Here is a 329,294-nt window from a genome sequence, read left to right as displayed (position 1 = left end):
CCCCACCCGGCCACCAATAGTACCACTATGTTATGGTGGCCGGGTGGGGAGGCGGGGCGGGAGGTCTGCGCCACCGATAGGTGGCCGCCAAACAATACGCGCATCAACCCCGCAGCAGTTCCGGCAGATCGCCCGAAACCCCGCGCGCCTCGTCCATGAAGAACTGCTTGAGCATCGGCGTGCGCTGCACCGCTGCCATGCCCAGCCGCCGCACCGCGCTCGCCGTCTTGCCGGGGACGCCGAACAGGCGGGTGAGGCCGTCGGTCGCCAGCGCCACCATGAAACTGTCGAGCCCGCGCCAGTTCTCGTAACGCTTGAGCAATTCGGGATCACCCGGATCAAGCCCCAGCCGCGCGCCTTCCGCCAGCACTTCGACCAGCGCGCCGACATCGCGCAGCCCGAGGTTCAGCCCCTGTCCGGCAATCGGGTGGATGCCATGCCCGGCATCGCCGATCAGCGCGAGGCGTTCGGCGGTGATCTTGGCGGTGTGGTGGAAGCCCAGCGGATAGGACGAACGGTGCCCGACGGTGAGCACGCGGCCCAGCACCCCGCCCATGCGCTTTTCGACTTCGGCGAGGAACGCGCGGTCGCCCAGCTTGGTAACGCCCGCCGCATCGCTTTCCGACACGGTCCAGACCAGCGATGACCGATGGGTGCCATCGGCATCGTCGTTCAGCGGCAGCAGCGCAAACGGCCCGGCGGGGTAGAAGATTTCCCAGGCGACATTGCCGTGCGGCTTTTCATGGGTGAGGCCGCAGATGATCGCGCGGTGCTGGTAGTCCCACTTGGCAATGGTGATCCCGGCGGAATCGCGCGTCGGCGACTGGCGGCCCTCGGCGGCGACCATCAAGCGGCCCTTGAACTTGCGCCCATCGGCAGTGATCGCGGCCACCCCATATTCGGAGCGCTGGCGTCCCACCACCGTCGCGAGCGACGTCCATTCGATCAACGGCTCCTTCGCCGCCGCCTCGAACAGGGCGAGGCGCAACCGGCGGTTGGGGAACATCCGGCCCAGTGTGCCGTCGCCCTCGCCGGGGACGAAATCGAGGCGGCCGGGCTTGTTCTGGTCGGTCACCGCGATGGCAGCGATGTCGCAGGCGAATTGTTCGAGCCCCTCGGCGATCCCGATATTCTCGAACAGGTGCCAGCTCGCGGTCGAGATCGCGGTGGCGCGGTCGTCAAAGCCCTCGGCGGTGAGTTCGGCGGGATCGGCGCGGTCGATCACGTGGCTCGACAGGCCCTTCTTCGCCGCCGCCAGCGCCAGGGTCATGCCGACGAGGCCACCCCCAAGGATCACCAGATCGCGGGGATTGTCTGTTGTTGCTGTCACCTTGCGCGCTCCGATTGCGAACCTGTCGTGCCAAGCCTAGAGGGTAGCCGGTGCACCGCGCAAGAATCTTCCCCCAGTTGACCCGACAATTCGCTGCATGGGTGCTTGCGCTCGTCGCAAGTGTGCTGCTGGCGCTGCCCGCCGCCGCGCAGCCACGGCCTTTGCCGCCGACGCCGCTGTTCGGATCGGACAAGATCCCGGTCGAGCTTTACGCGGCGGGCGCTCCGGTCGAGGGCAAGGCGTGGCTGTTGGCGCTGCACTTCACCCCCAGCGCGCCCGAATGGCACGGATACTGGTCGAACCCCGGCGATGCCGGGGCGGGGATGAAGCTGAAGCTCGACCTGCCGCCCGACTGGGAAGTGGGCGAGCCGCTCTACCCTGTCCCGCACAAGCTGGTGCTGGCCGGGCTGATGAACCACATCTACGAAGGCCCCTACACTATCCTCGTGCCGGTGACCCCGGGGCCGAGCGTGAATCTGATGGATATGGGGCCGGTCAAGGCGAGCGTCGATTATCTCGCCTGCTCGGATGTCTGCGTGCCGCAGCACGCCGATCTGGTCGCGCGCAGCGGCGGGGATTTTGCGCGGTGGAGGGCCGAGATTGCGCCGCTGCTCGATGCGCGGGCGAGTTTTGCGATCGAGCGGCAGACCCTGCGCATTGCCATTCCGCTGCCGCAAGGCATGGCGCTGGCCGATCCGCACGTGTTTGTCGCCAACGAACGGCTGGTCGCCCACGCTGCGCCGCAGGTGTTCCGCCGGGTGGGCGACTGGCTGGTGGCCGAAATTCCGCTCGACAAATATGGCACGCGCGAGGCGGCCGGGCTGGCGGGCATCCTGTCCTTCGGCGAAGGCGCGGGCGGGGTGCGGTTCGTCGCCGATCTCGGCACGGTGCCGGTCGGGGGCGAGCTGGTTGCCGGAACAGGCGCGGCCCCGGCTGCGGGCGCGCCGCTATGGACGCTGATCCTCGGCGCGCTGGCGGGCGGGCTCTTGCTCAACATCATGCCCTGCGTCTTCCCCATCCTCAGCCTCAAGGCCATCGCGCTCGCCCGCGCCGGCGAGAGCGAGGCGCAGGCGCGGGCCGAGGGGGTCGCCTATACCGCAGGCGTGGTGATCGCCTGCCTCGGCCTTGGCGCGGTTCTGCTGGCGCTGCGCGCGGCGGGGGAGCAGGTCGGCTGGGCGTTCCAGTTGCAGGAGCCGGGCGTGGTGGTCGCGCTGCTGGTGCTCGCCGCTGTCATCACCGCCAACTTTGCCGGGCTGTTCGAACTCCCGGCGATTTCGGTGAATATGGGGGGCGAGAAGACCGGCGCCTTTGCCACGGGGCTGCTCGCGGCCTTTGTGGCGACACCGTGCACCGGGCCGTTCATGGCGGCGGCGCTGGGCGCGGCGTTGCTGCTGCCCGTGCCGCAAGCGCTGCTGCTGTTCGGGATGCTCGGGCTGGGGCTGGCGCTGCCGTTTCTGCTGCTCGGCTTCGTGCCCCCCTTGCGGCGGATGCTGCCCAAGCCCGGCGCGTGGATGGAGCGGTTCCGCCGGATCATGGCGCTGCCGATGGCGCTCACCGCGCTGGCGCTGCTGTGGCTGACGGTGCAGCTGGGCGGCAAGCCTTTCGGCCTCATCGCGCTGGTGCTGGTGTTCGGCGTGGTGGCGGCGCTGTTTGTGGTGGGCAGGCTGCAACGCGCCGGCAAGATGGCCTGGCCCGCCTTCGGCCTCGTCGCCGCGCCTTTCCTCGCCTTTGCGCTGATCGGCCTGCCCTCGGTCTATGAGGCCAAGGCCGCGCGCGCGCATCAGAGCATCCTCGCCAGCAAGCCCTTCAGCGCCGACGCGCTGGCCGCAGCGCGGGCATCGGGCAAGCCGGTGTTCCTCTATTTCACCGCCGACTGGTGCATCACCTGCAAGGCCAACGAAGCCGCCGCGATCGAGCGCGAGAGCACCCGCGCCGCCTTCGAGGCAGCGGGTGTGCAGGTGCTTGTGGGCGACTGGACGGTGAAGGATGAAGCGATCACCGCTTTCCTGACGCAGCAGGGCGCAGCGGGCGTGCCGCTCTATCTGTGGTATGCGCCGGGCGCGGCCAGCCCCGAGCAATTGCCGCAGGTGCTCGCCCCCGGACTGCTGGAGCAGCGCGCCTCAGGGGATCGGTGACAGGACCGGCTCCGGCATCGGTTCCGGAATCACCACCGGCGGCGGGATAGGCGCGCCCCGGCACGCCGTCACCAGTTCCATCGGCAGCGGGCTGGGGTTGAGCCTGACCAGCCCCGCACCCGGCACGGTCACCGTCGCCTCGCGTTCGGGCTTCAGCGCGTCCCACTCGGGCCGCAGGGCAGGGGCCTCGCCCTGCCACAGCACCCGCCCGGCAACCTCTCTCGCATCGACCGGGAAGCGCCCGATATAGCCATTGCCGATCAGCGCCAGCAGCGCCGCCGCGCCGCTATCGGCCGGAGCGTGGCGGGTGATCCGCAGGCTAGCATCAGGCGCGGCGGGCCGCTGGCACTCGATCGAGACCATCACCGGCTGCCCCGGCACGCCATAGACCAGCCGCTGCGGGTTGTCGGTCGCCGCCCATATCGCGCCGCGCGTATCGGGCGAGGGCAGGGGCGCAGACGCGCCGCCCGCCGGGGCCAGCAGCGAGACCCGCGCCATCGCCGCATCGGTCGGCGGCGGCTTGCACCCCGCCAGCGCCCCGATCAACGCACCTGCCATCACCAACCGCGTGCGCATCACCGGGCGCGGATGAATTCGCGGATGTCGGCGGAAAGCTTCGCGCGGTCCTCGTCGCGGATATACATCATGTGGCCCGCGTCATAATATTTCCACGTGATCCGGTCCTGCGGGATGCCGTAGCGCTTCAAAGAGTATTCGGCGCCGAAGAAGGGCGTGGCGAAATCGAACCAGCCTTGCGCGTTGAACAGCCGCAGCTGGCTGTTCTGGCGCAGCGCCTGCCCGACCAGCGGGGCGACGTTGAGATAGGACGAACGGCCCGATCCATCGAGGCTCCAGTCCCAGTTGCGCCCCGGCTCGCGCCCGATCGACTGGTATTCGCGGTCGGTCTTGTAGCCCAGCGTCTCGCGCGCCCAGCTGTTGATCGCGGCGGTATAGCCCGCGTCGATGCCGTAGAAGCTCGGGTCGTTATCGGGATATTCGCCGGCATTGTCGTAATCCGTGCCGGTGTAGCGCGAATCGAGCCGGCCCACGGTCAGCCCGCGATCACGCAGCAGTTCCTTGTAGAACCGCTGGTCGGTGACGCGCAGATTGGCCTGATCGAGATAGGTCTCGGAAAGGCCGGTCAGGCGCGACAATTCCTTGCGCACGGCGGCCCGCTCGGCCTCGGGCAAGTCCTGCCCCTTGAGCAGCGCGGTGGCGAAAGGCCCGATGGCAAACCGCCGCGCTTCTTCGGCCACGGCCGCAGCCGAGGCGCCTTGCACCTTGCCGTGATACCACGCCGCCGTCGCCATGTTGGGGAGCATCACGACATAGGCCATCTCGTTGCCCGGCGTCGTATCCTCGGCGCCGAAATCGAGGATGGTCGAAATCAGGATCAGCCCGTTGAGGCCGACGTCGTTGAAGGTGCTGCCCTCCAGCTCGTCGGCGAGCATCGCGGTGCGGGTGGTGCCGTAGCTTTCGCCGCCGATGATCTTGGGGCTGTTCCAGCGGCCATTGTCGTTGATCCAGCGCCGGATCACCTTGGCAACCGCGCGGGCATCCTGCCTGAGGCCGTAGTATTTCTTGGGATCGGTGCCCTGCGTCAGATGGCTGAAGCCGGTGCCCGGCGGGTCGATGAACACCAGATCGGCGACATCGAGCAGGCTGTCGGGGTTGTCGAGCAGCGGATAGGGCGGCGCGCCGTCATCTTTCGCGTCCGAGGGGATCGCCACGCGCTTGGGCCCGAAAGCCCCCATCTGCAACCACACCGAGCCCGAACCCGGCCCGCCATTATAGATGAAGAACACCGGGCGGGTCGGATCGGCGGGGGTCTTCACATAGGAGGTGGTGACGATCACCGCCTCGGCCTTGCCTGCATCATCGGTGAGGATGGTGTCGGCAATGGTCGCCTTGAAGGCAATGCGCTGCCCCCCGAAGGTGCCGACAAGATCGCGGCTGCGGGTCTGCGCTTCGGGCGAGGGCGCGGTCTTGGCCGCCGCCTCCTTGGGCGCATCCTGCGCGGTGGTGGGTGCGGTGAGGGCGAGGGCGCTGGCAGCGGCCAGCAGCGCGATGAATCGGGGGCTCATGGGGGTAGGGGAGTGGCAGGGTTGCGGGGCGGGTTCAAGGGGCGGGACTAAGGCTTCCCACCCATCTTCTTGTACCGCGTCTTGCCATAGCGGGTCTTCCTCGTCCCCGGCTTGCCTTCGTTGCTCCGCCCCACGATCGGCGCGCGTTTCTGGTCGTCCGGCAATCCGAGTTCGTCCGCTTCCAACCGCCGGATTTCGTCGCGCAGGCGACCGGCTTCCTCGAACTCCAGATTCGCCGCCGCGTCGCGCATCCGCTTTTCAAGGTCTTCGATGTAGCTTCTGAGGTTGTGCCCGACGAGGTTGTTGCGCTCGTCATCGCCCGTGTCGACCAACACGCTATCCTGCGCCGCCGTGTGGGCGACGATGTCGTGGATGTTGCGCTTGATCGTCTGGGGCGTGATCCCGTGCTCTTCGTTATAGGCCTGCTGCTTGGCGCGGCGGCGGTCGGTTTCGGCGAGGGCGCGCTCCATCGATCCGGTGATGCGGTCGGCGTAGAGGATCACGCGGCCATCGACGTTGCGCGCGGCGCGGCCGATGGTCTGGATCAGCGAGGTTTCGGAGCGCAGGAAGCCTTCCTTGTCGGCGTCGAGGATGCACACGAGGCCGCATTCGGGGATGTCGAGGCCCTCGCGCAGCAGGTTGATGCCGACCAGCACGTCATAGACCCCGAGGCGCAAATCGCGGATCAGTTCGATGCGCTCCAATGTCTCGACGTCGGAGTGCATATAGCGCACGCGCACGCCCGCCTCGTGCATGAATTCGGTGAGGTCTTCGGCCATGCGCTTGGTGAGCGTCGTCACCAGCGTGCGGTAGCCCAAGGCAGCGGTCGCCTTGCACTCGGCGATGCAGTCCTGCACCTGATCCTCGACCGGGCGGATGGTGACGGGCGGGTCGATCAGGCCCGTGGGGCGGATCACCTGTTCGGCGAAGACCCCGCCGGTCTGCTCCATCTCCCAGCCGCCGGGGGTGGCCGAGACCGCGAAGGTCTGCGGGCGCATCGCGTCCCATTCGTTGAACCTCAAGGGCCGGTTGTCGATGCAGCTTGGCAGGCGGAAGCCGTACTCGGCGAGCGTCAGCTTGCGCCGATGGTCCCCGCGCGCCATCGCGCCGATCTGCGGCACGGTCTGGTGGCTTTCATCGACGAACAGGAGCGCGTTTTCGGGGAGGTATTCGAACAGGGTCGGCGGGGGTTCGCCCGGCAGGCGGCCGGTGAGGAAGCGGCTGTAGTTCTCGATCCCCGCGCAAGAACCGGTGGCCGCGATCATTTCCAGATCGAAATTGGTGCGCTGTTCCAGCCGCTGGCGTTCGAGCAGCTTGCCCTCGGCTTCCAGTTCCTTGAGCCGTTCCTCCAGCTCGAATTTGATCGCGGCGGCCGCCTGCTTCATCGTCGGGCCGGGCGTCACATAGTGCGAATTGGCATAGACGCGCACCTTCTCCAGCGCAGCGCCCTTGGTGCCGGTCAGTGGATCGAATTCGCTGATCGCCTCGATCTCGTCGCCGAAGAAACTGACACGCCAGGCCATGTCCTCGTAGTGCGAGGGGAAAATCTCGAGGCTGTCGCCGCGCACCCGGAAACACCCCCGCGTGAAGGCGGCATCGTTGCGCTTGTATTGCAGCGCCACCAGCTTGCGGATCAGCTCGCGCTGGTCGACGCTTTCCCCCACCTTGATGTCGAAGATCATCGCCGAATAGGTCTCGACCGAGCCGATCCCGTAGAGGCACGACACGGAGGCGACGATAATCACGTCGTCGCGTTCGAGCAGCGCCCGGGTGGCCGAGTGGCGCATCCGGTCGATCGCCTCGTTCACGCTCGATTCCTTCTCGATATAGGTATCCGAGCGGGGCACGTAGGCTTCGGGCTGGTAGTAGTCGTAGTAGCTGACGAAATACTCGACCGCGTTCTCGGGGAAGAAGCTCTTGAACTCCCCATACAACTGCGCAGCGAGGATCTTGTTGGGCGCAAGGATCAGCGCGGGGCGCTGCAAGGTCTCGATCACCTTGGCCATGGTGAAGGTCTTGCCCGAGCCGGTGACGCCCAGCAGCACCTGAGTCTTCTCGCCCGCCAGCGCGCTCTCGCACAATTCGGCAATCGCGGTCGGCTGGTCGCCTGCCGGTTCATAGTCCGACATCAGCTTGAACGGGATGCCGCCCATCGACTTGTCGGGGCGGGCGGGGCGGTGGGGGACGAAATCGGCGCCCGTTTCGGGCTCGTCCAGTCCGCGGCGGATCACGAGTTCGGCCATCGCGCTTCTATGGGGAACAAAGCGGGCACGCGCAAGGCGGGCGCGCTTTTGGGTGGCACGTTTCGGCGCGAATGCTGCTATGCTCGCGGCAACACGAGGAGAGATCGTCATGAAGCATATCACCATCATCGCCGCCGCCGGAGCCATGCTGCTTGCGGGATGTTCGGGCGGGACGGCCGATGCCGACGGGGACGGTGAAATCACCGCCAAGGAAGTGGCCGACAAGTCCAAGGCGGAAGGCATCAAGCCGGAGCCGGGCCTCTACAAGTCGACCATCACCATGACCGAACTCGATGTCCCGGGAATGCCCGCCGAGATGAAGGGGCATGGCGCCGGGCAGGTCATCACCACCGAGGACTGTCTCACGCAGGAAGAGGTCGACAAGGGCTTCGAAGAGCTGATGAAGCAGGGCCAGAACGGCGAGTGCAGCTATGAGACCTTCAATCTCAACGGCGGCAAGTTGGACGCGGTGATGGTCTGCAAGTCGCCCGAGGGCAGCGCGCGCATGACCATGAGCGGCACCACCTCTGCTACCTCAAGCGAGTTCACGGCCGAATCGAAGATGAACTTCGAAGGCATGGGCGAGGCGACGCTGAAGTTCACCGGCAAGCATGAACGGATCGGCGACTGCAAGGCGAAGTAACCGCCAGCGCGAATATGTCGGATTTGTTACGCGTGTGACATTTCATGGAACATTCATCCGGATTGTGGCTTCAGTCCGGATATGGCCCAACTGCGATTCATCCCGGAACGTTCCCCTGAACGTCGGCGCCTGCCCGCCCCGCTGATCGCAGCGGGCGCGCAGGCGCAGCAGGCCTATGCCGCGAGCCAGCTGGCGCGGCGGCTGGCGCTGGCGCGTGAGGTGATCCCGCAGGAGCACGAGGCGGGCAAGCCCCGGCTGGTTCGCCTTCTGGGTGAGGCCGACATTTTCCTTGAACCCCTGCGCCGCCCGCGCCGCAAGGTGGCGGTCGCGCCGAGCGACAACCGGCAGGTGGTGATGATCATCCCCGGCTTCGGCACGCGCCCATCGCGGATGCGCTATCTGGCGCGCCACATGGAGGCCGCCGGCCACATCGCCAAGCGCTGGGGGCAGGGCCGCAACTGGGGGCCGAACCCCGAACGCTTCGAGCAGATCGAGGCGCGCCTTGCCGAGCTGTATGCCCGCCACGGTCGCAAGGTGGTGCTGGTCGGCTGGAGCCTCGGTGGTCTCTATGCGCGCGAGTTGGCCAAGCGCCAGCCGGAGATGGTCGCCAAGGTCATCACCATGGGTTCGCCCTTCAGCGGCTCCCCGCGCGCCAACAATGTCTGGCGCGCCTACCAGTTCATCACCGGGCACTCCGTGGACGCCCCGCCGGTCGAGGCCGAGCTTGCGGTCAAGCCTCCGGTGGAAACTGTCGCGCTGTGGAGCGCCAATGACGGAGTCATCGCCCCGCGCTGCGCTGCGGGCCGCGCCGGCGAGCGCGACCGCGCGATCCCGCTGCGCTGCACCCACATGGGCTTCACCTATGATCCGCAGGTGATCAGCACGCTTCTGGCCGAGCTGGAAACGACGCGGGTGTGAGCCTGCTGCGCCTCAGCCTTGCGGGTTCGCCTGCGCGAGGATGAAAGCGACCTTCGAACGAACCCCGGCCGAGCGATCCTCGCGGAACGCTTCCGCCAGACGCGCCAGATCTGCGTCCCCCGAGCCATGTTCGATGATTGCCGCAAGTGCCACCTTGCGCACCGCGGTTGCGCCATCGGCAAGGCCGGTGCGAATGGCGGCGGCGCGATCAGCTTCGATGGTCAGCGCCCTTCGCTGCACCGTTGGCCGCCGCCCCATGATCCCCATCGGCTTATCGATCCAATAGCGTTCGTGCGGGCCATCGCCCCAGCTGACATAGCCGTTGGCGAGGGCCTGCACGGCAATTGCGCGCACGCCGGGGACCTTCGCCTGCGCAGCCAGTAGCGCCAAGTGCTGGTCGATCCATGGCGACCTCAGAATAGTTCTCAGCCAGGAGGGGAGAGGGCCGCTGCGCTGCGCGGAGAGCTGCGCCACAATCCGCTTGGCCACCGAGGGGCGGGCGGCGACAGCCTCGAGCGCCATGCGCTCGGCATCGGACCATCGCCGCCACGTCGCGCGCGCCCGCGTTGTTTCGAGCAGGAAAGCGGCAAGAATGTCGGGATTGGTGCGCGGCAGGCAGCGCGCCATGGCCGCCTGCGCGCTGCGCCGCACTTCATCCACCCAGTCATTCCCGCGCCACGCCAGCGCGGCGGCGAGAAAGGGGTTGGGGGCGGGGCCCGACAGCCGATCAAGCGCTGCCTGGCGCACGAAGCCGTCGCGGTGGAACAGGAACAGGACGGCAAGGCCGGGGACCCTGCCCAGCAGTTCCGCATCCTCTTTGTGTCCGAGCACGAGCCGCTCGAACCGGCTCAACGGCTTGTGCCGCGGCCACAGGTTCGCGGCCCATGCAATCGCCCCGTCGGCATCGGCGATCGAGCCCGGAGCCTGACCAGCCGTCGCGGCGATGAAGTCAGCCACCGGCCCGGCCAGATCGCTCCCTGCCGCGCGGGCGGCGGCGTAACGCTGGGCGGCAGCAAGCAGCGGCGGTGTAAGTGCCTTGGACATTCCTTAGCTTAGACACGGGGCACGGGGGCAGCTAGAGCGGCGCAATCAATTGGCAGAAATCATCGTTGGCCGCCTGCGCGCGCGCCTCGCGCATGAACAGGCCCTGATACCAGCCGTATGCCTGCGGATCATTGCCAAGGGCTTCGTAATTCGCCTCGAACCAGGCCCTCGGTTCCTGCCCTTCAGGCACCGGATTGGGTAGTGCATCGAGGAAGGCGTTGTAGTTGTCCAGTCGCGCCATCAGCGCCGCTTCGCCGCCCGGCTCGCCCTTCCAGAACGCGATCGCCACGCGGTTTGCGTAAACCTCGCCATCCCAGAACGCCTGATCTTTCTCCCGGCCATTGGCCGATGCAGCAAAATGGCCGAGTTCGTGCGGAACCAGCAGCGAGTTGAATACCTCGGCGAATTGCCCCTCCGGGGTCAGGCCGAGCGTGCCCTGCGCCGCCCAGGCGGCCATCATGCCCTGAATCGGAGGCGGCATCTCGCTCCAGCGGGAAGCGTGGATCGAACGGTCGTCGAAATAGAACGCGATCAGCGTCGGACGGCTGTCGACCACAACGCCGGGCGTGTAGGGCAGCGTCTGGCCGCAGTCCTTCGCGCGGGCCATGAAGCGCGCCGTGATCGCCTCCGCACCGGCGCGAACCGGATCGGTATCAGCGGCCTGCACCGGCGCCGCCGTCAGCACAACCGGCAAGGCTGCAAGGGCGGTGAAGAGATGAAAAACGCCTGATTTGAAGAGCTTTCCCATAAAACCGACGATACCCCCTGATGTAGCGGCTGAGCGCTTTGCCTTGGCTAGGCGATGACAGCCTGCCACACAATCCCATTGCCGAGCGGATCAACTCGGCCCCGATCTACGTCAAATACCCCACCCGCTTTCCTTTTGCGAAAGCGCGGCTAAGGTGGCGCGACTAAGTCATTCTGCGGGGGTTGATGCAGGGTCGGGGCAGCAATTTCGACGAGATGTTCGACGAGGCAGGCAATACGCGCCCTGCCTATGCCGAATATTGCAAATGGTATGGCGAACAGCCGCCCGAGTTCCTGCGCCGCAAGAACCGTGAGGCCGATGATGCGTTCCGCCGCACGGGCATCACCTTCAACGTCTATGGCGAGGATGCGGCAGAAGAACGGCTGATCCCCTTCGACATGGTGCCGCGCATCATCACCGCTGCCGAGTGGCGCAAGCTGTCGCGCGGGATCGAGCAGCGGGTGCGGGCGCTCAATTCCTTCCTCTATGATCTCTATCACCGGCAGGAGATCGTGCGCGCTGGCCGCCTGCCCGAACGCCTGCTGCGCGGGAACGATGCGTGGCTTGCCAATATGGTGGGCTTCACCCCGCCCGGCGGCATCTACACCCATATCGTCGGGATCGATCTGGTGCGCACCGGGCCGGACGAGTTCTTCGTGCTCGAGGACAACGCGCGCACGCCTTCGGGCGTGTCTTATATGCTTGAAAACCGCGAGACGATGATGGGGATGTTCCCCGATCTGTTCAGCCGGGTGGCGGTGGAGAGCGTCTCGAACTACCCGCGCCGCCTTGCGCGCAGCCTCGCCGCCTGCGTTCCGCCCGCCTTCACCGGAGGCAAGCCGACGGTCGCGGTGCTGACGCCGGGGATCTTCAATTCGGCCTATTTCGAACACGCCTTTCTTGCCGACCAGATGGGCGCAGAGCTGGTCGAGGGCAGCGATCTGCGCGTCACCGATGGCCGGGTGCAGATGCGCACCACCAGCGGCTACAAGCCGATCGACGTGCTCTATCGCCGGGTCGATGATGAATTTCTCGATCCGCTCACCTTCAACCCGGATAGCGTGCTGGGCGTGCCGGGGATCATGGATGTGTACCGTTCGGGCGGGATCACGATTGCCAATGCGCCGGGCACGGGCATTTCCGATGACAAGGCCATCTACAGCTTCATGCCCGAGATCGTCGAGTTCTACACCGGCGAGCGGCCCCTCTTGCCCAATGTCCAGACCTGGCGCTGTGCGGACAAGGACTCTCTGGCCTATGTGCTCGACAATCTCGCCGATCTGGTGGTCAAGGAAGTCCACGGGTCTGGCGGATACGGGATGCTGATCGGGCCGACGTCATCCCGGCGCGAGATCGCGGCGTTCCGCGAAAAGCTGATGGCAAAGCCTGAGAACTACATCGCTCAGCCCACGCTGTCGCTGTCGACCTGCCCGATCTACACCGCCAAGGGTCTTGCGCCCCGGCACCTCGACCTCAGGCCTTTCGTGCTGGTCAGCCCGGAAGGCATCGACATCACGCCCGGCGGCCTCACGCGGGTGGCGCTGAAGAAGGGATCGCTGGTGGTCAACTCTTCGCAGGGGGGCGGCACCAAGGATACCTGGGTGCTGAAGGACTGATGGTGGGGGACGCACAATGCTAGGCCGCACCGCCAACAGCCTGTTCTGGATGTTCCGCTATCTCGAGCGGGCCGAGAACACCGCCCGCTTGCTTGAGGCCGCCTTGCGCATGGCGCTCACCCGCGATCTGGTGACCGCCGAGGCTGAATGGCGCTCGGTGATCGCGACGCTCGGCCTCCAGCACGCCTATGAGGCGGCGCATGAGGCCTATGATGGCGCCTCGGTCTGGAACTTCGTGCTGCGCGGGCCTGCGAACCCCGGCAATGTCCGCAATATGTTCGGCGCGGTGCGATCCAACGCCCGCGCGGCCCGCATCAATATTTCCTCGGACGTGTGGGAGGCGGTCAACGAGAACTGGATGAAGCTCGACGCGATGCTCGCCCGGCCTGTGGGGCAGACGTCGGTGGGCGATGTGCTGGGCGCGATCCGGCGCGCGGGCACGCAGGTGCACGGCGCTTTCGACGGGTCGATGCTGCGCGACGAGGGCTATCACTTCAGCCGCGCGGGCACCTTCATCGAACGCGCCGACAGCACGGCGCGCATTCTCGACATGAAGTATTTCCTGCTGCTGCCCTCGCTGTCCTATGTCGGGTCGAGCCTTGATACCGGGCAGTGGGAGCAGGTGCTGCGCTCGGTCGCGGGGGCGCGGGTCTATAGCTGGCTCAATGCCGGGCAGATCGAGGCGCGCGGGATCGTGGAGTTTCTGGTGCTCGACGACCGCTTCCCGCGCAGCCTCGCCTTCTGCCGCAACGCTCTGCGTGACAATCTCGCCGCGCTCGCCCGGATGCATCGCGAGGAAGGCCGTGCGGTTGCGCTGATGCGTGACGCCGACACCCGCATCAGCCACCTCACCGTCGATCAGATCTTCGAGGCCGGGCTGCACGAATTTCTGGTCGATTTCCTCGCCCGCAACGCCGCCATCGCGCAGGCGATTGCCGGGGATTACCGGTTCCACGCATGAGCAAGCTTACTCTCTCGATCCGCCACACCACCCACTACGCCTTTGCCGAGCCGGTGGTGCACGCGCTCCAGCGGCTGCGGCTGACGCCCAAGGAGACCCAGGGCCAGCGCATCGGCCAGTGGTCGATGGTGCTCGACAATGCGCGGGCCGAACTCGAATATGACGATCAGCATTTCAACCACGTCACCCTGATCAGCCTCACCCCCGGCGCGCGCGAGGTGACGGTGACCTGCGAGGGCGTGGTTGAGACCGAGGACAATGCCGGGGTGATCGGCCGCCATTCGGGCCACCTGCCGCTGTGGAGCTTCCTGCGCCAGACTCCGCTGACCCGGCCGGGGGCCAAGCTGCGCGCCCTGCTGCGCGAGGCGGCCGGGCCAGCCGACAGCGCACCGCTCGACTTCCTCCATTCACTCTCGGCGTTGATCCGGGAGAGGATCACCTACGAAACCGGCCGCACCCATGCCGCGACCACTGCCGAGGAGGCCGTGGGTCACGGCTTTGGCGTGTGCCAGGATCACGCCCACATCTTCATCGGCGCGGCGCGGGCGAGCGGAATTCCGGCGCGCTATGTCAGCGGCTATCTGCTGATGCACGACCGGATCGATCAGGAAGCCACCCACGCCTGGGCCGAAGCCCATGTCGAAGGGCTGGGCTGGGTCGGGTTCGATGTCTCCAACGGGATCTGCCCCGACCCCGGCTACGTCCGTGTCGCGACCGGCAGCGACTATCGCGATGCCGCCCCGGTGACAGGCATCAGCATCGGCGCGTTCGAGGAAGCGCTGACGGTCGGCGTTGCGGTCGCAGTGCAGAACCCGGCAAGCCAGACCCAGAGCCAGCAGCAGCAATCCTCGCAATAGCCGGCAGGGCTTTGCGCTGCCGCTCGCATCGCGCTAGGGCGCGCAGCACGGCTGGGACGGGGAAGAGGATTTCGGCATGACCTATTGCGTTGGCATGGTGCTCGAGCGTGGTCTCGTTCTGATGAGCGACACCCGCACCAATTCGGGCGTCGACAACATCTCGACCTTCCGCAAGCTGTTCCACTGGCAGGTGCCGGGCGAGCGGATGATCGCGGTGATGACCGCGGGCAATCTGGCCACGACGCAGGCGGTGATCAGCCAGCTTGAGGAACGCACCAAGGCGCCGGCCGAGCGTGACAACACGCTGCTCAAGGGGCCGACGATGTTTCAGGTCGCCACCGAAATCGGGCGGCTGCTGCGCTCCACCATCGAGGAAGTGCAGCGCGAAAACGGTGACACCGGCAAGGGACGTTTCACCGCGACCATGATCGTCGCCGGTCAGATCAAGGGGATGCAGCCGCGCCTCTTCATGATCTATCCCGAAGGCAATTTCATCGAAGCGAGCTGGGACACCCCCTTCTTCCAGATCGGCGAGACCAAGTATGGCCGCCCGATCCTGATCCGCGGCTATGAGCGGGGCATGAGCTTCGAGGATGCAGTCAAGCTGATGATGGTTAGCTTCGATTCGACCCTGAAGGCTAACCTGTCAGTCGGATTGCCGCTCGATCTGCTGGTGATCGGCAAGGACGACTTTGCCCCGACGCATGAACATCGCGTGACCGCCGAGGATGAGTATTTCGACACGATTTCATCGGGTTGGGGCGATGCTCTGCGGGCGGCGTTCCATTCGCTGCCGCCCTATCGGTTCAGCGATGACGCGTAGCCGCTTTCCCTGATCTGGCTCCAATCCGGATCAAAATAGCCGTTTTAAAATATACACTTAGATGCGTCTGGATATGGTAAATCCTCCGGATTGGGGGCGCTCTTGCGTGAATCCCGCAAGGGGTTGGCGCAGACACCTCACATGACACGCAAAGCCTCACTCCACTTCATCGATTCGTGCAGCCGCCAACGCGCCGAACTGGCCCGGGTAGGCTTTGCACTGGGCCACCACTGCGAGGTCTATGGCGACCTCTCCGAACTGGCGGTCCACCCGCCGCGAGAGGGGATCATCATCGCCCGCGACACGGCGGAAGAAGGCGGGGTCGGCATGATTCTCGACCGACTGGGCCGGCTCGGCATCTGGCTGCCGCTGATCGCGGTTGATGTGCAGCCCCGCCCGGGCCGCATAGTCGAGGCGATCAAGGCCGGTGCTCTGGACTATCTTGCCCTGCCGCTCGATCCGGAACGCTTCACCCGCTGCCTGATGCGGATCGAAAAGGAAGCCGAACAATTCGGCGCCGCCCGGCGTCGCATGATCGAAGCGCGCGACCGAATCTCGACCCTGTCGGCGCGCGAACGCGAAGTGCTCGACTGGCTGGCCGAAGGCAGCAGCAACAAGGCGATCGCCCGCGAACTCGACATCAGCCCGCGCACGGTCGAAATCCACCGTGCGAACATGATGACCAAGCTCGGCGCGCGCCACGCGGCTGAAGCGGTGCGATTGAAACTGGAGGCGAAGCTCGAACCGAAATTGCGGGCCTGAGCGCCAAGCGCGATTGTCCGGCACATCCTGTCCCCCTGGGATGCCAGACAGCCCGCAAACAAGGTTCCCACCGGCTTTGCTTATGAGCGGCTCCGGCGCTGATTATGCAGCAGGTCGGGGCCGCTTTTTTCGTAATGACGACGGTGCCCGCAGTCAGCGGCAGAACTTGGCGCCGGTGCCTTCGAGGTGAAAGTGATCCTCGTGCGCGGCGTTGTATTCCGGGCCAAGCACCGTGCCGAACCGCTTGCACGCGCTCTTGTGCACCACCCGCAGGAACTCGCGCGTGGCCGCATCGCCGCCGTCCCAATCGCGCTTGAGCACGATCCGGCGGCCATCGGCGAGGATAAAGGCCGACACGTCGATCGCCTCGGCGCGGGCGTGGGCTGAACGCACATCGGTGCCGGCAACGTTTCGGCAGCTATAAGACCCCATCGTCTCGATCCGTGCCACCGGGCTGCCGAGGATCTGGCGCGCGGCGCGATCCACGCCAAAGCGCGCCCAGTCGCCAAAGGCCTTGGCGACACCGCAGCGAACCGGGCCGAGATTGCTGATGCTCATCGGTGCGCTATCGCTGGCCAGCGCCATCAATTGCACGGTGCCCAGCTTGTTGCATCCGGGTGCGGCATAGGTATCGGGCAGGGGGTCAAAACGCGCTCCAGTGGCACCAAGGTCGGCAAGGCACCCCGCCTCCTCGCCCCGCGGCACGCGGCTTTGCGGGGCGGAGGCAACCGGAACGGCTGGGCGGGCCGGGGCGCGGGCGCTGAGACTGGCGCTGCCGGGCGCAGCGCTGCTGCCGCCACCGCCGGGGATCAGCGATCCGCACGCCCCCAGCATCAGCGAGGCTGCCATCAGCGTAACCCTGCGAATCTGATCCTTGGCCGTCATGGCTAAGGATTATCCCGCAGGAATGGTTAACGCTCCGACAACGTCATGGGGTAATCGTCCATGAACAACGACCTAGGTGAATGTCCGAGGGTCAGGGCAGGCTGTCTTCGACCTGCTCCCACAGTTCGATCTTTACCCCGTCGGGGTCGAGCAGCCAGGCGAACTTGCCATAGCCCTCGTCCGCCTCGTCCAGCACCTCAACCCCTTTGGCGCGCAACATGGCGACGAAACCGGCGAGATTGTCGACCCGCAGATTGATCATGAAGCCGCCCTTGCCGGGCTTGATGTAGGCATCGTCGGCAAAGTGGCTGATCAGCGAGTAGGGGTGCTGACGCGGCTCGTCCGCCCAGGCGAGCTGCGGGCCGTATTCGCCGTCGATCCCCAGCACCTCGCGATACCACGCACGGGTCGCCTCCGGGTCTTTGACCACATAGAAGATGCCGCCAAGGCCTGTAACCCTCGGCCCCTGTCCCGCTTGTATCGTCATGCCCTGTCCTCCCCGCGGGGATCATGCCCCAAGGTGCGACCGGAGGAAAGGGCGCAAGGCCCGCCGCGCGCCCGAGTTTGGAGGGGGTGGGGGAAGGTGCGGCGGAAGGCCTTGCGCAGCGATCTTCGCTGCCGCCCGCTGGCCGGTTACACCGCTGCGCGCGATTTTGCCGTGGCGAGGCTCACGACAATGATCGCCAGCATCGACGCGGCAAACCCCGGCACGATCTCGTAGAGGCCGGGGCCGCCGAGGAATGTCTTGTTCCACCCCAGCACGATCCACCCGGCGACCACGCCCGCGCCCGTCACCAGCCCAGCGACCGCGCCCGCGCCGGTCATGCGCTCCCATGTCAGCGCCAGCAGGATCAGCGGTCCGAAGGCAGCGCCAAAGCCAGCCCAGGCGTTGGAGACAAGGCCCAGAACCTCGCTGTCGGGGTCGGCAGCGATCACCAGCGCCGCAGCTGCGACCAGCGCGACCGACAGGCGGCCGATATTGACCGCCTCGCGCTCGCTCGCATTGCGGCGCAGGAACAGGCGGTAGAAATCCTCGGTCAAAGACGACGAGGAGACCAGCAGCTGCGAGGCGATGGTGCTCATGATCGCGGCCAGCAGCGCGGCATAGAGGAACCCCGTCACGGCCGGATGGAACAGCAGTTGGCTGAGGATAATGAAGATCGTCTCCGGATCCTCGACCACAAGCCCGTTGCCCTCGGCATAGGCGCGCCCGGCAAGGCCCACAGCGACCGCGCCGATCAGCGAGATGATCATCCATCCCATCCCGATCATCCCGGCGCGCGGCACGTTCTCCACCCGGTCGATCGCCATGAAGCGCACGATGATGTGCGGCTGGCCGAAATAGCCCAAGCCCCACGTCACCGCGCTGATCACGCCAATCAGCGTCGCGCCTTCGGTCAGGCTCAGGAACCCGGCCTGCGGGACAGCGGAAAGAGCGATGGAGTTGCCACTGTCCGACAGGATCACCAGCGGCATCACCACCAGCGCCACCATCATGATCATGCCTTGCACGAAATCGGTGAGGCTGACGGCAAGGAAGCCGCCGATCGTGGTGTAGACCAGCACGATCCCGGCGGTCAGCACGATGCCGAACATATAGTCCGACAGCCCCCCGGTCGGCAGCGCTCCGGCGAAAGCGGTCGCAAACAGCTTGCCGCCGCCGACCATGCCCGAGGCGGTGTAAACGGTGAAAAAGCCCACGATCACCACCGCGGAGGTGACGCGCAGCAGCGTGCCGCTTTCGGGAAAGCGGTTGGCGAGGAATTGCGGAATCGTCAGCGCATCGCCGAGCCGCTCGGTCTGTTCGCGCAGGCGCGGGGCGACGATGATCCAGTTGAGCGCCGCGCCGATGGTAAGGCCAATCGCGATCCACGCCTCCACCAGCCCGGCCGCGAACAGCGCCCCCGGCAGCCCCAGCAACAGCCACCCCGACATATCCGAAGCGCCGGCACTGAGCGCGGTCACCGCAGGGCCAAGGTCACGCCCCGCGAGCAGATAGCCCTCGGACGTGTTGCGGGTCTTGGCCCAGGCATAGATGCCGATGGCGATCATCAGCAGGAAATAGGCGGCAAGGCTGGCGAGCGTGTAGCTGTTCATGGGGCGGGGGTAACAAGCGTTTTTCGCGATTGCCACCCGTCCAGCCAAGTTTCCCCCTTTAGCCGCTCTTGGCAGTCACGCAGCGAAAGCTGTTTCACCGCATTCGAGGCACGGTTGCGGGATGGTGCGATGTGATCGCAAGACCAACCGAGCAACTTTCAAATCAAAAGTTTGATGGTCAGGCAAAGTCAGGCCAATGCCGATAAAACTTGCTGCAAGTTATGCAGCTTGTTCGAGAAAAATGGAGTCGAAATATGGCATTGATCAAGCACGTTTCACCGGCAATTGGTGTAACCGCATTGCTCATTTCATCGAGCGCTTTTGCTCAGGAAGATGAACCGTACTTTAACGGGCCTTATATCTCGGGCGCGATTGGTCTCGAGTCTGCGGCGGATAGTCGTAATGACTCGATCCTGTTCGATACGGATCAGGACGGCACATTTGGCGACACCGTGACCACCGCAGCCGGGGCCGATGCCTTTTCGCCGGGCTTCTGCGACGGGTCACCGGTTGCGGTGGGAGCAGCCGGATGCCGCGGCAATCGCCAGAACGAAGGCTATGCCTTGCGCATCGGTTATGACCGGCAACTCGGCAAGGGGCCGCTTGTGGCGGGGATTCTGGTGGAAGGCGCAAGGCCCGGACTTGAGGAATTCACCACCGGTTTCAGCACCACGCCTGCAACCTACACCTTCGGCCGCGAGATCGATTGGGCGGTGAACGGGCGCGCCCGGCTTGGCATTGCGCCGGGCGACGGACGCGGGCTGTTCTATGCCACCGGCGGGGTCGGCTATGCCCGCATCGATCACAGCTTTTCGACCAGCAATGGCGCAAATTCCTTCACGCCGGACAACGTGCGCGACTGGCAGTTCGGCTGGCAAGCGGGTGGCGGTGCGGAGCTGATGCTCACCCGCAATCTCGGCGTCGGCCTCGAATATCTCTATTCGAGCTACAACGACGACGATTACAATGTCGCAGTCGGGCCGGGCACTGCGCCGGCGACCAATCCGTTCCTGCTCGAATCGGGCGGCACGGATATGCGGCTATCGAATGACCGGTTCGATTACCATGCGCTGCGCGCCACGGTGAACCTGCGGTTCTGATCGCCATTTCAGGCGGTTCTAGGCACCTGCCTTGAAATGCCTGACCCCGCGCGGCTGTGGCTGCGCGGGGTCAGTTGCTTTGGGGATGGGCGAGCGGCGCCGATGGCGCTGCGCCAGATCAATCCTCCTTCTTGCGCTTGGCCTTCTTGCGTTCGTGCGGGCACAGCAGGGCCTTGCGCAGGCGGATCGACTGCGGGGTCACTTCGACCATTTCATCATCGTCGATATAGGCGATGGCTTGCTCGAGGCTCATGCGGCGCGGGGGGGTGAGGCGGATTGCGTCGTCCTTGCCGCTCGAGCGGATGTTGGTGAGCTGCTTGGCCTTCAAGGGATTGACTTCAAGGTCATCGGGCTTGGCGTTCTCGCCGATCACCATGCCTTCGTAGACCTTCATCTGCGGGCCGATGAACAGGGTGCCGCGCTCTTCCAGCGAGTTGAGCGCATAGGCCACCGCCTCGCCATCGCCGTTGGAGATCAACACGCCGTTGAGGCGACCTTCGATCGGGCCCTTGTAGGGGCCATACTTCTCGAACAGGCGGTTCATGATCCCGGTGCCGCGCGTGTCGGACAGGAATTCGCCGTGGTAGCCGATCAGCCCGCGCGAGGGGGCCGAGAAGGTGATGCGGGTCTTGCCCACGCCCGAGGGGCGCATTTCGGCCAAGTCGGCCTTGCGGCGCTGCATCTTCTCGACGACCGTGCCCGAGTGCTCGTCATCGACGTCGATCACGACGGTCTCGTAGGGCTCCATGCGCTTGCCGTCTTCCTCGCGGAACAGCACGCGCGGGCGGCTGATGCCGAGCTCGAAGCCTTCGCGGCGCATGGTTTCGATGAGGACGCCGAGCTGGAGTTCACCGCGGCCGGCGACTTCGAAGCTGTCCTTGTCCTCGGATTCCGTGACGCGGATCGCGACGTTGGTTTCGGCCTCGCGCAGCAGGCGGTCGCGGATCATGCGGCTGGTGACCTTGCTGCCCTCGCGGCCCGCAAGCGGGCTGTCGTTGACCGAGAAACGCATGGCGAGCGTCGGCGGGTCGATCGGCTGGGCGGCAATCGGTTCGGTGACGCTGGGGTCGCAGATGGTGTTGGCGACGGTCGCCTTCTCCAGACCCGCCAACGCAATGATGTCGCCTGCGCGGGCGATTTCGACCGGCACGCGCTCCAGACCGTCAAAGCTCATCAGCTTGGTCGCGCGGCCGGTTTCGATCACCTTGCCGTCCATGTCGATGGCGTGGATCGGATCGTTCACCCGGATCGTGCCCGACTGGACGCGACCGGTCAGCACGCGGCCCATGAAGTTGTCGCGATCCAGCAGGGTCGCCAGGAAGGCGAACTTGGCATCCGGATCGAGGCCGGGGGCCGGGACGTGCTCGATCACCTTGTTGAACAGCGGGGCCAGCGTGCCCGAACGCGCTTCGGCGTCCTCGCTGGCGTAGCCTTCGCGGCCCGAGGCGTAGAGCACCGGGAAATCAAGCTGTTCGTCATTGGCATCGAGGCTGACGAAGAGGTCGAACACCTCGTCGAGCACTTCCTGCGGACGGCCGTCGGGGCGGTCGATCTTGTTGACCACGACGATGGGCCGGAGGCCCAGCGCCAGCGCCTTGCCGGTCACGAACTTGGTCTGCGGCATCGCGCCTTCCGCGCTATCGACCAGCAGAATCACGCCGTCGACCATGCTGAGGATGCGCTCGACTTCGGCGCCGAAGTCAGCGTGGCCGGGAGTGTCGACGATGTTGATGCGGGTGGTTGCGCCGCCCTGTTCCCACTCGACGCTGGTGCACTTGGCGAGAATGGTGATCCCGCGTTCCTTTTCGAGATCGCCCGAATCCATCGCGCGTTCCTCGACCCGCTGGTTCTCGCGGAAAGTGCCCGATTGGCGGAACAGCTGGTCGACCAGCGTGGTCTTGCCGTGGTCAACGTGGGCGATGATCGCGATATTTCTGAGGGCGGACGACATTTTTGCGAAAACTTCCGGTGAAAGGCCGGGTGCGGGGCGCATCCGGGTGAAAAACATGGCGGGCGCTAGGGGCGGACCGCGTTAGGCAAGGTTTGTGGCGGGTTAGCGACAGCAACCGGACGCTACGGCAAGCGCCGCGCAAGGCTCCATGTGCTGCGATGCAACATCGCCGGCGCGCCTAGCAGGGGTGCGTCCAAGGGGCAAGCGTTGGGGCAACACCGAGGCCTTTGCCGAGGGCAAGCAGTGTGACTCTTGCGCAACAATTCGGCGATTTGCCCCTCAAAACTGCCAGCCTGCGGCTTGTGGCAGGGGCGCGGCTGGCTTATCACTCCGCGACACGACCACGGGAGAGAGCGCACTGGGACGGTGCGTGCCCGCAAAAGGGCACCGGGGTCGGGGGATTTTTGGAGAGGAGCTTCCATGCGTTCGACCTTCACCGGCTCTGCCGGCGCCTATCGATTCACCCTGCTTGCAGGGGCCGCCTGCCTGGCCATGCCCGGCGCGGCGCTGGCCCAGGACGGCGAGCCTGAAGTCGAGGCGCCCGAAAGCACCAACGTCATCATCGTCACCGCGTCCAAGCGCGAGCAGACCCTGCAGGAAACCCCGATCTCGGTGTCGGTGACCAGCGGCGAAGTGCTCGAACAGGCTCAGATCCGCGACGTGCTCGACCTTCAGACCGTCACGCCGTCGCTGCGCGTCAGCCAGCTGCAGAGCGCATCGGCGACCACCTTCATCATCCGCGGCTTCGGCAACGGCGACAACAACTTCGGGATCGAGCCCTCGGTCGGCGTGTTCATCGACGGCGTCTTCCGCTCGCGCTCGGCAGCTGCCCTGTCCGACCTTAACATGGTCCAGCGCATCGAAGTGCTGAACGGGCCGCAATCGACCCTGTTCGGCAAGAACGCGTCCGCGGGCGTGATCTCGGTCGTCACCAAGGAGCCGCAGTACGAATTCGGCGGCCAGGTCGAAGCCAGCTACGGCAACTATGATGCCATCGTGCTGCGCGGCGAAGTGACCGGGCCGATTGCCGAAAACGTCGCCTTTTCGCTCGATGGTTCTTACAACCGCCGTGACGGCTATGCCCGCATCCAGAACCTCAACACCGATGTGTCGGACCGCAACCGCTGGTCGGCACGCGGCCAGCTGCTGATCGAGCCGACCCCGGACTTCAAGATCCGCGCGATTGCCGATTATGCCGCGATCGACGAGACCTGCTGCCTCGTCTCGACCCTCGTTGCCGGGCCGACCGCGCCCGCGATCGTCGCGGTGGGCGGTGCGCTGGACACCAACTTCTTCAGCTACAACACCTTCCTCAGCCAGGAACCGCGCAACACCGTCGACAACTACGGCGGCTCGATCCAGGCCGACTGGAACACCGGCCCGCTGACCTTCACCTCGATCACCGCCTATCGCGAACTGAAGAACTTCCTCGATCAGGACGTCGACTTCACCAGCGCCGACGTGGTGACCGAAACCCGCGATCAGGAAGTCAAGACCTTCACGCAGGAACTGCGTCTGACCTCGGACTTCGACGGCCCGATCAACTTCCTGCTCGGCGGCTTCTACTTCGACGAGTCGATCCGGCAGGACAGCGCGCTGACCACGGGTGCCGACGCGCGCACCTTCTTCGCGCTGCTGGGCGGCAGCCCGACGCTGTTCAACGGCGTCGAGGCCGGTCTCGGCCTGCCCCAGGGCTCGATCTTCAGCCCCGGCCCGCTGACGGCGGAACAGTATTCGATGGACAACACCGCCTGGTCGGTGTTCGGCACCGTGGACTTCGAGCCGGCTGACGGCCTCGTCTTCACCGCCGGCTTCAACTACACCGACGACAAGAAGGACTTCTCGCTTGCGCAGCAGTCCTTTGACGAGCTGTCGAACACCAACCTCGTCGATGCCTTCATCACCGGCGCGACGCTGGCCAATCCGGCGCTGCCGGATGTGTTCACCCGTGCGCAGTTCCAGGCCCTGCCGACGGCCGTGCAGCAGCAGCTGCTTGCGGCAGCCACCAACCCGGCTACGAACCCGCTGCTTGGCCTGACCCCGTTCCAGTTCCAGCCGCCGTTCCTGACCATCCCGAACTCGGTCGAGCCGGGCCAGACCCGCGACGACAAGTTCACCTACCTGCTGCGCGCCGCCTATCAGGTGTCGAACGAGGTCAACATCTACGCGAGCTATGCGACCGGCTTCAAGGCAAGCTCGGTCAACCTGTCGCGGGATAGCCGTCCGGCGTTCGGCGATTTCATTCCGGGGCCGGGCCGTTCGGCCTTTGCCGCGCCTGCTTCGCCGATCACCAATGCCGGGCTGAACGTCGCCAACCTCACCACCGGTTCGCGTTTCGCCGGGCCGGAAAATGCCGAAGTCTACGAACTGGGCATGAAGGCGCAGTGGGATGGCTTCGGCTTCAACCTTGCGGTGTTCGACCAGACCATCAAGGGCTTCCAGAGCTTCCTGTTCACCGGCACCGGCTTCCAGCTGAACAATGCCGGTCAGCAGTCGGTGCGCGGCTTTGAAGTCGATGCGACGATCCGTCCGAGCGACAGCCTGGTGTTCACCTTCGCGGCGACCCACCTTGATCCGAACTTCGACAGCTTCACCGCCAGCCCGGTCGGCAACCTCACCGGCTTCCGCCCCGGCGGCATCCCCGGCTGGAGCATTGCGACCTCGGCAACCCACACGCTCGAAATCGGCAGCAACAAGCTGGTCACGCGTGTCGACTACGCCCATGAAAGCAATGTCGACATCAACAACGGCCTGCCGACCTTCAACGGCCCGGTGAACGCCCGCCGCGATCCGCGGATCTTCCAGCGTGAGACCAACCTGGTGAACGCCTCGATGATCTTCCAGCTCGAAAACGGTCTGGAAATCGGTGCCTGGGCGCGCAACCTGCTCAACGACGAGTTCATCATCACGGTGTTCGACGGCGTGGCGCAGGCCGGCACGGTTTCGGGTTACCCGAACCAGCCGCGCACCTATGGCGGCCTCGTGCGCTTCAAGTTCTGATGGCCTGACACGGGTCTGAAACGAACCTGAAAGTGAGGGCTTCGCACCAGTGGTGCGGAGCCCTCTGCATTTGAAGAGACCGGCTTCGTCCGGCTTGCCTGCGCGCCGCTGACGAGAGATGAAGCTCCCATGCTGGACAGCCTGATTGATCCTTTCCGCCGGATGTTCGATTTCCGTGGCCGCGCACGGCGGCGCGATTACTGGCTGTTCGTTGCCTGGCAGGTGCCGGTGCTCATCGTGGTGTTTCTCGTCACCAATCTTGTGCTGGGGACGGCCGGCACACTGATCCTTGCGCCCGAACTGATGATCTACGGCACGCTCGCCTATACGGCGGTATTCGGCCTGCCGGTGCTGGCCCTGCAAGTGCGGCGGCTGCACGATTCCGACAAGCGCGGTTGGTGGGTGCTGGTGGGTTTCATCCCCTATCTCGGCCTTGGCTGGCTGTTGTTCCTGATGGCGCAGCAGGGCACCTGGGGGCCGAACCGTTATGGGCCCGATCCCCGTCAACTGTGGGAAGGCGACCTGTTCGAATAGGTTTGCGTTTGCCACGCGCGGACAGCGTGTGCATTCTGGCACCTGCGGCGCGGGATGGCCGCTGGGGGACACAGATGTTTGATATTGGGCGCGTGTTTTCGACCAGCTTTGCGATGCTGCGTGAGCGGCTATGGCCGCTGGCCGGGATGTGGGCGGTGTTTCTCGCGATCCAGATGGCGGCCTATACGGTGCTCTCGGTGGTCATCGCGGTGGTCGGCATTGCCGGGATCGCCGGTCTTGGCTTTGCCATCGACGATCCTGCCAGCGCCAGCGCCTTGAGCGGGATCGGGATCGGCGTGTTTGTCATGATGGCGCTTTTCTTTGCCGCCTATCTGATGCTGGCCTTTGCGCAGCAGGCGGCGATGGTGACACTCGCCTCGCCGCTGGAGCGTGCGGCGTTTGGCGATGCGATGCTGCGCGGCTTTCGCACCTGCCTGCCGTTTCTGGCGATTTCGGTGTTGCTGACGATTGGCTATATCGCGTTTACGTTGGTGATAATGGCGATAATGAGCGCGCTTGCGCTGACAGGAAGCGCCGGCGCGGGGGTATTCGGCGGCCTCGTCGGGTTGGCCAGCCTGCCGCTCATGCTGTTTCTGGCTTGCCGCTTTGCGGTGCTGGTGCCGGTTGTCGCGGTGGATCAGGTGTTCAGTCCGATCGCCGCGCTGCGCCGCAGCTGGTCGGTGACGCGGGGCAAGGCCTTGCGTATTTTCCTGGCGCTGCTCGGCTTCTTCGGGATCGCGATGGTGGCGGTGCTGCTGCCCTTCGCGCTGATCTTCGTGGCGGCCGATATGGCCCAGGACAACACCGGACTTGGCCTGCTGCTGATGGGGCTGGGCTTTCTCGTGTTTGTGCCGGTGGGGATTGGCTTCATGCTCTACACCGCAACCTTTACCGCCGCGCTGCATTGCGAAGTGACTGGCGGCGGGGCGGAGCGGCTGGAGGAGGTCTTCGCCTAGAGCTCTCTCAGCGCCCGCGCCGGTTTCGCCCGCAGCAGGGGCAGCGATCCGGCGAGCGCAAAGCCCAGCACCAGCGCGATGCCAAGGGCGAGCACGCCCAGCACCTCGCCCCAGTCGGGCAGCCAGTCGAATTCGAACAGCTGGGTGATCACCACCCAGGCGAGCCCTCCGCCAAGCCCCAGCGCGACCAGCGCCAGCACGCCCGCCAGCAGGCCATATTCGGCGAGTTGCAGCAGCAGGATCTGCCGCCGGCTCGCGCCCAGCACGCGCAGCATCACCGTGTCATAGGTGCGCGCCGCCCGCGCCGCCGCAATCGCGCCCATCAGCACCGCAAGCCCTGCCAGCACCGTTACCGCTGCTGCCGCCAGGGTCGCAAGGCTGACCTGTTCGAGCAGCTTTCGTGCCTCGACCAGAATGCCGCCGACCTCGATCACCGAGGAGGACGGCATCTCCTTCACCAGAGCGCGCAGCAGACGCCCGCGTGCGGCGGTATCGGCGCCGTCCGGCAGGTCGATCGTGGCCGACAGGTTGTGCGGCGCATCGGCAATCGCATTGCGGCTGAACACCAGCGCGAAGTTGAAGCCCATGCTCTCCCAGTCGATCTCGCGGATATTGGCGATGCGCGCGGTGCGCTCGACGCCGAGGATCGCGATGGTGAGATAGTCGCCCACCTCCAGCCCCACGGCGCGGGCGAAATCGGCATCGATCGAGACCAGCGGTTCGCCCTTGTGGAACGGGCTCCACCATTCGCCCGCGACCACGCGGTTGCCCTGCGGGATGGTGTCGGCATAGGTCAGCCCGCGCTCGCCGCGCAGCGCCCATGCGCCCTCCGGGATTTCCTCAAGGTCGGCGACGCGGGTCATGGCGTCCTTCGCCCCATAAGCGATCACCGCGCCGCGCATGGTGGGCACGGTGCGGATCCCGGCCTTGGGGAACTCGGCCTGGATCAGCGCGAAGAAGCGCGGCTCCTGCGCGGGCGGCACGTCGAGCACGAAGTAGTCAGGTGCCTCGCGCGGCACGCGCTGCGCGATATTGCCGTCGATCGCGCTCTGCACCGCGGCCAGCAGCACGAAGGCGGCAAGGCCAAAGCCCAATGCGGTGACCAGCGCTCCGGTCGGCGCGCCGGGGCGATGGATATTGGCAATGGCGCTCCGCAGAAGCGGGTTCTTCGGGCGCGGCAGGCCGCGGGCGAGGCGCTGGATGCCCCATCCGAGCCCGGCGAGCAGCAGCAGCGCTCCGCCCGCGCCGAGCAGGAACCCGCCCGACAGCATCGGCTGCGCGGTGGTCAGCAGCGCCAGCGCGCAGATCGCCGCAAGGCCCGCACCCGTCGCCAGCAGCGCGCGCTTGTCTCGCGCCAGGGGCACGATGCCTGACCGCATCAACGCCATCGCCGGGAAGGTGCGCGCGCGCAGGAGGGGCGCGGCGGCGAAGGCGAAAGCCACCAGCAGGCCGTAACCCGCCGCCAGCAGCAGCGCGCCCGGCGCGATAATGAACCCGCTCTCGACCGGGAGCAGGCCTTGCAAGGCGCTCGCCAGCAGCGGTGTCACCAGCACGCCTGCGGCCAGCCCCGCCGCGCTTCCCGCCAGCGCCGCAACGCCGATCTGCATCGCATAGATCCGCACGATATCGCCGGAGGTGGCCCCCAGCACCTTCAATGTCGCGATCCCCGCACGGCGCTGGTCGAGATAGGACGAAACGCCGCCCGCAATCCCGATCCCTGCAATCACCAGCGCGGCGAGGCCCACCAGCGTCAGGAAATCGCTCATCTGCCGCACAAAGCGGTCAGCGCCGGGGGAGGCGCGGTCGCGGGTGCGGATGTCGAAGCCGGCGGTGGGATAGGCCTTGGTCAGCGCCTCCTCGATCGCCTCGGGGTCGCGCCCCGGATCGGCAAAGGCGATGCGGTGCTTGCTCTGGTAGAGCGCGCCCGGTGCCAGCAATCCGGCTTCGGTAGGCACGCTGTCGGCCACGATGACCGTCGGGCCGAGCTGGAAGCCTTCGGACAGGCGATCCGGCTCGTCCTTGATGATCCCCGCCGCGCGCAGGGTGACGGTACCGACCTTGAAGCTTTCGCCCAGCCTGATCCCCAGCCGTTCGAGCGCGGTTTGCGCGATCCACGCATCCGTGCCGGTGGGCGCGCCGACGGTGCGGCCGTCCTCCAGCAGCAGCGAGCCGAACATCGGCCATTTCGCGTCGACCGCCTTCAGCTCGATCGGCGCGGCCGCATCAGGCGTGCTCGCCATCGCCTGCATCCGATAGCCGCTGGAAATGGTGCCATAGGCCGACAGCGCCTTGCGTTCTTCGGGGCTGAGCGTGCGTTGCCAGACCTCGACCTCGAGATCGCCGCCCAGCAGTTCCTGCCCGCTGGATTCCAGCTCGCGCTCGATCGCGGTGGTCAGCGTGCCGATGGCGGCGAGCGCTGCGGTGCCGAGGAAGATGCACACCAGCAGCAGCCGGAGGCCGCGGAAGCGCGCGTTGAGATCGCGCCGGGCAATCGCCCATGCCGTGCCGAGGGGAAGGCTCATGCGGGCATGGTGTCCGAGACGATCACCCCGTCCGCCATGGTCAACACCCGCTCGCACTTGGCGGCAAGGCTGGCGTCATGGGTGATGATGAGGAGGGTCGCCCCGGTCTCGGCGCGGCGGGCGAACAGCAGCTTGATGATCTCCTCGCCGGTCGCGGCATCGAGGTTGCCGGTCGGCTCGTCGGCGAAGATCAGGCCGGGGCGCGGCGCGGTGGCCCGGGCGATGGCGACGCGCTGCTGTTCGCCGCCCGAAAGCTGGGTGGGATAATGCCCGGTGCGATGCGCCAGGCCGACCGCCTCCAGCTCCGCCAGCGCGCGCGGGTGCGCGTCCGCCATGGCGGCAAGCTCCATCGGGGTCGCGACATTCTCCGCCGCGGTCATAGTGGGCAGCAGGTGGAAGGCCTGAAGCACGATCCCGATCCGGCCCCGGCGTGCGGCGGCCAGCCCGTCTTCATCCAGCATCGCGAAATCCGCCCCCGCCACATTGAGGCTCCCCCCGCTCGCGCGTTCCAGCCCTGAAAGCACCGCCATCAGCGAGCTCTTGCCCGACCCCGAGGGGCCAAGCAGCGCCACGACCTGGCCTTGCGGCACATCGAGGTCGATCCCGCGCAGGATCGTTACCGGCGCGGCGCTATCGCCGAGGGTGAGGGTCAGATTGCGAGCGCTGATTGCGAGAGAGGGACTTGTCACGCGGTTCCGATGGCATAGGTGAGGGGGAGCAACAAGCTACAGGTATGGAAGGCTCGCGGATGCACAAGCGCTCTTGGTCGAAAATTGCCGTGTTGGGCGCCGCGCTGCTGGCGCTGGCGGGTTGCGGCGACAGTGCCGAGGAGGCAGCGCCGCAGGGCGAGATCGCGGCGGATGGCAAACCAGCGCTCCCCGCTATTCCCGTGATGGGGCCGGAACGGCGGATCATCGCCTTCGGTGACAGCCTGTTTGCCGGCTACGGGGTCGATCCGCGCGATGCCTATCCCGAAAAGCTCGAAAACGCCCTGCGCGCCAAGGGGATCAATGCCGATGTCATCAATGCGGGCGTTTCGGGGGATACCACGGCGGCGGGGCTGAACCGGCTGGAATTCACGCTCGCCGCGCAGAAGGACACGCCGCCCGCGCTGTTCATCCTCGAACTGGGCGGCAATGATATGCTGCGCGGCCTGCCGCCCGAAGAGGCGCGCGCGAACCTTGAAAAGATGCTCACCATCCTCAAGGCGCAAAAGGTGCCGGTGCTGCTGATGGGGATGCGCGCGCCGCCCAATTACGGGCCGGACTATCAGGCGGCGTTCGACGCGATGTATCGCGATCTCGCCAAGCAATATGGCGCAAGCCTGATCCCGTTCTGGCTGGAGGACATCTATCAGGATCCCTCGCTGTTCCAGGCCGACAAGATCCACCCGACCGCGCAGGGGATCGAGCGGCTGGTGGCATCGACGATTGGCGAGGTCGAAGGCGCGCTGCCGCCGGCAAAAGCGCCCTAGAGCCGCTCCACCCCGCCGCCCGAGACCCGCCAGATCGCCGCTTCGCTGCGGATCGCGTCAAACGGGGCGAGTTCGGTGCCGGTCATCCACACTTGCGCGCGGCCCGTACGCAGGCGGTTGAACAACTCGGTGCGGCGCACGGGATCAAGATGCGCGGCCACCTCGTCGAGCAGCAGCACGCTGGGCCGCCCGGATGCGGCGAGGATGCCGTGGGCGAGCGTGATGGCGATCAGCATCGCCTTCTGCTCGCCGGTGGAACAGGCCGCAGCCGAGTGCCCGGTAGAGGCCATGCGCACCTGCAATTCATCGCGCTGCGGGCCGGTGAGCGCGCGGCCCGCGGCGCGGTCTCGCGGGCGGGCGCGGGCGAGTTCGGCGCGCAGCGCGGTCTCGTCGGTCGGGCCGCCGGGGACATAGGCGAGGGCGGGGCGCGCAAAGGGTTCGGGTGGGAGGGCTGACAGCTCATCGGCAAGGCGCAGGACAAGTTCGGCGCGGGTCCGCGCCACGGCAGCGCCATGATCGGCCGCCTGGGCCTCGACCGCATCGAGCCAGCGCGGATCGGCGCGGGTTTCGAGCAGCTTGCCGCGTTCGCGCAGCGCCGTCTCCAGCGCATTCACCCGCCGCGCATGATCGGGGGCGAGCGCCAGCGCCATGCGATCCATGAACCGCCGCCGCGCGCCTGCGCTGTCGGTGAACAGCCCGTCCATCGCCGGGGTCAGCCAGCTGAGCGCCAGCCATTCTGCAAGGCTGGCAGAGGTGGCGGGCGCACCGTTCACGCGCACCAGTCGCCGCCCCGGCTGACCGGGTTCGGTATAGGTGCCAAGCCGCGCCGAGATCGTCCCGGCTTCCGAAAGGCTCGCGCCAATCACGAAAGGCAAGGGCGGATCGCCCGCCACCGCCCGGCGCGGCAGGTCGCCGAGGTTCGCACGCCTGAGCCCGCGTCCCGGGCCGAGCAGCGAGAGCGCTTCGAGGATATTGGTCTTCCCCGCCCCATTCTCGCCCACCAGCAGGTTGAAATGCGCCGGCTCGCCAAGCTGGGTGGCCGCATGGTTGCGGAAGTTTTCGAGGGTGATCCGGCTGAGGCCCATGGCCCCAAGCGGGTAGCCGGAGGGGGGTGCTTTGGCCAGTGCGCGTGCTGGCGAAATCACCGATCCCAACCCTTGGTGAAATTTCCCAAGCTTTCGTTTCGCTGAACGTGCTGTTTGCGGCGCGAAAGGATCGAAACCGCAGAAATCCGCCATTTTTCGAGTTTGGCACGGCTCCTGCAATGTATTTGGCATCCCCGGGATGGTCCCGGAAACAACGCAAGACACACCAAAGGAGACCTCACATGACCACCATCGAAACCGGCAACCGCCTCTTCGCCGCCGCCTTCTCGGTCGTGCTTTCGGCAGCTTTCTTCGCCTACGCGATCATCCCCGCCAGCCCGACCCTCGTCGCCTGATCCGCCAACGCAACCCCATTCGAAGGAACCCACACCATGTTCGGCTCTGACAATTCTTCCCGCTTCGCTTCCGCCGCCTTCGCCGTCGTGCTGACGGTCGCCAGCTTCGCCTATGCGATCGTGCCCGCCAGCCCCGGCCTGATGGCCTGATCCGACCACCGCTTTTTCAAGGAGTTTGCCTCACATGAACAACATTACCGGCCAATCGGGCGGCACCCCGCCGAGCCGCAGCTTCCGCCTCGACAAGGGCAATGCCAAGGTGTTCGGCGTCTGCGCCGGGATCGGCAACTACTTCGGCATCGACACCATGCTGGTGCGCATCGGCTTTGTCGCCGCAACGCTGCTCGGCTTTGGCAGCCCGGTGCTGATCTACCTCGCGGTCGCGCTGATCGCCGACTGAGTGCAGCGACCACACAAAGCGGTTCCCGGTTTATCGGGCCGCTGCACCTGATGGAAAGAAACCGGGAGGGGCCTTTGCGGGCCCCTCTTTCTTTTACATGGCGCTGATGCCGCCATCCAGTTTCAGCTCGGCCCCGGTCATGAAGCGGCTTTCATCGCTCGCCAGATAGAGCACCGCGTTGGCGATATCATTGGGCTCGCCGACAAACTTCAGCGGGATCTGCCGCGCCAGCTTTTCCATCAGCACATCCTTGTCGAGCGCGTGCGCCTTGGCCGTGCCATCAAGGATCGGCGTGTCGACAAAGGTCGGGTGGACCGAATTGCAGCGGATCTGCATCCCCTTCTTCGCGCAATGCAGCGCGATCGACTTCGACAGCATCCACACCGCCGCCTTGCTGGCGTTGTAGGCCGGCATGGTGTCGCTCGCGATCAGGCCGGCGATGCTGGAGATGTTGATGATCGAGCCCGGTGCGTGCTCGCGCATCAGGGGGAGCGCCTTCTGGCAGCCGTGGAAGATCGAATTGACGTTGATGTCGAAGCAGCGCTGCCAGTCACCGAAATCGCAGGCCTCGATGTTGCCCGGAACGCCGATCCCGGCATTGTTGACGAGGACATTCAGCCCGCCGAGCTTCTCGCGCGCGGCATCGACAGCGGCTTCCCACTGGTCGGGCTTGGTCACGTCATGCGCGATGCCGTAGGCCGTGCCTTCGCCGAGTTCGGCGTTGATGATCGCGGCGGTTTCTTCTGCGCCCGCACCGTTGATGTCGGTCGCCAGCACCCGCGCGCCTTCCTGCGCCAAGCGGATGCAGTGCGCGCGGCCCAAGCCCTGCGCGCCGCCCGTCACCAGGGCCATCTTGCCCGCTACACGTCCTGCCATTTTACTTGTCCTCTCCCAGAAATTCCGGCGTCAAAAGCATCGCGATCCTCACGTCGACCGCGTGCCCGGCGCGCCGCCACTCGGCCACAAAGCGCGAAAGATCGTGCAGCGCAACCCGGTGGGTGATGATGTTCTCGTCCGATACCCCGCCACCTTCGCCCACGCGGGTAAGGCCGGTTGCCTTCAAGAGCGTGAAGCTTTCCGAGACCATGCCGGGCGATGAATAGAATTCGCCCAGCACCTCCATGTGGGCAGCATGGTAGCCGGTTTCCTCCTCCAGCTCGCGCGCGGCGGCGGCGGTGGCATCCTCATTCTCGGCCCCGGCATCGTCGCCGACGAGCCCTGCGGGAATCTCGAGGCTGAAGCGCCCCAGCGGCACGCGGTACTGGCTGACGAGGATCGCGTGACGCGTGCCATCCGCGTCTTCATCCAGCGCGATAATGGCCGCTGCCCGGATACCGCGCGCGCGGCCGACATATTCCCACCGGCCCCGCGTCTTGGCGGTGATGAACTTGCCCTCCCACTGCACGACTTCGGGAAGGTCAGCGTCGCGGTCTCTGATCAAGATATTAACTCCGTTCGTCCTGAGCCTGTCGGAAGCGAAGCTGACCCGCAGGGTCTACGACCGCACTTCACTTCATTGCGGGTGCAAAGGAAGGACGGCCCTTCGACAAGCTCAGGGCGAACGGGTCAAGGGGCTAATTGGTCAAACCTCGATCAGCCGATCAGGCAGTTCGTTCACGTCCTCGCTGCCGCGCGGGAAATGTTCGGCAAGGACATGGCCGACGTCGCGGATGCCCACTGCCAGCCCTTCGGCGATGCGCCCGTGGCGGATGTGGGCCAGCATATCGCCCATCGCCTCGCCCCATACCTCGGCCGGCACCTTGGCAGCGATGCTCTCATCCGCGACGATCTCGGCGCGGCGCTCGTGCATCGAGAGATAGATCAGAACCCCGGTGCGCCCGGTGGTGCGCCGTTCCGCGCCGACCTTGAACTGGCGCACCGCCTGATTGTGGACGCGCATGGTCTTGGTCGGGCCGGGTATCAGGGCGAATTTGAGCGGCTGCCATTGCTGCACCAGCATGACGCCGAGGAACTTGATGAGGCCCAGCGCGATCACCATGCTGGCGATTTCGCCGGTGCTCCATTCGTGGTCCCATCCGCCGAACATCGCGTCCCACGCATCGAGGAAGGGGCGGGGGAAGGCGGCGAAGACACTCATCGCGGTGAAGGCTGCGCCTGCCGCCCACAGCAGCGCGACATCGGTGTAACCGTCCGACGCTTCGGCCAGCACGGTGACGATCTCGCCCGAGGTCGCGCCTTCGGCCTCGGTCACGGCTTCGCTGACGAGCTGGCGTCCTGCATCATTGAGATAGGCCATGATCTACCAGCTCCCCGAAGCGCCGCCGCCGCCGGACGAGCCACCGCCAAAGCCGCCGAACCCGCCGCCGCCACCAAATCCGCCGCCGCCGAAGCCGCCACCGCCTCCGCCGCGGCCGCTATTGTTGATGATCCCCCGCGCGATCGCGCTGCCTACTTCCCACAGGATGACATCGCGCGCCGTATCGCCCAGCCCGCGGCTGCCCCACGGGCCATCGCCCTTCGAGGAATATTTGCGCTTGCGCCCGCGCCCGGCAAACAGCGGCAGGACGAAGAAGAAGAACAGGAAGGCGAGCCAGATCAGCACGCCGAAGGGAAAGCCGCCGTCGCTGCGGCTGCTTTGTGCAGCGGCGGCCTGTGCGGCTTCCTCGATGGCGATGGCATCCTCGGGCGATTTGGCCAGGTGAGCGAGGATCGCGGCGACCCCGTCGGTTACGCCGGCATCGAAATTGCCTTGCTTGAAGCGCGGGGTGATGACGTCGTTGATCACGCGCCCGGCCATGATCCCGCCGAAATAGCCGTGAAGGCCATAGCCGACCTCGATCCGCACCTTGCGTTCATTGGGCGCGATCAGCAGCAGCAGGCCGGTGTCGCGCTTTTCCCCGCCGATCCCCCACTTGTCGGTGAAGAGCGTGGTCGCATAGGTCTCGATCGAAGCGCCGCCGAGGCTCGGCACAGTGGCGACGATGATCGCGCGGCCGGTCTGGGCGTTATAGGCGCGCAGCTCCCCGTCGAGCTTGGCCTCGGTCTCGGGCGAGAGGATGTTCGCGCCGTCATAGACCGGGCCATCCGGGCGGGGCGGATAGTCCTGCGCCTGAGCGCCTGCCGCAAACGTAAGCAGCAGCGCGGCAATCCAGATGCGAAGCAAGGCGAGGAACCTGTTCATGCGGCCTCTTTCATCATCTGCCGGCACCGTGGGCTGACCGGCCCGGGAGCCGTATTGGCGGTGTCGATCCGGGCGATCAGCGCATCGACCCCTGCATTCGTCCCGCCCTCGAGGTCGCCAGCACTGAAGCGCGGGCGGATCGCCTCGCGAATGATCTGTGCCGCCACTTCGGAGGGAAGAACCGTCTCGAGCCCGCAGCCGACCTCGATCCGCAATCTCCGCTCCGCAGGCGCGATCAGCAGCAGGACGCCGCGGTTGGTCTCGGCATCGCCAATGCCCCAATCGTTGAACATCCGGTTCGCGGCTGCCTCGATCGTCTCGCCCTTCAGACTTGGCACGGTTGCGACCACGATCGCGGTTTCCTTGTGATCCCAATAGCGGCGCAATCTGGTGCCGAGGGCTGTCTCCGCTTCGGGGGAGAGAACATCGGCCTGGTCGATCACCGCTGCCCCTGGCCTTGCGGGTTCTGCTTCGCGGTCGCAAGCGGCCACGAACAGCGCCAGGCCTAGGAGCACGGTGCGCGCAATCACCTCAATTGGTGGCGGCCGGCGTGGCCGCGCCGGTGATGCCGCTCATATCGACCTTGGGGTTGGCCTTGGCGCCTTCCTCAGCCTTGAAATATTCGAGCGGCTCGGCGCCGTGGATCACGTTCGCCCCGATGCTCGAAGGGAAGGTGCGGATCTCGGTGTTATAGTCCTTGGCGAGCTCGTTGTAGCGCACCCTTTCGGTGTTGATCTGGTTGTTGGCCTCGTCGATCGCGATCATCAGATCCCGAAAGCGAGGCTGGCTGGTGAGGACGGGATAGTTTTCCACCACGGTGCGCAGCTGGCCCATGGCCTGCGTGAGCTGGTTCTGCGCGTCGTTGAACTTCTTGAACTCTTCCGGGTTCGACAGGTCATCGGTGGTGATGTTGATCGCGGTCGCCCGGGCGCGCGCGTCGATCACGCCTTGCAGGATGTCCTTTTCCGAAATGGCAGCGGCCTGCACCACGGCGACGAGATTGGGGATCTTGTCCGAACGGTTCTGAAGCGCGCTTTCGACGTTGCCCCACTGCGCCTTGGCGGCTTCTTCCTTGGTGGGCACCGAGTTGATCCCGCAGGCCGCAAGGCTGAGTGCGGCAGCAGCGGCAAAGGCGCCGCGCAGCATAGTCCTGAAATTCATGGCCTTATCCCTCCTCATCGCACGGGGCAGCCCGGCGGTGTGTTCCTGTATTGCGGATATAGCACACCGCTATCCCCATTCAAGGCGCGTGGATCGGATGCCATGACTTGGCAGCCGCTGGGCCGAGTGCCAAAAGGGGACAAACGGCACACAGGAGGGATCATCATGCTGTCGGAATTCAAGGCCTTCATCGCCAAGGGCAATGTCATCGACCTCGCGGTCGGCGTCATCATCGGCGCGGCGTTCGGCGCAATCGTCAAGTCGCTGACGGACGACATCATCATGCCCTTCATCGGCTGGATCGTCGGCAGCATCGACTTTTCGGACATCTACATTGTGCTGTCGGGCAATGTCGCCCCCGGCACATCGCTGGCTGCCGCGCGCGAGGCAGGGGCCGTGGTGCTCGGCGTCGGGGCGCTGGCATCGGTCGTGATCAATTTCCTGATCCTGGCCTTCATCATCTTCCTGATGGTGCGCTATGTGAACAAGATTACCGCGCAGTTTTCCAAGACTGAGGAAGCCGCAGCCCCTGCCGGGCCGACCGAGATCGACCTGCTGATCGAAATCAGGGATGCGCTGAAGAAGTAAGGGCGGCGCTCACTTCACATTCAGGATTGCCGCGCTATATCCGCTTCCGCCGGGTTCGCCCGGCTATGGCGATAAATTGCTGCGTGCAATAGATGCAACGGACCCGGGGGCAGTACCCGGCGGCTCCACCATCTGAGCCCACGGTCGACACGCGTGGACCGCGTGCCGACCGAGCGGCTCAGCTGGAGGGGCCGAACCAGGATCGACGTGTGTTGAAAGACGTAGTTTTCGCCCGGGCTGAGTAACCCGCATAAGGCTCAAAAACCATAAGTGCCAACGACAACGAAGCACTTGCTCTCGCTGCGTAATGTGACGGCCTAACGGCCTGAATTTACTAAGCCTAGAGCACGGTTCGGACCGAACCGGGTAACAGAATCGGAAACCGGGCGTCCGGGGGGAACGTAGCAACAGAATCCCCCCACCTTCCCGAAAAGATGCCGCAAGCTGAGCGCTTCAGTCGCGCGTATCGACCCGCGCCTCGCGCAAGCTCGCCACTTCCTTTTCAAGCTTCAGGCAGTCGAGGATTTTCGCGCCCGCAAGGAACACGGCGCCGGTCGTCGCGAGGAACAGCAGCTTGCCGCCGAAGCCGGGATATTCGTGGAGATAGACCATCCCCCGCGCACTCGAACCCAAGGCGAGCGCGTAAATGATCAGGAACGCTTCAAAGCGCGTCTTGATCACGAACAGCCGTCCCAGCTTGCGCAGCATGGCGTCTCCCGAAGTGCTTTCGACTCTGCGTGGCCGCTGAGTCGCCTTTACGATGGAGTAACCTTACGCCGCGCCAGCGCTTGCTTCAAACGCGTTAACCAAGCTGTGCCAGATCGAGCGCGTCGAGCAAGGCGAGGCGTGCCGCAATCACGCTGTCCGCCAGCACCTGTGACCCAATATCGGACGGGTCGATCTGTTCGGGCCAATGCGCGGCGATGACGCGTTCGATCAGGTCGGCGCGGGCCTCGTCGAGCAGGAAGCGCGGGTCGACCGTCGCCGGATCGCAGACGACGCGCAACCGAAGGCAGGCAGGCCCGCCGCCATTCGCCATCGATTGCCGCACATCGACCGGGATCACCTGACGGATCGGGCCATTGCTGGCGAGCATCGCCTCGCACCAGCCCCAAACGCTCGGGCTCTCGCGACATTCCTCGGGGACGATCAGCGCCATCTCGCCGCTCGGCAGCGTCAGTAGCTGGGCGTTGAACAGATAGGTGCGGATCGCCTCTTGCAGCGAGACAGCCGACGCAGGCACCTCGACCACTTCGAGCGCCGGGAAGGCGGCGCGGATCGCATCATAGGCGCCCTGCTGGTCGGCAAAGGCCTCGGCATGGGTGAACAGCACACGCCCGTTGGCGACCGCAACCACATCATTGTGGAAAGCGCCTGCCGCAATGGCCTCGGGATTCTGCTCGATGAACACGGTGCGCGCGGGATCGAGCCCGTGGGCGCGGGCGACAATGCGGCTCGCCTGCTCGTGCTGGCGTGCAGGGAAGCGGCCGCCGGTCTTGCCATAGACGAACACCTCGACCCCGGGGGCATCGTGACTTTCGCACAGCCGCATATGATTGGCCGCGCCTTCATCACCGAAAGTCGGCGGGACGGCATCATGGATCGCAAAGTGCCGCGTGTCGCCGAAAGCGATCCTGAGCTGGGCCTGCGTATCCGGCCATTCCTGCGCGCGGTGGAGCATGGTGATGAGGTTTGCCGGTGTCAGGTGGCAACGCCCGTCGGCAGTGTCAGGGGCCGGGGAGACGGTGGCGGCATTGGCCGTCCACATCGAGGAGGCCGACCACGGCGCTGCGCGCAATTGCGGCGGCTCGGTGCCATCGAGTGCAAGCGCCTGCGTCAGCGCATGGTTGGGCCGGGGGAGCGGCAGAAGGAAGCCTTGCACGCCCAGCCGCGCAAGGTTCCCCCGCATCTTGGCCACGCCCTGAAGTGCCGCCGCGCGCGGGTAGGACGGATCGCCCGCATGGCTTGCACTGGCGATATTGCCGAGGCTGAGGCCTGCATAGTTGTGCGAGGGGCCGACGATCCCGTCGAAATTGATTTCGGTGAGCATTTTCTCAGTCCATTTCGTCATTGCGAGCGACCGTCAGGTCGCGCGGCAATCCATGGTCGAACCTTGCGGCGAGCGGGCGGGCCATGGATCGCCGCGTCGCTGCGCTCCTCGCGGGTGGCGAGGAAATCAAGTCTACCGCCCCACGCTCCACACCATGTCACCCTCGCACACGTCGAGCAGATCGGCGCTGGCCGAATCGATCGCGATGCCCCCGGCGCCGTCCAGCACCCGCGCGCCGAAGCAGGCGCGGAACGTGCCGAGCCTGCCGGTGGCGAGGATCGCCCGCTCGCCCTCGCTTGCATCCACTGCGGTGACGGGGTGTTCGCAGGCGTTCTTGACGCTCGTGACATTGTCGGTCCAGGCCACCATCGTCGGGCCGCCATCGAAGATGTCGACATAGCCCTCGGCGCGGAAGCCCTCGTCCTCCAGCATCCGCATCGCGGCACGGCCCGTGGGATGGGGCACCCCGATGACAGAGCGGGCATCGTCGTTCAGCATGGCGATGTAGACCGGGTGCTTGGGCATCAGGTCGGCGATGAACTGGTTTCCGTTGATCGCGTTGAAATAGTCCGCGTCCTGGAAGCTCATCCCGAAGAAGCGCCCTGCGACACCGTCCCAGAAAGGCGATCCGCCGCGCTCGTCGATGATCCCGCGCAATTCGGCAAGGATGCGGTCGGCAAAGCGCGCCCGGTGCATGGCGACGAACAGATAGCGTGAGCGGGCGAGCAGCAGGCCGAGGCCGCCGGCGCGTTCATTGGGGTGGAGGAACAGCCCGCCAACCTCGCTCGATCCCTCAAGGTCGGTGACAAGGCTGAGGAGCTCGGCGCGCACCGTGCGGTCAAGCTCCTGCGAATACTGGGTGAGGGTGTTGAGACGATAGGAATAGAACGGCCAGCGCTGGCCGACCTTGGTCATCAGCTGGCAGGTGCCGCGCACCGCCCCGGTGCGGGCGTTTTCCAGCACCAGCACGAACTGCTCGTCGGCGAGCGTTTCGTCCTCGCGGGCGAAAGCCGCCTCGGCCCGTTCGAGCTTGCCGCGCAGCGCCGCGCGATCGGGCGGCAGGTTGGTGAAGCCCCCGCCCGTCAGTTTGGCCATTTCATAAAGTGCCTCAAGATCGGCGGGGCGCGCAGCGCGCAGGCGGAAGGTCAAGATATTGCTCCCTGAGCAAGGCGCTCGATCACGCGGGCGGAAAGCGCTGCGCGTTCGGCAAGACTGGGGACGATGAGATATTCGTCCGGCGAATGGATCGCGCCGCCGCGCACCCCCATGGTGTCGACCACGGGCACGCCGCAGGCCGCGATATTGTTGCCGTCGCACACCCCGCCGGTGGATTGCCAGCGGATCGTCTGGCCAAGTTCCGCGCCGCATTCCCGCACGAGATCGAACAGGGCTTGCGCGCGCGCATCGACTTTCTTGGGCGGGCGGGTGACGCCGCCATGGCGGTGGGTGGCAACTTCGTGAGCCACCTCAATGCTGCGCAGCAAAGCGTTGAGATCGTGATCGAAGCCCTCGGCGGCCACGGTGCTCTTGGGGCGCACGTTGAAGCGCAGCACAGCATGGTCGGGCACGACATTGTTCGCGGCGCCGCCTTCGAGCTTGGCCGGATTGATGGTGATCTGATCGTTCTCCAGCGCCTTCAGCCGCAGGATCAGATCGGCCGCTGCGACAATCGCATTGCGCCCTTCGTGCGGGTTGCGCCCGGCATGGGCGCTTCTGCCTGTGAACGTGATCGAATAGTTCCCCGTCCCCCCGCGCTCGTGCGCCAGCGTGCCATCGGGGAGAGCGGCCGGCTCGTAGGTGAGCGCGGCTAGCTTGCCCGCGGCGAGTTCGGCAATCAGCGCGGCGCTGGCAAGCGAGCCGGTTTCCTCATCGGAGTTGATCAGCACATCATAGCCCAGCGATCCGGCGCTCGCGGTCTGTTCGAACGCCATCAGCGCATGGAGCATCACCGCGATGCCGCCCTTCATGTCGGCGACACCGGGGCCGTTCAGTGTTTCGCCATCCAGCCAGGTCTGGCGCTGGAAGGGGTGATCGGCGGGGAACACGGTGTCCATGTGCCCGGTCAGCAGGATCCGCCGATTCGCCTGCGGGCGCACCCGCACCACCATATGCTGGCCGTGGGGCTTTTCGAACGCGCTGCCATCTGCGGCGATGGCGGTGACGGGTGACGGATCGACCAGTTCGACGGTGCCGGGAAGCGCGGCGAAAGCCTCGGCCAGCGCGGCGGCCTGCGCCGCCAGCCCGGCCAGATTCGCCGTGCCGGTGTTGATCGCGCTCCAGGCTTGCACCTGCGTCAGCATCGCGGCGCTGTCGATTGTTGCCAATGTCCCGTCCATCCTCTCCCTCTAGCCGGGAGCGCGCGCCTGTCCAACCCGTTGCAATCGCATCGGGCCTGCGCCATAGGGCCAGCCGTCCTCTCCTCCCCGGGCTCTGACAACCCACGAGGACACTGATGACTGACATGACGACCCGCGCCGGTATTGCGATTGATGGCCGGCTGGCGAGCTTCCTTGAAGGCGAGGTTCTGGCGCCGCTTGGGCGGGATGTGGACGATTTCTGGCAGGGTTTCGCCGCGCTGCTGGCCGACTTTGCGCCGAGGAACCGTGCGCTGCTGGAAAAGCGCGAGGCGCTGCAGGCACAGATCGACGCGTGGCACTTGGAACGCGCGGGCAAGCCGCACGATGCCGCCGCCTACAAGGCCTTCCTGACCGAAATCGGCTACCTCGTCCCCGAACCCGGTGCGTTCCAGATCGGCACCCAGAACGTCGACCCCGAGATCGCCACCATGGCCGGCCCGCAGCTGGTGGTGCCGATCCTCAACGCCCGCTTCCTGCTCAATGCCGCCAACGCGCGCTGGGGGAGCCTCTACGATGCCTTCTACGGCACCGACGCGCTCGATGCGGCCCCCGCTAGGCCCGGCGGCTATGACGAGGCGCGAGGGCAAGCGGTGATCGCGCGCGGGCGGGCGTTCCTCGACGCGACCTTCCCGCTGGCGAGCGGGAGCTGGGCCGACCTTGTGGCCCGCGAGGCAATCGCGCTTGCCGATCCGTCGCAGCAGGCGGGCACCACCGACAAGGGCGTGCTGCTGAAAAACAACGGCTTGCACGTCGATGTTGTGTTCGATTCCGCCACCCCCGTCGGCGCCACCGACAAGGCCGGGATCGCCGACATCATCGTCGAGGCCGCGCTCACCACCATTGCCGATTGCGAGGACTCCGTGGCGGCCGTCGATGCCGAGGACAAGCTGCTGGCCTACACCAACTGGCTCGGCATCATCCGCGGAGACCTGTCGGAGAGCTTCGAGAAGGGCGGCAAGACCCTCACCCGCACGCTCGCGGGCGACAAGAGCTACACCGCGACCGACGGCACCGCGCAGACACTCAAGGGCCGCAGCCTGATGTTCGTGCGCAATGTCGGCCACCTGATGACCAACCCCGCGATCCGCCTCGCCGATGGCAGCGAGATTCCCGAGGGGATCATGGACGCGGTATTCACATCGGCCATTTCCACGCTCGATGTTGAAGGCCACGGCAAGTTCGGAAACTCGCGCACCGGCTCGATCTACATCGTCAAGCCCAAGATGCACGGGCCGGAGGAATGCGCCTTCACCAACGACCTGTTTGACGCGGTGGAAGACCTGCTCGGCCTGCCGCGCCACACGATCAAGGTCGGGGTGATGGATGAGGAGCGCCGCACCTCGGCGAACCTTGCTGCCTGCATCCAAGCGGTGAAGGACCGCATCGTCTTCATCAACACCGGCTTCCTCGACCGCACGGGCGACGAAATCCACACTTCGATGCGCGCTGGGCCGATGCTGCGGAAAGGTGCCATGAAGAGCAGCGCGTGGCTCAAGTCCTACGAGGCGAGGAACGTCGCCATCGGCCTTGCGCATGGCCTCTCGGGCAAGGCGCAGATCGGCAAGGGGATGTGGGCCGCGCCCGATCTGATGGGGCAGATGATGGTCGAGAAGGTCGGGCACCTCAAGGCGGGCGCGAACACCGCGTGGGTGCCGTCTCCCACCGCCGCGACGCTCCATGCGCTGCACTACCACCAGATCGACGTGTTCGAGGTGCAGAAGCACCTGCCCGAGCCCGCGGGCCTCGATGACCTGCTGGCGATTCCGCTGGCGGAGGGCGCGAACTGGTCTGCGGAGGAAGTGCGCGAAGAACTCGACAACAATTGCCAAGGCTTGCTTGGCTACGTCGTGCGCTGGATTGATCAGGGCGTGGGCTGTTCCAAGGTGCCCGACATCAACGATGTGGGCCTGATGGAAGACCGCGCGACCTTGCGCATCTCCTCGCAGCACATCGCCAACTGGCTGCTGCACGGTGTGATCACCGAGGCCCAGGTGATGGACTCGCTCACCCGCATGGCCGCCAAGGTCGACGCGCAGAACGCGGGCGACCCGCTTTATGTGCCGCTTACCGGCAACGAGGACGGTGCGGCCTTCAGTGCGGCGAAAGATCTGATCTTCAAGGGCGTGGAGCAGCCCAGCGGCTATACCGAACCGCTGCTGCACGCCTGGCGGCTCAGGAAGAAGGCGCTCTAACTCAGCGCCTTCGCCACGGCGACAAACTCTGCCACACTCACCGTCTCGGCCCGCCGCGTTTCGTCGATGCCGAGGTTTGCCAGCGCCTCCAGCGCGCCCGGCACGCCCTTCAAACTCTGGCGCAGCATCTTGCGGCGCTGGCCGAAGGCGGCCTCCGTGAGGCGTTCGAGCATCCGCGCCGAGACGCCCTCGGGCATGGCGGCGGGGGTCACGTGGACGATCGCGCTCATCACCTTGGGGGGCGGGGTGAAGGCGCTGCGGTGGACTTTCATCGCGAGCCGCGCCTGGCTGCGCCACTGGGCGAGGACGGCGAGGCGGCCATAGGCGTCGCTATCGGGCACGGCGACGATCCGGTCGGCGACCTCGCGCTGGAACATGAGGGTGAGCGACTGCCACAGGGGAGGCCACGCCTCACCCCCCAGCCAGCGCACGAACAGCGCAGTGCCGACATTATAGGGCAGGTTCGAGAGCACGTGGAACGGCTCGCCGCCCATCAGCTGCGCGTGATCGAGCTTCAGCGCGTCGCCTTCGATAACAGTGAGTTGCCCGGGAAAGCTCTCACCCAGCTCGGCCAACGCTGGCAGGCAGCGGCGATCCATTTCGATCGCCGTCACGCGCGCGCCTGCCCGCAGCAGCGCCCGCGTCAGCCCGCCGGGGCCGGGGCCGACTTCGAGCACCGGCTGGCCCGACAGGTCACCCGGCAGCGCAGCGATACGCGCGAGCAGTTGCTCGTCGAGCAGGAAATTCTGCCCCAGCGCCTTGGACGCGGCAAGGCCGTGGCGGGCGATGACCTCGCGGATGGGGGGAAGGTCAGGCACTGGCTGCTGCCCGTGCCTTCGCCATCTCAGCCGCCATCACGATCGCGGCGGCCATCGCGCCGGGATCGGCCACACCCTTGCCCGCAATATCGAAGGCGGTGCCGTGATCGGGCGAGGTGCGGATGATCGGCAGGCCGAGCGTGACGTTGACGCCCTCATCCACCTCCAGCGCCTTGATCGGGATCAGCGCCTGATCGTGGTACATCGCGAGTGCCGCGTCATACCCGGCGCGGGCGCGCGGAGTGAACAGCGCATCGCCGGGGACAGGGCCAAAGGCCGCGATCCCTTCGGCCTGCAGCGCGGCGATGGCGGGCGCGATGATGCGCGCTTCCTCGTCACCAAATTGCCCGCCTTCGCCCGCGTGCGGATTGAGCGCTGCAATCGCGAGGCGCGGGTCAGCAATGCCGAAATCGCGCCGCAGCCCGGCTGCTACAATCCGCGCCTTGTGGACGATAAGTTCGACTGAAAGCAGCGCCGGCACTTCGGCAAGCGCGATGTGGACGGTGAGCGGCACGGTGCGCAGGGATGGCCCGGCCAGCATCATCACGGCATCGCGATAGGGCCGGGCGCAGGCATCGGCGAGATACTCAGTCTGCCCCGGATAGTGCCATCCGATGGCGGCCAGTGCTCCCTTGGCAACGGGCGCTGTAACCAAGCCGCTCGCCGCTCCTGCCAGCGCGCATTTCGTGCCCCATTGCAGCGAGGCCAGCGCGAGGCGCGCGCCGTCTTGCGACGGGTGGCCGGGGTTCCACTGCCCCTCCAGCAGCGCCAGAACCGGCAGGCCGACGGCACTGGCGAAGGTAGCCTCTTCGGGGCTGGCAATCGGCACGATCGGGCAGTCGATACCGAGCGCTTCGGCCGACTGCTGCAACAGTCCTGGCCCGCCGACCACGAAGGCGGGCGGCGCGCGGCGTTCGGCCCGCAGCCGCGCCCAGGCGCCAAGGATCACCTCAGGCCCGATCCCCGCCGGATCGCCCAGACTTATCGCAAGCGGGGTCGTCACGCCTGCCAAGGCGTCAGTTGTATTCGATGTAGGCGTCGTTGCGCAGGTCGCGCAGGTAGCTTTGCGCGCGCTTGTTGACGCGCTCTTCCTCGATCTGCTCCATCACCGCTGCAAAGGTCGGGGCGCCGGCATCGGCCGGATCGTCACGCCCGCACAGCATCAGCACGCGCACACCTTCCTGAATGCCGCCGAAGGGCGGGGTGGCCTGACCGATCTGGAGATTGAGGATGATCGCGCGCAGCTGCTCGGGCAGGTTGGCCGCCTTGATCTGGTCGTTGGTCACAACTTCGGCGCCGATCGCCTTGGCGCCGGCATCAATATCGCCGCAACCGCGCGCGCTTTCGATGAACTTGCCGAACTCGACAACCCGCGCTTCGGCCTGTTCCTGCGTCACACCGGGGGCGAAGCTGATCGAGATCTGCTTGAGGCTCAGGATCGATTCGCTCGGATCGGGCATCAGCACCTGACGCTTGTTGATGAGGTAGATGATCGAGAAACCGCCGGGAATCTCGATCGGCCCCTGCAATTGTCCGGCCTGCATGGTGCGCACCGCCGCTGCAAGCTGTGCGGGCAGCTGGCCGAGCCGGAGCCAGCCCAGATCGCCGCCGACCACGGCGCTGCTCGCCTGCGAATACTGGCGCGCATAGGCGACGAAGCTGCCGCCCTGCTGCAGCTGCTCCATGATCTTCTGCGCGTTCTGGAGCACGGCTGCGCGGTTCTCGGTGGTGGCAGGCAGATAGATTTCGCCAAGCCGGTATTCATCGGTGCCCTTGGCGTCCTTCATCCGCTGGAGCACGTCATTGACCTCTTCGGCCGAGACGTTGACGAAGGGGATGACCTTGCGGCGCATCAGGTTTTCCCACGCCACTTCGCCCTCGATCTGCCGCTTGAGCGAGGTCGCAGACGAGCCGATGGAGGCGAGGTAATCGTCCATCTTCTTGGGATCACCGCCAAAGTTCTGCGCGGCGAGCTGCTGGTAGGTCTGTTCGACCTCCTCCCGCTTGGCCTCGACCTCTTCGGCTCTTGCGGCCTGGATCTTGAGCGTTTCGTCGATCAGGTTGCGCAGCACCTGAACGCGCAGGCGGAGCATTTCCTCTGGCGGGATCGGGGCTTCGGAAGAGGCGGTCACCAGCGCAACGCGCTGGTCGATATCGGTGCCGGTGATGACGAACCCGTTGACCATCGCAGTCACGGTGCGGCGGTCGGGATCGGCCCTGCCGAACAGGGTGATGTCTTCAGGCAAGCCAAACGGATTGTCGGCCGTGGGCACTGCCACGGTCTGCGCGGGTGCGGCCACCGGCGCCAGCGCCAGTCCGATCATGCCGGCCACGGCCAACGCAGTTCCGGTGCGGGCAAACATCGCCTTGGTCAACAGCTTCACACTCACTCGAATAATCCCGTTTCTTGGCCCGCGGCCGAGCCGAAATGTCGCGCGACCCTTGCGCGTGGTTCAGCAATGCCGCGGCTTTGCTGAACGATAGCTGAGTCCCGCCCTGATCCCGCGCGGCGGGGACACTGCCCGTTGGGGCTGCCCTTTAACGCGATTTGCCCGCGCTGCCAATTGATGCGCGCAATTGGCCGGGGCTAACGGAAGCCGAGATTCCGCAGGGCGAAGAACACCTGAAACGCATTGCCGCGCCGCGCATCGCCCGCGTCGATGAAATCGCGCCGCCAGGTCGCGCCGAATTCGATGCAGTCATCGGCATAGGCAACGCCAAGGCGCGTGCGGATCGGCTGGAAGCCGTCCGGCTGGAACACCGGATCTTCCTCCTCGTCGGTGAGGTTGAAGACGCCCGACCCGAAGATCGACCACTTGCGCCCGATTGCCACACGCGCAGCAGCGCGCACCTCCTCGCGGTCACGCAGGTCTTCGACCGTGGCGATGTCGCGATTGAGGCGCAGATAGCCGACTTCAAGATAGGTGCGGCGCGATCCGATGGTCGCGTCGATCTCGTTGCGGCGCACTGCGAAATTGTCCTTGTCGAGCCGGAAGCGGTGCGTGAAGCTGACGAGGTTCTTGAAACGCACTTCGGTGCGGCCGACGAAATCGGTGACGCGTTCGGACAGGCCGGTGCCTTCAGGGAAGAGGCCGGGTTCGAGACTTTCGAGCCGGAAGGATTGGCCGATGGTCGACGAGATCCGCCAGCCGGGGCGCTGCAATTCCCAGTCGACGCCCCATGTCACGCGGCTGCCGTCTTCCACCCGGTCATAGCCGGGGAAGCGGTTGAGGGCGAAGAGGTTGGAATCCTCCAGATCAATCGCGCGGGCATCTTCATTGGGGACCGCGAGATTGCGGATCTTGGGGCTGGCGACCAGTTGCAGGCGCGGCTTGAACACCTGTGTGCCGCCGAAGGCCTCACCCACGAAGGGCCATTCGATGTCGATGGCCGCCGTGGCGATGCCGCGCGCGGTCCAGCCTTCGGTGCCACGATAGGCGATGGTGGTGGTCGCCCCCACATTGTTGGTGTTGTAGACATCGCCGCGCACCAGTGCGGTGAGGGTGACGACCTGCCCCATCCCGGTCAGCCGCTTCAGATCCCACTGGGCTCCGGCAAAGGCGCGCTGGGTGTCCTGCCCGTCATTGCGCAGCAGCGCGAGCGAGTTGGCCTGGAACATCAGATTCCCGCCCAGCACGGGGTCTGCAATTTTCTGGCGATAGTCGATCGCCGGCAGGGCGAGCGGCACCTGGCCCTGATCGGCGTTGAGGCGCAGGGTCTGGGTCGCCCAACCGGCGATCGAGAAATAGGAATTATCGGTGATGCGTTCGAGATTGATGGTCGAACGCAGCCGGTCATCGCGGCTGATGTCGTAGCGGCGCAGGAAAGTGCGGTCGGACGCGAGGCGGATTGATCCCGTCAGGCTCCAGTCGGGCGAAAACTGGAAACGGCCATTGGCATCGAAGTAACCGCGCGGATCGCGCTGAAAGCTGTCGGCACCGGTGAGGTCGGTGGTGCGGTCGGAAAATGTGACGTAGCCGGTCGCCTGATAGGCGCCCTTTTCGGTCAGGTGCCGCCACTTGGCGCTCGCCATCGGGGCGACGTTGGAAAAGACATAGGCGCCCAGCGTCAGATCGGCATTGTCGGCAACGCGCAGGTAGTATTCGCCGGAAAGCTCCAGTCCGTTGACCTGCGTGACGCGCAGATCGGGGACGAGAAAGCCCGAGGCGCCCTTGCCGTCCGTCCTGAGGCCAAGCCCCGGCAAGGGCAGGATGCGCGCGCCGAACAGTTCGAGCATGGCGCCGGTAAAGCGGATTTCGCCCGCCTTCTGGTCATAGGCGACGCGGGAAGCGGTGATCCGCCAGCTGGGATCCTGAGCGCAGCCCTCTGCATCGGTCACGGGGCAAGCGGTATAGGCCGCATCCGCGAGCACCGCGACGCCATCGGCCCCGCGCGTGGCGGATCGCGCAGCAAGGCGGCCGCCTGCGCGCAGCGCGATCAGCAATTCGCTCATCGCGCCGGTGTCGAATTCTTCGGTCAACTCGACCTGATCGGTGAACAGCTGGTTTCCGGCTTCATCGACCAGTCGGATATTGCCGCTGGCGATGATCTTGCCGGTATCGCGGAACCACACCACCTCGTCGGCGCGCACCGAGCGGTCTTCGGAGCGCAGGATGACGTTGCCGCGCGCGGTGACGGTTTCGGTCTCGTTGTTGTAGCTGAGCTCGCTCGCTTCGAAGTCGATCTGGCGCGGCTGATCCGCGGTCGCCGCTGCGGCGGGGGCTTCGGCCTGCGCTGGCATCTGCGCGGCGAGCGCGGCAGGGCTGGCGGCAAAGAGCAGCGTCGCAGCCACACGCATGGCGCGACCCCGCGTCCGCCCGTTCGCCGGGACGCGCTGGGCATGGCACGCGCGGGTGCGCGATCCGTCTGGCAAGCCTCCCGACATGGCCTTGCCTATTGCACCGCTCGGGCCTAATCGCAATCGCCATTGCGCCCCGGTGCGCGCGGCTCGTCGCACGCGCTCGGCATCGTGGCTGCTTGCCCCGATTTCTTGCTTTCTCCGGAGTCCCCATGCAGATCCAATTCACCGCCACGCCCCCGTCCGACGTTCGCGTTCATGCGCGGGTGATCAATCAGGGGCAGGCGTTGGCCGGGCTCGATCCGGCGCTGGTCGAAGGGGCAGCGGCTTCGGCGTTTACGGGCCGGGCAGGGACGCTGTTCGAAGGCTTCGCCAGCACCGGCGGCAGCGTCAAGCGGATCGCGCTGGTGGGCGCGGGCGATACCGGCGCAGCCGATCGCCGTGCCAATTGCGAAAAGGCGGGCGCTGCGCTGACCGCCAAGTATCTCGTTTCGGGCGAACGCGCGCTGGTGCTCGATCTCGGTCACGCCGCGCTGTCGGCTGATGAAGCCGCTGCGCTGCTGCTGGGCTTGCGTCTGCGCGGCTGGCGGCATGACAAGTATCGCACCCGCCTTGCTGCCGACAAGCGCCCCTCGCTCGATCAGATCCACGTGACCGGCGCGCCCGAGGGCACCGAGGCCGCGTGGGAACGCGAAGCCGCTCTCGCCAAGGGCGTGGAGTTCACCCGCCACCTCGTGACCGAACCCGCCAACCTGCTTTATCCCGCCACCTTTGTGGCCGCCTGCGAGGAGGCCTTTGCGGGCACGGCGGCGGAAATCACTGTGCTGGGCGAGGATGAAATGGCGGCGCTCGGCATGGGCGCGCTGGTCGGCGTCGGGCAGGGTTCGGAGCGCGAATCGAAGCTGCTGGCGATCCGCTGGAACGGCGGCAACCCCGGCGACAAGCCCACCGTCTTCGTCGGCAAGGGTGTCACCTTCGACACCGGCGGCATCTCCTTGAAGCCCGGGCCGGGCATGGAGGACATGAAGTGGGACATGGGCGGTGCAGGCGCGGTCGCGGGCGCGATGCTGGCGCTGGTCACGCGCCGCGCGAAGGCCAATGTCATCGGCGTCATGGGGCTCGTCGAGAACATGCCCGACGGCAAGGCCCAGCGCCCCGGCGATGTCGTCACCACCATGAGCGGGCAGACGGTCGAAGTTCTCAACACCGATGCCGAAGGGCGGCTGGTGCTGTGCGATGCGCTCCACTGGGCGCAGGAGCAGTATGACCCTGCGCGCATCGTCGACCTCGCCACGCTGACCGGGGCAATGATCATCAGCCTCGGCAACGAATATGGCGGGATGTTCGCCAGCGACGACACCCTCGCCGCCCAGCTGACCGCCGCCGGACAGACGAGCGGCGACAAGCTGTGGCGAATGCCGCTCGGGGCCAATTACGACAAGCTGATCGACTCGCCGATCGCCGACATGAAGAACATCGGCCCGCGCGAGGCAGGGTCGATCACCGCGGCGCAGTTCCTCAAGCGCTTCGTCAAGGATGGCCTGCCCTGGGCGCACCTCGACATCGCGGGGATGGTCTGGTCGAACAAGCCCGGCCACACCTGGGACAAGGGCGCGACCGGTTATGGCGTGCGCCTGATCGACCAGTTCGTGCGGGATGTGGTCGAGGGTTGAGCAGATTCGCGCATTTCGGCCCGCAGGGCCGCAAGCCCGACCGGGCGCCCGCAGCGATGCGGCCCTCGGGCCGCGTGAGCGAGGAAGCCAAGGGCGCGGATGCGCCCGCCGGCGTTTGAGGCAACAAACATGCCGAAAATGCGGAAAAAGAGCGACCTGCCGACCAAAACCTGCCTCGCTTGCGGACTGCCCTTTACCTGGCGCAAGAAGTGGGAGCGGGACTGGGACAATGTGAAATATTGTTCCGACCGCTGTCGCAGGGGCAAGGGGGGATGAGGATGCGCAGCGCGGTGCGGGTCGGCGTGGCGGCGGTGGTGCTGGCAAGCGCCAGCCCCGCGCTGGCGAGCGATTTTTCGGGGATCGCCCGCGTGTTCTGGTGGGCGATCGCCGCCGGGTGCGTGCTGATTGCGCTCACCGTGACATTCATTCGTCGTCTGCGCCATCCGGGCACGCCTGAAGGCGACATGGTGCTGAGCATCGCTGCTGCAGTCGTCCTCGCTCCAGCCGTGCTTGTGAATGTCGAAGGGCAATGGCTGCCCACGCCCTTTCCGGGCCTGGCTATTGCCTTGCTCGACGGAGCGGCAGACCTGCTGTTCCCGGTTCCTCTGATGGCGATGGTGCTGTGCTGGTTCGGCCTCTCGCGGCTGTTGGCCCGGCTGCGGGCGCGGCACGAGACCGGGGAGGACGCGTCCTCAAGCAGCGAAGCGGTAGGACGGCAAGAAGCGTCCTCAAGCAGCGAAGCTGTAAGGCGGCACGACCCATGAAGCTCGATTTCTGGCAGGTCACCGATGATCCGGTCGAAAAGGTCGTGGCCCTGATCGCCAAGCGCGCGCTGGGGCAGGGCGAGCGGGTGCTGGTGGTGGCCGCCGATCCCGCCCAGCGCGCCGCCATTTCGGGCGCCTTGTGGCAGGGTGGGGCAGAGACCTTCCTCGCCAATGGCGAAGCCGGTGCCCCCGGCGCAGATCGCCAGCCGATTCTGCTTGGCAGCGAGCCCGTCGCCGCCAACGGCGCGAGCCATCTGATCCTGGCTGACGGCACCTTCCGCGAAACCAGCGGCTTTGCCCGCGTCTTTCTGCTGTTCCCCCCTGACCGTGCCCCAGATGCGCGGGCAGCCTGGCGCGCACAGGATGGAACCGGGGTGGAGCGTGCCTATTTCGCTCAGGAAGCCGGGCGCTGGGTCAAGAAGGGCTGAGGCTCGCCGCAAACCCTTGCTCTTGCGGACGCTTTGCGGGATGCTGGGCGCATTGTAACCCTTGGGGGGGAAACCGAATGCGCACATCTGCACTCATCGTCGCTGCGACCGCCATGCTCGGCCTTGCGGCCTGTGGCTCGGAAACCTCGGGCGAATTCACCACCGCCGACGGCAAGGATGGCGAATATACCATCGACAAGGAAACCGGCGAGACCAGCATGACCATCACGGACGAGGACGGTGAGGCCTCGTTGCGCGCAGGCACGAATGTCCCCGTCAGCTTGCCTGATGGCTTCACGCTGTTTCCGGGGTCGAAAGTGGTCAACAACGCGGTCGTCAATCAGCCTGATGGGCAGGGCACGATGATCACCTTCGAGGCCGATGCGCCCGCGGACAAGGTTGTGGCGCATTATCGGGATGCGGCCAAGGCTGCCGGGTTCGAGATCCAGATGGAGATGACCACCAACGGCACCCAGATGGTCGCCGGCGAGCGCGCGAGCGACGGGGCCACCATGTCGGTCACGGCCACCAGCGGCGAGCCGACCAGTGGTCAGATCATTCTTGCCACCAAGAAGGCTGGCTGAGCCGCCTCAGCTCTCGCCGAGCACGATGTCCCAGCGGTAGCGGTCGGCCGCGTCCGCCTGCTGCTGCGCCATCGCGGTCACGGCATCTTCGCCCAGCATATTGTAGAGGCTGTCCTTGCTGTTGGTGGCGTAGTCTTCGGTGAAATACATCTGCGTGATCAGGCGCGCCTGCCGGCCCTTGATGTCGAAATGGATATGCGGCGTGCGCCAACCGATCGGGCTGTCATAGCCTGACGGCTTGATGGTGCGGATGCGCCACTCGCCGCTCGGCCCTGTCATCAGCCGCGCGAAGCCCTGGAAATTGGGATCGAGCGGCGCGGTGGCGACATCGCCGGGATGGGCGTAGCGGCCTGCGGCATTGCACTGCCACAGTTCGAGTTCGGCGCCGGTGACGGGATTGCCCTTGCGGTCGAGCACGCGTCCGGTCACTTCGATCACCCGCCCCAAGGCACGGCCGGACTGGCCCTTGATCTGGGTCATGTCGAAATCGTCGTCACCCGGCCGGATGATCGGATAGAACGGGCCGAGCGGCCCCCCTGCCGTTTGCGCCGGCTCTGCCGCCCGCGCGATCCCGCCCCCGAAGACAAGCCCAGCCGCCCCCAGCGCAGCGCTGCCGAAGTGACGGCGCGACAATCCGTGATTCTGTCCCATGCTGTTCCCCCCAACACCAGCAACCCCGTCCGCGATGGTATCATGTCCGCTGCGCGATAGAAACAGCGCCCTCAGCGCCCATGCCAGCGGGAGACTTGCCATTTTGCACCGCACCATCTACGGGCCGCGCCAAATCTTCCCCCACAACAAAAGACGTTCACAGGAGCATATCATGGCGGTCACCCGCACCTTCTCGATCATCAAGCCCGACGCCACCCGCCGCAACCTCACCGGCGCGGTCACCAAGATGCTGGAAGAAGCCGGCCTGCGCGTCGTCGCTTCCAAGCGCATCCATATGACCCGCGAGCAGGCCGAAGGCTTCTACGCGGTTCACAAGGAGCGCCCCTTCTTCGGTGAACTCGTCGAATTCATGATGAGCGAGCCGGTGGTGGTCCAGGTGCTCGAAGGCGAAGACGCCGTGACCCGCAACCGCGACATCATGGGCGCGACCAACCCGGCCGACGCCGCCCCAGGCACGATCCGCAAGGAACTGGCGCTCTCGATCGGCGAGAACACCGTCCACGGTTCGGACAGCGAAGAAAACGCGGCGATCGAAATCGCGTTCTTCTTCAAGCCGGAAGAAATCGTCGGCTAAGGCTGCGCGCCTTGCGATCTTGAAAGGGCCGTCCCGCGAGGGGCGGCCTTTTTGCTGTCAGGCGCCTGCAAATCGCGCCAATTGCTCGGCATGGGCGCGGTGGTGGCCGTCCTCGCTGGCGGCCATGACCTTGCGCATCGCGGCGCGCGCTTGCGGAGTGAGGGTCAGGCCAAGATCGGCATAGATGCCCGCGATAGCCGCCTCCCAATCGGCGTTCAGCGCATCGAAACAGGCGCGTGCCTGCTGGCTGTTCCAGCCTTCGAGTGCCGCGGCCATGCGGGCTTCGCGCAAGGCAATCTTGTGCCGCCAGCGGGCCTCGATCTGATCGAGGCAGCACCCATCCGACTGCATCGCCATCTGGTTCGCCGCGAGGCTGATCGCGCTCTTGAGCACGGCCTCATGCTCGCGCTCCGCCAGAACCAGCCGCGCGTCGGGGAACAGGGCAAGCAGGGTCGACAGGTCTTCGGCAAAGGCGGGAACCTTCAGCACGCGGGGCTTGTCGGCGAGGCCGCGGTGTGCGGCGTCGGTCTGGAGGATGCGTCGGAATTCGCGGTAGATCGGCAGGGGATCGCGTGCTTCGCTCCATGCCGAATAGGTCGGGATATGCCACTGCGATTCGTAGATGGAGTGGTGCAGCGCGGCAGAGATCCACGCCAGCTCCTCCTCGACCGCGGCAGGGGCCATCGGGTGGATCGACTGCATCCACGGATTGAGCAGCCCGAGCATGGCGAGCTCCATCGCCGCCTTCACCCGGTTGACGCCGAGGCGCGAGGGCACGGGGTGATAGGCGTCGCAGTAGCGGGTGTGGGAATGCGCGGGATCGGCGGCGAGCAGCGTGTGGATGCGGGTCGTGCCGCTGCGCATGTGGCCGATGACGATGATCGGCGGGGCGAGCGGGGTGTCGAGCAGCTCGGGGCGTTCCAGCCACAGGCTGCCAAAGGCGAGCCGGTTCTTCACCGTCCGCGACAATTGCCCCCAGGCCATTGCGCGGCCCAGCGGGTTGAGATCGGCCTCGGCCTCGACGCTGGCGATCAGCCGGGCAAGCCGCTCGCGGAAATCGGCGACATCTGCCTCCGATCGCCCGCCATGTTCGACCGCCTCGGCCCGCGCACCATAGGGCTTGGCCGCCAGCGCCCACAGCTCGTCTGGATCGAGCTGCGGCGGAGGCAGCCACCCGCGTTCCCACGCCTTGCCGAGGAAGTCGTTGGCCTTCTCGGCCAGTGGGCCGCGGGCGAGCAGATGATCGCGGGTGGGGCGAGGCATCAGAATTCGATCCCGCGTGATCGCAGCCGCATGGTCAGCCCTTGTATGGAAAGAACGAAGGCCAGCAGGGCTAAGCACCAAGGGATCGGGGCGAGAAACCCTTCACGAATGATCTTGGAGCGGTTCTCGATCTGGTGCTGGATTGCTGCTTCGCATTCGCGCGTTCCGGGATCAGGGCCGTGGCCCTCGCTGTCGGCGCAACCAATAGGTGCGGAATAGGTCTGCCACCCCGACAGCGCGGACAAGCCGAGTGTCAGCACAAGGCCGAACGCCAGCGTGAGAAGCATCCTCTTCAAAACTCGTCCGCCACATCCATCAGCCGGGTCAGCCGCTTGGGTGCCGCGCCGCGCCAGCTGCGCTCCAGCCATTCGCCGACCGCGTCCCAGTCCACCCCCGGGCGGTTGAGGATGATCCCGACCCACCCGCTCGCGCCGTAATAGGCGGGCTTGAAATAGACCTCGGGCTGATCCTCGACCAGCGCGAGCAGCTCGTCCATCGATCCGGTGCGCACGAGGCAAGCGATGTGCGGCGTGCCATGGTGCTGATCGGCGAAATAGGCGAAATATTTGCCGGTCTTCTCGCCGCCGACGCGGAAGCCGGGGCTGCCGTGGCTTTCGCGCTCGTCGCTCTCGGGCAGGGCAAGGGCGAGCGCACGCACGCGGGCCAGCAGTGCGACAGGATCGCGCCAGCGGCTGACATAGTCGGCCACGGCACGCGGATAGAGCTGGTGTTCGGCGAGTTTCACCCGCTCGGCAAGGCTCTGCGCCGTCTCGCCCGGCGTGATCGGCACCGCGATCTGCGCCAGCACTTCGCCCGCGTCGAGTTCGGGCGTGACCAGATGGACGCTCGTGCCACCATGGCTGTCTCCCGCGGCAATCGCGCGGGCATGGGTGTCCAGACCCTTGTATTTGGGCAGCAGCGAGGGGTGGATATTGAGCATCCGCCCGGCCCAGCGGCGCGCGAAGCCATCCGAGAGGATGCGCATATACCCGGCGAGCACGATGGTGTCCGCGCCTGCCTCCAGCACGGCTGCTTCCATCGCGGCGTCGTGCGCCTCGCGAGTCATTCCCTTGTGGGGCAAGGCGAAGGTCGCAATGCCTTCCGCCTGCGCGAGCGCAAGACCGCCTGCTGCGGGGTCGTTGGAGGCGACCAGCACCACCTCGTAGGGGCATTCGGCCATGCGGCTGGCATAGACCAGCGCTGCCATATTGGTGCCCGCGCCGGAGATGAGGACGGCGATTTTGGCCTTATGCGTCAAGGCGTCAGCCAAGATGCGTCGCGCTCCAGTCGCTCTTGGCCGACCATGTTTCGACCGATCCGCGCACCGTGCAGCCCTTCGCGCCCGCTTCGATGCGGCCGACGGTAACGACGGTCTCGCCCGCCGCTTCGAGCTTGGCGGTGACTTCGGCGACATTTGCCTCGCTGACGGCCAGCACCATGCCGACCCCGCAGTTGAAGGTGCGCGCCATTTCTTCCGGCTCGATGTTGCCCTGCGCCTGCAGGAAGGCCATCAGCCGCGGCTGGGGCCAGAGGTCGGCATCGACATGGGCGTGCGCGCCATCGGGCAGAATACGCGGGATGTTTTCGAGCAGGCCGCCACCGGTAATGTGGGCCAGCGCATTGATCAGCCCTGCGCGGATCAGAGGCAGGAGGCTTGCGACATAGATGCGGGTGGGGGCGATCAGGGCGTCGATCAGCAGCACGTCCTGATCGAACAGGGCAGGGCGATTGAGCTTCCAGGCCTTGTCCGCTGCGAGGCGGCGCACCAGCGAATAGCCGTTGGAATGGACGCCGCTGGACGCCAGGCCCAGCAGCACATCGCCCGGCGCGACCTTGTCGCCCGTCAGCTGCTCGCCACGCTCCACCGCGCCGACGCAGAAGCCCGCAAGGTCGTAGTCGCCGGGTGCATACATCCCCGGCATCTCCGCCGTCTCACCGCCGATCAGCGCGCAGCCGGCGATCTTGCAGCCTTCCGCGATCCCCGCAATCACGCGCTCGGCGACGCCGTTCTCGAGCTTGCCGGTGGCGAAATAGTCGAGGAAGAACAGCGGCTCTGCGCCCTGGACGATCAGATCATTGACGCACATCGCGACCAGATCGATGCCGACCGTGTCGTGCTTGTCATGCTCGATCGCAAGCTTCAGCTTGGTGCCGACGCCGTCATTGGCGGCGACCAGCAGCGGATCAGAGTAGCCCGCCGCCTTGGGGTCGAAAAACCCGCCGAAGCCGCCCAGTTCGCTCGTCGCACCGGGCCGCGCGGTGGCCTTGGCCAGCGGGGCGATGGCCTTCACCAGCGCATTGCCCGCGGCGATGGAAACGCCTGCGTCGGCATAGGTGTAGCCCGAGCCTTGCGGCTTGCTCTCGTTTGTCCCCGAAGTCATGCACGCCGCTTTAGCGGTTCGCGCTTGGAATTCCACTCGCCATTGGGCAAAGGAGACGCGATTTTCCCCATGAGCGCCACGCTTTCCCTTTCCGGCCCGGCAGCGGCCCCATCCCGACCGCTGCGGCGCTGGCTGGGCAGTGCGGGCTTGGCGCTTGCCCTGCTGGGCGGCGGCTATGCGGTGATCGCGCAGGTCGCAGGCGAGCGCGGGATCGCGCCGACTGCCGCCAGCGCCGACATCGAAGTGCGCGGGATCAGCGTCGATGTTCAGGGAAAGAGCGCCGAGGACGCGCGCTCCAATGGCTGGCGCGAGGCACAGCGCAAGGCGTGGGAAAAGCTCAAGGGGCCCAAGATTTCCGACAGCCAGCTCGAAGGGCTCGTTTCGGCCATCGTGATCGAGAAGGAGCGGCTCGGGCCACGGCGCTACATCGCGACCCTTGGCGTGGTGTTCGATCGCCAGCGCGCGGGCGCCTATCTCGGAGGGGCAGCGCAGGCGGTGCGATCGGCGCCGTTGCTGGTGATCCCGGTGATGGAGAGCGGGGGCGCTTACGTTACCTTCGAACAGCGCAACCCCTGGCAGCGTGCCTGGGCCGAGTTCAACCCGGGGCAAAGCCGGATCGATTACGTGCGTCTGTCTGGCGCAGGGGGCGATTCGCTGCTGGTCAATTTCGGGCAGGCAAACCGCCGCAGCCGCGCATGGTGGCGCTCGACGCTCGACCAGTATGGCGCGACCGATGTGCTGATGGCCTTCGTCCGGCTCGACCATCAGTTCCCCGGCGGGCCTGTGACCGGCACCTTCACCGCGCGCTTCGGCCCGGACAGCCGGCCGCTCGAAAGTTTCCGCCTCAAGGTGGAAAACCCCGATGCGGTGCCAACCATGCTGGCCCAGGCGGTCGAGCGGATGGACGGGATCTTCACCACCGCGCTAGCCGAAGGCAAGCTGCGCCCCGATCCGAGCCTGCGGCTGGGGGCGGGCGGCGCCATTGATCCGGCGATCCAGCGCCTGATCGAGATCGGCCGCGCGGCGCAGGCCCGCAAGGCTGCCGAGGCGGCAGCGGCTACGGGTGCGGTGCCGCAGATCGTGCCCCAGTCCGTCACCGGGATCGAACCGGGCGAAGCGCCGGTGCGCAGCATCACCGTCCAATTCGCAACACCCGATGCCGCCGCCTTCGACAATGCGCTGGGCGCGGTGCGCGGCACGGGCGGAGTGCGCGGCGTGGGCGTGACCAGCACCGCCATCGGCGGGACTTCGGTGATGAGCGTCAGCTTTGCCGGTTCGCTCGACGATCTGGCCGCCGCGCTCGAAGCGCGCGGGTTCAATGTGCGGCGAGGGGCAAACGCGCTCGCCATCAGCCGATAAGGCCGCGCGCGTGGCCGAGCCTTCGCAAATCGCCCTGCCGCTCGCCGCGCGCGTGCCTGCGGGGGCGCAGCGGATCGTGGTGGGCGATGCCAATGCCGCGGTGATCGAGGCGTTGCAGTCCCCGGATCGCTGGCCCTTCCATGTCGCCGTCCTTACCGGCCCGGCGCGGTCGGGGAAGAGCCTGCTGGCGCGCTGGGCGGCGGGGCTGCACGGCGACACGCTCGAAGTGATCGACGATGCCGAAACGTGGGATGAGACCGCGCTGTTCCATCGCTGGAACGCCGTGCAGCAGGGCGGCACCCGTGAGGGCGGGGCGCTGCTCCTGGTGGTCAATGCCGCGGAGGAGGGCTGGCGCATCGCGCTGCCCGACCTTGCCTCGCGGATCGGCGGATCGCTCCAACTGGCCATTGGTGCGCCCGACGATGCGATGGCGGGCGAGTTGATTCTGGCCCATGCCGAGGCCCGCGGGCTGAGCCTGCCCGAGGGAGCGGCGGATTATTGCGTCCCCCGCACGGAGCGCAGCTTCGCCGCGATCGAGGCCTTGGTGGCGGCAATTGACCGTATCTCTCTTGAACGCCAGTCGCCTGCCACCATGTCTGTGTGGCGCGCCGCGCTTGAAGCCCTGCACGGGCCGGAGCAACAGCGCCTGCTCTAGCAGCCGGATTGCATCGGCTGCACTTTGGTGGGAATATGACGGGCCATGTTTGACCGGCTGATCGACTATCTGGACTCTGTCCGCGCTCGCGACCCCGCACCGCGTTCGCGCTGGGAGATCCTGCTTTATCCCGGCGTGTGGGCGCTGGGTTTCCACCGGATCGCGCATTGGCTGTTCGAAGCGCGGATGTATTTCCTCGCGCGGGTGGTGAACCACATTTCCCGCCTGCTCACGGCAATCGATATCCACCCCGGCGCAACCATCGGGAAGAACTTCTTCATCGACCATGGCTTTACCGTGATCGGCGAGACGGCGGAGATCGGCGACAATGTCACCATCTACCAATGCGTCACGCTGGGCGGCACAAACCCGGCCAACGGCAAGGGCGGCAAGCGCCACCCGACGCTGAAGGACAATGTCATCATCGGGTCTGGCGCGCAGATCATCGGCCCGATCGTGGTCGGCGAACGTGCGCGGGTCGGCGCCAATGCGGTGGTCACCGACGATGTGCCCGCAGGGGCGACGATGATCGGGTTGAAGGCCCGTTCGACCCTCGTTCCGGCCGAGGAATGGCTGCGCGAATTCATCCCCTACGGCACGCCCTGCGATGATCCCCCGTGCGATGAGCAAGGCGCCCGCACCAATCGCGATTGCGTCGAAAAGCTCGAAGCGGAGATGGCGGCCATGCGCGAGGAGATGGCGGTGATGAAGGCACTGCTCGCCGAACGCGGCGGGGCCGCACCTTCGCCCGAGCCGGTGCAGCTGCGCAAGAGCGGAACCTCGGATTGAACGGAGCGGGCGATTGAGCGGAGCCAGCGGACGACAGACCCCGCCGCCGGGGGCAGGGCAGGTGCTCGCCTTCCCGCAGGTGCGCGGGGCTGATCAGGTCGGGTTTGAACGCGCGGAGCTGATGCGTATTCTCGACCTCTATGGCCGCATGGTCGCAGCTGGCGAATGGCGCGATTACGCGATGGACTTCACCCGCCAGGCGGCAACCTTCGCGGCCTTCCGCCGCGCCGCCGAACGCCCGCAGGCGCGCGTCGAAAAGCGCCCCGCGTTGCGCGCCAAGCAGGGAATGTGGACGCTGTTTGGCGAACACGGCCAGATCCTGAAGCGCGGACACGATCTTGCCGGTGTCCTTGCGCCGGTCGAGCGACGGCTGCTCAAGGCGGTCGATGAATAGCCCCGCGCTTACTCGAACACCCCGCCTTCGGCCGATCCGCTCAGCTGGTTCTGCGTGACCTGACGGATCACCTTGACGAGGAAATAGGCCGATCCGGCGTTCAGCAGCAGGGAAAACAGACGCAGCGCCATCACCGCCTCGATCGGCGTGGTGACATAAAGGCCGGGGACGGCATCGACCAGCACTGTCGCTGCCACCATCGCACCCATCACCGATCCCACGATCAGGCAGCTCCACCAGCTGGTGACATCATCGACCGTCGATTCGGCGAATTCCGCTGGCTCGCCCGCGCTGCGATTGGCCAGTTCGCGCATCGCCACGAAGGGCACGAACAGGTTGGCGATGGGCACGAGGAAGCTGAAGGTCGCCCAAGCCGGGGAATGGCGCAGGCCTGTCACCCCCACGGCGCGCAGATTGGCGTGGGCGGTGTAGACCCATAGCAGCAAGGGGATGGCTGCCAGCATGAACATCGTATTGCCCAGGATGCTGGCAAGGCCGATGCCGATGGCAAAGGGATTGACGGGCGAAATCCGCGTCTCGCTCGAAAACCAAAAGGCGATCAGCACCACTGTCAGCAGGGCAATGGCGATCACGACCCATGCGGCAATGGTGGAAAGCAGCGCGTAAATGCGCAGGTTACTCTTCTCGATCACGTTTGCGCCCCCAATTGCTTGGCCCCAAAGAAAGAGCCCCGTCAGACCATCGCCTGACGGGGCCATTCTGTCTTGCTCGCCCTGAATTGCAAGGGCAGACGGGCACTTATGCCGGGCTGGCTCCGGCAGGCGGGGCGTAGGCGGGCTCTTCCGTTGCCGGGAGCATCGCCTGAAGGCCGGATGGCAGCAGCGTCACCACCCCGCGCCGGATCGGTTGCCAGAAGGCCGAGAGGCTGAGCAGCGCCGACCCGATCACCAGCGCCGTCAGCGCGAAGTTCAGTTCGACCGCGCCGAATTCGCGGAACAGGAAGGTCAGCGCGAACAGCACATAGGCAAGCGCCGAGACCAGCAACGCGCGCCGGTCGGTTGCCAGCGCGACCAGACCGAAGGCGATATAGGCGCCGAGCACGGCCACCGCTGCGCCGACACCCGGATTGTCGCCATCGGTCACACCGAGCAGCGCGAAGATCGGATGCGCGATCATCGGCGCGGCAAGCAGGTGGAGCCAGAACGCAACGTCAGAGCGGCGCGTGGTGCGCGCCCGGTCCGACATATCCCACCGCATCGCGAAGGCGAAGACGCACAGGCCAGCCACCAGCACAAGGGAGAGGACGAGCCGCTCGGAGAGGTTGTCGGGGCCAATCGCGGCTGCCAGCAGCGCCAGCACCGTGCCTGCGACGGCGGCAGAGCCCGCCGCAACCGTGATCGGCACCATGAACCGCCGCCAGTGCAGCCATGCCGCGCCGGCTGCCACCAGCGCCGCGCCTGCGACGAGCACGGCCACCAGGGTGTCGTTCTCGTTGGAGCCTGCCTCCGTCAGCAGCACAAGGCCCATGCCGGTCGCGAAGACCCCGCCGACAAAGGCGAGCAGCAGCAGGATCGACGGCAGGGCCATGCGGCGCTTGGCAGTGAAAAACAGCGCCAGCGGCCATGCGGCAGCGGCCACGAACAGCCCTGCCAGCAAGGCGGTGAACGCGTTGTTGCGATTGGACGCGGCATCATAGGCGTCGATTGCCGCTTCCTGCGCAGCCGACAATTCGCCGAAGGCCGGGACGCCGAGATCAGGCCACAATGGCTCGGGCGCGATTACGCCTGCCAGCGCCTGCCCGATCGCGCCGAGTGCGACCAGCAGGATCACGATCCCGATGCTGACGAAGATGTCGTTGAACGAGTTCAGCAGCCGGAAGTCTTCTTCCGATGCGTGGGGCAGGGCGCGCATTGCGCTCATGTGTGCCCGGAAATTCGCCGCCGCTTCCGCGCTCAGCGCGCCTGCTGCGACGGCGGAATTGAGATCATCATCACTATACACCGGGCATCCCTCCCCCTTGATTTGGCGGGAGAGTGCGCCCGGTGTCTTAGTTTGTCAATACAGTAAGGCGGCTCAACCCCGCGCCGAGCTCGGCCCCGTACCGGTGACCTTCTGCATCGCGCGCAGAATGTTGCCCGACTGCTCGCTGCCCGACTGCGGGGCAACGAGGTTGGTGAAGGAATTGATCTCCTCCCACCGCGCGGCGAAGCCTTCGAGGGTGCGCTCGCCTTCCGGCAGCCAGACGGCATCGTTCATCACCGTCCACGAGGAGTGATAGCCGCCCGCGCCTGCGCCGACGATGGCGTTGGTCGGCGCGTCTTCGCTGACGAGGAACAGCGCGGCCGGCACGACGTTTTCGGGCGCGAAGAGCTTGAAGGCTTCTTCAGGGAAGAGGTCTTCGGTCATGCGGGTGCCCGCAACCGGCGACAGCGTGTTGACGCGCACGTTGTACTTCGCGCCTTCCAGCGCCAGGGTCTTCGTAAGACCCGCCAGACCAAGCTTGGCCGCGCCGTAGTTCGCCTGACCGAAATTGCCGAAAAGGCCGGTCGAGGAGGCGGTCATCAGGATACGGCCATAGCCCTGCTCGCGCATGGTTTCCCAAGCGGCCTTGGTGGCGAAGGCCGAACCGGTGAGGTGCACCTTGACGACGAATTCGAAGTCGGCCGGTTCCATCTTGGCGAAGGTCTTGTCGCGCAGCACGCCCGCGTTGTTGATGAGGACATGAACGCCGCCCCACTTCTGCTTGGCGTCGGCGATCATCTTTTCCATCTGGTCGAATTCGGTGACCGACGCGCCGTTGGCGATGGCTTCGCCGCCCATCGCTTCGATTTCGGCGACGACCTGCGCGGCCGCGTCCGAGGTGCCGGTGCCATCGCGCGATCCGCCGAGATCGTTGACGACGACCTTCGCGCCGCGGCGGGCGAGTTCGAGCGCGTAAGCCTTGCCGAGCCCGCCGCCTGCACCGGTGACGATGGCGACCTTGTCCTTGAAGCTGATGGTCATGGGATTCTCTCTCCTCTTGGATGTGAGAGGGCGTGCTTTACGCCCGCGTAAACCGATATGCGGCGCGCTGCGTGGCACTTTCGCGCGAGCGTTGCAACAGCCGAACTGACAGGTGGCGATGCCGTAGGGTCAGGTCGACGGAACGAAGGTCTTCAGGGTCGGAATCAGATCCGTGAACGAATCGATCACGCCATCCGCGCCCAGATCATGCGGCGGCCTGTCGCAATAGCCGTATGCCGCCGCGATCACCGGAACGCCTGCCGCCTTGGCGGCGCGCACGTCATAGGTCGAATCGCCCAGAAACACGAAGCGCCCGCCGCCCAGAGCTTCGCGCGCGGCAAGAACGGGGGCGGGGTGGGGCTTGGCGAGGAACTGGCCGTCCGGCCCTTTGCCCATGGAATCGCCACCGATCACCGTTTCGAAGGCGTCGATCAGATCGAGCTGCGCAAGGACGGAGCGGGCGAAGGCTTCAAACTTGTTGGTCACCACCGCCATGCGCACACCCGCTGCTGCCAGCTCGCGCAGCCCCTCGCGAACGCCGGGATAGGGGGCCGTGTGGACTGCGTTGTTCGCCTCGTAGAAGCCGAGCATTGCCTTGTAGAGCCGCTTGAACTCCGCTTCCGGCAATCCGCCCTGCGCCTCAACCGCGCGCGCCAGCATGATCTTGGCCCCGCCGCCGATCAGGTCTTTCGAGGTCTCAACCGACACCGCCTCGAACCCGCCCAGCACCAGCGCATGGTTCACCGCAGCGCCCAGATCGCGGAAGGTATCGAGCAGGGTGCCGTCAAGATCGAAGCCGATCGCGTCGAAAGGGATGGTTTTCATGGGGGACGGGTGGCGGAAGGTTCTTCAAACCGCAAGCATTTGCTGGCAGGCGCGGGTGCGATTACAGGGGCAAGCATGACCGATACCACCACCTCTCCCTTCGCCGCCATCATCCTTGCTGCGGGCAAGGGCACCCGCATGAAGAGCGACACCCACAAGGTGCTGCACAAGATTGCCGGACATCCGATGCTCGATCACCTGATGGCGAGCGTGGCCGAGCTTGGGCCAGAGCGCACGGCGGTGGTGGTCGGCGCGGGCCGCGATCAGATCGAGGCCGCTGTGGGGAGCCGTGCGGTGACCTGCCTGCAGGAGCCGCAGCTCGGGACGGGCCACGCGGTGCAGCAGGCCGAGGGCGCCTTGGCGGGTTTCGCGGGCGATGTGCTGGTGCTCTATGGCGATGTGCCCTTCGTCAAGGCGGCGACAATGCGCGCCATGCTCGAACGGCTCCACGGGCCCGATGTCCCCGCAGTCGTCGTGCTCGGCTTCGAGCCCGAAGACCCGCTCGCCTATGGCCGGGTGATCGCCGATGATGCGGGCGCGATCGTCAAGATGGTCGAATACAAGGATGCGGACGAGGGCGAGCGGGCGTGCCACCTGTGCAATTCCGGCCTGCTGGCGGCGCGCGCCGGGGATCTGTTCGCACTGCTCGCCCGCGTCGGCAACGACAATGTGCAGGGCGAATATTATCTTCCCGACATCGTCAATATCGCCATCGCCGACGGCCGCCCCTGCGCGGTGATCGTGGCCGACAGTGCGGACGAAGTGGCGGGGATCAACAGCCGCGCCGAACTCGCCGCCGCTGAAGCGCGCTGGCAGGCGGCGCGCCGTCTCAAGGCGATGGATGAAGGCGCGACCCTGATCGCGCCTGACACGGTATTCTTCAGCCACGACACGGTGCTGGGCCGCGATGTCACGATTGAGCCAAACGTCTTCTTTGGCCCCGGCGTGCGCGTCGCCGACCATGTCCTGATCCGCGCCAACAGCCACATCGAGGGCGCTTCGCTGGCGAGCGGGGTCAAGGTCGGGCCGTTCGCGCGGCTAAGGCCCGGCACGGTGCTGGAGGAAGGCAGCTTCATCGGCAATTTCGTCGAAGTGAAGAACGCCACGCTTCACGCCGGGGCCAAGGCGAGCCACCTCACCTACCTGGGTGACGCGACCATCGGCGCAGGCGCCAATATCGGCGCAGGGACCATCACCTGCAATTATGACGGCTATTTCAAATACAAGACCGTGATCGGCGAGCGCGCCTTCATCGGCTCCAACTCGGCATTGGTCGCGCCCGTGACCATCGGCGCGGATGCGATCGTCGCGGCAGGCTCCACCGTCAGCCGCGATGTCGCCCCCGGCGAACTGCGCATGGTGCGCGCCGAACAGCTGGTGAAGGACGGCTGGGCCGACCGCTTCCATGATACAATGAAGAAGAAGAAGGCGGCGGAGAAGAAGGGGTGAGGGTGCGGGCGCTCGGCCTGACGGCCTTCGCGCTTCTGGCGGGGTGCCAGGGGCAACCGGCTGGTGAGGCTGGTGCGAGTGAAGCGGAGATCGCTCCGTTTTCATCTGCCACAACAGCGGACCCCACAGCGGCTCCCGCAAAGGCCAGCGCCAAACTTGCCTGCGCCGCCGACGAAACGCCCGTTTTTGCCTGCAAACTCAAGGACGGCAAGCGGGTTGCCGTGTGCGGCGTGAGCGAGTGGCATGGACGATACCGCTTTGGCCGCGACACGGCCGAGCTTGAGCTGAACGGCGGCAGCTACGCCTACACGATGTATTCCGGCGGCGGCGAGGGCCAGATCGCCTTCGACAATGGTGATACGCGTTACATTGTTTTCAGCCGTATGGTCCGCACCGGTTTCGACGAGAATGGCAACCGCCCCGCAATCAGCGACGGGATCGTGATCGAGCGGGCAGGCAAGTTCGTTGACATCAAGCTGTGCGAAGATCCTGATATGATCCCCCTCCGGAACGAGGCTGCAAACGCCATCTGGGAGGATGAGCGCGAGCTTTTCACTGAAGAAACCATCAGAGCGGACCCTCCCGGCAATGAGTGACGAACCCCAAACCCTCACCTGCTGGCTGTGCGGGCGTCCCCTGGGCGACATCGTCCAGTGGCATCACCCGACCCCCAAGTCCAAGAAGGGCAAGGTGAAGGTGCCGATCCACCCGATCTGCCACAAGACCATCCACGCCAACTTCACCAATAATGAGCTGGCGCGCATCGGCGAGGATGCGGACACGATCCGCGCAAACCCCGCGATTGCCAAATTCGTCGCCTGGATCGCCAACAAGCCCGCCGATTTCGACGCGCCCACGCGCTAGAGCGATACGACAGAGCGCCGCATCGTTCCGACGAATGCGGGAACCTTGCGGCGGCTGGCTCACTGATCAGGCAGGAACCCGATCAGGAGCACCCCGATGAAAGCTGCACGTTGGATCGCCGCCGGAGCAGGCCTCGCCGTTGTCGGCGCGGCGGCTGCCTATGCCCAGTATCGCCAGACCGAGCAGCCCGATTTCGCGCTGGTGCAGGCCGAGGGCGATTTCGAACTGCGCGATTACCCCGCGCTGGTGGTCGCCGAAGTCACCCACACCGGCAGCCGCGAAGGCGCTAGCGGTGCGAGCTTCCGCCGCCTTGCCGCCTATATCTTCGCACAGGATCGCCCCGCGGGCGGCGAGAAGATCGCCATGACCGCGCCGGTCTTGCAGGACGAGACCCAGCCCGGCGAATGGCGGATGCGGTTTGTGATGCCCGCAAAGTACACGCTCGAAACGCTACCGCCCGCGCCTTCGGACATTACGCTCACGCAGATGCCCGCGCGGCGGATGGCGGCGGTGCGGTTTGCCGGCAACGGAGCCGCGCGCGATCTCGCGCTGATGGAAGCACGGCTGCGCGACTGGATGCGTGAAGCGGGCCTGATGCCAGCGGGCGAGGCTGAATTTGCCTTCTACGACGCGCCGATGGTGCCCGGCCCACTGCGCCGCAACGAGGTGCTGATCCCCGTCGCGGCAAAGTGAGGCCAGCGCCTCACGCGTCCTGCATCCCGGCCCTTGCGCCTTCGCTGTCGCCTGCGCTTGCAAGGTAGTCAGCCTCCCACTGCTCGAACTCGCTGCGGCTCAGCAGGTAGCGTTCGCGCGCCTCGTGGAAGCTGATCGCCTTGTCGTGGACGGCGCGCACGACCTCGTCCTTGCGGGCTTTCGACCAGTGGACACGGTGGGTCTTGGGCAGGGCGTAATAGCTCTTGATCGCATCGGCGATCGACACGTTTCTGGGGTAGGCCATCGGATGTGCTCCTCGTCGCTGTTCGTCATCGCCCCCGATGGGCCGAGTGTTGACGGGGAGGCCTAACGAGACCTTGCCAGACAGGGTTAACAGAGCGTTGTTGAAACGCACCGTGCGCGGGGTGCGACGAGTTGAGGGCAAAGTGTCGGCTTGTTTTACAGGCAGTTGGATTACCCGCGACAGACTAACGCAAAAAGGGGGCGGCACCGCGCCGGCGCCGCCCCCTTTCGGATGACACGGAAGGGCGGGATTACTCGCCTGCGGCCGGGGTCGGGCCCATCAGCCGCTGCATCAGGTAGATGAATTGCAGCGCCTGAAGCTTGGCGCGCTGATCATTGTCGACCCCGCCCGAATGGCCACCGGTGGTGTCCTCGAAGTAGTAATAGGGCTGGCCGAGCTCCTTCAGCTTGGCCGCACCCTTGCGCGCGTGGGCGGGGTGGGTACGGTCGTCCGCGGTCGAGGCCCAAAGGAACGGCGCGGGGTAATCGACGCCCGCGACGATCTTCTGATAGGGCGAATAGCCTTCGATCCAGGCGCGCTGTTCGGGGATGCGCGGGTCGCCATATTCGCCGATCCACGAAGCCCCGCGCCCGATCAGGTGATAGCGCAGCATATCGAACAGCGGGATCTGCACGATCGCCGCATTGAGCAGGTCGGGCCGCTGAGTGAAGAAGGTGCCGACCAGCAACCCGCCTTGCGATCCGCCCTGGATGCCGAGATGCTCAGGCGAGGTGAAGCCGCGCTTCACCAGATCCTCGCCCACCGCGATGAAATCGTCCCAGGTGCGCTGCTTGTTCTCGCGGATCGCGGTCTGGTGCCATTGCGGGCCGAATTCGCCCCCGCCGCGCAGGTTGGCGAGCACATAGGCCCCGCCGTTCTCGACCCACAGCTTGCCGGTCGAGCCGAGATAGGCGGGCAGACGCGGCACCTGGAACCCGCCATAGCCGGTCAGCAGCGTCGCGGTGGAGCCATCGGCCTTCATCCCCTTGGGCTTGACGATGAAGTAGGGGATCTTGGTCCCGTCCTTGCTCGTCGCCTCGTGCTGTTCGACCTCCATCCCGGCGGGGTCGAAATAGGCCGGGCTGGTCTTGAGCACCGCCGGGGGCGCGGTGCCATCGGTGTAATAGAGCGTGGTCGGCTCAAGGAAACCGCTCACGGTGTACATGATCTGGTCGGTCTCGTCCGACGAGGCGGCGATCCCGAGCGTCGCATTGTCGGGCAAGGGCACGGGCTTCGATACCCACTTGCCACCCTCGAAATTGAACTGCAGCACCTTGCCCACGACATTGTCGAGCAGCGCCACGAACAGCGACGAACCGGTGACAGCGCCGCCCTGCTTGGTCTGGCGCTCACCCGGCGCCCACACCAGCGTCTTCTTCGCGCCGTTGGGGTTGGCCTTCCATTCTTCGAGATTGACCGCGATCAGGCTGTCGGCTGGGAAGGTCTGGCCATCGGTGGCCCAGTCCTCATCGGTCGAGATCAGCAGGTGGCCATCGACGATACCATAGAGCCCGGCCTTCTTGGGGATGTCGAGCTCCAGCCACTTTCCGTCCTTCCAGACGTAATTGAGGCTCTCGTGGAAGCTGATCCCGCGGAAGGCGGTGCGGGCGTGGATCGTGCCCTTATTGTCGCGCAGCAGGGTTGCGCCCGCCCATACGTCAGAAGGCTCGCCGCGGAAGATTTCCTCGGCTGCGGTGATCGGTGTCCCGCGCTTCCAGACGCGGCTGGTGAAAGGATATTCGCTTTCGGTGAGGGTGCCCTCGCCAAAGCTGCGGCCGACCAGCAGCGTGTCCGCGTCGATCCATTGCACGCCGCCCTGGCTCTTCTGGTCGAGCACGAAGCCGCCTTCGACGAAGGCCTTGGTGGCCATGTCGAACTCGCGCATGATGGTGGCATCCTCGCCCCCGTCGGACAGCGCGATCATGCACTTGTTCTGCGCCGGCGGCAGGCAGGTCGAGCCCTGATAGACCCACTCCTTGCCTTCGGCCTTGGCGAGTGCATCGACATCCAGCACCACCTCCCATTCGGGCGCATCGGTGCGGTAGCTTTCGAGGCTAGTGCGGCGCAGCACGCCCTTGGGGTTCGCCTTGTCCTGCCAGAAATTGTAGAGCCCATCGGGGCGGAAGCTGACGAAGGGGATGCGGTCGTTGCTGTCGAAGATCGCCAGCGCATCGGCCTTGAGCTTGGCATAGCGCGGATCGGCTTCGAAGGCGGCGAGGGTGCGGGCGTTCTCCTTGGCGACCCAGTCCAGGGCCTCAGGGCTGCGGGCTTCCTCAAGCCAGATATAGGGGTCCTGCGCGGGGCCGGGGACACCGTCTGCCGGGGTTTCCTGCGCGCTTGCGCCAGTGGTGCTTGCGATGCTCATTGCGAGTGCCAGTGCGAAAGTGGAGACAAGTTTCAAGCGTCCTCTCCTCGGGAAATGCTGCGGCCCGTTGTGCCGAGGGACAGGCGCAAAGTGAAGGGGATAAACGGAAAAGGGCGGACCAATCGGCCCGCCCTCTTGCGTCAGTTCCGGTGGGGCCGATCAGCTCTCGACGTGTTCGGCAAGGACGGTGAGGCCCTTCTCGTTCACCTCGGCAAAGCCGCCGCGCACCTGAATGATTTCCGGCGCGGCATTGGCGCTGGCGAAGATCTGCACCGCACCATCGCGGATCGTGCTCATGAAGGGCGCGTGGCCTTCGAGCACGCCGAATTCGCCCTCGGTGCCGGGGACGACCACCATGTGGACGTCCTCGGAACGGACGAGCTTGGCAGGGGTGACGAGTTCGAAGTGGAGGGGCATGATGCCTTACGCCTCTTCGGCCAGCTTCTTGGCCTTTTCGACCGCCTGATCAATCCCGCCGACCATGTAGAAGGCGCTTTCGGGCAGGTGGTCATATTCGCCGTCCACAACCGCCTTGAAGCTCTTCACGGTGTCTTCGATCTGGACGAACACGCCCGGGATGTTGGTGAAGACTTCTGCGACGTGGAAGGGCTGGCTGAGGAACTTCTGGATCTTGCGCGCGCGGGCGACGGTCAGCTTGTCCTCTTCCGACAGCTCGTCCATCCCGAGGATCGCGATGATGTCCTGCAGGCTCTTGTACTTCTGCAGGATTTCCTGAACGCGGCGGGCGGTTTCGTAGTGCTCGGCACCGACGACGCGGGGTTCGAGAACGCGGCTGGTCGAGTCCAGCGGGTCGACCGCCGGGTAGATGCCGAGTTCCGAAATCGCACGGCTGAGGGTGGTGGTCGCGTCAAGGTGCGCGAACGAGGTCGCAGGCGCCGGGTCGGTCAAGTCGTCCGCGGGCACGTAGATCGCCTGGACCGAGGTGATCGAGCCCTTGGTGGTCGAGGTGATGCGCTCTTGCAGCTTGCCCATGTCGGTCGCCAGCGTCGGCTGATAGCCCACCGCCGAGGGAATGCGGCCGAGCAGCGCCGACACTTCCGAACCCGCCTGGGTGAAGCGGAAGATGTTGTCGACGAAGAACAGCACGTCCTGGCCTTCGACGTCGCGGAAATATTCCGCCATGGTCAGGCCAGACAGGGCGACGCGCGCACGGGCGCCCGGGGGCTCGTTCATCTGGCCGAACACGAGCGCCACCTTGGAGCCTTCCGAGGTCGCATTGCCCTCGGCGTCCTTGGCGATAACGCCCGCGTCGAGGAATTCGTGGTAGAGGTCGTTCCCTTCGCGGGTGCGCTCACCCACGCCGGCGAACACCGACACGCCGCCGTGGCCCTTGGCGATGTTGTTGATGAGTTCCTGGATCAGCACGGTCTTGCCGACGCCCGCGCCGCCGAACAGGCCGATCTTGCCGCCCTTGGCGTAGGGGGCGAGGAGGTCGATCACCTTGATGCCGGTGACAAGGATCGCCGCTTCGGTCGACTGGTCGATGAAGGCCGGAGCCTCGGCGTGGATCGGGGCGGTGGTTTCCGCGCCGATGGGGCCGCGTTCGTCGATCGCTTCGCCGACGACGTTCATGATGCGGCCGAGCACCTTCGGACCGACCGGCACCGAGATCTGCGCGCCGGTGTTCACGACTTCGCTGCCGCGGGTCAGGCCCTCGGTCGCGTCCATCGCGATGGTGCGCACGGTGTTCTCGCCAAGGTGCTGGGCGACTTCGAGCACCAGCGTCTTGTCGCCGTTCTTGGTTTCGAGCGCGGTGAGGATCGGCGGCAGCTCGCCTTCGAACTGCACGTCGACGACGGCGCCGATGACCTGCGAGATCGTGCCGTTGGTGGTCTGGTTGAGAGCGGCGGTGGCCATTTTTCGTTCCTAGCCTTCGTTTAGAGCGCTTCAGCGCCCGCGATAATTTCGATGAGTTCGGTGGTGATCGCGGCCTGACGGCTGCGGTTGTACTGGATGGTCAGCTTCTGGATCAGCTCGCCCGCGTTGCGCGTGGCGTTGTCCATTGCGGTCATCGAGGCGCCCTGTTCCGAAGCCTCACGCTCAAGCAGCGCGCCGAACAGCTGGGTGCGCAGGTAGCGCGGCAGCAGTTCTTCGAGGATTTCCTCCTCGCTCGGCTCGTATTCGACCACGGCATCGGCGGCGACCGCTTCAGCAGGGGCAGGGACGGGGATCAGCTGACGGACGGTCGGATCCTGCGCCAGCGCCGACTTGAAGGTCGGATAGATCAGGTGCGCGACATCGAAGGCGCCGCTGTCGAACATCGCGATCAGTTCATCAGCGATGGCTCCGGCCTCGTCAAAGCCCGGGGTCTTGACGTTGCTGGTGTCAAACCCTGCGCCGATCAGCGAGGGGAATTCGCGCTTCAGCGGCGCGCGGCCCTTCTTGCCGACGAGGTAGAATTCGACGGTCTTGCCAGCGGCTTGCAGTTCCTTCGCCTTGGCCTTGGCGGCCTTGACGAGGTTCGAGTTCAGACCGCCGCACAGCCCCTTGTCGGTGTTGACCACCACGAGGAGGTGCTTCTGATCCGCGCCGGTGCCGGCCAGCAGCTTGGGCGCGGCCGAGCCGGACACCTTGCTCGCCAGCGATGCCATCACCGCACTGAGGCGCGAGGCATAGGGCCGCGCCGCCTCGGCCGCAGCCTGGGCACGGCGCAGCTTGGCCGCCGCGACCATCTGCTTGGCCTTGGTGATCTTCTGGGTCGACTTGACCGAGTTGATCCGGCCCTTGAGTTCCTTGAGTGAGGGCACTGCGGGGCGTCCTTAAGCGAACTGCTTGCCGAAGGCTTCGAGCGCGGCCTTGGTCTTGTCGGCGACTTCGCCTTCGAACTTCTTCGAGGTGCGGATCTCGGCCAGCACGTCGCCGTGTTCGCGGCGCATGAAGTCGAGCATCTGCGCTTCGTATTCGTTCACGCGGTTCACCGGGATCGAATCGAGGAAGCCGTTGGTGCCGGCGTAGATCGACACGGTCTGCTCTTCGAACGGCATCGGCGAGAACTGCTTCTGCTTCAGCAGCTCGGTCAGGCGCGCACCGCGGTTGAGCAGCTTCTGGGTCGCGGCGTCGAGGTCCGAGCCGAACTGCGCGAAGGCCGCCATTTCGCGGTACTGCGCAAGGTCGAGCTTCATCGAGCCCGAAACCTTCTTCATCGCCTTGGTCTGGGCAGCACCGCCGACGCGGCTCACCGAGAGACCGACGTTAATGGCGGGGCGGATACCCTGATAGAACAGGCCGGTTTCGAGGAAGATCTGGCCGTCGGTGATCGAGATCACGTTGGTCGGGATGTAGGCCGACACGTCGCCCGCCTGGGTTTCGATGATCGGCAGCGCGGTCAGCGAGCCGTGGCCGTTTTCCTCGTTCATCTTCGCCGCACGCTCGAGCAGGCGGCTGTGGAGGTAGAACACGTCACCCGGATAGGCTTCGCGGCCCGGAGGACGACGCAGCAGCAGCGACATCTGGCGGTAGGCGACGGCCTGCTTCGAAAGGTCGTCATAAACGATCACGGCGTGCATACCGTTGTCGCGGAAGAACTCACCCATCGCGCAGCCGGTGTAGGGCGCGAGGTACTGCAGCGGGGCGGGCTCAGAAGCGGTCGCGGCGACGACGATCGAATATTCCATCGCGCCGTTTTCTTCGAGCTGCTTGACGATCTGGGCAACGGTCGAACGCTTCTGGCCGACCGCGACATAGACGCAGTAAAGCTTCTTCTTCTCGTCGTCGCCCGCGTTGGCTTCCTTCTGGTTGATGAAGGTGTCGATCGCGACGGCGGTCTTCCCGGTCTGGCGGTCACCGATGATCAGCTCCCGCTGGCCGCGGCCGACGGGGACGAGGGCGTCAATCGCCTTGAGGCCGGTCTGGACGGGTTCCGAGACGGATTCGCGCGGGATGATGCCCGGCGCCTTCACTTCGACGCGGCTGCGCTTTTCAGCGACGATCGGGCCCTTGCCGTCGATCGGGTTGCCGAGCGCATCGACCACGCGGCCGAGCAGGCCCTTGCCGACCGGCACGTCGACGATGGTGCCGGTGCGCTTGACGACATCGCCTTCCTTGATCTCGCTGTCCGAGCCGAAGATCACGACGCCGACATTGTCAGCTTCGAGGTTCAGGGCCATGCCCTGCACCCCGTTGGCGAATTCCACCATCTCGCCGGCCTGCACCTTGTCGAGGCCGTGGATGCGGGCGATCCCGTCACCCACCGACAGCACGGTGCCGGTTTCGCTGACTTCGGCCTCGGTGCCGAAATTGGCGATCTGGTCCTTGATGACCTTCGAGATTTCTGCGGCGCGGATTTCCATTATCGTGTCCTTTAAGCCTGCATGGCCTTGGCGAGCGAGTTGAGACGGGTGCGGATCGAGGCATCAATGCGCTGCGATCCGATGGTGACGACGAGGCCGCCGAGCAGGTCGGGATCGACCGCGGCGGTGAGCATGACGGTGCGGCCTTCGCGCGCGGTCAGCTTGGTCTTGAGGGCGGCGATCTGATCGTCGCTCAGCGGATGCGCGCTGGTGACGGTCGCGGTGACTTCACCGCGCTGCGCGGCGGCAATCGCCTTGAAGGCCGAAATGATGCCCGGCATCTTTGCAAGGCGGCGGTTGGCCGCGAGCACGCCGAGGAAGTTGGTGGTGAGGGCCGAAAGCTTCAGCTTCTTCGCCACCGCCGCCATCGCTGCGCCTTGGGCGCTGCGGGCGAGTTCGGGGTTGGTGGTGAGCGCAGCCAGATCGGCCGATTCGGCCAGCGCAGCGCCCAGCGTCTCGAGATCCTTCTCGACCGCGGTCACCTTGCCATTCTCGGCAGCCAGATCGAACAGGGCCGAGGCATAGCGTCCAGCCAGGCTAGCCTTGATACCGGCGGAAATATCCACGCGCGTCTCGTCCTCTCGGAATACTCGTAAGGGGTCTTGCTTGGGCTTTGGGGTCGGAGCGCGCACAAGGGCACCCCGTCAAAGTTGGCGCGCGCCTAGCAATTGATTCCGGTTCCTGCAAGCCGTCGGGGGCAGTAATTGTGCAAGTGCGAATTGAGGGCGGGCCAGTGGCTATCCCGCGCAGCCTCCCGATGGGGCGCTGGCGGTGACTGTCTCGCCGCGTTTGATGCGCTCGAGAATGGCGTCGAAGGCGGCATTGGCCCGGTCGTTGGCGCGGCGCTGTGCGGCCTCGTCGAGGGTTTCGAAATCGCCCTCGGCCTTCCACGCCGCGCTATAGGCGGCCTCAACCGCCTGCGCCTCGCCTTCGGTGCAGATTCCGTTGCCGTAGCCGGTGACAATGCATTCCTCGCCCGCAGCAGTGGTGATGCAATCGAGTTCGGTCGAGATGGGAGCGCACATCGTTGCGACACTGCTGACGTTGTAATCTGCGATGGCCGCCTTGTAGTCCTGCCAGCAGGCGGCTTCCGCTGCCTCGCCCTTTTCGCGGGTGCAGCGGCAGGCCGAGGTGGCGAGGGTCTGCAATTGGGCAACGTCCGTCCGCGCCGCTTCGGTCCAGTGCCAGTCGAGATAGCGCAGCGCCATGCGCCCGCCCGCCAGCACAAGAATCGCCCCCGCGATCAGCGCCAGCCATGTCTTGCGGCGGCTCATTTTGCGCCGGCTGCCTTGGCGGTGCAGCTATAGACCAGCCGCTCGTTGGGCCGTTCGGGCAGCTTGGCGATCAGTGCCGACTGCTGTTCGCCCAGCGTGCGCGCCCCGTCGCTGACTCCGCAGGCAGGCGGCGTGTAGGCCGCGCGGGCCTCACGCGCGGCGGCGAGCGCCTCCTGCCCCAACAGGTAACGGTCGGTGCGCAGGGTGCGGGTATCGGGGTCATAGGTGTTGACTGCGACAGCCTCGTCTTCCTTGGCGGCGAACACGCGTTGCCATTCCCCGCCCTGACCGAGACCATATTGGGTGCGCCCGTTGACGCAGCCATCGGCCTGCCATTGGAAGGCGACATCATCGGTGCGGGCGCTGGTCACGCGGCTGCGATCAGGGACGAGGGTGCAGATCAGCGCGCCTTCGGCAGCAGCGTCGGCGGCGGCAGGGGCAGAGCCGTCCGTCTCGCCCCCTTGCGCCTTGGTGACCGCGGCGGCGACCCGGTCTTCGATTTCGGCAAGCCCCGGACGGGTGATCCACAGCAGCACCGCCCCCAGCAGCGCGGCGGCGGAGCCTGCGGCGGCGAGGCGGACGTGGGTGCGGCGCGCCTCGTCCCCGCGCCACACCAGCGCGGCATAGCCTGCGCCGATCGCAGCAAGCAGCGCGATCAGCGCGGCGGCCATGCGGTTCTCGCGCTGCCCCAGCACCTCCATCTGCGCCGCAAGCCGCGCCTTCTCGCGCACCTCGCGCAATTCCTCGGCGCGCTGCGCCATCCGCTCGCGCGCTTCGGACTGTTCCGCCTCAAGCCGCTGGCGTTCCTCGGCATTAAGCTCGTCGATCGAGCGGCAGGGCAGCGCATTGGTGACCGGCTCGACCCCGTTATTGCGCAGGAACGGGCCGAGTTCGCGCAAGGACACCGCGAAGTAGAACTCCGCATCCCCGCTCGCCGAATCCGCGCTGAACGAGTTGACCCCAATCACCCGCCCGCACGGATCGAGCAGCGGCCCGCCCGAATTGCCCCGCGCGATGGGCGCGGTGTGGAGGATCGTGTCGAACTGGCGGCTGGGCCGCTCCCCCGATAAGAATCCACGCGATTTGACCGGCGGCTGGGCGCGGAAAATATCCGCCATATCAAGCCCCTGCGCCAGATCGACATTCATCGGATAGCCGACCGCCGAAACCTCGCCGAGTTTCGAATCGATGCTGCCCGCCAGCGCCAGCGGAGGCAGGCGCAGGGAGCCTTGCGCAATCTCCAGCAGCGCCAGATCGTTCTTGGGCGAGATCGCCACCACCCGCGCAAAGGCACCGCCTGCGCCTTCGGGCGGGACGATGCCGATGCGCAAGGTATCGTCCTGCGCGGCCTCGGCGACGACATGGGCGTTCGTGACGATGCGGGTGGGCGAGACGGCAAAGCCGGTGCCGTGGCTGACGGGCGTGGGCTGGTCGTTCTCCTCGCCGATGATCACCACCCGCACCACGCCGCGCGAGGCGGCCTCAACGTCGCCCGGATCGGCGGCGAGCGGGCCTGTGCGCACAAGGCCTGCCAGCATCATGCCCGCCAACAAAAGCGCCGCGATCAGCCGGGGCAAGGGGAATGACCGGGGGCGGGAGCCATGCATCGCGAGAAAATCCTTGATCCGGCAGCAATAGCTGCAATGCCTGCCGTAAACCCATGATCTACCCAATGCACACGGGGGCAGCAATGATTGGCATTCGTTATGTGACACTGGCCTTGGCGGCGCTCGCGCTGGTGCCCGGCATGGCCGCGGCCCAAGGTGCGGCGCAGCACCGTTTCTCGGTCGGCGGCAAGGCCTTCACCGTGCCTGTCCCGCAGGGCTATTGCCTGCCTTCTGGCGCTACCGTGGCCCTGGCCGAGAGGTCGGCGGCGCTCGATTCGATGAACCTCACCCACGCCGATCTCGAACGCTGCGGCACCTTTGGCGAGGACTATGTCCACATCAAATCGCCGCGCGAGGCGATGCCTGTCGATATGCCGCGCGCAGATTTCCTCGCGCTGATCGCGCGTGAGCTCCAGACCGCCAATGGCCAGCAGCTCGTCGATGATGCGCTTGATGATGCCGCGCGCGAAGTCGCCGAAGGTACCGGAAACACCGTCAAGCTCACCAACACCGTGCCCCGCTACATCGGGCAGGATGATATGTGCGTCTACATGGCCTTGCGCGGCGACGTGGTGGGCCAGAACGGCACCATCAAGATCAGCGGCTTGATCTGCATGACCGTGATCGAAGGCCAGTTCATCAACGTCAACGCCTATGCGGTCGAAGGCATGGGCGTGACCGATGCCGAACTCAAGGCCCGGACGCGGACCATCGCCGCCTCGATCGCCCCGGCCGGCGCCTGATCGCCCGACATTGAGCGCAAACCAGAGGGGTGCGCGCATCACCGGGGTGTGGCAAATTGTTTCACGTGAAACATTTTGAGAACATCTCCGATGATGCCCGCTGGCAGGCGGTGCTGGACAAGGATCGCCGGTTCGACGGCGCCTTTGTCACCGGCGTTCATTCGACCGGGATCTATTGCCGCCCTTCGTGCCCGGCGCGGGCGCCATTGCGCAGGAATGTGCGGTTCTATCCCAGCGCACAGGCGGCGGCAAAAGCCGGTTTGCGGGCGTGCAAACGCTGCTCGCCCAACACACAAAGCGCCGAGGAGGCCTGCGTGCTCGCCGCGATGGCCGCGATCCGCGAGCAGGGGGCGATGACGCTGGACCAGCTGGCCGACCTCACCGGCTACACCCCCACGCATTTCCAGCGCCTGTTCAAACGCACCGTCGGCCTCTCGCCTGCCGCCTTTGCCAAGGCCTTGCGCGAGGATCGGGTGCGCGCGGCGCTCAGCGCGGGTCTGAACGTGACCGAAGCGCTGTCAAAGGCGGGCTTTGACGCGCCCAAAACCTTCTACACGGCAACACGAGGCAAATTGGGCATGACAGCGAGCGAGTGGCGCAAGGGCGGGGCGGGCAAGCAGGTGCATTGGACGGTGCTGGCGACCTCGCTCGGTGACATGCTGGTAGCCGCGACCGACAAGGGTGTGTGCTGTCTTGCCTTCGGGGAGGGCGAGGCCGAGTTGCAGGCACGGTTCCCGCGCGCCGAACTGGTGCCCGCCGGCGAGGACTTCCGCGCTCTGTTCGCGCAGGTTGTGGCGGCGGTCGAGCAACCGGGGCCGGGCAGCGCCGCGATCCCGCTCGACGTCCACGGCACCGCGTTCCAGCAGCGGGTGTGGGAGGAGTTGCGCCGCATCCCGGCAGGCGAGACGCGGTCTTATGGCGAACTGGCGGCGGCTTTGGGCAACCCCAAGGCCAGCCGCGCGGTCGGCGGGGCGAACGGGGCTAACCATGTCGCGGTGCTGATCCCCTGCCACCGCGTGATCGCGGCGGACGGCACGCTGGGGGGCTATGCCTATGGGCTTGAGATCAAGGCGGAGTTGCTGCGGCGCGAAGGGGTGTGAGGGGATAGTGCATTTTGCATCTTGCAGTTAACTCAAGCCTACAGCCATTCGGCTGGCTTTCCTGCCGAATGCCACTCCTGCATCGCTAGGATCATATTGATCGTGGGGTATTCGAGAATGTCATTTTCAGTCGCGCCCCTCGATAGCTCGCGCTCCCAATACCATTCCTGAAATGTCGCGTAATCAGTTTCGATTTGCGCCGCGCCAATCGGGTAAGAGCCTTCCTGCCTCACGAGCCAATTGCGAACCTTTCGGATCAATTTCAAGTAATCTCCGTCGTGGGACTCAATATCCCAACCCGCAATATCCGAAAGGCATTTCTGATAGTCATACTTAGAGTTTTCAAGGATCAGTATGCGTTTGGTGCTTAAGGGACCTACCCCAAATCGGGCGCAACTGTGATCTATTCCCAATTCGAAAGGCATATTCATCCGCGCGTACTCGCCCGCGGTCGAGGCTTTGCAGCGACTTAAGTCATGAATGCCGAATTTTGACTTGGCCACAAGTTCAATTATCCGATCTAATCGGTTTGCAGCATTGTCAGAGTTTTCTGGCGCAAGCCTTGGGATAAAGCCAATATCTACGACGCAGAACGCGAGTGCCTGTAGCATTGGGGCAAAGCTTGCATCGAACGGGCAGTTGATGAAAACTGAACGCTCGAATGCAGGTGCCTCGTTCATCCTTTTGGCGGGTGAGAGTCATTGCCAAAAGAACTTCGTTCGCGGATGCGTCCGTCGCGTCCATGAACATAGAGTTCCGTCTTTTGGTTACGTGCAATGCGCTTTGCTGCGTCAATCGCTTCTTGTTGTGTAGGATGTGTGCTTGACGCCTTTGACGACCCGGCACGCCGAACCTTCCATCCGTCCGCCGACGGTACCACGTGCTGACCAGGCTTAGCCATTTCAATAATTCTCCTAGCAAGTGGAGAATATGGCAGAGCAGGGCCCCAGCGCAATAGGCGCGGTTCGATGCATTTGGTGCTTTTTCTGCTTAAACCTATGAATGGCGGGACAATTGCCCCCTCAATCCAGCTTGGGCGGCATCCCCGGTTCGCACTTGGCCATAGCGCGCTGGTACGCTGGGCGTTCGCCGATGCGCTTCAGATAGGCCTTCAGGTTGGGCAGGTGATCGATGCTCATGCCGCTCATCGCGCGGCTGGTGGTGAGCTGGAAGCCCATCATGATGTCCGCCGTGGTCAGCTGCGATCCGCCGAAATAGTCCGCTTCGCCCAGCCGCTTCTCGACGATCGCCCAGCCTTTCTGCACCCGGTCGGCGACGAAGGGGGGCAGTTCGCTTGCACCCATGAACTGCGCCACCAGCGCCATCATGCCGTTGGTCATGAAGGTCGCGTTGGCCCAGTGGTAGTAGAACAGGTGATCGGCAAAGTCCGGATGGTCCACGCCCGGCACCAGCGCCGTATCGGGGGCATACTTGGCGATGATATAGTCCATGATCGCGCCGCTCTCGCCCAGCACCAGATCGCCGTCGGTAATGACGGGGGCAATGCCCATCGGGTGCAGCGCCTTGTATTCATCAGGCGCGAGGCGGTTGTCGGTGCGGCGGGTGTAGAGCTTGCAATCATATTCCAGCCCCAGCTCCTCGGCGAGCCAGACGATGCGTTCGGATTGCGACAGGCGCAGGTGGTGGATGGTCAGCATGGCTCTCTCCCGTGTCAGTTGCTTTCGGCGTTTCTGGCCCAGCCTTCGCGCGCGGGTTCGAGGCTGTCGAGGAATTTTTCTGCCGTATCCAGATATTCCCGCTGCTTCGCCTCGCCCATCTTGTCCCACGTCGCATAGATCCGCCCGATCCGGTGGTTGCTTTCCAGCCGCGCACGGTTCGCGTCCATGAAATGCCAGTAGAGCGGGTTGAACGGGCACGCCCTGGGCCCGGTCTTCTCGGCCACCTTGTAGCGGCAGCCTTTGCAATAGTCCGACATCTTGTTGATGTAATTGCCGCTTGCCGCATAGGGCTTGGTCGCGAGGCGGCCGCCATCGGCATAGAGCACCATGCCGGCGACGTTCGGCAGCTCGACCCATTCGAAGGCATCGGCATAGACCGCCAGATACCAGTCGGCCACTTGGCCAGGGTCGATCCCGGCAATCAGGCAGAAATTGCCGAGCACCATCAACCGCTGGATGTGGTGCGCATGGGCGTCTTCGCGGGTGGTGCGGATGCAGTCGGCGAGGCAGCGCATATCGGTCTGCCCTGTCCAGAAGAACTCCGGCAGCGGGCGGTGCGCGCCCAATTCATTGGCAGCGGCGAGCCCCGGCATCTGGTGCCAGTAGAACCCGCGCACATATTCGCGCCAGCCGATGATCTGGCGGATGAAGCCCTCTACGGAATTGAGCGGAGCCCTGCCTGATTTATAGGCAGCCTCCGCCGCGCGGCACAGCTCCAGCGGATCGAGCAGCCCGATATTGAGGCTGGTTGACAGCATCGAGTGGTAGAGATCGTCCTCCCCGTGCACCATCGCGTCCTGATAGGGGCCGAACAGGCTGAGGCGCCGGGCAAAGAAGGCTTCGGCAGCTTCGAGCGCCTCGGCACGGGTCACCGGCCACCCGAAAGGCTCGAGATCGCCGAAGTGATCGGCAAAGCGTTCTCCCACCAGCGCTATCACCGCCCGCGTGATGGCGTCGGGCGCGAATTTGGGGGCAGGGGGCGCGCGCAGGCCTTCCTTGGGCGGCTCGCGGTTTTCCGCATCGAGGTTCCAGACGCCGCCCACGGGCTTGTCGCCCTCCATCAGCAGCCCGGTCTTGCGCCGCATCTCGCGGTAGAAATACTCCATCGTCAGATGCTTGCGCCCCTCGGCAAAGGCGCGAAATTCGGCGTGGGTGGCGATGAAGCGCGTGTCGGGGAGGATGGAGACGGGGCAGGGGAAGCGGCCCTCCCATTCGAGCATGGCGTTATGGACGCGCCATTCGCCGCTTTCGGTGACGCGGATTTCGGACGGGGCGTGGCGTGCCACCGCGCGGGCGACTTCGCCGGTGAAGCTGCCGGTGTTCTCCGCGTCGTCCAGCGGCACGTAATCGACCTGCCAGCCCTCGGCCCGCAATTCCGCCGCGAAGTGGCGCATTGCCGAGAAAATGAGCACGATCTTCTGCTTGTGGTGCTTCACATAGGTCGCCTCGTCCCACACCTCCATCATCAGCACGACGGTGCTTGCGGGGGAGAGACCCTCAAGACTTGAGATATTGCGCGACAGCTGGTCGCCGAGGATCGGCACGAGAACGGGACGGGTCATGCGAAGGGATACGCGCCCGCCCCATGTTTGGTTTCGCGAAACGCTAGGGCTCCGCCTCCAGGGCCCGCAGCGCGGCGGCGGAAAAGGCGGGATCATTCAGCATCGAGATCAGCAGCCCGCGCGCCAAGCCGGTCTCGCCCCGGCGGCTCATCGCGGTGGCCTGCGCGTAGCGGAAATCGCCGACCCCGGCGTTGTGGACGAAGGCGCGTTCCAGCTGGCGGGCGGCGGACTTGGGGGCAGCGCGGCCCTGTTCGATATAGGTCTGGTGATAGAGCGCCGCGGCCAACGGATGGCGCTCGGGCGTGCGGGCGAGGGGGCGCAGCAGCTTGCGCACCTCGTCATAGGAGGGCGGATCGTCGGGATTGCCCTCGCGCACCAGCCGGGCGAGCATGATCTCGGCCTTGAGCCGCTGGGCCTCGGCCAGACCGGGATCGATCGCGAGCGCCACGTTGACCGCACGCCACGCTTCCGCATCGGAATGGGGGTTGGTCATCACGATCAGATCGCCGTTCGAAAAGCCGAAACCGCGGAACACCGGCCGCCCGCCGAAATCGCTGTGCTGGACGCGGACATATTCGGCGGCGGCATATTCGTACCACACCAGCGCGCTTTCGGGATGGCGGTTGGTCAGAGCGCGTAGATCGTCGGAGGTGGCCTTGGGGCGGGTTTCGAGCAGCCGTTCGAGCCGCAGGTCGATCAGCGCGATCTCGTCCGCGCGCATCGGGCGCACCTCCATATTGGCGGTGAAATGCGGGGACACCACCACCCGCCGCACCGGCGCGACCACCCGGCGCCGCGCCAGTTCGCGGGCGAGCGCATCCAGATCGCCCAGCTCGCGCGCCGCCTCGGCCATGCTGCGTCCGCCCGCATAGGCATCGAGATAGCGGTCGAGCACGCCGGCAAAGCGCGTTTCGAGCAGCAGCGGGCTGGCCAGCGCGCGGCTGAGTTCGAGGAAGCGGGCATAGTCCGCCTCGCTGCGGTGGCGGGTGCGCACCACCAGCGTGTCGCCGAGGCTACCGGGCGTTATGCCCTGCACCCGTTGCAGGCGGCGCGGCGTGCCGATCAGGAAGCTGCCGTCCGGGTTGCGGACGGCGGTCTCAAAGAAGTGCGAAAGCCCGGCCGACAGCCACATCGGCTTGGGCCGGAAGAAGGCGTTTTCGAGGTGGAGACTGGCGAGGCAGTAGAAGATTTCGCCCGCATCGGCCTCCTCGCCCTGCGCGCCTGGCGTGTAGAGCGCATAGGCCATCGGCAATTCGGCATGGCTTTCGCACACCGCACTCGCGCCGAAATCGACCACCCGGCGGATGCGGCGCGGATCGGCGGTCAGGTAGAATTCGGGCTTGCGCCCGTGCCAGGTCTCGCCCGGCATCAGGCCGTGAAGAACGCGGTCGAAATCCTCGATGGTCTGCACCAGCGCGCGCAGCTCTGCCTCGTCCATCCGGGCGTGGATGACATAGTGCTCGCTTTCGGCGCGCAGCCAATCGGCGGCGCTGGCGGGAATCGCGAGGCACAAGGCCCACAGGGCAAAGCCGATGCGCAGCATCATGGCCCTCTGATAACATGGGCTAAGATGCTGTAAAGTTACCTTAAAATTCTTGAAGATTGGCCCGTCAGACGAAGGAATAGGGGTCGATGTCCACCCCCACGCGCACCCCCGGAGCAAAGTTCACCGCGCCGATCCAGTTGCGCAGGACGCCTTGCACATTGGCGCTGCGCCGCGCGTTGACGAGGAAGCGGTAACGGTATCGCCCGCGCAGCAAGGCGAGTGGGGCAGGGGCGGGGCCGAGGATCTGGACGTCGGCGAGGCGCGGGCGGACATCGCCCAATCGCGCGGCGGCCTCGCGCGCTTCCTTTTCGTCCTCGGAGCTGAGGATGATCGCAGCCCAGCGCCCGAACGGCGGCGCGCCCGCATCGCGGCGGCCTTGGGTTTCGGCGGCATAGAAGGCGTCGCGGTCGCCGCCTGCCAGCGCGGCGATCACAGGCGCATCGGGGTGGCGGGTCTGGATCAGCACTTCGCCCGGCTTGGCCCCGCGGCCTGCGCGGCCCGCGACTTGCGCGATCTGGCTATAGGTGCGCTCGCCCGCGCGCAGGTCTCCGCCTTCAAGGCCGAGGTCGGCATCGACCACGCCCACCAGCGTGAGATCAGGAAAATGGAAGCCCTTGGTCACCAGCTGTGTGCCGATGATGATGTCGATCGCCTTGCTTTCGGCCATGGCGATGAACTCGGCCGCGCGGTCGGGGGTGTTCAATGTGTCCGAGGTCGCCACCGCCACCCGCGCTTCGGGGAAGAGGTCGGCGACTTCGGCCGCGATCCGTTCCACCCCCGGCCCGCAGGCGACGAGGCAATCGCTCTCCCCGCATTCGGGGCAGGCGTCGGGCACCCGCGTCTCGAACCCGCAATGGTGGCAGGCAAGGCGGGCCGAGAGGCGGTGTTCGACCAGCCATGCGCTGCACGAGGGGCATTTGAAGCGGTGCCCGCAATTGCGGCACAGCGTCAGCGGGGCATAGCCGCGCCGGTTCAAAAACAGCAGCGATTGCTCGCCCTTGTCCAGCCGGTCGCGCAGAGCCTCGATCAACGGACCTGCCAGCCAGCGCTGGCTGCCCGGCTTTTCCTCGGTGAGATTGATAAGCCTGACCGCAGGCAGCGTCGCCCCGCCGAACCGGCTCGGCAGGTCGAGCTTGGTGTAGATGCCCTGCGCCGCCATGTGCAGGCTTTCCAAGGCCGGGGTGGCGCTGGCGAGGATCACCGGCACCCCTTCAAACCGCGCGCGCATCACCGCCACGTCACGGGCGTTGTAGCGCACGCCGTCATCCTGCTTGAAGCTGATCTCGTGCGCTTCATCCACGACGATCAGGCCGAGCTTGGCATAGGGCAGGAACAGCGCCGAACGCGCGCCGACCACGACCTGCGCGCTTCCATCGGCAATTGCCCGCCATGCGCGGCGGCGCTCGGTGGACTTGAGCGAAGAGTGCCACAGCACCGGCTTCGCCCCGAACCGCGCCGCAAACCGCGCGAGGAAGTTCTCGGTCAGCGCGATTTCGGGCAGCAGCACCAGCACCTGCCGCCCCTGCCGGATGGCCTCTGCGACGGGTTCGAAATAGGTTTCGGTCTTGCCGGAACCGGTTACCCCGTCGAGCAGGAAAGGGGCAAAGGCCCGCGCCCGCACCGCTTCGACCAGCGTAGCGGCGACCTCGGCCTGCACCGGCGAAAGATCGGGCTGGTGGTGGTCGGGATCGGCGGGGGGATAGGGGCGGTCGATCTTGACCGTCACCGGCCCCAGCAAGCCTGCGCCCGCCATCCCGCGCAGCACGCCTTCCGAAACGCCCGCGATTGCGGCAAGCTCGCGCATGGTGCCTTGCGCGCCGGCGAGTTTTTCCAGCGCGGCCTTGCGCTGCGCGGTCAGCCGCCCGGCGATCTCCGCTCCGGTGAGGCGATATTCGGTCATGGTCGCAGGCCCGCCCAGCGCCCCGCCGCTCGACAGCGCCATGCGCGCGACCGCGGCGAGCGGCGCGCAGTAATAGTCCGCCGTCCACTCGATCAGCCGCCTGAGGGGTGCGGGCAGCGGGGGCACGGGCAGCACCTCAAGGATCGGGCGCAGGCGTTCAAAGGCGATCGCGTCCCCCGGCAGACGGCCTTCGTCCCATACGATGCCAGTGACCTTGCGCGGCCCCAACGGGGCGATCACCACGCTGCCTGCGGGCGCATCCACACCCTCGGGCAGCCGGTAATCCAGCGGGCCGAGCGCGGCGTTGAGGACAAGCAGGCGAACGCGGTTCATTGTGCAGTTATATGGAGACGCGCATAGGCCTAGGGCAAGATTGGAGACTGGACCAATGACCGCAATTCTCACTGCCGCCCCGACCCGCCGCACCCTGCTCGCCGGAGCCGCAAGCGGGGCTGCGCTGCTGCTGTTGCCCGGCTGCGCCAGCACCGGCGGGGGCTTCTCGCTGGTCGAGGCGGTGCGCCGTCTGCTGCTCGTCGCCTCGGAGAACGCCTTTGCCCGCCTTACCGCGCCCGGCGGGTTCTGGGACGAACAGGTCGCCCGGCTCGATCTTGCCGCGCTGCTCGGTGCACGGGGCGATGTGGTCTCGCGCATCCTGACCTCGGCGCTGGTCAAGGATCAGCTGGAGGAACGCTTCGCCACCTTCGCGATCGATGCGAGCTTCCGCGCCGCCCCGGTGGTGACCGACGCGATCCGGATCATCGGGGTCGAAAATGCCGTGGCGCTGGTACGCGGCGGTCCGGATGCGGCGAGCCTCTATCTCAGGCAGGAAGTCGGCACGGCGCTGCTCGATGCGGTGGTGCCCGAACTGGGCGAGGCGATCCGCATCAGCCGCGATCCGGTGATCGGCCAGCTGCTCGGCGCGCTCACCGGCGTGGATGCGGCGGGCATGGCGAGCCGCTTCGGCGCCGAGATCGACGATGCCATCTGGGGCGAGATTGGCCGCGAGGAAGCCGCGATCCGCGCCAACCCCGAGGCAACCCGCGATCCGCTGCTGATCGGGGTGTTCGGGCTGGGCCGGAGCATCTAGAACGCGCGATCTAGAACCGGTAGGTCAGCACCGTCTGCGGGACATGGGTATAGCGCGCCGGCAAGCCCCCGCGCGGGAACGCCAGCAGCCAGTAATTCGCGCCGATCTCCAGCTTGTCGCTGATCTTGTAGGCGATGCCGGCCTGCGCGCGCCATTGCTCGGTCGATGCGCCCTGGCCGCTGTTGCGCCCTTGCAGCAGCCCGAGCCATTCGCCCCCGACACTCGCGCGCCAGCCGTCGCCTAGCGGCTGGTTGTACTGCACCCGCTGGCGCAGCCGCAGTTCCATCCGGTCGGCCCCGTCGAAGAACCGCTCTTCCAGCCGGGTGCGGAATTCGAAGCGGCCCTCGGTGAAAATGATCTGCTGGTGCGGGCGCAGTTCGGTATTTCCGCCCGCATCGAACACCGCGCCGCCTGCGCCGATGCGCACGCCCTCTGCCACGGTCTGCTCCAGCGTCACGCGCAGGGTCTGCTGTTCGCCCCCGCGCGCATCCTCGCGCCAGCGCTGCGTGGCATCCACGGTCAGGCGTGTGTCCTTGTCGAGATCGCCCGTCAGGAACACGAACTGCCACAATTGCGTATCGTCATTGTCGGCAAGCGCTATCGACGGTTGCCAAGCGGCAACCATGGCGGCAAGCAGCGACGCAATTCGCATGGGGGTCCGAGTCATGCTCACCCCCTAAGCCCGCGCTGCCGCGCTGACTATCGCAATCTACCGGAGTGAACCCATGAAATTCTTCGTCGACACCGCCGAGATCGAGCCGATCCGCGAACTGGCTGCCACCGGCCTGCTCGATGGCGTTACGACCAACCCTTCGCTGATTGCCAAGTCGGGGCGGGATTTCATGGAGGTGACCAAGGAAATCTGCGGGATCGTCGACGGGCCGGTCAGCGCCGAGGTGGTGGCACTCGACCACGCGACGATGATGAAAGAGGCCGAAGTCCTCAGGAAGATCGCCGACAATGTCTGCATCAAGGTGCCGCTGACGGTTGACGGCCTCAAGACCTGCAAGGCGCTGTCGTCCGAGGGGACGATGGTCAATGTCACGCTGTGCTTCTCGGCCAATCAGGCGCTGCTTGCGGCCAAGGCGGGCGCGACCTTCATCTCGCCCTTCGTCGGGCGGCATGACGACAACGGGTTCGACGGGATGGACCTGATCGAGGACATCCGCCTGATCTACGACAACTACAATTTCGCCACCGAAATCCTCGTCGCATCCGTGCGCCACACCACCCACGTGTTGCAGGCCGCCAAGATCGGCGCCGACGTGATGACCGCGCCGCCTGCGGTGATCCACGCGCTGTTCAAGCACGTGCTGACCGACAAGGGCATCGAAGGCTTCATGGCTGATTGGGCCAAGACCGGGCAGTCGATCCTCTGAGGCCTCGCCTTTTTGCCACTTCCGCGCGCCAGATTAGTTGCTAAAGAAAACCGATAATGGCTGACCAGTCCCCGCTCGATCTGTTCAAGCAGGCGCTTACCGGCGCATCGCGGGCGATTGCGCGCGATGCCGAGGTTGAGGTCGCCTGGAGCGCGGATGTGCCCGGAAGCGCGGGCAACCGCTTCCGCGTGCCGCTGCCGGGGCGCGATCTGCCGCCCGATCAGGTGACCGAGGCGCGCGGCTTTGCCGACTCGTTCGCTTTGAAGCTGCGCCACCATGACGCCGCGCTCCACGCCCGCTCGGCCCCGCCCGAACCCATTGCGCGCGCCTGTTATGATGCGATCGAGCAGGTGCGGTATGAGGCGCTCGGTGCCAACCGCTTTGGCGGGATTCGCGCCAATCTTGATGCTGCCACCGAAATGCGCACCGCAGGCGACAAGATTGTGCGCGCGCAGAACTCGTCCGAAGTCCCGCTCCAGACCGCGCTCGCCCTGCTGGTGCGCGAGGCGCTGACGGGGGAGGCTGTGCCGCAGAAGGCGCAGGGCGGGATCGAGCTGGTGCGCGACTTCCTCGAGGAGAAGGTCGGCGGCGATTTCGCGGGGCTGGCCGAGAAGATCGGCGATCAGGAAGCCTTCCAGAAACTCGCGCTCGATATGCTGCGCGAACTCGATCTCACCCGCCCAACCGAAGCTCCCGACGAGAGCGACAGCGACGACGCGGATGACGATGACGCCCCGAGCGACGACGAGCAGGGCGACGACGACAATCAGGGCGAGGGCGATCCGCAGTCGGCCGAAATGGCGGGCGACATGGCCGAGGGCGATGGGGAAGGGGAGCAATCCTCCGACACCCAGACCGACAGCGACATGGCCGAGGGCGAACCGGGTGACGACAGCGACGCCGCCAACGCCCCCGTGCGCCCCAACCGCCCGCAGGCCGAAGTCCCCGCGAGCGTCGACTACAAGGCCTTCACCACCCGCTTCGACGAGGAAGTCGCCGCCCCCGACCTGTGCGATTCCGAGGAACTCGATCGCCTGCGCGCTTATCTCGACAGCCAGCTGACCGGTCTTCAGGGCGTGGTCACGCGCCTCGCCAACCGCTTGCAGCGCCGGTTAATGGCGCAGCAGAACCGCAGCTGGGATTTCGATCAGGAAGAGGGCGTGCTCGATGCCGCGCGGCTGGCCCGCGTGATCATCTCGCCGGGCACCGCGCTGTCCTACAAGGTCGAACGGGACGTCGAGTTCAAGGACACCATCGTCACGCTCTTGATCGACAATTCCGGCTCGATGCGCGGGCGGCCGATCTCGATTGCCGCGATCAGCGCCGACATTCTGGCGCGCACGCTCGAACGCTGCGGGGTCAAGACCGAGATCCTCGGCTTCACCACCCGCGCGTGGAAGGGCGGGCAGAGCCGCGAGGCATGGCTCGCCGACGGCAAGCCGCAGAACCCCGGCCGCCTCAACGATCTTCGCCACATCATCTACAAGCAGGCCGACGAGCCCTGGCGCCGCGCCCGCCGCAATCTCGGGCTGATGATGCGAGAAGGCCTGCTCAAGGAAAACATCGACGGCGAGGCGCTGATCTGGGCGCACTCCCGCCTGCTCTACCGCCCCGAGGAACGCCGCATCCTGATGGTGATCAGCGACGGCGCGCCGGTGGACGATTCGACCCTGTCGGTGAATTCTGCGGGCTATCTCGAAGCGCATTTGCGCAGCGTGATCGAGTGGATCGAGAAGGTCTCGCCCGTCCAACTGGTCGCCATCGGCATCGGCCACGATGTGACGCGCTACTATCGCCGCGCGGTGACGATCATGGACGTGGAACAGCTCGGCGGCACGATCATGGAGCAGCTTGCCGAGCTGTTCGAGGATGAGAAGGGCACAAAACGAAAATGAACGTCACCGAAGCCGTCACCACCCGCCGCTCGATCCGCGCTTTTCTCGACAAGCCCGTCGATCTCGAAACGCTCACCCGCGTGATGGACAAGGCGCGCTGGGCTGCGTCGGGGTGCAATTACCAGCCGTGGGAAGCGAGCATTGTCACCGGGCAGGCGCTCAAGGACTTGCAGGCCAAGATCATCGCCAATGGGCCGGGCGCTGCCGAATATGACTGGGCCGCGCCGGGGCAGGAAGAGGCTTACAAGAAGCGGCTCGACGGGGTTTCGGCGGGAATGTTCGGCGCGATGGGCATTGCGCGCGATGATGGTGCGGGGCGCATGGCGGCGATGGCCAAGAACACCACCAGCTTCGGCGCGCCCGCGGTGCTGTTCGTCTATTTCCCGCGCCTGATGAAGGAGCCGCAGTGGTCGGATGTGGGTATGTGGCTCCAGACCGTCGCGCTTCTGCTGCGCGAGGAGGGGCTGGATTCCTGCTGGCAGGAATTCATGGCGCTCTATGCGAACACGATCCGCGACTTCCTAGGCCTCGATCACGAGCGCTATATGTTCTTCTGCGGCATGGCGATCGGTTACCGCGATCCGGACGCGCCGGTGAACAACTTCGAGCGCGAGCGCGTGCCGCTGGAAAGCCAAGTGAAGTTCATCGGGTTCGACTGAGAGAATTGACGGACGCGCCGCCGCTGGCCAAAGCGCGCCCATGACCGACGCGCCGCTCAAGCTGTTCAACTCGCTCACCCGCTCGCTCGAGGTGTTCGAGCCCGTCCATCCCGGCGAGGCGCGCGTCTATTCCTGCGGGCCGACGGTCTATAACTACCCCCACATCGGCAATATGCGCGCCTATGTGTTTGCCGATGTGCTGGGGCGCACGCTGAGCTGGAAGGGCTACACACTCACCCACGTCATCAACATCACCGATGTCGGCCACCTCACCGACGATGCGGACGCAGGCGAGGACAAGATGGAGAAGATGGCGGCCGAGAAGGCCCAATCCATCTGGGACATCGCCGAGCATTACAAGCAGGCCTATTGGGCCGATGTGCGCGCGCTCAATATCCGCCAGCCGGCGCAGTGGACGGTGGCGACCGACTACGTCCCGCAGATGATCGAGTTCGCCAAGGGCATTGCGGACAAACACTGCTACGAGCTGGAGAGCGGGCTCTATTTCGATGTGTCGACTGTCGCCGACTACGGGCGGCTGGCGCGCGCGAACACCGAGGAGGGCGAGGGTCGGATCGAGGCTGTTGAGGGCAAGCGCAACGCCGCCGACTTCGCGATCTGGCGCAAGACCCCGCCGGGCGAGAGCCGGCAGATGGAATGGGATTCGCCCTGGGGCAAGGGCGCGCCGGGGTGGCATCTCGAATGCTCGGTGATGAGCGGCGAGGTGCTGGGCTTTCCCTTCGATATCCATACCGGAGGGATCGACCACCGCGAGATCCACCACCCCAACGAGATCGCGCAGAACCAGGCGCATTGCTGCACCAACGGGCTGGACGATCCGAGGAATTCGGGCGCGCGCATCTGGATGCACAACAACTTCCTCGTCGAGCGCAGCGGCAAGATGAGCAAGTCCTCGGGCGAGTTCCTGCGGCTGCAATTGCTGATCGACCGGGGGTATCATCCGCTCGCCTACAGGCTGATGTGCTTGCAGGCGCATTACCGCTCCGAGCTGGAGTTCTCGTGGGAGGGCTTGGGCGCGGCGCTCACGCGATTGAAGCGGATGGTGATGGCGGTGGCGCCGCTGGCGGAGGTCGAACCCCAGCGCGGCACGGCGCATCCCAAGTTCGCGCCTGCCGAAGCGAAGTTCGCCGAGGCCATGGCCGACGATCTGGGCACCCCGATCGCGCTGACGGCGCTGGAAGAGGCGTTGGCGACGAAGAAGGTCGATGCGGGGATCAAGCGCGGCGTGGTCGAAGCGATGGACGCGGTGCTCGGGCTGAACCTGTTCGGCCTCACCCGCGCCGACCTGCGCATCCGGCCCAAGGCGGCCACGATCACCGAAGCCGAAATCGAAGCCGCGCTCGCCCGCCGCAAGGAAGCGCGCGCCGCCAAGGACTTTGCCGCCTCCGATGCGATCCGCGACGAACTCGCAGCCCAAGGCGTCGAGGTGATGGACGGCGATCCGCTCGGGTGGGAGTGGAAGCTGGGCTAACCCCCACTTTTCGTCATTGCGAGCCGCAGGCGAAGCAATCCATGGACTGATCTTCCATCTTGGCGCAGCATCGGTCCTTGGATTGCCGCGTCGCCTTTGGCTCCTCGCAATGACGAATTGAGACCCTGACCATGACCATTCTCGCCATTTCCGGCCTCATCCGCCCGATGCTCGAACACCGCCTGCCCGAAGGCCTCGACGTGCGCTGGTTCATGTCGGCCGAGGAAGCACAGGTCGCCGTGGCGGACGCCGAGATCGGCTGGTTCGACATGAACGATCAGCAGGCGATGGCCGCCACCCTGCGCGCTGCCAAGAAACTGAAGTGGCTCAATTCGATCTACGCGGGCCTCGATTTCCTGCCGATGGACGTTCTGATCGAGCGCAATATCACCGTCACCAACGGGGCCGGGATCAACGCCATCACCATCGCCGAATATGTCGTGATGGGAATGCTCAACATCGCCAAGGGCTACCGCGAGGTGGTGCGCGCGCAGGAACGCCATGAATGGCTGTTCGATTCGCCCGGCAAGCGCGAGCTGGCAGGCTCGAAGGCGCTGCTGCTCGGCTATGGCGCGATCGGGAAGCTGATCCAGCCGCGGCTCGAAGCCTTCGATGTGGAGGTCAGCGTGGTGCGCCGTTCGGGCGGGGAGGGCACCTTGCGCCCCGACGAATGGCGCGCGCGGCTGGGAGAGTTCGACTGGGTGATCCTCGCCGTCCCCGCCACGCCTGAGACCGAGGGGATGATCGGCGCTGCCGAACTCGCCGCGATGAAGAGCGATGCAGTGATCGTCAACATCGCGCGCGGCAGCGTGATCGATCAGCCGGCCCTCGTCGAAGCGCTTGAAAACAAGGCAATCGGGGGCGCGTTCCTCGATGTCACCACGCCCGAACCGCTGCCCGCCGACCACCCCTTGTGGGCGCTCGACAATGCCCATGTCACCATGCACCTGTCGGGCCGGGCGCAATCCAAGATGTTCATTCGCTCGGGCGAACGCTTCCTCGACAATCTCGGCAAATACCTGCGCGGGGAGCCGGTCGCCCCGGTGTTTGACCCGAGGCTGGGCTACTGACCCAAGCGCCCGAGCGAGAATCTCGCTGGCGGTTTGGCGCTTTTCTGCAATACTTGTTGCCGGCGGCAGGTCATCACTTTGCCGTCACTTGAATGCACGTCTGCGCCTGGGGGGGATACCGGGGCTAAAGGCTTTCGGTAGCAAGGAAGGAATTGCATAGATGAGCGATACCAAGAAAGCGTCGGATGTTTTTGTCGAGTGTCTCGAGGCCGAGGGCTGCGAGTATATTTTCGGCGTTCCGGGGGAAGAGAACCTCGATTTTCTCGACTCGCTCAGCCGGTCGACCAAGATCAAGCTGATCCTGACCCGCCACGAACAGGGTGCGGGCTTCATGGCCGCCACATACGGCCGCCACACCGGCAAGACCGGGGTTTGCGTCGCCACATTGGGCCCGGGGGCGACCAATTTCGTGACGTCTGCGGCCTATGCGCAATTGGGCGGGATGCCGGTGCTGATGATCACCGGGCAGAAGCCGATCAAGAAGTCCAAGCAGGGCCGCTTCCAGATCGTCGACATTGTCTCGCTGATGAAGCCGATCACCAAATATGCGATCCAAATCGCCGCGGGCGACAACATCCCCAGCCGCGTGCGCGAGGCCTATCGTCTCGCCGAGGAGGAAAAGCCCGGCGCCACCCTGATCGAGCTGCCCGAGGATATTGCCGAGGAACCCACCACCGACTGGAAGCCGCTGCCCAAGTCCATCGCCCGCCGCCCTAGCGCCGAGCCCAAGGCGGTGCGCGCGGCGGTCAAGGCGATCGAGAAGGCCAAGAACCCGGTGCTGGTGATCGGCGCGGGTGCGAACCGCAAGCTGTGCGGGCGGATGCTCGAACAATTCGTCGAGAAGACCGGGATCCCCTTCCTCACCACCCAGATGGGCAAGGGCGTGATTGACGAGCGCCATCCCAAGTTTCTGGGCTGCGCGGCGCTGTCGGCTGGGGACTTCGTCCACCGCGCGGTCGAGGCGTCGGATTGCATCATCAATGTCGGCCATGACGTGATCGAAAAGCCGCCCTTCTTCATGAAGGACAACGGCGTCACCGTGATCCACGTCTCGACCCGCACGGCGGAAGTCGATCCGGTCTACTTCCCGCAGATCGAGGTGATCGGTGATATCGCCAACGCGATCTGGCAGATGAAGGAAGACATCAGCCCCAACCGCAGCTGGGATTTCGGCCACCTTCTGGCCTATCACAAGGCCGAGGTCGACCACACCAACGCGCTCGCCGCCGACACCCGTTTCCCGATCTTCCCGCCGCATCTCGTCCAGCAGGTGCGCGACGCGATGCCGCATGACGGGATCATCTGCCTCGACAACGGGGTCTACAAGATCTGGTTCGCGCGCGGTTATACCGCCTACCTGCCCAACACCGTGCTGCTCGATAACGCGCTGGCCACCATGGGCGCGGGGCTGCCTTCTGCCATGATGAGCGCGATGCTTTATCCCGAGCGTAAGGTGATGGCGATCTGCGGCGACGGCGGCTTCATGATGAACAGCCAAGAGATGGAGACCGCGGTGCGTCTCGGCCTCAATCTCACCGTGCTGATCCTGCGCGACGATGCCTACGGGATGATCCGCTGGAAGCAGGCCAACATGGGCTTTGTCGATTTCGGCCTGACCTATGGCAACCCGGACTATGTCAAATATGCCGAAAGCTACGGCGCGACCGGGCACCGCGTGACCTCGTCCGATCACCTGCGCGAATTGCTCGCCCACTGCCGCGACACGCCCGGCGTGCATCTGATCGATTGCCCGGTGGACTACACCGAGAACGACCAGATCCTGAACAAGGACATCAAACGGTTGTCGAAGGAGCTGTAAGGCTTCGCATCCCCCTCCCGCTTGCGGGAGGGGCTAGGGGTGGGCGCGTCAAGTGACTGCGCTTGCCCGGACAGGCCCACCCGTGATCGGAGTCACGCGCCTCCGATCACCCCCTCCCGCAGTCAGGAGGTGCGAAGGAAGTGACCATGCTCAAGGATACCTACCCCCTCTACCTCAACAACAAGGCGGTGCTGCCCAACACCGATCTTGAGGTGACCGACAAATATACCGGCGAGGTCGCCTTCCGCACCGCGCTCGCCACGCCCGATGTGATCGAGGAAGGCATCGCCGGGGCGGTGCGCGCGGCGGAGCCGATGGCGCGGCTGGCGAGCTTCGAGAAGCAGGACGTGCTGATGCACTGCGTCCGCCGCTTCAAGGAGCGCTTTGACGAACTTGCCTACGCCCTGTGCGTCGAGGCCGGCAAGCCGATCAAGGATGCCGAAGGCGAGGTCACGCGCCTGATCGACACCTTCCGCATCGCCGCCGAGGAAGCGGTGAGGAACTACGGCGAGGTCCAGCCGCTCGACATTTCCCCGCGCGCCAAGGGCTATCAGGGGATGTGGAAGCGCGTTCCCATCGGCCCGTGCAGCTTCATCTCGCCGTTCAACTTCCCGCTCAACCTCGCCGCGCACAAGATCGCGCCCGCAATCGCGGTCGGCTGCCCCTTCGTGATGAAGCCTGCCTCAAAGACGCCCTTGGGTGCGATCATCATGGGCGAGGTGCTGGCCGAGTGCGACATCCTGCCCGAGGGCGCCTTCAGCATCCTCCCCGCCAGCCGCGACGGCGCGGACCTGTTTACCGAGGACGAGCGGCTGAAGCTCCTCTCCTTCACCGGCTCGCCCGGCGTGGGCTGGGACTTGAAGGCCAAGGCGGGCAAGAAGAAGGTCGTGCTCGAACTCGGCGGCAACGCGGCGGTGATCATCGACAAGGACGCCGACCTTGCCGACGCATTGGAGCGGGTGATCTTCGGCGCCTTCTACCAGTCGGGCCAGTCCTGCATCGGGGTGCAGCGCATCCTGATCCACGCCGACGTTTACGACCGCTTCAAGGCGATGCTGGTCGAGCGCGCAGGCAAGCTCGTCGCGGGCGACCCCAAGGACCGCAACACCTTCATCGGCCCGATGATCTCGAACGGCGAGGCCAAGCGCCTCAAGGGCTGGATCGACGAGGCCGTGGCAGCCGGTGCGACCCTGCTGTGCGGCGGGGGGCTCTCGCGCGGCAATATGCTGGAAGCGACGCTGCTCGAAGGCGTGCCGGACGACGCCAAGGCCAAGAACGAGGAGGCTTTCGGGCCTTTGGCGATCCTCCAGAAGTTCACCCACTTCGATGAGGCGCTGGAGGAGGTCAACAACTCCAAATTCGGCCTGCAGGCGGGGATTTTTACCCGCGACCTGTTCCAGATGTTCGATGCGTGGGACAGGCTCGATGTCGGCGGCGTGGTGATCAACGACGTGCCGAGCTACCGGGTCGACAATATGCCCTATGGCGGGGTCAAGGATTCAGGCCTGGGCCGCGAGGGCGTGCGCTTCGCGATGGAGGACATGAGCGAGATCCGGAATTTGGTTATTCGCAGAACGTAACCCCTTCGTCTCCCCGGCCCCCGAGCCGGGGCCCCGCTTTTCTTCGTGGCAGGAAGGCAGCGGGGTCCCGGGTCAAGCCCGGGAAGGCGCGGCTATAACTAGCCCTCTTCCAGCAGCAGCAGCACCGCCGTCACCTCCAGCCGCTCCATCGCACCGAAGCGGTGGTCGACCTTGGTGATGGTCGCATCGGCGACCAGCTGGCCGGGGAGGGTGAATTCGTGATCGGGCAGGCGCTCGATGAGTTCCTCGCCCGCCGCGACCGCCTCGGCCCCGCAGAACTCCAGCACCACTTCGTGCCGGGTGCCCGAAAAGGTAATCGAGGCCCAGGCCTTCTCCTCATGGCCCAGCACCGTGCCTGCTCCGGCGGTGATCTCGAGCAGGCCGCTGCGCACCCGGTCGGCCAGCGTGCGGCGCGGGCGCTGGAAGCGGGTGAGGCCCAGCAGCGGTGCGGACTTGACCTCGATCGCGGCGAAATCGCCCAGGATATGCGCGAAGGGATCGCGCAAGGATTCGGTGAGCATCAGACGGTCTCCTTCATCTGCACGGCGGCGTGATCGGCATAGCCCTGCATCCACGCGCGGGTGCGCAGTTCGGTCTCGCGCCGGGGGCTGCGGCCCATGCGTAGGTCGAGCACGAAGCGCGGGTCGTGGGCGGCGAGGCGGCCGAATTTGGTAGGAGCGAGCCGGTGCTCGCGCAGGAAGGTTTCGATGGTCCGAAGCAGCATGGTTTTGCGTCCCTGTTGATTGCCGAGTCGAAGGTGATGCATCGGGCGAATCGCCTGATGTTCCTGAAATGTTCCATGTTTTTTCGCGCTTGTCTAGGAAAAATCCTTCGTGTAGGAAGTATCCATAAAGGAAACCCTACAAATGGCTGACCGAACCCTCTCCGACCCCCGCGCCAGGCTGCTCGAATTGTCGCAAGAGCGAGGGGTAAGCCTCGCGTCCCTGTCCGAATTGCTCGGGCGCAATCCGTCCTATCTTCAGCAATTCATTCGCAAAGGCAGCCCGCGCAAGCTGGAGGAGCAGGATCGCGCCACGCTTGCCCGCTTCCTTGGGGTGGGGGAGGAGGAGCTGCGGGAGGCGCAGGAAAATTCCTACGTAAAGCCACTCCAGCGCGAAACGGGCGAATGGGTCGTGGTGCCCCGGCTCGATCTTGGCGCCTCCGCCGGGCCGGGGCGGGTGGCGGGCGGGGAAGCCGCCTTCGACACCTTCCGCTTCTCGCGCCGCTGGCTGGAGGAGCAGGGCTTGGCGCGCGCCGAGCTCTCGGCGATCCGGGTCGAGGGGGACTCGATGGAGCCACTCCTCAACGACGGCGACGAAATCCTGATCGACCGCGCCCCGCGCGCCTTTCGCGACGGCATCCACGTGGTGCGTGTGGGCGACACGCTGATGGTCAAGCGCGTGGCGAGCGCCGGGCCGGGGCGGGTGGCGCTGCTCTCGCAGAACCTCGCCTATCCGCCGGTGGAGGTGGCGGCCGATGAGGTGGAGATCATCGGGCGGGTTGTGTGGAAGGGGGGGCGGGTCTAGCCCTGCTATATGATTGTCACCGCGATCGAATTGTTGATGGCAGGCAACCGGAGGGGACGCCTTCTCGTGCGCCCTGACGGTCTTTTCCAGTTCGCGACCGAAACGTTCAACGAGCCGGACGAGGAATGCGGCGGCTACTGGATGAACGATTATCCGCCATCAGGCCTATATTCGCGCCGGGATGATGCTGTCGCCGGATTGCAGGCCAAGCTGAAATCAAGGACTGACCTTGTTCCCACAGAGCCGCTCGCCATCGAGTTGGACGTTGGCCCCTGGGAAGAGCCGGTGCTGCGCCAATCCTGAAAAATCTCGGTTGCGTATCTCCGACAAAATGCGCAGTCCCCCGAATATGACCGACACTCCCAAGCCCCTCCCCCCCATGCGCGCCGCGATCATTCCGGTGACGCCGCTCCAGCAGAACTGCTCGCTGATCTGGTGCACCAAGACCATGAAGGGCGCGCTGGTCGACCCCGGCGGGGATCTCGACAAGCTCAAGGAGGGCGTCGCCAAGGCGGGCGTTACGCTCGAAAAGCTGCTCGTCACCCACGGGCATCTCGACCATTGCGGGCAGACCGGGATGCTGGCGGACGAACTGGGCCTGCCCATCGAAGGCCCGCACGAGGATGACCGCTTCTGGATCGACCAATTGGACGATGACGGCCCGCGCTGGGGGATGGTCGCCAAGAGCTTCACGCCGACCCGCTGGCTCAAGCACGGTGACACGGTGACGGTGGGCGAACTCAAATTGGACGTGATCCACTGCCCAGGTCACACGCCCGGCCATGTCGTGTTCTTCCACGAGCCCAGCCGCTTTGCGATCGTGGGCGATGTGCTGTTCCAGGGCTCGATCGGGCGCACCGATTTCCCGCGCGGCAATCATCAGGATCTGATCGATTCGATCACCCAGCGCCTCTGGCCCTTGGGCGAGGACGTGATGTTCATTCCCGGCCACGGCCCCACCAGCACCTTCGGGCGCGAGCGCAAGACCAATGCGTTTGTGAGCGATTATATTTTGAGCTGATTGCCACCTTGATTGCGACCCCGCCTCCGCGGGTGGTGTGCCGCCTACGGCAGCACAGCTGCGCTTCCCTCGGTGCTGTTCCTGCGCTGCGCTACGGGCACCTGCGGGCCGCCGGTCGGCCTTGCGGCCCCGTCCTTTGGCGGGCCGAGGCCAGCGCTAGGGAAAATCAGTCTGTGTTCTCGCCGCCGCCCTTGGCCGCCTCGCTCAGCGCCTTGCTCTCCTTCTTGAGCGGGCGCGAGACCGGGCAGACTTCCTGCACATAGGAATTGAGCGTGTTGGCAAGGTTCTCGCGCACCAGCCGGTAATGCACGAACTGCCCGCGCTTCTCGCTCTCCACGAGCCCTGCATTCTCGAGCACGCTGAGGTGCTGCGAGACGGCGGGCTTCGAAATCTCGAACCGCTCGGCGATTTGCCCGGCGGTCAGCTCGGATTCCGACAGGTAAGCGAGAATCTTGCGGCGCACGGTCGAGGCGAGGGCTTCAAACACTTTCTGCATCGGGCGAGCGTATAAGCGCTTGCTTAAATTCTTTCCAGCGCTATCCATTAATTAAGCGATGCATTAATTATCTACGCATCTGATAGTGAGTCTGGGGAGAGCGGCAATGGTAGCGGCAGAGGCGCGGGACCGGTGCGAGGTCAACTGGATCGTCGAGACGCCCGAGGCCGATCCGGTTGCCGGGCGGGTGCGCTGGGATCCGGGGCACAGCCTGTGGAATGGCGGGATGCTGCTGGGCGCGCTCGGCCTGACGCCGTTCTTCACCACGCCTGCTGCCGTTGCCGTAGGGGTGGGGCTGACCGGCGCCATGCTGCTGCTCGGCCATTCGGTCGGGTTCCACCGCCTGCTGATCCACGGCAGCTTTCGCACCACACCCGCCTTGCGCGCCTTCCTGATCTGGTGCGGCACCGTGGCGGGCATGAGCGGGCCGGTCTGGATCGTGCGCACGCACGATCTGCGCGACTGGGCGCAGCGCCAGCCGCATTGCCACGATTACCTCGCGCACCGCCGAGCGATGCTGATCGATGCATGGTGGCAGCTCCATTGCCGTCTCGACCTTGCCCGCCCGCCGCGCTTCGATACCGCGCGGCTGGAGGCAGATCCGCTGATCGGCTGGCTGGAGCGGACATGGATGCTCCAGCAGCTCCCCGTGGCAGGGATGCTCTATGCCCTGGGGAGCTGGCCCTTTGTGGTCTGGGGCGTTTGCGTGCGGGTCGCACTGACGGTGCACGGGCACTGGCTTGTGGGCCATCTCGCCCACCGCCGCGGGCCGCAGAGCTGGCAGGTGGCAGGGGCCGGCGTGCAGGCGCATGATGTGCCGTGGGCGGGCCTCGTCACGATGGGCGAGGCGTGGCACAACAATCACCACGCCTATCCCGGCAGCGCGCGGATCGGCCTCCATCCGGGGCAGAGCGACTGGGGTTATCGCTTCATCGCGCTGCTGGAGCGGGCGGGGCTGGCCTGGGACGTATGCCTGCCGGCCGATATGCCCGCGCGGGCGGACAAGCTGGTGAAGGTCTCCTAAAGCACGCCTGCCGCGGTCAGAGCGGCAACGACGGCCAGACCCAGCTGCACCAGCATTGTCACCACCGTGCCGATGGTGCGCCCCATGCCCCACTTGCCGCCGTCCATGCCGAATCCATGGGCGATGCGGCCGAGGAAATAGACCCCCGCGACATAGGCCAGCCACCAGCTGCCTGCGCCCGCCAGTTCGATCGCGGCGAGCAGCACCAGCACGAAGCCGGTGTTCTCGACATAGTTCAATTGCGCGCGCATCCGGCGTTGCAGGCTCTCCTTGCCGCCGTCGCCCACGCTGATCTGGAGCGCGGTGCGCAGTGCGCCGATGCGCAAGCCAAGCCAGATGTTGAGAATGGCCGCCGCCGCCGCTGCGGCGAGCGTTACAGGAAGCACGATCATGGTTGCGAGATCCCCTCGTTGATATGGCGCTTTGCTAGGGCCGCCTTGCGCGGGTTGCAACGCGCGATTTTTCCGCTATAGCGCGCGCCTTCCCGCCGCTGCTGGCCAAGGAATGCGCGCAAGTCTCGTGCTTGTGTGCGCACACTCCTTGCCGTAAGGGCGGCCTTCGAGAATCGCAGGCGCCGCCGCATCCAACAGGCGTTGCCACGTCAGTTATTTGAGGAAATGGTGCGACCATGGCTGTCCCCAAGAGAAAAGTATCGCCGTCCCGTCGTGGCATGCGTCGTTCGCACGATGCCCTGAAGGTCGAAGCCTTCCACGAATGCCCCAACTGCGGTGAACTGAAGCGCCCGCACAACATTTGCGGCCATTGCGGCCACTACAACGGGCGTCAGGTCGTCGCCGTCGGCTAAGTGCCGGTGGCTCACATCTTGAACCGGAGTAACGCAGCATGAACCTCCCGCGTATCGCCGTTGACGCGATGGGCGGCGATGAAGGCGTGCGCGTCATGGTCGAGGGCGCGGCGCTCGCCCGCCGTCAGCACGAGAAGTTCAAGTTCCTGCTGGTGGGGGATCAGGCGCGCATCGAAGCGGCGCTCGAAAACCACCCGAACCTGCGCGCGGCCTCCGAAATCCTCCATTGCGACGATGTCGTCGGCGGGGACGAGCTTCCGAGCAAGGCGATTCGCCGCGCCAAGACCACGTCGATGGGCCTTGCCGTCAATGCCGTGAAGACGGGTGACGCAGGTGCCGCCGTCAGCGCGGGCAACACCGGCGCGCTGATGGCGATGAGCAAGCTTGCCCTGCGCACCATGCCGGGGATTGATCGCCCCGCGCTCGCCGCGATCATGCCGACCTTGCAGGCGCATGACGTGGTGATGCTCGATCTCGGCGCCAATACCGAGGCGGATGCGCGCAACCTTGTGCAATACGCGGTGATGGGCGCGGCCTATTCGCGGATCGTCAACGGCTTCGACAAGCCGGTCGTCCGCCTGCTCAACATCGGCACCGAAGAGATCAAGGGCACCGAAGAACTGCGCGATGCCGCCGCGATGCTGACCGCCGCTTCGGCCGAAGGCGGGCTGGCACTGCAGTTCGATGGCTTCGTCGAAAGCGACAAGATCAACCGGGGCGAGACCCATGTGGTCGTCACGGACGGCTTTTCGGGCAATATCGCGCTGAAGGCGATCGAAGGTTCGGCGCGCTTCGTCACCGATCTGCTGCGGCAGGCCTTCACTTCGTCGCTGCGGAGCAAGATCGGCTTCCTGGTCTCGCGCCCGGCGACCGAGCTGTTGAAGCACCATCTCGATCCCAATAACCACAATGGCGCGGTGTTCCTCGGCCTCAACGGTGTGGTGGTGAAGAGCCACGGCAGCGCGACGGCCAAGGGTGTCGCCCACGCGGTCGCGGTGACGGCGCGGCTGCTCGAGAACAAGCTCACGGAACGGATCGCCCATGATCTGTCGCAGCTCGGCGAGGGAGCGCTGTCGCGCACCGGCCGCAGCAAGCCCGCGCCGACCGGCGGCGAGAACGCGGGCGGGGGCGAGGCGTGAGCGGATCGCGGATTCTCGGCACCGGTTCGGCTCTGCCGCGCCGGGTTGTGACCAATGCCGAGCTTGCCACGCGGGTCGATACGTCGGACGAATGGATCACCGCGCGCACCGGAATCCGCCAGCGCTACATCGCCGAGCCTGACGAGACCACGTCCAGCCTCGCGATTGCCGCGGCGCGTGCGGCGCTGGAAGATGCCGGGATCGAGCCGGGCAGCATCGGGCTGATCGTGCTCGCCACGGCAACGCCCGACCAGACCTTCCCCGCCACCGCCACCAAGGTGCAGGCCGCGCTCGGCTGCAATGGCGGGATCGCTTTCGACGTTGCGGCGGTGTGCTCGGGCTTTCTTTACGCGCTGAGTGTCGCCGACTCGATGCTCAAGACAGGCATGGCACGCCGTGCGCTGGTGATCGGCGCGGAAACCTTCAGCCGCATCCTCGACTGGGAAGATCGCACCACCTGCGTGCTGTTCGGCGATGGCGCGGGCGCGGTCGTGCTCGAAGCGCCCGGCGGATCTGCTGATGGTGCAGGCATCCTCGGCACGCGCCTTCATGCCGACGGGGCGCAGCACGATCTGCTCTATGTCGACGGTGGTCCCTCGACCACCCAGACCACTGGCCATGTCCGCATGAGGGGGCCGGAAGTGTTCCGCCATGCGGTCGTCAATCTCTCCGATGTCCTCAAAGAAGTGCTTGAGGAGACGGGGGTTTCTGCCGAAGACATCGATTGGGTCGTGCCGCATCAGGCCAATGCCCGGATCCTCGATGCAACCGCGCGCAAGCTCGGCATTTCGCCCGACAAGGTGGTGGTGACCGTGCAGGATCATGCCAACACCTCGGCGGCCTCGGTGCCGCTCGCGCTCGATTGCGCGCGCAAGGACGGGCGGATCAAGCCCGGCGATCTGGTGATGCTCGAAGCCATGGGCGGCGGCTTCACCTGGGGGGCCAGCCTCGTCCGGATGTAAGCTGCACCGGGCCAAGCGCCCGCTGCCTGCTAACACAATTGCTGAAAACCTCTAAAAGCGTGCAGCATCGCATTGCAAAAGCGCCGGAAAATCGTAATGTGCAGGCCTTCTTTCGGGTCGCGCCGTGAAGGGGAACTCGCATGATGCGTTCGGTTGGCACTCTAACTCGCGCCGATCTGGCGGAAACCATCAACCGCAAGATGGGTTTCAGCCGCGCCGAGTCGCTCGATCTGGTCGAGGCGATCCTCGCCAAGATGAGCGATGCGCTCGCCAAGGGTGAGAACGTCAAGATTTCGGGCTTCGGCAGCTTCGTGCTGCGCGACAAGAATGAACGGATCGGCCGCAATCCCAAGACCGGGATCGAAGTGCCGATCACGCCGCGCCGGGTGATGACCTTCCGCGCAAGCCAGCTGCTCAAGGAACGGATCGCCAAGGGTTGATCTGACACAGGTGAGGTTTGATGACCGGTTTCGATGACGGCAAGGACGAGGGCGCACTGCGCACCATCGGCGAAGTCAGCGAAGCGCTGGGCATCAAACCGCACGTGTTGCGCTATTGGGAAGCGCAATTCCCGCTCTTGAAGCCACTCAAGCGCAGCGGCGGGCGGCGCTATTACCGCCCTGCCGATGTCGCACTGGTCAAGACCATCGACCGCCTGATCAACCGCGAAGGCTATACCCTCAAGGGAGCCGAAGCGGTGCTGCGCTCCTCGGGCAAGTCCGATCTCGACCGCCGCAAGGACGAACGCCGCTCGGGCGACCGCCGCGCCGATGCGGGCGACGCCGAAGGCCCGGGCGTGCGGCTGGTGGTGAGCGAGGGGCCGGATCTGCCCGAAATCATCGCCGGGCTGAAGGCGGTGCGCGCAAGGCTCGCGGCGGCGCTGGAGGCCTGAGGCCTTATTCCGCCGCCAGCAGCGCGGCTTCTCCCAGATCGACGCTGACCAGGCGCGAGACGCCCTTTTCCGCCATTGTCACCCCGAACAAGCGGTGCATCCGGCTCATTGTCACCGCGTTGTGGGTGACGATGAGGTAGCGGGTGGTGGTGGTGGCGACCATCGATTCGAGCAGGTCGCAGAAGCGTTCGACGTTGGCATCGTCGAGCGGCGCGTCGACTTCGTCGAGGACGCAGATCGGGGCGGGGTTGGTGAGGAACAGCGCGAAGATCAGCGCGGTTGCCGTGAGCGCCTGTTCGCCGCCTGACAGCAGCGAGAGCGATTGCAGCCGCTTGCCGGGCGGCTGGGCGTAAATCTCCAGTCCTGCCTCCAGCGGATCGTCCGAATCGACCAGCGCAAGGTGCGCCTGCCCGCCCTCGAACAACCGGGTGAACAGCACCCGGAAATGGCCGTCGACTGCCTCGAACGCCGCGCGCAGCCGCTCGCGGCCCTCGCGGTTGAGGCTGCCGATCGAGCCGCGCAGCCGCGCGATGGCTTCGACCAGCTCGGCCTGTTCCTCGGCGCTGGTGCCATGTTCGGTCTCGATCCGGGCGAGTTCGTCAGCGGCCACAAGGTTGACCGGGCCAATCCGTTCGCGCGCGGCGGTGAGTTTTTCCAGCTCGGCGGATTCCTCGGCGGCGGGCGCAAGGTCGTTCTCGTCGAACCCGAAGCGGGAGCCGAGCAGGGGCGGGGGGCACTGGAAGCGTTCGCCCGAGATGCGGGCCATTTCGGCGCGGCGCAGTTCCTCGTTCTCGGCGCGCGCGGTGAGGCTGGCGCGGGCTTCGCGGGCCTGGGCCAGCACCTCGGTTGCCTGCGAGAGCGCGGTGTCGGCGGAGCGGCTGCGCGCCTCGGCCTCGCGCATTGCCGCATCGGCTTCGGCGAGCTCGGCGGCGAGGCGGGTGCGGGTCGCCTCGCCCGCTTCGATCTCGGCGGTGAGCGCGGCAGGCTTGGCGGCGTGAACCGCGTGTTCCTCGGCGATTTCGGCGAGGCGCCGGGTGGTCTCGGCCATGCGCCGCTCGGCATCGGAGGAGCGCGCCTGCCATCCGGCATGGTCGGCCTGCTGCGCCGCCAGCCGCTCGCGCGCGACGGCGAGCGCCTGATCCTGCGCGGCAAGATCAGCCAGTGCGGCCTGCACGGCGGCGCGGGCGGCGGTGTTCTTCGCCTGCGCGGCTTCCAGAGCGGCGCGTCCGGCGTCCTTGGCGGGCAGGCGAGCGCAGGCTTCGCGGGCGGTTTCGACCTCGGCGCGGGCGGCGGCGATCTGGGCGTCGATGTCGCTGGCGCTGGCGGCGAGTTCGGCGAGGCGCGCGGCGAGGCGTTCCTTGGCGGCTTCGGCCTGATCGAGCTTGCGCAGCGCCTGTCGCTCGGCCTCGATCGCGCCGGCGATGGCGCGCTCCTGCGCGATGAGGGCGGTCTGGAGGCTGGCGAGTTCGTCGCGCACCGCCTTGTCCTCGGCCTCGGCGGCGGCGGCGGCGGCGCGCAGGGGGGGGAGGGCGGCGTCCAGTTCGGCAAAGCGGTTGGCGGCTTCAAGCTGCGCGGCTTCCGCCGCGCCTTCGCCGCGCGCGACAAAGCCGTCCCAGCGGCGCAAGTGCCCGGCGCGGGTGACGAGCCATTCGCCGGGAGCGAGCGCGCGGCCATCATCCGCGTCCACGCAATGCACCAGCGCGAGGCGTGCCGCGAGTTCATCGGGGCATTGCGAGAGGCGCTTGGCAAGGCTGTCCGCCACTGGTGCGGGTGCCGCTGCTCCCGTCCAGAAGCGCCCGTCGGGCGTTCCTGCAGGTGCGCCGAGCGGCGATTTCCCGTCGCGCCCCAGCACTGCGGCGAGCGCGCGTTCATAGCCTGGGGCAACGGTCACGCGGTCGAGCGGGGTTGCCATGCCTAGCCGTCCGGCTTCACGCTTGGCACGCGCCTCGCGGTCACGGGCGAGCGCGGTATGCTCGCGCTCGACCCCGGCGAGTTCGGCGCGGGCGGCGGCGAGCTGGCTTGCCACGTCGTCGCGGCGGGATTGCAGGTCGGCCTTGCGCGCCTGATCTTGAGCCAGCTTTGTGCGCAGGCGGGCCAGATCATCCGCCGCCCCATCGGCAGCCTCGCGGGCGGCGATGACATCGGCCTCGGGATCGCCTGCGGCTTCAAGCTCGGCGCGGGTGCGGGCGATGCGTGCAGCCTCGCTTTCGATCCGGGCGAGGCGGGCCTTGGCCTGATCGAGAGCGGCTTCGGCCACCCGCCACTCCGCCTCGACCCCGGCTTGATCGGCGGTGGCCTTGGCAAGCGCGAGTTCGGCGGCGCGGCTGGCGCGTTCCTTGTCCTCGGCCTTTTCGGCGAGCAGCGGACGCGCGGCTTCGGCAGCGGCGGCGGCTTCGCGGCTGGCGGCAAGCTCTGTCGTGAGCCGCGCCAAAGCTTCGACCGCGGCATTGGTGAGGCGGTCGGCATCGGAGCGGTCTTCTTCGAGCCTTTTGCGCTGGCGCTCCAGATCGCGCAGCCGGGTTTCGGCGGCATCGAGCTTTTCCGCAAGGGCTGCCATGCGGTGCCCGTGGGCGCTGGCATCATCGCGGCGATCGGCGAGTTCGTCGCGCGCATCGGCGAGGGCCTGTGCGGCCTCGGCTTGCTGCTTTTGCGCGATTTCTACCAGCTTTTGCGCCTGTCCAACCTTGGTTTCTGCATCCTCTGCCGCCGCGCGCGCGGCCTTGGCGGCGGCGGCGGCTTCGCGCCAGCGGGCGAACAGCAGGCGCGCTTCGGCGGCCTGGATGCGGTTCGTGAGTTCGGTATAGCGCTCGGCCTGCTTAGCCTGCCGCTTGAGCGAGGCGATCTGCGCGTCAAGCCCGGCCATCAGGTCTTCGAGCCGCGCGAGGTTCGCCTCGGCCCCCCGCAGCTTGCTTTCGGCATCGCGGCGGCGCACGTGCAGCCCCGCTATCCCGGCGGCTTCTTCCAGCATCGCGCGGCGTTCGGCGGGCTTGGCGGCGATCACCTGCGCGATCTTGCCCTGACTGACCAGCGCGGGCGAATGGGCGCCGGTGGCGGCATCGGCGAAGGTGAGGGCGACGTCCTTGGCGCGCACATCGCGGCCATTGACGCGGTAGGCGCTGCCCGCGCCGCGTTCGATCCGGCGGGTGACGACCAGCTCGTCCCCGGCATCATCGCTCGCGTGCAGCACCACTTCGGCGAAATCGCGCGGGGGCCGCGTGGAGGTGCCCGCGAAGATCACGTCCTCCATCCCGCCCGATCGCATCGACTTGGCCGAGGTTTCCCCCATGACCCAGCGGATCGCTTCGAGCAGGTTGGATTTGCCGCAGCCGTTGGGGCCGACGACGCCGGTCAGCCCCGGCTCGATGCGCAGTTCCGCCGGCTCGACGAAGCTCTTGAAACCGCTGAGCTTGAGCCGGTGGATCTGCATCGTTGCGCGGTCAGCGCGCGCCGGCGCGCTTGAGCAGGGGTTCGAGCTGTGCCCAGCTGCCCGCGTTCAGCTTGTTGCCGTTGAGCACGAAGGTCGGCGTGCCGCTGATCCCGTCATTGGCATAGCCGGTGGAATGCTTGTCGAGCTTTTCGAGCGCGGCAAAGTCAGCCATGCAGGTGCGCGCCTGATCTTCGCTGATCCCGCGCGCGGCGAAGAATTCGTAGAAGCCGAGCACTTCGGCAAACTTCACGAAGCGCTGGTTTTCCGGCAGGCTGTTGATGCTGGCGAGCGCGGGCTGGGCGGCCTGCTGGCGCATCTGGATGTCGGCAAGGTTCGCCCACACCTGATCGGCCAGCGGCAGCGCGGCTTCGGGGGTGGAGCAGCCGATCAGGCGGGTCAGCGCAAGGTCGATCGGGCCGTGAATGAGGAAGCTGCGGAATTCGAAGCTGACGCGGCCCGAGTTGACGTAGTTCGCCATCAGCGGCTCCATTGCCTCGCCCGCAAAGGCGGCGCAACCCGGACAGGTGAGCGAGCCATATTCGACCAGCTTGAGCGGGGCATCGGGGTTGCCGATCAGATAGCCGCCCTCATCGGTGACGGTCACCTTCTGCGCCCAGCTTGATCCCGCAGGCGCAGCGACCACCGGCAGCGGCTCGCCATTGGCGACATCGCCGGTGACGGCTTCATCCCCGCACGCGGCCAGCAGCAGCGGAGCAAGAGCCAGCAGGGGAAGCGAGAACAGGCGCGAGACAGTCATTGTCGATGGATCCTCAGGGAGTGAAGGGACAAGGAATAGCCCCTGACGCACCCGTGCAGCAAGCGTGCGGGCAAAGGGACTGTGAACAATCGGCCAGGTCAGCCCGAAGGGGCGGATGCGGCGCTGAAGTGGGCCGAAAGCACCGGATAGAGCCCCTCCCAGGTGAACACCTCAGGCACCAGCTTGCCGTCGAGGGCGAAGCTGGGCGTGCCCGGGACGCCGAAATCGTCGTAGTCGGCCTTGCTGTTGTCCCGCAGTGCGGCGGCGGCGGCATCGTCGGCGACGCAGGCGTCGAGCTCGGCCACGGCCTGCCCGCGCTGCGCGAGCATGGCGATGAGGCCCAGCGCGTTGGCCGCATTGGTGCGCCCGGCCTTGTCACCGCGCAACCAGATCGCCTTCTGGCTTTCGGGCGCGGCGCGGGCCTTGCCGAGCCAGTCCGCCTGCGACAGCATCAGCGCCTGATGCCGCCCCTTGAACCCGGCCGGATCACCGCATTGGGCAAGCAGCGAGACCATCGTGTCGATCTCGTTGCGGATCACGGGACGCACTTCGACATTCATCTTGCCCGGCTTCAGCAGCACGATCTCGAGCGCCGGCTCGCCGCGCGCGGCAAAATCGGAGCAGTGCGGGCAGGTGTAGCTGATGAACTCGATCAGCTGCGTTTCGGCTTCGGGATTGCCGATCAGATGGCCGCGCGGCGTGCGGACGATGGTGGCGGGCCAGTTGCCGGGATTGTCCTGCGCGCCGAATGCGCTCTTGGGGCGCGACAAGTCCTGCGCGCCCGGTTGCTGTTCGGCCAGCACGGGCCCGGTCGCAAGTGCCAGAGCGGCAGCGGCGGCAGAGAGGAGAAGCGGCTTGATCATGGCTGGTCTTGGTCCGGTGGGGTGACAGGTTCGCTGTTGGAAAGGCTGCGCGCGAGCGATTCGAGCACGGTGCGAAGCTCCGGGTCGCCGATATCGCGCAAGCTGTCGCCCAATTCCAGCGGGATCGGTTTCAGCGAGGGCGGCGGCTTGGCCGGACGATTATCCGCCGGCGGCTGAACGACGCCTTGCCGCAGCTTGACCCGCGCGACGGCGCGGTAGCCGAAGAAGCGGTTCACCCGCTCGATGATTTCGGGGATCACCTGGGTGATCAGCGGCGCATGGGCCGGCACCACCACCAGATCGAGGATGCCCTCGGCCTTCTCGCCGGGGGGAAAGCGGATCGCTTCGGGGCTGCACACGCGGGCATGGCTGGGGCCGACGATCTCGGGCCAGCGGGTGACGACCGAGCTTTGCACGAAACCGAAGCGGCGAAAGGCGGTGCGGCCGATTTCGGGCATGAGATCGCCGATCGCCCTGGCACCCTGCCCACGCGGACGGGCATAGGGTTTCGTCGCGGGCTTGGGGGCCGGAGGTTTCTTGTCGCTTCCCATGATCGCCTGCCCCATGCCATAGGCGGCGCGTGACTGCCAGTATCCCGGAACAATTGCTCAGCTGGTATGACCGCAACGCCCGCGATCTGCCGTGGCGTGCGCCTCCGGGCAGCGCGGTGCCGGATGATCCGGCCTGGCCCTACCGGGTGTGGCTATCCGAGGTCATGCTCCAGCAGACCACCGTGGCGGCGGTGAAGCCCTATTTTGCGAAGTTCCTGTCCATATGGCCGACGGTCGAGGCGCTCGCTGCCGCATCCGATGATGATGTCATGGCGGCTTGGGCGGGGCTGGGCTACTATTCGCGTGCCCGCAATCTCGTGAAATGCGCGCGCGTGGTCGCGGCGCGCGGCGGGTTTCCTTCCACCGAGGCCGAACTGCGCGCGCTCCCCGGACTTGGCGATTACACCGCGGCGGCGATTGCCGCGATTGCCTTTGGCGAGCGCGCAGTGGTGGTCGATGCCAATGTCGAGCGGGTGGTGGCGCGGCTGTTTGCCATCGAAGAACCGCTCCCCAAGGCGAGGAAGGCGATCCGCGCGGCAGCGGACACGATCACGCCTGCCGCGCGCGGGGGCGATTTTGCCCAAGCGATGATGGATCTGGGCAGCCATGTCTGCACCAGCAAGGCACCGCGCTGCCTGCTGTGCCCGCTGGCCGAGGTGTGCGCGGGCCGCAAGCAGGGCGAGCCCGAGCGCCTGCCGGTCAAGCCGCCCAAGAAACAGGTGCCCGAACGGCGCGGCACGGCCTTCTGGATCACGCGGGGCGGCGGGGCGGAGGTGTGGCTCGTCACCCGCCCGGCCGACGGGATGCTCGGCGGGATGCGCGCGCTGCCGGATGATGGCTGGACCGCGCGCCAGGATGGTGCGGGCCCGCCGCCGGTCGCGGGCGAGGGGCGGTCACTGGGTGCGGTGCGGCATGGCTTTACCCATGCCAGCCTGACGCTTGAGGTGGTGGCGCTGGATGCCGCAGGCGATCCGCCCGGAGAGGGGCAGTGGTGGCCGACCGCAAGGCTGGGCGAGGCAGGGCTGGCGACGCTGTTCGCCAAAGCCGCCGCGCTCGCGCAGGCGGCTGTGGATTAGAACAGGCCGCCGCCCAGCGTCAGCCGCACGCCCGCAATCAGCAGCACCACGAGGCAGAAATTGCGCCCGCCATCCTTCGAGGACAGCGCGCCCAGAATGATGCCGGTCACGATCAGCGGCAGGGCAAACCAGTTGGCCCAGCCCAGCAGCGGAATTTGCGCCGGGATGACAATGACGAGGCTGATGAGGCCGACGATATAGGCGAGCGCGTTGAGCATGTGTCTTATATGTGCAAGACACCCTGCAAATGCAAGTCTCGGCGATTGACCCCTGCGCAGCCGTGACGCAGACAGGCGCGCAGACCCCGCAGCAACGGAGATTCTGCGCTCATGTCCGTACAGCCCCTCAACATCCCTGCCGTCTCTCGCCGTTCGCTGCTGCGCTCCAGCGCGCTGCTTGCGGGGGGCGCGGCGCTGTCCGGCCTGCCGTTCGGGCGGATGGCCTTCGCCCATGATGTCGCCGAGGACTGGCCTGCGGTCGCAGCGCTTGCGGACCGCTATGTCAGCACGCGCAAGCTTGCCAACCTGTTCCTCACCTTCGGCTGGCGGCAGGAGGATCATGCCCATACCGTCGGCGGCGGCACGCTCTCGCTCGCCAAGCCGACGCCGGTGGACGAAAACTCGCTCTACCGCATCTATTCGATGTCCAAGCCGATCACCGGCATGGCGACGATGATCCTGATTTCGGAAGGCAAGCTGGGCCTTGATCAACCGGTCGCCGACATTCTGCCGGCCTTCCGCGATATGCAGGTGCTGGTTGATCCTGAAGGCCCGCTCGACAATGTCGTGCCGGCCAACCAGCCGATCACGATCCGCCAGCTGCTGACCCACACATCGGGGCTCGGCTATCAGATCATTAGCAAGGGGCCGCTCCAGAAGGCCTATAACGAGCTTGGCCTTGTGGGTGGCCGGGTCAGCCGGATGCCGATTCCGGGGATCGAGCCGGTCACGCCCGCGCCCGGACTTGCCGAATGGGCCGACCGGCTCGCCACCCTGCCGCTGATGTATCAGCCCGCGACCAAGTGGAGCTATTCCTGCTCGATCGACCTGCTCGGCCGGGTGATCGAAGTGGCCAGCGGAATGCCGTTCGAGGCGTTCCTCAAGCAGCGCATCTTCGATCCCTGCGGCATGACCAGCACCTGGATGCAGGTGCCCCAGAGCGAGGCCTACCGTCTGACCGACAATTACGGCATCGTCGGCGGCACCCCGTTCCCGATCGATCCGGGCGTCAATTCGGTGTTCCTCGACCCGCCCGAAGTGCCTGCGGGCGGCGGCGGGTTGGTGTCGAGCCCCAAGGATTACGACCGCTTCCTGCGGATGCTGCTGGGCTATGGCCGGATCGACGGCAAGTTCGTGATGGCCGAGGAGGCCGTGCGGGTCGGCACCTCCGACCTGATCCCGCCGACGGTTGACCTCAAGGGCAGCTGGCTGGAGGGCGAAGGCCATGGGGCAGGCGGGCGGTCCAAGGGTAGCAGCTTCGGCTGGGGCGGGGCGGCGGGCACGCTGGCGGCGGTCGATTTCAGCCTCGGCCTCAGATCATGCCTGTGGACGCAGTATATGCCGTCCGAAGCCTATCCGATCCGCGATGAATTCATGGCGGCAATGGAGGCGGACCTCGGCGCGATGCGCACCAAGAAGCGGGCGGCGTGATGCACGAAAGGGTGCCGCAAGCAGGGATGGCCTTCGCAGGCTCTCCGCTCGACCGGGCGGATCATATCCGGGTGGATGATGATGCCCTCGCGGGTCTGATGAACTGGCGCGCCAGAGTGCTGCTGATGGATGGCCTTCTGCCCGGCGTGGACGAGATGGGCGGGCTTGTCTGGGGCAGCCTCGCCGATGTGCCCGAGGATGCGGAACTGGTGTTCCTCGGGATGCTGGACGGCAAGGCGCATTTCGCTCCGGTGCCGGGCGAGGGGGCGGAAGGGCCTGCCTATGCCATGCCGCGCGCGTGGCAGCTGATGACGCAGCTCTCCCCGCCCGATCTCGCGATCTATGGCGGGGCGAGGAGCCTTGCCGATTGGCACGCGCGCCACCGCTTCTGCGCGCGCTGCGGTTCGGCCACTAAGCTGGTGAAGGGCGGCTGGCAGCGGCACTGCGACAATTGCGGCGCGGATCATTTCCCGCGCACCGATCCCGTCACGATCATGCTGGTTGAGCATGAAGACCGCCTTCTGCTTGGCCGCCAGCCGCGCTTTCCGCCCAGGATGTATTCCGCGCTCGCCGGCTTCGTCGAACCGGGCGAGACCATCGAAGAGGCGGTCGCGCGCGAGATCCACGAGGAAGCGGGCGTGCGCGTGCGCGATGTGCGCTATATCGCCAGCCAGCCCTGGCCCTTCCCGAGCCAGTTGATGATCGGCTGCACATCCGTAGCCGACGACCCGACGCTCAACATCGACACCACCGAACTCGAAGACGCGCGCTGGTTCACCCGCGCCGAACTGGAGGCGGCGCGCGCGGCAGGGGAGGCGGGAACCGACCTGCTCTATTTCCCGCGTCCCTTCGCGATTGCGCATCATCTGGTGTGCTGGTGGCTCGATCGATGACCCGGCACCTCACCATCGACATCTGGTCGGACGTCATGTGCCCCTGGTGCCTGATCGGCTATGGCCAGCTGACCAAGGCGCTGCGCGAGCTGGATGGCGAGATCGCGGCGGAGATCCGCTGGCGGCCGTTCGAACTCAACCCCGATATGCCGGCCGGGGGCGAGGAGCAGGAAGCCCATCTGCAACGCAAGTATCGCCGCCCCGCCGAAGAGGGCGCGCGTATCCGGGGGCAGATGAAGACAATCGCCGAAGGGGCAGGCGTTTCGCTCTCGTGGGAGGGCGAGGGTGAGGCTCCGCCCGCGATGATGTGGAACACCCGCGATTGCCACAAGCTGCTGGCACTGGCCTTGGAAGAGGCCGGGCCGCACGTGCAGACCGCGCTGAAGCTGGCGCTGTTCCGCGCCCATTTCAACGAGCGCCGCAATCTCGGCGACAGGACGGTTCTGCTCGACATCGCTGCCGCCGTCGGCCTGCACCGCGAAGCCGCCAAGGCCGCGCTGGACGATCCCGCGCTTGAAGCCCGCGTGATCGCCGAAGAGGCTCAGGCGTGGGACATGAACATCTCGGGCGTGCCGGCGATGGTGGTGAACGGCAAGTTCCTGATCCCCGGCGCGCAAGGGCCGGAAACCTACGTCAACGTGCTGCGCCGGGTGGCCGAGAAGACCGCGGCGGCTGGCTAGATCTCGGTCAGCCCCAGCCGCGCCGCGCGCCGTGCTGCCTCGGCGCGGTTGGAGATGCCGAGCTTGGCGTAGATCGCCTTGATATAGCCTGCGACCGTGTGCTGGGTCAGCCCCAGCTTGTCGGCGACCTCCGAATTGCGCAATCCGCGCGCCACCAGCGACAGCACCTCGGCCTCGCGCGGGGTCAGCAGGCCTGCGTCTTCATCCGGCACAAAGGCGGTGGTGGCGAAATGCTGCATCATCAGCCGCGCCACTGACGGCGAGAGCGCAGGGTAACCGCTGCGCAGCTGGGTCAGTTGAGTGACGAACAGATCGGCGGGGCTGTCCTTCAGCAGATAGCCATGCGCGCCGGCGGAAATCGCGGCGATGATCGAGGCATCGTCGCCCATCACGGTTGCGACCACCACCAGCGCTTCCGGGTCGTGCCGCCGCAGCATCCGCACCACCTCGAGGCCCGATCCGTCGGGCAGGGCAAGATCGATCAGCGCCAGATCATGCCCCCCGCCGCGCGCGGCTGCCAGCCCCTCGCGCACCGCGCTCGCCTCGGTGATGGTGCAGCCCGGAAAGGCCTCGCGCACGATCCCGGCGAGCCAGCGCCGCGTCTCGGCAAGGTCTTCGAGGATGAGGACGCGCCCGATGCTCATGTGCCCACCATCCGCGGCCGCCCGCGCACGGGTGCGGCGCTGGCGCGGCCGAGCGGCAGGCGCGCGGTGATCGCGGTGCCGGCCCCGTGCGAGGCAATGGCGAATTCCCCGCCCATGCTGACAAACCGCGTGCGCATATTGGCGATGCCATGCCCGCTGCCGCCGCCGCTGGCACAGGCCGTGTCGGCAAAGCCGCAGCCATCGTCGCTGATCGCGAGCGCGATGGCGGCGCCATCGACGCTGACCGCTATCCGCATCCACCCCGCGCCCGAATGCTTGATCACATTGCTGGTCGCCTCACGGATCGCCGAGCGCAGCGAATGCACCTCGGGCTTGGAGAGGCTGAGACCTTCGGGAACCTCGCCTTCCCAATCAAGCACAATCCCGTGCGCCTCCAGCCGCTCGCCCGCTTCGGCACGCAGGTCTGCGAGCAGCGCTTCGAGCGGCAATTCGGCCCCTTGCGAATTGTTGATGATCTCGCGCAGGTCAGCGAGCGTGTTGCGGATCATCGCGTCCTTGCGGCCCGCCTCGTCCGAATGGAGCGCCTGCATCAGCTGCGCGCCGATATTGTCGTGGATGTCGCGCGCGATCCTGAGGCGTTCCTGATTGACCCCCTGATCATAGGCCGAGCGGCTGCTCTCGACCAGTTCGGCAAGGCTGACGAGCTGCTGCGCAAGCGCCTCGTCGCGGCGGGTGAACAGCGCCTGGCCCTTCTGCTTGAAGCGCAGCGCCAGCGCGGGCGCGCCGAGCGCGGGGGGCAGGTCGAGCTGCTTGCCATCCTCTCCCAGCCGCACGGCGGCAAGCTGTGCCTCGCCCTCGGCCAAGTCGAGCGGGGAGAAGATGTCCGCCACCAGCGCGCGCCATGCGGCGGCGCGGGCTTCGGGCGTGGGCATCAACACCGCCTGCGCCACGCCGGCAAAGATCGCGGCCTCGTCGACCTGACGGCGGCGCATGACCCGGCTCCACACCCAGTCGCGCAAGGGCAGCCAGCTGACCGCCACCAGCCCCAATGTCGCGGCAAAGGCGGTCGCGGGCGAGACGGCGAGCACGCTGATCAGCGCGAGGTCGAACAGCATCAGCCCCGCGCCCGCCAGCGCATAGAACAGCAGGCCGTAAGCCCAGGTGCCAAGGTCGAACAGGCGATAGCGCATCAGCCCGATGGCGATGCCGATGTAGAACAGCAGGAACGAGGCAAAGGCGAGGTTCTCGTCCATCAGCGCGTCGAAGCCGAAGGTCAGCGGGGTTGCGACCAGCCCGATGAACGGCCCCGCACCGATCAGCACCGACAGCCCCAGCCACACGGCGATGGCCCGCTTGCCCGGATCGCGCCACGGGCGCACCGCCTGGGCGAGGGCCAGCGCGAGGATCGCGACCATTTCGAAGAAGGTGATCGCCTGCACCGCGCCCAGCCCTTCGGGCGGGCCGACGAGGATCGCGAGCGTCCAGCCGCCGAACCCGAGCAGCGCGGCTGCCTGAAGGAGCCGGGCACCGGGAAGCGGCGCAGGGTAGGTCGCAAACAGCGCGATGATCGCGATGCCGAAGCCCGATGCGCCCGCGGCGTTGATCCGGGCAGCCGCGACAAGCGCAGCCTCGCCCAAGGGCAGGGCAAGCGCGGAGAAACTGCCAGCGAAGGTGAAGGCCAGCGTCATCGCGCCCGACAGCGCGAACAGCCGGATCGCGCAGTCTTGCGGGCGCAGCGCGAAGACCCAGGCTGAGACCAGCCACGCCCCAAGCCCCACTGCCCACGATACCCAGAAGCCCGCAGGCAGATCAGCCAGCGGGCGCAGATTGGCGAGCGTCCAATAGGGCGGCTGTGCCGGTTGCAGCATCGCCGCCAGCAGTCCGCCTGCCAGCACGACGCCCGCCAGCACCAGCACCACAAGGCGCGCGGCAGGCGTGGTCAGGCGGCCATTTTCGATCATGGCCTATGTGTTGCGCGATGGTGCCCCATGGCAACCGGAATTAGCATCCCGCAGCGCGGCGCGCGCCCCCCGGAACAGGGGATGGGCGCGTCAGACCAGGCCCAGCCGCTCAAGCTTCATGGCAAGCTTGCCCGGCAGCGCGTCGCCGATATCCTCGCCCTCGGCCACATCGCGTGGGGCTTTGTCCTCGGTGAGATAACGCCAGCCCTGATGCGCGCGCTTGGGCTGGGTGTGGACGCGGATCAACTTGGGCTCCAGCACAATGTCCCAGCGCCCGTCCTCGGTCTTCTCGAAGCCGAGAATGGGCGAGCGCGCCACAATCGCGTGGTTGATGATCCAGTAGAGCGATCCGCCGACGCATTCCTCGTGCCGGGTCGGGCGGTTGCGGGTGGTCAGCGCAATCGCCCCGCGCCCCCGATACCAGCTTTCGAGATGCGCATAGGACTTCGCCCCGAAGGCGATCTTGGTGAGGTGGAGAGGCATGGCACCAATGTGGGGCAATGCGCCCCGCGATCAAGCGATGGAGAGGCCGCCGTCCACAATGAAGGGCGCGCCGGTGGCAAACTTGCTCTCGTCGCTGGCGAGATAGACCACCAGATGCGCAATATCCTCGACCTCGCCCATGCGCCCGATGGGCTGGGCGATGCTGAAGGCCGCGCGGGTGGCGTCGGGATCGGGGGTGCCCGCGATGACGCTTTCGACATTGGGCGTGAGGATCGTGCCCGGCTGCACGGAATTGACCCGCACGCCGTTCTTCTCGCGCGCACAATAGAGCGCGATGGACTTGGTCAGCGTCACCACCGCGGCCTTGGCCGAGTTGTAGGCGGCAAGGTCGGGCGAAGGCTTGTTGCCCGCCGCAGACGAGAAGTTGACGATCGAACCCCCGCCGCCTTTCGCCATCAAGGGGATCGCCGCCTTGCAGCCCATGAAGATCGAATCGACATCGACGGTGTAGCAGCGGCGGAAGTCCTCCGGGCTGATGTCGGCGATGGAGCCGAAGACGGTGATCGCGGCGTTGTTCACCAGCACATCGAGCCGCCCGTGACTGGCCTCGACCTCGGCGATCACCGCCTGCCAGCGCGCCCAGTCGGTCACGTCCTGATGGATGTAGCCGCAGCCCAGTTCGGCTGCCGTGGCGCGGCCTGCGGCCTCGTCGATATCGGTGATGATGACGGTGGCTCCTTCGGCCAGCAGCGCCTTCGCCGCCGCCTTGCCCAGACCCATCGCGCCGCCCGTCAGCAGCACCACCTTGCCGCTCACCCGTCCTGCCATCACTCTCTCCCTTGTGTTTGGGAGGAGGCTAGAAGGTGGCCAGACCCAGCGCCACTGCCAAACCTAAGAAGGCAAAGAAGCCCATCGAATCGGTAATCATCGTGACGAACACCGAGGAGGCGACCGCCGGGTCCTGATCGAGCCGCTCGAAGATCACTGGCACCAGCACGCCGGCGAGGCCTGCAATCGCGATGTTGATGATCATGGCGAGCGCGATCACCACGCCCATCATCGGGGTGAACAGCAGGCCCGCCGCCAGCCCGATCAGCGCTGCAATGGTGCCGCCGTTGAGCAGCGCCACCCGAAACTCGCGCCACAGGATGCGCCGCGTGTTGGAACGGGTCAGCTGGTTGGTCGCGATCGCGCGCACCGCCACGGCCATGGTCTGCGTCCCCGCATTGCCGCCGATGCTTGCAACAATCGGCATGAGCACCGCGAGCGCCACCAGCTGCTCGATCGCCGCGCCGAAGAAGGCGATGATCGAGGAGGCGACCACCGCCGTCCCGAGATTGGCGATCAGCCAGCGCACGCGCGCGGTATAGGCCTCGCGGATCGGCTCGTTAATGTCGCCATCGCCTGCCCCTGACAGCAGCAGCGCGTCTTCGCCCGCCTCTTCGGAGATGATGTGGACGATGTCGTCGACCGTCATCTGCCCGACCAGCCGCCCGCTTTCATCCACCACCGCGGCCGAGATCAGCGCGTATTTCTGGAACATCAGTGCGGCTTCTTCCTGATCCATCGTGACGGGAATCAGGGTCTGGTCGCGCTTCATCACGTCGGTCAGCTTGACGCTGCGCGGCGTGGTGAGAATCCACGAAAGCGCGCAGGTGCCGACCGGATGGTGCCGCTCGTCGATCACGAAGACTTCGAAGAAGTCATGCTCGAGATCGCCGTCTTCGCGCAGGTAATCGATGAGGTCGCCGACGGTGAGATGTTCGGGCACCGCCACGAAGTGCCGGCTCATCAGTCGTCCGGCGGTCTCCTCGGGGTAGGCGAGCGCGGAGGAGACCGCCTCGCGCGTTTCCGGCTCGAGCTCGGCGATGACCGCGCGCTGATCGGCCTCGTCCAGATCCTCGATCAACTGCACCGCATCGTCGGTGTCGAGCTGTTCGGCGATGGTGGCGACCGCCTGCGCGGGCAGGGCTTCCATCAGGTCTTCGCGCACGTAATCGTTGAGTTCCGCGATCACGTCGCTGGTCATCAGATCGGTGATCGTGCGGGCAAGCACTGCGCGCTCGGAACGTTCGAGCAGTTCGATCAGGTCGGCGATGTCGGCCGCGTGGAGCGGCTCGACCAGATCATAGACCGCGCCCTTGTCGCCTGCTTCAAGCGCATCGTGCACGGCGCTGACGAAGCTGGGCTTGAGGCGGTTTTCCTCGTCATGGCGTTCATCGTCCACCCGGTCGTCCGGGCGCACTTCAACCTCACCGCTATCGGCGATCAGCAGATCGTCATCAGGGGTCAGATCGTCGGCCATGCAGGCGGTTTAGGCGGGGAGGGCGCAAAAGCAAGGGCAGAGGGTGACAGGGGCGGATTGGCTGCTAAAAGCGCGGGCAAATTCACGCAGGAGAACCCGAAAATGGCCGAAACCCTCACCTTCACCCTCGACACCGGCGATGGCGAACCCAAGGACGTCGTGATCAAGCTGCGCCCCGACCTTGCCCCCGGCCACGTCGCGCGCATCACCGAACTGGCGAGCGAAGGCTTCTATGACGGGGTGATCTTCCACCGCGTGATCGATCGCTTCATGGCGCAGGGCGGCGATCCGACCGGCACCGGCATGGGCGGCAGCGACAAGCCCGACCTCAAGGCCGAATTCAACGCCGAACCCCACGTCGAAGGCACCTGCTCGATGGCCCGCGCCGGCCACCCGGACAGCGCCAATTCGCAGTTCTTCATCTGCATCGACGACGCGCGCTTCCTCGACAAGCAGTACACCGTGTGGGGCAAGGTCGAGAGCGGGATGGAACACGTCCACGCGCTCCCCAAGGGCGAACCGCCGCGCAATCCGGGCAAGATCATCAAGGCGACAGTCGCCTGAGCCGAGCGGCACGGGCCATGACCATGCGCGTGGCAGCAGCGATGCTGGGAGCATTGCTGCTGTCGGGCTGCGTCACCTATCCCGATATCTCGCAGTCGCGCTCGCCCTGCCGGTTCGAGCCGGGGGGATGGTGCGGCTTCGTGCGCGAGGCGGCGCTGGAGGCGTGGCCCTATGCGGTCGCGGCGACCAATGCCTACGTTGGCGACAGCGACACCTTTGCCGATGATGGCCCGCTGCTCGAACCCATCGCCCGGCTGGATATTGCCCCGGAAGACGCCAAGAAGGGTTTCGATTACCAGCTGTTTGCGCAATTCGAACCCGGCAGCGCGAACACCGAGGGCCGCAAGCCGATCGCCCGGATTCTCGCCTTTCGCGGCACCGATTTCGACGGGCTGACCGACATCTTCTACGGCACCTTGCGCAGCGACCAGATCGAAATCGCCATGCGCTATTTCGATGCCGAGCGGGCGCGGCTCGGCAATGATGTGCCGTGGATCGTCACCGGCCATTCGCTGGGCGGGGCGCTGGCGACCGAGATTTCGGTGAAGTACCCCGAAGTGCGCGCCTATATGTTCAACACCTCGCCCTTCTATGAAGGCGATGCGATGACCAATGATGTGCAGCGCATGGTGTTCAACGAAAGGGGCGAGGTGCTGCGACGGTTCGCGCGCTTCGACGCCGATCCGGCCGCCGACGTCTACACCGTCAATTGCGGCCCGCAGAAGAACACCCTCGCCAAGCACAAGGTGCGCCCGCTGGCGGACTGCATCGCGTGGATCGCGGCCTATGGCAGCACGGATGCGCTCGCGGTGGTCAAGGCCAACAAGGTGCCCAAGCCGATGGTGGAATGCGGGCCTGAGGACAAGCCGCACCCCGGCGTCCAGACCCGCCAGAAGGTCCCCTGTGTCCATGTCGCGCGCGAAGAGAAAAAGTCCGAGAAGCCCAGGAAGGGCAATTAGCGGCGCAACCGCGCGCTTGCCTTGGCAGGGCGGACGCTTGGCGCTACAGCGCGGCCCGATCATGAAACCCTCTACGCCCCCCCAGACCTACCGCGTCAAGAGCTTCGGCTGCCAGATGAACGTCTATGATGGCGAGCGCATGGGCGAGCTGCTCAGCGAGCGCGGCATCACCCCTGCGGCGGAAGGCGAGGAGGCCGATCTCGTCATCCTCAACACCTGCCACATCCGCGAAAAGGCCGCCGAGAAGGTCTATTCGGACATCGGCCGTCTGGTGAAGGCGGGCGAGGAGGCGGGGAAGAAGCCGCTGATCGCCGTCGCAGGCTGCGTCGCGCAGGCCGAGGGCGAGGAGATCATGGCGCGCGCGCCTGCTGTCTCCATCGTGGTCGGCCCGCAGGCCTATCACCGCCTGCCCGAGATGCTCGACAAGGCGGCGAACGGCGAGCGCGCAACCGATACCGATATGCCGGCCATCGCCAAGTTCGACGCGCTCCCCGCGCGCCAGAAGCGGGGCCCGAGCGCGTTCCTCACCGTGCAGGAAGGCTGCGACAAGTTCTGCACCTATTGCGTGGTGCCCTATACCCGCGGCGCGGAAATCTCGCGGCCCTTCGCGCACCTTGTGGCCGAGGCGCACAAGCTGGTCGAGGCGGGCGCGAAGGAGATCACGCTGCTGGGCCAGAACGTCAACGCCTGGGCGGGCGAGGACGACAAGGGCCGCCGCGTGGGGCTGGGCGGGCTGATCCGGGTGCTGGCGGGGATCGATGGCCTCGCGCGCATCCGCTACACCACCAGCCACCCCAACGACATGGACGACGATCTGATCGCCGCGCATGGCGAGGTCGCCAAGCTGATGCCCTATCTGCACTTGCCCGTGCAGGCCGGGAGCGACCGCATCCTCAAGGCCATGAACCGCCAGCATACGGCGGAAAGCTACCTCATGCTGATCGAGCGCTTCCGCGCTGTGCGCCCCGATATTGCGCTGTCGGGCGACTTCATCGTCGGCTTCCCGGGCGAGACCGAGGCCGAATTCGAAGATACGCTGAGCATCGTCGATGAAGTCCGCTACGCCGCGTGCTTCAGCTTCAAGTATTCGCCGCGCCCGGGCACCCCTGCCGCGACGATGGACGGGCAGATTGCCCCTGAGGTCATGGACGAGCGCCTCCAGCGCTTGCAGCAGCGCATCGGCCACCACCAGCTTGCCTTCAATCAGGCGAGCGTCGGCAAGCGCTGCGAAGTGCTGGTCGAGCGCACCGGGCGGCACCCCGGCCAGTGGCTCGGCAAGTCGCCCTGGCTCCAGAGCGTGCATTTCGGGGGCGATTACGCCATCGGCGATCTGGTCGAGGTGGAACTGGCTGAGGCGGGGCCGAATTCGCTGAAGGGGCTGGTGCTCTAGTCCTCGTCGTCATCGCGCGCGCTATCCAGCACCGCCGCGCGCAGCACTTCGCTGGCGAATGATCCGGCCGGCATACGATAGAGCGCCTTCAGATACGCCCGATCAAAGCGGGTCAGGGTCTGCGGCGCGTTCTGCGGTGAAACGAACAGCGTCATGATCGTGCGCGGCGCACCGGCCTCGGCGACATCGACTTCGCCCGTCGGGGCGAGCAGGCGCAGGCTGGCATAGTCGGCGATCTGGATCGGGGTCAGCCCCGCCACGGCGGCCTTGTCGACCACCACCAGCGCGGCCAGCATATCCTCGCGAATGTCGCGCTTCAGTCGCCCGGCGCTCCAGATCTTGTTCTGCGGCCCGATTATGCCGCCCGATCCGAAGGCTTCCGGACTATTCACGATCGGCTCGCCCGTGTTCGATGCCTGCCGGCTCGACTGGAACACATAGACCGGGTCGCGCGCGCCCAGCGCCGCGTCAATCTCGCGCGGGCTGAGGCCGGCGAACAGCCGCCGCCCGCTCGCTCTGACGTCGCGCAGCTGGGCCTGCGCATCGTCGGACAGCGCAAGCAGGGCATTGGCCCTGCAGCCCTTGCCGCGCACCGGCACCCTTGCGGCTCTGGCGTTTTCGATGATCCGCTCGGCGATTTCCTGCCCCAGCGCGGTGTCGGACGCGGCGACCATCAGGCACAGCGGACTCTCGAAACGCGCCAGCGGACGGCGCGGGCGAGGGTTCCCGGCGATGTCGCGCGCAAGATCGGTGAGCGCCTGCTCGGTCTGTGGCCTTTCGCCCTCGACGATGATCGGATCGCTTGGCGCGGCAGGGGGCGGCGCGGTCTGGGCGGCCGCTCCGGCGAGCGCGGCAGCAAGAGCAATCCAAGGCGTCACCTGTATGTCCTTGTTGCCCCGGCCGCGTGGTGGCGACGTTCCGGCCTAACCGTCGCCATCGTCCGTATCCGTGCTGGCACTGTCCACCACCGCCGCGCGCAGGACTTCGCGGGCGAAGGCGCCGGGGGGCATACGGTAGAGCGCCTTGAGGTAGGCGCGGTCAAAGCGGGTCATCTGCTGCGGCGCGCTGGCAGGCGCGGCAAACAGGGTCATGATCGTGCGCGGCGCATCTGCCCCGGCCTCGGCGACATCGACTTCGCCCGTGGGGGCGAGCAGGCGCAGGGTGGCATAGTCGGCGATCTGCACTGGGGTGAGCCCTGCGACGGCGGCATTGTCGACCACCACCAGCGCCGCGAGCAAATCCTCGCGCGTCAGGCGGCTGAGGCGGCCCATGGCGGTGATATAATTGGTCGGCTGATCATCGGGCATGACCTTGGTCATCGCCTGCCCGTTTGCGGCCGTCGTCTCGCTCGCCTGGAACACATAGACCGGATCGCGCGCGCCGAGCGCCGCGTCGAGCTCGCGCGGGCTGAGGCCGGAGAAGATGCGCTTGCCGCTCTTGCGGATATCCAGCAGCTGCGCATGGGCATCGTCCGACAGAGCGAGCAGCGCGTTCGGCTTGCACCTGCCCCCGCGCACCGGCACCTCGGCGCGGCGGGCATTGTCGATAATCCGTTCGGCCACTTCCTTGCCCAGCGCCGTATCGGCAGCGGCGACCATCAGGCACAGCGGGCGCTCGAACCGCGCAAGCGGGCGATCGGCGCGGGGCTGACCGGCGATGTCGCGGGCAAGATCGGTGAGCGCTTTTTCGTCCTGCGGCCTTTCACCTTCAACGATGATCGGCGGAGGGTCGGCCTCCTGCGCGGCGAGCGGTGCAGCAGCGAAAGTGGCGAGCCAGAGCCATGCCGCGCCGGTGTTCACAGCCCAGACGCGCTCCGGCAGGTGACAGCAGCGGTGGGGGCGTGCTTCACGGATTGTGGCTCCTTCACAAGAAAGATCAACACTTTGCGTCTGAACGGATGATGAATTCCAGTTCCTGCACATAGGCCGGCGCCCATGCGGTTTGCGGCGTTTGCGTGACTATCCACCGCGATTGCGCCGCGCCCTGCTTGCTATCCGTGCCGCCCCGCTTAGGCTCGCGACTCAAGGGCCGAGGGATCGTCCTTCTGCCGCAGACAAAGGACCTTATGGGCCGACGACCCTCCCGTGCCGGGCACCCGGCGCTCTCGCCTGATCCACGCGGCATTCCGGCACCCCGGCGCGCGCGCATCGATCTGACCTTCGAGAACCAGTCGCTTCTCGGCCCCCTGTTCGGTCAATTCGATGCCAATCTGGTGCAGGTCGAAAACAGGCTCGGGGTCTATATCCACGCGCGCGGGCATCAGGTGGTGATCGAAGGGCCGGAGGACGATGTCGCCCGGGCGCGCGAGACCCTCAAGACCATGTATGACCGGCTGGCGCGCGGCGAGGCGCTGGATGCGGGCGCGATCGAATCGCTGATTGCGATGTCGGCCGAACCGACGCTGGAAGGCATCATCTCGGGCGACGACGGCGCGCCGCCGATCATGATCCGCACGAGGAAGAAGACCATCGTGCCCCGGTCTGCGACGCAGATCGAATATATGCGCAGCCTCGCGAAGGACGACATCATCTTCGCTCTCGGCCCGGCGGGGACGGGGAAGACCTATATCGCGGTCGCGCAGGCGGTCAGCCAGCTGATCACCGGCTCCGTCCAGCGCCTGATCCTCTCGCGCCCGGCGGTCGAGGCGGGGGAGAAGCTGGGCTTTCTGCCGGGCGACATGAAGGAGAAGGTCGATCCCTATCTGCGGCCGCTCTATGACGCGCTGAACGACTGTATGCCCCCCGAACAGGTCGAGCGGCGGCTGGCCAATGGCGAGATCGAGATCGCGCCCATCGCCTTCATGCGCGGGCGCACGCTGGCCGACAGCTTCATCATCTTGGACGAAGCGCAGAATACCACGCGCGAGCAGATGAAGATGTTCCTCACCCGCTTCGGCCAGAACAGCCGCATGGTGATCTGCGGCGACCCGCGCCAGGTCGACATCCCCGGCGGCCCGCGCATGAGCGGCCTCAACGATGCGGTCGAACGGCTCGAGGGGGTCGAGGGCTTCGGCACGATCCGCTTCACCGCCGCCGACGTAGTGCGCCACCCGATCGTCGGGCGGATCGTCGAGGCCTATGAGGGCAAGGACGAAGGCGACGGGTCGGGGTAGTGCGGGAAGGCCGGTTCCTTGGATGAAGGAACCGCGCTAAGGGCGCTTCCCATGCAGCTGGATATCGACATCGAGGATTGGCCCGCAGGCGACTGGGAAGCGCTCGCTACCCGCGCCGCGCAGGCTGCGGGCGAGGGGGAGCCGCTGCTCGCCCATCCGCGCCTTGTCGCCAGCGTGCTGTTCACCTCGGACGCCGAAGTCCACACCCTCAACCGCGAATGGCGCGAGCGGGACAAGCCGACCAACGTGCTCAGCTTCCCGATGCTGGAGCGTGAGGAACTCGAAGCACTGGGCGCCGAAGGCCGGCCCGAAATGCTCGGCGACATCGCGCTCGCCCACGAAACCTGCGCGCGCGAGGCGGCGGAGAAGGGCATCAGCCTCGAAGCCCACGCCGCGCACCTCATCGTCCACGGCCTGCTCCACCTTGCGGGGCACGACCATGTCGATTCCGACGAACAGGCCGAGGCGATGGAGGCGCTGGAAACCCGCATACTTGCCAAACTGGGCATCGCTGACCCATATGGCGACCGTTAGCAACAGGAGCCACTCGCAAGGCCATGGCCGATTCCCATTCGTCTGCACCCCAATCGGGAGACGCGGACAGTAGCAGCGGGCTGATGTCCGCGCTTCGCAAGATGCTCGGGCTCGAAGGCGCGCGCTCCCTGCGCGAACAGCTCGAAGAAGCGATCGACGAGCACGAGGACGAGAACGGCGCCGAGGCGGGTGACGAACGGGCCGGGCCGGGGGGTGACCTGTCGCGGGTGGAGCGGCAGATGCTGCGCAACCTGCTGCACTTCTCCGAACATGACGCCGACGATGTCGCCGTGCCGCGCGGCGAGATCATCGCGGTCGAGGCCGGGATCAGCTGGGAAGCGCTGGTCGCCGCCTTCTCCGAGCACGGCCATTCGCGTATGCCGGTCTATCGCGACACGCTCGATAGCGTGATCGGGATGATCCACATCAAGGATATCTTCCCCTTCCTCGCCAACGGCACCCCGCCGCCCGAGGACTGGACGGTGCTGATGCGCCAACCGCTCTATGTGCCGCAGGCGCGCGGCGCGCTCGACGTGCTGGCCGATATGCGCACCCAGCGCGTCCACCTTGCCATCGTGCTCGATGAATTCTCAGGGACAGACGGCCTCATCACCATCGAGGATCTGGTCGAGGAAATCGTCGGCGAGATCGAGGACGAGCATGACGAGACCCCGCAGGAGCTGATCAGCCCCATCGGCGAAGGGATGTGGGATGTCGACGCGCGCGCCGAGCTTGACGACATCGCCGAGAAGATCGACCCGCGCCTTGCCGAAGTCGCCGAGAGCGTCGACACCCTGGGCGGCCTCGCCTTCGTGCTGGCCGAGGCGGTGCCGCCAGTGGGCACCGTGTTGGAACATCCCAGCGGCTGGCGCATTGAGGTGACAGCGGGCGATGAAACCCACGTCACCCGCCTGCGTCTGCACCCCCCGGTGACCGAGGAAGAGGTGCAATAGTCGCAACTTTTCGCAGATATTCGATTTTTTTCTTCGATTTTTTGCATCCTTTGGGCTTCCCACGCGTATCTGCTCTCACTTAAGGAGAGAGATATGCCTGCACGTCGCCTGCCCCCCCTTCGCGCTCTGGAAGCCTTCATGCGAACCGTGCGCCTTGGCTCGGCCCGCGCAGCGGCGGAGGAGATCGGCCTTTCCCCCTCGGCACTGTCGCGGCGGATCAGCAATCTGGAAGAATTCGTCGGCAAGAAGCTGTTCACCCGCGCCCGCCAGTCGATGCAGCTGACCGACGAGGGCCAGGCCTTCTACGAGGCGGTGAACCCGCACATGGAGGCGCTCACCCGCGCGGTGGAGAGCCAGTCGGACAATATCGCCCTGCTGCGTCTGCGCCTTGGCGTGCTGCCGATGTTTGGCAGCCAGCGGCTGTTTCCGCGGCTGGGCGAGCTGCGCAAGCGCCACCCGCTGCTGCACATCGACATCGACACCGCCCCGCATCTGGAAGACCGGGTGGGCGACACGCTCGACGCGGCGATTATCCTCTCGCGCGGGCCGGCGAGCGGGCTGCACGCGGTGCGGCTCGACCACAACCTTGTCCACGCGATCTGCTCGAAGGAAACCGCGCGCGCCATCGGCCCCGACATCACGCCCGAGGTGATGGCCAAGCAGACCTTCCTGATCCACAACGAACTGCCCGAGAGCTTTGTCGCGTGGAAGAAATCGAACGGCCTTGAGCAGATGGATCCTGCCGCGATCGACCATTACGATTCGGGCGCGCTGATGCTGGAGGCGGCAGCGCAAGGCCTCGGCATTGCGATCATGCACGACGATCACCTGCGCCGCGCGAACGACAACCGGCTGATCAACCTGCCGGGCAAGCCGGTGGAGAGCCCCTATTCCTACTGGTTCGTGTGCAAGCCCGTGGCGCTGGAAAGCCGCCCGGTGCGGATCTTCCACGACTGGCTGGTGCGCGCGGGACTGTAAGGCTTACTCGGCCGCTTCGTTCTTTGGCTCATAACGCACCGGGGCGACCGAATAGGCGAACGGGCGCAGCGGTTTGCCGAGGATTTCGAGCAGCGCTTCCTCGATCCGGCGGCGCGCCTCCTGACCGATTGCCTTGCGGCCGCGGAAGTCCTCGGGGGAGAAGGGCTCGAGATAGTGCAGCACCACACGGAAGGTGCCCTTGCGCGCCAGCACCCGCTTGGCGTTGTTGACCCCGCTCTCGTTCCCGATCCAGCCGATCCATTCGGCGACGGGGCCGTATTCGAGGATAACGGGCTGCACCAGCACGCCGGGCGGGGGCGGTTCGAGCACCGAGAGCATCGAGGTCTTGAACGGCAGCAGCGATTGCCCGTCGGTTGTCGTGCCTTCGGGGAAGACGGTCACCGACCAGTTGTCGGCCAGCGCATCCTTGAGCGCATTGATCTGCTCGGCCACGCCCATGCGGTTCTCGCGCTTGACGAAGACCGTGCGGTTGAGGCTCGCCAGCCAGCCGACCACCGGGGCTTCGGCAAGTTCTGCCTTGGCCACGAAAGCCGTCCCGCTTGCTCCCGCCAGCGCGAGGATATCGACCCATGACAGATGGTTGGCGACGAAGAACACGTCGCGCTTCAGGTGGGTGCCGCGCACCTCGACCTTGGCCCCGCAGACCCGCGCGGCATAGCGCAGGAACAGCATCGGGAAGGGCGAGCCATAGGCGAACACCCGGTAGAGATAATGCAGCGGAACGAAGACGATGAGCAGCCCGATCAGGCCCAGCGCGCGCATCCCCAGACGCAGCCAGCCGCCCGCAGTGAGCGGCGTGCTCTCCCCCCGCGCCGCCGCCTCGCGCAGTTCCGCTTCAGTCATTGCGCGCCATTAGTCATTGCGGGAAAGCCGGACGCCGTAGAGCTCCATGCGGTGATCGACCAGGCGGTAACCCAGACGCTCGGCGATCTGGCGCTGGAGGGCTTCGACCTCGGGATCGACGAATTCGACGACCTTGCCGGTCTCGACATCGATCAGGTGATCGTGGTGCGCCTCGGGCACGGGTTCATAGCGCGAGCGCCCGTCGCCGAAATCGTGGCGATCAAGGATGCCGGCTTCCTCGAACAGGCGCACCGTGCGGTAGACCGTGGCAATCGAAATGCGCGGATCGACCGCGGCGGCGCGGCTGTGGAGCAGCTCGACATCGGGATGGTCGTCGCTCTCCGACAAGACCTTGGCGATCACCCGGCGCTGTTCGGTGATGCGCAGGCCTTTTTCGGCGCATAATTGTTCGAGATCGATCTTCTGGGTCAAGGAACGCTCCATCGCAACCGCCCCGCATCGTGCTGGATGCGGGCTGCCCAAACAGCAAAGCAGCCCCATCCCATAGAGGGACGAGGCTGCTTGCTCAAGCTGATGTGCCGCCCTCTCAACAGGGCAGCCACGATGTGACCCGCGGTGCGACCCGCCGGGCGGGCGTGACCTCAGGCGGTCTTCTTGGTCCGGCGCGTCTTGGTGACGGTGGTGCCGGGCTTGCGACCGAGGCCGATCTTCTTGGCGAGATCGCGGCGCTTTTCAGCGTAGTTGGGCGCGACCATCGGATAATCGGCCGGAAGACCCCAGCGCGCGCGGTATTCTTCGGGGCTCATGTCGTAATTGGTGCGAAGATAGCGCTTGAGCATTTTCAGCTTCTTGCCGTCTTCAAGGCACACGATGTAATCGGGCTTCACCGAATTGCGGATCGCAACGGCAGGCTGCGGCTTGGCTTCTTCGACGACCGGCGTTTCGCCAAGATTGGCAAGTGCGGCATAGACGTTGGTAATGAGGCCGGGCAGATCAGCCACTGCGACATCATTGTTGCTGACGTGCGCGGCGACAATGTCGCTCGTCAGTGTGATAAGCGTTTCTTTCATATTGATATCCAGATCTTTCATGAGTTCCTCGCTGGAGTCTTATAGGCGCTCCTGATCTTGCGCCATGACGCAATCAAGCAATCTTGGCAACTGGGTTGCTTTGCTTACCCCCGCGATTGCGATGAAGCGTTCGAGGCTAGATTGATCGTCCGAAAGTAATCGCGTCGATACGTTCGCCATTGGCCATGCGGTAATAGTTGCGCCGCTCACCAATCGGTTCGAAACCGAATTTGCGATACAACTGGATAGCCGGATTGCCGCGCCGCATTTCGAGGAAAATCCGGGTGATGCCGCGCCCGTGGGCGGCGGCGAAGAGATGTTCGATCAGCGCCGCGCCCACACCCCGCCGCCGCGCGCCGGGGACGACCGCGATCAGCAGCAGTTCCTCCTCGTCGAGCACATGGCGGCTGAGGACGAAGCCGGCCGGCGCGGGGGCAGCCTCGGCGCTGTCGGGGATCAGCAAGCCGGCAGCGTCCGCCACCAGCGCATGGGTGCTCGGCATGGCGAGCGCGTCGGCGACCTGACGGCGGTTCCACGCCTCGCCATAGGCCGGGTCGAAGGCCGCCTCCATCACGGCCATGATCCGGTCGACGGTGGCGGGAGAAACGCTCATGGCAGCGGGCGATTGATCGGTTTGGCCATCGGCGTTGCATCGGCCCCGCGGCCATAGATCGGCGCAAGGTCGCCCGACAGCAGCGCCGGGTTGAGCAGGGGCACGGCGGCAGCATCGGGCAGCAGATCGAGCGTCACCATGCCTGCGCCGCCCAATTCGAGCAATTCGCGCGCCCGGTTGCCGGCGGCGAGCGGATAGCGAATGTCGCCCCGCGCGGCTGCCGGTGTCTGTGACAGGACATTGGTTTCGGGCAGGCCGTCTGCGGTGAAATCCTGCACGAACCATTCGCCATGCCCACCATTGATGCAGACGGTCAGCGGCTTGCCCGGATGTTCGGCCTGCGCCTGCGCGGCGATCAGGGCGAGGGTGGGGTAGCCCAGCACCTCGGCGCCCCAGGCAAAGCCGAGCGCGCGGGCCGTCGCCAGCCCGATCCGCACGCCCGTAAAGCTGCCCGGGCCAAGGCCGACAAGGATGCGGCCCGCACGGCCCTTGTCTGGCAGAGCGGCGATCATCGGCACCAGCGCTTCGGCATGGCCGCGCCCCATCACGCGGTGGTCGCGCGCGACCAGCGTCCCACCCTCGAAAAGGGCGATGGAGCACGCCTCGGAGGCGGTTTCGATCGCGAGCGTCCGCATCGGCCTCGCCCTGCCTTACCATGGCAGCGGGCGCAAGCGGCGATGCGGTTCAGGGCGCCTCAGGCGATGGTGTTGAAGGTCGCGAATTCCGGACGGGGCGAGCGGTCGAAGATGCTCGCCGGATCGCCATAACCGACCGAGCAGATGAAATTCACCCGGTGGCGGGGTTCATCGGCGAAGAAGGCGGCATTGACGGCGTCCTTGTCGAAGCCCGACATCGGCCCGCAATCCAGCCCCAGCGCGCGCGCGGCGAGCATGAGATAGGCGCCTTGCAGCGAGGAATTGCGGAACGCCCCTTCCTCGCGGCCCTGCTCGTCCCCTTCAAACCAGCTCTTGGCGTCGGTATGGGGGAACAGCCAGGGCAGTTCCTCATGGAAATCGATGTCGTAGCCGATCACGGCGGTGACGGGGGCTGACAGCACCTTGGCCTTGTTGCCTTCCATCACGCAGGCAGCAAGCTTCGTCTTGGCCTCAGGCGACTTGACCCAGACAATCCGCACCGGCTGCATGTTGGCCGAGGTTGGGGCCATCTTCATCAGATCCCAGATCGCGTGGAGCTGATCGTCGGAAACCGGCTTGTCGAGCCAGCCATTGTAGCTGCGCGCCTCGTTGAACAGCTGGTCGAGCGCCGCTGCCGAGAGAGCGTGATCGTGGAACTGGACGGTCATGCCGCGCGCACCTCGGTCACTTGCGGCACGTAATGCTTCAGCAGGCCTTCGATGCCGTGCTTGAGGGTCGCAGTGCTCGACGGGCAGCCCGAGCAGGAACCTTGCAGGGTGAGATAGACCACCCCGTCGCGGAAACCGCGATAGGCGATGTCGCCGCCGTCTCCGGCAACAGCCGGGCGCACGCGGGTTTCGAGCAATTCGTTGATCGCCGCGATCACCTCGGCGTCTTCGGGGCGTTCCTCGACCGCCATGTCCTCCTCGGGCGGGGGCACGGCGATGCCGCCTGCGGTGGCGGGGGCGAACAGCGGAGCCTCCGAGACGAAATGGTCGAGCAGGATTGCGATCACCTGCGGCTTCAATGCGCTCCATTCGGCACCCGGCGCGGCGGTGACGGTGACGAAATCGGCACCGAAGAAGACATTCACGACTTCGCCGGTGTCGAAGATCGCCTGCGCCAGCGGGCTGGCCTCGGCCGCCTCGGGCGTGGCGAATTCGCGGGTGCCGGCAGCCATGACGGTCTGGCCGGGCAGGAACTTGAGCGCCGCAGGGTTGGGCGTCGTTTCGGTTTCGATGAACATTCGGCGGATTTAAGAGCGATTCAGTCGGATTTCAAGCGCGCATGGCCGATCATTTCGCCGCCCCATGCATTCACTATCGCTTCAGACTTTGCCGCCTTATAGTCGGCCCCATGACGTTCCCTACCCGCGCCGCGCGCGCGCTCGCCCTTGTTCTTGCTCCGCTGGTGGCCTTGCAGCCGGTGCTCGCCCAGCAGGCCAGCCCGCCGCCCGCCAGCACCACCCAAACGCCCGCGCCGCCCGCCGCCCCGCCCGTGCCGGCGCCCAAGGCGCTGCAATCCGGCAAGACGACCCCGTGGCTGTATGAAGGCTCGGACGTTCCGGTTGATGACAAGTGGGTGTTCGGCAAGATGAAGAACGGCCTGCGCTATGCCGTGCGCCGCAACGGGGTGCCCCCGCGCCAGATCTCGATCCGCGTCCGGGTCGATGCCGGAGCCTTGCACGAGACCGACAGCGAACAGGGCTATGCGCACCTTCTGGAACACCTGCTGTTCCGTGAGAGCAAATATCTCGGGCCCGCCGAGGCGATCTATGCCTGGCAGAGGCTCGGCGCGACCTTCGGCAGCGATACCAATGCCGAAACCAGCCAGACCCATACGGTCTACAAGCTCGACATTCCCAATATCGACGATGCCAAGCTGTCCGAGAGCTTCAAGCTATTGTCGGGCATGATCCGCGCGCCTGTGCTCAACGACACCAATGTCGCCGCCGAACGCCCGATCGTTCTCGCCGAAAAGCGCGAGCGGGGCGGGGCGGACCAGCGCATGAACGATCTGACCCGGCAGACCTTCTTTGCCGGACAGCGCCTTGCCACACGCCAGCCGATCGGCACCGACGCGACCCTCAATGCCGCCAATGGCAAGGCGGTCAAGGCGTTCTACGATCGCTGGTATCGCCCTGAAAACACGGTGATCGTGGTTGCAGGCGATGCCGATCCGATGGTGCTGGCGGGGCTCGTCGAACAGTGGTTCGGGGACTGGAAGGGCACCGGCAAGCCGGGCGTTGCGCCCAAGTTCGGCGATCCGCTGCCGCCCGCCGATGCCGTGACGCCTGCCACCCCCGGCGCGCCGATCGGGCAGGTTGGGGTCGGGGTCGAGCCCGATCTCCAGCGCAGCCTGACCTATGGCGTGATGCGGCCCTGGCGCAAGGTCAACGACACCATCGTCTATAACCAAGGCCTGCTGCTCGATGCTCTGGCGCAGCGGATCATCAACCGCCGCCTTGAAAACCGCGCCCGGGCGGGGGGCAGCTTCCTTTATGCGCAGGTGCAGCAGGACGACATCTCGCGCTCGGTCGATGCGACCTTCGTGACGCTGACGCCGGTGACGCAGGACTGGCAGGCCGCGCTCGCCGATGTGCGCAGCGTGATCGCCGATGCGCTCACCAATCCGCCGACGCAGGAAGAGATCGACCGCGAAGTGGCCGAACTGGATGTCGCCTTTGCCAATGCGGTCGAACAGGAGAGCGTCGAGGCCGGATCGGCGCTGGCCGACACGCTCGTCAACGCAGTCGACATCCGCGAAACCGTCGCCGCGTCCCAGGTGGTGCTCGACGTGTTCCGCAGCATGAAGCCGCGACTGACCCCGGCGGAAATCCTCGCGCGCACCAAGGCGCTGTTTGAAGGAACCGTGACCCGCGCGGTCTATGTCACCCCGGGCGCGGGCGAGGCCGATGTCGCATCGCTGCGCGCAGCGCTGGCGAGCGAGGCCAAGGTCGATGGCAGCGCACGGCTTGCGGCGCAGACCATCGCGTTTGCCGATCTGCCCCCTGTGGGCGAACCCGGCACCATCACCGAACAAAAGCCTCTGGGTGTGCTCGAGATCGAGCAGGTCGACTTTGCCAATGGCGTCAAGGCGCTGGTCTGGGCCAATGATGCCGAGCCGGGCCGTGTCACCGTGCGTGTACGTTTTGGCGCAGGCTGGCGTGCTTTCGACAAGGATAGTGCGGTTTATGCCACGCTGGCGCAGTCTGCGCTGGTGGGATCAGGGATCGGCGAGCTTGGTCAGAACGAGATCGACCGGCTGGCGACGGGCCGCAAGCTCGGCTTCGACTTCGGCATCAATGATGCGGTCTTCACCTTCACTGCGCAGACCCGCTCGGAGGATGTGAACGACCAGCTCTACCTCTTTGCCGCCAAGCTCGGGATGCCGCGCTGGGATGCGGCGCCGGTGCTGCGTGCGAAGGCTGGGGCGGAACTCGCCTACAACTCCTATGCGACCAGCCCCGGCGGGGTGCTGAACCGCGATCTCGAATATCTTCTCACCGGGATGGACGCGCGCTTCGAGACTCCCAATCCGGAGGCGATCAAGGCGGCAACGCCCGAGGGCTTCCGCGCCGTGTGGGAACCGCTCTTGAAGCAGGGGCCGATCGAGGTGCTGGTGTTCGGCGAATTTGATCAGGCCAAGGTGATCGAGCAATTGCGCCTGACCTTCGGCGCGCTGCCCCCGCGTGATCCGATCGCGCCCGAGATCGCCGCGCGCGTCCCCGGCTCTGCCGCGCCGAGCGAGGTGCCCACCGTGGTGCCCCACCGCGGCGACCCCAATCAGGCCGCCGCGATCGTCTCCTGGCCGAGCGGGGGCGGGATTGCTGCCTTGCGTGAAAGCCGCCAGCTCGACATCCTCGTGCAGGTGTTCAACAACCGCCTGCTCGACGCGCTGCGCGAACGGGCCGGGGCGAGCTATTCGCCGCAGGCCTTCTCGAACTGGCCGGCCGACCTCGCCAGCGGCGGGCGGATCACCGCCTTTGCCCAGATGGAGCCCGAATTCGTGCCGGTCTTCTTCGCCGAAGCCGAAAAGATCGGGCGCGATCTGGCCGCGAGCCCACCGACCATGGACGAGCTTGCGCGGGCGACAGAGCCGCTGGCACAGCGCATCAAGCGATCCTCGACCGGCAACAACTTCTGGCTCTTCAACCTCGAAGGGGCAACGCAGGACCCGCGCCGCGTGGCGTTGATACGCACCATTCTGACGGACTCCTCGCAGACCACCCCGCAGGTGATGCAGTTCCTCGCCGAGCGCTATCTCGCCAAGGCTGCGCCCTTCCGGCTGGCAATCATTCCCGAAGGTCAGACCCTCGCCGCAGCGCCGCCTGCCAGCAGCCCGAGTGCAAATGCTGCGCAAATGGCTCCCGCAGGGCGCTGATCGGAAGGGTTGCTGACAGTGGACGGGAAATAAAGTTGTCCTGATCGGCATTGCCGCTTTACAATTCGTGCCCGGCTCCTGTAGCGGGCGCCCCCGCGCCGTGTGACGCGCGCCTGTAGGAAGAAAGACTTGTGACTGTGCCCGAGACCTGGACCCCGGATAGCTGGAAGGCCCACGAAGCGCGCCACCTGCCGCATTACGACGATGCGGCCGAGCTGGCCGAAACGGAAAAGACCCTCTCGTCCTATCCCCCGCTGGTGTTCGCGGGCGAGGCGCGCGCCTTGAAGGCCGATCTGGCGCAGGTCGCGAACGGGCATGGCTTCCTGCTCCAGGGCGGGGACTGCGCCGAGAGCTTTGCCGAATTCCACCCCAACAATATCCGCGACACCTTCCGCGTGCTGCTGCAGATGGCGGTGGTGATGACCTTCGCCTCCAAGCGCCCGGTGGTGAAGGTCGGGCGCATGGCGGGCCAGTTCGCCAAGCCGCGTTCAGCGCCGACCGAGACGATCGACGGCGTGACCCTGCCGAGCTACCTCGGCGACAATATCAACGGGATCGAGTTCGACCCTGTCAGCCGCCGCAATGATCCCGCGCGCATGGTGAAGGCCTATTCGCAGGCCGCCGCCACGCTCAACCTGCTGCGCGCCTTTGCCGGCGGGGGCTATGCCAACCTGCGCCAGGTCCACCAGTGGACGCTCGATTTCATGGGCCGCACGCCGTGGACCGAGAAGTTCAGCGAAATGGCCGACCGGATTGGCGAGGCGCTCGATTTCATGGAAGCTTGCGGCATTGATCCGCAGACCGTGCCGCAATTGAAGGGCACCAGCTTCTACACCAGCCACGAAGCGCTGCTGCTGCCCTACGAACAGGCCTTCACCCGCCGCGATTCGCTGACGGGCGATTGGTATGCGACCAGCGCCCACATGCTGTGGATCGGGGATCGCACCCGCTTCCCCGGCAGCGCGCACATCGAATTCGCGCGCGGGATCGGCAATCCGCTCGGCATGAAGTGCGGGCCGAGCCTTGAGCCTGACGCGCTGCTGCGCCTGCTCGATGATCTGAACCCGAACCGCGAGGCCGGGCGGATCACGCTCATCAGCCGCTTTGGTCACGACAAGGTCGAGGACGGCCTGCCCAAGCTGGTGCGCGCGGTGCAGCGCGAAGGGCACCCGGTGGTGTGGAGCTGCGATCCGATGCACGGCAATGTCGTGAAGTCCGACACCGGCTTCAAGACCCGCCCCTTCGATCGCATCACCCGCGAGGTGAAGGGCTTCTTCGCCGTCCACCGCGCTGAAGGTTCGCACCCCGGCGGCATCCATATCGAGATGACTGGGCAGGACGTGACCGAATGCGTCGGCGGGGCCGTGGCGATCACCGAGGAACGCCTCGGCGACCGTTACCACACCCATTGCGACCCGCGCCTCAACGCCGAGCAATCGCTCGAACTGGCCTTCCTCGTTGCCGAAATGCTCAACGACGCGGCCGGCGAGCGCGCGGCAGAGGTCAGCCACGCGGCTTGATTTCTCGCGTAAATCCCACCGGCGTGCTAGGCTTAGGGCAGTAGCAGAGCGATTGGGCGTCTTCCCTGTGTAACGGACGGCGGGCATCGTGCGAATGTCCGTCCGTGACGGCGGCAAGGAGGGCGCAGGTGCAGCGTAGCGAGTGGCAGACCATCCCGGCGGGCGACGCCAGCCCGCCCGCGCTGGCCGCACATTTCCTGGCGACCCGTGCTCTGTCGGAAGCTCTGGTCGCGCCCCTGTCTGACGCGGATGCGAGCCTCCAGTCGATGGAGGATGCCAGCCCCGCCAAGTGGCATCTGGCGCACACCACATGGTTCTGGGAAACTTTCGTGCTGCGCGAGCACGCGCCGGGTTACGTCTTGCACGACGAACGCTGGCCGTTCCTGTTCAATTCCTATTACGAGGCTGAAGGCGCCCGGATTGCGCGCGCGGCCCGCGGGATGCTGTCGCGTCCGACGCTGGCCGAAGTGCTCGATTGGCGCGCGGCGGTGACGGCGGCGATGGGGCCGCTGCTCGAGGATCCCGTGCTTGCCGATCTGATCGCTCTGGGGATCGCCCATGAAGAACAGCACATCGAACTGCTGCTGACCGACATCAAGCACGCCCTGTTCCAGAACCCCCTCGGCCCGGCGATGTGGGAGGGCGCGCCGATCCCTGCCACGACCGCGGCGGCGGAGCTCGGGTGGCACCATCACCCCGGAGGAATCGCGCGGATCGGACACCAGAGCGCGGGCTTTGCCTTCGACAACGAAGGCCCGGCGCACCGCGTGCTGCTCGAACCCTTCGCGCTCGCCGACCGGCTGGTCACCAATGGCGAATGGGACGCCTTCATCGCCGCCGGTGGCTATCGCGACGCCCGCCTGTGGCTTGCCGACGGCTGGGGCTGGGTGCAACGCGAGGGGATTTCTGCGCCGCTTTACTGGCGCGAGGATCAGCACTTCACCCATCAGGGCTGGCAGCCGCGCGATCCCCACGCGCCTGTCACCCACATCTCGCATTTCGAGGCGGATGCCTTTGCCACCTGGGCGGGGGCGCGGCTTCCGACCGAGTTCGAATGGGAGGCGATCGCGCTCGGGCAGGACGGTGGCTCGCCGCGCCCGGCGCATGATCCGGCCGCAGGAAACCAGCTCGATGCCGCCGCGCCGCCCCTGCCTTGTGGCAGCCCCGGCCTGTTCGGCGATGGGTGGCAGTTCACCCGCTCGGCCTACTTGCCCTATCCCGGCTTCCGCGTGGCCGAGGGTGCGGTGGGCGAATATAACGGCAAGTTCATGAGCGGTCAGGTGGTGCTGCGCGGCGCGAGCTGCGCCACTGTGCGCGGCCATTCGCGTGTGTCCTACCGCAATTTCTTCTACCCCCACCAGCGCTGGCAGTTCACCGGCCTCAGGCTGGCCAAGGATGCCTGAGATGACCAAACCGGCAGGACTGAAACTGGTCGAACGGGACGCGGGCGGGGTCGATCTGGCGTTTCGGGCAGATGTGCTGGCGGGCCTTGCCGAACCGCAAAAGGCGGTGCCGGCGCGCTGGTTCTATGATGATGCAGGCTCGCAGCTGTTCGAGGACATCACGCGCCTGCCCGAATATTACCCGACCCGCGCCGAGACCGAGATCTTGCAGACCCGCGCGGGCGAAATTGCCGGTCTGATCGGGCCGGGCCGGGCGGTGGTGGAGTTCGGCTCAGGCTCATCGGTCAAGACCCCGCTGCTGCTCTCGGCGATCGCGCCCAGCGCCTATGTGCCGCTCGACATCGCGGGGGATTTCCTGCGCGCATCCTCGGCCGCGCTTTCGGATAAATTCCCCGGCCTGCCGGTGCTGCCGGTCGAGGCGGACTTCATGCGCCGGGTCGAGTTGCCGGGCGAGGTCGCGGGCCTGCCCAAGCTCGGGTTCTTCCCCGGATCGACCATCGGCAACATGATCGCCCGCACCGCCACCGATCTGCTGCGCGAGATGCGTGCAACGCTGGGGGAGGGGGCGCTGCTGCTGATCGGCATGGATCTGGTGAAGGATGAGGAGGTGCTGCTGGCCGCCTATGATGACGCGGCAGGGGTGACGGCGCAGTTCAACCGCAATCTGCTTACGCGCATCAACCGCGAGCTTGATGGCGATATTCCGGTCGATGCCTTCGCCCACGAAGCGCGCTGGAACGATCCCTTCGCGCGGATCGAGATGCATCTGGTGGCGCAGTGCGATATGACCTTCACCGTCAGCGGCCAGACCTTCCGCATGGCCGCAGGCGAGAGCATCCACACCGAAAACAGCCACAAATTCACCAAGCGTTCGGGCCAGATGCTGCTGGCGGCGGGCGGGTGGGAGCCGCTGGCGCGCTGGACCGATGCGGCAGGGCAATTTGCGCTGGTGCTGGCAGAATCGCGGCCGCCCCGCTCGGCCCCCTGAAACCGCAGCGCGTCCCGTGCGTTGGCGCGGGATGGACGGACATTCGGAAAATTTGGCTGACATTCTCATCATCGGCGGCGGCATGGCGGGGCTTTCGGCCGCCACCGCTCTGGCAGCGTCGGGGCAGCGGATCACCGTGCTCGACAAGGGGCGCGGGCCCGGCGGGCGGATGGCGGCGCGGCGGGTCGAGATCGGCGGCGAGCAAGTGAGCTTCGATCACGGCGCGCAATATTTCACCGCGCGCGATCCGGCATTTCGGGCGGTGGTCGCAGCGTGGGAAGCGGCGGGCGTTGCGGCACGCTGGCCTGCCGCTGGCGACGATGCCTGGGTCGGGACGCCCGGCATGAATGCCTGCGTCAAGGCCATGGCAGCGGCGCTGGATGTGCGCTGGGGCGTGCGGGCCGATGGGCTGGCGCGGACACCGCAGGGCTGGCGGATCGAGGCGGGCGAGGCCGTGTTTACCGCTGCGAGCGTGCTGGTGGCCGTCCCTGCCGAACAGGCCGCCGTACTGCTTGCCGGTGTCGCACCCGATCTGGCAGCGCTGGCGGGAAGCATTGCTTCTGCGCCGTGCTGGGCGGTGATGGCGGGCTTTGCCGCGCCGCTGCCGCTTGCCGACACCTTCCGCTCGGACACCGGCCCCGTCAGCTGGGCCGCACGCAATTCCGCCAAGCCGGGGCGCGCCGGGGCCGAGACATGGGTGATCCATGCGAGCCCGGCGCGCAGCCGCGAGCTGATCGACCTGCCCAAGGACGAGGTCGCCCGCATTCTGCTCGCTGATTTCTTCGCAGCCACGGGCGCGGCACCCACGACGCTGCTGCATCTCGACGCCCACCGCTGGCTCTACGCCCAGCCCGAAGCCCGTCAGGGCGAGGGCGCCCTCTATGATCGCGAATTGCGGATCGGTATCGCAGGCGATTATCTGCACAGCCCGCGCGTCGAAGGGGCGTGGCTGTCAGGCGCAGCGCTTGCGCAGGCCGTGCTTCAGGAACGGGTCGCCAGCACGTCGTAGTGGTGCCCGCGGCCGTATTTGGCAAAGCGGGTGAAACCGGCGGCGCGCAAGCGCGCCTCGATGTCCCGCGCGCTCGCCCAGCGGTCGTCGACCTCGTAGAAGATTGCCTGCACGCGGGCAAAGCTTGCGGTCTTGGCAAGCTCGGCGATGACCACCGCCTCCAGCCCCTCGACATCGATCTTGACGAACATCGGGTGCTCGCCCGCCAGCAGCGGCTCGACCAGCGGTGCGTCGATGGTTTCAATCACCACGCCGCCGCCGCTCTGCCCCGCACGCCCCGCCAGTGTGGCGGTGCCGGTGTGCCCCTCGGCGACGCTGATCTCGACTTGGCCCACGCTGTCCGAAATGGCGAGCCGGTGCAGAACCGTGCGCCCCGCGCCGCCATTGAGCGCGACATTGGCGGCCAGCCGGTCATGCGTGGCCGGAACGGGTTCAAAGGCGATGATCTGGCGGCAGTTCGGGTTCTGCGCGGCGATCAGCGAATAGAGCCCCTGATTGGCCCCGATATCGACGAACACGAAGGCTTCCCGCTGCTCCAGCAACAGGTCGGCCAGATCGCGGCCATAGGTGCCGAAGATGCAGTAGCGAAAGGTCGTGTCCTGCCAGTTGGGCACCATCAGCACACCATAGGACGAGCGCACCGGCCCCTCGCGGCCCGCCATCAGCGGAGACAGCGCCGCCGCCTTCCACTTCCTCAGCGTCTTGACCACGCCGTAGCGCCAGAATGCTGCAAGACTAGCCACGGGTCGGTCCTTCCAGAAATTCGGTGATCGCGTCAGCCGCCCGCTCGGCGGAGGGGCGCTGAGAGAGCGAGAAGGTCGCAGCGATCAGCGCCTCCTGCGCGGGTGCATAGTCCGAATGTGCGGCAACCGCAGCATCGATCTTGTCGAGCAGGCCGTCCGCGTTCTCCAGCACCGGGCCTGCCTGCCAATGCAGGTAGTTGGGATCGCCCCGCCAATCCACGCCGTGGCTGTTGAGGAACAGGCACGGCCGGGGCTCGCGCAGGAATTCGTAGATCTGGCTGCTGACATCGCCGAGGTAGATGTCGGCGCGGTTGGTGTAGCTCATGTCGCTGCTTGCCGCGCTGCCGGTGTCGATGTGGATGCGCGCCTCGCTGGCATAGGCCGGGCCGGGAGGCACCACGCGGGCAAGGCTCGGCGGGTCGACGGTGACGACCCACTTGCGCTCGAACAGCATGACATGGGGCGCGAAAATCAGGTTGTAGCGATCCTGCCCGCGGAAGGCCTCCAGCACCGCCGCGCCGTGCCGGAACCAGCTCGAAAGCTTGGGCGAGGGGTGGGGATTGTAGATCACCGTGGGCCTCTCGGGCGCGGGGAAGCGATCGGCAAAGCGGTTGTGCGCGCACAGATCGAACTTGGGATAGCCGACAAGGGCAATCTGGTCGGGCTTGAGGCCCGCGTCCGCCATCAGCCGGTCGCGGATCTTGGGGCCGGAGACGAGCACCAGATCGAACTTGGCGCTTTCGGGGTTGAACCCGATCGCCCGGTCGCCCGCGCCGTGGCGCGTGTGGATCAGCTTGAGATTGGTGAGCCCGTAGCGGGTCTTGAGCAGCAGCGTGGTCTTCTCCGACACCACCACCGCATCGAAGCTGGCGAAGAAATCGAGGTTGTCGCGGTAGATGAGAAGCTTGGTCGCTGGCACCAGCCGCTCCAGCACCCCGGCCAGCGCCTGCGACGTGCCGCTTTTGAGGGTGAGCTGCACCAGATCGACCTTCGCGAGCAGCGCCGGATCGGCCTGCCGCTCGATCTCGCGGCGGATCGCCTCGCGCGCATAGGCGATGACAATATGATGCTCGCCCCGCGCCGCCAGCGCCATGGCGATGGGGAGCGAATGCGCCAGCTGGTGCGTCTGATCGTGGTTGAAGAGGAAGCAGATGCGCTTCATGCCGCCGCCCCGCTCCAGTCGGCCTGCGTCCAGCCCTGCTCGGGCTTGGCGTAGCGCCCCACCAGCACGCCGGCATCGGCAAAGTTCAGGATCGGCGCGTCGCTGGCGTGATCGGTGTAGGCGGTGAGGTGGCAAGCGGCGCGCGCCAGCCCCTCGCCGGCGAGCCATTCCTCGACCCGCGCGACCTTGTGTGCGCCGTAGTTGTTTTCGCCCGCGATCAGGGCGAGCAGGTTGCCGTCCGCATCGCGCTGGTGGCGGGTGGCGATGCAGGCTTCAAAACCGAGCGCCTGCGCAATGGCCTCGGCGTAAATCTCCGGCGCTGCGGTGACGAGGACGAGCCGCACGCCCGCGTCCCGATCAGCGCCGATCTGCGCGCGCGCGCCGGGCTGGATGTTGCGGGCGAGTTGCCGCGCGACAAAGGCGTCGATGCGCGGTTGCAAGGCAGGGCTGCGCACCACGCGCCCCACCAGCAGCGCAAGGCCGAACTGCTTCAGCGGCTTCCTGCCGTAAAGCCCCGCCTTGTAGCCCAGCATCGCCAACACCCACACCGGCACCCCCAGCAGCCGCAGCGGATTGCCGCGCGCGGCCATGTGGACGAGAAACGGCGTGAAGGTTGGCGCACGGGTCACCGTGCGGTCGAGATCGTAGAGAGCGATGCGCTGCATGGTGGTTCAGCCGCGGTGCCCCAGCAGGCGTTCGGCCAGGGCGTGATCCTCGATCTTGTCGACATCCACGCCCATGCGTCCATCGGACAGCAGCACCGGGGCAGCGCTCGCGCCAAGCTTGCTGCCTGCTGCCTTGAGCGCTGCGTCCACCGTCATGCGGCGCAGCAGCAGCTTCACCATCAGCACGGGGCCGAAATGCGCCGCCAGACGCAGCACCGATTTGCGATCCTGCTCGACCCGCTCCCAGAAACGCAGCGCGTTCCTGGCACCGGGGGCGGTGAGCGCGAAGAGGTTGGCACCGGTGAATGCGCCGCCCCTGAACGTCAGCCACGTCCGGCGATTGGGGCCGACTGCCGCTTCGAGATTGCTGCGCTCGACCAAGGCAACCGACACGTCCGACGCGCCGGCGCCGGCCACGAATTCGCTGATCGTCGCCGGGGTCAGCATCACATTGTCTGCGGTGGTGACCAGCACCGGCAGGCCGATGGCCGGATCCTCGATCGCGGACAGAACCGATCCGCTGATGGTCGCCCCCGACACGCGAAATTCGATCCGCGGCTCTTCCACCGCCCAACCCAGATCGCGGTGCGCGCGCAGTTTGAGCGTGTTCTGTGCCAGCACGATGATCCGCGCGATTTCCGGCGCATCGGCGAGCGCCATCAGCACCCTGTTCAGCATCAGCTCGCCCGCAACCGGGATCAGCGCCTTGGTCTCGATGCCGAAATGCGCAGCGAGCGGATCGATCCCGGGTCGCTGGCCCGCCAGCACCAGCGCGGTCCAGCCGTGGGAAGCGGTTGTCATGGGCGGGAGAGACCTCGATGGGCGTTGGGGGCAGACCCCTCCCATTCAAGCGCCGCCCCGCTTTGTCAAGAAAGCGCCCGCCTCAAGCCGCGATCGGCGCGGGGCAGTATCGCTTCAGGTAATCGCCGTGGCCGGGCATATGCTGGACGAGATAGCGGATCGATTGCTCCATCTCGTTGACCTCCTGCGCGGTCTTGGCCGGGTCGAGGGCATCGGCCATGGCGTTGTGACTGCCCATCTGGATGCCCTGACCCATCATCACCGCCGCCCAGCTGGTTTCAGTGAACAGCTCGTCTTCCTCTCGGAAAATCTGGCCGTTGGCGCGGAACAGCTCGACCTTTTCGGTAAGTGTGTCGGGCACCGGCATGGTGCGGACATAGTTCCAGAAGTCGGTGTCGGTGCGCTGGGTGGCGTTGTAATGGAGGATCAGGAAATCGCGGATGCGGGCATATTCGCGCCCCGTCAGGCGGTTGAAGGTATCCTCCTGCACCTGCGTGATCCCGTCCAGGGACAGCAGCGAGATCAGCTTGTCGATCCCGGTGTTGATGAGGTGGATCGAGGTCGATTCGAGCGGCTCCATGAAGCCTGCCGCCAGCCCCAGCGCGACGACGTTCTTGTTCCAGAACTTGCGGCGCCGTCCGGTCACGAAGCGCAGCCAATTGGGTTCGGCCTGCGGCTTGCCTGCAATATTGCCGAGTAGGATGTCGAGCGCCTGTTGGTCTTCCATGTAAGAGGAACAATAGACATGGCCGTTCCCGTTGCGGTGTTGCAGCGGCACCTGCCATTGCCAGCCTGCGGCGTGAGCGGTCGCGCGGGTGAAGGGCGGGGGCGGGCTGCCATCCTCGCGCTGGCAGGGCAGGGCAACCGCGCGGTTGCACGGGAGGTAGTGGCTCCAGTCGTCATAGCCGGTCTTCAATGCCTGCTCGATCAGCAAGCCCCGGAAGCCCGAGCAGTCGATGAACAGATCGCCCTCGTAGGCGCGGCCATCTTCCAGCGTGACGCCCGTGACAAAGCCGCTCTCCGCGTCGAGCTGAACGTCGGCGATCTTGCCCTCCTGCCGCACCACGCCCCGGCCTTCGGCGAGCTTGCGCAGGAAGGCGGCATAGCGGCCCGCATCGAGGTGATAGGCGTAATTGACCGGCGGCAGATCGTCGCGCGCGTAGTCCTCGGTGCGCGCGAACTTGCCGAAATAGGCGGCCATGGTTTCAAGGTTGAAGACCTGGATCGGTCGCTTGTCGCCCGCGCCCTGCATCCGGTGCCAGACATGATGAAAGCTGATCCCGCCCATGGTGTAGCCATAGGCGCCGAAGGGGTGGATGTAGCTGTCGCCGAGCGCGCCCCAGTTTTCGAACTGGATGCCTAGCTTGAAGGTGCCGCCAACAGCGCTGAGCATCTCCGCCTCGTTGATGCCGAGCAGCTGGTTGAAGCCGACAAAGGGCGGAATCGTCGCCTCTCCCACCCCGACCGTGCCGATGCTTTCGGATTCGATCAGTGTGATTTCCACAGGCCGGCCTGCCCGGATGCGCGACAGCGCGGCCGCCGCCATCCACCCGGCCGTGCCGCCACCGACGATGATAATGCGTTCAATTGCCACGATTTCCTCGATCCCTTTGAGCCTCTGCGGGCCATCTGTGCGGGCCATTCTGGCCGTCGCGAAGTGTTGCCAGAATGCAATATGAACGCAGGATTACAAGTCTTGAGAACGCTCTCAAGATGCGCTACAAACTGTCCGCAGCCCGCAGTGACAGGCAAGATACTGTCGCGCGGCATGGGGAGAGACGACACATCATGAACACCGTATCGCTCGCGCCGCGTCGGCGCCTGTTCGCCCTCGGCACCGCTTCGGCGCTGGCTATCGCTGCGGCGAGCCCCGCTTTGGCGCAGGATGCCGCCGAGGACGCTGAACAGCCTGCCGAAGACGCCGCCGTGGCCGAAGAGCCGATGGAAGGCGACATTATCGTCACCGGCTTCCGCGCCTCGCTCCAGAACGCCCAGAACATCAAGCGCGATGCCGACACCTTCGTCGACGTGATCACCGCCGAAGACATCGGCGCGCTGCCTGACCGTTCGGTCGCCGAAGCGCTGCAGCGCGTGCCGGGCGTCAACATCGGCCGGTTCGAAAAGCCGTCCGACCCTGACCGTTTCTCGGTCGAGGGCACCGGCGTGATCGTGCGCGGTCTCAACTTCGTGCGTTCGGAACTCAACGGGCGCGACATCTTCTCGGCCAATGGCGGCACGGTGCTGAACTTCAACGAAGTCTCGCCCGAACTGCTCGGCCGCGTCGAGGTGTTTAAGAACCTCACCGCCGACATGGTCGAAGGCGGGATCGCGGGCACCGTCAACCTCGTCACCCGCAAGCCGCTCGACCGGCGCGGGGTGCATATCGCGGGCACGCTCGAAACCAATGTCGGCGATCTGGCTGACGAATGGTCGCCGGGCGGCTCGGTGCTGGGTTCGGCCACGGCCGAAGGCGACTGGGGCTCGTTCGGGTTGCAGATGGGCTATGCTCGCTCCGAGCTGATCAGCCGCACCGATGCCTCGCAGATTGCCGACCCCTGCTATCGTCCCGCGACGCTGAATGGCGCGTGTTTCCGTGTGCGTCCGGTCGGCAGCGGCGGGATCAGCGGTAATCCGCAGTTCGATTCCAGCAACTTCCCGCCGGCGGGCGCGCTGGTAGTGCCCAAGGGCGCGGGCGTGCGCACCACCGATCTGGAGCGCGACCGCGAGGCCTTCTCGGGCATCGTGCAATACGAAAGCCCGAACCGCGATTTCCTCGTCACGCTGGAATATCTGCGCGCCGACACGACCTTCTTCACCAAGGAAAACGCGGCGATCGCGCTGGTCAATGACGACGCGCTGTTCCCGGTTCCGGCTGCGGGCAGCACCTGGGAGTTCGACCAGAACGGCCAGTTCCTGCGCGGCGTGCTGAGCCAGCGTATCGGCGATGCCTACGCCAACCCCTTCGGTCGCGGCGGCATTCCGCTCGAACTGCTGCGTTTCGAGCGTGAGACCCGCGCCATGACCGAAGACGTCTCGGTCGATGTCGACTGGGAAATCACCGATCGTCTGCGCGTCAACTTCGAAGCCCAGCACATCGCGTCCGAGCTTGAGCAGGACTCGATCATCGCCAACATGGCGACCTGGGCGAACATCGACCTCGATGTCAGCGGCAAGGTGCCGCAGGTGCAGTTCCTCGCCCCTCCGGGCGCTCCGGCTGATTACTTCACGAGCGGCCGCAACACCTATTACTGGTTCCTGCTCGACTCCATCGCCCGCAACGAAGGCGATCTCGACACGCTGCGCTTCGATGCCGAATATGACATTTCGGACGAAGGCTTCTTCAAGAAGGCCCGCTTCGGTGCGCGCTGGTCGGAGCGTGGGCAGACCACCCGCGACACCAACTTCAGCACCTGGGGCAACCTGTCGGCGCCGTGGGCGGGCCGCGCCGGCTGCGCGCCGTGGAATGCCGGGCCGGGCTGCGCTGCGACCGGCGGGTTCCAGCCGGGCCGCTTCTTCACCGGCCTTCCCGGCCAGGAATTCGCGATTGGGGGCGGTGCCTTCGTCGATGATTTCCCGACCTTCTCGAACCTGCGCTCGCCCTTCGACAACGGCTTCCAGCGCGGCAATGCGCCCTCGCCGCTGCCGGGCGGGGCCCATTTCTTCGGGGGCGACAGCTTCCTGCAGGAATATCTCAACGGCACCTCGGCCGATCAGGCGCGCCAGATCAACATCTTCTCGCAGACGCCCAACCCGTTCTTCGGGGTCAATGGCCGCAGCTTCACCAACTCGGTGACCGGCCAGGTCACGCCTTGCAGCCCGTTCTGCGAGAACGAGATCAGCGACGTTTCGGAAACCACCAAGGCGGCCTATGCACGGATCGACTATGGTTCGGACTTCGACAATGGCTGGAAGCTGTCGGGCAATGTCGGCCTGCGCTATGTCGAGACCGAAGTGGTGGCGGCCGGCCTGATCGGCTTCCCCAACCCGTTCTTCTTCGATGATCCGACCTCGGGCGGGAACGGCGATGGCATTGCTCAGCTGTCCGAAGTGACCGCCGCGTGCGGCCGCGCCCAGCAGCTGCCCGCCGATCAGCGTCCCGCGTTCTGCGGCCTCTCGAACGCGCGTCTTGCCGAATTCGCCGCGGCCCATACCGGGGAAATCGTGCTGGATGACCGCGCGGTGACCTTTGAAAACTGGCTGCCGAGCTTCAACGTGCTGCTCGACACCGGCGGCGGGCTGCTGTTCCGCGGCGCGGTTTCGAAGGGCATTTCGCGCCCCGATCTGGCCGCCTTCCGGTCAGGCGGCGGGATTGGCGACAACACCGGCGATCTGCGGTCCGAAGGCACGCTCGAAACTGGCCCGCTGTTCCAGCTCGCCACCGGCAACCGCAACCTGCGCCCGATTGAAAGCTGGAACTACGACATCTCGGTCGAATGGTATTTCGACCGCGTCGGATCGATCACGGTCAACGGGTTCATCAAGGACATCAAGGGGATCGTGAACAGCGGGGTTGACCTCGTCAACTTCGTCAGCCCCAGCGGGGTCGATCTCGATGTCGAGGTCAACGGGCCTGACAACCGCCAGAACGGGACGCTCAAGGGGCTTGAAGTCGCCTATCAGCAGACCTTCGACTTCCTGCCGGGCTTCCTCAGCGGTCTGGGTACGCAGCTGACCTACACCTATGTCGATGGCGGTGCGTTCCGGAACACCAACCTCGCCAATAACCAGAGCGACTTTGCGCCGTTCCAGCCGCTGGCGGGTATCTCCAAGACCACGATCAACGCGGTGCTGTTCTACGAGAAGGACTGGCTGTCGGCCCGCGCGGCCTACAACTGGCGCTCGGACTTCCTGATCACGCCGCGCGATGACATCTTCCCGTTCTCGCCGATCTGGGGCGAGGCGACCGGGCAGCTGGATGCGTCGATCTTCGTGACGGTGATGGACGGGGTGAAGCTGGGTGTGCAGGGCGTGAACCTGCTCGACGAAGTGTTCACCACCAGCCAGGTCATCGACTTCGACGGCACCCGGGTGCAGCGTTCGGCGTTCCGCAACGACCGCCGCTTCACCTTCCTTGCCCGCTTCGACTTCTGATCGGGACAGGCACAATGACAGTTGCAGGGTCGCGATCAGCGGGGGTGCTGACTGCGGCCCTGCTGCTTTTGGGGGCCGCCGAGCCCCCGGCGCCGCAGCCGCTTGCCCCGCTCGAAGGGGCAGGCTGGCAGCTGGTTTGGGCCGACGAGTTCGAGGGCGATGCGCTTGACCGAACCAAGTGGACGCCCGAGCAATCGTGCTGGGGCGGGGGCAATAATGAGCGCCAGTGCTACACCGACCGGCCCGAGAATATCGCGGTCGAAGGCGGGATGCTGCTCCTGAAGGCGCGCAAGGAACGCTTTGCCGGGCCTGCACGCCCGCCCGAAATTGCAGAATACGACAACCCGACCCAGGTTCAGTCCCACACCTCGGGCAAGGTGCGCACCATCGGCCTTCACGCCTGGCGTTATGGCCGGATCGAGGCGCGCGCCAAGGTGCCGGCCGGGCAGGGCGCGTGGCCTGCGATCTGGATGATGCCGCAGGATGCGGTCTATGGTGCCTGGCCGCGATCGGGCGAAATCGACATCCTCGAAGCGGTCAATATCGGCGCCAAGTGCAAGCAATGCGAGGGCGGGCGGGGCGAGAACCGCACCATCAGCGCGCTGCACTTCGGCAATTATCCGCCGGAAAACCGCTTCGTCGACCATCGCAACGCCCTTCCGAGCCTCGCGCTGCCCTCGGACGATTTCCATGTCTATGCGGTGGAATGGGGTGAGGGGTTGATCCGCTTTCTGGTGGACGACCGCGTGCACCTCACTGTCACCGCCGATCAGTGGCATTCCGGCTCGCCGCGGGCCAAGGGGCGGCCCGCAGCGCCGTTCGATCAGCCCTTCTATGTCATGGCCAATCTTGCCGTCGGCGGCAGGCTGTCGGAAGAAAACAACGCCAAGGGGGTTGCAGAGGGCACATTTCCCGCGCAATTCGCCATCGATTGGATCAGGGTCTATCAATGCGCGAGCGATCCCACGACGGGGCGTGCGTGCATCCGGTGAGCCGGGTGGCATAGACGCAGGCAGGGCGGGAAGCGGGTTACCATGGCGCGGGTGCGCAAGACTGTCACGATCAGGGACGTGGCCGAAGCGGCAGGGGTCTCGCTCCAGACGGTAAGCCGTGTGGTTAATGACGGCCCCAACGTGCGCCCGCAATTGCGCGAAAAGGTGCAGGCGGCGATCGACCGGCTGGGCTATGTCCCGAGCCTTGCAGCCCAGCGCATGAGCGGCTCGCGCTCCTACATCATTCTCGCCATCAACGACCGCGAACGCACGCTTGCCGACTGGCGCGAGCGGCAGGGGACGGACTGGGTCGACCAGATGCTTCTCGGCGGCATCCTCACCTGTTCTCAGCACGGCTACCGGATGATGGTGGAGCTGGTCGATACCCATTCCGACCATGTCGAGCGCGAGCTGGGCGCGGCGCTTTCCGCGCTTCAGCCCGATGGCGTGATCCTGACCCCGCCGCACTCGGAAAACCGCCTGATTACCGAACTGCTGGCGGAGCGGCGCATCCCCTTTGCGCGGATCGGTTCGGATGCACCGGGGCCGGGCATTGCCCTGACGATGGGCGACGAGGGTGCGGCCTATCTTGCCACAAAGCGCCTTGCCGAACTCGGCCACCGCACCATCGCGATGATCGCAGGGCCGGCGCAATACAGCCTTTCGGGCTGGCGCATCACCGGCTGGCGCCGTGCGCTGGCCGAGCTCGGCCTGCCCGAAGCGGGCCTGCTGGAAGCGGGTGATTTCGGCTTTGACAGCGGCGCCCGCGCGGCGCGCGCGCTGCTCGATCGCAACCCCGATCTGACCGCGATCATCGCCTCATCCGATCAGATGGCGCTCGCCGCGCTCGAAGTGGCGCGCGAGCGTGGGCTCAGCGTCCCGGAGGATCTCTCCCTGATTTCCTTCGACAACACCCCGATTGTGCGCTTCTCCCAGCCGCCGCTGACCGCGATCGACCAGCCGATTGCCGAGACGGTCAGCCGCGCGGTCGAACACCTGATCGCCCGCACGCCCGAGGCCCAGCAGCAAGGCGTGATCGAGGTTGCTGCCGGGCTGGTCGAACGTGCCTCTACCGCGCCTGCACCCGTGATGGCCTCGACCCGTTCCGGGGCGGCGGGGCGGGTTTGACCGACCCCGGCCTAGCAGCGCCACCGAAGCCGCTGCCGCGCCGCCAGCCGGGCTGGTTTCTCGCCCTGTTTGCGCTCGCATCGGCCGGAGGCGCGGTTGCCTATGTGCCGTTGCTGACCGTGCTGCTGCCGCAGGCGATCGCCGATTTGCAGGGCGGGGAGGATGTCGCGGCGCTGGCGCGCGTGACCTTCCTTGGTGCCGCGATGGCAAGCCTTGCCAATCTGGGCGTCGGCATTCTCAGCGACCGCAGCCGCACGCGGCGCCCCTGGATCATCGCCGGTCTGATCGGATCAAGCGCCTTGCTGCTGCTGATCGGCGAGGCGCGGTCGGTGCATCAGATCGTGATGCTGGTGATGGGCTGGCAGATCGCCTTGAACCTGATGCTCAGCCCGCTGATGGCGTGGGCGGGGGACTGTTTTCCCGATGAGCAGAAGGGCGTGCTGGGCGGAGCGCTGGCGCTATCACCGGCCCTGGGAGCGCTGGCGGGATCGCTGGTGACGTGGGGAGGTTGGATCGATCCTGACGCACGGCTCGGGCTGGTTGCGGTGCTGGTGGGTGTGCTGGTGCTGCCTGCGGTCGTTCTGGGCAAGGGCCGGGTGCAGCCTGCTCTGGTCGCGCCGGTGCTGCCCGCTCAGCGCGCTGCCCCCGCTGATGGCGAGCAGGTGGTGCTCAAGATGTGGGCGGCCCGGCTGCTGGTGCAGGTGGCGGAAGGCGGGATGTTTGCCTTTCTGCTCTACTGGCTGCGCTCGCTTGCGCCGGATTACCCCGAAAATGGCGCGGCCAATATCTTCAGCGCGGTGCTGGTCTGTGCGGTGCCGGTTTCGCTCGTGGCGGGGCGCTGGTCGGATCGGCATGGCCGCCCGATCTTTCCGCTGGTGTGCGCTGCGGTGCTGTGTGCCGGCGGGATGCTGGTGATGGCCGCTGCGCCGAGCCTGCCCTGGGCGATTGCAGGCTATGTGCTGTTCGGTCTGGCGGCGGCGGTGTTTCTGGCGCTCCACGCCAGTCAGACCTTGCGCGTCTTGCCGATGCCGCAGCACCGGGGCCGCGATCTTGGGGTTTTCAACCTCACCAACACCGTGCCGGGCATGGTGATGCCATGGCTGACAGTGCTGCTTGTGCCGAGCTTCGGCTATGAGGCGCTGTTCGTGCTGTTCGCCGCGCTCTCGCTGCTGAGCGCGGTGCTGCTGGCAAGCTTTCTGCGCCCGCGCGGGACTCTGAGCGCTTGACCCTTGCCAAAGCCGGAGCAGGGCGGCATAGTTTGATAACGTTCTCAATAATACAGCGGTCTTGGGAGGGACTGTCCTCATGGCACGAAACAGGCTTGCGCAGCTCGCGCTGACGGCGGCGCTCGGGGCATTGGTCACGGGGTGCGCGGCGACAGGCGATGTCCAGTCGGCCAGCGCGCCTATGGCTGCAGCTGCGGTGGATAACAGCCCCGAAGCGCTGCTCGCGCGCATGAGCCTCGAACGCAAGGTCGCGCAGATCATCCAGCCCGACATCGGCTCGATCACGCCTGCGGACGTGCGCAAATACCGCTTCGGCACGATCCTCAATGGCGGCAATTCCGGCCCCTTCGGCGATGACAAGGCACCCGCTGCCGACTGGCTGAAGCTCGCCGACGCCTTCTGGGAGGCCTCCACTGCACCGCTGCCCAAGGGCGAACCGGCGATCCCGGCGATCTGGGCGACCGATGCTGTCCACGGCCACGCCAATGTCGTGGGCGCCACGATCTTCCCGCACAACATCGCGCTGGGGGCCGCAGGGGATGAAGACCTGATGCGCCGCATTGGCGCTGCGACCGCGGTTGAAATCGAGGTGACCGGCATTGATTGGACCTTCGCCCCCACCGTCGCGGTTGCCCGCGATGACCGCTGGGGCCGCACCTACGAAAGCTATTCGGAAGACCCCGCGCTGGTGACCCGTCTGGGCGCGGCGATGATCGAAGGTCTGCAGGGCATTCCCGGAACCCCGGGCTTTCTCGGCCCCGGCAAGGTCGCCGCGACCGCCAAGCACTATTTCGGCGATGGCGGCACCGCGCAAGGCGTCGATCAGGGTGATGTGAATGGTGACCTGGCGGCGCTGATGGCGATCCACGCGGCACCCTATCCCGCTGCCATCGAAAGGCGCGTCGCCAGCGTCATGGCGAGCTTCAATTCGATCAACGGCACCAAGATGCACGGCAACACCGCGCTCTTGACCGGGGAATTGCGCGGGCGTCTGGGCTTCGAGGGCGTCGTTGTCGGCGACTGGAACGGCCACGGCCAGATCAAGGGCTGCACCAACGGCAATTGCCCGCAGGCGCTGCTCGCCGGGCTCGACGTCTACATGGTGCCTGAGGACTGGAAGGCGCTTCACGCCAGCCTCGTCAAGCAGGTCAAGAAGGGCACGATCCCGATGGCCCGGCTGGACGAAGCGGTGCTGCGGGTGCTGCGGATGAAGCAGGCGCTGGGCATCCTTGATGGCGAGGTGAAGCCCTCGGCTCGGATGCTGGGCGGCAAGTGGGACAAGCTCGGCTCCCCCGAACACCGCGCCATCGCGCGCGAGGCGGTGGCCAAGTCGCAAGTCTTGCTGAAGAACGCCGGCATCCTGCCGCTGCGGCCCGGCGCGCGGATTGAAGTGGCGGGCAGCGCCGCCGACAACGTGCCCCAGCAGGCCGGAGGCTGGTCGGTGACGTGGCAGGGCGGCGGTGACCTTACCGCAGCCGACTTCCCCGGCGCGACCTCGATCTGGGCCGGGATCGCCGAGGCGGCGCGTGCCAGCGGCGGCGAGGCGCGCCTCGCGCCCAAGGGTGACCCGGCCAGCAAGCCCGATGTCGCCATCGTCGTTTTCGGCGAGGAGCCCTATGCCGAATTCGTCGGCGACCGGAAGGATCTGGCCTTCCGCGACGAGGAAGGGCTGGCCTTGCTCAAGGCCTACAAGGCGCGCGGCATCCCCACGGTTGCCGTGTTCCTCTCGGGCCGTCCCTTGTGGGTCAACCGCGAGTTGAACTCTGCCGATGCTTTCGTCGCCGCATGGCTGCCGGGGAGCGAAGGCGCGGGCGTGGCCGACGTGCTGTTCGGCAAGGTTCAGCCAACCGGGAAGCTGTCGTTCAGCTGGCCCAGGACCTGCGAGGGCGCGCCGCTCAACAGCCCCGAAGGCGCGCTGTTCCCGGTCGGTTATGGTCTTGGCTTTGCCGCCCCGCGCATGGTTCCCGTGCCGCTCGACGAGAGCTGCGCAGCGCTGGCGGCCGATGCTGGGGCGTCGTGGTTTGCCAATGGCAAGCTGGGCGCGCAGGTGCAGGCAGTGGCCGACAATGCGCTGCTCCCCGATCTGCGCGGCACCGGCAACGGCATCACCGCGACCGGGATCGATCGCCGAGCGCAGGAAGACGCCCGCAAGATCGTGTTCGCGCCCGGTGCGAAGATCACGCTGACCGGCCCGGAGAGCGGCGCGGCATGGCGCATCGCATACCAGGTCACAGCGCGGCCGGGTGCGCCTGTCACGGTCACCGCCGGTGGCAAGACGCATGACATCACGCAGGGAATGTCGGTTGCCGAGGGCAAGGGCTGGCGTGAAATGGTGCTGACCCCGGCGTGCCTCGGCACCACCGGGAGCAAGCTGACCTTCGCCTCCAAGGGTGCCTTCACGCTCCAGATCAGCGCCATCACCCGCGATGAGGCGGCGGCGAGCGCGGAGTGTTCGTTCTAGGCGCGCACCAGTCCCGCAAGCGCGGCGCTGCTGCGTCCCGGGAACAGGCGGGCCATCGCCAGCTTGGGGTCGAACCGCAAATGCTCGGCCACCGCGCCCGCCAGCACGCTTTCGAGCGCAATGGTGGGGGCAAGGTCGCGGTTTTCGTAAAGCTGGCCGTCGGCAAGGCCGGGCCAGTCGGCAACCACCCGCCCGCCGCGCACCGTGCCGCCCATCAGCAGCGCTGCGCCCGCAGTGCCGTGGTCGGTGCCGCCCGTGCCGTTGAGCCTTGCGGTGCGGCCGAATTCGGTTGCGACAACCACCAGCGTGTCGGCCCAGCTTGCGCCCATGCCCGCCTTGTAGCCCGCAAGCAGCGCATCGAGCTGGCGGGCCGAGCGCGCAAAGGCACCGCGCTGGTTGGCGTGGGTATCCCATCCGCCCAGCTCGATCATCCCGATCCGCGCGCCGCCTTCGCCGCGCATCAGCGAAGCAGCCAATTCACCCGCGGCCCGCGCATCGCGCAGATTGCGGGGGCCATCATCGCCCGCCATCGCCTTGGTCTCGAGCGCGCGCGACCATAGCGGCCCAAGCTCGCTGTCGGCGGCGTAGAGCTGGCTGACCCGTGCCATCAGATCCTCGCTCGCATCGGGCAGGGCCGAGGGTGCGTAGTTCGACACAGGCGCACTACCCCGCAAGGCGAGCGGCACCGCCTGCGCAATCGCCAGCGCGCGCAAGGGGGTGGGCGCGGTCTCGTTCATCAGCCCGGCCAGCCGGTTGAGCCAGCCGTCCTTGGCCGCATAGGGCGCCGTGCCGCCGCTCTCCAGCAGGTTCTGGCCGTCAAAATGCGAGCGCTCGCGATAGGCGGTCGCGGCGGCGTGGACGAACAGCGCCTCGCCCGCCAGCGCCGATTTGCCGACTTCGGCAAGCGCCGGGTGGACGGCGAAGAACCCGTCGATCCGGGGCGCATCGGCGTAATCGGGCAGGGTGGCCCCGCGCAGCGCCTCGAAACCGGGATCGCCGACGGGTGCGAGCATTGCCATCCCGTCAGCCGCGCCGCGCAGCAGCACGAACATCACATTGCGGCGGCCCGTCCCTTGCGCAAAGGCAATACGCGGAAAGGCGAGGCTGCCAGCGCCGAGCAACAGCGACCCGGCGAGCAGCGAGCGGCGATCAAAAGCGGTCGTCATCGGGCTTATCTCCGCATCATTTCAGGCGAGACCAGCAGCAGCGCGAGCGCCTGACGGCCGCTCTCGGCGCGCTTCAGCTGGGTCAGGGTGGGCTCGCTCAGCGCGCCCGGAAAGGCTGCCTCGGCGCGGGCAATGACATTCTCGGTAGCCGCCCCGCGCGCGATGCGTTCGGCGAATTCGACCCGCCGGATAAGCGCATCCGGCCCGGCCCAGCTGGCGGCGATGTCGTCATATCCCGCAGGCGAATTCGCGCGCCACGGCGCTTGGCCAAGCTGTGTGAGCGCGCCGACGATTTGCGGGGTGCCAAACGTCTGCAGACCGGTCAGCCGCAGCGTGGCGACCAGCCATTCGAACGGAGTGCGGAACTTCACCGGGGCGGGCGTCCAGGCCTCTGGTGCTTCGATCAGGGTGCGCGTGAGGCTGGCAAGATCGCCATCGCTCTTGCGGAAGTCGGCCTCCAGCCGCGCAACCAGCGCGGGTGGCGGTGTGTCTCCGGCGAAGTGGCGGGCGAACTTGGTCGCGATGTGGCGCGCGGTTGCGGGGTGGCGGGCGAGATCATCTAGGATCGCCAGCGCCTGTTCGGCCCCTCCCGCGGGATAGGAACGCCCGAGCACCTGCCGCGCGCCCGGCTCATGCACCAGCGCGATGAACGCCGCGCCGCTGTCCTGCCCCTCGGCAAAGCGGCCCGCGCGGCCGAGGCCGGGCACCGTCCAGCCGGTCAGCGCGCGGGCAAGCTCGGTCACGTCGGCCTGCGAATAGCCGCCATCGACGCCCAGCGTGTGCAGCTCCAGCACTTCGCGCGCGAGGTTCTCGTTGAGACCGCGCCGGCGCTGCGGCGCATCGGCCCCGCGCCGCCCGCGGCGCTGGCTGAAGGGCGCGTTTGGCCCGATCGACTGGAACTGATCGAGATAGATCAGCATCGCCGGATGCAGCACGGCCGCCTTGAGCATATCGGCAAACCGCCCCAGAATATGCGGGCGGATCGCGGTAAATTCGTGCGGGCCGACTTCGAATTGTGTCCCCGGCTTGCCGACCGACACGCTGAAATGGTTCGACCAGAAATGCACCAGTCGCTCGGCCATCGGCGTGGGACTGGCGACCGCGAGGTTGACGCGCGCCGCGATGTCTTCGGCCAGCACGCGGCGCGCTTCGACCAGCTTGTCGCGATATTCAGGCGGCAGGCCCGCCAGCGCAGCGTCGCGGGCGTCCTGGCGGGTCATGGCTTCGGCCGCCATGCCCTCGGCCATCATCGCCGGTGCGGCCGCGCCTTCGTTGGCAGCGGCAACGGCGCGGGAATCCTGCCGGAAGCGGCGCAGCAGTTCGAGGATCTCGGAGGTCTTGGGCCGCGTGTCGATCCGTCCGGCTATCGCGGCAGGGGCCGGATCGAAGGCGTCGAACTGGCGCAGCAATGCGCGGCGCGGATCGGCGGCGGCGTCCGTCGGCGCGGTGGCGGCGCTATAGCCATAGCCGAAGCGGTTGATCGCAATGCTGGCCGGGCTCATCGCGCAGGCCTGTGGGTGAGTGTCAGCAGCATGGCATCGCCCTTGTCATTGGCAGAGTGTTAGCTTTGCGTTCCTGTCGCACGGCATAAAGCCGCGCTTTGCCTGATCAACGCATGAACACCGGCAATCCTTCGCGGCGAGCGGCGAAAATCTCACGGCATGACGATGTCGAACCCGTGCGGCATCGGGTCGAGGTTGTCGAGCAGGGCTTGCAGCATCGCCCGGTCGCCCTCGATGGTGACGCCCTCCATCCCGGCGACCGCGCTGACCGGCACGCGGACGAAAAGCAAGGCGAGCAGCGCGCGGCGGGGGCCGCGGATCGTGACGGCGGGGTTGGCGGGCAGCGCGCCCACCCGTCCGATCATCGCCTGCTGGCCCACTTCGAGCGCCGCCTGTTCCTTGCGGTCGGTAAGGTCGATCGCAATCGTGATCCCGCGCGGGCCGGGCCGTTCGGGCGCGAACAGGGTGGCGGCGCTATCGAGCAGTTCCTGCGTCGAGATCGCGGCGACCATGTCGTTGCTCTGCGCTGCATTGCTCTCGGGCCGCCCGCGCCTCAAGTCGCTCGCGGCGGAGAGGAACTGGTTGCGCCAGATCGCGCTCTGCGCCTGGAAGCCCTGTTGTTCGTAACTGGCCGCCAGCATCGCCTTGGCCCGCGCATTGTCGGGCTGGGCAAAGACGAGGCTCTGGAGCAGGTCGGAGGCCCAGCGATAATCGCCGCCCGCCATCGCGTTTTCGGCCAGCGCAAGCGTGCGATCCGCACCGCCCAGCGCCTCAACGAGCTTCTTGGCGCGCTCGATGGGCGGGTGGGGGTGGAGATTGGCGGGGACGGCATCGTACCAGCCGAGATAGAACTGGTAGATCGCCTTGGCGTTGTGACTGACCGTGCCGTAATAGCCGCGCGTCGACCATTCGCCTGCCAGCCCCGGCGGGATCGCGGCGTCGAGCGCCTCGGCGATCTCGTCCATCGTCTCGCCCCGGTTCATCCGGCGCACGGTCTGGTCGTGCAGCCAGCGGTAATTGTCGCGCTGCGCGGTAAGCCACGCCGTCCCCGCCGCGCGCCCGAAGATCGGCCAGCAGTGGCTTGAAATCACGGCGTCGGACTGCGGCGCATAACGGGTCGCGGCTTCATCGAGATAATGCGCCCAGGCCCGCGCATCGCGCACCTTCGCCCCGCGCGGGGTGAGGATGTTGTGCATCGAGCAGGTGGCGATTTCGGCGGCGAGGAAGATCTTGGCGGGCGCGATGAAGACGTTGAACTCCGCCGGTGCCTCGGTGCCCGAGACGATCTGGAACTCAAGGTTCACGCCGTCCACCACGCGCGTCTCGCCGGTTCTGGCGACGGTGTCGGTCGGCGGAATGAGGCTGAGCGTGCCTGCCGAAAGCCCCATGCCGATGCCGCTGCCCATCTGCCCGGTCGCGCCCGGCACCAGCCCGACACCGAACTGATAGGCCGCGCGCCGCGACATCGCGCCGCCGGCCATGACGTTTTCAGATGTGGCCTCCTCCATGAACCCTTCAGGTGCGATCACCGGCACGCGGCCTGCGGCAACAGCGGCGGGATCGACCACCCCGCGCGCGCCGCCGAAATGATCGCCGTGGCTGTGCGAATAGATCAGCGCGCTGACCGGGCGCTGGCCCAGCGTCGCATTGACCAGTTCGAGCGCAGCCTGCCCCGCTTCGACGCTGGTAAGCGGGTCGATCAGGATCCAGCCGGTCTCGCCCCGGATCACGGTCATGTTCGACACGTCGAACCCGCGCACCTGCCACACGCCGGGCGCGACTTCGAACAGGCCGTGATGCTTGAGATGCGTCATGTGCCGCCACAGCGCCGGGTGGACGGTATCGGGGGCGGGGCCGGTGACGAATGCGTAGGCATCGAGGTTCCAGACCGGCTTGCCAGCCGCGTTCACGATCAGCCGATCCTTGCGGGTGGCCAGAAAGCCGCGGGTCGAATCCGTGCTGTCGCGCGTGCCTTCGGGCGGGAGCGTTGCGCCGGCAGCGGCTTGTGCCGCTCGGGTTGCCTCGCTTGCCGTTGCGCTCGCAGCAGAGCCCGCATCCTGCGCCAGCGCACCGGTGGTGATCGCGGCGAGCGCCAGCGCAGCCCCTGCGCGCCATTGTGCCAAAGTCATGCTGAAATCCCCTCTTCTCCCGAGCTGTGTGATGCCTCGGCATTGGGGCGCTGGCAAGTCCGGGGGGGAGAGCGGCTCTGGCCCAATCCTCATACATTCAAATTCTAGAACGTTTGCGAAGAAAGATTGAAATTTTTTGATTTCACGGGCGCGGCTAACGCTCCTGCACACTCTCCCATCCCAGCAAAGGATAAGGCCGATGGACCACAGTCGTCCCATGCAAGGTCGTGCACCTGCCGCCTCTGCCAGCAGCGTTGCGCCGCCGTTCCGCGACCCGGTCAGCGCCGCGCGCCTGGCGGTGGTGACCTCGCGCTTGCGCCTTGCCGAGCCGGGTGACGCGGCCCCCGAGGCATGGCGCGTGGAGCGTGATGCGCTGCTTGCCTTTGCCGGGGTCGATGCGGAATTCGTCAGCCCCGCGCCTGCCCGCCGCCTGCCGCGCATGGGGGACTGGGCGCGCGGGGCGGCGGCGCCCGCACCGGTTTTCGCCCCATGGCTCGGCTGGAGCCCGGCCGCGTTCCAGCACGGCGGCGCGCCGGGCCTGCCTGCCGCGGATTTTGTCGCAGGCTACCTGATCGAACACGCGCGCGGCGCGGCGCCGGGGCAGGGCGGGACAGATATTGTGCTGCTCTCGCCGCATCCGGCGACCTGCACCAGCGACGATGTCGCGATCCCGCCGCTGCCGCGCGCCGGAGTGCTGCGCGCCATGATCCGTGCCGCCGCAGCCGAGGGGCGCGAGCGGCTGGCGATCATCGTTCACCAACGCCAGCGCAATGCGCTCGCCCGCCAGATGCTCGCCGCCGGAAAGGCGCTGATGCAGGACGGGCCGGAGCTCGACATCCTCACCATCGAGGATGCGCTGCCGGTGTTGATGCAGAGCGGGCGTGCGTGGGATGCGATCATCGCCATGCCCGATCTGCGCAGCATCGTGTTTGCGCTGCTGGGTCTGGGCGCGGGCGTGCATGGCGCCTGGCCGCTGCTGTGGTTTGCCGGAGCCCGGCATGGCACGCACCCGCCCCGGTTGACGCTGGTGACCAGTGAAGTCGCGGGCGAGGGCGTGGCCCGCCTGACGCTTGATGCCCCCGCGCTGGTGCATGGCCTCGCGCTCACCCTGCATGAGGCCGGAGCCCATCGTGCTGCCGGCCGGTTGCACGAGGCCTGGAGCCGCCTGCGCGACAGCGGCGTTTCCACCACCACGCGGGGCCAAGATGCCCCCTATGGGCGCACGCTGCCTGACGCCGAATTCCTTGCCTTGCTCCGCCGCGAGCCGCCTGTGAGCCAGCGTCCCCAAACCCCCTGGCGCGCGCTGAAATGTGATAAAGTTACGCTCGCCGGGAGCCAATCCACCGGTCTGCGCGTTGTCGCGTCAAACCCGCAAATCCCCTCCCCGAAGAAAGGTCGCTGATATGCCGAGCCGCAAGATTGTCGCCAATGAGCTGGCCCACGTCCTCCGGCAGATCTCGCACCCTGACCGCATCCGCCTGCTGCTGAAGTTGCAGGCGGGCGATCAGACGGTGAACGAGCTGGGCGACATCCTCGAAATCACCCCGACCCGCGTCTCGCAGCACCTTGGCGTGCTGCGCGCGATTGCCCTGGTCGAGACCGAGACGCGCGGACAGCAGCGGGTCTACCGCCTCGCGCAGCCGGAACTGGCGGCCTGGCTGATCGAGGGGATCGACTTCGTCGCGCACCGCTTCAGCCGCGCCAGCACCAGCGATATCGAGCAGGCCAAGCGTCTGTGGCAGGCCGAGGCGATCGAAACCGTGATCTGATGCTTGGCCCGCTCGCTGCCGGGAGGGATCAGGCGGCGGGGCGGATCATCAGGCCGGGGATCTCGGTTTTTTCCTCCGAACGGCGGCCATAGCGTTCGACCAGCTCGCTCCATTCGACCACCAGCGTGCCGCCGGTCGACTGGTGCAGCTTCTCCCACGAGGACAGCATCTCAAGGCAGGCGTGGTCGATATAGTCGAGCTTCTCGACGTGGATGTGCACCTCCGACCCGAACGGCGAGGACTCCAGCGCCTGACCGAGCTGCGGGATCGAGAAGAAGGTCGCTGAACCCGTCATCCACAGATCGACGCGGTTGGTCGCCGTGTCATGCTCGCGCCGGATCTCGAGGTGCGAGAAGGTGTAGACCAGCTTGGCAGTCGCCAGCACGAAGCCGAGGATCACGCCGGTCAAGAGGTCGATCGCGACAACGCCGATCAGCGTTGCAAAGTAGATCGCCAGCTCCTGCTTGCCGAATTCGGCGATCTTGCGGATCTGCGCGACGTTGACCAGCTTGTAGCCGGTGTAGACGAGGATCGCGGCCAGAACCGAGGTCGGGATTTCGTTGAGGATGAAGGGGAAGGCGACCACCGCCAGCAGCAGCCAGCCGCCATGCATGATCGCCGAGATGCGGGTCGTCGCACCCGCCTCGACATTGGCGGCCGAGCGCACGATCACCCCGGTCATCGGCAGCGCACCGAGCGCGCCGCAGATCATGTTGCCGATCCCCTGCGCGCGCAGTTCCTTGTCGTAATCGGTGCGGCTGCCCGTGTGCATCTTGTCGACCGCGGTCGCGCACAGCAGCGTTTCGGCGCTGGCGACGAAGGCGAAGACGAGGCCAAGGGTCAGGATGTCGGGATTGGCAAAGCCCGCCAGCGCCTCGCTGGTGGGGATGTTGAGACCGCTCGCCAGCGTGGCGGGCAGGTTCACCAGCGTGATCGGCAGCGAAAAGGCAATGGCAAAGGCCGTGCCGACGATCACCCCGAGCAGCGGCCCGGGGATCAGCGCGAGACGCTTGGGCTTGAACTGGTTCCACAGGACGATCGTGGCAATGGTCACGATCCCCGCCATCGCGGCAAGGTGATGCACCGAACCGTCGGCGGGGAAGACCTTGATGATCGCCTCAGGAATGGCCGCGATATTGAGCAGCCCGTTGGCGCGCGGCGCATCGTCGAGCATCACGTGAAGCTGCGAGGCGAAGATCAGCACACCGATCCCGGCCAGCATCCCGTGGATCACCGAGGGCGAAATCGCTCGGAACCACTGGCCAAGCTTCAGCACCCCCGCAAGCAGCTGCAAGCCGCCCGCGATCAAGCCGACCACGCCGAGCATGATGAGGCCGTGTTCCTGCACCAGCTGATAGACCAGCACCGCCATCCCCGCCGCTGGGCCGCTGACCTGCAAAGGCGACCCTGCCAGCGAGCCGACCACCAGCCCGCCCACGATCCCGGTGATCAGGCCCAGCGCAGGCGGCGCGCCCGAGGCAATCGCGATCCCCATGCACAGCGGCAGGGCGACAAGAAACACCACGATCGAGGCGAGAAAATCGCGGCCGATGACAGCGGATGAGAGGGGACTTGTGGCTTGAGCTTGCATGGCGGGGTGCCTTTGCACTGGATATCAGGGAGAGGGACGGGGCGGGCGGTCAGCAGGCGTGCTGACCGAGCATCGCGCCGGCGATCTCGGAGGCATAGCGCTCCTCGACCGAGACTCACTGGTGGCTCGCCTCGTCATAGGCGCTGACTTCGCCGGTCTTGATGTCATAGACCCAGCCGTGCAGCTTCACCGACCCTTGCGCCAGCGCGACCGCGACGGTGGGGTGGGTCTTGAGGTGCTGCAATTGCAGGATGACGTTCTGTTCGAGCAGCATCCGCATCTTCGCCTCGGGATCGAGCCCTGCGCCCAGCGCTTCGGTGATGTCGACCGCGCCCTGCGAATAGCCAAGCCACTCGCGCACATGGGGGAGCGCCGTCAGGCCGGCGCGGTTCATCGCCCCCTTCATCGCCCCGCATTCGGTATGCCCGCAGATCACGATATGCGGGATCTTGAGCGCGCCGATCGCGAATTCGATCGAGGCGGTCATGCCGCCGGTCTGGTTGGTGTGCGGCGGCACGATGTTGCCCGCATTGCGGCAGATGAACAGCTCGCCCGGGTCGGTCTGGGTCAGCATCGCGGTTTCGATGCGGCTGTCCGAGCAGGTGATGAACAGCGCTTCCGGGCTCTGGCCGGTGGAAAGGCGTTCGAACAGCTCTGCCTTTTCCGGGAAGACCTCGCGCTGGAACTTGACCACGCCTTGGGCGAAATGGGGCATTCAATCGATCCTTTCAGTGGGATGAGCGGGGGCCGCCTGCACCCCACAGGGCGCGGGCGGCATCAATGTGATCGGCATCCTCCAGCCGCGAGCGGATATCGACGAAAGGGAGCGCGTCGAGAATCCAGTCGGCAAGATAGGGATGCGCCAGGCGGTAGAAGTGGTTGCGCCCGTCGCGGCGCTCCTCAACCAGCCGGTGGGCGCGCATCAGCGCAAGGTGCTGCGAGACGCGGGTGGAGGGCAGGTCAAGCGCGGTGGCAAGCGAGGTGACATCGCGCTCGCCATGGCGCAGTTCCTCGATCATCCGCAGACGATCAGCATGGGCCAGCAGCTTCAACAGGTCTGCAAGCTCGCGCGATACGATCAGGCGACTCGGCATTTCCCTCCCGTGAAACCTGCAAAATTGTGCAGATTTGCACCTTTGAAGCTATGGAGGTTTCCCTATCGCGTCAAGCCATTGTGTTGAAGCGATCTGTCCAGTCAGGCTGACGGGCCGATGCGGCATGGGAGAACAATTTTGCCGCCTCCTCTCAATCTGAACGGATGACAGCTTGCGTAATGTGTGGTGTCAGGGGCGCGCAAAGACCCCCGTAATCAGGAATGGGACATATGAATTTCGAGCTTTCCCACGAACACGCGATGCTCAAGGATCTGGTCGGCAAGTTCGTCCGCGACGAGCTCTTGCCACTCGAAGCGACAGTGATCGCCCGCGAGAATGTGGGGCAGGGCACCTATCTCACCCCCGAAGAGACGGCCAAGGTCGATGCCGTGAGCCGCGATTTGGGCCTGTGGGGCTTGGACGCGCCCGAGGAAGTGGGCGGGATGAACCTGCCGATGGTGGCGATGGTCGGGGTTTCCGAGGAACTCGGCAAGACCGTGGTGCCCTATTACCTGCCGCCCGATTCGCCCAACCTCAGGATGCTGATGGTCGCCGCGGACGAGCGCCAGCGCGTCGCCTATCTCGAACCCTATGTGCGCGGCGAGACGATCAGCGCGATCGGCATTTCCGAACCCGGCGCAGGCGCAGACCCGGCCGGGATGAAGACCACCGCTGTCCAGGATGGCGATGACTGGATCATCAATGGCCGCAAGATCTGGATCACCAAGGGCGCGGAAGCTGATTTCACCATCCTGATGGCGGTCACCGACAAGAACCCCGACGGGCGCAACGGGATGTCGGCCTTCCTTGTCGATCGCGACACCCCCGGCTTCAACGTCACCCGCAAGATCCCGATGATCGACGGCACCGCGACCTATGAAATCGCGCTCGATGATTGCCGGGTGCCGGGCTGGAAGCTGCTCGGCAAGCGGGGCCAGGGCTTTGCGCCGATGCAGGTGCGCCTTGGCACGCGGCGAATCGAGATGGCCTCGTGGTCGATCGGGATGGCCCAGCGCGCGGTCGACATGATGATCGACTATGCGCCGCAGCGCGTCACTTTCGGCAAGCCGCTGTCGGCGCGCCAGACGGTGCAGAACTGGATTGCCGATGCCGCGACCAAGATCCACGCGATGCGGCTGATGACCTATGACTGCGCCTGGAAGATCGACGAGGGGCGCGATGTCCGCAGCGAAATCTCGATGATCAAGAGCTTCTGCACCGAAAGCGCCTACGAGATTGTCGATCACGCGATGCAGATGTTCGGCGGGATGGGCATGACCCGCGAATTGCCGCTCTATCTGATGAGCAACAAGCTGCGCACCATGCGCATCTACGACGGCCCCTCCGAGATCCACAACTGGGTGGTGGCGCGCGGGCTGCTCGGCACGCGCGAGTAAATGCAAAGGGGCGGGACGTGCTGCACGCGCGTCCCGCCCCCTGCTGTCTTGCCGATCCGGCTTACATCGACGCGCGCACGCCGAGGAAGAAGAACGTCCCCACCGGGCTGACCGGATAGGCCTGTTCGGTCACGAAGGGCTTCTTGTTGAAGACGTTGTTGACCCCGCCATAGATTTCGAAGGTCTCGCTCGCTTCATAGCCGAAGGCGATGTCGTGGATGAAGGTGTCGTTCGACAAGCCGTTGTCGGGCGAGAAGGTCGCGCTGCCATCGGTGCCGACATCCTCGATCTCGACCCCGCGCAGGCCCTGCTTGTCGAGCCAGGTGGTCGACCAGGTCAGGCTCAGGCCCTTCCAGTCCCAGGTGAAGGCGCCGCGCGCGGCCCATTCGGGACGCTGGATTTCACCCAGTTCGGGATCGACCATGTTGGGATCGCCCGGATCGAAGAAGTTGTCGAGCTTGTCGACCCAGGTGCCCGCCGCGTCGATGCGGAAGCCATGCTCGCCGATATCGAAGCTGTAGCGCATCGAGGCCTCGACGCCTGCGGTTTCCTGACGGGCGAAGTTGACCGAGGTCTGCCGCAGGAAGGTGAAGCCGCCGGTGTTGGGGTTGCGGGTGATGAGATCGCAGAACCCGTTGTTGATCGTCGCGCTGTCGACGCAGTTGTCGACGATGTCCTGCGCGGCGACCGCGTTGATCGCGTCCTCGATCTCGATGTTGTAATAGTCGACGCTGAGGATGAAGCCCGGCAGGAAGCTGGGGGTCAGCTGGGTGCCGACCGTCCAGGTGGTGGCGGTTTCTTCCGACAGGTTGGGGTTGCCGCTGATCGTGCCCGAGAAACGCGCGGTGAGCGGGTCGACATAGGCATAGGTGCTGCCGCCGAGGTTGGGGTTGAAGCCGATCTGCTGGAAGAAGGCGGTGCAGTTGGCCTGCCGCAGCGCCGGATCGGGCGCGGTGGCGAGGTTGTTGACATCGCACGGATCGAATGGGCGGAAGAACGCGCCCTGCGCCGGGTTGAACAGCTCGTTGATGTTGGGCGCACGCACCGCGACGGCATAGGTGCCGCGGAAGGTGATGTCCTCGATGGGGGCATAGACCCCGCCGACGTTCCAGGTGAAGGTGCCGCCCACCGTGCTGTAGTTCGAATACCGCGCCGCCGCGCTCAGATCGAGCGTTTCGGCAAAGGGCACGTCCTTCAGCAAGGGCACGTTGATTTCGCCGAAGATGTCATAAACGGTGAAATCGCCGCCCGCGTTGTTGATGATCGTCGCCGGGTCGAACACCAGCGAGTTCTGCGCAAAGCCGAGGTCGCGCAGCAGATCGCCCTCGTCGCCGAAGGCCGTGGTTACCGGCAGGATGCCCAGCACCAGCGGATCGAAGGTCGAGGTGCTCTTTTCCTTGCGGAATTCGAACCCGGTCGCAAAGCCGATCGCGCCGCCCGGCAGTTCGAGGAAGGCGCCGGTGTCGCCGGTGAAGACCATGTCGAACACCAGCTGTTCCAGCGCGAACTGGTTGACCACGGTGGTGGTGATGAAGTCGATCGCCTCCTGGCTGATCGCGCCCACGCCGCCGAGGATATTGGCGGGTTTGCACTGCCCATCGCCCGGATTGAAGGTGAAGAAGCCCGGATCGCCCGCCGGAATGCCGAAGGGCGTGGTCGCCGGCGGGGTGCTGCTGAGGTCGGAGCGGCACACGATATTGCCGTTGGGCGCGCGCACCGCATCGATCGCGGCGAACCAGCGGTCCATGATCACGCGGTTGTTATCGAAGGTGGTCTGTTCGAACTTGCCGTAATTGCCGCTGATTTCATAGGCGAAGTGATCGGTAATGTCGCCCTTGACCCCGCCGACGAAACGCCAGGTTTCGAACTCGTTGCGGTCGCGGTTGGGGCCAAGGTCGGCCGGGTCGCGGGTGATGTAGAAGCCGCGATCCGTGCCGTTGCCGAAGAACAGCTCGCCAACGAACGGCCGCAGCGCGTTGGTGATGTAGGGGTTGTCCTCACGCACCGTCAGCAGGTCATAGAAGGTGTTGGGCTGCGCCTGGAATTCGGCCGTGTTCGAGACATACTTGCCTTCGAAGAAGAAGGTCGCCTCGCTCGAAAGTTCATAGCTGAGGTTGACGTTGACCGAATAGCGCTCGGTCTCGGGGATCAGCGAGTTCTGGTTGAACCCGTTGGGGATGCCCGGCCCGCCAAAGGCATTGAACAGCCCGGTGATCGCCCCGTCGCGGTAGACCGACAGCGAACCGTCCGCCGCAATCACCGCGCAGCCGCCCGCAAGGCCGAAAGCGCCGTTGTTGAAGGTCGAGTTGAAGCCGACCGAGCTTTCGAGACAGTCGGGCGTGCCGTTGTTGTTGATGTCCGGCCCGTCGGAAAGGCCAATATCGCCCGGCGCAATCACGCCGCCCGCTGCCGAGAGCGAGAAGGTGGGGTTGGGGGCGATGAACCGGCGCGGCGCGTTGGTCGCGCGCTCGATCAGCGCCAGCTCCGCCGCGGTCAGCGTCGGCGTGGTGCCGAACAGGTTGCGGAACCGGGTTTGGAAGGTCGCCGCCGAGGGGATCGAGAAGCCGGTCGGGAAACCGCCCGCACCCACCGCATAGAAGCGCGCGAAGTTGGGCGTGGCGCTGGCCGAAATGTCGCCCGCCTGGAACCGGATCGCCGGGTTGTCCTGATCGTCCGAAATGCCGTTGTTGCGCGAGAAGCTGCGATCGCCGTCGCGCACTTCGTCATTGCGGGCATATTCGCCCGAAATCGTGATGTTGCCGCGCCCATCGGCGAAGTTGGCGCCCCAGGTGAGGTCGCCATTGATGCGCCAGGCGTCGCCTTCCGAGGATATGCCGCTCTGGATATTGCCCTGCAGCCCTTCGAAATCGTCCTTCAGCACGAAGTTGACGACGCCGGTGACCGCGTCCGCGCCGTAGATCGACGAGGCGCCGCCGGTCAGCGTCTCGACCCGTTCGATCAGCGCGGTCGGGATCGAGTTGATGTCGACCGCCTGTTCGCCCGCCACACCCGAGACATGGCGGCGGCCGTTCACCAGCACCAGCGTGCGGTTGGAGCCAAGCCCGCGCAGGTTGAGGATCGACTGGCCCACCGCTTCGGAGAACACCCCGTCGATCGAGCCTTCCGAGGTGGTCGAGGTCGACAGCGCCGGAATGTCGCGCAGGGTATCGACCACGTCCGAGGTGCCCGAGCGTTGCAGTTCTTCTGCCGTCACCGCGATGATCGGGGCGGGCGAGCCGATATTGGGATCACGCGCAATGCGCGAGCCGGTCACCACGATCTGCTCTTCGGGCGGGGCGGCGGGATCCTCCTCGGCGAGGCTATCCTGCGCCTGAGCCGGCGCGAACCCTGCAAACAGCAGGGCGGCGGCGAGCGCGGGAAGCGATGACGAATGGAGAGAGAACTTTGTTGTACGCATGGTTTGTCCTCGCGTGGGTGAGACCGGATATGCCGGGCGCGGGCCTGCGATGCTTGCGTGGCAATGCAGTGCCGTGCCGTTTTCGGCAGGCTGCGGCCCTGCACGGCAAAGGGGAGAGAGTGCCCTTGCCGGCCATGCCGTTCCTGTCGGTCCTTCCTGCGCGAGGTCGGGTGGCCGGGCATTCTCGCCCGTGCCGTGCCGCCCCCGGTTGCTGCGCTTTCGCCTGACCCCCCACACGAAGCGCGCGCCTCCGGTATTACGGGCGGGCCAATTGGTGGTAAGTGGTCATTCTGCGTAGATGCGCGGGTATGGCGGGGATTTGGCGGGCCACTGTCACTCTTTGGCCACAACGCCCGGGGACGCGGGATTTTTGAGGGTTCGCGCGGGGGCGGGGGCTCTGCTAGCACCTTCTGCATGAGCGAATGGACGAATTGTGCGCGCGCGGCGCTGGGCGCTGCGCGTGATTATGCCGAAAGCGTGCGCGGGGCGGTGATGGCGGTGGTCGCACCGGGCGGGACGATCGCGCCCGCGCTGCTGAACCGCGAGCAGCACCGGCTCCACGGCTATGCCTGGATCGCCTCCAGCATCGCCGCGCTCGAAGCCACGCTCGACTGGGCGGTGCGGGCCGAAAGCGCGGGCACGCTGGGCGAAACCGAAGCGCTGGTGCTGCGGATCGGCTTTGGCGAATATTGCGCGCAGATCATCCACGGCCTGCCCATGAGCGCGAACGAAACCGTGCGCCCGGCTGTCTTCGGCTGCGAGGACGAGGCGCGCGCGCTCGCCGCTCACCCTGCCGTCGCCCGGCTGCTGGCCGAGGGCAATACGCGCGAGACCCGCGCCCGGCTGGCCGCGTTGCTGGCTGAAGGCGCACGCCCTGCCGAGGCGCTGGGGGATGAGGCGCTCGATCTGATGCGCGGTTCGATGCGCGCCTTCACCGCTGCTGCGATCACGCCCCATGCGCACCAGTGGCACCTTGCCGATGCGCTGATCCCCGATGCGGTGATCGCCGAGATGGCAGCCCTCGGCGTGTTTGGCGTGTGCATCGCCGAGGAGCACGGCGGGCTTGGCCTTGGCAAACTGGCGATGGCGGTGGTGTCCGAGGAATTGTCGCGCGGGTGGATCTGCGCCGGGTCGCTCGGCACGCGCTCGGAGATTGCGGGCGAGCTGATCGGGGAGAACGGGACGAGCGAGCAGAAGGCGAGGTGGCTCCCGGCCATCGCCGATGGCTCTTGCCTGCCGACCGCCGTGTTCACCGAGCCCGATACCGGCTCCGATCTCGCCGCGGTGCGCACGCGCGGGGAGCGGCAGGCGGATGGCGCGTGGCGCGTGACGGGGGCCAAGACCTGGATCACCCACGCGGCGCGGGCCGATCTGATGACGATGCTGGTGCGCACCGATCCGGCGACGCCCGGCTATGGCGGGCTGTCGATGCTGCTGGCGGCCAAGACGCGCGGGACGGACTTAGTGCCTTTCCCCGATGCGGGCATCGACGGGAGCGAGATCGAAGTGCTCGGCTACCGGGGCATGAAGGAATATGCGCTGGGGCTGGACGGCTTCCATGTCGCCGCCGACGGCCTCTTGGGTGGGCGCGAGGGGCAGGGGTTTAAGCAGCTGATGCGCACCTTCGAAGGCGCCCGCATCCAGACCGCCGCGCGCGCCATTGGCGTGGCGTGGAACGCCTTCGATCTCGCGCTCGACTATGCGCTGGGCCGCAAGCAGTTCGGCGAGGCGCTGGTCGCCTTTCCGCGGGTGGCCGACAAGCTCGCGCTGATGGCGGTGGAAATCGTCATGGCCCGCGAGCTGACCTATGCCGCCGCGCGCGCCAAGGATTCGGGCGCGCGCTGCGATATCGAGGCCGGGATGGCCAAGCTGCTGGGCGCACGGGCGGCGTGGGTTGCGGCCGACAATGCGGTGCAGATCCACGGCGGCAATGGCTATGCGCTCGAATACCCGATCAGCCGGGTGCTGTGCGATGCGCGGATCCTGAACATCTTCGAAGGCGCAGCCGAAATTCAGGCGCAGGTGATCGCGCGCGGGCTACTGGCCGGGCAGCAGACGCGCGCGGCGGCGGCGGCCTAGAGAACGCTACGCAAGCTTGCCTCGGGGATAATGGCGGGGCGCTGCGGCTCGCCCACGACGGCGGCCTTGAGATCGACATGGCGCGGCCGGCTCCCGCGCGCCCGCAACAGGCGGTTGACCCTTGTGACGAGATCTTCGGGGTTGAAGGGCTTGCTGAGAAAGTCCTGTGCCCCGGCGTAGATCGCCTGGATATGATCCTGCTCGCCGCTCATCGCCGTGAACATGATCACCGGCAGATCATAGTGCGCGCTCGACAGCCGCAGCCGGCGCAGCAGGGTCAGGCCGGATTCGCCCGGCATCGACTGGTCGAGCAGCAGGATATCGGGCCGCTTGCGCCTGACGCATTGCCACGCCGCCGCCGCGCTCGTCACCCAGCCGCAGGCATGGCCCGCATCGATCAGCACTTCGCTGGCAAGTTCGGCGATCAGTTCGTCATCATCGGCAATCAGGATACGGGCCATGGCAGGGGCGGGCCTTTATGGTGGTTGCTGTGGGAAATGCCCCGTTAACCCTGCGGGCGTTCCGGCCGGCTTGGCGCGGCCCTTCGTATTGTTCCCAAGGGACGCGCGCCAAAGCAGGTTTTGCACCGGTCTTGTCGGGTCTTCGCGTGGTCTTGCCGGGGTCATGGTGCGCTGCCAAAGGTCGGGGGCAATGATTCGAAACCCCGGCGAAACGCCCCGCATCGGCCCGTTCTATGTGACGCAAGGCATTCATAATCTTCGCGATTATGGCGGCTATGCGGTTGTCGGCGGGGGGCGGGTGCGCGAAGGCCTGCTGTTCCGCTCGGGCCAGCACATGGAAGCGAGCGATTCCGACCTCGCGCTGGTCGACGCGCTCGACATCCGCACCGTGATCGACCTGCGCGGGACAAGCGAGCGCACCGGATTCCCGTGCAGACGCCATCCCAGATTTGCCGCACAAGTCATTGCCTATGATGGAGAAACCTCGAACTCCCCTCCGCATGAAGGCGGCGGCGGGCAGGTGGAGATGACCCCGGAGCGGGCGCGGGAGCGGATGCTTGCGGTCTATCGCAGGATGCCCGTGAACCCCGCGATGATCTGGATTTTCCAGCAATATTTCAACGCTCTGGATGCCAATGATGGCGGCAGCCTGGTGCATTGCTTCGCCGGGAAAGACCGCACCGGCATGGCCGCGAGCCTTCTGCTCCATGTGCTGGGCGTGCATCACGATGATATTGTTGCAGAATTCCTGCTGACCAATGAGGCTCCGACCCGCGCGATCCTCGAACGCCAGTCGCTCCCCCGGATGGAAGCGCATTACGGCGCGATCGACCCGGAAGCGTTGCATAATCTGATGGGTGTTTTGCCCGAATATATCGATACTTACATCGCACAGGTGACACAGGATCACGGTTCGCTCGATGCCTATCTGGCGACAATCTTAGGTGTGGACGAGCAAAGAAAACAGCGTCTCAGGGCCAAGCTGGTGGCGTGACATTCCGCCGCTGAATGCCCATATCGCTGCCTCGAGAATCCCAATCGAGGCACCCATGGCGACCCATACCACCAAGATGCTCATCATCGGCTCCGGCCCGGCGGGCTATTCCGCCGCGATCTACGCTGCGCGCGCGATGCTGGAACCCATTGTTGTTCAAGGGCTTCAGCCGGGCGGACAGCTGACGATCACCACCGATGTCGAGAATTATCCCGGCTTTCGCGACGTGGTGCAGGGGCCGTGGCTGATGGAGGAGATGCGCGCCCAGGCCGAACACGTCGGCACGCGCATGATCTGGGACACGATCACCTCGGTCGATCTCGAAAACGGCGCGCCCTTCCGCGCGGTGGGTGACAGCGGGGATGAATACATCGCCGATTGCGTCGTGATCTGCACCGGCGCACAGGCCAAGTGGCTGGGCGTTCCGGGCGAGCAAGCCCTTGGCGGGAAAGGCGTTTCGGCCTGCGCGACCTGCGACGGGTTCTTCTATCGCGGCAAGCGCGTGGCGGTGATCGGCGGCGGCAATACCGCGGTGGAAGAGGCGCTCTACCTCACCAACCACTCCGACAACGTCACGCTGATCCACCGTCGTGATTCCCTGCGCGCCGAGAAGATCCTGCAGGAGCGGCTGTTCGCCAATCCCAAGATCACCGTGCTGTGGAACAAGGCGGTCGACAGCTTCGAGGCGGGCGAGAACGGGATGCTGCACCACCTCGCGCTGACCGATACGGTGACGGGCGAGGCGAGCACGCTGGAGACCGACGGGGCCTTCGTCGCCATCGGCCACGCGCCCGCGACCGAGCTGTTCAAGGGCAAGCTGCCGATGGACGAGAGCGGCTATCTGCTGACCGAGCCCGGCACGCCCAAGACCGCGATCCCGGGCGTGTTCGCCGCCGGTGACGTGACCGACCATGTCTACCGCCAGGCGGTGACCGCGGCGGGCATGGGCTGCATGGCCGCGCTCGATGCCGAACGCTACCTCGCGGCGCGCGCCCATGCGGTGCAAGAGGCCGAGGCGGTGGAGTAAGGCTTGGCCGCCTCGGGCGGCCTCAGAAAACCGCGATGGCGGCGTGGACGATCAGCGCCATCAGCGCGAGGCTCGACAGGGCGAACAGCGCAAAGCGCAGCGCCACCTTGTTGACGGTCGCCTGCACGATGGAGTGCAGCACGCGCAATCCGACATAGGCCCATGCGAGGGTGGTGTTCAAACCATCGCCCGCGCCAATGATCGCCAGCACGATGGCGACTGCATAGAAGATCGTAGGAGCTTCATGCAAATGATTGTAATTGTCCGCTTTCCAGCTGACATTATCGGGCAGCTGCGCGCGCAGCGAAGCGCCCGTCGTGCCGACCAGCCCCTTGGCGTCGATCCCCGCCTTGAGCATCGCCGGAATGCGGGTCGCATACATCCAAACCCACATCACCATGGTCCACGCCAGCAGCGCCACCACGGGCTGAAGAATTTCCATTCCGATCATTTTGCGTTCCTTATGCGGGGAGGGCCGAGGGGTCAGCCAACAGGGTTGCCATCACCGCCCGCACGCCAAGATAGATCAGCGCGAAGGTGGACAGAATAAACAGCGAGAAACGCACGGGAATCGTGTTCACGGTCGCCTGCCAGATCGAATGCACGATCCGCAGGCCCACATAGATCCACGCCGCCAGCGCATCGCCCGCACCCGGGCCCATGATCGCCAGGATCATCACCGCGGCATAGAACACCGTCGGCTGTTCCATCAGGTGGGCATAATTGTGCGCGGGCCAATTGGCTTTGTCGGGCAGCACGCCCTCCAGATCATTGCCGCGCACCCCGGGCTTGCTGGGCAGCACGGATTTGTCCGCGATCTTCGCCACCGCGCCGAAACGCGCCGGAATGATCCACAACAGCATGACGAGCGACCACACCACCAGCACGGCGGCAGGCGCGAGAATTTGCGCTTGCATCGATTGATCCCCTTCGAGAGCCTCTCTCTGGCGGCAACCTGCGCAGCGCGGAATGGATTGTCAAACGCAACCTATCGCCGCTAGGCTTGGCCCATGCACCTCGCCCATGACCCTGCCGATCCGCCGGCCGAGACGATTGGCTTCGACGACTTTCTCAAGGTCGACATCCGCGTCGGGCGGATCATTCGGGTCGATCCCTTCCCCGAGGCGCGCAAGCCCGCCTTCAAGCTGACGATCGATTTCGGCAAGGGGGTGGGCGTAAGGCGATCCTCGGCGCAGGTGGCGGCGCTCTACACGCCCGAGACGCTGGAAGGGCGTCTGGTTGCCGCGGTGGTCAACTTTCCGCCGCGCCAGATCGGCAAGTTCATGTCAGAGGTGTTGACGCTCGGCTTTCCCGATGCCGAGGGCCGGGTGGTGTTGTTCTCTCCCGATGCCGCCGTGCCGCTGGGCGCAAGGCTGTTCTGACCTAAGCCGCCCGCCCCATGTTTGGGTGCGGGCGGCGGCTGGGTTGCGACCCGTCGGGCTCACCCGATCACGCAGCAAGGCTCTCCTGACGCGCCGGCGCAGCATCGGCAAAGCCAAGGCCGGGGACATAGCGGCCCGCAACCTTCCCGCCTTCGAGCGCGAAGAGATGCAGCCAGCCATTGTCGAACAGCGCGCGCACGCTGGGGTGCTTGTCGAGGATGCGGAGCATTTCCTCGCGCGGGGCTTCGATCATCACGCTGAGGCGCAGCGGTTCGTGCTGGAGCGCATCGCCATCATGCACCGCCTGCCACGGCAGGCCTGCGCGCAAGGCTCCGCCATTGCCCTCGACCACCCCGATCCCGCCGACGACATTGTGGATCAGCTTGTTGCCGCCGCCGAACATTTCGGGCGCAACGCTGGAGCCGTAATACTGGAGCGAGATCCAGCTCGCCACCACCACCGGCGCGGTGATGATGAGTTCGAGCGTGCCGAAGCCTGCATCCGCGCGCCAATCGTAGGAATGGAGGAAGGCGCGCCCGCCAAGATCGCGGCCAGCGGTCGCCTCGCGCGGGGCGGCGATGAAGGCGGCGCATCCGGCAAGACCCCATTCGGGGCGAATCTCGGCCCAGTTCTGGGCGCGGGCCGGGATGCTGTCGCCGCTCGCGCCGGGGATGCGCAGCGCGCGCTCGGCACGGGCGACCTTGGCGGCCTGCGCCAGCATCCCGCGCACCTTGGCCAGATCAGCGGCGCGGGCGGCGGGCAGGCCGTCCTCATAGATCGTGATCGCGTCGGTCGTGGTGTCGTGGAGCCCTGCGACAAACAGCGTGTCGGCGGGCACCTCGACGCCCCGTTCGGCGAGGCCTGCGCGCGTTTCGGGGTCGTTGAGCAGGATCGCCAGCAGCCGTGCGGAAACCTCGCCAGTGTAGCCCCCGCAGGCACCGCAGTGATAGGCGCTTTCGTGCGGGTTGTTGGTGACGTTGCCACCGTGGCCGAGCAGCAGCACGACCTCGCCATGGCCCTTGGTCAGGCTCATCGCCTTGAGCACGGCCGCGCCGGTGTCGGCCTTGGCCTCGGCGCTCATCCCGCCGATAACTTCAGGGGCGGGTTCGGCCTTGGGTTTGGGGGTGAAGCCCAGCGCGGACTTCACCAGCTTTACCGCATAGACCGGCCCCATCGCCTCGACAAAGGCGAAGGAGGAGACCGCCGCCTGCCGGAAGCGGCCCCAGGCGCGCGCTGTGCGGGCCTTGATGCGGTCGGCCTGATCCTTGGCCGGATCGCCCGCGCTGGTGGTGGTGATGGCCGGATTGAGCAGCACCGGCAGGCGCGCTTCGAGGATGTCCGAGCCATGCGCGTGGTGCGCGAGCGGCAGGCCGAAGAAGCCGGCGAAGCCGATGGTGGCGATGCCTGGGTCGATGCCTTCAAGCGCGCGGCGGAAGACTTCCGACCGGACGTCGATGCAGAAGGCGGCCTGCAGGAAGGGGCGGGCTTCGCTTGCCGGCGCGGCGCCGTCCAGCGCGGCGGCGAGGCGGCGCTGGTGGCCGCGGTCGGCCGCGTCCTGAAGGATCGCGAGCGCGACTTGGTCTGCCGTCGGCACAAGCGGGGCGGCATGGGCGGCCACAGTCTCGGCCCAGCGCGTGGCAATCTGCGGGGTCTGCACCAGCAGCGCCTCGTCCCAGATCATGCGGATCGCGAGGAGATCCATCAGCGTGCGGTCGGTATCGCCCACCAGTTCCGCCTGCCACAGCAGCCAGCGGGCGTGCTGCGCCCAGCCACCAAGGCTCATGGCGAGGCGGTGGAGCGCGGTCGGCGCGCTGGTTTCAGTGAGGCCAAGCGTCTCGGCGGCCGAGAGGATCGCGCGTTCGGTGGTGTCAGGGGCGCAAGCCACATGGGCGCAAAAGCCCTTGAGACCGGCAATCTCCGGCGTGAGGTCGTGCAGCGCCCAGGCGCGCCAGGCAGCGAAGGCCTCGGCGCCGGGGGCAGGGCTCCACAGCGCCTGACCCCGGTCGAAATGGCCTGCGGCCCACAGGCCGACGCACTTGTCGATGAGGGCAGGCCAATCGATGCCGGTGGCCTCGGCGGCGAGATCGGCAACGGTCGGCAGCGCGCGGGGCGCGGGGCCGTGGCCGAGTTCTTCCGCGACCCCGCGCAAAGCTTCGACGCTGCGGGGCTTGAGCGGCGAGGCGGCGGCGGCGAGAGCCTCTGCCAAATCCTCGGTGCTGATCTGGCCCTCGGCGATGGCGCGGGCGTAGTCGGCCCCGCTGCGGGTGACGCGCACTCCGGCGACCCGCGCCAGGCGAGCGGCGGCGGCGGCGAGGTCTTCCTGCGTCTGCCCGAGGAAGGGGTTGACCGCCACGGTCGCATCAAGCGGGAAGGCAGGCGGGACGGCGCGACCGGCCGCTTCGGCGGCCTCGAGCACTGCCGAGAAATGGGCCGGGGCGATGTCAGTATGGTTCATCAGCATGGCGTTGTCTCCGTGGATTGCGTTCGTCAGCGGGTGATCGCGGTGCGGAAGCCGCCGATCGCGCGGTCAAGCAGGGCGTTGAGGTAGAGGCCATTGGCGAGGTGGACGCGCAGGCCCGCCATCGCCGGGTGGTGCGCCCAGAGCGGGAACAAGGCCTGTGCAAAGGCGACCAGACCGAAGCTCGCCACTGCGACCACGAGCAGCGCCCATTCAAGGTCGGTCGGGGCCGGGGCTTGCGGCAGTGCGGCGCCCCAGATCGCCTGGGCGATGGTCTGGAAGCTGAAGTACCCGATCGCGGCGGCGAGCGCGGCGGCGGCGGTGCGCTTGGTAAGCTGCGCCGGAGCGCGGTCGGCCAGACCCTGCGCAACAAGGTAGGCCACCCCGAAGATCAGGATCGCGCCCAGCGCCAGCGCCTGCGGCGACTTGGCTCCGAAGGCGGCGGTGAAGCTGGCCGCGATGGCCGCGAAGATGGCGAGGGCAAGGGCGAAGCTCTTGAGGACAGCCGCCACGCTCGGCACCGCGACCGGGCCGGGGCGGCGGATCGAGGCGACCTCGGCAACGGCGTTCCCCGAGGAGAGGAAAGCGTGCGCCTTGTAGAGCGAGTGGGCGATGATGTGCAGCAGCGCCAGCGTCCACAGGCCAAGACCGCATTGCAGCAGCATGAAGCCCATCTGCGACACCGTCGACCAGGCGAGCGCGGTCTTGATCGCGCTCTGGGTGAGCATCACGGCCGCCCCGAACAGCGCGGTGAGGCCGCCGATCATCACCAGCGCGGCCATCGCCCCGGTGCTCGCCTGCACCAGCGGCGCGGCGGTGATCAGCAGGACGCCGCCCGAATTGATGATCCCGGCATGGAGCAGCGCGGAGACCGGGGTCGGGGCTTCCATCACTTCAGTCAGCCAGCCGTGGAGCGGGAAGGCTGCGGTCTTGAGCGCGGCGGCGATGACGATGGCGGCCACCGCGAGCGTGCCCGTCAGACCCAGGCCCTGAAGGGTCACGGCGGCGGGGAGGGCGGCAAGGTCAAGCGTGCCGAAGCGTGCGGCGAGCAGCCCGGCGGCAATCACCAGCATCAGATCGCCGGTGTGCCACACCCCGGCAAACTTGGTCGCGGCGCGCTGCGCCTCGGCGCGATCGGGGTAGAACAGCAGCAGCTTGCGCAAGGTGAGGCCCACCGCGATGGCGGCGAGGATCATCGTCGGCAGGGTGGCCGCCTGCACGAACACCAGCACCGCGGCGAGCGTCGTCAGCATCAGCCCGTGGAACGCCCCCTCGCGCGCCTCGCCATCGAGGTAGGTGCGGCTGTAGCGCATCACGATCCAGCCGATGAAGCCGACAAGGGTCGCCATGCTCGCCGCTACCAGATCGCTGCGCAGGCCGAGCGCCGCAATGCCGTCCAGCAGTGTCAGGTCTGGGGAGGAGACACGCGCCGTCTGGACAAGGCCCGCCAGTGCCAAGGCAAAGGCGGTAAAGGCGGCCCCTTCCGACCAGCGCGGCAGGGCGCCGGGGCGCTTGCCGGGGCGGGCGAGGGCGAGCAGGATCACCGGCAGCAAGGCCAGTGGGGCAAAAAGGGAGAGGGCGATCGGCATGGCGGCACTCCGGTGGAGCAGGGGTCTGCGAGTGCTCAGCCGGATAGGGACTGGACGAAATTAAAGAAAATACATATTTTGCCGCCAATCGTTCGTCTCAATGGAACGTTTAGGCTGAAGCTCGACCATGGCGACTCTCAATCTCCACCATTTGCGCCTGTTCCGTGCCACCGCGCGCGAAGGCACGCTGACCGCCGCCGCGCGGGCGCTTAACATCTCGCAAAGCGCCGTCTCGACCCAGATCAAGGCGCTCGAAGCCGACCTCGGGCACGACCTGTTCGAACGTCGGGGGCGCAATCTGGTGCTGACCGAAGCGGGGCGGATCGCGCTCGATTACGCCGACCAGATCTTCCGCGCCTCCGAACAGCTCGCCGCCACCTTCCGCGCGGTCGGCGGGCAGCGCAAGGTGCTGCGCATCGGCGCGCTGGCGACCCTGTCGCGCAACTTCCAGATGCGCTTTCTCGAACCCGTGCTGGGGCGCGACGATGTCGAGGTGGTGCTGCGCTCGGGCGCCCAAGGCTCGCTGCTGCGCGCGCTCGACGCCTTGCGGATCGACGTGCTGCTCACCAACCAGATGCCCGCGCGCGATGCCGCCAGCCCCTATCTTGTGCGCCGGATTGCCGAACAACCGGTGAGCCTGGTCGGATCGCGTTCGCGCCTGGCGCTTGCCGCGCAAGGCCTGCCGCGCCTCCTGTCCATCGCGCCGCTGATCCTGCCGACTCCTGAAACCGCCCTTCGCGCCGGTTTCGATGCGCTGATCGAGCAGATGGGGATCGTCCCGCGCATCGCCGCCGAGGCCGACGACATGGCGATGCTGCGCCTGCTGGCGCGCTCTGACGCGGGCGTGGCGGTCATCCCGCCGATCGTGGTGCGCGACGAGTTGGCCAATGGCACGCTCTACGAACTCGCGCAGCTTCCCGGCATCAGCGAGGAATTCTTCGCCGTCACCACGCCGCGCACCTTCCCCAATCCGCTGCTGCGCGAGGTGCTCGATCCGGCTGCGGCAGACAGCCCCGGCGCGTGACCGCCCACTGACATTGTGCCGGCAAGGCTTGCGAGGCCGCCGCAGCAGGATTAAGGCCGCGCCCTTCCCAGACACGAGAGTTCCATGCAGGAAACGCAAGTCGCACTTACCGGCCGCCCCGTCATTTCCGCCACCGGGCTGTTCACGCCGCCCGAAAGCATCACCAATGCCGAGCTGGTCGCGAGCTTCAACGCCTACGTCGATCGCCACAATGCGGCCCATCCCGATGCGGAGCCGCTGGCCTATTCCTCGGTCGAATTCATCGAGAAGGCGAGCGGCATCAAGGCGCGCCACGTGATGAGCAAGGCGGCGATCCTCGATCCCGACATCATGTGCCCGCGCCTGCCTGAGCGCGCGAATGACGAGATCTCGGTGATGGCCGAAATCGGCGTGATTGCGGCGCGTCAGGCGCTCGAGCGCGCGGGCCGCCGCCCCGAGGATGTCGATGCGGTGTTGTGCGCCGCCTCGAATATGCAGCGCGCCTACCCGGCGATGGCGATCGAAATTCAGGAGGCATTGGGCATCGAGGGCTTCGGCTTCGACATGAATGTCGCCTGCTCCTCGGCAACCTTCGGGATCCAGACCGCGGCGGATTATGTGCGCGCAGGCAATGCACGCTCGGTGCTGGTGGTCAGCCCGGAAATCACCTCGGGGCACCTCAACTGGCGCGACCGCGACAGCCACTTCATCTTCGGCGATGTGGCCACCGCCGTGCTGGTGGAGGACGCAGCGATTGCGCCGGCGCAGCACTGGGAAATCCTCGGCACGAAGCTGAAGACGGTGTTCTCGAACAACATCCGCAACAATTTCGGCTTCCTCAACCGCGCCCATCCCGAAAGCACCGGCAGCGCCGACAAGCTGTTCGTGCAGGAGGGGCGCAAGGTGTTCAAGGAAGTGGTGCCGATGGTCGCGCAGATGATCGTCGATGAAGCCGCGCGGTTGGGGCTTGATCCGGCGGGCCTGCGCCGGCTGTGGTTGCACCAGGCCAATGCCGGGATGAACCGGTTGATTGCGCAGAAGGTTCTCGGCCACGAGGCAAGCGAGGACGAGAGCCCGACCGTGCTCGACACCTATGGCAACACCTCGAGCGCAGGGTCGATCATCGCCTTCCACCAGCATTCGGATGATCTGGCGGCGGGCGATGCCGGGCTGATCTGTTCCTTCGGCGCGGGCTATTCGGCGGGCACCGTGTTCGTGCGCAAGGTCGCCTGATGGTTGCGGGTTTGCGCGGCTCTGCCTAGAAGCGGGCCAATGGCAGGCGAAATCCTCGATAACAAAGGCCGGGGGGAGGCGGGCTGGGATTGGCCCGCGATCCATCCGGAAGGTCGCAAGTTCGGTCTGATCGCGGTCGCGGTGGGGCTGTTCCTGCTGTGGCCTGTGGGGTGGAGCCTGATCGGCTGGCCGGTGCTGCTCGCCTCGGCCGGGGTGTTCGCCTTCTTCCGCGACCCTGAACGTGTCGTTCCCCAGACTGAAACCGCGATCGTCGCACCGGCTGACGGGCTGGTGACGCAGATCATCGAGACCGAACCGCCGCTTGAACTTCAGATCGAGGACGGATCGGGCATTGCCGGGCTGTCGGCGGGGCCGGTCACGCGGGTGTCGATCGTGCTCAGCCTGTTCGATGTTCACATCAACCGCACCCCGATCGGCGGGACGGTGCGGCGCGTGGTGTACATTCCGGGCCGCTTCATCAATGCGGAGCTCGACAAGGCGAGCGAGGACAATGAACGCCAGCACATCCTGATCGAACGCGGTGACGGGTTGAAGCTCGGCTTCACCCAGATTGCCGGTTTGCTGGCGCGGCGGATCGTGCCTTTCGTCAAGCCGGGCGATATCGTCGCCAAGGGGCAGCGGGTGGGGCTGATCCGGTTCGGCAGCCGGGTCGATGTCTATCTGCCGGCGGGAACCGATGCCAAGGTGATGATCGGTCAGAGCGTGATTGCGGGCGAAACGGTGATTGCCGAGCTCGGCCAGCGCGGTTTGATCGAGGGGATCGCCCAATGACCCGTCCGGCAGCGCGCACGCCGCGCAAGATCCGCGCCGTCCGCAAGCTGCCCGGCGCGCGTTTCCTGCGCGCCCGTCTCGGCCCCAAGGCGGCCGAGGACGAAGACGAGGATGTCGTTCTGTCGGAGCGTGATCCGGGGGCGGGCGGACTGACGCTGCGGGCGATGCTGCCCAATGTGATTACCGCTGCGGCGCTGTGTTCGGGCCTTACCGGCATCCGTTTCGCGATCGACGGGCAGTGGACCTATGCCATCGGCCTTGTCGTGCTGGCCGGCGTGCTCGATGGGATCGACGGTCGCATCGCGCGGCTCTTGAACGCCCAGTCGCGGTTCGGTGCCGAGCTCGACAGTCTGGCCGATTCGCTCAGCTTCGGGGTGGCCCCGGCGCTGATCCTGTTCCTGTGGAGCTTGCAGGATTGGCCGCGCTTCGGCTGGTTTGCCGCGCTTGCCTTTGCGATCTGCTGCGCGCTGCGGCTGGCGCGGTTCAACGCGCGGATCGACATGGACGATCAGCCGCACAAGTCTGCCGGCTTCCTCACGGGTGTCCCCGCGCCGGTGGGGGCAGGGCTTGCTTTCACGCCGTTCTACCTGTGGCACGAGACCGGGATCGGCCTGTTCCGCGATCCGGTGCTGATGACCGGCTGGCTGACGGTGATCGCGATCCTGATGATTTCCAACATGGCAACGCTCAGCTGGGCCTCACTGCGCCCGCGCCGGTCGATCCGGCTGCCGCTGATTGCCTTTACTGGCCTCGCCTTTGCCGCGCTGCTGCTGGAACCGTGGTGGACGCTCGCAGCGATCAGCACCACCTATCTCGCGCTGATGCCTTACGGCTTGCTGAAATACGGCGCGATCAAGCGGCGGCGCAGGCTCGAGGCTGCATCAGCAGCGGACGCTGCGCCGGACGCCGGGGCGGCATAGCAGCGCGCATCTGCCGCGCCGGGCGCAGCCGCATCTCCGCCGCAGCCGCAAGGTGGACCACAAGCTCAGCCTCAAGCGCCGCGCGCTCTGCCAGCAGCCGCCCATACGCCACCCGCGCCTGCATCAAGGTGTCGGTGATGGTCAGCAAGGCAACCACGGCGGCAAAGACCATCAAAGCGGAAACGGCGAGAGCAAGCATGGCGAAGTCCCCTGATTCGTGAAAGCTGATCGTTCGTTCTTTGTTCCCTCGCGTTGTTCCCTAGGTGTTCTCCTGTGTCAAGCGACTTTGTTCGTCTCCTGTTCCGCTGTGACCAAAGGTGCGCAGCGGTGGGTCGATAAAGGGCTGGATTTCCGGCGCGCCTGCGGGTAAGGGCGCGCTCGCTTCTGCAAGGACATTCGGTCGTTGGAGAGGCTATTTCACATGGAAGGCGCACATACCGGTGCCGTTTGCGGGACACTCCGCACACGCGGTTCCAGCCTTCCAGAGGAACAACCGGAAAGGAAATACCTATGGCGGCACCTGTCGTCACCATGCAGCAATTGATCGAGGCCGGCGCTCACTTCGGCCACCAGACCCACCGCTGGAACCCGCGCATGAAGCCGTACATCTTCGGCGCGCGCAACGGTGTCCACATCATCGACCTGTCGCAGACCGTGCCGCTGTTCGCGCGCGCGCTCGATTTCGTCGAGCAGACCGTGCGTTCGGGCGGCAAGGTGCTGTTCGTCGGCACCAAGCGTCAGGCGCAGGAGCCGATCGCGGAAGCCGCGCGCATGAGCGGCCAGCACTTCGTCAACCACCGCTGGCTGGGCGGGATGCTCACCAACTGGAAGACCATCTCGGGCTCGATCCGTCGTCTGAAGTCGCTCGAAGAAATGCTTTCGGGCGACACCTCGGGCTTCACCAAGAAGGAAGTGCTCCAGCTCACCCGTGAGCGTGAGAAACTGGAAATGTCGCTCGGCGGCATCCGCGACATGGGCGGCATTCCGGACGTGATGTTCGTGATCGACGCCAACAAGGAAGATCTGGCGATCAAGGAAGCCAACGTGCTGGGCATTCCGGTGATCGGCATCCTCGACACCAACGTCGACCCCAACGGCATCGCCTTCCCGGTTCCGGGCAACGACGATGCGAGCCGCGCGGTGCGCCTCTACTGCCAGGCGATCGGTGAAGCGGCGCTCGCGGGCAAGGGCAAGTTCCAGGCTGACGTGTCGAGCGATTTCGGCGCGATGGCCGAACCCCCGGCCGAAGCCGTCATCGCTGACGAGCCGGCCGCGGAAGAAACCGAAGCCTGATTTTCGGCGCGCAGGTGCGGCGATCCTGTCGTCGCGCCTCCGTCACAATCCCCCTCTAGCGCGCCCGGCATTGCCCTCCGTCACCGGATGGCAGGGCCGGGCGCCCATACACACAGACAAGAAGGAATTTCTCCATGGCCGATATTTCCGTCGCCGACGTGAAGAAGCTGCGCGAGCGCACCGGCGCTGGCATGATGGACGCCAAGAAGGCGCTGACCGAAGCGGGCGGCGACATCGAAGCAGCGGTTGACGCGCTGCGCGCCAAGGGCCTTGCCACCGCCCAGAAGAAGTCGAGCCGTACCGCGGCTGAAGGCCTCGTCGGCGTGCTCGTTCAGGGCACCAAGGGCGTTGCCGTCGAGATCAACTCGGAAACCGACTTCGTCGCCAAGAACGACCAGTTCCAGACCTTCGTGCGCAACGCCACTGCGGTCGCGCTCGAGACCGGCACCAGCGACGTCGAAGCATTGAAGGCAGCGGCCTATCCGGGCGGCGGCACTGTGGGTGACAAGCTGACCGAGAATGTCGCCACCATCGGCGAAAACCAGCAGATCCGCCGCATCAAGCAGGTCGCCGTGACGCAGGGCGCGGTCGTGCCCTACATCCACAACGCGGCCGCCGATGGCATCGGCAAGATCGGCGTGCTGGTCGCGCTGGAATCGGACGCCGATGCCGACACGCTGAACGCGCTCGGCAAGGACATCGCCCAGCACGCCGCGGCGATGTTCCCGCAGGCGCTGGACGCTGACGGCCTCGACGCCGACGTGATCGAGCGCGAGCGCAAGATCGCCGCCGAAAAGGCTGCCGAAAGCGGCAAGCCCGCCGACGTGCAGGCCAAGATGGTCGAAGGCGCGGTGAAGAAGTTCGCCAAGGAAAACGCGCTGCTCAGCCAGATCTTCGTCAAGGACGGCAAGGCGACGGTCGAAGAATACATCGCCAAGGCCGCCAAGGACGCGGGCAAGTCGATCAAGCTGGTCGACTACGTGCGCTTCCAGCTCGGCGAAGGCATCGAGAAGGAAGAAGTCGACTTCGCCGCGGAAGTCGCCGCGACCCTCAAGGGCTGATCCTTCCCCCCGATTATCGGAAAAACGGCACGGGCTGGGTGGTATCGACCACCCGGCCCGTTGCTTTTGGGCGTTGCGCCAAGGCAATCGCCCCGCAACGATAATCGGGGCCGTTCATGCAATTTCTCAGACATATGCTGGTCCCTGCGGCCATGCTTTCGGCCTGTTCGGCAGCGCCCGCCAGCGATGCCGCGCCCGCAGCGGCCCCGGTGCAGCGGGGGGAAGGGCAGGCTTACGAGCTGCTCGGCACGCAGGTGTTCGACGTTCCCGATCCGGCGAGCGGGATTGCCTATCAGGTGTTCGTCAGCCTGCCGCCCAGCTATGCCGCCGAGCCCGAGCGTCGCTATCCGGTCGTCTATGTGACCGACGCCGATTACGGTTTTCCGATGCTGCGTGCGATCGGGCGGCGGATGAACGGGGAGGGGCCGCGCATCGCGGAATTCATCCTCGTCGGCCTGTCCTATGGCAAGGGCGAGGACCCGATGGCCAGCCGGCGGCGGGATTACACGCCGACCGGTAAGGGCGCATCCGGTGCCCCGGCGGGCGCGGTTCACGGACAGTCTCTGCGCTATCGTGATTATCTGCGCGAGGCGGTGCTGCCCTTCGTCGAGGCCCGATTCCGGGCCATGCCGGAGCGCCGGGTCTATGTCGGCCATTCCTATGGCGGCCTGCTGGGCGCGCAGATCCTCATGACGCAACCCGATATGTTCAGCGGCTATGTGCTGGGGAGTCCGTCTTTCTGGTTCGACAGGAAGTATCTGCTGCGGGAGGCTCCCGCACTTCTCGGGAAGCTTCAAGCTATCGACGCCGATGTCTACATGTACGTCGGCGAGTTCGAGGCGCAGCGCATCGGTGACAATCGCTACCAGCAGGAGGTCGACATGGTGGCCGACAATGCTGCATTTGCCGCCTTGCTGCAGGACCACGGCTTTGCCGGGCTGAGGCTCCAGTCGGATGTGCTGGCTGACGAGGATCACCTCTCGGTCGCGCCGCGCGGTTTCACCAGGGGACTGCTTCACACGTTGGCAGTCCCGGACAGCGTGGATTGACCTGGCCCCGGCCTCAGCGCTTCGCAGGCCGTATTTCTATCAGCCACACCTCGGGATGGGTGAACAGCCGTAAGGGCAGCAGGCTGGTGCCGATCCCCGCGCTGGTGACCAACACCTTGCCATGCTGGCGCGTCACCCCGCAGGCATAGAGGTCGCCATAGGCTGACATGGTCGCAGGCGCTCCGCCCCACGGCCAGGCGATCTGGCCGCAATGGGTGTGCCCGGCGAGCACCAGATCAACATCGACCGGCACCTGCGGGAAGATATCCGGCGAGTGGGTCAGCATGATCCGCGCGCCCTGCATCTCTGCCATGGCGGCGACAGTCGCGGGCACATCGGCGCGGCCGGTAAAATCGTCGTCGACCCCGCCGATCGCCAGCGGCCCGGCCCGCGCGGCCTGATTGCGCAGCACGGTGATCTGGCGATAGCGCGCCAGCTCGCCCGCCAGCGCCTCCCACCCGGCCCAGTGATCGTGATTGCCCGGCACCACCACCACGCCCAGCGGTGCTGACAAGCGCCCAAGCGGCGCGATCACCTCGGCGGGGGTGTAGATATGGGTCGCGGTGCGTTTCTCGCTGATGAGATCGCCTGCGATGACCACCAGATCGGGCTTCAAGGCGTTCACCTGCGCCACGATCCGCGCCAGCCGTTCGGGCGGCATATCGGGCCCGGCGACATGGATATCGGCAAGCATCGCGATCCTTACCGGAGTCGATCCCGCCGCCATGCTGCGCGCCTCAATCGTCAATTGCTCCACCACCGGAGCGCGCATGGTATCATGCCACGCCTTGGCGATCAGAGCGCAGGCCAGCACAAGCACGACAAGCGCAGCCTTGCGGATCATTGTCTTGGCGCTTTGCACCGCTATCCTCTTGGCAGCAGGGTGACACCCCGATAAAGGCCCAGCGCTACCCCATTCCCGCCAGAAAGCCGATAGCCCTATGTCCCTGCCCACGATCAAGCGCGTCCTCCTGAAACTTTCGGGCGAGGTCTTGATGGGCAACCAGCAGTTCGGGATCGATCCCGAATTCGTCGCCGAGCTCGCCAAGGAAGTGAAGGCGGCCAAGGAAACCGGGCTCGAAATCTGCCTCGTGATCGGCGGGGGCAACATCTTCCGCGGGATGGCGGGTGCGGCCAAGGGGATGGACCGGGCGCAGGCCGATTACATGGGGATGCTGGCGACCGTGATGAACGCGCTGGCGATGCAGAACGCGCTCGAACAGCTCGGCGTCCAGACCCGCGTGCAGTCCGCGATCGAGATGGACAAGGTGTGCGAGCCGGTGATCCGCCGCCGCGCCGAACGCCATCTCGAAAAGGGCCGCGTGGTGATCTTCGCCGCAGGCGTGGGCGCGCCCTATTTCACCACTGACAGCGGCGCAGCGCTGCGCGCGGCGGAAATGCGCTGCGATGCGCTCTTGAAGGGCACCAGCGTCGACGGGGTCTATGACAGCGATCCCAAACACAACCCGGATGCCGTGCGTTTCGATACCGTCACATACGACAAGGTGCTTGCCGATAACCTCAAGGTGATGGACGCCTCTGCCGTGGCGCTCTGCCGTGACAACAAGATTCCGATCGTGGTCTTCTCGATCCGCGAGAAGGGCAACCTTGCCCGCGTTCTGGCGGGCGAGGGTGTCCAGACCATTGTCCAAGACAGCTAAGAACGAAGGAAACCCCAGCCATGCCGCAATTTGACAAGGCCGATGTCGAGCGCCGGATGAAGGGCGCAGTGGAATCGCTCAAGAGCGATCTTCAGGGCCTGCGCACCGGCCGCGCCAACACCACGCTGCTCGATCCGGTGCAGGTCGAGGTCTATGGCTCGATGATGCCGCTCCAGCAGGTCGCGACCGTCTCCGCGCCCGAGCCGCGGATGCTCTCCGTGCAGGTGTGGGACAAGTCGAACCTCCACGCGGTCGAAAAGGCGATTGCCTATGCCAATCTCGGCCTTAACCCGATCATCGACGGCCAGACCCTGCGCCTGCCGATCCCCGATCTGACGCAGGAGCGCCGCAAGGAGCTCGCCAAGCTTGCGGGACAGTATGCCGAGAAGGCCAAGATCGCGATCCGCAACGTGCGCCGCGATGCGATGGAAAGTCTCAAGGCCGACGAAAAGAAGAAGGAAATCTCCGAGGACGATCGCAAGCGCTCGGAAGATCAGGTGCAGAAGCTGACCGACCAATACGTCAAGGAGACGGATGAGGCGGCAGCCAAGAAGGAACAGGAAATCCTGACGCAGTAAGGCGGCACGGATTGTGGGGAACGGATTGGACCAGGCGCGCGCCAGACACGTGGCCATCATCATGGATGGCAATGGCCGCTGGGCCAAGAAACGTGCGCTGCCGCGCGCGGTCGGGCATCAGCGCGGGGTCGAGGCGGTGCGGCGGCTGGTGCGCGCGCTTGAGCCGACGGGGCTTGAATGCCTGACGCTCTATGCCTTCTCTTCCGAAAACTGGAAGCGTTCGGAGGACGAGGTCGACGATCTGATGAACCTGATGCGCCGGTTCATCAAATCCGACCTGCCTGAATTCGTTGCCAATAATGTGAAATTGAAGATCATCGGCGATTGGCAGAGCCTCGCGCCCGATATCGTCGCGATGCTCGAAGATGCGCTCGCGCAGACCGCCAATGGCAAGCAGACGCTCGCAGTCGCGCTCAACTACGGCGGCCAGCACGAGATTGCGCGCGCGGCTGCCAAGGCTGCGGCGCAGGGCGAGGTGACGATCGACACCATCGCAGCACAGCTCGACACGGCTGACTTGCCGCCGCTTGATCTGCTAATCCGCACCAGCGGGGAAATCCGCCTGTCGAATTTCCTGCTGTGGCAGGCGGCCTATGCCGAGATGCTGTTCGTCGATACGCTGTGGCCGGATTTCGAGCCTGCACATCTGACGCAGGCGCTACATGATTTTGCGCGGAGGGAGCGGCGCTATGGCGGACGGTGAGGTGCGGGTGCGTGACCCCAAGGCGGGCGTTTCCGACCTGCCGGTGCGGCTTGCCTCGGCGATTGTCATGCTGGTGCTGGCGGGGGCTGCGCTGTGGCTGGGCGGCTGGTTCTGGACGGGCTTTGTGGCGCTGATCGGGGCTGGCATTGTCTGGGAATGGAACCGGCTGATCGAACGCTTCGGCATGACCGGGCTGGGCGAGACCGCGTGGTTCTTTTCCGGGGTCGTCTATATCGGCGGGGCAGCGCTGGCGATGGTGATCGTGCGCAACGGCCTCACCGACTTTTTCCCGAACTCGCCGATCCGGGGCTATGGCCCGCTCGAGGTGCTGCTGGTGTTCATTCTGCCGATCATTGCGGTCGATGTCGGTGCCTACTTCGTCGGCCGTATGGTCGGCGGGCCGAAGATCGCTCCGAAGATCAGTCCGGCCAAAACTTGGTCGGGTCTGGTGGGCGGCGCGCTCGCGGCGGGGCTGGTCGGGGTTGCGGTCGAAGTCAGCGATCTGGGCCCAGCCTCGGTGGTGCCGAGCTTTACGCTGGTCAATCTCGGGTTTGCGATGCTGGCCGGGCTGATCATCGCAGTGCTGGCGCAGGCGGGGGATTTCTTCGAAAGCTGGATGAAGCGGCGCGCAGGCGTGAAGGATTCAGGGGCTCTCATTCCGGGTCACGGCGGCTTGTTTGACCGGCTCGACGGTTTCCTCGGGGTGTTCTTCGTGCTGTTTCTGATTGCCATGCTGCCTGCTTTGCTGGGATGATGCCGGGATGACGCGCACGCTCACCCTGCTTGGTGCCACCGGCTCGATTGGCGCATCGACGCTCGATCTGGTGCGGCGCAACCGTGACGTCTGGCAGGTGGAGGCCGTCACCGCGCAATGCAGCGCCGCCGAACTCGCCGCGCTGGCGATCGAATTCGGGGCCAAGCTGGCGGTGGTGGGGGACGAGACCTGCCTGCCTGAATTGCGTGCGGCGCTGGGGGCGAGCGGGATTGCGGCGGCAGGCGGACGCGCGGCGCTGGTCGAGGCGGCGGCACGGCCCGTGGACATGACGGTCGCCGCCATCGTTGGCTGCGCGGGGCTTGCGCCGGTCATGGCGGCGGTGGAGCGCGGCGGCACGATTGCGCTCGCCAACAAGGAAGCGCTGGTTTCCGCAGGCGAAGTGCTGATGGAAGCGGTCGCCAGGCACGGCGCGACCCTGCTGCCCACCGATTCCGAACACAACGCGATCTTCCAGTGCCTTGCCGGCAATCGCATCGAGGATGTGGCGAAGATCACCCTCACAGCCAGCGGCGGCCCCTTGCGCACCTGGTCGATGGAGCAGCTGGAGGCGGCAACCCCTGCACAGGCGGTCGCGCACCCCAACTGGTCGATGGGCGCCAAGATCAGCGTCGATAGCGCGACGATGATGAACAAGGGGCTCGAATATATCGAGGCCTTCCATCTCTTCCCGGTCGGGCTGGAGAAGCTCGGGATCGTGGTGCACCCGCAGAGCGTGATCCATTCGATGGTCGAGTTCCGCGACCGTTCGACGCTCGCGCAGCTTGGCCCGTCCGATATGCGCGTTCCGATTGCCTCGTGCCTTGCATGGCCGCAGCGAATGGCGACGCCGCTTGAGGCGCTCGATCTGGCGGCGATCGGCGAGCTGACTTTCTTTCGGCCTGACGAGGAGCGCTTCCCCGCCACGCGCCTTGCCCGCGAGGCGATCAAGGCCGGGGGCTCCGCGCCCGCGATCCTCAATGCAGCCAACGAAGTGGCGGTCGCGGCGTTTCTTGCCGGTCAGATCAGGTTCACCCGGATTGCCGCATTGGTCGAAGAAACCCTGATGCGCAGCAATGATGCCCCGCGCCCGGCCAGCCTTGAAGAGGTGCTGGCCGTGGATCAATCCGCCAGGATGCAGGCGCAACGCCTGCTGGAGACCCGCGCCCTTGTTTGAAGCACCCCCGTTCTGGATGTATGTGATCGGCTTCCTGCTTGTGCTGGGGCCGCTGGTGACGTTGCATGAGCTGGGTCACTACCTTGTCGGGCGGTGGTTCGGGGTGAAGGCGGAAGCCTTTTCGGTCGGTTTCGGCAAGGAACTGGCGGGCTTTACCGACCGTCACGGCACGCGCTGGAAGCTCTCGGCGCTTCCGCTGGGTGGCTATGTCCAGTTCCGGGGCGACATGAACCCGGCCAGCATCCCCGATCCGCATATGCCGGCAGAGGAGGGCAGCTTCCAGAATGCAGCCCTGTGGAAGCGCGCGCTGATCGTGGCCGCAGGGCCGGTCACCAACCTGCTGCTCGCCATCGCCATCTTCGCGGCCTTCTTCGCGCTGTTCGGCAAGCCGGTGATCGCCGAAGAGGAAGATTCGCGGACCATCGGGGCGTTCTCGCCAGGCAGCGTCGCCGAGGCGGCGGGCATGGAGGTGGGCGATGTCGTCATTGCGATTGATGGTCGCCCGATCCGCGATTTCACCGATCTGAAGACCAAGGTGGCGCTCCATCCGGGCAAGCGCATGGTCTTTAGCCTTGATCGCGCGGGCCGCGAGGTCGAGGTTGCGCTCACCACAGCACGGGTCGAGCGCAAGGACAGTTTCGGCAATGTCAGCACCGAGGGGCTGATCGGCGTTGCCCCTGCGGGCGGCAAGTATGAGCTTGAAGAGGTTGGCATTCTTGAAGCCATCCCGCTTGGCGTGAAGCAGAGCTGGGACTTCACCGGGATGATGGTCACCGGCATCCAGCAGATTTTCACCGGCGAACGATCGATCAAGGAGTTGGGCGGGCCGCTCAAGATCGCCAAGTATTCGGGCGAGCAGATGAGCCTCGGGCCGCTCGCCTTCATCAATTTTGCCGCGCTGATCTCGCTTAATTTGGCATTCATCAACTTCTTGCCAATCCCCGCGCTGGATGGCGGGCATCTGATGTTCTACGCGGCCGAGGCAATCCGCCGGAAGCCGGTGGGGCCGCAGGCGACCGAGTGGGCCTATCGCACCGGGATTGCGCTGGTGCTGATGCTGATGGTGATGGTGACCGTGAATGACATCGTGACCTTGCCGATCTTCGGGAGCTGATCGGCACGGGGGATACGGCAGGACTGCCATACGCTCGCGGCTTGACCCATGCAGGCGACATGGGGCAGAGGCGGCTTCCGGGGACGACAGAGCAGCGCGAGGCGGGTGCGCACAGTTGCAGGCAAGGTTTACGTCGCGGGTCGCAAACAGGCGTCGGCCACAGGGTTGAGAACGGGATTTTAGCTGCATGAACCGATTGAGCGAGACGGGCGCGGTGCCGGTCAATTGCAACCCTGCCTCCGCGCGGCGTCCGGCCTCGGCTCGGCTGACCGGGCTGCTGTGCTGCGGATCGATCCTCGCCGGGATGCCCGCGCTGGCCCATGCGCAGGAGGCCGCCGCTCCGGCCGCGCAGCCCGCGGCGCCCGTCGCCGCGCCGCGCAGCAACACCATCCGCACGATCACCGTGGTCGGGGCCGAGCGTCTCGAGCCGACCACGATCCTCAGCTACATCCGCTTGCGGGTCGGGCAGGAATACACCTCGGCCGGCGCTGACGAGGCGCTCAAGGATCTCGGCGCGACCGAGCTCTTCGCCAATTTCTCGATCCGCAATGACGGCGGCAATGTCGTCATCACCGTGACCGAGAACCCGGTGATCAACCGCATCGTGCTGGAAGGCAACGAGCGGCTGAAGAACGACAAGATCCTGCCCGAAATCAAGCTCTCGCCGCGCCAGATCTTCACCCGTTCGAAGGTGCGCGCCGATGTGTCGCGCATCATCGAGCTGTACAAGCGCCAGGGCCGATTCGCCGCGCAGGTCGAGCCCAAGATGGTGCAGCTGCCGCAGAACCGCGTCGATATCGTGTTCGAGATCAGCGAGGGGCCCAAGTCCAAGGTTCGCCAGATCAACATTCTCGGCAACGAGAAGTTCTCCGACGGCAAGCTTCGCGGCGAGTTCGTGACCAAGCAGGCGCGTCTCACCAGCTTCTTCAGCTCGAACACCAGCTACGATCCCGATCGTCTCGCCTTCGACCAGCAGAAGCTGCGCCAGTTCTACCTGACTGAAGGCTATGCCGACTTCCGCGTCGTCTCGGCCGTGGCGGAGCTGACCCCGGATCAGCGCGACTTCATCATCACCTATGTGGTCGAAGAGGGTGAGCGCTACACCTTTGGCGACGTCAAGGTCGACAGCCAGCTGCGCGACTTCGACAGCGAGGTGATGAGCGCCCAGCTGCCGATGAAGAACGGCGATTTCTACAACGCCAAGACAGTCGAGGACACGGTCGAGCAATTGACCGAGCTGGCGGGCCGTTATGGCTATGCCTTCGCCGACGTCCAGCCGCGCTTCAACCGCAACCCGGAAGAGCGCAAGATGAACGTGACCTTCGTCCTGCGCGAGGCGCCGCGCGTCTACGTGGAACGGGTCGACATCAACGGCAACACGCTGACGCAGGACAAGGTCATCCGCCGCGAGTTCCGTCTGGCCGAAGGCGATGCCTTCAACAGCCTCGGCGTCCAGCGCACCACGGCGCGCATCAATTCGCTGGGCTATTTCCAGGAAAACTTCGAAGTCACCCAGACCGAAGGCAGCGCGCCCGACCGGATCGTCCTCGAAGCCAATATCGAAGAGCGCCCGACCGGTGAATTGCAGTTCTCGGCCGGCTTCTCCTCGATCGAGCAGTTCATTCTGGCAGGCTCGATCCGTCAGCGGAACTTCCGCGGTCGCGGCCAGACCATCGGCCTCAGCGTCAACTATTCGCAGTTCTCGCGCTCGGCGCAGATCAGTTTCTCCGATCCCTATATCTTCGATCGCAACATCTCCGGCGGGATCGACATCTACCGGCGCGATTTCAACAGCTTCAACTTCACCGGCAACAACCGCAACACGACCTTCGAACAGGCCACCACCGGCTTCTCGATGCGCGCGGGCGTGCCGCTGACCGAGTATATGTCGCTGATCGGCAGCTACACGCTCAACTACGAAGACGTGTCGCTCGATGAGACCCTGTTCTTCTCCGACACCGATGGCGATGGCGACCGCGAGTGCGATCCGCTGCGCGCAGGCCGCTTCCTGTGCGATGCAATCGGAACGCGGCTCTCCTCGATCGTGGGCCTCAGCCTCAACTACAACTCGCTCAACTCGCGCATCCGTCCTTCGCGCGGCAAGACGATCTCGCTCAGCGCCGAATTTGCCGGGCTGGGCGGGGATGTGCGCTACACCCGCTTCCGCGGCCGCGCGCAGCAGTTCTGGAACGTCGGCAATTCGGGCTTCATCTTCTCGATCCTCGCCGAAGGGGGCACGATCATCCCGCTGCAGGAACGCGCCGGCGCGGGCGTCGATGACGTGCTGCTCACCGACCGCTTCTTCCTGGGCGAGCCGCAGATCCGCGGCTTTGCGATCCGCGGTGTCGGCCCGCGCATCCTGACCCAGACCTCGCAGCTCGATCAGTTCGGCCGCCCGGTGGTGGATGCCAATGGCAACATCCAGTTCTTCACGGATCGCAACCAGGTGCGCGATGACGCGATCGGCGGCCGCAACTATTACCTGGGCCGCGCGGAGCTTGAAATTCCGCTGGGTTCGGGTGCGCGCGAGCTGGGCCTGAGGCCTTCGATCTGGGCCGATGTCGGCGCTCTGTGGGGTGTCGAAACCCCGGTGCTGACCGTCAATCCGGCCGGCACCCCGCTGCGCAATGATGCGGGCGAGGCGCTGTACCAGATCCCCAACACCTCGACCACGACCACCAGCCCGACGCAGGCTGACGGCTCGCCCAACATCCGCCTGATCCAGTCGGGGACGAACATTCGCGAGGTGTTCCTCGGCAATTCGCCCAGCCCGCGCGTGACCGCCGGGATCGGGGTCAACTGGAACTCGCCCTTCGGACCTTTCCGCATCGACTTCGCTCAGACCATCCGCAAGGTGGAAGGCGATGACGAGCGGCGCTTCACCTTCAACGTAGGAACCCAATTCTGATGACCCGTTTCACCAAGCTTCTCGCGGCCGCCAGCGTCGCGCTCGCCGCCACGACTGCGCTGCCCGCGCACGCGCAGGTCGATGGCAAGATGGCCTCGGTCGACGCGACCCGCACCATCATCAGCACCACCGCATTCCAGACTGCCTATCAGCAGATCGAGACCACTTACGCCTCGCAGAACGAACTGCGCCGCACCAAGGCGCAGGAGCGTCAGACGATGCTGACCAAGTTCGACAAGAACGGCGACAAGCAGGTCGACGAGACCGAGCAGGTGGCGATGAAGAAGTCGCCCGATTATGCCAAGCTCCAGACGCTTGAGCAGGAAATCATCGCCATCACCAACCAGATCGATGGCGCGCGCATTTTCGCGATCGAGCAGATCATCGTGCAATATGGCTCGGCGCTGCAGGACGTGTTGACGGCCGAGCAGATCAAGATCGTGCTCGATCCGTCGGTCATCCTCTATTCGCCCCCCGAAGCCGACATCACCATGAAGGTGGTCACCGCGCTCAACGCCCGCGTGCCCGCTGTCGGCGTGGTGCCGCCGTCGGGCTGGGGGCCGAGCCGTGAAGGCGCGCAGGTCTATCAGGAAGTCCAGCAGCGCCTCCAGCTGGCCGCGCAATATGCCGCCGCCCAGCAGCAGGCACAGCAGGCGCAGGGCGCGGCAGCTCCGGCAGCCGATCCCAACGCGCCGGTCGGTCGCTGATCGGTTGAAGGACGCCTGACATGAGCGACACGGGTAGCGCGGCCGCCGAGGCACCGCTGGATTACGATATCGTCAAGATCCTCAAGGCCTTGCCGCATCGCTACCCGTTGCTGCTGGTCGACCGGGTGAAGGCGATCACCCTCGGGGAACGCATCCACGCGGTCAAGGCCGTGAGCATGAACGAGCAGTTCTTCCAGGGCCACTTCCCCGGCGCGCCGATCATGCCCGGCGTGCTTCAGATCGAGGCGCTGGCGCAGGCCGCGGGCATCCTCGGGATCGAGACGATGGAACTGGCGGGCACGGGCAAGCTGGTGATCTTCATGGGGATCGAGAACGCCAAGTTCCGCGCCCCCGTGACGCCCGGCTGCCTGCTCGATCTGCACGTCGAATTCACCCAGAAGCGCAGCCGCGTCTACAAGTTCAAGGGCGTGGCAAGCGTCGAGGGCAAGACCACCTGCGAAGTTGAATTCACCGCGATGATGACCGACGCTCTTTGATGTGCGCGGGGCCATCCGGCCCCGCGTCCTCGCTAGACGCGCGGCTAGCCGCGCCCGCTGCGGGCGGCTGGTCAGCCTTGCGGTCGCTACGCGACCGATCATCGCCTGAACTTCCGTGGTTGCATTGGTTCGCTTTCGCCACTAAGGCGCGCGCTTCCCATTCATAGCTGTGCCGGTCGGAACCGGCGCCATGCTGCAAAGGATACCGTCATGAAGACCGAAGGTCACCCCGATTACCACATGATCACGGTCAAGATGACCGATGGCACCGAATTCCAGACCCGCTCGACCTGGGGCAAGGAAGGCGATGTGCTCGCGCTCGATATCGATCCGCTGAGCCACCCTGCCTGGACCGGCGGCAAGCAGCAGGTTTCCGAAGGTGGCCGCGTGGCCGCGTTCAACAAGCGTTTCGGCGGGCTCAGCCTCAAGAACAAGTAAGCTATCACAAGCTGCGCGGGTTTCGGCCCGCAACGAGGGAGGCGGGCCGACGGGCTCGCCTTTTTCGTATCTGGCCCGCGTTCAGCCCTGCCAGGGCCGCTCGCGATACCACTTGGTGATGACGTATTTGACGCCCTTCCGCACCTTCATGCCGTGGTGGAGAGTGGCCGGGTTGACCGCCCCGTCGGCCAGCCGGTTGTTCCAGCACAGCAGCTTGCCCGCTTCGGGCTGGAAGGTCTTGTCCAGCAGCTTGAACCGCGTCGCCCCGCCTGCGGCGACATCATTGAGATAGACCATGAAGGTCCAGGTGCGGTTGCCCGAATTGGCGCAATAGGTGTGGAAGTCGCGCCCGCCCGGCACGAAGTAGTCGGTGTGCGGCTTGAACTCCTGCCCCTCGGCGTAGCGTTGGCCCTGAAGGGGTTCGCCAAAGGCCGGATCGATCCCGCACAGCGCCGTCAGCAGCGCCTCCATCCGCGCAACGGCGGGCAGATCGGCGGCGAGGTCGCAGGTCTCGCTGGTGCGGAAATAGGCATCGCCATTGTCGTCGGCGATGGTCGAAGGACGGCGGTCGGCGTCGATCAGCGCGATCAGTTCGGCGGCAAGGGTCACGGGCACGAATCGCTTCAGCTGGAACAGCTCGGCCTTGGGAGTGGGCACGCGCTGCACGCCGGGCTGCGCGGCGAGGTGTGCGGCGGTTGAGTCGCGGGTGATGATCATGGCTGGCCAAGGATAGAAGCCCGACAGGTCGAGGCAATCACTTTGGCGCCGCGAAACAATCTTGCGTCCGCACGGTCACAAAGCAGTTTTCGCTTCCCTTGAGCAAGGCTTTGTGCAAGAGGCGCGCCTCCCTGCTGAGCGCACTTGACGGTGTGTCCGGCTTGCGTCAACCGCAGCGCTTCGCGCAAGGGCGGCGGCAACCGGAACGGTGGCTTGCGGGCAGGGGCGTGTGGCGATCATAGCTCAGTTGGTTAGAGCGCCGGTTTGTGGTACCGGAGGTCACGGGTTCGAACCCCGTTGGTCGCCCCATCTCTCCCTCAGGTCATGCTGGCTGTCCTGCCCGACAGGGGAGACGACATGACCGCATTCTGGGCCGAGCCCGATTTCGACGCGCACGAGCTTGTGCAGCTGGTTCACGACCGGGCGAGCGGGCTGACGGCGATCATTGCGGTTCACTCCACGCATCTCGGCCCCTCGGCGGGTGGCACCCGCTTCTGGCATTACAACGAACCTGCTGCCGCGATGCGTGATGCGCTGCGGCTGTCGCGCGGGATGAGCTACAAGAACGCGATGGCAGGCCTGCCGATGGGCGGCGGCAAGGCGGTGATCCTTGCCGATGAACAGCGCATCAAGACCCCGGAAATGCTCGCCGCTTTCGGTGATGCGGTCGAAGCGCTGGGCGGGCGTTACGTCACCGCCGAAGACGTCGGCATCTCCGAGGCCGACATGGTGGCCGTCTCCCAGCGCACCGCGCACGTCTCGGGCCTGCCGGTCGAGGGCGAAGGCAGCGCGGGCGGCGATCCGGGGCCGTTCACGGCTTACGGTATCTATCTCGGCATCAAGGCGGCGGTGCGCCACAAGCTGGGCAAGGACAGCGTGGCGGGCGTGCACGTCGCGCTGCAAGGCACCGGCTCGGTCGGCGGCGGGGTGGCGCGGTTGCTGGCGAAGGACGGCGCGAAGCTGACGCTGGCCGACATCAACACGGCCCGCGCGGCAGCTCTGGCGGACGAGTTGGGCGGCGTGGCGGTCGCCTCCGATGCGATCATGGCGACCCCCTGCGACGTCTTCAGCCCCAATGCGCTGGGTGCGATCCTCGACGATGCGGGCATTGCCGCGCTCGACTGCGCGGTGGTGGCAGGCGGAGCGAACAACCAGCTCGCGCGCCCGGAACACGGCACGAAGCTGGCAGCGCGCGGCATTCTCTATGCGCCCGACTATGTCATCAACGCAGGCGGCATCATCTCGGTCGCAACCGAATACCTCGCCCGGCGCGAGGGGCGCAGCGGCGGCATTGCCGAGGTCGACGCTCTGATCGCGCAGATCCCCGGACGGCTCGAATCGATCTGGGCCGAAAGCGAGAGCAGCGGCCTCACCGCCGATGTTGTCGCCGACCGGATGGCTCAGAAGCTGATCGGACGCGGCTGATCGCGGGTTGGTGATCGGGCGCGGGTGCCGGAGGCGGGAACTATTCCGTCCTGCCACCATTTGCGCTCTTGTCGGGAACGGGTGTAAGGCTACAAGCCCGCAGCGACAGCGAAAACCGATGCACATCTACGCCAATCCGACCCGATTCCTTGCTCTGGCAAAGTGGCTGATGCCGCTCCTGTTCTGGAGCGGTCTGGTGCTGTCGCTGGGCGCGGTCGGATGGGGCCTGTTCATGGTGCCGCCCGACCGGCTGATGGGCGAGACGGTGCGGATCCTGTTCATCCATGTGCCCGCCGCTTGGCTCGGCATGGGGGGCTGGGCCGGGATCGCGATTTCCTCTGCCATGCTGCTGATCTGGAAGCACCCGCTCGCAGCGCTTTCGGCCCGAGCGATTGCGGTGCCGGGGATGGTGTTCTGCGCGATCTGCCTTGCCACCGGCTCGATCTGGGGCCGCCCGACCTGGGGCACCTGGTGGGAGTGGGACGGGCGGCTGACCTCGATGCTCGTCCTGCTGTTCCTCTATGCCGGCTACATCGCCCTCACCGAAGCGGCGGAAAAGGAAGGCTCTTCCAGCAAGATCGCGGCGATTTTCGGCATGGTGGGTGCGGTCAATGTGCCGATCATCAACCGTTCGGTGGTGTGGTGGAATTCGCTTCACCAGCCGCCCAGCATCACCGCAGGCAAGAGTGCTATCGAGCCGACCTTCCTTGTGCCGCTGCTGATCGCGGTGCTCGGCTTCTCGCTGCTGTTCGGCGCGATCGTGCTGATGCGGATGCGCGCGCTGATTGCCGAGCAGCAGGTCGAGGCGCGCCTGCGCCGCCGCGCGCTCGATGATGATGCGCCCGTCCCAGCGATGGGGCAGGCCTGATGCGCGAGCAACTGGATCAATGGGATTTCGTGTGGCTCGCCTATGGTGTGGGCGGGCTGGCTCTGGCGCTCTTGATCGTCTGGGCATGGCGCGCGATGGTGCGCGCCGAGGCGAAGCGTGACGCAAGCCGGCGGCGCTGAGGAAGAGAGTAGTCGATGAAGGCCAAGCATCAACGTCTGATCCTCGTGATCATCGCGCTTCTGGCGATTGTCGGCGCGGGGCTGCTGGCGGCGTGGTCCCTGCGCAATCAGGCGAATTATTTCTACCTGCCCGAACAGATGGCGCAAACGCCCCCGGACGTGGGGCAGGCGGTGCGGCTGGGCGGGATGGTCAAGGCGGGATCGATCAAGACCGCGCCCGACGGCGTGACGGTCGATTTCCTCGTTACCGGCAAGACCGCCGATGCGATCCCCGTGCGATACAGCGGCATCCTGCCCGATCTGTTCGTCGAAGGATCGGGCGTGGTCGCGGAAGGCAGCCTTGGCCCGGACGGGGTGTTCATGGCGACCAACCTGCTTGCCAAGCATGACGAGAATTACGTGCCCAAGGAGCTGGAAGGCATGGGCACCGATGACGCTGCAAAGATGGCCGCCGACACCACGGTTGGCCTGTAACGGGACCAGGACAGGGACAAGGGCAGGGCAATGATTGCGGAAATCGGACTGGCCGCCCTGTGGCTCGCCGCGGCCCTCGCGGTGTTGCAGATGGTCTCGGGCGCTTTCGCGCTGCGCAGCCCCGAGGGCGAGGTCAATGCGCTGGCGATCTACGCGCGGCCTGCGGCGGTGGTGCAGGCGGTGCTGGCGGTGCTTGCCTTCATCTTGCTGCTTTACGCCTTTGCGGTCACCGACCTGTCGATCAAGCTGGTGGCGAGCAATTCGCACTCGATGAAGCCGTTCATTTACAAGCTCACCGGCACCTGGGGGAACCACGAGGGCTCAATGCTGCTCTGGGTCGGGGTTTTGGCGCTTTCTGGCGGGTTATTGGCGGCTTTTGAGCGCCGCTTGCCGGAACGTACCATGAGCGCGACGCTGGCCGTGCAGGGCTTTGTGGCGCTGGGCTTCTATGCCTTTCTGCTGTTGTCCTCCAACCCGTTCGAGCGGCTGCCGGTGCCTGCGGCCGAGGGGACAGGCCTCAACCCCTTGCTTCAGGACATCGGCCTCGCGATCCATCCGCCGACGCTTTATGCGGGCTATGTCGGCCTGTCGGTGGCCTTCAGCCTGGCAATGGGCGCGCTGCTGACGCGCGAGGTCAATCCGGCCTTCGCCCGCGTGATGCGCCCTTGGGTGCTGGGGGCGTGGGTGCTGCTGACCTTCGGGATCACGGCGGGCAGCTATTGGGCCTATTACGAGCTCGGCTGGGGCGGCTGGTGGTTCTGGGACCCGGTCGAGAATGCCTCGCTGATGCCGTGGCTGGCCGCGACCGCGCTGATGCATTCGGTCAGCGTGCTGGCCGCGCGTGATGCGCTGCGGACGTGGACGATCATGCTGGGCGTCCTGGCGTTCTCGATGTCGATGCTGGGCACCTTCCTGGTGCGTTCGGGCGTGCTGACGAGCGTTCATGCCTTCGCGGTCGATCCGGAACGCGGCGCGTTCATTCTTGGCCTGCTGGGGCTCTATATCGGCGGGGCGTTCACGATCTTCGCCCTGCGCGCAGGCGCTGTGGCCGAGGGCAAGCGCTTTGCCGTCGCCAGCCGTGAAGGCGCGCTGGTGTTCAACAATGTGATGCTCTCGGCGATCCTCGCGATCGTGCTTTTGGGCACGCTTTACCCGCTGCTGACCGAGGCGTTCGATGTCCGCGTCAGCGTCGGCCCGCCCTATTTCAACCCGGCTTCGGCGATCTTTGCGGTGCCGATGCTGCTGGTGATGGCGATCGGCCCGCTGCTGCGCTGGCGGCAGGACAAGCCGGCGCGTTTGCAGTTCGAGATGTCGCTGATCGCGGCGGTGCTGATCGCTGTGATCGCGCTGGTGAGTTTCTTCGGCTCCTATCCCTTCCTGCCGCTGCTGGGCCTTGGCCTTGCCGCGGCGCTGGCGGTGGCGGCCTTCCTCCCCTTGAAGGGCCGCAATCTGGGGCGCGTGCCGGTGGCGACGTTGGGAATGGTGCTGGCCCATTTCGGGGTCGCGGTCTCGCTGTTCGGCATGGCCTGCGAGGGCGCCTTCTCGCAGGAGCGCCTCGCTGCTGTCGCACCGGGCGCGACCGAGCAGGTTGGTGATTTCGCGGTCACGCTCGACAGCGTCAGCCCGGTTGCAGGGCCGAACTGGACGGCGATCGAAGCGCAAATTGCCGTCCGCCACAAGGGCGGGGAACCGGTGATCCTGAACCCCCAGGCGCGCAATTTCTGGTCGCCGCCGCAGTCGACTTCGGAAAGCGCGCTGCTGACCCGCTGGGACGGGCAGCTTTACGCCGTGATTGGCAATCAGGCCGAGGACGGGCGCTGGCAGATCCGTATCTGGTGGAAGCCGTTCGTGACCTTCATCTGGTATGGCGGCCTTCTGATCGCGCTCGGCGGGATCATGGCGATTGCGGGCCGGGTGCGGGTTGATGTGAAGCGCCGCAAGGCGAGCGCGCTGGGTGCCCAGCGCCGCGCCGATGTCGAAGCGCTGGGCACGTCTCAGCCGGTTCCGGCGGAGTAGGCGATGATGCGATCCCGTCTGTTCCTGTGGGTGCCGCTTGCGCTGTTTGCCTTCTTCGCCGGGCTGGCAGGCTATATGCTGACCCAGGAAAAGGATCAGTTTGTCGAGAGCACGATGATCGGCCAGCCCTTGCCCGATTTCGCGCTCGCGCCCGCGTTCGAAGGTCTGCCCGGCGCGGCCAAGGCGGACTTCACCGGCAAGCCCAAGCTGCTCAATATCTGGGCCAGCTGGTGCACCCCCTGCATCGCTGAAGCCCCGCAGCTCGAAGCCCTGCAGGCCAAGGGGGTCGAGATCATCGGTGTCGCGATCCGCGACCGGCCTGAAGATGTCGCCAATTTCCTCGGCCGTTATGGCAATCCCTACGCCCGGATCGGCAGTGATCCGATTTCGGAAGTGCAGCTCGGAATTGGCTCGTCGGGCGTGCCGGAGACCTTCGTGATCGATGCCAAGGGCGTGATCCGCTATCAGCATATCGGCGACATCCGGCCCGAACACGTGCCGATGCTGCTGGCCGAACTGGAGAAGGCGCAATGATCCGCTGGGTGTTCGCGCTGTTGGTCGGGCTGGCCGCGCTGGCGGTGCCGGTTCTTGGGCAGGATTCAATGCCGCCCGCGCCCTATGCCTATAACCAGCTCGACGACCCCCGGCTCGAAGCCGAGGCGAGCGCGCTGATGCACACGCTGCGCTGCCTGAAGTGCCAGTCGCAATCGATCGCCGATAGCGATGCGCCGATGGCGGGCGATATGCGCCACCAGGTGCGCAGCCGTATTCTGGCAGGTGAGAGCCCCGACCAGATCCGCGCCTGGCTGATCGCGCGCTATGGCGATTACGTGAGCTACGAGCCCGAGGTCAGCGCCACCACCTGGCCGCTTTTCGCAGTGCCGGTGCTGCTGCTGCTGATCGTGGGCGGCGTGCTGTTGCGGCGGCTTGGGCGCAAGCGCAATGATGCGGGAGAGGCGGCATGATCGGCGGATGGCTCGCGGTCGGAGCGCTTGCGCTTGCGGCTTTTGCCTTTGCGGTGCTGGTGCTGCGCCTGCCGCGTGAAGGCATGACGCTGTTCGGCGCGGTGCTTGTGTTCGGGCTTGCGGGCTACGCCTGGCAAGGCTCGCCGGGGCAGGCATCCGCGCCCAAGCCCGAGGGCGTCGAGCGCGGCGCGCAGGGCGAGGCCATGGTTGAGGGCCGCGCCGCCTTGTTCGACCGCACGACCCCGGCGCCTGATTACCTTGTCACCTCCGACGCCTTCGCTCGCAATGGCCGCTTCGGCGATGCGGCGGGCCTGCTCCAGAAGGGTCTGAAGGACAATCCGCGCGATCTTGAAAGCTGGCTGGCGCTCGGCCTTGCACTGGTGGGCCATGCCGACGGTTTCGTCACCCCGGCGGCCGTGCAGGCCTTTTCGCGGGCCAAGGCGATCGACCCCGATCATCCCGGGGCCGAATATTTCCTCGGCTATGCCTATCTCCAGAGCGGCGAGATCGTGGCTGCGCGCAAGGTCTGGGCGGGTCTGGTTGCCCGCTCGCCCGAAGATGCACCCTGGCGCGAGGGGCTGGCAGCCGAGGTCGCCCGGCTCGACGACATGATCGCGCGGGCACCGATGCTGCGCGGGCAGCAATAGCGGTTCTTGTCCGGCGCGTGTCATGCACTAGCGCGATGTTGCGTGTGCGAATAGGGAGTGCTAGGCGCGCGCGCTTTCCGGGCTGAGTCTCTCAGGCCCGGGTGGGCAGTACCGGGGGGATACGGGAAATCCGATTGACATGACCAGCACCGCATCTTCCGCCGACACCGCTGACGCGCACTCCGCCACATCGGGGCACGGCCACACCGGCTCCCCTCTCGCGCTGGCGGTCGGTGCGGTGGGCGTTGTCTTTGGCGATATCGGCACAAGCCCGCTCTACGCCTTCCGCGAAACTTTCGCCTCGCATCACGGCGCGCCCGGGATCTCGCCCGATGCTGCGCATATCCACGGGGTGCTGAGCCTCGTGTTCTGGTCGATGATGATGGTGGTGACGGTGAAGTACGTCCTCACCATCATGCGGGCCGATAATGGCGGCGAGGGCGGGAGCCTTGCGCTGCTGGCGCTGATCAAGCGCACTTCGGCCACCAAGACATGGACGGGGCCGCTGATCCTGCTGGGCGTGTTCGCGACCGCGCTGTTCTACGGCGATTCGATGATCACCCCGGCGATCTCGGTGCTCTCCGCGACCGAGGGTCTGCAATATATCGTCCCCGGCTTCAAACCGTGGATCGTGCCGACAGCCGTGGCGATCCTGTTCGGCCTGTTCGCGATCCAGTCGCGCGGGACCGACCGGGTGGGCAAGCTGTTTGGCCCGATCATGCTCACCTATTTCTCGATGCTGGCGGTGCTCGGTGTGATGCACCTGACGGCCAATCCGGCGATCATCCTCGAGACGATCAATCCGGTGAATGCCCTGCGCTTCTTCGTGACCGACGGCTTTGTCGCCTTCATCGCGCTGGGCAGCGTGGTGCTGGCGGTGACCGGCGCGGAGGCGCTTTATGCCGATATGGGGCACTTCGGGCGCAAGCCGATCGGACTGTCGTGGCTGACCTTCGTGTTCCCGGCGCTCATGCTCAACTACATGGGGCAGGGCGCGCTGATCCTGTCGCAGTCCTCACCGGCAGAGGCAGCGGCGCTGATCAAGGATCCCTTCTTCCTGATGATCCCCGACATGGTGCGCGTGCCGGTTATCATCCTCGCGCTGCTGGCCACCATCATCGCCAGTCAGGCGGTGATCTCGGGCGCCTTCAGCCTGACCCAGCAGGCGATCCAGCTGGGCTTCATTCCGCGCATGGAAATCCGCCACACCAGCGCGGCGGCGGCAGGGCAGATCTATATTCCGGCGATCAACTGGGGCCTGATGGTCATGGTGATCCTGCTGGTGCTGTTCTTCCAGTCATCGAGCGCGCTGGCGGCGGCCTATGGCATTGCGGTGACCGGGGCGATGTTCATCGACACGCTGCTGTTGGCTGCGGTGCTGTTCAGCCTGTGGCGCTGGCCGCTGTGGAAGGCGCTGCCGCTGGTGATCATGTTCCTGATCGTCGATGTCGCCTATTTCGGCGCGAACCTCATCAAGGTGCCGCAGGGCGGGTGGGTGCCGCTGCTGATCGGCTTCACGATCTTCACGCTGCTCACCACCTGGTCGAAGGGCCGCGAGCTGATGCGCGCGAGCATGACCGAGAGCGCACTGCCGATCGAAATCTTCGCCAAGAGCGCGCACAATTCCGCCACCCGCGTGCCGGGGACGTCGGTGTTCATGGCATCGAGCAACTCGGGCGTGCCCTCGGCGCTGCTCCACAACATCAAGCACAACAAGGTGCTGCACGAGCGCGTGCTGATCCTGACGTTGCAGGTGCGCGGGATGCCCTATGTCGACGAGGCCGAGCGTTACGAGTGCAAGAACCTCGGCAACGGGTTTTACCGGGTGACGATCTATTGCGGCTTCCTTGAGGAAACCGATGTGCCCAAGCTGCTCGGCTCGCTCGACCTGTGCGACGGCGCGTTCGACATGATGCAGACGAGCTTCTTCCTCTCGCGCCAGACGCTGCTGGCCTCGGCCAAGCCGGGGATGGCGATCTGGCGGGAAAAGCTGTTCGCGTGGATGCTGAGGAACGCCGCAAGCGCGATGGAGTTCTTCCGCCTGCCCACCAACCGCGTGGTCGAGCTGGGGAGCCAGGTGGAGATCTGACGGTGCGCCGGGCGATTGCATCGGTGGCGGCGCTTGCTCTGCTGACGCTGGGCTGCACACCCGCCGACAGCGAAGCGCAGGCCCCGCCGCAAGGGAGCAAGGCCCCAATGGCCAATCCGGTTTTCCATTTCGAAATTCCCGTTACTGACATGGACCGGGCGATAGCCTTCTACGAGGCGGTTTTCGGCCATGACCTGACCCGCGAGAGCGTCGATGGCTACGACATGGCCTTCTTCCCCCGCGCCGATGGCCAGCCGGGCGCGAGCGGCGCGCTGGCCAGGGGCGATGTCTATCGTCCGTCCCATGATGGCCCGGTGATCTATTTCGACGTGCCCGATATCGACGCGGTGATCGCCCGTGCCGAGGCCCGGGGGAGCAAGGTTCTCTATCCCAAGAAGGATATCGGCGCGGCGGGCTTCGTCGCCGAGATCGAGGACAGCGAGGGCAACCGCATTGCTCTCAGCCAGCCCAAGGGCTGATCACCCGCCCGTCGGCGGTTCGTCCTCGAACACCTTGGCCTTGTCCTCGAAGCTGAGGCCATGCTTCAGCAGCATCGGGATCTGGCTGAAGGTAAACAGGAAGGTCAGCGGCAGGAACACCCAGATCTTGGCCCATAGCCAGCTTTCAAAGCTGAGCTGGGCGCGCAGGACTTCGTTCAGCACCGCAAGGCCGAGGAAGAACACACCCCAGTTGCGCGACAGCTTGAGCCAGCCTTCGTCCGACAGCCCCTCGAAGGCGGCTTCGAGCAGGATCTTCAGCAGCGCCTTTCCGGCAAGGAACCCGCCCAGCAGCGCAACCCCGAAACCGGCATAGATGATCGTGGGCTTCAATTGCACGAAGGTCGGGTCGCCGAAGAAGATGGTGAGGCTGCCGAAACCAACGATCAGCGCGGTCGAGAACCACAGCATCGGCGAGACCTTGCCCAGCCGGAACTTCGAGAACAGCAGCGCGGCGACCGCGGCGACCATGAACGCTCCGGTGCCGTAGATGATTGCCCCGAGCTCGCCGACCGGGTTGGGATCGGCGGGCGACTGCCACTTGTAGACCCCGAGGAACACCAGCAGCGGGCCGTAATCGACCGCAACGTGGAGCCAGCTCGAGGCGGCCTGCTTGGTTTCGTTGTCGCTCATCACGCCACCCCGGCAATCACGCGCGCCACAAGATCGGGGTCGAAGGGGCGCAGGTCTTCCATCTTCTCGCCGACCCCGATGGCGTGGATCGGGAGGCCATATTGCTCGGCCGCCGCGACCAGCACGCCGCCCCTCGCCGTGCCGTCAAGCTTGGTCATAATGAGGCCGGTGACGCCTGCGACTTCCTTGAAGACGTCGATCTGGGCGAGCGCGTTCTGGCCGTTGGTGGCATCCAGAACCAGCACCACATCATGCGGCGCTTCGGGGTTGAGCCTGCCGAGGACGCGGCGGATCTTGGCCAATTCCTCCATCAGTTCGGACTTGTTCTGCAAGCGGCCCGCAGTGTCGACGATCAGCGCGTCGATCCCGGTGTCGGTCGCCTGTTTGACCGCATCGAACACGATCGCCGCCGGATCGCCGCCTTCAGGCCCGCGCACGATATCGACCCCGATGCGGCCCGCCCAGGTCGCCAGCTGGCCGATCGCGGCGGCGCGGAAGGTGTCGCCCGCGGCCAGCAGCACGCCGTAGTCGTCCTCCATGAACAGGTGCGCGAGCTTGGCGATGGTGGTGGTCTTGCCCGAGCCATTGACCCCGATCACCAGGATCACCTGCGGGCGGGGGAAAGCGGTGATTTCGAGCGGCTTGGCGACCGGGCGCAGGATCGCGGCGATTTCTTCCGCGACCGCTTCCTTCAATTCGCGGGTGGTGATCTCCAGCCCGAAGCGCTTGTCGGCCAGACGCGCGCGGATGCGGGCGGCGGCGGACGGGCCGAGGTCGGAGAGGATCAGCGCGTCTTCGACCTCGTCGAGTGTTGCGTCGTCAAGCTTGGCCGTGCCGCCGCCCGTGTTGGTCGGAAGGTTGGCGCTGAGGCGCTCGGAGGTCTTGGCAAAGCCGCCGAACAGGCGCTCTCTCCAACTGGTTTCACTCATGCGAGCTGGCCCTCCCTGAGGCCGCTTGGGGTCACGTCGATGATGGTGCCTGCCGCCGTGCCGGGGGGCAGGGCGACGGGTGCGTAGTTGGGGGCATAGCCCGTGCCGCCCCGCTCGGCGAGGACGGGCAGCGTTTCGCCCACAAGGCTTTCGAGCCAGCGGGCGCGGATAGTGGCGGCGCGGGCGCGTAGCTCTGCGGCGCGGGACTTCACGACTTCGCGCGCCAGCTGCGGCATCCGCGCAGCCGGGGTGCCGGGGCGGGGCGAGAAGGGGAAGATGTGGGCGTGGACGATCTCGAGCTCGTCGATGATCGCAAGGTTGGCCTGATGGTGGCTATCGTCCTCGGTCGGAAAGCCGGCGATGAGGTCAGCGCCGGTGGCGATGTCGGGGCGAAGGACCTTGAGCCGCGCGACCAGTTCCAGCGCATCGCGCCTGAGATGCCGCCGCTTCATCCGCTTGAGGATGAGGTCGGCCCCGTGCTGGAGCGAGAGGTGGAGGTGCGGCATCACTCGCGCCTCATGCGCCAGCAGATCGAACAGCAGCGGATCGATCTCGATCCCGTCGACCGATGACAGGCGCAGCCGGGGGAGGGCGGGGAAAGCGGCCAGAATCGCGGCCACCAGCGTGCCGAGGCGCGGGGCATCGGGCAGATCATGGCCCCACGAGGTGAGATCGACCCCGGTCAGCACCACCTCCTGCACGCCTGCGGCAAGATGGGCTTCGATCTCGCGCAGCACATCCGGCACGGCGAGCGACCGGCTCGTTCCCCGGCCTTGCGGGATCACGCAGAAGGTGCAGGCGTGGTCGCAGCCGTTCTGCACCGCGACGAAGGCGCGGGTGCGAGCGGGTGCGATTGGGGGCGCTTCCCCCGGCACATTCCAGCTGCGCGGATCGAGCTTGGCCGCATTGGCCACCAGCCCGTCAACCTCGGCCATGCCGCCGATCTCTGCACGGTCGATCTCGGCCGCACAGCCCGTTACCACCAGCCGCGCCGCCGGGTGATCGCGGCGCGCGCGGCGGATTGCCTGCCGGGTCTGGCGCAGCGCTTCGCCCGTCACCGCGCAGGAATTGACCACCACCAGATCCCGCTCGCCTGCCAGCATGGCGCGCATCCGCTCGCTTTCCGCAATGTTCATGCGGCAGCCCAGGCTGATGATGTGCGGGGCGTTCAAGAATAGTCTTCCCAGCGGAAGGTGCCGCGAAAGCTCTCCGCCGCCGGGCCGCTCATCAGGATCGTTCCGCCCGGCTCCCAGGCGATGACGAGATCGCCGCCGGGGAGCGTCACACGCACCGGGCTTGTGACCAGCCCGCGGCGGATCGCTGCGACGGCGGTCGCACAGGCGCCGGTGCCGCAGGCGCGCGTCAGCCCCGCGCCGCGCTCCCACACCCGCAAGCGGAGGTTATCCGCCCCCGCAAGGCTCGCGACATTGACGTTCACCCGCTCGGGAAACAGCGCCTCATGCTCGATGATCGGGCCCAGCTCTTCAAGCGGCACCGCGCCTGCATCATCGACAAAGAACACCGCGTGCGGATTGCCGACATTGACCGCCATCGGGCCTTCCAGGCTCTCCCAGCCCACCGGCATGGCGAAGGTGTCCATCGCATAGGCAAGCGGGATCGCGTCCCAATCGAAACGGGGCTTGCCCATGTCGACCCGCGCGCCGCCGTCGAGCGCTTCCAGCGCGATCGGCCCGCCGCCGGTCTCCACCACTGCGGGCGCGCCGTGCAGCAGGGCCACCGCGCGGCTGCCATTGCCGCAGGCGCCAGCCTCGCTGCCGTCGGAATTGAAGAACCGGACACGAAAATCGTGGGTTTGGCTCGGTTCGAGCAGGATCAGCTGGTCAAAACCGATCCCGGTGCGCCTGTCCCCCAGCGCGCGCACCACCGACGCGGTCACCGCCGGCAGGGGCGTCTCGCGCGCGTCGAGCACGACGAAATCATTGCCGAGCCCGTGCATCTTGATGAAGGGAACGATCTGGGTCACGCCAGCGCATCTATGCACGCGAAGGCGGCGCGTCTAGTCTCGCCCGCGCCAGCGCCGCGACGGCGGCCCGATCAGGGGCGGGAAATGCGGTAGAGCGTGGGCGCGTCTTCGGTGCCGGTGCGCGGCAGGCCGGGCTGCGTACCGAGCGCGCCGGTCAGCTTGCCCGCCGCCTTCAACCGCGCGCGCACCGCATCGGCATCTTCCGGCTGACCATAGAAATAGCCCTGGGCCTTGAGCTTGCCCATCGCCTTGAGCGCCTCGAGGATTTCCGCGTCCTCCACGCCTTCGGCCGTCAGCGGCAGATCGAGCCCGCGCCCCAGCGAAACGATCGCCTCGACGATGCGCGAACGGTTGCCCGGCTCCTTCAGCTCGCTCACGAAGCTGCGGTCGATCTTGATGCGGTCAAACGGCAGGTTGCGCAGCTGTTCGAGGCTCGAATAGCCGGTGCCGAAATCATCAAGGCTGATCTGCACGCCCTGATTGCGCAGGGACATGATCATCGAGCGCACCAGCCCGATGTTCTCGTGCAGGCAGCTTTCGGTGATCTCGATCTCAAGCCGCTGCGGCGGGAAACCGGCGGCGACCAGCCGCTTGAGCAGGCGCTGGGCAAACCACGGATCGCGCAGCTGCACCGGCGAGATGTTGATCGACAGCGTCAGCGAATCGTCCCACTCGCGGGCATCGGCAAAGGCCTGATCCATCAGCCTTTCGGACAATTCGTTGATGAGCCCGATTTCCTCGGCAATCGGCACGAAGATGTCGGGGCTGATGAGGCCAAGCTGCGGCGAGCGCCAGCGCGCGAGCATCTCGAAGCCGACCAGTGCGCCGGTCTCAAGATCGACCTGCTGTTCGTAATAGGGCACGAATTCGCCGCGAGCCAGACCGCGCCGGATGCCGGTTTCCAGCTGATTGCGGAACCGAAGCTCGCTCTCCATGCTCGGCTCGAACCAGAAGTAGCGGTTCCGGCCCTGCTTCTTGGCGTGATAGAGCGCCATGTCCGCGCGGTGCATCAGCGTGCTGGCATCGACCACCAGCCCGATCGTGCCATCGGCATCGTGATCGGCGGCAAGCCCGATCGACAGCGTCAGTTCGACCGTGAGTTCTGGCAAGCGGAACGGCTGGGCAAGGGTTTCGAACAGGCGAATGACAAGATCATCGACCCGGTCGTCATGGCCGGCAGGGTAAGGCATGACGAAAGCGAACTCGTCGCCCCCAAGCCGTGCCAGCCGGGCATCACGCGGCAGCAGTCCCCGCACCCGCTCGCACAGCATGACAAGCACGGCATCGCCCGCCGAATGGCCGTGCATATCATTGATTTGCTTGAAATTGTCGAGATCGATCATGCAATAGGCGACAGCCTCGCCGCGCACCGCGGCCCGCGCGCGCAGTTCCTCGGTCGCATCGAGCATGGCGCGGCGATTGAGGCACTGGGTCAGCGGGTCGGTGGCCGCAAGCAGCTGGGCGCGGGCTTCGGCCTGACGGCGCTCGGCAATCTCGTGGGTCAGTTCGCGGTAGCGGCGCCAGCCGAAGATGATCAGCGCGATGTTGAGCAGCAGGGCGTTGACGAGGATCACGTCCGGCTCGCGGCCATTGCCGAACAGCGCTTCGACCGCCTTGGGCAGCACGGATCCGCCCGTGCCGACCAGCATGATGACGGCAGCCACCGCGATCCCGAGCGCGATCACATCGCGTTCGGCGGCCTGGAGCGGATTGTCGGGCTCGTGATCTGTCAAAACCGTTGCCTTGTGCTTTTCTAACGCTCGCGGGGCGGGGTAGCCCTTGCTGCGACCTTTCGCGATTCATCCCAGATCGCGCTAAAGATAGGGTTAATGTTGCCGTGCCCTTCGGGGCTTGGCGAGAGCGGGGCGCGAGGGCTATCGGAGCGCTCCCACTTTGACCTGCACTCAGGGAGCGCTGCGCACCATGGCCTATTGGCTGATGAAATCCGAACCCTTCAAATACAGCTGGGATGACCTTGTCGCCGAGGGCGAAGGGACGTGGGATGGGGTGCGCAACTATCTGGCGCGCAACAACCTCATGGCGATGCAGGTGGGCGACGAGGCGTTCTTCTATCACAGCCGCGAGGGGCTGGAGATTGTCGGGATTGCCACGATCACGGTCACGGGGATCGGCGATCCCACGGATGAAACCGGCAAATGGGCTGCGGTGAAGCTCAAGGCCAAGGAAAAGTTCCCCCGTCCGGTCACGCTCGCTGCCATCAAGGCCGAGCCGCGTCTGGCCGAAATGCAGCTGATCCGCCTGTCGCGCCTGTCGGTGTGTGCGGTCAGCCCTGAAGAATGGGCGGTGATCCGGGAGATGGCCGGCGCCTGAGCCCCGGATCTACCTAAACCTCAGATGAACAAAAACAACAACTTGGCTGAAAAGGGGCATCTGGCCGTGCCCGCGCCACAGGCTGTCTCATAATACTGGTTGCAGTGGAACGCCGATGCGATCCCATCATTCGTTCCTTGAAGCCGCGACATTCTCGCCGCGGTCATAATGGAGGACGCAATGGGTAAGCTTGTTGAAAACATCAAAGGCACGGCCAATGAAGTCATCGGCAAGGCCAAGCAGCAGTCCAACGATCCCGAGACTCGCGCTGATGGTCTGAAGCAGGAGCTGAAGGGCAAGGCGCAGAAGGTGAAGGGCGATGTGCAGGGCGCTTTTGGCGACCGTATCTAACGCCTGACCTGGCGAATACTTGTGAAGGCCGCCCCGTGATGGGGCGGCCTTCTTGCATTCAGCCCTTTGCCCTCGCGCGCAGGCCGGAAATGGTCGCGCCGCTCGCCGCGATCCGCTCGAGATCGGTGAGCGCGTGGATCAGCCGCAGACCGCTGCGCTCGCGGGCTTCAGCGAGCGCTGTGATAAGAGCTTCGGTGGTCTCGGCCCGCGTGCTCCAGGCACCATAGGCCGCGCCCAGCATCGCGAAATCGGGGTTGGCGAGCGCGGTGGCCGAGACGCGGCCCGGATATTCGCGCTCCTGATGCATCCGGATGGTGCCATAAGCGCCGTTGTCGACGACGATCACGATCATGTTTGCGCCATATTGCGCGGCTGTGGCGAGCTCCTGCCCGTTCATCAGGAAGTCGCCGTCCCCCGCCACCGCAACCACGGTGCGGTCAGGGAAGCGCAGCGCAGCAGCGACCGCGGCGGGCACGCCATAGCCCATCGCCCCGCAGGTGGGGGCGAGCTGGCCGGGGTAGGCGGCGTAACGCCAGTAGCGGTGCCACCACCCGGCAAAATTGCCCGCGCCGTTGCAGATGATCGTATCGGCGGGAAAGCTCGCCCGCATCGCGCCCACGCACATCCCCAGATCCATCGCCGCGCCCGAGGGCTGCGGGGTCGACCAGGCGAGCCATTCGGCGTGAGCCTCGGCCCCTGCATCGAAGGGGATGATGTCGCTGTGATCCCACAAGGCGGCACATTCGGCGAATTCGTCCATGGAACAGCACAGCGCCAGATCGGTGCGATAGACGCGCCCCAGCTCTTCCGGGTCGGGGTGAATGTGGACGAGGGTCTGGCCGGGATGTTCGAGGGTTGGCACCTCGTAGCCATCCGTGGTCGCCTCGCCCAGCCGTGCGCCGACAGCGATGACGAGATCGGCGTTCTTGACCCGCTCGACCAGCTGCGGATTGGGGCCATAGCCCAGGTTCCCGGCATAGACCGGGCTGTCGGGCGCGATCGCATCCTGTCGGCGGAAAGCGGTCGCCACGGGCAGGCCGATCCCTTCGGCGAATTGCTGAAAATACTCGCGCGCCTTGGCGTTCCAGCCCGCGCCGCCGATGATCGCGATCGGGCTTGCCGCATCGCCGATCAGATCGAACAGCGCCCGCATCGCATCCGGGCACACCGCCTGCGCCGGGCGCAGCGCCATGGGGCGCGGGGCGAGGGCGGCGGGCACCTGCTCCACCAGCATATCTTCGGGCAGGGCGAGCACCACCGGGCCGGGCCGCCCATTGATGGCGACGGCATAGGCGCGGGCGATATATTCGGGGATGCGCAGCGGATCATCGATCCGCGCGGCCCATTTGCAGATGGGGCCGAAGAAGGCGCTGAAGTCGACCTCCTGAAACCCCTCGCGCCCCTGCGCCCCGCGCGCCACATCGCCCACGAACAGAATCATCGGCTGCGAATCCTGATGCGCGACATGGACGCCGATCGAGGCATTGGTCGCGCCCGGGCCGCGGGTGACGAAGGCCACGCCGGGCCGACCTGTCATCGCTCCGTCCGCGCAAGCCATGAAGGCCACGCCCCCTTCCTGACGGCAGGTCACCACGTCGATCTGGGCTGCATCGGGCAGCGCATCGAGCACCGCGAGGAAGCTTTCACCCGGCACCGTGAATATCCGATCGCACCCCTGCACGGCCAGACAATCGACCAGCAGCGCCGCAGCGCTCCGCGTTGAATCGGTCATTCTCAAAACTCTCCCGTCGTCCTGCCCCACGCCTCTACCGCCGCCTGCGCGGGGGCGCAAACGCAGCTTGTCCCAGCTTGCGACAGCTTCACCGCAAACCGTTTCCAATGGTTAAGAAAGTCTTAAAGCTGGCCTTCCTGCCAAGGGAGAGTCGTCAATGCGTCGCAGCCTGGTTCTCACCGATGAGACCGCCCGCCACTGGTTCCGCGCGAGCCTGCCGCCGCACGTGAAGCGCGACCTGATCCCGATTCCGGCCGAGGCCTTGTGGCGGCTGACACTGGAAGATGTGCGCGGGGTCGCCAGCACCTATGTCGCTGTGACGCTGGCAGTGTTCGCCTTTATTGTCTGAGGGTTTCGGCTTCCGCCGGGCGCGTCTGTTCCACCTGGTGAAGCTTGCGCGCGAGGCTGGCCGAGAAGAAGCACAGCACCAGACTCAGCAGCAATTGCTCCTGCAACGGAATGCCGAGCGGGCCGAGCGCCCCGGCAATCCCTGCGCCGATCACCATGAACACCGACGAGATGAAATTGTTGGCCGCGACCGAGCGCGAGGCTTCGGACTTGTCGACCCGCGTCGTCAGGAAGGCGTAGAGCGGCACCACGAACATCCCGCCTGCAATCGCGATGAACAGCAGGTTTGCCGTCAGCGCCAGCGCGAGCGGCTGGGCGAGGAATTCCCACACCGTGAACAGCTCGCCCGAAGGCTCGAGATTCCACATCCGGCACAGCGCGTAAAAGCCCACCAGCAGCACCGCCAGCACCAGCACCGAAGGCGCCGAATAGCGCGCCGAAATATCGCCTTTCAGCAGCGCGTTGATCGAGACCGATCCGATCGCGATTCCCGCCGAGAACGCGACCAGCAAGACCGCGGCGACCTGCTTGTCGGCCAGCAGCACATTCTTGGCGAGCGGGATGAACTGCACCGAAAGGATCGCCGCAATCGCCCAGAAATAGCTGATCGCCAGCACCGAATAGCGCAGTTCAAGATTGCCCATCGAGAAGGCGATCAGGTCTTTCGACGCGCGGATCGGGTTCCAGTCGACCTTGGTTTCTTCGGTCTGGGCAGGCGCGGGCGGCACCCAGCGGCACACGATGTAACCCACCACCGCGATCCCCACGACGGCAATGATGCTGGTGGTGATATGCATCGCCCCGCCCAGCATCATGCCGACAAGAATCGCGACATAGGTGCCCGCCTCGACCAACCCCGTGCCTGCCAGCACTTCATCCTTGTGCAAATGCTGCGGCAGGATCGCGTATTTGATCGGGCCGAAGAAGGTCGAATGCACCCCCATCGCGAACAGCGCGGTGAACATCAGCGGCAGGGCGAGAGTTTCGATCTGCGCGCCTTGCGAGGCGAGCAGCAGGCCGGTCGCGCCGACCGACATGATGATGATCTCGGCAAACTTGATCCAGCGGATGATCGTGGTCTTGTTGCGCATGTCGGCGAGTTGGCCCGCGGTGGCGGAAAACAGCACGAAGGGCAGCACGAACAGCGCGGTGGCGACGCCGCTGATCAGCGTCTCCATCTCGGGCGAATCGTAGACCGAATAGACCACGAACAGCACCATCGCGTTCTTGTAGAGATTGTCGTTGAGCGCGTTCAGCAGCTGCGTCAGGAACAGCGGCAGAAATCGCCGCTGGCGCATCAGGTGGGTCGATGTTGTCATGCAGATGTGTCGCGGGGGCTTCCGGAAGTGGGTTATCGGGACATAGCGGGGATGGTCGCTTTCACAAGAGCACAAAGGTGACGCCCTGCTGCCGGGCCGTGCCGCAGCGTCAAAGCCGGGGATCAGGGCGCTGGGCTCTTTTGCACCTGCTACCCTTGCGCTAGAGCGTTGCGCGATCATGCAGAGCCTACCCAATATCCTCACTGCCTCGCGCATCTTCGCGGTGCCGCTACTGGCCTTTTTCCTGTGGTGGCCGGAATGGCGCGCAGGATACCTGATCGGCTTCGTGCTCTACTGCATCATCGCCATAACTGATTTCTTCGACGGCTATCTCGCGCGTGCGCAGGGGACGGTGTCGAAGCTCGGCATCTTCCTCGATCCGATTGCCGACAAGATCATGGTGGCGGCGGTTATTCTCGTGCTGACCGCGCAAGGCTATCTGCGCGGGCCTTACGCCGGCGATGTCCACGTGATCGCCGGGCTGATCATTCTTGTGCGCGAGATTGCGGTGTCAGGCCTGCGCGAATTTCTGGGGGGGATTCAGGTCTCGGTGCCGGTCTCGGCGCTGGCCAAGTGGAAGACGACCTTTCAGCTGGTGGCATTGGGCGCGCTGATCCTTGGCGGCGCGGTGCACGGGCAGCCGTGCCAGTCGGTGTTCGAAGGCTGCGGCTCGATTGCGCAAAGCTGGGTGCATCTGGTCGGGCTGGTGAGCTTGTGGACGGCGGCCGTGCTGACCTTGATCACCGGCTGGGATTACCTGCGCGTGGGTCTCAAGCACATGGATTGAGGCGGCCCGGGGTTCGGGTTACTGTGTCACCCATGGGATCGGATTCGACGCGCAGCGAAGGCGCATTCGTCGGACAATTGGCAGACCACGCCCGCCAGCTGCAACGCGAGGCGCGCGAGGCGATTGCGCGCGGCGATTATGCGCGTGCCTCGGCGCTGATCGGCGATGCGGAACTGCTGGCGGGCGATGTCCACGGGCTCGTCGACGATTTCGAACACCGCGAGGCCGACCGCATGGTGGGCCACGCCGCCGCCGAGGCCGAGGCCCAGCGCCCGCGACTCAGGCTGCGCCCCAATCGGCTGCGTTTTGCGATCGGGGCAAGTCTGGCAATCAGCCTTGCGCTGGTGGAGTGCTGAGGGGGGCGCCTAGCCTGCGCGCAGTTCCTCGGCCAGCAGCAGGAAATCGGCCTCTCTCGGCGAGTTTTTGCGCCACGCCAGCACGATCTCGCGCTTGGCCGTCGGGCTGTCGACCGGGCGCGCGACCACATCGGTGCCGGCAAGAATCCCCGCCTTCAATGCCATTTCAGGGAGCATGGTAAGGCCAAGGTCGTTGTCGACCAGCTGCACCAGCGTGTGGAGGCTCGTCCCGATCATCGCCGCGCTCGCCCGCAGTTCGGCGCGGTTGCAGGCGGCCAGCGCATGATCGCGCAGGCAGTGGCCGTCCTCGAGCAGCAGCAGGCGGCCCTGATCGATCATCTCGGGCTTGATCGATGGCGGGGGATCGCGCGGGTCATCCTTGGGGAAGGCAATGAACAGCCGGTCGTCGGCGATATGCGCGATCGCGGCATCGCCGGTGTCGAAGGGCAGGGCCAGCAGCACGCAATCGACCCGCCCGTGAGAGAGTGATTCGAGCGCGTCATGGCTCGTCTCCTCGCGCAGCATCAGCTTGAGGTCGGGGCGCTCGGCCTTGAGGCGGGGCAGGATGCGCGGCAGCAGGAAGGGGGCGATGGTGGGGATCACGCTCATGCGCAATTCGCCCGAGAGCGGCTTGCCCGAGGCCTGCACCAGATCGGCAAGCTCTTCTGCCTCGCGCAGCAGCCGGTTGGCCTTGGCCACCACCTGCTCGCCCAGCGCGGTGAACCGCACCACCCGGCGCGAGCGTTCGACCAGCGTCACGCCGAGCAACGATTCGAGCTCCCTGATCCCCGCCGACAGCGTCGATTGCGACACGAAGCTGGCATCGGCCGCCTTGCCGAAATGCCCATGCTCGTGGAGCGCCACGAGATATTGCAGCTGCTTGATGGTGGGCAGGTAGGTGGACATGGCGGCGCGCGCTATTCCGCTGCCAGCGCGTCCGGGGCTTCAGGCGCGGGGGCTTCGGGCGCAACCACATCGTCGATATGGGTCATCTTCAGCCGTCCCTTCTCGACAGCGAAGGCGAGCTTGCCTTCGACCAGATCGAGCGCGTCCTTGCCGAAGACCTCGTAGCGCCAGCCTTCCAGCACCGGCAGCTTGCGCACGCCCGCAGCGAGCGCTTCCATCTCGTCGGCGCGGGTGAGGAGGCGCGGGGCGACGTCGATCTCGCGGGCGCGGATTTTCAGCAGCAGCTTGAGGAGGTCGGCCACCAGCGCGCCTTCCTTGCCCAATGGCGCGCCCTGCTTGATCTTCTCGGGCATTTCCGACTTGGGCAGCGGCTCGGCCTCGGCCAGCACCTTCATCAGGCGCTTGCCGATGTCGTTGTCCTTCCATGCGGGGCTGAGGCCGCGCACCTTGGCCAGATCGCCCTGCACCTTGGGCGGGTGGCTGGCGATGTCGGCCAGCGTCTCGTCCCGCATGATCCGCCCGCGCGGGATGTTCTTGTGCTGCGCCTCGCTCTCGCGCCAGGCGGCGAGCGCCTTCATCCGCCCGAGCACCTGCGGATTGCGCCCCGGCTGGCGGATACGCTTCCATGCGAGACCCGGATCGGTGAGGTAGTTCGACGGATCGGCGAGCTTCTCCATCTCGGCATCGAGCCACAGGCCTCTGCCCGTCTTGATCAGCTTTTTCAGGATCTTGGGGAAGATCCCTGCGAGATAGGTGACATCGCCGATGGCATATTCGATCTGGCGGTCGGTCAGCGGGCGGCGGCTCCAGTCGGTGAAGCGCGCGCCCTTGTCGATGGTGACGCCGACCCAGGTTTCCACGAGATTGGCATAGCCGATCTGTTCGGACTGGCTGATCGCCATCATCGCGATCTGGGTGTCGAAGATGGGGTGCGGGGTCTTGCCGGTGAGGTTGACGATGATCTCGACATCCTGCCCGCCGGCATGGAAGACCTTCAGCACATCCTCGTTCTCGCACATCAGATTGAGCAGCGGGGTGAGGTCGATCCCCGGCGCCATCGGGTCGATCGCGGCCGCCTCTTCCGTATTGGCGATTTGCACCAGGCAGAGTTCGGGCCAGTAGGTGTTCTCGCGCATGAATTCGGTATCGACCGTGACGAAATCGGACTTCGCAAGACGGTCGCAGAGGTCGGAGAGAGCCTCGGTGGTGGTAATCAGCGGATGGATTTTCATGTTGTCTTTTCGCAATTCGCGGGCGGAGTGCCGCCCTCGGGATGGATCCCAGTTTGCCCCACACCGCTTGACAAAGTGCAAGGCTTGCCCTGTTAGCGCGCCGACGATGGAGCAAGGCTCCAGACGCGCCCGCGCGCCCTAGCGTCATAGCCGCGAACAGGACAAGAGTTTAGATGCACCCCTACCGCACGCATACTTGCGCACAGCTTTCTTCCGCCAACGTGGGCGAGACCGTCCGCCTGTCGGGATGGATCCATCGCAAGCGCGACCATGGCGGCGTGCTGTTCATCGATCTGCGCGATCATTACGGGATCACCCAGATCGTCGCCGACACCGACAGCCCGGCGCTTCCCGTGCTCGAAGGGCTGCGGGTTGAAAGCGTCGTCACCATCGAAGGCACGGTCAAGGCGCGCACCGCCGGGACGGTCAATGCGAACCTTGCGACGGGCGAGATCGAAGTCTTCGCGCGCGGCGTGACGGTGCAGAGCGCGGCCGAAGAACTGCCGATGCCGGTCGCCGACGAGCAGCCTTACCCCGAGGACATCCGCCTCAAGTACCGCTTCCTCGATCTGCGGCGCGAGACGCTGCACAAGAACATCATGACCCGCGTGGCGGTGATCGCCGATATGCGCCAGCGGATGAACGCGGCCGGGTTCAACGAGTTCTCGACTCCGATCCTCACGGCTTCTTCGCCGGAGGGCGCGCGCGACTTCCTCGTGCCGAGCCGCATCCATGCGGGCAAGTTCTACGCGCTCCCGCAGGCGCCGCAGCAGTACAAGCAGCTGCTGATGGTCGCGGGCTTCGACCGCTATTTCCAGATCGCCCCCTGCTTCCGCGACGAGGACCCGCGCGCCGACCGTCTGCCGGGCGAGTTCTACCAGCTCGACCTCGAAATGAGTTTTGTGACTCAGGAAGAGGTGTGGGAGACGATGGAGCCCGTGATTCAGGGCACCTTCGCGGCCTTTGCGGGCGACAAGCACGTGACCCCGGCGGGCCAGTTCCCGCGCATCCCCTATGACGAAGCGATGCTGAAGTATGGCAGCGACAAGCCCGACCTTCGCAACCCGCTGATCATTTCGGACGTGTCGTCGCACTTCACGCAGAGCGGCTTTGGCCTGTTCGAGAAGATAGTCGGCGGCGGCGGCGTGGTGCGCGTCATCCCCGCGCCCGCGACCCACGAAAAGAGCCGCAAGTTCTTCGACGACATGAACGACTGGGCGCGCAAGGAAGGCTATGCGGGCCTCGGCTATGTCACCCGCAAGGGCGGGGAGTTCGGCGGGCCGATCGCCAAGAACCACGGCGCTGACCGGATGGCCGAACTCTATGCCGAGCTGGGCCTTGGCGAGAATGACGGGTTGTTCTTCGCCGCGGGCAAGGAAGCCGACGCTGCCAAGCTGGCGGGCGCCGCGCGCATTCGCGTGGGCGAGGAATTGGGCCTCATCGACGAGAGCCGCTTCGAGCTGTGCTGGATCGTCGATTTCCCGTTCTACGAATGGAACGAGGACGAGAAGAAGGTCGACTTCAGCCACAACCCCTTCTCGATGCCGCAGGGCGGGATCGAGGCGCTGGAGGGGCAGGACCCTCTCACCATCAAGGCGTTCCAATACGATCTGGTCTGCAACGGCTATGAAATCGCCTCAGGCTCGATCCGCAACCACAAGCCCGAGACGATGGTGAAGGCCTTCGAGATCACCGGCCTGACCCAGACGGATGTCGAGGAACGCTTCGGCGGGATGTACCGCGCCTTCCAGTACGGCGCGCCGCCGCACGGGGGGATGGCCGCGGGCGTCGACCGGATCATCATGCTGCTGTGCGGCGCGAAGAACCTGCGCGAAATCTCGCTCTTCCCGATGAACCAGCGCGCCGAAGACCTGCTGATGGGTGCGCCGTCACCGGCCGAGCCGCGCAGCTTGCGTGAACTGCACCTGCGCGTGGTCGAGCCGCAGGCCAAGCCGAGCGCCGGTTAAGGGGAGGGGGGCTAACCGCCCTCCAGCCCGGCAATGAAGGCAGCGACGTTGCGGCCCAGCGCCGTGACGTTGTAGCCGCCTTCCATCACGGCCACCGTCGGCAGGCCCGCCGCGCCGATCATCGCGCCAACGCGCTCCATGTCGTCGGTCGTCAGCGCGAATTGCGTGATCGGGTCATCGGCAAAGGTATCGGCGCCGTAGCTGACGATCAGCGTCTTTGCGCCGAAGCGGCTGATCGCTTCGAGCGCCTTGCCCAGCGCGGGTTCATATTCCGCCCATCCCGTGCCGCGCGGCAGCGGCTGGTTGAAGGTCGTGCCTTCGCCGTCGCCCGCGCCGCGCTCGTCGGCATGGCCCCAGAAATAGGGGAAATCGGTGCGCGGGTCGGCGTGGATCGAGGCGAAGAAGACGCTGCCGTCCTCCCAGAAGATGTCCTGCGTGCCGTTGCCGTGGTGATAGTCGACATCGAGCACCGCGACCGGCCCCATCCCCCGCGCCGCCGCTGCGCGCGCGGCGATGGCGGCGTTGTTGAGGTAGCAATAGCCGCCGAAGTAGTCCGCCCCCGCATGGTGCCCGGGCGGGCGGCACAGCGCAAAGGCCTGTCGCAGCGCGCCGCTCGCGACGGCATCGAGTGCGCTCAGTGCCGCTTGCGCCGCGCCGTAGGCGGCCTCCCACGTGCCCGCCGCAATCGGAGTGACGGTGTCGAAGCCATATTGCCCGAGCCTCCCGTCGATCCGCTCGAGATCGAGCGGCCTCCGCCCGCGGACGGGAAAGGCATAGCCGATGGCATCGCCTTCGCGCCCGGCACCCAGCCAGGCCTCATGCGCCGATTGCAGGAAGGCGAGGTAATCGGGATCATGCACCGCCACGATCGGTGCAAGCCCGTGATCGGCAGGTTCGCGCACTTCGCCCATCTCAGCCAGCATATTGGCAAGCCGCGCCGGGGTTTCGGCGTGCGCCTCTGCTGCACCATTGACCAGCTCGAAGGAGGGGGCGTGGGCGCTCTGGGCGCGGGAGCAGAAGGTCAGCATGGCCCGATTCATGACACGGTCATCGGCGCGGTGGCAAGGATCGGTTCCGTGCAATTGCCGGTTGTTCGCCACGGCAAAGGCTGCGAAATTCGCGGCGAGACGGAAGGGGGTTCGGACAATGCGGCTGGGATGGATGATCGGCGCGGGCCTTGCGCTGTGCACAGCAGCCGGCGTGCAGGCAGAGACGCTGCCCGTCTCCGGGATCTATGCGGCCGGAGCCGATGCGCCTTCGCGGGTACGTTCCATCGCGATTGCCGACTTCTCCGGGCGCGGGGGCGAGCGGTTGGCCTTTGCGATCGATTCCGCCCTGCGCGGCGCAGTGATCGAAGGGCAGCCGTGGTTCGACCTCACCTTCACCGCGCCTGCCTTTGGCGAAAGCTATACCTATGACGGCGGGCTTGATGGCGGCGCGGCCGATGGCGGCCCCGATGCGGTGCTGCGCGGGATTGGCGAGGTCGAATGGCACGATGCCGATTCCGGCACCAAGCAGGTCGAGGAATGTGTCGCGCGCGATGACAATGACAAGTGCATCGAGAAGAAGAAGGTCAACGTCCCCTGCCGTGCCCGCCATGTGACCCTGCGCCCCGAGGTGCGGTTGGTCGCGCGCGATGGCACGCTGCTTTATGCCAAAGGCGACACGCTCACCACCAGTCAGCGCTTCTGCCATGACGAGGAGCGCAAGCCGCAGGTCTCGGCCATGACCGAGGAACTGGCGGCACGCTTTGCCGGCGCCGTTCGCAGCGATCTGGCGCCGGTGCAGCTGTTGCAGGACATCCGCGTGCTGGAAAGCCGCCAGGGCATGGCCAAGGCCGATCAAGCCGCGTTCAAGACCGCGCTTCGCCTCACCAAGACCGATATTGTCGCCGCTTGTCGCGCTTTCGACGCGCTGGAGGCCAGCAATCCGCAGAACATCACGATCCTGTTCAACATCGGGTTGTGCCATGAGAGCGCCGGCGATCTGGCAGCCGCCGAGGCGCGCTATGTCGATGTATTGGCGATCAAACCCGGCAAGCTTGAGCCGCAGGAAGCCCTCGCCCGCATCGCTTCGCGGCGGCGGGCCGAGCTGCAAATCGACCTCCATTATCCCGAGCAAGCGCGCTGATCGTCATGCCCACTTGCGCTTGGGCAACGGCTTGATTAGGGCGGGGCGGCATATTTAACCCCAGTTCAAGAGGGAATGACATGAGCGATATTGCCGACCGGGTGGCGAAGATTGTCGTCGAGAATCTCGGTGTTGAGGCCGACAAGGTCACGCAGGAGGCCAGCTTCATCGACGATCTCGGTGCGGACAGCCTCGACATCGTCGAGCTGGTGATGGCCTTCGAAGAGGAATTCGGCGTCGAAATCCCTGACGATGCAGCCGAAAAGATCGCCACCGTCGGCGATGCGACCAAGTACATCGAGGAACACAAGGGCTGATCGGGCGGCTGGGCTTCGGCCCGGCCCCAAGCCCCTTGCGTCCGCGCCATGCCCCGGCCTGCAACACGGTGGGGGATCGATCCGGCCCGAAATTTGCCGGACGGCGGATGTGGGCCTAGACAGGCTCAGCCCTAGGCGGGTTGGGCCTGTTGCTTTTTCGGAGAATACGAATGCGCCGTGTGGTTGTAACCGGGTTGGGTCTGGTCACTCCGCTGGGAGCCGATGTCGAAACGACATGGGCAAACCTCATCGCTGGCAAGAGCGGGGCGGGGCAGATCACCCGTTTCGATGCCTCGAACCAGAAGTGCACCATCGCTTGCGAAGTGAAGCCCAAGGATCACCCCTGGGGATTCGATCCGGAAAAGCGGGTCGATTTCAAGGTGCAGCGCCAGGTCGATCCGTTCATCGTCTATGGCATTGATGCCGCAGGCCAGGCGCTGGAAGATGCCGGCCTCACCGACATGACCGAGGCCGAGAAGGAGCGCACCGGCTGCTCGATCGGCTCCGGCATCGGCGGCCTTCCGGGGATCGAGATTGAGAGCGTCAACCTCCACGAACGCGGCCCCGGCCGGGTCAGCCCGCACTTTGTCCACGGGCGGCTGATCAATCTCATCACCGGTCAGGTGCAGATCAAATACGGTTTCATGGGGCCGAACCACGCGGTCGTCACCGCCTGCTCCACCGGCGCGCATTCGATCGGCGATGCCGCGCGGATGATCATGATGGACGATGCCGACATCATGCTGGCGGGCGGGGCGGAAAGCACCATCAACCCGCTCGGGATCGCCGGTTTCGCGCAGGCGCGCGCGCTCAACATGAGCATGAACGACCGCCCGACCGAAGCGAGCCGTCCCTATGACCGGAACCGCGACGGTTTCGTCATGGGCGAGGGCGCGGGCGTGGTCGTGCTCGAGGAATACGAACGCGCCAAGGCGCGCGGCGCGAAGATCTATGCCGAAGTGACCGGTTATGGCCTCTCGGGCGATGCCTACCACGTCACCGCCCCGCACCCCGAAGGCCGCGGCGCGGAACTCGCCATGCGCATGGCCTTGAAGAAGGCAGGGCTCGGGCCGGGCGACATCGACTACATCAACGCCCACGGCACCTCGACCATGGCCGACACCATCGAACTCGCCGCGATCAAGCGCGTGCTGGGCGATGACCTCGGCGGTGCGTCGATGTCCTCGACCAAGTCCGCGATCGGCCACCTTCTGGGCGGCGCTGGCGCGGTGGAGGCGATCTTCTGCATTCTCGCGATGCGCGACGGGATTGTGCCGCCGACCTTGAACCTGCATGATCCCGATGATGGCACAGAAGGCATTGATCTCGTCCCGCTGGTCGCTCGCAAGCGCGAAGTACGTGCGGTTCTCAACAATTCCTTCGGCTTTGGCGGCACAAACGCTTCGATCATCATGCAGAAGGTCGACTGACACCGTGAAGGCCGTGCGCAATCTGGTTCTGGTTGTGCTCGGCCTTGCAGTGGCCGGGCTGGTGCTGGCGTGGACGTTCCTCGGATCGGCTACGGTCGCGAAGGATACGCCTTTCACGATCCCCGCAGGCGCCTCGGTCGGCACGGTTGCCGCCAAGCTTGAGGCCGAGGGGCTGATCTCCTCGGCCTCCGGCTTCACGCTTCAGGCGCGGATCTTCGGCTCCGACGCGCCGATCCAGGCGGGCGAGTTCCTGCTGAAGCCCGGCATGAGCCAGGGCGACATTCTCGATGCGTTCCAGTCGGGCGACGTGATCCGCCGCTTCGTCACCATCCCCGAAGGGATGCCCTCGATCCTCGTGTGGGAACGCCTGATGGCGGAACCCCTGCTGACCGGCGACGTGCCCGTGCCGCCCGAAGGCTCGATCCTGCCGGACACCTATTCCTTCGAACGCGGACAGTCGCGCGCCAGCCTCGTCGAACAGATGCAGGCGGCGATGGACAAGGCGCTGGCCGAGGAATGGGCCAAGCGCGCGCCCGGCATCGCGGTCGATACGATGCGTGACGCGCTGATCCTCGCCTCGATCGTCGAGAAGGAAACCGGCAAGCCCGAAGAACGCCGCATGGTCGCCGGGCTCTATTCCAACCGCGTGCGCACCGGCATGAAGCTGCAGGCGGACCCGACGATCATCTACCCGATCACCAAGGGCAAACCCTTGGGTCGGCGCATCAACCAGTCGGAGATCACTGCGGTCAACGGTTACAACACCTATACCCGCACCGGGCTGCCCGAGGGGCCGATCACCAATCCGGGCCGCGCCAGCATTGCCGCAGTGCTTAATCCCGAAAAGACCGCCGCGCTGTTCATGGTCGCGGACGGGACGGGCGGGCATGCGTTCGCCGACACGCTCGAAGAGCACAATGCCAACGTCGCCAAGTGGTATGCCATCCGCAGAGATCGGGGCGAAATGTAAGCTTCTGCCTGTGGTCCCGGACTTGATCCGGGATCGCTTGCGGCCCAGACCAGCGTTTGATGCCCCAACCTTTCATCGTCACCGCCGCGCTGCCGCCCGACCTCGCGGGCTTTGCCGAGGGGCTGCGCCGCGCGCATTATCCGCCCGAGCGCAACCATCTCCACGCCCACGTCACGCTGTTCCACGCCTTCGCGCCCTCGCTGCGGGAGGAGCTGGCCGACTATCTTCCGAAGGTCGCCGCCGAATTCGCCGCGCCCGAGGGGGCAGTGAAGGGGGTGCTGGATCTGGGCAAGGGCACCGCGATCGCGCTGGAGGCGCCGCAGCTGCTCACCTTGCGCGAAGGGATCGCCGAACATTTCCACGGCAGCCTGACCGCGCAGGATCTCTACGAGCCGCGCCCGCACATCACCATCCAGAACAAGGTGACCAAGGACGAGGCGAGCGCGCTTCAGGCGAGCCTTGCACCGGTGCTGGCAGGCTGGGCGGCCAAGGGGCGCTTCATCTTCCCCGCGCTGGAATTGTGGCACTATCGCGGCGGCCCGTGGGAGCGGGTCAAGACCTGCGCTTTCCGGGGCCGCGAACGGCTGTGAGGGGCGCAGCGAACAGGGCTTGACCCCGCGCGGCCAGCGCCCTAAGTGCGCGCCTCGCCCGGGCCGACACCCGGAGCCGAATCCGGCCGGACCACCCGCCGGATGCCCATGGGGCGGAGTAGCTCAGCCGGTTAGAGCAGCGGAATCATAATCCGCGTGTCGGGGGTTCGAGTCCCTCCTCCGCTACCATAAAAACAACCGCCTGAAAATTTACGATAAAAGTTCAAAAAGTGGGACTCGAATGGTGCCGAGTTTCCCTTCAGGTATCGGCGCTTAGTCACTGAAATTACGAAATTTTGAAGTGGTTGAGTTAACGGTCCCCAATCCGGACGTTGTCCCTTGCTCGGCCATGTGGGGGTATTTTGGGGGAATTGCTGAGGGGCTTAACTCGCTCGCGATCCCTCCCAAAAGCCGCAGGGGAGTTGCATTATTGCGGGCCATGTTGCCGCGGGCTCGGTTCGGGCATGCATTGCACGTCTGGAGTGGGCGTTGTTTGGCGCGACTACGCCGGTCAGTGGGGCTCGTCTGGCGATGATCCTGAAGCCGACTGAGCGCTATCGGTCGCAAAGACTGGACCCGGGACGTTTCTGCCGTTTGCCGGCGACCTGCCGGACAGCGATTATTGTCGGGGGTCGAAATGCAGCGTTGATCCAACCGTCCGCGCATTCCGAATGATCGCAGATAAGGGAATCTTGTAGCCATGATTGTTCCGCCGCGCGGCACGGAGTGTTTCCCCGTGGTGCGATTGTTGCACTAACCTTGCAGGCCTAATTCTCGCTCATCAACTGAGCGAGCGAGATTGCCATGCCACAGACCGGACCCCTCAAAGCCGATGTCGTGATTATCGGTGCAGGCAGCGCCGGAATGTCCGCCTACAAATCGGCGCGCAATTTCACGGATTCGATCCTCGTCATCGAGGAAGCGCACTACGGGACGACCTGCGCACGGGTTGGCTGTATGCCCTCCAAGCTCCTGATCGCCGCAGCCGAAGCCGCGCATCACGCCCATCACGCGGGTCGCTTCGGCATCCGGGTCTCGCAGGTCGGCGTCGACGGTCGGGCCGTGATGACCAGAGTCCGTGCCGAGCGCGACCGCTTTGTTGGCTTCGTTCTCGAAGATGTCGAAGGCTGGCCCGAGGCGCACAAGATCAAGGGATCGGCCCGCTTTACGGCTCCCGGGCGACTGCTGCTGGACGATGGCACCGCTATCGAAGCCGGTCGGGTGGTGATCGCCACCGGCTCGCGCGCCGTGTGGCCCTCGGCCTGGGATGCGCTGGGAGACAGGCTCATCATCAACGACGATGTGTTCGACTGGGATGATCTGCCAGGGTCCGTCGCGGTTTTCGGCAACGGGGTGATCGGTCTGGAGCTTGCCCAGGCGCTCGCTCGCCTCGGCGTGAGGGTGAAGCTGTTCGGACGCAGCGGGCGGGTCGGCCCGTTGACCGACCCTGCGGTCACCGACGCCGCCCACGCTGCATTTGCCGCCGAGTATCGCTTCACCCCGAACGCGCAGGTTGTCGCTGTAGAACGGCAGGGCGACGCCGTCGTGGTGACCGAGCAGGTCGATGGGCACGAGATCGAGGAGCGCTTCGACTACCTGATCGCCGCCACCGGCCGCCGCCCTAATCTTGATCGCCTGGGTCTGGAGCACGCCGGTATTGCGCTCGATGAACGCGGCACCCCGATCGGCTGGGATCGCCACACGACCCGGATCGGGGACAGTGTGATTTTCCTCGCTGGCGATGCCGCACCTGATGCACCGCTGCTGCATGAAGCATCGGATGCCGGACGGATCGCCGGGGAGAATGCCGCACGCTTTCCCTTCGTGGCACCGCGCCATCGCCGCACGGCGATCGGCGTTGTCTTTTCCGACCCGCAGATCGCCATGATCGGTCAAAGCCACGCACAACTGGAACAGGCCAAGACAAGCTTTGTCACCGGCACTGTCGATTTCACGGGGCAAGGACGGTCCCGGGTGGCGGGACGCAATGTCGGCAGGCTCAACATCTATGCCCATCGTGTGACCGGCAAGTTCCTCGGGGCCGAGATGGTGGGCCCTGCGGCCGAGCACATCGCCCATCTGCTCGCCTGGGCGCTGGAGGCGGATCGGTCCGTCCAGCAGATGCTCGACAGTCCGTTCTATCATCCAGTGATCGAAGAAGGGGTTCGCACAGCGCTCCGGGCTGCGCGCGATGCGATGGATGCAACGTCCCCCGCGCACCGGCCCTGCCTCGACTGCCGACCCGCCGCCTGACCGGCCACCCCGCACAAGGACGAACACCATGACCACGCATATCGCTATCAACGGCTTCGGCCGCATCGGACGCCTGCTCGCTCGCCTCATTCTGGAGCAGCGCCCCGAAGGCATCGCGCTGGTCGCCATCAACGACATGATGGACGCGCGCAGCTGCGCAGCCCTTTACAAGCACGACAGCGTGCATGGGCCGGCAGCCGGCGATGTGGAATTCGGCGACGGCTGGATCATGGTCGGCGGGCAACGCATTGTTGTGACCCGCATCCCTGATCCGTCGACAATGGATCATCAGGCTTCAGGTGTCGATCTGGTGATCGAGGCCAGCGGACTGTTCACCGATCGCAAGAAAGCTGCGGCACACATCGCGCGCGGTGCCCGGCGCGTGCTGATTTCAGCGCCCGCGAAGGATGCGGATCTCACCGTGGTTCAGGGCGTCAATCACGCCCTGTTGCGTCCCGAACACGGCATCGTGTCCAATGCCAGCTGCACGACCAATGCACTCGCTCCGGTTGCCGCTGTGCTCGACCGCGCCATCGGCATCGAGCGCGGTCACATGACCACCGTCCATTCCTATACCAACGATCAGCGGCTTCACGACCAGTACCACCCCGACCTCAGGCGTGCGCGCGGCGGAGCGATGTCGATGATCCCCACCTCGACCGGCGCGACCAAGGCCGTCGCCGAAGTGCTGCCGCAACTCAAGGGCAAGCTGTCCGGTGCCTCGATCAGGGTTCCGACACCCAACGTCTCGCTGATCGATTTCGTGTTCCATGCCGCGCGAGCGACGGATGAGAACGAGATCAACGCGCTTCTGGAAGAGGCTGCGGCCGGTCCGTTTGCCGGCATAATCGCGACCACTCGCGAGCCGCTGGTCTCGGTCGATTTCAATCACAATCCGGCAAGTGTCACCGTCGATCTGGCCGAAACCAAGGTCACGGATCAGCACCTGGTCCGCAGCCTTGGCTGGTATGACAATGAGTGGGGTTTCGCCAACCGCCTGCTTGAAACTGCGCTCCAGATGGCAGCGCAGCTCTAGACAAGCGCCGGCTCCACCTTGGAGACCGCCCCCTCCGGAGTCACCCGGTGGCGAGGGCGTTCCTTGCCACTACGTTTTGCGCCGTCGTGAAGCTGCAACGAGCGGCCACACGATCCAAGGGAAAGCGAAGAGGAAGAAGAGGCCTTGGAGCACATGAGCGACCGGGCTGTCCGGGAGCAGGAATACCCCTGCACCATAGGCGAGGAGCGCGAGGGAACATTTGCGATAGCGCGCGGTCCAGCTCGGGTTCTCGCGCTTGAGGCAATCGACGCACAGCTCCATCATTCCGCCTCCCGATGGATCATCGCGGGCTGGCCGCATTCTGGCGTGGTGTCGTTCATGGCAGTTCTCCTGCGGTCGCCGCGCCTTGTCGTTTTCGAGGACCGGAAGCGTGAATGGTGCAGCCCGTGATCTGTTCAATCTATCCGTCGGCGGCGCGATGAGAACGCGGACAAATGGCAATGATCCATTGCGTCTGCGGCAATGATGCTGGTCAGACGCGAGCATGACCGGTCGTTCCGTTCTCCGGAATGAACTGCTGCACAGTTTCGCCGTTCTGGCGAAATGTTGCCGCAGCTACGCTACCTGCAATCCCGCATGGCGCGGGCAATCGAGACGGGAGTCTGGTCATGCACAAACACACTGACGCGGTTCTGGCGGCGCTTGCCGGTTTTGTGCTCACCGGAGTTGTCCTGGCACCGCCGGCCTTGACGGCTCACGCCGAGAAGGCGGCGCGGATTGCCGCTTACGACAAGGCGCTGGGGCCGGATGCCACGCGTTTCGGCAGCGAGCGCGCCGGCCGCCTCGCCGGCGCGCTTCGCGAGATTGATGACCGCGAGGATGTGCGCACGCAGATAGTCGCCGCTGGCTCCCTTCCGGCTCGCAGAACCCGGTAGGGCGGCAGGCTAGCAATCGTCGAGGCTGGTTAGCATGGCCATGATGAGATCGTGGCCGTTCGTCAGTCCAGCAAAGCGGCGGGCGATCCTGCCGCCGGCGAACAAGATCATGGTCGGCAGCGAGCGCACCCCGAACAGGTTGACCAGTTCGGGGTTATGTTCGGCGTTGACCTTGACGATGGCGGCTGTGCCGCGAAAGCGGGCTTCGAGCGCCTCGAGCATGGGGGCTTGCATCTGACACGGGCCGCACCCGTCCGCGTAGAAGCTGACGAGTACGGGGTGGCCTGCATCGATCACCGCAGCCTTGAAGGTCGCGGTGCTCAGCTCCCGCGGCATTGCGGCGCCTAGAGCCCGAGGTCCGACAGGCCGGGATGGTCGTCGGGACGGCGTCCGAGGGGCCAGCGGAACAGGCGCTCTTCCTCGCGAATGGGATGTTCGTTGATGCTCGCAAATCGCCGCTGCATCAGGCCGTCAGGGGCAAACTCCCAGTTCTCGTTGCCATAGGCGCGGAACCAGTTGCCGCTGTCATCGTGGTATTCATAGGCATAGCGCACCGCGATCCGGTTGCCGGCGTGCGCCCACAGCTCCTTGATCAGCCGGTAGTCGAGCTCCTTGGCCCATTTGCGCTCCAGAAACGCCTGCGCCTCGGCGCGCCCGCGCGGGAACTCGGCGCGGTTCCGCCATTGGGTATCCTCGGTGTAGGCGAGCGCCACCCTGGCGGCATCGCGGCTGTTCCAGCCATCCTCCGCCAGACGGACCTTCTCGCGGGCGGTTTCATCGGTGAAGGGGGGAAGCGGGGGACGGGTCATGGCAGGCTCCTATGGCTGGCACACAAGAAAGACCGGACGGGGCGAGGTTGGGGGAGCCCCGCCCGGTCTACATACGGATCGGCCCGGAGGGAGCGTGATCCGCATGATGTCATCGGGGAGATTGGGGGGAGGTGTCCGATAACGCTTGCAAGCTAGGCCTGACTTGTGCGTCGCAGAACCACGGAAGGGCGAAAGGGATCATTGCGCTGCGCGAAATGCTGCGAGCTCGGCTTCGAGCATTGCTATCTTCTCGTCGCGCTCCGCCAGCGCGGCCCGCACGTCGTCTGCGTGGAACATCTGCGGGATGTGCTGCGGGCAATTGGAATCCCATGCCTCGACCTCGAACACGATCACCTGCTCGGGCCGGGCGCGGTAGCCTTCGGGCATCAGGCGCTGTTCGAGTGCCGAGTCGCCCTCGATCACCCGCGCGGTGCCCCATATCTTGATCCGCTGGCGCCGCGCGTAATCCATCAGGAAGATGTAGGCGCGCGGGTTCTCGGCGAGGTTGCCGGTGGTGATGAACTGCCGGTTGCCTTTGAAATCGGCAAAGGCGAGGGTGTGGTCGCCGATGATGTGCAGGAACCCCGGCGGTCCGCCGCGGTGCTGGATGTAGGGCTGGCCTTCGGCGCTCGCGGTGGCGAGATAAAGGCTGCGGACACCGGCAATGAAGGGGGTCAGATCCTCCAGTGACCGGCCCATCTCCATCCCTTCGTAGATCACGCGCGACCCCTTGCGCGCCTGCGCAGCTCTGACTGCGGGCGTGAAGGCGACATCGACGGGCCGGCGGGTCATGCTGTCGGCACCTGCGGCGCAATCTGCCAGGTCGCATCAGGACGCGGCACGCGCATCAGCGCGCGAATCCGGTCGGCGACCGTTTTCGAGGTCAGGTCGCGCAGCAAGGCAAAGGCCACTTCGATGGCAGTGCCCGGGCCGGTCGAGGTCACGAGCTTTCCGTCGATGACGATCGCCTCGTCGACAAACTGCGCGCCGTAGCCCTCCAGCTGGGCTTTCCGCTTGCCTCCTACCTGATGATAGGTGGTCGCCCGCCTCCCGTGCAGGATCCCCGCTGCACCGAGGGCGAGCGACGCCACGCAGACCGACGCGACGATCTTTCCGCGTGATTCAAAGTGGCGGATTACCGCAAGGAACTCGTCCGACAGGGCATCCTGATAGAAGCCGGCTCCCTCAAAGCCGCCAGGCACGGCGAGGGCATCGAAGCTGTCGAGATCGAGCGCGCTGACGAGCGCATCGGGCACAACCGAAAAGCCGAAGGTGGCGCGCAAGCGCGGGCGCAAGCCTGCCGAGACCAGTTCGATCGGCTCGTCGCCGTCGATATTCGCCCAACCCAGAACATCGGTGAAGCCTGCCGCTTCGAGCGGTTCAAAGCCATCGGCAAGCAGCAACAAGACACGTTTGGACATGAAAAATTCCTTTGCAGAACATCGGTTCGTCAGGCGGAGCTCAGCGGTCGAAGGAGATCGCGATCTTGCCGAAGTGTCCGGCCGCGCGGAGCCGCTCGTAGGCGAGCGGCGCGTCGTCGAATGCGAAGACTTCATTGACGATCGGATGGATCGCATGTTCGGCTACGAAAGCGTTCAAGCGTTCGTAGTGCTCTACGGAGCCGACGCAGATGCCATTGATGCTGGCGTTCTTGAATTGCAGCGGGGTGAGATTGGGCTGCGCGCCAAAGCCTGACAACACGCCGATCTGGGCGATCCGCCCGCCCGGGGCGATGGCCGCAATCGAACGATCATAGGTGTCCGGTCCGCCAAGTTCCAGGATGTGATCGGCGCCATGTCCATCAGTGAGCGTCATCACCGCCTGATCCCAATCGGGCTGGGTCTTGTAGTTGATGACCTGCCACGCACCGAGCGCCGCAGCGCGTGCGAGCTTGGCATCGGACGACGAGGTGACAATCACCCGCGCCCCTTGCGCAGCGGCTAGTTGCAAGCCGAACAGCGCGACACCGCCCGTACCCTGCACCAGCACGGTTTCACCGGGTTGCAATTTGCCGCGTTCGAAGAGCGCATGCCATGCGGTGACGCCCGCGTAGGGCAAGGTGGCGGCCTCTACGAAGCTCAGATGGTCGGGAATGGCGACCGCAGCGGTCTCATCGATCACCAGGTATTCGCTCAGCACGCCATCGGTCTGCCCGCCGCCGAGCGCGTTCGACAGGTTCACCGGCGAAAATGCGCCGCCAAGCCATGCCGGGAAGAAATTGGGGCTGACGCGGTCGCCTATTGTCCACGTTGTGACCGCCGATCCGATCTGTACGACAACGCCCGATGCGTCCGATAAGGGCGTGAGGCCATCGCGCGTCGCATCGGCATCGCCCATGGTCAGCAGATCGCGGTAGTTGAGGCTGGCCGCGCGCACCTTGATGAGAATCTGGTTGGGCGAAAGTTCCGGAACCGGCTTTGTCGTCTGCCTGAGCGTAAGCGAAGAACCCTCGCGGGTGAGGGCATAGTGGCGGGATATCATGGTGTTTTCCTAGTAAGTTGAAGGGTTTACAGATCGAGGATCAGCCGGTCGTTGCCGCCGGCTTCGGGGGCGGCAGGCACGGCGCAGCAGATCAGCGCCTCGTCGGCGCCTACCTTGGCGGAGGGGCGGGTTTCGTAGGTGACCTTGCCGGCCAGAACCTTGACCGCGCAGGTGCCGCACGAGCCACCGCGGCAGCTGTATTCCGGGGTCAGGCCGCGTGCTTCCGCGAGATCGAGGAGGCTGCCCGCGGACGGATCCCAGCGTGCTTCCTTGCCGGATTTGGCGAAGGCCACCGGCACCGGCTTGCCCGCCGCAGGTGGCAAGGTCTCCACGCTGGCTGGCTTGCGCCGCTTGAGCGAGGCGGGGCCGAAGGCTTCGGCATGGATCCGCGCGTCGGGAACACCGACGTCACTCAGCTGGTCATAAAGCCCCTGCATGAAGGGTGGCGGTCCGCACATGTAGAAGTCGTAGGCATCGAAGGGCAGGGTCTGGCGGAACAGATCGGTGCTGATCCGGCCCTCGGCATCGAAGTCGGTGCCGGCCACGGCATCTTGCGTGATCTCGAGCAGGCGGACGACCCGCACCGCGCCCCCAGCCTGTGCCAACAATTCGGCAATCTCTGCATCGAAAGCCCGTTCGGCCAGCGTCGGCGCGGCGATGAACATATAGGTCGGCCGCACCCGGCGCTTGCGCAGCCCCTCGAAGACAATGCTGCGCAGCATCGCCAGCATCGGCGTGATCCCGACCCCGGCGGCGAGCAGCACGGCCGGTCGCGCTTCCAGTGGATCGATCGTGAACCCGCCCGCAGGCGCGCGCGCCTCGATCACATCGCCGACCATGAGATCGTCGTGCAGGTGGTTCGATACGAGGCCCTGTCGCTTGACGCTGATGCGATAGAATCCGTCAGAGGGCGCAGTGGAGAGCGTATACGTCCGCAGCACCGGGGCGCTAGCGGAAGAGGGCTGCACACGGATCGGCAGATGCTGGCCTGCTTCGTGCACAACGATGCCTTTGCCGTCGGCAGGCTCGAGATGAAACGAGCGGATGACGCTGCTTTCATCGACGATCCGGGCGATCCGGAAGGGGCGCCAGGAATTGCGGGACTCTTCGGCTGCGATCCGGTCGGCGGCCTGCTCCCAGTCGCCGGTCATCAGGCTGTTGGGCGACCACCCCTTGGCGCGCATGGCGAAGCGCAGCGGAAGGGCGGCGGGGCGCAGGAAGATCTTGCGCGGGCGGAACACCCACAGCCGCTCGGCACCCTGAAACGCGGCGATCTCGTCGGAATCGAGCACCACCTCGGCATCGCCGGTCAGGTGCAGCATGTCGCCGGTGGCGAAGTCGGGGAAAACGAGGCCCACCTTGGGGTTCAGCAGAATATTGCCGAGCGTGTTGAAATGGAGGTTTCCGGCAAAGTCGGGAATGGTCAACGAGCCATCCTGGTTGATGCGCACAAACCCGGATTTGCCGCCGCGGTGCGAGGCATCGACATGACGGCCATTCGCGTCATCGACATAGGACGAGACGAAGAATGTATCGGCCACGGCGATCATCGCCCGCACCCGCGGGCTGTCCATGCCGAGCGTCTGCGCAGCGGGCACCTCGGCAAAGTCTCCGGGCTCGCGCACGAAGGCGAAATCGCGCAGCTGGATATATTGCGGGCAATTGCCAAAAGCGTGTTCGACCGCGACCTCGAAGCCTTCTGCGGTCAGCGCGCGTAGCGTACCGTTCATCCGGTTGCGCCGCCGGGTGTGCAGCTCGATGCCGAGCAGGCCGATAGCCGCACCATCGCGCAGTGACGCCGTGGCCGGATCCTGCGGGTCAGGGTACGCGGCAAAGGCGAGCCGCTTCGGATCGGGGCTCGCCATGAAGCCGGGCCTGCCGCTCAGCAGCGTGATCCATGCATCACCCTCCCCATCGACTGCGCCGAGCACGATGAAGGGGAGCTGGCGATAGAAGTCGCGGTGCTGGTCCGGCATATGGTCGCGGATCACGCGGCGACCGAAGGCCTCCATCCGATCGGCCACACCGACCGCTTTCTGCAAGGCGACTTCACCATCATGGAATGGCGATGGCGGCTGGGTCATGGTTGATCTCCCCCGAAATGCGATGCTGCGGGGCCGCCCTCGGGCAGCCCCGGCAGCGGATGGATCAGGCGGCGAGGCCGACCGGGGTCTTCCCGAATTCGACGAAGCCGGGGAGGCCTTCGATCCGGGCGAGCCAGCTCTTGACGTTGGCGTAGGCGGCGAGGTCAACATTGCCCTCCGGCGCGCGCGCGATGTAGCTGTAGAGCGCGAGGTCGGCGATGGTCGGGCGATCGGCGGCAATCCACTCGCGGCCTTCGAGTTCGGCCTCGATCAGCGCCAACACCGCGTGGGCACGGGCGATCACTTCATCGGGGTTGAAACCCGCCTTGAAGATGGTGACGAGGCGTGCGGCACCGGGCCCGAAGGCGATCTGGCCGGCCGCGACCGAGAGCCAGCGCTGCACCTTGGCGGCGCCTGCCGCGTCTTCGGGCAGCCAGTCGGTGCGGCTGAACTTCTTGGCGGCATAGACCATGATGGCGTTGGAATCGGCGATGTACGCGCCGTCGTCTTCCAGCAGCGGCACCTGGCCGAAGCGGTTCTTGGCGAGGTATTCGGGCGATTTGTGCTCGCCCTTGGCGAGATCGACCTCGACGATTTCGACGTCGGCGCCGATCAGCGAGAGGAACAGGCGGGCACGGTGGGCGTGGCCGGAAATGGGGTGGAAATAGAGCTTCATGATGGCATCCTTTGGCAAGATCGGATGGCAGGCGGGCCATCCGGCGAGCCATCAGATGCGCCCAGCGGGGCACGATCAGAAGCTTCGAAGGACGCAAGTCACTATTCCGCTCAGCGCAGTTATCGCCTAGGACTGACGTGATTTCGCCACGCAGGGGGTAATCATGTCGCGGTTTCATGCGATGCAGGTGTTTGTGAAAGTTGCCGAAACCAGCGGCTTTGCCGAAGCGGCGCGGCAGTTGAACATGAGCCCGCCGGCGGTCACCCGGGCGGTGGCCTCGCTCGAAGACCAGATCGGCGCGCGGCTGTTCACCCGCACCACCCGGACAGTCAAACTGACTGAAGCCGGCACGCGCTATTTCGACGACTGCCGCCGCATCCTTGCCGATGTCGCCGAAGCCGAGGCGGCGGCGGGCGGCTCCTACGCCACGCCCACGGGGGTGCTCACCGTGACGGCGTCAGCGCTGTTCGGGCAGGATTACATTGCGCCGATCCTCACTGAATATCTCGACCAGAACCCGGACGTGAATGTGCGCGCACTGTTCGTCGACCGGATCACCAACATGGTGGACGAAGGGATCGATGTCGGCATCCGTATCGGCGAACTGGCGGATTCGAGCTTCAGCGCGATCCGCGTCGGCGCGGTGCGGCGGGTGGTGTGCGGCGCGCCGGCCTATTTCGAAAAGCATGGTGTGCCGCTGCATCCGTCTGAGCTGACCAGGCACAACATCATTGTCAGCACCACATCATGGGCCTCGCTCGACTGGCGTTTCGGCGGCCCGCAAAAGCCGGTGGTGCGGATTGCGCCGCGCTTGTCGTTCAACACCTATGGCGCGGTGCTCAAGGCGACCATGCTCGGCTGGGGTCTGGCGCGGCCGTTGTCATACCAGATCGGGCAGGCGCTGATCGATGGCGACCTGCAAACCGTCCTCTCCGAGTTCGAGGACGAACCTCTGCCGGTCCACGTCGTCCACCCCGAGGGTCGCAGGGCCTCGGCCAAGGTCCGAGCCTTTGTCGATCTGGCGGTCGACCGGCTGCGTGCCAACCGTTCGATCAACTGATTTGTTCCGATTAAGGGAACAATATCTTCCATCTTTGCCCAATTATCACCGCGGAATGACGGGCCTATCTCCAGCTCACCCCGACACCGGGATCCAACTGGAGAACAAACATGAAGTCCCCTCTCATCTCGATCGCCGCGCTTGCCGCTCTTGGCTCCCTCGCTGCTCCCGCCCATGCCGACACCTTTGACGGCCCCTACGTCGGCGTGACCGCCGGCTGGGAGCGCAGCGAGATCGCCGACCGTATCGAAGCGCGCCCGATTACCGGCGAGGCGTCGCGCGACGCGCTCGTGCTCGGCGGCTATGCCGGCTACAATCTGAAGGCCACCGACAGGATCGTGATCGGCGCCGAAGCCGGATTCACCGCGGCCGTGGATGATACGGCCCGCGCGACCTCGGGTGGACGACCGCTGGCCATCGACCCGCGCTACAGCTTCGATCTGTCCGCTCGGGCCGGCTATCTCGTGACCGACAAGGCGCTGGTCTATGTCCGCGGCGGCTATGCCAACAGCCGCGTGCGTACCACCTTCGCTCCGGCCACCGGCGCTCCGGTCGTCACCTCGGACAATCTCGACGGCTGGCAGCTCGGCGGCGGTCTCGAATATGCGATCTCCGACCGCATCTCGGCCCGTGCCGAATACCGCTACAGCGACCTCGGCAGCAATGGCGGACAGTATGACCGCCACCAGACGCTGGTCGGTGTGAGCTATAATTTCTGACGCTCGCCAAAGACTCTCCCGCTCAACACCCCTGTTCGCCGCGGCCGCGTCTTTTGTAGCGAGCCGCAGCGGACAGGGTCGGGGAACGCCCATGTCCCAGATTACCCTTGCCCTTCGCCAGCTTCCGCAATCGGAGCGCTTCTTTCGCTGGCAAGCGACTGTCCTTGCCGCATTTTCTGGCGGGTCGCTCACGGCCGCGTTGCTGAACCTCGGCGCAGTCGTGGCGCTCGCGACGGCGAAGGCGGCTTTCGGTCGTGCCAACCTCGTGCGCAAGCGGACCAGCTATCATGCCTGAGGCGCTCCAGGCCCGTGTCGCGGCGCAACTCAAGCTTGCGCTGCTTGGCGATTGCGGCTGCGACAGGACAATGGGCCGGCTCGAACGCGAAGCCCGGCAGTCCGGCATGACCGGAGCAGAAATCGACGCTGCCCTGGTTGGTCGCAGCTTCGAAGCAAGGACAGCCGCCATCGTCGCCTATGCCTGCGCGCTGAAGGCGGGTGAGGCCGAGCGGATCGAGCAAGCGCGCTCCCGGGCGTCCCGGATCGGGGTTACCGCCCAGGAGCTTTCGGCCATTGCGAGAAAGGCGAAGCAGATCCTCGCCTCGAAACGGCGATGAGCAGGCTGCTTGTCGGCATTTTCGGCTGGCGCGCGCCATCAACCAGCCGCGACGAGGATCCCCTCGGCGCGTTTTTTCAAGGCTCGGGCGAGAGCGACGTCGCCCCCGAAGTCCTTCTGCGAATTCTCTGACGCAGCCCCAGCCAGGATAAATCCGATGATCGAACTTTTCACCGCCAGCACCCCCAACGGCATCAAGATACCGATTGCGCTGGAGGAGCTCGCAATCCCGTATACCCTGCGAATGATGCCGATGGGCTCGCCCGATTTCCGTTCGGCGGAGTTCCTCTCGATCAACCCCAACGGCAAGATTCCTGCCATCCGCCACCATGATAGCGGACGGGCGACTGTCACCATCTTCGAATCCGGCGCAATCCTGCTCTATCTTGCCGACACCTTCGGAGGCCTCGCGGGCGCGACCGCCGCTGCGCGTGGCCAGACCCTGAGCTGGCTGTTCCTGCAAGTGGCAGGCCTTGGGCCGATGATGGGCAACGCCGCCCATTTCCGCGCGATGAAATCGCCTGACCCCTACACGATCGGGCGGTTCCATGGGGAGGCTGGCCGCTATCTTGCGCTTGTCGAAGCGCGGTTGAGCGAAACGGAATGGCTCAACGGCGAGGCCTATTCGATCGCGGATATCGCGCATTTCTCGTGGATTCGCAGCGCGGGCTATGCCGGCTTCGACCTCAAGGATTTCCCGATCCTCGAAGCGTGGGTCCAGAAGATCGAGAAGCGCGATGCGACCGGGCGAGCCCTTGCGAGGATGGGCTGACCGACGCTCAGACCTGCGCGGCCTGAAACCACGCAGCGTCGGGGGTCGGAACGCGCATCCGTTCGCGCAGCCCCTGCGCAAATCCGGGCGAGGTCAGCACCTCGATCAGCTTGAGGGCCAGTTCGATCCCCGTGCCCGGCCCGGTCGATGTCATCAAGTGCCCGTCGACGACCAGCGGTTCGTCGACGAAGACAGCCCCGTAGCTCTCCAGCTCGGCCTTCCGGGCGCCGCCGATCTGGTGGTAGACCGTAGCCCGCTTGCCGGTGAGCACACCTGCGGCGGCGAGCGAGAGGGCGCTGACGCATACTGCGGCGATCGGTGCTTGCCGCCGGTCGAAGCTTCGGATGACGTCGAGGAAGGGTTCGGACAGCGCTTCCTCGTAAAACCCGGCATCCCCGAACCCGCCCGGAATGACCAGGGCATCGAAATCATCGAGGTCCACGTCGCCCAGCAGCGCCTCTGGAATGACGTCGAACCCGAAGGTGGTCGTGATCGGATTGCGCAATCCGACCGAGAGCTGGTCGAAGCGGATCCCGCCATAAATCGATGCCCAGCCGAATACTTCGGTGAAGCAGGCCGCCTCCATGGTTTCAAAGCCATTGGACAACAAGATCAATATGCGTTTTTGCACCAGCACCCCCGTGGTTTGGGCAATGGCTTGCGATCCCCACCGGAAGCCGGCTGCCGGCGGCCATGCTATACTAGCCCGAGCCCATTGGTCATGGCTTTTCCGGTGCGGCACCTGTGCTCTTTCGGGTGGCTTGACCCTCACGCCACGTCATCCCGCATAGGCATGATCAGGCGATTCGGAGCGCGATGATGCGGACAGTCAAACAGGTTGCGAGAGCGTCAGGCGTCAGCGTGCGCGCCTTGCACCATTACCATCATATCGGACTGCTCACGCCCGAAGTCGGCGAGAACGGTTACCGCTATTACGGTCCAGCCGAAATGCTGCGCCTTCAGCACATCCTGTTCTACCGCGAACTGGGTCTGCCGCTCTCGGAGATCGCCCGAATACTCGATGATCCCGGCTTTGATACGCGCGCGGCCCTGCTCGACTTGCGTCGCCGGATCGAGGAAGAGATCATTCAGCGGCGCGATCTCGCTCAGACGATCGACCGGACGCTGGCGTCGCTCGATGATGGCAGGGCAGTGGAAGATCATTGCCTGTTCCACGGTGTGACCGCCCGGAAGCAGGCCCAGTGGGAAGCGGAAATTGTGGCCCGTTTCGGCGATGCCGGTGACACCATGATACGCGCCTCGAAGGCGAATCTGCGGGCCCTTCCGCCGGCACGACTGCTCGAATTCAAGGCGGAAATCGACGCGATCCACGCCGATCTGGTCACCCTGATCGAGGCGGGAGCCACGCCGTCCTCCAATGCGGTGCAAGCTCTGATCGGCCGCCACCATAACTGGGTTTGCCGTTCATGGCAGCCCGACGCCGCAGCCTATGCCGCACTCGGCCGGATGTATGCGACGCATACGGATTTCCGGTCGATGTATGATGCGCTGCATCCCCGCATGGCCGCCTTCATGGAGCGTGCCATGGCGGTTCACGCTGACACGGTCCTGCGAAGGAGCCCCGAATGAACCGGCGCACCGTCCTTTCTCATATCATCATCGGAGCCACTTGCATGACCGCGACCCGTCTGACAGCCGCCGTTCCCGGCGAGCGTGATGCGACCGTCACCGTGTCGGGTGTCGAGATCGCCTGCCGTCTCACGTTCCCGCAAGGCGCTGCCCGCGGCGCGGTCCTTCTCTTGCCCGGATCGCTCTACAGCGATGTCGACGGCAACTATCCGTCGATGAACCTGCGGCCTCACGCCTATGCGGACCTTGCGCAGCAACTCGGCGAGCGTGGCTTCGTGGTCCTGCGCATGGCCAAGATCGGGCCGGGCACTGGCTCGCGCACGATCGATGCCGATGCGGCGCAGCGGCACATCGACTTTCTTGCAAGGGTCGAAGTGGCACAGGCAGGGCTGGATCTGCTGAAGCGCAATGCGCCTTCGCGCCCGGTCGTCGTTGCCGGACATAGCGAGGGCGCGGTGGTTGCCTCGCTGCTGGCGCAAGGCCCTGACGGCAAGGCGATCGATGGTGTGGTCAGCCTGTCCGGCCCGGCGCTGCCGCTTCTCTCGATCATTCGCGCGCAGGTCGCGGCCATGTCCCCGCCGGGTGTCTCGCCCGACATGACCGTGTTCGATCGCACGATTGCGGCCATCCGGGCAGGCGAAGCTCTGCCGGACGAGGCAAAATCCAACCCGCAAACGGCCATGCTTGCGTCCATGCCCGAAGCCGGTCTTGCCTATCTGCGCAGTGTCGACCGGGTGGATCCGGTCGCCGCGCTGGCACAGGTCAGGACCTCCGTCCTGATCCTTCAGGGCGAGAAGGACGATTCCGTTCCGGCAGCGCACGCCGGAATGCTGCTGGCGAGCAGGCGGCAGTTTCCGACCAGGCTCGTCACTTTCCCTGGCCTGACACACTTCTACAAGGTCGCTCCACCGGACCTTCTGCCCATGCAATCCATGGGTCTTGAGACGCCGAGCGATCCCGCTGTCGCCGACGCCATCGCCGATTGGGCCAGCGATCTGGGGCAGGACATCATGCCGACAGGTCAATGACCGATCGATCTCCGGGGGTCGATCGCCTGCAGTCCGTGAGGGCAGCGATCATGGCGGCACACAGTTCACGGTTGCCGCGACGCTGTGGAATAGGGTGAAATCGTCTGCCAGCCCAAGGCGGCATACAAGGCACGGCCAGCCTCGGTTGCGACGAGCACCTGCGTTTTGCCATCGTCCTGCCGATATGCATGAAGCTCTGACAGCAAAGCCCGGGCGAGACCTTTCCGACGGTGTGCGGGTTGCGTGACGATACGGTCGAATATGAAGACATCAGCCGTTTCGGCCGCGTAGCCTTCCGCAGCGAGTGCGCCGGTGTCGCAGAATATCTGTGCACGCGTCACTGCGCCCGAGCGCTTGGCTGTGATGGTATAGCCAGCCGTCATTCTCGCAACCGCGTGTTCCCTCGCGGCCATCATGAAGTAGCCGGGAGGGTGTATCGTCCACTTCCCGGGCAGCAAGGCGGCAAGCTCGCCCGCCGAACCGCAAAGCTTCAAAAGATACCCAGGCCTTTCAATGGTCTGGGCAAGCCTTGCCAAACCCGGCATCGCCTTCGGAAAGATCCAGCGAGCAACCTCGTCATTCGCATTGGTATCGACACGCAGGCCGCCATAGTCCGGTACTGGCATCGGCAGTCCGCGAGCAACCGAACGGGCTTCCAGCCACGCTCGCAACAGTGACGGATCGACGCCTCTAGAATACATCCACTCCAGTAGGCCTCAAAAAGGCAATGCGGCTACAGAAAGATGGTGCATGACGTCTGGTAAACCCATCGATCAACGGTAACGACATGTTGCCGATGTGCCATCACGAGAGAGGAACAAGGGCATCGGAGGAAACCGGAGATTCAAGTTAGAAGACGCGAACGACCGAGCCTGGGTCGGGAGGCGCCGAAGCTGAGTGCATGATCGGCCGACAGCGATTCTTATCTGTCCGCGTGGAACTCGCTATTCGAAAAGCAGTCCAATTGCCGGAATTGTAACGAAGAGGGGAGCGGCCGACTTTCTGCGATTGACCGTTCGTCTTATCCCTCAGCCACATTGCCAAAAAGTGGGGGTATCAATGGGGGTATCATGAAGGCGGAAAACAGAGTTTTTGGTCTAAGTCAGATACGTATAGCTTCGCTAAATGCCCCTCCTCCGCTACCATAGGCCTTTCCTGAAGCTTCCAGATGTTTCCGAATTAATCCGAAAAACTATGGAAAATTTGGGGTTTGCGGATGAATCGAGTCCGCAGGCGCGCGTGTCCATCCACACGCAGCCAGATTTGGTGTGGGGGTGATGCGAGGGGTATCGAAAAGAAGCGATACCCCATGCCTCTTATGGAGATTCAAGCCCATGCGCTGCGCTCTTCTCCGCCGATCGCGTCTCGAATCCCCGCCAACGGCGACACCTCGGTTATCTATGGAACAGCCAGCGCGGTGACCTTGTCTGCGATTTCATCACGGTGGTTCCTTGCAAGTGATCGGATGATCCGTATAAAACTCCCGTAGTTTGGTACGGTTTCAAGAGGCCATGATGAAGATTGGCGATCTGGCAAAGGCAGGCGGTGTGTCGGTCGAGACGATCCGGTTCTATCAGCGCCGCGGCCTGCTTTGCGAGCCGCCGCGCGGGGCCGGGGCGCGGCGCTATCAGCAAGCCGATCTGGAGCGGCTGTGTTCGATCCGCGCGGCGCAGACGGCCGGCTTCACGCTGGAGGAAATCGCCTCTCTGCTCGATTTGAACCCGGATGACCGCGCCGCCGCGCGCGCGCTGGCCGAGGCTCGGATTGCCGCGATCGACGAGAAGATCGCGACCCTCAAGGCGATGCGCGTTGCGCTCAAGGGCTTGGTGAAGGACTGTGCGCAGGGTGGGGAGGGGCCGTGTCCGATCCTCGGGGCGTTCACATTTCCCGCCAAGGCCGACCCCGCCGGAAACCGCACCCGGGCGCGGCGCGGATAGACTGGCATGAACGTTTCCCGATTGTCCCGCCGCGGCTTCGTGCGCGCCGCCGGTGCTGCGGCTGGGCTTGCTGCGATGCCGGCCTGGGCGCAGGGTCATGCTTTGGGCAGTTCGGGGCACCGGATGAAGGGCGGCGCGCCGATCCGGGTCGGCTTCGACGAGGTCTCGGGCGCGGTGATCGATCTTTCCGTGGGGCACGGCCCTCGGGTGGTGCAGGGGCGCAAGGGGCATGGGATCGCGGTCAACGGCTCGGTGCCGGGGCCGTTGATCCGGTTGCGCGAGGGTCAGTACGTCCGACTGAACGTCACCAATCACCTGGATGAAGACACCTCGATCCACTGGCACGGGCTGCTCGTGCCCTTCCACATGGACGGGGTGCCGGGGATCAGCTTCCCGGGCATCAGGCCGGGGCAGACCTTCACCTATGAATTTCCGATCCGCCAGTCGGGCACCTACTGGTATCACAGCCATTCAGGGCTTCAGGAACAGCAGGGGCATTACGGCCCGCTGATCATCGATCCGGCCAGCGCGGAACCGGTCGACTACGACCGCGAGTTCATCCTGCTGCTGAGCGAATTCACCCCGCTCCATCCGCACACGATCATGGAGAAGCTGCGCAAGGGCGAGGGCTATTTCAACTACCAGCAGACCAGCTGGGCCGATGATTATCCGCTCACCGCCGCCGATCGCCGGATGTGGGCCGAGATGCGTATGCCGCCGACCGACATCGCCGATGTGACCGGCTCCACCTACACCTACCTCGCCAACGGGCGGGGGCCGAAGGAGGGGCTGGAATATCTCTTCACCCCCGGCGAGCGCATCCGTCTGCGGATCATCAACGGCGCGGCGCAGACCTTCTTCAACCTGCGCATCCCGGGCCTTCCCATGACGGTGATCGCCGCCGACGGCCAGAACGTGAAGCCGGTGGAGGTGGACGAGTTCCAGATCGGCGCGGCCGAGACCTACGACGTGATCGTCACGCCCACCGCAGAAGCCTACACCGTCGTTGCGGAGAGCATGGATCGCTCCGGCATGGCGCTCGCCACGCTGGCGAGCCGTCCCGGTGCGCGCGCCGCCATTCCGCCGCCGAGGAAGGCCCCGCTGCTCGACATGGGCGACATGGGCATGAACCACGGCGAAATGGGCGCCGGTCACAGCATGGACGGCATGGCAATGCGCGATACGCTGCTGCTGCCGCCTGACGTGAAGGTCGGCCCCGGCATCGACATGGTCTCCATGGCTCCGGTCGACAAGCTGGGCGATCCCGGTCTCGGCCTGCGCGATGTGGGGCACCGCGTGCTCACTTACCGGATGCTCTCGGCGCTCGAGCCAAACCGCGACACCCGCACGCCATCGCGCCTGCTCGAGCTGCACCTCACCGGCAACATGGAACGCTATATGTGGTCGTTCGACGGTGAGATGTATTCCGCCGTCCACGACAAGCCGATCCGCTTCGCCTGGAACGAGCGGGTGCGGGTGAAGCTCGTCAACAACACCATGATGGCGCACCCCATCCACCTCCACGGGATGTTCTTCGAGCTGGTCAACGGCGAGGAGCCCGCGCATCAGCCGCGCAAGAACATCGTCATCGTCCAGCCCGGGGCGAGCGCGCAGTTCGATCTCTCCGCCAACGAGCCGGGCGACTGGGCCTTCCACTGCCACCTCCTCTATCACATGCACGGTGGGATGATGCAGACCGTCACGGTGATGGCGCCGGACGCATGAGGGCTGCCCTCCGATTCCTCGTGCTGTTGAACGCAGCGCCGCTCGCCGCGCAGGACCAGCACGCCGGGCACGAAATGCCCGAGATGGACAAGCAGGAGGCGTCCCCTGGCCCTGCAATGGAGACCCCGCCGCCGCCTGAAGCCGGGAGCGGTCCGCCCCGCGCTGCCGATGCGATCTGGGGCGCGGATGCGATGGCGGCCTCGCGCGCAGCGCTGCGGCGCGAGCATGGCGATTTCCCGGTCTTCTGGCTCCAGGGCGACCGGCTTGAGGCGCAGGTTCGCGATGGCAAGGATACCTATCTCTGGGACATCCAGGGCTACTATGGCGGCCCGACACAGCGCCTGTGGTTCAAGAGCGAAGGGAAAGGCGCGTTCGGCGAGAGGCCCGAGGATGCCGAGGTGCAGGCGCTCTATGCCAAGGCGATCGCGCCCTTCTGGGACATTCAGGCTGGCGTGCGCCAGGACTTCGCGGGGCCGGACACCACTCACGCCGTCATCGGCGTTCAGGGCCTCGCCCCATACCGTTTCGAGGTCGATGCTGCGCTATTCCTCTCCCATCGCGGCGATCTCACCGCGCGGATCGAGGCCGAGGTGGACCAGCGCATCACCCAGCGCCTGATCCTGCAGCCGCGCATCGAGGCGAACCTTGCGGCGCAGGACGTGCCCGAACTGGGGATCGGCGCAGGGCTCGACCGGATCGAGATCGGGGCGCGGCTGCGCTACGAGATCGCCCGCGAGTTCGCGCCCTATATCGGCATCGAGCAAGCATGGCGGACGGGCACGAGCGCGGACTTCGCGCGTTTGCGCGGCGAGGCTCCGTCCACCACAAGTTTCATCGCCGGCATTCGCTTCTGGTTCTGATCGACACCGAGGACAAACACCCATGCGCATCTCTGCTTTCTTCGCTGCCCTTGCTCTCCTCGCCCTCGCGCCCGGTGCGGCATGGGCGCACGTCACTCTCGCTGCATCGAGCCCGGCGGCCGGGGCCGAAACAAAGGCGCCCAAGGCAATCACTCTGACCTTCAGCCAGCCGGTCAATCGGGGCACGGCAAGCGCGGCTATCATCATGACGGCGATGCCGGGCATGAAGGACCATGGCGAAATGGCCATCCGCAACTTCACGGCGAGCTGGTCGGCGGACGGCAAGACGCTGACCCTGACGCTTGCCAAGCCCCTGCCCAAGGGCACCTACGACGTCCGCTGGCAAGCCGCAGCCGCCGATGGGCACGCGATGAGCGGAACCGTGACGTTCGACGTGAAGTGACGGCTGCACGGCTCCGACGATCCGGCTTGAGGCCGACGTGGTGCCGCTCGCCGAGGGACGCTTCCTGCGCAAAGCACCCAACGCTCTGCCGGGCAGCTGGACGCGTCGCCCGCGACGTGTCGTGGTTTGCGGGAATAACAGCCGAGGGCATTTCGTTATTGATCCGATCGCAATCTCCAAGCGACGGGAAACTGCCCAATGAAGAACTTCAGGCTGCTCCAGGCACACATCGACACCGTCCCCCTGCTCGCCGAAATAGCTGCAAACACGGCTGCCTTCGAAGCTCATCGCGGGCGACAGGAAAAGGTCAGGGTGCAGCGCGAGGCGCTGGCAATTCCCCTGCGCGGCCTGAGAGCTTCAGCCATCGGCGAACGCAAAAGGCGCGATGTTCATGAAAGCCGGTGGACGAGCGGTTCGCAAGCCTATCCGCTCGCCCGCGCTTTTCTCAAGACAACCGCGCGCGCGCTCGGCGGAGAATTGTCACGGGCCAAGATCGTCTGCCTGCCGCCGGGCCACCGCGTCTATCCGCATATCGACCGGGGCGAGTACTACCGCCTGCGTGGCCGCTATCACCTCGTGCTCAAGTCATCGGGCTCGTGGATGCGCGCGGGCGACGAGGAAGTGCGGATGCGCAGCGGCGAATTGTGGTGGTTCGACAATGATCAGCTGCACGAGGCCCGCAATGACGGGGATGACGACCGGATCCACCTGATCTTCGATCTGCTGCCGCGCGGTGGTGCGGTGCTGGTCACGGCCGGCGGGGCCGGACGCGTTCAGCCACTGCCTGACGCGAGAGCGCGCTGAGCCGGGCGGGGCTGGCCGCAGGGCCCGACAGGGCGGCGATCAGCTCGACCTCGCGCTTGCTGCCGCGCAGATAGTTGATGCTGACGCGGCGGATGTAATGGCCGACCTCGGGCGCATAGTCCCATTCGCGGCGCTCGATCAGGCGCATGGTGGTGGACGAGTAACGGTCACACACGACCGGGACCGCCTCGAAGATGCCAGCCTTGACCGCGAAGCTGCGCAGCTTGCCGGATTTGCACACCCACAGGGCGACCGAACGCTTGAGCGATGCCTCGGGGCCGGCACGCGTTTCGCTCACCACCCGGAAGCGCACCGAGCGCGGGCGGGCCATCGGCCAGAGCGCATCGGGGTTGCCATGCACCTCGCGGCTGCCGGTGCCCTTGCCGCTGCGCCATGACAGCACCGGCACAATGAAATTGCGGCTGCGGGTATAGCTCGGGCCGGAAAGACCGGCCCAGATGACGGTGTCTCCGCTGCTCCTGACCACACGTTCGACCCGTCCGTCGGAAAAGACGAAAGCATCGCCGCCCTCGTAATGCGGGAGGGCAATGGGGGAGGGGGCGGGCAGCGCCGTAGCGGCGGCCGCTCCTGCGGCGAGCAGGCCGAGCATCACGGCTGTTCTCCGATCAGGCCCACGCCATAGATCGGGTCACGTCCGCGCGGGCCGAGATCGCGGGCCTCGCCCTCGAGCACCTTCACTGCGCGGCGTGAGGCGGCTGCATCGGGCGTGCGCAGCCGTGCGGCGAGCCTTGCGGCGACGATCGGCGAGGCAAAGGATGTGCCGGTGGCATCGCGCAGTGCGCCCTTGTTGTCGATCGCCGCGACCGCAACGCCGGGCGCTGCAAAATCGACATAGCTGCCGCGATTGGCATAGCGGTAGACCCGCTCCTGGGCATCGACCGCAGTCACGCCGACCACGCCCTCGTAGGCGCCGGGAAACACTGGCGGAGCTGCAGGGCCATCGTTGCCTGCTGCGGCAACGATGATGTGGCCCTGGCCAGCGATCCGCGTGATCGCCTTGGCAACGGCGGGGTTGCGCGGGCCGGACAGGCTGATGTTGATCACCGGCACCTTGCGCGCCGCCAGCCAGTCGAGCGCCTTGATCAGCGCAAAGCTCGACCCGGCAGTCTCGCGCGGGCCGCTGAAGATGTCGGCCACATAGATGCGGGTCGCGCTGGCCGGGTTGCCCTTGGTGCCCGAGACCAGATAGGCCACCGCCGTGCCGTGCAGCCGGGCCTCGGTCTGCTTGCCGTTGAAGGCCTGCTGGGTGAGCTGGACGTGGCGGAAATTGGGGAGGTCGGCGGCAACGCCGGTGTCGATGAGCCCGATTTCGCAGCCGCAGGCCAAACGTGCGGGCGCGGCTTTCCCGCGCGTCTTGCGGGTGCGCGTGGCGGCGCTGTCGAACAGGTGGTTGAGGCCGATGCTGTCGGGATCGCCGAGTGCATCGAGCGCATCGCGGGCGGCCTCGCCTGTCAGTTGCGGCGGGCCGCGCAGCAGCAGCAGCGTGCCATCGACCGAGGCCAGCTGCTCGCGGGCGACGACCTCGAAACCCTGCCCCTCGAGCAAGGCGAGGTCATCCTCGCTCAGATCGAGCGCGACAAATTCCCCGCGACGGTAGCGGAAGCCCTCGTCGTCGGTGTCGATCCGGTCGCGCAGGTCCAGCTCGGCGCGGGTGGCGGCACTTTCCGCGCCGGGCAGATCCCAGTTTCCAAGATCGTCGTCGCTGTCATCGCCCGCGTCATCGGCCTCGTCGTCGTCAATGTCATCCTTGTCATCGTCGCCGCGGTCTTCGGCATTGCCCTTGCCGGAATTGTCGACCTTGTCGTCATCATCATCGTCCGACTTGCCCGATCCGGAGTTGTCGTCGTCCCGATCGTCGTCGTCGTTCCCGCCGCCACCGTGGCCGGAGTTGCCGCCATTGTCGTCGCTGCCACCGTCATCGTCCGATCCGCCGCTGCTGTCATCGCCGGAGCCGCCTTCGTCCGAACCACCATCGTCAGCACCACCATCATCGGAACCGCCGTCGTCGGTGCCGCCTTCGTCGTCTCCCGCGCCGGCATCCGGATCGCCCGCGTCCGCATCGCCATCGGCGCCGGGATCGGCCCCGTCGGGATCGGCTTCGTCAGGATCGGCTACATCGTCACCCGAGCCCGGATCGGCAGGGTCGTCATCGTCGTCCCCATCGTCCCCGCCATCATCGTCCGGCCCCTGCGCGAACAGCGGGGCGGAGAGCGGTGCGCTGGTATGGAGGCCATGGACGGCGAGCAACGCAAGCAGACCGATCAAGGGTATTCTGGAACGCATCGCCTCTCCCCACGCGCGGACCGCAGATTATCACGCAGCCGCCGGATTGACCATTGATGAGGATACGGTTCACACAGTGCCTTTATTCCCGCGACCGGCTATGCTTCGGGAATAAACCCGACCGCTGACCCGTTTTCGCCAAGAGCCACACGATGAATGCAGATGAGCCGACAAGACAAGCGCTGGTTGCGCTTCTGCCGCGTCTGCGCAGGTTTGCACGGGTGCTCACAGGGAATCTGGCCGATGCCGACGATGTCGTGCAGACGAGCTTGGAGAAAGCGATGTTGAATTGGGATCAGTGGCAGCCCGGCACCCGGCTCGACAGCTGGATGTTCCGGATCGCCCGCAACACCTGGATCGACGACCGCCGCCGCGCGCACAACCGCGCCGGGCATGACGATATCAGCGCGATGATCGATCTGGCTGGCGATGACGGCGTGGCGCTGGTGGAGGCGGACGATGCGGCGCGCAAGGTGCGCGCTGCGGTCGACCGCCTGCCGCCCGAACAGCGCGATGTGGTCGCGTTGGTGATGCTCGAGGAGTTCAGCTACCGCGACGCAGCCGAGGCGCTCGATCTGCCGATCGGCACAGTGATGAGCCGCCTGTCGCGCGCCAAGGCGGCGCTGGCCAAGGTGCTCGCCATGCCCGAGGGGATGGTGCAATGAACCCCGCCTTCTCCGATGCCCAGCTCGCCGCCTTCCTTGACGGGAGGCTTGCGGACGAACAGCTCGCCGCTGCAATCGAGGCAGCGATCAATGCCGATCCGGCCCTCGCCGAGCGGGCAATGACGCTGGCCGAGGGTGGCGATGACATAGCCTCGCAAGCGGTGCGCGATGCCTTCGCGCCTGTGCTTGAGGCATCGGTTCCCGCACGCCTGACCGAGGCGCTCGCCGCGCCGGTTGGTGCGGACGTGGTCAATCTCGCCGACCGGCGCGACCAGACCCGCGCGCTGCCTCAGCCCGCGAATGACACTGGCAGCGGCTGGCGCTGGCCGCAATTCGCCGGCCTCGCTGCCAGCCTTGCGCTCGGCGTGATGATCGGCGGGCCGCTGCTGGGCGGGCGCGAGGGCGGCGCGGGCGGCGATCCGGGCGCGCTGCTGCTCGCCAGTGCCGAGGTTTCGGCAATGCTCGATGCCGCCCCCAGTGGTCAGGCGCAGGATCTTGCCGCACTCGGGCAGGGTGAGGTGGTGCTGACCTTCCGCAACACCGCAGGTGCTTTGTGCCGCCAGTTCACCATCACCGCGCCCGGCGGCGGTGCCACCAGCGACGCGCTTGCCTGCGCGGCGAAGGGCGGGGACTGGCAGGTCGAGGCCTTTGGTCGCCGGGCAGCACCGGCAGGCGAGATGAAGCTCGCGGGCGGTGATGCGGCGGTGGGCGTTGTGGCCGCTGTTGATGAACAGATCGCGGGCGATCCGCTGGTTGGCTCTGAGGAGCTGGCCGAACTCAAGCGGAAATAGCATCAAGGCGGGCCGGGCGATCCCCGGCCCTGCTTCAGATGATAAAGGCGATTTCCATCACTGCGGCCACGCCCTTGTTCACGCCGACGCGCAGCTGCTCCTCGCGGAACCGGACGATGTCGGCGCGCAGCTGGATATTGGGGTGCAGCTGGTAGAACCCGCCCGCTCCGATCAGCCGGTTGCTGCGGTCCGAGGCCTTGGTATAGGCCGCGCTCGCTGCCACACCCCATTCGGGGGTCACCCAGCCAACCCCGCCGTTCACTTCCCACTGATCGAAGCCGCGATCGAGCCGGTTGGAATCGCCGCGGTCGACATAGGCGCCGCCGATCCGGAACGGCCCGCGGCGGGCTTCGGCCCCGAGGCTCCAGCTGTTGAGGTCCGCGCGGGTGGTCAGCGGGTCGGCCTCGCCCGTGGCATAGCCCGCGCTCGCCCCCAGGATCCAGTCGCCCACCGGCTGCTGGTATTGCAGCCCGAACTCGAAGGCGTTGTCGAGCGCGATCCGCTCGCGCGAGTCCACGGCGGCTGAATTGCGGCGCACCTTGGGTGACCACGACACCCCGCCGCGCAAGCCCCCCACCGGCGGCGAGAGGTAGATCACCTTGAAGGCATCCTGCGTATCGAGCGCCCGCAGCAGCGCCTGGCTCCCGGCATAGCGCGAAAACTCGCCGCGCACCTGCCCCAGCGCCACCAGCGGCGCGGCAAAGGCGAGCGTGTCGGCGGGGCCGTCCTGCAAGCCGACCTCGATCCGGCCATAATCGGTCGCGGCAAAGCCGTAGATCTCGCCCGCCTCGAGCACCTCGGAGGCGCGGCGGCGGCTGTTCTGTTCGACGTTGAAGCCAATCAGGATCCCGCCGGGCGAAGTCCATTCGGCATTGAGCCGGGCGAACAGATCGATCTTGGCATCGGGGGAATCCGTGGCGGGATCATTGTCGTCAAACCCCGCCCCCTGCGCTGCCGCGCCCGCGGTCAGTCGTATGTCGAAACCCTGCCACTGCACCTCGAGCGGCCCGAGCCCCTCGTCGGCCTGGGCTGTTGATGCCCCCGCCAGCGTCAATCCTGCCAGCACGCCGCAGCCCAGCCTGCGCAAGTCCCCCAAATCCCGCATATTCTGCTCTTTTCTTTATGGCCCCTCGGGGCAGCGCTAAATGAAATCGATTGCTACAGCAACGCCTGCGCGGCGATCTTCAGCAGCCCGCCCTCGGTCACGCATTGATGGAAGTCATGGCTCATCCCCGGAAGCGTCAGCAGCGTGGGGGCGCTGTCCTTGCCCAAGCCCTCGGCGTAGCTGCGGAGTGCGCGGGTGTAGCAGCGCGCGCGGCGCAGACGGTTGCGGCCCTGACGCAGATTGATGATCTCGTCCTGCCGGACCGAGGCGTCGATACGCGTGTCGCGGTTGCCGACGATCACCGTGGTCGGGATATCGAGGAACTCCGGCCCCACAATGGCTCGGCCTTGTCCGTCGCCGATGCCGTGGGGATAGGCGGTGCCCGTGTGCGGCATACAATACCACCCTGCCGAAACCACGCACAGGCGCCGCACCCGGCGGGGGTGGAACAGGGCGAAGCGATGCGCCATCTGTGCACCGCCTGAAAAGCCGAACAAGGCGAAGCGATCGGCCGCGATGCCGTGCTCGGCGGCGAGATCGTCAAGCAGCGCTATCAGCGCGTGGTCGGCGCGCACCTGTCCGCTCTTGCGCGCCAGCAATTGCTGATACTGGCCAAAGGCCTCGCGGGTGAACAGCGGGGCGATGATGGTTGTCCCGGCAAAGGCGGGATCCTGGGCAAAGCGCAACGCGATCTCGGCGGCGTTGCGGCTGATGCCGTGCACCGCGACGAGCACCGGCTGGCCGGGCCTGACATTGGCGATGTAGCAATCGGGCATCGCAGCGTGGCTGGCGGGGCGAAAGCGGGGCTGGGCGATGGCTGGGACAAGGTCCGGCTTCAGGAAAGGCATCACGACACACGCTCCTGCGTCAGGTGGGATGAGGGCGGCGCGAGTGCGGCGCGCGGCAAGGCGGCGGATTCCGGCTCGCGCGCCCGCGCCGCGCGGCTGCGCGTCGTTCCCGAGCGCTGCGGCCGATTGCGGGGCGGGGCGCTGGCGATCAGACCGGCAAGCCGATCGAGCGCAATCTGCCCCCCGATACGGGCATGGAGCGCGCGCACACTCTCCAATAGCCGGGCGGCAATGAAGCCGATCACGGTCAGATGGCCGGCAATCCCGGCATGACCGCCGCGCCCGCCTGCCTGCCACACCAGCACCAGCGCGGCTGCCAGTCCGGCTAGCGTGGCGATAGCCTCCATCGCTCCGATGGCAGCGGCGCGCGTCACCGCCGCCCGCGCCAGCGTCGCTGAAAGGCTCGCCAGCTTGCGGGTGCCATTGCCCTTGCGCGGCGAGCCCCCCTCAAGATCGGCGCGCACCCGGCGCACCATGAAGCGATTGAGTCGGCCCCGCTCGCGGCGTTGCATCACAATCGCGCGGGAGAGCGGAAAGGCCTGGATCAGAATGATCGCCGTGCCGAGAAGCAGCGGGACAAGGCCGATGCGCAATTGCGGCATGGTCAAGGCGACCCATAGCCCGGCCACACCGGCCGCTGTCGCGCTGGTCCACAGGCGCACCGATCCGCGCAGGGCATAATTGCGCAGCGATGCCATGTCGTTGATCAGCCCGGTGAGCCAGCGCGCGCCGCCTTCGCTTGGCGCTGCCCCGCGCCAGCGCACCACCGCCGCGTAAAGCGCGGCCCGGCAATCGGCGACATAGCCCTGTGCGAAGCTCTCGCCGACCCAGCGCTGAAGCAGCAGCGCGGTGGCGGCGGTGGCCGCGATGCCCATGCCCGCCGCCAAGGCCGAGGGTGCAGGGGTGGGGCCGGTGAGCAGCTGGTCGAGCCTTGCCGCAAACAGCACCACCAGCAGTGCCTCGCCGATCGCCAGCGCGACCAGTGCCGCGGCAAGACCGCGCCGCCGCCCTGCCAAAAGCCTCGGGGCAGCGGTCACGCGGCGACCCGCAATTCGGGCGCACTGAAGGCGATGCGGGCTGCCGCCACCGGATCGCGCAAGCTGGCGAGATCGGCAAGCTCGATCCCCGTTGCCATCGCCGCCTCGCGCGCGGCCAGGGGCGAAGCCGTGACCAGCCCCGAAATCGCAAGCGGTGCGATCCCGCGCCGGGTCAGCCACTCGCAGCCAAAGGCGGCCCCCATCGCGTCGGCTGCGGCGAACAGGAAGCCATCGAACCAGCCCCGGGCATGGCCGGTCAGGGCCAGTGCGGCGGTTTCCCGCTGCAGCAAACCGTCGGCGATCTCGACCACGGCGATATCCATCCCCGCTGCGCCGAGACGGGCGAGGAGCAATTGCGCGACCTGGCCCAAATCCTCGTCGGACACTCCGAAGGTCGATGCGTGACCGGCATCGGTAAAATCGACCGCCATCGCCGCGCCCGCATCGCGCATCGACCACAGATCCCCGCCCGAACCCGTGCCGGTGAGCTTGGCCGCGCCGACGTTGAAACCGGCGCGGCTCAGCCCGTGGATCAGCCCGCTGACCGTGGTGGTCTTGCCCGCATTCATCGAACTGCCGACCACCGCGATCACCCGGGCAGGGCGCGCGGACGGCGGCGGGGCAAGGGCGAAGTCGGCGAGATTGACCGCCCGCCCATCGGCCCGCATCAGCGCGCCGATCACCTCGATCCGGGTAGCGGGCTTGATGCTCGCGTGACGCGAGGTGACGAGCGCTGCAACTCCGCCGCCTGCGACCAGATGGCAGGGGCCGAGATTGTCGGGGACATAGGCTTCGAACTGGTCGGGCGCGTAGCGGTTGCCGTAGGCGACGATGATCTCGTCACCTTCGTACAGATCACCGCGGCGCCCGTGGACATTTTCGAGCCGGCGGTGCTGGCCAAGGCCGGTGACCCGCGCGAGGACGAGATCGCCAGCCTGCGGACGGCGACCCGATCGCACCAGCCGCGATGCCGCCGCTAAATCGACATTGCGCGTGGTGAAAGCGCGCTTGGCGCTGTCGAGCCGCCGCTCCAGCCGCTCCCCATAGGCCACCCCGTCGAGCGATTGGAAGTCATGGATGGTCATCGGCGTGTCTCCTCATGGCTGGTCTTGCCCCATGCCAACGGAAGAGATCGGCGGCTTATTCCGCAGAGCGCGGAAAAAATATTTGTTTGGGTCCGGCCGGAATAAGTGGCCGACCTGGCCCGTTGGCAGCGGGACGGCCCTTCCGGGTCGGCCTCGCAGCAACAGGATGTCAGACATGATCAAGCACCCGCTCCGCCCCGCCGCTTCGCTCCGCGCCATCGCGCTGGCCTCAAGCCTTGCAGCCCTCTGCGTCGGCGGAACGGCCCGCGCCGAAGAGGTCGCCGATGCCAGCGCCGACGAGGATGGCCTGACGTTCAAGACAGGCGATGTCGAATTCAACCTCGGCGGCAGGCTCCATTTCGATGCCGCTGTGTTCGAGCACGGCCTGACAGACGGCAGCGATGCCGATGTGCGCCGCGCGCGGCTCGAATTCTCGGCCAAGTTCGGGGACGTGGTGACAGTGCGGGTCGACCGCGAATTCGCGCAGGCCGATGGCTGGCGCAACCTGTGGCTCGCGGTTGAACCGGCCAAAGGGCTGGAGATCAAGGGCGGCAACATGATCGTCCCCTTCAGCATGGAGGATATGCAGAGCTCGAACGCGATGCCGCTGGCCGAACGCTCGCTCGCCAATTCCTTCTCGCCCGGCTTTGGCCTCGGTGGCAGCGTCAAGTATGCGGGCGAGGGCTTCACCATCACGGGCGGTTACTTCACCGATGCGCTCGACGATGAGGTCGGCCAGTCGCGGGTGCGCGGCGATGGCTATGTCCTGCGCGCCACATTCGCCCCGATCCGTGAGAACGACAGCTTCCTGCATCTGGGCGCGGCCTATGAACATCGCGCCTTCAACCTCGCCGAGCCGCCGCGCTTTACCGCTATCTCGGCCTCGAGCCTCGCCCCCAGCCTTGCCTCGACCGGCGCGCTTGCCGGCGCGCGCAATCTCGACGCCTACAATGCCGAGTTCGCCTTTGCCCGCGGGCCGGTGCAGGTGCAGGCGCAATACATCGTCGCCACCATCGACCGCGTGGCAGCGCCGAGCCTCGATTTCAGCGGCTGGTATGTCGGCGCAGGCTGGCTCGTCACTGGCGAGCGCTACGGCTATGCGCGGAGCAGCGGCGTGCCGAGCGGGGCGCGGATTGGCAAGAAGGGCGGCGCGGTCGAACTCAACGCGCGCTACAGCCGCGCCGATCTCGACGATCCGGCACTGGACCGCGGAAGCGCCACCATTCTGTCGGCAGGTGCGACTTGGTATATCACCCGCAATATCAGGGTTCTTGCCAACTACGCACGCACGCGCACAGCTGACCGTTCGCTGGTGCCCGATGCCAGCGGCAATCTCGGCGTGGTTCGCTTCCAGCTGGCATTCTAGCCTGCATTGCGCACAACCGTTCGCCCCCGGCACCCGTCTTGCCATCATGGCGGTGCAGCGCAGATGCCGAGGGCCACGTTGAGGTCAGAACGATGCGGTAAGGCTGGCCACAAGGCGCGACCCGGCGATCGACCCTGCGCCGTCCTGTCCGCGCGAAAAGCTCGGGCGGAGCCGGGCGCTTTCGGCCTCGGAGATATCGGTGTCGACATAGGCGAGGGAGAGCGTCAAGCCTTCGACGGGTGTGAAGTCCGCACCGATCGACCAGTCGAAATAGGTGCCCGTCGGCGCGAGGCTGGTCGCGTTGGGGCCGAGGCCGGGGTTGCCGTCCGAGTGGCCGATGTGCCCCTTCAGAGTGACGGGGGTGTCGCCAACCGCATAGGCGGCATCGGCGAAGAGGTAGAGATTATCCTCCTTGTCGCCCGGATCGTCCGGCAGGCCCGCCGCAGCCGCAGCGCCGGTGAAGAACACCTTGCCGAGCGCTCCCTGCTTCGGGGCATAGGCGAGCCCGCCCGTCAGGGCGAGCGGGCCGACGTTGCCGGAAAGCCGGGCGTAGAGTTCGGCAAAATCGGTCTCGTCCGCGCCGCCGGGATACATGTACCAGGTGAGCCCGGTATCGAGCGTGCCCGCGCCCACCGGCACCTTGAAGCCGGCAACAAGATCCAGCTCCATGTTCGCGCCCCCGAAGGTGCCCCAGCCCGCAAGGTTGGAGCCCCAGGCACCGACATAGACGCCGCTTTCGTGGGTCGCGGTGACGCCGCCCTGTATCGCAAGTCCCTCGTCGGTCTGGGATACGCCGCGGAACCGGTAGTCGGAGGCGATGGTGGCACTGCCCGACACGGTCACCGGCGGTCCCTCGCTTGCGGGTCGGTTTTCGTTCTGGGCATGGGCTGGCATGGCGATAATCGCTGCAAGGGCAGCAAGCGGCAGATAACGCATGGGAAAACTCCTATTGTCGGAGGCGGCGCGGTGTCGCCCGATGCGCCAGCCATTCCTTCCGATTGCCGTGAAATCGCCATGCGGATTGCGCCCTGGCGGCGTGAAAACGGCGTGAAGGGCTTGCCGTGCTTCCAACCGACCGGGCGGGGCGTTTTCACAGGGATTTAATGCGCAAAGCCGCTTCACCCGGCGCAATTTCATGCCGCCTACCCCTAATGGACTGCCCGGTCCCATTTTGCCTGACCGGGAGCTGACATGACGTTCGACCTGATGTTGGCCGCGCTCGTTGCGCTAGGCCTGCTTGTCTACCTCACCTTCGTTCTCCTGAAGCCGGAGCGCTTCTGATGGCGGCCTCCGGAATGTTCGACCGCGCGCTGATCGGGCCCGCGGTGCGCGGCGCTTTCGTCAAGCTCGATCCGCGGACGCTGGCGCGCAACCCCGTGATGTTCGCGACCGCGGTGGTCGCCGCGGCGGCGACGCTGATCCTGTTCCACCACTTGGCGACGGGCACCGGCGACCTGCTGTTCGAGGGGCAGCTGGTGGCCTGGCTGTGGATCACGGTGCTGTTCGGCAACTTCGCCGAGGCGCTGGCTGAAGGGCGCGGGAAGGCGCAGGCAGCCTCGCTCAGAGCGACCAAGGACCAGCTTGTCGCGCATCGTATCGGTAAGGGCGGGGCGGCGGAGGAAATCCCGGCGACGCAGCTGAAGCGCGGGGACGTGGTCGTCGTCGTTGCCGGTCAGCAGATCCCTGCCGATGGTGAGGTGGTCGCCGGGGTCGCCTCGGTCAACGAGGCGGCGATCACCGGCGAAAGCGCGCCCGTGATTCGCGAGGCAGGCGGCGACCGGTCGGCGGTGACGGCAGGCACCACGGTGATCTCCGACCAGCTCCAGATCAAGGTGACGGCCGAACCCGGCAGCGGTTTTCTCGACCGGATGATCGCGCTCGTCGAAGGCGCGAGCCGGCAGAAGACCCCCAACGAGATCGCGCTGACGATCCTGCTGACCGGCCTCACACTGGTGTTCCTGATCGCGGTCGGCACGCTTCCGGCCTTTGCCGCCTATGCGGGCGGGGGCATCGCCGTGCCGGTGCTGATCGCGCTGTTCGTGGCCTTGATCCCGACGACCATCTCGGGTCTGCTCTCGGCCATCGGCATTGCCGGCATGGACCGCCTGATCCGCTTCAACGTGCTCGCCAAGTCGGGCCGCGCGGTCGAGGCGGCAGGCGACATCGGCACGCTGCTGCTCGACAAGACGGGCACGATCACCATCGGCGACCGGCAGGCGAGCGAATTCGTCGCGCTGACGGGAGTGGCGCAGACCGACCTCATCTCCGCCGCCCGTCTCGCCAGCCTTGCCGACGAGACCCCCGAGGGCCGCTCCATCGTGGTGCTGGCGGGGGCGGGCGAGGCGCTGGCTCCCGACGCCCAGATCGTGGGCTTCACCGCCCAGACGCGGGTGAGCGGGATCGACCAGCAGGGGCGCAGCATCCGCAAGGGCGCGGTCGATGCGGTTCTGAAGCTTGCGGATTTCCCCGAAGCCGCCGTTACCGAACTGCGCCGCATCACCGATCGCATCGCGCAGGCCGGCGGCACGCCGCTGGCGGTGACCGAAAACGGACGGCTCCTTGGCGCGGTCCACCTCAAGGACATCGTCAAGGCGGGCATCCGCGAGCGCTTCGTCGAGTTGCGCCGCATGGGCATCCGCACGGTGATGATCACCGGCGACAACCCGCTCACCGCCGCTGCCATCGCTGCCGAGGCCGGGGTCGACGATTTCCTCGCCGAGGCCACGCCCGAGAACAAGCTCGCCTATATCCGCAAGGAACAGGCCGAGGGCAAACTGGTCGCCATGTGCGGCGATGGCACCAATGATGCCCCCGCGCTCGCGCAGTCGGACGTCGGGGTGGCGATGAACACCGGCACCCAGGCCGCGCGCGAGGCGGGCAACATGGTTGATCTCGACAGCGATCCGACCAAGCTGATCGAGGTGGTCGGCATCGGCAAACAACTGCTGATGACGCGCGGGGCGCTCACCACCTTTTCGATTGCCAATGATATCGCCAAGTATTTCGCGATCCTGCCCGCGATCTTCGTCGTGCTCTATCCCGGGCTGGGCACGCTGAACGTCATGGGGCTGGAGAGCCCGAACAGTGCGATCCTTTCGGCGATCATCTTCAACGCGCTGATCATCCCGGCGCTGGTGCCGCTGGCGCTGAAGGGTGTGCCCTATCGCCCGATGCCCGCTGCCAGCCAGCTGCTGCGCAACCTTGCGATCTACGGGCTTGGCGGCGTGATCGCGCCCTTCATCGGGATCAAGCTCATCGACCTCGCCGTCGCCGGCCTCAGCCTCGCGTAAGCCGCGAAAGGACTTCATTTCATGCTTTCCAGCATTCTCACCATCACCATCGTCGTCGGGGGCACGGCGCTGCTGTCCTGGCCGCTCGGCCAATACATGGCGGCGCTCTTCTCGGGCCGCTTCGCTGCTGCCGACCGGCTGTTCACTGCCGCCATCGGAGGCGCGGGAGAGCAGGACTGGAAGTCCTATACGCTCGCGCTGGCAGCCTTCAACGTGGTGATGTTCGCCTTCGTCTTCGCGCTTCTGTCGACCCAGCACCTGTTGCCCCTCAACCCCGACGGGCAGGGGCCGACGAGCCTCCACCTCATCTTCAACACGGCGGCGAGCTTCGTCACCAACACCAACCTCCAGCACTATTCGGGCGAGAGCACCTTCAGCTACCTTGCCCAGCTTGGCGGGTTGATGTGGCTGCAATTCGTCTCGGCCGCGACCGGGATTGCCGCGCTCGCCGCGCTGGCGCGGGGGATCGGCGGGCAGGCGAGCATGGGGAACTTCTTCCTCGATGTGTCTCGCGCGAGCTTCCTGATCCTGCTGCCGCTGGCGATCATCGTCGCTGCATGGCTCACGCTTTCGGGCGTGCCGATGACGCTCGAGGGTGCTGCGCAGGTCACGACGCTGGAAGGCGCGGCGCAAACGATCGCGCGCGGGCCGGTCGCCGCCTTCGTCGCGATCAAGCAGCTTGGCACCAACGGCGGCGGCTTCTTCGGGCCGAACTCCACCCATCCGCTCGAAAACCCCTCCTTTTGGTCGAACCTTGTCGAGATGGCCTCGATCATCCTCGTGCCGATGGCCTGCGTGTGGATGTTCGGGCGGATGATCGGCCGCCCCCGGCACGCTGCCGTGATCTTCGCGGTGATGGCCGGGCTGCTGGCGATCAAGCTGACCGCTGCTATCGCCTTCGAGAGCACGCCCACCATGGCCTTTGCCGACCTTGCGGTGCAGCAGGATGTCGGCAACCTCGAAGGCAAGGAGCTGCGTCTCGGGGCGATCACCGGGCCGCTGTGGGCGGTGCTCACCACCGCGACGAGTAACGGCTCGGTCGGCGCGATGCACGACAGCCTCAACCCGCTCACCGGGCTCGTGCCGATGGCGGGGATGTGGCTCAACGAGACCTTTGGCGGCGTTGGCGTGGGGATGATCAATATGTTCCTCTACATCGCGCTCGCGGTGTTCGTGGCGGGGATGATGGTCGGCCGCACCCCGGAATATCTCGGGCACCGGATCGAGGGGCGCGAGATGCGGCTGGTCGTGCTCGCGCTGATCAGCCACCCGCTGCTGATCCTCGGCGGCACCGCGCTGTTCGCCGCGACCCCCTGGGGTCTCGACACGCTCAACAACACCGGCGCGCACGGCTTTTCCGAGATCCTCTATGAATTCAGCTCGGCGGCCGCCAATAACGGGTCCGGGTTCGAGGGGCTGGGCGACAACACCCCGGCCTGGAACATCGCCACCGGCCTTGTCATGCTGATCGCGCGCTTCCTGCCGATCATCGTGCCGCTGGCTATCGTCGGCTCGCTCATGGCCAAGCGCCGCAGTGCCGAGAGCGCGGGCACGCTGAGTGTCGAAGGGCCGACCTTTGCAGTGATGCTGTTCGTCGTGATCGTGATCTTCGGCGCGCTCACCTTCTTCCCCGCTGCCGCGCTCGGCCCGATTGCCGAGCACGTCACCCTGATGCGCTGAGGAGCACTGTCGCGATGCAATACATCCTTCCCGCGATCCGCCTGTGGCTGGTCACCGTCCTTGTTTGCGTGGTGCTCTACACCGGGCTGATCCTCGGCTTCGCGCAAGTCGCCGCCCCGTTCAGCGCCAATGGCTCGATCATCGAGGCCGGCGGCAGGCCCGTGGGCAGCGCGCTGGTTGCGCAGAAGTTCACCAGCCCGCGCTATTTCTGGCCGCGTCCTTCTGCGCCCGATTACAATGCGATGGCGGCGGCTGGCAGCAACAAGTCTCCGACCAGCCCCGATCTGACCGCCCGTGCACAGGAAACCCTCGCGGCCTACGGCGCGACAGCAGCCAACCCCGTCCCCGCCGATCTCGTGGCGGCCTCGGGCGGGGGGCTCGATCCGCACATCAGCCTTGCCGGCGCGCTGTATCAGGTGGACCGTGTTGCGGCAGCGCGCGGGCTTGCTCCGGCGGCGGTCAGGCAGCTTGTCGAGGATCAGGCCACCAGCGTGGGCGGAGCGCTCGCGCCCGAGCGGATCGTCAATGTCCTGACGCTCAATCTGGCGCTCGACCGGCTGGGGCGGTAGGTCACCGCCATGAACGAAAAGCGCCCCGCCAATGATGCCGAACGCTTCCTGCGTCTGGCGCAGCGCGGAGAACGCGGGCAGCTGACAGTCTACCTCGGCATGGCACCGGGGGTCGGCAAGACCTACCGGATGCTCGAGGAGGCCGCCCGGCGGCAGGCCGAGGGCGTGGACGTGGTGGTCGGCATCGCCGAAAGCCACGGCCGCAGCGAAACCGCGCAGCTGATCGCGCCCTTCGAGGTTCTGCCGCGCAAGGTCATTACCCATGCCGGGCACCAGCTGGAAGAGTTCGACATCGATGGCGCGCTCCAGCGCCGCCCCGGTCTGATCCTCGTCGACGAGTTGGCGCACACCAACGCGCCCGGCAGCCGTCATCCCAAGCGCTGGCAGGACGTGGCAGAACTGGTCGTGGCCGGGATCGATGTCGCCACCACGCTCAACATCCAGCATATCGAAAGCCTCAACGACATCGTCGCCGGTTTCACCCATGTGCGCGTGCGCGAGACGGTGCCCGACAGCATCCTCGACAGCGCCGAGGTGATCCTCGTCGACCTGCCGCCCGAGGCGCTGATCGAGCGTCTGAAGTCGGGCCGGGTCTATCTGCCTCAGACGGCCGGACAGGCGCTTTCGAACTTCTTCACCCCGGTCAAGCTCGCCGCCCTGCGCGAACTTGCGCTGCGCTATGCGGCTGGTTCGGTCGATCGGCGTTTGTCGGACGACCTCGCTCTGGGGTCAGGCGACGGCACATCTCCCGATGATTTCGTGGTGGCCGAGCGGTTGCTGGTGGCGATCAGTCCCGGCAAGGGCGGGGCGCAGGTGGTTCGCCATGCCAAGCGGCTCGCCGATCTTGCCCGCGCGCCGTGGACCGCCGTCGTGGTCGAGAGCGCGGGCGTGCGCGGCGTGACGGGCGAGCAGCGCGAACAGCTGGCAGAGAACCTCGCCCTCGCATCCTCGCTCGGTGCCTCACTGATGACCGTGGCCGCCACCGACATTGCCGAGGCGCTGGTCGATCAGGCACGCGAGCTGCGGGCGAGCCAGATCGTGATCGGCAAGAGCCGCCGCAGCCGGTGGTTCGAGTGGCGTCACGGCTCGGTCGCGCAGGACGTGATCCGCAAGGCGCGCGGGATTGCGGTGCACGTTGTTCCGCTGGGCGAGGCAGACGAAAAGCCGGTGCGGCTGCGCGACCCGCACCCCTATTTGGCCCCGACGCTGGCCTTGGCGCTGGTGGTGCCGGTAGCCCTGCTGCTGGCCTTCGCGGAGCCGTTCATTCCTTCCGGCGCAATCGATATGCTGCTGCTGCTGCCGGTGATTGTCGCCGCCATCACGCTGCGCACCAAGGCCGGGCTGTGGGCCGCCTTGTGGGCGGCGCTGGCCTACAACTTCATCTTCACTGCGCCGCGCTTTACCTTGTTCATTCACCGACCCGCCGACCTCATCACCTTTGCCGCACTTGCGCTGGTCGGCGGTACGATCGGCGTTCTGGCCGGCAAGGTGCGTCAGCGGGCCGAGACCAGCGCCGGGGTCGCGCGGATCAACGCCGCACTCGCCCGCTATGCCGGACTGCTCGTCGGCGTGTCCGATCGCACCGCGACGGCGGCCATCGCCTGCCGCGAAATCGGCGCGCTGCTCGGGGTGGAGGCGATCATAGTCGCCGACGAAGCCGGACGGATCGTGGTCCGCGGCAACAGCGAGCGCGCCTCGCTTACTCTCGTGGACGAGGCCGCCGCGCGCTGGACGCTTGAAAAGGGTGAGCCAACCGGCCGCGACACGGGCACGCTCAATGCGTCGGACTGGCAGTTCCACCCGCTCCAGACCTCGCTCGGGGTGCTGGGCGCACTGGGGCTGGCGAGGGCCGGGCGGGGCCGCATCATTCGCGCCGATGATACCACCTTGCTCGCCTCACTGATCGACCAGACCGCGCTGGCCCATGAACGTCTGATGCTGGAAGACGAGGCGCGCCAAGTCGACACGCTGCGCACCCGCGACCGGCTGCGCGGCGCCTTGCTCGGCAGTATCGCGCACGATTTGCGCACGCCGCTGACCGCGGTGATCGCCGCCACCGAGGCGCTTCCTGCGACAGGCGAATATGCATCCGAAACCAGGATCGCCCGCGAGGAGGCGCGGCGGCTCGAGAGGTTTCTGGGCGACCTGCTCGAAGCCTCGCGGATCGAGCATGGGGCAATCGAGCCGCGCATGGAGAGCCTTGACCTCACCGATGTCGCCGCATCGGTGCTGCGCGATCTGCGGCAGGATCGCGAGGATGGTCGGCTTGACCTGAGGATCGATCCCGATTGTCCGCTGGTGGCAAGCGATCCGGTGCTGCTGCGCCACGTGCTGATCAACCTCATCGACAATGCGCTCAAATTCTCGCCGGCTGACAGCAGGGTGGAATTGTCGGTCGATTGCACGGACATCGAACTTGCCATCAACGTCCTTGACCGTGGCCCCGGCCTGCCGGAGGGCCGCGAGGCGCTGTTCGAACGGTTCGCGCGGCTTGAAGGCAGTGACAGGGTGGGCGGAACCGGGCTTGGGCTGTGGATCGCCAAGAGCTTCACCGAAGCCATCGGCGGCGCTATTGCCGCGACTGATCGCGAAGGGGGAGGGGCAAGGTTCACAGTGATCCTGCCGCTGCCGGACGGGAAAGCCGATGCGTAAAGACGTGCTCATCGTGGATGATGAAGCCGCGATCCGGCGGCTTCTGACCGGCGCCCTCGGCCGCGCCGCGATCAGCCACGTTGAAGCAGCCACGGCGGCTGAGGCGCTGCGTCTTGCTGCCGCTTCGCCCGCGCCGCTTGTCGCTTTGCTCGATCTTGGCCTGCCGGACCGCGATGGCCTCGAAATCGTGCCGCAGCTTGCCGCGCTCGGCCTTTCGGTGATCGTGCTGACCGCGCGTGATGCGACGCAGGAAAAGGTCGCCGCGCTGGACTTGGGGGCGGATGATTTCGTGACCAAGCCATTCGACAGCGAGGAACTGCTGGCCCGCATCCGTTCCGCGATGCGGCGCAAGGCGGGGCCGCTGGCGAACGAGTCCCGCCGCGAGTTTGCAGGCGGCAGCATCGACCGGTCGACGCATATTGTCGAGGTTCGCGGGATGCGTGTCGATCTCACCCCGCGCGAATTCAACCTTCTGTGGGCGCTCGCCGATCACCCCGGCCGGGTCATGACCCACGAGAGCTTGCTGGAAGGGGTATGGGGCTCTGCCCACCGGCAAGATCTCGACTATCTGCGCGTTGCGGTGCGCTCGCTTCGGCGAAAACTGGAAGAAGATCCCGGCAGTCCCCGGCTGGTCGTGAACGAGCCCGGCGTGGGGTATCGCTTGTCGGCGTGATGATGCCGACGAGGATCGCCCCGATCTTGGCCGCCTTTGGCCGCACCGGGCGATTGGTCATCTGCGTTGAAGGTCAGCCATCTGAGGGTGGCGGGCGAACACAATAGTCCCCGCCATCACGAGCGCCCCTGACGTGAGCAGCGTCGCGGCAAGGCCGCAGCTTATGAGCAGCACGGCCCCGGCTGCCGCTCCGGCAAAGATCATGGCAACCGCAGCAAGACGGGTTGACTGGTTTGCCCCGTCGCCAGCCGCCAGGCGCGAGTCCGATGCGATGCCGGTGATCGTAAGGGTCAGCACCGTCGTCGAAAGATCGGGGACCTTGAGCTGCCGGACCACGGTATTGCGGAACCCCATGGCACCTGCCGTCAATGCGATCACGGCGTAAAGGCCGTCCACGAGCGGTGCCGGGCGGCTTTCGAGAAACAGACTGAACAGCCCGGCAATGATGAGCATACCGCCTTCGACCGTGGCCGCCACGACAAGCCAATGGCTCAGCCTTGCAGGCCGTTCCAGCCGCGATATTCGTCCCGCCAGCACCGCCCCGGCCATGAACGCGAGGAGAGCGGTTACGTAATAGGCAAGATGAAAGCCTTCCGCGCCGACTGCAGCAAATGCGGCGAAGACCACGTTGCCTGTCATGTTGGCGGTAAAGACCTTGTCCATGCCCAGAATGCTGGCCGCATCGACCATCCCGGTTGTCGCAGACAGCAGCAGCAGGAGGCGAACCAGCGGCGCGGGGGTCTTGAGCGGGACGCTCGGCGCGATCGTCATGGAATGTCTTTCCTTCGGCACAGATGCTGCGTTCGGGTCAGCAGGGCGCGATCCCGAAGCGGGCCTGTTCGGCCACAGCCGCTCGCCCGTCCGTCCATGTCGGCTGCCAGAGCAGAAAGCCTCGCTCCATCCGGTGCAGACGGTCAGACGGCCCAGCAGCCACAGCCGAGCGCTCCCCAGAAGCCTTGAACATCGCCCGCTGGCACGGCCGTGCCGAGTGCTGCTGCGTGGTCATGGCCATGGATCCCGCAAGCCGCGCGACAGCCACAGGCCGATGCCAGCTTGGCGCCAACCTCGGGTTCGCGGTGATGGCCGCCTGTGGTTCGCACGGGCGACCAGTCGGGCATGGGCAGCGGCAAGGCCGGGGCGAGGGGAGCAAAGTCGCCTTCGCCATGGACCACATCGCCGCCGAGTATCGTCAGCGCGGATCGGATATGCGCGATGTCGTGTTCGGGCACAGTGAAGAAGTCGGCCGTCAGCAAGGCGCAATCGGCGAGTTGGCCCACCTTGATCTGACCTTTCTTGCCCGTCTCACTCGAAAACCAGGTGTTCTCGTGTGTCCACATCGACAGTGCCTTTTCGCGGCTCACCCGGTTGGCGCCCGGATAGAGCGAGAGTCCGCCGACAGTGCGGCCCGTGACCAGCCATGACAGGCATACCCATGGATTGTAGCTGGCGACCCGCGTCGCATCGGTGCCCGCGCCGACGGGGATGCCCGCTGCGATCATGCGGGCGATCGGCGGCGTCCGCTCGGCCGCCCGCGCGCCGTAGCGCTCGACGAAGTCCTCGCCCTGAAAAGCCATGCGGTGCTGCACCGCGATGCCCCCACCCAGTGCTGCGATACGATCGATGTTGCGATCGCTGATCGTTTCGGCATGGTCGAAGAACCAGTTGATGCCGGTGAGCGGAATGTCGCGGCTGACCTTCTCGAAAACACCCAGCGCTCGCGTGATGGTCTCGTCATAGGTCGCGTGCAGTCGCCATGGCCAGCGGTTCTCGGCCAGCAGCCGGATGACCGGTTCAAGATCGCCTTCCATCGACGGCGGCATATCGGGTCGGGCGACCCGGAAATCCTCGAAATCGGCGGCGGAATAGACCAGCATCTCCCCGGCGCCATTGTGGCGGTAGGTGTCGTCTCCCTGCCCCGGGGTGACCTGTTTCACCCAGCCGGCGAAATCAGCGAGCTCTTCTTTGGGCTTTTGCGTGAACAGGTTGTAGCTGATCCGCACCGTCAGCTGGCCTTCTTCGTGCAGATGTTCGATCACCCGGTAATCGTCGGGATAGTTCTGGTAGCCTCCGCCTGCATCGATCACGCTTGTGACCCCAAGCGAATTGACTTCGCGCATGAAGTGGCGGGTGGAATTGATCTGGTATTCCACGGGCAGTTTGGGCCCCTTGGCAAGGGTCGAATAGAGGATCGTTGCGTTGGGCTGGGCCAACAGCAGCCCTGTGGGATTGCCGCCTGCATCGCGCATGATTTCGCCGCCTGGCGGGTTTGGCGTATCTTTGCCGTATCCGACCGCGCGCAAGGCTGCGCCATTGAGCAATGCGCGATCGTAAAGGTGGAGGATGAAGACCGGCGTATCCGGGGCGATGGCATTGATTTCGGCAAGAGTCGGCAAGCGCTTCTCGGCGAACTGGTGCGCGGTGAACCCCCCGACGACCCGCACCCATTGCGGAGCCGGGGTGCGGTCAACCTGAGCCTTGAGCATTGCCATCGCGTCCGCCAGCGTCGGCACGCCGTCCCAGCGCAGCTCCATGTTGTAGTTCAGCCCGCCGCGGATGATGTGCATATGGCTGTCGATCAGGCCCGGGATGAGGCGGCGGCCGCCCGCATCGATGATCGCGGCATCCGGAGCCGCCTCGCGCGCCTCGGCCTCAGTTCCCACCGCAAGAAAGCGGCCATCCCGGACCGCGATCGCCTCGGCCATCGGATTTTCGCGGTCGAGCGTGGTGATGCGGGCATTAACGATGATGATGTCTGCGTTCACGTCTGCGCTTGCCTTGCCTTGCGCCAGCAGCCGGGCGGGGAAGAACGATGCCGCGGATGCGCCGATGGCAGCGGCGATCGCTTCGCGGCGCGATGCGCTCATGGCGTTTCGTCCGTTGCCTGAGGCAGGCCTGTCACCCGCTCGGCGCAGTTCGCCTTCCAGAACAAGGCGACCTCCTGCCCATGCAGCACCCGTTTCGCCAGCGGCACGGCCTGTTCGCCCAGCAACATACCGAGCAATCCCAGCAACGCGATCGCCGGGGGAGCAGGCGAGCGTGTGCCGAGCAGGCTGTAGATGGCGCCGACCATGAGGCCGATGGCCATTGCAACGAGATAGGGCTTCATGGGCAGGAGGCTCCCGGACGGGGCTGGGGATCGGGACGCGTCAATGCCCCGCCGGATGAGGTGCCTCATGCGCAAAGCTGCCGCGCTGCGGCGCCTTGTGAACCATGGTATAGGCGTAATCGACACCCATGCCGTATGCGCCGAGATGATCGCGCACGATGTCCATCAAGCCGTCGTAGGTCGTCCGGTTTGCCCAGTCGCGCTGGAGTTCGAGCATGGCGTTGATGGTCGTCAGCGAATGGCCGCCCGCCTGCTCCATCCGCCGGATCGCGGCGTCATGCGCTTCAGGAGAGGTGCCGCCCGATGCGTCGGTCACCATGAACACCTCGAAGCCCTCCTCGATCGCGCAAAGCGCCGGGAAAAGCAGGCACGCCTCGGTCCACAGCGCGGCGATGACGATCTTCTTGCGCCCGCTCGCCTTGACCTGCGCCACCAGCGTTTCGGAATCCCACGAATTCATCGAGGTGCGTTCAATCGGCTTTTGCTGCACGACATCGAGCAGTTCGGGCCAGATATAGCCGGAAAACGCGGCGGTCTCGACAGCGGTGAGGATAATGGGAACGCCGAACAGCTTGGCCGCCTTGGCGAGTGCGACGGTGTTGTTCTTGAGTGTCTGGCGATCGATGCTGGTGACCCCGAAGGCCATCTGCGGCTGATGATCGATGAAGATGAACAAGGTGTCGTCAGGATTGATCAGTTTCTCGGAACGGAAGGTCATGGGGATGTGCTCCTGTCGAAACGTCAGTGGGCCTGAAGATGCGCTTCGAGCAGCCAGAGCTGCTTGTCCGCATCACGGGAGATCTGCGTGAACACATCGGCCGTGTCGGCATCGCCAGCACTCTCCGCCCGGGCAATGTCGCCGCGCACGGCCTTGCCGAAACTGGCAAGGCTCGCGGACAGCGCCTTGAGATGCGCCTCGCCTCCAGCGGCTTCGAGCGGATAGCCGTAAAGCGTTGTCGCGGCGGCCGTGGTCGTCACTCTGCCATCAGCGACATGGCCGAGCGCGGTGATGCGTTCTGCGATGGTGTCGACGAGCTCTTCGACGACACTGTGCAGACTGTCGAACAACTGATGCAGCTGCAGGAAGTGCGGGCCTTTGACGTTCCAATGCGCCTGCTTGGCCTGCGCCTCGAGGTCGAGCGCGTCGGAAAGGCGCGCCTGCAACAACACGCAGGCGGCCTTGCGGACGTGTTCGGGAAGGTCGATGCGGCTGGTGAAGGTCATCAGATCAACCCCGGATGAAGGCGAGAATATCGGGATTGATGATTTCGGGATGGGTCGAGGCCATGCCGTGCGGCAAGCCGGGATAGACCTTGAGCGTGCCCTTGCTGAGCAGCTTGATCGCCAGCTCTGCGGAATGGGCGATCGGCACGATCTGATCATCGTCGCCGTGCTGGATCAGTACCGGCACGGTGATCGCCTTGAGGTCGGCGGTGAAGTCGGTTTCCGAGAAAGCCTTGATGCAATCGTAATGGGCCTTGGCACCGCCCATCATGCCCTGCCGCCACCAGTTGTCGATCAGCCCCTTGCTGACCTTCGCACCCGGTCGGTTGAAGCTGTAGAACGGGCCTTCGGGGATATCGCGGAAGAATTGCGCACGATTGGCGACAAGCGCGGCGCGGAAGCCGTCGAACACCTCCAGGGGAAGCCCGCCGGGATAGGTAGCCGTATCGAGCATGATGGGCGGCACCGCGCCGATCAGCACCGCCTTGGCAACGCGGCCGGGCTTGGCGCGGGCCACATAGCGCGTCACCTCGCCCCCGCCAGTCGAATGGCCGACATGAACCGCGCCCTTCAGGTCGAGGTGATCGGTCAGTTCTGCCACATCGGCGGCATAGGTGTCCATTTCATTGCCGGTGTCGGTCTGGCTGGATCGGCCATGCCCGCGGCGGTCGTGGGCGATGACGCGGAAGCCTTCCATCAAGAAGAACATCATCTGGTTGTCCCAGTCATCCGCGCTCAGCGGCCAGCCGTGGTGGAAGACGATCGGCTGCGCGTCCTTGGGCCCCCAGTCCTTGTAGAAGATCTGCGTGCCATCCTTGGTGGTGATCGTACCCATCCTGCGTTCTCCTGAAGCCGGGTTGCGTGGCGAGGCGGCGAGGGTGGGCGAGCCGACCAGGCCTGCAGCAATGCTGGCAGCGGCAATGAACTGGCGGCGATCAAGGCCATCGGTGTTGGTGGTCATGCCCGTTTCCCTTCGTGCACCATCAAGGTGGCTGAGGGACGGAGCGGCCGAAACCCCCGAACGGGGGGCGGGTAGAGCCGCTTTCAGGTATCTCCAAACCCACAAGAGGTGTGGTATTCCGCTGCCTATCGCGACCAGATGTCCCAGGAGGGGAACGCAATTCCCATGTCCGCCGCCCCCGCCTCACCCATTCGGGTATTGATTGTCGATGATCATCCGATCCTGCGTGAAGGTGTTGCGGCCATCATCGAGTTGCAGGACGACATGGTGGTCGCGGGAAATGCGGCCAATGGCGCCGAAGCCATCGTCCAGTTCGCTGCGCTGCGCCCGGATGTGGTGCTCATGGATTTGCAGATGCCGGGCATGGCCGGCGTTGAGGCGGTCGAAGCGATCCGGGCAGACTATCCCGACGCGCGGATCATCATTCTCACGACCTACACCGGGGACGCCAAGGCACTCGCGGCGATGCGCGCAGGGGCTTCCGGCTTCCTGCTCAAGAGCAGCCTGCGCCGCGAACTGCTTGGCGCCATTCGCGCCGTCTATCGCGGCCAACGCCACCTTCACGCCGACGTTGCGCAGGATATCGCGCTTCATGCCATCCACGAACAACTCACCGCGCGCGAGGTCGAAATCCTGCAGCTGATCGCAGGCGGGCACCCCAACAAGCAGATCGCATGGCGCCTTGGCGTGGGCGAGGAGACCGTCAAGTCGAACATCAAGAGCATCTTTGCCAAGCTTCAGGTCAATGATCGCACCCACGCGGTGACGACAGCAGCGCGGCGGGGCATCATTGAGCTTTGAGCCGGGCCGCCTGCGTAACCTGGCTCGCGCAGTCGCGGCCGCGCTTCTGATTGCGCTGATCGCTCCGCTATCGAGCGCCGCGCAGCCGGTGCAGACCAGCGCCACCGCCATGCCGCTTGAGGGATACAAGTTGCGGCATTGGTCGCTGGAAGAAGGCGCACCCGGGCGCATCAACGCCATCGTCCAGACACGCGACGGTTTCCTCTGGGTGGGCGGCGTGGAGGGTCTTTACCGTTTCGACGGGCTCAACTTCGAGCGGATCGGGCCGCGACCGACCGATCCGGGGCGGATGGTCGTTGCCCGCCTGCTTGCTGCACGCGATGGAACCCTGTGGATCGGTTTGGCACGGCGCAAGGGCGTGATGATCTTGCGCGGGGGCAAACTCGCCTCGGCCCGGATGCCCAACCCCTCCAGAGAGGTGAACGACATTGTGGAGGGGCCGGACGGGGCGATATGGGTCACGCGCGGAGGCCGGGCAACGAAGTCTCTGGCGCGCTGGCACAAGGGCACCTGGACCGAGTTCGACACGTCCTCTGGCTTGCCCGAAAAGCCCGTCTGGAACCCGCTGTTCGCGCGCGACGGCACAATGTGGCTGACGAGTGAGGACGCGGTCTACCGCAAGGAAGCCGGGCGCGAGCGGTTTATCTCTACCGGCATCACGACCCTGCCCAGAGCGACCTTGGCCGAGGCTCCCGACGGGACGATCTGGCTGACCGAGAAGCAGCAAACCCGCATGATCGCAAGAAGCGGGCAGCTGGTCACCGGCGGACCGCGATTTCCGACGCCGTTCGGCATCCGCAGCGTGTTCGACCGCCATGGTGACCTGTGGATCGCCACATGGAGCGATGGTGTCTTCCGCTTTGCCAACCCCGGCTCCCCGCGTCGGCAAGGGGCTCACCTGACAACGCGCAATGGCCTGCTATCCGATCCGGTGCGCGCGGTGTTCGAGGATCGCGAGGGCAATGTCTGGATCGGCGGAGAGATGGGTCTCAACATGGTGCGGCGCGTGCCCATCAACCCGGCGCGCGGCGTGCCGTCCGATCCTGCCACGAACCATATGCTCGCGGCAGACAATTCGGGCGATGTCTACATTGCCAATGACCGGGCCGTATTCGCAATTTTCGCCAGCAAAGATCCGCTGAAGGTCTGGACGTCGCCGACACTGATCGAAGCCATCTGTCGGGCAAGGGGCGGAGGGATATGGATTGTGCTGCGCGGCAAGGCTGTGCGGATGAAGGAAGGCCGCATCGGCCCCTCTTTCGCCTTGCCCGATGATTTTTCGGCCAACTCCTGCGGCGAGGATGCCGAGGGGCGGGTCTGGTTGCCCGCGCTCCAGAAAGGCCTGTTCGTGCTCGAAAACGGGCAAGCCAGGGCATGGCCGGGGGTCGATGGTACCGCACATATTCCGGGTAACGTCGCAATCATGGCTGATGGGCGAGCCGCGATCCATTTCCGCGGCACCCGACCCGGCTCGTCTGCCATGCCCTTTGTCGCCCTGACCGACAGCAATGTTTCAAGTGACGGTGTCGAAGGCCTGCTTCCCGGTGCGCGCACGCTCTACATCAGCGGTGCGGCAGGCCTTGCCGCCCCTTTGATGACCGGCAGCCCGATGCTCCCCTCGCGCCAATACCCTTGGGCGAGCTCGATCAATGGGTTGGTCCAGACCACCGGTGGCGAGACATGGATGATCGGCGATATCGGCGTTGTGCGGCTGAAAACTGCCGACTTGGACCGGGCCTTCGCCAAGCCCGGCGCCCCGGTGCCCTATCGCATTTTCGATTTCCGCGATGGGCTCAGCAGCTTCGTCCAGAAGTCTGCGGGCACCCAGATCGTGGCAGGGGGCGACGGACGCATCTGGTTCGCGACGCGCGACACGATCGAGACGATCGATCCTTCTGCCCTGATGGCCAACCTGCGGCCCCCCGGCCAGCTGATCCGGGCTGTCGCCTTCGGTCAGCAAAGCGTGCCGGCCGTCTCCGGTATGCAGATCGCCGCGAACGTGACCGCCTTGACCATCGAATACACGGCGACCGGCCTTGCAGCGCCCCAGCGGGTGCAGTTCCGTTATCGGTTGATCGGCGAGAGTGACGACTGGATCGAGGCCGGCACGCGCCGCAGCGTTGGCTTTGCCGATCTTGACCCGGGGCATTACCGGTTCGAACTGCTTGCCGCGAACGAGGACGGGGTCTGGAACAGCAAGCCAGCCGTGCTGGAATTCACCATTGCCCGAGCCTTCTATCAGACGTGGTGGTTTCGCGCGCTGGTGGCATTGGCGGTGATCGGGTGTCTCTACCTCGTCTATGTCATTCGCGTGCGGCAGCTGAGCAGCCAGATCCGCATCCGCATGATGGCGCGCACCAGCGAGCGCGAGCGCATCGCAAGGGAGCTGCACGACACCATGATCCAGGGCGTGCAGGGTCTGATCTTGCGCTTTCAGGCTGTCGCAGACCGCTTTGCCGATGACGATGCGGCGCAGGCCATCCTCCAGCCCGCACTGGAGCGGGCCGAGGAGGTGCTGGTCGAAGGCCGCGAGCGGGTGACCGGACTGCGCAAACCGCGCAGCCGCGATTTTCACGAGGAACTGATCCGCCTGGTCGGCAATCCGATTTACCCGCAGGACAGAATGGCCCCGCTCGCTCTGGCGCGGACGGAACGTCCCATCGCTCCCGGAATTATCGACGACCTGCTGATGGTGCTGGGAGAAGCGCTCGGCAATGCCGCCCGCCATTCACAGGCATCACGCATCGAAGTCGGGCTGCGCTACGGCAGGCGCACCTTCTCCGCCTATGTCCGGGACAACGGCATCGGGATGCACGATGACCTTGTCGAAACGGGCAGCAAGCCGGGGCACTTCGGGCTGGTCGGTATGCGCGAAAGGATGCACTCCATCGGCGGGAAGCTGGTGGTGGAGAGCGCGAGCGGCTTTGGCACAGTGGTGGAACTGCGACTGCCAGCGAGGCTGGCTTACGCGAAGAGGATCGAACGATCCCCAAGACTTTGACCGCGCCTCACCACTCGGGTGAGCGTTTCTCCAGAAAGGCCGTGATGCCCTCGATCGCGTCGGGATGGACGATGTTGCGCAGCGCCTCGCCTTGCACGAAGGCATAGGCCTCGCGCACCGGCATCCGGCTCTGATGGTGGAACGAGCGCTTGCCTGCGCGCAGCACCGAGGCAGGTTTGCTCGCGATGGTGCTGGCCAGCGCGTCGACGGCAGCGTCGAGCTCGCAGACCGGATGCACCGCGTTGACAAGGCCGATCCGCAAGGCGTGCTCGGCCGGGAACAGGCTGCCGGTCGCCAGCATCATCATCGCGTGCTTGCGGCCGACGCCGCGCTCCAGCAGCACCTGCGGCGTGTGGCACCAGAAGCCGATATTGACCCCCGGCGCGGCAAAACGCGCCGCGTCGGACGCGAGCGCCAGATCGCAGGCCGCGACCAGCTCGCATCCGGCCGCGGTGGCGACGCCTTCGACCTTGGCGATCACGATCTGCGGCTGGGCCATGATCTGCTGCATCAAGCCGACCAGCCCGGCAAAATCCTCACGCAAGGCATCTTCGCCGGGGTTGCCGGTGAATTCGGTGAGATCGTGACCGGCGCTGAAAATCCGACCGCCTGCGCCGGAGATGACAATCACCTTCACATCCTCGCGCGAGGCGAGGGCTTCGAGCGCCGCGCACAGCGCCGCCACCAACCCGGCTGAGAGACTGTTGCCCTGCCGCGGGCGGTTGAGCACCAGCGACGCCACCGCGCCATCTACCGCCAGCAGCACCGGCGGCGCAGCGTCGCTCATTTCAGCGCCATCAGATAATCGACGATAGCCTTGCGCTTGGCAGCGTCCTTGACCCCGGGGAAGGCCATCTTGGTGCCGGGAACCACCGATTGCGGCGCGGCGATGAAGCGGTCGAGGGTGTCGCGGTTCCAGACCACGCCCGACTTCTTCATCGCTGGCGAGAAACCATACCCCGCGACGGCTCCGGCCTTGGTGCCCGCGACACCATAGAGGTTGGGGCCGAAGCCTGATCGTTCGCCCTGCTTGACCGTGTGGCACGCGGCGCAGACCCCGAAGGCGGCAGGTGGTGCGGGTGGCGGCGCGGCGGCTGCGGCGGTGACGGGCGCCGATGATAGCGTGGCCAGCGCGGCGAGCGGGGCGGCAGCGGCCAGCAGGAAGAGGGTCTTGGTCATGGAGGCAATCCTTGGGTCGAGGCCTTGGGGGCGGTCAGGCGGTGGCCGAAAGCTCGGCCTCCATCACCTTGCGCATCTCGATCTTCTGCGCCTTGCCGGTGACGGTCATGGTGAAGCTGTCGACGATACGCACGTGGCGCGGGACCTTGTAGTGGGCGATCTGCCCCTTGCAGTGGGCGATGACGTCCTCGGGCTGGAGCGCTGCGCCGGGGCGGGGGATGACCCAGCAGCACACTTCCTCGCCATAGACATCGTCTGCCACGCCGAACACCTGCGCATCGGCAATGGCCGGGTGGGTGAGGAGATATTCCTCGATCTCGCGCGGGTAGATGTTCTCGCCGCCGCGGATGATCATGTCCTTGATGCGGCCCGTGATGCGGACATAGCCGTTCGTGTCCATCGTCGCGAGGTCGCCGGAGTGCATCCAGCCTTCCGCATCGATCGCCTCGGCAGTCTTTTCGGGATCGTCCCAGTAGCCGAGCATCACTGCATAGCCGCGCGAGCAATACTCGCCCTGCTCCCCGCGCGGCAGGGTCGCGCCGTCGGGGCCGATGATCTTGGCCTCTGCATGGGGGTGGACGCGGCCGACGGTCTCGACGCGTTCGGTCAGCGGATCATCGGTCGCGGTCTGGGTGGTGAGTGGGCTCGTCTCGGTCATGCCGTAGCCGATGGTGACTTCGGTCATGTTGAGCTTGTCCATCACGCCGCGCATGGCGGTGACGGGGCAGGTGGCCCCCGCCATGATCCCGGTGCGCAAGGTGGAGACGTCATAGTCCCCCAGCCCGGTCTGCCCGAGGATGGTGATGAACATGGTCGGCACGCCATAGAGCGCGGTGCAGCCCTCGGCCGCCACGGCCTGCAAGGTCGCCACCGGATCGAAGGCCTCCCCCGGATAGACCATCGCCGCCCCGCTGGTGAGCGCGGCTAGGTTCCCCAGCACCATGCCGAAGCAGTGGTAGAGCGGCACGGGGATGCAGATGCGATCTTCCGGCCCGACATTGATCGTCTTCGCAGTGAAGAGGCCGTTGTTGAGGATATTGTGGTGGGTGAGCGTCGCGCCCTTGGGAAAGCCGGTGGTGCCGCTGGTGAACTGGATGTTGATCGGATCGTGGCACGACAGCCCCTCAGCCGCCGCCGCGAGCCGCGCCGGATCGGCCTCCGCGCGCAGGTCGTCCCACGCCTTGAAGCCATCGTGGCGCTCTTCGCCCAGCGCCACCATCAGCTTCAGATGCGGCAGGCGCTCCGGCCCCAGCTCGCGCAGCATGGCGATATAGTCGCTGGTCTTGAACCGCGCGGCGGTTACGAGCGCGCTGCACCCGACCTTGTTCAGCGCGTATTCGACCTCGCTGATGCGGTAGGCGGGATTGATGTTGACGAGGATCGCGCCGATCTTGGCGGTGGCGAACTGGATCACCGCCCACTCGGCGCAGTTGGGCGCCCAGATGCCGACGCGGTCGCCGTTCGCCACCCCCAGATCGAGCAACCCGCAGGCGACCCGCCCGGCCTCGGCCTCCAGCTCGGCCCAGGTCATGCGGATGCCCTGATGCATCGAGACCAGCGCCAGCCGGTCGCCCCAGCGCGTCGCCGCCTGTGTCAATGCTGCGCCGATGGTATCCGTCAGAAGCGGGGTCGATGTCGGCCCCTTGGCATAACTTTCCATTCTCACCGCGCCACGTTGATGACCTGAAGCTGGGCGTATTCTGCCAGCCCTTCGACCGATTGCTCAACCCCGAGGCCGGAATTCTTGAAACCGGCCATCGGAATATGCGGCCCGATGGCGACGTGCTGGTTGACCCACACCTGCCCGCTCTCGATCCGCCCGGCAATCTGCGCGGCGCGCGCGACGTCCTTCGACCACACCGATCCGCCGAGGCCATAGTCGCTGCGATTGGCGCGCGCGATGACGTCCTCGACATCGTCGAAGGGGATCACGGGGAGGATCGGGCCGAACTGTTCCTCGTCGACGATGGTGTGTCCGTCCGACACATCGCGCACCACGGTGGGGCGCAGGAAGTAACCGTCGCGCTCGATCACCTCGCCCCCGGCAATGATGGTGCCGTCGCGGCGGGCAGTTTCGAGGAAGGCCTTCACTTTCTCGAACTGCATCTTGTTCTGGATCGGGCCGATGGTGGTGCCCTGTTCCAGACCGTCGCCGACGATGGCTTCCTCGGCGAGGCGCGCCAGCTCGGCGCACATCGCATCGTAGATGTCGGCGTGGACGTAGGCGCGCTTCACCGCAAGGCACACCTGCCCGCAATTGAGGAAGGCATTGCCGAAGATCGCCTTGGCAGTCTCCTTCACATCGACATCCTCGAGCACGATGGCCGGATCATTGCCGCCGAGTTCCAGCGTCACCCGCTTCAAGGTGTTCGCGCCCGAGGCGGCAATCGCCTTGCCGGTCGCGGTCGATCCGGTGAAGCCGACCTTGGCGACGTCCGGGTGGCCGGTGAGATAGGGGCCGAGGTCATTGGCATCGGTGATGATATTGACGACGCCTGCGGGGAAGATGTCGCGGCACAGCTCGCCCAGCCTCAGCGCGGTGACGGGAGTGGTGGGGGCAGGCTTCAGCACGATGGCATTGCCCGCCAGCACCGCCGGGCCGATCTTCCAGCAGGCGACCAGCAGCGGGAAGTTCCAGGCGATGATCCCGACGATCACGCCCAGCGGGCGGTGCTGGACGGCGATGTAGCCGGTCTCGTCGTCCTGGATCACCCGGTCGGGCAGTTCGAGCGTGGCATAGTGGCGCAGATAGCCCTCGGTCCATGCGACCTCACCCATCGCTTCGGGCAGGGGCTTGCCCTGTTCCTGCGTGATCAGCCGGGCAAGCTCCTCGCCGTTCGCGGCGACGGCATCGGCGAGCGCCACCAGCTTCGCCTGCCGCTCGGCAAAGGGCACCGCCGACCACCCCGGCACCGCCGCCTTGGCAGCAGCAATGGCGGCATCGGCATCGGCCTTGCTGGCGTGCGGCACGCTGGCGAAGGGCGCGCCTGTCGCCGGGTTGATCACGTCGAGCGTGGCGCTGCCCTCCACCAGCGCGCCGCCAATCAGCATCCTGTAGCCGGTCATCCTGCTGTCTCCCTCAGCCCGTATTTTTTCTCAGAACGTCGTGCCCACCGTCACCCCATAGGTGCGCGGCGCGGCCACGTGGTTGTAATCGAACCCGAACCCGGCCAGCAGGTCGACCCGCGAGGTGAAGTAGAACTCGTTGGTGAGGTTCTTCCCCCAGATCGAAGCGTTGAACCGCCCATCGGCGCTCTCCCAGCGGATGAAGCCCGACAGCAGCGCATAGCCGTCCTGTTCGAGCCGCGGGGTGTTGACCACGTCGAAGAACTGGCTGGCGGTGTAGGCGAGGTCGAGCGTGCCGCTGAAGGTGCCTGCATCGCCTTCGTAGAAGGTCGCATCGATCCCCGCCGAGGCGGTCAGGGCAGGGGCGTTGGTGAGGTCGTTGCCCGCCACATTCGCGCCGCTGACCGTGCCGCGCTCGATCTGCGCGTCGAGCACGCCGATGCTCCCCCTCAGCGTCACTCCGTCCGAAGGCCGCGCGGTCAGCTCCGCCTCGCCGCCCCAGATGCGCGAGCGCGGGATGTTGAGCAGGGTCTGCGCCGCCGTGGCCGGATCGACGTTGATGAACTGCTGGTTGCGGTACTTGTAGTAGAACGCCGCCAGATTGAGCGTCACCGCGCGGTCGGCGAACTGGTTCTTCGCGCCCAGTTCGAAGGAATCGACTTCTTCCGCTTCGGCCACGTTCAGCTCGGATGGGTCGAAGAAGGCCTGCGCATTGAAGCTCGGCGCGCGGAAGCCGCGGCTGTAGGTGGCGTAGATGAGGTTGTCGGGCGTCACCTGGAAATCGAGCCCGATCTTGCCCGACAAATTGCTGATCCCGTAGCTGAGCGGGGTCGCCGGGGTCGGGATGGTCACGCCCAGCACCGCGCCCGACGGCCCGATCTGCTGCGCGATGAAGTTCGGCTGGCGCCCGGTGTCGCGGGTGAAGCGCAGGCCGCCTTTGAGGGCAACCACCTCACTCAGCTCGAAACTCATGTCGGTATAGATCGCGAAGCTCTTCTTGATCTGGTCGAAACTGTTGCCGAACTGGCAGGCCTCGCCAGCCGTCGTCGCGGCGCAGTCGGCGTCGTTGACTACCCCGTTGCCGTCGACATCCCCGCCCGAGGCGACATCCTGCGCGATCTTGAAGGTCGAGGCGTTGAACACCTTCTCGCGGTTGTAATAGGCGCCGAGGATGAAGTTGAACGGCCCGTCGAAATCGCTGGTGAGGCGCAGGTCCTGCGCGATCTGGTTGGCGCGGGCGGAATAGGGGATTTCGAGCAGGGCGATGCCCTGACCATCCGTGTCCTCGATGAAGTTGAGACTGCCCTTGTCCCACGATGTGATGCTGGTGAGGGCGAGGGTGTCGCTGAGGTCGATGTTCGCCGTCAGCGCCAGCGAGTAGGTGCGCGCGCGGCGGCGCGAGGTTTCGTTGGCGGCGATCTCGCGTTCGGAAAGCCCGGCGCGATTGACCGCCTCGGGCTGGGCGAAAATGCCGTAGTTGCGCGGGTTCTGGTAGCTGGTCGAGCCGCGCAGGGTGATGTCGACTGTCTCGGACGGCTCGAAATAGAGCGCGGCGCGCAGGCCATATTCGCTGACGCTCGCAAGGTCCGGCTCGCCCGGCAGCACGTTCTTGAACCACCCGTCGGCCCGCGCGAAGGTGCCCGCGACGCGCAGCGCGGCATTCTCGCCCAGCGGGGTGTTGATCGCGCCGTTCACATCGATGCGGTTGTAATTGCCGTAGCCGAGGTTGAGATAGCCTTCGGTCTCGCCCAGCTTGGGCGCGCGGCTGATGAGGTTGACCGCGCCCCCGGTGGTGTTCTTGCCGTAGAGCGTGCCTTGCGGCCCGCGCAGCACCTCGACCCGCTCCAGATCGAACAGCGCGATCCCCAGCAGCGCGAAATTGCCCTTGTAGACCTCGTCATAATAGGTCGCGACCGGGCCCGACTGGTTGAGGCTGAAATCGTTCAGCGACACCCCGCGCAGCGCAAAGATCGGCGTGTTCTCGCCCACGGTCGAGGTCAGTTGGAGGTTGGGCACCTTGGTGACCAGCTCGTCAATCTGGGTCGTGCGCCCCTTCTCCAGCGCGTCCCCGCCGACGGCCGAGACCGAGATCGGCACATCCTGCAGGTTTTCCGAACGCTTGTTGGCGGTGACGATGATCTCGCCCGACTGTTCGGCTTCGGCTTCTGCCTCGGAGTCCTGCGCTGCCGCCGGTGTGGCCGCAAGGCACGCCACAAGGGCAAGGCTGGGAACCGAAAAGGCCGTCAAAACTGGCTTACGCATAGCAACACCCCCTGAATTGCGATCAATGATCCCGCGTGCGTTCCCCCATCGCTGCGAGAAGACTGGCCCTGGTCGCTTCACGCTCGAGCCGGAGCGGTTGGCGACGAAGCTGTGAAATTTCGGCCGCCGAATAGGGCTCGAAGTCGGCGGGCATATTGCTCCGGTCGAAGCGCTGGAGCGTCCAGTTGAGCAGTTGCGCAAGGCGCGCGTCGCTGAGATCGACCGAGGCAACGCCAGGCACCCGCGCCAGGAATTCGCGCCCGCCGGGCACGTGCAGGAACCGCGCGACCTCGCCCTGCAATGGCGGAGTGTGGGCGATGTCGCCGCCGCCCTCGGGCTGGTGGCAGCCCTGACACTTGAGGATGTAGTCGATGTGCGCCTGTTCGGGGTTGGCAACGCCCGTCATGGCGGAAGGCGACCCTTGCGCAGCGGCGCTGGCGGCGAGCGCCATCATTGCGGTCAGCAGCAAAGGGCGCCCCGCACCCGTCACCCGGCATCCTCGGTCGCCACGCCGACGATCACGGCGAGCGAGCAATTGTAGATGCTGCTCTCGGTCCCGAGGCACCAGTTGTAGTCGTTGTTCGCTTGCGGCCTGACCTGCGGGCGGTCGCCCTCGTTGCGGTTGCACAGGCATTGGCCGCAGGAAGACGCGCCGCAGCAGTCATTGTAGCTGATGACATAGGCGCGCCCGTCGGCCGGGTTGGTGCAGGTGCCGATCCAGGTGATCGGGCTGACCTCGGTGCCGGGCGGGCAGGTGTTCACCGTGCCCCCGCAGCACGAGCACAGGAAACCGTCGATCGCGCAGTAGCGCCAGTAATCGCAGGAGGTGCGATCGCCCGGGTCCTGCGCCGAGCCCGAGGTCACCGGCTGGCGCCCGCTCGCGCCGCCGCCATGTTGCGGTGTCGCCGCACGCGCGACCGGCAACGCGGGGATCGCCGCAGCACCCGTAGCCAGCATCCCCAGCCACGCCAGCGAAGAGCGCCGCGAGGTGCCGCGCGCGAGGCGGCGCGAGAGATTTTCGGCAAACTTGTCGAACCCGGCCATCAGCGTGTGCTCCCTTCACGGCGGGCGAGGAAATCCTGCAACGAGGCAACCCCGCGCTCCTTGGCTTCGAACAGGCTTTCCAGATGCTCGCGGCTGTTGACGAGGCCGAGCGAGGCGACCCGGCCGCTCTCGTCGAGCAGCACCGCATAGGGCAGCTTGGCGACGCCGAAACTGCGCCCCAAGGCCTCGGACAGCACCAGCGGCAGGTGGGCGATGTCGTGTTGCGCCAGCATCCGGCGGTAGGATGCCTCCTCGCCGTCGCCCGCGATGACGACATCGAGCCAGTCGCCCTCGGCCCGCGCCGAAGCGCGCAGCACCGGCAGGAGCGACTTGCACATCGGGCAATCGGGCGCGGCGAAGAAGACGAGCTGGCTGCGCGCGGCGCGTGTGCCGCCGATGGTGATGCTGCCGCCTTGCGCCGTCCTCAGTTCGACCGGCGTGGGCGCGTCGCCGACATTCACGCTCTGGTGCAGGGTCAGGGCGCCCGCGGGCGCGATCCGCTCGTGCAGGATGCCGACTTGCCGCGCCAGCGCCGCGACCAGCACCGCGAGCACGATGACCGCCACCCAGAGCAGGATTTGCGATGTGAGGATCATTGGCTGGCTCTCCTGTGGCGGTGGTTACGGGCGGTGGCCGGAAGCGCGGCGAGTTCGGATGCGGCGAACCACAAGGCTACGAGCGCGGCGGCGGCAAAGGGGGTTTCGATGCTCCAGACGGCACGCGGCGCGAGCGCGGCAAGCGCTGCCAGCGCGGCAAGGATGGCCGGTCGCACGATTGTGACGATCCCCACCGGCTTTTCGCGCGCGGCGAAATCGCAGCCGCAATCGAGCACCGCGCCCCGGCGACGCAGCAGCGCGAGGGCGTAGAGCGTCCAGATCAGCGCGGCCCCCAGGAGGCCTCCAGCAGCGGTCGCAGGCAGGAGAATGGCGAACGCGGCGAGCGCTTCCAGCACCGTCGCAATCACCAGGACAAGCGCCGCGATCGGAGCGGTGAGACTGAGCAAGCGGGCCACCACCAAAGCAAGCCGGTCGCGGGCAATCGCCTTGTGCGCCGCCGCGCTGAGCAGCACCAGCGCGAGGAACAGGGAGAGGGCGGCCATCCTACGGCACCACCGTCAGCACGGTGGGGTTGAACGCCGCCGTCGCGCCCAGCTTGCGGATCAGGCTGCCGTCGGCAGCGGAGAAGACGTCGATCTGACCATCGGGCCGCGCGACGATCAACGCCGGGCTCGCTTCGCGGGTGACCGTGATCGAGGAGGCAAGGCCGCCAAGGTCGATGCGGCGCAGGCGCTTGTCCGCCACCGGATCGACCACCCAGACTTCGGTGCCGCCATCCTTGTGGCTGCCCTCGCGCCCGTTGGGGCTCATCAGCACATAGAGCAGCCCGGCCGCATCGCTGGCGATCACCTGCCAGCCGCCGGGGCGCCATTCCGGCGCGCCGCCGTCAGCTTTGCCGACATGGGCCGGCGCGGGCAGGGGGCGGGCGGTGTCGCCCGACAGGTCGTAGCCGCGCAATTGGCCGGTATAGCTCACGAACCACGCCGTCTTGCCGACCATCGCCGGCATTCCGAACAAGGGCTGGGTGTCGATATCATGCGCGTTCTCGATCACCTTGGAGGAAGCGACCGTGCCGTCTTCGGCCAGCACCAGCGAGATCATCGATCCATCGGCGCACAGGCTGGAAAAGCCGCGCTTGCCGGTGGGATAGATGTGGGTGCAGCCGGGCAGGTCGATCTCGCCGAGCAGCTTGCGACCCGCCAGGTCGACGACCGTCACCGACTGCGCGGGCGTGAAGTTGGCAACCAGTGCCCACTTGTGATCGTTGGTGAACTGGAAGGTGCCGGTATAGGTCACCGATTGCTGGCGCTTGCCGCCGGGCAGCACGATCTCGCCCTTGGGCTGGAGCGTCGCGGTGTCCCAGACCGTGATGGCATCGGTCCGCTCGCCGCGGGTCAGGCGCGAATAGAACGTCTCGGAGGTGTAGATTTCGCGCGCTTCGGGCGCATAGAGCATATTGGCGAACTGCGCCGCGCGCACCATGCCCTTGAGCGGCACTTGCGGGTTGGCGGTATCGACAATCGCGATCCGTCCATCGACAATGGAGTTGAAGTGGAAGTCGTGCACCAGCACCCAGCTTTTGGGGTAGTCGGCGGGCAGGGTTTCGACCTGCGACAGCTCTTCAATGGGCAGCGGCGGCTCCCCCGGCGCAGCCTTGGCCGTGCCCGTCAGGCCTGTGACCAGAACCGCAACACCAAGCCAAGCGCAGCGCATCATGGATCCCCCTTTGCCCGGCTGGACATGGAACCGGGCAGGGGAATGCTCTCATTGAACGGAAAACCTTGTCAAGTGACCTAAATTGGTCAATCGTCCATTTTTCAATGTCGGGAGTTTTCATGCCATTTTCGAATCTCGAATCCCGCAGATTCAAGAGCATATCGGTTGCAGACCTTGCCTTTCCTCCGCGCGAAGGGGGCTATTCCAAAGGCCACGAGACGCGCGAGCAGATTCTCTCGTCGGCGCTGCACCTGCTGGTGGAAGAAGGATACGGCGCGCTGTCGATGCGCAGGATAGCTGCGGTCTGCGGTCTCAAGATCGGCAATCTCACCTATCATTTCGCAACGCGCGAAGAGCTGATCCGCGCCCTGCTCGATGCCCTGATCCGCGCTTACGAAGTCGAGTTCGACGCGATCCTGCAATTCACCGATGAAACCCCCGAGGAGCGCCTTGCCGAAGTGTGCGGGCTGATCCTCGAGGATATTCGCACCAAGAAGACGACCCATGTCTTTCCCGAGCTGTGGGCGCTGGGAAACCACGATCCCTTCGTGCTGGAACGCGTGCAGGAACTCTACACCCGCGCGCGCCGGTCGCTGCTGGAGATCATCCGCGAATTGCGTCCCGATCTCACGCCGCAGTGCCATGATGATCTGGCGCTGTTCATCTCGGCCTCGATGGAGGGGCTGACGGTTTTTGCAGGCTACGAAAAGCCCTTCGAGGGTCGGATGGACGAGCTGGAAAGAATAGCGATCCAGTCGTTCCTGCGGATCGTGCAGATCTACCAGCCGGCGGTGCCCGAATGAGGGAAGGGCGCAAGCGGGACTGCTGCGCTTTCCTGTGCCGCGCCCTTGTCCGCGAAGCCGGTTGTCAAGCGCTGAACAGATGTTTAGTCTAGGCTCAAAGAATCGCGCACCGGAGAGCCCTGATGGAAGAAATGACAATTCGGCGGATGGAGTTTGCCTTCCAGCCCGACATGGATCTGGTCTTCGTCAAGGACGATCCCGAAATGTCATTCATGTTTCTCGGCGCGTGGATGATGCTGCCCTATCTGGAGCCGTTCCTGATCCGCACCATGCGCGATGCACTGCCGCTGATCCGCGATCCGCAGCTCAAGGAGGATCTCAAGCGTTTCTGCGCGCAGGAGGGCGAGCATTTCAAGCAGCACGCCCGCGCCAATGAACTGATCCGCGCGCTGCACCCTTCCTATCAGGCGCTGCTTCCGCTGGAAAAGGAACTCGATGCCGAATTGAAGGCCTTTACCCGCGACAAGCCGCTCAAGTTCAAGCTCGCCTATGCCGAAGGCTTCGAGAGCATGACCAGCGCCATGTCGCGCGCGCAGTTCGAGGTGGGGCTCTATGACCGCACCGACAGCCCGCTGGCCGATCTGGCCAAGTGGCACGTGATGGAAGAGCTCGAACACCGCACGGTCGCCTTCGATGTCTATGAACACATTGTCGGCAGCTGGTTCTACCGCATGAAGCAGAGCCTGTGGTCGCAGAAGCACTACCTGGGCTGGGTGAAGCGCTTCCGCGATGTGCTGGTGGCGCCGCAGGGCGAGCTGTTTGCGGCCTATGACACGCCCGAGATCAATGCACGGCGCAAGGCCTTCAACAGCCATTACCTGAAGCGCGGGATCCCGCGTGTGCTGGCGACCTATATGCCCTGGTACAATCCGGCCAAGGTCGACCTGCCCGAACAATTCCAGATCGCACGCGCGCATTATTCGCAAACCGCACTGACCACCGCCTGAGACGACAGGAAACTCCATGGAACAGACCCCGCTTCCCATCCCTGCCGCCTTGCAGGAATTCGTCGCGCGCGTGATGGCGCGGCCGATCGTGCCGACGCACTCCGACCAGCAGACCATGCACGTTGGCGCCGATGAACTGCCGTGGATGGAGGCGGGTGACGGCAGCGCGCTCCAGCTGCTCCACGTCGATCTCAACCAGAACCTGTGGGTCTCGAAATCGCGCATCCCGCCGGGCTACCGCGTGCCGACCCACTACCACACCGGCCTCGTCTTCGCGGTGACGCTGCAGGGGCGCTGGTTCTATGCCGAAACGCCCGAGGCGGTGAATTCGCCCGGATCCTACCTGTTCGAGCCTGCCGGATCGCTCCACACCCTCTGCACGCCCGAGGATCAGGAGGGCGACACCATCGCCTGGTTCGCGATCTATGGTGCGAACATCAATGTCGATGCGGATCACAAGATCACCTCGATCGTCGATGCGCGCGCCGCGCTGGAGCTTTACACCGGCTATTGCGAGGCGCTGGGCCTCGATACTGCCAAGCTGATTGTCACGGGAGCCTGAGATGCGTGCGGCTGTCATGCGGGACCGGGCCTTCACCATCGAAGACCGGCCGATGCCCGTCCCCGGCCCGGGCGAGGTCTTGCTGCGCACCCGGCTTTGCGGGATCTGCGGTTCCGACCTCCACCAGTTCAAGCACGCGCGCGAGATCGACGCGACTGCCCGCGCGTTGGGCGCGCCGGGGCAGGATCTCGACAAGGGCATGGTGCTGGGCCACGAATATGTCGGCGAGGTGATCGCCTTCGGGCCGGAGACGCAAGGCACGCTCGCGGTGGGTGACCGGGTGGTCTCGGTGCCCTTCCTGATCCGCGATGGCGCACCCGTGCCGATTGGCGCGAATGTCGAGGTTGACGGTGCCTATGCCGAATATTTCCTCGGCACCGAGGCGCTGCTGCTCAAGATCCCCGATGGCGTTCCCGATGCGGCAGCCGCGCTGGTCGAGCCGCTGGGGATCGCCGTCCACGCAGTCGCCAAGTCGGTGCTGGGCGAGGGCGATGCGCCTTGTGCCGTGCTTGGCTGCGGCCCCATCGGCCTTGCGATCATCGCGGTGCTGAAAATGCGCGGCGTGACCAATATCGTCGCGTCCGACTTCTCGCCCAAGCGGCGCGACCTTGCCCGGCAGATGGGCGCGAGCGAGGTCGTGCATCCGGCCGAGCGCCCGGTGTTCGAGGCGCTCGGGGCGGCAGCGGGCGCGATCATATTCGACTGCACCGGGGTGCGCGGTGTCCTCTCGCAGACGATCAACACCGCGCCCGCGGGCTCGCAGATCGTGGTCGCCGGCATCCCGCAGGGCGAGGACAGCTTCAACCCGATGGTCGCCATCGCCAAGGAGCTGAACCTGCAATTCGTGCTCTACTACACCCCGGCCGAATTTGCCGAAGCGCTGGCGGCGGTGGCCGAGGGCAAGATCGACTGGCAGCCGCTGGTGACCGGCACGGTCGGTCTGGAAGGGATCGGCGAGGCCTTCACCGCGCTCGAAGACCCGGAGCGTCACGCCAAGATCATGATCGACCCCTGGAGCGACGCGCGGCTGTGAACGGAGAGACGATCACGCTCGCCCATGCGGGTCTCGCCTTTTCCGTGCAGGCGCACGGCACCGGGCCGGTCGTGCTCTTGCTCCATGGCTTTCCCGATACGCCTGCGACCTTCGCGCACCAGCTCGGCGCGCTGGCCGAAGCAGGCTATCTCGCGGTGGCGGTAAGGATGCGGGGCTACGAGCCATCGTCCCAGCCTGAGGACGGCGATTACCACGCGGTGCGCATGGCCGAGGATGTGGTGGCCATTGCCGCTGCGCTTTCGGAAGCACCAGTGCATCTGGTCGGCCATGACTGGGGCGCCAATATCGCCTATGCCGCCGCCAGCCTTGCGCCCGAGCGCTTTGCTTCGCTGGTGACCATGGCAGTGCCCCATCCCGTCCGTTTCGGCGAGGCCTTTGCCGCCAACGCCGAACAGCAGGCGCGATCGGCCTATATCCTTGCCTTCCAGACTCGGGGGTTCGAAGCGCAGATCCTCGCCGATGATTGCGCCTATCTTGAAGCCCTGTGGTGCGCATGGTCGCCGGGATGGGACATTCCGGCGGCGCTGCTCGGCGCGATGAAGGCGACCTTCCGCGAACCCGGCGTGGCGCAGGCGGCGCTCGCATACTACCGGCAGGCGTTCGATACCGTCTCGCCCGCCGCGCTGGAAACCGCCGCGCTGTTCACCAAGCCGATCACAGTGCCGACACTTGGGCTATGCGGGGCGGACGACCAGTGCATCGCGCAGGACGTGTTCATGGGCGCGATGCGCGAGAGCGACTTTCCCGGCGGGCTCGAAACCCGCGCGATCCCCGGCGCAGGGCACTTCTGCCACGCCGAAGCGCCGGACGCAGTCAACGCCGCGCTGCTCGACTGGTTCGCGCGTCACCCGGCCTAGTGGGCCTCAGCAGACCTGCATCCCCAGCCAGTCGGCGATCAGGGCGGGCTTGTCCTGCCCCTCGATCTCGACCGTCACCTCGGTCGTGAGCAAGTAACGCCCGCCGCCCTTGTCCTCGAACGCCTTCAACAGATGGCGCGCGCGGATGCGGCTGCCCGAGGGGACGGGCTGGAGGAAGCGCACCTTCTCGAAGCCGTAATTGACGCCCATCTTGATCCCCTGGAGCACGATTGCGCCTTCGGGCTGCATCGATGCGAGCAGCGACAGGGTGAGAAAGCCGTGCGCGATCGTGCCGCCGAAAGGCGTAGCGGCCGCCGCGACCGGATCGACGTGGATGAACTGGTGATCTTCCGTCACTTCGGCAAAGGCGTCGATCCGCGACTGGTCGACCAACTTCCATTCCGAAGCGCCCAGATCGGTGCCGACCAGCGCGGCGGCGGCTTCAGGGTCAATCAATTGCATGGGGGACTCCTCGATATGCGTGACAGGCAGGCAAAAAGGCAGCGCCAGACTGCTGGTCCGACGCTGCCCGAGTTCGGTTCATGGGAAGGCGAACCGATTAGAAGTCGATCGCGAAGCGCGCGCCGACCCGGCGCGGGAAGTTCGGCTGCACGCCGAGCGGGCCGTTGACCAGCGCCACGCGGTTGTTGGTGAGGTTCTCGGCAAACAGGAACAGCTTCCAGCCGCCCTTTTCCAGCCCGGCGCGCAGGTTCAGCTCGTCAAGCTGATCGGAGGCAAGGCCGCTCGAATCGATCTGCTCGGCGCGATAGACATAGCCCGCTGAAAGGCTCGCCTTGGCGTCCCACGATGCGATGTCCCAGCGGTAGCTGGCGCTGAGGTTGAGGCTGCTGTCCGGCACGCCGGGGATCGGCGATCCGGGCGCAGCGCCGGGATTGAAGGCGACGATTGCGGGCAGCACCTTGGTGAACTCGCTGTCGTTGAAGTTGCCCACCGCCTGCAACTGGAACCCGCGCACCGGTTCAAGGGTCAGGCCAAGGTCGATCCCGCGGCTGCGCGCGTCTCCGCCGTTGGAAAGGGTGGCGACGCCGAGGATCGTGGTCTGAAGCTGGATGTCGCTCCAGTCGATATGGTAGAGCGCGATGTCGAAGGTGATGAGGCCATCGGCAATACGGCCCTTGCTGCCGACTTCGTAGCTCCACACGGTGTCGGGCTGGATATCGGTCGGCACCGTCACGCCCAGCGCAGCGCTCGCCGAGGCGGCCTGGGCGGGGGTCTGGAACGATCCGCTGCGGAAGCCCTTGGCGATATTGCCATAGATCAGCACATCATCGCTCGCCTTGAACGACAGGTTGAAGCGCGGATTGAAGGTGTCGAAGGTCGTCCCGTCGGCGGGCGCGGCGGCGTTGGTGTAACGGTCGAAGCCCGAGGTCGAGCGCTTGTCCTCGAAGTAGCGACCACCCACGGTCGCTACCAGCCGCTCGTCGAACAGGGCATAGGACAACTCGCCGAAGATGGCGAAGGCCTCGGTGTCGATCTTGCCGGCCGAATTGATGTTGAACGGCGGGAAGGGCGCAGCGCAGGGCACGATCAGGCCGAGACAGATGTCGCTCTCGATCTGGCCGTTGCTGTAATAGCCGCCGACGAGCCAGCCGAAGGGGCTGTCCCCGTTCGAGGCGAGCCGGATTTCCTGCGTGAAGGCGGTGGTGTCGAAACGGGAATCGTTGCGCAGGATGCCGCCGGCCAGGAACGAGGCGTCGAAATCGAGCACAGAATCGATGTAGGAGGTCGAGCTGGTCAGCTTCGCTGCGCCCAGATCGGCATTGACCACGCCCGACAGCAGGGTGAGGTTGGTCTTGATGTAATTGGGCCGATTGTCCGGGCCGGTGGTGTCATTGAAGCGCGGCGGATCGACATCGTCCATCGCGTTGCGGAAATCGAGCGTGTTCTCGACCCGCCAGGCGCCCAGTTCGACCTCGACCGTATCGCTCACCCGGATGCCGAGCTTGCCGCGGATGTTCCACGATTCCTGATCGTTGACGTCCTTGCGGATGACATTGAACCCGCCCGTTCCGTTGGCACGCGCCAGATCGGCAAAGCCGCCGACGGATTCGTAACCGCCGCTGATCCTGAGCGCGATCTTGCCTTCGGTCAGGGGCACATTGACCACGCCATCGACCGCATAGCTGGGCTCGCCTCCCGCCGTGATCGATCCTTCGATCTGTGCGCGACCGAGCACGTCGTCATAATCGGGCGCGGCGGTGATCATGCGGATCGTCCCGCCCATCGCCCCCTGACCGTAGAGCGTGCCCTGCGGGCCGCGCAGCACTTCGACCCGCTGAAGATCGAACAGGCGCGCGGGCGGGGCAAGCTGGAGGTTGGGGACGCTGAAGGGCACGTCGTCGACATAATAGCCGACCGTCGCATCGCCGGTGGTGCCGCTGGCAATGCCGCGGATCTGGATCGTCTCGAAGCCCGGCGCGGTGCGCGAGACACTCGATGCGCCGGGAATGGATTCGATCAGGTCGTTGAGTTCCTTGGTGCCCTGTTCCTCCAGCGTCTCGCCCGAGATCGCCTGGATCGCCAGCGGCACTTCAAGCAGCGACTGTTCGCGCTTCTGGGCAGTGACGATGATTTCGCCGGGTTGAGCTTCCTCTTCGGCGGTAGTGTCCTGCGCTGCGGCAGGCGCCGCACTCAGCGCAACGGCGAGCGCGGTCATGCCGATGCTGCATTGCAACGGACGTGAATTGTTCAAGCGAGCCATCGGCGATCCTCCCCTCGATATGCGCGGCGCCGGTTCGTGCGACCGATCCTCCGCAATGCCGTATCGCTAAACAAGTGTTCAGTCCTTGGCAAGATCAAACTGAACAAATGTTCTGTCATTCGCCGGTGAAATCGGGCGGGCGCTTTTCGAAGAAGGAGGTCACGCCCTCGCGGAAGTCGGCGGTGCGGGTGGCGAGCAGCCATTGGTCGGCATCGGCGTGCATTACCGCTGCATCGAGCGCGCCGGCATAGGCATTGGCGCTGCGCTTGATCATCTGCACCGCGATCGGCGGCAGGGCGGCGTATTTCTGCGCCAGCGCCGCCGCTTCGGCCGCAAGGTCGGCCTCGGGCACAAGCCGGTCGAAGAAGCCCCAATCGAGCAAGGTCTGCGCATCGAACAGCTCGCCCGTCATCACCATCGTCTTGGCGCGCGAAAGGCCGACGGTCTGGATCGCCAGCGGCAGCGCGTGCCACATCAGATTGATCCCGAGCTTCACCTCGCCATAGCCGATCCGGGTTTCCGGGGTGCCAAGGCGGAAGTCGCAGGCGGTCGCGATGCAGGTCGCGCCGCCGGTCGCGATGCCCTGGATAGCGCAGATGGTCGGCTGGTGGATTTCGCGCAGCGCCCGCATCAGCAGGGCACCTGCCTCAGCCGTGCGGCGCAGATGCACGGTCGGCGGGGTCTCGCCGCCCATCTGGCTGATATCCGCACCCACGCTGAAATGCGCGCCTTCGCCGCGGATCACGACGGCGCGGATGGCGGGCTCATCGCGAAAGCCTTCGGCAATGCCGCGCAGGGCGAGCAGCATCGACGGGGTCAGCGCATTGCGCCTGTCCGCGCGGTTCAGCACCACCGTGGCGACGGCCCCATCGCGCTCAACCCGGATATGTTCGTGGCTCATGCATCGGCCTTTTCTGCGAGACGGCGCTTGAGCGCCTGCTTGTCGATCTTGCTGTTGGGGAGCTTGGGCAGTTCGGGCTCGAAACTGAAGCTCTTGGGAATCTTGTAATTGGCGAGGCGCGGCTTGAGGAAGTCCCGGAGCGCCGGGGCATCGAGCGCCGCATCCCCGGTCTCGATGAAGGCGTGACCGACCTCCTGAAACACAGGATGGGGCACCGGCAGCACGGCCGCGAGCGTCACGGCGGGATGCTCGTTCAAGGCCAGCTCGATCTCGACCGGATAGATGTTGTAGCCGCCCGATTTGAACATCTCCTTCAGCCGCCCGACAAAGGAAATATTGCCGTCGGGCTGCTCGACCCCGATGTCGCCGGTGCGCAGGTAACCGTCGGCGGTGAAAGCCTCGGCCGTGGCTTCGGGGCGGTTGAAATAGCCGCTCATGCAATAGGGGCCGGAGACCTGAATTTCGCCGGGCGTTCCGGGAGGCAGGGGGGTGCCTTGCGCATCGCCGATCCTGATCGTCGCGCCCGGCAAAGCGCGGCCGAAGGTTTCGGCCATGATCTTCGGGGAAGCGCCATCATCCGTCGCGGTGACAATCCCGCAGGTCTCGGTCTGGCCATAGACGTTGTACATCCTGACGCCGGTGGCGTGGACGGGTTTCAGCAACGCCTCGGCGGTCGCGCCGCCGCCGAACACGATCAGGCGATAGGAACCCAATCGCACCGCCCCCGCATCGGGCTGGGCAGCCAGCATCGCGAAGCTGGTGGGGCTGGCGACGAGGTAGGTCAGTTCCTCGCGCGCGGTGATTTCGGCGATCGCGGCAAGATCGACCCGGTGGTGAAACACGATCTTCCCGCCATAGGCGAAGACATTCATGCAGACATTGTTGAGCGCCCCCACATGGTTGATCGGGGCGACGCTGATGGTGCTTTCAAGCCCATCGTCCATCCAGCACAGGTTGCACAAGGCCGCCGCCATGATCGCCCGGTGCGAGAGCATCGCACCCTTGGGCTTGCCGGTGGTGCCCGAGGTGTAGACGATCACCGCAATGTCCTCGGGATCGACCGCGGCGCGGCGTGCGGCAAGATCGGCGTCGGACACGCTTTGGCCGCCTGCAAGGAAGGCCGCGAAGCTCTCGGCCCGGCCGGTGGGCGCGCCGAAGCTGACGAAGCGTTCGACGGCGGCGCCAACCTCCTGCAATTCGGCGCCATAGGGGCGGCCTTCATATTCGCTCACCGTGAACACCAGCCGCGGGGTCGCATCGGCCAGCAGATAGGCATATTCGGGCAGCTGGTAGCGCGGGTTGAGGCCCATCCACACGGCACCCACCGAAACGCTGGCGAGATAGGTCAGCCAGAATTCGAGGCTCGGCGGCACCATGGTCGCCACCCGGTCGCCGGGGCGGATCCCGGCGGCGATGAGGCCGCGCGCAATGGCATCGACCTGCGCGGCGAGGTCGGCATAGGTCAGCCGCAGCTCGCCATCGACGGCGGCTGTCGCGCCGGGGATCGCATCGGCATGGCTCGCCAGCAGATCGTGGATGCGCGTGCAGGCCAGCTGGCGCGCGTATTTGGTCTGGTTGGCTGCCCAGATGTGCTCGATTGGCTGCATGGCCCGTCCTTCGCTTGGAACCCCTCGGCGGGCATCATAAGCGAAAGCGAAGCGACTGAGCAAATGTTTAGTTTGGGGATGGCGGGTTGTCGGGCCGCACGCCGCGGTAGATCAGGTCGATATAGGCCTTGTGCCGTCGCCGCCACAGCTCGCGGTCGAAGCCCGATTTGCCCAGCACCCGCTCGACATAGGGCTCCAGCAGCAGCGTGCCGAGTTCGAGATACATCACCAGCAAGGGCAACCACAGCCGGTCGACATCCGGGCGGATATTGCCGTCGGCGTCCGAACGGTCCACCGCCGTGCGCGCAACGTTGTAGAAGCGGTCGAACAGCCCCGCGCCCCAGTCCGATCCTTCCAGCAGCGCGCGGCGCATATAGGCCTTGGTGAGATCCCAATCGTCGATGTGGCGATTGATCCAATTCTCCGTGAATTCAACCGATTGGGCGATGCCCTCGTCCGCGTTGGCGGGCACCGGGCGCTGTTCGAACAGCACTTCCTCGAACTGCTCGATGAAGTAGCGATCGACCGCTTCGCGCAGGCCTTCCTTCGAGCCGAAGTGGTGGTTGATGAGGCCAACCGAAACATCCGCCGCGGCCGAGATGTCGCGCACGGTGATCCCGTCATAGCCCTTGTCGGCGAACATCCGCATCGCAACCTTGATGAGCCGCAGCTTGCCGTTGGCCTGTTCGGCGGGTTTCGCCTTCCTGGTCGCGCTCTTCGCCATGGGTGTCCCTTCCAAATGTCGAGGCTCTAGCACGCTGAACAGAATCCGGCCACAGCTTGCGTTATGCTGAACATTTGTATAGCAGGGCCGCCAAAGGGAGAGCTGCATGACCGACATCGCCATCGTTTCCACCGCCCGCACCGCGCTCGCCAAGTCGGTGCGGGGGAGCTTCAACGCCACCCATCCGATCGTGCTGGCGGGCCATGCGCTAAGCCATGCCATGACGCGCGCAGGGGTCGATCCGGCGGAGGTCGAGGACGTGATCCTGGGAGTTGGGATGCCCGAGGGGGCGACGGGCTTCAACATTCCGAGGAACGCCGCGATCAAGGCGGGCTGCCCGGTTGCGACCAGCGGGGTGACAGTCAACCGCTATTGCTCCTCGGGGCTTCAGGCGATCGCCTTTGCCGCCAACCGCATCCTCGCCGAAGGCGTGCCGGTGATCGCGGCGGGCGGGGTTGAATCGATCTCGATGGTGCAGCTTTCGGGCCATATGAACATGCACGGCGCGGTCGAACCCGGCCTCTTCGCCAGCCATCCCGCGCTGTGGATGAGCATGATCGAGACCGCCGAGATCGTTGCCGAACGCTATGGCGTCACGCGCGACGCGCAGGATCAATATGCGCTCGAAAGCCAGCAGCGCACCGCCGCGGCGCAGGCCGCGGGCAAGTTCGATGACGAGATCGTGCCGCTCACCACCACCTGGAAGTCGCTCGACAAGGCGACGGGCGAGACCACCGATGTCGAAGTCACCGTTGCCCGCGACGAATGCAACCGGCCCGAAACGACGCTCGAGTCGCTGGCGGGCCTCAAGCCGGTGCTCAGGAACGGCATGACCATGGCCGAGGGCAAGACCGTCACCGCCGGCAATGCCAGCCAGCAATCGGACGGCGCCAGCACGGTGGTGATGATGTCGGGCGCCGAAGCCGCGCGGCGAAACATCGAACCGCTCGGCTTCTTCCGCGGCTTTGCCACCGCCGGCTGCGAGCCGGATGAGATGGGCATTGGCCCGATCTATGCGGTGCCGCGCCTGCTCGAACGCCATGGCCTCAAGGTCAGCGATATCGGGCTGTGGGAGCTGAACGAGGCCTTCGCCAGTCAGGCGCTCTATTGCCGCGACACGCTCGGGATCGATCCGGCGCTCTACAACGTCAACGGCGGTTCGATCAGCGTCGGCCATCCCTATGGCATGACCGGCGCGCGCTGTGTCGGGCACGCGCTGATCGAGGGCAAGCGGCGCGGGGCGCGCTATGCCGTGGTGACGATGTGCGTGGGCGCGGGGATGGGCGCGGCGGGCCTGCTCGAAATCGCCTGAGGCCAGCATGGCGCGCGTGCTTGTCACCGGAGGGCCGGGCTTCATCGGCAGGCGCGTCGTGGCGCGGTTCCTCGGCGCGGAGTGGGAGGTGACCAGCTTCTCGCTGCCCGGCGAGGCGGCGCTTCCCGCATGGGGCAATCGGGTGCGCATGGCCTATGGCGACCTTGCCGACCGTGCGGCGGTGGAGGAAGCGGCGCGGGGGTGCGATCTGGTGATCCACCTCGCCGCGCCGGTCGGGGTCGCGGGCCGTTACCAATGGCAGTGGGACGTGATCGCAGAAGGCACGCGCAACGTCTGCGAGGCGATCGCGGGGCAGGGCGGGCGCGCTGTCGTCGCCTCTTCGATCGCTGTTTATGGCACGCTGATCCAGACGCAGATGTGCCGCGAAGAGCACGGCCACGGCCCGTGGGCGGGTGCCTATGGCCGCGCCAAGCAGGGGCAGGAGATCGTCGCGCGCGAGGTTTCGCAGCGCACCGGAATGCCGCTCACCCTGATCCGCCCGGCCAATGTCTATGGCCTTGGCGGAGCGAGCGCATGGGGTGACCGGCTGCTTGAAGCCATCGCGGCCAGCGGCGGCGCGGTGTTCGGTGCGGCTGAGACGAATGACGCCGGGCTGGTGCACGTCGAAAACCTCGCTGACGCGCTGTTTCTCGCTGGCACCCGGCCCCACGCCATCGGCCGCACTTACAATGTCTGTGACGAAAGCGGCATAACCTGGCGAAGGTTCATGGACGATATGGCCGCCGTGGTGGGCAAGCCTGCGCCCCCGGTGATCCCGCTCGATGCCGCGCTCGCGGTGGTGGCGGCGAACGAAGACCCGTCGCGCCTTGTCGAGCCACGCGATCCGGCCTTGCCATCGATGGAGGGGCTGAACCTCGTAGGCTTTTCCAACCGCATCGATGCAGGCGCGATCCGCCGCGAACTCGGCTGGACGCCGCGCGTGACTTACCCCGAAGCGATGGCTGCCATCGCCCGCGAATGGGCCGAGCGGACATCCCTCACACCCTCAGACCTTTGACCGGAGACCAGCAATGACCATCAGATTCGACAACCGCGTGGCGATCGTCACGGGCGCAGGTGCAGGCCTCGGGCGCAGCCATGCGCTGGGGCTGGCTGCGCGCGGGGCCAAGGTGGTCGTCAATGACTATGGCGGCGGCTCCGGCCCCGATGGCGGCACCAGCGCCGGGGCGGAGGAGACCGTCGCCCTGATCCGCGCCGCGGGCGGCACCGCGATGGCCCACGGCGCGGACGTCGCCAATCCCGAACAGGTCGCCGACATGGTGGGCAAGGCGGTGCGCGACTGGGGGAGCGCCGATATCCTCGTCAACAATGCCGGAATCCTGCGCGACACCAGCTTTGCCAAGATGAGCCTCGCCGACTGGGAGGCGGTGATCCGCGTCCACCTCACCGGCTCGGCAATCTGCACCATGGCCTGCTGGCCGCACATGAAGGCGGCCAATTACGGGCGGATCTGCATGACCAGTTCCTCCTCCGGGCTTTACGGCAATTTCGGCCAATCGAATTACGGCGCGGCCAAGATGGCGGTGGTGGGCCTGATGAACGTGCTCCACATCGAGGGCGCGAAGAACAACATCCGGGTCAACACGCTGGCACCGGGTGCGGCAACGCAGATGACCCGCGATCTGCTGCCGCCTGCCATTGTTGCGATGATGGAGCCCGAGGCGGTCACCCCCGGCCTGCTCTACCTCGTCAGCGAGGATGCGCCCTCGCGCGTGATCCTCGATGCGACGGCAGGCGGCTTTGCGCGCACGGTGATCATGGAGACCGGCGGGGTTCACCTCTCGCCCGAGGACTGCACGCCCGAAAATGTCGCCGCGCAGTTCGCCGCGATCAGCGACTTGACCGGGGCCGAGGCTTACGAACAGGGTGGGCAGCAGGTGACCAAGTTCATCACCAAGGCCGCCGCCGCGATGGGCGTGAGCCTCGGCTGAGGGCGCGGCTTTACGCCGGTCGCGAGCCGTGCGAACCTTGGCCCGTTCCCCGGCCATGTTCCGGGGTTCGGGAACAAAGGGGAGAGGGCCGATGACCACATTGCAGGAACCGATCGCATCGCCGTTCGGATACCGTTCGACCTCGCTAGATGTGGTTGCAGGGATCGATCTTGCGGGCAAGACGGCCTGCGTGACCGGCGGCTATTCCGGGCTTGGCACCGAGATCGTTCGTGCGCTTGCCGCAGCCGGCGCGCGCGTGCTGGTGGCGGCGCGGCGGCCCGACAAGGCGGGTGAAGACCTCGCCGATGTGGCAGGGATGGTCGAGATCCTCGAGTTGGATCTGTCCGACCCCGCTTCGATCGATGCCTGCGCTACACAGGTGGCGGCGCGCGCCGATGGCCTGCATATCCTGATCAACAACGCCGCGATCATGGCCTGCCCGCTGACCCGCGACGCGCGCGGGTTCGAGAGCCAGTTCGCGGTCAACCACCTCGGGCATTTCCAGTTCACTGCCCGGCTCTGGCCGCTGCTTAAGGCAGCAGGGGGAGCGCGGGTCGTCTCGGTCTCGTCGATCGGCCACCGCCTCAATGGATTGGCGCTCGATGATCTGCATTTCGAACATCGCCCCTATGACAAGTGGCTCGCCTATGGGCAGGCCAAGTCGGCCAACGCGCTGTTCGCGCTGCATCTCGACACCTTGGGCGAGGCGCACAAGGTGCGTGCCTTCGCCGTGCATCCGGGCGGCATTGCCACGCCGCTCCAGCGCCATCTGACGCTCGACGAGCAGAAGGCGATGGGCTGGTATGACGAGGCGGGCACCTTGAACCCGATGTTCAAGACTCCGGCCGAAGGCGCGGCGACGGCGGTGTGGTGCGCGACGTCACCCCTCCTTGATGGCATGGGCGGGGTTTACTGCGAGGATTGCAACATCGGCGCCCCGGTCGGCGACCCGCCTCCGCGCGCGAGCGGGGTCTGGCCCCATATCCGCGATGCGGCGCTGGCCGAAGGCTTGTGGGGCAAGTCCGAAGCTATGACCGGCCTATCGTTCCAGCCATGACGCGCTGGCGGCGGCGTAGCGCGCTGTTACGGGGTTTAGGCAAGGCATAACCGCTCATGCCGGGGTTTGCGCAGGTTCAAGGCGATGGACACCCGCCTTGCAAGGCATGGTGCGCAGCGGCCACTGTGTCCCTGGCCTCAGCGCGCCGTCTATCGCGGTTTCGGATCGACGGCTGCACCTGCCAGCTTCACTTGCGAGGCTCCGCCAGAGTGACATCCAAAACGCGGCATAGCCCTGCGCGATAGCCGCGCTTGCAGCGCCCGGTCGACCAAGGATCGTGCCTGCATTGGCGGGCGTTTCATCTAGGGTGCCGGAATTCACCGCTTCTCAATATCACCGCGTTACACCCTCCAGGGCCGCTCTGGCCGTTAGAGGGTTGATTGGCATGAATTTCTTCGGGTCGGGCTGGAACAGGTTCAAGCAGGGCGGCGGCTTTGGCCGCAAGGGGACCGCCGAGGCGGCCTCGCCCAAGATCGCCTCTGAACCGCGCCGCATCTTCGGCAACCGCGAGCGAGGTGATGGCAGCGCTTCTGACGATGCTTCGCCCTTCGCGCGCTTTCTCGAGGCCACCAGGGGCCAGCCCGCCAACGGCTATGGATATGAACGCTACATTTCCTCCCACACCATGCAGAGCCTGTCGCCCGAGGAGCGCGGTGAACTGCTCGCTGATCTTGCAGGTCGGCCGGGTGTTTATGGCGGAGTCCATGACAACACCCGCGAATGCGAGGTCGCTTCCAACGCCTTCTGGACAATGTGGAAGCATGACGTCGCAGTGCGCAAGGAACACCTCGGTCCGCTGCTGCAGCATCTGCTGGAAAATCCTTCCTATCGCAGCGCGGGCTATCTCGATGAGCAAGTCGGCCAGCTGATGAAGCTGATCCGGTCGGCGATCCAGCAGGGTGCCTACATGTCCAGCGCCGATTGCGAAGCACTTGCGGCCATGGCGGCCGCGATCCGCAGTGGATCATCCTATCGCAAGGCCGAAACCAAGAAGATGCTGGCGCGGGCCGAGCGGATCGAGAAGCTGGCGGGAGTTGAAGCCAGTGCGACCGAATTCCTGATGAGCCGGTGTGAGGGGGCAGACAATCCGCACGCGATACAGCCGGCGCCGCATGCCAATGCCGCGTTCTGGGCCAATCTCCTCGCTGAGGTCGCGGCCGCCCTCGACGAAATCCGCCGCGCCACCAAGGGCGGAACAGCGCCAGCCTGGGCACGATCGGCGGGTGCTTTCGAGGCTGAGTGGCCGGCTTGCGGCGACGTTGCGCCGCGTCTTGCGGACTGGAAGGCCGGGGACAGACCCGTTGCCGCCCTCAAGAACGACAATGGCAAGCGCAATGGCTGGAGCAATCCAGACGCCTATCGCCGCCTGCCGGACGTCATCGCGCTGGCCGCTGCCCATTCGCGGTTCATTTGGAACAGCGATCAGATCCCCGGGCTTGAGGTGCTGGCCGATCTCGAGAATTCGGATTGGACGGCGCTCGCAGAACATCTCATCACCCAGCGCCGCGCGCCCCGAAGCACCAAGGCATGGCAAAGGCAGGCATTGGCGCTTTGTGCGCCACTTGGCCTCACTACGGTCGAGGCGCGGTTGCACGACTGGATGGCGCTGTTCCATAGCCCGGCACTGGGGCGCGAGGCCTATACCCGGCTCGTCAATGGCGAAAGGTTTGTCGCGGCCATGGCCCGGCTCGAGAAGGCGCATCCCGATTGGCCGGAGCGTCATGCAGACGAGCTTCGCAAGCTGGGCCGCGCTGTCGCGATTTGCGTTGCGAGTGGCCCCGGGCACACGCTTGCCCCGGACTTTCACCCGCGCCTCGTGCGGCTGGACGATCATGTCTACAAAAACCGCAGTGCGACGACCGGCGTTCTCGGGCTGCTCAATCCCTCTTACCGCAGCGAGGATGGTCGCGGCACGTATCACACGCTTTCCACATGGATGCGGCTGAGCGTCGAGAACGAGGACTTTCTGCGCGGAGCGGTGTGGCTGGCGGCGTTGCTCCCGGACCGCGCGCGGGCGATCACGGCTCTGGAACTGACCGCGCTGGCGGCGGCGACCTACACCACCACGGGTGATGACGGGATGCGATCCAAGGTCATCGCCAATGCCGCGATCGCGACCCTGATCGACATGGGAGGGCCGGACATCGACGCGGCCGTGCTGCGCCTGTCCAAGGGTGTCGAGCACCAGACGGTGCGTGCGCCCTTGGTCGCCTACCTGGAAGGCACCGGCTGAGGCCGGGCTAAAGCCCTTCCTCAGCCGAATTCCTCATAGCCCTTGCGGGTCTTCTCCAGCGTCAGCTTGGTTGCCTCGCGCCGCGCTCTTTCGGCATCCTCATAGGTCTTTACCACGCGCTGGCCCTTGGTGCCGACGCGCCCGAACTCGACGATGAGGTCGGTGCCGTTGACACCGACGCGCCAGAACTTGTTCGAGGCTCCGGCGACGAGGCGGTATTCGGTCATGCCGGGGGTGCCATCTGCTGCGCCTTCCTTGGGCGCGGCGTCCGGCGCGGCTTCGGGTTCCGGCGCAAGGGCGGGTACGGGGAGGGGGGCGAGCCCCGTGCCGGCCACCGGATCAGGATCGGCCAGCTCCCAGCTTGACCGCTCAAGCTCCTGCTCGATCCGGTCAACCACATCGCTACGATTGCGTAACCAGCTGGTGACAGGCACGTCGATGACCCGCCACCCGAAGGCCCGCAGGATCACCGGGCGGAATACGAAGCGTTCCTCGATGCTGCGTTCCTCGGTCGCCGCTCGGTCGAGCAGCACCGCAAGCCGATAGCCTCCGCCAGCCGGATCAACCACCGCCAAGTCGCAGCGGAAGCTTGCTCCACCGACGTGTTCGTGCACCTCGTGCCCGCGCGCCCGCAGCGCTTCGGCAATCGCGCTGCGCACCGGATCGGGCGGCAGCTTGCCATCGAAGGTGCGCGCGGCATCGGGGTTGAGCGTCGCCAGCACCGCCTGCGCCTTGTCCTGCGCGCCGGCCGATTGCGCCTCGGCAAAGGCGAGGAAGCTGCGCAGCGCGCGCGCGCCGTCATTGTGGACGTTGGTGATCGCTTCGGGCGCGATGGTGGTGACGATCGCCATGTGCCGCTTGGCGCGGCTGAAGATCACGTTGAGCCGCTTTTCCCCGCCGCGCTGGTTGATCGGGCCGAAGTTCATCACCATCCGCCCGTCGCGGCCCGGGGCATAGCACACGCTCATCAGGATGATGTCGCGCTCGTCCCCCTGCACATTTTCGAGGTTCTTGACGAACAGCCCGGTGAACTGCCCGTCCTCCTCACGCTCGACCTCGCGGGTGAGGCGGGCGCTGAAATCCTCGTCCTCGGCGGCGAGACGTTCGAGCGCGTCCTCGATCTCGGATTGCTGGGCTTCGGAAAAGGCGACGATGCCGATGCTGAGCCCGGTCTCGCGCCGCAGCAGATCGCGCACCAGCCCGGCGATATAGCGCGCCTCGGGCAGGTTGGCGCGGCGGTCATAGACCCCGTCGGCGATCCGGTGGGTGGTGATCGGCGCGGCGAGCAGCGTCTCGACGCCTGCGGCCCATGCGGCATCATCATCCGACATCACCGGCCCATCGCCTCCTGCGCGCTGGCGCAAGGAACGGTCGGGGATGGTCACCAGCTCGCCGGCATAGAACGCCGCGTTCGAGAAGCTGATCAGCGCCTCGAACCGGCTGCGGTAATGCCACGCCAGCAAGGTCGCAGGCAGGTTGCGCGCGGCCTGTGCGAGCAGGCTGTCGGCATCGAGCACGATCGCGATCCGCTCGCCATCCTCCTCGGCGAGGACTTCCATCTCCTCGTCCGACTGGGCGGCGCTGAAGAAGCTGGTGGGGGGCAGCTGCATCTCGTCGCCGACGATCACCACCTGCCGCGCGCGGCACAGCGCGGGGACGGCGTCTTCGGTCGGCACCTGGCTCGCCTCGTCGAAGATCACCACGTCGAACAGGTCGGGTTGCAGCGGCAGCGTGTCGGAGACCGAGAGCGGGCTCATCAGCCACACCGGTTTCAGATCATTGACCACCCGGCCACTGTCCGCGCTCGCCAGTTCGCGGATCGATTTGTAGCGCATGGTCTTGCCGAATTCATGCTCCAGCTCGCGCCGGCCATTGGCATAGACCTTCTTGAACTCGCGCCCGGCAGGGTCGAGCTGGGTGACCGAGGTTTCGGACAGCTTCACATTGTCGCGGAAGCTGCGGTGGAGCGTCGCGCGGATCGCGGCGGCGTTCTGGTCGCGCAGCAGATCGCGCGCGGCAGCGGCACGGCGCGACAGGGCGATCATGCGGTCGGCATCGAAGCGGCGGATGTCGGGATTGGCGCGTTCGCGCACCGCGATGTCCTCGTCCACCACCAGCGCCTCGATCGCGGGCAGCGGCAGGGCGAGGCCGGTGAGCGCGGCAGCAATCGCGGGCGGGGCGGCGTGAACCTGCGCCAGATGCGGCAGCAGGTCGGGCAGATCATCGAGGTTCTCGCGCAGATCGCGCAAGGCCTCGCCCAGATCATCGAGGCTCATCGCCTCGTGCCCCTCGGCCAGATCGGACAGCTGGCGATCGAGCGCGGCCATGGTGGCTGCGTGCTGGGCCAGCCGGGCGAGCAGCGATTGCCCCTCGGCGGTCTGCATCAGCCCCAGCACCCGCGCGGATGGCCGGGCCGGGGTGGTGCGCGTCAACTGGCTGCGCAGATCGAGCAAGGCTGCCAGATCGGGCGTGCCCAGCCGCTGCGCAAGCCCGCCGCGCGCCTCGGCCAGAGCGGCACGCGCATGGTGCAGGGCGGCGAGATTTTCGAGCACCGCGGCAACCTTCGGTCTCACCGCGTGTCCGGCGAAATCGTATCGTGCAGCCACCGTCGCCTTGAGCGTGCGCCACGCGCCGCTGAAAAACGCGAACAGCGAACCTTCCTTCGCCCGCGCCAGTTCGAGCGCGGCGGCGGTATCGGCGGGGCTCAATGGATCGTGCCACCCGGCAGCAGCGCTGGCAGCGGCTGCCTCGGCGCTCTCGCGCATGGTGATGGCGGCGAGATCGGTTCCGAGCGCCTGCGATTCGGGCGATGCCGGATCTAGCAGGCTGGGCGAGCGCGCCAGACCACTGGCGACCAGCCGCTCTGCCAGCACCACCGCATCGACCGCATCGGTAAAGGCGATGTCGCCCGCCAGCGGCGTGTCGGGGTCGGCCAGCAGCGGATCGAGCCGCTGCAACAGGCTCTCGACCATACCCAGCGCCGCTTCGACCTCGGCATAGGGACGCTCGCGCATGAGCAGGGCGGGTTTCAGCCGGGCGAGCGGGTGGGCGGCGAGGCTGGCCGCGCCGGTCAGCTCGTGCACCGCGCGGGTGACGCGCGCGGCCATGTCGCGGTGCGCGTCCCACAGCATCAGCGGCGGCAGCGCCTCGCGCGCGGCGGCACCGATCCCTTGGGGCGGGGCGGGCAGGGCAGCCGCGCGGCGCACCAGATCGCGCAAGGCCAGCGCGCCGTCGCCGCCTGCGCCGACCGCGGCCTCGAAGGCGGCGATCTGGCGCAGATGTTCGCTCAGCGCGGCAACCGTCTGCGCGCGGGCGGCGCGGGCGTCATCCAGCCCGTCAGGCGTCTTGCCCCAGCGTTCGTAATGTTCGCCAAGATCGGCGATGAAGGCCTTCTTGTCGTCCTGCGCATCGTGAATGATCGTCGCCAGCCCATCCAGTCCGGCCTGTCCGAGCCGGTGGTACACCACGTCCAGCGCCGCGCGTTTCTCGCACACGAACAGCACGCGTTTGCCGCGCCCGGCATAGTCGGCGATGAGGTTGGTGATGGTCTGCGACTTGCCCGTGCCTGGCGGGCCCTGGATGATGTAGCTGCGCCCCGTGCGCGCAAAGGCGACCGCCTGATCCTGCGTCGCATCGCTGGCGACCACGCCCCATTGTTCGGCCGGCGGGATCGGCGGCGGGGCTTCCTCGACAAAGGGGCGCGGCTCGATCGAGAACACCTGATCGAACGCCGGTTGCACCTCGGGCGTGTCGATCAGCGCGTTGTAATCGCGCACCAGCGACATCTTCTTGTAGTTGAAATTGGCAAGCGTCACGCCGGTGAGGTCGATCTCCCAGGCGAACTTGTGCCCCTCGCCGCTGGCCTTGCCATAGGCCATGCTCTCGGTCTCGGCGACCATCAGCTCGCGCTTGGGCCGGTAGCCGCCGCCGACAGCGATGCGCTGCGGCAGGGGATCGGGCTTCACGAACTTTTCGAACAGGGCAAGGCCAAGCGGGCGATAATCGCCGCGCGCATAGCTGAAATCGGCCTTGGCGCTGATCGTCTCGCGGCTGCCGGGGCGGCGGCGGTTGTAGGTGTTGACCCGCGCCACCGCGCGCTGGAGGATCAGGCGGATCGCCGGGCGGTCCTGCAATTCCAGCCGCACGCCGGGCTCGCTGTCATGGATCTGGCGGCGGATCGCCTCGTGGATCGCGCTGATCGGGGTCTGGGAGAGATCGACCGTCTCGGGCAGGTCGATGGCATAGAGCTGGCGCAGCATGTGGCGCAGCGCCGGGTTGAATTCGGCGATGCTCTCGGGGCAGGTCATCACATATTGATCGCGCACGCCCTTGCGCTTGGTGACCTCGACCGGGAGCCACAACAGGGGCGAGCTGATGCGCTCTTCCGGCGCCTCGCGCAGATTGTGCCAGTGCAGGAAGGCGACCGTCAGACGCAGGCTGGAGAAGCCGTATTCGTTGCGGTTGCGGCGGTTTTCCTGAATGATCCGGTCAAGCTGCGACGGGATCTGCGGCTGATCTTCAAACCGCAGCCAGCGGTTGAGCGGCACAGCCTTGCCCGCCAGCACGTCCTTGGCGAAGGCCCCCTGCCAGGTGCACAGCGCGTCAGCCCGCACGCTTTCGATCCGCATCACGATAGGGATGCTGGCATCGGTGAAGTTGATCGAGCTTTGCGTCGGGCGGAAATGGATCAGGCGGTTGCGGCGCGAGAGATCAAACAGTCGGTCGCGCAGGTGGCTGAGCACCGCCGTGCGCCGCCCCGGCACGCCCTGCGCTTCGGCCAGCACCCGTTCGACATCGATGCTGACCGGCTGATCGCGCCAGGTATCCAATCGCTGGGCCAGTTCGGCGACATTCTTGGCGCGTTCGTGGCGGTTGAGGTGGGTCGCCTCGAGGATCAGCGAGACGATCACCGGATGCATCCGCGGGGCGATGGCGAACAGGTTGTCGCGGTGGCTGGAGAACCGCTCCAGCGCGTCCTTGTCGGCAAAGTCGAGGCCGGTGGCCAGCGCGGCCATCACCATGCCCAGCTGGAAGACATCGGTGATCTCGTCATGGTGGCCGAGCACGGTCTCCCAGTTGCGAAAGCCCGTGATGAAGGCCGGTTCGGTCGGGGCGGGGTCTTCGCCGTCCAGCACCTGCAGATCGTCGACCCGCGTGCCCTGCGCCTCGTCCTGCGTGACGCGGTAATTGCCCACCAGCTTGAGCGCGCTCGATACCTGCGGCTGCACCGCATGGATCGCGGCAAGGTTGCTGCGCGGCTGCGCTCCGGCAGGGTTGGCAAGGGCAAGCTGGCCGTCCTCGGTCTCGATCACGCTGGCTGGCCCGATGTCGGCGACGCGGCCCTCGGCATGGAGCGCGGCGACCTGCCGCATCAGGCCGAGCATGGCGTGGACCAGATCATCGGGCGTCAGGCGCCGGCCCTCGGCAAGGACAGTGCCGAGCGGGCGCAGGGACGTAGCGGCGGCGGTGTCGGTCATGTCGGTGCTCATGCTGCCTTGGCGGCCTGTGCCACCAACTTGTCGGCGCGGGCCTTGGTCCATTTGAGATCGCGCCGCAGCGCTCCGGTCAGCCGCTCGGTCGCGCCGATGGCGGCGGCGGTCTTGGCGGCGGCGAGCATCACCACTTCGGTCGCGTCGGGATCGGCATGGGCAAGGTCGAACATCAGCGCGATGAAATAGTCGCGCGTGGCATCGTCGATCCGCTCGGCCGCGATTTCGGCGAGATCGAGCGGGGTTTCGGCCACGGTGCCGAAATCGGGGAAGATCGCGCGCAGCTGGGTCGCGATTTCCTCGCTGCCCGGATCGGCGCTGCCCATGAACCGGGCGAGAAAGCCGCGCGTCATGCCGGTCAGCCGCTTCTGGCCGATGAGGTCAAGCGCCTCGATTGAGAGCGGGCCGTGGAGGTGCCGCTCCAGCCAGTCGGGCAGAGCGGGGTCGCCCTCCCACCACAATTGCAGCGCGCGGGCGCGCAGGTAGGATTCGGGGTGCGAGGCGCCCTGCGACTTGCCGCCGGTCGCCTCCAGTTCCTGCGCCTGGCGCAGATAGGCGGCCGGATCGACCGTGCCGAGCCCGGTCATCACCTTGACCAGCACCGCAATCGCCGGCCCCGGCGCGCCCGCCGCAATGGCCGCGCCGCGATCGGCGAAAAGTTCGGTGTGGAGGCTCAAAAGGCGCGCGGTTTCGCGGTGCGAGGGCTTGGCATCGGGATAGGACAGCGCATGGTCGAACACCCGGCTGGCGCGGTAATGCTTCCGCTCGCCCAGCGACCACAGCAGGTAATGCGACAGCTCGTGCCCCATCAGTGCGAGCAGTTCTGCCGGATCGAGCCTGTCGAGGATCGGGCCGAAGAACACCAGATGGATCTCCCCCGGCACATAGACCAGCGAGGCGTTCATGGTGCCGTCGTTCGCCTGATAGAGCGTCACCGGCGCCTCGATCCCCAGCCGCGCCATGGCGGTCTGGCACGCCGCGAACACCTCGGGATGGCTCGATGCTTCGAGCCGGTAGGTGCCGCGCAGCATGGAATCGCGGATCGTGTCGGCCTCCTGCGCCAGCCCGTCGGAAGCCGACCACTCCCATGCATGGCACTCCTCTTCGCGCAGATAGGCGATCACGGCATCGTGATAGGCTAGCGGCAAAAGCGTGCGCTGGGAGGTGGTGTCAGACATGGGCAAAGCACTCGCGCGACCGTGGGGCGGCGCGGCTATAGCGCGCACCGCTTAAGGCACAGTAACCATGGAAACGTCACGAATATAGCGGCTTTTGTCAGCGCCGCGTGCGCTCAGCAGACCCGCGCTTCGACTGTGCCGATCCCTTTGAAACCGGCGTGGATGTGGCTGCCCGGCGCTATCGGGTGCACCCCGGTAATCGCGCCGCTCGAAATCCACCAGCCCGGCTGGATCGCGATCCCGCGTGCGACAAGGTTGCTTATGAGGAACCGCGCTGCGCCGAACGGCCCGTCAAGCATGGTCGCCGTGGTTGCGCGCCCGACCAGCGCGCCATCGATGGCGAGCGTCACTTCGACCTCGTCCAGTGCGTCCCAGTCAGCGCGCGGCACCACCGGGCCGAGCAGCAGCCCGGCATTGTTGCCGTGGTCGGAAATGGTTACGCACGGCCCGTCAGCATTGATCCGGGCATAGGGCGAGGAGGCGATTTCGATGCCGATGCGCACCTCGTCGATCCATGCCTTCGCCTCATCGCGGGTGGCGGGCAGGGGGCCGGATTGCGGAGCGAGGCGGAGCATGAACTCGGCCTCTGCCGCGGCAAATCCGCCGTGGAATACCGGGAATTCGCAAAGGCCTTCGCCAGCGGTGATGACAGTGTCGCGGAACGCCGGGCCGACCAGCCGGTCAGCACCCAGCAGCGCATCATTGGGCGGGTTGATCCGCCCGACCTTCCATCCGCCGATGTCGCGGTTCCACAGCGCCAGCGCACTGTCCTGCACGGCATAAGCGCTGGCCAGATCGCGGGGGCGGGTGCCCGGATAGTCGCGGATCGCGGCGCCGCTGCGCCGCGCGGCGACAAACGCCTCTGCGATCTCGCGCGCTTCCGAAATGACCATTTTGCTCTCGTCGTCCTGCCCCACAGATCAGAGCCTTGGCGAAAAAGGAAACCGGTGTCAAAAGCTTTCTTGAGCGCCGCCGCATCCGCAGGGAGCGCGCCTTTTGCAATCGCGCAAATGCCCACTAGAAGGGGGTGTGCCCTTACAAGAGATGATCACGATCAACGATGGCCAAAGCAAGCAAGACGCCTACGATCAATGATGTGGCCCGATTGGCGGGGGTCTCGAAAAAGACTGTCAGCCGTGTGATCAACCGTTCCGCGCTGCTGAGCGAGGACACCCGCACGCGGGTCGAAACGGTGATCGCCCAGCTTGGCTATGTCCCCAACCCGCAGGCCCGCGCGCTCGCGCTGCGGCGCAATTTCCTGCTCGGCCTGCTGCATGACAACCCCAATGCGCAGACCGTCCTGAACTTCCAGGAAGGCGTGCTCGACGCGATCCGCGATACCGAATTCGCGCTGGTCGTGCGTCCGGTCGATCGCCATTCGCCGACGATGCTGGAGGACATCCGGCACTTTCTCGAACAGCAGCGACTTTACGGCGTGCTGATTTTGCCTCCGATTTCAGAGAACGACGCGCTGGCGCATCTGTGCCTGGAAATGGGCTGCGGCTATGTGCGGATGGGTTCGGCGCTACTGGATGATGGCGACCACATGGTCGCCTCGAACGACCGCGAGATGGTCGCACAGGCCGTCGATCACCTTGTGGCGCTCGGCCACCGCCGGATTGCTCTGATCGAAGGGCCGCAAGGCTTCCGTTCCGCCCTTGAACGGCGAGAGGGGTTTCTCGCGGCCATGGCGGCGCATGGGCTGGAGGTGCCGGCGACCGCGCGAGGACAGGGCACCTACAGGTTCGATTCGGGGCTGGCGGCCGCACAACAGCTGCTCGACGGCCCGACCCCGCCGACGGCAATTTTCGCAAGCAATGACGAGATGGCAGCAGGCGCGCTTCACGCCGCTCGCCAGCGCGACCTCAGCGTGCCCGATGACTTGTCGATCATCGGGTTCGACGATTCGCCGATTGCTGCCCACCTCTGGCCGCCGATGACGACGGTGGGGTGGCCGGTTCGCGAGATGGGGCGGGCTGCGGCACTGAAGATCATCGCGCCCGCTGATGCCCGCGCCCAGCAACACCGTTTCCCCGCAACGTTGGTCAAACGCCAGTCGGTCGCCCCGGCCAAACGCTAGGGTGGCAGTGAAAAGTGCGGTTGAAACCGGGCCCGTTTTGCGGCTATGCGAGCTTTTGACACCGGTTTCCTAAGGTTGCCGGGCAGGGAAGGACATTAGCCATGAGAATCGCGCTCATCACTGAGAACAGCCAGGCGGCCAAGAACCCGATCATCCACGAAGCCTTGACCGCAGTGGCCGAGCCCATGGGGCACACTGTTTTCAATTACGGGATGTACACGGCCGAGGACTCCGCCTCGCTGACCTATGTGATGAACGGGCTGCTCGCCGGTATTCTGCTGAACAGCAAGGCCGCCGATTTCGTCGTCACCGGCTGCGGCACGGGGATGGGCTCGATGCTCGCCTGCAACGCCATGCCGGGCGTGTTCTGCGGGCTGGTGATCGACCCGACCGATGCCTTCCTGTTCAGCCAGATCAACGCAGGCAACGCAGTCTCGATGCCCTATGCGAAGGGCTTTGGCTGGGCCGCCGAACTCAATCTCCAGGATTGCTACCACAAGCTGTTCGAGGGTGAGCCGGGTGCGGGCTATCCCAAGGAACGCGCGGCGATCATGGCCACCAATCGCGGCAAGCTTGCCGATCTCAAGGCGGCCTCGTGCCGCGAGATGCTGGAAGTGCTGAGCGCGGTCGATCAGGACTTGCTGCGCGCGGCCATCGCGGGCGAAAGGTTCGCCGAATATTTCTACCCCAATTGTCAGGATGATGGCATCGCTGCCTATCTGAAGGCGCTGTAAGCATGGCGATTTCGTTCGATCTGACCGGCAAGCGCGCGCTGGTGACCGGGGCCAACACGGGCATCGGGCAGGCGATCGCGGTCGCGCTGGCCGAGGCGGGGGCCGACGTCGCGCTGGCCGGTCGCAGCGCGCCCGATGAAACGCTGGCCCTGATCGCCGCGACAGGCCGCAAGGCGGTGGATCTGCGCGCCGATCTCGGCTCGATCGCCCCGGTTGCAGGGCTGGTCGATGAGGCGGTGGCAGCACTCGGCGGGCTCGATATCCTCGTCAACAATGCCGGGATCATCCGCCGCAACGACCTTTCGGATTTCACCGAGGAGGATTGGGATGCGGTGGTGGATACCAACCTCAAGACCCTGTTTTTCCTCAGTCAGGCGGCCGCGCGCGTGATGGTCGGGCAGGGCGGGGGCAAGATCATCAACATCGCCTCGCTCCTGAGCTTTCAGGGCGGCATTCGCGTGCCGAGCTATGCGGCGGCGAAATCGGGCGTGGCGGGGCTGACCAAGGCGATGGCGAACGAACTTGCGCCCAAGGGCGTGCAGGTCAACGCCATTGCGCCGGGCTATATTGGCACCAACAACACCGCTGCGCTTCAAGCGGATGAAACGCGCAACCGCCAGATCCTTGAGCGGATCCCCGCCGGGCGCTGGGGTCGCCCGGAGGATATCGCGGGCGCAGCGGTTTTCCTCGCCAGCCCGGCTTCGGACTATGTCACCGGCCACATTCTCGCGGTCGACGGCGGCTGGCTGGCGCGGTAGCATCGTCCGATGAGCATTACCTGCTTCGGCGAGATCCTGTTGCGAATGTCGCCGCCCGGCAGGCAGATGATGGTGCAGGCGGGCAGTCTCGACATGGTTGTGGGCGGGGCGGAGGCCAATGTCGCCTCGGCGCTGGCGAGCCTTGGGCGCGCGGTGCGCTTTGCCGGGGTGGTCGCCGACAATCCGCTGGGTGACCGCGCGTTGGCCGCCTTGCGGGCCTGCGGAATCGACACCGCCTTTGTCGCCCGCGCGGGTGGGCGGATGGGGCTCTATTTCCTCGAAGCAGGCTCCGGCCCGCGCCCCTCGGCGATCACCTATGACCGGGCAGGCAGCGCCTTTGCCGAAGCCGCGCCCGAGACTATCGACTTTGCCGGAGCGCTGGCTGGCGCGCGCTTGCTGCATTGCGGCGGGATTACCCCTGCGCTTGGCCCTGCGGGGGTAGCGCTGGCGCGTGCGGCGCATCGCGAGGCGAAGGCGGCAGGCGTGCCGATCTGTTTCGACGGCAATTACCGCGCGCAGCTGTGGGCCGCGTGGGACAGCGATCCGGCGGCGATTTTGCGCGAGCTGGTCGCCGATGCCACCATCCTGATCGGCAACCACCGTGATATCGCTCTGCTTCTGGCTCGGGATTTTTCGGGCGAGGGCGAGGATCGACGGCGAGAGGCGTCAGAGGCAGCCTTCGCGGCTTTCCCGAACCTCGAACTGATCGCCTCGACTGCGCGGCACCTTGTCACCAGCGACCATCACCGCATCAGCGCGCGGGTCGATAGCCGGGCGGGAAGCCACCAGACCGACGATATCGACGTCACTGGCATTGTCGACCGGATCGGCACGGGAGATGCTTTCGCCGCCGGTGTGCTCGATGGGTGGCTGGCAGGCGCGGGGCTGGAGGTCATGGCTCAGCGTGGCCTCGCGCTCGCGGCCCTCAAGCATACCATTCCGGGCGATATGTGCCCGGTCAGCCGCGCGATGGTCGATAGCTTCAGCGCAGGCGCGGGCGATGTCCGCCGCTGACCCTGTCAGCCGCCGCGCCGTGCTGGCGGGCGGGGTCATGCTGGCCGGCATGGCGGCAGCCTTTCCATCGCGCGCCACCACGCCCGCAGCCCGTCTGTGCCTCGGCCCGGTCGAAGCCCCCGACGGCACTTTTGCGGCTCATGCCTGCGGCGATGCATGGTCCTATCCGGGCATCCGCTATGCCCGCGCAGCAAGGTTTCAGGCGCCCCAGCCGGTAACAGTGGCCGAGCAGCGCGAGGGTGGCTGGAGCGCAATCCCCGCGTGCCCGCAAGTGGAAGATACCTACCCCCAGTCCGAGGACTGCCAGTTCCTCAATGTCTGGGCTCCTGCCGGCGACAAGCGGGGCCTGCCGGTCATGGTCTATTTCCACGGCGGCGCCTATTCTGCCGGTTCGGTCGGCGATCCCCTGAACAACGGCGCGATGCTGGCGGCGCGGGGCGATGTGGTTGTGGTGACGGTCAACCACCGGCTGAACGCGCTGGGCTATCTCTACTGGCCCGAGCGCTTCCCCGACAGCGGGAACGCTGGCCAGCTCGATCTGATCTGCGCGCTCGAATGGGTGCAGCGGAATATCGCCGCCTTCGGGGGCGATCCGGGCAATGTCACGCTGTTCGGCCAATCGGGCGGCGGCGCAAAGATCGCGACGCTGATGGCGATGCCTGCCGCGCGCGGGCTGTTCCACAAGGCGATCACCATGAGCGGCCAGCAGGTCACCGCCTCAGGGCCGCTCAATGCCGCCAGGCGCGCCGGTGCCTATCGTGACGCACTGGGCGAAGACCCGGCGACGGCTCCTGTCGAGGCACTGGTGGGGGCGCTTTCCGTCAATGATCCGGTGCTCGGCGGGCGGATCTATTTCGGGCCGGTGGTGGACATGAGGCACCTCCACCGCCACCCCTTCTGGCCCGATGCCCCAGAGCAATCGGCGGCTATCCCGATGCTGCTCGGCAATACCATCGCCGAAACGCGCGCTTTCTATCCGCCCGAGGGGCGCGCGCTGAAGGGGCTGACCTTCGACAATCTTCCCCAGCGGATCGGGCGGGAGCTGCGGGTCGATCTCGAGCCGGGCTGGGTGGCGGCGCAGTTCCGCGAGCATTACCCCGAGGCCTCGCCAGAGGAGCTGTTTCACCGCATCATGACACCGGCGCGCAGCTGGCGCGGGCAGGTGGAAGAGGCCGAGGCGCGGGCACGGCAGGGGCGGGGCAACACCTTCGTCTACCAGCTCGACTTCGAGAACGCGCAGCACACCGACGACATCGGCCTCGCCTTCGGCACCACCGCCGGACAAAGCCCGGCGCGTGCGGCAATGAGCGCGACCGTGATGGACGCCTTCACCCGTTTTGCCCGCACCGGCGATCCCGGCTGGCCCGCCTATGATCTGGAACGCCGCCAGACGATGATCTTCGACCGCGAAAGCCGGGTCGAGAGCGACCCGCGCGGGTGGGAGCGCGAACTCTTCGCCCGCGCGCCCTATGTCCAGCCCGGAACCTAATTGGGGTAGCTGACAATCAGGTCGAGCGGCTCGTCGCCCAATTGCCGGATGCCCACCACCGCGCCCTTCCACAGATAGGCCGCCATGCCGGGTTCGAGCACGGCAACCACGCCGTCAGACACCACCTCGCCCCGGCCCGAGAGGACATAGTAGACCTCGTCATGGCTGATGGGATGCGCGCCGATCGCCGCGCCGATGTGCAGCACGCGGCGGCGGAACTCCATCGCGCGCGCAGGGGGCACGGCGTCGGAGATTCGATAGGCGGTGCTCATGCCGATCGCGCCGTGGGGCGGGGGCTCGTCGCGGCGCACGTCGTCCTCGCGGATCACCACCATGGGGTGCGCGGGTGGGGGCGAGGGCGGAGCCTCGCCCTGCGCCAGCAGCGCGGCGGCGAGGGCGGGGAGGATCACTTGCCCCCCGCCCGCATCCCCCGGTCACGCGGCGAAAGATGCTCCTGCGCGCCCGGCTTCTGGCCCGGCCAGATGCCCGATTTCGGGGTCATGGTGGCCAGATCCCAGTCCGCCTCGACAAAAGGCGCGGCGGTTGGCGCAATCACCGGATAGCCGCCGACCTCGCTCTCGTCGTCGATCACTTCGCCCCGGCCCTCGGCAATGAAGAACAGCACCCGCAGCTCCTCGCTTCCCCGGTCCCAGGGCCGCGCCCCGGCGGTGGCGAGGACGGCCGTCTCGACCTCGTCGGCAGGGAGGATGGCGTAGCCCTCAAGGCTTGCGAGCGGCGCCTGCGCCTCGATCAGCTTCGCCTCGGTCTTGCCATAGCGCCCGAACAGCGGGAGCGGGTTGCCGAGCCGGTCGACGGCGACATTGTCACGCCCGTAGAAGGCCAGATCGCCGACCCCGCCAAGCATCAGGAAGGGCAGGCCCGGATCGGTGTCGTTCCCCCCGCGCATCACATTGCCGACCGCGGTGATCTCGCCCGTCACGCGCGGCTGTCCGGCCCATTCCAGGTCCATCAGGTTGTAATGCACCGCGCGGCGCTGCGGGTTGTAGATCAGGTTGTTGATCATCAGCACCTGCGCGCCGCCCTTCACCAGCGGACTGCGTTCGACATTATGCGCCCAGATGTTGCGATCGAACACGATGCCGGTGGCATTGTCGTGGACCAGCGATCCCTTCGAGTGCTCGCCCTTGGGGTGGCTCGAATCCGCCAGACCTTCTGCCGCGAGGTTGAGGCGGAAGACGATGTCGCGGCTGGTGCCCTCGCGCCATTCCTCAAGCGTGGTGCCGGTAAAGCGCGGGCCGGAGGCGGACATGTTCTCGTCGATGCCCCACAGGAAGGTGCAGTTCTCGACCACCACCCGCGCGGCGCGCACGGTGGAGAGCGCGTCGGCTTCCCACCCGCTGCGCTTGGGCTGGCCATCGGCACCGGTCAGCACGCGTATGTGCTGGAGCTTCACGTCATGGGTCTTGATGTCGATCCCGCCCTTGATGATCGTGATGCCGGGGGCAGGGGCGGTCTGGCCGGCGATGGTGAGGAAAGGGTTGTTGATATCGATGCTGTCGCGCCCGAGGTCGATGATCCCTGCCACTTCGAACACGACGATGCGCGGCCCCTTGGCCTTGATCGCTGCGCGCAGGGAACCCGGGCCATCGGCGGCGAGCGTGGTGACGCGGATGATCCGCCCGCCTGCGCCGCCCTGGGTCGGGTCCGCGGGATGCGCGAAAGCCTGTTGCGGCGCGAACACAGCAAGCAGCATGGCCACTGCCAGAATGGCGAAAAACTGTCGCATTTCCCTCACTCTCCCTCGTCTTGCGCTGCTGCTTGACAGAAACGACAGGGCATGGCAATTCATAATGACACCGGTTACCAAAATCGGGGGCGGGAGAGAAGTGGGGCTGCGTCGGTCTTTTTTTTGACCTGAGCGGAAACCGGTGTCACTCTCTCGGGGAAACAGAGGGAGAAGGCTAGGTGGTTCAGATGTCCGGGATGATCCGTTTCAAATGCGCGCTCATGCTCGGCGGCGCGCTGTTGGTGCCTGCCGCTGCTGCCGCGCAGAGCGCGCCGGCGACGGGCCAGCCGCAGGTTGCGGTGACGACTCCCGAAGAGCAGAGCGAGAGCAGCGAGATCGTCGTCTCCGGCTTCCGTTCCAGCCTCAATGCCGCACTCGGCGAAAAGCGCGCAGCGGTGAATGCGGTCGACGTGATCCTCGCCGAAGACATCGCCGACTTCCCCGACCTCAACCTGGCCGAATCGATCCAGCGCATTCCCGGTGTCTCGATCGACCGCGACAATGGCGAGGGCCGCACCATCACCGTGCGCGGCCTCAACCCCGATTTCACCCGCGTGCGCATCAACGGGATGGAGACGCTCTCGACCACCGGATCGACCGACTCGTCGGGTGGCACCAACCGCGGGCGCGGGTTCGATTTCAATACCTTTGCCTCGGAACTGTTCCGGAGCATCAAGGTGTCGAAGTCGCCCAATCCGTCGACCGAGGAAGGCTCGCTCGGCGCAGTGGTCGATCTCGCCACCGCCCGGCCGCTCGATTACGGCGCGGGGCTGACGCTCGCCGGGTCGGGGCAGGCGCTTTACAATGACGCCTCGCAGAAGGTGAACCCGCGCATCGCCGCGCTGGCGAGCTACGCCAATGAGGCCGAAACCTTCGGCGCGCTGGTCTCGGTCGCCTGGACACCGCGCGACATTGTCGAGGAAGGCTTCAGCACGGTCCGCTTTGTCGGCAACCCCGTGCCCGCTGCGGGCGCTGCGCAAAGCTTCACCCAGCGCAACGCCTTCCAGAACGAGGCCGCCTTTCCGACCGCTGCCACCGCCTTCTTCCCGCGCATCCCGCGCTATGGCGTGCTGACGAGCGATCAGGACCGGCTCGGCATCACCGGCGCCGTGCAGTTCCGCCCGTCGGAGCGCACGCTGGTCAGCCTCGATCTGCTCTATTCGAAGTTCGCCGGCACCCGCCGCGAGGAGTTCCTCGAAGCGATCTCCTTCAGCCGCAACACCGCCGATGGCATTCGGCAGACCGATATCGTCGCGCTCGAGGTCGATCCGGCCACCCGCAACATCATCAGCGGCACCTTTGACGATGTCGATGTGCGGATCGAGAACCGGCTCGATGATCTCAAGACCGAGTTCAAGCAGGCGACGCTCGATATCGAGCATGAATTCTCCGACACCTTCAAAGTGCGCCTCAATGGCGGCCTGTCGGAATCCGATTTCCGCATATCGCGCCAGACCACCATCATCGCTGATGCGCTGAATGTGGACGGCTACCGCATCGACTTCAGCGGCAATCCCAACGCCCCGCTGATCGATTACAACATCGACGTCACCAATCCGGCCAACTTCCTCGTCAACGAAGTGCGCGACCGGCCGCAATCGACCTTGAACGAGTTCAAGACCGTGGCGCTCGCGGGCGACTGGGCGGCAAGCGATACGCTGACCGTGCAGGCAGGGGCATCGTACAAGCAGTTCGGCTTTTCCTCGACCGAATCGCGCCGTGACCGGGTGCTGACTTCGACCACCGTGGTGCAGCCCTTTGCGCTGACGGCGGCGGAATCGAACCTCGCAAGGCTGGGCAAGGGTGCGCCGGGGCCGGACGGGATCGACCGCACCTGGGTGGTGCCCGATATCGACGCGATCGCCACGCGGGTCGGTCTCTACAGCGGCAATTTCCCGCTGACGGTGCAGGCCGGCGCGGTCAATGACGTGGTCGAGAATGACTACGCCGGGTTTCTGCAAGGCTCGCTCGATACCGAGCTTGGCGACTGGGGTCTGCGCGCGGTGGCGGGGGTGCGCTATGTCCGCACCGAAGTCAGCGCGACCGGCATCCTCAGCGGCACCACGGTGACGGTCGACAATGCCTATAACGACTGGCTGCCCTCGCTTTCGGTGGTGCTGGAGCCGACCGCCGAACTGCTGATCCGCGGCAATATCGCCCGCCAGATGGCCCGTCCGACGCTTGCCAGCCTGACGCCGGGAGGCACCTTCAACCCGTTCAGCACCACGCTGAGCTTCGGCAACCCGCAGCTCGATCCGTTCCGCGCCAATTCCTTCGATCTCGGGATCGAATGGTATTTCGCACCCGAAGCCCTGCTGTCGGTCGCGGTGTTCTACAAGGACATTGAAACCTTCGTGACGCGCGAGACGACGACGATCCCGTTCCGCGATCTGGGCCTGCCCGACAGCCTGCTCGAAGGCTCGCCCTCCAGCCCGGACGACATCTTCACCGTCACCCGCAACATCAATGGCGAGGGCGGTGATCTGAAGGGTATCGAGATCCAGTACCAGCAGCCCTTCACTTTCCTGCCCGGGGTGCTCAAGAACTTCGGCTTCCTCGGCAACCTCACGCTGCTCGATTCCGATGTGAACTACGGCACCACCGCAGCCCCCTTGCGCGATCAGTTGACGGGGCTTTCGAAGACCGGGTTCAACACCACGCTCTATTACGAAGACAGCAAGTTCAGCGCGCGCATCTCGGGCGCCTATCGCAGCAGCTTCCTGACCCGCGTGCCGGGGCAGAACGGCAACGATATCGAAGGCACGCGCGCGACCTTCAACGTCGATGCCGCGATGAGCTATGCGCTGACGGACAATATCCGCATCACGCTGGAAGGTATCAACCTGACCGACGAGGTGCGGCCGCAATTCGTTGACAGTGTCGGCGATCGTCCGGTGACCTTCAACCGCACGGGCCGGACGGTGCTGATCGGCGCGCGTTTCACGCTGTGAGTCCCCAGAGCGCGCGGGTGCGGCGTCCCGCAGAGACTGCACCCGCGCGTTTCCATCGGCCTGTCAGGATGATCCGGTGATCGACCGTCGCACTGCCTTGGCTGGCCTGGGGCTTGCCGCTGCCAGCCCGCTGGCGGCGCGGGCCGGGGGACTGGCCAATACACCGGATAACGAGCCCTCGGAGTGGGTCGCGCTCTGGCCGGGGGTGCCGCCCGGCGCGCCTGCGGTGCTGCCGGACGAACGGATCGTCGCGCGGCCCAAAAGTCCGGTGCAGCCAGACCGCATCATGCAGGCGATCGCCAACCCGCGCATGGCCGTGTTCCGCCCCGCCGAGGCCAATGGCGCGGCGGTGCTGATAACCCCGGGCGGCGGCTATTCCCATGTCGTGATCGACAAGGAAGGCTTCGAGATGGGCCGCTGGCTGGCGGCCCGCGGGATCACCGCCTTCGTGCTGTTCTACCGGCTACCGCATCAGGGCTGGACATCGGGCGCCGATACCCCGCTCGCCGATGCGCAGCGCGCCTTGCGGCTGATCCGGCATGGCGCTTCGTCCTACGCCATTGATCCGGCGCGCCTGAGCGTCATGGGGTTTTCCGCAGGCGGCCATGTTGCCGCGAGCCTTGCAACCCGCTTTGCCGCTCAGGCCTATGCCTCGGTTGATGCCGCCGATGCCCTGTCGGCCCGTCCGGATGCGGCCGCGCTGATCTATCCGGTGATTGCGATGCGCGCCGAAATCGCTCACGCAGGCTCGCGTGAGCGGCTTCTGGGCGCGGCTCCCTCGGCCGCGCAAAGCATGGCCTATTCACCTGACGAGGCGGTTCCGGCCGACGCGCCCCCGTTCTTCCTGCTCCACGCCGAGGATGATGCCGTCGTGCCAGTGGACAACACCCTGCGGATGCGCGCCGCGATCAAGGCGCGCGGCTTGCCGGTCGAGACGCATCTTTACCAGCATGGCGGCCATGGCTTCGGGATCAGCCGTGCGGCGGGCAAGCCGGCGTCTGCCTGGCCCGAGGCCTGGTTCGCCTGGGCGCGCGCGGCGGGGATGGCATGAGCGTGGTCGGAAAAACGCGGTGCGCCTTGCCGCTGGCCCGCAAGTGGGCGCATTGAGAGTTCACGCGATGGGAGACGCGAGCATGAGATCAGACACTGCCGCACCGGCCAAGACAGGGCGCTACCGCTGGTCGATCATCGCGCTCTTGTTCATCGCCACAACGGTCAACTACATCGACCGCACGATGCTCGGCCTGCTGGCGCCCGATCTGGGCCGCGAACTGGGCTGGAAAGAGAGCGATTACGGCAACATCGTCTTCGCCTTCCAGGCCGCCTATGCCTCCGGCTTTCTGGTGATGGGCACGCTGATCGACCGCTTCGGCCCCAGGATCGGCTATGCCATCGCGATCACGGTCTGGACGGCAGGCCACGTCGCGCACGGCTTTGCCAGCTCGGTCACCAGCTTCATGGCCGCGCGCATGGTGCTGGGCGTGGGCGAGGCGGGGCATTTCCCGGCGGTGGTGCGATCCAGCAGCGAATGGTTCCCGCAGAAGGAGCGCGCCTATGCCATCGGCTGGGTCAATTCTGCGACCACCATCGGCGTGATCCTGACCGCGCCGACGCTGGCCCTGTTCATGGGCGTGCTCGGCTTTGGCTGGCGCGAGACGTTCTTCATCACCGGCCTGTTCGGCGCCGCGCTGCTGGCGGCATGGTGGTTCTTCTACAGCAACCCGCGCGAAAGCGGCCGGGTGGACGAGGCTGAGCTGGCGTGGATCGAGCATGACCCGCCCGAAACCGTCGCGCAGCTCGGCTGGAGCCGGATCGCGCGCCACCGGTCAACCTGGGCCTATGCCAGCGCCAAGTTCCTCACCGATCCGGTGTGGTTCCTGATGCTGTTCTGGCTGCCCAAATATTTCGACAGCACCTTTGGCGTCGATCTCAAGGTCGTGCTGCTGCCGATGATCGTGATGTATCTGCTGTCCGACCTTGGCAGCATCGGCGGCGGCTGGCTGTCATCGCGGCTGATGCAGCGCGGCTATAGCTGCAACTTCGCGCGCAAGGTGACGATGCTGGCATCGGGCGCTTGCGTCCTGCCGCTGCTGCTGGTGACAAGCCTCGACAATATGTGGCTCGCCGTGCCGCTGATCGGCCTTGCGCTGGCGGGGCATCAGTCGTTCTCGTCCAACCTGCTAGCACTGCCGCCCGATATGTTCCCGCGCCGGGCGGTGGGATCGGTGATCGGACTGGGCGGCTTTGCCGGCGGCGTGGGCGGCATGATCATGGCGACCTCGGTCGGCAAGATCCTCGATGTGACGGGGGGCAATTACACCGTGATCTTTGCCGCCTGCACGGTGGTCTATTTCCTCGCGGTTGCTTCGATCCACCTGCTTGCGCCGACATTGGCGCGGGTGGAGAAGGTCTGAGCTAGAGCGTCACGCCGCGCTTCCACAGCGCGATCACCCGTTGCCCGGCGCGCTCGGCCGCTGTGGCCTCGCCGCTGGCGATCGCCAGCAGACGGTTGGAAAAGGCCTCCAGCACAGCTTCGGGCGGCTGTTCGAGCAGCACGCCTGCATCGAAATCGATCCACCCCGGCTTTGCGGCTGCGAGTGCGGAATTGGAGGCGACCTTCACTGTCGGCACCGGGAACCCCAGAGGGGTGCCGCGCCCGGTCGTGAACAGGATCATGGTTGCCCCTGCTGCCGCCAGCGCCGTGGAGGAGACCGCATCGTTCCCCGGTGCCTCCAGCAAGGTCACGCCTGCCGCCTGCGCCGTCTCGCCATAGGCGATGACATCGGCCAGCGGCGCAGCGCCCGCCTTCTGCACGGCGCCGAGCGACTTCTCCTCCAGCGTCGTGATCCCGCCCGCGATATTGCCGGGGGAAGGGTTCTCCGACACCGGCAATCCGGCATCGAGATAGTGCCGCTTGAACCGATTGATGAGATCGCCCGCTGCGGCAAACACCTCAGGTGAAGTTGCACGGGCCAGCAGGGCGTCCTCAGCCCCGAAAATCTCGGGAATCTCGGTCAGGATCAAGCGGCCATTGCTGGCGGCCAAACGCTCGGAAAAGCGGCCGAGCAGCGGGTTTGCGGTAAGGCCAGACAGCGCATCCGATCCGCCGCATTTCAGCCCGACCGTGAGCGCCGATGCCGGGGCATCGCTGCGCTGGAGCGGTGCCAGCGCATCGACCAGATCGTCAACCAGCGCCATGACCGCGGCCAGCTCGTCGCCCTCGTCCTGCGCGCGCAGGGTGCGGATCTTGGCGCGGCTGCGCGCGGGCACGGCTGCGATCAGCGCATCGAGCTGGTTGCTCTCGCACCCCAGCCCGATCAGCACCACGCCGCCCGCATTGGGGTTGTCGCACAAGGCGGCAAGCGCTGCACGCGTACCAGAAAGGTCATCGCCCAATTGCGAGCAGCCATGCGGGTGTCCGAAGCCCGCGATCGCATCGACGCGCCCGGCATGGCGCGCGCTCGCCTCGCGCGCGGCCATTTCTGCGAGTGGGGCGACGCAGCCGACCGTGGGCAGGAGCCAGATTTCGTTGCGCGTGGCAAAGCGGCCATCCTCGCGCCGATAGCCTCGCCATGCGGGCAGGGGCGCTGCGGCAAGCGGCAGGGCGGGCGCGCCGCCATAGGCATAGCTGCGCTCGCCCGTCAGGTTGGTCGCAAGATTGTGGCTGTGAACGTGCGTCCCCGGTGCAATCGCGCAAGTGGCATGGCCGATTACCTCGCCATAGCGTCGCACGGGCTCGCCCCTTGCGTGAGCGCGCAGCGCAAATTTGTGCCCTGCCGGAATTGGGTCGACCAGACGGCAGGCATGGCCGCCCGGTGCGACAACCTCTCCAGCAGCAAGCCCCGTCAGCGCAATCCCGACACTGTCGGCAGCGTGGCACAGCAGGGCGGGCGGGGCGGGGTCAGGCATGGGATACGGCTTGCCTTGCTGGTCATTGGAGCCATTCTTGACACCGGTTACCAGACCGAACCGCACGCATCAAGCGCGTGCCTAGGCCGCCCGGCTTTGCGCCGCTGCTGCGGCAAGGCCCGGCACCGTGACCACCCGCTCCCCGCCGAATTCCTCGCGCACCACAATCAGCCCGCTGCGTTCCAGATGATCGAGCAGGCGGCGGATGCGGCTGGGCGAGGCGCTGCCATAGAGACGCCCGAGTTCTTCCTCGTCCGGCATCGGTTCCCCCAGCACTTCGGCCACCGCAAGCGCGAGGAAGGGGGCGAGCACATCGTCCTCGACCCGCGCGATAATCGCCTCGACCTCGGCGCGTGCGCTGCCTTCGAGCCGCGCGAGGCCGCCGATCTCGCAGGCGAACAGGCGGCGGAAGCGGGCGACGTCGACATGGGCGCTGGCGATGCCCTGCTGGCGGCAGCGGATCGCGAAATCGCGGAACAGCGCCGGGGCAGGGCGGAAGGTCGCGCCCTCGCTCGCCGCCAGATCGCGCACGACATCGGCGATCGTGCCGGCGGGAGGAGGGGGCGCGACGGGGGCGGGCGCGGCGACAGCTTGCGGCTCCTGCTCTGGCTCCGGCTCCGGCTCTGAGGCCGGTGCGGGCGCGGCGGGCGGCAGGGGGAGGGCGCTCAACGCCTCGTCGAGATTGACCACGGCGCGCGCAGGCGGCTGATAGCGGCGCACCGCCGGATCGCTCGCCGCTTCGGCAAGACGATCGGTCAGCAGGGCTTCCATATCCTGCCCGGCGGCTTCGGGCAGGGGCAGCAGCCCGCTCCCGCCGCCGCGCCCGCCGGTGCGCACCGGGCCGACATTGACTGCGACCGGCTTGCGGCTGACCGCCGGGCCAAGGCCGAGGAACTGCCCGCGTTGCAGGTCGCGGATGCGTTCGGCCTGGCGCCGGTCCATGCCCAGCAGATCGGCCGCGCGCTGCATGTCGATATCGAGAAAGGTGCGCCCCATCAGGAAGTTGCTGGCTTCGGCCGCGACATTCTTGGCGAGCTTGGCAAGCCGCTGGGTGGCGACGATCCCGGCAAGGCCGCGCTTGCGCCCGCGGCACATCAGGTTGGTCATCGCCGAAAGGGTGAGGCGGCGGGTGTCGTCGCTCATTTCGCCGGCGGCCGCAGGGGCGAACATCTGGGCTTCGTCAACCACCACCAGCGCGGGATACCAGTGCTCGCGCGGGGCATCGAACAGGGCGGTCAAGAACAAGGCAGCGCAGCGGATCTGCTGCTCGACCTCCAACTCATCGAGCGCCAGCACCACCGAGGCGCGGTGCTGCCGGACGCGGGCGGCGAGCGCTTCGATCTCGCGCGCCGAATAGGCTGCACCGTCGATCACCACGTGGCCGAAGGCATCGGCCAGCGTCACGAAATCGCCTTCCGGGTCGATCACCACCTGCTGCACCTGCCCGGCGCACTCCTCCAGCAAACGCCGCAAAAGATGCGATTTTCCCGAGCCTGAGTTGCCCTGCACCAGCAGGCGGGTGGCCAGCAGCTCCTCAAGGTCGATCGCGACCCGATTGCGGGCGCCGTCCTGGCCGATGTCGATTAGCGTGCTCACGCCACGGGGCTTAGGCAGGCTGGCGCGCGAGGCAAAGCCGCTTGCGCGGGTTATCCAGCGTTACGGCACGACAGGGGCGGCAAGAACGTGGATGGCGTAATAGCCCAGCGGCCCGCGCCGGCTTTCCAGCAACAGCCCGCGCGCCGCGGCGATCCGGGCCGCGACCTCGGGCAAAGCGGCGCGTTGTTCCACGTGAAACATCGCCAACCAGCGTCGAAGCAGCGACTGCGCAGCACTTGGCAGGTCTTGAAGGTCGCCGAAATCGACCACGTGCAGCTGCCCACCCGGCGCAAGGCAGCCTGCCGCATGATCCAGCGCGCCTTGCCAATCGGGGATCATCGACAAGGAATAGGAGAGGATAATCCGGTCGAACGCGGGTTCGCCCAGCAGAGTGACGGGATCGAAGGTGCAGGCATCGCCCGCGCCCAGCCGCGCCGCATCGCCCAGCGCCGCGCGGGCGCTCTTGAGCATTTCGGCCGAAATATCGAGCCCGAACAGCGCCGTCCCCGGCCAGCGCCGGCCGATCTTGGCGAGGTTGCGCCCGGTGCCGCAGGCGACTTCCAGCACCCGCATCCCCGGCCGCGCCTCCAGCCCTGCGATCAATGTGTCACGCCCAAAGAGGTAATATTTGCGCGTAAAATCATAGATATGGCGCTGCCCGCGATAGACCTCGTCCATCAGCGCAGCGTGCCCGGATGCGCCCGCCATCAGGCCAGCTCGTAAACGTGCACGCCGCCATAGATCGACGACCGATCGCGGCGGGTAAGGTCGGCGGACGTCTCTTCAAGGTAACGCCACTTCGACAGGATCGCATCATCAAGCCGCCCCGGCAGCAGGCTCGGCTCGGCAGCGGTGCGGAACAGCACGCGCGCCCCAGGGCGGCTGGCGCGGGTGATGCGCGCCCACAGGTCATCCAGTTGCTGGTTGTTCATCCAGTCCTGCGCATCGAGCAGCACGAAGCGATCCATGCTCGCCTCCTCGCGCGCGCCGATCCAGTCGACCATGTTGGCGCGGGTCACCTCCAGCCGGTCAATCCGCGCCTTCATCGCCTCCCAGTTGGCGCGCTGGAGATAGGGCGGCAGGGCTGCATCCTCGCCCCGGCTGTAACCGCGCCCGAAGGCCTGCCACGCGAAGTAGTTGTCCTTGACGGCAAAGTCGCAGGCGAGCTTTTCCAGCCGCCGTCGCAGCACCTCGGCCATGCGTTCATCGCCCGCGAGATGGGTGAACTGCGCAGGCGGAATGCCGAGCCCGAACAGCGCGGCGGGCTGATCGGTCAGCCAGCGGATGAAGCGCTTCTCGAACACCGGTGCCAGCTCGCGTTCGAACACGTCGCGCTGCTCTTCCAGCGTCTGTGCCTCCAGCACCTTGGCGAGATCGATCTTGTAAAGCCTCGCAAAAACGTGCGCGAGGCCAATGAAATTGCCCAGCAATCCCTTGCGATAGATGCCGCGCGTGAAATAGCTGATGCGCCGCCGCCCGCGGATGTCGCGTTGCTCCCAATAGGCGCGGCTTGTCCCGTCGAGATGCGGCGCGATCATCGCGCGATAGACCTCGGCGTTCTCCTTGTGATCGGCATGGGCGAAGAAGCGGTGGAAACGCTCGTAACTGGGCAGGTGGCGGATTGCGGCGATCTTGAGCCGCCCCAGCGCGACATGGGCGCGGTTCAGATCGACAGCCGTGACCTGCGCCGGGTTTGCCGTCAGATAGGACAGCGCGTTGCAACTGCCGCTGGCAATGCACATGAGGCGGCTGTCGGGCTGGATCGCGAGGCCTTCCATGTCGACCACCGGGTCTTCCCAGATCTGGGCATAGACCAGCCCTTTGAAAGCCAGCGCAAAGGCCTTGTCGAGCAGCTTGTCGCCGAGCCCTGCATCCTTGCGCACCACCGCATCCTCGATGATCCGCTTTGCCCGTGTCGCCATGTCCGCCTGCCCTTTCGTAAGGTCAGGTGCGCAATATGGCCCTAGCGTGTCGGTCGTGTGACGCTTTCCACAGGGGCGAACAGGGGAGGGGGTCAGTCCGCGCCCGCAATCGTTGCCGCATAGGCTGCCGGATCGGCATTGCCGCCGGTGAGCATGATGACGGTGCCTTCGTCCACCGGCACCTTGCCGGCCAGCGCCGCTGCCAGCGCCGCCGCGCCGCCGGGTTCGACCACGAGCCGCAGGTGAGCAAAAGCGAAGCGCTGGGCAGCGCGCACCTCGTCGTCGGTGACCGTGACGCCGGGTTCGGCGCGGCCCTTGAGGACGGCAAGGTTGATTGGCTTGGTGGCGAGCGGCTGAAGCGCGTCGCAGATGGTCTTCGGTGCATCCGGCGCGGCCGCCACGAGTTCGCCCGTCGCCATCGCCTGCCCGACCATGTCCCAGCCGACTGGCTCCACGGCATGGATCGCGCTGTCCGGTGCGCCGAGGGCGAGCCCCGCCGCCAGACCGCCGCCGCCGCAACAGGCGATGATGCGGCTGGGCGCGCGGCCCAGTTGCGCGGCGATTTCGATGGCGGCGCTGCCTTGCCCCTCGATCACCCACGGATCGCCGAAAGCATGGACCAGCGTGCCGCCGCGCTCGGCGATCAGCCCGGCGGCCACGGCGTCGCGGTCTTCGCCCCCCTGTTCTTTGGGGGCGCGCTGGTAGAGCACCACCTCGGCTCCCAGTGCGCGGGTGTTGGCGAGTTTCACTTGCGGCGCATCATGCGGCATCACAATCGCCGCAGCGATGCCCAGCCGCCGCGCTGCCCATGCCACGCCCTGCGCATGGTTGCCCGATGACACCGCCACAACGCCGCCTGCGCGTTCCTCCGGCGTGAGCGAGGACAATCGCCACCACGCGCCCCTGATCTTGAAGGCGCCGACGGGTTGCAGCACCTCGGCCTTGACCCATGCCTCCACGCCGCCGATTTCGACCGGGAGCAGCGGGGTGGGGGGCAGGATGGCGGCCACCGCTTCGGCTGCCGCGCGTACGCCTTGGGTGGTCGGCATTTTCATATCAGCTTGGATCATTTGTCCCCTATCGCGCATTGGACTAAGGCGCTGCGCAAGATTCGCATCGCTTCACGAAAGGTTCCTATCATGTCGGCAGCAAAATCCCGCACCGTTCTCGTCATCGGTGCGGGCGGCGTCAGCTCGGTGTGCGTCCACAAGATGGCGTTCAACCCGAACATCTTCCCCGAAATCCACCTCGCCAGCCGCACCAAGTCGAAGTGCGATGCGATCGCGGCTTCGGTGAAGGAGCG

314 protein-coding genes, 2 tRNA genes and 1 other RNA gene (1 of these 317 cut by a window edge) are annotated in these 329,294 nt (G+C 66.1%); 166 read left to right on the top strand and 151 right to left on the bottom strand.

Annotated features, from left to right (window positions below):
• Window positions 1-103: 103 nt before the first annotated feature.
• Window positions 104-1,270, bottom strand: a complete 1,167-nt coding sequence (locus tag PS060_RS16995) for an FAD-dependent monooxygenase (RefSeq protein ID WP_443112426.1) — start codon at window positions 1,268-1,270, stop codon at window positions 104-106.
• Between the two features lie 110 nt (window positions 1,271-1,380).
• On the opposite strand from PS060_RS16995, the gene PS060_RS16990 reads away from it, so the two are divergent.
• Window positions 1,381-3,465, top strand: a complete 2,085-nt coding sequence (locus PS060_RS16990) for a protein-disulfide reductase DsbD (RefSeq protein WP_273984687.1) — start codon at window positions 1,381-1,383, stop codon at window positions 3,463-3,465.
• On the opposite strand, the gene PS060_RS16985 is transcribed toward PS060_RS16990, so the two are convergent.
• Genes PS060_RS16985 through uvrB form a run of 3 tightly spaced genes read right to left on the bottom strand, consistent with a single transcriptional unit; the run spans window position 3,451 to window position 7,792 of the window.
• The gene (locus tag PS060_RS16985) at window positions 3,451-4,041 is read right to left on the bottom strand and encodes a hypothetical protein (protein ID WP_273984686.1); all 591 of its coding nucleotides are present in this window, start codon (window positions 4,039-4,041) and stop codon (window positions 3,451-3,453) included. The genes PS060_RS16990 and PS060_RS16985 overlap by 15 nt on opposite strands.
• Window positions 4,041-5,549 (bottom strand): S10 family peptidase, encoded by a 1,509-nt coding sequence (locus PS060_RS16980; RefSeq protein ID WP_273984685.1) that lies wholly within the window; start codon window positions 5,547-5,549, stop codon window positions 4,041-4,043. Before PS060_RS16980 ends, PS060_RS16985 begins: the two co-directional genes overlap by 1 nt.
• 47 nt (window positions 5,550-5,596) lie before the next feature.
• Window positions 5,597-7,792, bottom strand: a complete 2,196-nt coding sequence (gene uvrB, locus PS060_RS16975; RefSeq protein WP_273984684.1) for an excinuclease ABC subunit UvrB — start codon at window positions 7,790-7,792, stop codon at window positions 5,597-5,599.
• A gap of 109 nt (window positions 7,793-7,901) precedes the next feature.
• Here uvrB and PS060_RS16970 point away from each other — a divergent pair, with 109 nt between their 5' ends.
• Together PS060_RS16970 and PS060_RS16965 are read left to right on the top strand one after the other, a co-directional pair.
• Window positions 7,902-8,435: a DUF3617 domain-containing protein gene (locus tag PS060_RS16970; protein WP_273984683.1), complete on the top strand. Its 534-nt coding sequence runs from the start codon at window positions 7,902-7,904 to the stop codon at window positions 8,433-8,435.
• An 81-nt stretch (window positions 8,436-8,516) separates the two neighbouring features.
• Entirely contained in the window at window positions 8,517-9,353 is an 837-nt protein-coding gene (locus PS060_RS16965) for an esterase/lipase family protein (protein ID WP_273984682.1), read from the top strand.
• 12 nt (window positions 9,354-9,365) lie between these two features.
• Here the strand turns inward: PS060_RS16965 and PS060_RS16960 are convergent, their stop codons facing one another.
• Both PS060_RS16960 and PS060_RS16955 read right to left on the bottom strand, forming a co-directional pair.
• A complete protein-coding gene (locus PS060_RS16960) occupies window positions 9,366-10,397 on the bottom strand; it encodes a hypothetical protein (RefSeq protein WP_273984681.1) in 1,032 nt (343 codons plus the stop codon).
• A gap of 31 nt (window positions 10,398-10,428) precedes the next feature.
• Window positions 10,429-11,064, bottom strand: a complete 636-nt coding sequence (locus PS060_RS16955; protein WP_273984680.1) for a hypothetical protein — start codon at window positions 11,062-11,064, stop codon at window positions 10,429-10,431.
• 266 nt (window positions 11,065-11,330) lie between these two features.
• On the opposite strand from PS060_RS16955, the gene PS060_RS16950 reads away from it, so the two are divergent.
• The 5 genes from PS060_RS16950 to PS060_RS16930 all read left to right on the top strand — a co-directional run bounded on the left by PS060_RS16950 (window position 11,331) and on the right by PS060_RS16930 (window position 16,164).
• Entirely contained in the window at window positions 11,331-12,761 is a 1,431-nt protein-coding gene (locus PS060_RS16950; RefSeq protein WP_273984679.1) for a circularly permuted type 2 ATP-grasp protein, read from the top strand.
• Window positions 12,762-12,777: 16 nt separating this feature from the next.
• On the top strand, window positions 12,778-13,722 hold the full coding sequence (locus PS060_RS16945) for an alpha-E domain-containing protein (RefSeq protein WP_273984678.1): 945 nt from the start codon (window positions 12,778-12,780) through the stop codon (window positions 13,720-13,722).
• Window positions 13,719-14,579 carry a transglutaminase family protein gene (locus PS060_RS16940; RefSeq protein WP_273984677.1) on the top strand — a complete coding sequence of 287 codons (861 nt, stop codon included), beginning with the start codon at window positions 13,719-13,721 and terminating at the stop codon, window positions 14,577-14,579. The genes PS060_RS16945 and PS060_RS16940 overlap by 4 nt, the downstream gene beginning before the upstream one ends.
• Before the next feature lie 76 nt (window positions 14,580-14,655).
• Entirely contained in the window at window positions 14,656-15,402 is a 747-nt protein-coding gene (locus tag PS060_RS16935; protein ID WP_273984676.1) for a proteasome-type protease, read from the top strand.
• A 141-nt stretch (window positions 15,403-15,543) separates the two neighbouring features.
• Window positions 15,544-16,164 carry a response regulator transcription factor gene (locus PS060_RS16930; protein WP_273984675.1) on the top strand — a complete coding sequence of 207 codons (621 nt, stop codon included), beginning with the start codon at window positions 15,544-15,546 and terminating at the stop codon, window positions 16,162-16,164.
• A 153-nt stretch (window positions 16,165-16,317) separates the two neighbouring features.
• Here the strand turns inward: PS060_RS16930 and PS060_RS16925 are convergent, their stop codons facing one another.
• From PS060_RS16925 to putP, 3 genes are all read right to left on the bottom strand, one after another.
• Window positions 16,318-17,049: an extensin family protein gene (locus PS060_RS16925; RefSeq protein WP_273984674.1), complete on the bottom strand. Its 732-nt coding sequence runs from the start codon at window positions 17,047-17,049 to the stop codon at window positions 16,318-16,320.
• Between the two features lie 91 nt (window positions 17,050-17,140).
• Window positions 17,141-17,536 (bottom strand): VOC family protein, encoded by a 396-nt coding sequence (locus PS060_RS16920; protein ID WP_273984673.1) that lies wholly within the window; start codon window positions 17,534-17,536, stop codon window positions 17,141-17,143.
• A gap of 146 nt (window positions 17,537-17,682) precedes the next feature.
• On the bottom strand, window positions 17,683-19,146 hold the full coding sequence (putP, locus tag PS060_RS16915) for a sodium/proline symporter PutP (RefSeq protein WP_273984672.1): 1,464 nt from the start codon (window positions 19,144-19,146) through the stop codon (window positions 17,683-17,685).
• Window positions 19,147-19,400: 254 nt separating this feature from the next.
• Here putP and PS060_RS16910 point away from each other — a divergent pair, with 254 nt between their 5' ends.
• Window positions 19,401-20,246, top strand: a complete 846-nt coding sequence (locus tag PS060_RS16910) for an outer membrane protein (RefSeq protein ID WP_273984671.1) — start codon at window positions 19,401-19,403, stop codon at window positions 20,244-20,246.
• Window positions 20,247-20,364: 118 nt separating this feature from the next.
• On the opposite strand, the gene typA is transcribed toward PS060_RS16910, so the two are convergent.
• Window positions 20,365-22,197 (bottom strand): translational GTPase TypA, encoded by a 1,833-nt coding sequence (typA, locus tag PS060_RS16905; RefSeq protein WP_273984670.1) that lies wholly within the window; start codon window positions 22,195-22,197, stop codon window positions 20,365-20,367.
• 420 nt (window positions 22,198-22,617) lie between these two features.
• Between typA and PS060_RS16900 the strand changes: the two genes are divergently transcribed.
• The 3 genes from PS060_RS16900 (at window position 22,618) to PS060_RS16890 (ending at window position 26,687) form a co-directional block, all read left to right on the top strand.
• Window positions 22,618-25,197, top strand: a complete 2,580-nt coding sequence (locus PS060_RS16900) for a TonB-dependent receptor (RefSeq protein ID WP_273984669.1) — start codon at window positions 22,618-22,620, stop codon at window positions 25,195-25,197.
• 129 nt (window positions 25,198-25,326) lie between these two features.
• Window positions 25,327-25,731, top strand: coding sequence for a DUF805 domain-containing protein (locus tag PS060_RS16895; RefSeq protein WP_273984668.1), 405 nt, complete (start codon window positions 25,327-25,329; stop codon window positions 25,729-25,731).
• 74 nt (window positions 25,732-25,805) lie between these two features.
• Window positions 25,806-26,687: a hypothetical protein gene (locus PS060_RS16890; RefSeq protein ID WP_273984667.1), complete on the top strand. Its 882-nt coding sequence runs from the start codon at window positions 25,806-25,808 to the stop codon at window positions 26,685-26,687.
• On the opposite strand, the gene PS060_RS16885 is transcribed toward PS060_RS16890, so the two are convergent.
• Together PS060_RS16885 and PS060_RS16880 are read right to left on the bottom strand one after the other, a co-directional pair.
• On the bottom strand, window positions 26,684-29,209 hold the full coding sequence (locus tag PS060_RS16885) for an ABC transporter permease (protein ID WP_273984666.1): 2,526 nt from the start codon (window positions 29,207-29,209) through the stop codon (window positions 26,684-26,686). The genes PS060_RS16890 and PS060_RS16885 overlap by 4 nt on opposite strands.
• Window positions 29,206-29,898: an ABC transporter ATP-binding protein gene (locus tag PS060_RS16880; protein ID WP_273984665.1), complete on the bottom strand. Its 693-nt coding sequence runs from the start codon at window positions 29,896-29,898 to the stop codon at window positions 29,206-29,208. The genes PS060_RS16885 and PS060_RS16880 overlap by 4 nt, the downstream gene beginning before the upstream one ends.
• Window positions 29,899-29,957: 59 nt before the next feature.
• On the opposite strand from PS060_RS16880, the gene PS060_RS16875 reads away from it, so the two are divergent.
• Window positions 29,958-30,683 (top strand): arylesterase, encoded by a 726-nt coding sequence (locus PS060_RS16875; protein WP_273984664.1) that lies wholly within the window; start codon window positions 29,958-29,960, stop codon window positions 30,681-30,683.
• Here the strand turns inward: PS060_RS16875 and recF are convergent.
• Window positions 30,680-31,768: a DNA replication/repair protein RecF gene (recF, locus tag PS060_RS16870; protein ID WP_273984663.1), complete on the bottom strand. Its 1,089-nt coding sequence runs from the start codon at window positions 31,766-31,768 to the stop codon at window positions 30,680-30,682. The genes PS060_RS16875 and recF overlap by 4 nt on opposite strands.
• A 242-nt stretch (window positions 31,769-32,010) precedes the next feature.
• Between recF and PS060_RS16865 the strand changes: the two genes are divergently transcribed.
• Genes PS060_RS16865 through PS060_RS16855 form a run of 3 tightly spaced genes read left to right on the top strand, consistent with a single transcriptional unit; the run spans window position 32,011 to window position 32,524 of the window.
• Window positions 32,011-32,124, top strand: a complete 114-nt coding sequence (locus tag PS060_RS16865; protein WP_273984662.1) for an enoyl-CoA hydratase — start codon at window positions 32,011-32,013, stop codon at window positions 32,122-32,124.
• A gap of 36 nt (window positions 32,125-32,160) precedes the next feature.
• Window positions 32,161-32,274 carry an enoyl-CoA hydratase gene (locus tag PS060_RS16860; RefSeq protein WP_273984661.1) on the top strand — a complete coding sequence of 38 codons (114 nt, stop codon included), beginning with the start codon at window positions 32,161-32,163 and terminating at the stop codon, window positions 32,272-32,274.
• A gap of 34 nt (window positions 32,275-32,308) precedes the next feature.
• Window positions 32,309-32,524: a PspC domain-containing protein gene (locus tag PS060_RS16855; RefSeq protein WP_273984660.1), complete on the top strand. Its 216-nt coding sequence runs from the start codon at window positions 32,309-32,311 to the stop codon at window positions 32,522-32,524.
• A gap of 93 nt (window positions 32,525-32,617) precedes the next feature.
• On the opposite strand, the gene PS060_RS16850 is transcribed toward PS060_RS16855, so the two are convergent.
• From PS060_RS16850 to PS060_RS16825, 6 genes are all read right to left on the bottom strand, one after another.
• Window positions 32,618-33,400: an SDR family oxidoreductase gene (locus PS060_RS16850; RefSeq protein ID WP_273984659.1), complete on the bottom strand. Its 783-nt coding sequence runs from the start codon at window positions 33,398-33,400 to the stop codon at window positions 32,618-32,620.
• Between the two features lies 1 nt (window position 33,401).
• Window positions 33,402-33,965 carry an NUDIX hydrolase gene (locus PS060_RS16845; protein ID WP_273984658.1) on the bottom strand — a complete coding sequence of 188 codons (564 nt, stop codon included), beginning with the start codon at window positions 33,963-33,965 and terminating at the stop codon, window positions 33,402-33,404.
• A 141-nt stretch (window positions 33,966-34,106) separates the two neighbouring features.
• Window positions 34,107-34,781 carry a TPM domain-containing protein gene (locus PS060_RS16840; RefSeq protein WP_273984657.1) on the bottom strand — a complete coding sequence of 225 codons (675 nt, stop codon included), beginning with the start codon at window positions 34,779-34,781 and terminating at the stop codon, window positions 34,107-34,109.
• 3 nt (window positions 34,782-34,784) lie between these two features.
• Window positions 34,785-35,666 carry a TPM domain-containing protein gene (locus PS060_RS16835; RefSeq protein ID WP_273984656.1) on the bottom strand — a complete coding sequence of 294 codons (882 nt, stop codon included), beginning with the start codon at window positions 35,664-35,666 and terminating at the stop codon, window positions 34,785-34,787.
• Complete coding sequence (locus PS060_RS16830; protein WP_273984655.1) at window positions 35,663-36,181, bottom strand: TPM domain-containing protein; 519 nt, start codon at window positions 36,179-36,181, stop codon at window positions 35,663-35,665. The genes PS060_RS16835 and PS060_RS16830 overlap by 4 nt, the downstream gene beginning before the upstream one ends.
• A 16-nt stretch (window positions 36,182-36,197) precedes the next feature.
• Window positions 36,198-36,827: a LemA family protein gene (locus tag PS060_RS16825; RefSeq protein ID WP_273984654.1), complete on the bottom strand. Its 630-nt coding sequence runs from the start codon at window positions 36,825-36,827 to the stop codon at window positions 36,198-36,200.
• A gap of 165 nt (window positions 36,828-36,992) precedes the next feature.
• On the opposite strand from PS060_RS16825, the gene mscL reads away from it, so the two are divergent.
• Together mscL and ssrA are read left to right on the top strand one after the other, a co-directional pair.
• Complete coding sequence (gene mscL / locus PS060_RS16820; protein WP_273984653.1) at window positions 36,993-37,415, top strand: large conductance mechanosensitive channel protein MscL; 423 nt, start codon at window positions 36,993-36,995, stop codon at window positions 37,413-37,415.
• A 9-nt stretch (window positions 37,416-37,424) separates the two neighbouring features.
• Window positions 37,425-37,799, top strand: a transfer-messenger RNA (tmRNA) gene (gene ssrA / locus PS060_RS16815).
• A gap of 69 nt (window positions 37,800-37,868) precedes the next feature.
• Here ssrA and PS060_RS16810 read toward each other — a convergent pair.
• The 4 genes from PS060_RS16810 to PS060_RS16795 form a co-directional block, all read right to left on the bottom strand.
• Window positions 37,869-38,123, bottom strand: a complete 255-nt coding sequence (locus PS060_RS16810; RefSeq protein ID WP_273984652.1) for a hypothetical protein — start codon at window positions 38,121-38,123, stop codon at window positions 37,869-37,871.
• Window positions 38,124-38,217: 94 nt separating this feature from the next.
• A complete protein-coding gene (locus tag PS060_RS16805; protein ID WP_273984651.1) occupies window positions 38,218-39,465 on the bottom strand; it encodes an N-succinylarginine dihydrolase in 1,248 nt (415 codons plus the stop codon).
• Window positions 39,466-39,597: 132 nt separating this feature from the next.
• Complete coding sequence (locus tag PS060_RS16800) at window positions 39,598-40,614, bottom strand: arginine N-succinyltransferase (RefSeq protein WP_273984650.1); 1,017 nt, start codon at window positions 40,612-40,614, stop codon at window positions 39,598-39,600.
• Window positions 40,611-41,765 carry a hydrolase gene (locus tag PS060_RS16795; RefSeq protein WP_273986966.1) on the bottom strand — a complete coding sequence of 385 codons (1,155 nt, stop codon included), beginning with the start codon at window positions 41,763-41,765 and terminating at the stop codon, window positions 40,611-40,613. The genes PS060_RS16800 and PS060_RS16795 overlap by 4 nt, the downstream gene beginning before the upstream one ends.
• A 152-nt stretch (window positions 41,766-41,917) precedes the next feature.
• Between PS060_RS16795 and PS060_RS16790 the strand changes: the two genes are divergently transcribed.
• Window positions 41,918-44,014: a malate synthase G gene (locus tag PS060_RS16790; protein WP_273984649.1), complete on the top strand. Its 2,097-nt coding sequence runs from the start codon at window positions 41,918-41,920 to the stop codon at window positions 44,012-44,014.
• Here PS060_RS16790 and rsmA read toward each other — a convergent pair.
• From rsmA to PS060_RS16770, 4 genes are all read right to left on the bottom strand, one after another.
• Complete coding sequence (gene rsmA / locus PS060_RS16785; protein ID WP_273984648.1) at window positions 44,011-44,832, bottom strand: 16S rRNA (adenine(1518)-N(6)/adenine(1519)-N(6))-dimethyltransferase RsmA; 822 nt, start codon at window positions 44,830-44,832, stop codon at window positions 44,011-44,013. The two genes, PS060_RS16790 and rsmA, sit on opposite strands and share 4 nt — an antisense overlap.
• A complete protein-coding gene (gene pdxA / locus PS060_RS16780) occupies window positions 44,825-45,835 on the bottom strand; it encodes a 4-hydroxythreonine-4-phosphate dehydrogenase PdxA (RefSeq protein ID WP_273984647.1) in 1,011 nt (336 codons plus the stop codon). The genes rsmA and pdxA overlap by 8 nt, the downstream gene beginning before the upstream one ends.
• A 13-nt stretch (window positions 45,836-45,848) precedes the next feature.
• A complete protein-coding gene (locus PS060_RS16775; RefSeq protein ID WP_273986965.1) occupies window positions 45,849-47,216 on the bottom strand; it encodes a peptidylprolyl isomerase in 1,368 nt (455 codons plus the stop codon).
• 203 nt (window positions 47,217-47,419) lie between these two features.
• Window positions 47,420-49,630: an LPS-assembly protein LptD gene (locus PS060_RS16770; protein ID WP_273984646.1), complete on the bottom strand. Its 2,211-nt coding sequence runs from the start codon at window positions 49,628-49,630 to the stop codon at window positions 47,420-47,422.
• A gap of 212 nt (window positions 49,631-49,842) precedes the next feature.
• Between PS060_RS16770 and PS060_RS16765 the strand changes: the two genes are divergently transcribed.
• The 6 genes from PS060_RS16765 to PS060_RS16740 all read left to right on the top strand — a co-directional run bounded on the left by PS060_RS16765 (window position 49,843) and on the right by PS060_RS16740 (window position 53,079).
• Window positions 49,843-51,303 carry a leucyl aminopeptidase gene (locus tag PS060_RS16765; protein ID WP_273984645.1) on the top strand — a complete coding sequence of 487 codons (1,461 nt, stop codon included), beginning with the start codon at window positions 49,843-49,845 and terminating at the stop codon, window positions 51,301-51,303.
• A complete protein-coding gene (locus tag PS060_RS16760) occupies window positions 51,300-51,422 on the top strand; it encodes a hypothetical protein (RefSeq protein ID WP_273984644.1) in 123 nt (40 codons plus the stop codon). Before PS060_RS16765 ends, PS060_RS16760 begins: the two co-directional genes overlap by 4 nt.
• A gap of 10 nt (window positions 51,423-51,432) precedes the next feature.
• Entirely contained in the window at window positions 51,433-51,579 is a 147-nt protein-coding gene (locus PS060_RS16755; RefSeq protein WP_273984643.1) for a DUF2256 domain-containing protein, read from the top strand.
• A gap of 2 nt (window positions 51,580-51,581) precedes the next feature.
• Entirely contained in the window at window positions 51,582-52,067 is a 486-nt protein-coding gene (locus tag PS060_RS16750) for a hypothetical protein (protein ID WP_273984642.1), read from the top strand.
• Window positions 52,064-52,495 (top strand): DNA polymerase III subunit chi, encoded by a 432-nt coding sequence (locus PS060_RS16745; RefSeq protein ID WP_273984641.1) that lies wholly within the window; start codon window positions 52,064-52,066, stop codon window positions 52,493-52,495. Before PS060_RS16750 ends, PS060_RS16745 begins: the two co-directional genes overlap by 4 nt.
• Window positions 52,496-52,572: 77 nt before the next feature.
• Window positions 52,573-53,079, top strand: a complete 507-nt coding sequence (locus PS060_RS16740; protein WP_273984640.1) for a hypothetical protein — start codon at window positions 52,573-52,575, stop codon at window positions 53,077-53,079.
• Between the two features lie 6 nt (window positions 53,080-53,085).
• On the opposite strand, the gene PS060_RS16735 is transcribed toward PS060_RS16740, so the two are convergent.
• Window positions 53,086-53,730, bottom strand: coding sequence for a dioxygenase family protein (locus PS060_RS16735; protein ID WP_273984639.1), 645 nt, complete (start codon window positions 53,728-53,730; stop codon window positions 53,086-53,088).
• A 172-nt stretch (window positions 53,731-53,902) separates the two neighbouring features.
• On the opposite strand from PS060_RS16735, the gene ndk reads away from it, so the two are divergent.
• On the top strand, window positions 53,903-54,325 hold the full coding sequence (gene ndk / locus PS060_RS16730; protein ID WP_273984638.1) for a nucleoside-diphosphate kinase: 423 nt from the start codon (window positions 53,903-53,905) through the stop codon (window positions 54,323-54,325).
• A 57-nt stretch (window positions 54,326-54,382) separates the two neighbouring features.
• On the opposite strand, the gene PS060_RS16725 is transcribed toward ndk, so the two are convergent.
• From PS060_RS16725 to purM, 4 genes are read right to left on the bottom strand one after another with little or no spacing between them, the layout of a single operon-like run.
• A complete protein-coding gene (locus PS060_RS16725) occupies window positions 54,383-55,588 on the bottom strand; it encodes a sulfotransferase family protein (RefSeq protein ID WP_273984637.1) in 1,206 nt (401 codons plus the stop codon).
• Window positions 55,588-55,875, bottom strand: a complete 288-nt coding sequence (locus PS060_RS16720) for a hypothetical protein (RefSeq protein ID WP_273984636.1) — start codon at window positions 55,873-55,875, stop codon at window positions 55,588-55,590. Before PS060_RS16720 ends, PS060_RS16725 begins: the two co-directional genes overlap by 1 nt.
• Before the next feature lie 5 nt (window positions 55,876-55,880).
• Window positions 55,881-56,846, bottom strand: a complete 966-nt coding sequence (purN, locus tag PS060_RS16715) for a phosphoribosylglycinamide formyltransferase (protein WP_273986964.1) — start codon at window positions 56,844-56,846, stop codon at window positions 55,881-55,883.
• 4 nt (window positions 56,847-56,850) lie between these two features.
• On the bottom strand, window positions 56,851-57,969 hold the full coding sequence (purM, locus tag PS060_RS16710; protein ID WP_273984635.1) for a phosphoribosylformylglycinamidine cyclo-ligase: 1,119 nt from the start codon (window positions 57,967-57,969) through the stop codon (window positions 56,851-56,853).
• A gap of 69 nt (window positions 57,970-58,038) precedes the next feature.
• On the opposite strand from purM, the gene PS060_RS16705 reads away from it, so the two are divergent.
• The 4 genes from PS060_RS16705 to PS060_RS16690 are packed head-to-tail and all read left to right on the top strand — an operon-like array spanning window position 58,039 to window position 61,166.
• Window positions 58,039-59,328, top strand: coding sequence for a heavy-metal-associated domain-containing protein (locus PS060_RS16705; protein ID WP_273984634.1), 1,290 nt, complete (start codon window positions 58,039-58,041; stop codon window positions 59,326-59,328).
• A 10-nt stretch (window positions 59,329-59,338) separates the two neighbouring features.
• Window positions 59,339-59,983, top strand: coding sequence for an HdaA/DnaA family protein (locus PS060_RS16700; RefSeq protein WP_273984633.1), 645 nt, complete (start codon window positions 59,339-59,341; stop codon window positions 59,981-59,983).
• A gap of 45 nt (window positions 59,984-60,028) precedes the next feature.
• Window positions 60,029-60,772: a serine O-acetyltransferase EpsC gene (epsC, locus tag PS060_RS16695; RefSeq protein WP_273984632.1), complete on the top strand. Its 744-nt coding sequence runs from the start codon at window positions 60,029-60,031 to the stop codon at window positions 60,770-60,772.
• A gap of 13 nt (window positions 60,773-60,785) precedes the next feature.
• Complete coding sequence (locus PS060_RS16690) at window positions 60,786-61,166, top strand: DUF2794 domain-containing protein (protein ID WP_443112392.1); 381 nt, start codon at window positions 60,786-60,788, stop codon at window positions 61,164-61,166.
• A gap of 8 nt (window positions 61,167-61,174) precedes the next feature.
• Here the strand turns inward: PS060_RS16690 and PS060_RS16685 are convergent, their stop codons facing one another.
• From PS060_RS16685 to PS060_RS16670, 4 genes are all read right to left on the bottom strand, one after another.
• Entirely contained in the window at window positions 61,175-61,819 is a 645-nt protein-coding gene (locus tag PS060_RS16685; RefSeq protein ID WP_273984631.1) for a DUF4328 domain-containing protein, read from the bottom strand.
• A 106-nt stretch (window positions 61,820-61,925) separates the two neighbouring features.
• Window positions 61,926-63,128 (bottom strand): hypothetical protein, encoded by a 1,203-nt coding sequence (locus PS060_RS16680; RefSeq protein WP_273984630.1) that lies wholly within the window; start codon window positions 63,126-63,128, stop codon window positions 61,926-61,928.
• Between the two features lie 72 nt (window positions 63,129-63,200).
• Window positions 63,201-64,130, bottom strand: coding sequence for an SDR family NAD(P)-dependent oxidoreductase (locus tag PS060_RS16675; RefSeq protein ID WP_273984629.1), 930 nt, complete (start codon window positions 64,128-64,130; stop codon window positions 63,201-63,203).
• Between the two features lie 129 nt (window positions 64,131-64,259).
• A complete protein-coding gene (locus PS060_RS16670) occupies window positions 64,260-64,955 on the bottom strand; it encodes an HAD-IA family hydrolase (RefSeq protein ID WP_273984628.1) in 696 nt (231 codons plus the stop codon).
• 75 nt (window positions 64,956-65,030) lie between these two features.
• Between PS060_RS16670 and glmU the strand changes: the two genes are divergently transcribed.
• The 4 genes from glmU (at window position 65,031) to PS060_RS16650 (ending at window position 67,961) form a co-directional block, all read left to right on the top strand.
• Window positions 65,031-66,404, top strand: a complete 1,374-nt coding sequence (glmU, locus tag PS060_RS16665; protein ID WP_273984627.1) for a bifunctional UDP-N-acetylglucosamine diphosphorylase/glucosamine-1-phosphate N-acetyltransferase GlmU — start codon at window positions 65,031-65,033, stop codon at window positions 66,402-66,404.
• A gap of 2 nt (window positions 66,405-66,406) precedes the next feature.
• Entirely contained in the window at window positions 66,407-67,000 is a 594-nt protein-coding gene (locus tag PS060_RS16660; RefSeq protein ID WP_273984626.1) for a hypothetical protein, read from the top strand.
• Window positions 66,993-67,268, top strand: a complete 276-nt coding sequence (locus tag PS060_RS16655) for an HNH endonuclease (protein WP_273984625.1) — start codon at window positions 66,993-66,995, stop codon at window positions 67,266-67,268. Before PS060_RS16660 ends, PS060_RS16655 begins: the two co-directional genes overlap by 8 nt.
• A gap of 96 nt (window positions 67,269-67,364) precedes the next feature.
• Window positions 67,365-67,961 (top strand): SOUL family heme-binding protein, encoded by a 597-nt coding sequence (locus tag PS060_RS16650; RefSeq protein ID WP_273984624.1) that lies wholly within the window; start codon window positions 67,365-67,367, stop codon window positions 67,959-67,961.
• A 10-nt stretch (window positions 67,962-67,971) separates the two neighbouring features.
• Here the strand turns inward: PS060_RS16650 and PS060_RS16645 are convergent, their stop codons facing one another.
• The 9 genes from PS060_RS16645 to PS060_RS16605 form a co-directional block, all read right to left on the bottom strand.
• A complete protein-coding gene (locus PS060_RS16645; RefSeq protein WP_273984623.1) occupies window positions 67,972-68,226 on the bottom strand; it encodes a DUF1153 domain-containing protein in 255 nt (84 codons plus the stop codon).
• Window positions 68,227-68,476: 250 nt separating this feature from the next.
• Window positions 68,477-70,591, bottom strand: a complete 2,115-nt coding sequence (locus tag PS060_RS16640; protein WP_273984622.1) for a prolyl oligopeptidase family serine peptidase — start codon at window positions 70,589-70,591, stop codon at window positions 68,477-68,479.
• 159 nt (window positions 70,592-70,750) lie between these two features.
• Window positions 70,751-71,008: an ATP synthase F1 subunit epsilon gene (locus tag PS060_RS16635; RefSeq protein WP_273984621.1), complete on the bottom strand. Its 258-nt coding sequence runs from the start codon at window positions 71,006-71,008 to the stop codon at window positions 70,751-70,753.
• A gap of 6 nt (window positions 71,009-71,014) precedes the next feature.
• Window positions 71,015-72,469, bottom strand: coding sequence for a F0F1 ATP synthase subunit beta (gene atpD / locus PS060_RS16630; protein ID WP_273984620.1), 1,455 nt, complete (start codon window positions 72,467-72,469; stop codon window positions 71,015-71,017).
• Window positions 72,470-72,489: 20 nt separating this feature from the next.
• Window positions 72,490-73,359 (bottom strand): F0F1 ATP synthase subunit gamma, encoded by an 870-nt coding sequence (locus PS060_RS16625; protein ID WP_273984619.1) that lies wholly within the window; start codon window positions 73,357-73,359, stop codon window positions 72,490-72,492.
• 12 nt (window positions 73,360-73,371) lie between these two features.
• Window positions 73,372-74,901, bottom strand: coding sequence for a F0F1 ATP synthase subunit alpha (gene atpA, locus PS060_RS16620; protein ID WP_273984618.1), 1,530 nt, complete (start codon window positions 74,899-74,901; stop codon window positions 73,372-73,374).
• Window positions 74,902-74,912: 11 nt separating this feature from the next.
• Entirely contained in the window at window positions 74,913-75,467 is a 555-nt protein-coding gene (locus PS060_RS16615) for a F0F1 ATP synthase subunit delta (RefSeq protein ID WP_273984617.1), read from the bottom strand.
• A gap of 171 nt (window positions 75,468-75,638) precedes the next feature.
• On the bottom strand, window positions 75,639-76,175 hold the full coding sequence (locus PS060_RS16610) for a hypothetical protein (protein ID WP_273984616.1): 537 nt from the start codon (window positions 76,173-76,175) through the stop codon (window positions 75,639-75,641).
• Complete coding sequence (locus PS060_RS16605) at window positions 76,172-77,716, bottom strand: trypsin-like peptidase domain-containing protein (RefSeq protein WP_273984615.1); 1,545 nt, start codon at window positions 77,714-77,716, stop codon at window positions 76,172-76,174. Before PS060_RS16605 ends, PS060_RS16610 begins: the two co-directional genes overlap by 4 nt.
• Window positions 77,717-77,865: 149 nt before the next feature.
• Between PS060_RS16605 and PS060_RS16600 the strand changes: the two genes are divergently transcribed.
• A complete protein-coding gene (locus PS060_RS16600; RefSeq protein ID WP_273984614.1) occupies window positions 77,866-78,525 on the top strand; it encodes a hypothetical protein in 660 nt (219 codons plus the stop codon).
• Between the two features lie 65 nt (window positions 78,526-78,590).
• Entirely contained in the window at window positions 78,591-79,625 is a 1,035-nt protein-coding gene (gene ada, locus PS060_RS16595) for a bifunctional DNA-binding transcriptional regulator/O6-methylguanine-DNA methyltransferase Ada (RefSeq protein WP_273984613.1), read from the top strand.
• A gap of 38 nt (window positions 79,626-79,663) precedes the next feature.
• On the opposite strand, the gene PS060_RS16590 is transcribed toward ada, so the two are convergent.
• From PS060_RS16590 to PS060_RS16565, 6 genes are all read right to left on the bottom strand, one after another.
• Window positions 79,664-80,305 carry a hypothetical protein gene (locus PS060_RS16590; protein WP_273984612.1) on the bottom strand — a complete coding sequence of 214 codons (642 nt, stop codon included), beginning with the start codon at window positions 80,303-80,305 and terminating at the stop codon, window positions 79,664-79,666.
• A complete protein-coding gene (locus tag PS060_RS16585) occupies window positions 80,302-80,526 on the bottom strand; it encodes a DUF2188 domain-containing protein (protein WP_273984611.1) in 225 nt (74 codons plus the stop codon). The genes PS060_RS16590 and PS060_RS16585 overlap by 4 nt, the downstream gene beginning before the upstream one ends.
• 121 nt (window positions 80,527-80,647) lie before the next feature.
• On the bottom strand, window positions 80,648-81,283 hold the full coding sequence (locus tag PS060_RS16580; RefSeq protein ID WP_273984610.1) for a glutathione S-transferase family protein: 636 nt from the start codon (window positions 81,281-81,283) through the stop codon (window positions 80,648-80,650).
• Between the two features lie 14 nt (window positions 81,284-81,297).
• The gene (locus PS060_RS16575; protein WP_273984609.1) at window positions 81,298-82,866 is read right to left on the bottom strand and encodes a cryptochrome/photolyase family protein; all 1,569 of its coding nucleotides are present in this window, start codon (window positions 82,864-82,866) and stop codon (window positions 81,298-81,300) included.
• Between the two features lie 43 nt (window positions 82,867-82,909).
• Complete coding sequence (locus tag PS060_RS16570; protein ID WP_273984608.1) at window positions 82,910-84,412, bottom strand: hypothetical protein; 1,503 nt, start codon at window positions 84,410-84,412, stop codon at window positions 82,910-82,912.
• Between the two features lie 64 nt (window positions 84,413-84,476).
• Window positions 84,477-86,645 carry a primosomal protein N' gene (locus PS060_RS16565; RefSeq protein WP_273984607.1) on the bottom strand — a complete coding sequence of 723 codons (2,169 nt, stop codon included), beginning with the start codon at window positions 86,643-86,645 and terminating at the stop codon, window positions 84,477-84,479.
• A gap of 55 nt (window positions 86,646-86,700) precedes the next feature.
• Between PS060_RS16565 and PS060_RS16560 the strand changes: the two genes are divergently transcribed.
• The gene (locus PS060_RS16560; protein ID WP_273984606.1) at window positions 86,701-87,399 is read left to right on the top strand and encodes a DUF4197 domain-containing protein; all 699 of its coding nucleotides are present in this window, start codon (window positions 86,701-86,703) and stop codon (window positions 87,397-87,399) included.
• 10 nt (window positions 87,400-87,409) lie between these two features.
• Here PS060_RS16560 and PS060_RS16555 read toward each other — a convergent pair whose 3' ends face one another.
• Window positions 87,410-88,066 carry a DUF2490 domain-containing protein gene (locus PS060_RS16555; protein ID WP_273984605.1) on the bottom strand — a complete coding sequence of 219 codons (657 nt, stop codon included), beginning with the start codon at window positions 88,064-88,066 and terminating at the stop codon, window positions 87,410-87,412.
• Window positions 88,067-88,124: 58 nt separating this feature from the next.
• Between PS060_RS16555 and fsa the strand changes: the two genes are divergently transcribed.
• From fsa to PS060_RS16520, 7 genes are all read left to right on the top strand, one after another.
• Window positions 88,125-88,778: a fructose-6-phosphate aldolase gene (fsa, locus tag PS060_RS16550; RefSeq protein WP_273984604.1), complete on the top strand. Its 654-nt coding sequence runs from the start codon at window positions 88,125-88,127 to the stop codon at window positions 88,776-88,778.
• Between the two features lie 56 nt (window positions 88,779-88,834).
• Window positions 88,835-90,673 (top strand): cobaltochelatase subunit CobT, encoded by a 1,839-nt coding sequence (cobT, locus tag PS060_RS16545; protein ID WP_273984603.1) that lies wholly within the window; start codon window positions 88,835-88,837, stop codon window positions 90,671-90,673.
• On the top strand, window positions 90,670-91,332 hold the full coding sequence (locus PS060_RS16540; RefSeq protein ID WP_273984602.1) for a nitroreductase: 663 nt from the start codon (window positions 90,670-90,672) through the stop codon (window positions 91,330-91,332). Before cobT ends, PS060_RS16540 begins: the two co-directional genes overlap by 4 nt.
• 40 nt (window positions 91,333-91,372) lie before the next feature.
• Window positions 91,373-92,824: a cysteine--tRNA ligase gene (gene cysS / locus PS060_RS16535; RefSeq protein ID WP_273984601.1), complete on the top strand. Its 1,452-nt coding sequence runs from the start codon at window positions 91,373-91,375 to the stop codon at window positions 92,822-92,824.
• A 131-nt stretch (window positions 92,825-92,955) separates the two neighbouring features.
• A complete protein-coding gene (locus PS060_RS16530; RefSeq protein WP_273984600.1) occupies window positions 92,956-93,894 on the top strand; it encodes a D-2-hydroxyacid dehydrogenase in 939 nt (312 codons plus the stop codon).
• Between the two features lie 160 nt (window positions 93,895-94,054).
• A complete protein-coding gene (locus PS060_RS16525; protein WP_273984599.1) occupies window positions 94,055-95,713 on the top strand; it encodes an acetolactate synthase large subunit in 1,659 nt (552 codons plus the stop codon).
• A gap of 146 nt (window positions 95,714-95,859) precedes the next feature.
• Window positions 95,860-97,293, top strand: coding sequence for an aldehyde dehydrogenase family protein (locus PS060_RS16520; RefSeq protein ID WP_273984598.1), 1,434 nt, complete (start codon window positions 95,860-95,862; stop codon window positions 97,291-97,293).
• Between the two features lie 98 nt (window positions 97,294-97,391).
• On the opposite strand, the gene PS060_RS16515 is transcribed toward PS060_RS16520, so the two are convergent.
• Together PS060_RS16515 and PS060_RS16510 are read right to left on the bottom strand one after the other, a co-directional pair.
• On the bottom strand, window positions 97,392-97,814 hold the full coding sequence (locus tag PS060_RS16515; RefSeq protein ID WP_273984597.1) for a hypothetical protein: 423 nt from the start codon (window positions 97,812-97,814) through the stop codon (window positions 97,392-97,394).
• The gene (locus PS060_RS16510; protein WP_273984596.1) at window positions 97,814-98,017 is read right to left on the bottom strand and encodes a hypothetical protein; all 204 of its coding nucleotides are present in this window, start codon (window positions 98,015-98,017) and stop codon (window positions 97,814-97,816) included. The genes PS060_RS16515 and PS060_RS16510 overlap by 1 nt, the downstream gene beginning before the upstream one ends.
• 142 nt (window positions 98,018-98,159) lie before the next feature.
• Here PS060_RS16510 and PS060_RS16505 point away from each other — a divergent pair, with 142 nt between their 5' ends.
• The 3 genes from PS060_RS16505 to PS060_RS16495 all read left to right on the top strand — a co-directional run bounded on the left by PS060_RS16505 (window position 98,160) and on the right by PS060_RS16495 (window position 99,840).
• Window positions 98,160-98,819, top strand: a complete 660-nt coding sequence (locus PS060_RS16505) for a S24 family peptidase (RefSeq protein ID WP_273984595.1) — start codon at window positions 98,160-98,162, stop codon at window positions 98,817-98,819.
• Window positions 98,820-98,828: 9 nt separating this feature from the next.
• Window positions 98,829-99,122 (top strand): hypothetical protein, encoded by a 294-nt coding sequence (locus tag PS060_RS16500; RefSeq protein ID WP_273984594.1) that lies wholly within the window; start codon window positions 98,829-98,831, stop codon window positions 99,120-99,122.
• 76 nt (window positions 99,123-99,198) lie between these two features.
• Window positions 99,199-99,840 (top strand): MBL fold metallo-hydrolase, encoded by a 642-nt coding sequence (locus PS060_RS16495; protein WP_443112425.1) that lies wholly within the window; start codon window positions 99,199-99,201, stop codon window positions 99,838-99,840.
• Between the two features lie 166 nt (window positions 99,841-100,006).
• Here the strand turns inward: PS060_RS16495 and PS060_RS16490 are convergent, their stop codons facing one another.
• Window positions 100,007-100,336, bottom strand: coding sequence for a metalloregulator ArsR/SmtB family transcription factor (locus tag PS060_RS16490; protein ID WP_273984592.1), 330 nt, complete (start codon window positions 100,334-100,336; stop codon window positions 100,007-100,009).
• A 106-nt stretch (window positions 100,337-100,442) separates the two neighbouring features.
• Between PS060_RS16490 and PS060_RS16485 the strand changes: the two genes are divergently transcribed.
• The gene (locus PS060_RS16485) at window positions 100,443-101,360 is read left to right on the top strand and encodes an acyl-CoA desaturase (RefSeq protein ID WP_273984591.1); all 918 of its coding nucleotides are present in this window, start codon (window positions 100,443-100,445) and stop codon (window positions 101,358-101,360) included.
• Here PS060_RS16485 and PS060_RS16480 read toward each other — a convergent pair.
• Complete coding sequence (locus PS060_RS16480; RefSeq protein WP_273984590.1) at window positions 101,357-101,752, bottom strand: MAPEG family protein; 396 nt, start codon at window positions 101,750-101,752, stop codon at window positions 101,357-101,359. The genes PS060_RS16485 and PS060_RS16480 overlap by 4 nt on opposite strands.
• Window positions 101,753-101,988: 236 nt before the next feature.
• Between PS060_RS16480 and rpmF the strand changes: the two genes are divergently transcribed.
• The 5 genes from rpmF to PS060_RS16455 all read left to right on the top strand — a co-directional run bounded on the left by rpmF (window position 101,989) and on the right by PS060_RS16455 (window position 105,158).
• Window positions 101,989-102,165: a 50S ribosomal protein L32 gene (rpmF, locus tag PS060_RS16475; protein ID WP_086736123.1), complete on the top strand. Its 177-nt coding sequence runs from the start codon at window positions 101,989-101,991 to the stop codon at window positions 102,163-102,165.
• Between the two features lie 38 nt (window positions 102,166-102,203).
• On the top strand, window positions 102,204-103,304 hold the full coding sequence (plsX, locus tag PS060_RS16470) for a phosphate acyltransferase PlsX (RefSeq protein ID WP_273984589.1): 1,101 nt from the start codon (window positions 102,204-102,206) through the stop codon (window positions 103,302-103,304).
• Window positions 103,301-104,266 (top strand): beta-ketoacyl-ACP synthase III, encoded by a 966-nt coding sequence (locus PS060_RS16465; RefSeq protein ID WP_273984588.1) that lies wholly within the window; start codon window positions 103,301-103,303, stop codon window positions 104,264-104,266. The genes plsX and PS060_RS16465 overlap by 4 nt, the downstream gene beginning before the upstream one ends.
• A gap of 140 nt (window positions 104,267-104,406) precedes the next feature.
• A complete protein-coding gene (locus PS060_RS16460; RefSeq protein WP_017665718.1) occupies window positions 104,407-104,706 on the top strand; it encodes an integration host factor subunit alpha in 300 nt (99 codons plus the stop codon).
• Window positions 104,707-104,726: 20 nt separating this feature from the next.
• Complete coding sequence (locus PS060_RS16455; protein WP_273984587.1) at window positions 104,727-105,158, top strand: MerR family transcriptional regulator; 432 nt, start codon at window positions 104,727-104,729, stop codon at window positions 105,156-105,158.
• 4 nt (window positions 105,159-105,162) lie between these two features.
• Here the strand turns inward: PS060_RS16455 and PS060_RS16450 are convergent, their stop codons facing one another.
• The 4 genes from PS060_RS16450 to PS060_RS16435 all read right to left on the bottom strand — a co-directional run bounded on the left by PS060_RS16450 (window position 105,163) and on the right by PS060_RS16435 (window position 110,771).
• Window positions 105,163-108,585, bottom strand: a complete 3,423-nt coding sequence (locus PS060_RS16450) for a chromosome segregation SMC family protein (protein ID WP_273984586.1) — start codon at window positions 108,583-108,585, stop codon at window positions 105,163-105,165.
• A gap of 10 nt (window positions 108,586-108,595) precedes the next feature.
• The gene (locus PS060_RS16445; protein WP_273984585.1) at window positions 108,596-109,342 is read right to left on the bottom strand and encodes a DsbA family protein; all 747 of its coding nucleotides are present in this window, start codon (window positions 109,340-109,342) and stop codon (window positions 108,596-108,598) included.
• 98 nt (window positions 109,343-109,440) lie between these two features.
• Window positions 109,441-110,205: a DsbA family protein gene (locus tag PS060_RS16440; RefSeq protein WP_273984584.1), complete on the bottom strand. Its 765-nt coding sequence runs from the start codon at window positions 110,203-110,205 to the stop codon at window positions 109,441-109,443.
• A complete protein-coding gene (locus tag PS060_RS16435; RefSeq protein WP_443112391.1) occupies window positions 110,202-110,771 on the bottom strand; it encodes a DUF721 domain-containing protein in 570 nt (189 codons plus the stop codon). Before PS060_RS16435 ends, PS060_RS16440 begins: the two co-directional genes overlap by 4 nt.
• A gap of 14 nt (window positions 110,772-110,785) precedes the next feature.
• On the opposite strand from PS060_RS16435, the gene PS060_RS16430 reads away from it, so the two are divergent.
• A complete protein-coding gene (locus PS060_RS16430; protein ID WP_273984582.1) occupies window positions 110,786-111,832 on the top strand; it encodes an A/G-specific adenine glycosylase in 1,047 nt (348 codons plus the stop codon).
• On the opposite strand, the gene PS060_RS16425 is transcribed toward PS060_RS16430, so the two are convergent.
• Window positions 111,829-112,050, bottom strand: coding sequence for a hypothetical protein (locus PS060_RS16425; protein ID WP_273984581.1), 222 nt, complete (start codon window positions 112,048-112,050; stop codon window positions 111,829-111,831). The two genes, PS060_RS16430 and PS060_RS16425, sit on opposite strands and share 4 nt — an antisense overlap.
• Window positions 112,051-112,161: 111 nt before the next feature.
• Here PS060_RS16425 and PS060_RS16420 point away from each other — a divergent pair, with 111 nt between their 5' ends.
• Genes PS060_RS16420 through PS060_RS16410 form a run of 3 tightly spaced genes read left to right on the top strand, consistent with a single transcriptional unit; the run spans window position 112,162 to window position 115,054 of the window.
• The gene (locus PS060_RS16420) at window positions 112,162-113,481 is read left to right on the top strand and encodes a serine hydrolase domain-containing protein (RefSeq protein WP_273984580.1); all 1,320 of its coding nucleotides are present in this window, start codon (window positions 112,162-112,164) and stop codon (window positions 113,479-113,481) included.
• Window positions 113,481-114,374, top strand: coding sequence for an NAD(+) diphosphatase (gene nudC, locus PS060_RS16415; protein WP_273986962.1), 894 nt, complete (start codon window positions 113,481-113,483; stop codon window positions 114,372-114,374). Before PS060_RS16420 ends, nudC begins: the two co-directional genes overlap by 1 nt.
• Window positions 114,371-115,054, top strand: a complete 684-nt coding sequence (locus PS060_RS16410; protein WP_273984579.1) for a DsbA family oxidoreductase — start codon at window positions 114,371-114,373, stop codon at window positions 115,052-115,054. Before nudC ends, PS060_RS16410 begins: the two co-directional genes overlap by 4 nt.
• Here PS060_RS16410 and PS060_RS16405 read toward each other — a convergent pair.
• The 5 genes from PS060_RS16405 to mgtE form a co-directional block, all read right to left on the bottom strand.
• A complete protein-coding gene (locus PS060_RS16405) occupies window positions 115,051-115,698 on the bottom strand; it encodes a response regulator (protein ID WP_273984578.1) in 648 nt (215 codons plus the stop codon). The two genes, PS060_RS16410 and PS060_RS16405, sit on opposite strands and share 4 nt — an antisense overlap.
• The gene (locus PS060_RS16400; protein ID WP_273984577.1) at window positions 115,695-117,620 is read right to left on the bottom strand and encodes a sensor histidine kinase; all 1,926 of its coding nucleotides are present in this window, start codon (window positions 117,618-117,620) and stop codon (window positions 115,695-115,697) included. The genes PS060_RS16405 and PS060_RS16400 overlap by 4 nt, the downstream gene beginning before the upstream one ends.
• 90 nt (window positions 117,621-117,710) lie before the next feature.
• Entirely contained in the window at window positions 117,711-118,103 is a 393-nt protein-coding gene (locus PS060_RS16395) for a DUF1489 family protein (protein WP_273984576.1), read from the bottom strand.
• Between the two features lie 30 nt (window positions 118,104-118,133).
• Window positions 118,134-118,892 carry a glucose 1-dehydrogenase gene (locus PS060_RS16390; protein WP_273984575.1) on the bottom strand — a complete coding sequence of 253 codons (759 nt, stop codon included), beginning with the start codon at window positions 118,890-118,892 and terminating at the stop codon, window positions 118,134-118,136.
• Between the two features lie 28 nt (window positions 118,893-118,920).
• On the bottom strand, window positions 118,921-120,369 hold the full coding sequence (mgtE, locus tag PS060_RS16385; RefSeq protein WP_273984574.1) for a magnesium transporter: 1,449 nt from the start codon (window positions 120,367-120,369) through the stop codon (window positions 118,921-118,923).
• A 102-nt stretch (window positions 120,370-120,471) separates the two neighbouring features.
• On the opposite strand from mgtE, the gene PS060_RS16380 reads away from it, so the two are divergent.
• From PS060_RS16380 to miaB, 3 genes are all read left to right on the top strand, one after another.
• Window positions 120,472-120,933 carry a peptidylprolyl isomerase gene (locus tag PS060_RS16380; protein ID WP_273984573.1) on the top strand — a complete coding sequence of 154 codons (462 nt, stop codon included), beginning with the start codon at window positions 120,472-120,474 and terminating at the stop codon, window positions 120,931-120,933.
• Between the two features lie 17 nt (window positions 120,934-120,950).
• Entirely contained in the window at window positions 120,951-121,892 is a 942-nt protein-coding gene (locus PS060_RS16375) for a hypothetical protein (protein WP_273984572.1), read from the top strand.
• Window positions 121,893-121,953: 61 nt separating this feature from the next.
• Window positions 121,954-123,282, top strand: a complete 1,329-nt coding sequence (gene miaB, locus PS060_RS16370; protein ID WP_273984571.1) for a tRNA (N6-isopentenyl adenosine(37)-C2)-methylthiotransferase MiaB — start codon at window positions 121,954-121,956, stop codon at window positions 123,280-123,282.
• Here miaB and PS060_RS16365 read toward each other — a convergent pair.
• Window positions 123,279-124,160, bottom strand: a complete 882-nt coding sequence (locus PS060_RS16365; protein WP_273984570.1) for a hypothetical protein — start codon at window positions 124,158-124,160, stop codon at window positions 123,279-123,281. The two genes, miaB and PS060_RS16365, sit on opposite strands and share 4 nt — an antisense overlap.
• A 45-nt stretch (window positions 124,161-124,205) precedes the next feature.
• Window positions 124,206-125,081, bottom strand: a complete 876-nt coding sequence (locus tag PS060_RS16360; protein ID WP_273984569.1) for a hypothetical protein — start codon at window positions 125,079-125,081, stop codon at window positions 124,206-124,208.
• 266 nt (window positions 125,082-125,347) lie between these two features.
• On the opposite strand from PS060_RS16360, the gene PS060_RS16355 reads away from it, so the two are divergent.
• The 4 genes from PS060_RS16355 (at window position 125,348) to PS060_RS16340 (ending at window position 128,859) form a co-directional block, all read left to right on the top strand.
• Window positions 125,348-126,394, top strand: a complete 1,047-nt coding sequence (locus PS060_RS16355) for a PhoH family protein (protein ID WP_273984568.1) — start codon at window positions 125,348-125,350, stop codon at window positions 126,392-126,394.
• 51 nt (window positions 126,395-126,445) lie between these two features.
• A complete protein-coding gene (gene ybeY, locus PS060_RS16350) occupies window positions 126,446-126,928 on the top strand; it encodes an rRNA maturation RNase YbeY (RefSeq protein WP_273984567.1) in 483 nt (160 codons plus the stop codon).
• 83 nt (window positions 126,929-127,011) lie between these two features.
• A complete protein-coding gene (locus PS060_RS16345) occupies window positions 127,012-127,881 on the top strand; it encodes a hemolysin family protein (protein WP_273984566.1) in 870 nt (289 codons plus the stop codon).
• A gap of 93 nt (window positions 127,882-127,974) precedes the next feature.
• On the top strand, window positions 127,975-128,859 hold the full coding sequence (locus PS060_RS16340) for a LysR substrate-binding domain-containing protein (RefSeq protein WP_273984565.1): 885 nt from the start codon (window positions 127,975-127,977) through the stop codon (window positions 128,857-128,859).
• A gap of 3 nt (window positions 128,860-128,862) precedes the next feature.
• Here PS060_RS16340 and PS060_RS16335 read toward each other — a convergent pair whose 3' ends face one another.
• From PS060_RS16335 to PS060_RS16305, 7 genes are all read right to left on the bottom strand, one after another.
• Window positions 128,863-129,723, bottom strand: coding sequence for a lysophospholipid acyltransferase family protein (locus tag PS060_RS16335; protein WP_273984564.1), 861 nt, complete (start codon window positions 129,721-129,723; stop codon window positions 128,863-128,865).
• A 9-nt stretch (window positions 129,724-129,732) separates the two neighbouring features.
• Window positions 129,733-130,155, bottom strand: coding sequence for a Fur family transcriptional regulator (locus tag PS060_RS16330; RefSeq protein WP_069311290.1), 423 nt, complete (start codon window positions 130,153-130,155; stop codon window positions 129,733-129,735).
• Between the two features lie 170 nt (window positions 130,156-130,325).
• Window positions 130,326-130,775, bottom strand: coding sequence for a MucR family transcriptional regulator (locus PS060_RS16325; RefSeq protein WP_273984563.1), 450 nt, complete (start codon window positions 130,773-130,775; stop codon window positions 130,326-130,328).
• Between the two features lie 115 nt (window positions 130,776-130,890).
• Window positions 130,891-131,367, bottom strand: a complete 477-nt coding sequence (locus tag PS060_RS16320) for a GNAT family N-acetyltransferase (RefSeq protein WP_273984562.1) — start codon at window positions 131,365-131,367, stop codon at window positions 130,891-130,893.
• On the bottom strand, window positions 131,364-132,002 hold the full coding sequence (gene tsaB, locus PS060_RS16315; protein ID WP_273984561.1) for a tRNA (adenosine(37)-N6)-threonylcarbamoyltransferase complex dimerization subunit type 1 TsaB: 639 nt from the start codon (window positions 132,000-132,002) through the stop codon (window positions 131,364-131,366). Before tsaB ends, PS060_RS16320 begins: the two co-directional genes overlap by 4 nt.
• A gap of 59 nt (window positions 132,003-132,061) precedes the next feature.
• Window positions 132,062-132,670: a malonic semialdehyde reductase gene (locus PS060_RS16310; RefSeq protein ID WP_273984560.1), complete on the bottom strand. Its 609-nt coding sequence runs from the start codon at window positions 132,668-132,670 to the stop codon at window positions 132,062-132,064.
• The gene (locus PS060_RS16305; protein ID WP_273984559.1) at window positions 132,667-133,248 is read right to left on the bottom strand and encodes a NifU family protein; all 582 of its coding nucleotides are present in this window, start codon (window positions 133,246-133,248) and stop codon (window positions 132,667-132,669) included. Before PS060_RS16305 ends, PS060_RS16310 begins: the two co-directional genes overlap by 4 nt.
• Before the next feature lie 110 nt (window positions 133,249-133,358).
• On the opposite strand from PS060_RS16305, the gene PS060_RS16300 reads away from it, so the two are divergent.
• The 5 genes from PS060_RS16300 (at window position 133,359) to PS060_RS16280 (ending at window position 141,305) form a co-directional block, all read left to right on the top strand.
• The gene (locus tag PS060_RS16300; RefSeq protein ID WP_273984558.1) at window positions 133,359-136,385 is read left to right on the top strand and encodes a M16 family metallopeptidase; all 3,027 of its coding nucleotides are present in this window, start codon (window positions 133,359-133,361) and stop codon (window positions 136,383-136,385) included.
• Window positions 136,386-136,522: 137 nt separating this feature from the next.
• On the top strand, window positions 136,523-137,905 hold the full coding sequence (locus PS060_RS16295) for a class II 3-deoxy-7-phosphoheptulonate synthase (protein WP_273986960.1): 1,383 nt from the start codon (window positions 136,523-136,525) through the stop codon (window positions 137,903-137,905).
• Window positions 137,906-138,033: 128 nt separating this feature from the next.
• Window positions 138,034-139,308: an ergothioneine biosynthesis protein EgtB gene (gene egtB, locus PS060_RS16290; protein ID WP_443112390.1), complete on the top strand. Its 1,275-nt coding sequence runs from the start codon at window positions 138,034-138,036 to the stop codon at window positions 139,306-139,308.
• Between the two features lies 1 nt (window position 139,309).
• Window positions 139,310-140,296: an L-histidine N(alpha)-methyltransferase gene (gene egtD / locus PS060_RS16285; RefSeq protein ID WP_273984557.1), complete on the top strand. Its 987-nt coding sequence runs from the start codon at window positions 139,310-139,312 to the stop codon at window positions 140,294-140,296.
• A gap of 52 nt (window positions 140,297-140,348) precedes the next feature.
• Window positions 140,349-141,305, top strand: a complete 957-nt coding sequence (locus PS060_RS16280) for an NAD(P)/FAD-dependent oxidoreductase (RefSeq protein WP_337960225.1) — start codon at window positions 140,349-140,351, stop codon at window positions 141,303-141,305.
• Here the strand turns inward: PS060_RS16280 and PS060_RS16275 are convergent.
• The 5 genes from PS060_RS16275 to PS060_RS16255 form a co-directional block, all read right to left on the bottom strand.
• Window positions 141,278-142,048 carry an FkbM family methyltransferase gene (locus PS060_RS16275; protein WP_273984555.1) on the bottom strand — a complete coding sequence of 257 codons (771 nt, stop codon included), beginning with the start codon at window positions 142,046-142,048 and terminating at the stop codon, window positions 141,278-141,280. The genes PS060_RS16280 and PS060_RS16275 overlap by 28 nt on opposite strands.
• The gene (locus tag PS060_RS16270) at window positions 142,041-143,210 is read right to left on the bottom strand and encodes a hypothetical protein (protein WP_273984554.1); all 1,170 of its coding nucleotides are present in this window, start codon (window positions 143,208-143,210) and stop codon (window positions 142,041-142,043) included. Before PS060_RS16270 ends, PS060_RS16275 begins: the two co-directional genes overlap by 8 nt.
• A complete protein-coding gene (locus PS060_RS16265) occupies window positions 143,207-143,875 on the bottom strand; it encodes an HAD family hydrolase (RefSeq protein ID WP_273984553.1) in 669 nt (222 codons plus the stop codon). The genes PS060_RS16270 and PS060_RS16265 overlap by 4 nt, the downstream gene beginning before the upstream one ends.
• Before the next feature lie 6 nt (window positions 143,876-143,881).
• A complete protein-coding gene (locus PS060_RS16260; protein ID WP_273984552.1) occupies window positions 143,882-144,676 on the bottom strand; it encodes an NTP transferase domain-containing protein in 795 nt (264 codons plus the stop codon).
• Between the two features lie 82 nt (window positions 144,677-144,758).
• Window positions 144,759-146,318 (bottom strand): tryptophan halogenase family protein, encoded by a 1,560-nt coding sequence (locus tag PS060_RS16255; protein WP_273984551.1) that lies wholly within the window; start codon window positions 146,316-146,318, stop codon window positions 144,759-144,761.
• 146 nt (window positions 146,319-146,464) lie between these two features.
• Here PS060_RS16255 and PS060_RS16250 point away from each other — a divergent pair, with 146 nt between their 5' ends.
• From PS060_RS16250 to PS060_RS16230, 5 genes are all read left to right on the top strand, one after another.
• The gene (locus tag PS060_RS16250; RefSeq protein ID WP_273984550.1) at window positions 146,465-149,767 is read left to right on the top strand and encodes a TonB-dependent receptor; all 3,303 of its coding nucleotides are present in this window, start codon (window positions 146,465-146,467) and stop codon (window positions 149,765-149,767) included.
• Between the two features lie 14 nt (window positions 149,768-149,781).
• Window positions 149,782-150,759, top strand: coding sequence for a glycoside hydrolase family 16 protein (locus tag PS060_RS16245; protein ID WP_273984549.1), 978 nt, complete (start codon window positions 149,782-149,784; stop codon window positions 150,757-150,759).
• 42 nt (window positions 150,760-150,801) lie between these two features.
• On the top strand, window positions 150,802-151,887 hold the full coding sequence (locus PS060_RS16240) for a LacI family DNA-binding transcriptional regulator (protein ID WP_273984548.1): 1,086 nt from the start codon (window positions 150,802-150,804) through the stop codon (window positions 151,885-151,887).
• Window positions 151,884-153,113, top strand: coding sequence for an MFS transporter (locus PS060_RS16235; RefSeq protein ID WP_273984547.1), 1,230 nt, complete (start codon window positions 151,884-151,886; stop codon window positions 153,111-153,113). The genes PS060_RS16240 and PS060_RS16235 overlap by 4 nt, the downstream gene beginning before the upstream one ends.
• 79 nt (window positions 153,114-153,192) lie before the next feature.
• Window positions 153,193-155,574 carry a glycoside hydrolase family 3 protein gene (locus PS060_RS16230; RefSeq protein ID WP_273984546.1) on the top strand — a complete coding sequence of 794 codons (2,382 nt, stop codon included), beginning with the start codon at window positions 153,193-153,195 and terminating at the stop codon, window positions 155,572-155,574.
• On the opposite strand, the gene PS060_RS16225 is transcribed toward PS060_RS16230, so the two are convergent.
• From PS060_RS16225 to PS060_RS16215, 3 genes are all read right to left on the bottom strand, one after another.
• A complete protein-coding gene (locus tag PS060_RS16225) occupies window positions 155,571-156,740 on the bottom strand; it encodes a DUF1501 domain-containing protein (protein WP_273984545.1) in 1,170 nt (389 codons plus the stop codon). The genes PS060_RS16230 and PS060_RS16225 overlap by 4 nt on opposite strands.
• Before the next feature lie 5 nt (window positions 156,741-156,745).
• Window positions 156,746-158,242, bottom strand: coding sequence for a DUF1800 domain-containing protein (locus PS060_RS16220; protein WP_273984544.1), 1,497 nt, complete (start codon window positions 158,240-158,242; stop codon window positions 156,746-156,748).
• A gap of 152 nt (window positions 158,243-158,394) precedes the next feature.
• Window positions 158,395-160,371, bottom strand: coding sequence for an alkyl/aryl-sulfatase (locus tag PS060_RS16215; protein ID WP_273984543.1), 1,977 nt, complete (start codon window positions 160,369-160,371; stop codon window positions 158,395-158,397).
• 199 nt (window positions 160,372-160,570) lie between these two features.
• Between PS060_RS16215 and PS060_RS16210 the strand changes: the two genes are divergently transcribed.
• Window positions 160,571-161,773 (top strand): hypothetical protein, encoded by a 1,203-nt coding sequence (locus PS060_RS16210; protein WP_273984542.1) that lies wholly within the window; start codon window positions 160,571-160,573, stop codon window positions 161,771-161,773.
• Window position 161,774: 1 nt separating this feature from the next.
• Window positions 161,775-162,140 carry an ArsR/SmtB family transcription factor gene (locus PS060_RS16205; protein WP_273984541.1) on the top strand — a complete coding sequence of 122 codons (366 nt, stop codon included), beginning with the start codon at window positions 161,775-161,777 and terminating at the stop codon, window positions 162,138-162,140.
• Window positions 162,141-162,168: 28 nt separating this feature from the next.
• Here the strand turns inward: PS060_RS16205 and PS060_RS16200 are convergent, their stop codons facing one another.
• The 3 genes from PS060_RS16200 to PS060_RS16190 all read right to left on the bottom strand — a co-directional run bounded on the left by PS060_RS16200 (window position 162,169) and on the right by PS060_RS16190 (window position 164,825).
• Entirely contained in the window at window positions 162,169-163,731 is a 1,563-nt protein-coding gene (locus PS060_RS16200) for a SulP family inorganic anion transporter (RefSeq protein ID WP_273984540.1), read from the bottom strand.
• 115 nt (window positions 163,732-163,846) lie between these two features.
• Window positions 163,847-164,446 (bottom strand): carbonic anhydrase, encoded by a 600-nt coding sequence (locus PS060_RS16195; protein WP_273984539.1) that lies wholly within the window; start codon window positions 164,444-164,446, stop codon window positions 163,847-163,849.
• Between the two features lie 13 nt (window positions 164,447-164,459).
• Window positions 164,460-164,825 (bottom strand): ArsR/SmtB family transcription factor, encoded by a 366-nt coding sequence (locus tag PS060_RS16190; protein ID WP_273984538.1) that lies wholly within the window; start codon window positions 164,823-164,825, stop codon window positions 164,460-164,462.
• Between the two features lie 230 nt (window positions 164,826-165,055).
• Here PS060_RS16190 and PS060_RS16185 point away from each other — a divergent pair, with 230 nt between their 5' ends.
• The gene (locus PS060_RS16185; protein WP_273984537.1) at window positions 165,056-166,222 is read left to right on the top strand and encodes an acyl-CoA dehydrogenase family protein; all 1,167 of its coding nucleotides are present in this window, start codon (window positions 165,056-165,058) and stop codon (window positions 166,220-166,222) included.
• A 61-nt stretch (window positions 166,223-166,283) separates the two neighbouring features.
• Here the strand turns inward: PS060_RS16185 and PS060_RS16180 are convergent, their stop codons facing one another.
• Complete coding sequence (locus PS060_RS16180; protein WP_273984536.1) at window positions 166,284-169,640, bottom strand: TonB-dependent receptor domain-containing protein; 3,357 nt, start codon at window positions 169,638-169,640, stop codon at window positions 166,284-166,286.
• A gap of 414 nt (window positions 169,641-170,054) precedes the next feature.
• Between PS060_RS16180 and PS060_RS16175 the strand changes: the two genes are divergently transcribed.
• Window positions 170,055-171,719, top strand: a complete 1,665-nt coding sequence (locus PS060_RS16175) for an acyl-CoA dehydrogenase family protein (protein WP_273984535.1) — start codon at window positions 170,055-170,057, stop codon at window positions 171,717-171,719.
• Here the strand turns inward: PS060_RS16175 and PS060_RS16170 are convergent.
• Entirely contained in the window at window positions 171,716-172,180 is a 465-nt protein-coding gene (locus PS060_RS16170) for a response regulator transcription factor (RefSeq protein WP_273984534.1), read from the bottom strand. The two genes, PS060_RS16175 and PS060_RS16170, sit on opposite strands and share 4 nt — an antisense overlap.
• Before the next feature lie 190 nt (window positions 172,181-172,370).
• Between PS060_RS16170 and PS060_RS16165 the strand changes: the two genes are divergently transcribed.
• Entirely contained in the window at window positions 172,371-173,174 is an 804-nt protein-coding gene (locus PS060_RS16165; RefSeq protein WP_273984533.1) for a tyrosine-protein phosphatase, read from the top strand.
• A 55-nt stretch (window positions 173,175-173,229) separates the two neighbouring features.
• Window positions 173,230-174,201 (top strand): thioredoxin-disulfide reductase, encoded by a 972-nt coding sequence (gene trxB / locus PS060_RS16160; protein WP_273984532.1) that lies wholly within the window; start codon window positions 173,230-173,232, stop codon window positions 174,199-174,201.
• A 22-nt stretch (window positions 174,202-174,223) separates the two neighbouring features.
• On the opposite strand, the gene PS060_RS16155 is transcribed toward trxB, so the two are convergent.
• Both PS060_RS16155 and PS060_RS16150 read right to left on the bottom strand, forming a co-directional pair.
• Entirely contained in the window at window positions 174,224-174,652 is a 429-nt protein-coding gene (locus tag PS060_RS16155; protein ID WP_273984531.1) for an MAPEG family protein, read from the bottom strand.
• 10 nt (window positions 174,653-174,662) lie between these two features.
• The gene (locus tag PS060_RS16150) at window positions 174,663-175,118 is read right to left on the bottom strand and encodes an MAPEG family protein (RefSeq protein ID WP_273984530.1); all 456 of its coding nucleotides are present in this window, start codon (window positions 175,116-175,118) and stop codon (window positions 174,663-174,665) included.
• A 93-nt stretch (window positions 175,119-175,211) separates the two neighbouring features.
• Here PS060_RS16150 and PS060_RS16145 point away from each other — a divergent pair, with 93 nt between their 5' ends.
• Window positions 175,212-175,583, top strand: coding sequence for a tRNA-binding protein (locus PS060_RS16145; RefSeq protein ID WP_273984529.1), 372 nt, complete (start codon window positions 175,212-175,214; stop codon window positions 175,581-175,583).
• A 67-nt stretch (window positions 175,584-175,650) separates the two neighbouring features.
• Here PS060_RS16145 and PS060_RS16140 read toward each other — a convergent pair whose 3' ends face one another.
• Together PS060_RS16140 and PS060_RS16135 are read right to left on the bottom strand one after the other, a co-directional pair.
• Window positions 175,651-178,038: a YbcC family protein gene (locus tag PS060_RS16140; protein WP_273984528.1), complete on the bottom strand. Its 2,388-nt coding sequence runs from the start codon at window positions 178,036-178,038 to the stop codon at window positions 175,651-175,653.
• 32 nt (window positions 178,039-178,070) lie between these two features.
• Entirely contained in the window at window positions 178,071-179,630 is a 1,560-nt protein-coding gene (locus PS060_RS16135) for a proton-conducting transporter transmembrane domain-containing protein (RefSeq protein ID WP_273984527.1), read from the bottom strand.
• Between the two features lie 127 nt (window positions 179,631-179,757).
• Between PS060_RS16135 and PS060_RS16130 the strand changes: the two genes are divergently transcribed.
• The 7 genes from PS060_RS16130 to PS060_RS16100 all read left to right on the top strand — a co-directional run bounded on the left by PS060_RS16130 (window position 179,758) and on the right by PS060_RS16100 (window position 186,981).
• Window positions 179,758-180,654: a LysR family transcriptional regulator gene (locus tag PS060_RS16130; RefSeq protein WP_273984526.1), complete on the top strand. Its 897-nt coding sequence runs from the start codon at window positions 179,758-179,760 to the stop codon at window positions 180,652-180,654.
• Between the two features lie 84 nt (window positions 180,655-180,738).
• Window positions 180,739-181,866 (top strand): beta-ketoacyl-ACP synthase III, encoded by a 1,128-nt coding sequence (locus PS060_RS16125; protein ID WP_273984525.1) that lies wholly within the window; start codon window positions 180,739-180,741, stop codon window positions 181,864-181,866.
• Between the two features lie 39 nt (window positions 181,867-181,905).
• Entirely contained in the window at window positions 181,906-182,658 is a 753-nt protein-coding gene (locus PS060_RS16120; RefSeq protein ID WP_273984524.1) for a phosphatidylserine decarboxylase, read from the top strand.
• A complete protein-coding gene (gene pssA, locus PS060_RS16115) occupies window positions 182,655-183,578 on the top strand; it encodes a CDP-diacylglycerol--serine O-phosphatidyltransferase (protein ID WP_273984523.1) in 924 nt (307 codons plus the stop codon). The genes PS060_RS16120 and pssA overlap by 4 nt, the downstream gene beginning before the upstream one ends.
• A 510-nt stretch (window positions 183,579-184,088) precedes the next feature.
• Window positions 184,089-184,871, top strand: a complete 783-nt coding sequence (gene rpsB / locus PS060_RS16110) for a 30S ribosomal protein S2 (RefSeq protein ID WP_273984522.1) — start codon at window positions 184,089-184,091, stop codon at window positions 184,869-184,871.
• Window positions 184,872-185,005: 134 nt separating this feature from the next.
• Window positions 185,006-185,932 carry a translation elongation factor Ts gene (gene tsf / locus PS060_RS16105; protein ID WP_273984521.1) on the top strand — a complete coding sequence of 309 codons (927 nt, stop codon included), beginning with the start codon at window positions 185,006-185,008 and terminating at the stop codon, window positions 185,930-185,932.
• A gap of 134 nt (window positions 185,933-186,066) precedes the next feature.
• Window positions 186,067-186,981 carry an alpha/beta hydrolase gene (locus PS060_RS16100; RefSeq protein ID WP_273984520.1) on the top strand — a complete coding sequence of 305 codons (915 nt, stop codon included), beginning with the start codon at window positions 186,067-186,069 and terminating at the stop codon, window positions 186,979-186,981.
• A 13-nt stretch (window positions 186,982-186,994) separates the two neighbouring features.
• Here the strand turns inward: PS060_RS16100 and PS060_RS16095 are convergent, their stop codons facing one another.
• Window positions 186,995-187,825, bottom strand: coding sequence for a metallophosphoesterase (locus PS060_RS16095; protein WP_273984519.1), 831 nt, complete (start codon window positions 187,823-187,825; stop codon window positions 186,995-186,997).
• 97 nt (window positions 187,826-187,922) lie between these two features.
• Here PS060_RS16095 and pyrH point away from each other — a divergent pair, with 97 nt between their 5' ends.
• From pyrH to rpmE, 10 genes are all read left to right on the top strand, one after another.
• Complete coding sequence (gene pyrH / locus PS060_RS16090; RefSeq protein ID WP_273984518.1) at window positions 187,923-188,642, top strand: UMP kinase; 720 nt, start codon at window positions 187,923-187,925, stop codon at window positions 188,640-188,642.
• 20 nt (window positions 188,643-188,662) lie between these two features.
• Window positions 188,663-189,220, top strand: coding sequence for a ribosome recycling factor (gene frr / locus PS060_RS16085; RefSeq protein ID WP_017666180.1), 558 nt, complete (start codon window positions 188,663-188,665; stop codon window positions 189,218-189,220).
• 61 nt (window positions 189,221-189,281) lie between these two features.
• Window positions 189,282-189,923, top strand: coding sequence for a polyprenyl diphosphate synthase (uppS, locus tag PS060_RS16080; RefSeq protein WP_273986956.1), 642 nt, complete (start codon window positions 189,282-189,284; stop codon window positions 189,921-189,923).
• Window positions 189,910-190,677, top strand: a complete 768-nt coding sequence (locus tag PS060_RS16075; protein WP_273984517.1) for a phosphatidate cytidylyltransferase — start codon at window positions 189,910-189,912, stop codon at window positions 190,675-190,677. The genes uppS and PS060_RS16075 overlap by 14 nt, the downstream gene beginning before the upstream one ends.
• Before the next feature lie 7 nt (window positions 190,678-190,684).
• Complete coding sequence (gene dxr / locus PS060_RS16070) at window positions 190,685-191,851, top strand: 1-deoxy-D-xylulose-5-phosphate reductoisomerase (RefSeq protein WP_273984516.1); 1,167 nt, start codon at window positions 190,685-190,687, stop codon at window positions 191,849-191,851.
• 16 nt (window positions 191,852-191,867) lie between these two features.
• The gene (rseP, locus tag PS060_RS16065) at window positions 191,868-192,965 is read left to right on the top strand and encodes an RIP metalloprotease RseP (RefSeq protein ID WP_273986955.1); all 1,098 of its coding nucleotides are present in this window, start codon (window positions 191,868-191,870) and stop codon (window positions 192,963-192,965) included.
• A 187-nt stretch (window positions 192,966-193,152) separates the two neighbouring features.
• On the top strand, window positions 193,153-195,873 hold the full coding sequence (gene bamA, locus PS060_RS16060) for an outer membrane protein assembly factor BamA (protein WP_273984515.1): 2,721 nt from the start codon (window positions 193,153-193,155) through the stop codon (window positions 195,871-195,873).
• Window positions 195,873-196,580, top strand: a complete 708-nt coding sequence (locus PS060_RS16055) for an OmpH family outer membrane protein (RefSeq protein WP_273984514.1) — start codon at window positions 195,873-195,875, stop codon at window positions 196,578-196,580. Before bamA ends, PS060_RS16055 begins: the two co-directional genes overlap by 1 nt.
• Before the next feature lie 20 nt (window positions 196,581-196,600).
• Window positions 196,601-197,077: a 3-hydroxyacyl-ACP dehydratase FabZ gene (gene fabZ, locus PS060_RS16050; RefSeq protein WP_273984513.1), complete on the top strand. Its 477-nt coding sequence runs from the start codon at window positions 196,601-196,603 to the stop codon at window positions 197,075-197,077.
• Window positions 197,078-197,287: 210 nt separating this feature from the next.
• Window positions 197,288-197,515, top strand: coding sequence for a 50S ribosomal protein L31 (gene rpmE, locus PS060_RS16045; protein WP_273984512.1), 228 nt, complete (start codon window positions 197,288-197,290; stop codon window positions 197,513-197,515).
• Window positions 197,516-197,596: 81 nt separating this feature from the next.
• Here rpmE and PS060_RS16040 read toward each other — a convergent pair whose 3' ends face one another.
• Window positions 197,597-198,232 carry a prolyl hydroxylase family protein gene (locus PS060_RS16040; protein ID WP_273984511.1) on the bottom strand — a complete coding sequence of 212 codons (636 nt, stop codon included), beginning with the start codon at window positions 198,230-198,232 and terminating at the stop codon, window positions 197,597-197,599.
• 232 nt (window positions 198,233-198,464) lie between these two features.
• Here PS060_RS16040 and PS060_RS16035 point away from each other — a divergent pair.
• The 11 genes from PS060_RS16035 to PS060_RS15985 all read left to right on the top strand — a co-directional run bounded on the left by PS060_RS16035 (window position 198,465) and on the right by PS060_RS15985 (window position 207,335).
• A tRNA-His gene (locus PS060_RS16035) sits at window positions 198,465-198,541 on the top strand.
• Between the two features lie 48 nt (window positions 198,542-198,589).
• On the top strand, window positions 198,590-199,657 hold the full coding sequence (locus tag PS060_RS16030) for a Glu/Leu/Phe/Val family dehydrogenase (protein ID WP_273984510.1): 1,068 nt from the start codon (window positions 198,590-198,592) through the stop codon (window positions 199,655-199,657).
• A gap of 118 nt (window positions 199,658-199,775) precedes the next feature.
• Window positions 199,776-200,525: a heme ABC transporter permease CcmC gene (ccmC, locus tag PS060_RS16025; RefSeq protein ID WP_273984509.1), complete on the top strand. Its 750-nt coding sequence runs from the start codon at window positions 199,776-199,778 to the stop codon at window positions 200,523-200,525.
• Window positions 200,525-200,665 carry a hypothetical protein gene (locus PS060_RS16020; protein WP_273984508.1) on the top strand — a complete coding sequence of 47 codons (141 nt, stop codon included), beginning with the start codon at window positions 200,525-200,527 and terminating at the stop codon, window positions 200,663-200,665. The genes ccmC and PS060_RS16020 overlap by 1 nt, the downstream gene beginning before the upstream one ends.
• A gap of 15 nt (window positions 200,666-200,680) precedes the next feature.
• Window positions 200,681-201,139: a cytochrome c maturation protein CcmE gene (gene ccmE, locus PS060_RS16015; RefSeq protein ID WP_273984507.1), complete on the top strand. Its 459-nt coding sequence runs from the start codon at window positions 200,681-200,683 to the stop codon at window positions 201,137-201,139.
• A 30-nt stretch (window positions 201,140-201,169) separates the two neighbouring features.
• Window positions 201,170-203,155 carry a heme lyase CcmF/NrfE family subunit gene (locus PS060_RS16010; protein WP_273984506.1) on the top strand — a complete coding sequence of 662 codons (1,986 nt, stop codon included), beginning with the start codon at window positions 201,170-201,172 and terminating at the stop codon, window positions 203,153-203,155.
• Between the two features lie 3 nt (window positions 203,156-203,158).
• Complete coding sequence (locus tag PS060_RS16005; RefSeq protein ID WP_443112389.1) at window positions 203,159-203,689, top strand: DsbE family thiol:disulfide interchange protein; 531 nt, start codon at window positions 203,159-203,161, stop codon at window positions 203,687-203,689.
• Window positions 203,686-204,120, top strand: a complete 435-nt coding sequence (locus tag PS060_RS16000) for a cytochrome c-type biogenesis protein (protein ID WP_273984505.1) — start codon at window positions 203,686-203,688, stop codon at window positions 204,118-204,120. Before PS060_RS16005 ends, PS060_RS16000 begins: the two co-directional genes overlap by 4 nt.
• Complete coding sequence (locus PS060_RS15995; RefSeq protein ID WP_273984504.1) at window positions 204,117-204,767, top strand: tetratricopeptide repeat protein; 651 nt, start codon at window positions 204,117-204,119, stop codon at window positions 204,765-204,767. The genes PS060_RS16000 and PS060_RS15995 overlap by 4 nt, the downstream gene beginning before the upstream one ends.
• 139 nt (window positions 204,768-204,906) lie before the next feature.
• A complete protein-coding gene (locus PS060_RS15990; protein WP_273984503.1) occupies window positions 204,907-206,856 on the top strand; it encodes a potassium transporter Kup in 1,950 nt (649 codons plus the stop codon).
• 107 nt (window positions 206,857-206,963) lie between these two features.
• Window positions 206,964-207,335, top strand: a complete 372-nt coding sequence (locus PS060_RS15985; RefSeq protein WP_273984502.1) for a VOC family protein — start codon at window positions 206,964-206,966, stop codon at window positions 207,333-207,335.
• Here the strand turns inward: PS060_RS15985 and PS060_RS15980 are convergent, their stop codons facing one another.
• From PS060_RS15980 to PS060_RS15960, 5 genes are all read right to left on the bottom strand, one after another.
• Window positions 207,336-207,986 carry an inner membrane-spanning protein YciB gene (locus tag PS060_RS15980; RefSeq protein ID WP_273984501.1) on the bottom strand — a complete coding sequence of 217 codons (651 nt, stop codon included), beginning with the start codon at window positions 207,984-207,986 and terminating at the stop codon, window positions 207,336-207,338.
• The gene (ftsY, locus tag PS060_RS15975) at window positions 207,986-208,915 is read right to left on the bottom strand and encodes a signal recognition particle-docking protein FtsY (protein WP_273984500.1); all 930 of its coding nucleotides are present in this window, start codon (window positions 208,913-208,915) and stop codon (window positions 207,986-207,988) included. Before ftsY ends, PS060_RS15980 begins: the two co-directional genes overlap by 1 nt.
• Window positions 208,912-210,087: a MiaB/RimO family radical SAM methylthiotransferase gene (locus tag PS060_RS15970; protein ID WP_273984499.1), complete on the bottom strand. Its 1,176-nt coding sequence runs from the start codon at window positions 210,085-210,087 to the stop codon at window positions 208,912-208,914. The genes ftsY and PS060_RS15970 overlap by 4 nt, the downstream gene beginning before the upstream one ends.
• Complete coding sequence (dapF, locus tag PS060_RS15965; protein ID WP_273986951.1) at window positions 210,084-210,872, bottom strand: diaminopimelate epimerase; 789 nt, start codon at window positions 210,870-210,872, stop codon at window positions 210,084-210,086. The genes PS060_RS15970 and dapF overlap by 4 nt, the downstream gene beginning before the upstream one ends.
• 98 nt (window positions 210,873-210,970) lie before the next feature.
• Window positions 210,971-212,632: a putative bifunctional diguanylate cyclase/phosphodiesterase gene (locus tag PS060_RS15960; RefSeq protein WP_273984498.1), complete on the bottom strand. Its 1,662-nt coding sequence runs from the start codon at window positions 212,630-212,632 to the stop codon at window positions 210,971-210,973.
• A 190-nt stretch (window positions 212,633-212,822) separates the two neighbouring features.
• On the opposite strand from PS060_RS15960, the gene PS060_RS15955 reads away from it, so the two are divergent.
• Together PS060_RS15955 and PS060_RS15950 are read left to right on the top strand one after the other, a co-directional pair.
• A complete protein-coding gene (locus PS060_RS15955) occupies window positions 212,823-213,230 on the top strand; it encodes an EVE domain-containing protein (RefSeq protein WP_273984497.1) in 408 nt (135 codons plus the stop codon).
• A 180-nt stretch (window positions 213,231-213,410) separates the two neighbouring features.
• Window positions 213,411-213,581: a CsbD family protein gene (locus tag PS060_RS15950; protein ID WP_273984496.1), complete on the top strand. Its 171-nt coding sequence runs from the start codon at window positions 213,411-213,413 to the stop codon at window positions 213,579-213,581.
• A gap of 58 nt (window positions 213,582-213,639) precedes the next feature.
• Here PS060_RS15950 and PS060_RS15945 read toward each other — a convergent pair whose 3' ends face one another.
• A complete protein-coding gene (locus PS060_RS15945) occupies window positions 213,640-215,313 on the bottom strand; it encodes a thiamine pyrophosphate-binding protein (RefSeq protein WP_273984495.1) in 1,674 nt (557 codons plus the stop codon).
• A gap of 157 nt (window positions 215,314-215,470) precedes the next feature.
• Here PS060_RS15945 and PS060_RS15940 point away from each other — a divergent pair, with 157 nt between their 5' ends.
• Complete coding sequence (locus PS060_RS15940) at window positions 215,471-215,662, top strand: hypothetical protein (RefSeq protein WP_273984494.1); 192 nt, start codon at window positions 215,471-215,473, stop codon at window positions 215,660-215,662.
• Here PS060_RS15940 and PS060_RS15935 read toward each other — a convergent pair.
• On the bottom strand, window positions 215,652-216,980 hold the full coding sequence (locus PS060_RS15935) for an MFS transporter (RefSeq protein ID WP_273984493.1): 1,329 nt from the start codon (window positions 216,978-216,980) through the stop codon (window positions 215,652-215,654). The two genes, PS060_RS15940 and PS060_RS15935, sit on opposite strands and share 11 nt — an antisense overlap.
• Window positions 216,981-217,158: 178 nt before the next feature.
• Between PS060_RS15935 and pgsA the strand changes: the two genes are divergently transcribed.
• A complete protein-coding gene (gene pgsA, locus PS060_RS15930) occupies window positions 217,159-217,767 on the top strand; it encodes a CDP-diacylglycerol--glycerol-3-phosphate 3-phosphatidyltransferase (RefSeq protein WP_273984492.1) in 609 nt (202 codons plus the stop codon).
• A gap of 32 nt (window positions 217,768-217,799) precedes the next feature.
• Entirely contained in the window at window positions 217,800-218,123 is a 324-nt protein-coding gene (locus tag PS060_RS15925) for a hypothetical protein (RefSeq protein ID WP_273984491.1), read from the top strand.
• A 9-nt stretch (window positions 218,124-218,132) separates the two neighbouring features.
• Here PS060_RS15925 and PS060_RS15920 read toward each other — a convergent pair whose 3' ends face one another.
• Window positions 218,133-219,029 carry a LysR substrate-binding domain-containing protein gene (locus tag PS060_RS15920; protein WP_273984490.1) on the bottom strand — a complete coding sequence of 299 codons (897 nt, stop codon included), beginning with the start codon at window positions 219,027-219,029 and terminating at the stop codon, window positions 218,133-218,135.
• A gap of 11 nt (window positions 219,030-219,040) precedes the next feature.
• Window positions 219,041-220,261: a ribonuclease D gene (rnd, locus tag PS060_RS15915; protein ID WP_273984489.1), complete on the bottom strand. Its 1,221-nt coding sequence runs from the start codon at window positions 220,259-220,261 to the stop codon at window positions 219,041-219,043.
• A gap of 173 nt (window positions 220,262-220,434) precedes the next feature.
• On the opposite strand from rnd, the gene aspS reads away from it, so the two are divergent.
• Entirely contained in the window at window positions 220,435-222,228 is a 1,794-nt protein-coding gene (aspS, locus tag PS060_RS15910; RefSeq protein WP_273984488.1) for an aspartate--tRNA ligase, read from the top strand.
• Between the two features lie 11 nt (window positions 222,229-222,239).
• Here aspS and PS060_RS15905 read toward each other — a convergent pair whose 3' ends face one another.
• Window positions 222,240-223,256, bottom strand: a complete 1,017-nt coding sequence (locus PS060_RS15905; RefSeq protein WP_273984487.1) for a histone deacetylase family protein — start codon at window positions 223,254-223,256, stop codon at window positions 222,240-222,242.
• A gap of 118 nt (window positions 223,257-223,374) precedes the next feature.
• On the opposite strand from PS060_RS15905, the gene PS060_RS15900 reads away from it, so the two are divergent.
• The 9 genes from PS060_RS15900 (at window position 223,375) to PS060_RS15860 (ending at window position 231,850) form a co-directional block, all read left to right on the top strand.
• The gene (locus tag PS060_RS15900) at window positions 223,375-224,358 is read left to right on the top strand and encodes a tetratricopeptide repeat protein (protein ID WP_273984486.1); all 984 of its coding nucleotides are present in this window, start codon (window positions 223,375-223,377) and stop codon (window positions 224,356-224,358) included.
• A gap of 80 nt (window positions 224,359-224,438) precedes the next feature.
• Window positions 224,439-224,675 carry an acyl carrier protein gene (locus PS060_RS15895; RefSeq protein WP_273984485.1) on the top strand — a complete coding sequence of 79 codons (237 nt, stop codon included), beginning with the start codon at window positions 224,439-224,441 and terminating at the stop codon, window positions 224,673-224,675.
• A gap of 170 nt (window positions 224,676-224,845) precedes the next feature.
• Complete coding sequence (gene fabF / locus PS060_RS15890) at window positions 224,846-226,105, top strand: beta-ketoacyl-ACP synthase II (RefSeq protein WP_273984484.1); 1,260 nt, start codon at window positions 224,846-224,848, stop codon at window positions 226,103-226,105.
• Between the two features lie 4 nt (window positions 226,106-226,109).
• Window positions 226,110-227,075, top strand: a complete 966-nt coding sequence (gene mltG / locus PS060_RS15885; protein WP_443112388.1) for an endolytic transglycosylase MltG — start codon at window positions 226,110-226,112, stop codon at window positions 227,073-227,075.
• Between the two features lie 59 nt (window positions 227,076-227,134).
• Entirely contained in the window at window positions 227,135-227,665 is a 531-nt protein-coding gene (locus PS060_RS15880; RefSeq protein WP_273984482.1) for a 2'-5' RNA ligase family protein, read from the top strand.
• Window positions 227,666-227,777: 112 nt separating this feature from the next.
• Window positions 227,778-227,854, top strand: a tRNA-Met gene (locus PS060_RS15875).
• 615 nt (window positions 227,855-228,469) lie between these two features.
• Entirely contained in the window at window positions 228,470-229,918 is a 1,449-nt protein-coding gene (locus PS060_RS15870; protein WP_273984481.1) for a dihydrolipoyl dehydrogenase, read from the top strand.
• A 28-nt stretch (window positions 229,919-229,946) separates the two neighbouring features.
• Window positions 229,947-230,954, top strand: coding sequence for a type I glyceraldehyde-3-phosphate dehydrogenase (gene gap / locus PS060_RS15865; RefSeq protein WP_273984480.1), 1,008 nt, complete (start codon window positions 229,947-229,949; stop codon window positions 230,952-230,954).
• A 629-nt stretch (window positions 230,955-231,583) separates the two neighbouring features.
• On the top strand, window positions 231,584-231,850 hold the full coding sequence (locus PS060_RS15860) for a hypothetical protein (protein ID WP_273984479.1): 267 nt from the start codon (window positions 231,584-231,586) through the stop codon (window positions 231,848-231,850).
• Between the two features lie 9 nt (window positions 231,851-231,859).
• On the opposite strand, the gene PS060_RS15855 is transcribed toward PS060_RS15860, so the two are convergent.
• The 7 genes from PS060_RS15855 to PS060_RS15825 all read right to left on the bottom strand — a co-directional run bounded on the left by PS060_RS15855 (window position 231,860) and on the right by PS060_RS15825 (window position 237,900).
• Window positions 231,860-232,186, bottom strand: coding sequence for a thioredoxin family protein (locus PS060_RS15855; protein ID WP_273984478.1), 327 nt, complete (start codon window positions 232,184-232,186; stop codon window positions 231,860-231,862).
• Between the two features lie 8 nt (window positions 232,187-232,194).
• Window positions 232,195-232,659, bottom strand: a complete 465-nt coding sequence (locus tag PS060_RS15850) for a nuclear transport factor 2 family protein (protein WP_273984477.1) — start codon at window positions 232,657-232,659, stop codon at window positions 232,195-232,197.
• 198 nt (window positions 232,660-232,857) lie between these two features.
• Complete coding sequence (locus PS060_RS15845; RefSeq protein ID WP_273984476.1) at window positions 232,858-233,451, bottom strand: pyridoxamine 5'-phosphate oxidase family protein; 594 nt, start codon at window positions 233,449-233,451, stop codon at window positions 232,858-232,860.
• Window positions 233,448-234,080, bottom strand: a complete 633-nt coding sequence (locus PS060_RS15840; RefSeq protein WP_273984475.1) for a DJ-1/PfpI family protein — start codon at window positions 234,078-234,080, stop codon at window positions 233,448-233,450. The genes PS060_RS15845 and PS060_RS15840 overlap by 4 nt, the downstream gene beginning before the upstream one ends.
• Before the next feature lie 40 nt (window positions 234,081-234,120).
• Window positions 234,121-235,140 carry a zinc-dependent alcohol dehydrogenase family protein gene (locus tag PS060_RS15835; protein WP_273984474.1) on the bottom strand — a complete coding sequence of 340 codons (1,020 nt, stop codon included), beginning with the start codon at window positions 235,138-235,140 and terminating at the stop codon, window positions 234,121-234,123.
• Between the two features lie 26 nt (window positions 235,141-235,166).
• The gene (locus PS060_RS15830) at window positions 235,167-237,224 is read right to left on the bottom strand and encodes a pyridoxamine 5'-phosphate oxidase family protein (RefSeq protein ID WP_273984473.1); all 2,058 of its coding nucleotides are present in this window, start codon (window positions 237,222-237,224) and stop codon (window positions 235,167-235,169) included.
• A gap of 64 nt (window positions 237,225-237,288) precedes the next feature.
• Window positions 237,289-237,900 (bottom strand): glutathione S-transferase family protein, encoded by a 612-nt coding sequence (locus PS060_RS15825; RefSeq protein ID WP_273984472.1) that lies wholly within the window; start codon window positions 237,898-237,900, stop codon window positions 237,289-237,291.
• 163 nt (window positions 237,901-238,063) lie between these two features.
• On the opposite strand from PS060_RS15825, the gene PS060_RS15820 reads away from it, so the two are divergent.
• The 5 genes from PS060_RS15820 to PS060_RS15800 all read left to right on the top strand — a co-directional run bounded on the left by PS060_RS15820 (window position 238,064) and on the right by PS060_RS15800 (window position 241,064).
• Window positions 238,064-238,960, top strand: coding sequence for a LysR family transcriptional regulator (locus PS060_RS15820; protein ID WP_273984471.1), 897 nt, complete (start codon window positions 238,064-238,066; stop codon window positions 238,958-238,960).
• A gap of 110 nt (window positions 238,961-239,070) precedes the next feature.
• Entirely contained in the window at window positions 239,071-239,679 is a 609-nt protein-coding gene (locus PS060_RS15815; protein ID WP_273984470.1) for an outer membrane protein, read from the top strand.
• A gap of 91 nt (window positions 239,680-239,770) precedes the next feature.
• Window positions 239,771-239,974, top strand: coding sequence for a hypothetical protein (locus PS060_RS15810; protein ID WP_273984469.1), 204 nt, complete (start codon window positions 239,771-239,773; stop codon window positions 239,972-239,974).
• 70 nt (window positions 239,975-240,044) lie between these two features.
• A complete protein-coding gene (locus tag PS060_RS15805; RefSeq protein WP_273984468.1) occupies window positions 240,045-240,293 on the top strand; it encodes a hypothetical protein in 249 nt (82 codons plus the stop codon).
• 156 nt (window positions 240,294-240,449) lie between these two features.
• Window positions 240,450-241,064, top strand: coding sequence for a glutathione S-transferase family protein (locus tag PS060_RS15800; protein ID WP_273984467.1), 615 nt, complete (start codon window positions 240,450-240,452; stop codon window positions 241,062-241,064).
• A gap of 7 nt (window positions 241,065-241,071) precedes the next feature.
• Here the strand turns inward: PS060_RS15800 and PS060_RS15795 are convergent, their stop codons facing one another.
• A complete protein-coding gene (locus tag PS060_RS15795; protein WP_273984466.1) occupies window positions 241,072-241,680 on the bottom strand; it encodes a DJ-1/PfpI family protein in 609 nt (202 codons plus the stop codon).
• A gap of 200 nt (window positions 241,681-241,880) precedes the next feature.
• Between PS060_RS15795 and PS060_RS15790 the strand changes: the two genes are divergently transcribed.
• Both PS060_RS15790 and PS060_RS15785 read left to right on the top strand, forming a co-directional pair.
• A complete protein-coding gene (locus PS060_RS15790; protein WP_273984465.1) occupies window positions 241,881-242,654 on the top strand; it encodes a MerR family transcriptional regulator in 774 nt (257 codons plus the stop codon).
• Between the two features lie 44 nt (window positions 242,655-242,698).
• Window positions 242,699-243,682: an alpha/beta hydrolase gene (locus PS060_RS15785; protein WP_273984464.1), complete on the top strand. Its 984-nt coding sequence runs from the start codon at window positions 242,699-242,701 to the stop codon at window positions 243,680-243,682.
• 65 nt (window positions 243,683-243,747) lie between these two features.
• On the opposite strand, the gene PS060_RS15780 is transcribed toward PS060_RS15785, so the two are convergent.
• Complete coding sequence (locus PS060_RS15780) at window positions 243,748-244,308, bottom strand: GNAT family N-acetyltransferase (RefSeq protein WP_273984463.1); 561 nt, start codon at window positions 244,306-244,308, stop codon at window positions 243,748-243,750.
• Between the two features lie 888 nt (window positions 244,309-245,196).
• On the opposite strand from PS060_RS15780, the gene PS060_RS15775 reads away from it, so the two are divergent.
• From PS060_RS15775 to PS060_RS15755, 5 genes are all read left to right on the top strand, one after another.
• On the top strand, window positions 245,197-245,619 hold the full coding sequence (locus PS060_RS15775; protein ID WP_273986950.1) for a MerR family transcriptional regulator: 423 nt from the start codon (window positions 245,197-245,199) through the stop codon (window positions 245,617-245,619).
• Between the two features lie 6 nt (window positions 245,620-245,625).
• The gene (locus PS060_RS15770) at window positions 245,626-247,344 is read left to right on the top strand and encodes a copper resistance system multicopper oxidase (protein WP_273984462.1); all 1,719 of its coding nucleotides are present in this window, start codon (window positions 245,626-245,628) and stop codon (window positions 247,342-247,344) included.
• On the top strand, window positions 247,341-248,204 hold the full coding sequence (locus tag PS060_RS15765) for a copper resistance protein B (protein WP_273984461.1): 864 nt from the start codon (window positions 247,341-247,343) through the stop codon (window positions 248,202-248,204). The genes PS060_RS15770 and PS060_RS15765 overlap by 4 nt, the downstream gene beginning before the upstream one ends.
• A gap of 22 nt (window positions 248,205-248,226) precedes the next feature.
• Window positions 248,227-248,607, top strand: coding sequence for a copper homeostasis periplasmic binding protein CopC (gene copC / locus PS060_RS15760; RefSeq protein WP_273984460.1), 381 nt, complete (start codon window positions 248,227-248,229; stop codon window positions 248,605-248,607).
• Window positions 248,608-248,805: 198 nt separating this feature from the next.
• The gene (locus tag PS060_RS15755) at window positions 248,806-249,411 is read left to right on the top strand and encodes an aspartyl/asparaginyl beta-hydroxylase domain-containing protein (protein WP_273984459.1); all 606 of its coding nucleotides are present in this window, start codon (window positions 248,806-248,808) and stop codon (window positions 249,409-249,411) included.
• Here the strand turns inward: PS060_RS15755 and PS060_RS15750 are convergent.
• A complete protein-coding gene (locus PS060_RS15750) occupies window positions 249,356-250,024 on the bottom strand; it encodes a hypothetical protein (protein ID WP_273984458.1) in 669 nt (222 codons plus the stop codon). The genes PS060_RS15755 and PS060_RS15750 overlap by 56 nt on opposite strands.
• Window positions 250,021-251,715, bottom strand: a complete 1,695-nt coding sequence (locus PS060_RS15745) for a S8 family serine peptidase (RefSeq protein ID WP_273984457.1) — start codon at window positions 251,713-251,715, stop codon at window positions 250,021-250,023. Before PS060_RS15745 ends, PS060_RS15750 begins: the two co-directional genes overlap by 4 nt.
• A gap of 152 nt (window positions 251,716-251,867) precedes the next feature.
• Here PS060_RS15745 and PS060_RS15740 point away from each other — a divergent pair, with 152 nt between their 5' ends.
• Both PS060_RS15740 and PS060_RS15735 read left to right on the top strand, forming a co-directional pair.
• Window positions 251,868-252,380 (top strand): RNA polymerase sigma factor, encoded by a 513-nt coding sequence (locus PS060_RS15740; RefSeq protein WP_273984456.1) that lies wholly within the window; start codon window positions 251,868-251,870, stop codon window positions 252,378-252,380.
• Window positions 252,377-253,171, top strand: a complete 795-nt coding sequence (locus PS060_RS15735; protein WP_273984455.1) for a hypothetical protein — start codon at window positions 252,377-252,379, stop codon at window positions 253,169-253,171. The genes PS060_RS15740 and PS060_RS15735 overlap by 4 nt, the downstream gene beginning before the upstream one ends.
• A gap of 34 nt (window positions 253,172-253,205) precedes the next feature.
• Here the strand turns inward: PS060_RS15735 and PS060_RS15730 are convergent, their stop codons facing one another.
• From PS060_RS15730 to PS060_RS15715, 4 genes are read right to left on the bottom strand one after another with little or no spacing between them, the layout of a single operon-like run.
• Window positions 253,206-254,276: a porin gene (locus tag PS060_RS15730; RefSeq protein WP_273984454.1), complete on the bottom strand. Its 1,071-nt coding sequence runs from the start codon at window positions 254,274-254,276 to the stop codon at window positions 253,206-253,208.
• 53 nt (window positions 254,277-254,329) lie between these two features.
• Entirely contained in the window at window positions 254,330-255,124 is a 795-nt protein-coding gene (locus PS060_RS15725; RefSeq protein WP_273984453.1) for a hypothetical protein, read from the bottom strand.
• Window positions 255,124-256,161, bottom strand: a complete 1,038-nt coding sequence (locus tag PS060_RS15720) for a hypothetical protein (protein WP_273984452.1) — start codon at window positions 256,159-256,161, stop codon at window positions 255,124-255,126. The genes PS060_RS15725 and PS060_RS15720 overlap by 1 nt, the downstream gene beginning before the upstream one ends.
• On the bottom strand, window positions 256,158-257,246 hold the full coding sequence (locus PS060_RS15715; protein WP_273984451.1) for a DUF1611 domain-containing protein: 1,089 nt from the start codon (window positions 257,244-257,246) through the stop codon (window positions 256,158-256,160). Before PS060_RS15715 ends, PS060_RS15720 begins: the two co-directional genes overlap by 4 nt.
• A 175-nt stretch (window positions 257,247-257,421) precedes the next feature.
• Between PS060_RS15715 and PS060_RS15710 the strand changes: the two genes are divergently transcribed.
• Complete coding sequence (locus PS060_RS15710; RefSeq protein WP_273984450.1) at window positions 257,422-258,612, top strand: OprO/OprP family phosphate-selective porin; 1,191 nt, start codon at window positions 257,422-257,424, stop codon at window positions 258,610-258,612.
• 84 nt (window positions 258,613-258,696) lie between these two features.
• Here PS060_RS15710 and PS060_RS15705 read toward each other — a convergent pair whose 3' ends face one another.
• Window positions 258,697-259,548 (bottom strand): TorF family putative porin, encoded by an 852-nt coding sequence (locus PS060_RS15705; protein ID WP_273984449.1) that lies wholly within the window; start codon window positions 259,546-259,548, stop codon window positions 258,697-258,699.
• Window positions 259,549-259,803: 255 nt separating this feature from the next.
• Between PS060_RS15705 and PS060_RS15700 the strand changes: the two genes are divergently transcribed.
• The 6 genes from PS060_RS15700 to PS060_RS15675 are packed head-to-tail and all read left to right on the top strand — an operon-like array spanning window position 259,804 to window position 267,476.
• A complete protein-coding gene (locus PS060_RS15700; RefSeq protein ID WP_273984448.1) occupies window positions 259,804-259,893 on the top strand; it encodes a K(+)-transporting ATPase subunit F in 90 nt (29 codons plus the stop codon).
• Window positions 259,894-259,907: 14 nt separating this feature from the next.
• On the top strand, window positions 259,908-261,902 hold the full coding sequence (gene kdpB / locus PS060_RS15695; protein WP_273986949.1) for a potassium-transporting ATPase subunit KdpB: 1,995 nt from the start codon (window positions 259,908-259,910) through the stop codon (window positions 261,900-261,902).
• A 21-nt stretch (window positions 261,903-261,923) separates the two neighbouring features.
• Complete coding sequence (gene kdpA, locus PS060_RS15690; protein WP_273984447.1) at window positions 261,924-263,582, top strand: potassium-transporting ATPase subunit KdpA; 1,659 nt, start codon at window positions 261,924-261,926, stop codon at window positions 263,580-263,582.
• A gap of 14 nt (window positions 263,583-263,596) precedes the next feature.
• Window positions 263,597-264,151 carry a potassium-transporting ATPase subunit KdpC gene (gene kdpC, locus PS060_RS15685; RefSeq protein ID WP_273984446.1) on the top strand — a complete coding sequence of 185 codons (555 nt, stop codon included), beginning with the start codon at window positions 263,597-263,599 and terminating at the stop codon, window positions 264,149-264,151.
• Between the two features lie 9 nt (window positions 264,152-264,160).
• Window positions 264,161-266,803 carry a sensor histidine kinase gene (locus PS060_RS15680; RefSeq protein WP_273984445.1) on the top strand — a complete coding sequence of 881 codons (2,643 nt, stop codon included), beginning with the start codon at window positions 264,161-264,163 and terminating at the stop codon, window positions 266,801-266,803.
• On the top strand, window positions 266,796-267,476 hold the full coding sequence (locus PS060_RS15675; RefSeq protein WP_273984444.1) for a response regulator transcription factor: 681 nt from the start codon (window positions 266,796-266,798) through the stop codon (window positions 267,474-267,476). Before PS060_RS15680 ends, PS060_RS15675 begins: the two co-directional genes overlap by 8 nt.
• Before the next feature lie 57 nt (window positions 267,477-267,533).
• Here PS060_RS15675 and PS060_RS15670 read toward each other — a convergent pair whose 3' ends face one another.
• From PS060_RS15670 to PS060_RS15645, 6 genes are all read right to left on the bottom strand, one after another.
• On the bottom strand, window positions 267,534-268,247 hold the full coding sequence (locus PS060_RS15670) for a YoaK family protein (RefSeq protein WP_273984443.1): 714 nt from the start codon (window positions 268,245-268,247) through the stop codon (window positions 267,534-267,536).
• Between the two features lie 143 nt (window positions 268,248-268,390).
• On the bottom strand, window positions 268,391-270,178 hold the full coding sequence (locus tag PS060_RS15665) for an amidohydrolase (protein WP_273986948.1): 1,788 nt from the start codon (window positions 270,176-270,178) through the stop codon (window positions 268,391-268,393).
• 158 nt (window positions 270,179-270,336) lie between these two features.
• Window positions 270,337-270,582, bottom strand: coding sequence for a DUF1427 family protein (locus PS060_RS15660; RefSeq protein WP_273984442.1), 246 nt, complete (start codon window positions 270,580-270,582; stop codon window positions 270,337-270,339).
• A 40-nt stretch (window positions 270,583-270,622) separates the two neighbouring features.
• Window positions 270,623-271,300 (bottom strand): hydrolase, encoded by a 678-nt coding sequence (locus PS060_RS15655; protein WP_273984441.1) that lies wholly within the window; start codon window positions 271,298-271,300, stop codon window positions 270,623-270,625.
• Window positions 271,301-271,323: 23 nt separating this feature from the next.
• The gene (dps, locus tag PS060_RS15650) at window positions 271,324-271,806 is read right to left on the bottom strand and encodes a DNA starvation/stationary phase protection protein Dps (RefSeq protein WP_273984440.1); all 483 of its coding nucleotides are present in this window, start codon (window positions 271,804-271,806) and stop codon (window positions 271,324-271,326) included.
• A 4-nt stretch (window positions 271,807-271,810) separates the two neighbouring features.
• A complete protein-coding gene (locus tag PS060_RS15645) occupies window positions 271,811-272,641 on the bottom strand; it encodes an alpha/beta fold hydrolase (RefSeq protein WP_273986947.1) in 831 nt (276 codons plus the stop codon).
• A 291-nt stretch (window positions 272,642-272,932) separates the two neighbouring features.
• Between PS060_RS15645 and PS060_RS15640 the strand changes: the two genes are divergently transcribed.
• Window positions 272,933-273,568 (top strand): response regulator, encoded by a 636-nt coding sequence (locus PS060_RS15640; RefSeq protein WP_273984439.1) that lies wholly within the window; start codon window positions 272,933-272,935, stop codon window positions 273,566-273,568.
• Between the two features lie 88 nt (window positions 273,569-273,656).
• A complete protein-coding gene (locus tag PS060_RS15635; protein ID WP_273984438.1) occupies window positions 273,657-276,569 on the top strand; it encodes a sensor histidine kinase in 2,913 nt (970 codons plus the stop codon).
• Window positions 276,570-276,576: 7 nt separating this feature from the next.
• Here the strand turns inward: PS060_RS15635 and PS060_RS15630 are convergent, their stop codons facing one another.
• Genes PS060_RS15630 through PS060_RS15585 form a run of 10 tightly spaced genes read right to left on the bottom strand, consistent with a single transcriptional unit; the run spans window position 276,577 to window position 286,393 of the window.
• Window positions 276,577-277,356 carry an enoyl-CoA hydratase-related protein gene (locus tag PS060_RS15630; RefSeq protein ID WP_273984437.1) on the bottom strand — a complete coding sequence of 260 codons (780 nt, stop codon included), beginning with the start codon at window positions 277,354-277,356 and terminating at the stop codon, window positions 276,577-276,579.
• Window positions 277,353-277,748: a c-type cytochrome gene (locus PS060_RS15625; protein ID WP_273984436.1), complete on the bottom strand. Its 396-nt coding sequence runs from the start codon at window positions 277,746-277,748 to the stop codon at window positions 277,353-277,355. Before PS060_RS15625 ends, PS060_RS15630 begins: the two co-directional genes overlap by 4 nt.
• 34 nt (window positions 277,749-277,782) lie before the next feature.
• A complete protein-coding gene (locus PS060_RS15620) occupies window positions 277,783-279,408 on the bottom strand; it encodes an AMP-binding protein (RefSeq protein WP_273984435.1) in 1,626 nt (541 codons plus the stop codon).
• A 2-nt stretch (window positions 279,409-279,410) separates the two neighbouring features.
• Window positions 279,411-280,814: an aldehyde dehydrogenase family protein gene (locus PS060_RS15615; protein ID WP_273984434.1), complete on the bottom strand. Its 1,404-nt coding sequence runs from the start codon at window positions 280,812-280,814 to the stop codon at window positions 279,411-279,413.
• A gap of 30 nt (window positions 280,815-280,844) precedes the next feature.
• Entirely contained in the window at window positions 280,845-283,076 is a 2,232-nt protein-coding gene (locus tag PS060_RS15610; protein WP_273984433.1) for a TonB-dependent receptor, read from the bottom strand.
• 22 nt (window positions 283,077-283,098) lie between these two features.
• Complete coding sequence (locus PS060_RS15605) at window positions 283,099-283,530, bottom strand: c-type cytochrome (RefSeq protein WP_273984432.1); 432 nt, start codon at window positions 283,528-283,530, stop codon at window positions 283,099-283,101.
• 32 nt (window positions 283,531-283,562) lie between these two features.
• The gene (locus tag PS060_RS15600) at window positions 283,563-284,120 is read right to left on the bottom strand and encodes a methylamine dehydrogenase light chain (RefSeq protein WP_273984431.1); all 558 of its coding nucleotides are present in this window, start codon (window positions 284,118-284,120) and stop codon (window positions 283,563-283,565) included.
• Complete coding sequence (locus PS060_RS15595; RefSeq protein ID WP_273984430.1) at window positions 284,120-284,716, bottom strand: thioredoxin-like domain-containing protein; 597 nt, start codon at window positions 284,714-284,716, stop codon at window positions 284,120-284,122. The genes PS060_RS15600 and PS060_RS15595 overlap by 1 nt, the downstream gene beginning before the upstream one ends.
• A complete protein-coding gene (locus PS060_RS15590; RefSeq protein WP_273984429.1) occupies window positions 284,713-285,219 on the bottom strand; it encodes a MauE/DoxX family redox-associated membrane protein in 507 nt (168 codons plus the stop codon). Before PS060_RS15590 ends, PS060_RS15595 begins: the two co-directional genes overlap by 4 nt.
• 1 nt (window position 285,220) lies before the next feature.
• Window positions 285,221-286,393 (bottom strand): amine dehydrogenase large subunit, encoded by a 1,173-nt coding sequence (locus tag PS060_RS15585; protein ID WP_273984428.1) that lies wholly within the window; start codon window positions 286,391-286,393, stop codon window positions 285,221-285,223.
• Window positions 286,394-286,512: 119 nt separating this feature from the next.
• On the opposite strand from PS060_RS15585, the gene PS060_RS15580 reads away from it, so the two are divergent.
• The 5 genes from PS060_RS15580 to PS060_RS15560 all read left to right on the top strand — a co-directional run bounded on the left by PS060_RS15580 (window position 286,513) and on the right by PS060_RS15560 (window position 290,616).
• Window positions 286,513-287,196, top strand: coding sequence for a TetR/AcrR family transcriptional regulator (locus tag PS060_RS15580; RefSeq protein ID WP_273984427.1), 684 nt, complete (start codon window positions 286,513-286,515; stop codon window positions 287,194-287,196).
• 122 nt (window positions 287,197-287,318) lie between these two features.
• Window positions 287,319-288,143 (top strand): metal-dependent hydrolase, encoded by an 825-nt coding sequence (locus PS060_RS15575; protein WP_273984426.1) that lies wholly within the window; start codon window positions 287,319-287,321, stop codon window positions 288,141-288,143.
• A gap of 16 nt (window positions 288,144-288,159) precedes the next feature.
• Window positions 288,160-288,705, top strand: a complete 546-nt coding sequence (locus PS060_RS15570) for a 2,4'-dihydroxyacetophenone dioxygenase family protein (RefSeq protein ID WP_273984425.1) — start codon at window positions 288,160-288,162, stop codon at window positions 288,703-288,705.
• Window position 288,706: 1 nt separating this feature from the next.
• Complete coding sequence (locus tag PS060_RS15565; RefSeq protein WP_273984424.1) at window positions 288,707-289,738, top strand: zinc-binding dehydrogenase; 1,032 nt, start codon at window positions 288,707-288,709, stop codon at window positions 289,736-289,738.
• Window positions 289,735-290,616: an alpha/beta fold hydrolase gene (locus PS060_RS15560; protein WP_273984423.1), complete on the top strand. Its 882-nt coding sequence runs from the start codon at window positions 289,735-289,737 to the stop codon at window positions 290,614-290,616. Before PS060_RS15565 ends, PS060_RS15560 begins: the two co-directional genes overlap by 4 nt.
• A gap of 6 nt (window positions 290,617-290,622) precedes the next feature.
• On the opposite strand, the gene PS060_RS15555 is transcribed toward PS060_RS15560, so the two are convergent.
• The 5 genes from PS060_RS15555 to PS060_RS15535 form a co-directional block, all read right to left on the bottom strand.
• The gene (locus PS060_RS15555; RefSeq protein ID WP_273984422.1) at window positions 290,623-291,078 is read right to left on the bottom strand and encodes a MaoC family dehydratase; all 456 of its coding nucleotides are present in this window, start codon (window positions 291,076-291,078) and stop codon (window positions 290,623-290,625) included.
• A 97-nt stretch (window positions 291,079-291,175) separates the two neighbouring features.
• Window positions 291,176-293,293: a TonB-dependent receptor gene (locus PS060_RS15550; protein WP_273984421.1), complete on the bottom strand. Its 2,118-nt coding sequence runs from the start codon at window positions 293,291-293,293 to the stop codon at window positions 291,176-291,178.
• 160 nt (window positions 293,294-293,453) lie between these two features.
• Window positions 293,454-294,239 (bottom strand): enoyl-CoA hydratase/isomerase family protein, encoded by a 786-nt coding sequence (locus PS060_RS15545; protein WP_273984420.1) that lies wholly within the window; start codon window positions 294,237-294,239, stop codon window positions 293,454-293,456.
• The gene (locus PS060_RS15540; RefSeq protein ID WP_273984419.1) at window positions 294,236-295,846 is read right to left on the bottom strand and encodes a class I adenylate-forming enzyme family protein; all 1,611 of its coding nucleotides are present in this window, start codon (window positions 295,844-295,846) and stop codon (window positions 294,236-294,238) included. Before PS060_RS15540 ends, PS060_RS15545 begins: the two co-directional genes overlap by 4 nt.
• Before the next feature lie 67 nt (window positions 295,847-295,913).
• A complete protein-coding gene (locus tag PS060_RS15535; protein ID WP_273984418.1) occupies window positions 295,914-296,570 on the bottom strand; it encodes a TetR/AcrR family transcriptional regulator in 657 nt (218 codons plus the stop codon).
• A gap of 106 nt (window positions 296,571-296,676) precedes the next feature.
• On the opposite strand from PS060_RS15535, the gene PS060_RS15530 reads away from it, so the two are divergent.
• The 5 genes from PS060_RS15530 to PS060_RS15510 all read left to right on the top strand — a co-directional run bounded on the left by PS060_RS15530 (window position 296,677) and on the right by PS060_RS15510 (window position 303,124).
• The gene (locus tag PS060_RS15530) at window positions 296,677-297,882 is read left to right on the top strand and encodes an acetyl-CoA C-acyltransferase (protein ID WP_273984417.1); all 1,206 of its coding nucleotides are present in this window, start codon (window positions 296,677-296,679) and stop codon (window positions 297,880-297,882) included.
• A 7-nt stretch (window positions 297,883-297,889) separates the two neighbouring features.
• Window positions 297,890-298,900, top strand: a complete 1,011-nt coding sequence (locus tag PS060_RS15525; RefSeq protein WP_273984416.1) for an NAD-dependent epimerase/dehydratase family protein — start codon at window positions 297,890-297,892, stop codon at window positions 298,898-298,900.
• Window positions 298,901-298,913: 13 nt separating this feature from the next.
• Entirely contained in the window at window positions 298,914-299,834 is a 921-nt protein-coding gene (locus tag PS060_RS15520) for an SDR family NAD(P)-dependent oxidoreductase (RefSeq protein ID WP_273984415.1), read from the top strand.
• 91 nt (window positions 299,835-299,925) lie between these two features.
• On the top strand, window positions 299,926-300,891 hold the full coding sequence (locus PS060_RS15515; protein ID WP_273984414.1) for an oxidoreductase: 966 nt from the start codon (window positions 299,926-299,928) through the stop codon (window positions 300,889-300,891).
• A gap of 307 nt (window positions 300,892-301,198) precedes the next feature.
• Entirely contained in the window at window positions 301,199-303,124 is a 1,926-nt protein-coding gene (locus tag PS060_RS15510) for a hypothetical protein (RefSeq protein ID WP_273984413.1), read from the top strand.
• A 20-nt stretch (window positions 303,125-303,144) separates the two neighbouring features.
• On the opposite strand, the gene PS060_RS15505 is transcribed toward PS060_RS15510, so the two are convergent.
• The 3 genes from PS060_RS15505 to PS060_RS15495 form a co-directional block, all read right to left on the bottom strand.
• Window positions 303,145-308,601, bottom strand: a complete 5,457-nt coding sequence (locus PS060_RS15505) for an AAA domain-containing protein (RefSeq protein ID WP_273984412.1) — start codon at window positions 308,599-308,601, stop codon at window positions 303,145-303,147.
• An 8-nt stretch (window positions 308,602-308,609) separates the two neighbouring features.
• On the bottom strand, window positions 308,610-309,791 hold the full coding sequence (locus tag PS060_RS15500) for a hypothetical protein (protein WP_273984411.1): 1,182 nt from the start codon (window positions 309,789-309,791) through the stop codon (window positions 308,610-308,612).
• 113 nt (window positions 309,792-309,904) lie between these two features.
• A complete protein-coding gene (locus PS060_RS15495) occupies window positions 309,905-310,684 on the bottom strand; it encodes a 2-keto-4-pentenoate hydratase (protein WP_273984410.1) in 780 nt (259 codons plus the stop codon).
• 167 nt (window positions 310,685-310,851) lie between these two features.
• On the opposite strand from PS060_RS15495, the gene PS060_RS15490 reads away from it, so the two are divergent.
• The 5 genes from PS060_RS15490 (at window position 310,852) to PS060_RS15470 (ending at window position 315,866) form a co-directional block, all read left to right on the top strand.
• Complete coding sequence (locus PS060_RS15490; protein WP_273984409.1) at window positions 310,852-311,871, top strand: LacI family DNA-binding transcriptional regulator; 1,020 nt, start codon at window positions 310,852-310,854, stop codon at window positions 311,869-311,871.
• Between the two features lie 101 nt (window positions 311,872-311,972).
• A complete protein-coding gene (locus PS060_RS15485) occupies window positions 311,973-312,605 on the top strand; it encodes an RpiB/LacA/LacB family sugar-phosphate isomerase (protein WP_273984408.1) in 633 nt (210 codons plus the stop codon).
• 2 nt (window positions 312,606-312,607) lie between these two features.
• On the top strand, window positions 312,608-313,363 hold the full coding sequence (gene kduD, locus PS060_RS15480) for a 2-dehydro-3-deoxy-D-gluconate 5-dehydrogenase KduD (RefSeq protein WP_273984407.1): 756 nt from the start codon (window positions 312,608-312,610) through the stop codon (window positions 313,361-313,363).
• Between the two features lie 9 nt (window positions 313,364-313,372).
• Window positions 313,373-314,377 (top strand): sugar kinase, encoded by a 1,005-nt coding sequence (locus tag PS060_RS15475; RefSeq protein ID WP_273984406.1) that lies wholly within the window; start codon window positions 313,373-313,375, stop codon window positions 314,375-314,377.
• A complete protein-coding gene (locus tag PS060_RS15470; RefSeq protein WP_273984405.1) occupies window positions 314,364-315,866 on the top strand; it encodes a carboxylesterase/lipase family protein in 1,503 nt (500 codons plus the stop codon). Before PS060_RS15475 ends, PS060_RS15470 begins: the two co-directional genes overlap by 14 nt.
• Here PS060_RS15470 and PS060_RS15465 read toward each other — a convergent pair.
• Complete coding sequence (locus PS060_RS15465; RefSeq protein ID WP_273986945.1) at window positions 315,863-316,201, bottom strand: cupin domain-containing protein; 339 nt, start codon at window positions 316,199-316,201, stop codon at window positions 315,863-315,865. The genes PS060_RS15470 and PS060_RS15465 overlap by 4 nt on opposite strands.
• A gap of 71 nt (window positions 316,202-316,272) precedes the next feature.
• Window positions 316,273-317,580, bottom strand: a complete 1,308-nt coding sequence (locus tag PS060_RS15460; protein WP_273986944.1) for a pectate lyase family protein — start codon at window positions 317,578-317,580, stop codon at window positions 316,273-316,275.
• A 221-nt stretch (window positions 317,581-317,801) separates the two neighbouring features.
• On the opposite strand from PS060_RS15460, the gene PS060_RS15455 reads away from it, so the two are divergent.
• The 3 genes from PS060_RS15455 (at window position 317,802) to PS060_RS15445 (ending at window position 322,978) form a co-directional block, all read left to right on the top strand.
• Complete coding sequence (locus tag PS060_RS15455; RefSeq protein WP_273986943.1) at window positions 317,802-320,564, top strand: TonB-dependent receptor; 2,763 nt, start codon at window positions 317,802-317,804, stop codon at window positions 320,562-320,564.
• A gap of 76 nt (window positions 320,565-320,640) precedes the next feature.
• Window positions 320,641-321,615: an alpha/beta hydrolase gene (locus PS060_RS15450; RefSeq protein ID WP_273984404.1), complete on the top strand. Its 975-nt coding sequence runs from the start codon at window positions 320,641-320,643 to the stop codon at window positions 321,613-321,615.
• An 82-nt stretch (window positions 321,616-321,697) separates the two neighbouring features.
• Window positions 321,698-322,978: an MFS transporter gene (locus tag PS060_RS15445; protein ID WP_273984403.1), complete on the top strand. Its 1,281-nt coding sequence runs from the start codon at window positions 321,698-321,700 to the stop codon at window positions 322,976-322,978.
• A gap of 1 nt (window position 322,979) precedes the next feature.
• Here the strand turns inward: PS060_RS15445 and PS060_RS15440 are convergent, their stop codons facing one another.
• The 5 genes from PS060_RS15440 to PS060_RS15420 all read right to left on the bottom strand — a co-directional run bounded on the left by PS060_RS15440 (window position 322,980) and on the right by PS060_RS15420 (window position 329,061).
• On the bottom strand, window positions 322,980-324,473 hold the full coding sequence (locus tag PS060_RS15440; protein ID WP_273984402.1) for a UxaA family hydrolase: 1,494 nt from the start codon (window positions 324,471-324,473) through the stop codon (window positions 322,980-322,982).
• A gap of 81 nt (window positions 324,474-324,554) precedes the next feature.
• Window positions 324,555-326,069 (bottom strand): ATP-binding protein, encoded by a 1,515-nt coding sequence (locus PS060_RS15435; protein WP_273984401.1) that lies wholly within the window; start codon window positions 326,067-326,069, stop codon window positions 324,555-324,557.
• Between the two features lie 60 nt (window positions 326,070-326,129).
• The gene (locus PS060_RS15430; protein WP_273984400.1) at window positions 326,130-326,777 is read right to left on the bottom strand and encodes a class I SAM-dependent methyltransferase; all 648 of its coding nucleotides are present in this window, start codon (window positions 326,775-326,777) and stop codon (window positions 326,130-326,132) included.
• Window positions 326,777-327,991 (bottom strand): DUF3419 family protein, encoded by a 1,215-nt coding sequence (locus PS060_RS15425; protein ID WP_273984399.1) that lies wholly within the window; start codon window positions 327,989-327,991, stop codon window positions 326,777-326,779. The genes PS060_RS15430 and PS060_RS15425 overlap by 1 nt, the downstream gene beginning before the upstream one ends.
• A 92-nt stretch (window positions 327,992-328,083) precedes the next feature.
• A complete protein-coding gene (locus PS060_RS15420; protein ID WP_273984398.1) occupies window positions 328,084-329,061 on the bottom strand; it encodes a threonine ammonia-lyase in 978 nt (325 codons plus the stop codon).
• A gap of 69 nt (window positions 329,062-329,130) precedes the next feature.
• On the opposite strand from PS060_RS15420, the gene PS060_RS15415 reads away from it, so the two are divergent.
• Window positions 329,131-329,294: the 5' end (the start) of a saccharopine dehydrogenase family protein gene (locus tag PS060_RS15415; protein ID WP_273984397.1), read on the top strand. The gene runs 1,063 nt beyond the window's last position; only the first 164 of its 1,227 coding nucleotides appear in the window; the start codon lies at window positions 329,131-329,133; its stop codon lies beyond the right edge, outside the window.

It is taken from the genome of Erythrobacter sp. BLCC-B19 (assembly GCF_028621955.1).
Taxonomy (GTDB): domain Bacteria; phylum Pseudomonadota; class Alphaproteobacteria; order Sphingomonadales; family Sphingomonadaceae; genus Erythrobacter.
This window is presented reverse-complemented; position numbering and strand designations above follow the sequence as displayed.

Excerpts from the sequence above, each read along its gene's own strand:
- PS060_RS16995 (WP_443112426.1), bottom strand. The coding sequence starts at position 1,270 with ATGACCCTGGCGCTGGCGGCGGCGAAGAAGGGCCTGTCGAGCCACGTG.
- PS060_RS16985 (WP_273984686.1), bottom strand. The coding sequence starts at position 4,041 with ATGCGCACGCGGTTGGTGATGGCAGGTGCGTTGATCGGGGCGCTGGCG.
- PS060_RS16980 (WP_273984685.1), bottom strand. The coding sequence starts at position 5,549 with ATGAGCCCCCGATTCATCGCGCTGCTGGCCGCTGCCAGCGCCCTCGCC.
- uvrB (WP_273984684.1), bottom strand. The coding sequence starts at position 7,792 with ATGGCCGAACTCGTGATCCGCCGCGGACTGGACGAGCCCGAAACGGGC.
- PS060_RS16970 (WP_273984683.1), top strand. The coding sequence starts at position 7,902 with ATGAAGCATATCACCATCATCGCCGCCGCCGGAGCCATGCTGCTTGCG.
- PS060_RS16965 (WP_273984682.1), top strand. The coding sequence starts at position 8,517 with ATGGCCCAACTGCGATTCATCCCGGAACGTTCCCCTGAACGTCGGCGC.
- PS060_RS16960 (WP_273984681.1), bottom strand. The coding sequence starts at position 10,397 with ATGTCCAAGGCACTTACACCGCCGCTGCTTGCTGCCGCCCAGCGTTAC.
- PS060_RS16950 (WP_273984679.1), top strand. The coding sequence starts at position 11,331 with ATGCAGGGTCGGGGCAGCAATTTCGACGAGATGTTCGACGAGGCAGGC.
- PS060_RS16945 (WP_273984678.1), top strand. The coding sequence starts at position 12,778 with ATGCTAGGCCGCACCGCCAACAGCCTGTTCTGGATGTTCCGCTATCTC.
- PS060_RS16940 (WP_273984677.1), top strand. The coding sequence starts at position 13,719 with ATGAGCAAGCTTACTCTCTCGATCCGCCACACCACCCACTACGCCTTT.
- PS060_RS16935 (WP_273984676.1), top strand. The coding sequence starts at position 14,656 with ATGACCTATTGCGTTGGCATGGTGCTCGAGCGTGGTCTCGTTCTGATG.
- PS060_RS16930 (WP_273984675.1), top strand. The coding sequence starts at position 15,544 with ATGACACGCAAAGCCTCACTCCACTTCATCGATTCGTGCAGCCGCCAA.
- PS060_RS16925 (WP_273984674.1), bottom strand. The coding sequence starts at position 17,049 with ATGACGGCCAAGGATCAGATTCGCAGGGTTACGCTGATGGCAGCCTCG.
- PS060_RS16920 (WP_273984673.1), bottom strand. The coding sequence starts at position 17,536 with ATGACGATACAAGCGGGACAGGGGCCGAGGGTTACAGGCCTTGGCGGC.
- putP (WP_273984672.1), bottom strand. The coding sequence starts at position 19,146 with ATGAACAGCTACACGCTCGCCAGCCTTGCCGCCTATTTCCTGCTGATG.
- PS060_RS16910 (WP_273984671.1), top strand. The coding sequence starts at position 19,401 with ATGGCATTGATCAAGCACGTTTCACCGGCAATTGGTGTAACCGCATTG.
- typA (WP_273984670.1), bottom strand. The coding sequence starts at position 22,197 with ATGTCGTCCGCCCTCAGAAATATCGCGATCATCGCCCACGTTGACCAC.
- PS060_RS16900 (WP_273984669.1), top strand. The coding sequence starts at position 22,618 with ATGCGTTCGACCTTCACCGGCTCTGCCGGCGCCTATCGATTCACCCTG.
- PS060_RS16895 (WP_273984668.1), top strand. The coding sequence starts at position 25,327 with ATGCTGGACAGCCTGATTGATCCTTTCCGCCGGATGTTCGATTTCCGT.
- PS060_RS16890 (WP_273984667.1), top strand. The coding sequence starts at position 25,806 with ATGTTTGATATTGGGCGCGTGTTTTCGACCAGCTTTGCGATGCTGCGT.
- PS060_RS16885 (WP_273984666.1), bottom strand. The coding sequence starts at position 29,209 with ATGAGCCTTCCCCTCGGCACGGCATGGGCGATTGCCCGGCGCGATCTC.
- PS060_RS16875 (WP_273984664.1), top strand. The coding sequence starts at position 29,958 with ATGCACAAGCGCTCTTGGTCGAAAATTGCCGTGTTGGGCGCCGCGCTG.
- recF (WP_273984663.1), bottom strand. The coding sequence starts at position 31,768 with ATGGGCCTCAGCCGGATCACCCTCGAAAACTTCCGCAACCATGCGGCC.
- PS060_RS16865 (WP_273984662.1), top strand. The coding sequence starts at position 32,011 with ATGACCACCATCGAAACCGGCAACCGCCTCTTCGCCGCCGCCTTCTCG.
- PS060_RS16860 (WP_273984661.1), top strand. The coding sequence starts at position 32,161 with ATGTTCGGCTCTGACAATTCTTCCCGCTTCGCTTCCGCCGCCTTCGCC.
- PS060_RS16855 (WP_273984660.1), top strand. The coding sequence starts at position 32,309 with ATGAACAACATTACCGGCCAATCGGGCGGCACCCCGCCGAGCCGCAGC.
- PS060_RS16850 (WP_273984659.1), bottom strand. The coding sequence starts at position 33,400 with ATGGCAGGACGTGTAGCGGGCAAGATGGCCCTGGTGACGGGCGGCGCG.
- PS060_RS16840 (WP_273984657.1), bottom strand. The coding sequence starts at position 34,781 with ATGGCCTATCTCAATGATGCAGGACGCCAGCTCGTCAGCGAAGCCGTG.
- PS060_RS16835 (WP_273984656.1), bottom strand. The coding sequence starts at position 35,666 with ATGAACAGGTTCCTCGCCTTGCTTCGCATCTGGATTGCCGCGCTGCTG.
- PS060_RS16825 (WP_273984654.1), bottom strand. The coding sequence starts at position 36,827 with ATGAATTTCAGGACTATGCTGCGCGGCGCCTTTGCCGCTGCTGCCGCA.
- mscL (WP_273984653.1), top strand. The coding sequence starts at position 36,993 with ATGCTGTCGGAATTCAAGGCCTTCATCGCCAAGGGCAATGTCATCGAC.
- PS060_RS16810 (WP_273984652.1), bottom strand. The coding sequence starts at position 38,123 with ATGCTGCGCAAGCTGGGACGGCTGTTCGTGATCAAGACGCGCTTTGAA.
- PS060_RS16805 (WP_273984651.1), bottom strand. The coding sequence starts at position 39,465 with ATGCTCACCGAAATCAATTTCGACGGGATCGTCGGCCCCTCGCACAAC.
- PS060_RS16795 (WP_273986966.1), bottom strand. The coding sequence starts at position 41,765 with ATGCTGACGCAGGTGCAAGCCTGGAGCGCGATCAACACCGGCACGGCG.
- PS060_RS16790 (WP_273984649.1), top strand. The coding sequence starts at position 41,918 with ATGACTGACATGACGACCCGCGCCGGTATTGCGATTGATGGCCGGCTG.
- PS060_RS16770 (WP_273984646.1), bottom strand. The coding sequence starts at position 49,630 with ATGCGTGTGGCTGCGACGCTGCTCTTTGCCGCCAGCCCTGCCGCGCTC.
- PS060_RS16765 (WP_273984645.1), top strand. The coding sequence starts at position 49,843 with ATGCAGATCCAATTCACCGCCACGCCCCCGTCCGACGTTCGCGTTCAT.
- PS060_RS16755 (WP_273984643.1), top strand. The coding sequence starts at position 51,433 with ATGCCGAAAATGCGGAAAAAGAGCGACCTGCCGACCAAAACCTGCCTC.
- PS060_RS16750 (WP_273984642.1), top strand. The coding sequence starts at position 51,582 with ATGCGCAGCGCGGTGCGGGTCGGCGTGGCGGCGGTGGTGCTGGCAAGC.
- PS060_RS16745 (WP_273984641.1), top strand. The coding sequence starts at position 52,064 with ATGAAGCTCGATTTCTGGCAGGTCACCGATGATCCGGTCGAAAAGGTC.
- PS060_RS16740 (WP_273984640.1), top strand. The coding sequence starts at position 52,573 with ATGCGCACATCTGCACTCATCGTCGCTGCGACCGCCATGCTCGGCCTT.
- PS060_RS16735 (WP_273984639.1), bottom strand. The coding sequence starts at position 53,730 with ATGGGACAGAATCACGGATTGTCGCGCCGTCACTTCGGCAGCGCTGCG.
- ndk (WP_273984638.1), top strand. The coding sequence starts at position 53,903 with ATGGCGGTCACCCGCACCTTCTCGATCATCAAGCCCGACGCCACCCGC.
- PS060_RS16725 (WP_273984637.1), bottom strand. The coding sequence starts at position 55,588 with ATGCCTCGCCCCACCCGCGATCATCTGCTCGCCCGCGGCCCACTGGCC.
- PS060_RS16720 (WP_273984636.1), bottom strand. The coding sequence starts at position 55,875 with ATGCTTCTCACGCTGGCGTTCGGCCTTGTGCTGACACTCGGCTTGTCC.
- purM (WP_273984635.1), bottom strand. The coding sequence starts at position 57,969 with ATGACTTCGGGGACAAACGAGAGCAAGCCGCAAGGCTCGGGCTACACC.
- PS060_RS16705 (WP_273984634.1), top strand. The coding sequence starts at position 58,039 with ATGAGCGCCACGCTTTCCCTTTCCGGCCCGGCAGCGGCCCCATCCCGA.
- epsC (WP_273984632.1), top strand. The coding sequence starts at position 60,029 with ATGTTTGACCGGCTGATCGACTATCTGGACTCTGTCCGCGCTCGCGAC.
- PS060_RS16675 (WP_273984629.1), bottom strand. The coding sequence starts at position 64,130 with ATGACCATCAGCTTCAAGGACAAGGTCGCCATCGTCACCGGTGCAGGC.
- PS060_RS16670 (WP_273984628.1), bottom strand. The coding sequence starts at position 64,955 with ATGAAAACCATCCCTTTCGACGCGATCGGCTTCGATCTTGACGGCACC.
- glmU (WP_273984627.1), top strand. The coding sequence starts at position 65,031 with ATGACCGATACCACCACCTCTCCCTTCGCCGCCATCATCCTTGCTGCG.
- PS060_RS16655 (WP_273984625.1), top strand. The coding sequence starts at position 66,993 with ATGAGTGACGAACCCCAAACCCTCACCTGCTGGCTGTGCGGGCGTCCC.
- PS060_RS16650 (WP_273984624.1), top strand. The coding sequence starts at position 67,365 with ATGAAAGCTGCACGTTGGATCGCCGCCGGAGCAGGCCTCGCCGTTGTC.
- PS060_RS16645 (WP_273984623.1), bottom strand. The coding sequence starts at position 68,226 with ATGGCCTACCCCAGAAACGTGTCGATCGCCGATGCGATCAAGAGCTAT.
- PS060_RS16640 (WP_273984622.1), bottom strand. The coding sequence starts at position 70,591 with ATGAGCATCGCAAGCACCACTGGCGCAAGCGCGCAGGAAACCCCGGCA.
- PS060_RS16635 (WP_273984621.1), bottom strand. The coding sequence starts at position 71,008 with ATGCCCCTCCACTTCGAACTCGTCACCCCTGCCAAGCTCGTCCGTTCC.
- atpD (WP_273984620.1), bottom strand. The coding sequence starts at position 72,469 with ATGGCCACCGCCGCTCTCAACCAGACCACCAACGGCACGATCTCGCAG.
- atpA (WP_273984618.1), bottom strand. The coding sequence starts at position 74,901 with ATGGAAATCCGCGCCGCAGAAATCTCGAAGGTCATCAAGGACCAGATC.
- PS060_RS16610 (WP_273984616.1), bottom strand. The coding sequence starts at position 76,175 with ATGAGCCGCCGCAAGACATGGCTGGCGCTGATCGCGGGGGCGATTCTT.
- PS060_RS16605 (WP_273984615.1), bottom strand. The coding sequence starts at position 77,716 with ATGATGCTGGCAGGCCTTGTGCGCACAGGCCCGCTCGCCGCCGATCCG.
- PS060_RS16600 (WP_273984614.1), top strand. The coding sequence starts at position 77,866 with ATGATTGGCATTCGTTATGTGACACTGGCCTTGGCGGCGCTCGCGCTG.
- PS060_RS16590 (WP_273984612.1), bottom strand. The coding sequence starts at position 80,305 with ATGAACGAGGCACCTGCATTCGAGCGTTCAGTTTTCATCAACTGCCCG.
- PS060_RS16585 (WP_273984611.1), bottom strand. The coding sequence starts at position 80,526 with ATGGCTAAGCCTGGTCAGCACGTGGTACCGTCGGCGGACGGATGGAAG.
- PS060_RS16580 (WP_273984610.1), bottom strand. The coding sequence starts at position 81,283 with ATGCTGACCATCCACCACCTGCGCCTGTCGCAATCCGAACGCATCGTC.
- PS060_RS16575 (WP_273984609.1), bottom strand. The coding sequence starts at position 82,866 with ATGACCCGTCCCGTTCTCGTGCCGATCCTCGGCGACCAGCTGTCGCGC.
- PS060_RS16570 (WP_273984608.1), bottom strand. The coding sequence starts at position 84,412 with ATGATGCTGCGCATCGGCTTTGCCCTGTGGGCCTTGTGCCTCGCGATT.
- PS060_RS16565 (WP_273984607.1), bottom strand. The coding sequence starts at position 86,645 with ATGAACCGCGTTCGCCTGCTTGTCCTCAACGCCGCGCTCGGCCCGCTG.
- PS060_RS16560 (WP_273984606.1), top strand. The coding sequence starts at position 86,701 with ATGACCGCAATTCTCACTGCCGCCCCGACCCGCCGCACCCTGCTCGCC.
- PS060_RS16555 (WP_273984605.1), bottom strand. The coding sequence starts at position 88,066 with ATGACTCGGACCCCCATGCGAATTGCGTCGCTGCTTGCCGCCATGGTT.
- fsa (WP_273984604.1), top strand. The coding sequence starts at position 88,125 with ATGAAATTCTTCGTCGACACCGCCGAGATCGAGCCGATCCGCGAACTG.
- cobT (WP_273984603.1), top strand. The coding sequence starts at position 88,835 with ATGGCTGACCAGTCCCCGCTCGATCTGTTCAAGCAGGCGCTTACCGGC.
- PS060_RS16540 (WP_273984602.1), top strand. The coding sequence starts at position 90,670 with ATGAACGTCACCGAAGCCGTCACCACCCGCCGCTCGATCCGCGCTTTT.
- cysS (WP_273984601.1), top strand. The coding sequence starts at position 91,373 with ATGACCGACGCGCCGCTCAAGCTGTTCAACTCGCTCACCCGCTCGCTC.
- PS060_RS16530 (WP_273984600.1), top strand. The coding sequence starts at position 92,956 with ATGACCATTCTCGCCATTTCCGGCCTCATCCGCCCGATGCTCGAACAC.
- PS060_RS16525 (WP_273984599.1), top strand. The coding sequence starts at position 94,055 with ATGAGCGATACCAAGAAAGCGTCGGATGTTTTTGTCGAGTGTCTCGAG.
- PS060_RS16520 (WP_273984598.1), top strand. The coding sequence starts at position 95,860 with ATGCTCAAGGATACCTACCCCCTCTACCTCAACAACAAGGCGGTGCTG.
- PS060_RS16515 (WP_273984597.1), bottom strand. The coding sequence starts at position 97,814 with ATGCTCACCGAATCCTTGCGCGATCCCTTCGCGCATATCCTGGGCGAT.
- PS060_RS16510 (WP_273984596.1), bottom strand. The coding sequence starts at position 98,017 with ATGCTGCTTCGGACCATCGAAACCTTCCTGCGCGAGCACCGGCTCGCT.
- PS060_RS16505 (WP_273984595.1), top strand. The coding sequence starts at position 98,160 with ATGGCTGACCGAACCCTCTCCGACCCCCGCGCCAGGCTGCTCGAATTG.
- PS060_RS16500 (WP_273984594.1), top strand. The coding sequence starts at position 98,829 with ATGATTGTCACCGCGATCGAATTGTTGATGGCAGGCAACCGGAGGGGA.
- PS060_RS16495 (WP_443112425.1), top strand. The coding sequence starts at position 99,199 with ATGCGCGCCGCGATCATTCCGGTGACGCCGCTCCAGCAGAACTGCTCG.
- PS060_RS16490 (WP_273984592.1), bottom strand. The coding sequence starts at position 100,336 with ATGCAGAAAGTGTTTGAAGCCCTCGCCTCGACCGTGCGCCGCAAGATT.
- PS060_RS16485 (WP_273984591.1), top strand. The coding sequence starts at position 100,443 with ATGGTAGCGGCAGAGGCGCGGGACCGGTGCGAGGTCAACTGGATCGTC.
- PS060_RS16480 (WP_273984590.1), bottom strand. The coding sequence starts at position 101,752 with ATGATCGTGCTTCCTGTAACGCTCGCCGCAGCGGCGGCGGCGGCCATT.
- rpmF (WP_086736123.1), top strand. The coding sequence starts at position 101,989 with ATGGCTGTCCCCAAGAGAAAAGTATCGCCGTCCCGTCGTGGCATGCGT.
- plsX (WP_273984589.1), top strand. The coding sequence starts at position 102,204 with ATGAACCTCCCGCGTATCGCCGTTGACGCGATGGGCGGCGATGAAGGC.
- PS060_RS16460 (WP_017665718.1), top strand. The coding sequence starts at position 104,407 with ATGATGCGTTCGGTTGGCACTCTAACTCGCGCCGATCTGGCGGAAACC.
- PS060_RS16455 (WP_273984587.1), top strand. The coding sequence starts at position 104,727 with ATGACCGGTTTCGATGACGGCAAGGACGAGGGCGCACTGCGCACCATC.
- PS060_RS16450 (WP_273984586.1), bottom strand. The coding sequence starts at position 108,585 with ATGCAGATCCACCGGCTCAAGCTCAGCGGTTTCAAGAGCTTCGTCGAG.
- PS060_RS16445 (WP_273984585.1), bottom strand. The coding sequence starts at position 109,342 with ATGACTGTCTCGCGCCTGTTCTCGCTTCCCCTGCTGGCTCTTGCTCCG.
- PS060_RS16440 (WP_273984584.1), bottom strand. The coding sequence starts at position 110,205 with ATGATCAAGCCGCTTCTCCTCTCTGCCGCCGCTGCCGCTCTGGCACTT.
- PS060_RS16435 (WP_443112391.1), bottom strand. The coding sequence starts at position 110,771 with ATGGGGCAGGCGATCATGGGAAGCGACAAGAAACCTCCGGCCCCCAAG.
- PS060_RS16425 (WP_273984581.1), bottom strand. The coding sequence starts at position 112,050 with ATGCTCAACGCGCTCGCCTATATCGTCGGCCTCATCAGCCTCGTCATT.
- PS060_RS16420 (WP_273984580.1), top strand. The coding sequence starts at position 112,162 with ATGTCCGTACAGCCCCTCAACATCCCTGCCGTCTCTCGCCGTTCGCTG.
- nudC (WP_273986962.1), top strand. The coding sequence starts at position 113,481 with ATGCACGAAAGGGTGCCGCAAGCAGGGATGGCCTTCGCAGGCTCTCCG.
- PS060_RS16410 (WP_273984579.1), top strand. The coding sequence starts at position 114,371 with ATGACCCGGCACCTCACCATCGACATCTGGTCGGACGTCATGTGCCCC.
- PS060_RS16405 (WP_273984578.1), bottom strand. The coding sequence starts at position 115,698 with ATGAGCATCGGGCGCGTCCTCATCCTCGAAGACCTTGCCGAGACGCGG.
- PS060_RS16400 (WP_273984577.1), bottom strand. The coding sequence starts at position 117,620 with ATGATCGAAAATGGCCGCCTGACCACGCCTGCCGCGCGCCTTGTGGTG.
- PS060_RS16395 (WP_273984576.1), bottom strand. The coding sequence starts at position 118,103 with ATGCCTCTCCACCTCACCAAGATCGCCTTCGGGGCGAAGTCCTATGCG.
- PS060_RS16390 (WP_273984575.1), bottom strand. The coding sequence starts at position 118,892 with ATGGCAGGACGGGTGAGCGGCAAGGTGGTGCTGCTGACGGGCGGCGCG.
- mgtE (WP_273984574.1), bottom strand. The coding sequence starts at position 120,369 with ATGGCCGACGATCTGACCCCTGATGACGATCTGCTGATCGCCGATAGC.
- PS060_RS16380 (WP_273984573.1), top strand. The coding sequence starts at position 120,472 with ATGGCCGAAACCCTCACCTTCACCCTCGACACCGGCGATGGCGAACCC.
- PS060_RS16375 (WP_273984572.1), top strand. The coding sequence starts at position 120,951 with ATGACCATGCGCGTGGCAGCAGCGATGCTGGGAGCATTGCTGCTGTCG.
- miaB (WP_273984571.1), top strand. The coding sequence starts at position 121,954 with ATGAAACCCTCTACGCCCCCCCAGACCTACCGCGTCAAGAGCTTCGGC.
- PS060_RS16355 (WP_273984568.1), top strand. The coding sequence starts at position 125,348 with ATGGGCCGACGACCCTCCCGTGCCGGGCACCCGGCGCTCTCGCCTGAT.
- ybeY (WP_273984567.1), top strand. The coding sequence starts at position 126,446 with ATGCAGCTGGATATCGACATCGAGGATTGGCCCGCAGGCGACTGGGAA.
- PS060_RS16345 (WP_273984566.1), top strand. The coding sequence starts at position 127,012 with ATGTCCGCGCTTCGCAAGATGCTCGGGCTCGAAGGCGCGCGCTCCCTG.
- PS060_RS16340 (WP_273984565.1), top strand. The coding sequence starts at position 127,975 with ATGCCTGCACGTCGCCTGCCCCCCCTTCGCGCTCTGGAAGCCTTCATG.
- PS060_RS16335 (WP_273984564.1), bottom strand. The coding sequence starts at position 129,723 with ATGACTGAAGCGGAACTGCGCGAGGCGGCGGCGCGGGGGGAGAGCACG.
- PS060_RS16325 (WP_273984563.1), bottom strand. The coding sequence starts at position 130,775 with ATGAAAGATCTGGATATCAATATGAAAGAAACGCTTATCACACTGACG.
- PS060_RS16320 (WP_273984562.1), bottom strand. The coding sequence starts at position 131,367 with ATGAGCGTTTCTCCCGCCACCGTCGACCGGATCATGGCCGTGATGGAG.
- tsaB (WP_273984561.1), bottom strand. The coding sequence starts at position 132,002 with ATGCGGACGCTCGCGATCGAAACCGCCTCCGAGGCGTGCTCCATCGCC.
- PS060_RS16310 (WP_273984560.1), bottom strand. The coding sequence starts at position 132,670 with ATGACCGTCCAGTTCCACGATCACGCTCTCTCGGCAGCGGCGCTCGAC.
- PS060_RS16305 (WP_273984559.1), bottom strand. The coding sequence starts at position 133,248 with ATGTTCATCGAAACCGAAACGACGCCCAACCCTGCGGCGCTCAAGTTC.
- PS060_RS16300 (WP_273984558.1), top strand. The coding sequence starts at position 133,359 with ATGACGTTCCCTACCCGCGCCGCGCGCGCGCTCGCCCTTGTTCTTGCT.
- egtD (WP_273984557.1), top strand. The coding sequence starts at position 139,310 with ATGACCAAACCGGCAGGACTGAAACTGGTCGAACGGGACGCGGGCGGG.
- PS060_RS16270 (WP_273984554.1), bottom strand. The coding sequence starts at position 143,210 with ATGAAGCGCATCTGCTTCCTCTTCAACCACGATCAGACGCACCAGCTG.
- PS060_RS16265 (WP_273984553.1), bottom strand. The coding sequence starts at position 143,875 with ATGCAGCGCATCGCTCTCTACGATCTCGACCGCACGGTGACCCGTGCG.
- PS060_RS16260 (WP_273984552.1), bottom strand. The coding sequence starts at position 144,676 with ATGACAACCGCTTCCCACGGCTGGACCGCGCTGGTGCTGGCGGGCCAG.
- PS060_RS16255 (WP_273984551.1), bottom strand. The coding sequence starts at position 146,318 with ATGGCCCGCACAGATGGCCCGCAGAGGCTCAAAGGGATCGAGGAAATC.
- PS060_RS16250 (WP_273984550.1), top strand. The coding sequence starts at position 146,465 with ATGAACACCGTATCGCTCGCGCCGCGTCGGCGCCTGTTCGCCCTCGGC.
- PS060_RS16245 (WP_273984549.1), top strand. The coding sequence starts at position 149,782 with ATGACAGTTGCAGGGTCGCGATCAGCGGGGGTGCTGACTGCGGCCCTG.
- PS060_RS16240 (WP_273984548.1), top strand. The coding sequence starts at position 150,802 with ATGGCGCGGGTGCGCAAGACTGTCACGATCAGGGACGTGGCCGAAGCG.
- PS060_RS16230 (WP_273984546.1), top strand. The coding sequence starts at position 153,193 with ATGGCACGAAACAGGCTTGCGCAGCTCGCGCTGACGGCGGCGCTCGGG.
- PS060_RS16225 (WP_273984545.1), bottom strand. The coding sequence starts at position 156,740 with ATGACGACCGCTTTTGATCGCCGCTCGCTGCTCGCCGGGTCGCTGTTG.
- PS060_RS16220 (WP_273984544.1), bottom strand. The coding sequence starts at position 158,242 with ATGAGCCCGGCCAGCATTGCGATCAACCGCTTCGGCTATGGCTATAGC.
- PS060_RS16215 (WP_273984543.1), bottom strand. The coding sequence starts at position 160,371 with ATGACTTTGGCACAATGGCGCGCAGGGGCTGCGCTGGCGCTCGCCGCG.
- PS060_RS16210 (WP_273984542.1), top strand. The coding sequence starts at position 160,571 with ATGGACCACAGTCGTCCCATGCAAGGTCGTGCACCTGCCGCCTCTGCC.
- PS060_RS16205 (WP_273984541.1), top strand. The coding sequence starts at position 161,775 with ATGCCGAGCCGCAAGATTGTCGCCAATGAGCTGGCCCACGTCCTCCGG.
- PS060_RS16200 (WP_273984540.1), bottom strand. The coding sequence starts at position 163,731 with ATGCAAGCTCAAGCCACAAGTCCCCTCTCATCCGCTGTCATCGGCCGC.
- PS060_RS16195 (WP_273984539.1), bottom strand. The coding sequence starts at position 164,446 with ATGCCCCATTTCGCCCAAGGCGTGGTCAAGTTCCAGCGCGAGGTCTTC.
- PS060_RS16190 (WP_273984538.1), bottom strand. The coding sequence starts at position 164,825 with ATGCCGAGTCGCCTGATCGTATCGCGCGAGCTTGCAGACCTGTTGAAG.
- PS060_RS16185 (WP_273984537.1), top strand. The coding sequence starts at position 165,056 with ATGAATTTCGAGCTTTCCCACGAACACGCGATGCTCAAGGATCTGGTC.
- PS060_RS16180 (WP_273984536.1), bottom strand. The coding sequence starts at position 169,640 with ATGCGTACAACAAAGTTCTCTCTCCATTCGTCATCGCTTCCCGCGCTC.
- PS060_RS16175 (WP_273984535.1), top strand. The coding sequence starts at position 170,055 with ATGAGCGAATGGACGAATTGTGCGCGCGCGGCGCTGGGCGCTGCGCGT.
- PS060_RS16170 (WP_273984534.1), bottom strand. The coding sequence starts at position 172,180 with ATGGCCCGTATCCTGATTGCCGATGATGACGAACTGATCGCCGAACTT.
- PS060_RS16165 (WP_273984533.1), top strand. The coding sequence starts at position 172,371 with ATGATTCGAAACCCCGGCGAAACGCCCCGCATCGGCCCGTTCTATGTG.
- trxB (WP_273984532.1), top strand. The coding sequence starts at position 173,230 with ATGGCGACCCATACCACCAAGATGCTCATCATCGGCTCCGGCCCGGCG.
- PS060_RS16155 (WP_273984531.1), bottom strand. The coding sequence starts at position 174,652 with ATGATCGGAATGGAAATTCTTCAGCCCGTGGTGGCGCTGCTGGCGTGG.
- PS060_RS16150 (WP_273984530.1), bottom strand. The coding sequence starts at position 175,118 with ATGCAAGCGCAAATTCTCGCGCCTGCCGCCGTGCTGGTGGTGTGGTCG.
- PS060_RS16145 (WP_273984529.1), top strand. The coding sequence starts at position 175,212 with ATGCACCTCGCCCATGACCCTGCCGATCCGCCGGCCGAGACGATTGGC.
- PS060_RS16140 (WP_273984528.1), bottom strand. The coding sequence starts at position 178,038 with ATGAACCATACTGACATCGCCCCGGCCCATTTCTCGGCAGTGCTCGAG.
- PS060_RS16135 (WP_273984527.1), bottom strand. The coding sequence starts at position 179,630 with ATGCCGATCGCCCTCTCCCTTTTTGCCCCACTGGCCTTGCTGCCGGTG.
- PS060_RS16130 (WP_273984526.1), top strand. The coding sequence starts at position 179,758 with ATGGCGACTCTCAATCTCCACCATTTGCGCCTGTTCCGTGCCACCGCG.
- PS060_RS16125 (WP_273984525.1), top strand. The coding sequence starts at position 180,739 with ATGCAGGAAACGCAAGTCGCACTTACCGGCCGCCCCGTCATTTCCGCC.
- PS060_RS16120 (WP_273984524.1), top strand. The coding sequence starts at position 181,906 with ATGGCAGGCGAAATCCTCGATAACAAAGGCCGGGGGGAGGCGGGCTGG.
- pssA (WP_273984523.1), top strand. The coding sequence starts at position 182,655 with ATGACCCGTCCGGCAGCGCGCACGCCGCGCAAGATCCGCGCCGTCCGC.
- rpsB (WP_273984522.1), top strand. The coding sequence starts at position 184,089 with ATGGCGGCACCTGTCGTCACCATGCAGCAATTGATCGAGGCCGGCGCT.
- tsf (WP_273984521.1), top strand. The coding sequence starts at position 185,006 with ATGGCCGATATTTCCGTCGCCGACGTGAAGAAGCTGCGCGAGCGCACC.
- PS060_RS16100 (WP_273984520.1), top strand. The coding sequence starts at position 186,067 with ATGCTGGTCCCTGCGGCCATGCTTTCGGCCTGTTCGGCAGCGCCCGCC.
- PS060_RS16095 (WP_273984519.1), bottom strand. The coding sequence starts at position 187,825 with ATGATCCGCAAGGCTGCGCTTGTCGTGCTTGTGCTGGCCTGCGCTCTG.
- pyrH (WP_273984518.1), top strand. The coding sequence starts at position 187,923 with ATGTCCCTGCCCACGATCAAGCGCGTCCTCCTGAAACTTTCGGGCGAG.
- frr (WP_017666180.1), top strand. The coding sequence starts at position 188,663 with ATGCCGCAATTTGACAAGGCCGATGTCGAGCGCCGGATGAAGGGCGCA.
- uppS (WP_273986956.1), top strand. The coding sequence starts at position 189,282 with ATGGATGGCAATGGCCGCTGGGCCAAGAAACGTGCGCTGCCGCGCGCG.
- PS060_RS16075 (WP_273984517.1), top strand. The coding sequence starts at position 189,910 with ATGGCGGACGGTGAGGTGCGGGTGCGTGACCCCAAGGCGGGCGTTTCC.
- dxr (WP_273984516.1), top strand. The coding sequence starts at position 190,685 with ATGACGCGCACGCTCACCCTGCTTGGTGCCACCGGCTCGATTGGCGCA.
- rseP (WP_273986955.1), top strand. The coding sequence starts at position 191,868 with ATGTATGTGATCGGCTTCCTGCTTGTGCTGGGGCCGCTGGTGACGTTG.
- bamA (WP_273984515.1), top strand. The coding sequence starts at position 193,153 with ATGAACCGATTGAGCGAGACGGGCGCGGTGCCGGTCAATTGCAACCCT.
- PS060_RS16055 (WP_273984514.1), top strand. The coding sequence starts at position 195,873 with ATGACCCGTTTCACCAAGCTTCTCGCGGCCGCCAGCGTCGCGCTCGCC.
- fabZ (WP_273984513.1), top strand. The coding sequence starts at position 196,601 with ATGAGCGACACGGGTAGCGCGGCCGCCGAGGCACCGCTGGATTACGAT.
- rpmE (WP_273984512.1), top strand. The coding sequence starts at position 197,288 with ATGAAGACCGAAGGTCACCCCGATTACCACATGATCACGGTCAAGATG.
- PS060_RS16040 (WP_273984511.1), bottom strand. The coding sequence starts at position 198,232 with ATGATCATCACCCGCGACTCAACCGCCGCACACCTCGCCGCGCAGCCC.
- PS060_RS16030 (WP_273984510.1), top strand. The coding sequence starts at position 198,590 with ATGACCGCATTCTGGGCCGAGCCCGATTTCGACGCGCACGAGCTTGTG.
- ccmC (WP_273984509.1), top strand. The coding sequence starts at position 199,776 with ATGCACATCTACGCCAATCCGACCCGATTCCTTGCTCTGGCAAAGTGG.
- PS060_RS16020 (WP_273984508.1), top strand. The coding sequence starts at position 200,525 with ATGCGCGAGCAACTGGATCAATGGGATTTCGTGTGGCTCGCCTATGGT.
- ccmE (WP_273984507.1), top strand. The coding sequence starts at position 200,681 with ATGAAGGCCAAGCATCAACGTCTGATCCTCGTGATCATCGCGCTTCTG.
- PS060_RS16010 (WP_273984506.1), top strand. The coding sequence starts at position 201,170 with ATGATTGCGGAAATCGGACTGGCCGCCCTGTGGCTCGCCGCGGCCCTC.
- PS060_RS16005 (WP_443112389.1), top strand. The coding sequence starts at position 203,159 with ATGATGCGATCCCGTCTGTTCCTGTGGGTGCCGCTTGCGCTGTTTGCC.
- PS060_RS16000 (WP_273984505.1), top strand. The coding sequence starts at position 203,686 with ATGATCCGCTGGGTGTTCGCGCTGTTGGTCGGGCTGGCCGCGCTGGCG.
- PS060_RS15995 (WP_273984504.1), top strand. The coding sequence starts at position 204,117 with ATGATCGGCGGATGGCTCGCGGTCGGAGCGCTTGCGCTTGCGGCTTTT.
- PS060_RS15990 (WP_273984503.1), top strand. The coding sequence starts at position 204,907 with ATGACCAGCACCGCATCTTCCGCCGACACCGCTGACGCGCACTCCGCC.
- PS060_RS15985 (WP_273984502.1), top strand. The coding sequence starts at position 206,964 with ATGGCCAATCCGGTTTTCCATTTCGAAATTCCCGTTACTGACATGGAC.
- PS060_RS15980 (WP_273984501.1), bottom strand. The coding sequence starts at position 207,986 with ATGAGCGACAACGAAACCAAGCAGGCCGCCTCGAGCTGGCTCCACGTT.
- ftsY (WP_273984500.1), bottom strand. The coding sequence starts at position 208,915 with ATGAGTGAAACCAGTTGGAGAGAGCGCCTGTTCGGCGGCTTTGCCAAG.
- dapF (WP_273986951.1), bottom strand. The coding sequence starts at position 210,872 with ATGCACGGGCTCGGCAATGATTTCGTCGTGCTCGACGCGCGCGAGACG.
- PS060_RS15955 (WP_273984497.1), top strand. The coding sequence starts at position 212,823 with ATGGCCTATTGGCTGATGAAATCCGAACCCTTCAAATACAGCTGGGAT.
- PS060_RS15950 (WP_273984496.1), top strand. The coding sequence starts at position 213,411 with ATGGGTAAGCTTGTTGAAAACATCAAAGGCACGGCCAATGAAGTCATC.
- PS060_RS15945 (WP_273984495.1), bottom strand. The coding sequence starts at position 215,313 with ATGACCGATTCAACGCGGAGCGCTGCGGCGCTGCTGGTCGATTGTCTG.
- PS060_RS15940 (WP_273984494.1), top strand. The coding sequence starts at position 215,471 with ATGCGTCGCAGCCTGGTTCTCACCGATGAGACCGCCCGCCACTGGTTC.
- PS060_RS15935 (WP_273984493.1), bottom strand. The coding sequence starts at position 216,980 with ATGACAACATCGACCCACCTGATGCGCCAGCGGCGATTTCTGCCGCTG.
- pgsA (WP_273984492.1), top strand. The coding sequence starts at position 217,159 with ATGCAGAGCCTACCCAATATCCTCACTGCCTCGCGCATCTTCGCGGTG.
- PS060_RS15925 (WP_273984491.1), top strand. The coding sequence starts at position 217,800 with ATGGGATCGGATTCGACGCGCAGCGAAGGCGCATTCGTCGGACAATTG.
- PS060_RS15920 (WP_273984490.1), bottom strand. The coding sequence starts at position 219,029 with ATGTCCACCTACCTGCCCACCATCAAGCAGCTGCAATATCTCGTGGCG.
- rnd (WP_273984489.1), bottom strand. The coding sequence starts at position 220,261 with ATGAAAATCCATCCGCTGATTACCACCACCGAGGCTCTCTCCGACCTC.
- aspS (WP_273984488.1), top strand. The coding sequence starts at position 220,435 with ATGCACCCCTACCGCACGCATACTTGCGCACAGCTTTCTTCCGCCAAC.
- PS060_RS15905 (WP_273984487.1), bottom strand. The coding sequence starts at position 223,256 with ATGCTGACCTTCTGCTCCCGCGCCCAGAGCGCCCACGCCCCCTCCTTC.
- PS060_RS15900 (WP_273984486.1), top strand. The coding sequence starts at position 223,375 with ATGCGGCTGGGATGGATGATCGGCGCGGGCCTTGCGCTGTGCACAGCA.
- PS060_RS15895 (WP_273984485.1), top strand. The coding sequence starts at position 224,439 with ATGAGCGATATTGCCGACCGGGTGGCGAAGATTGTCGTCGAGAATCTC.
- fabF (WP_273984484.1), top strand. The coding sequence starts at position 224,846 with ATGCGCCGTGTGGTTGTAACCGGGTTGGGTCTGGTCACTCCGCTGGGA.
- PS060_RS15880 (WP_273984482.1), top strand. The coding sequence starts at position 227,135 with ATGCCCCAACCTTTCATCGTCACCGCCGCGCTGCCGCCCGACCTCGCG.
- PS060_RS15870 (WP_273984481.1), top strand. The coding sequence starts at position 228,470 with ATGCCACAGACCGGACCCCTCAAAGCCGATGTCGTGATTATCGGTGCA.
- gap (WP_273984480.1), top strand. The coding sequence starts at position 229,947 with ATGACCACGCATATCGCTATCAACGGCTTCGGCCGCATCGGACGCCTG.
- PS060_RS15860 (WP_273984479.1), top strand. The coding sequence starts at position 231,584 with ATGCACAAACACACTGACGCGGTTCTGGCGGCGCTTGCCGGTTTTGTG.
- PS060_RS15855 (WP_273984478.1), bottom strand. The coding sequence starts at position 232,186 with ATGCCGCGGGAGCTGAGCACCGCGACCTTCAAGGCTGCGGTGATCGAT.
- PS060_RS15850 (WP_273984477.1), bottom strand. The coding sequence starts at position 232,659 with ATGACCCGTCCCCCGCTTCCCCCCTTCACCGATGAAACCGCCCGCGAG.
- PS060_RS15845 (WP_273984476.1), bottom strand. The coding sequence starts at position 233,451 with ATGACCCGCCGGCCCGTCGATGTCGCCTTCACGCCCGCAGTCAGAGCT.
- PS060_RS15840 (WP_273984475.1), bottom strand. The coding sequence starts at position 234,080 with ATGTCCAAACGTGTCTTGTTGCTGCTTGCCGATGGCTTTGAACCGCTC.
- PS060_RS15835 (WP_273984474.1), bottom strand. The coding sequence starts at position 235,140 with ATGATATCCCGCCACTATGCCCTCACCCGCGAGGGTTCTTCGCTTACG.
- PS060_RS15830 (WP_273984473.1), bottom strand. The coding sequence starts at position 237,224 with ATGACCCAGCCGCCATCGCCATTCCATGATGGTGAAGTCGCCTTGCAG.
- PS060_RS15825 (WP_273984472.1), bottom strand. The coding sequence starts at position 237,900 with ATGAAGCTCTATTTCCACCCCATTTCCGGCCACGCCCACCGTGCCCGC.
- PS060_RS15820 (WP_273984471.1), top strand. The coding sequence starts at position 238,064 with ATGTCGCGGTTTCATGCGATGCAGGTGTTTGTGAAAGTTGCCGAAACC.
- PS060_RS15815 (WP_273984470.1), top strand. The coding sequence starts at position 239,071 with ATGAAGTCCCCTCTCATCTCGATCGCCGCGCTTGCCGCTCTTGGCTCC.
- PS060_RS15810 (WP_273984469.1), top strand. The coding sequence starts at position 239,771 with ATGTCCCAGATTACCCTTGCCCTTCGCCAGCTTCCGCAATCGGAGCGC.
- PS060_RS15805 (WP_273984468.1), top strand. The coding sequence starts at position 240,045 with ATGGGCCGGCTCGAACGCGAAGCCCGGCAGTCCGGCATGACCGGAGCA.
- PS060_RS15800 (WP_273984467.1), top strand. The coding sequence starts at position 240,450 with ATGATCGAACTTTTCACCGCCAGCACCCCCAACGGCATCAAGATACCG.
- PS060_RS15790 (WP_273984465.1), top strand. The coding sequence starts at position 241,881 with ATGATGCGGACAGTCAAACAGGTTGCGAGAGCGTCAGGCGTCAGCGTG.
- PS060_RS15785 (WP_273984464.1), top strand. The coding sequence starts at position 242,699 with ATGACCGCGACCCGTCTGACAGCCGCCGTTCCCGGCGAGCGTGATGCG.
- PS060_RS15780 (WP_273984463.1), bottom strand. The coding sequence starts at position 244,308 with ATGCCAGTACCGGACTATGGCGGCCTGCGTGTCGATACCAATGCGAAT.
- PS060_RS15775 (WP_273986950.1), top strand. The coding sequence starts at position 245,197 with ATGAAGATTGGCGATCTGGCAAAGGCAGGCGGTGTGTCGGTCGAGACG.
- PS060_RS15770 (WP_273984462.1), top strand. The coding sequence starts at position 245,626 with ATGAACGTTTCCCGATTGTCCCGCCGCGGCTTCGTGCGCGCCGCCGGT.
- PS060_RS15765 (WP_273984461.1), top strand. The coding sequence starts at position 247,341 with ATGAGGGCTGCCCTCCGATTCCTCGTGCTGTTGAACGCAGCGCCGCTC.
- copC (WP_273984460.1), top strand. The coding sequence starts at position 248,227 with ATGCGCATCTCTGCTTTCTTCGCTGCCCTTGCTCTCCTCGCCCTCGCG.
- PS060_RS15755 (WP_273984459.1), top strand. The coding sequence starts at position 248,806 with ATGAAGAACTTCAGGCTGCTCCAGGCACACATCGACACCGTCCCCCTG.
- PS060_RS15745 (WP_273984457.1), bottom strand. The coding sequence starts at position 251,715 with ATGCGTTCCAGAATACCCTTGATCGGTCTGCTTGCGTTGCTCGCCGTC.
- PS060_RS15740 (WP_273984456.1), top strand. The coding sequence starts at position 251,868 with ATGAATGCAGATGAGCCGACAAGACAAGCGCTGGTTGCGCTTCTGCCG.
- PS060_RS15735 (WP_273984455.1), top strand. The coding sequence starts at position 252,377 with ATGAACCCCGCCTTCTCCGATGCCCAGCTCGCCGCCTTCCTTGACGGG.
- PS060_RS15730 (WP_273984454.1), bottom strand. The coding sequence starts at position 254,276 with ATGCGGGATTTGGGGGACTTGCGCAGGCTGGGCTGCGGCGTGCTGGCA.
- PS060_RS15725 (WP_273984453.1), bottom strand. The coding sequence starts at position 255,124 with ATGCCTTTCCTGAAGCCGGACCTTGTCCCAGCCATCGCCCAGCCCCGC.
- PS060_RS15715 (WP_273984451.1), bottom strand. The coding sequence starts at position 257,246 with ATGACCATCCATGACTTCCAATCGCTCGACGGGGTGGCCTATGGGGAG.
- PS060_RS15710 (WP_273984450.1), top strand. The coding sequence starts at position 257,422 with ATGATCAAGCACCCGCTCCGCCCCGCCGCTTCGCTCCGCGCCATCGCG.
- PS060_RS15705 (WP_273984449.1), bottom strand. The coding sequence starts at position 259,548 with ATGCGTTATCTGCCGCTTGCTGCCCTTGCAGCGATTATCGCCATGCCA.
- PS060_RS15700 (WP_273984448.1), top strand. The coding sequence starts at position 259,804 with ATGACGTTCGACCTGATGTTGGCCGCGCTCGTTGCGCTAGGCCTGCTT.
- kdpB (WP_273986949.1), top strand. The coding sequence starts at position 259,908 with ATGTTCGACCGCGCGCTGATCGGGCCCGCGGTGCGCGGCGCTTTCGTC.
- kdpA (WP_273984447.1), top strand. The coding sequence starts at position 261,924 with ATGCTTTCCAGCATTCTCACCATCACCATCGTCGTCGGGGGCACGGCG.
- kdpC (WP_273984446.1), top strand. The coding sequence starts at position 263,597 with ATGCAATACATCCTTCCCGCGATCCGCCTGTGGCTGGTCACCGTCCTT.
- PS060_RS15680 (WP_273984445.1), top strand. The coding sequence starts at position 264,161 with ATGAACGAAAAGCGCCCCGCCAATGATGCCGAACGCTTCCTGCGTCTG.
- PS060_RS15675 (WP_273984444.1), top strand. The coding sequence starts at position 266,796 with ATGCGTAAAGACGTGCTCATCGTGGATGATGAAGCCGCGATCCGGCGG.
- PS060_RS15670 (WP_273984443.1), bottom strand. The coding sequence starts at position 268,247 with ATGACGATCGCGCCGAGCGTCCCGCTCAAGACCCCCGCGCCGCTGGTT.
- PS060_RS15665 (WP_273986948.1), bottom strand. The coding sequence starts at position 270,178 with ATGGCCGAGGCGATCGCGGTCCGGGATGGCCGCTTTCTTGCGGTGGGA.
- PS060_RS15660 (WP_273984442.1), bottom strand. The coding sequence starts at position 270,582 with ATGAAGCCCTATCTCGTTGCAATGGCCATCGGCCTCATGGTCGGCGCC.
- PS060_RS15655 (WP_273984441.1), bottom strand. The coding sequence starts at position 271,300 with ATGACCTTCCGTTCCGAGAAACTGATCAATCCTGACGACACCTTGTTC.
- dps (WP_273984440.1), bottom strand. The coding sequence starts at position 271,806 with ATGACCTTCACCAGCCGCATCGACCTTCCCGAACACGTCCGCAAGGCC.
- PS060_RS15645 (WP_273986947.1), bottom strand. The coding sequence starts at position 272,641 with ATGGGTACGATCACCACCAAGGATGGCACGCAGATCTTCTACAAGGAC.
- PS060_RS15640 (WP_273984439.1), top strand. The coding sequence starts at position 272,933 with ATGTCCGCCGCCCCCGCCTCACCCATTCGGGTATTGATTGTCGATGAT.
- PS060_RS15630 (WP_273984437.1), bottom strand. The coding sequence starts at position 277,356 with ATGAGCGACGCTGCGCCGCCGGTGCTGCTGGCGGTAGATGGCGCGGTG.
- PS060_RS15625 (WP_273984436.1), bottom strand. The coding sequence starts at position 277,748 with ATGACCAAGACCCTCTTCCTGCTGGCCGCTGCCGCCCCGCTCGCCGCG.
- PS060_RS15620 (WP_273984435.1), bottom strand. The coding sequence starts at position 279,408 with ATGGAAAGTTATGCCAAGGGGCCGACATCGACCCCGCTTCTGACGGAT.
- PS060_RS15615 (WP_273984434.1), bottom strand. The coding sequence starts at position 280,814 with ATGACCGGCTACAGGATGCTGATTGGCGGCGCGCTGGTGGAGGGCAGC.
- PS060_RS15610 (WP_273984433.1), bottom strand. The coding sequence starts at position 283,076 with ATGCGTAAGCCAGTTTTGACGGCCTTTTCGGTTCCCAGCCTTGCCCTT.
- PS060_RS15605 (WP_273984432.1), bottom strand. The coding sequence starts at position 283,530 with ATGATGGCGCTCGCCGCCAGCGCCGCTGCGCAAGGGTCGCCTTCCGCC.
- PS060_RS15600 (WP_273984431.1), bottom strand. The coding sequence starts at position 284,120 with ATGGCCGGGTTCGACAAGTTTGCCGAAAATCTCTCGCGCCGCCTCGCG.
- PS060_RS15595 (WP_273984430.1), bottom strand. The coding sequence starts at position 284,716 with ATGATCCTCACATCGCAAATCCTGCTCTGGGTGGCGGTCATCGTGCTC.
- PS060_RS15590 (WP_273984429.1), bottom strand. The coding sequence starts at position 285,219 with ATGGCCGCCCTCTCCCTGTTCCTCGCGCTGGTGCTGCTCAGCGCGGCG.
- PS060_RS15585 (WP_273984428.1), bottom strand. The coding sequence starts at position 286,393 with ATGATGCGCTGCGCTTGGCTTGGTGTTGCGGTTCTGGTCACAGGCCTG.
- PS060_RS15580 (WP_273984427.1), top strand. The coding sequence starts at position 286,513 with ATGCCATTTTCGAATCTCGAATCCCGCAGATTCAAGAGCATATCGGTT.
- PS060_RS15575 (WP_273984426.1), top strand. The coding sequence starts at position 287,319 with ATGGAAGAAATGACAATTCGGCGGATGGAGTTTGCCTTCCAGCCCGAC.
- PS060_RS15570 (WP_273984425.1), top strand. The coding sequence starts at position 288,160 with ATGGAACAGACCCCGCTTCCCATCCCTGCCGCCTTGCAGGAATTCGTC.
- PS060_RS15565 (WP_273984424.1), top strand. The coding sequence starts at position 288,707 with ATGCGTGCGGCTGTCATGCGGGACCGGGCCTTCACCATCGAAGACCGG.
- PS060_RS15555 (WP_273984422.1), bottom strand. The coding sequence starts at position 291,078 with ATGCAATTGATTGACCCTGAAGCCGCCGCCGCGCTGGTCGGCACCGAT.
- PS060_RS15550 (WP_273984421.1), bottom strand. The coding sequence starts at position 293,293 with ATGACCGCGCTCGCCGTTGCGCTGAGTGCGGCGCCTGCCGCAGCGCAG.
- PS060_RS15545 (WP_273984420.1), bottom strand. The coding sequence starts at position 294,239 with ATGAGCCACGAACATATCCGGGTTGAGCGCGATGGGGCCGTCGCCACG.
- PS060_RS15540 (WP_273984419.1), bottom strand. The coding sequence starts at position 295,846 with ATGCAGCCAATCGAGCACATCTGGGCAGCCAACCAGACCAAATACGCG.
- PS060_RS15535 (WP_273984418.1), bottom strand. The coding sequence starts at position 296,570 with ATGGCGAAGAGCGCGACCAGGAAGGCGAAACCCGCCGAACAGGCCAAC.
- PS060_RS15530 (WP_273984417.1), top strand. The coding sequence starts at position 296,677 with ATGACCGACATCGCCATCGTTTCCACCGCCCGCACCGCGCTCGCCAAG.
- PS060_RS15525 (WP_273984416.1), top strand. The coding sequence starts at position 297,890 with ATGGCGCGCGTGCTTGTCACCGGAGGGCCGGGCTTCATCGGCAGGCGC.
- PS060_RS15520 (WP_273984415.1), top strand. The coding sequence starts at position 298,914 with ATGACCATCAGATTCGACAACCGCGTGGCGATCGTCACGGGCGCAGGT.
- PS060_RS15515 (WP_273984414.1), top strand. The coding sequence starts at position 299,926 with ATGACCACATTGCAGGAACCGATCGCATCGCCGTTCGGATACCGTTCG.
- PS060_RS15505 (WP_273984412.1), bottom strand. The coding sequence starts at position 308,601 with ATGACCGACACCGCCGCCGCTACGTCCCTGCGCCCGCTCGGCACTGTC.
- PS060_RS15500 (WP_273984411.1), bottom strand. The coding sequence starts at position 309,791 with ATGTCTGACACCACCTCCCAGCGCACGCTTTTGCCGCTAGCCTATCAC.
- PS060_RS15495 (WP_273984410.1), bottom strand. The coding sequence starts at position 310,684 with ATGGTCATTTCGGAAGCGCGCGAGATCGCAGAGGCGTTTGTCGCCGCG.
- PS060_RS15490 (WP_273984409.1), top strand. The coding sequence starts at position 310,852 with ATGGCCAAAGCAAGCAAGACGCCTACGATCAATGATGTGGCCCGATTG.
- PS060_RS15485 (WP_273984408.1), top strand. The coding sequence starts at position 311,973 with ATGAGAATCGCGCTCATCACTGAGAACAGCCAGGCGGCCAAGAACCCG.
- kduD (WP_273984407.1), top strand. The coding sequence starts at position 312,608 with ATGGCGATTTCGTTCGATCTGACCGGCAAGCGCGCGCTGGTGACCGGG.
- PS060_RS15475 (WP_273984406.1), top strand. The coding sequence starts at position 313,373 with ATGAGCATTACCTGCTTCGGCGAGATCCTGTTGCGAATGTCGCCGCCC.
- PS060_RS15470 (WP_273984405.1), top strand. The coding sequence starts at position 314,364 with ATGTCCGCCGCTGACCCTGTCAGCCGCCGCGCCGTGCTGGCGGGCGGG.
- PS060_RS15465 (WP_273986945.1), bottom strand. The coding sequence starts at position 316,201 with ATGGTGGTGATCCGCGAGGACGACGTGCGCCGCGACGAGCCCCCGCCC.
- PS060_RS15460 (WP_273986944.1), bottom strand. The coding sequence starts at position 317,580 with ATGCTGCTTGCTGTGTTCGCGCCGCAACAGGCTTTCGCGCATCCCGCG.
- PS060_RS15455 (WP_273986943.1), top strand. The coding sequence starts at position 317,802 with ATGTCCGGGATGATCCGTTTCAAATGCGCGCTCATGCTCGGCGGCGCG.
- PS060_RS15445 (WP_273984403.1), top strand. The coding sequence starts at position 321,698 with ATGAGATCAGACACTGCCGCACCGGCCAAGACAGGGCGCTACCGCTGG.
- PS060_RS15440 (WP_273984402.1), bottom strand. The coding sequence starts at position 324,473 with ATGCCTGACCCCGCCCCGCCCGCCCTGCTGTGCCACGCTGCCGACAGT.
- PS060_RS15430 (WP_273984400.1), bottom strand. The coding sequence starts at position 326,777 with ATGGCGGGCGCATCCGGGCACGCTGCGCTGATGGACGAGGTCTATCGC.
- PS060_RS15425 (WP_273984399.1), bottom strand. The coding sequence starts at position 327,991 with ATGGCGACACGGGCAAAGCGGATCATCGAGGATGCGGTGGTGCGCAAG.
- PS060_RS15420 (WP_273984398.1), bottom strand. The coding sequence starts at position 329,061 with ATGATCCAAGCTGATATGAAAATGCCGACCACCCAAGGCGTACGCGCG.